The sequence below is a fragment of the Vibrio palustris genome (genome assembly GCF_024346995.1).
Classification (GTDB): Bacteria; Pseudomonadota; Gammaproteobacteria; order Enterobacterales; family Vibrionaceae; genus Vibrio; species Vibrio palustris.
This window is the reverse complement of record NZ_AP024887.1, coordinates 461,374-922,746: the sequence shown is the minus strand read 5'-3', so window position 1 is coordinate 922,746 and position 461,373 is coordinate 461,374. Positions and strand designations below refer to the sequence as shown.

The window sequence follows — 461,373 nt, the reverse complement described above, 5'->3', positions numbered from 1 at the left end:
TATTCCATCACCATACGGACTTCACTGTCACGATATTGCTAATAGATTCACAAGAATGAGAATACCTCGGTACACTCATTGAGAAATATTGGAGTTATCCAAGAGAAGCTTCACGTTGAGCTTCGACTGCCATTAAGAAATCGCGTAATACTGCATCAGGGCATGGTCGGTAATGTTTATTTCCTGGCTTACGGAAAAAGGCACCAAGTTCGTGCTTATTAAACTCAACACCGACAAACTCAAAGGTATTGAGCATATCTTCTGCTTTAAGGTTTAATGCAATACGCAGTTTCTGTAAGATCATATTGTTGTTTAATTCAGTTTCAGGCTTAGGCTGTTCGCCTTCACGCTTACCACGTTTCATATTAATCAGACCATTCAAAAAACTGGCTAACTGCACATCGGTCAAGGTAGTCTCTGCATTATCCGTCTCTTCACTTAACCAAGTCGCAATGTCGACAGTGGTCACTTTCATATCCGTAGACGCGAAAGTCTTAGCAATGCTGGTATCTTTTAGGTTAAAAGCCGAAGTGATGAGACGAAAAATATCATTATTGTTCAAGTTGAATCCTAATCTTGGGTCATTCCAGCTCAATCGACACGATTGCTGGCGCGAGTTTATGGTATCAAACTTATTGGGTTATACCTAAGATTGGATCGTTTAGCACTCCTTGGGCTAATCGCCTGCTACTTTTTTACTCCCCTCATTAATACATACCTAAGACATACGGTGATTAGCGCTTTCTATCCATCAAAAAAAAGCCGCTCTCATAGCGACTTTTATCGATAAAAGATTAACGCGAGGTGGACGTCAAAGGCACTTCAGGATCAGGTTCATGAGTAATACGGTTACGTAAATCGCGGCGAATAATTTCAATAGACCAGAACCAAACTAAATGACCCACAATTTCTGAGACATGTTCATACCAAGGTAAATCCCATAGCGGTGGTGTTAACCCCATTAATGGGAAGCTAATCATGTGTACAAATAATTGCGCTAATGCACCTGCTAATAATCCTTGCCATAATTTAATTTTTGGAAACTGTTCGGCAACAATACAATAACCAACGGCAAAAACAATTGAGAAGGTGATATGTGTTACCCCAACCCAATTAAATACATGCCCAGCAAACGTGTAAACCGCAGCATTAGGATCAACAACGCCTAACCAATCGCGTAAAAATACATAAGGGGGATTTAAAAAGTTACGCGAACAGTCAATGTTTTCAGCCATTCTAATTAAAGATTCTGGAGCACAAGCACCAGTAAAAATATCCGTTGGACTGCGTGGTGGCAGTGGATGCTCGCCGCCCCATTTAACAAATGCAGAGACAATACCTGCGATGATTCCGATAAATGCGGCTAAACCGTAACGGCGGCGTGAAGGGTCAGACTGCTCAAAAAAATTCATATATTCACCATTAATACCTTTGTCATTCAATGGCAAATAAAATATCAAGTTGAAGCACGTTGAATACTAACCTAGATCAATAAACTAGTTCACTTAATGAAAATAAATAAAAAGATTAGAAAAACAATAATAAATTCATTTTTATCGTTTATAGGAATATAAACAATTGCTAATAAAATAAACGGCCTTATTAAAAAATAAGGCCGAATAATTAATACATATTTAATTCGATGATTATTTATACAATTGGACGTTGACCACGATTCATTAATTTCATTAATACGCCATCGGCAGCTTCACCGGCCATACCAGAAACTTTTTCAGTCAGCTTTTTCTTTTGTATATAACGAATGTTTAATACGGTTTTCTCTTTACATGCATCAATCACCAGATCATCAGAGGTTTTAATCTCATCCACCAAGCCAAGTTTTTGCGCCTGTGTACCAAACCAGTGCTCGCCTGTGGCAACGGTGTCTAAATCTAAGCTTGGACGGTGATCGCGAATAAAGTCTTTAAATAAAACATGAGTTTCTTCAAGCTCTTGCTTAAATTTATCACGCGCTTTATCGGTGTTTTCACCAAACATAGTAATGGTACGTTTGTATTCACCGGCGGTCATTTGTTCGTAATCAATATCATGTTTTTTCAACAATTTATTGAAGTTAGGAATTTGCGCGACCACGCCGATAGAGCCAACAATCGCAAACGGTGCAGACACGAGCTTATCGCCAATACACGCCATCATGTAACCACCACTGGCCGCAACTTTATCAATCGATACAGTTAAGCTTAAACCGGCATGTTTGAGACGATCCAATTGTGATGAAGCTAACCCATAGCCATGCACCATTCCGCCTCCAGATTCTAAACGAAGAATGACTTCATCTCCCTCTTGCGCGACTGCGAGAACGGCGGTGACTTCTTCACGTAGTGCTGCGACTTCTTTTGCATCAATACTGCCATTAAAGTCTAAGACAAACACATGAGGATCTCGCTTGGTGCTCACCTCTCCGCCTTTCGCTGATTTTTTCGCAGCCTTGGCTTGCTCTTTATCTTTTTTCTTTTGATTTTTCTTTTCAGATTTATCGCGTGCTTTTAGAACCGAATCATCCAGTAAATGATGTTCCATTTTTTCAATGGTTTCTTTATGCTTTTCGGTCAAGTTAGTCACTTCTAACTCCCCTTTGGCACTTGAAGGTTTACCATTACCCGATTTTACCAGTGCCAGCAGTACAACAACCGCGACAACAAATGTGACTATCTTGGCTAAAAACAAGCCGTATTCCATCAAAAATTCCAATGGTCATATCCTCTATAATGCGAAGTAGTGTATTGTAACCATGTTGTTACCTAGACTGAAACCCTCATTAATTCGAAGGAGCCTATTATGGACTATTCTGTCTCTCCCGATACTTTAAAAAACAAAGTGATTCTCGTGACGGGGGCGGGAGCAGGAATCGGTGAACAAGCTGCAAGCAGCTATGCCCAACATGGCGCCACTGTGATTTTGCTGGGTCGTACCGAAAGTAAACTCAAAGCGACATTTACTGATATTGAATCGGCCGGCTACCCAAGGCCTATCATCATGCCAATGGATTTGAAAAATGCAACCGAGCAAGACTATCAAACGCTGGCCAACACCATTCATGAACAGTTTGGCCGCTTAGATGGTGTCCTACACAACGCTGGTCTGCTTGGTGAACTTGCCCCTTTAGATGACATAGACTTAGCAACATTTGATGATGTTATGCAAGTCAATGTACGGGCACAGTTTATGATGACAAAAGAATTATTGCCACTATTGAAAGCCTCAGACGATGCTCGCGTTGTATTTACCAGCTCAACCGTTGGCCATATCGGGCGTGCCTTGTGGGGAACGTATTCAATTTCGAAGTTCGCGACCGAAGGTATGATGCAGGTATTAGCCGATGAAGTTCGTGACACGCCAATTCGTGTTAACGCAATTAATCCGGGCGGTACTCGCACAGACATGCGCGCTTCAGCCTTTCCGGGCGAAGATCCTCAGACACTCAAAACACCACTCGACATTATGCCTTTGTATGTGTATTTAATGGCGCCAGAAAGCCGAGATGTTCACGGCCAATGCATTGACGCTCAACCTAAACGCTAATGCCTATAAGCAAGTACTTACCAAAAGGTAAGTACTTGTTTGTCGATAAATTGCGAGTAGACTGAAATCACTAACGAGAGATAACTCTCTATATTGATAGCTAAAGGAAACCCGTGATTATGAAATTATATTTTACGCCTGGGGCATGTTCTGTTTCACCGCATATCGTTCTGGAAGAACTTGGTTTAGCTCATGAATTAGAGCAAGTCGATCTACAAGCCAAACGTACCGTGAGTGGTGAAAACTATCTTGATGTCACTCAAAAAGGTTATATCCCTGCCTTAAAACTGGATAATGGTCATATCTTGACGGAAGGGATTGTCATTGCACAGTATCTCGCAGATTTAAAACCAGAAGCCAATTTAATTCCTGCATCCGGTGAAGAGCGCTATCAATTACAAAGCTTGATGGTGTATATCTCCACTGAACTCCATAAAGGTATGGGGCCGCTATTTAATCCAGCAATTACGCCAGAAGAGCGTGACAAAGTTATCGCTGGCCTTGCTAAGCGTTTTCAATGGATTGCCGATCAAATTGGCGATCGCGATTTTGCTTTTGGTGATCATTTCACCATCGCCGATGCGTACTTATTTACCATCCTCAATTGGACCAACTTCCTCGAAGTGGATATGAGCGCCTACCCTGTTCTACAAGCTTACATGCAGCGTCATGTTGAGCGTCCATCAGTGCAAGCGGCTTTAAAAGCAGAAGGGCTGATTTAAGGTCTTTGATTGACGATAAACTCACGAGTAAAAACCGAGCTTTGCTCGGTTTTTTTATGTCTAGCTATTTTTCACTAACTCCCTAGCGCGACAGTCTTTTTAGGCTCTTTGAATACGGAGCATCGCGAGCGCTGATATATTTTCCCTTGCTTGTTCAATAACACTCAATATACTGTATTTATATACAGTATATTTTTATAAGCAAGGGGGTAACCGATGAATGAATTGATCACCGAACTCAAAAACAAACATTGGTTATGGCAAGCCTCTTCTGGCTCTTCTCGCCATTTTTCTGCTGACACCGCACAACCAACTGGTTATGCCATGCTCGACCAAAAACTCATGGGAGGCTTTCCGCTAAGTGGCGTGATTGAGATTCAAAGCCCGGCGGGGATTGGCGAGCTGCGCTTATTACTCCCATATTTAGCCAATTATACCCAGCGTTTAACTGTTTTTATTAATCCGCCGGGCCATGTTCACAGCGAAGCCCTTACTTATGCAGGACTCACCTTAGACAAGGTATTGGTATTAACACCAAACACCGCTAAGGCCGCATTGTGGGCGGCAGAACAGTGCTTAAAAAGTGGCGCATGTGAGCAAGTATTATTATGGCAAAATCACTTAGAAGTTCATCACGCCCGGCGCTTACAAGTCGCGAGTGAAGCTGGGCAGTGTGTACAATTTTTATTGCGTCGTCCGCAACAGCAAGTGTTTTCATTACCTGTGACGCTCAGTTTGCAATTACACCCCGCCCGCCATGGTATTACAGTACAGATAAAAAAATGCAAAGGCGCTTGGCCAACCGAGCCCTTTACTGTGCCTTTTCAAGAACACTGGCCAGAGTTAATACAGCTGGATACACCCTCTGTGGTTGTGCCTTTCCCATCCCAACAACAGGTCTAACACAATGAAATGTTGGCTGTATTTACACTTTCCCAACTTACAGTTGGACACTTTGTTTGGCGAATCTGAACAGCCAACAGCGTTAGTGCATGGCACACGGCCTAAAATTGTGCAGGTCAATGCACTCGCTCATGCACAAGGCATTCATACTGGCATGGGGTTAGGTAGCGCAGCCGCTCTTTGTCATGATTTAAACGTTATCGCTTACAAACCAGAAAAAGAGCATGAAGCCTTAGAAGGCATTGCCAAATGGCTCTACCTTGTCACTTCCGATATTGTGATATTTCCGCCGCAAGGCTTATTACTCCATGTCACACCTATGCTGACGTTATATGCGGGCTTTGAGAACTATTGGCAGGCAATTCGCCAACATCTTGCTCAGCAAGACGTGTGTTATCACTACTCCACCGGATTTTCTCCATTATGCGCGCAGTTATTAGCTGAGCATCACCAGCAATGCCTCACGCAAGATAAGGCGTTATTACAGCAAAAACTCATGGCGTTGCCTTTAGCAAAGACTGGATTAGCGACTAAGCATATCGAAGCATTACACCGCGTGGGCACACAAACCATTGAAGCGCTGACTGACATTCCGATGGCCGAATTAGCACGACGTTTTGATATTGATGTCGTCAATTATGTTGGCCGCTTATTGGGTACATTTCATCATCCATTACAAGAGTATCGTCCCTCAGAATCGTTTTCAGCTCACCTACCCTTATTGTATGAATTGAGCCATACCCAGTGGCTAGAAAAGCCCTTACAACGGTTACTTGTACAGCTCGAATCGTTCCTACGTTTACGTAATCAAGTCGCCTATGAGCTTACACTGACTCTAATACAGCGTGATCAACAAACGGTTGATGTGATATTTAACGCCGCCCAAGGTGAATATCGCCATACCGCATGGTTAATACTATGCAGACTGCACCTTGAAAGCGTCACATTAACGCATCCTGTGATAGAAATAACGCTTCATGTGACTCGGCTAGGAGAGATGGAGTCGCAAGCTGACGACTTATTTAATGGTCGGCAAGGTAAACAATCGCATCAAGAACTCGTGAGCATATTGCAAGCGAAATTGGGCTCACATCACGTTTATCAGCCCCATTTTAACGACGATCCCCGACCAGAAAAGAGCACGCAATATTGCCAGCCGCAAGACATGCTCCCGCAGCCACAGCGCCAAGCCCAATTGCGCCCAACATTACTGTTTACCCCGCCACGGCCCTTGGTGGACCCAGTGACTATTGTGCAAGGCCCTGAACGAATCGCGACAGGTTGGTGGGACAATAATATGCTGATTCGGGATTATTTTATTGCGTGTAGCCATGACGGCCGCTGGTTATGGGTTTACCGTACCCCAGAGAAAACGTGGTGGGTTCATGGTTTGTTTAGTTAATAGGAGAACACATGGCTTACGCAGAATTATTTTGTCAAAGTAATTATTCATTTCTCACCGGCGCTTCTCACGCTGAAGAATTGATGATTCAAGCCGATTTCTTACGCTACCAAGCCTTAGCGATCACAGATGAATGTTCGGTCGCAGGTGTGGTCCGCGCCTATACCGCGATTCGTGAGCACAACCTCGCCATTGAATTGATTGTTGGCAGTGTATTTACCTTATCAGACACATGCCGCTTGGTATTGCTGTGCCCTAACCGCGCGGCCTATGCCGAGTTATGCCGGGTGATATCCAATGCGAGGCGACGCAGTGAAAAAGGCCATTATGAATTATCAGAGTGGGATATTTTGTCTCTTAAACAGTGTTTTATTATATGGCTTCCCCAACACACTGAGCATGATGATACTTGGGCACACTGGCTCAGCCATACCCACCGTGAGCGCTTATGGATTGGCATACAGCGCCATTTGACGGCTGGAGAGTTTCGCTATGTTGAGCATTGCCAACAACTGGCGGCCTCTCACCAATTACCCATCACTGCCTGTGGTGGCGTGATGATGCATAACGCCACCCGCTTACCCTTACATCACGTGTTGACGGCAATCAAATTAGGTAAACCCATTGCGAACATCCAAGCACATCTACTCACCAATACTGAACGAGCTTTACGCAGCCAAAGTAAGCTGGCCACTCTTTTCGAGCCTGAATGGCGCGCCGAAAGCGTGCGCATTGCTAAACGCTGCCAATTTCGGCTAGACAGCTTACGCTATGAATACCCTAAAGAATTGGTGCCAGATGGCACAACAGCGATGAATCATTTACATGCCTTAGTCGAGCAAGGCAAGCACTGGCGTTTCCCGGATGGCGTACCTCATGATATTGCCGACACCATCGAGAAAGAACTGCGACTCATTGCAGACATGGATTACGCCTTTTATTTTCTGACGATTCACGACATAGTGCAATTTGCTAAGCAACAGGGCATTTTATATCAAGGACGTGGCTCAGCGGCCAACTCTGTGGTGTGTTATTGCTTAGCCATTACCTCGGTCGACCCCCGCCAAATCTCAGTCTTATTTGAGCGTTTCATCAGTAAAGAACGCAATGAGCCACCCGATATTGATGTGGATTTTGAACATGAGCGACGCGAAGAAGTCATTCAATATATTTATAAAAAGTATGGCCGACAGCGCGCTGCACTCGCGGCAACAGTGATTAGTTATCGCTTTAAAAGCGCGGTTCGTGATGTAGGCAAAGCTTTGGGAATTGATAGTGCCCAATTAGATTACTTTATTCAAAACGTTAACCGCCGCGACCATCAACAAGATTGGCAAAACCAAATTGTTGAATTAGGGCTTGAGCCAGACTCCATCGTCGGCCAGCAGTTTATTACCTTTATTGATGAAATTTTAGGATTTCCTCGCCACTTATCTCAACATGTTGGCGGCTTTGTGATTTCTGCTGGGCCTTTGTATGAACTAGTGCCAACCGAAAATGCCACAATGGCAGATCGCACAATTATTCAATGGGATAAAAACGACATTGAAAGTTTAGGGCTGCTTAAAGTCGATGTGTTAGCTTTAGGTATGCTTACCGCGATCCGCAAATGCTTTGACATTATCCACCAGCATACTGGCACGAGATTAAGCATTGCCGATATTACACGATTGCAAGACGATCCCAAGGTTTACGCCATGATTCAACAGGCCGATACCATTGGCGTCTTTCAAATCGAATCTCGCGCGCAAATGAGCATGCTGCCGCGCTTAAAGCCGCGCTGCTATTATGACTTAGTGGTACAAATCGCGATTGTCAGACCCGGCCCCATTCAAGGCGACATGGTGCACCCTTACCTCAAACGCCGAGATGGCGTAGAGGCAATCCGCTATCCTTCTGAAGAAGTTAGAGGTGTATTGGAGCGCACCATGGGCGTCCCTATATTTCAAGAACAAGTGATTAAGCTTGCCATGGTCGCAGCAGGTTTTACTGGCGGCGAAGCCGATCAATTACGCCGCGCGATGGCTTCTTGGAAAAAAACGGGGCAATTAGCGAAATTCAAAGATAAATTGATTACTGGCATGCAAGCACGCGGCTACCGTACAGAGTTTGCCGAAACCCTGTATCAGCAGATTTGTGGCTTTGGTGAATATGGTTTTCCAGAAAGTCATTCCGCGTCTTTTGCCGTGCTCGCTTATTGCTCAGCCTGGCTTAAGTGCTATTACCCTGAAGCTTTTTACACCGCGCTATTAAATAGCCTGCCAATGGGTTTCTATAGTCCATCGCAGTTAATTCAAGATGCGCAGCGTCATGATATCCATATCGAACCGGTATGCATTAATCATTCTCACTATGATCACACGGTGGTGACAAGCCAAACACTCTCTGCCTCGCGGTATTCTATACGCTTAGGGTTACGCCAAGTTAAAGGACTCAGTGAACACGGCGCACAACGTTTAGTAAAAGCACGTCCAGATAATGGCTACCAGACAATGAGCCAAGTAAAACGTCTCCAACTCACACGTAGAGATATGGAAGCCTTGGCCTCTGCTAATGCCATGGCAATGATTGCCGAGCACCGCTATGCGACGCGTTGGGATATGATGGATACGCTCAATGACTTACCTCTGTTTGAGCATTTATCAGAACGCCTCCCCCAAGCACACCGAGCACCGAGTTGTGCAGAAGATCTGATTGAAGATTACGCTGCGACCGGCCTCTCGCTTGCTCATCATCCCATTACCTTGTTAGATCAAGCTGGGCAATTACCGCGTTTTACCCGTCATCGGGATTTATCTCAGCAACCTGATGGCAGCATGATAACCGTGGCCGGCGTAGTAACCGGTCGACAAGCGCCTGGCACCGCGACTGGCATTACCTTTGTTACATTAGAAGATGATACTGGTAATACCAATGTCGTGATTTGGCAAGCGACAGCGCGCGCACAAAAGCAAACATTTCTCAATGCCAAGCTCATGTTAGTTAAAGGAATATTAGAAAAAGAAGGCGAAGTCACGCACGTTATCGCAGGTAAGCTGGTTGATCTCACCCCTCACCTTGCGACACTCACCGCTCCCTCACGAGATTTTCATTAAATCGCCTCAGTATACTTTTATAACCACATCATTGGCGGTATCAATAGGATAAATCTGACAACATGGCTAAAAATCGGTGTGTTCGACGAGATAATCGATCAATGCTCGGCAATGGCGTCGCACACGATGATCGCCGGTAAAAACCACGTTAATGTCTTGCTTTGGCAAACACCAATCGGGAAATAGTTCAACGCACTCTCCGCTTTGTAACTGCTCTTTGATAAGCCACTCCGGCAAGATAGCTATACCTAAATCGGCTTGAACCATAGAGCGGATTGCAATGGAGGAATTGGCGCTAAATTTAGCTGAGAATTTTAATTGAAAAGTCTGCCCATCGCTATGGCGTAACGTCCAGTGATGGGCGTTTTTAATATTACTGTTGGCAATCCACGGCGCCGTTTTTAAATCCTCTAATGAGGATAACGGGTTTTGTGCTAACCACTTAGCCGAGCACACCATTCTAATCGAGAAGCGGCCAAGCTTACGGCTTTTGAGAGCAGAATCCTCAAGCGTCCCTAGCCTCACGGCCAAATCAATGTTGTCATTGACTAATTTATTAAGCGATGAATCAGCATGAAAGCTGATATTAAGCTCTGGATGAGCATGACAAAACTCGCCGATCAGCGGAATAAGGAATACTTCGCCAAATTCGACAGTCGAGGACACTCTTAAATGCCCGCTGAGCGAATGATGCTTTTCAACCACATTTCCTAAGGAAGAGTGAATATCCGAGAAGATCGTTTGAAAATCATGATAAAGCAGCTCTCCCGCCTCGGTCATAATAAAACCGCGCGAGTTACGAATAAGCAGTGGAACATTAAGGGAGTCTTCTAACGATTTAATATGAACACTGACCATAGCCTTACTCATAAATAGCTGGTCCGCGGCTTTAGTAAAAGAGCCACTGTTCACGACCGTGATAAACGTATGAATACGTTTAATGTTATTAAACATTATCGTTAACCCTGATTAAACTCTGAGTTTACTTTAAACAGCTCACAACAGAGAGTCAAATGCTTTAAAATTCTTGGTCATTCAACTTTTAACTGGATTTCCAATGGCTTACCGTTATCGTATCGCGCTAATTTTCTTGCTCGGATTTTTCATTGATTGTATTAATATTTTTATGTCAGCGATAGCGCTGCCCGATATCGCGCAAGAGTTATCTATATCAGAATCGAGCGTAGCTTGGGTTGCCAATAGTTACATTTTAGGCTTAACGCTGATTATTCCGATCAGTCATTGGTTAGCGAGTAAGTTTGGGGCAAGGCAAACAATGACCGCCTCGATGCTTATTTTCTCGCTCGGCGCATTGTGCTCAGGTATGACTAATGGCTTTTACTCACTCGTCTTTTTTCGCTTCCTCCAAGGCGTAGGAGGCGGTTTGCTGATACCGGTAGGCCAAGCGCTGACATTTAATTTATTTAAGAATAAAGAAAGAACCAACATATCCACCCTCATCATGAGTGTGGCCTTAATTGCTCCAACGCTTTCACCAAGTATCGGCGGCATCATTGTTGATCATGCCTCTTGGCGCTGGGTTTTTCTCGGTAATATTCCTTTTAGTTTACTCACGGCAGTACTCGCGGCCTGTTGGATCCACTCTGAAACCAAAAAAGCGCTAACGCCGGACATCAAAGGACTTGTGTTTGTCAGCACGTCACTTGCAACCTTGCTGATTGGTCTTTCCATTTATGCGAATGCCAGCTCAAAACTTCTGCCGCTGTTGTTTCTCATTGCAGGGCTCGGGTTTAGCGTTCTCTATATACGCCATTATCGCAAAACGACCCATGCGATTGTTGATTTGAGCGTATTAAAAAATACCCATATGCGCTTTTCTGTCTTGGTCTATTTAGCGGTGCCGGGGGTGTTTACCGGAGTAAATTTACTCAATATCTTTTTTCTGCAAGAAGTGTTGGGTTGGTCTGCGCAAAAAACGGGAATGTTAATGATGCTGTATGGCGCTGGCTCATTTGTGGCGATTATCGTCGGTGGCCGGATCTATAATCGTATTGGCGCTCGCACGCTATTCTTGTTTGGTATGTTGGCGCATTCTGCCGGTATTGCCGTGTTATTTTTTGTTGGTCACCGTTTTAATATACCGCTACTTATTATTGCCTATCTATTAATGGGCCTAGGGGGCGGTGTCAGCGCGAATACAGCACAAACCACCGCAATGATGGACTTTGACGACGCTACCTTAACTAAGGCCAGCGCAGTTTGGAACCTCAACCGTCAGATGTCATTTAGCCTTGGCGCCGCTTTTTTCACTCTTTTGTTCAATGTATTGCAGCACTACACCAATGATATGTCGGCGTATCAACTGACATTTCTACTTGCTGCCTTTATTGGCCTCACCCCTTTATTTGTCATAAAACAACTTAACCGCAATCCAAACAAGGACATATCATCATGTTATCCGAAAAAGAATTAATCTCCATTGCTCAGCAAAGTGTTCTCGACCTACATGTGTGGATTCAAGATGTCTTTACCGGCAGCGCCGCGCAAGATGCCTCGCTTGAGACTCTGCTCAAGAGCTTTTGCCCCAATTTTACTATGGTGACAACAACGGGAAGCGTCGTCGGTCAATCTCAAGTAGAAAACTTGTTTCGCCAAAACAAAGGCACACGCCCATCACTATCTATCAGCATTGAACAATGTGAGACATTACTCGTCAACGCAAACAGTGTGGTCCTGTGCTACCGCGAAATCCACCAAGAAGCGAAGACACACACGTCTCGTTATTCCGTGGTTATCATTGATATAAAAGATGGCCAGCCACTATGGCGCTACCTACAGGAAACGGCCGCCAGCGCACAGGTATAATTCACATGTCAGATGGCCTGTCGCACCTATATGGGTGATCACAGTAAAAACGCACTCATCAATAGAATGAGTGCGTTTTTTGACGGCTCACCTGATTTTATAATCCCTTTAGATCCTATAAAACGAGTACTTTGAGTCATATCATTGCCAAGCGTTCGCTCCAGAGTGCGAGGTTGTGTGCTGGTTTTTAGCTATCAGTCAGGATACGTGGCAACGGTGCAAGCGCCGGCGCTATGTTGTTCTCAACACTCAGCGTTTTCTCGAGTACATCCACACTCATTCCTCTACCTCCCACTCGACAAAAGGATCGGGCAGGGTTTGCCAAAAACCTTTCCCCGCCAACACCTCTGATTCTGACAGCAAACAGTCATCGAGTGCTTGTAGCATGGCGTGTTTATCTAATCCTTGGCCAATAAAGACTAGCTCTTGGCGCATATCTCCAAATGGTTCAACCCAATGTTCTTGGATAGCCGCCAAGTAATCCGGTTCTGTTGGCCACTGATCTTTCGGTAGCGCCTTCCAAAACATACCAGCAAAACCATAATGAGCGATGCCACCAGCTTGGTTCCATTGCCCTGCAAATTCAGGACGAGAAGCTAACCAAAAGTAACCTTTCGAGCGAATTAATTTTCCGTAACGCGTCGTGTTATGCAGAAACTCATAAAATTTCTCGGGATGAAATGGACGCCGAGCCTGATACGTAAAACTACTGATACCATATTCTTCAGTCTCTGGTATGTGCTCACCTCTTAGCTCTTTGAGCCATCCTGGAGCTTGTTGCGCGCGCTCGAAGTTAAACAAACCAGTATCCAACACCTCAGAGATATCCACTTGCCCGTTTTGCATAGCTATAATGCGTGCATCCGTATTTAAGGTTCTGAGCATGGCTTGCAAGCGTTCGACTGCCTCAACGCTGACCAAATCGGTTTTACTCATTAAAATAACGTCTGCAAACTCAATTTGATCGATCAACAGATCAGCCACACTGCGATGGTCTTCTTCACCTAAACTTTCTCCCACTTCCTGAAGAGAGTTGGCAGCTTCATAATCGTGTAAAAAGTTAACCGCGTCGACAACGGTCACCATCGTGTCTAATGTCGCGACATCAGAGAGTGATACACCATCATCATCGGCAAACGTAAAGGTCTCTGCTACAGGCAAGGGTTCAGAAATCCCCGTCGACTCAATAACAAGATTGTCAAAATCCCCATTTTTAGCCAATTGAGTGACTTCTACCAACAAATCTTCGCGTAATGTGCAACATATACAGCCATTGCTCATTTCCACTAATTTTTCTTCTTTGTGATTTAACGATACGTCGTTTTTTACCGTTGATGAATCAATATTAATGTCACTCATATCATTAACAATAACCGCCACTCGCTTGCCTTGGCGGTTATTGAGGATATGACTTAATAGTGTCGTTTTTCCCGCGCCCAAAAAGCCGGAAAGCACCGTTACAGAGATCTTTTTCTGACTCATTTCTATATACTCCAAATGAATAGTTTGGTCTTTGCGTCGATGATCTCAACGCAATACACACTAAAAGTTATGTTATAACATAACAATTAGCATTGCCAATATGATTCTGCTGGATATAGAAATTTAACTGGGTATCACTAAACTCACTCTCTGTACTTGCACTCAACACCACAGGCATAAGTATTGATAGTTATAGAATTTATCGCCACCCAATAAAAAGCTCGCTAATTCAGCGAGCTGTTTGAAAAGAGGTAATGGTTAACCCTTTTTAGCTTGACGAGCTTCGAATGCCGCCAATTGTTCTGGAGTCGCTTTAGGCTGATGGTTAGCTTTCCACTCCTCATAAGTCATACCATAAACACGTTCGCGTGCATCATCCAAGTCAAGATCGACGCCCAATTGCTCTGCTTCTGCAGCATACCATTTACTAAAACAATTACGGCAGAAACCAGCCAAAGCCATCAAATCGATATTTTGTACATCTTTATTGTCATCTAAATGCGCCAATAAGCGGCGAAATGCCGCAGCATCAAGCTTATCTTGTTGTTCTTGGGTCAGTTGCTTGTATTTAAATTGTGCCACAATGTATTCCTTTTCGAATTTACGGGTCTTTTACTTTAAAGTCTACACGTCGACACGACGGAAACAAGAGCGCAATTCTCATTCTTCACGTACGTTGCTTACCCCACTATTTCACCCTCTGCATATTAAAGAATAACCCTATATGTACCCGTACTACATTTGCCCCGCTCATGGGGGGCACTCTCGCTCTCTTAGCCAATGAGACCGTAAACCGATTCACATTCGTTATCTTATTCAATGCATCGTTATCGAGATACTGTTAGCTTGATTGTGATTGAATACTAAAACTGGCGTTATCGCGATTTATTCGTTTGCTATGAGTATGAACGTATAAATTTTCGTCATCTTTATAAAACATTGTCGTAACTGATAAATGTCTTGTCGCTTTACGAATCCTTCATTGCATAAAAGACGCATAGAGTAAAAAGTCACCTCTACCTTCAGGACGAAGATATTATGCGCAAATACGGACTTATTGCACTCTCAGCGGTACTTTTACACACGCCGGCCGCTTTTTCAGCCGCCAAACTGGATTTCTCCAATGAATACAACGCATCGTCTATCCACGCTCAAGGCGATCAATATTTTATTGACCAAGTGTCTAAATTAAGTAAAGGCGATGTGGATATTACCTTGCACACCGGTGGCTCCTTGGGTTTTAAATCCGCTGATAACTTTTACGCCGTCGCAGACGATGCGGTACAAATTGCTGATACTTTAGCTGGTAGTATGTCGGGGATTGATCCGCTCTTTCTTGTCTCATCACTGCCTTTTTTAGTCGAAAATGAAGATCAAGCAAAGCGTCTTTATGAAATAACCAAACCTTACTATGAACAAGTTTTTGCCGATAATAATCAGATCTTATTATACGCCTCACCTTGGCCTGCCAGTGGTATTTGGTCTAAAACGCCAGTCACCAACAAACAAGAATTAGCGCATTTAAAAATCCGCACTTATGATAAAAACGGCACGCTCACCTTACGTGAAGCAGGGGCAGAGCCTGTTAAGCTATCCTGGGCCGATGTGGTTCCGCAGCTATCAACGGGAGGGATTAAAGCCGTACTAACCTCGGCAGATGCAGGGGCAAGCGGTAAATTTTGGGAGCATCTTAATCACTACAGCGCTATCCAATACGCCATCCCGCTCAATATGGTACACATGAACAAAGATGAGTTTGATGACTTATCCAAAGCGGATCAACAAGCGATTCTAAAAGCCGCCGCATTAACCGATAAGCATAACTGGAAAACCGTCAAACAACGTGTGGCGCATAACTATAAAGAGCTCGCTCAGCATAAAGTAACGATTCACCAAGACCTTCCTCAACCGTTTATTCGCTGGCTACAAGCCTCTGCCAAACCCTCGCTTAAAGCATGGCTAAAAGACACCGGCCAAACCGGCCAAGCGATCATGAAAAAATTTGAGAGCGGTCAATAATGCCAATCCGACTGATTACTGCACTGTCCAGACAACTTAATAAGTTGTCTGGCGCGCTCGCCATGCTGTTAATCGTATATGTGCTGGGCCATATTTTGCTCGAAATCGTTTTACGCTTATGTGGTGAATCCACGTATGTGTTAGATGAATTCGTCGGTTATGCGGTCGCAACGATCACGTTTTTAGGGCTAGGTTACAGTTTAGAGCGTAATAGCTTAATTAAGGTGAATATCCTGAGCGATCGATTACCTGAGCGTTTTCATTGGATACTCGATTTCGTGGTCTCTGCCCTATCGTTTGTGGTGTTCACTTGGATTTCCTACTACTGGTACATTAATACCCTACGCAGCTTAAAACGTGGCACCACCAGCTCATCGATTGCGGAAACCCCGCTCTGGATCCCCGAATCTATGGTGTTGGTTGGTCTTGGTTTACTGTGCTTGACTCTCTTTGTGCGAATGCTGCAACTGGTTTCCACACGCCGTGTGCCGCATGTTGAGCATACTTAATCACACGTAATAGGAATTCGATATGGATATTGTCTTCACTGCCGCCGCCGTTATCGCACTTATTTTTATCGTGCTTGGACTAGGCGTTTGGGTCTTTTCTGGCCTCGCGATTGTCGCCCTGCTTTCTTTAGTTGTGATTGGTGATGTGAGCTTTCATCGCTCAGGGGTCATTCTGAGCCGGATCCTCTTTCGAGCCGGCAATTCATGGGAGCTCTCAGCTATCCCTTTATTTATTTTAATGGGCGAGCTTATTTTTCGTTCTGATATTTCCGATCGGCTTTTTAAGGGCCTAGAGCCTTGGACGAAAAAGCTCCCCGGCGGGATCTTACATACCAATGTGTTTGGTTGTGCGCTGTTTGCTGCAGTCAGTGGGTCAAGTGCGGCGACAACCGCGACTGTAGGTAAAATTACCACCACTGAACTTAAAAAACGCGGCTATGATCGCCGTTTATCGATCGGGTCATTAGCCGGTGCCGGGAGTTTAGGGCTACTTATCCCACCATCGTTGGTGATGATCGTCTATGGTATCCAATCCGAAGTTTCAATCAGCAAGCTATTTATGGCTGGCATCTTACCCGGCGTTTTAATTGCCACGCTTTACTCTGGCTATTTAATTGCACGCGCTTTAATCAACCCGTCATTATGCCCACCAGACAGTACACAATCGATCAGTAAACTCAGAAGCATTACTTTACTGCTCCCTGTCATTTCTTTGATCGTGATTGTAATGGGGGCAATTTATACCGGAATTGCCACCCCGTCCGAAGCCGCCGCAGTGGGTGTTTTTGCCACCTTGTTGATTTTATTAAAAGAACGCCAGCTAACTTTCGCGATGATTAAAGACGCGCTAACGGCAACATTATTAAGCTCGACTATGGTGTGCAGCATATTGGTCTCAGCGGCATTACTCTCGACCGCGATGGGCTTTTTACACCTACCTTCTGATCTTGCTCAGTACATTGCGAGCTTAGACTTATCTCCTGCTTGGCTGCTGTTTACTCTAGCCATTTTCTACGTGGTGCTAGGGTTATTTCTCGATGGTATTTCGATTACCGTAATGAGTTTGCCCATTACGCTACCGATTGTGGTACAAGCGGGGTTTGATCCGATTTGGTTTGGGGTATTTCTCGTTATCTTAATCGAGCTTGGGCAAATCACCCCACCGGTGGGATTCAATCTCTTTGTGCTACAAGGACTAACCGGAGAGAAAATCGGCCAAGTGGCAAAAGCCGCTTTTCCCTTCTTTATCCTCATGTGCACAGCGGCACTGATTTTATGTTTAGTGCCTGAGATTGCCTTGTGGCTACCCACGGCTCTGTCACCACCAACTTAGTGGCTAACAATGTGACCCATCATTAACAGGCAACATTAAAAAGGACACACACTTGAGACTTAGATAATATGTCGTGTGTGTGCTTAATGACGGCCTTGATTGCTATCGTTCACTCATCAGACTAATGACCTGTTTGCTTGGCAAGCTTTTGCATTGCTTCGGCAAACGTGGTTGTCCCGCCTTTCGCCTGAACCTGTACGACTTTATAACCCATTTTTTCCAGCGCTTGGCGCTCTGCTAAAACAGCGGTATCGTTTGGCTGACTGCCTTGAACAGGCTGATGGAGGTAACACCCTTCTAGTTGCCCATCTTCGATCAGTTGGTGGTGTTGCAGTGTATTGATATCAAAATTCATAGTTAGTCTTTTTGTTTAAAGTGAAACAGGCTCTGTTATACCGGCCACAATCTTATCATTGTATGGCTTATATCATAACGTCTGTTAAGTCTAAACAGTAACAGCAAATCCAGTCGTTTAATGGAACTAATCGGACGCGGTGCAAACGTTATGTTTAACGTCATAGAACAAAAGAAATATCGCTCTCTCAAAGCAAGACGCAGGCTAGCGGTCATTCGCGGCTTATAAAAACCAATCCTGTCTTATTTATCAATTAGGCTATGGTATACTCACATTTTTTGGTTTTGCTGGTTTAGTTTAGGGATAATTTTATATGCAATCCATGTTACATTTTTGCTTAGCTATTGTGGTGATTTTCGCTCTAGCTCTCATCGTTAGTTACGATCGTAAACAGATTAAAATTCGTTATATCATTCAGTTAGTCGTCATTGAAATATTGTTAGCATGGTTCTTACTGAACTCAAAAGCTGGCATTGTTGCGGTTTCTTCATTTGCCGGTCTGTTCGATGAATTGATGAAATTCGCCGGGCAAGGCACTGAATTCGTCTTCGGTAACATGAGCAAGCAAGGCCTAGCTTATGTGTTCTTAAACGTCTTATGCCCTATCATTTTTATCTCAGCATTAATTGGTATTTTGCAACATTTCCGTATTCTACCTTGGGTTATTCGCATTGTGGGTACTGTGTTATCAAAAATAAACGGAATGGGCAAACTCGAATCTTTTAATGCAGTAAGTTCATTACTGCTGGGTCAATCTGAAAACTTCATTGCCTACAAAGGTATTTTGGGGCAACAATCACCGCGCCGGATGTACACCATGGCGGCCACCGCGATGTCGACCGTTTCGATGTCGATTGTCGGGGCTTACATGTCAATGATTGAACCTCGTTATGTGGTGGTAGCACTGGTTTTGAATATGTTCAGCACGTTCATTTTGTTATTGATCATCAACCCATATGATGCGAGTGAAGAGCCAGAACCGGAACTCAGCGCTCTGCACGAAAAACAAAGCTTCTTTGAAATGTTGGGGGATTATATCCTCGCGGGTTTCCGTGTCGCGATGATCGTCGCAGCGATGTTGATAGGCTTTATTGCCTTAATTGCAGCATTGAACGCCCTATTCTCTGCCGTGTTTGGCATTAGTTTCCAAGAATTGATGGGCTATGTCTTCTATCCGTTAGCTTGGATTATCGGTATTTCCGGACAAGATGCACTGCACGCGGGCAGTATTATGGCGACCAAACTTGTTTCCAACGAGTTTGTTGCAATGCTGCAACTCAAAGATATTGCTGAGCAATTTGCCCCGCGTAGCCTAGGTATTTTATCCGTCTTTCTCGTCTCTTTTGCCAACTTTGCCTCGATTGGGATTGTTGCCGGTGCCATCAAAGGCGTGGATGAAAAACAAAGTAACGTGGTTTCTCGTTTCGGTTTCCGCCTCGTCTATGGTTCCACCCTAGTCAGCTTACTCTCTGCGGCCATAGCAGGCTTGGTGCTGTAACAATTAGGCGCGGCCGACAAAAAGCCAACACTGCGTGTTGGCTTTTTTTATTGCTTTCACATCTTTTTTGCTGACATGCTCACAAGCTATCGCGCGTTAAAACGACACACATTTTGTCGCATCGACTCGCATGACAGATTCTTGCTTAAATTGCGTTTTGTAGAGCGTACGCAACGCTTCAATATTCTTTTCGCTCTCTGCCGACTGAATCGGATGAATGAGCATTAATGCATGACTGCCTTCTTTGGCAATACTGCCATCCGCGCCTAACCATTGGCCTTTACCGCTAAATACGGTTAACCCGTTACGAAAACGTGGCGTGACTTGCTTATCGACGAAGGTTTGCCACTCTTTCTCCGTAATGTTAGGCCCATGTGGACGGCTCATGCCAAAATATAGAGTGGTTTCAGCCATTTGGTTACCGACCGTACATGTCGATGTCTCGGCGGCGACGGCGCTTTGCGCTGGTTGATTACTGCATCCAAAAAGCACTGCGCTTGCAGTCAATACGCCTAACTTCATCCATTTAGAACGTACAAAAATAGGGAGGGTCATAAATAACTCCATTTATTGTTAGTATGATTTACACATCGTAAGTGCCAATGGTGAGCGGTCTAGCTTAACGTGCAGCACACTCTTCCTTTAGGCGGCGCAAAGAATATCATGATCACTAAAAAGTCGCACTGAGAGACAAGTATCATAAAGTCATCACCTTGAGGAGACATGTTCGTTGAATATAGCGTGGGATATGTCTCCTGCACTATGTGAACAGTGCTCTTCAATCGGCATTAACAGTCATGCGCTTTTTATCAAGCCACGATGTCAACACGCCTCATTGAAACACTGGATGAAATTATTTTTATCATATTGATTTTATGGGATAAATATAAAACTCCCGACGCATACCTACGCCTTGTTTCTCTCTTTTTATCTTCAAGCAACACTTCAATGACGATAACGCTTTATCATTTTACGATCACGCGTATAATCCCTGCTCCTTTTGCGCTATCTCCCTAACTAAAGAGCCCCACCATGTCTAAATTGTTTTTCAAAGGTCGTATTGAAACAAGAAAAAACCACGTAAAATCCGGTTACAACGTAAACCGTGATGTAAAAGCAGGAACGGCTGAAGCCCCTATCACTGTGACGGTGGCCTCTGACGAACGTAAAGCGGAAATCGACGTGATTGCGCAAGAGCATGCCATTATTACTCATATTATTGTTGATGCATCTCAACAAGAAAACACGCTTGAGCTCGATACCTTATTAAACAAACCGACCACCACCACATTTGAAAAAACGCCGAACAGAAATGAGCCATGTGTTTGTGGTAGCGGGAAAAAATATAAAAAATGCTGCGCATAAATCACGATACCGCCCTTATCGGGCGGTAACTGGCAATTTATCCAGGTATCGCCTCATGTCACAGTGCTCACTTTAATCAAACATCAGCTTCTCTCCTTACACCATTCAAAAAGCAGCACGCGTCAATACCGTTTAATCACGATGTGTGGATGGATAAAAGTACTGTTTAATCGCTTGTATTTCAGTGGTTGAAAGTTGCATTGTCGGCCAATGTTTCGCTTTTTTCTCAAGCGCCTCTAGCATAGCGTAAGGCGGCGTTAATTGGCTGCCAAGACGCTGATTCAGTGCTTGATAACGCGCTTTTACCGTCTTTAGCTGTAATATTTGAGGGTCGGTCGGAATCGAGTAACCTGCAAATATCCACTGCAGCCCTTGATAAACGGCCAAATGATACACAGAATGATGATCAGCCTGCTCAAAATATTCGCTATGCATTAAGAAATCTCCGCCTTTCTTTGGCTCAACAAGAGACTTCAATGCTAGTAACCGATCACGATGTGAAGAGTCTCGCCCTAGCGATGGTGTAAATGGATTATTGGCGATCGCCAAATATAAAGCAGCCGGAGCAGTAAACGGCTTATTGAGCTCCCCAACTAGGCGTTGGTAATAATTGGGATAATCAAACCATAAGCTTGGATCGATTGCGATAAACCCTTGAAAAAAATCATCATGTGCTGCCAAGGCATCTAGAGTCAGCAGCCCGCCTAGAGAGTGTCCAATCAACACATTGGGTTTTGCCGTACGGTAGTTTTTATCAATGATCGGCATAAGCTCTTGAGTCATATAATCAATAAACCGTCGCCCGCCACCGGTGTGTTCACGCCAAGGAGCTTGCTCACCGTTGGGGAGTTTTTCATAGTGAGTCGGCGTGTAATCACGCATACGATCTGTATTATGAATACCCACAATGATCATCTCTGGGGTCTGCGCACTCAACTTACTTTGAAATGCTTCCACAATGCCGGCCACTTGTAACATTCGGCTTTCCCCATCTAATAAGTACACGACCGGATAGTGTTGACCCGGGTGCTCAGCATAATTTGCGGGTAAATGCACACTGTAGTCGCGACGCTCATCGAGTATATGAGAATGATGATGAAAACGTTGCGCGTAGCTGAGGTGGGAATTGGCATTTGCTTGCGTACTGAATAAGAAAGCGAGCATGGTCGCCAAGTATTTTTTCACAACGATTCCTTACTATAAAAAGTCAATAATGCACAGATAATGAATAACGCCTATCGGCTGGTTGTCTCTATATCACTCATGTTTGTCACGAACAGCGGCTTAATCGCGATGACTACCGGACATCGCGCAATTCACCGTTACCCACATACTACGCGTTGTATTACGTCATACTGTCGCCTATGCAAGTACTCGCCTAAACCTTCTCGGAAAATGGTGCCCGACAGACGCGTTGCTGGCAAGCTCCATTCATCTTTGGTGTTTTGTTTTTATCGTTTCTCTTTACATTTACATTGCGCACAATTAAATTGCTTGCAAGTAATAACATCGACTGCTATGGTTATTGACATCAGGTGACAAGAGCGCCTTTCATGATATTCGCGCCTTAGCCTTACACGTTTACTCACAAAGTTTTACGAGTAAGGCCACACATTGTCGGTACGAATCGTCAATTTTTTGAAAACAACGGAGTAATACTATGTCTTTAGATAAAGTTCTCTACACAGCTCAAGCAAAAGTTAACGGTGGCCGCGATGGTCATGCTACAGCCGATGATGGAGCCATTGATCTTAAATTGACTGCACCCAAAGCACTGGGTGGCCCAGGTGGTGAAGGTACTAACCCTGAACAGCTTTTCGCAGCAGGCTATGCCGCTTGTTTTACTGGCGCCCTAAAATTAGTCGCATCACAACAAAAAGTCACCATCCCTGAAGCCACGACTATCGAAGGCTTGGTTGGCATTGGCCCAACAGACACAGGCTTTGGTATTACGGTCGAACTACGCATTGATGTGCCTGAACTAGATAAAGAACTTGTTCAACAACTTGTTGATAAAGCGCACGAAGTTTGCCCATACTCAAATGCAACTCGTGGCAACATCGACGTAACGCTTACTGTCCTGTAATCGTTTTACATCGTCTTTAATCCGCCGATGATAGTCAGCCGCTTGGTGATATACCAAGCGGCTTTTTTATTCACTTCTGACCCTCATGCACATTCTTCGCATGCGTCTTCATCTATGCTGATATCGTACTAAAGTTAAAGCGTATCAATGTTTTGCAAACACCATTCGGCTCTTGCTAAGACTGCTTGCTTTTGGTCATCGCTTTGTTTGTCCCAGTTGCCATAAATCATACCAATGCGATGATTTTTCGACAGGCGCTCGCGATGTTTCACCATAAAGTGCCAGTATAAACTGTTCAATGGGCACGACTCCGCACTGCTTTTCTCTTTGACTTGGTAATGGCAATCCCCGCAGTAGTCACTCATTTTCTGTATATAGTTTCCACTGGCTGCATAAGGTTTGGAGGCAATCCAACCACCGTCGGCAAATTGGCTCATGCCTCGTGTATTGGGTAACTCTACCCATTGTAAAGCATCCACGTAAATGCCTAGATACCATTCATCGACTTGCGGTGGTTCAATTTCCGTCAACATGCAGAAATTCCCTGTCACCATCAGACGCTGAATATGATGTGCGTAAGCATAATCGAGCGATTGTCCAATCGCACTGGCCAGGCATTTCATGTTGGTTTTGCCACTCCAGAAATAATGAGGTAAATCTCGCGTGGCATTGAGAGCATTTTGTTGTTCATAATCCGGCATATTAATCCAGTACATGCCGCGTACATATTCACGCCAACCAAGAATTTGTCGCACAAAGCCTTCCACTTGAGCAATGTCGATAGCCTCATTTTTTTGGTACGCCGCTAAGGCCGATTGGATAACATGCATTGGAGTGATGAATTTTGCGTTGAGAGCAAACGACAGCCGCGAATGATACAAGCTCCAACTGTGAGGCGTTTTATGCGTCATGGCATCTTGAAAACGCCCAAAGTTCGGCAATAAATGTTCACAAAAAAAAGCCAGTAAATTGAGAGCGTCTTGTCTGGTGACCGGCCATAGTAAATAAGCCTCTTCTTTTCCAAAGCAGGTTATATCATGGCGGTGAATACGTTCTAGCACATGAGACACATCATGTTGAAAACATAATGGCTCGGGAATATCAGCGCGATCTTGCGCTTTGATTTTATTGCGGTTGGCAATATCGTAGTTCCATTGCCCACCTTCCGGCTTATTATCATCATCCATCAAAATATTGAAACGCTGGCGCATTTTACGATAGAACGGCTCCATGCGAACAGTGCTTTTCGCTTGGAAAAAGTCGGGGATATCACTGAAAGGTAACAAGAAATGTTCACTCTCTACCATGCTGATTTGCGGAATCGAGTGTCTGGAGATAAGCTGCTCATATTGCTGTAAAACACGATACTCATCAGGACGCTGTAGTTCTACATACTCAACGTTGTACTGGGTTGCAACATTTAAAATCACCTCTTGTAAGCTTTGCTGCTGAGTATCATCCAGCGTTAGGTAACACACTTCACGTCCATTGTTTTTTAGTGCGTGGGCAAAACGCTCCATCGCAACAAAAAACGCGCAAAGCTTTTGAATATGGTGTTTGACATAAGTGGCTTCTGGGTGGAGCTCGGCGATCAAATAGACGATACCATCATCTTGCGTTTTAAACCAAGAATGAGCGGCGTTCAGTTGATCGCCTAGAATGACACGGAGAGTATGATATTTTGAGTGATTATTTTTCATAATGCGTAAGTTTGGCAACTGTAGGTTAGATGATGGTTATCCGTCGTCATGACTGTCAATGGCATTGCGTTAAAATGGTGTGACTATCAGTTTAATCACAACGTCAGTTTAAGCGATAACGCCTTTCATAAGTATGGCTTAAACATAAAAAAGCTAAAGCTGCCACAAAGCAACTTTAGCTTTTTTTATTGACGGGGAGTCAGTTTATACAAACAATGTGCGCACTAAGTCCCAGTTACAGATGAGCACTCTCATTTACCACGTTACACAAATCTTACCGAAGTGCTGACCAGATTTTTGATAGTCAAATGCTTCGCTTAACTGCTCAAACGGCATGGTAGTATCAATCACAGGACGTATGTCATTGGCTTCAAGTGCAGCAATAAATTCTTGCTGGTCGCGACGGCTTGCCACAATTAAGCCTTGCAAGCGAGCTTGTTTTGCCATAAGTACAGCTGTTGGCACATCCCCTTGTACGCCAGTGAGTACACCGATCAACGCAATATGTCCTCCGACTTTAATCGACTGGATCGATTGCGCTAATGTACCGGGACCACCAACTTCAACGACGTGATCAACGCCCTCGCCTTGCGTCAGTGTTAACACTTCTTGCGCCCATTCTGGGTGCGTTTTGTAGTTAATGACTTCATCTGCCCCAAGCGCTTTCACCTTCTCTAGCTTCTCATCAGAAGAGGAAGTGGCGATAACGCGCGCGCCCATGGCTTTAGCAAGTTGAATTGCCGCAATTGAGACACCGCCAGTCCCTAACGTTAATACCGTTTCGCCAGCTTTTAATTGGCCGTCAACAACCAATGCTCGCCACGCAGTTAATGCCGCAGTAGTAATGGTAGCACTTTCTTCATGGCTCCAACCTTGTGGCGCTTTAGTAAACGCATTAACCGGTCTCACTACCACTTGCGCTGCCATACCTGGAGCGCCATCACCAGGCGTTGCCGCAAAGTGCCCTACGCCTGTAAATGGCTGTCCCGCCGTCCAGTTAGGGAAAAAGGTCGACACAACCGAGTCACCAACGGCAAACTCGTGAACGCCTTCACCGATTGCTTCAACCACACCGGCACCGTCAGACATTAAAATGCGATCGGCTTCTGTGGGCGCGACGCCTTGCGCCACTAATAGATCATGATAATTGAGTGAGCTTGCTTTGATCGCAACACGAATTTCCCCTTCTCCGGGCTGACCAGGATCAGGCAGTTCACTGAGTGTGATTTGGTCAAGGCCACCGGGTTGCTTCAAGGTCATGGCTTTCATATAAGCGTCCTCTTGTTGATTGAGTGTGCTGTTAGCGTCATTCATATAGCCAGTAACATGCGCTGTCATTACAGGGCATTGTGAAAGCGATGACACTAAATTAGCGAATTTTTATCCCATCAAAATTATCTTATTGACTAGGTTATCTATAAACATTGGGCTTATATTAGCAAATGCAAGAGATACCCGATGAAAAAATAACCACACCAACCATTTTCACTTTATCTGCATTTTATGAATTGACTCTAAACTCGGACATTATTTCTACAGATTTTTTAAATAGAGCTAGTCGAACAAGCCACATAAGGTTATTCTAACACACTGATAGATTAGCTAATTATTCAATAAATACGGTGTGTTACGCTTATTTTCTTGACAGCATAATAATGCTAACTCGCTCACTTTCGACGTGGATGTCACACTGATTACACGCCGATTTTTTGTTAGTAGTAACTTGTTCTCAACCTGAGATTGAGTTCTATGATATTTACGGAAGACATCATGGACTATAAAAAACTTCTCCTTTCAGGAGCCTTAACACTGACCGCCCTGGCGACCCCTTTGCTATCACACGTGGCGGTCGCTGCGACCTTGCCCGCAGTAGAAGCGAAAAATGGTATGGTCGTTTCCTCACAACGTTTTGCCTCACAAGCAGGCATCGACATTTTAAAAATGGGTGGCAATGCGGTGGATGCTGCCGTTGCGGTCGGTTATGCACAAGCAGTGGTCAACCCATGTTGCGGCAACATTGGCGGTGGCGGGTTTATGACGCTTCACATGGCCGATGGCTCGGATCATTTCATTGATTTTCGTGAAATGGCGCCAGCCGCCGCCAGTGCCAAAATGTACCAAGACGATAAAGGGGACCTTATCCCCCATGCGAGTTTATTAGGCTGGGGTGCAGTCGGTGTACCTGGTACGGTGCGTGGTATGGAAAAAGCTTTGCAAGAATATGGGTCAGGCAAACTCTCCCGAGCACAGCTTATGGCTCCAGCCATCAAATTGGCACGTGAAGGGTTTATTTTGACTCGCGGGGATACCGATGTCATCGATACCAGCTTAAAGAAAATACGCAGTGACAAGCAGGCCGCGAAAATCTTTTTACGTCCAGATGGCAGTCCGCTACAACCCGGTGATCGCTTAGTACAAACCGCACTTGCTGACACCCTCGAAAGCATTGCCAAAAAAGGACCAGATGCATTTTATAAAGGCGATATTCCAAACGCGATAGAAAAAGCTTCTAAAGCCAACGGCGGCTACCTCACGGCCAAAGATTTTGCCAATTATGAAGCCAAAGATCGTAAGCCCGTGACCTGTTCTTATCGTGGCTACGATTTCATCTCTGCGCCACCACCAAGCTCTGGTGGAACCACGATGTGTGAGATTCTCAATATCCTTGAAGGTTATGATTTATCCTCTATGGGGTATGGCTCAGCGGATGCGATTCACTACACCGCGGAAGCAATGCGTCATGCTTTCGTTGACCGGAATAGTCTATTGGGCGATCCTGACTTTGTGAATATTCCAATGAAAAAGCTACTCAGTAAAGAGTATGCGAAAACCATTCGTCAACAGATCGATCCGGTTAACGCAACGCCCTCAAAAGAGCTCGCAGCAGGCGTGCCTCCCCATGAAAAACCACAAACCACGCATTATTCTGTCATCGATAAAGCGGGCAACGCTGTCTCCACCACCTATACCATTAACGGCCGCTTTGGTTCTGGTGTTATGGCACCCGGCTATGGTTTTTGGATGAATGATGAAATGGATGACTTCACATCGAAAGTGGGTGCGACCAACATGTTTGGTTTAGTCCAAGGTAAAGCCAATGCCATTGCCCCAGGTAAACGCCCACTGTCATCGATGTCTCCGACGATTGTGACTAAAGACGGCAAAACCTTTATGGTCGTTGGCTCTCCGGGCGGATCTTTAATCATTACGATTACTTTGAATACCGTCATGAATGTCATTGATTACGGTATGACCTTGCAAGAGGCGGTCAATGCGCCGCGTATCCACCAGCAATGGCTACCTGACGTCGTGCTTTATGAGACCCGAGGCATCTCCCCTGATACCCTGAAGATTCTCAAACAACGCGGCTATAAAATGGTTGAGAAAAAACCATGGGGCGCCGCCGAGGCTATTATGGTTGGCTTACCAAGTGTGATTAAGCAAGAGAAAGCTTCGAACGTTAGTGACTCTGCTGTCTCTGGTAAAGTTCGCGAAGGATACCTTTACGGCGCCAATGACGCTCGTCGTCCACAAGGGGCCGCTATCGGTTATTAATGTCGTCCCTCGCTGACGTTTTGTGGCGTGACACTACGTTGCGCCACCATCAATTTAATCAGCATTGAGTGCGTCATTATCGTATAAGTTACGTATTATGTATGAACGCAAAAGCCCAGCTCACATGAGCTGGGCTTTTTATGATAATCGCCGAGAGGCTGTCGATATCGCTTGATTTTAACGCTTCGCGATAACCCAAACAGCATGAATAATACCCGGAATATACCCAAGAATGGTGAGAAGAATATTGAGCCAAAAAGCTCCCCCAATACCAACTTGTAGAAAAACACCTAATGGTGGTAATAGCACAGAACATAAAATTCGAATTAAATCCATATCTTCGTTCCTAATCAATTTTTTGGGGTAAGTGTAATAATTAGAATAGCTTGCCTAAACAATTTTGCTTGGATAAGTAGCAACACATTGACTGATTTACCATCAGTAAAGCAACAGTAAACATTTAAATAATATTACTAATGCTTTGTTTATCATTGTATTAACGAAATTTTAAATTGTCTTGCTTAATATTCATTCATGTCTAAAGCCTGACAAATTTGACAAAGAAATAACAAGACCTGCTTATATCAATGGATTTTATATATTAATCCATCTAAAGGAATACCTGATTGCGTCTCAAGTGGTTTTTCTGCCACTATTTCACCACCTAAAGCCTCTGGTATTTTACGACTCGCAATATTAGCGCGATCTACCGGATAAATAAGAAAATCGTAATTAAGGTTTTCTTTTGCCCAACTCACCAAAGTGGTGACACTTTCCAAACCAAATTTTTTACCATGAGCGGATTTTTTCACCCAAACCCCCAACTCTGGTGTGTGTGGAGCATCTTTGGCTGCGCAGCAACAAATTCCAATAAAATCATGCGTCCTTACATCAGTTATTGCCAACATGATCTCTTTTCCTGCTTGCATATCCGCGACCGAGTCTTCGACAAAACTAGACACATCAGACAGTTTTTGGGGTGTATCGGGCGTCATATATTGAGTAATTTCAGGGCTGAACTCTCGTAAAATAGCCGTTGCGAAAACAGCTGACACAGGAACTAAGCGTAGTCGTGGCGTCACGAGCTCAAGCGCCATAAAATCTTCTAACACATGATCTTTTACTCTTAATAGATTCATCCTATTCCCTCTTAATTATCCATCACTGTGATGGTCTAGTCCGTTATTGTTTAGATTTAATCATGATTAAATTCAACAAGTTTATGTTTACCATGAATTAAATACGCAAGATAGGAAAAACAGTAGAAGCGCCCGAGCAGTGTGGAAACAATGAAAGGAATAAAAAAAGCGCGAATATCGCGCTTTCAACTAAAACTCTACAACACCAACAGGTTATAAAACTTCTCGTAAACGCTCTTGCGCCACTTCAACCAGTAAATCAGGCTGGAATTTAGAAATAAAACGATTACAGCCTACTTTCTCGACCATTGCATCGTTAAAACTACCACTGAGGGATGTATTAAGAGTGATGTGCAGATCATGCATACGTTTATCTTGGCGAATTTCACGCGTTAGACGATACCCATCCATTTCTGGCATCTCGGCATCGGTAATCAACATTAATAATTCATCATGAATATTCTTGCCAGCATCACACCAAGATTGTAATAACGTTAACGCTTCTAAACCATCACGACATTCTATGATCTCAAGACCAAGCTGAGATAGCGTTCCTTTAACTTGGTTACGTGCCGTAGATGAGTCATCAACAATTAAAACACGACGGCCGTTCATATGCCCTAATAAGTCTCTATCGAGCACCTCTTCTGAAATCGACACATCATAATCGATGATCTCGGCGAGCACTTTTTCCACATCGATGATCTCAACGATATGCGAACGTTCTTTGTCTTTGAGATGAGTGATGGCAGTTAAATACGTGGAACGTCCTGTTGTTCTAGGCGGCGGCTGAATATCACTCCACGTCGTATTAATAATATGACGAACCTGACCAACCAAAAAGCCTTGCACCGACCGGTTATATTCAGTGATGATAAGATTGTGCTCGGTTGTTTCTTGGCGTGGAGGCGGAAACCCGATAGCGCTGCGCAAGTCGATGACAGGTACAGACTCACCCCTTAAAGAAGCAACACCTGTAACATGCATATGAGAGCCTGGTAACTTAGTCAATGCCGGTACTTTGATCACTTCTTTGACTTTAAACACATTAATCGCAAAGTATTGGCTACTGTGTAAACTAAATAACAAGAGCTCTAAGCGGTTTTCACCAACAAGATTGGTACGCGCATCGACCGTATTTAAAACGCCTGACATAGGGATTCCTAACTATGGATGATCATCAATAACATTATAACCAGATGACGAAAATGTAAACATGAGTTGTCGCTTAATTCTCAAGAGATGGAGTAGCGTTAGCCCTCCACCACTTTCATCAACAATACACCATCATAAAGCGCCTGCTTAATTAACGCAGCACCTGGCATCGTTGCTTGTTTGTAGAAACGGGATTCAGCAAGCTGTAAATCATCTTGGTATCCTGGGTACGTTTGCTGTTCAATGCTTTGCATTAATACCGGGTATAACACCTCTTTGGCTTGATTAATCACTCCACCAATTAAAATGCGCTCTGGATTAAATACATTGACAATAATCGACAGTGCAGAACCCAAGTAACGACCTAAATGCTCTATAGCATCAACCGCCACTTCATCACCGTGAGCAGCCGCATCACAAATGGCTTCAATGGTTAACTCATTACACTCAGCAAGTGTCGAGGCACTACCTTGTGACAAACTATTTTTTACATAATTTTGAATGGCTTGTGAGGTTGCAACCGTTTCTAAGCAGCCGATATTACCACACTCACAACGCTTTCCATAAGGATCGATTTGAATATGGCTTAAATCCCCAATATGACCTTTACGTCCTTGAACAATATGCCCATCAACAATAATGCCCGCTTCCACACCATGATGAATAGACACTAGGACAGAATTATCGACATCTTGAGCATGACCAAATAAACGCTCTGCTAAGGCCCAAGCGCGTGTGTCATTGGCGACAAAAACGGGCAATCCTGTCGCGTTATAGATAGCCTCACCGATTGGCAAGTCACGAATACCAGTATGAGGGATACGCAGAATAATTCCCTCTTCTGCATTCACAAACCCTGGAACGGTGACCGCAATGCTAGTCACACGCCCAAGTAACCCAGCATAGGTATCAAAGAAATACTTTATCTCATACAATAAGCGCGCTAAAAGATCGGTTTTATCGGTTTCATGGATATCAAATTTATTATCAACTAATACCTCCCCACCAAGCTCATGCAACGCTAGCACAAGGTATCCCTTACCAAGACGCACCGAAAGAAATTGCCACCCTTCATTTAACGTTTGCAAACCAATCGCTGGACGACCACGGGACGTAGCCTCTTGAACCGTCGTTTCATGGACTAAGTGGGCATCAATAAGCTCACGAGTAATTTTGGTGATACTGGCTGGCGCTAGTGCGCTCTCCTTCGACAGATCAATTCGAGAAATAGGACCTTTTTGATCGATCAATTTATACACACGGCCAGCATTCACCTGCTTGATATGGTCAATGTGTCCGGGTTGGGCCATGTACATGATTTACTCCAGAAACGAAAAACTATGTAATTTTTTTACTTTGTGAAGTAATTGTGAAGCCACTTGATGATTAGCCGTGACTCGTATCACGCAACAATATGGAAGTTTGCGTGCCATGTCATAGTGTAAGCTCATAAAACCGAGTGACTTTTTGGCATTATCTTTCGATTCAGCCTGCAAATTCTACTCATGTCACTGGTAAATTCTCGATTCACTTCCAAACTTTACATTCAGTATTCCACAAATCGCTTATTACCTTATCGTCATCCATCATCAGGAGCAGGTTATGACCTCGGCGCAAAGAAGAACAAAAATTGTCACCACATTGGGTCCCTCAACGGACAAAGAAGGCGTACTAGAAGCCATTATTCAGGCTGGTGCTAACGTTGTACGCATGAACTTTTCTCATGGTAGCGCAGAAGATCATAAACTGCGTGCCCAACAGGTACGCAGTATTGCCAAAAAGCTTGGACGTACCGTGGCGATTTTAGGGGATCTGCAAGGCCCTAAAATTCGGGTTTCGACTTTTAAAACCGGCCGTATCCAGCTTGAAGAAGGACAGCGTTTTATTCTTGATGCAGATTTGGCTCCGGGTCTTGGAGACGACTATGCCGTTGGGATCGATTACAAACGTTTACCGCAAGATGTTCAGCGTGATGATTTACTGATGCTCGATGATGGGCGTGTCCAGCTCAAAGTACTCAACGTTGAAGGACAAAAAATTCATACTGCCGTTATTGTCGGCGGGGTATTGTCCAACAATAAAGGCATCAACAAAAAAGGCGGCGGCTTATCGGCAGATGCGTTAACCGAAAAAGACAAACGAGATATCATTCTCGCCGCGGAAATCGACGTCGACTATCTTGCCATTTCCTTTCCACGTAATGGCGAAGATATGAAGTATGCGCGCCGCTTAGCCAAAGAAGCCGGTTTAAAAACGCGTATGGTTGCCAAAATTGAGCGCGCCGAAACCGTGTCATGTGATGAAAATATCGATGATATCGTTATGGAGTCCGATGTCATTATGGTTGCCCGTGGCGATTTAGGGGTTGAAATTGGCGATCCAGAATTAATCGCGGTGCAAAAGAAATTGATCACTCGAGCAAAAAACTTAAATCGGGTGGTAATTACCGCGACACAAATGATGGAATCAATGATGGCCAACCCTATGCCAACCCGAGCAGAGGTCATGGATGTCGCGAATGCGGTCTTAGATGGTACCGATGCTGTGATGCTCTCAGGGGAAACCGCCGCAGGGTTATACCCTATAGAAACCGTTGAAGCGATGGCAGCAGTCTGTATTGGCGCAGAAAAAATGATCGAATCTAATAGTCAGAGCTATCGAATTTCTGGCTCTTTTGCTACTGAGCAAGAAGCGATTGCCATGTCGACCATTTATGCGGCCAACCATTTAGATGGGGTTCAAGCTATGGTCACTTTCACTGAATCTGGCCGCACCGCATTAATGACCTCACGATTGAACACCACCTTCCCCATATTTGCGCTTGCGCGTAATAACTCAGCACTGAATCGCTGTGCGCTATATCGTGGCGTTACCCCATTTTATTTTGATGGTAAAGAACAAGTTGGACATGAGCTAGCACAAAACGCTCTCGCGGAGCTCAAAGACGCTGGGCTACTCGAGTTTGGTGATTTGGTGATTATTACTCAGGGCGATATTACCAATGTAGAAGGCAGTACCAACTGTATGCGCATACTCCCTGTGCTATAACGCGGAACCATCAATGAGATCGCCATTAGCCAGCTGATGTTTTGAATAACAAACCTTTATCGTTAGCCGTAAACATCTCTCTAAAAATAAAATGAGCCCCCTAATTAGGAGGCTCATGCGACTTAACCATCATTGTTTAGCCGTTGTTATCGCTAAGGTTTACTAAGCTTATTGAGATCCACATTATGCATGTCTAGATGATCTAAAATCGCACGCGTTGACCACTGAGATACCGCTTGTTCATATTGTGCAATAAAGCGATTTCCCGCCTCTTTACCTAATTCATAGTCATGCATCAAGTCTTCTCGTCGGCTCATCAAAGAGCTGGATTTCAATGGCTCACTCGGCGCAATCTGAATAATAAAGGTATCGTCTGGTGGTGATTGTAAAAACTCTTGAGTCAATCCATACGTCTGGTAGTGCACCATCAGCATATCGGCCAAGCCAGAGTCAAACTTATCACCCAGTAAATAGCTTAAGCGATAGATATCATCAGCGCCAAACATCCAGCGCCCACCATTCATTACATTCAAACCTTGGGCTCTTGCCTTCCCTTTATGCTGTTGAACAAATGCCTGCCAATCTTGTTTCCATTCTTGTAATTTAGACTGCCATTGCAACTGGATGCTATTTAACGAATCCTTGAACCAAGCCACTTTGCGACTTTCAATATCATTTTCTAACTGTGTTTGGAGAGAGTCTTCCACGCATTCAGTACGAATTACCGTAATAAAACGTGCATCACGTCGCCAAGCTTCTTGCACTGGTATAGCCGCGGATACGCCACCATCCACGTAGTCATAGCCTTTAAGCGGTACTACCCCTTGGTAAAGTCGCGGAATCGCACAGGTAGCGGCCAAGACAGCACGCCAATCATCTTGCATCATCGGCAAATAATGATCTTCTAAATCAGACAGATTGGTCGCGGCTGCAAAGGCATGGCGATTTTTACTGCGTAATACCTCTTGCCCAGTATCGATATCTAACCGATAGGGATCAATTTGAATTTGATCAAATGCCCAGTCCAAGTTCATATATTGCTTACGACGGATATAGCTAAAAAGATGAAAAAACTCTGGGTTCGTCGTCAGTTCAACAATAAATGACTTACCTAAGCCTTCTTGACGACAAATAAAAGGACACAAATTAAGTGCCCCAGCAGAGGTGCCAAAGTACTCATCAAAAGGATCAAATTTGGCTTGCAAAAATGCATCGAATACGCCGGCAGTAAAGATACCACGTTGACCACCACCTTGAGCTACCAACGCACTTTTTCCACTGATAAACCTGGATAACTGTTCGTTATCAATATTCTCACTAGTGGGACAAATGATTCCACTATTACGCCCCATTCGCAAACTCCTAATCATTGATCACATAATCGTTATTAAACCAGCTCCTATTAATACTGCAAAGGAAATAACGGTAATAACGAGAGACATTTTACACTTAAAGTTCATTGTACACTTAAAGTTCATTGTACACTGCTATAGAGGCACTCAAACGATAAAAATACGTCTACTCGTCATTTTATACTCGTCAGGTTCTGCACACCCTTACTATAGGAGCGCCCACAGTTATAGTCGCCTTGTTGCATTATCTCAATTTTCATTGACTAACACCCAAGTATAAACTGCTGTAAAAGCCACCACTAAAACATTATTAATATTTAGCGTTTTACATTATAAAAAGTTAAATATTAAGTGAACAAATCCACTATAAAACCAAAACATCTTATTTATATCTGGTTAAGTGGTAATTAATCACTATAAAACACTGTTAATTCCATCACCACTACATTTATCATTCAGTTGCCAGAATAAAAATAAAATTGTAGGCTTATCGGTAATGCACAGCTGAATATTTCATGTTTTGCAAACACACATCATTAATTTTAGCATAAAATTCTGAGCTCTCGATTAGCTGAAAACATATAACTAATATTTTGCTAAATCATGGACGATTAGCATTCATTCGTATGAACTTGCCGAATAAATGACATCCATGATGGTCCTGATAGGACATTGAGAAGCTTCATTACTCAGAGTATGAAGGAGTACATTATGAAGCGAGAACAATGGGGCTCACGCACTGGATTTATTCTAGCGGCGGTTGGGTCTGCAGTAGGATTGGGAAACATCTGGCGTTTTCCGTATATGGCCTATGAAAATGGCGGCGGTGCCTTTTTTATTCCTTATCTCTTTGCCATGTTAACCGCAGGCATCCCATTTATGATCCTTGAGTTCAGCATGGGTCAACGCCATCGTGGCAGTGCACCGAAGACACTATCCATTATTAACAAAAAATTTGAGTGGCTCGGTTGGTTCCAAGTGGGCGTCGCTGCCGTGATTGCCATCTACTATGTCGCTGTCATTGGTTGGGCGATTTCCTATTTCGGGTTGTCGTTTACCCAAGGCTGGGGAACGGATACTAATGCCTATTTCTTCTCTGATTACTTACAGCTCGGTGATAACTCTCCGACTAACTTGGGAAGTATTCAATGGGGTATTGCGTTAGCCATGGTTATTGCATGGGGTGTCACCTATGCAGCCGTCGCCGGTGGTGTTAAATCGGGGATTGAACGTGCCTCCAAAATTATGATGCCGATCCTATTCCTTATGGTGATTGGTTTGATTGCCCGTATGATAACGCTACCTGGAGCATTGGAAGGTGTCACTTACCTTTTCAAACCCGATTTTAGTAAAATTTGGGATCTTCAAGTTTGGGCCGCCGCTTATGGTCAAATCTTCTTTACGCTAAGCATTGGCTTCGCCATCATGTTAGCCTATTCAAGTTACTTACCTGAAAAATCAGACATCAGTAATAACGCCTTTATGACAGTACTACTTAACTGTGGTTTCTCAATTCTATCGGGCATTATGATTTTCTCTGTTTTAGGTTACATGGCGCACGCTCAAGATAAAGGTGTGACCGATGTTGTTAGCTCAGGGGTTGGCTTAGCATTTGTGACCATTCCTGAAGCCATTAACTTGTTACCTATCCCTTATATCCTAGGCCCATTGTTCTTCTTTGCTTTGACGGTTGCAGGATTGAGCTCACACATTTCACTGGTTGAAGCAGTCACATCTTCTATCATTGATAAGCTAGGCTGTAGCCGCCGCAAAGCTGCCAACTGGGTAGTGGGTGTTGGGTTTATTATCTCTATGGCCTACGCAACCAATGGCGGTCTGTTACTATTAGACCTCGTCGATCACTTCGCCAACAACATCGGTATCCTAGCCAGCTGTTTGGTTGAGCTACTACTAATGACATGGTTGATGAAAGTCTCTGATTCACGTGAATACGCCAATAAACAGTCTGACTTTAAAATTGCGATTTGGTTTGATATCTGCCTGAAGTTTATTTCGCCAGCAATGTTAATCATTATCCTAGTGGATAAAGTCGATACCTTATTAACCGATGGTTACGGCGGTTACAACCTCAATTTAGGTTGGGCTATGATTGCACTACTACTCGCTGTCGGCATTATCATTAACGTAAATAGTAAAAAATCGGCACAAGGAGCCAACGTATGACAACTGGCGCTATTATCATGATGATTATCGGACTTGGTATTACTTGGGGCGGCGCGGCTATCTGTGTTAGCAAAGCCATGAAGAAGTAATTTACCTAGTTTAGCAACACCAAACGCCAGAGTCTCACTCTGGCGTTTTTTATTTGTCACTTCTACCGCTTAAAAGTGGTATTTCACTCCTAATGCCGCGCCAAGCTGTAACTCTGGGTCATCATGCAAATCAAGCTCTGGGTGCACTTGGGCGTACATTTCCAAGCGACGCGTTGCGGGATAGCTCACACCAACGGGTAAACGCGCGCCATATTCATCATGATCCCATTGCGACCATGCACCGCCACCGACATACCAGCTCAAGGGTGCTCTCAAGTTTTCAAATTGCCCACGTTTAAAAATGTAATCGACAGCGCCACCCTTATTTCCCACGGTAAATCGGTAAGTATTATCGACGCTTAACACTGCGCTGAGCTGCTGATCGATAGCGATACCTGCCGCTAAACTGTGTTGATTTGTGTTTGCAGAAACATCCTTTTGATTTGCAGGTGCAGCAAACGCTTGAGTGACACAGCACATGACACTTATAAAACCAATCCCGACTGCTTTTATCATTTTTTTGACCTATATGAATCCTACATGAGAAGTGCACAATGTACTCAGTCAAGCCTGTAAGGTTGTCATTAATAAGTAATACCTCTGTAAATCCATTCCATGGCTTAGTGGTGAGCCCTCCCTTTCAGACACAAAAAAGCCAACGCTAGGCGTTGGCTTTTGCTTTACGGGTATTACTTAGGTCTAATCGATGTCAACTCGCGCTGAACAACGATTGTCATGATAAGGCGCATTACCGGTCGAATAATACTGTGCACCACTGTACAGAGCATACAGACCCATAGTGCCGACACATAAGCTAATTTTATAAAACTCACGCTCAAAATAGGTGCGCTTATCTAATGGGTTGCCATCGACTCGTGATACAACGTTCGCTCGCATAAAAAAGCGGGCGAGTGAGTTGCCAAGAAAACGATAACACACCCAATGATACCCAACATAAATACCAATAAAGAGGACCAAAATAAGCACACTTAATGCCAATAAAATCGGCAAAGCAGCATCACTGTTTAATGAAATCAAACCGCCTGTCTGATGTTTTGAGCTAAAGCCCATGATGGCGTAATACACGCCACCGATGAGGACTTGAGCAAACATTTTGACAATCGAAAAATCAATCACGAATGCCCCAGTGCGCTTAAATTTTTCCTTAACGCTCATTAGCGACCTAATTGCGCGTTGATTTGTGCTTTATACGTTGCTGCTTGAGCACCGTAAATCGCTTGAATACCAGTATCACCCACTTTCACTAGGCCTCGAGCACCTAATTGCGTGGTCCAGTAATCATTTTCTTTCACAATGTTGGCATCTTTCACGGTAATACGTAGACGTGTAATACACGCATCAACATCAACAATGTTATCTTGCCCACCGAGTGCTTCAATCATTTGTGCAGCCTTGCCATCATCGCCAGCTGAACTACCCGATTTCGCATCACGGTAATCTTGCTTAGATACCACGGCAACGGCACTGCCCTTACGACCTGGAGTTTTAATATCAAACTTCAGAATGTACCAGCGGAACAAGAAGAAGTAGATAAATGCGTAAGCAACACCAACGATAGGGATGTAGTACCAATGGTTATCAACACCTGTTAGGCCAGGCAAGACACCAAATAGTGAGAAATCAATGAAACCACCAGAGAAGGTCATACCAACTTTCACACCCAGCACATCCATTAGTAGGAAAGAAAGCCCCGCCAATGGCACGTGCAAGAAGTAGTACAATGCAGGTGATAGGAACAAGAATGTAAATTCAATCGGTTCTGTAATACCTGTCAAGAACGCCGTCAGTGCAACAGAGAATAGAAGACCACCTGCCGCTTTGCGGTTTTCTGGGTCAACAACGGTATACATTGCATAAGCAGCCGCTGGCAAACCAAACATCATGAATGGGAATTTACCCGTCATAAAGTTCGTTGATGAGAACTGAGAGAAATCGCCAGTCGCTAAAGACGCGAAAAAGATATTTTGTGTACCTTTTACCACTTCACCCGCGATATTCGCCGTACCACCAATTTCTGTCTGCCATAATGGCAAGTAGAATACATGGTGAAGACCAACAGGGATCAATGAACGTTCAATGATACCGAAGATAAACGAGGCGATGTAACCAAGGCCTGACGCGCGAAGTTCGCCCAACGCCATACCGATTGCACCAAAAGCAGCACCAAAAAATGGCCAAATAAACGTAAGAACGATGCCGTAGAATAAAGCTGCGAAAGCACTAATGATAGGTACGTAACGTGCCCCACCAAAGAAGCCTAGGTAGTCAGGAAGTTTTGCATCATGGTAGCGGTTATGTAATACAACCGTAATCGCACCTGAGATCAAACCACCAAATACACCCATACTTAGCGTGTTGCTAATACCCAGTGTGTTGGCAAGAATACCAGAGTAGTGTTCGCCCATTAGCACAACGGTATTTGTGCTGGCATCTAACATGCCGCCCACAACTAACGTTTTTGCAATAGCAACGTTCATTACCAAGTAAGAAATCAATGCGGCCAATGCGGCGGCACCTTTCTCTGCTTTAGCAAAACCAATCGCAATTGCCAATGCAAACATAACAGGTAAGTTAGCGAAAACAATATCGCCTGCTGCTGTCATAACTTGTAGGAAACTGTTTAGAACGGTTCCTGGTTGTAGAATTTCAATGTTGTAGGCGTCTACCATCTGTGCGTTGGTAAAACTACCACCAATCCCTAACATAATACCGGCAGCTGGAAGCAGCGCTATCGGTAGCATGATGGATTGAGAAAGTTTACTAAAGAAACTTTTCATGAGTAAATGCTCCTGAGTGAGTTATTAGAATATTTTGAGTAACTAGCGGCACACCCCCGCAGCCTTAAGATGCTAGTCTCAAAGGAATTGTGTCATGCACTTGCATTATATTTTCCGGCTCTAAATATATCTTGATGCGCCTCAAAGTTTCTAGTAACGAATTAAATTAAGTTCTAAAGTAATAAACAGATCACACTAAGAACTGAACAAAAATCACACTAATATACGATAAGCCACTATTTTTACACATATTTAATTCACCTTTCAAAATAAGTAAATCAGATGTACAAATAATAGGCTATTTTCGTGTACGCGCATTTTTTTAAAATAAAATGCTGAAAAAGACATCAATATAAGCCGGACATTTGTTATCAAAGAGAAAAACGAGCGAGCATAAACAAAAATGCTGTGGTGTTTTTTCCCTTAATATCGCTTAACGAATGAATAAATCTTTAAAGTTCTGTGTGGTTTGCTGTGCCACTTCCGCAACAGTGATACCTTTAAGCTGTGCGATGTACGTCGCGACTTCAACCACATAAGCGGGCTGATTTTCTTTACCTCTATACGGCACTGGAGCCAAATAAGGTGAGTCGGTCTCAATGAGTAAACGGTCTAAAGGCAGTTCTTTTACCACTTCTTGTAAGTCAGTAGCGCCCTTAAACGTCACAATACCAGAAATCGAAATATAGAATCCTAGCTCCATTGCAGCTTGAGCAAACGCTAAATCTTCGGTAAAGCAATGAATGACACCGCCACAACGCTCTGCACCGCCCTCACGTAAAATATCCAACGTGTCTTGTCTTGCATTGCGAGTATGGATAATTAAAGGCTTATTTAGCTCAACGGCTAACTCTACTTGCTGCTTAAAACGTTGTTTTTGTAATTCCGCCGTCTCAGGTTGATAATGATAGTCTAACCCAGTTTCACCAATCGCGACCACCTTGTCGTGCTTGGCGTATTCACGAAACGTTTCCATTGAAAATGCACTGTTCACATCCAAGGGATGGACGCCACATGAGGCGTGCACATTGGCATGATGGTTAATCATCTCCAACATCGCCGGAAACGTGTCCATAGTACAATTTACGGAAAGAAATTCTTGCACATTGACGCGCTCTGCATTGGCCAGTACTTGCTCTATTCCGCTATGCAAATCGTCATAATTGAGCCTGTCTAAATGGCAGTGGGAATCTACAAACATGTGTCCTCATTAATATTCATTAGCCAATCCATGATAAGAAGCTCTGAGTTTAATCCAGTAAACTCGCGTAGTTGCTCTATCAACTTGATAATGGTTTGTCCGCAGCGGTATAACTGATCATAGGATAACACCTGTGACAGCGACTTAGCGCCGGGGACACACTCGGGTTGAGTGAGGCCAAAATGCACTTTTTGCGCATCACTGACTAAAAACCATAACCACTGTAATCGTACAAGTGGTGAGGAAGCGACTAAGCTCGCACACTCAGTCACACCAGTGATATCATCCGCTGCAGCACGTAAAAATGCCGCTTCAATATTAGCGTACTCTTCTATACCTTTCGACTCAATAAACGATTGAGTCTGGATCGGTGAATTACCATTCAAATGCGCCGCATAGACAGGAATATCTCGTTGCGTTTGTTGCTTAAGCCATTCCGTTATCACTTGCGGAGACGGCGTAGCGATAGACAGCACCTGACAACGACTAATAATCGTTGGTAGCAAATGATTCATATGTTGTGTCAATAACACAAACACACAATGTGAGGATGGCTCTTCTAATGTTTTGAGTAATGCATTGGCTGCCGACTCATTCATTGCATCAGCGGGTTCAATAATGATCATTCGATAGCCAGACATCTGCGATGACGCTTGTGCCCAACGATTACACGCCCGGATCTGTTCAACCGTAATCGATTTACCTTCTTTTTCTGGCCTCACCACGTGATAATCAGGGTGATTTCCAGAACGCATTAAGTCACAGCCATGACAAAAACCACAGGGTTCGGTTTGTGAAGTCGTACACATCAATGCTTGCCCAAACCAGTGGGCGAGTGAGTAAATACCAAGGTCTTGCTGACTATGAACCAAAGTTGCATGCGAAAACGTATTCGCTTGCAGACGGGCCTGCCAATCTTGCCAAGCTTGGGTTAACCACGGAGAGCTCGTTGCCATATTTGTCCCCATTTTTACTGAGCGGAAAACCAATGCGTCAATGCAACTTGGATATCATGAGCAACGGCATCTATCCCTTGCTCGGCATCGATTGTTACCACTGAACTGTCTTGCGCAGCTAACGCTTGGTAACGCTCACGAGTACGTTCAAAAAAGCCGATATCCATTTTCTCAATACGGTCTAAATCACCACGGCCACGGGCACGCTCTAACCCCACCCGCGGGTCAATATCCAAGTACAATGTCAGATCCGGTTTAAACTCTCCCAATGTAGTCCGCTTCAAGTTTGCCATCGTTGCTGCATCGATTTGGCGGCCCCCGCCTTGATAAGCCTGAGAAGATAAGTCGTGGCGATCACCAACCACCCACTGCCCTTTTAACAAAGCTGGTTTAATAACATTCTCGACTAATTGCACACGTGCCGCATACATCAGCAGTAGTTCGGTCATATCTTGCAACTGTTCACCTGCGTGTTCTTCTTTAACCAGTGCTCGCATTTTTTCCGCCAGCACCGTTCCACCAGGTTCTCGTGTTCGTACAATATCATCGACTTGAAACGCTTTGAGGGTTGCAACTACAGCATTAATCGCCGTACTTTTACCAGCCCCTTCAAGACCTTCGATAACTATAAATTTACCGTTCATTATTTATTTCTCAATTTTCTTAAATAGGCACGTACTGCGCGATTATGCTGGGTCAACGTTTTAGAGAAAACATGACCACCATCACCACTGGCGACAAAATAGAGATAATCGCTTTTCTCTGGATGCAGCGCTGCATCAATCGCATTTTTCCCAACCATCGCAATCGGTGTTGGTGGGAGCCCATGAATCACATAGGTATTATAAGGTGTGGCTCGATGCAGATCGCGCTTACGGATATTCCCATGGTAATTATCGCCCATACCATAAATCACCGTCGGATCGGTTTGTAAACGCATATGTTTATTCAAGCGATTCACAAACACGGAAGAGACACGCTGACGCTCACTTGCTAAAGCGGTTTCTTTTTCAATAATGGAGGCTAATGTTAACGCTTGATAGGGGGATTTCAATGGTAGAGACTCATCTCGCTCTTGCCACTGTGCGTCCAGGTACGTCATCAGCTTATTATGCGCTCGGCGCAAAATCGCAATATCACTTTTCCCAGCCGTAAAGTGATAGGTTTCCGCTAAAAACAAGCCTTCCAGTTTACTATGTTGAATCCCAAGTTTAGTCGCTATGTCTGCTTCGCTCATACCTGTAATGGTATGCTTTAAATAGGAATTATTTGCTAAGATATCTCGCCACTCACTAAAACGACTGCCTTCAACAAAGGTCACAGCAAATTGATGCTCTTTGCCTGAGACAATATGTTCCAATGCGGTTTTTAATGTCATCGATGGCGTTAATTGATAAGTCCCAGCTTTGATAGAGACTAACTCTGGATGTAAACGACGCACAAAGCGCGCTAGTGAACTCGGTTGAACCCACTTTTTGTCTACCAAAATATCCATAGCACGATTAATATTCGTACCAAAAGGCACCGTGACAAGTTGGTTTTGTTCAATGTTAAGTGGCTGGTTAAGGTAGCGATCAACCCCATGTATGACATAACCAAACCCAGCTCCAATTAACACAGCGAGCGCCACTACTAATATCAGTATTTTTTTTAACACAAATGAAACCTCTTCTGAAAACGGCGTGTATGCGAACCAATAGAATACACTTGCTGTTGAATTTGGCGCACCGGTGCGACCCCTAACATCGCATTAGTGATAAAGACTTCGTCCGCGTCCCAGATAGCCGCAAGTGAATACTGCCCAATGGCTAAATCAAGCTCATCGTATTTTGTAAGCTCGATGACTCTGCGGCGCGCAACGCCCGCCACTCCAGAATTCGCGAGATCAGGAGTATAGAGTGTACCGTCTTTTACCCAAAAAATATTCGCCATCGTTGTTTCAATGACGTGGCCATTAATATCACAGCATAATCCATCTGGATGTCCTGCTGAATCCATCTCAGCTTTCATCAAGACTTGTTCTAAACGATTATTATGTTTGTGACCAGCCAGTAAGGGGCTTAACCCGAGAGGGTGTTGACATACACCGAGCGCAATACCGTCGGATTGCCAAGTAGTATAATGATGAGGAAACGCAAAAGCACGAATAGTTACCGTGGGCTGTGAAACTTGAGCGGCGCTGTATCCCCTTCCTCCATGACCACGACTCACATGCAGTTTTAAGCCAGCTTGAGTATCCGGCAGTATGGCTTGAGCAAGCCAACTTTCAACGTCAGCCCAATCAGCTAACACAATACCCAACATATCTAAGCATGCTTGCATGCGTTCTTGGTGATACTGCCATTGTTGAATACGCCCATGACGTGTCAGCATGGTCGTAAAGCAACCATCGCCATATTGAAAAGAACGATCACTGGCAGAGATATGGTCAGCAAAGACTCCATTAATCAACATCATTGTCTATCCCTATAAACACAAACGGCTTAATGCAAAGCATCAAGCCGTTCGAACTCAAATCACGTAATACTACGTGTTAGATGCGTTTGAAAATCAGTGAACCATTGGTGCCACCGAATCCAAATGAGTTACACATCGCGTATTCCATACCTTCGACTTTACGCGCTTCGTTCGGGACGAGATCGATATCCAGATCATCTTCTGGATCGTCTAGGTTAATCGTTGGTGGAACAATCTGTTCAACCAATGACAGTACCGTCACAATCGCTTCTACAGAGCCAGCAGCACCTAATAGGTGGCCAGTCATAGATTTTGTTGAAGAAACAAGAACTTGTTTAGAGCCTTCTTCTCCAAGCGCGAGTTTAATACCACGAACTTCTGCAACATCACCCGCAGGTGTAGACGTGCCGTGTGCATTCACATAACCGATTTTCGTACCATCGATGTCCGCATCACGCATAGCTGCAGACATTGCGAGTGCGCCGCCTGAGCCATCTTCAGTCGGTTTAGTCATGTGATAAGCATCACCTGACATACCAAATCCGACGATTTCTGCGTAAATTTTAGCACCGCGTGCTTTCGCATGTTCGTACTCTTCAAGTACCATCATGCCCGCACCATCACCAAGCACAAAACCATCACGGCCTTTATCCCAAGGACGAGACGCTTTTTGTGGGTCATCATTACGCGTTGACAATGCTTTAGCCGCACCAAAACCCGCCATACCTAACTGAGTAGACGCTTTTTCGCTACCGCCAGCTACCATGGCATCGACATCACCGTAGGCAATCATACGAGCCGCATGGCCGATGTTGTGCAAACCTGTGGTACAGGCAGTCGAGATAGCAATATTGGGACCACGTAGGCCACGCATAATAGAGAGGTTACCCGCTACCATATTCACAATGGTTGAAGGAACGAAGAATGGGCTTACTTTACGCGGACCTTTTTCGAGAAGTGCATCATGGCCTTTTTCGATAAGTTCTAACCCACCGATGCCTGAACCGATAGCAACGCCCACACGAGCAGCATTCTCTTCAGTGATCTCTAAATTGGAATCATCCAGTGCCTGGATACCGGCAGCGATACCGTATTGGATAAATAAATCCATTTTACGGGCATCTTTTTTGGACATGTACTCTTCGCAATTGAAGTCTTTTACTAGACCTGCAAATTGCGTAGAAAAATTAGTAGTATCAAAGTGATCGATATTAACGATACCACTTTGACCAGCTAGCAGGGCTTTCCAAGATGATTCTACAGTGTTGCCAACAGGTGACAACATACCCATGCCAGTGACAACGACACGACGCTTGGACACGATCATAATCTCCGGAATCAAGAAATTCTATGAGAGGTAATAGATGAGTTATAAAAAACTCAGGCGGCCAGAGGGCCGCCTGGGGAGAGATATTACTGAGCGTTGCTGGTCACGTAGTCGATTGCAGCTTGAACAGTAGTGATTTTCTCTGCTTCTTCATCAGGAATCTCAGTGTCGAATTCTTCTTCAAGAGCCATTACTAGCTCTACAGTGTCTAGAGAATCAGCACCTAGATCTTCAACAAAAGAAGCTTCGTTTTTCACTTCTGCTTCGTCTACACCTAGCTGTTCAACAATGATTTTCTTTACGCGTTCTTCGAAGTTGCTCATTTTTTCTTTTCCTTTACAGATTTCGCCTAATGCGATGTTCCCGTAGTGTATTAGAACTACGGAAAGTTGCAAGGGGGACCTTGCTGGTCAAACCACAATTTTGACGATTTTAACCGAAATTCATACCAATATTGATATAAGTCATGCGTAAATAATATACAAACTTATTTCAACCCTACATAGAACTCGAAGTCTATCATAGATTTTCCTCGAACTCAGTATAGAAATGGCATTAAACCATGTACATGCCGCCATTAACGTGCAATGTTTCGCCAGTCATGTACCCTGCTTCTGCTGATGCTAAGAATACCACCGCTGAAGCTATCTCACGCGGATCGCCTAAACGACCTGCTGGAACTTGCGCTAGTGTTGCAGAGCGCTGCTCATCATTCAGAGCTTTAGTCATATCAGTTTCGATAAAACCAGGAGCAACAGTATTCACTGTCACACCACGAGAAGCCACTTCACGAGCCATTGATTTAGTAAAACCAATCACGCCTGCTTTAGCTGCCGCATAGTTCGCTTGGCCAGCGTTCCCCATAGTACCAACAACAGAGCCGATGTTGATAATACGGCCATGACGTTTTTTCATCATGCCACGCAATACCGCTTTTGACATACGGAAGATAGAAGTCAAATTCGTGTCCAGAATATCTGTCCACTCATCGTCTTTCATCCGCATCAACAGATTATCACGAGTGATTCCCGCATTGTTAACCAAAATGTCTACGCCACCAAACTCATCAGCAATATTTTTTAATACTGCGTCAATAGATGCAGGGTCAGTCACATTTAATGCGAGACCTTTACCATTGTCGCCAAGGTAAGCATCAATAGATTGTGCACCGTTTTCGCTGGTTGCTGTGCCGATCACAGTCGCACCGCGTTCAACTAATAACTCAGCAATCGCTTTACCAATTCCACGGCTTGCGCCGGTAACTAGTGCTACTTTGCCTTCTAGGTTCATGAAAGTACTCATGTTTAGCTTCCTATTTTTTACTTAACCGCATCTAATGTTGCGACATTATTCACTGCAGCTGCATCAAGTGCTTTAACAATACGTTTTGTTAATCCAGTCAGAACCTTACCCGGTCCCATTTCAATTAACTTCTCAACGCCTTGCTCATTCATTGCTTGCACGCCTTCAGTCCAACGAACTGGGCTATAAAGCTGACGGACTAATGCGTCTTTAATTTTTTCTGGAGCCGTTTCTGCTATCACATCAACATTATTGATGACCGGCAGTTTAGGTGCGTGGAACTCAATATCGTTCAAAGCTTGCGCCAATTTATCGGCCGCAGGTTTCATCAATGCACAATGTGACGGAACGGATACAGGTAACGGCAGAGCACGCTTTGCTCCTGCTTCTTTACACAATGCACCAGCACGTTCTACAGCTGCTTTTTCACCCGCGATCACAACTTGACCTGGCGAGTTAAAGTTAACCGGAGAAACCACCGCACCTTGCGCTGCATCTTCACACGCTTTTGCAACCGCATCATCGGCTAAACCGATAATCGCGTACATTGCGCCGATGCCGGCAGGAACGGCTTCTTGCATCAATTGACCACGTAGCTGTACTAGACGGATAGCTTCTTTAAAGTCAATCACGCCAGCACAAACTAATGCAGAATATTCACCTAAGCTGTGACCTGCGAGAAGTTCAGGTTGTTCAAGACCTAAATCTTGCCATACACGCCAAATTGCAACAGAGGCCGCTAGTAAAGCTGGCTGTGTACGGAAGGTCTCATTAAGATCGTCAGCCGGGCCATCTTGAACCAATGCCCATAGATCATAACCGAGTGCATCCGACGCTTCTGCAAACGTTTGTTTGACAATCTCATATTGGTCACCGAGATCAGCAAGCATACCTACCGCTTGTGAACCTTGACCTGGAAAGACGATAGCAAATTTGCTCATTCTCTATTTCCTTACGCAAAATAAAAGCATAAGCAGTACCTAAAGGTACCGCTTATGCTATCAAAATCTTAATTAAAATCTCACCAGAGCAGAGCCCCAAGTGAAACCACCACCAAACGCTTCTAGTAACAAGGTTTGGCCGCGTTTAATACGATTATCGCGAACAGCCTCATCCAGCGCAGTAGGTACTGTCGCCGCTGACGTATTACCATGGCGATCAAGCGTAATTACAACTTGATCCATAGGCAATGACAATTTCTTCGCTGTCGCAGAAATAATACGCAGGTTCGCTTGGTGCGGAACAAGCCAGTCTAACTCCGACTTATCCATATTATTCGCCGCTAATGTCGTTTTCACCAATTTTGATAACTGAGTGACCGCGACCTTAAAGACTTCGTTACCGACCATATGTAACCACTTATCAGAGTCACCACCATTATCTGGGGTTTCAAGGCTTAACAAGTCGCCAAACTCACCATCAGCATGAATATGAGTCGATAAAATACCCGGTTCTTCACTCGCGCTAAGCACTACGGCGCCAGCTGCATCACCAAATAAAATAATGGTTGAACGGTCTGTTGGATCACAGGTTTTAGATAGCGCATCAGCGCCAATCACTAAAATGTTTTTACACATACCCGATTTGATATGTTGATCCGCAATCGATAATCCGTAAACAAAACCAGAACATGCCGCCGCAATATCAAATGCAGGACAACCTTTAATACCAAGGTTACCTTGTACTTGACACGCTGCCGATGGAAAAGCATGACTACCACTCGTGGTCGCGACAATGATCATGTCGATGTCATCTTTATCGATGTCTGCCATATCAATGGCATTCTTAGCGGCAATGGTTGCCATATCTGCTACAGATTCATTTTCTGCAGAAATCCGGCGCTCACGAATACCCGTGCGAGTCACAATCCACTCGTCACTTGTGTCTACCATTTTCTCCAAGTCCGCGTTCGAGCGAATCTGAGATGGCAGGTAGCTGCCTGTACCTAAAATTTTGCTATACATGAAGACTAATGATGCCTCTCGAGTAAAATCGCTTCCAAACGATCGCTTATCCGGCTGGGTACTTGTCGTTTGATTTCGTGTACCGCTTCAGAAATTGCATTTACAACAGCGTGTACGTCAGCGCTTCCGTGACTTTTTATGACAATGCCTCGCAATCCTAGCAAACTTGCACCGTTATACTGGTCGGGGTTCAATGTTTTCAGTTCAATAAATAAATCTGCAAACAATTTTCGAGCAACCCAACCCTTTATGGATGAACCTGAAAATTTCGCTTTCAGCTTATCAATAAAGAGTTGTGCAGTGCCTTCGCAGGCTTTCAAACAAATATTTCCGACAAACCCGTCACTCACAATCACATCGGCTTTATCTAAAAGTATCTGATTACTCTCAATATAGCCAACATAGTTAACCGATTGTGTTTGACTGAGCATCTCAGAGCAGCGCTTTACAAGGTCGTTCCCTTTAATTTCCTCGGCACCAATATTCAATATTGCCACGCGAGCAGGACGCCCTAAATGCTCTTCTGCTAATGCCGCTCCCATAATCGCGTATTGAAACAAGGAATCTGCATCACTAGACACATTCGCGCCCAGATCCAACATCCACGTTTTCTTACCCTGTGCGGTAGGTAACGCTGACACCAACGCTGGCCTATCAATACCGGGTAACACTTTAAGACGAAATCGTGACAATGCCATCAATGCCCCTGTATTACCACTACTGACACACGCATCGGCTTCTCCATTTGCGACTAAATCAATGGCCATATTCATCGAAGTCTTGGCACTGTGACGTAACGCAAGTGAGGGTTTGATGGAATCAGAAATGACATGATCGCTATGCACAATACTCAAACGAGTATTCGGCTGGCAATCGAGCAAGGATAGTTGATGGGCGATTTGCAATTGATCGCCTATTAGGGACACTTTTAGCTCTGGGAAAAGCGACAGTGCCTGCACGGCGGCAGGCACTGTTACACGGGGACCGAAATCTCCGCCCATTGCATCAAGTGCAACGGTTAAATTACGCAAAGGTCAACCTTACTTGTTGATAACCTTTTTGCCACGGTAGTAACCGTCAGCAGTCACGTTGTGACGTAGGTGAGTTTCACCTGATGTCGCATCTACAGATAGGGCAGCTGTAGTAAGCGCATCGTGTGAACGACGCATGCCACGTTTAGAACGTGTTTTACGGTTTTTTTGTACGGCCATTGACCCTACTCCTATGTTAAGTAATGTTTGAAATTATTTCTTCAAACTTTTTAAAACATCGAATGGGTTCGGTTTGTCTTCTTCGACTTCAGTCGGAAGTTCACCAAACACCAAATTGTTTGAATCAACGCTACATTCAGACTCTTCGTGCATTGCTATATGAGGCAAACCGAGGATGATTTCATCTTCGATTAACTGGATAAGGTCTACTTCACCGTATTCGTTTAGATCTACCAAATCATACTCTTCCGGTGCGTCTTCTTCACTTTTCGCACTAAAATAAGGCGTATAAGTAAATTCGACATCGCATGCAAATGCGAAGACCTGATTACAGCGTTGACATTCTAAGTCTACATCGATGTTAGCTTTACCAGAGATAACAACGAGTCGCTGCTCATCCAACCCAAATGACAATGTTACTTGAGCGTCGCGTTTAACGCTGGCGACTGATTCTGCTAAGCGCTTTAAAAGACTGACTTGGATGATACCATCGTAGTCAAGGCGTTTCTGAGCGGCTTTGCCGGGATCAACCGTCCGCGGTATTTTTACCTTTTGCATAGGGCGAGAATATTATCTTCCAAAACATATTTAGTCAAAGAAAAAGGCAAAAAACTTCATTTTTTTTCCCTTTTCACGTCTGTAGTTATTCAAGCATGAATCGATTAAGATATCAGCCTCAATAACTTTCAATCATTGTAAATTAAAATGCCAAATTACCAACTCGTTTTATCATCCACATCGCCATTTCGTCAGGAGTTATTGAAAAAACTGACCCTGCCTTTTATTACCGCAAAGCCCGATTGTGATGAAACACCATACCCTAACGAAAGTGCGGCTGAATTAGTCCAGCGTTTAGCCAAAACTAAAGCACAATCTTGTCATTTAGACCAAGCGAGTCTCGTCATCGGTAGTGATCAAGTCTGTGTCGTAAACCAGCGCATCATTGGTAAGCCGCATACCGCAGAGCAAGCAGTAGAACAGCTGCTCAGCCAAAGTGGTCAATGCATCACTTTTTACACCGGCTTAGCGGTCTATAACAACCAAACTAAGCAATGTGATGTGGTGTTAGACACGTTCAACGTCTATTTTCGCGAACTCACCCGTGACATGGCCGAAAATTATGTTCACAAAGAACACCCCTTGCATTGTGCGGGTAGTTTTAAATGTGAAGGACTAGGCATCACCTTATTCGAACGTTTAGAAGGCAATGATCCCAACAGCTTGATCGGCCTACCTCTTATTCACCTGACTCGGCTACTCGAAGCTCACGGTATGCGAGCCATTTAACGATATAAAACGCATAAAGAAGCGAGGTTTAGTTCTCGTTTCTTAACCGAGCAAGCGCCTTTTCTAAACGATCTTCAAGTGGTGCGCTAATTTCCATTTTCTCACTCGAACCTGGATGGATAAATTGAATATTAGCGGCATGTAAAAACAGCCTTTGAATACCAAATTGCGCGGTATAGGCATCAAAACGCGGATCACCATAACGATCATCCCACGCTATAGGATGGCCAGTATATTGCGCATGCACGCGAATTTGGTGCGTTCGTCCAGTCACTGGGCTTGCTTGCACCAGCGTCGCGTCTTTAAATTTTTCTAGTATTTTAAAACGTGTTTCCGATGCTTTACCGTTCGGGTTCACTCGCACAATGCTATTGACTTCATTTTTCAAAAGCGGCGCTTTCACCATTTTGCAACTGCTTTTCCACTGTCCCATCACGAGCGCGAAATAATATTTACGTACTGTTTTCTCACGAAACTGAGTTTGTAAATGACGTAAAGCAGAACGTTTCTTAGCAACCAGCAAAATACCAGATGTATCGCGGTCGATACGATGAACTAACTCTAAAAAACGGGCATCAGGGCGTAAAGCTCGTAATGCTTCAATCGCACCAAATTTCAACCCGCTTCCACCATGTACCGCGGTACCGGATGGCTTATTAAGAATCAGCATGTGATCATCTTCAAAAATGATACGCTGCTCCAGTTCAGCCACTTTCGTTAGCTTAGTACTGACCGGGGCGTCTTGCTTCTCATCATCCGTTTGAACGGTAACAGGCGGAATACGTACGGTATCACCTGCTGCCAACTTATAATCCGCTTTGATACGCTTTTTATTCACGCGCACTTCTCCCTTGCGCACGATTCGATAAATCATACTCTTCGGGATGGTTTTTAATTGGTTACGCAGAAAATTATCAATGCGCTGACCAGCCATATCATCGTCAATTTCGACAAATTGGACTTGGGTTCTTATCTCACTCATGGCGCGTATTCTAACTGTAAACCTCGCAAAAGCATATTTCGGATTAATATAAATTTCACTTTTTCGGCAAATTCACGTCGAACAGCAAGAAAATGACACAAACCACTTTCAAAGACTGCGAAATACCAGTAAAAACAATATGCGAATTTGTTCATCATTCTCGATGGTTTTTATCGGGGAAAGAGCAACTTGTTAATTTTTGCGCGATGAAACAAAATTTTACTCGCTTTCTTATAAAGCAGATTGCTGAGTTACGCAGTCGCTGCTATAGTTCACACCTGTTTATAAGGATTACTCGGTTCCATTTGTCCGAGCCACTCTTGTATACAACTAAATGAGTAACAGGTCGAAAACTAATGTGCAGCATGTGGCGTAAGACACGGTTAGTTAAGTCCCTCTTGCTGCTCACTCATCGCTTTTTCATGTTGAGTATCCACCGCATATATCCGCGGATCACAGGCTATGTATTTGCCTGTGGTAACTGAAGTGCCCACAGAGCATCCCTTCCAGCCGGGAGGCTGTACCGATAAGCCATGGGATCAGGCACCTTGAAAACGACTCAAAGCAGCAAGAACAAAAATCAAAACAAAAGATAAAGATAATGAGATTTTTTCAATGAAAAGAATGCTAATTAACGCAACTCAAAAAGAAGAGATGCGTGTCGCGTTGGTCGATGGCCAACGTTTATTCGATTTGGACATCGAAAGTCCAGGTCACGAATCTAAGAAATCAAACATATACAAAGGACGTATTACCCGCATTGAACCAAGCTTGGAAGCAGCGTTTGTCGATTACGGCGCAGAAAGACACGGTTTCCTTCCTCTTAAAGAGATAGCTCGCGAATATTTCCCTTCTGGATATACTTTTAAAGGCCGCCCAAGCATTAAAGAAGTGCTGAAAGAAGGCCAAGAAGTCATTGTTCAGGTAGAGAAAGAAGAACGTGGCAGCAAAGGTGCTGCGCTAACAACGATGATCTCGTTAGCGGGTAGCTACCTGGTTCTTATGCCAAACAACCCGAAAGCGGGTGGTATTTCTCGTCGTATCGAAGGCGAAGAGCGAATAGCACTAAAAGCAGCAATCGATACCTTACCAAAAGATAAAGGCATTATTGTACGTACCGCGGGTGTGGGTAAAAGTGCCGAAGACCTTGGTAGTGACTTCGGTTACTTGACCAATCTTTGGGATCGCATCCAAGTTGCCGCTAAGTCTCAACCGGCGCCGTTCTTAATTCACCAAGAAAGTAACGTGGTTGTCCGTGCGATTCGTGATTATCTCCGTCGAGATATCGGCGAAATTATGATCGATAGCCAAACCATTTACGACCGAGTGATGGAACACATCAATGATGTGCGTCCAGATTTCGTCAGCCGCGTTAAAAAGTACGACGGTGATGTACCGCTATTTAGCCACTTCCAAATAGAAAGCCAAATTGAATCCGCTTTCCAACGTGAAGTCCGCTTGCCATCTGGCGGCTCGATTGTTATCGATCCTACAGAAGCACTCACATCTATCGATATCAACTCTTCACGTTCAACGAAAGGTGGAGATATCGAAGAAACTGCTTTGAATACAAACTTAGAAGCGGCGGATGAAATCGCTCGTCAGTTACGTTTACGTGATCTTGGCGGCTTAGTGGTCATCGATTTTATCGATATGACGCCAGTTCGCCATCAACGTGAAGTAGAAAGTCGTATTCGTGAAGCCGTTCGTATGGACCGTGCACGGGTACAAATTGGTCGTATTTCTCGTTTCGGTTTGTTGGAAATGTCGCGTCAGCGTTTAAGCCCTTCTCTAGCCGAAGCAAGCCACCATATTTGTCCACGTTGTTCTGGTACGGGCGTTGTTCGTGATAACGAGTCATTGGCGTTATCCGTATTGCGTTTAGTCGAAGAAGAAGCATTGAAAGACAATACAGCTCAAGTATTGGCTGTTGTCCCAGTTTCAATTGCCTCTTACCTATTGAACGAAAAGCGTCGTTCTGTGAATCACATCGAGCGTAACCAAGAAGTGAAAATTACCATCATCCCTAACTCGGATATGGAAACCCCACACTTTGAAGTTCTACGCATCCGTGAAGGTGAAGAGCAAGAGCTCCTATCTTACTTAGTGCCTAAGAAACTAGAAGCACTAAAAGAAGCGGAGAGCAAAGAAAATAACGAAGCGTCTTTAAAACCAAAACGCATTGAAGAACCTGTTCTGAAAAGCTTTACTTCTCACTCAACGAACAGTGCGCCAAAGCAAGAGAAACCAGAAGAAACTGCAACACCTGCCCAACCAGCAGCGACGCACCCATCTCTAGTGTCTCGTGCCCTAACTGGCCTGAAGAAGTTTTTCAATCCGGAGCCACAACCAGCAGCACCGGCTAAAGAAACCGCGCCTGTCAAAGCGGAAGTAAAAGAAGATAGCCAAGACGACAAAGAAAAGTCTCATCAGCAGCGTCGTGATAACGGTAACAACAGCAATAATAATGATCGCCGTCGCCCACAACGCGACAGAAATCAGAATCGTCGTAATAACAAACCAGCGAATACCAATAACCAAAACGGTAACGCTGACTCGACCGATCAAGATAAAAATGCGACCCCTAATGCGAAGGCTAGCACCAACGATAATAAGGATAACGGCAATCAAAACCGTAAACCTAAACAAGATCGTAAGCCGCGCCAAGATCGCAAACCAAAGCAAGACCGTCGTAATAACAACGAAGGTGACGATAGCAAGCCAAATAAAGTTCAAGAGCAAGGTCGTCAAATTGCTGAAGAAGCTCAAACACCAGAGAAAGAAAAGCCGCAGCAAAAAGATAATCAAGCTGAAGCTCAAAACCAAAATGCGAAGGTTAAGGAACGTCGTCAACGTCGTAAGCTTACCAAGCAAGTACGTGTAAACTCTAAAGTGACTGAGAAGCCACAAGAAACAAACGTCACGGCGCAAGCTCCTGTTGAAGCGAAACCGGATGAGCACGTAGAAACACCAACCACTCAACAAGTACAAGTAGACGAACCAGCAGCGGACAACGCGCAAACGGATAAACCGAAAGAGCAGAAGCAACGTCGTAATCGTCGCTCGCCTCGTCATCTGCGCGCAAGTGGACAACGTCGTCGTCGCGGTCGTGATCGTCGCCCTAACCCATTCCGCCTACGTAAAGGTGGCGTTGCCTCTCCAGAGATGGCAATGGGTAAAGTGATGCCAAGTTACGGTATTACTAAGCAGACACCGAAGGCAGAGAAAGCAGAGCAAGCGTCAACTCAAGACGTTACGCCAGTACCGACAGGTGGCTTTGCATTCCCTGAGATGGCAATGGGTAAAGTCATTATCCGTCGAGAAGACAGCCAAGTGACTGAGCCGTTAGTGAAATCTCAACCAGCAGAAGAAGTGACAGTGGAAACCACCGTCGCAGCTCATGTTGAAGACACTACGGTCAATGCAAGCGTTGCGCAGCAGCAAGTTGCCGACACTACGACTGACATGGCGCCAGAGATCACAACAGCCGAAGCAACCAGCAACGCTGAAACCGCAGCGCCTATGGTTAACGCAACAGTGGCAGACAACACTTCAGTTGAAACCAATGTTCAAGCAGAAGCTATTAACGTTGTGCACTCTGAAACAGTGACGAGTGATAATGTTGTCAAAAACTACAAACTGCATGCCGCGTCAGCAATGACTAAAGCACCAGGAAGTAATGAGATGGCAACCATCACGATCAATGCGGCACCATTCCGTACTGAGCGTTATCAGTCTAAAGGCGCTGGTAGTCAAGCTGCTCGCAGTCAGTCTAGTGCTGAGATGGCGAACACGTCGAAGTAATTCTCGATAGTGTAAAAATAAAAAGGCTGCTTATCGCAGCCTTTTTTTATGAATTATTGTCAGGAAACGCTTCTATATTGAACTGAACACAACATTTCTGTAGCATGCGCCCTCTATTGCAAGTTGTCGTCTTGCTGATGAAATACGCATTTCACAGTTGTTCACTACTATGTAAAGACGTTTTATTCAGCTAGCAACACCCCTTTTACTAAATGAGAAACAATCAACATGTTTGAATTTCCGCAGTTTACTAAGCACTCGGTTAAAAACGATGTGCTGTCTGGTTTAACGGTCGCACTTGCATTAGTGCCAGAAGCAGTCGCATTTGCCTTTGTCGCGGGCGTGGAACCAATGGTCGGTTTATACGCCGCTTTCCTTGTCGGTTTAATTACGTCTATTTTTGGCGGTCGTCCAGGTATGATCTCTGGCGCCACCGGCTCTATGGCGGTGGTAATGGTTAGCTTAGTTGCCAATCATGGCGTCCAATATTTATTCGCAGCCGTACTATTAGCGGGCATATTCCAACTTTTAGCCGGCGTTTTTAAGCTCGGTAAATTTATTCGTATTGTCCCTACCCCTGTGATGATTGGTTTTGTTAACGGACTGGCTATCGTTATCTTTTTAGCGCAATTAGGTCAATTTAAAGCCCCTGGGGTAGACGGTTCAATGCATTGGCTTGGCCAAGATAAGATGATGATCATGTTAGGCTTGGTATTACTGACCATGGCTATCATTCACTTTTTACCCAAACTGACAACAGCAGTGCCATCTTCTTTGGCAGCGATCGTCATTATTACGTTGATTGTGCAGTTCTTTAATTTAGATACACGCACAGTGGTCGACTTCCTACGTTCAATGACGGGGAATGCGGATGCCACAATGGCAGGTAACCTACCGAGCTTCTCAATACCACAAGTGCCTTTCACGTGGGAAACGCTGCAAATTATCACACCATACTCACTGATTTTAGCAGGTGTGGGGTTGATCGAATCTTTGCTAACACTGACGGTTATCGATGAAATGACGAACACTCGTGGTAAATCTAACCGCGAATGTATTGGCCAAGGTTTGGCTAACGTTGGATGTTCTTTCTTCGGCGCGATGGGTGGCTGCGCTATGATTGGTCAGTCAATGATCAACATTAACTCAGGTGGTCGTGGCCGTTTATCAGGAATTACTGCCGCTATCGCTCTACTCATGTTTATTCTGTTCACTTCATCATTGATTGAGATGATCCCTCTTGCCGCACTTGTGGGCGTCATGTTCATGGTGGTCATTGGTACGTTTGAATGGGCAACCTTCTCATTAGCACGCCGCGTACCAAAGCAAGATTTCTTTTTGATTGTGTTGGTGACAGTTGTCACTGTCTTCACAGACCTTGCCATGGCAGTAGGTATTGGTGTGATTGCATCAGCACTGATGTTTGCATGGCAACATGCGAAACATATTAGCGCTAAACAAGAGACAGACTCATCAGGGGTAAAAACCTATAAAATCGATGGGCCTATCTTTTTTAGCTCGGCGGCAAATTTCACTGAGATTTTTGATGCCGATAATGATCCAAAAGAAGTGGTTATTGACTTCGCTCGCTCACGTGTAGTGGATCATTCAGCCATCGAAGCCATTGAAACTGTTGCTGAACGTTATTCTTCTAAAGGTAAAGTGATTCATTTACGCCACTTAAGTAAAGATTGTCGCGCGCTATTGAAAAAAGCCGGCAGTTTAGTGGAAGTGAACAGCGAAGAAGACCCGATTTATAAAGTCGCGACGAACTCTCTCGCCGATTAAAATCAATAGACAATGCGTGTAGTACACTAAGTCGGTGCCCGGCATCGGCCATGGTTACAACGCACTAAAGTGACACATTAGAATCCTCGCCTCAGCGGGGATTTTTTTGTTTTAATAATACTCACAGAGAATACTCTCATCGGCAGAAAAAAACCCTACTGCATGACAGTAGGGTTTTTATCACTTATGTGTCTTTTCGTATTAATTAAGTCGTATCAATTGCGTCGTATTATTAAGCTTCGCTTTTGGTTTTCTTAGCGGCAGACTTAGGGGCTTCTTGTTGTGCTTTCGCTTCTTCATGAGCACGTTTTACCGCAGCCACTTGGTCAGCTTTTTTCTTAATGACCGTCGTACCTTCAAAGGTTTCCCCTTCTACATAAGCATTACCATAGTAAGATGCAATCAGAACTTCTTTTAACTCGCTAATCAATGGATAACGAGGATTAGCACCTGTACATTGGTCATCGAACGCCTCTACTGCTAGCTCTTCTAGTTTCGCAAAGAAATCAGCTTCATTGACACCCGCAGCTTGAATAGACAATGGAATGTCTAATTCTACTTTCAACTCATGTAACCAAGATAACAAAGCTTGAATCTTCTCGGCGGTATGGTCACCAGGTTTTGCCAAACCAAGATGCTCAGCCACTTCAGCATAACGACGGCGCGCTTGCGGACGGTCGTATTGAGAAAATGCTGCTTGCTTGGTTGGGTTATCATTGGCATTGTAGCGTACCACGTTTTCCATCAGTAACGCGTTGGCTAACCCGTGAGGGATATGGAACTCAGCCCCTAGCTTATGCGCCATTGAGTGACATACCCCAAGGAAAGCATTTGCAAATGCGATACCAGCAATCGTTGCTGCGTTATGAACCCGCTCACGAGCAATCGGATCTTTGGCACCGTTTGAGTAGCTAGACGGTAAGTAAGCTTTAAGCAGTTTCAACGCTTGTAATGCTTGCCCGTCTGAATATTCACTCGCCATCACCGATACATACGCTTCTAGCGAGTGAACCACTGCATCGTAACCACCGAAGGCGGTCAAAGATTTCGGCATATTCATCACTAAGTTGGCATCAACAATTGCCATACTAGGCGTAATTTCATAATCAGCCAGTGGGTATTTCGCGCCAGTTTTATCGTCCGTCACAACCGCAAACGGTGTCACTTCTGAGCCAGTACCCGAGGTGGTAGTTACACACACCAAGTCTGCTTTTTTACCCATTTTAGGGAATTTGTAGATACGTTTGCGGATGTCCATAAAGCGCATTGCCAATTCTTCAAACTCGGTTTCAGGGTGCTCGTACATCACCCACATAATTTTCGCTGCATCCATCGGTGAACCGCCACCCAACGCTAAAATCACATCAGGTTTAAAGCTATTCATTTGCTCGGCACCTTTGCGTACGATAGATAATGTTGGATCGGCTTCTACTTCGTAAAAAGTCTGAACTTCGATGCCTTGCGCTTTCAATAAGTCAACAATCTCGTCGGCATAACCATTATTGAATAGATAGCGGTCAGTCACTAGGAACGCGCGTTTTTTGTCTTCCAAATCCGTTAATGCCACAGGGAGTGAACCACGGCGGAAGTAGATGGATTTAGGAAGTTTGTGCCACAACATATTTTCAGCTCGTTTCGCAACAATTTTTTTGTTGATTAGATGTTTAGGGCCCACGTTTTCAGAGATAGAGTTCCCACCCCAAGAGCCGCAACCCAACGTTAACGATGGGGCAATATTGAAGTTATATAGGTCACCAATACCACCATGAGTCGTTGGGATATTAATCAAAATACGCGCCGTTTTGAGTTTGTCACCGAAGTATAAAATGCGATCTTGATTCATATCTTGATTGGTATACAAACCGGATGTATGGCCGATACCGCCGATTTCTACCATATGCACCGCTTGTTTAACCGCATCTTCAAAATCAGTGGCACGGAACATACCTAACGTAGGTGATAATTTTTCATGAGCAAACGCATCTTCTGTCGTAACTTTGCCATGCAAGCCTTCACCAATCAGCACTTTGGTATCAGAAGGGACTGTGATGTTTGCCATCTCAGCAATTTTCGTTGCTGGCTGGCCGACAATCTTCGCATTCAAAGCACCATCGATAAGTAATACATCACGTACTTTTGTCGCTTCGTCTTTACTAAGTACATAGCCTTTATGAGAAGCAAAACGCTCTTTCACTTGCTCATAGACCTCATCAACAACGATGACGGCTTGCTCAGACGCACACACAACACCGTTATCGAATGTTTTAGACATCAATACAGACGCCACCGCTCGTTTGATATCCGCCGTTTCATCAATCACCACTGGCACGTTACCCGCACCAACACCAATCGCGGGTTTACCAGAAGAATACGCGGCTTTCACCATCCCCGGTCCACCTGTCGCGAGAATCAATGCAAGGTCTTCATGGCGCATCAGCGCATTAGAAAGTTCAACCGATGGCTCATCAATCCACCCAATGATGTCTTTCGGTGCGCCCGCAGCGACAGCCGCATCAAGCACAAGTTTTGCTGCATCATTAGTCGAGTGTTTGGCCCGTGGGTGTGGTGAGAAAATAATCCCGTTACGAGTCTTTAAAGAAATAAGTGATTTAAAAATCGCTGTCGAGGTTGGGTTAGTTGTTGGCACAATACCGCAGATAATACCAACCGGCTCTGCGATAGTCATGGTGCCCATGCTGTCATCTTCTTCGAGTACACCACAGGTTTGTTCATCTTTATATTTGTTGTAAATATATTCTGATGCAAAGTGGTTTTTGATCACCTTGTCTTCCACAATCCCCATTCCTGACTCAGCAACCGCCTGCTGCGCAAGCGGAATACGCGCTTGGTTAGCCGCTAGAGAAGCCGCTCGAAAAATTTTATCGACTTGTTCTTGTGAATAAGTCGAAAACTCTTCCTGAGCTTTTTTGACACGTGCCACAAGGGCATCGAGTTCAGCTAAGTTAGTTACAGCCATATTGAATCTCCTAAATCGAAAATAGTTAAAAACTTTTTAGTAAGTCCTTTTTTTGCTCTCATGCTGAGTTCTTCTCACTTTACGCATCTAAACACTTAGTAAATTGTTTTCATGTGGTGAGTATAGACGTGAATTCAGTCGAGAAAATTGATTTGGATCAGTTTGGCTTGCTAAAAAACGATAATATTTAACACTCACATAAACAGCATTTAACCTTATGTTTTAAATGGTTTTTGTGCAAATTATCTTATTCTAGGAGTTGTAGCAGATCGCTGATAAAGTTAGAGAATAACGATTTTTTGTAAAAAAATTACACCACGCCACTCTCTTGCTCTGCCATACACGCTTTATGTGCCACTGGGTGATTATGAAAGTCTCCACCAAAGGTTTGGGGAAAAAAGGAATCGCATTTATTACTGGTTACGTGTGAAATGCTAATTTGTCTGAAAAAATCTAATCACGCATAAAAAAAAGTAATCCGTAATTGATAATTTACTACAATTTTTTTCATTCGTTATAACATCTCATTTCGCTTACATTAGCCGCACTTTTATTGGTTCACGTTACGTATCAGAGTACTTGCATGGCTTATAGCGATTTCGCAATATTTTTACAATTTTTCCTTGGCTTATTTGCCACGGTAAACCCAATTGGCATCATGCCAGTTTTTGTGTCTTTAACCAGCTACATGGATAGTGATGAACGACGTAAAACCGCCCGCACGACTCACTTCTCGGTTGCGGTGATTTTGATTTGTTCTTTAATTGGTGGTCAAACACTATTAGATGTTTTTAGCATCTCGCTTGATGCCTTTCGTGTGGCAGGTGGGTTACTACTTCTCAGTATTGCGTTTTCAATGATGAGCGGAAAACTCGGAGAAGATAAACAGAATAAACAAGAAATTAGCGAATCAATGAGCCGCGAGCAAGTTGGCGTCGTACCTCTGGCTATGCCACTCATGGCGGGCCCTGGAGCCATCAGCTCGACGATAGTTTATGGCTCTCGTTACCCAGAAACCTTCAATTTAATCGGGATTATTATCACGATTATCATCTTCTGTTTCGGTGGTTGGGTACTATTCCGTTCGGCACCATTTATTGTGCGATTTTTGGGGCAAACCGGGATCAACGTCATTACGCGTATTATGGGACTTATCTTGGCCGCGCTCGGCATCGAGTTTATGGCGAATGGACTTATCAACCTTCTACCCGGGCTTGCTGTTTAGTCGCTCAGCGTGATTGACGCCCATGTTTTATGAGATACAAAAAAGCGCCGATGATAATCGGCGCTTTTAACTTATTAATCTCAATAAAAATAATCAAGCCAGAGACATAACCTGCTTATTTCTCTGCAAGAATGATACGGAGCGAACGACGTAAAGGTTCGGCCGCCCCCCACAATAGTTGGTCACCGACTGTAAATGCATTCAAGAAGTCATCACCCATTTTCATTTTACGCAAACGCCCTACAGGTACAGATAATGTGCCGGTCACTTTGGCAGGTGATAAGTTCTGCTCGGTAATACTGCGATCGTTTGGTACAACAGTTGCCCACTCGTTATGAGATGCAATGATATCTTCAATTTCATCCATAGGGACATTTTGCTTAAGTTTGATCGTTAATGCTTGTGAATGACAACGCATCGCTCCAACACGCACACATGTCCCATCAATAGGCACTGGTGAATCTTGTAACCCTAAGATCTTATTGGCTTCAACGCCACCTTTCCACTCTTCTTTACTTTGACCGTCTTCACGCTTCACATCAATCCATGGAATTAACGAACCAGCCAATGGCACACCAAACTCTTGTGTTGGGAAAGAGGTTGCACGCATGGTTTCCGCAACTTTACGATCAATAGTTAAAATGGAGCTCGCTGGATTGGCAAGCTCTGAACTAACAGAGTCGGCAATGACACCCATTTGGTTAATCAGCTCGCGCATATTTTTAGCGCCAGAGCCAGAAGCCGCTTGGTACGTCATTGCACTGGTCCATTCCACCAGCCCTTTCTCGAATAACCCACCTAAGCCCATTAGCATCAAGCTTACCGTACAGTTTCCGCCGACAAATGTTTTCGTACCGCTATGGATACCTTGTTGAATTTGCGTCAAGTTCACAGGGTCTAGCGTGATGATAGAATCATCTGCCATGCGTAATGTTGAAGCCGCATCAATCCAGTAGCCCTTCCATCCGGCTTGGCGAAGTTGTGGGTACACTTGCTCAGTATAGCCGCCACCTTGACAAGTAATGATCGCATCAAGATGCTTTAAACTATTAATATCAAATGCATCTTTTAGCGTACCTGCGTCTTTACCAAAGTTTGGGGCCGCTCCTCCGACTTGCGAAGTACTAAAGAAGGTCGGTTCGATAAGATCAAAGTCCCCTTCTTCTACCATGCGTTGCATTAATACTGACCCGACCATGCCGCGCCAACCTACTAGACCTACTTTCATTCTCGACTTCTCCTTGTTCTTTTTAATTTCTCTATCCCATCTATAAGGGATTCAAAGCAAAATCTCAACCAAAAAAATCTGGTCGACGGCCTCTTTCTTATACTCATTAAGGCAAACAGCACTGAAATCACTGCCTTAATTAAACCATACTTCCCCTGCCTATTTCTAACATAAAACTCGCTTTCAAATAGATAATTATGCTATAGGCGTCATATACCTATAAGTTAGGGTTTTATATCTAATATATTGAAAAACACATGATTAATCGCTAATTTTCTCTATTTATAAGCGATATTAAATCATTAATTTACTCAATAAACTCGATAAATCTATGCATTTCAGGTAAAGTGCGGCCGGTTCATTGTTACTTTTATGTTTAATCATTAGCATAATCATTCGTAAGAGGCTTTTTTATGGTACCTGCGGGCAAGCGCTTACCAAGCATACTGCAAGTTATTGTGTCACTAGGTTTGTTTCTACTGATCGCATTTTCGTTCACAGCAAAACTTAATTTACCTATCCAACTCGCTCTGTATATCGGTTGGTTTATTATTATTGTTCTTGGTATACGTTTAGGCCATAAGTATCAAGACTTAGAAAAAGCGGCTTTGAACGGGATATCAAACGGATTAGGTGCCGTGCTGATCTTACTCGCCGTTGGAGCTTTAGTCGGCACATGGATTGCAGGGGGAATTGTACCCACCATTATTTATTACGGCCTAAAAGCGATTCATCCCTCTATATTCTTGCTTGCCACAATGTTAATTTGCTCACTAACAGCGCTTGCAACCGGCACCTCTTGGGGTGCAGCCGGTACCGCCGGCATCGCAATGATGGGAATTGGCCAAGGTCTTGGTGTTCCGGCTCCCGTTACCGCAGGCGCAGTACTATCAGGTTGTTATTTTGGCGATAAAATGTCGCCCCTCTCTGATTCCGTTATTTTAGCGTCAAGCATGTCTAACGTGGAAGTCGTTGAACATATCAAAGGTATGCTGCCGATTGCAGCCATCAGCTATGGGATTACTGCCGTTCTGTTCACCGCACTTGGCTTTCACTATTCAGGTCAAGTCGATATGTCGCAAGTGCAATCGGTAATGCAGGCAATGCAGAATCAATTTGATATCACTCCCTACTCTTTTGTCCCTGTCGTAATTGTCTTAGCATTGTTGGCTCTTAGGCTGCCATCATTCCCTGTGATTAGTTTCGGCTCATTGCTGGGTATTATTTGGGCTGTAATGATTCAAGATATGAATGCGCTGACCGCATTTAATACCGCGTGGGCGCCTTATAGTATTGATTCAGGTGTTGAGTTCATCGATTCAATTTTAAACCGTGGTGGTATGTCATCAATGCTTAGTTCGGTCGCAGTGATTGTCTTCGGACTCGGGTTCGGCGGATTACTTGATAAAGTTGGCATACTGGAAACCATTGCCAACCTCTTTTCCCATCGCGTGAAAAGTGCTGGGTCATTAGCGACAAGTACCATAGGCACAGCATTCCTAGGTAATGTGTTTGGCTCAGCCATGTATGTTTCTCTTATCTTGACACCAAAAATATGCGCGAAAAATTATGATCGCCTTGGTTTCAAACGTAAGAACCTATCCCGTAACGCAGAGTTTGGTGGCACCTTAACATCGGGTATGGTGCCATGGAGCGATAACGGTATTTATATGGCTAGCATCTTAGGCGTTGCTACCTTGTCTTATGCGCCTTTCATGTGGCTCAGCTTTGTGTGCATTATTGTCACTATCGTCTGCTCTTACATGGGATGGTTTGTCGACCCATGTGAACCAGTCGTCACCGATGAGCATAACGACACGCAGATAGTCTCAGAGAAACAAGCGCTGACTAACGCGTAGAAAACACAATGCCCAAGCACCTAAGTGCTTGGGCATTTTACAATACGCAAAGCGCAACTAAATCAAAGCCAAACAGTGCGGCACTCATGGTGTCTGCCGGCATCCTGAGCGTGGCTTATTTATTGCGGTTTAATTGATCACGTAAATTGGGCGGCGTGCCTTTAATCGTTAAGGTATCCGTTTCTGGATCGTAGAACACTCGCTCGCCCATTAATAAACTATCAAAACTAATGTTCAAACCACCACCAGCGCCGACGTATTTGGTCAGTTTACGAACCGCGGTACGATCACCCGGGAAGCTCTCTTCGAGCTCGTAACCATGTTGCTGAGTATATTCTAAGAAGCTCGTTCCATCTGTACTTGGCGCTAATTCACCAGACAGTTCTTGAACTTCAATCTCATCACCCGACTTAATTTGTTCTGTACAGTATTCAGCGACCTGTTTTTTGTAGCTAATGGCTTCATCTTTCTCAAGCTTAGCGTCAGAACAGAAATCTTGTACTGCCTGCATTAATACTTGGTTTTGTTGCTTAGTATCTAGACCAACACTCGCTTGTAAGAAATCTAAAAAGAAATCAGCGACCTTACGTCCAACACGACCTTTGATATAAGACAAATAGCGATTCGAGTCTTTATCCGTTTCAAAGCTAGAAATGTCAATTCGAGCCGCAATATCCATTTTATTGATATCAAGGTAATCTGTCGCACTAATATCGAGACCTTCAGTCACTTTTAGGCTTTGATTCATAGGCAAAAGACCAATAAACAAGTAGTCTGTTGCCAGCGATTGATACTCAGCGAAGACTAAAATACCTTCATCAGCAAATGGGTACTTTGCGAGCTCATCGCGCAAACGTTGACCACTTAGCTGCGAAAAGTCATAAAAATCACGCGTTCCTTGACGTAATTCCTGCAGCCAGCCCTGAAATTGACTATCTTCTTGAAAGGAACCGAAACCTTTACCAGCTTTTGCATTAAACACGCGATGCAATTCTGCCACTAGATTTTCAGTGGATGTGTCATTATCAAGGGCTTGTGCTCTAAAGTTTACGACGAGCTCGTCGTTATCATTTTTACGTAATTGGTGCAAAATGACGTTAGAAAGGTGCAGACTCATAGTGAAATTATCATCGTTGGGTTTCAGTTGTAAGGGATTGTAGGTTATCATAAGCCGCTTTTACTATCATCTATAGAGTCCTTATGCCAATTACATCAAAATATAGTGACGAACAAGTTGAAACAATTCTGACGGAAATTGCGGCTGTTCTTGATAAACATGAATCATCATCTGAGTTAACATTGATGATTGCTGGCAATATTGCCACCAATGTCATTAACACCAATGTGGCAGCGAAGCAACGCAAATCGATTGCAGAAAAATTCTCGCAAGCGTTGATCTCGTCAATCGACGATTGAGTTCACCATAAAAACGGATAAAGAACAGAACATCACATGGTAGATAGCGGAAATACATACGGCGAGCGCGTATCGCGACTCGTCGGTTGGGGGCACTGGTTTGCCTTCTTTAATATCATTGCTGCAATGTTGATCGGTACGCGGTACATCGCTCAATCACCATGGCCTGACACCTTCCTCGGACAACTGTATCTATCAGTCTCTTGGGTGGGTCATTTTGGCTTTCTGGTTTTCGCACTTTACCTGTTAATTCTGTTTCCACTGACCTTCGTCATCCCGTCAAGGTCAGTGTTCCGGTTTTTCGCAGTGTGTTTTTCTACCATCGGATTAACCGTACTGCTGGTTGATACTCAAGCCTATCAAATTATTAATTTACACCTAACTCCTGTTGTATGGGAGTTATTATTCAGTGATGAAGCCAATCGCTTAAGTACCGATCTTCAACACTTATTCGTTGTATTACCGCTTATTTTTTTACTGGAGCTGGGCCTATCCGAATGGGTATGGCGCAAACAGCGTAAACTGTCACATAAACGTATTGGACGCCCAATGGCAGCGGTGTTTTTTGTTTGCTTCATTACCAGCCACCTCATCTACGTATGGTCAGATGCCTATTTCTATGAGCCTGTCACTAGCCAAAAATCTAACTTTCCGCTCTCATACCCAATGACAGCAAAATCCTTTATGGAGAAGCATGGCTTACTGGATAGAGACGAATATCGTAAACGCCTTAAAGAAAATCAACAAAATAACGTCGACCTCATGGATTATCCACGAGAAAAAATTCGATTTGGGCGCCGAGCAAATCAACTGAACGTGCTGCTAGTGAGCGTGAATAATTTACGTGCCGACGCACTCAATGCTCGCCTAATGCCTAATACAGAAGCTTACGCGCAGCAGAACCTGCAATTTCTCAATCACTACAGCTCAAGTAATGATATGTTCGGGGTGTTTGGTTTGTTCTATGGGTTGCCAAGTAGTTACGAAACCAGTATTGCAGCCCAAGGCGTCGCACCAGTTATGTTGGATGTGTTTAAATCGCATAAATACCAGTTTGGTCTATTTAGCGGTGATAACTTCGACGACGATCTTTACAAAAAAACCATGTTCAGTCATACCTCGCTGCAAAAACAGTCATTTGTTAAAGGCCTATCGCATGATGTGCAGACTATTGATAACTGGGCAAAATGGGCAAAAAACAATCAAAACAAACATTGGTTTAGTTATTTAGAACTGACTTCTGTCGCCGACTTTAATGACTTCAGCTCTTCACATGCTCAAGGTTCGCCTGCTGAACGATTAAAGAATGATTACCAACAATCAGTGAGCCAAGCCGATAACGAATTGGCAAACTTATTCGCCAAGATTAAACAGCTCAATCTGAGTAATAATACGGTGGTTATTATCACCTCTAATCATGGTATGGAATTTAATGAAACAAAAACCAATAGCTGGGGCTCAAACACAAATTACAGCCAATATCAGATCAAAGTGCCGATGGTGATCCACTGGCCGGGTAAGCTGGCCGCACAATTTAAGCATCGTTCTAGCCACTTAGATCTTTCTGTTACCCTCATGCAGGATTTAATGGGTGTCTCGTCTAACCCAAGTGACTTCAGTAGCGGTCGTAACTTATTTGACGAAACCAAACGCAAATGGATTTTAGCTGGGGATCAAAAAGAATTGGCCTTGATCACAGGTAACAAAACGACGGTTATCGATAAGTTTGGTAATTTCAAACTGTACAATGAAAAGTATCATCGCATTCACCATGAAAGCCCAACATTGCCTGTCTTGTTACAAGGCTTAACTGAACTACAACGATTTTATTCAAAAGATAATTAAATCAATAACCTTGGATTAGTTATCCTGTCGTTTTGTTGCTTGACGGGAGAAAGAAAACTGATATGATTTCTTTCATCGGACTGTAGCGCAGCTTGGTAGCGCACCGTCATGGGGTGTCGGGGGTCGGAGGTTCAAATCCTCTCAGTCCGACCATACACCTAAAAAAGGGAGCTTCGGCTCTCTTTTTTTATGTCTGTGCTGATGCACTGCCAGTCCCTTCTCAGTGCCATTAAAGTGCAATACGATATTCATACAGCTTCATTTGCTTAATGCTCAACACCCATGTATTTTTATTGGCCACTTGCCTTTATTTCGGTCAACTAATGGGTCACAGCTATGCCTAACGCTTTACATGTTTTCGATATGGACGAAACCTTAATCAACGCCGACTGCACGATGGTTTGGCATCAATTTTTAGTCGATAAAGGGTTCGCCTCACACCAGTTTATTGAAGAAGATCAGCGTTTAATGGCATTGTATGCGCAAGGGAAATTAGACATTAACGAGTATTTACAGTTTTCACTTTCCCCCATTTCACATCTGTCTAAAGTTTGGTTACGTGCGCTTATTGAAGAGTGTATTGATAAGCATATAATTAGCACACAATTCCCTGAATCTGTTCGATTAATTGACTCATTAAAGCAAGATAATGTGGATATATTGATTATTTCTGCCAGTGCGGCATTTTTAATTGAGCCTCTTGCCCAACGTATGGGGATTAAGCATGCCATTGGTGTCGATCTCGTCGACGATGGTCAGTATTACCACGCACAAATATCGGGAACGCCTAGCTACCGAGAAGGTAAAGTCACGCGTTTACAACAGTGGCAGAACAAACAAACCAAGACATATCATGAACTCCATTTTTATACAGACTCTATCAATGACCTACCGCTGTGTGAATATGCAGATTACGTCTATTTAGTTAATCCATGCTCACGTTTAAAGCGCTACTTCACAGAGCGACACCTTCCCCACTGGACGGTGCTTAATTGGGGCTCGCTTTAAATACGATATCGGTTCATAATTTCATCCTCATTTATACTCAGGATATCACCTTCAAAGAGGCCTTTATGGAAGCAATCAAACGCCCGGTTAATGTGCATCAAGCTTATCATGCTCATGTCTATTTCAATCAGGACACACTCGAGTTTGCTCGCGACTTATGCCATAAAGCGGGTGAACAATTTACCGCGACAATTGGCCGTGTACATGAAAAGCTTGTTGGCCCTCACACGATGTGGAGTTGTCAGATAAAGTTTTCCACCAAGGTTTTTGACGACATTATCCCTTGGCTAGAAGAAAACCGTAATGGTCTAACTATCTTTGTTCACGGACTCACTGGAGATGATCTGGCGGATCATACGACTTACGCCTACTGGCTTGGTGATCCGGTTGCCATCGATTTATCAGGGCTTTAATCCATCTTCCCTGCCGTCTTCATCACGTAATTAAAGCCAACATAAAGCTTTCTTTTCTGCTTATCTCGAACTACTACGCTTTCAATAAAAAAGCGCCTCAAACATAAGGTTTAAGGCGCTTTGATATAGGCATTGACGACAACGTCAATTCACTAATCAATAGTATGATTAACTATTTAATTTAGTAATTAACGCCGTTGCGGTTTCAGCTGAAGATTGTGGGTTTTGACCCGTAATCAACAATCCATCAGTGAGAACATAAGATGTCCAATCATCCGCTTTTGAATACTCACCACCATTTTCTTGCAGCATGTTTTCTACTAAGAAAGGAACGACGTCGGTCAATTGTACCGCCGCTTCTTCAGAGTTAGAAAAACCTGTCACTTTCTTACCGTTAACAAGCGGCTCGCCTTGTGCGTTCTTCACATGACGTAATGCGCCCGGTGCATGACACACCAATGCAACTGGCTTATTAGATTTGATGGTTTCTTCAATAATAGCTATCGATGTTTTATCTTCCGCCAGATCCCACAATGGACCGTGACCGCCTGGATAGAAAACACCGTCGTATTCATTGATATCGACTTCAGCAAGCGTCATGGTATTCGCTAAACGCTCTTGAGCAACAGGATCTTTCTCAAAGCGACGTGTATCGTCAGTTTGGAAATCTTCACCAGCACTACCAGGATCAAGTGGAGGCTGGCCACCCGCTGGAGATGCTAGCGTCATTTCAACTCCTGCATCTTGCATTGCGTAATAAGGCGCTGCTAGCTCTTCTAGCCAGAAACCAGTTTTATGGCCTGTGTTACCCAACTTATCATGCGAGGTAAGTACAACAAGTACTTTCATGTCATCTCCTTTATTATCTGTATGTTTAAAACATCATGATGTTTAAACCATTTCGGTGATATAGGTATATCAAATCTACTCGCTAACATATTCTATTATTAACGCATAGAACGATATATGCTTAGTAAGATTGGGGGAGCCGTCACAAAGATCAACCCATACTAACAATATAAATTAGACATCGATAAAATATCTTCATCTCTGCTGGTCTTTATCACCGCTAATCGGTTATTCATATGACTATTTTTCAGTATCACATCGACAAGGATGCATCATGAACCTTTTTTATTTAGTACTCGCGCTCACCAGTGGTATGGGATTGTCTATTCAGGCTGCGGTTAACAGTCGCTTGAGCTCTGGCGTCAATGATCAACCTCTGATGGCTGCATTTATATCGTTTACCATTGGCGCAATTTGCTTAGGTGTGTTGGCTCTAGTACAAGTGCAATGGTCTGGAATGACGCAGCAGCTTGCCGCGCAACCTTGGTGGCGTTGGGTTGGTGGTGCAATTGGAGCGATGGTTGTCTTTACTAGCGTTTTTTTAGCGCCGCGTATTGGTATCACTAACACTATGTTTTTATTTATTATTGGCCAACTTATCACCGGAATGTTGATTGATAGCTTCGGCTGGATACAAATGCCTATACGCCCGGTCTTTTGGTGGAAATACGTCGGCTTGGTTTTAATGCTACTCGGGTTATCATTATTCATGTTCGGTGAACGTTTGTTTGGCTCCTCTTAATTTTTAAACGCCATAATGTGTGTTGACTATGCTTAACTAATAACGGTCCAGGGAGTGACTCGTGTCTACGATTCCACCTTCGATGATGACTGTCTACTGTAATCCTGCTTATTTACCCATAGATTAATGAGATTTTTAATGATAGAGACAATAAAACGTGAATGGTTCTCAAATATACGCGCAGACATACTCGCCGGAACCGTTGTTGCGCTGGCTCTGATTCCTGAAGCTATCGCGTTTTCGATTATCGCGGGCGTTGATCCTAAAATTGGCTTATATGCCTCTTTTTGTATCGCGGTTGTTATTTCTTTTTTAGGCGGACGTCCCGGTATGATTTCTGCTGCAACTGGGGCCATGGCTCTTCTCATGGTAACGTTAGTCAAAGAGCATGGCTTACAATACTTGCTCGCCGCAACCGTGCTGACCGGTCTGTTACAAATCGTATTTGGCTACATTCGCTTAGGAAATTTAATGCGCTTTGTCTCACGTTCTGTTGTCACCGGTTTTGTTAATGCTCTGGCGATTTTAATCTTTATGGCGCAGCTTCCTGAACTCACTAATGTCTCTTGGAATGTTTATGCAATGACGGCAGCAGGGCTGGCGATCATTTACTTATTTCCTTATATTCCTTATATCGGGAAAATCATTCCCTCTCCGTTAGTGTGTATTATCAGCTTAACAATTGTTGCAGTCAGCATGGGGTTAACGATCCGTAATGTTGGCGACATGGGGCAACTACCTGATACTCTTCCGATCTTTTTATGGCCCGATGTACCACTGACCCTGGAAACACTGCGAATTATTTTCCCCTACTCACTTGGTTTAGCGATTGTGGGCTTATTAGAATCGATGATGACTGCGACAATAGTCGATGATTTAACCGATACCAGCAGTGATAAAAACCGCGAATGTAAAGGTCAAGGGACGGCAAATGTGATTACTGGCTTCATCGGTGGCATGGCAGGCTGTGCCATGATTGGTCAATCGATTATTAATATCAAATCGGGCGGACGAGGCCGTTTATCCACGTTCTGTGCCGGTCTTTTTTTATTAATTATGGTGGTGTTCTTAAGTGATTATCTTAAGCTTATCCCTATGGCGGCCTTAGTTGCGGTAATGATTATGGTATCCATCGGAACATTTTCTTGGAGCTCGATTCGTGATCTTAAATCTCACCCACTTTCAACGAATATCGTGATGCTCGCCACTGTAGCGGTTGTCGTTGCTACGCATAACTTAGCGTTAGGTGTATTCGTCGGCGTGTTATTAGCCTCGCTCTTTTTTGCTAACAAAATCGGGCGCTATATGAACGTATCGAGTGAAATCTCAAACGATGGTCATTCACGCACCTACCAAGTTATCGGCCAAGTTTTTTTTGCATCATCCGATCAATTTCTCGCATATTTCGACTTCAAAGAAGCGGTAGCGCATGTCACTATCGATCTGACACATGCGCATTTTTGGGATATTACTTCGGTCTCTTCGCTTGATCGCGCAGTGATTAAATTCCGCCGCGAAGGTACCGAAGTGAATGTCATCGGCATGAACCAAGCAACAGCAACGATCGTGGATAAATTTGGTGTACACGATAAACCAGAAGATGTAGCCAAATTAATGGACGGACATTAAGGAGTACACCATGCAACATATTATCGCCTGTATCGATGGTTCATCTTATTCGCAATCAGTGACGGCTCTTGCCGCTTGGGCGGCACAGCGTATTGTTTGTCCGCTCACCTTATTGCACGTACTCGATGATGCTAAACCGGAAGCCGATATTCAACTAAGTGGGCATATTGGTTTAGGGAGTCGTGAGCATTTACTCACCCAGCTTGCCGAACTCGACGAGCAACGCGCTAAAATCGCCTTGAAGTATGGACAGGTCTTGTTAAGCGATCTCGAAATATTCGCGGATAAATGGGATATCGCTGAGGTTTATAAGCAACAAAAACACGGTAATCTCGTGGAAACACTCAAAGAGATGGCGGACACGACCCGAGTGGTGGTGATGGGGAAATCTGGCGAGCTGCATCAAAATGACGAAAAAACGCTAGGATCACATTTAGAAAGTGTCGTACGTGCCATACATTCTCATATACTCGTCTCACCCAGTGAGTTTTCACAAGCGCCAACCAGTTATGTACTTGCGTTTGATGGTAGCGATATCAGCGAGAAACTCGTCGAAAAAGCGATAAATACACCACTCTTGAAAGGCATGACATGTCATTTAGTCATGGTCGACGACAAGCAAACACCTAAAGAATTTAAGTCGGCATCACATCGATTACAACAACAGGGAGTGACCGTTATCGAAGCCCATTTAATGGGAAACGTTGTCGCAGATAGCGTATTAAAATATCAACAGCAACATGATATTGGCTTAATTGCCATGGGCGCTTATGGACATTCTAAGTTTCGTCATTGGTTTGTCGGCAGTACGACCACTAAGATATTAACGAATGCGACGGTACCATTGCTATTGATCCGCTAATAAGCATGATGCCTTCTAGAATATTCATGAGGGCAATATCATCGCTATACATGCACCGACTGATATGCGCTATTCGAATAAATTAAGCTTAATAAAATACAGCATGGATGCTCAAGCAATCATTAAAATGGGGAAATATATATAGGGAGTTGCATCTATTAAGAAAGGTTGGTAAATCAAGGAGAGAAGATAAAGAAGCAAAGTACATGTTGGGAGCATCACTTTGTCACTGGATTTTTCACTGAGCCGTTGTGATTTCCTCAGGCTGAAAAATAAAATGTTTCTTTATCTCTTTTTCTTTCGTCTCATCACACTGTGTGTGTCAAGACATTCACTGGCAGTATGTCACACTGCGTTTTGTATAAAACATTGAAAGTCACTGCAACGTTATTCAATGAGGGTAGCGTGAATTAATTTGCGTTAGTAGCTTGAATCATTTTCGGTGTGTCTTTTTTGATTTTCTGATCTTGCGAATGCTGAAACCAAATACGTTTACGACCATTTGAACGGCTCATAATATTTTCCTTACGGGTACGATGATTTTATCCAACAATAACGTAGAGATATGACAAACATATTTCGCTGTTATTATAAGTTATTCGACGCTAATAAAAATGAGAAGAATGCAGGATAAAACAGAAGTGTTGTTACTGAGGGTTATACACATTAAAGCAGATTAAGTGGTGTATGACTGAGTAGGTATAAGTGGGGTATTGGAAGATTAACGCAGATAGCCGAAACTATCTGCGTTATTCAAAATCTTATAGAGCTACAACGTTTGCAGCTTGAAGACCTTTTTGACCTTGTTCTACGTCAAATTCTACTTTTTGACCGTCAGTCAAAGTTTTGAAGCCTTCAGAAGCGATAGCACGGAAGTGAACGAATACGTCAGCACCGCCATTGCTTTGAGTAATAAAGCCAAAGCCTTTCTCTTCGTTGAACCATTTAACTAGACCTGTTGATTTTGCATTAGACATTGTGTGTCCCTTATATAAAAATTAAAAGTAATTGCCGCAAAAAATTTTGCGATACACTGTAGGCATGAATTATTTAATGGTTAGATGAAGCTAAGGAAACACTAAGAACGACAACAGTTACGATGGGCTACTGAGAATTTAACTTTGACTCGATTTTACATTTAATAACTCTGAACTCCAGAGCAAAGCTAGTATCTGCTTATTCGCACAGTTTGTAAAGCATTATTTTCAATTAATTGAGATTATTTTTACAAAGCGTTTGGTAAGCAACACCAACCTACCGACGTAATACTAAAGATGTATGCTATGTGCTGTCAAGCACATAGCAATGAGAACATTCGTGAAACACCCCCTCGATACCTTGCCTTCCTTTCTTACCGTAACTATACATATAAGCATCAAGATTGAGTGCAAAATACTGAGTATATTCAATGAAAATTAAACATAAGATACTAAGTTCTAATATCATACTATGCCTTATTTTTGTGGTGCTGAGCTGCTTAATATTAAGCTATGAAATCACAAACAAAGTCGGGACATTAACCAAAGAAGACGCTCGCCAGCACCTAACTTCGGTTGGGAACACCACCGCTGAACGTCTCATTGATTACTTTCATAGCATAGAATCACAACTCGTTCTAACTGCGTCTAACCCAACATCGCAAACTGCGATGGAAGCATTGGTAAACCAGTACTTTTCAGAACCCCTAAAGCAGGATAGCTTTCAGTCATTGACTCACTTTTATCAAAATGAATTTGCGCCCAAATATAACTCGCTCAATACGGAAAGCGTTGCTGTTAACAATATACTTAGAACGATTGACCAACGGGGCAAAATGTTCCAAAGCCAATATATATCGCAAAACCCCGCCCCTCTTGGTAGCAAGGACCAATTAGTCCATCCTCCCATAGTTAGCGCTTATGGCGATACTCATGCCCAATATCACCCAGTATATCAACACATTCTGCAAGAGATGGGGCTCTATGATGTCTTCTTAGTTGACGCCAACACAGGTGTCGTCGTGTATTCGGTATTTAAAGAACTTGATTACGCCACATCCCTAAAAACTGGGCCTTTCAAAGATAGTGGCCTAGCTCAGGCCTTCCAGAACGGGGTTAACTTAAAAAAGAACGAGACTTACCTCACAGACTTTGCCAGATACACTCCCTCTTACGAAGCGCAAGCGTCTTTTATGAGTACACCTATTGTTAACAGCGCAGGCAAAACGATGGGAGTGCTCATTTATCAAATGCCTGTCGACAAAATTAACGCTATTTTACTGCACAAGAAACAATGGAAAAAAGAAGGGTTAGGAGAGTCAGGAGAAACTTACTTGGTCGGTAAAGATCACTTTATGCGCTCAGAAGGACGCTTTTTGATTGATGACAAAACCAGCTACTTTGCTGCGCTAAAACAATCCGGCACTTCACAAACCATCATCAATGAAATCGATAAACGAAATTCAACAATGGGGTTACAGGCGGTCAACACTACAGGTGTAGACGAAGCCCTTGCAGGCAAACAAGGCTTCTCCACGTTCCCTGACTATCGTAATGTCAATGTGTATTCAAGCTATCAACCGATACAAATAAAAGGGGTTCACTGGGCTCTAATGAGCGAGATCGATGAAAGCGAAGCATTACATACTTTAGAACTTGTGAAAGAGAAAACACTAAAGATCCTTATATTAATGATCATAGCATCCACCGTGATTAGTGGATTAGTCAGTTGGCTATTAGCGAGACGAATCACTAAACCTTTGGACGTTCTATTACATACCGTAAACTCACTCTCCAGTGGCCAAGGCGATTTACGTGTACGATTAACCGAAACGGGTAGTAAAGATGAACTCGATAACCTTGCTATTAGCCTAAACCAGTTTATTGATTACCTTGACGTGACTTTTTCTCATCTACTCGCAGCAATTATCCGTATGAAACCAATGTCAGAAGATGTCATTGATATTACAAATTCACTCAATACGCATGCTTCTCACACCAAATCAGAATATCAAACAATGCAAGCCAGCTTAGAGGGTGTATTAGCGAGTAATCAACATGCTGAAGCTAAGCTATCAGAGATAAAAACTGCCTCGCATTCAGCGGTCAATGAAGTATCAGAGGGTAGACATTCGGTCCAAGAAACAGCTAAAGATATGCATACTTTACAAGATGAAATTGGAGATGTATCTGTTGCCGTTGGTGAATTGCAGCAACACTCTAACGAAATTGCACGTATAGTCGATGTGATTAATGGAATAGCAGAACAAACCAACTTACTGGCACTAAATGCTTCTATAGAAGCGGCCAGAGCGGGTGAAATGGGCAGAGGTTTCGCTGTTGTTGCCGACGAAGTAAGAGCTCTTGCTGCTCGCACACGCTCATCCACCGAGGACGTCACTAAAATGGTCAACACGGTACGTGATAGCACAGATAAGGTAGAAAGTATTATCCATAAAGGCTTAGAATCGACCAAAAACTGTGCAAATCGAGTGCAGCAAACAGAAATAACATGGGAACAGGTCGAAACGGCAATGCACAACATTGATGGTCATGTGCATGACATAACCTCTCTCATGGGTGAGCAAGTGAAAGGCTTACACGGATTATCCGATAACTTCGTCCAATTAGATGAAAATTTTGTTAATACGCAACATACTATTAAGCTATGTAACGTAATCAGTACAGACATCACGTCGATCAGTGCGAAGATGCGTAGCGTCACAGATACGTTTAATGTGACCAACACTGAACATTCTGATAAACGCCGTAAGGAAATTCGCAAGAACACTGAGGAATAATAGTGTCCCTTAGGTAAACCCTCTGGGCCGGTGATTATTACCATAAAATCCGGCCCATTTACTATCTAGCTATTAATATCAACTGGGATAAAAGTATCAAATTAACGAATCTTTCCACACTCGCTGAGCGATGGTTTGCACTAACACAATTTTAGCCCATTGCTGCGCTTCAGTTAATGCGTTCCCCTCTTCTGTAGAAGCAAAGCCACATTGCGTGCTGAGATATAAGTTTTCTAACGGTACATATTGGCTGGCTTCTTTAATGCGTTCGATCACATCATCAATCGCTTCAAGTTCAGGCACTTTTGATGATACTAAGCCTAGTACGACCTTTTTACCTTCAGCAAGGTGGCGCAACGATAAACCACTACTCTGTCATTTCCCACTGTCTATATTAATTAGTACGTCTTCGCTCGTCCTGAATACTGTAAAATTCGAGTAAAGCCGCTGGTTGATCGCTCAAAATAGATATGATTGACAAATTCGAGCATCACGCCGTGATAAACATTAGGAAGCTAGTCACAAGACCACTGTTTTTCACAATGTGGGTGTCTCATTATTTTGAAGCGCAATAAAATACAGCATGGATGCTCAAGCAATCATTAAAATGGGGAAATATATATAGGGAGTTGCATCTATTAAGAAAGATTGGTAAATCAAGGAGAGAAGATAAAGAAGCAAAGTACATGTTGGGAGCATCACTTTGTCACTGGATTTTTCACTGAGCCGTTGTGATTTCCTCAGGCTGAAAAATAAAATGTTTCTTTATCTCTTTTTCTTTCGTCTCACCACACTGCGTGTGTCAAGACATTCACTGGCAGTATGTCACACTGCGTTTTGTATAAAACATTGAAAGTCACTGCAACGTTATTCAATGAAGGTAGCGTGAATTAATTTGCGTTAGTAGCTTGAATCATTTTCGGTGTGTCTTTTTTGATTTTCTGATCTTGCGAATGCTGAAACCAAATACGTTTACGACCATTTGAACGGCTCATAATATTTTCCTTACGGGTACGATGATTTTATCCAACAATAACGTAGAGATATGACAAACATATTTCGCTGTTATTATAAATTATTCGACGCTAATAAAAATGAGAAGAATGCAGGATAAAACAGAAGTGTTGTTACTGAGGGTTATACACATTAAAGCAGATTAAGTGGTGTATGACTGAGTAGGTATAAGTGGGGTATTGGAAGATTAACGCAGATAGCCGAAGCTATCTGCGTTATTCAAAATCTTATAGAGCTACAACGTTTGCAGCTTGAAGACCTTTTTGACCTTGTTCTACGTCAAATTCTACTTTTTGACCGTCAGCCAAAGTTTTGAAGCCTTCAGAAGCAATAGCACGGAAGTGAACGAATACGTCAGCACCGCCATTGTTTTGAGTGATAAAGCCAAAGCCTTTCTCTTCGTTGAACCATTTAACTAGACCAGTTGATTTTGCATTAGACATTGTGTGTCCCTTATATAAAAAATTAAAAGTAATTGCCGCAAAAAAATTTTGCGATACACCATGGGCATGAATTATTTAATGGTTAGATGAAGCTAAGGAAACACTAAGAACGACAACAGTTACGATGGGCTACTGAGAATTTAACTTTGACTCTATTTACATTTAATAACTCTGAACTCCAGAGCAAAGACAGCATCTACCAATTAACCTTCTTTGTAAAGTCTTATTTTCAATTTATTTAAAAATAATCTTTATTATGCTTACTAACGACTAATTAGTTGATAAGCACTATCAGAAGCTGCGAGGTAGAACCGCTGACTAGACAAACTATTCTAAAGGTGTGAATGTTGTTGTCAATCGTTGATTATAAATCAATTCATGACGATACAAACTCTCTGACCACTTTAAACAAGACTGGGGACTGCCGCGATGCAATACATCGACACATAAAAAAGGACGACCTATTGGTCGTCCTATAGACTCATCGTTCAGCTTCCTAAAGGAAGATAACTAATTACTCTTTACTATCAGTAATTTTAGCGCGTACTGATTTCACTTCATCGACTGACACTTTACCTGCATCATTACTCCATCCTTGACGTAAGAAGGTCGCAAGTTCTGCAACTTCTTTATCGTTAAGACGGTGAGCAAAACCGGGCATCATCAACTCTGATGGCGCTTTTTCTGTTGATGGCAACTGTGCACCCTGCAAAATAATGTGAATCAATCCATCCGGATTATCGGCGTTCACCAGGCTCGCACCATTGATTTGTGGAAAGGCTTTCGGCGCGCCTTTACCATCAACTAAGTGACAGGCACTACAGTTATCTATGTACAAACGCTCACCTTCAGTCAGATTTTTAGCCTGAGTCAACTTCGCAGCCGTTTTCTCAGTGGCAGCTTTATCTTCTTTTGGCACAACGCGTTTACCATCAAGCTGTTTCAGGTAAACAGCAATCGCATGTAAGTCCGCTTCTGACATATGAGACGTACTGTTATAAACAACAGAGGTCATCTCACCAGCCACGCCCGCTTTATCATTACGACCAGTTTGTAGGTACTCTACTAACTCATCTTGTGTCCAATGATGGACACCACGTAATGATGGAACAGCCCAACCATTGAGCTCACCACCGGATAAAAAGGCTTTGTCTGAATCATTGTACGCTTTTTCTTGCATGCCAATACCGCGTGGCGTATGACAACTACCACAGTGGCCCAGCCCCTGTACTAAGTAAGCGCCGCGGTTGACTTCATCAGAAGCCCCTTTAATTGGCTTAAACTTAGTCTCGCTGTTACCAAATGCCCAATTCCAGAACATCATGCCCCAACGCTGATTAAACGGAAAACTTAAATCCGTTTGTTTTGGCTGACGATCATTGGCCGGTACTTTATGCATGAAATACGTATATAACGCGTGAATATCTTCATCAGTAACGGTAGCATAGTCAGGGTAAGGCATGGCTGGGTAGAGTTTAGACCCATCTGCTCGTACCCCTTTTCTTACTGCATCCGCAAATTGCTTCTCAGTATAGTTACCGATACCGTGCTTTTTATCTGGCGTAATATTGGTGGAATAAATAACCCCTAAATCAGACTCAATCGCGAGGCCACCGGTATATTCTGGCTGCCCTTCCACTGAGTGACATGCCATACAATCACCAGCACGAGAAAGGTATTCCCCACGCTTAATAAGCTGAGTTTGTGCGTTATCAGAATCAGAAACGGTTGATTGTGCTGCTATTGCAGAGGTGCTGCATACAGCAAACAGTAAAGCGCTTCCGATGGTAATGCGACTAAAATTAAATCCATTCATAAATCTATGCCTGCACTAGTGGTCCTGGGTTTTGGATGTAATGATCTTTAATCGCCTGAGCCGACAATAGCGTCATCGCACCAATGGTATTAGTTGGGTTCGCTTGGAAGTTTTGCGGGAACGCATTACCGCCAGGAACAAAGACGTTATGCACATCCCAACTTTGCAAGTATTTGTTTAATGCTGACGTTTTAGGATCGTCACCTGCAACCGCACCACCCACGTTATGTGTCGACACATACTCAGTGATATCGAAGTTATCATCCATGCTCAAGTAACCTTGAGTACGTGAATCTGGCTTCATTTCATCAGCGATGTTATTCACGACTTTCTTCAAATATTGTTGAAGCTTAAGTTCATTCTTCTGCCAGTTGAATGTCATGCGTAATAACGGCAAACCGTATTTATCGGTATAGTTTGGATCCAAGTCTAGGTACACATCGCGGTAAGACATACATGTAGTCGTGATGCTTAGCTTCATTGAATGGCCATACCACTCTTCCATACCTTCTTTCCAGCCCATACCCCATTTTGGTGTACCTGCTGGTAAACCAGTACCAATTGGCGCGCCAGAGGCTTGCGAACTGTGGATTTTAGCACCGCCAATAAAGCCAAGGCTTGGCGCATCATAATTACCCGGAGAAATATCGTTAAACATTTGACCAGAAGCACCAGCAGTCGCGAACGGATTGAAGTTTTTATCTTTAAAGAATAAACGCGTGCCGCCGTGACTTAGGAACGCATAGTTACGTCCTACGGTGCCAGTTTCCGTGACCGGATCGTATGGCTGACCAATACCAGAGAGCAACATCAAACGTACGTTGTACAATTGGAAACCACTGATCACGACAATTTTCGCAGGTTGGAAGCATTCGTCACCGTTTTCATCGACGTACAAGACGCCTTTGGCGGTTTTCTTATCATCGTGCAATAGCACTTTAATTACTTCTGCGTTCACTTCGTATGAGAAATTATCCATTTGTTTCAACGAATCCATTACCGCACTTTGTGGAGAGGCTTTAGAATAGTTCAAACACGGATAACGGCTACAGAAACCACAATAGTTACATGGTGCAATTTGGTTACCATAAGGGTTTGTCCAACTACGTGATGCAATTGCCGCAGGGTTAGGGAATGGGTGGTAACCCATCTTGCGAGCGGTTTTAGCAAACATACTTGAATTCAATGTATCATCAAGCGCTGGCAATGGGTAAGGTTCTGAACGTGGGCCTTCAAATGGGTCACCACCTTCTAGAATTTCACCTTTTAGGTTACCGGTATTACCTGATAAACCACAGATTTTCTCAAATTTTGTATAATATGGTTCAATCTCATCCCATTCATAAGGAAAATCATAAATACGCATATTCTCTTGCAAAATACCCGGTTTATACGCTTCATCAGCATAAGTTTTTAGCTTAAGATCCGTTGGCGTTGGGCGCAGCAGTACCGCCGTCCAGTGCAAGCCTGAACCACCAACACCGCTACCCGGTAAAAATGCACCCCATTTACGCGTTGGAACCGCGACTTCCTTTGAGTTATAACGGAAAGTCACCGCTGATTGTGCTGGCGTCGCCATCACTTTATTACGCACATCATAAGCGTATTGATCAGCAGGCTTTGGGTAAGACATCTCTTTATAAGAGCGATCCGGCCCTTTTTCTAGAGCGCGTACAGTTAAGCCAGCCATTGCCAGCTCGATGCTCATCAGCGAGCCTGTCCAACCTAGGCCACAGACGACAACATCGACTTCTTTTTTTTCAATTACAGACATAGTAAATCGTTTCTCCAGTTATCGTCGTTTATGCGCGTTCGCCAAGCAGGCTCACAGGGCCTAATGGATATTCAACGTTATGTTGTTTTACCCATTCAGTAAAACTTGCGCGCGCACCAGGGAAGCCTATTGCAATCCAAGCTTTCATCCCTTTATTACCGCCATACATTGGATCCGACAAATAACCGTTTTTGGTGTCATCAAGAAGTGCTGCAAAAAATTGTTCTGACTTAAGGTCATTTTCACCAAATGGGGTAAAGTCGACAGTACCGGCTTCTAATTTCTGCAGAGTGTCTTGCTGCTGCTTCGCCGTTAGTTCACTGAACGGCTTATTAAATGTCTGCTGACACCATTGATTGGTGAGATCGATACCACGTTGATAAATTTTCTGTGGGTAGAAAGGAATTTGATACCCTTTCTCTTTAGGAAGATTGGTGTAAAACGGTCCTTCCATATAGATTTCTTTACCGTAATCATCAGATTTAAGCTGTTGATCGATAAAGATAGGAACGTTGGTCTCTAGCGCCCCCGGCGCTTTTCCTTCGCCACCAGCAGGGATGATTAAATCCGTTGCTGCTAGAATGAATTTCCATTCATCGGCATTAAAAAAAGTTGGGGTGTAATCGTTAAGATCCGGCGCTGCCATTTCGGTCACATAAGCTGCAGATGCATCCCTAAGGATGAATTGACTCATTGGTATAGCGACGACGGACGCCATTAAAAAATTACGTCGTGTAATATTACGTTTAAATGCCATTTTGCTAATCCATTTAATTCCAGTGTCATTGTATTTATTCCTAATCAATGGCAGTCTAATCTGGTCGGTCATACTCACCAACTCACCTGCATCATTGAAGCGAATAATCTTTTCTTACTTTGCCTATTAATCCATCCATATGGCAAAGTGGATCATTAACATAAGCGATTAATATAAGAATTTTTATTAGCTTATGTTCTACGGATAAATACCAGCGTAGAGGTTAAACGTGTTGATACATTTTTGTAAATATTTGTTTTCAAAATTGTATCAATTTAATACTTAACGCACAGAAAACTGTGATTTCATACGCTAAAATGCAATTAAAATTATGAATATCTATTCAATCATACATCTAATGAATATTTAAATGTAAATATAATGGCTACAAACCAAGATACTGCTAAGCATAGTCACAGATAAACCTTTCGTCAGATCAAAGTCCTCACTATTTATCATCAATCTACCTAAAAACCGCAAAAAAACACCAATACACACGGTACGATATCGTTAAATGAAAAAAGGCGATCAATGATCGCCTTTTTATCGAGAAGAATGACTATTATCGTTTTGTTTACCAGACGCGTTTAGCCACCTCTTGCACTAATTTAATCTTCGCCCACTGCTGTGCTTGCGTCACATCATTCCCCTCTTCTGTAGAAGCAAAGCCACATTGCGTGCTGAGATATAAGTTTTCTAACGGTACATATTGGCTGGCTTCTTTAATGCGTTCGATCACATCATCAATCGCTTCAAGTTCAGGCACTTTTGATGACACTAAGCCTAGTACGACCTTTTTACCTTCAGCAAGGTGGCGCAACGGGGTAAAATCGCCAGCGCGCTCAGTATCAAATTCTAAGTAAAAGGCGTCCACATTCAATTGGCCAAACAATACCTCAGCAACGGATTCATACCCGCCACTCGCCGCCCACGTCGAGCGGAAATTACCGCGACACACGTGCGTGGTGAGGACTAAATCGTCTGGACATCCCGCTAACGCTGCATTATTAATACGTAGATGTGTATTAAGGATCTCATTGAGTTTGGCATGCGTATCTACTTGGTGATCATCACCACATCCACATGAATCCACTAGCTGTCCTGCCGTCTTTTGGAACTTCGGATCGGTTAACATTCCCCACGTGCAATCATCTAATTGTAAGTTGCGACATCCAGCTGCATACACTTCTTGAATGACTGTTTGATAGGCATCAACAATGTCGGCTAACAGTGCCTCGCGGTCAGGATAAATGGCTCGGGTTTGAGCAAGGTTAGGTTCACGCTCCAGTTCTTTTAAAAATTGCGCAGGGGCCGGAATGGTCAGACGGGGTACAATTCCCTCTTCGGCAAATCGCTGAAGAAATTTAAAATGTTCGATAAAAGGATGATCATGCCCAGTAATTTTGCCTGTTAGTGCCGCACTTTCCGCGCGCGCATTCATGTTAGCGAATTTATAGCCTTCACCAATACTGACCTTTTCAACGCCACCCAGTCCCCACATAAAATCAAGATGCCACCAGCTACGACGAAACTCTCCGTCTGTAATCACAGATAAGCCGAGCGCTTTCTGTTTTTCGACTAATTCAGTAATCGCGGTATCTTCAACTGCCGTCAGACCTTCTTGAGACAGCTTTCCTGCAAAAAACTCTCGACGAGCTTGGTGAAGGTAGTCTGGACGTAAGTAGCTGCCAACGACGTCGGCACGAAAGGGGGCTTGAATAGACATACAGAGAAAACCTTTTAAATACAGTAATTGATATCAATAAGTTACTGTCGAAAAGGTAAAAAACATAGTGACGCTTTTGCATATTGATTATGAAATTTACTCATGCTCAGGTCACTGTTCAGAAGCATCTCACACGTTAGAGAGTCATCATAACGTGCGAGATATTTAGCTTATCATACTAATTTAAGCCTCAACCTTGTGATTGAAAGCGTTGCATAGAAAATAGTGAAATATCAAAGCTCGGTGCCTTATCTGACGCCATCTCCGTCAACACTTCTCCAACGGCACTGGCGAATTTGAAACCGTGCCCAGAGAATCCAGAAGCAATCAGGACATGATTGTGTTTAGGGTGACGATCAATAATAAAATGCTCATCCGGAGTACGGGTATACATACACGTTTTGCCAACATGAAACCCACCAACTTGCGGCATATAACGAGTCAATAGTTGGTTAAGATCTGCCGCATCTTCATATTCTGAAAAAGGCACGATGGGCGTATTCGGCTCATGCGCTTCACCTTGATCATGACGGCCAATTTTAAGCCCGGCTCCATCAATACTAGGAAAGCCATAAAAAATCCCTTCAGGAATATCCCAAGAAAAAGCAGGAAATTGCCCTTCCCCGTAGATATCCTCTGGCGCATCGTACCACGCAAAGGTTTTACGTACCGGAGAAATTGGCAAGGAAAAATCAAGCATACTCAGCATATCATTTGACCAAGCACCGACAGATACCACTAATTTTTTCGCACTGAATTCATGTCCATTCGCCGTCACCGTGACAGCCTCTTTACTCACATCGATATCACTGACTCGATGATACGTGCGTAATTCAGCGCCATGCGCTAAGGCAAGTTGACGATATGCATTAATCGCATTTTCACAACGTAACACCCCTGAGGTAGATTCTAGACACGCAATAAATTCAGGCGGAAGATTTAACCCTTCATAACGAGCGTTAGCCTGCTCGGCACTTAATACATCAATGGGTAATTGATACTCTTCTGCGCTGGCGATCAGCGTAGAGATGAATGGACGCGAACGTTCACCAATATTTAATACGCCGGTTTTCAAAAAAATCGACTCGCCCGATTCTTTTTCCAGCTCTTCCCACAAGGTTTGCGCACGCAACGCGAGTGGAACGTAATCTTTACCTTCGCCGTAAGCATGGCGAATAATGCGTGTTTCTCCATGATGGCTCGCATGAGAATGAGGAGGATCAAACGCATCCAATAACAAGACTTGTTTGCCCTGCTTTGCTAAGAAATAGCCCGTAGCCATTCCCATGGATCCTGCACCTATGACAATCACATCGTATTGCATGATAATTCCTTCTTCATCCTTTAACGAGACTTGAGCCTATCACTCTACACCTCGTTTGCAACCACAATGCCAATAACCAACAATATAGTGTGAGCTAAGAATCTACCAGCATTCCCATATGAGTACGTCATTTGCTATCACAAGCGAACAAAAACCGCTTTTTCGTTGCACAAAAAAGCCGCTCAACACTGTGAGCGGCTTTCATGTCATTAAGGCAATAATAAATCGTTACTGTGCGTTGTTCGCTAACTGACCTTGAGTCGATGGGTTCCAGTTCAGTACCACTGCTTGTGTATCATAATGTTTAGACACTTCTTGGTTTAACCAGCCACGCACTTGGTTAAGAGAAACAAATAAACTTAAGCGATCGTAAGGCAGTTTTTCACCATTGGCTAAGCGAGTATTAGAGCTAGCCATCGCCGAGATAATTCCCACCAGTTCTCCACGACTATTAAACGTACCACCACCGCTCATTCCTTCGCGAACCGGTGCATCTGTCACGCTGGCTTGGCAGTTTTTAAAATAACTGTGGTTGGTAAAGGTTAAATCTAAACGGTATTTACCTTCGCCTTTGAGTAAATTACCGGTGCCATCTTTGCCATAAGTGGTGACATTTTCGTTGGTGTACACCAAGCCCAAATCTGGCAGTACTGCTTTGCTGTTATTGGCCTTCACTATCGCAATATCGCAGTGCGGGTGATAAGCAACGACATTCGCCCAGTTCAACTTAGCAACATGAGCAGCCGTCAGGCTCAAATCTCGCGTAATCGGCACACTCGAACCAAAACCGTGATACAACAACGGAATGCCGATCATTTCGTAATTAATCGCTGGAGCTGCTTCATTGGCCTGCACATTCGCCAGTGGACCATTACTGCTGACACACCCGGATGTGACCAATACTAAGAGGCCTAATATAACCAAACGATAAATTTTAGACGCAATGGTTCGACAGCAAAACATAAGACACCTCATGTGCTCAATTAGTGAACGATAAAAAGTTTGTAGAGATGCGCGTCTCGGACTCGCCAGAGCACCAAAATGAGTGTTTCAAATGGCTTAATTACTTGGCTTAATTGAAGTGTATAGAGCGGAGAAAAGTTTGCAATTGGGTGTATAACGAACTCTCAGAAAGGAGTAGAACCGCTTAAAATCTCAATTCTTACAAATGAGACAATGCCGTAAATAGATATCTTCGTAACTTATTGATAATGCGATACTACTCCCAAAAAAGACACCCAAACTAACCATGAAGGGGGTGTGATACCTATTTTTAGTTATCTGATAAAATCATCAATTGGGGGTAGGTGTTAATCGCTTGCAAAAGCACTGACAGTGTTTACCCTCCCCCTAAGACAGCATCCAATTGACGATGGCTTTGCCACCCAACCATAATGTAGTAATAATGCTATCTAGGTTTAAAGATAAATCAGTCACTACCAATTTGGACTGAAATAATGAAGTGATGGCAAAAATAATCGTGAGCCACATAGTAATTTGAGAACGTTTTCGCTCTGTGGCATCTAGCTGCAAATTTTCCATCGTGGTAAGCGCATTACCTCGGATTCGGCACTCAGATTGATTCACCATTTCAATATCTTCTGATTCCGCCAAGGATTTCATCACTAACAATGTGGCTTGCTTTAAGCTTGGGTATTGCGGGTGTACCATGGCATACATCCCATAGATATGATTCAAAATTCGCGTCACATCTAAGGTTTGCGTATGGTTGGTTTCAGATAGCTCGATGACCGCACTCAGTACCTTACTTCTATCAGGCCTGGTGTATTGCTTGCTAAAATTAAGTAACTGAGGAATGGCAGACTTCCAGTGCACAATTTTTGACTGCAACTGATAAATACGCGGTAACTCGTGCACTAAAAAATCAAGTGGGGAGTTATAGGTGAATGTGACTAAACCATGAAAATGATGGATGGTAAAGTTCATCTGTTTTAAATCATGGAGATCAAGCTGCTTACAGCCTTCGTGCGTTCTCTTTTCTTCATTCCATACCGTAACATTGAGATGCTTACCATTGTCGACGACTTCATCGGCCAAATACGTACCATCATTATCGGTGACATACACACGGTAGCAGTTAACCTGCTTACCTTCTTCTCCAGCACGAGGAATGTTATCAGGTGTAGGTTTCGTGAGCGCTTTAGACAATTCTTGAATGAATAACCTACGTAGTATCATTTCCCTTAATCCTTATGCATCTGGTTTATATTTATCGTAACGATAAACGTAACGGATTTCTCCCTACTCTGCCAATAGATTCATAAACATAACCGGACTATTGGCAAATGTTTCAATAGATAAAGATCTGGGTACAAAAGTCACAGCGCGGGATTAAAGGCCAAGACAGAGCATCGCTTGCATAGGGTTTACTAAGAGATTCATTACTAGGAGTTATAGATAAGTGATTCAAATGATGCAAGATCCGAGAATCACTCACCGGAGTCACTAACCCGCTCCTCATCATATTGATTTATGTGCTACCGCGCTCGAACGCTAAAATATTCTCGAAGGCTATTTTGAAATAGCGCTCATAACTATTCTGCTCGACATATCCTAAGTGTGGCGTCGCCGTCACGTTAGGTAATGAGAGTAAAGGCTCGTTATCAAGCGCTGCTGGTTCATGGTCAAATACATCCACGGCAGCTCTCTTAGTGGGGACGGCCAGCAGCTCGTTATATAACGCAGAGCTTTCCACCAGATCTGCACGACTGATGTTCACCAATAGAGAATCTGGCTTCATTAAGCGCAAGTCTTGAGCAGTGACACAAGCTCTCGTTACGTCATTCAAACGTAAGTGCAGCGACACGATATCCGAACCAGAGAAAAACGCCTCTTTTGATGCTGCAGCTTCAAAGCCGTGCTCAAGTGCCAGGTTTCTCGATTGCTCGCTCCCCCAAACCATCACTGTCATTTCAAATGCTTTCGCATATTGCGCAATGCGTTGTCCTATTTTTCCATAACCCCAAATACCGAGTTTCAAGCCCTGTAAAGTCCGACCTAAACCGAGCACACCTGAGTGTTGCCATTTATCTTTTTTCAGGTTAGCTGCGTACGTTGGTATGTAGCGGCTTGCCGCCATAATCAATGCCCATGCTAATTCCGAAGGCGCAACCGGCGAGCCACGCCCTTCCAGCACCTTGACCTGATACTTTTCACATAGCTTAACATCAATATGATTGCTCACTTTACCGGTTTGGCTAATCACTTTAAGCTCAGGTAACTGAGCAAGAAGAGACTCAGTGATGGCAGTACGTTCTCGAATTAAAACAAGCACCTCTGTACCTTTAAGCTTGGTAACCAACTCCGATTCTGGCAGGGTTTCGTTTAAAACGGACACGTCGTGATGGGCGAGTAACTCGAAACAATCGAGGGTTTTAACCACATCCTGATAGTCATCTAAAATCGTTATTTTCATGGCACATAATCCTCAGCTAAATTTAGCCCTTGCGCCTCGTTGTGAAGCGGTTGAACGTATTGAACGAAATCATGGAAATACACCGAACACTCAGATTCAAACTCTCTCGATGGCGACAGGTTCCATAGGAATGTTTTCTTTCACTTAAAAGCCAGCGCGTCCTACATTAGTGCTATACGGATGATGGTTAGGCATTTAAGCCGCCAGACTTGCAGAAAAATGCACGAAATGAACAGATACCATAAGGATATTAAATGAAATATAAATAGATTGAAAAATCTAATTATAGATATAACTAAGTAGGGAACATTTATCGATATGTCTCAATCACGCACTCAACAAAGCAAACTCACTACGTATGCTGCTCCCTGCTCTTGAGTTATATGCAAACCGATTTATGAGTTTTATAGATAGCATTTTTTATTAGCTTAAAACGAAAAAAGCCCGCTGAATAATCAGCGGGCTTTTCGAATATGGCGGAGAGATAGGGATTTGAACCCCATCTCTTTGAAAACCTATATATATCAATCTCTTGAATTTTCTAGCTTTCTACGTTCATCAACCAAATGTCACGTTGACGAATGTTAATCACAATAAGTATACGAAAACAATCGAACTTAGCAAGAGCATCAAGCATATAAGCCGAAATATTTTCTAGTATCCTTACCCAGTCAACTAATCCTCTTAATCTTAGCTATTACTGATTACCCCTGTGCGGGGTTAAAATTAACTTTAACCCTCATAGGGGTTAAAATGCTAATATCCCCTACAGGGGTTAATTTAGATTGGAGGCAGATATGCTTATAACAAGTCCTAAGCAACTGGGGATATACTTGCGTGATGTACGCAGGAATCAAAGGCGCAACCAAACTAAAGTCGGCGATATTGTGGGTCTAAAACAGACCACGGTATCGAAACTTGAACGTGATCCTACCTCGTCCAGTATCGAAAGTCTGATGCGCCTGCTGTCATCACTAGATCTTGAGCTACATATTCAAGACAAAGCTGTAAGCCGTGAACAGGCTAAGCTTCGTGACCCTGATGATTGGTAAAATCCTATAAAGCAAAGCCAACTCTATAACTAAGTTGTTCTTTCGCAATCATCATCGAGTTAGCAAATCGATGATTGCGCGACCAGGTTATTTCTGCCCCAGAAACTTGTTAGATTTAGTACTTGATTATGCGAAGTCAAACACAAGCTCCCATAGAAAATCTAATCTTAGGCATTCACTATACCTTTGATGTGAAAAATCGGATTTATTGATTGTTCAATATGCGTCGAAGGCGTTCTCAGTTGGATTTATTTATTTGAGCTATAATCAGTTTTTTATAAATAATATGCAATATCATGGATATTCACATCAGCGAAGGAAGTATCTATGCCAATTGCAACAAAAATCTGTGACCTAATAAACAGTAAAGGAAAGCCTGATTGGTGGAGGTACACTCTAAACCAAGCATTGATTTTAGGCGAACTATCACATCAAGAACTCGAAACTGCTTACATACTTGCAAAGATGGAGTTTGGTTTAGAAGACAAAAGTCCAGATTACGAGATATTAACTCAGCGAGCTAAAGCAACTGGATATCATGCAGAAGCTGAAGAAAACAAACTTATTTCTGTTGGTAATGCTTTAAACATATCAACACTTGCTGCGGAGAAAAAAATCGAGTTTTCACCGAAAGGGTTAACTGTCATTTATGGTAACAACGGAGCTGGGAAGTCGAGTTATGCCAAGATATTGAAGAATGCCTGCTTAACAAGGGGGGAAGCTCCTGCTCTACAACATAACGTCTTCGCTGCCAAAATTGGAATACCATCGGCAGAAATTCAAATAGAGTCAAATGGTAAACCAGTACTGGTGACATGGAACAATCAATTGGAGCCAGACCCTCGTCTTAAGTCTATTCGAGTATTTGACTCACAATCATCAATTCACTATCTGTCTAAAACTGATACTTTGGACTTCAAACCAGCGGCTTTGAAGCTATTAGATGAGTTGCTCAAAGTGAGTAGCTTCATCGCTGATAAGGCGAAAAAGGAAGAGACCTCTTATCTACCTGTCCATGTTCTTCCACAAATGAATATAGGCACAACACCAAGCAAACTAGTCATAAGCTCACAGTTAAAACCTGAGAACGTAGATTTATTGTGTGCTACTCAAAAAGAACTGTCTGAATTACAAGAATTGAGAAAAGAAGTTATTGAACTGACTAATAATTCTCCTCAAACACTTAAAGACCGATATCAAAAAAGAAGACTTCGGGCTGTGCCGCTTCAAAAGTTCTTACAAAATCTAGTTGATACACTAAATCTAAAGTCGGTGGAACACTATAAGGCTGTATACAGCAAAAAAGAACAAACCAAGTTAGCTGCGGCTGAGTTAAGTTCTGTAACATTTTCTCAACTACCAGTATCGAATATAGGTTCCGAACAATGGCTTACGATGTGGAACGCGGCCAAACTATTCATTGAAAATACAGAACAAAAGAAGACATTTCCTCTACAGGAAGGTGACCACTGCCCAACATGCCTACAGGAAATTGATAATACAACTGCATCTCGGTTAGCTTCTTTCGATACTTACCTTCGCAGTGAGTTGCAAAAAGAAGCAGATGTTGCATTGAAAAATTGGAATACAGAACTTAAGAAAATTAAGGATTTAAGTTTTTCTACTATTCCATATGACGCCATTCTCAATGAAATCAAAGAGAAGGATGCAGAGTTAGGTACGCAGTTTGATACGCTGATTCTAACACTTAAAACTAGATCTGATAGCTTGTTACAAGACACCCCTGTATTTAAACAAGAGGAAATAAATTCAGTAGCACTTACACGGTTAAACTCCTACATAACTAAATTGGAGGAAGCAGAGAAAGTAGTACTGAATGACGAAGCAAAAGCTGCTGCAATTAAGGTTAAACAGCAGAGAATCTTTGAGATTGAAGACAAAGAGAAAATCTTAGCGGTCAAAGAGCAAATTAAAGCTGAAATTGCGAAAGCTAAGCAAAGAGACGCCTATGATAAGGTTAAGCGCTCCACTTCTACAACTGCTATTACGAGGTTAAATAACGAGATATGTAGCTCTGGTTCGATAGGACGGATGCAAGAGTTTTTCAATAGTGAGCTAGAAAAATTAGGTTTTAACCACTTCAAGATTAATGCTCTCACGAAAGGTGCTAAAGGGAACCAAAACTTCAGTATTCAGCTTTCAGGGAACAATACAAACATTATCGATATTGCAAGTGAAGGAGAGCAAAAGTGTATATCTTTAGCGAGCTTCTTCGCGGAGTTAGCTACCGATAGCAGAAAGTCTGCAATCATCTTTGATGATCCTGTAAATTCTCTTGATCACATATGGAGGCTGAAATTCGCAACGAGAATCGTTGAGGCAGCAAAATCAAGACAAGTAATCGTATTTACTCATGACTTACCTTTCATGAAAATGATTCAAGAGACTGCTGACGATGTAACTATTAGAGCTGTTACTAGAAATAAGAGTGTTACGGGCATTCCTCTCGATGCTCCACCTTGGGACGCTTTAAAAACACAAAGCAGAATAGGTTTTCTCAAAGATAGGTTAGTCAGAGCTAGAAAAGCAGCCAACGAATCCATAGAAGACTATCAGCATAAAGCAGGCTTTATCTATGGGAAAATGCGAGAAACTTGGGAAAGGCTTGTCGAAGAATGGTTGATTCGTGGTGTTGTTGAGCGTTTCAATAGGGAAGTAAAAACCCAGAGTTGCAGATACCTAACTGATATTACTGACCTAGATGTTGAAACCATTAATACTGCTATGAGCAAGTGCAGTACATATATGCACGGACATGATATGGCAGAGGAAGTTGCTGGTGCATTTCCAGATATTGATGAATTGGAAAAAGATGTAGCAGACCTTGATGAGTACTTTACTAACCTGAAAACAAGAAGAAAATAAATGTTTGAATAGGAGATATAACCTCCCTATGTCTCCTGTAAGCGCCTGTCTTGTTTTACCGTTAAACTCTCTTAATTAATCTATCTCAAAGTGTTAGACCAATTGGTAAGGGAGAAAATGAGAGAGTAATTACACTATGGTATCTATAAAAGGTATACAAAATTCTGGATGCTAAATTATTGAGATGACATGTTAGCCACTTGGCTATTGTAGAATTGAAAGTTCAAATTTACATAGAGATGCATTTACTTCCCCTTCTTATATTAAAATTACGTTTGTGATGCTAAAAGCAATTAATAAATCACTAACTTATCAAAGTAACTAGTTGATTTATATCCATAAAAGTGCCGACTGGCCTAAGACACAAAAATGCCCCAAAGTGTTTGAGTTAAACCTGTAAATAGCGAATGCTGAGTATGATTTCTAATCTATCCCGAAAGGGTACAAGTAAGTACATACGATGGTAACATGCTTTCATTTGTATCAATAGCTTGCAACGGCCTCCAACCTAGTTTCCGTTACGAGGGAAAACGAAATTTAGGTGGTTATTTATTACTTGAAAGAGGGTCGTCACTCCTCTTTCATTCATTCTTAAAAATAACCGAAAGTTACACTCTTTATTAGTGAGTATGCTTTGATATTTCACTAATACTTGATGGCGATAGGTTATATTCCTTTGCTACGTCAACTTGCTTTTTTCGTTGAACTCTGACCTTATCCCTAATTTCTAAATTCCTCACTTTGCGTTCCAGTTTATCAATTCTCTTTCCTTGATCTTCTAGTTCTTCAGTGATTAGTTTAAGTGCTTGAATAGTTCTGCTCATAGTATTGGCCTGCTCAAAATTGATTAAGTAATGAAGAAAGATTAGCTTTGTTTAGGTTAGCAATAGCTTCCTGATGGCCCTGTGCAGCCGCTTTTTGATACAACGTGATACCGAAAGATAGATTTTTTTCTAAACCAAATTTTTCCCATAAGTTTCTATATATGAAGCCGAGAAAAAACTGCCCATTAGCGTCACCTAAATCAGCAGCTTGCTGATAGAAAGAAAGAGATTTTTTAAAATCAGCTTCAACATACTGTCCATCTTCGTAAATAATACCAAGTTGACACATAGCTTTGACTTCACCATCCCTTGCAGCCTCCTCAAGAAAGGAAACAGCATCTTGAACACTATGCTTTTTGTCTTCTCCAGTAAAAACGAGTCTAGCTAAATTGATAGCAGCGTATGGAAGTCCTTTTCTCATTGCTCTTTCGTAATATCTCGCAGCATCACTTTTCGATAAGCTATTTGTAACACCTTCTTCTGCCATTTCAGCTAGTTTATTTAAGCAAGAACAATTTTCCTTTTTAGCTCCGATCAAGAGGAGTTCTTCAGCCTCAACCCATTCTTTTTTCTTTAAGTGGTGTACGGCTAGGTTGTACGGTGCATCAGAGTGTCCCTTTTTTACAGCTTTTTTAACTAAAGGATAATAATCAGCTTCGCCTTTTCCAAGTAGGCTTCCATGCTCCATGTAGAGCAACCCAAGTTCATAAATTGAGTCTAAATACTCTTGTTTTGCACAAGGTTTTAGTAATTTTTCCACCTCACGCAATGCAAGCTTAATATTGATTGAGTCATAACTGAAAATAGGGCTGTTAATCATCATTTGAGCTTTGGCTCTTACATCCACAGCGTTTTCATGTTGTTTAATGATGTTTCGTTTTAACTCTTCAATTAATGAGGCTTCGGTTTGACCGAAAAGACTCAAACAGTATTCGTCGATATCAACATTCGTTGAACGGACTTCGTGGAGTTTTTTACCATTTGGTAGGAATAAACAAGAGTCTCTCAAAAAGCGTTGATTACTACGCAATTCAGAGTCTTTGTATTTGAGGTGTCTTGGTTGTCTAGTAGATAGGTTCATAGTTGCACTCTCGCAATTAGTTGAAAATAAGGTAATAAAGCCCCGTCCTGTCTCCACATTAGGCTTTCAAATCTTTCCAAATTTTCAGCTAGCGCAACTAGTGCAAAGTGTCGCCTTTTGACAGAATCATGCGACAGGGAAGCTAACCCTGAGGAAAATATATTAATAATTATTGGTAATGTCAACTCCTAACACCGAAAGAGGGCGTGCCTTTCAGCACGCAATTGAACGATTTCTTTTTTCTCAGCAGAAATATCTCGGCTATTTTGCCTTTTTAGTTCATTGATCATTTCGTTTTCGCCTGTAGAAATAGCAACTTGCGTTTTAATACCGTCTAGTTCACTCCTTCCTGCTTCAATATCACTCGCGAGTTCCTTTCGTTGTATTGCTTGTCTTTTGAGCAAGTAGTTATTTAAGTTGTTTCTTCTTTGGCCTTTTGGAAGTTTTGCTTGCTGATCCATTTCTTTACGCTGCTTTGATCTCCTTTCTGTTTCAGTAGAAAACTCAATTAGCAAGCCCTTTGAACGACACAAATGTTCATTCGCAAAATGCTGAACCATTCGTTGAAAGTAATGCCCAAGGTCTTGCGTCTCTTTACGGGTCAACTTTGAGTTACTAGGAAAGAAATCCTTTACCCCTGTAACTTTTTCTATGTATTCGCTCACAACTTGTATTTGGCGTTTGTGAAGATCAAATTTGTTGGTTTTTTGATTCAACGCAGATAAAAAAATAATGTGTGTGGCACCCTGTGTTTTGGTTTTTATCCCTTTCATCGTCATGGCAAATAATTGTTTTAATTTCATAGTCTGGGAAATAATGAACAAGGAATAGCCGAGTGAACTCGATATAATCCGAAGCATTCACCAGATCACTACCAACCTCCCATCTGTGAGGGATCTTAAAAATCCCTTCTTGGATGAATATGTTATTAGTCGGCGCTCTGTGTTGTAGCTGATTGTGAGCATTCAGATAAGTCTCTAGCATCTTGAGACGCTGTTTCTTGCGCTGCATTGTCAGAAGAGAAAACTTCTGAATAGAGGAGTACGAAACATGACCATCAGTTTCTAAAATACTCTGCAAAAACTTAGCAGCATCCGTGTTACCACTTTTAATTTCACTATCTATTGCGTTTTTCATTTTGCGGCGATACTGGCGCTGCTGTGTTTGAAGCTTTAACTGGTTGTGAACACGTGGCTCTGGGACAATCTTATACAAGAGTTCAAGCCGCTCAGTTTCAGTCCAAGATTCCAGAGGAGAAATATGGTTGTTTATCCAGATGAAATTGTGTTGGCTTAGCTCCTCATTGAACTCAAGTTTCTTGGATATTTTGGCATTAGTTGGAGGAGTAATCCTGAGAGAATGCGCAAGAGAGTGTTCGCATTTTACACGACTTTCTGTAGTTGAAGAGTAATTCATTCGTCGGTGGAATAAGCTGATTGTTCTCATTCTCGACCTCCAAGAGGTCGAGTTAGAGAGTCAAGAGAGCCTTCTCTTGCCCGCAGCTTCCGAGCAAAAGTGTGACGGAAACGTAGCGGGTTGCCATGTCGTCACATTTTCAAAATGTACGACTTTATGTTTGGTCTCAATGGTCACCGTGCTCATCTGTCGCTCTCCAGCATGCCTTCAAGAAGTTGAATGAGCTGTGGTTTGGACTGAAGTTTTTTCAACAACACTAACGAAGAGTGTGGAACAGAAGGTAAAGTCACTTTTGGCTTTATTTGCGGTAGGCCGAATATCTCGTGAAGGTGTTGCGCAGCCTCTCTTGCGTAGTTGGGTGAGTCTTCACGAATCCATCGACCATAGTGTTTGTCGATCATTGTTGTGCTTTTATGTCCCATTTGAACCGCGAGCCAGTCTTTGCTGATCCCTGCGGTTAGGCACTGGGAAGCAAATGTATGACGTAGCTGACCGACACCTCTATGAGCCACATCCGCTTGTTCTAGAAATTTGATGAAGAATCGCTCTGTGAATTCTTTAGCATCAGTAAATGGTTGATTCGTTTTTATATTTAGGAAAATGAAACTGACAGAGTCTTTCGTGAATGTTTTATTGTCGCATTCAAGAATGTTGATTGTTTGTGGGCGGCGCTTTCCTGTCAGTTTCAGCTGCTTTTTCAATAGCTTTAAAGCAAGTGGATTTAAATCAACTTCACGTACCGAGCCTCTAGTTTTTGGGCATTTATAAATGTTCAATACACAAGCGCGACGGACATAGAGCACTTCGCGTTCCCAGTTTATATCTTGCCAAGACAATGCTATTAGTTCACTGATACGAAGACCTGTCAGCAGATTCAGCATTACGGCATTCTGTCCTTGGGTACAGACATTCTTGCACTCATACATCCGTGCTAATTCCTTTTTTGTGAAAGGGTTTGGCTCCAGTTCTACCGTTTTGTAGTTCTGTACGCCTTTCATTGGATTTCGGGCAATTACGCCATCACGTACCGCTTTCAAAAAAATACGACGCAAGATTGTCAGATGTTCGTTGATGGTTTTGTTGCTAAAGCGCTCGTGCCAACTTACTAGAAGCGTATTAATCTGAGAGTGGCTAACTGCATTGATGGCGAACTCTCCCAATGCCTCGTTTATATTCTTTGTTCTGCTGAGATCGGAGGCTAATGTCGAGGGAGCTGAACAATATTTTCTCTCTATGAGATATGCGTCGATGTAGTCTTTTACAGTTGGTAACTTTGTAGTTGTAATAGTTTTCATAATATTTTCCGTTTTTTATCGAATGCAAGTCATTCGTCAAAACGGAAGTTACGGCTAAAAACCACAGTCGCCAATGATGTAAGTAATTGAAAATTAACAATAAAATATTTACTTTTGATATGAGTTTTCAATAATAAGAAACAACCGATATCGATTTTGCAATTATTTTTCAAACCTATACGCATTGAGCTTATCGAGACTTTTGAGCTAGAAAATTTTTTGAAAAAAATGCTCCGTTCGGTCAAAAAATAACCAGTGGATTGGTTGGTAGGGGAAGATTGTGAAAAGTAGCAATCTCTGAAATGCTAAGACGATTGGGGTTGGCTTAATGGACTGAAAGACATGCTTGGTGAACTTTAGTCACTTATCGCAGAAGGAGCCAAAGTTTAGATATTATGGCGTATGGACTAGTTTTTTATCCCCAAAGTGGTTTAGCTCAATAAGCTTGATGTGTTTCTCTTGCCATTTGTTGACCTATTTTAGCTAATGGTTAACTATGTAATCAGTTTACTATCGTGTTATATGTAGGTATTGTCTGTATTTTGTAAACTGTATTGTCAGTTGGAAACAATATGAACTATGAAGAAAAACTAAAATCGGATAGATATCGAACTTCCACTATTGGAGATCGCGATTTCAATGAAGAAATGGAAAGCGATCGTGGCAGAGCAGTCAACTCTGCCGCCGTAAGGCGTTTACAACAGAAAACGCAAGTTTTCCCATTAGAATCTAATGCAGCTGTTCGAAGTCGTTTAACGCATTCGCTAGAAGTTCAGCAAGTTGGTCGCTACATAAGTAAAATTATTCTTAAAGAGCTTGGTAAGCAGGGGTTTGACCTCTCAGAGTATTCGGAAGGTTTTGTTAGTGCTGTAGAGGTATCATGTTTGCTACATGATATTGGTAATCCACCATTTGGTCATTTTGGCGAAGAGGCTATTAATTTATGGACTAAGTCCTTTCTCTCTAAAACCATACAAGATGCTTTTGGTGAAGAAACAGATTGTCAGAAGTTAATTAAAGATCTTTGTAATTTTGAAGGTAATGCCCAAGGGATTAGACTACTACATCAAATACAAGCTTTGAATCTTACATATACGCAATTGGCTTGTTTGGTAAAATATACGAGAGCCGCTTATGAAGATAAGCCTTCATCTGCTAATGATGAGTTCAAATACAGAAAAAAGAAGCCAGGTTTTTACCTGACGGAAGAAACATTGTACAAATCTATACAAGAAAACCTTGGGATTGAAGATGGTGCAAGATTCCCACTAACTTACATTATGGAGGCTGCTGACGATATATCTTACTGCATTGCCGACGTTGATGATGCCGTCGATAAAGGTATTCTATCAATAGATAAACTCCATTATGAAATAGCAAGAATATGGGAATCTTTCCGAGGAAAAGATGGCGTTGACGACTCTTTAGTAGATGAGGGTTACTTATTAAAAATCTCTGGAAAAGCTATGGAAAAAGCTAGAGAGCAGAAATTTAATAGTAACCATGCCTATATTTTGACACTTCGTACGACTTTAGTTAATGATCTCGCACACTATGCAGCTAGCCGTTATGTTGAAAACCATGGTTTGGTTTTTTCGGGGGCTTTTGATGAGTCTTTGCTTGATGGGTGTGATAAGTACAATCTTGCAACCGAGACTTTAAGGCTTCTCTCGATAGAAAATGTATTTAATCATGCTGAAGTTGAAAACTTGGAGCTAAAGGGATATGCAGTAATATCTGGGCTGTTGGAAATTTATTCTCCGTTGATCAAACTATCGTTCTCGGAGTTTAAGACGCTAGCACAAAGCAACAGGTTAAAAAGTCATCCGATTGAAACACGTTTATTCCATAAGTTATCGAGTAAACATAAGAACACTTATTTTTCGGCAGTATCTGATCTCTATGCCGCTGATACCCCTTCAAACGCCCAAAAGCTAACTGAGATTTATCATCGTTCCAGGTTAGTAATTGATTATATTAGTGGTATGACTGATGGTTTCGCTCTAGAACAATACCAAAATCTTAGTGCATCTAAGTAATTAATCCAACAAACGTCTAAAACTTCAACTTATTTTTAAAAGCGGCTCGCTATAAGCCGCTTTTATCTCGGGTTTGAAAACCTTGTCAGTTGTTGTTAGTTGACTCAGTAGCTATAACTCTTAGAACTTTAGCGGTAATACGCATAGCTTTTATGCCAGTGGGTATATCAAGCTTATCTGAATACTGCACCCATACTTCACCATCTTTCGCAATACGTATCATGGCAAATGTATCGTTGAGAAATGATTTGCTGACACTTAATTGTTTATGAATGTCTTCCATACTAAAGCTCCTTCCTAGCCTAGATTTATTGCAATAGAGTACGGTGTATTACGGCGGTCTATACTGAGTTGCATTTTGTTTTCAGCTAAAAATTGCATAAGAAATATAAGCTTATCTTCCCGCTCTATTTCTTGGGTATCAACTTCGTATCCAAGAGCCTCTTTCACTGAATAGAAGGACTCAACATTCGAGTAAATTTGATCAAGAAACAAGGGATAATCGAAGATCGTTTTAGAAGAGTCACGCTGCAAAGCTGATTTGAGCCTATATACTGCTCTAATCTGTTCAATTGATATACCACAAGTTAACAGATTGAAGAAGTCATAGTTATTTGTAAAATCAGCATGCTCAATGGCGTCTAGAATCGCTTTAAGCTCAAAGTTTGCTAGTTTACGCATACATCACCTCTACTGATGGAAACTTGTTAACTGCTTCATTTAATTGCTGAATATTCGCTTGTTTTCCGTATCGTCCGAAGGTGATATTGGGATGAGCATGACCTACAATCTCAGCCACTATGTGCTCAGGTGTATTAGCAATCTTTAACTCATCGATAAAAGTGTGTCGGAATGAGTAAGCCGTTGGTCGAGCATTGGGCTTCATTCCCATTGTGGTTTGCAGTTTCCCGAGGTTGGTACGGTATCGAAATGACCAATCTTTGTTTTCTCCGTGCGGCTTATAATCAAAAAGCTGTTTCTGTTTTTGTTCTCGGCGCTCTTGCACATAATCAAGAAAACCCTCTTTTATCAATTGATTGTACAAAGGGATAGTGCGGAAAGCATTGGATGTTTTTAGCCGCTGTTCAGTGTCAGAATCGGAAACCGTGATGCATGGGACATCTTCAATCATTTGAATGTCACTGGTCGTTAACTGGCAAACTTCGGAAGGACGGCAACCGTGGTATAGCTGTATCTTGGTTGTCCAATTAAATTGTGCGTCTTTTTTACGATATTCGGAGCTAGAAAATAACTTTTGAAGCTCTTTTAACTGCCAGCGGTCTCGCTGCTGTGATGCTTTTGTTCCACGATTTTTCTGTGCTTTAATAGCTTTGAAGACATTTTTCTCAATGAGTTCAATTCGTTAACAGTAATCAAAGAACTGCTTATTGGCTGCAATGTATTATTTTACTGTCTTTGCACTTAATCCTTTTTCAATTAAGTGATCTCTGTAAGTGTTGGCAGCTTTCGCAGATAAGCATATCTCCTGTTTGGCTAGATAGTTCAAGAAGTTAGTACACCGCTGATTTAATTGAGTTAGAGTCAAAGGCGTTACTTGTTCTAGACGTTTACTACGAATAAAGTTATTTAACTCGGTGGTAAGTTCTTGTGCTCCAACCAAAGGACTGCTTAGGCTTTCTTCAGGAGCAGGAGCAGGAGCAGGCATTGCTCGGGTCTCCATACTCATTGACGTACATTTTGACTGTGGGTTGTCTACATGCGGAAGATTAGAGCAGAACTGTTGGCGAATCTCCGCCACCTTTTTAGATAAGCTAATCTTAAAATCTGTATAAGGGATGTTTTCTGCTAAAGCTTGTTCATGTAGCGTGTGAATCGCGCTAGCAAGCTGAGCATTTCGTTTGGTCGCTAATCGACGATATTTAGTGAAAAGAGATAGACGAATCTCTATTGGATAACCAAGAGAAGTCTGTAGTGCAACAGGAGTGGAAATACGTGTATAAAACACGTTATTGCTCAATTTAATCAAATACATATGTGTCACCTACTTGTATTAGGTGACATTTGTTCGCTTTAAAACGAGAAAAGCCCTTGATAAATCAAGGGCTTGAATATGGCGGAGAGATAGGGATTTGAACCCTAGAACCGCTATTAACGGTTGCCGGTTTTCAAGACCGGTGCTTTCGACCACTCAGCCATCTCTCCTTTGTTGGAACGAATAATAGCTAGACTGGCTAACCCTGTAAAGCCCTTAAGTGATTGTTTGAGGATTAAATAACCATTTCTGGTCTTTTTGTATAAAAACAAAACGATAAATCATTTCTTCCCCTCTCTTTTCTACGTTTTTAAGTCCATGGTAGGGGGAAATGCAAACCGATAAAAACGTAAAAATATCATGGATCTTCGCTTTATATTCATTTTCATGTTCTATTCTTATACTTTTAAGCATCAACAATACTGATGCCGTTTAACGGTGGTCAGCCTATGCTACGCACCAGTGGCACAAGCATCACCATCACTTTTCATCTATATCGCGTTAGGTAATGCCTTCACAAGTGCGTCATCATGCATGTGTACTTCTCAAGCTTTACCACTGCCTGTCACCCAGGCAGTTTTCAATAATGGTGTACCGCACTAGGCATACCATAGATTATGTTTCGAGCAGTAGAGTACGCATGACAAATTATATACCTAAAACCACAACTATTAGCCAATCTGAGTTGATACTCTCGTTAACAACCGCATTAGATATGACGGAAGGCCAACCAGTTGAACATTGCATGCGGTGTTGCTGGGTCGGCATGCATATCGGGCAAGCCTTACAGCTCAACGAGGCCCAGCTACACGATTTGTTTTTTACTATTCTACTTAAAGATACGGGATGCAGCAGTAATGCGGCGCGGATTTGTCAGTTATACGGCGCGGATGAACGTCAACTCAAAAATCGCTTTAAAACCATGAACACCAGTTTAAGTGGCGCGCTTAGTTTCGTGCTGAAAAATGCCGGTAGTAATCAACATTGGCATCAACGTTTTCAAACCACCTTAGATATTTTGAAAAATGGTTCCACTTACGCGAATGAAGTCATTCATACCCGCTGCACGCGTGGTGCCGATATTGCACGTGAGCTACTCTTTAATGAAGATGTCGCCACCAGCATTTACAATTTAGATGAGCATTGGAACGGTGGCGGCTCTCCTCATGGTGTCAGTGGCTCAGATATTCCTCTGTACGCTCGTATTGCCCTTACCTCACAGATTATTGATGTATTTCATCACTCAAAAGGGATGAAAGCGACGATTAAAGAATTACGTAAACGTGCTGGCACGTGGCTCGATCCTGACATAGTGTCGATTGCGATTACTTTATTAAAAAAAGAACGGGTATATAAACCGTTATTAGCCAAAAGCATTAGTGAACAGGTGTTGTCTATGGCGCCCGAACAAGCGAACTACGACATTAGTGACGATTATTTTGACCGTATTGTTGCGGCATTTGGGTCTATTATTGATGCGAAAAGTCCGTTTACCGCTGGGCACAGTGAAAGAGTTTGTATCGTCAGTGATATGATTGCCAAAGAACTTGGATTATTAGAAGAAGACCGCGTTTGGGTGCGCCGAGCGGCGCGCTTACACGATCTGGGCAAATTGGGCATCAGTAATACGATTTTAGATAAACCGACTCAACTGACTTCAGATGAATGGCAGGAAATGAAAAAGCATGCCAATTACACCTACGATATCTTAAAATTGATCACACCGCTTGAGCGCTTTGCGTATGTTGCGGCTTCTCATCATGAGAAACTCGATGGAACGGGGTATCCCAATGGCGTGACGGGAGACGACTTATCACTATTAACCCGCATTATCACAACCGCCGATATTTTTGATGCGATCACCGCAGAGCGGCCCTATCGGGCGGCAGTTCCCGTACAAAAAACACTGACAATTATGCATGAGAATGTTGGAACCGCTATCGATAAACACTGCTTTGAAGCGTTAAAACGCACCATTGCTGCATTACCGGTGGACGACGAATTATTTGCGCATTCTGAAGTTAAAACCTCGCCTTTACTCTAATTTCACGCTTGCTTTCAGCCAACGCCTTCACGCTCAGTCCGCCTTTCGAATATTGAAAGGCGCAACCTGTCCATTATTCGGTATTTCTTCTAATCGAGCCTCGTCTCTCGCTCGTATGAACCGCGTGCCTACAAAATCATAATTCTTAGTAAAGTGTCTTGATTTAAAACAATAATATTGGTCGATAAATTCGATGGTGACGGTACAAGCCTGCCCCTTATGCTCTATGCTGACTTACTCTAATGTGGGTAATAAGCCAATGGCATGGTAACGCGCTTAACGTGAACCGTGATAACAGAGCGCCACACTATAGTGATATGGATAAGCTAGCCATACTATAACTATTTGTTTTGACTAACGAGAAGGATTCCAATCATGTTTGCTCTTATAGAAAAAGTAAATAAATGGTTACACCACCCAGATATGGCCAAATTGATATTGCGTGTCGGTTTCGGCTTTCTGTTCCTCTTACATGGTATTCATAAAATAGAAACCGGGACTGGATTCATTGAAGGGCTATTTGTGGATTTAGGCTTACCTGCTTTCTTTGCGTATGCGGTGTATTTGGGCGAAGTGGTTGCTCCTCTCATGCTCATTCTGGGCGTTTATTCACGTATCGCGGGGTTACTTGTGGTTGGTACAGGGGTCGTCGTCATGGGATTGATGCACAGCGACCACTTTTTTAGTCTCACCAAGGTAGGCAGCTGGGTCGCCGAAGACATCGCTGTTTATATGATTGCCGGTATGGTTATTGCGTTGTTAGGCTCTGGCAAATACGCGTTGATTCGCGATTAATCGCCCTCATACCAACACGCTACCTTTATATTCTTAGGCAGGCGTTTATAAATCGCCAAGCAAGTCTCTTAATTGCGCCCCACTCTAGTGTTTTAGAGAGGGGCGATGGCATGTATTAACGCGGCTGTTGCCGTCCTTTAGACGTACTGCGTTTGCTGGCGCGATTTGAAGCACTCGCACCGCTGGCTTTACGAGAGTTACGACGTTTAAAAGCAGGCCGTTCAACTTTAGGTAAAGAGCGTAATGAGTCTGGTACTGGGCCTGTTTTTACTTGCTGCATTAACTGTTCAATACGCTGTTGTAGTGTCTGCATAAATGGTTGATAGGCTTGCCCACGCTCAACCATGGCTTGCAGTTGGTGCTCCCAATGCGCGGTCATGTCTGGATAGGTGGCTTCACTTGGCAATGCATGGACTAATCCGCGCCCCGCGGGTGTGCTCGCAATTGTTTTGCCTTGCCGCGCCAATAATTGGCGTTTGAATAACGTATCTAATATTCCTGCTCGCGTTGCTTCCGTGCCAAGACCATCGGTATCTTTAAGGATTTTCTTTAGCTCTTTATCTTCAACAAAACGCGCAATTCCCGTCATAGCTTGTAACAGTGTCGCTTCTGTAAACGGGCGTGGCGGCTCTGTTTTACGTGCGGTCAACTCGCCCTCTCGGCAGGTTAATACCGTGCCTTTATCCAGCGCTGGCACTGTCGCAATGTCACTTGTTTCTTCTTCTTGCTTGCCCATCAGCACTTTCCAGCCTGCAGAAATAAGCTGGCGACCTTTGGCAATAAACACTCCACCAGCAATATCGAACACTAATTTCGCTTCGGCATAGACAGCTGCTGGATAAAACTGCATAAGATATTGGCGTGCAATCAGCTGATAGATTTTCATTTCATTGCCTGATAAGCCGTTACTACTTGCTTGTTTTGGTGTCGGAATAATCGCGTGGTGAGCATCCACCTTTTTATCATTCCAAGCTTTCGATTGCAGCGATAAATCCGCCTCATTGACTGCCGTTTGTAACTCCTTAGCATTGTTAGCGATAGCCTGAGTCACTTTGCCGACTTCACTTAAATGCCCTTTAGGCAGGTAACGACTATCAGAACGTGGGTACGTAATCAGCTTATGTTTCTCATAAAGACTCTGACAAGTATCTAATACCTGCTGAGCACTAAAATTAAAGCGTTTGGCGGCGTCAATTTGTAGCGAAGATAACGAATATGGCAATGGCGGTGCTTGGCGTGTTTTCTTTTGTTCGGACTCGGTCACCGTGGCGGGTTGTGCTTGAATACGCTGCACCACATTTTCAGCCAACTTACGATTCAGCACTCTCCCTTCTTCATCTTGCCACGGCTGACAAGCCTCACTAGGTTTCCAGCGTGCTCGAATATCAAATATCCCTTGCTCGCCTTGATATGGGATCAAGGCATCAACGGTAAAATAATCTTTGGGCACAAAGTTCTCGATCTCTTCATCACGGCGTACCACAAGCCCTAGAACGGGTGTTTGTACTCGTCCGACAGATAACACGCCTTGATAACCAGCTTTCTGTCCAAGTAACGTATAGGCACGCGACATATTCATGCCATATAGCCAATCGGCGCGTGAGCGAGCAAGAGCGGATACTGATAACGGAATAAACTCACGATTTGAGCGCAGCTTACCTAACGCATTTTTTACTGCTGGTAGGTTTAAATCACTGATCAACAGGCGCTCAACCGTGTCTTTTTTACGCTTAGCAAGCTTACAGTAGTCAATCACTTCATCGACAAGTAACTGCCCTTCTCTATCGGGATCGCCAGCATGGACGACATGATCAGCCTGTTTAACGAGCTTTTTGATAACCGTAAGCTGTTTACTGGCGGCTTTACGTGGCCTAAGCTGCCATTGGTCGGGAATAATAGGAAGATCAGCAAGGTTCCATTTTTTATAGCGCTCATCATAACCATCAGGTTCGATTTGTTCTAACAGATGCCCAATGCACCAAGTCACGATGTCCCCATTACCGCAGGTGATCCACCCTTGATTTTTTTTCTGAGGTTTCGGTAAGGCATCGGCAATCGCACGCCCTAAACTTGGCTTCTCTGCTATAAACAACCGCGTCATCTGGCTTGGTACTCTTTATAAAAAACTAAGGCCACATTATCGAATGTGGCCTTATAAAATCAAGAAAAACTGTGCTTATGTACAGTATTATTCTTCGTCTTCACTTGGTTGACGTGCTGCTGCTTCTTCGACCAAGGTTTTTAGCTCACCTTTTTGGAACATTTCCAAAATGATGTCACAACCACCGATCAACTCACCTTCAATCCAAAGTTGTGGGAACGTTGGCCATTGTGCATATACAGGCAGTTCTGCACGGATATCTGGATTTTGCAGGATATCTACGTAGGCAAACTTTTCGCCACAAGCCATAAGTGCTTGGCTCGCTTGAGAAGAAAAACCACAGCTAGGTAGCTTTGGTGAGCCTTTCATGTAAAGAAGGATGGCATTTTCAGAGATTTGCTGTTTAATTTTGTCGATAGTTTCCATTGCTTCCTCGTTGGATTCGGTCTTAGTTATATGTCCATTCTAAATCATTACCACAGAATAAAAAGCCCTCTTTACGTATGGGCTTTACTTTGTCATGCTGGCACAGTCAACAATATGACTACATTTTATCCAACTTGCTGGGCTGTATTCTGTCTCAATGATGTTTCTAACACTGTGTGATTTCACAGATTTTATACAGATCAGGCTTTAAATAAAGTAAAAAGTTGCTAAAATGATTTGCAGTCAGTCGTAAGACGATTAACCCGAAAGTATGAGCTATACTGTTTATGCAAAACGGGCAAAAATAATAACACTGGAAGCAATCTATGAAAGAGTTCGCTCTTTCAAACATAACTAAATGGAGAAATGAGCAATGGCATTTGAACTACCTGCACTTCCTTTCGCGAAAGATGCGCTAGAACCACATATCTCAAAAGAAACTCTTGAGTACCACTACGGTAAACACCACAACACTTACGTTGTAAAACTAAACGGTCTTATCCCTGGTACTGAGTTTGAAAACAAATCTCTAGAAGAGATCATCAAAACTTCTACAGGTGGCGTATTCAACAACGCAGCACAAGTATGGAACCACACGTTCTACTGGAACTGTCTTGCACCACAAGCTGGTGGCGAACCTACTGGTGACGTTGCAGACGCGATCAACAAAGCGTTCGGTTCTTTTGAAGAATTCAAAACTCAATTCACAAACAACGCAGTTGCGAACTTCGGTTCTGGCTGGACTTGGCTTGTGAAAAAAGCTGACGGTTCTGTCGCAATTGTTAACACTTCAAACGCAGCAACACCAATCACTGAAGAAGGTGTGACTCCACTGCTAACTGTTGACGTTTGGGAACACGCTTACTACATCGATTACCGTAATGCTCGTCCAAGCTACATGGAAGCATTCTGGAATCTAGTTAACTGGGACTTCGTTGCTAAAAACCTAGCAAAATAAGTTCGTTTCGTTAACGATATGATGAGAAAAGCCTGCATTAAGCAGGCTTTTTTATGCTTGTCTGAAAGCCATCTCATCAGAGAGTCATAAATTAATTGAGGAAGCGGCTAAAGTTTCAGATTATCAAGCCGTTATTATCCGTAAGCAACGGAGAACCTCATGCAAGTACACACATTAGATAAAGCGGCTTTAATTAACGAACTGACGGTTGGCAATGGCATGAGCCATGCCGTGCATCAGCGTCGTCGTGCCGATTTTTCACTAATGCTCGCCATGTTCTCAGGTGATGTGCGTGATAATACGCCCGTCGAGCATGTTGAAGCGCCGATCACAACCGATGATTTATTACGTCAACGCTTCCAATTACAAGCCCCGCAAGCTCTGCGTAACGATCAAAGCTCCTATGCAATGTCGGAAAACCAAGCATCGTTGTTTCATGCCAGTGGTTTACCCAGTGCCAAGCTTAGTCATTATTTAACCCCAGATGCGCTTACCTACCTTCCGGAAGATACGTACAACCTACCTGAAGAGGTGTATCACAACTTATCTGGACATGATCGCCGTCATCTTGCACAAACTCAGCCAACGAAAAACTTACCTGCGGATTTATATCAACAACTTAATACTGCTATGCGCTGTGACCAAATTCGCGCTCAAGCGTAAACTCTCCATGTTTCCCACTCTCCTTACAATTCCTGTTTGACCCCTCACTTTGACTTCCGACTACATCAGTGAATGAATTTATTTGACGTATTTCACACCACGAATAGTGGTTATTGCTCATGCTGTGATGACTCGACACGCACCGATGCGTAAAACTCACTGACAGGGATATGCCGTTCATGAAAATACAAGATGCTGTGGTCCTGATCACCTCAGCAGGTTCGTTGATGGGACGAATGTTAAGTCAGCATTACGCGGAGCTAGGCGCAAAATTAGTGCTTTGTGATCATCAAGCGGAATTACTCGTACAAACCCATACCTTATGTCATTCATTAAAAGCACCGGCTATCGCTTATACGCTATCCGCGACACCAACCAATGACATCGACGCATTATTGGCTTATATAGAACACACGTACAAGCAAGCACCCGATATCTTAATCAATCATTGGCCTAATAGCCCACCGCCGTCGTTGCTTGCCGCTTCAGAGCACACAGATGCATTTTTGACACAATGGGGGATCATGACCAATAATTTTTTTGTCTTTGGCCAGCGTTGTGCAGAGCGCATGCGCAAGTCCAACAGCCAGGGTGTGATCATTAATACGGTGTCGTTTAATCGCGTGAGTGATGCACACGCAATAGAAAGTACCAGTTCAATGCTAACGGGGTTCACCCAGAGCTGGGCAAAGGAGTTGATGCCCTACAATATTCGCGTCGGCGGTGTGATTCCTCACTTACAGGAAGAACCACACCACTCCAACGATTATGCAGAGCTTACTCGTCATACAGAGTATATTGTGACCAATGATTATTTCAGTGGTCGAGTTGTGACGACTTAATGGCTTTATCAGTATTGATCAAGATAATCGTCCATTTTCGCCTCTTCCGCTGCGTTGTAATCGTCTTTTTTCACTTCAGCTTTAAAGTCTAAATGCTGCATATAAGCATCACGCGTAAATAAATAAGGATCGGGTGAGTCGTTTAGCATCGGTTCTTGTGAAATCAACTCCGCACGACTATCCAAGCCTTGGAAAATAAATTTACCCAAAGATGCCCAAATATTAATATAAGAGAGTGGAAAATAAGAGGAATCAACAAAATCAGTTGACTCTCTTAATGCATAGGGGCCAGCTCCCGGTACCATAATATAAGGCCCTTTGCCGACGCCATAATACCCAATGGCATCGCCAAACTCGCGATCACTTTCTTTCGAAATTCCCGCAGCAGATGCCACATCAAACAAGCCTAAAATACCAAAAGTGGAGTTAATCCAAAAACGGTTAAAGTGATTTACAGCTTGTTTACCATTCCCCATGATGATGTTGTTAACCATGCTTGACGGTTCATCAAGGTTACCAAAAAAGTTTGATATACCACTCCGAACAGGGCTTGGCACATAATCCACGTACGCGACTGAAGTCGGGCGTAAAATGTATGGGTCTAAATAATTATAGTTAAAATCCCACATAGTACGGTTGAAGCCTTCCAGTGGATCACTGACATCAGAGTGTGTGGATGCTTGCTCATCACTTGGGGTGGAGCTACACCCCGTTAATATCAGTAACACCCCTAAAAAAGCAGTATAAATAAAGCGGTTAATCATAATTTTTCCGTAATAGTAGGCTTATTTTGCCTATTGGTTTAGTACAACTGACGATTATTGATGTTTTTTTAACGCAATATCGGCGGCATCTCCGACAGAGAATGGTTGGCTTTGCCCCACCCAATCTCCAGAACCGGTTGAAACATTACCATCATAATCAATACGGACTTTGACAAAAACGCGTTGCTGCTTAGATAAACGACGTTGTGGCATCAGATTGTTATCATCTGTTAACACCACATTATGTGGAAACGGTTGTTTCGTATATTTTACCGCAGCCACTGGCATTGGGTTCCCATCAACAGCATGTACAGACACTATCAATGCAGCACCATCAGGAGCTGACAACGAAGACGGGAAATCAATGGTTACCGGTACACTGACCGATAAATCGTTATTCATGCGAACAGTCGCATTGTCGATATTGCGCGCAATCTTAGCATAACGAGGATCATCTTCGGCAATCGATTGTTGCATTTTATGCCAGTACTTAATTGCCGTTGCATATTTTTGATGTTGATAAGCATCATAGCCGAGCAGTGAATAAGTACGTAGGTCGCCGTCACCTTGCTGAATACTTTGCTGCAATAACTCTCGTCCTTTGGCTTGATCGATTTTATCTGAGCTAAGAATCAACACTTGTGCGTAATCTAATTGGTAACCTGTATTGTGCGGCTGTAATTGATATGCTTTATGCAAAGCACCAATTGCGGTGCGGCTATCCTGACCAGATACTGCCACATGCCCCAGTAGATTCCAGCCTTGCGCTTGATCGGGATGATGATATAGCTTCGTTCTTAAGCCTAAAATCAAATCTTGCATCTTTTCTTGGCTGATTTGTCCATTAGCGGATTTTAATTGTTCAGGTAATTGCTCGATATTGCTGTTAATCGATTGCCAATGTGCGATCTGTTGATAACTACCGACATAGGCATAAATCGCATAAGTGGCGCCAAATAAAACCAGAAAAAGGCATAGTAATAAGCGTTTTACCGGCCAACCTTTACTTGTTGTAATCGTTTTATGCGTATTATCAGGCGTCACATCATGAGCCAAACTACTTTTTAATTCATCGACTAAGGCATCGCGATCATCTATCACACCTGCGTCTTCTTCGGCGGTCATTTCATGTAAACGATGATGGTAGAATTCAGCATTTAATTTGGCGCGCTGCTCTGGGTCATCATTCGGTTTTTTTCTTAAAAACGGGTACGCGACGCAGCTAAACGCTATCACTACCATCAATATACTGAAGAGCCAAAAGCTAATCATTTACCCTGCTCCTTATTGTTTTCTGCATTGCGAATCAATGTTTCTACGTAGGCTTGATGATCATCATTGTTAAGCTCTGAATGGGATTCTTTCGAAATTCGGCGTGAACGGACCAATAAAAACAGCACACCACATAACACAACCAACAGTGGACCAAACCATAAAATCATTGTCCCTATCGTCATCGGTGGTTTGTAGGTAATAAACTCCCCATAACGTGCCACCATATAATCAATAATTTCCTGTTTGGTTTTGCCTTCTTTGGTCATTTGGTAAACTTTATGTCGTAAGTCTTTAGCCAGATCTGCATTGGAATCCGCAATCGAGTTATTCTGGCATTTAGGACAACGCAGCATATGGCTCAATTCTTGAAATTGCTTTTCATGAGCTGGAGAATCAAACTGATAGACATCAATAGCCGCATTTACGGGTGCGCAAAATATCAAAAATAACAATGCGAACAGTGTATGCCGTGTCATTGTGCCTCCTGCTGCGCAACCAATTTTTCGTATACGGGTTGCAATTCTGACTGCCAATTTTGTGCATTGACATCACCAACATGACGATGACGAATCACCCCATTACGGTCAATTAAAAACGTTTCCGGGGCGCCATAAACGCCTAAATCTAAGCCAAGAGACCCCTGTTTATCGAAAATAGATAACTGGTAGGGATCACCATGCTTGCCCAACCACTCAATCGCGGTTTGACGCTGATCTTTATAATTCAAACCAATAATGGTCACGCCCTGCTTGGATAAGTGATTTAAGAACTTATGTTCTGCTTTACAGGTTGGGCACCATGTCGCCCATACATTAAGTAATACAGGCCCATCTCTGTGAGTAAACAAACGATTCGTATGTTGTTTTTGCGGTGCAAATAAATCAGGCAGTGAAAACTCAGGAACCGATTTTCCAACCAATACCGATTCTAATTTAGTCGGCTCATCACCGTTGGCATTATCGTTGAGCTGACTGGCAAAAATCGCCACCAACACCAAAAATGCCGCCAGAGGTAAGAAGATAATCAGTTTCTTCATGCGGTTGCTCCCTGGCGCTTAAAGCGGTAACGACGATCCGTCAGCACGAGTAAACCACCGAAGGCCATCAGCAACCCTCCTCCCCAAATCCAGCGGATAAATGGTTTATAGTAAATACGGACTGCCCACGCCTGAGTATTATCAATTGGCTCACCAAGTGCGATATACAGATCACGAGTCAAACCTGTATCAAGTGCCGCTTCGGTCATCATAGAGTTTGATACCGTATACTGGCGCTTTTGTGCAAATAAGGTATTCAATACTTTACCGTCACGACTGACACTGAACGCACCTTCATAACCTTGATAGTTAGGTCCATTCAATGCTTTCAGTCCTTCAAAACGAAATTGATAATCAAGTAGTTGAAAAGTTTGTCCTGGCTCTAAACGGACATCTTTTTCGATGCTGTAGTTTTGAGCCATCGAAATACCAATAATGGACACTGCCAGCCCTAAATGCGCGACCAGCATCGACCAGTGACTACGTTGAATTTTCCATACCCCAATAAAAAAGGCATGACGATGAGTCGCTCGTAAATAGACTTCATACGCGTGTAAAACCACAATCCACAACGCCATAAACCAGCCAATGTATGCCATGATACTGAAGTGCTCGCCAAGCACAGTTACGGCACCATAAGCGCAAATCAAGGCAATCAGTGCACTGCCAATCATGGGCCACAATAACGGCTTCCAGTTACCACGCTTCCAGCGCAGTAATGGGCTTACTCCCAATAGCAACGTAAACGGAATGGCTAACCACGCAAACATGGAGTTAAAGAACGGCGCGCCTATCGAGACCGACCCTAAACCTAACTGCTTATGAACTAAAGGCAATAGCGTGCCCAGTAGCACGGTACTTAAGCCTGCCATTAATAAAATATTATTAGTTAATAGTGCACTTTCCCGCGAAATAAGATTGAACTGACCGGCAGAGCGAATTTTATGCCCTTTTAACGCGAACAGCGTTAACGAGCCACCAATCACAATCACGAGTAAGCTCAAGATAAACGTGCCTCGAGTTGGGTCAGAAGCAAACGAATGTACTGAGACCAAAATGCCTGAACGTACTAAAAAAGTCCCCAGCAAGCTCAATGAAAATGCGATGATCGCCAGTAATACAGTCCATGCTTTAAACGTCCCTCGTTTTTCACTCACCGCTAAGGAATGCAACAACGCCGTGCCCGCAATCCATGGCATCAACGAGGCATTTTCTACTGGGTCCCAAAACCACCAGCCGCCCCAACCTAATTCGTAATAAGCCCACCAAGAGCCTAATACAATACCTACGGTTAAAAACATCCATGCTGCCGTTGTCCACGGGCGTGACCACCTCGCCCAAACCGTATCAAGCTTACCCGTCATTAGCGCCGCGATAGCAAAGGCAAAGGCCACTGAAAATCCAACGTAACCGGTGTAGAGCATTGGCGGATGAATAATTAAGCCAGGATCTTGCAGTAAAGGATTAAGATCTTGGCCATCAACGGGAAAATACGGCAACGTACGGGTAAATGGATCCGAAGTGAAGATAATGAACGCCAAAAATCCGACACTGATCATGCCCATCACTGCCAGAACTCGAGCAACCGCTTCTTCCGGAAGATTACGACTGCCGATGGCTACCGCAACGGTCCATAAACTTTGAATCCATATCCAAAGTAGTAACGAGCCTTCATGAGCGCCCCATACCGCCGTTAAGCGGTAATACCACGGTAACTGGCTATTGGAGTTGTGCGCGACATATTCGAGGGTAAAATCGTTATGATAAAATGCCCAAGCGAGTGCAAAGAAGGCAAACGAAATGAAGGCGGCCATACCAAATGATAATGGCCGAGCCGTACTGATTAAGGTATGGGATTGATTGCGGGTTCCTAGCAGCGGCAACGTGCTCAATAACACAGCCATCACCGCGGCTAAGATTAAGGCAAAGTGACCTAACTCTGGGATCATGGTTGAGATTCCTTGCGCTTCGAGGCTTGCGCTTTATTAAATTCAGTATTGTCTTTCATGGCATCTTTTACATCTGGTGGCATATATTTTTCATCATGCTTAGCAAGTACTTCCGATGCTTTCACGGTATGCTTATCAATCAGTACGCCTTGCGCGACAATGCCCTGTCCTTCTCGAAATAAGTCCGGCAATATGCCACTGTACTGCACGGTAATATCAGGCCCAATATCTTTGAGCTTAAATCGTACATCGAGATCATCGGGATCACGTTTGACACTGCCCGCGACCACAACGCCGCCGACACGCAGGCGCTCTCCCACTTTAGGGACATGTCCATCACGGCCATAAATAATCTGGCTTGGGGTGTAAAACAAATTCATATTTTGATTAAGCGCGTAAATCATCAAACTGATGGCAATTGCCACAGCAGCGACGATGATACCGACTACCGCTAAGCGCTTTTTACGACGAGGGGTCAAAGAGTATTCTCCATGGTTTTGGCACGTTCTATTCGAGTTTCACGCGCTTGCTGTTGACGCACTTCATCCAAGATACGTTTATGACGTTTGACACTGAGTAAAGACAATACAAATAACGAGAAAAAGGTAATGCCAAAGGCACTCCATACATAGGCGGCATAACCACCCATCGCTAAGAAATCATGTAAAGAATGAAAAAACATGCTTAAGCTCCTGTTGACGAGGCGATAGATTTAACCCATTTTCGGTGCCGCTCCATAAAGAGTAACTCGTTACGAAAACGCACTAAAGCTAATACCGAAAACAACAAGGCAAACGCAATAATATTAATCAGTAATGGCCATAGCATATCCAAAGCGATAGACGGCTTGGCAAACTGGCTAATCGTTTGCCCTTGATGTAACGTATTCCACCAATTAACAGAGTAATGAATAATTGGGATATTCACCACGCCAACCAAGGCAAGAATACCGGCTGCATCCACCCCAGATTTGCGATCATCAAACGATTGGTACAAAGCAATAACCCCAAGATAGAGAAACAAGAGAATCAGCTCTGAGGTTAACCTCGCATCCCACACCCACCAAGTTCCCCACATAGGTTTCCCCCAAATAGAGCCAGTTACTAGAGCAATAAAGGTGTATACCGCTCCAATGGGTGCCATTGCACGCATCATGACACTGGCTAACCGCTGTTGCCAAACAATGCTTACCAAAGCACAGACAGCCATTGCCACATAAATACCCATCGACCAAATTGCCGTAGGAACGTGAATGTAAATAATTCTAAAGCTATTGCCTTGCTGATAATCGGCCGGAGCAAAAGCCAACCCCCAAACCAAACCAATAATCAGGGTTAACATCGTCGCCAGCATCAGCCAAGGGATAAATTTTCCAGATAAGTTGTAGGCACGCTCTGGTTTAGCATAGGGATGAAGCCATTTCCACATTGCTCGTTCTCACTTTTTCCAGTTTTGAAAAGGTCTTAATCTTTATATAGTTATAGTAGAGTACTCTGTTGTAACTTGCTAACGTACGCTGACACGCAACGCGGCACTGATTGCTAATGGTGCCAACACTATGGTTAACACCGCCATCGCCGCTAAGATGGCTAATTGTCCGGCATACTCTCCGCCCATTGCCGCAACATCCATCGCTGAAGTGGCAAAAATTAATACCGGGATATATAGCGGAAGTACCAGCAAACTTAATAATACTCCCCCTTTGTTTAGCCCAACCGTTAATGCCACACCAATCGCGCCGATAAAACTCAGCACTGGAGTGCCTAGGAGTAAAGTGCACACCATTGCTAACCAAGTATCAAGATCCAATGACAGTAAAATCGCTAAGACTGGACTAATAATCAGTAATGGCACGCCAGTAAGAAGCCAATGCGCGACAATTTTAGCAAAAACACTGACTGGCAGTGGTAATGGCATCATCATGAGCTGCTCTAACGCACCGTCTTGTAAATCATCTTTGTACATTCGCTCTAACGACAACAAAGCCGATAATAAGGCCGCGACCCAAATAATGCCGGGGGCGATACGAGACAGTAAATGATGATCTGGGCCGACACTTAATGGAAACAACGTAATCACAAGGATAAAAAACCACAGCGGGTTAAATATATCGGTTTTGCGGCGAAAGGCGACCACTAGTTCACGACGGATCACTGCACAACACATCGCTATCATACTGATTCACCTAACTCTATACGCTTCAGCTGAGAGTGGGCTAATGTCGTGTCTTGGTGGCTAGTTAACAAAATCATGCCTCCCTGCTGCGCATGCTGTTCAAATAGAGCTTCCAGCACCCGAATGCCTTGTTTATCAATGGATGTAAACGGCTCATCAAGAATCCATAATGCTTGCTGGCTTAGCCATAAGCGCGCTAATGAGACGCGCCGCTGCTGGCCTGCAGAAAGCTGTCCAATGGGCAAATCTTCGCGCCCAGCCAAGCCGACTTTCGCTAAAGCTGCATACAAAGATTCGACATCTTGCGCGTTGCCTTGCATGGTTTGATAAAATATTAGGTTTTCAATCGCACTGAGTTCCCGCTTTAAACCAATAACATGACCTAAAAAAATCATATCTCGATAATAAATATCACGACACTGGCTAAGAGGCTCGCCCTGCCATAATACGTGGCCGCTCTCAGCGGTATTCAAACCCGCAACCGTACGCAACAAAGTCGTCTTGCCAGCACCGTTACGCCCAGTAATTTGCAAAATATCGCCTGATTTAAGCTCGAATGACAGTGTCTCGAATAAGCGCTTATCAGAACGATAAACAGTAAGATTTTGAACAGTTAACATGATCATATTAAATAGAAATTTCCTACATACTAACATAAACAATTGATGTCTATATAGCTTTGCAAGGGAGATGGAAGCGCTCAATAACTCACTTTATTGATACAATGAATAGACGAGGCGTTGGATTATTTTTATGAGCTTTTGTTTGGTGATAAAAAAACCATGCCGATTAAATCGGCATGGTTTTAACGATACTTGCGGGGAGGCCGCCGTGAGACAGTCCTCCGTTCAACTTCTTCATCCGGATCGCTAGTCAATGGAGGAATCGTTTCTTTACCTGCTAACTTATTTTGTAAAGACATCATAAGCTCTGCTTCGGCTTTCGGTAATTCACATTCTGAAATTAATTCATCGAGATCCGCGCCTAACTTCACCATTTTGCTGGCTCGGCTATACATACGCCCATCATTATCATCATGCTCGAGCTCGATAAGCCGTTCATTCAAATGTGCAATAATATCTTTTTGCTCAGAAACCCGTTGCCCCAAGCCGACAACCACTGAGCGAACTTCAAGTAATTGTTTACTCGTTTTGTTGAGTTCTTTATCCAACGAGCGTAACTGCTGGCGAGCACTTTCTTGCTGACGATGAAACACGCGACGGATTTGTAGCAACCCACCGATAAATAAAAGACTAAAAACAACAAAACCTCCTGCAATCACAGGAGGTGTAAACCAAGACCAACTCATCATTATAGGTGGTTCATCTCATCCCATTCTTCATCTGTCAGTAGCTTATTCAAATCAACAAGAATCAGCAGTTTACCGTCACGGTTGCTTACACCTTGGATGAATTTCGCACTTTCATCGGTACCAACACTTGGCGTGGTATCGATTTCAGAAGAACGTAGATAAACCACTTCAGCAACGCTATCCACTAAAATACCAATCACTTGCTGTTCAGATTCAATCACAATAATTCGGGTATTATCGGTTACTTCACCTGTTGCTAGACCAAAGCGCGCACGTGTATCGATGACCGTTACCACGTTACCACGTAGATTAATAATACCGATAACGTAATCAGGCGCTCCAGGAACTGGGGCGATTTCTGTATAACGTAGCACTTCGCGAACTTGCATAACATTAATGCCGTAAGTCTCTTCTTCGAGCTGAAATGTTACCCACTGAAGTATTTCGTCATTTGATTTTTCTTTTTTTACTTCTAACACTTTGTTTTGAGACATACCTTTTCCTCTCTATGCCGTCTCCGACAAAAACAGCTTATTTATCGAGCGCTTTTACATCAAGGCCAGCATTGAGCATAGCGATTAATGCATCAACATGGATCAACGCACACATTTTTTCTTTAACCATACCAGCCAGCCAAGGGCGCTTCCCTACCTGCTCACGCCAGCGTATTTTTTCAGAGCTCAGCCATTCTGTACCCATAAGTTTAGTACAAGCTAGGCCCCACATACTTTCACCTAACATAACAATATACTGATATGCCTCTTGGTGAGAGTCATCTTTGAGCTTCTCAGCCATGACCCACTTAGCCGTGTCAACCACATCAAGTTGTTGTTCACGCTGTGTCTGTAAACCTAAATACCAACGCGGCCGGCCAATCAAGTGACTTGGCTCTCCAAGTTGATTAATTCCTCCGAGTTCATCCAGAGGCACTGCAAAAGTCACGTCATTTACATCAAAGTACAAAACTTGAAACGCTTCTTGGCGGATTGGATTTGTCCAAGATTCGCTATCTAACCCATGTTTTGGCGACGCCGATAAATCGGCTTTGTCTTCAGCATTATCATCAACAATAGCAGTATTTTTCTCTAGTTCAATATTGCTTTCATTAGGCGTATCTGAAGCTGTTAACGAACTCTCATCTTCTTGTGTAATCGGCTCAATTTCGGGGTCGTCAACAACCGTCTCAGGTATAACCTCTTCTACCGGAACTGATTCCTCATGATGATGAGGCTCACCTTCCTGGTCTTCCGTTAATGTCGCCGTATCCCATTCTTGGATTTCATCATCAACAAATGCAGGATTAACAGAGGCAACGTCTAAATCATCACGGTCTTCTGTTACCTCGTTCAGCCCCATTGGCTCAAGCGCAATGTTGATGGTGTTTTGTTCTAGTACTTCATCTAGATTTAAATCGCCAACTGGATTCGAGCCTTCAAGCTGGCTCAATAAACGCTGAACTTCTTCTAAATTCGCGCCAGGAAGTTCTTCGATATCATCATCTAAAAAGCGTGATACAGGCAGCTCCGGCTCTTCGATTCGCTGCAGCTGTAATTGCGGCTCTATATATAAACCATCAGATTTTGTCTGACCACCGTCATCAACATCTTCTGCAAGTAACGAAGTAAAGTACTCATCAAGAGCTTGCTCACTTGATAGTGTCGGTTCACTACTCATCAATGGCCAGCCTCTCTAAATGAACGAGCAACTGCTTATAAGCAAAGACCCCACGACTGCTTTCTGCAAAATGAGAAGCAGGTAAACGCTTTAAGCTGGCATCTCGAAATTTGGTATCAATAGGTACTGCAGAGGTCCAAACTTTATCAGGATAATCGCGTTTTAATTGGGTCAGTGTCTGCAACGAAGCTTTTGTACGCTTGTCATACATTGTAGGAACAATCGTCACTTTAAACTCTCGGTTTCTTGATTTTTGCATGATGGCAAGCGTGCGAATCATACGCTCTAAGCCTTTCATTGCTAAAAACTCGGTCTGTACTGGGATTAATATACGATCACTTGCGGCGAGTGCATTGACCATCATCACTCCAAGAATCGGAGGGCAATCAATCAACACATGGTCATAATGATCTCGCAATGTCGCGAGGGCTCGCTTAAGAATGAGCCCCATACCACTGCGGTTCCCCATCACACGATCTAACGTGGCAAGTGACATATGAGCGGGAATAATATCAATCCCTTCGACATCGGTCTCTAATATCAAAGGATGAATCGACTGTGCTGTAATTTCTTTCAATTGAAAGAGATCAAACAAACTCGATGCAACACCATCAGCATCATATCCTAAATACGTGGTTAAGGAAGCGTGGGGATCGGTGTCAACCAGCAAAACGCGTTTGCCTTGCTTACTCAATAATCCAGCTAAAGTGATAGTTGTGGTTGTTTTACCCACCCCACCTTTCTGGTTTGCGACACTCCAAACAATCATTCCATCACCCTATGCCAGACCAACTTCAACTAAGATTCGTTCAGCAATTCGATCCAATGGTAAGTCTTCTGAAGAAATACCTGCTTTCGCCACCGCTTGCGGCATACCATACACCACACAGCTCTCTTCATTTTGGGCCCAAATTGTTGATCCCGCTTCTTTCAACATACGGGAGCCATCTCGTCCATCAGCGCCCATTCCTGTTAAAATCATCGATAACACTTTATTACCATAAACCTTTGCGGCAGACCCAAAAGTCACATCCACACAAGGTTTATAGTTCATACGCTCGCCACCATCAATGATGCGTAAACGAGCCGCGCCGGCGCGTCCATCAATCATCATTTGCTTACCGCCTGGCGCTAAATAAGCGACACCCGGCCGTAATACATCACCATCGGCCGCTTCTTTCACTTCAATTTTACACAGCGTGTTCAAACGGCTCGCAAAAGCGGCAGTGAACGTTGCTGGCATATGCTGAACTAAAACAATCGGATGTGGATAATTACTTGGTAAGTCCGTTAAAATTTTCTGTAATGCAACTGGCCCACCAGTTGACGTACCAATTGCAGTTAGTTGATAACGTTTTCCTGACGCTTTAAAGCGCGCGGCAGGCTGACGCGATGCCGCAGTATGCGTTTCAGGGCGTACTGGCGTATGAGAACGCTCCGTTGAGCGCGCAGACGTACTCGTTAGCGTTGAAGTTCGCGGTATCATAGTACTACGGCGAACGACTCCACGTTTCGAAGCGATCGACAAGACTCTTTGCTGCAACAGAACTACAGCTTCATCGCGGTTACGAGCGATATCTTCAAATTTCTTAGGTAAGAAATCTAAAGCACCTGCATCCAGTGCGTCTAGGGTTGCCTTAGCGCCATCATGCGTTAATGATGAAAACATCAGTATTGGAACAGGACATTTCGCCATAATTTCACGCACAGCGGTAATGCCGTCCATGATAGGCATTTCAATATCCATGGTTATGACATCTGGCTTTAAGCTTTGGGCTTTTTCTACCGCTTCTTTGCCATTTACCGCTACATCCATCACTTCTAAGCGTGGTTCGGAATTGATGATTTCACTAACACGACGTCTAAAGAAGCTAGAATCATCAACTACGAGTACTCGAATCGCCATAGTTTTCCTTATATCTCAATGGTCACTTAAATTCTAGAGGCAGATGCATAACGTTTAAGTAAATCTGGCACATCCAAAATTAATGCGATATGACCATCACTCGTAATGGTTGCTCCGGCCATGCCAGGCGTTCCTTGTAGTAGTGCGTCCAATGGTTTAATTACCACTTCTTCTTGGCCAATTAACGTATCAACCACAAAACCAACACGCTGACTACCCAATTGCACAATCACCACGTGCCCATGCCCTTTACGTGCATCGACTTTACCCGACTGCGGCGACAACCAATTTTGTAAATAAAATAAAGGAATCGATTTTTCACGCACAATGATAGTTAACTGACCATCAACAACGTTAGTCCGACTCAAATCTAAGTGGAAGATTTCACTCACACTCGCAAGTGGTAATGCAAATGGGTGATTAGCCACACCGACCATCAAGGTTGGCAGAATTGCTAACGTTAATGGTACTTTGATCAAAATCTTAGTACCTTTACCCATTTCAGAATCAATATCTATCGAACCATTTAGAGTATTGATTGCGGTCTTCACCACATCCATCCCGACACCGCGACCAGAAATATCAGAAATTTTTTCTTTGCTCGAAAAGCCCGGCATAAAGATTAAGTTAAAACACTCTTTATTGGTGAGGCGGTCGGCTGCATCTTGATCCATCAAACCACGCTTCACCGCGATACCACGTAGGATATCTGGGTTCATACCAGCACCATCATCAATGATAGCCAGCTTAATATGATCGCCTTCTTGGGAAGCTGATAGTAACACTTTACCCTGGCGTGACTTACCGTTCTGCTCACGTACATCCGGCATTTCGATACCATGATCGACCGAGTTTCGAACCAAGTGAATAAGGGGATCGGCGAGTGCTTCGACGAGGTTCTTATCCAGATCCGTATCTTCACCTTTCATTTCGAGCGTGATGTCTTTTTGCAGACTACGCGCCAAATCACGTACTACGCGAGGGAAGCGGCCAAACACTTTTTTGATTGGCTGCATACGGGTTTTCATCACCGAGCTTTGCAAGTCAGCAGTCACAACATCAAGGTTGGATACCGCCTTCGTGAGTTGCTCATCACTACTATTCATACCAAGACTGATTAAACGGTTACGAACCAATACTAATTCGCCTACCATATTCATAATGGTATCAAGCGTTGAGGTATCAACACGCACACTCGCTTCTGCTTGCGGTTTTTTAGCAGCAACCTGACTCGCGGGATCTTCCGCTGGTGCGGCAGGCTCAGCAGCTTTTGGTTTAGGTTCCGCTTTTGCTACCGGCTTATCTGCAGGCTTAGCAGCAGCTTGTGGTGCTGGTTGCGCTGGCTTGACAGCGGCAGCAAGTTCTTCTTCTGAAGGGCCGCTTTTACCAGGACCGTGCAGCTCATCTAACAGCTTCTCAAATTCGTCATCTGTCATCAAATCTTCGCCATTAGGCCCAGATGATGCAGGTGTCGCTGCTGACGGCTCTTTGTTAGCTGCTTTTTCTTCCGTTTTTGCAGGACCTTTACCAGAACCATGTAACTCATCGAGTAATTTCTCGAATTCATCGTCGGTAATATCACCATCATCTGCAGCGAAACTATTAGTGGCAGGCTTAGGTGTCTCAGCAGAAGCCTGAGCGGCTTCGTCTACTTTACCTGGTGCCGCGCCTTTGCCATGTAAGTTATCTAAAAGTTTTTCAAACTCATCATCAGTGATTTCATCTATCGATGCTGCATCTACCGCCGTGACGTCTGGTTCTACACTTGCAACGTCTTCGACGACATCATCCATCGGCATCTCATCAATGACTTCATCGACGGCTTGTTCTATTTCGGCATCAGGCACTTCATCTTCAGACTCGGGCTTACAAAGCTGATGCAACTCTTCAAGTAACGCTGGATCAGCGGCCACCAAAGGCTCTAAGTTCTGAACGGCTCTAAATTGTTCATTAACAGTGTCTAATGCTCGCAGCATGGTATCCATCAAACTGGACGTAACCGTACGTTGCCCATTACGTAAAATATCAAAGACATTTTCCGCGCCATGACAAGTTTCGACTAATTCAGTCAACGTCAAGAACCCCGCCCCGCCTTTTACGGTATGGAAACCGCGAAATATAGCGTTGAGAAGATCTTTATCTTTAGGATTGTTTTCAAGTTCGACTAACTGCTCAGAAAGCAACTCTAGGATTTCACCAGCTTCCACCAGAAAGTCTTGAAGAATATCTTCGTCTAAATCGTAGCTCATACTTTACCCCTAAAAACCAAGACTCGACAACAAGTCGTCCACTTCGTCTTGAGATGACACAGCATCTGCGCGTTCATGAGGATTCATAATTGGCCCCTCTGCTGACGTCGCTGAATTATCTTTGTTATGCGTATCTGATGGTTGTTCTTGATCGACAGCTTGAATTTGATTAACACCAAAGACGGTCAAAATTTCCACCAAACGATTTTCTACTTCACCGGTTAATTTGATGACACGGCTAATAATCTGCCCAGTCAAGTCTTGGAAGTCTTGTGCCATCAAAATTTCCGTTAGGTGTCCACGTAGTTCACTACTATCACCCTCGACCAAGGACAACAAATCATCAATGCCATGACACAATGCTTTAAATTCTGTTATTTCTATTTTGCCATGCATTAATTGATTCCATTGAGGCCGTACTTTTAGCAAGCTCTCATGCATGCGGTCCGCAATAGGCATACAGCAATCGACTGCATCCATGGTTTTATTCGCGGCCACTTCCGTTTTTTCGATCACATAATTTAATCGATCACGAGCATCAGGAATCTCATCTGTAGCGATTTCAGTCATTCGCTCATCGATGTGGAAATTTTTAAGCGAGTCATGCAACTCACGGGTCAAGGTGCCGATTTCCTGTAACATAGGATTATCTTCAACGGCTTGTTTTAAATCAGCGTTACCTTCACCTGTGGTAGTGTCAGGCTGCATCTGTGTAACTAAAGCACTGGCTTCATCTTGCAACCCGTTTTCTACCAGTTGTACGAGCTCTTGGGCTTGTTCTAGTGAAATCATAATGAATCGCCTTTACGCGTAATTGAATAGATTACCTTTTGTCCTAACTATTTAGTTTATGTTAGGAGTTCAAAGACGCTCAAAGATTTTATCTAGTTTTTCTTTTAATGTTGCTGCAGTGAATGGCTTAACAATATAACCGTTAACACCCGCTTGAGCAGCTTCAATAATTTGTTCACGTTTCGCTTCTGCAGTAATCATCAAAACAGGTAAATGTTTTAACTCATCATCAGAACGAATATTTTTCAATAAATCGATGCCTTGCATACCTGGCATATTCCAGTCAGTGACTACAAAGTCAAACTCGCCTTTCTTAAGCATAGGCAAAGCCGTTAATCCATCGTCAGCTTCTTGGGTATTATTAAAACCCAGGTCACGAAGAAGGTTCTTCACAATACGTCGCATTGTTGAGAAATCATCAACAATAAGGATCTTCATGTTTTTATTCAAAATTGCCTCCACTGAGTTACAATCAGTGATAGTTAGTCGTTTTCAGTCCAAGAACTCAACTTTGTTCGTAGACGCTGCATTGATTGGCTGAGTATCTGGCTAACGCGAGATTCACTGACACCGATGACGTCACCAATTTCTTTCAAATTAAGCTCCTCATCATAATAGAGCGAAAGTACCAAAGCTTCACGCTCGGGAAGTGATTTAATTGATTCAACCAGCGCTTTTCGAAATGATTCGTCCGCTACACCTTTAAATGGAGCATTATCATCATCTTCTGCTACCGGCGAAATCGCATCATCTGATACCCCCAAATCTTCCATACCCACAATTCGCGAGCAATTGATATCTTTAAGGGCAGTATGGTATTGATCCAGCGATATTCCCAAATACTTCGCCACCTCGGAATCAGAAGGATCACGTTTAAGCTCCCCCTCTAGTATAGAGATAGCCTGGCTAATTTCTCGATTTATCTTGTGAACCGAGCGCGGCACCCAGTCACCGCGTCGAATATCGTCAAGCATAGCTCCACGAATTCGAATTCCAGCGAAGGTTTCAAAGCTTGCGCCTTTACTTCCGTCATAATTTTTTTGAGCTTCAAGCAAACCTAACATGCCTGCTTGAATTAAATCTTCAACTAGAACACTAGGGGGCAAGCGCCCCATCAAATGATGAGCAATACGCTTAACCAAGACGGCATACTTCTCTAAAAATAGCTGTTGGCTATTGAGATTGCCGTACTGATCATAAGTTAGCGCTTTATTCACCGAAAGATTCCCCCGCTATTTCTTTGCGATTAAGTAATCGTTCTACAAAAAATTCTAAATGCCCACTTGGAGAACGAGGTATTGGCCACGTCAGCGCTTTGTTCGAAAGCGAACTAATTGCCAATGACGCTGCTGAACGAGGATAGGCATCAACCACAATCTTTTGTTTTTTAACTGCTAGACGTACATTATCGTCCAAAGGAATGCATGCGACGAGCTCAAGACTGACATTTAAGAACCGCTCTGTGACCAAGGTCAACTTTGCGAACAATTCTCTGCCTTCTCGATAACTTCTTACCATGTTTGCGACGACTTTAAAGCGTTGCACTTGGTGTTCACGACTCAGCAATTTAATCAGAGCATACGCATCCGTTATAGATGTTGGCTCATCACATACCACAATGACAACATCTTGAGCGGCACGCGAGAAGCTCACAACCATATCAGAAATTCCGGCGGCCGTATCAACAAGCAGCACATCCATTTCATCTTCTAATGAACCGAACGCGCGAATCAATCCAATGTGTTGAGCGTGGGACAACTCTGTCATCGACTGAGTACCAGACGTTGCTGGAATGATTTTGATCCCAAATGGGCCTTCCACAATCGCGTCTTTAAGCTCACACTCTCCCGCCAAAACATGGCCTAAATTACGTTTTGGACGAATGCCGAGCATGACGTCAATATTAGCAAGACCTAAATCTGCATCGAGCACCATCACTTTTTTGCCTTGACGTGCCATGCAGATAGCCATTCCGAGCGTCACATTGGTTTTACCCACGCCGCCTTTCCCCCCAGTCACTGCGATGACTTTGGTTAAAGAAGGCTGTGTTAAGCGGCGTAATCCGCTTGCTTGGTCATATATCATTTTATTTGTCATCTTCATCGCCGCCTAGAATTTATCCACATCACTCGCCCAGTAATGAGGCTCGTTCTCTGTCGACTTTTCAAGTAATTCGTTAGCTTTGGATATCATATATTTAGGTTGGGCTATAACGATATCCTCTGGCACTCGTTGTCCATTAGCGATATACGCTACTGGTAACGCATTTTGTACCACTACACTGACAAACTCCCCTAGACTCAAGCACTCATCGAGCTTGGTCATGATGCAACCAGATAGTGGTATACGTCTAAAGTGATCGATGGTCTCTTGCAACACTTTACGTTGCGCTGTCGCAGGAAGAACCAAGTAGCTATGAATCACTTCCCCACTTTCTTGCATTAAGGTGTCCAACTGTTCTGTAAGCCGAACATCACGCTGTCCCATGCCTGCTGTATCGACTAAAACAAGGCGACGATTCCGTAGCTGATATATTACATCGGCTAACTCTTTGGAATCTTTAGCAACTTTTACAGGACAACCCATAATTCGTCCATAAATAGACAATTGCTCGTGCGCACCGATACGATAGGTATCTGTCGTCACTAGGGCTACGTTGTCAGAACCATACTCCATGGCCGCGCGTGCCGCTAATTTGGCCACTGAGGTGGTTTTACCCACCCCCGTTGGACCTAACAGCGCAACAACGCCACCACGTTTTAAAATATCTTGTTTTGATACCGGTATTTGATCGGCGACAAGTCGTAATAATGCCTTCCAAGCTTTGGGCGGCGGCGTGTCTTCGGGAATGTAACACGCTAACTGATCCGCGAGATCTAACGATAATCCCATGCGTTCTAAACGACGAATTAGCATCGCTCGCAATGGTTCGCGTCGTTCTACTTCTTGCCACATCAAACCAGAGACTTGATGTTCAAGTAAACGGCGAATAGACAGCATTTCTTCACGCATATTTTCCAGCTCTTCGCTGGTTGGTGCAGCGTCTTCTTGGCGATGACGCTCATATCGGCTTGGATCTAATCGTGAACCTGATGGCTTGGTCGTAGGTTGAGCTGCGCGCTCATCTTCAAGTGCACGAGCTAAAGAGGGAACATTGTTATCACGCCCGCCACCTGATTTCTGGCGTTGCAATAATGCCGTTAACGAATCGGCTTCTTCTGATGATTCCGTTTCATGTCCCACCTGCGTATTACTGTACTGTTGCAGCATATTAGCAAAACGCTGAGTAACCGAACGACTTGGCGATGCACTGCTTTGTAAACTGACTCGGTCTTCTTGCATTTCACGGCGTTGAGCCGCGTGCTGCTCTTGCTGACGAGACGGTTGCGTTTTTTGAACCGGTGCAGATCGCGCTGCTTGTGGCGCTGCTTGTTGTGCCGGTGCACGTTTTTGATCTTTTGTAGATGAAGAGTTATCACCATCGACAGCGGCGACAATTTCAACACCTCCCGCTACCTTTTTATTCGACATGATCACCGCATCGACCCCAAGTTCTTCTTTTACTTGGAGCAACGCGGTTTTCATGTCTCTGGCAAAAAATCGTTTTATCTTCACAGCAATAACCCATATTCAATATGAGGCGAATTAATTACCCACTGCCTGCACTATGCGAATTTGTTTCTCATCCGGGATTTCCTGATAAGAAAGTACACGTAAGTTAGGAATTGTATTTTTCACAAACTTAGCCAACGTCGATCTCAGTACGCCGGATGTCAACAATACGGCTGGTTCGCCTTTCAATTCTTGTTCTTGCGTTGCTTGAGTTAGAGATTCTTGCAAACGCTCTGCCAATCCCGGTTCGATACCCGTTGATTCTCCTCCGGAGGCTTGCATTGTTTGATGCAATATTTGTTCCAGCTCTGGGACCAACGTAATTACAGGCAGCTCCAACTCTATACCATTGATTTCCTGAACAATTAATCGTCTCAATGCAATTCTGACTGCTGCGGTTAAGATGTCAGGTTCTTGACTCTTACTCGAATACTCAGCCAGAGTTTGTACAATTGTCCGAATATCTCTGATCGGAATCGCTTCATTTAAAAGGTTTTGTAACACTTTGACGACAACTCCGAGTGGTAAGGACTCAGGCACAAACCCTTCCACCAGCTTAGGAGTATTACGCCCAAGCATTTCGAGTAGATTTTGCACTTCTTCATGACCAATCAGTTGTGAGGCATTATTGGTAAGCAATTGACTTAAATGGGTCGCTAGCACAGTCGCTGAGTCAACAACTGTGTACCCGAGGGCTTGTGCATGTTCACGCTGCTCACCACGCACCCAGACGGCTTCTAAGCCGAATGCAGGATCAACCGTTGGTTCTCCGTCCATCATCCCATAGACTTGCCCAGGGTTAATGGCCAACTCTTGTTCAGGATGAATATTAGCTTCACCAACGGCGACGCCCATTAAGGTAATACGATAACTATTTGGCGCCAACTCTAAGTTATCGCGAATATGAACAGGGGGAACCAAAAACCCAAAGTCTTGGGATAACTTTTTACGTACCCCTTTAACTCGATCGAGTAGCTCACCACCTTGGTCTTTATCGACAAGCGGGATCAACCGATACCCAACTTCCAAACCAATCATATCGACTGGTTGCACGTCGTCCCAAGACAATTCTTTTTGTCCCTGCCCTCCGTCTTCCATCGGTGCGGGAGGATTGGCGTTAATGTCATTGGCTTTGGATTGCTTGCGCTGAATCAAATACGCTGAACCGCCAGCGACCGCGGCGAGTAATAGGAAAGCAAAATGCGGCATTCCTGGCACAATCCCCATCGTGCCGAGGATGATGGCTGTAATCATTAAAGCTTTGGGGTTATCAAACAGTTGAAAAACTAACTGCTGCCCCATGTCTTCATCAGTATTTTGACGCGTGACCATAATAGCGGCGCCAATCGAAAGTAATAATGAAGGGATCTGCGCAACCAAACCATCACCAATGGTCAGTAAGGTATAGATTTGTATCGCTTCACCAAACCCTAAGCCGTATTGAATCATCCCTATGGTTAAGCCGCCAAGAATGTTAATGAACAGGATCAAGATACCGGCGATGGCATCCCCTTTAACAAACTTTGACGCACCATCCATAGAGCCATAGAAATCGGCTTCTTTGGTCACTTCACTACGACGTGTACGCGCTTGTTCTTGATCAATAAGACCAGCATTTAAATCGGCATCAATCGCCATTTGTTTACCCGGCAAAGCATCCAACGTAAAGCGAGCACTAACTTCGGAAATACGTCCAGCACCTTTGGTGACAACGACAAAGTTGATGATCATCAAGATGCAGAATACGACCAAACCGACAGCGTAGTTACCACCGATAACGACGTTACCAAACGCTTCAATCACATTACCCGCAGCGCCGCCGCCCTCATGGCCTTTTAACAGCACCACTCGAGTTGAGGCAACGTTCAATGCTAAGCGTAATAACGTAGCAATAAGCAATACAGTCGGAAAAGCTGCAAAATCTAAGGGCCGCCGCGTGTAAACGGTCACGAGTAATACAACCAACGACAACGCAATATTGAATGTGAAAAATAAATCCAATAAAAACGCTGGCATTGGCAACACGATCATACCGAGAGTTGCCAGAACCATAATCGGTGCGCCGATGGCAGGCATAGCGCGCTTCGGGATCGGTGGTAATTTGTCCGCAAAAGGAAGAGTAAATTTCATAGGCTAATCAAGCATCAAAGAAAAAACGAATGGGCGCTAAACGCGCAATCTTGGAGTGGATGCAAAAATTAGTCCATGTTCAAAGTCAATTTTCCGACACTCAACGCCCCCTTAGACCCTAAGCATATCGTGTTGTCGACATGAACTGCTTAAAGAAAGAGACTCTCGATGCTACAGCGTCGTTATTATGACTTTACAACATAAAACATCGGTCGTTTTACGACCAGCTATGGCCTAACCGACCACAATACCTCTCCACGACGTGCGATAACATCGTACTCAATACAGTAGAGTGTAGACGGAGTAAACATAGGCGCAGGAATATCGGCCACACATTCAGCAACCAAATATCCAACCAAAGGAAGGTGCGAGACAACCATCACAGAGTCAAGGTTTTGGTGTTCGGTCATTGCCAATATATATTCCAAGACATCATCAGCTTGACCGTAAGGGGTAATATCTTCACACACTTGAACATCTTTGGCGAAGCAGCTGTTTTCGATCTGCTGCCAAGTTTGTTGTGCTCGTAAGTAAGGACTCACTAAAACTTTATCAATGGTCAGCGCACCATACTGCGCTTGGCATGTTTTAGCCACTGCAACGCTATCACTTTGACCTCTTGCGGTTAGCGGGCGTTCGGCATCACTGGATGCACATGCATCAGCTTCACCATGACGCATAATAAATATTTTCATTATCTTTACCTACTTTCCAGTCTTAAATCTTGAGATACAGAGTATTAATACTCTCTAATTCGATAAAAAGCGCCGCATGGTAACCGCTTTACTACCCTATTAGCAAACGTCTTGTTTGCAATTTTCTAAAGTGCCTACGCCATCGACTCGCCGGATAATGTACTCGCTATAAGGGTTGTGTTCTATCGTCGTTATCGCACTCTCAGTTAAATGGTCATGAGCAACAATATCAGTGTACGATTATAGCAAGCTCACTCACTGAGTATTCGACACTGTTAACACTCTATCAAATACTCCTGTAACCAGCTAAAATAGAAAGCCAGTCCGCAAAACGATGCTTCTGTCTTTGCGCTCAATGATTTCAAAGCCATACTTAACCTCAACCCCCACATTTCGGAGAGTCCGCGTGCACGTAAGTCCCAATGACAACAATCTCTATCAACACCTCACTCTTGCAAACGGGTTGAGAGTACTCTTGATTCAGAGTGAAGACGCGCAGAAATCAGCGGCTTCCCTTGCCGTAAATGTCGGACATTTTGACGATCCTGAACACCGTGAGGGGCTCGCTCATTATCTCGAACATATGCTGTTTTTAGGGACCGAAAAATATCCTAAAGCCGGTGAGTTCCAAAACTATATTAGCCAGCATGGTGGCAGTAATAATGCATGGACAGGCACCGAGCACACATGTTTCTTTTTTGATGTCTATGCGAACGCGTTCGAAAACGCTTTAGCTCGTTTTAGTCAATTCTTTATTGCGCCTTTATTTAATGCAGACTCATTAGAAAAAGAACGTCAAGCCGTCGACTCAGAATACAAAATGAAGCTGAACGATGATGCGAGACGTTTATATCAAGTGCAGAAAGAAACGATTAACCCCGCACACCCTTTCGCTAAGTTTTCAGTCGGCAATCAGGCAACACTTTGCGACCGTGATAATGCCACTATCCGTGACGAGATCATTGCGTTTCATCATACTCACTATTCCGCTGACCTGATGACCCTAACCCTAATTAGCCCAGAACCACTCGCTACGTTAGCGGCCTGGGCACAAAGGTATTTTTCGACGATCGACAATAAACAACTGGCTCCCAAGTTGTTGCATACTCCGTTTGTTACTTCAGAGCATACGGCTAAGATGATTTATGTCGAACCCATCAAAGATATGCGTAAACTCATTATGAGTTTTCCGATCCTTGGTCATGAACCTCATTACCAAATTAAGCCATTATCATACTTTGCACATCTGCTGGGTTACGAAGGTGCGGGAAGCCTAATGCAGTGTTTACGAGATAAAGATTGGATTACATCTTTATCAGCCGGTGGCGGTAATAGTGGTAATAATTATCGTGAGTTTTCGGTCAGTTGCTCATTGACTGAAACAGGCATAGAGCATGTGGATGAAATCATTGAAATGGTTTTTTACGCCATTGAGACGATTGCGAAAGATGGCCTAGATAAATGGCGTTATGCCGAAAAACAAGCAGTCCTTGAGTCAGCGTTTCGTTTTCAAGAAATGGCTCGTCCTATCGATTTAGCCAGTCATCTTTCGATGAACTTACAACGCTACATGCCCGAGGACACCATTTATGGTGACTACATGATGCGTGAATACGATGAAGCTCTATTACGCGAGCAGCTCACGCATTTTACTCCTGACAATCTTAGAGTTACTTTAGTCGCCAAAAACCTGTCCTACACGCAAGAAGCAAAATGGTACTTTACGCCCTATGAGATACAATCGTTCAGTAAAGAACAAATTGCTCAGTGGCAACAACCACGTACCATCAAAGCGTTCGAATTGCCGCCCAAAAATCCGTTCATCTGTTACGATTTACAAGCCAAGCCACTATTAAATCATCAAACAGAACCTGAAATCGCCGGAGAGTCACCGGGGTTTCGTCTATGGCATATGCAAGACCAAACCTTCCCTGTCCCTAAGGGAGTGTTGTATATCGCGATTGATAGCCCCCATGCGGTAGCCAATGCTCGTAATATCGTCATGACACGCTTATGTGTCGAGATGTTCTTAGACTCGCTAGCAGAAGAAACATACCAAGCCGAAATTGCAGGAATGGGGTATAACTTATATGCCCACCAAGGTGGGGTTACCTTATCCATTTCTGGATTCAGTGAAAAGCAGCCACAATTGCTGGCTATGATCATTAACAAATTTTCCGAACGTCATTTTAGTGACGCACGTTTTTCTAGCGTCAAAAATCAGTTAAGCCGCAGTTGGAGTAATGCGTCACAAGATCGCCCTATCGCGCAGCTTTTCAATGCGATGACGGGGTTATTGCAACCTAACAACCCGTCTTATCAGCATTTATTGGAAGCACTTGAAACCATAGACGTGACTGAGCTGAGTGATTTTGTCGAAAAAGTGTTAGCGCAATTGCATGTAGAAATGTTTGTTTATGGCGATTGGTTACGTGACGAAGCATTGGCATTGGGGGAACAGCTAAAAGATGCGCTACGAGTAAAAGATCAAGAATATGAAGAATCCTTACGCCCTCTCGTCATGCTGGGCAATAATGGCTCATTTAATTATGAGGTATCTTGTGATCAAGAAGACTCGGCGATTTTGGTGTACTACCAATCAGAAACAATGGATGCCAAAAGCATTGCGTTATATTCACTCGCAAACCATCTTATGTCAGCGGCGTTTTTCAATGAAATTCGTACGAAGCAACAATTAGGCTACATGGTTGGTACAGGGAATATGCCGTTAAATCGTCATCCCGGCATTGTGTTATATGTGCAATCGCCGAATGCAGCACCGATCGATCTGATCGATGCCGTCGATGAATTTTTAAACGCTTTATATATGGTGCTGCTGGAGCTCAATGATTATCAATGGCATAGCAGTAAACGCGGTTTATGGAATCAAATTTCCAGCCCGGACCAGACACTACGCTCACGCGCACAGCGCTTTTGGGTTGCAATTGGTAATAAAGATTGGTCATTCCACCAGCGTGAAACCGTACTCCAAGAGCTCAAGCAACTCAGCCGTAGCGATATGATTCGCTTTGTGGTTAACGAGCTAAAACCACGCACGGCAAACCGCTTAGTCATGCATACTAAAGGGAATGTTCACCAAGATATACCGCCGTTAGAAGATGGTCACGAAGTTGGCTCAATAGAAGCCTTCCAACTACGACCTAAAGCCTACGATATCGGCTAGTGATGGTTATTCCCCGCAACGCTCAGACTCAATAACGTGTTTGAGTGAATGCGGGTGAATTTTTAGCGTCACGCCTTGCCACTTTAAAGCCACAGTTGGATTAGACAGCCGCTCGCCATCGCCTTTAGGGCTCGACAATTTCACTTGAATACCTAATTGCGTTAGCGTCGGCCAGACTTGTGCCATTTTGGGATGTTGCATTAATAATGACTCAAGATACTCCTGCGCCGTATTTCCTTCGCCCGCCATCACAACTTCAATGTGCTCCCAACTTTGCTGAGGATACCTTTTACCTGATACGGGGTATGGTAACTCTAAACACTCAATACTCCACCCCTCCACGATTAATGGACGGTAAAATTCAAAAACAACAATCGGCCGACCGTTAATCTGTGCCGCGGAAATTTCTTGACCATAAGCTTGCCAAGCATGATGAGCCAAGCGCGCCAATTCATCGTCATTCACTCTTAGAGCAATATGGTCAATTTTGGCATTATGAATATCTAATTGCGCAAGCTGGGCTAATTGTTTTATTTTCTCCATAAAGGTTTCGAGATTGGCGAGCATTTGTTGAGGATGTAACTGGGCTTGCGATAAGAGATCCGACATTGTGAATTATCCAAAGGTCTGTTTTTCAATAGATACTATCAATAATGACACTAAAAGTGGAAGTTTAGGGAAATTACGTACTATAAGACCGCAAATAAAATTGCTATTATGTGCATCAATTGATGAACAAAATTGAGATATGCATCCACTTTTGCAAGTGTTGAATAAGCATACCCAGCCAATTCCGAGAATTGAAGGACAAACGAGTGAATATCCAAGCACTGATTAATGAAAAAGTTTCTCTGGCTCTTGAAGCCGCTGGCGCACCTGCAGGAACTCCTGCGGCTGTCCGCCAATCAGCAAAACCACAATTTGGTGATTACCAAGCCAATGGCGTAATGGGCGCAGCGAAAAAACTGGGCACTAACCCGCGTGAATTTGCACAGAAAGTCTTGGATGTGTTGGATCTTGATGGCATCGCAAGTAAAACAGAAATCGCTGGTCCTGGTTTCATCAACATCTTTTTGAGCAACGAATTTTTAGCTCAATCCGTTGAATCTTCACTGGCTGATGAACGTCTAGGCGTTGCTAAGGAAGAACCACAAACGATCGTTGCCGATTACTCAGCGCCGAATGTGGCGAAAGAAATGCACGTTGGGCACTTACGCTCAACCATCATTGGCGATGCAGTTGTACGTACACTTGAATTTCTAGGGCACAACGTTGTGCGCGCTAACCACATTGGTGATTGGGGAACGCAATTCGGTATGCTGATTGCAAACTTAGAGCGCGTTCAACAAGAATCTGGCAACGAAGTGTCAATGGAGTTAGCCGATCTTGAAAACTTCTATCGTGAATCAAAAAAACTGTACGATGAAGACGAAGAGTTCGCATTAAAAGCGCGTGCGTACGTGGTGAAGCTGCAAGGCGGCGATCAATACTGTTTGGATATGTGGAAAAAACTGGTTGATGTGACCATGATTCAAAACCAACGTAACTACGATCGCCTAAACGTCTCATTAAGCCGTGATAACGTCATGGGTGAAAGCATGTACAACAACATGCTTTCTGACATTGTTGCTGATCTTAAAGAACAAGGATTGGCTCAAGAAAGTGACGGCGCACAAGTGGTTTACTTGGACGAATACAAGAATAAAGATGGCGACCCAATGGGTGTTATTGTGCAAAAGCGTGACGGTGGCTTTTTATATACCACCACCGATATTGCTTGTGCAAAATACCGTTATGAAACCCTAAACGCGGATCGTGTCTTGTACTTTATCGATTCACGTCAACATCAACATCTACAGCAAGCGTGGACCATAGTACGTAAAGCGGGATACGTTCCAGAGAGTGTCAGCCTTGAACATCACGCGTTTGGTATGATGTTAGGTAAAGATGGGCGTCCATTTAAGACTCGTGCTGGTGGCACTGTTCGGTTAGCGGAATTGCTTGATGAAGCTTCACAACGCGCTCAAACTTTGATTGCATCAAAGAACTCTGATTGGAGCGCAGAAGAGCAAAGCAATATTGCGGAAACAGTTGCAATGGCGGCGGTAAAATATGCCGATCTTTCTAAACACCGCACGACCGACTATGTGTTCGATTGGGATAATATGTTGGCATTTGAAGGCAACACTGCCCCTTATATGCAGTATGCCTACACGCGTGTCGCTTCTATCTTCTCTAAAGCTGGGGTATCGATGGATAACCTGAGTGGTCAAATTCAATTGATTGAAGAGAAAGAAAAAACACTCGCAGCAAAATTATTGCAATTCGAAGAAGCCGTACAATCCGTAGCACGTGAAGGTCAACCACATATTCTATGTAGCTACTTGTTTGAGCTTGCAGGTCTATTCTCTGGCTTCTACGAAGCCTGTAATATTTTAAGTGCAGAAGAGAGCGTAAAACAAAGCCGTTTACGTCTTGCTGCGCTCACGGCTAAAACGATCAAGCAAGGTTTGAACCTAATGGGTATCAATACCTTGGAACGTATGTAAGTTTTCTTACTCGTCAGGCTGTCAATCAGTCTACACTGAATAAAAGGTTGGCATTAGCCAACCTTTTTTGTTATTTCTGCCATGATTAATTGCAATATTTAAGGATAAGACTGTGAGTTTTACTCTTCACCCCCAGCTAGCAAAAGATACGGATATCATTGGTCATTTCCCTTTATGTATCGCCCTACTTCATAAAGATAATGCCGTGCCATGGGTTATTTTGGTCCCTAAGAAACCACAATTGCGCGAGCTACATCATTTACCAATGGCTGAACAGCAAGCTTTTTTATTGGAATCACAAGTGGTCAGCGAAGCGCTAGAATCTGAATTCCATCCGGCGAAGATCAACTTAGGTGCGCTCGGTAATATGGTGCCGCAACTCCACATTCATCATATCGCTCGTTTCGAAACCGATGTGGCCTGGCCGGGACCTGTATGGGGAAATACCCCCGGTGACTGGCGCACCGCCGAGCAGCAGAGCGCAATGCTGACTCAGCTACGCCAAGCATTGAGTCACTCTGATTTATTTCGGACGCTCTTGGCATAAGTGTAAACAATAACGCCCAGCACTGGCTGGGCGTTATATATACCAGAGCGACGAATCCACTTACATGGTTACATGCACCGAAAGACCATCGCTGGCATTCATACCATAGCGTACTCGCACAACACAGTCAGCTGCATTGGTATCTTCATAACGCGAGAGCACGCCTTTTTTTATCCATACCGCTAACATTGCATCGACACCATCTTCACTCATGGCAAATGCCTTGGCTAAATCACGCCTTGAACACCCAGCATGAGCTTCAATGTAACGCTTTAGTTCAAAAAGAATCATGCCACACTGACCTTAATCGATTGAAGTATCTGCGTTTTTCGGCGTAAGTAAAAAAACAAAACTCCCACCGTCACAAGTATACTGACCGTCCATATTCCCGCTTCTACTGGTTGAACACCAAATTGCGACCACTGATAAAATAAGGTCGCGCCTCCGTAGCCTATTCCTAGCGTCCATGCAGCAATCAATCCAGCAAACCGCCCGCCAAACTCACGAACGTAAGCTCCCATGGCCGCAACACATGGCGTGTACAATAGAATCATAATAAGGTAAGCGAACGCTGCATAGCCGCTACTAAAGTTTAAATTCAAGTTAGTAAAAATACTGCTATCGACGTCTTGCTCTTGTGCGACTGCCTGAGTATTCGTCAAATCCCCCACCTCAATTCCCATTGGGTCACTAAAGTTAAGGCCAGCTAAGTTCTCAGGAATGGATAAAACCGCGTCTTGTAAACTGCCCCACAGATCATAATCACTGGTCCCTTTATCTTGTGAGGTGTACAAATTATTCAAGGTACCCACCACCGCTTCTTTGGCAAAAATACCGGTAATGATTCCAACTGTCGCCGCCCAATTGTCCGCTTCGATCCCCATAGGCTCAAATACTGGCGTCACGACCTGTGCCGCTTTAGATAATAACGAGTCGGCCGTGTCTTGATGACCAAATGTCCCATCGAGACCAACCGAATTGAGAAAACTCAAAATGGTGACAACCAATACAATAGTTTTCCCAGCGCCTAACACGAATCGTTTCAATTTTTGCCAAGTTTTAATGACAACATTACGCAAGGTTGGAACCTCGTAATCCGGCATTTCCATAATCAGTGAATCACTCGACCCTGGATATAACGTATGTTTAAAAAACAAGCCGGTAAACACAGCCGCAACAATCCCTAGAAGGTATAAAGCAAAAACAATATTCTGCCCGTTATCAGGAAAAAACGCCGCAGCAAAGAGTGCATATACGGGTAAACGTGCACCACAAGACATGAATGGAACCATGGTTGCCGACAGTTTACGCTCACGTTCTTGATCTAAAGTTCGCGTTGCCATGATCGCTGGAACATTACAACCAAAGCCCAATACAAGTGGGACAAATGCCTTACCAGGTAAACCAATTTTTTGCATAATTTTGTCTAGTACAAAGGCCGCGCGTGACATATACCCTGAGCTTTCTAAGACCGCAAGAAATAAGTACAAGCAAGAAATTACCGGTATAAAGGTGGCAACCGTTTGAATCCCTCCGCCTAATCCATCGGCAATAAGTGTGACCAACCAAGAAGGTAAGTGGGAGTCGAGCAGATAATGCCCACCATCAACCAATACGGCACCAAAACTGATGTCAAAAAAGTCGATAAAAGCGCTACCAATATTGATAGAAAACATAAACATGGTGTACATGACAAGGAAGAAAAATGGGATGCCTACCCACTGATTTAATATAATACGATCCAGTTTGTTCGTCATCGTATGACTTAACTTACCCTCATTTCGCCGTACGGTTTGGCAGAATTCATGCAGCAATGTGTATTTTGTATCAGCAATATGCAAATCAATATCGAGCGAACACTGCTGCCTTTTCTGTGTGATGAACGCTTGCACATCCTTCGGCAGTGAATCAACCATCAAGCGGTCATTTTCCAAAACTCGGATCGCCATTGCACGCGGCGCAATATGATCGCTGGGTTGTATGACCGAGGTGAGATCACCAATCACTCCTTCAAATTCATCGCTATATTGAATATGCAGTGGCTGCAGAGTCAAACCCTGCTTTAACTGCTCGTTCAAGATGGTTTTTAATTGACGCACATCAGCGGTACTATTCGCACTTAATGACAGAACTGGGCAGCCTAAAAGTTTCGCTAAGGCGGTTTCATCAATGGTTTGCCGTGAGCGCTTCAATGCATCCATTTTATTGAGAATAACCACCATTGGACGTCCCAACTCACGCAGCTGCGCCGTCATATATAAGCTGCGCTCTAAACACGTGGCATCAACGACATTGATAATAAGATCCGCTGAATGAGTCAAGACTGCCTGCGAGGCAATCGCTTCATCAAGGCTGTTCGCGTCATTGCCACTGTCTAAAGCATAGATCCCCGGCAAATCGGTTAAATGAATCGTGTGATCGTCGAATTGATAATGTCCGGTTTTCTTTTCAACCGTCACTCCCGCCCAGTTCCCCACTTGCTGACGAGCCCCAGTTAACCCATTGAATAAAGTCGTCTTGCCGCTATTGGGGTTGCCCACAGTTAATAGTTGATATTGCATTTAGCGTATCTCCACTTGAATAGCGCGAGCAATACTCGAACGTAATGCGATAGAAACACCACGCACATCGACTTGCAAAGGATCACCGAGTGGCGCACGACGTACCAGCATTATCGCCGTATTCGGTAAAATACCCATAATCATCAGCTTTTTGCGAGTTTCATTCGATAGTTCGTCGAAGCCGGAAATGACAGCATCCTGCCCTATTTCAAGTTCACTTAATTTCATTGCCATTGTATGTCACTTAATAAGAGTCTAAATGAGAAATATTTGCATTCAGCGTGCTGAGTTTAACAAGTTATTTCACCGACCTTTTGAGTTACATCAAAAAACACTCGATTTTTATGCGTAATCTACCACTCTAAGCTCACTCAGCTTAGAGTGGTGCTAACTTCAGAGGATAAATACGGAGCTCATAGAAGAGAGAGAGGAGAAGAGAAACACAAAGCAAAGCAGATGATAAGAACCAATGGGCTAACTAAGAATAACCAATAACTAAGGTTCAGCAGCCAGTGGTAATCCTTCAAAGATCTAGCTTGGTCGGCAATCGCCTCGCTGGCTTTAGAATTCAACACCACCGACTCGAATGTATCTTCTGTTATCTCACGTATAGTTTCGACGCCCTTGCTCATTTCATTGGCGGCTTAATACGCCATCTTCGCGGCAATTTTTCATCAATATGAAAAATTTACATAAAAAAAGAGAGCCATCTGACTCTCTTTGCTGAACTATGATTCTTGTGAAGCCTCTTCATCCAGAGGTTCTACCCACATAATACCGACGTCTGTTTTAACTACCTTTACCCATTGACCTTTTGGCAAAGGTGTCTGACTGCGTACATACCAACGAATACCAGAATATTGGTGAAATACATCGTCACTGTGCGGTGTTGTATCACCCGGCAATTGAAACGACACCTGAGCAAAATCCGATGGCTGCGAAGGTTTTTCCGTGTGGTTTTGTATCTGCCGTAATGGCTTCCACAGCAACAATGCCGCCGCAATGGTCAGTAACGATACAGACCAAACAGCATGGGTAATATCAACCGCTTGCCAACCCAGCTGCATGCTGATTCCTGTGAGCAAAAAACCAACGCCAAGAAAAAATAATAATAATGTGGTAAATCCAAACACAGTAATTTCTAAAATCAATGCAAGGATACCAAGCGCTATTAATATTTGTGGCAAATAAGCAAGCAACACGTGGGCTTTATCCTTTCGTATTCAGTTTGTTAATAATAGACATGCCTTGCGCCACTAACGAACTGGCATCCATGCTGCTTTCAGGCAGCATCACAATGGAAGACTCTTTTGCAATCGCTTGTTTTGCTTCAATCGCTTTGGTCGCCAAATCTAACTGAATCGCTTTTTGGCCTTTTTCTGTATCGGCGGACTCACCTACGGTACGAATCGCCTCGGCTTGTGCCTGTGCAACCGCCAAAATGGCTTTCGCTTCACCTTCTGCTCTAAGTATCTGCTCTGCTTTATCGGCTTCTGCAGAGAGTACTTGCGCACGCTGCTTACCTTCTGCAACATTGATAGCGGCTTGACGATCCCCTTCCGATTCTAAAATTTGAGCACGCTTAACACGTTCCGCTTTCATTTGCGCTTCCATCGATTCCATAATCGATTGCGGCGGCACAATATCTTTAATTTCATAACGTAAAACCTGAATGCCCCAAGGTTCTGCCGCTTGATTAATAGATGACACGATATTGGTATTCAAAACATCGCGCTCTTCAAAGGTTTTATCTAACTCAATCTTACCCAGTTCTGAACGCATCGTCGTTTGCGCCAATTGCGTTACCGCGAACGCATAATCATCAACACCATACGTTGCTTTATAAGAATCGAGAACTCGATAATACAAAACACCATCTACCACTAAAGAAATATTATCGCGGGTAATCGCTGACTGTGAAGGCACATCTTGTGCTTGTTCTTTAAGGCTTTGTACAGCCGCCACATGATCAATGAACGGAATAATAAAGTTTAAACCCGCTAATTTAGTTGCTTGATATTTACCGAAGCGTTCAACAATCCATGATTGGTTTTGTGGAACAAATTTAATACCGCTTTTCAATAACGCGATGATTAAAATCAGCGCCACAATTGGCACAATATTATTGAAAATGATAGGAAGGAGCATATCCATTATTAGTTAGCCTTGTACGTGTTAGTAACAATTATAATATAGTTTTTAATCCTGCTTTTTGTTAGATAAAACAGGGCCTGTTAATTCTATACTAGGGATGCCACTCGCTGATGACTATTCGTTGATTTTATGATGTTGCTCGAAGATATAAAAAAACCCAAGCCAAAGCTTGGGTTTTTACTATTTGCTGACAACTAACGTTACCAGCCAGTAACAGTGCGTAGTGCTGAGCCAATTTCTGCTAAACTTTTCACTGTTTTAACCCCTGCTGACTCAAGTGCTGCAAATTTTTCATCTGCCGTACCCTTACCACCAGAGATAATAGCCCCGGCATGGCCCATACGTTTACCTGGAGGCGCAGTCACACCAGCGATATAAGAAACCACAGGTTTAGACACATGTTCTTTAATAAACGCTGCCGCTTCTTCTTCCGCAGTACCACCGATTTCACCAATCATCACGATCGCTTCGGTTTCTGGATCATCTTCAAACAAGCGCAGTACGTCGATAAAGTTGGAGCCTGGAATAGGATCGCCACCAATACCAACACAGGTTGATTGTCCAAAGCCTTCATCCGTGGTTTGTTTAACCGCTTCATAAGTTAATGTCCCTGAGCGAGAAACAATACCGACTTTACCTTTGCGGTGAATGTGACCGGGCATGATGCCAATTTTACATTCATCTGGTGTTATAACGCCTGGACAGTTTGGACCTATCATACGTACGCCAGCGGCATCAAGACGGACTTTAACCTCCAACATATCTAACGTTGGAATGCCTTCAGTGATTGTGACAATCAGTTGAATGCCCGCATCGATGGCTTCTAAAATCGCATCTTTACAAAACGGCGCTGGGACATAAATAACTGACGCGGTTGCACCTGTGGCTTCGACGGCATCACGTACTGTATTGAATACAGGAAGACCTAAGTGAGTGCTACCGCCTTTACCAGGGGAAACACCGCCCACAAGCTGAGTACCATAATCTAACGCTTGTTCTGAGTGAAATGTGCCTTGTCCACCAGTGAATCCCTGACAGATAACTTTGGTGTCTTTATTGATAAGAATGGACATTATTTACCCTCCGCAGCTGCTACAACTTTTTGGGCAGCTTCAGCTAACGATGTTGCCGCAATGATATTGAGACCACTTTCTGCCAGTTTTTTCGCGCCTAATTCAGCATTGTTGCCTTCAAGACGAACCACTACAGGGATTTTAACCCCGACTTCTTCAACGGCACCGATAATTCCGTCAGCGATGAGGTCACAACGTACAATACCACCGAAAATATTGACAAATACGGCTTTAACATTGCTATCTGACAAAATAATTTTAAATGCTTCGGTCACTCGCTCTTTGGTTGCGCCGCCACCAACATCTAAGAAGTTAGCTGGTTGCCCGCCATGTAGATTAACAATGTCCATCGTACCCATTGCTAGACCCGCACCATTGACCATACAACCAATGTTACCGTCTAAAGCAACGTAATTTAACTCCCACTTCGCCGCATGGGCTTCGCGTTCATCTTCTTGAGAGCCATCGTGCATATCACGCAGCTTTGGCTGACGATAAAGCGCATTAGAATCGATATTAATTTTACCGTCCAAACACACTAAATTTCCTTCGCCTGTTACGATTAGTGGGTTAATTTCAAGCAATGCCAAATCGTATTGAGTGAACATAGTGCCAAGGCCTAAGAAAATCTTAGTAAATTGCTTAATTTGATCGCCTTTCAAGCCCAGTTTGAAGGCTAATTCACGACCTTGATAGGCCTGAGGACCAACAAGCGGATCAATCGCCGCTTTATGAATCAGCTCAGGTGTTTCTTCCGCGACTTTTTCAATTTCTACCCCGCCTTCAGTTGATGCCATGAACACAACACGTTGTGTGGCACGGTCAACGACGGCTCCTAGGTACAATTCGTTTTCAATATTAGATGCCGCTTCAACCAAAATTTTTGACACAGGCTGACCGTTAGCATCTGTTTGATACGTCACTAGATTCTTACCTAGCCATTTTTGCGCGAATTCACGAATGCCTTCTTTAGTTTCATGTAGCTCAACACCACCGGCTTTACCGCGACCACCCGCATGTACCTGACATTTCACGACCCATTTATCGCCGCCAATTTTACCCGGTGCTTCTGCCGCTTCCTGTGGTGTGTCACACGCATACCCATCAGGTACAGGCAATCCGAATTCTGCAAACAGCTGTTTGGCTTGATATTCATGCAAATTCATTATGTTGTTCCGTCTGTTTGATTTTTATCCATAGAGCCTGAGGTTCAGGACTTCACGTCTTGTCGGGAGACTCAAGTAATCGCCATCATATGTGGCGGATCCGAGCCAGAGAGTACAATACCTAGCTCGGTATGATGTCGCCTGTTAAACAGGCGACATCACCACGATTATACATCCAGTAATAATCGAGCTGGATCTTCAAGTAGTTCTTTGATTGTCACCAAGAAACCAACTGACTCACGACCATCAATGAGACGGTGATCGTAAGACAGTGCTAGGTACATCATTGGCAATATTTCAATTTGTCCGTCAACGACCATCGCACGATCTTGAATCTTATGCATACCCAAAATTGCCGCTTGTGGCGGGTTAATGATTGGCGTCGACATCAGTGAACCAAACACACCACCATTGGTGATCGTAAAGTTACCGCCTGTCAATTCATCAACGGTCAGTTTGCCGTCACGTCCTTTAATCGCGAGCTCTTTAACGCCTTTCTCAATATTTGCGACACTTAATGTATCAGTATCTTTAAGAACCGGTGTGACCAAGCCACGTGGCGTTGAGACAGCAATGCTGATATCAAAATAGTTGTGATACACAATATCATCGCCATCCAATGATGCATTCACTTGTGGGTAACGTTTTAAGGCTTCAGTCACAGCTTTAATATAGAAAGACATAAAACCGAGACGAATATCATGTTTCTTCTCAAAAACATCTTTGTACTGTTTACGTAAGTCCATGATTGGTTTCATGTTCACTTCGTTAAACGTTGTCAACATTGCCGTATTATTTTTCGCTTCAAGTAAACGCTCAGCCACTCGTTTACGTAAGCGCGTCATTGGCACACGTTTTTCGCTGCGCCCTGGCTTCACTTCCGTGACTTCAACCTGTTCAGATTGCGCAGCTGAGGCACTACTTTTCTCTGTTGAAGTCCCTTTCGCTAAATGTGCTTCAACATCTTCACGAGTAATACGGCCGCCAACGCCAGTGCCTTTTACATCACCGGCTTCGAGGTTATGCTCACCCAATAGGCGGCGTACAGCAGGGCTTAACCAATCGTTAGATTCATCCGATAGTGACGCTTTATGACGGCGATCAGGAGAAGGCTCACTGTTATCGGCTTTGTCTTTGGTTGGTTCACCAGCAACAGCACCGACTTTTAACTTAGCGATTACTTGCTTACCTAAAACCGTTGCACCTTCATCTTCAATGATCGATTCCAACACGCCATCATCTGGCGCAGGGACTTCAAGAACAACTTTATCGGTTTCAATATCAACAATAACTTCGTCGCGAGTGACAGCATCACCTGGCTTTTTATGCCAAGTTGCGACCATCGCATCAGCGACGGATTCAGGTAAATCTGGAACCAGAATTTCAATGGTCATAATCTCATCTTCCTTTTACTTAATCTTTTATTTCTAGTTCTAATTAATAGTGAGCACGTCAGCCACTAGCGCTTTCTGTTGCTTTTGGTGTACCGACATATAACCAACCGCAGGTGATGCTGATGCTGGGCGTCCGGCGTAGCGAACTTCGGAGCCAACTGGCGTTGCGGCTCGGAAGTTATGCTGGCTACAATACCAAGCGCCTTGGTTTTGTGGCTCTTCTTGACACCATACGTAATCCATAACATGTGGATACTGAGCAAGTAATGCGCGCACCTCATCCATTGGGAATGGATAAAGCTGCTCAATCCGGATAATCACCACATCTTGCTGATCGTTTTGACGACGCTGATCGAGCAAGTCGTAATAAACTTTACCGGAACAAAAGACGATACGTTTGACATTTTCTGGAGCAATATCATCAATTTCACCGATTGCCGCTTGGAACGTTCCATCTGCCAGATCTTCTAATGAAGACGTACATAGAGGGTGACGTAGCAAGGATTTTGGAGACATCACTACAAGTGGACGACGCATAGGTCGTACAACTTGGCGACGTAGCATGTGGTAAACCTGAGCTGGCGTAGACGGAACCACTACCTGCATATTTTGTTCAGCACACAGCTGCAAATAACGTTCGAGACGCGCCGAGGAATGCTCAGGACCTTGACCTTCATAACCATGTGGCAACAACATAGTAAGACCACATAAGCGCCCCCACTTTTGTTCGCCCGATGAGATAAACTGGTCAATAACCACTTGAGCACCATTTGCAAAGTCACCAAATTGCGCTTCCCAAATCGTCAAACCACTAGGCTCGGCGGTAGCATAGCCATACTCGAATGCTAATACCGCTTCTTCTGATAATACGGAGTCAAATACTTGGTATGGGCCCTGTTTATCATGAATGTGGCGCAGAGGAATATACGTGCTTGCATCTTCTTGGTTGTGTAGCACAGCATGACGGTGAAAGAAGGTTCCACGGCCAGAATCTTGTCCTGAAATACGAATACGATGCCCATCATCAACCAAGGTTGCATATGCCAACAATTCAGCCATCCCCCAGTCCAATGCTTTTTCACCCGCAATCATGTTCTTACGATCGTGGTAAACTTTCTCGACACGGCTTTGTAATTTATGGCTTTCAGGGTGTTGGCATAAACGCTGTCCCAGCTCGACTAGCCGCTCACGACTAACTTTGTCATCCCACGGCATATTCCATTCATGGCCAAGATATGGCGACCAATCAACGGAGTGCATAGTCATGGAGCGCCATTCTTTCACGACAACTTCACCTTGATCTAAAGCATCACGATACTCATTAATCATTTGAGTGACATTTTCTGTATCGCTTTCACCACGTTCAATTAACACATCCGCATACAACTTACGTGGCGTTGGGTGTTTTTTGATTTTTTGGTACATCAAAGGCTGTGTGGCATTAGGCTCATCCGCTTCATTGTGGCCATGGCGGCGATAACAAACCAAATCGATAACAACGTCACTTTTAAATGTATTGCGGTAATCTAAAGCGATGCGTGTGACAAAGGCCACGGCTTCTGGATTATCGGCATTGACGTGAAAAATCGGCGCCTGAACCATTTTAGCGATATCCGTACAATACATTGTTGAACGGGCATCTCGTGGATTCGAGGTAGTGAAACCCACTTGGTTATTAATGACTACTCGTACTGTACCACCCACACAGAAACCACGGGCTTGCGACATATTAAAGGTTTCAGCTACCACCCCTTGACCAGCAATCGCCGAATCACCATGAATAGTGATAGGTAATACTTTGGTGCCATCATCATCATTTAATCGATCCTGACGCGCGCGGACAGAGCCAATCACAACCGGGTTAACAATTTCTAAATGAGAAGGGTTAAATGCGAGTGCTAAGTGAACATCCCCTCCTGGGGTTGCGAAATCAGCAGAGAAGCCTTGGTGGTATTTCACATCACCAGTACCCCAAGTGTCATCGTGGATACCAGCGAACTCATCAAACAAACCTTGCGGTTTTTTACCAAGTACGTTGACCAGCATATTCAAACGCCCACGGTGGGCCATACCGATAACAACTTCTCGCATACCTTGAGAACCCGCATAACGAATTAGCTCTTTCGTCATAGGGATCATGGCATCACCACCTTCCAAAGAGAAACGCTTAGCGCCTGGGAATTTCGCTCCTAGATAGCGCTCTAAACCTTCAGCAGCGGTCAATTCTTCAAGGAAGGTTTGTTTTTCTTCTTGACTAAATTGCGGGTGACCATTAACCGGTTCTAAACGCTGTTGAATCCAACGTTTTTGCTCGGTATCTGTCATGTGCATATACTCTGCACCGATCGGGCCGCAATAAATATTATTGAGAGATTGATGAATATCTTTCAGCTTCATGGTGTCATTGCCAATGGCAAATGAACCGACATTGAAAGACTCTTCGAGATCATCATTGGAAAGATTATGAAAAGACGGTTCTAATTCCGCCACCGGTGCTCGTTTCCAGAGCCCTAATGGGTCGAGTTGAGCCGCTTCATGGCCTCTGAATCGATAGGCATTAATCAATTGGAGGACTTTTACTTGTTTTGCATCGACTTCAGGGTCACTTACCTGCACACTATAATGCTTTGTCTCTTGTGCCAGTCTCCGGAAGTAATCTCGGACACGTGAATGTGGTTGATCGACCACGTTATCAGGTTGCTGTGGCAACTCATCAAAAACACGTTTCCATTCATCACTCACCAGGTCGGGGTCGCTTAGATACAATTCGTAGATATCTTCTACATAAGTTGCATTGGCGCCAGACAAGTGTGAAGACTCGAGCCATGCCTTCATCACGCCGTTCTGCATTGTTTTCCCTTTACCAGTAGTTTCGATTTACGCTACAGATGCGATCATCCGAGCGAGTAAAGAGCAGGTTATGCGCCTGCTCATTGTGTATTTACACTGAACGACTTAATAACATCGACTTGATGTTGCCAATCGCCTTCGTTGGATTCAGCCCTTTCGGACAAACACTGACGCAATTCATAATTCCGTGACAGCGGAACACACTAAACGCATCATCCAATTCAGAGAGGCGCTCATCCGTTGCGGTATCGCGGCTATCGGTTAACCAGCGATAAGCTGCCAATAAACCTGCAGGACCAATAAACTTATCCGGATTCCACCAGAATGATGGGCAAGAAGTTGAACAACATGCACACATGATACATTCGTACAAACCATCTATTTGCTCACGGTCTTCTGGAGATTGCAGATGTTCTCGTGACGGTGGTAACTCACCATCATTAATTAAGAACGGCTTCACTTTCGCGTAGTTATCATAAAACTGTGTCAGATCGACGATTAAGTCACGAATCACAGGAAGCCCCGGTAATGGACGAATCACGATCGTTTTGTTTTGACCCAAAGCCGACAACGGCGTGATACAGGCCAAACCATTTTTACCATTCATGTTCAAACCATCTGACCCACACACGCCTTCACGACACGAGCGGCGGAACGCGATACTCGGATCTTGTTCTTTTAATAGAATCAAAGCATCCAATACCATCATGTCAGACCCTTCTTTCACGTCGAGCGTGTAGTCCTTCATGTAGGGTTTTTTATCTTCGTCCGGGTTATATCGATACAAAGAGAAGTTAACTTTCATGGTGTGGCCTCCCTAGTATGAACGTACTTTTGGTGGAAACGGTTCGCGATATTGCGGTAGCATATTCACATGGCGTTTCGTCATTTTTTCATTTTCCGGATTATAGATAGAGTGGCATAACCATTCGTCATCATTACGATCTGGATAATCAAAACGGGCATGTGCTCCACGGCTTTCCGTGCGGTAGTTTGCCGCGACAGCAGTGGACAACGCTGTTTCCATTAAGTTATCTAACTCTAAGCATTCAATACGTTGAGTATTGAACTCTTTTGACTTATCCGCAAGGTGGGCATTATCTAAACGTTCACGAATCTCTTGCAGTTCTTTCAAACCTTCAGCCATCGCATCGCCTTCACGGAATACTGAGAAGTTGGTTTGCATACAGTTCTGCAAATCTTTACGGATTTGGAATGGATCCTCACCGCTCGTGCTATTTTCCCAACGCATTGAACGAGATAGAGAAGCTTCAATATCGGATTCGGTGACATCACGCGCTTCGGAGTACGATGCTAATGTTTCACCAAGGTGTAAACCAGTTGAACGCCCAAAGACCACCAAATCAAGCAGAGAGTTACCGCCAAGACGGTTAGCTCCGTGCACAGAGACAGACGCGATTTCACCACAAGCAAACAATCCTGGAATTTCTTCATCTTTTCCGGCTGCATTTTGTTTCAAAGCTTGACCAGAAACCTGAGTAGGAATCCCTCCCATCATGTAATGACACGTCGGAATGACTGGGATCGGCTCTTTTACAGGGTCAACGTGTGCAAAGGTACGAGATAGCTCACAAATACCTGGCAAGCGAGATTCAAGAACTTCTTTGCCAAGATGATCCAATTTTAGTTTCAAGTGAGTGCCCCATGGACCTTCACAGCCACGGCCTTCACGGATTTCAATCATCATTGAACGAGCAACAACATCACGTCCGGCTAAGTCTTTCACGTTTGGCGCGTAACGCTCCATAAAGCGCTCGCCATCTTTATTCAGTAGGTAGCCACCTTCGCCACGGCACCCTTCAGTAACTAGCACCCCCGCGCCAGCAATCCCCGTCGGATGGAACTGCCACATTTCCATGTCTTGTGCTGGGACACCTGCACGCAACGCCATCCCGATACCATCACCGGTATTGATGTGCGCATTGGTGGTGGATGCGTAAATACGACCCGCGCCACCGGTGGCAAGTACCGTTGCTTTTGCTTTGAAATAACACTTTTCACCCGTTTCAATACAAATCGCAGTACATCCCATTACCACTCCATCCTGGTTTTTCACTAAATCCAGTGCATACCATTCAGAAAAGATAGTCGTTTTATGTTTGATGTTTTGTTGATAAAGCGTGTGTAGCAATGCGTGTCCAGTACGATCGGCTGCGGCTGCAGTACGTGCCGCCTGTTCGCCACCATATTCTCTCGATTGCCCACCGAACGGACGTTGGTAGATTTTTCCGTTATCGAAACGAGAGAATGGCAAACCCATTTTCTCCAATTCAATCACAGATTTTGGACCTTGCTTACACATGTACTCAATAGCATCTTGGTCGCCAATATAATCGGACCCTTTGACGGTATCGTACATATGCCACTGCCAATCATCTTCGTGGGAGTTACCTAATGCAACGGTAATCCCCCCTTGGGCAGACACAGTGTGAGAACGAGTTGGGAAGACTTTAGATAACAAAGCGCAGCTTAGGCCTTGTTCTGATATTTGCAGTGCAGCTCGCATGCCTGCACCACCTGCGCCGATAACAACGGCGTCAAATTCACGAACGGGAATAGTCACTTACACACCCCACAGAATAAATAGGCCAGAAAACAAATAGCCGAGTAACACAGCAATGACCACAAATTGCAGTCCTACTCTTAATTTTGAACATTTCACATAATCAGTCAGTACTTGCCAAAGCCCTATCCAACCGTGCATCAAGACTGATACTAACGCTAACATTGTGAAGACTTTGGTAAACGTTCCTGAGAAAAACGCCGTCCAGGTTTCATAGGTAATCTCGTTAAATGCGCAGAAACCGACAAGATAGACAACATATAAGGTCATTAAAATGGCAGAAGCACGTACCAGAATGTAGTCGTGGACGCCGTTGCGACCGAGGGAAGAAACATTTTTTACCATACTAGCCCCCAAGACAGAATTGAAAGTACCACTGTGATACCGAAGGCAATTTTTGCACTTTTTGTTCCACTTTCTAACTCTTCACAATATCCCAAATCCATGATTAGATGACGGATGCCCCCTGCAATATGGTAAGACAGAGCAGTTAATATGCCCCATAAGACCAATTTAACGAGGATATTGTCGACCCAGACACTCGCTTCGTTAAAACCTTCAGCGGAAGACAGGGATAGGGAGAGCAAACACATTAGTATTCCGACCGCCACAAACATAATCACGCCAGTGACACGGTGTAAGATTGATGCGATAGCGGTTATAGGAAAGCGAATGGTCTGCAGATCTAAATTTACAGGTCGTTTTTTTCTTTCTTTCACGGGCTTGCTCACTCAGCTCTATTGAGCTTTTTTTGTTGTTGAAGAAAATTTCGACTAAACCCAATGATTTAACATTTAATAAACAAGTCTGAACAAATAAACAGCACCATTCATCTAATTAATGGATGAAAACACATCGTACCACTTAAAAGAGAACCGTCTTGTAGACCTGAATATACAAGGCTTTAGCCTTAATTATCTTAGCCAATATAGGACTCGGGATAGTGTAATACAATTGATGTAACAATTTTTGCTACATAGAACAGGTTTTTAACTTTCCATTGATTAAAAATCAAAGTGAGAGCACACATCGGACGAGAAATATTGACTTTACGACCGATCGGTCGTAAATATTCATGGTCACCGACACTACGGACGACACCATTTATTAACAAAGGAGATTGTTATGGCAGATAAAAAAGCTACCCTTCATATCGAAGGTCAAGCGCCGATCGAACTGCCAATTATAGACGGGACACTGGGCCCCCAAGTAATTGACGTTCGAGGTTTGGGCTCAAATGGCTACTTCACATTTGACCCTGGTTTTCTTGCCACTGCATCTTGTGAATCTCAAATCACGTACATTGATGGTGAAAAAGGGGTGTTATTACACCGTGGTTTCCCCATTGATCAATTGGCTAATAATGCCGACTATCTCGAAGTCTGTTATATTTTACTGTATGGTGAAGCGCCTTCTCGTGAACAATATGAGGAGTTTCTGCAAACAGTCACTCGTCATACTATGGTCCATGAACAAATAGCCAGCTTCTTTCATGGTTTCCGTCGTGATGCACACCCAATGGCAATTATGTGTGGTGTGGTCGGTGCCCTAGCGGCGTTTTATCACGACTCTTTGGACATTAATAACGATTCACATCGTCAGATTGCAGCCTATCGCTTGTTGTCAAAAATGCCGACTTTGGCATCTATGTGTTATAAATACTCAACAGGCCAACCATTTATCTACCCTCGTAATGATTTAACCTATGCGGAAAACTTCTTACATATGATGTTCGCGACCCCTTGCGAAGAATATGAAGTCAACCCAGTAGTTGCGCGGGCTATGGATAAGATTTTCACTCTTCATGCCGATCATGAACAAAATGCATCAACGTCTACTGTACGGTTAGCGGGTTCGTCAGGCGCAAACCCATTTGCATGTATTGCCGCTGGTATCGCCTCTTTATGGGGACCTGCTCACGGCGGAGCGAACGAAGCGTGTGTACGCATGTTCGAAGAAATTGGTAGCGTCGATAAAATTCCTGAATTTATTGCCAGAGCAAAAGACAAAGATGACCCATTCCGTTTAATGGGCTTTGGTCACCGTGTCTATAAAAACTACGACCCGCGTGCAACGGTAATGCGTGAAGCGTGCCATGAAGTGTTAAAAGAGTTGAAGGTACAAGATCCACTACTTGATGTGGCGATTGAACTAGAGAGAATTGCACTTGCCGATAGCTACTTCATTGATAAAAAGCTTTATCCAAACGTAGATTTTTACTCAGGTATCATTCTTAAAGCGATTGGAATCCCAGCATCCATGTTTACGGTTATTTTTGCTATGTCCCGAACCATAGGCTGGATAGCTCATTGGAATGAAATGCACAGTGACCCAGGTAAGCGTATCGGCCGTCCACGTCAGTTATACGCCGGTTACGAGAAACGCGATTTCGTCTCAATGGGAGAGCGTTCATAACATAGTGTAAGCTCATCGCCAAATGGCAATGACTACAACGTAAAAAGGGCGAAATTACTTCGCCCTTTTTTATTTGTTTATTTGTTTATTTGTTTATTTGAGAATAATATCGACTACACTGGATTATCAATATCAATAAATTCAACATCTAAACCATGTTCTTTTGCTAACCACTCACCTAATGCTTTCACCCCATAACGCTCAGTTGCATGATGCCCCGCTGCATAATAGTGGATATCTTGTTCGCGGGCAGAATATGTGGTTCGCTCCGAGACTTCCCCTGATATATAGGCATCCAATTTTTGTTCAGCAGCTAAATCAATAAAATCCTGCCCGCCCCCTGTACAAAAACCAACCGTTTTAATCAGTTTATCAGCATTTTCTGGCGCAATATGCAAAGGTTCTCGATTGAGTGCTTTACCAATACGTTTGGCAAACTCTGAACCAGTCACCGCCTCAGCAAGCTCACCTTTCATGGCGATAGATTGCGGATGATCTTCTAGTCCAGTGACTGAATGAATACCAAGAAAAGCAGCTAACTGTGCGTTATTGCCTAACGTGGGATGAATATCTAACGGTAAATGGTAACCGTATAAATTAATATCATGTTTCATCAGCGAGCGAATGCGCCGGCCTTTCATACCGCGTATCTGCTGCGGCTCATTTTTCCAAAAATAACCGTGATGCACTAAAATAGCATCCGCTTTCTTTGCAATCGCGTATTCGATTAATGCTTGAGAAGCGGTCACTCCCGTCACGATCGTTTTGATATCGGCTTTGCCTTCCACCTGTAATCCATTGGGCGAATAGTCTTTTATCAATTGTGGAGACAACTCGCTATTGATTAGCGTTTCTAATTCTAAATGATTCATACTCTCTTCCATTGCATCCAACTCATAAGAAGGTTATAACAATTTCATACATGAATGTCGAAATAACCCAGAGCTTTCTCCGCTATGAATTTACCTCGTCTAACTCAATGGGTGATCAATTCACCAGCAATTGTAAGTGGTGCGCCACCGATTGAATCTCATTCGCCATTTTTATCACATCAATCGCTATCTTTTGACCCCTATACGGGCAACCATCGCTTAGGGTTTGTGTATCAATACCTGTGCGGCAAGTTGTTCCAACATCACCCAGACTACCATTCTGTCTATGAAGAACTGCAAATCAACGCACAAGGACGCACATTAGGGGCGATTGATTTCATTAATGAGCATCGCAGTCAATCATGGCAGCATTGGGAGGTGGCGGTAAAATTCTATTTATTAAAGCAAGGGTTTTGGTATGGACCACACGCGCATGACCGCTTAGATTTAAAAATTCAGCATATGCTAGAGAAACAACTGCCGTTTTCACAAAGTGAGGCATTTCGACAGGCCTACCCAGACTGGTATGCATTAAGTCAGCACCTGCTAATGCAAGGACGATTGTATGTCAATCCCTTTGATAAAGAGCCTATTCCTGACACCCTTACCTTTGAGCATTATCAACCCGAGTATACCGTTAAGATTAATCCAGACAGAGTTACGGGTTTCTGGTGCTATCACAGTGAGACACACCGTATTAACGAGCCATTATTTTTACTCAGTAAACCAGAATGGATAATAGGTCGAAGCGATAATACACCTCGTTATGATGGGAGCGGTGAAGGGTTTGTTCACTGTCAAAGCCAATCGGGACAATTTTGGTTTATCTTGCCGGATGCATGGCCTAATAACTAGAATAATAAAAAAAGAGCGCAATACTTTGCGCTCTTTTTTATCATCAACCTTCATAAAACTTATCGGTAAAAATTATAAACCAGCATTCTTAAACACTTGATTCACAATCGCCTGGGCTTCTTCTTCGATTAACTTCAAATGATCAGCGCCTTTAAAGCTCTCACAGTAAATTTTATAGATATCTTCGGTGCCTGAAGGACGCGCCGCAAACCAGCCGAAATCAGTGGTCACTTTCAAGCCACCAATCGCGGCGCCGTTACCCGGAGCATGAGTCAAACGTGCGGTAATGGTATCTCCCGCCAAGGTTTCTGCTGTGACCATTTCCGGCGATAGTTTCTTTAGTATCTCTTTTTGTGGACCATTTGCTACCGCTTGCAAGCGATTATAATGAGAGTCACCGTGTTTCGCCGCGAGATCGTTATAATACTCTTGTGGATTTTTACCCGTCACTGCAGTGATTTCAGCCGCTAATAAGCACAAAATAATGCCATCTTTATCGGTCGACCAGACGTGACCGTTATGACGTAAGAAAGATGCCCCTGCACTTTCTTCACCACCAAAACCAAAACGACCTGTGAACAAACCGTCCACAAACCATTTGAAACCAACCGGCACTTCACACAATTCACGGCCTAGGTCACTGACGACTTTATCGATCATCGCACTCGATACGAGCGTTTTGCCTACGGCAACATCTTTGCCCCATCCTTCGCGATGGCGATAAAGATAATCGATACAAACAGCGAGGAAATGGTTAGGGTTCATCAATCCTTGAGGCGTAACAATACCATGGCGGTCATAGTCAGGATCATTTGCAAAAGCTAAATCGTACTGATCTTTCATCGCAAGTAAGCCGGCCATGGCATGTGGCGATGAGCAATCCATACGAATAACGCCATCTTTATCAAGCGTCATAAACTGAAAACTAGGATCAACCGTGTCATTTACCAATGTTAAGTTCAGCTCGTATTGTTGACCAATACGGCGCCAATATTCAATACCGCTACCACCAAGTGGATCGACACCCACCGACAAATTCGCATTTTGAATGGCACTCATATCAACAACATTGATTAAATCATCTAAATACGGTTGAACAAGATCGCGTTGATTAAATAAAGGGGATATCTTTGCTTCTGCAATCGCGATGTGCTTCACACCTTGCAGCTTGTCAGCAATATATTGATTAGCACGGTCTTGAATCGCTTCTGTGAGCGAGGCTTCTGCAGGCCCGCCGTGTACAGCGTTATACTTTATCCCGCCATCTTGTGGGGGATTGTGAGATGGTGTAATAACAATACCATCTGCTTGTCGTTGATGAGTTTGATTGTACGTCAAAATGGCATGGGAAATTCCTGGAGTCGGTGTATAGCCATTGTTTTCTTGTACAATCACTTCAATACCATTGGCAATGAGCACTTCGACAACACTACTAAATGCAGGTTCTGATAACGCGTGCGTGTCTTTACCAACAAACGTTGGGCCGGTGGTATTATTCTCTTCGCGAATATCCACAATCGCTTGGGCTATCGCCAAAATATGATTTTGATTGAACGTCGTTTTATCGGCACTTCCACGATGCCCTGAGGTTCCAAACTCGACTTTATGTGCCGGATTGGTTGCATCTGGTTGTAATAAATAATAGTTCGCGACTAAAGCCGGTATATTGGTGAGATCTTTTTGTTGCGCTTTTTTTCCTGCGCGTGGGTGCATAGCCATATGACGTCCTTAAAATCAAAGCGCAAATAAAAACCCCATAAATGATCCAAACAGTTATGAGGTTTATGCAGAATGTTCGATCAGTACACTACTCCAAAATTAAATGGAGTGAATCACTTTTTCGATAATATCAGCAGGGAAGCTCATGCGATCCATTACTTGCTGAACCATCTGTTGTTTGCGACTCGTGTTATTATTGGTGATCACCCAAAGTGGTGTATTGGGGATCGATTTCGGTTTTGTCGTTTGTCCATGAGACAACAGTGTCTGCTCATTGTCAGCAAAATAAACGCGTTTGCGCCCTTTTACTTCCATTGCGTCATAAAAACGTTCTGGATCGATTTGGTAGAGCGTAGAAAGCACCAAAATAAAACGATCTACTGCTTTTTTTAATTCAGCAAATTCGTCGGAAATTAACAGCTCTCGCATCGCTTTTACGCTATCAACTTTTTTGTCTTGAGCGGCATCTTTACTGACTACTATACCCTGTGCAACCTGATCTTCAGGTTTATGCACCGCCGCAGGCTGTGCCGCCACGTCAACCTGTCCTTCAACATTAAGCAATCGGCGTAAAATATCTGACGCACTTTCTCCGATATGCAATGTTTGACTGGCAATGTAACGGTATAGATCCTCATCAACCTCAATTGTTTTCATTCGCTTTTCACAATCTCAATGTTTAAACTCTAGGGGATTATAGCGAGATCTTCGCTGAGACTCTACGTTAAACCAATCACTAATAAGATAAAATGTCATCATTACTCAATTATAAACTCGAAGGTGCAGGTCACACCATTATATTGATCCACGGTTTGTTTGGAAATTTAGACAACTTAGGCTTACTGGCACGGGATCTAAAAAACGACTATCAAGTGCTTAGTGTTGATCTTCGTAATCATGGATTATCACTGCATAGTGACGAGCATAACTACGAACTTATTGCGCAGGATATCAAAGAATTAGTTGAACATCTCCAGCTCAGTAACACCATTGTAGTCGGGCACTCTATGGGTGGCAAAGCCGCGATGAAATTCGCAGACATTGCTCCCAAACACGTGGATAAATTAATTGTATTAGATATGGCGCCGGTTACCTATCCAGACGCTCGCCATGATGCTGTTTTTGCTGGACTCAATGCGGTAATAAAACAACAACCTCAATCACGCCGCGATGCGATGCAAGTGCTTGCTGAACATATCGAAATGGAGGGAGTACGTCAATTTGTCGGAAAATCTCTCTATAATACTGGTGAGCATATGGCATGGCGCTTTAATGTCTCAGCCTTAGAAGCCAATTATCGTCATATTTTAGGATGGAATGACATTGAACCCAACACTATTCCTACTCTGTTCATTAAAGGGGCTGACTCGGATTACCTCATGCCTGAACATCAAAAATCGATTCAAACGCAGTTCCCGAATTCCAAAGCGCATGTCATTGCCAATGTAGGCCATTGGTTGCATGCAGAGAAACCCACAGAAGTTTTACGTGTAATTCGCCGATTCTTACACGACGCATAAACTTAGCAATAAAACGGTTCCTATCCGGATAAATGGGCATGGTGGCAGATTAACTTTACGGTTTAACAATGGTATAGTGCGCCCATGTAACGGGGATATGGAATGACCATACAGTTTACGTCGGTTCACTCGCTTATTCGTGAACCCTGCGTGCATTCACTTGTCTTGGCAAGTGCTTAGGCAAACGTCGTTAAACGTTGTGGAGCCGTTCTTTTATACATTGTATAGGTCCCGAGCCTTATATCTGCGGTGTGGTCAACTCATCGAATAGAGTGATTAGAACACACCAAATGAGTGGTCAACCCATAACTATTTAAAGGTAATGATTTTATGGCAAGTGTAGGTATCTTCTTTGGGAGTGATACAGGCAACACTGAAGCAGTTGCAAAAATGATCCAAAAACAACTTGGTGAAAAACTGGTTCATGTTCAAGATATTGCAAAAAGCAGTAAAGAAGACATTGATAATTTTGATCTTCTGATGCTAGGCATCCCAACTTGGTATTATGGTGAAGCACAGTGCGATTGGGATGACTTTTTCCCTGAACTTGAAGCCATTGATTTCTCAGGTAAATTGGTGGCTGTCTTTGGTTGTGGCGATCAAGAAGATTACGCTGAGTATTTTTGTGATGCGATGGGTACGGTTCGTGATATCGTCGAAGCAAAGGGCGGCATGATCCTTGGCGAATGGCCTACAGAAGGCTACGAATTTGAAGCCTCTAAGGCCTTGACCGATGAAAACCATTTTGTTGGCTTGTGTATCGATGAAGACCGTCAGCCAGAATTAACAGATCAACGCGTATCAACGTGGGTTAACCAAATCTATACCGAAATGTGTTTATCTGAACTAGAAGATTAATCCATACTCTCTGCCCTAAATTTAATTAGGGTAGAGAGTATTTCTCTCCCCTCCCCCAGTTGTACTCTTCTTATTCCTGCTATGCTTTTATTAGTGACGGTGTGCATTGTGTCCGTCTGCTAGCAAATGCCACTGACAACACATAACGAAATGAACAGATAAAAATATTTCTTTACTCAATTTTGCACTTCTCTATTTCTTGCGCGATCTCGCGTAACCCAGCAAAGGTGCGAAAAACATAAAACACATTAATCTATTGATTTAATTATATATATTGACCTTGCTTTTGTTCAGTTAAGGGATATATATTGTCTAAAGTAAACGATTTTTATATAAATAGGCGAGCGAAATACGTGTTATCATGTCGAGATGTTAGGTGAGCGGGACAATTATGAGTACCCCTTTTAACTTCGTGGTTTAATGTTTAACATGACTCCACTATAATACGCTTTACACTGACTTCTGTTATTCATGCAGAGCATCAACGGGAAACTATATGTCGGATAATAACCAAGCGCTAAAGGATGCTGGCCTTAAAGTCACCCTTCCACGGCTAAAAATTTTAGAAGTACTACAGCAACCTGAGTGCCAACATATTAGTGCTGAGGATCTGTATAAAAAACTTATCGATCTTGGCGAAGAAATTGGTCTTGCTACCGTTTATCGTGTACTAAACCAATTTGATGATGCAGGTATCGTGACAAGACACCACTTTGAAGGTGGTAAATCGGTGTTTGAATTATCTACTCAAGAACACCATGACCATCTTGTTTGTTTAGACTGTGGCTTAGTTATTGAATTCAATGATGAAATGATTGAACGTAGACAACATGAGATTGCCGAACGATTCAATATTAACCTAACTAACCATAGCCTGTATTTATACGGCAAGTGTGCAGAAGGATCATGTAAAAATAATCCGAAAGCCCACGACGCAGCATCATAAAAAAAACCACCGTAATGGTGGTTTTTTGCATTTCATATCATCAAAAACGATTACAAATAATCTCGCATTAAGATTTCAGCAATTTGTACTGCGTTTGTGGCGGCGCCTTTACGTACGTTATCAGCAACAACCCATAAGTTCACGCCACATGGATTACCGAGTTCATTACGAATACGTCCGACCATCACGGTATCTTTTCCGCCAGAATCTCTCACCTGAGTCGGGAAGTCATTGTCTTCAAACACCTCAATGCCTTCAGCCGCTTTCAACAACTCTGTGACTTGCTCTGCATCAATAGGGCCACGAGCTTCAACATGAACAGCTTCTGCATGGCCATAGAAAACAGGGACGCGTACGCACGTAGGATTGACGCGAATAGACGGATCATTAAAGATTTTTTCGGTTTCCCACACCATTTTCATTTCTTCTTTGGTGTAACCATTTTCCAGCATATCATCAATTTGTGGAATACAGTTAAACGCAATTTGTTGACTAAACGTTTCAGTTTCAGGTGGTAAACCATTCAACAATTTGGCTGTTTGACCGGCCAACTCATCAATCCCCGCTTTGCCTGCCCCAGATACCGACTGGTAAGTTGATACATTAATACGATCAAGACCCACTTCATCATGAATCGGCTTCAATGCCACCAGCATTTGAATGGTTGAGCAGTTCGGGTTGGCGATGATGTTACGATTACGAAACTCAGCAATTGCCGATGCATTCACTTCAGGCACAACAAGTGGTACATCAAATTCGTAACGGAATTGTGACGTGTTATCAATCACGACCACACCTTCGTCAGCGGCTATCGGAGCCCACTCAGCCGACAATTCACTTCCTGCAGAGAAGAAAGCAACCTGAACTTGTGTCCAGTCAAAATCACTGACATTTTCAACTTGAAGTGATTTACCATGAAAACGATAGATTTTACCTTCACTACGTTCGCTGGCTAATAGAAACACATCACCGATAGGTAAATCGCGTTCCTTTAATACATCAAGAATCGCTTCACCTACTGCACCAGTGGCGCCTAGGATGGCGATATTAAATTTTTGGCTCATTGTTTAACCTCAATATTGAAACCTAATTTCGCTAGCGGTGCTAATTCGCATGTTGCATCGCCTACGAGGGTTAGCGCGCTATATTCGCGTCTATCCCAATACTGCTTACGCATAGCATCAAACGCACCTTCTTTCGGCATTACGCGTCGAAATAAGGCATCATCTTTACGCACATCGTAAATCAGTTGAGTCAGTGAGAACAGAGTTGCTTCATCCCACTGACGTGATAAGTGCACCTGTGGTAATGGTGCTATGGGCAAAAGTTCGCTCGCTTGAGCGGTTTTATTTACCCCAAGAAATTCGCAGTAGCTATTATAAATCATGGTGGTGCCACGTGCCTTACCTTCCAAGCCATACCCTGCAATATGTGGTGTTGCAAAAGCAAGTAAAGGTAGCAGCGTCATATCGACTTCAGGCTCATACTCGAAGACATCAAGCACAGCGGTAAATCCATCGCCTTTTTGCAAGCGCACTTTTAACGCCGCATTATCGACAATGGGGCCACGCGCGGCATTAATTAAGATCTGATCGGGCCTAAGATTTGTAAGAACATGATCGTTAATCAGGTGGTGGGTTGGAAATTCACCATCCACCGTTAAAGGCGTATGCACGGTAATTACATCGGCTTGCTCTAATAACGTCTCCAATGGCGTAAACTCACGGCTATCGCCGGCGGCTTGCTTAGGGGGATCATTGAGTAACGTCTTAACCCCAACCCCTGACAACGATTCATGCAAGTAGCTGCCAACTTGACCGGCTCCAATAATCCCCACGGTCTTATCAAACACTGAAAAACCATGTTGCTGAGATAATACTTGCAACGCACTGAACACATATTCAGCCACGCCCACTTTATTACAGCCAGGTGCAGCAGTGAAATGAATCCCTTTCTCTTGTAGTAGCGCTTGATTGACGTGATCCATACCTGCCGTTGCCGTACCGACAAACTTAAGTTGATTCGCTTTTGCTAGCAAGTCAGCGTTAACTTTCGTCACCGAGCGAATCATTAACGCATCCACATCCACTAAATCATCAGCCGTTAGTGTACGGCCAGGTTTTAGCACTACCTCACCTAGCTGACTAAAGAGCTGCTCAGCGTAGGGCATATTTTCATCGATTAGAATTTTCATAATGGCTCATACTCTTTAACAATGAAATCATTGTGCAAAAAAGCCAGCACAGTGTCGAGAATAAAAACGCCCGGCACCTAACGGTAGCCGGGCATAATGAGCTAAGTAAACGTGAAGTGTCGGTACGGGATGTTTGCTTATACCACTTGCCACACTCTACTTATGACGCACAGATGATTAGCCTTGGTATTTTTTCATTACCAATGTGGCGTTGGTACCGCCGAAACCAAAGCTATTTGACATAACCGTGTTCAACTCTTGTTCGCGAGTATCTGTCACAATGTCTAACCCCTGTGCCGCTTCATCCAACTCATCAATATTGATGCTTGGTGTCACGAAGTTATTGTTCATCATCAGCATTGAGTAGATAGCTTCATGCACACCAGCGGCACCAAGCGCATGACCTGTCATCGCTTTTGTCGCGGAGATTGCTGGGCTTTTCTCGCCAAAGATTTCTTGAATCGCGCCCAGTTCCTTCACGTCACCAACAGGGGTTGATGTACCGTGAGTGTTAACGTAATCCACCGAATCAATGCCTTGCATTGCCATCTTCATACAGCGAACTGCGCCTTCACCTGATGGCGCTACCATGTCGTAGCCATCAGAAGTCGCACCGTAACCGATTACTTCACCGTAAATCGTTGCGCCACGGGCTAGAGCATGTTCCAGTTCTTCAAGAACGACCATACCGCCACCGCCAGAGATAACAAAACCATCACGGTTTGCATCGTAAGTACGTGAAGCTTTTTCTGGAGTATCGTTGTACTTAGTGGACAACGCACCCATACCATCAAACATGATCGATGAGGTCCAGTTCAGCTCTTCACCGCCACCAGCAAATACAACATCTTGCTTACCCAGTTGAATAAGCTCCATCGCATTACCGATACAGTGTGCAGACGTCGCACATGCAGAACTGATTGAGTAGTTGATGCCGCGAATTTTAAACGGTGTCGCAAGACATGCCGATACCGTTGACGCCATGGTACGTGTAACCATGTAAGGCCCCACACGCTTCACGCCTTTTTCACGGGCCGTATCAACCGCCGCCGCTTGGTTGAAGCCGGATGCACCGCCAGAACCTGCGATAATACCTGTACGATCGTTTGATACTTGTTCAGGAGCAAGACCGGAGTTTTCGATCGCTTGCTCGAGTGCTAGGTATGCGTAAGAAGCCGCATCCCCCATGAAACGCATACGCTTGCGGTCAATATGCTCAGCTGGGTTGATCTTCAGGTCACCCCAGACTTGAGAACGTAAACCATGTTCTTTAAATTCCTCTGAAGCGGTAATGCCTGATTTGCCTGCTTTTAGAGACGCTAACACTTCTTCGACGTTGTTACCGATACTTGAGATAATCCCCATACCGGTGATTACGACTCGTTTCATGTGACATTCCTATAATTCAAAATTCTTTCTAATGATAACAGATTTCTAGTAACAGAAGTGGTCAGCTTTCCTATAAATCCGTACAATCGCCTGTATTCTTACCGCAGCGTTGGCCAAAAATCACCATGACTACTTCTATTACCCATGCACATCTCGACTGGAATGACGCAGGTACACCCGTTTCAGACCAATTTGATGATGTCTACTTTTCTAATGTCAATGGATTGGACGAAACCCGTTATGTGTTTCTTACGCAAAACCAACTCCCAACACGCTGGCACACGCATCAACAATCCCATTTTGTTGTTGCCGAAACAGGATTTGGGACAGGCTTAAATTTTCTAGCGCTTTGGCAATGTTTCGACAACTTTCGCCGAGAGAATCCCGACGCGCCACTCAAGTCTCTTCATTTTATCAGTTTTGAAAAATACCCATTAACGAAAGATGATTTAATCAAAGCTCACCAATCTTGGCCTGAACTATCGGCCTATGCCCAGCAGTTACAAGCGGCTTATCCTCTAGTCATCCCTGAGTGTCATCGGATGCTCTTTGCTGACGGTCTGATTACTGTAGACCTTTGGTTTGGAGATATCAAAACCTGTTTACCTGAAGTTCCAACAGCTGAGCAAGGTTTGGTCGACGCATGGTTTTTGGATGGATTTGCGCCAAGTAAAAACCCTGACATGTGGAGTCAAAAATTATTCAATGGTATGGCAAACTTAGCCAAGCAAGACTGTAGTGTCGCCACGTTCACCGCCGCAGGCTTTGTCCGTCGCGGGTTGATTGAGTCTGGCTTTGCAATGAAAAAAGCCAAAGGATTTGGCACAAAACGCGATATGCTCGTCGGCCACCTAGAGAATAAAACGCCTTATACCAATATCCTACCTTGGTTTGCTTATCAAGGTACAGATAACCTTACCGATGTTGCCATTATTGGCGGCGGGATTGCCAGTGCCAGCTTAGCTAAAGCACTCATTAACCGTGGTGTTAACGTGACTTTGTATTGCAAAGATAAGCAGACAGCAACTGGTGCATCAGGCAATCGCCAAGGCGCTGTTTACCCGTTACTGAACGCTAATCATGATGATGTTTCTCGCGTTTTTGCTCCTGCTTTTGTCTTCGCTCGTCAATTTATGGACAATGCGGCGCAGCAGTTTGACTTTGCCCATGACTGGTGCGGTGTGACTCAGCTCATGTGGGATGACAAAGCGATGAAAAAGCTTAATCGCTTGCTACAAGACCAGTTTGCTCCAGAGCTCGTACATGGTTTAACCGCCAACGAAACTGATACCATTACCGGACAAACCATTGGACTACCTGCCGTGTATTATCCGCTTGGCGGATGGGTCAGCCCGGAACAACTCACCTCAGGCCTATTACAACAATTAGAGCAACGTGGCTTAACCATAAGGTATCAATGCGAGATTCAATCACTGGACTGGCAAGAAACGTCACAACATTGGCAAGTAAGTGATGGAGAATCAACTTGGCTACACCAAGCGGTCGTTGTCGCGACCGGAGATCAATTTGATCATTTCACCCAAACTCAACATATGCCACTGGGTAAAGTTAAAGGGCAAGTGAGCCATGTACCAAGCAATGAGACACTTGGCCAACTCAATACTGTACTATGTTATGACGGTTATATGACCCCTGTTGATCCCCAGACGCAAACACACTGTATTGGTGCAAGTTATCACCGTAACCAAACCGATACAAAATTTGAACCTCAGGCACAAAAAGAGAACACCGAACGTCTGCGTAACTGCGTATCACAACCTTGGACAGAGTCTGTCGATGCTACGGATAATTTTTCACGCCAAGGAGTACGGTGCGTGAGCCGTGATCATTTACCTTTCATTGGTAATATTGGCCGGTTTACCGATATTCTTAACGACTATCGCAAGCTAAACACCATGAAACGAAATCAAGTGAAGCCGGTGGCAAGTTATACCAATCTTTACGCCTTTCTCGGACTTGGCGCACGTGGTTTAACTTCTGCGCCATTACTGGGTGAAGTACTTGCATCGCAAATGTGTCAGCAGCCAATACCGTTCCCGGCTAGCGTATTAGAAACGCTGCATCCCAGCCGTATGTGGGTACGCAAACTAAAAAAAGGAAAAGCGATCGTGCATCGTCCTAGTACGGACATCTAACCCCATTATATTCGGTCAAATAAAAAGCCCTCGTAGAATAATAACGAGGGCTTTTTTCTTTACCGCGTTGGTTTATAAGCTACACGGTCAGTTTATTCACCGCCTGTGTAATTTTTTCAGCAAACTCGGGGTTCGTCATTTGACCTGTTGCTAAATCAAAATGGTCATAGAAGCTTGGTACCGATAAAGATTCGATGACATTACCTGCAAAAAATGGCGCGGATGTCACGGCCGCAGATAACGAGGATTGCGCTCCGCCAGGACCCGGAGAGGTCGACAAATAGACAGCAGGGATTTCCTGAAAAACTTTATTATTAATGCGTGCTGCCCAGTCAAACAGGTTTTTATACGCGGCTGGATAATGACCATTATGCTCAGCAAAAGAAATGACGAGTGCGTCAGCCGACGCAATTTCATCAAGGAAAGCTTGTGCACTTTCAGACTGTCCAATCTCTTTTTCTTTATCTTCGCTAAACATTGGTACAGGAAAATCGTTGATATCAAGTACTTTAACCTCTGCGCCATCAATTTGGTTAGCTGCATAGGTGGCTAATGCTTTATTAATTGATGTTGAGCTAGTACTCGCTCCATAAGCAATAACTTTCATTTTTCATCCTCAAGTTGTTTGACTACTTCTTACTTTAGCACTCAACGGTCGACTCACAAGTTAAAAACCCTAATGCACTTGTTCAAAAATATAGAATGTACTTACTCACCCACGGCGCAATAGATCTTGCCAAACTTGTTGAACAATTTGGCGATCTTTAGGGCTCAATTCAGAGCGAGTCTCATGCAGGCTGGCCTCTATACGCTGTTTCAGGACATCAACATCGGTAATGCCTTGCTCCTCGCAATCAGCCGCTGATAGAGAAATATGACCACGTAAGTAACCACCGGCAAACAACTCATCTTCCGTTGCGGTGCTATACAACTCATCGATCATATTTAACATTTTTTCTTCAAATTCAATAATCATAATATTCTCATTACTTCACTATAAACTGCTCTGCGCTCAATGGTGGCGTATTATAGAACGTCTGTAAGGCGTGCGATAACATGGCCACCCGTGTCGGTAATCCGGCGGCTAAAATGCTTAACACTTCGCGATGAACGCGTGTCATAAATTGCACTCTATCAGGCTCAAACTCTCCATTTAAGTTGTCGCAGCTAACAGTAAAAGGAAACCCTGCACTGACAGATAAGATCCATTCATACGCCTGTGGGCGAACCTCTACCGCTTCAAAAGTCGCTTGCTCTTCTTGTGTACGGCCGTCTGGTTCGTACCAATAGCCAAAGTCTTCTAATAAACGTCGTTTGGGGCCTGCGACTAACCAATGAGAGATTTCATGTAAGGCCGACGAATAAAAACCATGCGCGAATATAATTCGATGATAAGGCGTCACGTCATCGGCGGGGAGATAAATAGGCTCATCCCCACCCAAGACTAATTGGGTATGATAATCAGCATAAAATGTTTGGTTAAACAGACGAATTAAATCTTCATATTGGTGGGTCATAGGCTTACGGCTGAGGTTATATCTCGAATTAGACGTGTGCATTGTCCAGATTTTTACGCAGAGGTAAAGGATAAAGCCAAAAGACGCCGCTGCACAGCGACGTCTTTATGACAAACTCCGCTTAAATATGCGGGGTTTCAGTTTGCACGTGACTATTTTGACCACGATGGCGTAATAGATGATCCATCAAGACAATGGCTAGCATCGCTTCCGCGATCGGTACCGCCCGAATGCCAACACACGGATCATGGCGACCTTTAGTAATAAGCTCAGCCGATTCACCTGATTGAGTAATTGTTTCACCGGGAATAGTAATACTTGATGTCGGTTTGAGGGCAATATTAGCCACAATCTCTTGACCGCTGGAGATACCGCCTAGTACCCCCCCCGCATGGTTACTAGTAAAACCTTGCGGTGTCAAAATATCGCGATGCTCACTGCCTTTTTGAGCAACCACATCAAAACCATCACCAATCTCAACGCCTTTGACTGCGTTAATGCTCATCAACGCATGGGCGATATCAGCATCTAGGCGATCAAAAACAGGCTCCCCTAATCCAACCGGCACTTGCGTGGCAACGACTTGAATTTTGGCGCCAATTGAATCTCCTTGCTTTTTAAGATCTCGAATTAGCTCATCAAATTCAGGAACTTTATCGACGTCTGGACAAAAGAACGCATTGTTTTCAATTTCGCTCCAATCCACTTTATCGATCGCAACCTCTCCCATTTGTGAAAGATACGCTCGGACTTCAATACCAAACTCTTGCTGTAAGTACTTTTTAGCGACAGCGCCTGCTGCAACTCGCATTGCGGTTTCTCGAGCAGATGAACGGCCACCACCTCGATAGTCACGAACACCGTATTTTTGATGATAGGTATAATCGGCGTGTCCAGGACGAAATTTGTCTTTGATATCAGAATAATCTTTAGAGCGCTGATCAGTATTTTCAATCAGCAAACCAATCGATGTGCCCGTGGTTTGGCCTTCAAACACCCCTGATAAAATTTTCACTTCATCCGGTTCACGACGTTGCGTGGTATAACGCGAAGTCCCTGGACGACGGCGGTCCAAGTCTTTTTGTAAATCCGCTTCACTCAACGCTAAACCTGGAGGGCACCCATCTACGATACATCCTAGTGCGATACCGTGACTTTCTCCGAATGTGGTCACTCGAAAATGTTGCCCGATACTGTTTCCTGCCATGCGTTCCTCGATTATTAGCACTTACCAGCAGGTGCTGATAAGCCGCATTACTCTATTCTTCGTAAATCAATAGTGGCGTTATTACGATTTGATGTAAAGACTTAATTCGGCCAAGTTGACCTTGTCACAGACAAAAAAACGCCAGTCGTTGACTGGCGTTATATTAATGAACTGAGACATTGATTAGTCTAGGTATAATGAAAACTCATCGGCGCATTCAACTAATTGCTGACGTGTTAACATGAATACTCCGTGTCCACCATTTTCAAACTCTACCCAAGTAAATGGAATATTTGGATATTGATCCATAAGGTGAACCATTGAATTGCCCACCTCACATATCAACACGCCTTTTTCCGTTAAGTATTTTGGCGCATTAGCGAGAATACGGCGAACCAGTTTCAGTCCATCGGTGCCGGCTGCTAAACCAAGCTCTGGCTCATGACGAAATTCATCAGGCAGGCTATCCATGTCTTCGGCATCCACATAAGGCGGATTTGACACAATCAGATCATATTCGACTTCTGGTACATCACGCAATAAATCTGAGCGCACAGGAATCACTTGTTGCTCTAAACCATGCTCGTGAATGTTTTGCTCGGCAACTTGCAAAGCATCAACAGAAATATCAACGGCATCCACTTCTGCATCTGGGAACGCATAAGCACATGCAATCGCAATACAGCCACTGCCAGTGCACAAGTCCATAATACGAAATGGGGAATCGGTAACCCATGGCTGGAATTGATTTTGAATCAGCTCCGCAATAGGCGAACGTGGTACAAGAACTCGCTCATCAACAAAAAACTCTAAGCCACAGAACCAAGCTTTATTCGTCAAATAAGCGACTGGCGTATGCTCATTAATACGACGAATAACACGATCCACAACACGTAAACGTTCACTGCTGGTTAAGCGTGAATTTAATACGTGAGGAGGCACATCAATCGGTAAGTAAAGCGTCGGTAATATCAGTTGAACCGCTTCATCCCACGCATTATCTGTACCATGACCATAAAATAAATGTGCTGCATTAAAGCGGCTGACCGTCCAGCGAATCATATCCTGAAGCGTGTACAGCTCAGAAACCGCCTCATCGACGAAAATCTTATCCAAATTTGCCTCCAAAAAGCGCTACAATACTGCCAGTTATGATTAATATAAGTTTAACTTCCCTTATGGACAAAAAAGACACCAACGGAAAAGACTCACATGAGTTTTTTGCCGATGACGATTTCGCTTTATTTCGGGACGCAGTAAAAGGCGTAAAAAAGTTTCATCAGGATACCATAATCCAACAGCCAATAAGAAACCAAAAACAGAAAGAAATTCGCCGGCAAGCACGCGAAGCAACCGATAATGACTTTTATTTCTCTGATGAGTTCACTCCGGTGTTAAATACCGATGGACCGATGCGCTATGCGCGAGAGGATGTCTCTAAATATGAAGTCAAAAGATTACGCCGTGGCGTCTATGCTCCAGAAGTATTTTTGGATTTACACGGTATGACGCAAAACGAAGCTAAGCGCGAATTAGGGGCGATGATCGCTTATTGTATTAAGCAAAGCGAAGTCTGTGCGTGCGTACAACACGGTATTGGCAAACATATTCTCAAACAAAAAGTTCCACTATGGCTGGCGCAACATCCTGATGTAATGGCTTTTCATCAAGCACCATTAGAATTTGGCGGACATGGGGCGCTACTTGTGCTTTTGAACGTGCCGGATAAGTGAATCAGCTAGTAACGCATCTCGGGTGGGATCGGCATGTTATCCTCGTTGAGTTTAGGGCGCTGACCACCGCGGCGCCGATATTGTTTCAACTGGAAGACATACGCTAATACTTGAGCAACAGCAATAAACAGATCGTCGGGGATTTCTTGCTCAAGTTCTGTCGTATGATATAGCGCCCTAGCTAAGGGGGGCGCGGCAACGATGGTAATATCATGCTCGCGGGCTACTTCACGTATTTTCATCGCCATATGGTCAACCCCTTTCGCAACGACGATCGGCGCTTTATCTGAATCTTGCTTATAACGCAGCGCAATCGAAAAATGTTCTGGGTTCGTCACAATGACATCGGCCTGCGGTACATCTGACATCATCCGCCGCTGAGCTGATTCACGCTGAAGCATACGAATCCGCCCTTTCACTTCAGGCTTACCTTCCGTATCTTTGTGTTCATCTTTAACTTCTTGTTTCGTCATTTTTAATTGATTAGCGTGTTGCCAAATTTGAAATGGAATATCAATGGCAACAACAATGAGTAATGAGCAACTGATCAACAATACAAAGTTCATCAAAATATCGAGAGCGTGGAAGATATTCTGCGGAAAAACATCAAACGGTAGCTGAAACAAATCCTCTTTTGAACGTACAATTAAAAAGAAAGCCATTCCAGCGACAAGCGACACCTTTAATATAGACTTCACCAGCTCGACTAAACTTTGCACACCAAACATACGTTTAATGCCTGCTAAAGGGCTCATTTTCGATAACTTCGGCCGCGCAGCTTCAGCTGAAAAGCTAATACCACCTAGCGCGGATGCGCCGAATAAGGCCGCAACAAACAAGGTAATGAGAATTAAAAATACCGGAAAGAACAGATGAGTAATCGCCCCTTCTGCTATCTGAAATAATTTATCTAAATCGAAGATTTCGCTGCGACTTAAGGAAAATAAGCGTTGCATGGTATTGAAAAGTCCTTGGGCCAGAGTCTGCCCAAACCACATTAACGATACGGCTCCCACCACTAAAACCGACACTGAAGCAAGCTCTTTGGAACGAGCAACTTGGCCCTTTTCCTTCGCTTGATCCAGCCTTCGGGCCGTGGCGTCTTCGGTTCTTTCTTGACCATCGGATTCTGCCAACTACGCCTCCTTAGTTAACAATTAGCACGAATTAATCGGCACAATTGTTCTTCACCCTGTTGCCAGTATACTTCATATTGATGATATAACCCGCCAATCAAATACCAACACAAGAATAAGCCGACTAATAGCGCTAAGGAAAACCCGAGAGAAAAGATATTTAACTGCGGTGCTGCTCGGGTCATCACGCCAAACGATAAGTTAATCGTCAGGAGGGCTACAACTGCTGCTAGCGACATCCGTAAACCAACTTGAAAAATAACCCCTAACCATAGAGCCATTTCACGAAAATCAATACTGTTTAAGCTCCCGTCACCAATAGGTAACGTTTTAAAGCTAATGACCACTAAATGAATCATCTCCAGATGACCATCACTGACCAAAAAAAACAGTGTCGACAAAAACATAAATAATTGGCCAAGTAACGGTGTGCTTTGTCCGTTCGCCGGATCGACCATAGAGGCAAAACCTAAGCTCGACTGCATACCGATGATCTGTCCAAGTAATACAAAGGTTTGGATGATAAACTGTGTGACCATTCCCATGCTGACGCCAATCACAATCTGTTGAAACGTGATCATAAAACCACGTAATGACATGACTTCAATCGATTGAGGAACTTGAGGAATAGCAGGCATGACCGCCAGCGTAATCGCCAATGATAAATATAAGCGGATACGCGGTGATACGAATCGCGCTCCGGTCACCGTCATAACCATCAACATCGCAGAAATACGTGTGAATGGCCAAAAGTAGTTAGCGATGAGGTTAATTATCGTGTTTTCATCAAAAACCATTATGAGCCCTAATGTAAGACATCCGGTAACCTGTCAATCATGGCATAGAAAAACTCCATCATTGTTTGGGTCATCCAGTGTCCAAAAAACATTAATGCTAGTAAAGTCACAATCAGACGCGGTAAAAAACTCAACGTTTGCTCATTGATAGACGTCGCCGCTTGAAACACCGCGACAACCAGACCAATCAATAGACTTGGCACAACAATGGCACACACCATCATCAGTACCATCCACAAAGCTTGACGAAAGAGCTCAACGAACATTTCAGGTGTCATTGCGTCTCCTTAAATTACATCACGAAACTGCCGGCGAGGGTTGATAAAATCAAGTTCCACCCATCGACCAGCACAAATAGCATGAGTTTAAAGGGTAAGGATACTATCATTGGCGATAACATCATCATACCCATTGCCATTAATACCGATGCGACCACCAAATCAATAATTAGAAAGGGTAAAAACAACATAAAGCCAATCTGAAAAGCCGTTTTCAGTTCAGAGGTAATAAACGAAGGAATTAAGATGGCCATCGACACATCTTGTGGGTCGTCCACTTTCGCGCCAGCAATATTCACAAACGTCTCGAGATCTTTAATACGCGTTTGCTTTAGCATAAATGATTTCATCGGTTGCTCTGCGAGATCAAATGCCTGACGCGCATTGATTTTTTCGTTTAAATACGGCTGTAAAGCGGTATCATTAATCTTATTGAACACTGGCGACATAATAAAAAACGTCAGAAACAGAGAAATACCAATAATCACCTGATTAGAAGGGGTTTGTTGCAAACCCATAGCTTGGCGTAGAATCGACATCACGACGACGATACGTGTGAATGACGTCATCAAAATTACGATAGCCGGTAAGAAACCGAGCAACGTCATTAACGCTAAGACTTGCAGCTTAATCGAGTAATCTTGACTGCCATCAGCGTTAGTACGCATAGTCACTGCTGGTATACCGCCACTACCATTCGTGATTTCCATGGAACGAGCACTTCCCCCCGTGGATGAATTCACACTGTAGGTTTGACTACTCGATGAGCCATCTTCTTGCTGGGCATAAGATACTGTAGGTAGAATGGCGAGCATTACACCTAACACCACACTCAGTAGCGTAGTCATAGACCAACGTCCGTGTTTAGTTTGCAGTAGTGTTGTCATTCTTTTTCAATAACCGATTGAATTGTTGGGCAAAAGGAGTCATGGCCGCTTCTTCTTCCGACAATGGTTGCTCCAGTTTAGAAATCAATTGTATCGACTGTGTCGTCGAACCAACGAGAAATTGTTCACCACCAGCTTCCACAATCATGATGCGTTCTTTCGTACCCACTGGAATCTGCCGTACAATTCGTAAGCCTTTTTGTTGTCCCATCGTTGGGATACGCATGCGTTTGAGTAACCAACCTAAAAAAACAATTAACGCTAATACAAACAGTAACGATCCAATACCTGTTACCATATCGAACTGACCGGCTTGAGCAGTATCTGCCCAAGCCGGTATAGGAATAAGAAACAAGCCTATGCGTTTTTTCATCGCTATCTCAATTTCTTAATACGTTCAGTTTGACTGATAACATCGGTTAAACGAATACCAAATTTATCATTGACCACTACCACTTCACCGTGGGCAATCAACGTCCCGTTGACCATAACATCCAAGGCTTCACCAGCAATACGATCCAGTTCAACAACTGAACCTTGGTTCAATTGTAATAAATTACGTATACTGATTTTCGAACGCCCGACTTCCATGGAAATGGTGACCGGGATATCCATAATCGTATCTAACTTACGACGTTCATCATCACTGATCGGTGGAGATGTATCTTTTAAGTCTTCTAGAGGTGCGGCTAATACTTCATCCACATCAATTTCAGGAGCACTGGGATCTTCACCGAGAGCCGCTGCCCACTCATCTGCCAGCTTTTCGTCTTCGCTCTTTGCCATCTCTTGCTACCTTTCTATCAATTTAAACCAGGAAAATCATTTCCCTGCTCTTGTTTATCATCATGATCTTCTTCATCAAGCTCAGCCATAATGTCTTTACTTAAGAATGCTAAATCGGTCTTGACCACATCTGGGCGGCGAATTTTTTCTGAAATCTGTACCGCTAGTTTATCGTTAGATTTGCCCATTTTTACACGATAGGTCGGCAGTTCTTCCACAAACATCGTTGCATGTTCCGGCATATCGATAGGAATGACATCTCCGGGCTGCAAATCCATCAGGTCACGCAATGCGATGTCTTTTTCTAATAAATTGACACGAAAATTCACTGGTACATCCATAATTTCATCACGTAAAGCCGAGCTCCAACGCACATCGGTTTCCATCTTATCCGATTGCACACCAGCATCGAGCAGCTCACGAATAGGCTCCAGCATGGAATACGGCATCACAACATGAAAATCACCACCACCGCCATCGACTTCAATATGGAATGAACTCACCACAATCATTTCCGTGGGACTCACAATATTCGCCATACTAGGGTTTACTTCTGAATCCAAATACTCAAACTCTACTCCCATGACGGGGGACCAAGATTCTTTATAATCACCGAACACGATTTTTAATAATAACTGAATAACACGCCGCTCTGTCGGGGTAAATTCACGCCCTTCAATTCGAGCATGGTAACGACCATCACCACCAAAAAAGTTTTCTACTAAAATAAATACAAGACGTGCTTCCATGGTGACCAACGCTGTACCTTTTAAAGGTCTAAAACGAACCATGTTCAAACTGGTCGGTACATACAAGGTATTTTGATACTCGCCAAACTTCATCATTTGTACGCCGTTGATCGACACTTCCGCTGTTTTACGCAGCATATTGAACAAACTTATGCGTAAGTGGCGGGCAAATCGTTCATTAATAAGTTCCAGTGTCGGCATTCGTCCACGGACGATACGGTCTTGAGACGAAAAATCAAAAGACATGGATTGCGCTTGTGGCTGGGCACCGTCATCATCATCTTCATCATCGACCCCATCGACACCGTGTAACAGCGCATCAATTTCATCTTGGCTTAATAGATCAGTCACATCTCACCTATTGCATTACAAAATCAGTAAATAAAACCCGCTCAATGACTGGCGAGCCTATCGCTTTACCCAGTGCGGTTTTAATATCGTCCGTGGCGCGATTACGAAGTTCGACTCGTCCATTTGGCGTCCGTAACTGCTCCAAAGTTGCTGAAGAAAACGTCGACAACAACGTACTCTCAATGAGTGGCGAATGATAACGTGCTAATTCTTCGTTTTTCGGGCCTCTGACCATCAATTGCACCTTGATCTGAACCATACGGCTGCGAGAGTCTCCGGTAACATTAAAGACAAAGGGTTCGGCGACGTTAACGTAAGCGACGGGTAAATCAGGTTTAGCCGCCTCCTGCGTGACATTTTTATCCGCTTTGGCTTCCGCGTCATCTCCACCCATTAGGAAAAATGCAGCGCCTCCGCCTCCCAAGAGCAACACCACCACGGCAATAATGATAATAAGTAGCTTGCTTTTGCCTTTTTTCGGCGCTTCTTCGTCTGCCATATCTATCCTAAGTATTTATGTTTTCGTTCATTTTATGCATTTTACGCATAATAAGAAATTCCATCACGCTTTGATGCGACATTCAAATCAAGTTTGATGTCTCCATCAAGGTTTTCTGCAGTTCCAGTGGCAACGCCCGCGCCAGGTTGGCGATTAGAATGCGATTGACCACCGTTTGCCGAGGCAAAACTTTGCTGTTGACTTCCGCCATCTTGTTGCACCGAGGTACCGCCTAGTTGAACACCTTGCTGTGATAACATTTCTCTTAAGCGTGGCATCGAGTGTTCAATTGCATCTCGAGCCTGATGACTCGCCACGGTAAAGTGCACACTCGCACCGCCATCATTATTCATATGCATTTTTATATGCATTTTCCCCATTTCAGGTGGATCAAGTCGGATATCAATCGTTTTTAGATTTTTTGACATCATCATCTGCACTTTCTCAGCCACTTGGTCAGCCCCCTCTTTGGATAATTGTAGTTGAGGTGATGCTGCCTGCTGAGTTCCATCCACTTTTTGCGTCGCCGTTAATTGTTGCCCAGCCGCTGAAGATATCTGTCCTGCCAAGGTGCTATCTTGAACTGATTGACCACGTTTCGCCGATTTCATATCCGTTATTGCACTCAGTGCTTTTTCACTGATGCCTTTATCTGGCACTGTATTCACGGGACCTTTGGCCATTCCAGCCGATATGAACGCGGCAGCTGCAGGATTCGCGCCTTGATTTTGAGACGTAACATTACCTTGCGCGGTATTATGCGCCACAGCTGAACCATCTTGCCCGGCAGAAGACGTGTGTACTTGTGGCATCGCTTTATGCTCGCTTGCTGTTGGATTTCCCGGCTGCAAGCTAGGCTGAGACTGCATGGGTACCTGATGCGCGCCTTGATTAACAACATGAGTTTTACTCGCCGCATCATTGATGCCAGTCGATTTATTAGCAGTATCTTGTGGACCAATCGGTGGACTGGGCTGAGTAGAAGGGTGGCTTGGCGCACCTCCAATAGCTGAGGCGTCACCCTGCTGAGCCGACTTTTGTTCATGTTGCACCCGTTGGGCAACAAGATATTTTGTTAAATCTTGTTCAGACATCTCTGGGTGTTGTTTTTTAAGCTCAATCAATTGCGCGAGCTCTGTTTGACTGATCGGTTTTTCAACCAAGGTTTCCTTCAGAGACTCCTCGACAGATTGTGCACTTTTACTTCCCTCAGCTTCAGGCGAGGTAAGCGGTTTGACCTGTGATAGAGGAGTTTGTGGCAAGTCTTTGCCATGCGCTTTTTGAGAAGAAGCATGCGTTAATGTTTGATTGGCTTGCTGTAACTTACCGAGCAATTGCTTACCTTCGTCCATAGCCGAAGGCACATCAACCGCTTTATCCTTGCCTAACGGTGCTGGTTGCGTAGCAGACTCACCTTTATTCTTGACACTCTCAACTGACGGTTCAACCGTTGCCGCATCGGGCATTTGACTCATCAACTGGTGTAATTGGTCAACACTAATCCCTTGCTGACTAGCCACTTTATCTAATTCTTTTGGCGTTAAGTGTTCCAGTTGCGCTTTCGTCCAGCCTACCTTTTTTAGTGAAGACAGCGGGTCACTCACAGCGTCCTCGCCCTGTTGAGCACTTGCTAATTCGGCCTTAGATTTGGCTGGCTCTGGTGAGCCAAACATTAGAGACGTCAATTTATCAAAAAAACCGCTTTGTTCGCTGGTCTCTTTACTGGCTAATTTACCTTCCGCAGTAGAAATCGCGTTTCCAGCAGTGCCTTTAAGGCTGTCTGTTGACTGAGATGTGTTTATATTCATATCATTTTACTCACGCTAATCATGCCGTTATGAAGTCCCACTTGGAACTAGGTAGCAACCAATTTATCTATACGTTAAGAACTACGTACTGCAAGATTCACGCCAGCGAGACACAGCAACGACAATTAAGAATGGTTGTTTAAGCGACGTCGATTAAAACTCAACGTTGAAAATTCATCCATTAACTGTTGTTCACGCCTTTCTTCCGCTTGTTGTTTTTCCGTTTTTTTCTTTTCAATCAACCACTCATACGAACGCCGTTGTTTACGAACTTCTAACCAGTGTTGTTCACTATTCGTCACTTGCTGAGTAAAGTGTGTTTCTGCTTCACGCTGTTTTGATAATGTTTCGTCAAGCTGATTTAAAAAGCGTTGTAAATGACCGTACTGACTGGCCGTTAGACCCGCCTGGCCTCGATCGGTCAATTGTTGACAGTAATCAAGCCGATACTGCTCAATTTGCTCGAGTTGCTGATAATAATTATCGAGTTCACTTCGCGCTTGGTTCAGTGCCATCACTGCTTTGTCTTCATTATCTTTGGCTTGATTGACTAAAAATGTCAGTGCGTTATCCATACCTTATTCCTCAACACCTAAGACATGCTTTAACATATTAACGCACATGTCATAGGGCACCGTTTCTTTCATCTCTTGCTGCAAATACTGATCCAATTTCGGTTTTAACGTAAACGCACTATCGATCGCTTGATCCGTACCTGGTTTATAAGCACCAATGGAAACCAAATCTTGGTTTTTACGGCATATCGACAGAATTTGCCGTACTGCTTTCGACATTAATATATGCTGATCAGTCGTTACTTGTGGCATCACTCGACTGACGGATTTTTCTACATCGATAGCAGGATAATGGCCTGCATCCGCCATTTCTCGAGAGAGCACAATATGCCCATCTAAAATTGCTCGCGATGCATCTGCTATTGGGTCTTGTAGGTCATCCCCTTCTGTCAAAACCGTAAAAAATGCCGTAATCGACCCTTGCTCAGGGCCACCATTACCGGCACGTTCTACCAAAGCGGGCAACTTAGCAAACACTGAAGGTGGGTAGCCTTTGGTCGCCGGTGGCTCACCAACAGACAGGGCAATTTCACGCTGGGCTTGTGCAAAACGGGTTAACGAATCCATCAGCAACAATACATCTAAACCTTGATCTCGAAAGTATTCTGCAATGGTCAACGCGGTTTGACAGCCCTTTAAACGCATTAACGGGGATGAATCTGCTGGCGCCGCAACAACCACCGAACGCTGGCGACCTTCATGACCGAGTATCTCTTCAATAAATTCTTTTACTTCTCGACCACGCTCACCAATCAAACCGACTACGACAACTTGCGCAGTAGTTCCGCGAGTCATCATCCCCAAAGTCACTGATTTACCCACACCAGAGCCGGCAAATAAGCCAATACGCTGTCCTTTACCAACGGTAAGCAGACCATTAATAGCTTTAATGCCTACATCCAACGGAGCATCAATCGGCTTACGTGCTAATGGGTTAATCGGCGCAACACTCAATGAGGCGGTTTGCTCGGTATAAATCGGCCCTAAACCATCCAAAGGGTTACCCACCCCATCTACAACGCGCCCTAATAATTCCATACCAACTGGCATGCCAGCCTCTTCTGTTAAAGGCGTGACTTTTGCACCCGGCAAAATCCCAGTAATTTGCTCACTGGGCATTAAGAATAAGTTATCTCCAGAAAAGCCGACCACTTCTGCTTCCATATTCCCGGACATGGTTTCAATCAGGCATAAGCTACCAATCGGAGCTTTACAGCCTGTTGCTTCTAGAGTCAATCCTATCAAACGAACCAACTTCCCCGAAGCAATAGGGCGGCGTGTCAGGCCTTCGGTTTTATATTGGGTTAAGCGTTCAGCTAATGACAACATTACTCAGTTCCCACCTGATGGCGGTTTGCGGCACAGAATTTCTGTAATACGGAACGGATACGCTCTTCCATACGATAATTCACACTGGAGTCACTGGCCGCAATTTGCACATCACCACGATCTAAGGCTGGCTCGCTAACTAACGTCCAATTACGGCTGTCGATCTCTTGCTCACCATATGCTTGTTTAACAATATCGATATCTTCAGGGTGTAATTTTAAGGTAATTGCGTGGCCTGCTACTGGTAAGGATTCCACCGATTCTTTCACTGTATCTAAAATAATCTGCGGATTTGTTTTTACTTCAACGTGAACCACTTCTTTCACCATGGTCAACACCATATCCACCAATTGCTTTTCAACTTGAGCATTCATCAGTTCGAGCGGTTGAGAAAATTGATTCGCCATCTCAACAAACTGTTTCACTTGCTCATTAATGTGTTCTTGCCCCGCTTCTAGGCCCTCTTGGTGTCCTGAAGTCAGACCCTCTTCATGGCCAATACGATACCCCTCTTCTTTACCTTGCTCGACACCTGACTGAAAGCCTTCTGAATAACCTTGCTCTTGGCCTTCTTGATACGCCGCTTGGCGTATGGATTCCAGATCTTCGACGGAAAAGGGTTTTGGCTCACTATCCTCTTCTTGAGGCGCTTCGTGAGGGTTCCAACCGGGATCGTAATTTAATGCGGTTTCGCGGGCGCTTGTCACCAAATCCACGTCATAATCAGGCAGCCCCCACGTTTGTGGTTGCTCATCTGCTGGTGCGCTCGAGTCGGGACGAATGAAACCGCGTTTTCTTTCAACTGGCATAATCTTTCCTATGCGTAGCTCAAACCACTAAGACAAGCAGAGGTCGAGTGCTCGACCTCTGAGGGGAGGTTAATTACAAGAACTCGTCAGCACCACCAGACAACATAAGCTCACCTTGATCGGCCATCTTACGGGCAATAGCTAGAATCTCTTTCTGTGCCGTTTCTACATCGGACACTTTGATAGGTGGCATTGCTTCCAAATCATCACGCATCAGTTCAGCAGCACGTTTCGACATGTTCTTAAAGATTTTTTCACGCAGATCATCATCGGCGCCTTTTAGTGCACGCTGTAACACATCTTGCGGAACATCACGCAACAGTTTTTGAATGCCCTGATCATCTACTTCAACTAAGTTCTCAAACACAAACATCAAATCTTGGATTTGCGTAGCTAAATCTTCATCTTGATCACGCATCTGATCCATAAGCAGACCTTCCACATTGTTATCAAGATAGTTCATGATATCAGCAGCCGCTTTCAGGCCACCAATTTTAGCGGCTTGAGCACCGGCTTGCCCAGCAAACTGTTTCTCCATGATTTCATTCAACTCTGCCAAAGCTGACGGTTGGACTTCTTCAAGGTTAGCAATACGCATCATAAGGTCGAGACGGTCTCGCTCAGCAAACTGCGCTAAAATTTCTGCTGACTGATCCGCTTCAAGATAAGATAAAACAATGGTTTGAATCTGTGGGTGCTCATTAATAATAATGCTGGCGACCTGTCTTGGATCCATCCATTTTAATGAGTCTAAGCCTTTAGAGCCGGTACCCAGTAAGATTTGATCAACAAGATTATTGGCTTTATCAGCCCCCAGAGCGGCAACTAATGCGTTACGCATAAAGTCTTCACTGCCCATACCAATATTGGTGTATTTTTGAATATCTTCCAAAAATGCACGATGGACCAATCCCACTCGGTCTTGACTCAGGTCTTTCGCTTTCGCCATGGCACTGCCAACGCGCTGAACCTGCTTGGGTTCCAAGTGGCGAATAATTCCTGCTGCATCATCTTCATTTAGGCTCAGCAATAGAATTGCCGCACGTTCTTCACCAGGAATATCGGCGATATCTTCAGTGCTCACTACTGCTGTTCCTTTTTCATCATTCTCAGGCATTTTGCATCCAATTTTTCACTACTTGAGCCGCAAGTTCTGGCTCGTTGGCCACAAGAGCACGTACCGCTTTCAATACGTCCTCATCTTTATGCAAGTTCGGTAGATCAATACCTGTACCAAACTCAAATAGTTCGCCTCCGTCAATGTCACCACCAATTAAGCTGGTTTCACCATCAGCACCAATTGGCATGCCATCTGGGCCATACATCGAGTCCTCGTCCATTCCAGCCGATGGGTTGAGGAGTTTTTTCAATGCAGGTCTCACCAACACTAAAATCACGACGATAATAACCAAGGCACTAGCCAACCAGCGTACCCAATCACCAAAGTTAGGATTTTCCCAAATTGGTACATCTTGAGCTTCAGCGACCTCAGGGGTAACAAACTGCATGCTTAATACATTCAGTACATCCCCTCGGTTTTGATTATAGCCTACCGTTCCTTCTAGTACCTGACGAATAGACTGCAATTCTTGTTCACTCACCGGAGTGTAAGTAACATCGCCTGTTTGCGGATCAACTTTGGCGCGATTTTTTATGGCTACCGCGACCGTTTGCCGCGCAATCGCGCCGGTTTGTTTACGTTCATGACTAATAGTCGTATCCAACTCATAGTTACGAGTCGCTTCTTTATGAACCGAGCCTTGCCCCATGGTTGAACCATCTTTCATTTGTGCCACATCTTCAGGGATTGAGGCATCCGCTGGCGGTTGGTTACTCAGCGCTCCAGGAACACCAGCAACAGTATTACTGTTATTATAGTCTTCACGGGTATATTCACTGCGCGTTGATGGCGTTTTAGGATCGAAACGTTTGCGGGTTTGTTCAACGGCATTGAAATCCAAATCAATATCCACTTGCGCGGTATAATTGCCAAGCCCGAGAATAGGAATGAGTACTGAGTCGATTTTTTGGCGAACATCCGCTTCTTGTTTACGTTCCATTTCTTGCTCTTTGCGACGCGCCGTTGATGCGGGGTCTTGTGAGCCTGAATTGAGTAAGCGTCCATGTTGATCAGTCACCGTCACTTTGGTCGGAGACATCCCTGGAACCGCACTCGACACCATATCAATAATCGAGTCCACTTCTTCTTGTTTAAGACTGGCTCCTGTTCTTAAGGTCAAAAAAACAGATGCCGACGCTGGCTGGTTTTGGCGTACAAAAACACTATGCTTGGGCAGCGCTAATAAGACGCGAGCTTTAGTCACTTGACGCATTTCTTCCATCGCCGCCGCTAGTTGCCGCTCACGACTGAGTTTTAAACGCTCTTTTTCCAAGCGTTGAGAAACACCAAACCCCATATCTTTGAGTAAGATGTCATCACCGGCGCCATCAGAGTTCGTATTGAGATCGGCACGTACCATATTAAGTTTGAGATTATTGTAATCAGAAACCGGGACTAAAATGGTGTTACCATCTAATTTATAGTCTTGTTTTTGTTCATCGAGGTAATCAAGAACGGGGATCAATTCTTGAGTGTCATACATCCCTAAAGGACGCATCTCTGGTTGGCGAACCCAGAAAAAAAGCATCACGATGAGGGCGACACAAATAGAGATCGATAACACCAAAACGACTTGACGCAATAAATCCAAATCACCCATACCAAAGTCCATCTTATTGGAACTTTTTTCTTCGATATCTGGATTTTGTGTATCCGAGCTAAGGCCTGCGCCTGAACTGGACATCATGGCCTGATCGCCACTGCCGCTTACAGCAAGGTCGGTTTGTTGGTTGTCTTCAGCCACTATCGGTTACCTTTCTTAAACCGGCATGTTCATTAATTCTTTGTATGCATCGACAAGCTTGTTACGCACTTGAATCGTTGCATCAAAGGAAACACTTGCCTTATTACGCGCGATCATAACATCGCCTAAAGAAACACTTTCGTCCCCACGGTCAAAACGTGTTTGCAGGGCACTAGACGTTTCTTGCAACCCGTTAACATTATTGATTGCTTTCGTCAGCATATCACCAAAGTCAGCACCCACTTTTTGTCCTGTTGGTGCTGCTGTAGTATTACTTGCTTCCAAGCGCATTGCTTGCATTTCACTTTGTAAGCCGTCTAATCTCATGAGGACCTCGGGTGCCAAAACTTTGACAAAAAACATTCATAATTAACTACTGAGCAAGTTATATGCCATGACGAATAAATCGGATTAATTGGGGATGTCTATTCCAGCATCACGCATTTTTGCGAGCTTGTAGCGTAACGTTCTCGGACTAATACCAAGCTTGTCGGCCATTTCTTTACGCCGACCATTACACTCCACCAAGGTTTCCATAATAATGGCAAACTCCTGATCACGCAGCTCATCACCAAGGCCAACCGAACCTTGCGACTGAGGTGACTCAACGGGATCAGAATATGTGCTAGATAATTCAGGATCCGCGACAGGTTTTACTGATGGTGTTGCATATTGTTGAGTTTCAACAGCATTTTGCAAACCAGACGCATCTTGCCAATCCAACCCTTCTAATAAAATATGCGAAGCATCAATCGTCATTTGGTCGCTTAAGATTAACGCGCGTTGGATGACATTATCCAACTCACGTACATTCCCCGGCCAAGGATACTGTAATAGTTTGTCAGTCGCCGTGGAGGATAAACTCGGTACAGGTAACCCTAACTTCTTACAATGACGCTCTATCAAATGCGTCGCGAGTGGTTCAATATCCCCTTTACGCTCACACAATGCAGGCCAAGTAATCGGAAAGACATTTAAACGATAGTACAAGTCTTCACGAAAATTACCTTCTTGCACATATTGCTTTAAATCACGGTTACTGGTTGCTAGTACTCGCACATCCAGTTTGACACTTTTACGACTTCCCAAACGCTCGACTTCACGCTCTTGCAACACCCGCAATAACTTCGCTTGTAGGTTGAGTTCCATTTCACTGATCTCATCAAGTAAAATAGTCCCCCCCTGGGCTTGCTCAAATTTACCAGGACATGCTTGGACAGCGCCTGTAAACGCGCCTTTTTCATATCCAAATAGCGTCGCTTCCAACATATTATCTGGGATTGCAGCACAGTTAATGGCAATAAATGGGCCGTCTTTGCGTAATGAGGCATTATGAATATAACGCGACATCACTTCTTTCCCTGAGCCACTCGGCCCAAGAACCATCACATTTGCATCGGTTTTTGCTACTTTGTCAGCTAACGACAACAGTTTGAGGCTTTTTTCATCAGCGACAATTGCATCCCCATTATCATCAGATTTCACTGGTGCATAACGGCTGACCATGTTCAATAACACTTCTGGCGCAAATGGCTTAGCCATGTAATCAATCGCGCCCTCTTTCATTGCAGAAACGGCATCTTCTATATTGGCGTACGCTGTCATCAACAATACGGGCACATTAGGCCAATGCAATTTGATATTACGTAATAATGCTAAACCGCCCATGCCAGCCATCTGTACATCAGAGACCACAATATCAACCGAATCACTTTTCAGTTTCACTAATGCATCTTCTGCACAATCGGCTTCTAGCCATTCATACCCTGCAAGCGCTAACGTATCCACCAAGGCTTCACGTAGACCTTCATCATCTTCTACAATTAAGACTTTACTTTGAGCCATTAGGATTCTCCCGTTTCCAATGTGGTTTGACTAACCTGGCGATCTAATGGAATACACATGGTAAAACATGCGCCATCCCCTTCACGTGATAATAACTCCAAACGACCATCGTGAGCACGACAGACCATTTGCACAACGGCCAACCCTAGGCCAGTTCCTTGCGAGCGTGTCGTAAAGAAAGGCTCCATCACTTTTTCTTGTAAAGCTTCGGGAATACCGGGCCCGTTGTCCTGCACGGAAATTTTTAATTCGCCATTCACTGCTCGAAAAAACACATCTATTTGTGCGCCTTTACCCGCAATTTGAATCGCGTTCATCACCAAATTACTCAAGGCCGACGCTAACGCATTGACGTTACCAACAATGCCAGTATCTGCATCTTCAACGTCTTCTGCATAATCAATGTGACTAGTACGGACTGCCGCTTCAACCATAGGCTGAAACTCATCGACTAAATTCTGTAAAGAGAAAGCATCAACAACTTTATTATCGCCCCCCTTTGCAAACAATAGCATATCATTAACTTGCTTTTCTAAGTCATGTAGGCGATCGACAAGTTTAGACTGAAAACGCTCACGCGTTGCTGTTGGTAAATTTGGAGACCCTAGATTAGAGGCATACAACATCGCACTCGATAATGGCGTGCGTACTTGATGAGCCAAAGACGCCACCATACGTCCTAAAGAAGATAAGCGTTGTAAATCACTCACCCGTGATTGCAGCAAACGGGTTTCGGTCAAATCGGTGATAAGGATAAGCTGACCGGTCGTCGACGCCGAAATCGCCAAGCGGACTTTGCGTCCATTACGTAACGAGATTTCATGGCCATCATCTTCACGAGGCGCAAACGCCTCTTGAATAATAGTAAACCACTTTTCATTCACTAAAGGCATTTCTAGTAAACGATGGGCTTCTGGATTAGCTTCACGCACAATACCTTGAGTATCTAAAAGAATCACGCCCGCAGGCATAACATCTAAAACTTGCCGATAGCGGGCGACTTGCTCATCCAAAGAATCTAGGTGGGAATGTTGTTCTTGCTCATTGCTCATCGTCGAAAAACCGTCAATAAAAGTCACTACCTATGACATACGCAAGATATATGCCATGAAATAATGATTATTTATCATGGCATTACATAGGTGACGGATTATTGACGATAAATAAAGTATGACTTAAGTCACACTTATTAACGCTGCATATTATACTTGCGCATTTTTTCAACAAGCGTCGTTCGACGCATACCCAGCATATCCGCCGCTCTTGCAACGACACCGTCTTGCGCCTCTAAAGCTTGATTAATCATATTCATTTCAAAGTCAGTAATCATTTGTTTTAAATTGACACCTTCAGGAGGAAGCCCCGGATCACTCTCCGTTTCAGCAATCAGTGCTTGTGATTCTTCAAAACTAAAATCTTCAGAAAAAATATTCGCTAATACGTCACGTTCATCTTCTTCAACCGCAGTGGATTGATCTAGTTCCGGCTGAAATTCAGGAATATCACTATAACGATATTTAGTCGGTAAGTGATTCACATCCACCAAGCTATTGGGATATAAGATCACCATTCGTTCCACTAAATTTGCCAGCTCTCGCACATTACCCGGCCAATCATGATCCACCAGAGAATTAATCGCTCTCGGCGTAAAGCATATAGGTTGTGAACCTTCGGCTTCTAAACGAGATAATAGCTCATGTAGCAATAATGAAATATCTTCCTTTCTTTCACGTAATGCTGGCATCTCTATCGGAAAAACATTAATTCGATAAAATAAATCTTCTCGAAATGACTCTTCAAAAATCATTTTATCGAGATCGCGGTGTGTAGCCGCAATAATGCGAACATTGGCTTTTATTGTGGCATTACCGCCCACACGTTCAAAACACCGCTCTTGTAAGACACGTAATAATTTAACTTGCATGCTCATTGGCATATCACCAATTTCATCAAGAAATAATGTGCCACCTTCTGCTAATTCAAATCGTCCTTTACGAGACGTAATAGCGCCAGTAAATGCGCCTTTTTCATGGCCAAATAATTCACTTTCTAGAAGATCTCCAGGGATAGCACCACAGTTAATCGGTACAAAAGGGCCAGTTTTACGCGCGGAGTGATAATGAATATTACGAGCAACGACTTCTTTGCCTGTTCCAGACTCACCAAGTATTAATACATTTGCTTCTGTCTGGGCGACTTGTTCAATCATATGACGGACATGCTGAATACTACTGCTTTGTCCGACTAAACTACGAAATAAAATCGTATTTCTAAATGCGGAACTGGCTTCAATGCCGCGTCGCCCTAAAAAAACTTTACAATGACGTAATGCATCACTTAGCTGTGCGTAATTCAGTGGGAAAGGGAGTTCACCAATAAAATTAGGACACTCTTCTAAAGAGTATGGCTGCTTATTGGCGACCAGTAGTGGAATATGATGGGCAATACGCATGGTCTCCACAATATGTGAAAGCTGCGATTGTTGATGCACAGTACCAAGAATGCAGCCTCCCCACGTTAGCGACCAATCAATTTGATCAACTTGCGATGAAGAAATCGCTACACACTGTTCTCCGACAAATTCTAAAATTGTATTGAGATTCAAACGTACATTTTCGTCGTCTTCAATCACAATGAGTTTTGCTAAACCTTGCATAGGTGAGAATAATGCCTTAAATCCGGAAAGTTGCTTATCGTTAGTTGAGCCAATATCGCTAAGATATGACAAATTTTTGTCAGTCTTGAAGTAAACGATAGTCAAGAATATGAAAACAGCAACAAAAAAAGCCACGTGGCTACTACGTGGCTTTTATTGTATTTGATAAAAAAATAAAGGCAACCAAGCAATTAGAGGATAATGCCGAGTTTAACTCTCACTAAGTAATTACACACCCACCTGTTGAGACGTTAAATTGTGATATTCAGCAGGAATTTGATCCCATGCGGATTTGATCTCGCGAATAATATCAATCGCATCATCCAACAACTCAGGTTTATTTTGTTGATTTGACGTTGTGATTTGTGTGATCAAGAACTCATACAGCTGATCTAAGTTCTGCGCAATATCACCACCATCGTCCATAGATAAGCATCCACGTAGACTGATGATAATATCTAATGCTTTCCCTAAACGCTCACCTTTCATAGCAATATTACGCTGCTGCATAGCCGCTTTGCCTTGAATAAGACGCTCTATAGCTCCAGCCATTAACATTTGCACGACTTTGTGCGGTGAGGCCGCGCTGAGCTGGCTATCCACTGATACTTTTTTGTACGCCTGTAAAGAACCACGCATAGTCTACCTCTTTATAAAAACTTTTTGTATTGTTGAACCGATTGACTGCCATGACGATACTTTCTTAATTGCTGTCCTATCGCAGATGTCTCGGATTGCATTTTTTCAACAAGATGTCGTGTATTAATCACTGCTTGCCGCCACTGTGAAGATTGGGCCAGCTCAATATTCTCGGTCACGTAAGGTAGTAAGTCCTGCAATAACCATTCCCTTTTATCGACGAGGTGTAAAACTTCTGAAGGATTGATTTCATCTCGATTCAAGCTTTGTTCTAATAAGTGATCTATGTCACAAAGTTCTTGTATGCGGCTATCCATTTATCTACCCTAAGGCATTCATCATGCCAGAAAGTTGGGATTGCATTTTGCTGGTCGCATCTTGCATCGACTCAAATTTAGCATGGGTACGAGTTTTAAGTTGGTCCATGCGGCGGTCTAACGTAGCTTGGTCATCTTGTAAACGGCGATTCTCTTCCGTTAGGCTTTTCTCTCGCGTGCGGATGGCTCCAGTCACTCCTGTGACACTTTGAATGGCATCTTGAATCCTATCGGCAAAGCCATCTCTGCCCCCAAAGAAGTCTTTCAACTTATCGAAATTATTAACCAATTGGCGGTTTAATACGTCATGATTGAGCTCTAAACCACCTTGACGAGTGGTTGTAATCCCTAAGGACGATAACGAATTCATTTCTTGAGGAGCATCTTTAATTGGCGTTGAAAATACTGATTTCAAACGCGATTCCGCGCTACGTGTAATACTTTCACCAGCCAAAGGTCCTGCTTTTCCAGTTTGCGGATCGACACTACCAAGATCTTTATTTACTTGATGAAATTGATTATACGCATTAACAAATTTTTCTAGGTACTGACTAACCGTTTCTCTGTCGTATTCCACATCGATTTCTGGAGGACGCGCATTGGGATCCGTTTTTGATTTTAACGTTAAATCCACACCTTCAATGGCATCTTCTATCACATTGTTATTACTCGTCAATGTAGCAACACCATCTAAAATCACTTTCGAATCTTGAGCGGTTTGCACTTGCGTCAACCCACTGTAATTATCAAACTCTTTTTGTGCTGCTTGCAGATTTTTTTGCGCCTGCTCAATCTTGTCCGCATGTTGTTTTTCTTCAGGGGACATCCCTTCGCGTATTTCAGCTTTTGCCTCTTCCGGCGTCATATTGCCGCTTTGTACCGCTTGAGCAATGCTGCTCTCTTCGTCTGCACGAAGAGCGGCTAATTTCTTTTCGGCTTCTTCTGGTGTGACATAAGAGTCGTACAAGGTTCCCGACGCAGTGTTCGACCAACCATCGACTTGTGACGACTTCTCTTGAGCTGCAGAATCTAACTCAGGTTGAGGTTCATCATAAGAATCCAGTAACGTACCAGAAGCGGTTTCTGTCCAACCTGGAATACGGTCTTGTGGTTTAACATAAGACTGAGTTGCTTGTCCCGAAGCCTGAAAAGCGTCAGGTTGATAACTGTTCTCTTTATCGACCTCACGAGCTGCACTTTCGATTTTTTCGGCGACTTTAGCAGCATTTTCTTTTTGTTTCGGTGTCAAAGGCTGCAAAATATCTTGCGCCTCAGCACGAGCCGCTTCTAAATCTTTGACACGACTTTCTAGTGTTTTAAAACCAAGCTGATTTAACTCATCTCCCGGTTTTGCATCCACCGCAACACTGAGAGCATTATCTTTCCCAGTTTGATTCGCAGCAATCACCAAACGCGGGCCATTACTGTCTTTAATTACTGCAGCACGAACTCCAGGATTGGATTTCGCACCGTTGATGCCACGAACGACATCATTTAATTTGGAATAAGAGGAAACATTGACATCAAAAGAACGGTTTCCCATAGAAATATGCAACTTGCCCGGACCAAACTTTTGTCGTTCATCAAACGGAGCTGATGCCAACTTATGGCTTTGGGCAAGTTGCAATACATCGACGGAATACTTGCCTGCAATGGCATTCGTTGATGCTTTTGCGATCACTGCAGAATCATCTGTAACATCAACTTTCCGCGCAGCAAATACTTTGTTGAAACGGAAATCTGACATCAGATTTTTCATCGAATCCAATGACTCTTTGAGGCGGCCATAGCCACTAATGCTGGCATTAACATCGGCACGTTCACTATCGATGCGCTGTTGTTTCGGCACACGTTCGGAACTGACGATCTTTTGGACCATGGAATTTATATCCATGCCACCATTCATACCCAGAGGGCCGACACTCATTGAATCACCTCAAAAACTATCAAACTTTAGCATTCACCAGACCAGACTTATGGTCTTGCTCTTTGGCTAAGCGGCGTAACACAACCAACATTTCTTCTTCCGGTATTTGACGAATTACGTCGCCGGTAGCGGCTTCATAAATCGTCACGACTTCACGCCCAGATTCCTTATCCATTTTGAAAGACAGGCCTTTATTAATGGAATTCACAAAATCATTGATTTGTTCAGCCATTTTCGCGCGTTGTTCATCTGAGATCCGAGCTTGTGTGTTAGACACCTCAGAAACAGCTTCAGCAGCACGCTGTTGCCTTGCTTTCATTTGGTCAGAAATTTGTTCAGTTAAATTAATCCCTGAACGTCCGGCCGACGAACTCTCCCCCTTCAGTGTAGAAACACGCTTTACGCTATCATTATCTGAAGCAAGTTTAATGCCATTATTTGAGCCGTAAGGCTGGATGTTCGATGCATTGGATGATACTTCCATAACATACTCCCTTCCACCTTATAGGTAACACTCAAAAGCGGTCACCTACGAAGCTCGTTTACTCATTTATCCGAGTAGACTAAGAGCTGCAGATGGTGACTGCTTCGCCTGAGCTAACACCGAGGTACTAGCTTGTTGCAAGATTTGTGCTTTCGTTAACGCAGTGGTTTCTTTAGCATAATCGGTATCTTTAATACGGCTACGTGACGCATTAACATTTTCATTAATGTTTTCAAGGTTACTGATCGCATGGTCGAAACGGTTTTGGAACGCACCTAAAGACGCACGATGGCTATCCACCGCTTTCAAGGCACTATCAATTACCGCAACGGCTTCTTGTGAACCTCCAACCGTAGAAACATCAACATCATTAATGGTTCGCCCTTGGCCCGCGCCAAAATCTAACTGAGTACCTAAGTTGCCACCAACAGTCACATCTCCTTGGACCTTCTGTGCAGACGCAAATAATTGCATCTTACCCTCTTCATCGACGGATGCATTAAGATCGTCAGTTTGACCGTTTATAAAGGTTGCCAGCTCTTGGATATCATCACCCGCTTTCGCTTGGATATTGATGTCTTTAGCTTCGCCACCTTTAGTAGTATAGCTAAACGAAATATCACGCGTATCACTTGCGACGGTCCAATCATCAGCAACGCCCGTTTGCGCACGGTAAGCTACGCCTCCCATATCTTTACTATCAGAACGTAGATCGCCGATATTTAGCTTTACTGCTTCACCAGAATCTGCACCGATTTGAAAAGATTGACTGCCAAACTTACCATTCAGTAGACGATTACCACCAAAAGAAGTCGTTTCAGCAATACGATTAAACTCATCGTTCAATGCCGACACTTCTTCCTGGATAGCCCCACGTTCCGCACTCGAGTTAGAACCGTTAGATGATTGTAGAGCAAGGTCTCGCATACGCTGTAAAATGTTGGTACTTTCGCTCATGGCGCCTTCGGCGGTTTGAGCAATAGAAATACCATCATTCGCATTGCGAACTGCCATATCCAAACCACGACTTTGCGAAGTCAATCGATTGGAAATTTGTAAACCAGCGGCATCATCTTTTGCACTGTTAATGCGGTAACCTGATGACAACCTCTCCATCGACTTCTGAGAACTATCAGCGGCACCATTTAAGTAACGCTGAGCGGTCATCGCAGCCACGTTTGAATTAACGTTTATAGCCATATTGTGATCTCCTATAGCGGATAGTTGATGCGCTTTTGAGTCTCTCACCTCTCTCCAGCACATCTCATTTCTCTCGTCACTTATAACGGCTTCAACATCAAAATCTTTAAATAATTTATATAAAGTAACCTAAAATCCATTCAAAACGTGAATATGATCAAAATTTTGTGCAAAAAAAATCCAGCCTAAGCTGGATTTTTGTGGAAGATATCTTGAAATTAGCCAAGTAAACTTAATGCGGCTTGTGGCGCCTGTTTTGCTTGAGCCAATATAGAGCTAGAAGCTTGTGACAAGATTTGTGATTTCGTTAATGCTGTGGTTTCCTTCGCAAAATCTGTATCTTCGATACGACTACGCGATGCATTCACATTCTCATTAATGTTGTCTAAGTTATTTATCGCATGACCAAAACGGTTTTGGAAAGCACCTAAATTTGCACGTTGCGAGTCAACATATTTCATTGCTGCATCGAGCACGCCTACGGCTTCCTGAGAACCACCGACAGAAGTCACATCAATATCGTCAACCGTGACTTTTTGGCCTGCTTGAAAACCAAGTTCATCGGCTAATCCACCGGAAAATGCCACGTCACCATTGACTTTATTTTCGCCGGCAAAAACTTGCAATCTTCCTTCATCATCAACAGAGGCTTGTACCGCATCCGTTTGACCATTGATATAAGTGGCAACTTCTTCAATATCATCACCTTCTTTGGCGCTGATGTTAATAGTCTGTGCTTCGCCTTTTTTATCGGTGTAATTAATCGTTAGATCATTGGCTGTACTTTGTACTTCCCAATCTTGACCTTTGCCGTTCGCTGCTTGGTAAGATGTTCCACCCATTTCAGCGTTATCACTGCGCATGTCTTTTAGATTAAGGTTGACCGCCTCACCACTACTTGCGCCGATTTGGAACGATTTAGATCCGTAGGTACCGTTTAACAACTTGTTACCACCAAATGATGTCGTTTCCGCGATACGGTTTAACTCATCGTTCAAAGCACCCACTTCTTCTTGAATAGCGACACGGTCATCTTTAGAGTTTGAGCCGTTTGCTGATTGTAAAGAGAGGTCACGCATACGCTGCAGAATGTTGGTGGTTTCATTCATTGCACCTTCCGCGGTTTGAGCAATGGATATACCATCATTTGCGTTACGTACCGCAACATCTAAGCCGCGGCTTTGTGATGTTAAACGATTAGAAATTTGTAGCCCCGCAGCGTCATCTTTTGCGCTGTTGATTCTAGAACCGGAAGACAAACGCTCCATAGAGGTTTGTTGTGAGCTGTTCGCTTGGTTCAAGTAACGTTGTGCAGTCATCGCTGACACATTAGTATTTACATTTACTGCCATGGTGATCTCTCCAATTGATTTTCCGGTAATGCAGGTTTCCGACGTCTCGGAAAACCAAGTAGTTCTCTCAAAGTTACTGTTTATAACGACCTAATATTCTAAACCTTTAATTTTTTTTCTAAGATTTATAAAAATCCATATAAATGAACAATAAACGTACACTCTCTTATAAAAACAAAGAGAAAATTCAAGGTGAACTAACGAGGTGAGATAAGAGAAGTAAATAGATAAATGTGCGCTTCCTAAGCGCTTAATAAACAAGGCATGAGATTATTGCTGCGTGGCGTTTGCTTACCTGATTGAGGCTGACGCTTTGTCTAATGTTAAGGTGCCTATTATTGAAACTGAAAACATAAACGTGGCATCGAACTTACCCACCCCAGACGATACGCGCTCATCACCAATTTTAACCTATTGATTTTAAATTAATATTTTTAATGTAGAAAATATTTAGTGATACCTAATAAAGACCATCAAATTTATATCGTTCAAAAAGCATCACCACTTTGTCTCAGCGGTCAACATAATGTGAGCAATCGTTAACCACTTTTCTACTCCTTAATGGCTATCTGCCATTAATTGGCTAACTAACCCTTAAAAGACTTATGTAACGTCATTAATCATGTCACCTAAAAATCACTCGTCAATACTCAGTATTACGACCATCAATTTCATTCTTTTCTCGTCACGACCCTTGACGTATTTATCAAGTTAGCTCTCAACGATAACCATATTAATCATCATGCATAAGGAGAGACTTCGGCGAAATCACGCTACTCAATAATACCGTAATGTACGATATGACAATTTTCACTTTAATTTAAAAAAATAAATTACAAAACAATAATTATCATTTATTTAAATGATAAAACCTTAACTTATAAGAAATTAGTTTAATAACTCATTTAATCGAGGCTTAGTATACTATTTAAACGCAACATTATGAGGTTTTATGTTTTATAAAAAATAAAAAGAACAAAAAATAACCACAACAAATCAACTAGTTGCGTATAAACACCTCTTTATTTGTCTCATTAAACAGACAAAACCATCTTTATTGTATTTTTCTTTAATTTTTACTAAAGAATAGCTCACAGCTACCGTTACTATTCCGGTATTACGTACGCAAACCGCTTTAGCGCGGCTTTTATTTTTGTATCGGAGTTGATTGTGACCATTAGTATTCGTAGTAATGTTGCCGCATTAAATGCTAGAAATCAGATAAGTAAAACTACCCAGAGCCAAGCAAAAGCAATGACTCATTTAGCCTCTGGATCGCGACTATCAAGTGCAAGCGACGATGCTGCAGCCCTGCAGCTCTCTACCCGCTTATCATCACAAAGTCGCGGACTGGATCGCGCAGTACAAAATGCACACAATGGTATCTCTGTTATTCAAACTGCGGATGGAGCAATGTCAGAGACTAATGATTTATTGCAACAAATGCGAACACTGGCTCTACAAGCGGCCAATGGTGTCAACAATGATGATGATCGCGATGCGCTGCAAGGTGAAATAAGTGCCCTAAATAAAGAAATGAACCATATCGCGGAATCAACGACTTTTGGCGGGGATCAATTACTTAACGGACGTTATGGTACAAAGTCTTTTCAGATCGGAACAGACAGTGGTTCAGCCGTCAATTTAACGTTAAAGAATATGCGTAGTGATGCAGCAATGATGGGCGGTAAAAATTTTCAAGCACAAAAAGAAACTAACCATAATTGGGAAGTACCGAAAAACAGAACTCAACTAAATATTACATTTAATAGCGGCGATAGTAGTGAGGCATCTAGCATCAATATTACGGCTAAAGCGGGCGATGACATTGAACAATTGGCGACATATATCAATGGGCAAACAGATAACAAGGTCATAGCATCAGTCAATGAACACGGTCAACTACAATTATTTTCTGGTAACAGCTTACATAATGGCAACGTCGAAATTGACGGTTCTCTCGCTGAAGAATTAGATATACAACCACAGGCCACCTCTACGGTTGATGATATCGATGTATCAACCGTAGGTGGCGCACAACAAGCCGTTGGAGTGATTGATGCAGCATTAAAATATGTCGGAAATAGCCGCTCTGATGCTGGGGCGCTGCAAAATCGGTTTGATCATACTATTAGTAACTTAAATACCGTCAACCAAAACATCACCGCTTCCAATGGCCGCTTGCGTGATACAGATTTCGCCAAGGAAGCCACGCAGCTAACCCAATCTCAAATTCGCTCTCAAGCCTCAAGTGCCGTTTTAGCTCAAGCAAAGCAACTGCCGCAGACGGCCCTTAACTTACTCGGATAAGACAAAAGAGCAAACGCCCTTTTATCTGATCTATTCATGACGCACGTTAGTGGTTAGTTGCTGCAGCATTGCTAGTGAAGGAGCAAATAGATACGCGCCAGTCTTAGCCGTTGTAAATCTCAACATTTGGTCGGTTTTATTATCTTTATGTCCGTACATACTTTCCAATAAAACCTGAAAGTTATGTGCGGTATGACAATAAGCTAAAAACAATAGACCATGTGCTCCTGTCGCCGTTCCATAAGGTAAACTATGACGAACTATTTTTAGACCTTGTCCGTTTTCTTTAATGTCCACTCGGCCGACATGAGATGCAGTAGGCACATTATCCAACTCGACCGAATCAGCTTTGGTACGGCCAATCACTTTCTCTTGAGCTGACACATTCAATCGCGACCATGCAGGCAGTTGGTGTTCATAGCGTTGCACCATTACATAACTTCCGCCGGCCAATGGCCCATCCTTAATCACAGCAACATTATGGCGTTCGTTGCCTTCTGGATTTTCCGTACCATCAATAAAGCCTGTCATATCGCGTGAGTCAAGGTAGCGAAAACCGTAAACCTCATCAACAACCGTGACATATTCTGCCATCGGTTCTAAGCACTTACGTAGAAGATAAAACAGCAGATCATGGCGCTGAGAGTGAGCATGGATAAGAAAGTCCATTGCTGTGCTCGGGGCGATAATTTTATCTTTTCCTAACTGTGGAAAATCAATCAGTTCATCAGGGATTGGAGCTGAAAAATGCTGCCAAAATTGCCGTGAAAATGACACACTAACAACCAAATGCGCATCTGGTTGCTGTTGATTAATCTCATCAACCAATGCTGGGATAGACTGTAGCGTTTGTAGTACTTGCTGATGGTTACCCATCACATTAAACATGGCATATACCGCAAAAGGCCCCGTTTCCGGCACGATTGCAGACTGGGTTTGTGACATAATAGTTTACCCTTACTTAATCTTTACTATCTATCAAAGTGTCACCTGATGGTGAGATAACTTGATGATTATTGTTCATTTGGAAACAGACGCTCAGTCGACGGCTATTACAGACGTATAGCACCATCCATAATAAAAATAGCAACGATATACCATTAAACCATTCAAACTTTCCATGTTGCAGTATGACATAGTATACACCCAAGCTCGCTTGAGCGATGAGACTTAACAACGTAACTTTTCGCGTAAGACGATGAATCCATTGAGTCATAATAACTCGCTCAGGATGACGTAAATGAAGACACCACATCATAATGACCGCAGGAAGACCTAACGCTAATTCGGCATAAAAATGTGAACGCTGCGGATAGCAAAATGCTAAAATATCGACACCATTGTGCCGTGTTGCCCCTGCCATGACGAAAACTAGCCAGGCTTTAGAGAGCCAAAACCAAGTCAACCATAGCCAGATCGGCGTTTTTAAAAAACCATGCTGGTCATAATCCTCAAGTGAATAACGCACAAGGCCCCTTTAAATCTCGACAAACAATGCTCTGTACTTTATCTGGATTGTGGATGAACGTCTTGCTTTGTTCTGCATTTTTGCCAAAATCTTTCATCCTCAAAATCTGATGTTAGGCGCCTATTTTGATTAATGGTAACCTAATAGAAAAGGAGTAAATAAATGAAACCTAAAGCTTCCCCCCGTCCGTCGCCCGAAACCCAACAAGAAGCAATGCAAGTGGCTAAAGCGACTCAACGTCCAGGACAAACGAAGGAGCAAACGAAACTCATCGCCCAAGGTATTGAGCACGGTATTGCGCTGTATAAAAAGCAACTTAAAGAGAAAAAACGCCAAACAGACAAAGAAAAGAAAAAACAACAGAGCACCAACACCCAACCAGCTCATAGTATGGAATCGCCCCTAAAAAGTCAGTCTTCTCATTCTTACATCTCCGCGTTACCTTGGACATTATTAGCACTAAGTTGGTTAGGCTTTTTATCGTACCTCGTTTTACTATAGCCTTTAGGCTTATAGAATAAGCCAGCCTATAAGCTGGCATTGATTCAATGAAGCCCTAATGCTTGGGCAATATCATCTTCGCGCTCTAATACCCATTGGCAATCAAATGGTCCCCAATCTGACAATTGGTAATAACCATCATTGTGGCGACGGCCATCTTGCACAAACATCAGTTCAATCCCAATGCCTGGTAATGCACGAATGACATCTTGGATCGTGCGGCGCGGCCATCCCGTTTTTTCAATCAATTTAGGAACATTAGGTCGGTCTAAACATTCCACCAATAACGCAAGATATAATCTTCTTGCAAATACAGGACTCAATTCCATTCCTACCTCATTCCTTTTTTCTCTTCATATCTTCATTATTTCTGTTTTATGATTCTCTGTGTTGAGTTTGATCAATAACTATTCAATCACTCGATTTTTGAGCTGTTTTTCTGTGCTTCAACACTAAATACGAATACCTTTTGTCAGCGTTAGAGCTTCCTGCTAGGATTTATCCATTTTGTATAAACATTCAGTTTGAGAAGGATAGTTATGAAAGTAATCATGTATGGTATTCCCAATTGCGATACCATTAAAAAGGCACGTAAATGGTTAGAACAAGCGGGTATTGACTATCAATTTCACGACTACCGTAAACAAGGCGTCGATGAAGCTCTGATTCAGCAGTTTTTTCATCAACTTGATTGGCAGCAAGTAGTAAACAAACGTGGAACGACATATCGCCAATTAACACCAGAGCAAAAAGATACACTGACCGCAGAAACCGCGGCGCCTTTATTGGTTGAGAACCCTGCAATGATTAAACGTCCAATTTTACAAGTTAATGATCAACTTCATCTTGGCTTTAAAGCCGATCAATACGCCGCTCTTTTCTCTTAATATAGGAATTCAAGGATGACGACAGATAGCCCTGTACTAACACTTGCCATTGACCTCATGAGTCGCCAATCCGTGACACCAGAAGATGCGGGGTGCCAACATGTGATGATTGAGCGCCTTAAAGCTCTTGGTTTTGAGATAGAAACGCTGGTATTTGAAGATACCACTAACTTATGGGCACGCCGTGGAACTGATGCGCCACTATTTGTGTTTGCCGGTCACACTGATGTAGTTCCGGCTGGAAATCTCGACCATTGGCATACTCCCCCGTTCCAACCAACGATCAAAGATGGGATGTTATATGGGCGTGGCGCTGCTGATATGAAAGGCTCTCTCGCCTGTATGGTTGTAGCCGTTGAGCGTTTTATCGCACAGAACCCTAACCACTCAGGCTCTATTGCTTTTCTCATTACCTCCGATGAAGAAGGCCCCTTTATTAACGGTACCACTCGCGTCGTTGATACACTCAAAGCTCGTGGAGAAAACATTGATCTCTGTATTGTCGGCGAGCCATCGAGCACCGAATATGTCGGAGATGTTGTCAAAAACGGCCGTCGTGGTTCCATTACTGGTGACTTAATTATCAAAGGTATCCAAGGCCACGTTGCCTACCCGCATATTGCTCGTAATCCTGTTCATCAAGCACTGCCTGCACTGACTGAACTGGCCACAACGCAATGGGATGAGGGTAATGATTACTTCCCGCCCACGAGCTTCCAGCTCCCAAACTTGCACGCGGGTACAGGCGCATCAAACGTTATTCCTGGTCAATTTAACGTACAATTTAATTTTCGCTTCAGTACCGAATCAACCGATGTTTCTCTCAAACAGAGAGTGACCGATATCCTCGATAAACACGAATTAGACTATGAATTAACTTGGACACTCAGCGGTCACCCATTCTTAACCGATGCTGGCGACCTTCTAGAAGCGGTGGTGAAAGGCGTTCAAGAAGTGAATAAAGATGCACCTCAACTTCTTACCACTGGCGGCACATCGGATGGACGCTTTATTGCGGCTATGGGCGCTCAAGTTGTTGAATTGGGACCGGTCAATGCAACTATTCATAAAGTTAATGAATGTGTACGCATCGACGATCTTGAGAAACTCACGGATATGTATCAACATACGCTTAAGCATTTGTTCTCAGAGTAAGGCCCATGATGACCCCGCAGCAACTCACCGGTAAAACCGACGAACATCTAACGCCATTGACCTTAGGTGTGAAATCATTTCTTGTGCATCCTGAGGTTTATCAAGATCTCTTAGCATTATCACAAGCGGCGATAGCGGCGGGTTATGACTTCCATATCGCCAGCGGCTTTCGTCCATTCGAACGCCAATGTTGGATTTGGAATCGTAAAATGTCTGGTGAAACGCCTATCAAAGATGCGAATAACTATCCTCTTGATAGCCAGGTATTATCAGAACACGAAAAAGTAATGGCGATTTTACGCTGGTCGGCTTTACCCGGTGCAAGCCGACATCATTGGGGAACTGATTTCGACGTTTATGCCCATAATACCTTGCCAGAAAAGAGATCATTGCAGTTAGAGCCATGGGAATATCTTTCTGGACATCAAGCGGCGTTTTACCAGTGGTTATCTACAAACCTAACTACGTTTGGCTTTTACTTCCCCTATCAGCAAGGAGGAAGTGGTGTTGCCTTTGAGCCTTGGCATATCAGCCACCGTGAAACAGCAAACCGCTATTTGCAACAATTAACCTTGCCTGTACTGGCTGATGAGTTGCGATACAGTGATGTGTTAGGCAAAACCAGTATCCTCGCGTCGCTGCAAAGCATCTATAATGATTATGTCATCAACGTCAGTGATTAAGGGGAGATTATGGATCTGCTGTTTAATCCATGGGTCATTATCATGGTTGTACTCTGCGTCATCATAGGAAACATTGCGGCTTTGAAGTACACCTCTAAGATAAAACTTGATCAATGGTCAAAAAAAGCACCGCCGAGCTCAAAAGAGCCCAAGACAACAACTCCATCTACATTATCTTCTCAGCGAGAAAAAAACGTCAATAAAAAAGAGCGCTGATGCGCTCTTTTTTATTCGATGTGACAAATATTATTGCTGTTTTTCAGGCTCTGACTTATCAATCAGTGCTTTCCAAGCAGTGACTATCTGCTTCATCTGTTTTTCAGGGATAGGCTTATCTTTAGCATTTGTCACGTTAATCGAGGTGCGGTTGCTCAAATCACCCAATAGCAACGTATACTTGCCCGTATCCAAGTCAAGTGGCTGCAAGTTATGCTTAGCCAAAACATCACTATCAATACCGACATAACGGACTTTAACAGTACCTTGAGAGTGATTGCGATCAGTAATATTAAAGCCTAGTGTCGGTAATAACGACGTGACACGTTGCCAGAAAATATCATAAGGTGCACGAGCGATGATCACCGGTAAACCACTGCGGTCTGTCCCCATCGCTACAGGAATATTACTAACCATAGCTTGCGCTTTACGACGCTCGGCAGCACGACGTTGTTCATCGTAATGCGTCGTCATCAGATTCGTCATATAGGCGGTATAACGCTGACGCTGTGACAAAGTCGCTTTCTTATCGCTGTCTTTTTGACGCCAATCAATGAGCGATATTTTAATGCCATAACGATGATTCGCCTCCACACGCTGAATGTGATATCGCGTATCAATTTCACTGTCTTCATCTTTTGATGTCCAGCGAATCCAACTGGTTTCGAGGTTATTATCACTCTGTTTAACAACCGATACTTTACCTTTCTCGATCATATCGAGAGTGGATTGCCAAGCACTGTCAGCATCGGATTTTTTGACCACCCATAAGGTCACGCTACCATTTTGTACTTGCGCGCGTGCTCCAGGAATCAAATTTAAAATTTGCTGCGGAGGACGAATATCGACATCCGGCCCAACTTGACCTTTATAATCGCCTTGAGGGATCTGATAATTGGGATAATAATGCGACTGAGCGTCTTTTGGCATTGTCCAATCATGAAAGTCCTTTGCATTTAGATACGCAAAACTATCCTTTGCCTGACGTCTTTCTGCAGGACTGCTTGAACAAGCACTCAAAACTAACACAGCCAGTGAGCTAAGCACTAGCTGACGAGAACACTTCATTGAAACTCCTAAAATTGCCGAGGCTTTATCGCTCGGCATTGTAATCGAAAGCAACCAATCTTTAAATTTTGGCGTGAGCAATAGCTTGGGCAACAATCGGGCGAGCTTGTTCAGTCAATTCGGTCAAAGGTAGACGAAGATCACCATTTTCAATCAAACCAAGTTGCTTAGCAGCCCACTTCACTGGGATTGGACTTGATTCCACAAAGAGATCTTTGTGTAGTGGCATCAGACGATCATTGATTGCATCGGCTTCATCATATTGTTCATTTAAAGCAAAGCGCATCATGTCTGCCATATCTTTCGCAGCAACATTATTGGTTACCGAAATAACACCTTGACCACCAGCTTTGACAAAGTCTAAGCCCGTCGCATCATCACCGCTGAGTAATGCAAACCCTTCACTGCATAAGGCGCGATGCTGCGCAACACGGTCAACATCACCCGTGGCATCTTTTAACGCAACAATATTATTCAGTTTCGATAAACGAGCTACGGTTTCCGGTTTCATATCGACGCTTGTACGCCCAGGTACGTTATAAAGAATCACGGGTACATCGGTCGCTTCGGAGATCGCTTTAAAATGTAAATACATACCTTCTTGCGTTGGCTTATTATAATATGGAGTCACACTGAGATAACCGGCAAGACCTTTATTATTTAATACGCGCGAAAATTCCACGGCCTCATGAGTTGCGTTGGCCCCCGTACCTGCGATGACAGGAATACGTCCGGCAGCGAACTCGATCGTCTTTTCAACAACTTTGATATGTTCTTGCACCGTTAACGTGGCCGACTCTCCCGTTGTTCCGACAGACACAATCGCGTCAGTACCCGCATCAACGTGAAAATCCACTAATTTTTTAAGCCCTGCATAATCGACGTCACCATTGGTCTCAAAAGGTGTGATTAACGCCACGATACTTCCTGAAAACATGTCTAACTCCCTAGATGAATACTTATTGCATGGTACTGCAACGTTGTTGTGCAATACAAGGGATTAAACACGCATAAACAGACCATTTTGTGAATATTCATCGATAAAATTTGCTATGGATAAAAGTCATATACGAGAGTATGTCAGAATGCTCTATGTACCTGCGTCAGCCTTGTGCTATTTCTCGGTTAACCCGTCTCTGCAATACCGTATAAAATCGGTGCGTCACCGTCCTTCCTATCATCGCGTTATGTGATACCATTTAGTAAAGCCGACAAGACGAAGATGAAATGATGACCCAACACCTTGTGATTACCGCCATGGGCACTGACCGTCCAGGTATTTGCAATAAAATCGTGCAACTAATCACTCAATCTGGCCTTAATATTGTCGATAGCCGAATTGCGTTACTGGGCGAAGAGTTTTCACTTTTGATGATGGTTTCTGGCTCATCCAGCGAATTATCTCGTATTGAAACGCACTTACCTGCATTTGGTATGGAGCATGGCCTGATCACCATGATGAAGCGAACGAAGTTAAAGTCTGGCCTTAATCATACTTATATCGTTGAAGTGTTTGTAGAGTCTGATGATCGCCCTGGTCTGGCCGAAAAAATTACGACATTTTTTGCCCATCGTCAGATTGGCATTGAAGCGCTAAGTGCACAAACCGATCGCCCTTCCACGACTCATGCCAATGGCGAGAATTTTCATATGACACTCAGTGCTAAGGTCAACGCCGATTATAATCTAGTACAGTTACAAACTGAGTTTGCACAACTTTGCTCTACATTGAACGTCTCTGGTACTCTGAATTTTATTAAAAATAGCGCTTAAAAAGGATCAATGATGACAACATTACAAGCTGGCGTAGCAGCCCCTGACTTTACCTTACTCAATCAAGATGGCAAGTCTGTCTCTCTTAGCGATTTTTCAGGCAAAAAAGTTCTCGTCTATTTTTACCCAAAAGCAATGACCCCAGGGTGTACTGTGCAAGCGCAAGGGCTGCGCGATATTAAAGCTGAACTCGACGCTCATAATGTGGTGGTATTAGGCATTAGTATTGATGCCGTTAAGCGTCTACCGAAATTTATCGAACGCGATAATTTGAATTTCACTCTGCTCTCTGATGAAGATCATGCTGTTTGTGAAAAATACGGTGTATGGCAATTGAAGAAATTCATGGGTCGCGAAAACATGGGAATTGTACGCACCAGTTTCCTTATTGATGAGCAAGGCAATATTGAACATGTGTTTAATAAGTTTAAAACCAAAGATCATGATCAAGTAGTATTAAATTACTTAAACGATAACGCATAGTATTGTATGCAGCCTATCTAATATGACATAAAAAAGCGCCTCATAAGGGCGCTTTTTAGTCTCATAGCAACACATTCAATCGTGGTTAGTCCGATGTAGACTCAGCATAACTGATTTCTTCTATTGCAGGTAAGGCGTGCCATACCGCTTTTACTAAGGTCGCTAACGGGATTGCGAAGAACACTCCCCAAAAACCCCACAAACCGCCAAATATCAATACTGCGGCAATAATCGCCACCGGATGTAAATTGACTGCCTCAGAGAATAGAATCGGTACAATGACATTACCATCAATGATTTGTACCACGCCATATACTATCATCATGGTATAAAATTCCGGCGTTAATCCCCATTGAAACAAGCCCACAATTGCTACAGGTACTGTCACTACCGCTGCGCCAATATATGGAATTAATACCGACGCGCCAACGGCAACAGAGAGCAATACAGCATAGCGTAACCCCAAAACAGCAAACGTAATGTAGGTGGCAATCCCCACAATCACGATCTCTAAAGCTTTGCCACGAATATAGTTAGAAATTTGTTCATTCATTTCACTCCATACTTGCGCGGCTAATACACGATTTCGTGGCATTATCCGCCCAAATCCACGTAACATTTGTTGCTTATCTTTAAGAATGAAAAAGACTAAAAGTGGCACTAAAATTAAATAGACGGCCAAGGTGGCAATACTCATCAGTGATGATAACGACCCCTTTAATGCCGACTCACCAAACATGAGTGCTTTATTTTTTGCATTATCCATTAAAGGCTCAACAATATCTAAGTTTGCTAACTCAGGATAACGTTTCGGTAACGACATAACCAAGCGCTGCAAGTCAGTATACATACTCGGAATATCATTAACTAAATTAGCCACTTGTTTCCAAACCGTTGGGACTAACCCAAACAGAGCAAATAACATCAGCCCAATAAACACCAGTAACACCAAGATAACAGCAGGCGTCCTTGGTAAATGCCAACGTTGTAAGTGCATAACCGGCCATTCCAATAAATAAGCCAACACCACCGCTACTAATAATGGTGCTATAAGATGCCCAAAAAAGTAAATAGTCACAAAGCCGATGATCAATATGGCTAATAAGCTCACTGCATTAGGGTCAGAAAATCGTCTTTTATACCAACTTTGGACCAGTTCTAGCATGTGGTTATACTCCTGTATTCGATACCATGCCCTTCATGAAAAACGTTTTTACTTCGCTCTGTCACGAACAAGCATCGTAACTTACTAAGCTACCTAATCAATGTCGACAAAAAATCCAATAAAAGTGTTATAAAAACATACTCTCATGGTTTCATTTATTCGTTGAATGATTATGATAGGTGTCAGCGCAGTCAACCGCACCAACGCCCATACGAGTGACTCGGGTTAACGCTATATCGCATTGTATCGTGTTTACTATGGGGAAACACTGAATGCTTTCTCTATTTCAAACAAGTCAGCCTATGGTGTTATCAAAGAAACCTTTTTTGAGCCCCATGGTCTTAAAATCAGTTGTTTTAGGAGCTCTCTATAGCATGATGTTTATCAAAACAAAGCGTTCATTGCTGTGCTTATGTCTCGCCTCTGCTTTGTCGATTCTGCCTGCCGAATCAAGCATGGCCGAGCCTAATCGTACAGATCTACCTGATATGGGCACCGTCGCTAGCTCTACCCTATCGATAAGCAAAGAATTGCAATATGGCGATGCCTATATGCGCATCTTGCGGGCAACACAGCCTATTATTAATGATCCGGTCATGAATCAATATCTTGATGATTTAGGACATCGTTTAGTTGCGCATGCTGATAATGTCAAAACGCCATTCCAGTTTATTCTCATCAATAACCACGTCATCAATGCGTTTGCCTTTTTTGGAGGGCATGTCGCTTTGCATTCTGGGTTATTTTTGCATACCCATTCAGAAAGTGAATTAGCCTCAGTGATGGCACATGAAATATCGCACATTACTCAGCGACATTTAGCACGTCGCATGGAAGATGAAGCGCGTAATACACCGGCAACCGTTGCCGCGATAGCCGGTTCCTTACTGCTAGCCATCGCTTCACCTCAGGCAGGTATTGCAGCGATCAATGCAACAATGGCCGGGCATATTCAAGGGCAATTGAATTACTCGCGCAGTAATGAGCAAGAAGCGGATCGTTTCGGGATGCGAACACTTGAAAAATCGGGATTTAATGTCATGGCAATGCCGAATTTTTTCAGCCGTTTAGCGGCGCAATATCGTTATTCATCCAAGCCACCACAAATGCTATTGACTCATCCATTACCACAATCACGAATAACCGATACGCGCCAGAGAGCCCAGCAATATCAGCCCCATCATCCAGCGCCCTCGTTATCATTTTATTTAGCTAAGGCTCGTGTTATTGCACGCTATAGCGGGTTAAAAACAGAGTCTGCTTTAGATTGGTTTTCTCGTCATAAAAAAAATGCGCCAACCGCAATGAAGCCAGCATTCGATTACGGTCAAGCATTAGTTTACCTTGATACTGATAAGCTTAGCCAATCAAAAAATCTGTTAATGCCATTATGGAAGCAAGACCCGGATAATCCTTTTTACCTAGATGCCATGAGCGACTTATATTTAGCACTAAAGGAAGGCAAACAAGCACAGACGATGCTGAGCAATGCACTTGAAAATAATCCCAAGAACGCCATTCTCTTGATTAATTACGCTAATGTTTTATACGAGGAGAAGAATTTCCAGCAAGCTATCCATGTACTGCAACGCTATACTCATACACACCCTAGTGACGTCAATGGTTGGGATTTATTATCAAAAGCCAATAGCCGTTTGGGTAATGAACAAGAGGTATTAGCCGCTCGTGGAGAAATATTGGCATTAAAAGCACAGTGGACAAAAGCCATTCAATACTATACTCAAGCGAGTCAACTCGCTAAGCTGGGCAGTCTCGAACAAGCGCGTTACGATGCCCGTATTGATCAATTGCTCGTTCAACGTGATCGTTTTACAGCATTACAGAAAAATTAAAGGGATAGGAAGATACTATGTCAGTCGTTATTTATCATAACCCAAGATGTTCAAAAAGCCGTGAGACCTTAGTGCTACTGGAAGCGAATAATATACAACCACAAGTAGTGAAGTATTTAGACACGCCCCTATCGGCAGAGCAGCTGAAAACATTATTCGCCAAACTTGGCTTAGATAGCGTACGTAAAATGATGAGAACCAAAGAAGACGCTTATAAAAGCCGAAACCTTGGTGATGAGTCTATTAGCGATGAAGCGCTATTTAACGCGATGGCCGAAACCCCTAAATTGATGGAACGCCCAATTGTTGTTAATGGGGAACAAGCTCGTATCGGCCGTCCACCTGAAAATGTTCTTGAGATTCTATGAGTACACAAGTCGTTGTTCTGTACCATAGTCGTCATGGCAGTACACGGACTCTTGCTCGGCATATCGCGCGTGGTGTTGAATCCGTCAACGGGTGTGAAGCATTACTGCGCACGGTTGCTGAGTTTGATGACCACCAGCATGAAGCTTTGGATCCAGTGTTAACGATGGCCGAGCTAAAGTCATGTGATGGCCTCGCCATGGGCAGTCCGGTATGGTTCGGTAATATGTCAGCCCCCTTAAAACACTTTTGGGATCAAACAACATCGCTATGGGTTGGCGGCGATCTCATTGATAAACCCGCGTGCGTGTTTACATCATCGTCCAGTTTGCACGGCGGACAGGAAACGACACAAAATACTATGATGTTGCCCTTGCTCCATCATGGCATGATGATATTAGGTATTCCCTATTCAGAACCCGTATTGCATAGCACTCGTCATGGGGGAACACCCTACGGCGCAAGCCATGTAAGTGGGCATAATGAGGGGTTGTCGCCAGATGAGATTACACTCACGCAACGCTTAGGCCGGCGTCTTGCTTTAGTCGCCTCACAAATGCAAGGGCTCAGCACAATTTAACTCGTGCTTTACAACGACAATACCATTAAGCAATAAAAAAGCGCAGCCATTGGCTGCGCTTTTCGTATTGTAATACGCTTTATGGCTAGCTACTGTTGTACTAGCCAATCCCTATTATTCATTCCAAATGAAATGCATTGTTGGCATAGTGGGAGTTGCTGGTTGTGTGTCTTGGCTTTCTTCTGATGACGTTTCACCAAGTGACTGCGAACCTCCAGAGTTTATCGTCATTGCCGACTTATCATCGGTCTCTGACGATGACGCTAGCCCAGTTTCATCGACTTGGCTATTTTGCTGCGCAAACTGAGGAACATCTTCTACGGTCATCCAACCACTCTGCTCATCAGAACTTTGTACCATGCTATTGCGTAGCACTTCTTGCTTAAACACCTCTGGCTGCGTCAACAAGTGGATACGATATTGCACATCATCACCTTGAATATGTTGTACGCTTACTGACGCGACGGAGCTTAATGAAGTCAGCATTTTCTCGATGTTAAAGAAATCTTGAGCTTTAGTCACATGACTAAAATCTGCAGACAATGATTGAGACGATTGTTCAGCGACCTTCACGGCACCTTGTTTAGCGTAATAGTCACTAATAGTATCAACCATAATATTTATCGCTTCATCGCCGCTTGCTTGCCCCGTAATTGGCTCTTTAAAGTCATCTTGTAATTCATGCGCCGATTGATCGTATAGTGTCCAATGCAGGTCATCCCCTTCAGCTTGAACCACCATAATCGCATCTGTTGGATAACGCGCGCTGGCTTTGCCGATAGCATCAGTGAACCCGCCCCATAAATCTGTCGTCGACAAATCGGTGACATCAGAAAAGTCCCCTACAGGAACCGTCAACGGTAACCCACGAACCGTCGCTTCTTTATGCATATTCTGTAACAGCTTTGAAGCACTATGCTCCCAGATAATACGGCGATCATAATCGGTGTCTTTAACTAACCACACCAAAATAGTCGGGCGCTGTTCTGGCCAAAACGGTAATTGAGCTTGGGTCAGCAATTTATGGATATGTACCGGGCTAAAACCTAGCTTAACCACTTCTTGCCCTTGGTCGTTATTGGTGCTGCTCGTCTGGGTGAGATACTGACTATTATGGTTAAGAGCTTTCTTTACCACACTATTTTGCAACGCAGACTTAGAACCTGTGGCACGAACCAATACCTGCTCCATACCTTGGATACGAATTTGGTTATCGGATTGACCACTTTGCGGGTCCACTGTCACTTGCGTGTGATACAGATCCACCTTGGTCACTGCAGCAGCAGGCAGTGACATGAAACCTATTAACAATAAAGCTAAATAGCGCATAACATTCTATCGTTCCCTATTCATGAGGTTTGATGATAAGCAAGTATCGAACCCCGAGCAAGGGATGGTCTTCAGGATAGCGTCAAAATTCTCTTTTTCTCCGCCTTTTTCTCACCAACACAGCTAAAAAGCCGATATTTTTATACTGATCGCATATGGTAATCGATTACAGAAGTGATAAAATCTGCAAAATTTTTTTAGCATCAGGGAAAATACGATGAAAAATGCCATTATTGGCGCACAAATGTTATTTGTAGCATTTGGTGCACTGGTTCTTGTTCCACTATTAACGGGATTAGATCCTAACGTTGCACTATTTGGGGCGGGAGCGGGCACCCTTTTATTTCAAATTATCACTCGCCGTTCCGTGCCAATTTTCCTTGCATCTTCTTTCGCCTTTATTGCGCCTATCACCTACTCGACACACACATTTGGTATTGCGGCAACGATGGGTGGACTCGTTGCCGCAGGCTTCGTCTATGTCATACTCGGGGCGGTTATTAAAGTGCGTGGCGTTGGCTTCATCCATACATTATTACCCCCAGTGGTTGTTGGCCCGGTCATTATGGTGATTGGCCTAGGCTTAGCACCATCCGCTGTCCACATGGCAATGGGTAAGTCCGGTGATGGTGGCACTCAGCTCGTCAATGGTGACTACGCAATATGGATAGCGTTAGCGTCACTTATCACCACTATTATCATCAGCGTATTTGCCAAAGGTTTTTTCCGCCTAATCCCGATTTGTGGTGGTATTTTAGTCGGTTATATCATGTCATTATATTTCGGAGTGGTCGATTTCACGCCAGTACATCAAGCAGCTTGGCTATCTATCCCGAATTTTTCTGCGCCCGAATTTAATATTAATGCGATTTTGTTCATGATTCCTGTGGCCATAGCCCCAGCAGTGGAGCACGTCGGCGATATGATTGCGATTTCTAACGTAACAGGCAAAGATTATTTAAAGAAACCTGGCTTACATCGCACCATCACTGGTGACGGAGTGGCGACGATTATGGCCGCTTGTTTAGGCGCTCCACCAAATACCACCTATAGTGAAGTCACCGGTGCGGTAACCTTAACGCGTGCCTTTAATCCTGTGATTATGACATGGGCCGCTGTCACAGCCATCGTACTTGCATTAGTCGCTAAACTCGGCGCGCTCCTACAAACCATTCCAGTACCTGTGATGGGCGGCATTATGATCTTGCTGTTCGGATCTATTGCTACCGTTGGACTTAACTCGCTAATTAAACACAATGTGGATCTTCACAAATCACGTAATTTAGTGATTGTCGCCGTGATTCTAGTGTTTGGTATTGGCGGTATGGCATTCGGTGTAGGGAATTTTAACCTGCAGGGTGTCAGCCTATGTGGCATCGTGGGAATTGTATTGAATTTAATATTACCCAAAGATTTGGGTGAAAACCATGTTGTCGATAGCACACAGTACGATGAAGACTAATTCGATAGGCTAATCGTCTCTCATGCTCAAAGCCCTCACGAGTTGGACAGCCAACCTTGGGGGCTTTTTTATACCACTTATCTATCGATGACTATCGACTATCCATGCTCATGCTCACATAAGTCGGCAAAATTCCCCCGCGTGAGTGTCGCAAGATCTTGTGGTGATAATTCAATTTCTAACCCTCTTTTACCCGCACTGACACACAGTGTTGTCAATGACTCTGCGCTGGAGTGAATAAAAGTAGGCAGTGCTTTTTTCTGCCCTAAAGGACTAATCCCACCGACCACATAACCTGTGATTTTCTCGGCAATCTCTGGTTTAGCCATCTCCGCTTTTTTACTCTTTGCCGCTTTCGCTGCCAATTTAAGGTTGAGGCGTTGATTAACAGGAATCACCGCAACCGCTAATTGCCTCTCTTCACCATTCAACGCAAACAACAACGTTTTAAATACAGTATTCTCATCTTGCCCTAATGCTTGAGCCGCCTCCTCACCATAACTCTCACTGCTTGGATTATGCTGATACTGATGAATAACATGAGATATTTTATACTTTTTGGCTAGATTGATCGCTGGCGTCATACTACTTGTCCTTTTTAAACGCTCATCATTACGCAATTACGTCGAGAAATCATATAACGCACCGTCATGAATGAAAAGGGTTAACCTCTGCACTAACAATAACGCCACAGACAATGCTGTGGCGTTAGTATATGACGCAGAAATGGGCGGCGACTATTTAATGTCGATATGCTCAAAACCTTTAATCATGTCATCAAGTGCTTTCATTTGCTTCAAGAAAGGCTCTAATTTATCTAATGGTAAAGCGGATGGGCCATCGCATTTTGCATTATCAGGATCTGGATGCGCTTCAATAAATAAGCCAGCAATACCAGTTGCAAGACCTGCTTTAGCCAGTTCAACCGTTTGCTCACGACGACCACCGGATGCTGCGCCAGATGGATCGCGGTTTTGTAGTGAGTGCGTCACATCAAAAATGATGGGGCTTCCTTGTGAGACTTTTTTCATCACACCAAAACCTAACATGTCCACCACTAAGTTATCGTAACCATGGCATGAACCACGTTCACACAGAATGATTTTATCATTGCCACACTCAGCGAATTTTTCAACGATGTTACCCACTTGTCCAGGACTCATGAACTGTGGTTTTTTCACATTGATCACAGCACCTGTTTTTGCCATTGCTTCAACCAAGTCGGTTTGACGCGCTAAAAATGCGGGTAGCTGGATAACATCCACCACTTGGGAAACTGGCAGAGCTTGCTCTTCGTTATGCACATCAGTAATGATGTTAACGCCAAACGTCTCTTTGATCTCTTGAAAGATTTTTAAGCCTTCTTCCAAACCAGGGCCACGATAAGAGTGAATTGAGCTACGGTTCGCTTTGTCAAAAGAGGCTTTGAATACGTAAGGAATGCCCAGTTTCTCAGTCACTTTCACATAATGCTCACAGATGCGCATAGCCATGTCACGAGATTCTAAAACATTCATTCCCGCAAATAACGTGAATGGATTATCGTTAGCTACCGGAATGTCACCAACATGAACGATCTTTTGTTCCATTGTGTTCTCTCTATTATGATTAGTGAACCGTCACGTGATCGTGACTTAAAGCATTCACTTGAGTTTTTAATAATTCAGCCGCAGGGTCATCTGGACACTGATCGATAAAGTATTGGTAATCCGATACCGCAACTTGATGACAATCTAATTGCTGATAGATAAATCCGCGGTCCCGAATCTCATAAGGATCATCGGGAACAAAGACAAGAGCAAGATCCGTGCAGCGCAGGGCTAAGGTATAACGCTCTTCACGTAATAAGGCATTTTTTAGTAATGCCAACCATCGGCCGATAATGGTCGCATGATCGGCCGTTTTCAAATGATCAGGTTTTAATTGGCTAAGCGGGCCTTTATGTCCAACTAACCACGCTTGTAGAGTATGTTGTGACACCTCTTCACCTGAAAATGGGTTGATATAGTGAACCGACTCTTCTGGCCAGACAACTTTTATCAAGAACTGGGTAGGGAAATTAACCGCTTCAAAAGGAAAGTCTAATTCAGCGCCGAAGTATAGTAACAAAGCGCCTAAACTGACCGGAACCCCTTTACGACTCTCTAATACCTTATCCATAAACGCATTATTGGCATCATAATAGGCTTCTTGATCGCCTTTAAAACCCCACTGTTTATAAAACAAGTGTAAGAAAGCATCTAGGCGTGATGGTCCATCAGTATGAGCAATTAATGTATGTTTAGCTTCATCAACTAAACGAGCTAATTCCTCTTTCGCCCACGTAACTTTCGTATCGGGATCAATGGCTTCATTTAGCACCAAGGCTCCTTCAACTAGCTCCATTTCATCAAAATCATCATCAGATAAATTCAATAACATTACTTTGCTACTCTATTACTTAATTAAAAAACATCGGTACTTTAGTCACGGCAATATTGCCAGCCATCGCTAACCAACCTAACGCGCCCAGAAAACCAAACGTTCTGAGTAATTTGTTGCGTCCCAATTTCAGCGCAAATAAGCCCAGCGCAATGTAAGCCACCACACACATGAGCTTACTTGCCATCCAAGGCGCCGCAGCAGTAAAGGGAACAAAGCCTGTAATAAAAACCAATACCACGCCAGAGAGCAATAATACGGTGTCGTTAATATGTGGGAAAACTTTTAAAAACTTATAATTAAGTTTGGGAGAATCCATCATCATTAGAATATACCTTACGGTCAGTAGTGTCACACTAATGGCGATGGTCGATAAATGTATTTGCTTAAAAATCTCGTACATAGTTTATCCTATTTAGTTACAAAGCGACCCAATGTGACTCTATCTTGGCCACCATAATCTTGTTCAGTACGTACCTCTTGATAACCCAGCATAACTAACTGCTGACGCACTGCCAATCCTTGGTCATAACCATGCTCAAATACAAGCCACCCACCCTCTACGAAGTATTGCCGAGCTTGGTCACTAATATAAGCAATGTCAGCAAGCCCTTGATCCTGTGCGACAAGAGCGCTTTTCGGTTCAAAGCGTACATCACCTTGCTCAAGGTGAGGATCATTTTCTTTAATGTAAGGCGGATTAGAGACAATCAAAGCAAACTTCGTACCAGCTTCAATAGGGGCAAACCAACTGCCTTGCTTGATAGTGACATTATTAAACCCTAATCGTTGCGCATTATTAGATGCCAACTGCTGAGCTTCACTACGTATATCCACACCCATAATCGTTCGTTGAGGCCATTCAGATGCTAAAGCGAGCGCAATCGCTCCTGTTCCTGTCCCCAAATCTAAAATACTGCCTTGTGGAAGCTCGGGCAGTTCAAGTGCCACTTCTACTAAACGTTCTGTGTCTGGACGAGGAATTAACGTCGTTGGCGAGACTTGCAATGATAACGACCAGAATTCACGCTCTCCTGTGATGTGGGCTATCGGATGCCCAGCAAGGCGCCTATCTAACAATGTATTAAATTGTGTTTGTTCAGCAACGCTGAGCACTTTATCTGGCCAAGTAAATAAATAAGAACGAGGCTTATCAAGTGCATGACACAGCAAAACCGCCGCGTCTAAAGACGGCGATTCGCTGCCACTGGCGGCAAGGTGTTGTGTTGCCTGCTTTAATACAGCATCAATGGTTTGAGTCATGAATTACTGTTGCTCAGCCAAAGCGGCTAATTGATCAGCCTGGTGCTCATGAATAACCGGATCGATCAGAGTCTGTAAATCGCCACCCATCACTTCATTAAGACGATAAACCGTTAAGTTGATTCGATGATCTGAAACACGACCTTGCGGATAGTTATAAGTACGAATACGGTCACTACGATCACCAGACCCAAGCAAGTCACGACGTGTATCCGAGATTTCAGCTGCACGTTTTTCTTCTTCTGCTTTCGCAATACGCGCTGCTAATACTGCCATCGCTTTGGCTTTGTTTTTATGCTGAGAGCGCTCATCCTGACACTCAACCACGATACCCGTTGGCAAGTGAGTAATACGAATGGCAGAATCAGTCGTGTTGACGTGCTGACCACCAGCGCCAGATGAGCGGAAGGTATCAATGCGTAAATCACCCGTACGTAGCTCTGGCACCTCGGCTTCTGGAATTTCCGGCATCACTGCAACGGTACATGCTGAAGTATGCACGCGGCCCTGTGATTCGGTTTCCGGTACGCGTTGTACACGGTGCCCGCCGGATTCAAATTTTAAAACGCCGTATACGCCTTCACCCGCGACTTTAGCAATCATTTCTTTATAGCCCCCGTGCTCAGCTTCACTCGCTGACATCACTTCGATTTTCCACCCTTTCTTTTCGGCAAAACGGCTATACATACGGAATAAATCACCGGCAAAAATTCCCGCTTCATCACCGCCCGCGCCCGCACGGATTTCTAAGAAACAGTTACGATCATCATTTGGGTCTTTAGGAAGTAACAGTACTTCCAAGTCCGCCGCCAATTTTTCAATTAACTGTTGTGCTTCTTTCGCTTCTTCTGCAGCCATTTCACGCATTTCCGCGTCATCTTCGTTGGCCATCTCTTGAGCTGCGTCCAAGTCTTGTTGGGCTTGTTGATAAGCTTGGAAGCATTTTGTAATTTCTTCTAGCTGAGAATACTCTTTTGATAGAGCACGGAATTTATTTTGATCCCCAATAACACCGGGATCACCCAAGAGGTGTTGTACTTCTTCGTATCGTTCTACTAGGGTTTCAAGCTTTACTAAAATCGACGCTTTCATAGTCTCTTCTTTACGTTAAAATTGATATCTTATTGTGGGTCATCAAGACCCAAACTGTGTCGTATCGTCGCTAACTTCGCAGGTTCACCTTGTTGGGCAGCTGCTTGCAGCGCGCGTGTTGGTGCATGAATCAATTTATTCGTCAATTTATTGCTGAGTTCAATTAACAATTTTTCCGGATCCGCGCCAGACGCTAATGCTTGCACACTTTTCGCTAATAGCTCTTCGCGAATATCGTTAGCATTCTTACGATATTCGCGAATACTATCTACCGCTTGCAAGGAGCGCATCCATGCCATAAATTCGGCACTTTCTTCACTGACAATCGTTTCTGCTTGCACGGCTTCGACTTTTCGTTGCGCCATATTACTATCGATAATGGACTGCAAATCATCGACGGAATACAAATACACATCGTCTAAATCCCCTACCTGTGATTCGACATCACGCGGCACCGCAATATCAACAATCAACATGGGCTTATGACGACGGGCTTTTACAGCAGCTTCAACCATTCCTTTACCAATAATAGGTAGAGGACTGGCGGTAGAACTGATCACAATATCCGCACTGGCGAGGTGCTCTGGGATTTCATTTAACGCAATCACTTCACCACCGACGGTTTCAGCTAAAGACATACCACGCTCTCGCGTTCGGTTGGCAACGATAATGCGTTTACATTGATGGCTAACAAGATGTGTCGCCACAAGTTCAATTGTGTCACCAGCGCCGACAAGTAATACAGTCGCATCTTTTAATGAATCAAAGATGTGCTTAGCGAGGGTACATGCCGCATAAGCAACCGATACGGCATTACCACCGATGTCTGTTTCCGTACGGACACGTTTTGCAACCGAAAAGGCTTTTTGAAACCATTTTTCAATTGCCGGATCGACAGACTCATGCTCTCTAGCGTCCGCATACGCTTGTTTTACCTGCCCCAAAATTTGTGGTTCACCTAACACTAAGGAATCCAATCCACACGATACCCGCATCAAATGCCGAATCGCTGCCTGCTCTTCATGTACATATAAACTGGGTTTAATGTCTTCAGGAGCAACATCATGGAAGCTGGATAACCAATCTATAAGCTTGTTCTTATTGGTTCCTTTAACGTCACAGTATAGCTCCGTACGATTACAGGTCGATACGATGACTCCCCCATTCACATACGCACTGTTTGATAGCTGCGACAAAGCATCTTTCAGTTTATCAGGACCGAAAGCAACTTTTTCACGCAGTTCAACAGGAGCAGTGTTGTGGTTTATTCCAATAGAAAGCAAAGACATTTGATAGAGAATTCTCAGGTAAGAACATTGATCAAGAGCCGAATTTTACTTGATGACCTCGGCGAATGAAAGCCTAATCAAATTTGTTTTTCACCACGTCCTGACATCAATGGTATAGTTTAAAGACAAAATTATAGAAATAAATCAGTGAACACGAATATTCACCACATTAATATTGACGTGATCAATTAGTTACTGATGGTAATCAATGGCCAAACTCCTCTATAGCATCCACCGAGACACGCTATAGTATTCATAATGACGAGATATCACATCACAAAGGACACAATGTATAATATGAGATTTGTCACCCAACGTATTACTCTAGTTTTCTCACTGATCTTACTACTGGCAGGGTGTAGTTCAGTGAGCAAAGCGCCCGATTATCAGGTTGACTGGTCATCACACGAAAGTCGTTTAAACCAGATTGATAACTATTCTCTCTCAGGAAAAATGGGATATATATCCCCTCAAAAACGAGAGTCGATGAATTTCCAATGGCGCAAACGTGGCGAGAATACTGATTTACGCCTGACAAATTTCCTTGGCCAAACGCTCTTGCACCTGACAATAACTAAAGATGGCTCTACCATCAAAACCTATGATGATAAAGTTTTTCACGATAAAGACGCGCAAGCACTAGTAGCGCGCTTAACCGGACTTCGTTTACCGATTTTACCTCTACAAAAATGGGTATTAGGATTACCAAATGATTCAGATGATCACATTCTTAATCAACATAACACGCTGGGTTCGCTGATCACGACAGTCGATAATAAGCGCTGGTTAGTCAATTATACCGATTACGAACCATTCCCTTATCAAGAGAGCACCATTCCTCTTCCTAAGCGCTTATCCTTAACTCAAGGGCAAGTAAAACTACGTATTGTAATTGCAAAATGGACCGTTAAGTAATGACAAACACGCCTACTGTGTGGCCATCGCCGGCAAAATTAAATCTGTTTCTTTACATTAATGGTCAAAGAGATAATGGGTACCATGAATTACAAACCCTATTTCAGTTTTTAGACCACGGCGATCAACTGACTATCACCTCTACGTCAGACTCTGAGATTACACTAAGCCCTGCACTGCCTAATGTGCCGCTTGAAGACAATCTGATTTATCGCGCGGCACGCTCTCTACAAACGTATACGCAATGCCAACTAGGTGCTCATATTGAACTTGAGAAGCGATTACCAATGGGAGGCGGGATTGGCGGCGGTTCGTCTAACGCGGCAACCACTTTCGTTGCATTGAATCATTTATGGGGGACTGGCTGCAGTGACGATGAGCTTGCCCAATTAGGACTGGCACTGGGTGCCGATGTTCCCGTGTTTATTCGAGGTTTGGCAGCATTTGCAGAAGGCGTGGGTGAACAACTCACCCCCGTTACCCCTAATGAACCTTGGTATCTTGTCATACGTCCAAATGTGTCGATTGCTACCAAAGATATTTTTACTCATCCTGATTTACCACGAAGCACACCTAAACGCTCACTTTCACAGCTTTTGGCGGCTCCTTACGAAAACGATTGCGAAAAAATTGTCCGATTACTGTACCCAGAGGTTGATAATAAACTTTCATCGCTGCTACAATATGCGCCGTCGAGGTTGACTGGTACTGGATCTTGCATTTTCGCGGAATTTTCTAGCGCTGAACAAGCCCATACTGCTCTTGCTAAACTTGATACTAATAGTGTTTCAGCGTTTATCGCGCAAGGGCGAAATACATCGCCGTTGAAAGAAGCACTGGCTGTTTACCAAACAGCCAAGACCCTTTCTATTTAAAACTGGACGCAACCCTGAGGTTTCCACCGTGCCTGATATGAAGCTATTTGCTGGTAATGCCACACCTGAACTAGCCCAACGTATTGCTGATCGTCTCTATATTTCCCTTGGTGATGCTACCGTTTCCCGTTTTTCTGATGGTGAAGTCGCGGTACAAATCAATGAAAATGTACGTGGTAGCGATGTTTTTCTTATTCAATCTACCTGCGCCCCAACCAATGATAACCTCATGGAACTGGTGGTAATGATTGATGCAATGCGCCGTGCTTCAGCTGGACGTATCACCGCTGTTATCCCTTACTTCGGTTACGCACGCCAAGACCGTCGTGTTCGTTCTGCTCGTGTGCCAATTACGGCAAAAGTTGTTGCAGATTTTCTTTCTAATGTGGGCGTTGACCGTGTGTTAACCATAGACCTTCATGCAGAACAAATTCAAGGATTCTTTGATGTTCCCGTTGATAATATCTTCGGTACGCCAGTTCTCCTAGAAGACATGCAAGTCCGTGGACTTGTCGACCCAGTTGTTGTGTCGCCAGATTTAGGCGGTGTGGTACGTGCTCGTGCTACCGCTAAAGCAATGGGTGATATTGACATAGCCATTATCGATAAACGCCGTCCGCGTGCTAACGTTTCTGAAGTCATGAACCTCATTGGTGACGTAGAAGGTCGTGACTGCATCATTGTCGATGACATGATCGATACCGGTGGTACACTGTGTAAAGCGGCTGAAGCATTGAAAAACCGTGGAGCTAAGCGAGTATTTGCTTATGCAACCCACGCGATCTTCTCTGGTAATGCTGCCAAAAACATCAAAAATTCGGTTCTTGATCAAGTCATCGTTACCGACTCGATCACGCTTAGCAAAGAAATGGCGGCAACCGGCAAAGTATGCCAGTTAACCTTATCGACCATGCTTGCTGAAGCTATTCGTCGTATTAGCAACGAAGAATCTATTTCAGCGATGTTTAATGCTTAAATATCTCTGTGAATAAATTTAAGCGCCTTATCATTGGATGAGGCGCTTTTTTTATATGTGTACAGACAATCTCGCACCACGAAGTGGTTCTGTGCTATCATACGGCGCTTTTTCGTTTACGAAGGGACCAACACCTTGAGTCAACCAATCAAATTATTAGTCGGATTAGCCAATCCTGGATCAGAATACACTCGCACTCGCCATAATGCCGGAGCATGGGTGGTGGAAGAACTTGCTCGTGTGCATAACGTGACATTCAAGAGTGAACCGAAATTTTTTGGTTTAACTGCTCGCATTATGGTGAATGGCGTGGACCTCCGGTTACTGATTCCAACCACTTATATGAATTTATCTGGTAAGGCTGTTGCCGCTATGGCGAAGTTTTACCAGATTGCACCGGAAGAAATCATGATCGCTCATGATGAATTAGATCTTCCTCCCGGTGTGGCGAAATTCAAACAAGGAGGAGGTCATGGTGGTCATAATGGCCTAAAAGATACGATCTCCAAATTGGGTAATAATAAAGAGTTTTACCGCCTCAGGTTAGGCATAGGCCATCCTGGGCATAAAGATAGAGTAGCTGGCTATGTGTTAGGCAAAGCACCTCCTAAAGAACAGGAGTGCTTAGATGCCGTGGTAGATGAGTCCGTTCGCAGCCTCGACATTCTGTTAAAAGATGGTCTAACAAAAGCACAAAACCGCTTACACACGTTCAAAGCTGAATAAGGTTATAGTCATGGGTTTTAAATGTGGCATTGTAGGTTTGCCAAATGTAGGTAAATCAACACTTTTTAATGCGCTTACTAAAGCAGGTATCGAAGCAGCAAACTTTCCGTTTTGTACTATCGAACCCAATACAGGCGTCGTCCCTGTTCCAGATTTACGTTTAACTGCTCTAGCAGACATCGTCAATCCAGAACGTGTTCTACCTACCACGATGGAATTCGTTGATATTGCAGGCTTGGTAGCTGGTGCTTCTAAAGGTGAAGGCCTAGGTAACAAGTTCCTTGCGAACATCCGTGAAACTGATGCGATTGGCCACGTTGTGCGTTGTTTTGAAAACGAAAACATTGTGCACGTTGCAGGTAAAGTCTCACCACTAGAAGATATTGAAGTCATCAACCTTGAGCTTGCAATGGCCGATCTAGATAGCTGTGAACGCGCGATGCAGCGTCAAGCTAAAAAGGCCAAAGGCGGCGACAAAGACGCGAAGTTTGAAATGTCTGTGCTAGAAAAGCTCCTACCTGTTTTCACTGAAGGTGGTTCTGCTCGTACCGTTGAGCTCAGCAAAGAAGAACTCACAGCTGTTGGTTACTTAAACTTCTTGACGTTAAAACCAACCATGTACATTGCTAATGTCAATGAAGATGGCTTCGATAACAACCCTTACCTTGATGCTGTCCGTGAACATGCAAAACAGGAAAATGCGGTCGTCGTTCCGGTTTGCGCGTCAATTGAATCGGAAATGGCAGAACTTGATGACGAAGAACGCGATGAGTTCTTGGCTGACCTCGGTATTGAAGAACCAGGATTACACCGTGTGATTCGTTCAGGCTATGAACTGCTTGATCTACAGACTTACTTCACCGCAGGTGTCAAAGAAGTTCGTGCTTGGACCGTTCCTATTGGTTCGACAGCCCCGCAAGCTGCAGGTAAAATTCACACGGATTTTGAACGTGGTTTTATTCGTGCTGAAGTCGTGGGTTACGATGACTTTATTCAGTTCCAAGGCGAAAGCGGAGCGAAAGACGCAGGTAAATGGCGTTTAGAAGGTAAAGACTACATCGTAAAAGATGGTGATGTCGTGCATTTCCGTTTTAATGTGTAGTTGCCCTTCTACTTGATAAAAAGTCAGCCAACGTGCTGACTTTTTTGTTTTATCCCTCACAATAAAATGCGTAATTATTTTAAAGTCTAAGCGATAAATCCGCCGTTTTAAGAGCAGGTTTTGATCATAAACACGCCTCTTTGCTTAAAAAAACTTCGAACGGTCATTTTAAAGGGATTTATTCAAAAAAACGGTTGACGGTACACGGTCATATCCGCATAATGCGCACCGTTCTCAGCAATAAGGCAACATTGAGTTGAGAGCAATAAATAGGAATGGCTACGTAGCTCAGTTGGTTAGAGCACATCACTCATAATGATGGGGTCACAGGTTCGAATCCCGTCGTAGCCACCATTTCCTAAGCGCTTTACATAGAGCTTTTAGGAAAGATGCGGAAGTGGCGAAATTGGTAGACGCACCAGATTTAGGTTCTGGCGCCGCAAGGTGTGGGAGTTCAAGTCTCCCCTTCCGCACCATTATTTTGATAGCGTTATGCTGTCACTGTAGGTCTATCGCCAAGTGGTAAGGCAACGGCTTTTGATGCCGTCATTCCCTGGTTCGAATCCAGGTAGACCTGCCAATATTTAAAGTTTTAATGTTAAAGCATTGGAACTTAAGTCGAGATTATATTATAGTGTCTCGCTCAAAAGATGGCTACGTAGCTCAGTTGGTTAGAGCACATCACTCATAATGATGGGGTCACAGGTTCGAATCCCGTCGTAGCCACCATTTTACAACGATAAATTGACACGTCTATCCTAGTCAGTTTATCTATAAGATTCGTGCGGAAGTGGCGAAATTGGTAGACGCACCAGATTTAGGTTCTGGCGCCGCAAGGTGTGGGAGTTCAAGTCTCCCCTTCCGCACCATTATTTTGATAGTGTATGCTGTCACTGTAGGTCTATCGCCAAGTGGTAAGGCAACGGCTTTTGATGCCGTCATTCCCTGGTTCGAATCCAGGTAGACCTGCCATCATTACAACGATGATTTGATACTGTCTATCCTAGTCAAATTATCTATAAAAATTCGTGCGGAAGTGGCGAAATTGGTAGACGCACCAGATTTAGGTTCTGGCGCCGCAAGGTGTGGGAGTTCAAGTCTCCCCTTCCGCACCATTATTTTGATAGCGTTATGCTGTCACTGTAGGTCTATCGCCAAGTGGTAAGGCAACGGCTTTTGATGCCGTCATTCCCTGGTTCGAATCCAGGTAGACCTGCCATCATTACAACGATGATTTGATACTGTCTATCCTAGTCAAATTATCTATAAAAATTCGTGCGGAAGTGGCGAAATTGGTAGACGCACCAGATTTAGGTTCTGGCGCCGCAAGGTGTGGGAGTTCAAGTCTCCCCTTCCGCACCATTATTTTGATAGCGTATGCTGTCACTGTAGGTCTATCGCCAAGTGGTAAGGCAACGGCTTTTGATGCCGTCATTCCCTGGTTCGAATCCAGGTAGACCTGCCATCATTACAACGATGATTTGATACTGTCTATCCTAGTCAAATTATCTATAAAAATTCGTGCGGAAGTGGCGAAATTGGTAGACGCACCAGATTTAGGTTCTGGCGCCGCAAGGTGTGGGAGTTCAAGTCTCCCCTTCCGCACCATTATTTTGATAGCGTATGCTGTCACTGTAGGTCTATCGCCAAGTGGTAAGGCAACGGCTTTTGATGCCGTCATTCCCTGGTTCGAATCCAGGTAGACCTGCCATCATTACAACGATGATTTGATATTGTCTATCCTAGTCAAATTATCTATAAAAATTCGTGCGGAAGTGGCGAAATTGGTAGACGCACCAGATTTAGGTTCTGGCGCCGCAAGGTGTGGGAGTTCAAGTCTCCCCTTCCGCACCATTATTTATGTTTGGCTACGTAGCTCAGTTGGTTAGAGCACATCACTCATAATGATGGGGTCACAGGTTCGAATCCCGTCGTAGCCACCATTTTATTACAACGATAAGTTGATACGTCTATCTAGATCAATTTATCTATAAAGAATTATGCGGAAGTGGCGAAATTGGTAGACGCACCAGATTTAGGTTCTGGCGCCGCAAGGTGTGGGAGTTCAAGTCTCCCCTTCCGCACCATATAAAAAACCCAGTCTTTTGACTGGGTTTTTTTGTTATTAGGTCATCTTATAATGATTAACCTAATAGTGATAATGCCGCTTGTGGTGCCTGTTTCGCTTGAGCTAAGACTGATGAAGACGCTTGGCCTAAAATCTGTGCTTTCGTCAATGCCGTCGTTTCTTTGGCAAAATCTGTATCTTTAATACGGCTCTTAGAAGCATTCACATTTTCATTAATGTTTTCTAAGTTACTAATCGCATGGTCGAAACGATTTTGGAAAGCACCCAATTGCGCACGTTCACTATCAACAAACTTCAATGCCGAATCGACAATCGCTACCGCTTGTTGCGAACCGCCCACCGTACCGACATCAATATTACTGACCGTTTGTGGCGTTTGTGCGCCCATGTTTAGCTCACCAGCAAGGCCACCACTAAACGTTAATGGGCCATCGACTTTGTTACTTCCGGCAAACATTTGTAGCTTTCCGTCTTCATCTACCGATGCTTTGACTAAGTCTGTTTGACCATTAATATAAGTCGCTAGCTCTTCTATATCGTCGCCTTGTTTCGCTTGAATAGTAATGGTTTGTGCTTGGCCATTTTTATCGGTTAGATCGATCGTCAAATCGTTCCCTGTCTCTGGCACGCCCCAGCTTTTATCTTTCGCCGTTTGAGCTACATAGCTCTCACCACCCATTTGGATATTATCGCTACGCATATTCGCTAGACTTAGCATTACCGCTTCACCACTACCAGAACCAATTTGGAATGATTTAGTATTATAAGTACCATTAAGCAGTTTATTACCACCGAATGATGTGGTTTCAGCAACACGATTTAATTCGTCGTTGAGAGCGGTGACTTCTTCTTGAATCGCTTGACGATCAGAAGATGAGTTAGAACCGTTAGCTGATTGCAATGAAAGATCTCGAATACGCTGCAAAATATTAGTCGTTTCGTTCATCGCTCCTTCCGCGGTTTGTGCAATCGAAATACCATCGTTCGCATTGCGTACCGCAACATCCAAGCCTCGACTTTGCGAATTTAAGCGGTTAGAAATTTGTAAACCGGCTGCATCGTCTTTGGCACTATTAATTCTAAAACCAGATGACAAACGCTCCATTGAAGTTTGTTGTGAACTTGTTGCGCTATTCAAATAACGCTGTGCTGTCATCGCTGCTACGTTTGTATTTACATTAACCGCCATGTGGTGTTCTCCTAATGATTGTCCGGAGTATTCGGTACTCCCAGGTGGTAATCCGACGTCTCGGAAACCAGTAGTTCTCTCAAAGTATCTTTTATAACGACCGTGAATGAATTACCTTGAGCAAAAATTAAGCTTTATTACCTAAATGCAGGCTTGAAGAAAAAATATGCAAGCAAGCACTCATATTGAGCACAAATCCAACAATAAGATTAAAGTTGCATCTTCTGCTGCCGGGGACACGCATATTTCAAGCCGATAAACCCTAAGTATCAATAAACACTAATATTTATCAAATCTATCAGTGTTAAGGCTTTAAGAATACCAAGAGATTGAGTCGAAAGGGAGAGCTGAAAAGCGCATACCTAGCTTAAAGAGATACGCTCTGTGTAGTACACGCACAGCAATATAAAGCGTGCAAAGGGTAACTATTAAGTTCATAAAAATAAGGGTAGCAAGGAGGGTTGCTTAGCTTAGAGTAGAGAAAAAGAAGGCACAGCGAGCAGGTATATAATTCTTGAGGGCAGATAAAAAAGAAAAGCCCCTATTCCTTTGAGAGAACCGGGGCTAGGGGTGGTAGCCATTACCAATGTGGAGATCAGAGAAATGAATCACATTAAGGCGTACCACTAGCGTACTGTTTTGGTCATTAAGAAACAGGGTGTAGATTTGAGAGAGTTTCTACCTGATTAAACAATACGTTGCCAAGGTTGCGCTATTACATACCTACGTCTAGACGTCATAATAGCGCTTCCTTCATTACTGCAATAACTGCATTGCAGCGTTTGGCAACTGTTTTGCTTGAGCAAGGATGGTTGTCCCTGCTTGTTGCAGAATCTGTGCTTTAGTGAGTGCCGTTGTCTCTTTAGCAAAATCGGTATCTTTAATACGACTTTTCGAGGATTCAACGTTCTCTTGGATATTAGATAGGTTACTAATACTGTGGCCTAAACGGTTTTGTTTAGCACCTAAGTCCGCACGTTGAGAGTCGACATATTTCAATGCTGCATCGAGCACGCCAACCGCATTTTGTGACCCACCTACAGTATTTAAATCAATATCTTGAACGGTAGTTGCCACACCTGGGCCGCCAGCTAAACCAAGCTCTGTCGCTAAGCCACCAGAGATACTTAGGTTGCCGTTTACTGTGCCATTAGCGGCAAAAAGCTGCAGCTTGCCATCTTGGTCAACTGAGGCAGTAAAGTCATCGTTTTGACCATTGATATACGTTGCAACTTCTTCGATATCATCACCCGCTTTCGCATTAATATCGATAGTTTTAGGCTCACCTTGGGCATCATTAAATTCCAACTTCAGGTCTCTTGATTGCGCAGGAACCCCCCAGTCTTTATTCTTGCCTTGGTCACCTTGGAAGGTTACCCCCCCCATGCGAGAGTCATCGGCACGAACACTGGTTAGACCAATAATAACCGCCTCACCTGCACCAGAACCAATCTGAAACGCAGACTCTCCAAACGTACCGTTCAATAGTTTACGTCCACCAAATGATGTCGTTTCAGCGATTCGGTTAAGTTCATCTTGCAGTGCTGATGACTCTTCGTCTAGAGCACGACGCTCAGAACTTGAGTTAGTACCATTCGCAGACTGTAGCGCTAGATCTCGCATACGTTGCAAAATATTGGTGGATTCGTTCATCGCACCTTCTGCAGTTTGAGAAATAGAAATACCGTCGTTAGCGTTACGCATCGCGACATCAAGACCACGAGACTGCGAGTTCAAACGGTTTGATATTTGCAAACCAGCCGCATCGTCTTTAGCGCTATTAATACGGTTACCTGAGGATAAACGCTCCATCGAGGTGTTAAGATCATTGCTCGCTTTATTCAAGTAACGTTGCGCGGTCATTGCCGACACGTTCGTATTTACGTTAATGGTCATTGTTTGCTCTCCTATCGAGTTCGCAAGCCCTTGCGAAGCGGTCAGCTTAGCTCTTTGGGAAGCATGACCGTGTATCACTGGGTTAAATCTGCCTAAAGGGCGACTTAATCGGGTTTTCACCCTATCTATGATTATTAATACAAATAGTGTGCCAGTTTTTTCATATCTACTGATAATGAATCAATAAACATATAAGACACGCTTATATTGCTCGATCTTAGGCATTAGCACTAAGAATACATATACAGCGGTAATTGCTAATCATTGCCGCGTCTAATTTATACACTGCAATTTCTAGACCAAAAAACAACCAACCGACTTCTGCACTTATGGCATTGCTCATAAGGCATTGAAATTATATATAATTAAACAAAGTTAAATCTTTAGTCTTACCAAATGCTTTTTGCGATGCCTCTAATGCGCGCGAGTTTTCGTTAAACTCAATCACTGCATCGGAGTAATCAAGATCTTCAAATTCACTTTTCGACTTCGCTAAGCTAATTTTGAAATCTTGATGCTGATCTTCTTGTATATCTAGCGTGTTCAAGCGAGCACCAATATCGGTGCGAGCCTTAGTTAAATGTAAAAAACCTTCATGCAGCTCTTCTGACGCTCGCTGCAATTCGGCTGTCGATGACGCGTCCGAGACCGAGCCTTTCGAATATTTGATAGCATCTTGAAAACTATCAAACAAACTAAACGTTGAACGTGGCTCTAGTGTCACTTGATCACCGGCTTTAATTTGCCCCTTAAACTTGATGTTTAAAGTGTTATCGCCATCTTGGTAATTAATCCCTTCTTTAGGGTTAAATTCCCCGGTTTTTACGACACTGTCATTTTGCTCTAACTGATAGCCAAATTGCCCTCCCGGCAACCCGACAAAACTGACTTTATAAGTCGAGTCATCATCGCTTTGGCTATTTCTCGCCGTGTCTAACAATAATTCAGATCCTGATTGCAATTGATACTTAGGCTCAAAATCTCCGAACGGATTATCAATTTTCATAAACAGTTCATCACCAGGACTATTAAAAGGCATTTCTAACGAATTAGAGATACGCATTTTGCGCTGGTAACCATCGCCCGAATACGTCACATTGCCGTTGTTATCACGAAAAAACGGCTGTGTTTTCGGTTTTGTCCCTGCAAACACATAGTTACCAGACTCATCTTGTGAGTTGGCCAAATGCATCAAATTCTTTTCCATTTCCTGCAATTCGCGTGCATGCGCATCACGATCTTGTGGTGATAACGCACCATTAATCATTTCCATCACATTACGCGTAGCATCATCAGAGAACTCTTCAGCATTAGAGACTAAGACTTCTTGATGTGATAAGCGGTTACGTACAAGAGTAATCGCATCGATATACTGGTGTAACTGCTCTTCTTGTTGAGACACATTTTGAATGTAATGGGTGGCTAATGGGTTATCAGCAGGTGTTAGCAATTTTTTTCCGGAAGCTAATTGCTCTTGGTTATGATGTACTTTGGTCTCTTGACGACGTAAGTCGTTCTGAACGGCTTGGTAATTATGGAAGCTCGAAATACGATTAATCATAAACGTCCTCCTCTTATCTCAAACGCAAAATAGCGTCAAATGTTTCACTTGCCGCTTGCATAATACGCGAAGAGGCCATGTAGGCTTGTTGAAACTTCATCATATTAGCCGCTTCTTCATCTAGGTTTACTCCCGAGATAGAGGCCACACGTTCTTCGGCACCTTCTTTTTCTAAACGCGCTACATCGGTTAAACGAGAGGCGGTCGATAGCTTCATACCAAAGTCAGTGTTTAAGTTATGATAAACATCAATCAAGGTCGATTCATCGTTATTCATATTTTTCGCATTTTGAATGGTGAGCATTTTAAGTAAGTTGCCGTTATCCCCTTCCGAAGGGACAAGGTTTGCCGTGAACTTATCTTTCGGTAATGCACCTTTCGATAATTCAAAGGTTGTACCTTGAAAACTTACCGGCCCATCAGGAGGATAAGATTGACCATCAAGTAATACTTTACCGTCTTTATCTCGGAGCGAGAACGTATTGCCTTGGTCACCGATCACGACTTGAAATTCTTTCAGCGCTCCCGCTTTTTGAATATCGAACTGAGCAGAACCCTGTGCAAACGTTGTTGACGCTTCATAACTTTGCGCTGCCAATCTGTCTGGATCTTGTAATTGCACATGGATATCGGCAGCTCCACTGCGAGTGGGCCGAATTAACAAACGTTCACCATCAGCTGGAGCGTTATTTACTTGTATACGCATGCCATCCAACATTTTTAAATCACCATTGGGATCACGAACATAAAGCTCATCATCACTTTCTACCATGGTTTTTTGCTGGCCACTTGGTGTGGTCACGGTATAGTCACTGCCATCATAATGAAGTGCGTATTCACCCCCTTTTAGTTGGCTTACATCATCAATGTAAACCGCCATATCCGCTTGAGACTGACTATTGGCAATGACTCGTGATTTGGCGATACGGTCTGAATTAACATCGGTAAACAGGTCGTCACCAACACGACCGTTTAAATCCAAACCTTGGTGTTGTAATTTATTGACTTGATATGCAAATGAAGTAGATAAGCGCCCTATCTCATCCATCATACTGGGAATGTTCTTATCCCGCTGCTCAAATAATGCCCCTAATTTACCGCCAATATCACGATGAGTAATCGCTTTAACACCTTTACCTTCTACCATTGCTAAACGGCGTTGGTGTACATCGGGATAACCATCAATCATGGTTAACTGACTCGCTTCGGTACCCGAGACTAACGTATTACCATTACCGATATGAACATTAAATCCTTCACCATTTTTACGCTCTGTCACAGTAACTTTGGTGTATTCAGACAGCTCACGTACTAACTTCTCATGGCGATCCATCAAGTCATTATGCGGACCAGGTGAACGCATCATTAAGCGTTGTACATCACGAATTTCAACCGCTAATTGGTTAATACGCTTAACACCTAAATCTAAACCTTTGTTGGTTTCTTTAAATTGACGACGCACAGTGTCATCAAAATCATTGAGATTTTGCGCAATCGTACTGGCTTTTTCTAAAACCACTTTACGTGCACCAACATCATTAGGAGTGTCGGCTGACGTTTTTACGGCATCAAACCATTCATTGAGGTTTTCTGGGATTTTTTTCGATGAAACTGAAGACAACAATCCAGACAGTATATCTAAATTTTGTTCATGATCTTTATTGTGCGCATGGTGGGTTGTGGCAACATTCAACTCTTTTACGGCAAACTGATCCCAAGAGCGGCGAACATTGTCCACATGAACGCCCATACCATAGGTCTGACCGCCAAATTGACGCGGTGTATTCGTCCCTTGGATTACAGACTGTCGGCTGTAACCATCGGTATTAACATTGGAAATGTTATGACCGGTGGTATTGAGTTGTCTTTGAGCGGTAAGAACGCTTTGACTACCCAAATTCAGAAGATCAGACGCCATATTGCCCCCAAAAAACCATCTCTACGCCAATGAAATTGGCAACCTACCAGAGATAAAGCAATATACATGCCACAATGAAATTTTCGTGATAAGCCTAAGAAAAGAATAGAAAAAAGGCCAAATGAATATTTGGCCTGGAAGCATTAACGTTTATATGTCATTCATTGATTCTATTTGCGCTTTGACACGTAATACTTTGTCGGAATAATTAGGGTCCGTTGCATAGCCTGCTTTATGAATCCCACGAATGAAGTCATCATTGCCTTTATGGGTAAGTGCTTGGCTATAACGAGGGTTTGTTTCAAGAAACTGTACATAGTCGTTAAAGCTTTCTTTGTAACTTGGATACGCACGAAAGGCGGCTTTTTCCATCACGGGTACTGAATTCTCATATTCTAGGGTTTGTGTTGCCACACGCGGACCTTGCCAAGCTGAATTCGCCTTTATATTAAATAAGTTATAGCTACTATGCTGAGCATTTTTGACAACTTTTTGTCCCCATCCCGTTTCTAATGCTGCTTGTGCTAGTAATAACGATGAATCAACTCCGAGCGCCTTCGCCGCTTTATCTGCATAAGGTTTAAGAGATTTAACAAACTCATAAGGAGAGTCGAATGAGATAGCTTTAGCCTCTGATGTTTTAGAGGTTTGCGTCACCGAGTTAGGTCGCTGATCTTGTTGTCCCACTACAGGTAACCTTGGTTCAGCCTGCTGCGCGGCGGCTTGACGAGCACGCCGTACATTCTCTACCTCGTCTTGGAATGTTTTGCCTCCTTCGGCTTTAACTGCCTCACCGACCGAAAGTTGCTTAACAATCATATCGGCTAATCCCAGAGAACCTTTTTCACTGAGCTGACTAACCATCTGCTCATCTCGCATTTGTCGATACATATCTTCCGTATGGCTATCAAACAAACCCGATTTAAACGCTTTATTGGCATCGCGCATCGACTTAAGCATCATATTAGTAAAAATAGACTCAAATTGGCTCGCTGCTGATTTAAGTGCTTCTTCACCTGCACCCTTGTCACCATGTATGGCTTTTTTACGTAATGAGTCTAAACCGGAAATATCTTGGATAAAACCAATATCATTGGGGCTATCTGCCATGGTGAAGACTCCTTAAATAATGATCAACTGACCTTCGATTGCACCCGCTTGTTTCAATGCCTGTAAAATAGCCATTAAATCTGACGGGGCTGCGCCAACACTATTCACCGCTCTCACCAAGTCGTCTAACGTGACACCTGGTTCAAACTTGAACATTTTGCCTTGTTTCTCCGAGACCTCAATATCGGTATCCGGAGTTACGGCAGTATCACCGCCTCCCAATGCGTTGGGCTGAGTGACGTTGATATTCTCTTTTATAGCAACAGTCATGCCACCATGAGTCACAGCCGCCGGTTTTAACTTCACATGCTGACCAACAACAATGGTGCCAGTGCGTGAATTCACGATGATTTTGGCAGAACCATCTGCAGGGTTAAACGTTAAATTTTCAACCGTTGATAAAAAAGACACGCGCTGACTGACATCACGTGGAGCTCTTACTCGCACTGAGGTGGCATCCACTGGTGACGCCATTTGCGGCCCTAAGAATTTATTAATCGCATCGGCCATACGCTGAGCCGTTGTAAAATCGGAATCGAACAAGTTAAAGGTAATGTAATCACCACGAGCAAAGGGCGTCGGAATTTCACGCTCGACCATGGCTCCACCAGAAATAACTCCCACTGTGGGAGTGTTTCCTACCAATTTTGAACCATCCGCGCCATCGGCACTAAATCCGCTTACCACCAAGTTACCTTGTGATACCGCGTATACGTTACCATCTAAGCCTTTCATCATGGTTTGCATTAAAGTCCCACCACGCAGGCTTTTGGCCGAGCCGATAGAAGAAACTGTCACATCAACACGCTGACCCGATTTAGAAAATGGCGGCAGCTCAGCGGTCACCATCACGGCGGCAATATTTTTGGTATTTGGATTAGTGCCTTCCGGCAATTGAATGCCGAACTTCTTCAGCATGGTATTAAAGCTCTGATTAGAAAAGGGAGTAGACTCGCCAGTGCCCGGCAAACCGGTTACTAAGCCATATCCCACCAATTGGTTACTACGGACACCCGCTACTTGAGCAACATCCTTAATACGCGCAGAATGTGCACTGGCGGTGATGAGCATAAACATACAGAATATGAACGTTTTCATTAGGTAACCCTTAGTAAAAAAAATGAGGCCCGAAGACCTCATTTTTACTGGTAACTGTCAAATATTCGACGACGAGATCTGGTCTATAAAGAGACATTAAAAAATCGTGCCAAGAATCCAGGTTGCTGCATATCTTGGTTGGTTCCTGTACCTGAATACTGAATACGAGCATTAGCAATACGGGTCGATTCTACCGTATTGTCATTTTCAATATCGTCTGGACGAACCGTTCCGCTCACCCGTACATATTCATCACCGGTATTTAAGGTTAACCATTTCTCGCCGCGCACCACTAAATTACCATTAGATAACACATCAACGACTTGGACGGATATCGAGCCTGAAATACTGTTGCTTTGATTAGCCGCCGCGCTACCAGAAAATTTATTATCGTTTTTAAGTGCATAGGAAAAGTTATAATCACCAACAGCTAGCTCTTGTCCACCGACACTGAGAGGATCCATCGAGGCATCATTATTTTTCGATAAATCTGCGTCTGCACTTTTTGCCGCTTTCGTGTTTTCATTTAAATTAACAGTAATAATATCGCCTAGACCATGGGGTTTAGTGTCATCATATAAGCCGCCATGAGAGTTAGGGTTAAACAATGAACCCGTTTCTGCCGCATAATGCTGAGGTTGCTCTTTAGGCCGCACTGGCGCCCAAGCTGGATCATCGGCTTCAGGATCCTGACGTTGACGTAATGAATCCACTAACCCACCTAAACCAGAAGGCTCCTGCGCCTCAGGAGATTTATCTCCTTCTACGGCATCAACCACTTTAGGCGGTTGATCATCTCGGCCACCATTTTGCAAAAAGTCGTTAATGGCACTGCACCCAGATAGTAAAAACACAAGCATTGATACACTGGCTAGTCGTTTCATCACGTCATACTCTCATTATCAGATTATAATTGCTGATTTGCGTAGCTCATCATTTTATCGACGGCTGAAATCACTTTAGAGTTCATTTCATATACGCGCTGCGCTTCAATCATATTGACGAGCTCTTCGGTAACATTCACGTTGGAGCTTTCCAACATGTTTTGACGAATATTCCCTAAGCCATTTAAGCCAGGAACCCCTTCTTGTGGGTCACCACTCGCGCCTGTTGGTAAATACAGGTTTTGACCAATCGGCTCTAAGCCACCTGGGTTAATAAAGTCAGTCGTGGTGATCTGACCAAGAACCTGGTTGTTTTGCTGGCCACGGATTCGTGCCGAAACCTCACCATCATTGCCAACGGTAATAGAAATCGCGTTATCCGGAACCACGATTTGTGGTTGAAGTGGGTAACCGCTACCAGAGGTGACAATCGTACCTTGATCGTTCAACGTAAACTGACCATTACGGCTATAACCAATGTTACCGTCTGGCATTAAAATTTGAAAAAAGCCATCGCCTTCAACCATCATATCGAGCGCATTCGATGTGGTTTGTGCATTACCATTAGTATGCACTTTTTGTGTGGCAACCACTTTAGAACCGGCACCTAACATCAAACCACTTGGTAGTTCGGTATTTTGCGATGATTGCGCGCCTGGTTGATTAATATTTTGATAAAACAAATCTTCAAAGACCGCACGACTCTTTTTAAACCCGACGGTTGAGGCGTTGGCAAGGTTGTTGGAAATCGTCGCGATATTGGTCTGCTGCGCGTCTAAGCCTGTTTTACTGACCCACAATGCTGGTTGCATAATTAACTCCTGTGACTCTCATTAACTCATACGAAGCAGCGAATCAGACGATTTGTCGTTATCTTCTGCTGTACGCATCATTTTGACTTGCATCTCAAAACGACGCTGTAAATCAATTAAACTGGTCATTTCACCGACAGCATTTACATTACTGCCCTCTAATGCACCTGTTAATACTTTGACACCGGCATCCGCTTGAAACTCGGTATTGGGAGTTTTAGAGCGAAATAGACCATTGGTATCCTTAAACAAAGTGCGATCATCGGGACGCACGAGTTTGATTCTATCAACCGCTTCCATCGCGTCCGCTGGGGCACCCTGTGGCTGTACAGAAATGGTTCCATCTTTACCGATTTCTATTTTGCTTAACGGAACAGGTAACGTAATCGGCGCATTATTCTGCCCTAAAACCGGATGTCCATTGCCGTTAAGTAATAGCCCAGTATCGTCAATCTTGAAGTTACCATTACGCGTTAAGCCTTCTTTGCCGGTTTTATCCATCACAGAAATCCACCCCTGACCTTCAATCGTCACATCAAGATCTCGGCCCGTTGTCATCACACTACCTTGCTGGAAATTATTACCTGGACGTTCGTTCATACTGAACACACGACTTGGCAACCCTTCACCATAAGCTTGCATAGCACGAGCTTGTTGCAAATCCGCGCGAAAACCTGTGGTACTCACATTCGCAAGATTGTTTGCTCGTAGCTGCATGGCTTGCATGTTTTGTTTTGCCCCGCTCATCGCAAGGTAAAGTGCGTGGTCCATAATATGCTCCAGAAACGTCTATTACTTAGTATAAAGCAATTGGCGTGCCATCTTTAAAATCATTTTAAAATCATGGTGATAGATGATATTGAAGCGAATAAATGTCTAGAGAGAGGCAAAGAGAAGAAAACGAAGAGGCAATAGGTAACCACGCATGAGCTGGCGATTGCCGCCAGCTCATACAATAAATATTAACGAATTTGTAGGATGTTTTGTTGTAGCTTGTTATGCACTTCTAATGCACGAGAGTTGGCTTGGAAGTTACGTTGAGCTGAAATAAGATCCACCAGCTCTTGAGTCATATCAATGTTCGATTGCTCAAGTGTTCCGTTTTTCACCGAACCAAATGATGCTTGGCCAGATTCACCCCATACTTTATCTCCAGAGTCTTGAGTTGAATCCCATTGAGTACCACTTTTCTTATCCAAACCTTGCTCATTGGCGACTCGCACTAAGGCTACTCGGCCTAATGTGATATTTTCACCGTTTGAATAGGTTCCCTGAATATTGCCCGTTTCATCAAAGTCAATCTTGGTTAAGAACCCGGTTGTCGCCCCATCTTCATCAAATTTAGTTAATTCAAATGGAGAGGCAAATTGGGTTGCTGATCGTAAGTCGAAATTGATCTGTTGCGTAGGATCGGCACCATTCATATCGATTGGGTTATCGCCACTGCCCATTGCCTGAGAAATAACTGGCTGACCATTATTAATGCTCGCTAATGTCCCATCGTTATTAAACTTCATGGTATGGCCCGCTTGACCACTGCCAGCCACCGCATCACCATTTTGTATATTTAGCGGTTTTTCACCATTTTTATCGGTAACTGTGTAATACACTTGCCAAGTATTAGGCTGAGTTTGATCTTTCAGATAATAGCTTGTCATTTTGTATGATTGACCCATAGAGTCATACACCGTCGACGAGGTTGAACGGTTATAGGTGTCAGGGTCAGTGAAATCGAACTGTTGCGGATTTTTTAAATCCCCATTGGCAGGTACGTTCACTCCTACCTCAACATTCGCTGTTTGTTTTGGCTTACCAAATTCAGACGGAATATTTAAAGGCTGTGGTTCAAAAGAGGCAACATCACCGGTATCTGCATCCACTTGATACCCTAATAAGTATTCATCATTGGATGACACTACAAAGTTATCTTTATTGATGTGAAAGGCACCATTACGTGTCATTTCATTTTGTTGCGGTGTCAAACGGTTCTTCGCTACCGCAAAGAAACCTGTGCCAGAGATCCGTAAATCCATCGGATTATTCGTATAAATACTCGAACCTTCGTGGAACTGTTGCGCTACTTTCTGGGCTTGAACACCGCCACCTGGCGTGGTTTTAGAATTCGTAAACAACGAATTAGAGTAAACATCACCAAACTCAGCACGAGACTCTTTAAAGCCAAATGTGTTTGCGTTTGCAATATTATTACTCGTAGTATTCAAATCTAACTGTGCTGCGGACAGACCGCTAAGAGATGTATATGACATTTCAAATTCTCCTATCTAGCTAACGTAATTACGCTTTGCCAACTTCCAGTACTTCTGCAAGTCGAACTGGTGATTCATGACCAGCTAGATTGAGCAGTACGTTACCTTTATCTTTCCCAAGCAAAACGCTATTCACATTTGCATAGGTAGACACGCTAAACTCTTTGCTTTGTCCATCCACCATACCAGCAGCTTTCACTTTATATCTGCCGGCCGGCAATGGCTGACCGTTCTGATCTTTGCCATCCCATTCAACGCGAGAATCGCCACCCGGCTTTGCTCCTGCATCAAATGTTTTCACCAATTGACCATGTGCATCTTCAATACGAACCATCAGGTTATCGACATGTTGCGGCAAGTTAACCATTGCAGCCATGCCCTTCCCTTCTTGCTTCGTTCCTGCAGCACCTGGTACGAGTACATCGCGTCCTACCAATGATGAGGCTTGTAATGCTTTATTTGAGGTCATCGATGAGTTCAAACTTTCGAACTGCTTATTCATTTTACCGATGCCATCCACCGTGGCAAACGATGCCATTTGGGCAATCATTTTGTCATTGCCAACCGGCTTAAACGGGTCTTGCTGAGAAAGCTGCTTAGTGAGTAGCGATAAAAAGTCTTCCTGTTTCAGGTTCTTTTTACCCGTCTCTTCTGTCGGCTTTTTCTGTTCTTGCAAGCTTTTAAGCTGATCAACATAGGACAAACCGCTTTGACCAACGTTATTTACTCCACCAGCCATACGTTATCCCCTTATTGACCCATCTGCAGCGTACGCAGCAGCATTTGTTTACTCGCATCCGCGACCTGTACATTCGTTTGGTACGAGCGAGAAGCCGAAATCATATTGGCCATTTCTTCCATCACATTCACGTTAGGTTTATAAATAAAACCGTCTTCATTGGCCAATGGATGCTCTGGATTATATTCAGCACGTAGCGGCTTGTTACTTTCTACAATACCTAAAACCTTTACGGGAACATTCGGATCATCACGGTTCGCCTTATTAAGCTCAGCACCAAATATTGCATGTCGCGCTTTATACGTATCTTTAGCCGAGCTACTGACACTATCAGCATTAGCCAAGTTACTAGAGGTGGTATTGAGACGAACAGATTCTGCACTCATTGCTGAACCAGTCACATTAAATACATTAAATAAGCCCATCTTGTTACTCCCCTTTCAGTGCCTTGGTTAAACCTTTAAATTTTCCACCGAGAAAATCTAAAGAGGCTTGGTGACGTAGTTGGTTTTGCATAAATAAGTTACGTTCTAAGTTTACGTCAACCGTATTACCATCTCCGGTATCAGGTTGTGTCGGTGTGCGAAATAGCACATCACCTGAACCCATACTTGAAGAGGCAGGTATATGCCGACCGTCGGTGATATCTAATCCCATACTGGTACCAGATGTTGCCGCCTGCAATGCCTGTTGAAAGTCCATCCCTTTTGCTTTAAATCCTGGCGTGTCCGCTTGAGCAATATTAGTTGCAATCAACTCTGCATTGCGCTCACGAAGCCCCACTGTGTATTGGTGTACCCCAAGAGCTTTGTCAAAAGAAATAGCCATAGTTGCCTCTTTAAATGGAAATGACCACTGTTAACCGTTAGTAACCTTTGTTATAAATAATATTAGCAATTTGCGTACCAACTTTTCTTTTCTCTAACGTATATCGGTCATGAAAAAAGGTTGCAATTGGCAAGCCAAATTTGAAATGTCAGGGTTATTTATATAATAAATTTGTCTTTAATGATATGGACACTGAAAAGGGCGTCAGGTTTTATCCTAATAAAAAAGCCCAAGCACGATGGCTTAGGCTTTCATTGAATATTTTGATAATTTACGCTTTAAGCTTATAAATGATACCTGGGTTACAGCGCACCATTTCAAAACGGTCTGTCAATCCGGTTAACGACTCCGATGCCCCTAGTAAGAGGTAACCTCCGGGGTTCAAACTCCCCGCCATTTGATTGAGAACCTTTGATTTCATATCAGCCGAGAAATAGATCAAAACATTACGACAAAAAATAATGTCAAACTTACCTAATCCTGCATAGCTCTCCATCAGGTTTTGTGGCTTGAAAGTCACCAACCGCTTAACGTTATCTTTGATTTTCATACGACCATCACCCGCATCTTCAAAAAACGCGCGACGTCGCTCTGGGGACAAACCTCGACCAAGAGCTAAATTGTCATACACCCCTAAACGGCACATATCTAACATGCTTGATGAAATGTCCGTTGCGGTAATCGACACATTAGGCAGAGACCCGGGGCGCTTCTGCTGCATTTCTAAGATGGTCATTCCCATAGAGTAAGGTTCTTGACCGGACGAGCTTGCCGCAGACCAAATCTTAATCGGACGCTTATTGGCCGCCATTTCTGGCAATAGACGTTCAGAAAGAACTTGAAATGGATAAGTATCACGGAACCACAACGTTTCATTCGTCGTCATCGCATCGACAGCGGCAACACGTAACTCTCGGTTACGTCCCGTCACAACATCTCGCAACAGGCTGGATAATGAATCACATTTGAATTTCGTAATCAAAGGACTCAAACGGCTACGTACGAGATACTGTTTGCTATCTCCTAATACGATGCCACATTGAGATTCTAAGAACCGACAAAAATCACGATATTCTTGATCGCTTATTGTTATAGCAGTCATTCAATTCTCTTTTATTTTATAAGTGCCGTTTTCACTGCATTACCAAGTTCGTCTGGATTGAATTTAGCAATAAAGGAATTAGCCCCTACTCGTTCAACCATGGCTTGGTTAAACACCCCACTCAATGATGAGTGTAGAATCACATACAGATCTTTCAATTCACTGTTACGTCGAATCTCTGCAGTCAAGGTATAACCATCCATCTCTGGCATCTCAATATCCGAGATCACCAAAGAGATTTGATCATAAATACTGCCTTCTTTCGCCATTTCTTCTAGCTTTTCATAGGCATCTTTACCATCTTTAGTAAGGATACACTCGAAACCGATAGATTCAATAGCTCGCTGTACCTGTTTTCTTGCTACCGTAGAATCATCCGCAATTAAAATTCGGCGAACAATATCGGTATCTTGCTCTGCTTCAGCAAAAGATTGGCTGATCGATTCATCCATCGTTTCATTCACAGGCGCAATTTCTGCGAGAATTTTTTCAACATCGATAATTTCAACGAGCTCATTATCGATATTTGTCACCGCTGTCAAATAGTTCGAACGACCAGCGCCACTTGGTGGTGGCAAAATTGCTTCCCAGTGCATATTAATGATACGTTCTACCGAGCTGACCAAAAAGGCTTGGATAGTGCGGTTAAACTCAGCAATCACGACAAAGGCTTTTTCAATATCTGCGGTTGGGCGTCCCCCTGTAGCTAAACTCATATCGATTACCGAAACGGTTTGACCACGAATATGAGCGACACCACGAACAAGACGGTGTAAGTTTGGCATGGCAGTCAGCCTCGGGCACTGCAGGACCTCTTTAACCTTAAAGACGTTGATTCCATAGCGTTGTCGTCCGTTTAAACGGAACGTGAGTAATTCTAATCGGTTCTGGCCGACGAGTTGCGTACGCTGATTCACAGAATCGAGAATACCCGTCATAAGCTTATCTCCATCTCAAACTTTTCTTCTAAAAGTGATAGTCTACTAGTGGCTATTAAAGAAACTAGAGAATTAACCATGAAAACAAAAACTCGTTTTGCCTTGCATGCATCTCTTAAGTGTAGAACTTCCTATAGAACTTTTAATACCACTATCGGCTTTTTATTACTTTTCTTTAGTACAAATGTGCTGTCTGCAACAGTACAACAAATAAAATTAATTCAACATGCTGCAGAGCAACATATTTTACACACTATCCAAGCACCTGCTGGCGGCAAAATCAATGCCGTGGCGGCCGACATTGACCGTCGTGTGTATGCCACCCAATGCCCCAATCCTTTAGAAACATCATCTTCATCTCATAATGGCTCGGCAAGCCACATTACTGTGCTCGTAAAATGTCAGGCTGATAATTGGAAACTCTACGTGCCTGTCAAACTTACACTCACGATTCCGATGGTCACAGCCGCAACACAATTAGGCCGTGGACAAATTATTACGTCCCAAAATACTAGTATAAGTATGGAAGATATGCTGCGTTTTCGTCGGCAAGGATTTAGTAATCCCGATATGCTATTAGGTGCCAAACTAAAGCGGAGCTTGCAAGTGGGCGATGTTATTACACAAAATGATGTCTGCATTATTTGTCGTAACGATACCGTTATTATTCATGCAGGTAGCGGAGGCATGTCTATCACAACAAAAGGCACGGCATTGTCCGATGGCATTTTGGGAGAACAAATAAAAGTGAAAAATAACAAATCCAACCGCATTATTGATGCAAAAGTGAGCGGAGTGGGTAAAGTTTTGGTACAATTCTAATAGATCAATATTCATTCACTTTTATTTCTGGTAAAAATTACTAAAGAAAATATGTGTAGAGTCGATACCAGAAAAGACAACACAACTACTTTGATTAAAGGCTCCGCTTATGGCAGGCATTGATAATATACGCTCAGGGCAGTCGTTGACGACAACGAACCGTAGCTCTGCACGTTCAGAAAACAATGTTTCTTCACATCAAGCTGGCGAAACGAAACAGACACCACAGCAACGTAGTGATGCTGTGTCTTTAAGTTCGCAAAGTAAAGCGATGGAAGAAATGAAAAGCAGTATGGCAAATAGCCCGAGCTTCGATAGCGCAAAAGTTGCCGCAATTAAAGACGCCATTGCCAATGGCTCTTATGTGGTTGACCCAGAGAAACTCGCTGATAGCATGATAAAATTTGAAAATGAATTAGGTGGTCACGCTTAATCATTACAAACCAGATGGCGATATTAAGGTATGGCAGCACTTAAAGACTTAGTCGAATTCCAGTATCAAAATGCGCAAGCATTAACTGAGCTGTTAGAAAACGAAAAAATTGCGATCACGGCACGAGTATCTGCAGATATTGAAGCCTACGCTAAGCAGAAGATTACGCTTGTCTCGCAATTAAATAATACTGACCAACGTATTGCCACTCATCCTGATCTTGCGACGCTCGTCGAAGATGATGACTTAAGTAATATGGTGGCAGATATTCGGACTTTAGTCTCACGCTGCCAAGAAGCTAACGCTGTCAATGGCGAAGCTCTCACGCGTGCCCAAATGAGTTTTAATAAACTCAATAACCTTATGCAGCAGAGCTTAGGAAAAACAGGTATGACCTATACAGAAACCGGTAAAACGCGCGGTGTCTCAACGCTAGGTACGAATTTGAAAGCCTAATCGAGCAGCAGTATCAACAAAAAAGCGTCCTAAATAGGACGCTTTTTTTTGTTGATACTGAATGCCATGAAGAGAAATATGACGATGACAGCTTAAAATAAAGTTCTTTGGCGGCGATCTGGTACGCGTTGCACTTCACCAAACCCTCGTAGCTTGGACATGATTTCAATATTTAAACGCATTTCCGTCACATAACTGTCGTCAACTTTATAACTGCGAACGACTTCTGCACCACGAATAATACCATCAACCGAATTTTTCGTTTCCTCGGCGCCTAAACGTTGATCACGGACATTGGCACGTCCACTGACTCTCACACCATACACTTGCTCTGCCAGCTCTTTATAAGCATCCATTTTTGATGCTCGCATAGCTCGTACTTGTTTCTCATGCTCATCACGACCTTTTTGTTCGCTAATGGTCGCATACCCGACAGCATTAAGGTAAACAGGTTTATTTATAGCCCTGAGAGGTTGACAGCCCGCCAGTATAAAGACGGCGATTATCATTATTACTTTACTCACTAATTTCATGCCACCTCTCCTTAATGTCGCAAGATAATCGTATCACGACGAATAATATTCGGATTAGAGCGAATGAGCACACCATCTTTGGTTCTCATTGAATCCAACGTATCTAGATCTCGCCCTATACGATCGGCGGGTAAAAAGCCTTCTGCCGTCGCGACAACGATCCGAGATTGCAAACCAATAACCCGTGCATTGACCAATACGCCATCATTTTGACGAACCATAGTACCAGTCACTACATACTGAACTTGTTGCTCTTTCGAAAGTTCTTTCCAATCGCGACTTAACGCGAAGTCACCTTCTTGGGTGACTTGGATAGAGCCTGTGGTTTTAAAGTCGACCACTTTAAAACCACGCTGCTGGAATTGATTAATAAACCCTTCTGATACCGAGTTCCCTAACCAATTAGTCGCGTCTAAGTTTTGTAAATCCACAAACGATGTCACAGCAATCGGTGTTTGAGCGGTAACACTCGTATTCGATTCAATCAAATCTTCTGTCATACTTCCCACAAAATAACTCAAAGTATGTTGTGGGCTTGTCATTAACATGAAGCGGGAGCCACTATACTGCTCTTTACCGGTATAGATGGGTGAATATGCGCACGCGGTGAGAAATAACACCGGCACGAGAGTCAGCCACTTTTTCATTCTCTTCATCTCCAATCAAGGATTACGATATAGGCGTTCATTTTCAGTCAATCGTCAAAACTGGAACGCTCTTTGCTTTTCTATATGTCACAATACATTCAGAATAGCCATATCTCCATCAGCTATGATAACCAAAGCAAGATTTGTACCTAACTGGTAAATAATGATGAAAAAACGATTTTCTTTGTTCCTAAGCGTTGCCTGTGCAATGACCGTAACCCCTCCTGCCGCGGCCGCGTGGTATGAAGTGACCGGTACAGCCCCTGTGGTATCTTCAATTGAAGATGCACGCACTAACGCAATAAAAGATGCTTTATACCGAGCCGTCAACTTTGCCGGTGGGGATTTGGGTAATATCAGCAATATCGGTCAGTTAATCACTGACGATCGCGATCAGTATCAGTTTGCCAATAATGAAATACGTTATATGAGTGTAGATAAAATAGATGCACACCGCGGCAATATTCGCGTCAATATCCGTATCGATATATACCCTGAGGCAACCGCTTGCCATACCCAGCAATATAAAAAGACGGTGCTTTTTACCCATGTCAAAGTCGATTCTCCTCAACAAGCTGTCATGGGTAATATTTATGATGTAGGCCAAAGCTTCACTAAGGTTCTCAGCCGTCAAGTAGCCTTAGATTCTCGCAGTTTTGTCTCACTCGGAGAAACTAAATACGACGTCAATGAGAAAAGCCCTGAGCGCGTTAAAATGATCGCTGAGGATACCGGTGCGCAATATATTGTGACAGGCGATATCACAGACCTAAGCTCAACCTACCTCCAAAATGGACAATCGGATATGAGTATTAGTCGTGAGTTTGCCATGAACATGAAAGTCTTCGATGGCAAAACTGGCGCACGTGTTGTCGATAAAAATTACCGCGATGAAGCCGTGTGGCCCTTTGCTCGCACCAGCCAAGTGGATACGTCAACAGCGCGGTTCTGGGAATCAAGCTATGGACATATGCTACGTCAGGTCAGTCGTGATGTGATGTTGGATCTTGAAAATGAACTGGCCTGTAAAATCACTTTGCCTGAAGTCGTGGCTCGCTTTGGCAACACGATTACGCTTAATCTTGGACGTATTCACGGCGTGAAACAAGGTGATAAACTGCAGCTTTGGCACACGGGCTCGTTTATTGATCAACGCGGCCTGCCACGAACTAAAGTCACACGTAGTGATGTGTCACTCACGGTATCAAGAGTCTATGAACATGATGCAGAGGCAACGATCAACCAGCCAGATCTTGCCGCCAGTGTCCGCATTGGCGATGTCATGAATAAACCGCTTGATGATAGATATAGATAACGCCATCGATACAACGCGACGACTTTAGCGTGGCGTTGTATCATCAACGGCGAGATAAACTTTTCATCCTCATATTCAATCCCCATCAAAAATACTATATAATACACATTCTTAACGTGTCCCCTTAGTTCAGCTGGATAGAACAAGGACCTCCTAAGTCTTAGACGTGAGTTCGAATCTCGCAGGGGATACCATATTCTGCTTCTAATGAAGTTCTGCCAGGTGATGGCATCATTCCCCCTTATAGCTCTCTAAAATCTGAACCAAGTTCACAGAAGCCTTATCGAGCGACAAGTACTGACGTAATATCGCATATTCTTGACCAAAATCTGAAATAGCTAAGTTAAGGTCTGGTTTTGATCAGTCGATGATTCCGACATTTTGCTACTAATCATATTATTTGATTAATACAGACCGATAGATAAGAAAATGAAAAAAAGTAATTTGGAGACCAATACCGGTCATCGATTCATCTCGAAAGCAAAAACCGCATATAAAATTCATATTCATACTCCGGATGATAATGTATTACATCGCTCGGTTGGCTTTGTACGAATTGGTGAAAAACGTGGTTTACAAAAGGCAATAAGACTACGTAATGAACTCGGTTCAGAAATGTGGGGGAAGCATTGGCGAAGGATTTTAAAAGATCCCTATCTCATGACCCGCCTTCCTCATAGTTTAGAACCCAAAATCATTTACAAGCCTAGACCCACAATTGATAACCCTGATTGTCGTGATGCCTGTTACATTGCAGCGTGGCGACATTATGATGAACAAGGTAAATGCACGTTCAAAAGTGTCGTATGTTCGATTAATAAACATGGCAAGTTAGCCGCGTATAGCAAAACAAAGAAGGCCTTATTGGATGCCCATAAAGAATATTTAGATATTCTTGTCTACATGGGGCGTTTAAATAGCATCGATTTGAAATAAGGACATGATCCTTATGGTGGCTTTGCGTGTTAGCTACTCTCTAGTAGGTGCCCCAACTCATTCTGTGGATAAACAGCGTTAATAACGAAAAAGCCGCAACATCCGTTGCGGCTTTTTTATACATGATGGCGAAACGGTGTTACTGTGCGTTCGCTTCACGCTTAGCGATGTAATCCAATGCCAACTTGATACGTTGAATCATGCGCTCTTTACCAATCAGTTGCATGACAGCATCAACAGATGGTGATTGACCAGCACCTGTCGCAGCAACACGTAATGGCATACCGACTTTACCCATGCCGACTTCAAGCTCAGTACATACGGCTTCAATAACCTGATGCAAGTTTTCCGTCGTCCAATCGCTACTGCTTAACGCTTCAATCTTGCTAAGCGCCAACTCAAGCGGCGCTTTAGCAACACCACGGAGATGTTTTTTCGCTGCTTTTTCATCAAACTCAGAAAAATCTTCGTAAAAATAACGTGATTGTTGCGCTAACTCTACCAATGTATTGGTACGCTCACCCACCAAACGAACAACATCCGCCAACGCAGGCCCTGTTTCTTTATTAATACCTTGGTCGCTGAAATGCCATTCAAGATGTTTAGCAACATAGTCTGCATCCAATGTTTTGATGTAGTGGTTGTTCAACCACTGCAGTTTTTCCGTATTGAAAGCAGATGCCGATTTAGAAATATCATGCAAATCGAAGAACTTAACCATTTCTTCTGGCGTGAAAATCTCTTGATCACCATGCCCCCAACCTAAACGAACCAAATAGTTCATCAGAGCTTCTGGCAGGTAACCTTGATCGCGATATTGCATCACCGACACAGCACCATGGCGCTTTGACAGTTTGGCACCATCATCACCAAGGATCATGGCACAGTGTGCAAACGTCGGTACTGACGCGCCTAACGCTTCATAAATATTAATTTGACGCGGTGTATTGTTGATATGGTCTTCACCACGGATCACATGAGTAATCCCCATGTCCCAGTCATCAACCACCACACAGAAGTTGTAAGTTGGTGAGCCATCTGTACGACGAATGATTAAATCATCCAACTGGCTATTGCTTATCTCGATACGACCACGAATTTGGTCGTCAAAGATCACACTACCTTCTTTCGGGTTACGAAAACGCACAACACATGGGTCGCCGTCTTTCGCTGCATCATTCACCGCTTTAATTTTTGGGTGATTAGCATCGTAACGGGCCATTTCTTTGTTTGCTTCTTGCTCAGCGCGGATTTCATCCAACAGCTCTTTTGACGCATAACATTTGTAGGCTTTACCATCGGCTAATAATTGCTCTACCGCTTCGTTATATCGCTCATAACGGTGCGTTTGATAATAAGGTCCTTCATCCCAATCTAACCCCATCCAGGTCATGCCTTCGAGAATGGCATCTACCGCTTCTTGCGTTGAACGTTCGACATCAGTGTCTTCAATACGTAATACAAATTCACCACCTTGGTTTTTCGCATATAACCAAGAATACAATGCGGTACGAGCACCGCCAACGTGAAGATAGCCGGTTGGGCTAGGAGCAAAACGAGTTTTAACCGTCATTATGAATACCTTTCTATGGACCTTACGCCAAATCGACAGCGTAAGTGAAATTTAGTCATAGTCTACCATTGCGAGGATATTAACGACAATTATCGTTTACAGCATTGGCCTTGATTAGTTGACCAGTAATCGATGAACTTAATGACTCTCGGCTATTGACCTTAACGTAAGGGTAAGGTTTATGCTTAATTCTTATTGTTATTCTTTACTCACTAAGGAGCACACATGCGACATTATTCACTGCCACTCAGCGGACTTCATTGCATGGGATGTGCACGAAAACTGGAGCGTCAATTACATCAAGATATTCAAGGGTGTATTATTGATAAAATATCTCCAACCTTCATAGAGTTAGATGCGGAAGCAAGCTTTAGTGAGATACTGAAAAGCATAAACGTGCTAGGTTACAGCGCAGGATATGACTATACCTTTGCTCTCGACGGGTTACATTGCAGTGGGTGTGTCAAAACGCTCACTCAATACCTTGAACCCGATGAAGACATAGCCAATCTTTCGGTGACCCAAGAGAGGCTGTCTTTAACCACGCCACTCTCTAAAGCAGAGATTCAACACAAAGTAGCCAATGCAGGCTACCAAGCGATAGATGAAGAAATTCAGCAAGAGAATGCGACACCCAGCGACACTCCCCCCCAGACTTCCAGCGTAACGCCGACAGAGCAAGGTATTGAGCATACATCGGCGACGCCAAGCAATGACAGTATATCTCTCATGGTCGAAGGTATGAGCTGTGCGAGTTGCGTATCCTCGGTAGAAAAAGCCATATTATCGGTTAGCGGAGTACAACGTGCGCAAGTTAACTTAGCAGAGCAAAGTGCATTAGCAATAGGCCATGTGGCAAATGTTGATGCCTTAGTCAAGGCAATTGAGCAAGCCGGTTATCACGCTCATCCCGTGGAGGATGCTGCTGATCAGCAGCGCCAACAACAAGAGCAGCTCAACCAAACGAAAAAAAACCATTTGCGTAATGCGATCTTAGGACTGGCCACAGGATTGCCGCTCATGCTGTGGGGGATATTAGGCGGTGATATGTCAGTGACAACCCACATGCAACGGCTTGTATGGGGCATCATTGGTATGGTTTGTTTGGCAGTATTAGCGACGGCTGGTCGTCATTTCTTTATCAATGCATGGCGCTCTCTTGTGCACAAACGTGCCACCATGGATACCTTAGTCGCATTAGGCACCGCGGTCGCTTGGATGTATTCCATAGCGGTGATTCTCATCCCCAACTGGTTTCCACTTGCCTCACGACATGTCTACTTTGAAGCCAGTGCAATGATCATTGGGCTTATCTCTTTAGGCCATTATATTGAAACCAAAGCGAAAGCGCGGACCACTCACTCATTACAAGCCTTGATAAAACTGCAGCCAGATCAGGCCACCGTGATTCGAGAGGGCAAAGAAGAATCCATTTTGGTGGACAACATTGAACAAGGAATGCAATTGCGCATCAAACCGGGAGAAAAATTTCCCGTTGATGGCGAAGTCGTGAGCGGTGATTCGTACGTAGACGAAGCCATGCTGACCGGCGAACCGATGCCCGTGCACAAAGCTCAATCCGATACTGTCTCAGCAGGAACACTCAACCAAGATGGGACGTTAGTGATTACAGCGACAAATATTGGTGCCCATACCCTGTTATCGCGCATCATTCAGATGGTGCGCCAAGCCCAGAGCAGCAAACCTAAAATTGCGACTCTCGCAGATCAAATTTCTGCGGTGTTTGTTCCTATTGTTATCTCCATCGCCATTCTTACCGCATTGGTATGGTACATAATAGGTCCACAACCAACGTTAAGTTATATGTTAGTCGCGGCAACGAGTGTGCTGATTATTGCTTGTCCTTGTGCACTCGGCCTTGCCACCCCACTCTCAATTACGGTTGGCGTAGGTAAAGCGGCAGAACTAGGTATGTTGATTAAAGATGCCGACGCGCTACAAACCGCAAGCCAAGTTTCAGCTGTCGTCTTTGATAAAACGGGCACGCTGACGCAAGGACAACCTGGCGTACAAGAGGCAACCTTTGTGGCTCCAGAAAAAGAGGTCGTCAGTTTAGCTTATGGCTTAGAGCAACACTCCGAACATCCGCTCGCTCAAGCCATTAGCCAATATGCCCTCAATCAATCGGTGACTCCCGCGCAAGTCAGCGACTTTAGTAGTCAAAGGGGAAAAGGGATCTCAGCAACTCATCAAAACGGGACAGTCTCTGTGGGATCTATTCGCTATATGCAAGAACTCGACATCGATCTCTCTGAGATAGAATCGACATTAGAGCACTATCAAAGCAATGCATGGACCCCTGTTCTTATTGCCCGAGAGAACAACATTCTAGGATGCTTCGCTATTTCGGATCCGTTACGAGATGAATCGCTCGAGACCATACAAGCGTTAAAAGCTCGAGGAATTCATACGGTGATGTTGACCGGAGATAATCAACACGTCGCCGATGCGATGGCATCAACACTAGGCCTGCAGCAAGTTATCGCGGGCGTATTGCCCGATGAAAAAGCGCAGCATATTGAAGCCATCCAAAAACAGTATGGCATGGTCGCCATGGTCGGTGATGGCATGAATGATGCGCCCGCCCTTGCTCAAGCTAATGTGAGTATGGCCATGGCATCAGGCAGTGACATCGCCATTGATACGGCCTCAATCACATTATTACATTCATCACCGATGACCATAGTGCACAGCATCGACTTATCAAAAGCGACGATGCGTAATATCAAACAAAACTTATTGGGTGCCTTTTTCTACAACACACTCGGCATCCCAATTGCAGCAGGAGCCCTCTACCCTGCATTCGGATTTATGTTAAGCCCCGTGGTCGCAGGAACCGCAATGGCACTCTCCTCGATTACGGTGGTGACCAACGCGAATCGCTTGCGCTGGTTTACGCCATCGCAAAAAAACCAATAGCCTCGTCGTCACGTTAAGTGCCAGAACGCACTTAACGTGACTATCTCACATCATGTATTATCAACAACATTTCCCGCTTCTCATTAAGCGATAAAGACCGTACAGTATCCTCACCTGTTATTAAGAACTGATATTGTTATGCGTTTAACCTCTTCGATTGGCCTCATCGCCAGTATATTAACCGCTTTTTCGTTTTCTTCTAAAGCCGAGCCTTTATATTGGCACTTAACGAAAGGTGAGCGAAATATCTATGTGATTGGTTCTGTCCATGTCGGCACCCAATCCATGTATCCATTACCAGACACAATCACCCAAGCTCTCACACATAGTGATGGACTCATTGTCGAGACCGATATTCGTCACGCGTCAAATATCAGCTATCCAAAGCAAACGGTCAAAACAGAAGATGTTCTTAATGAGCAGCAACTCTCAACCCTAGATAGCGTCACTCAGCAGCTCGGGGTCAATAGCCAGCAATATCGCACTATGTCGCCATGGGCCGCCGCACTCTCTATTCAAACCCTGACAATGAAGCAGCTCGGCTACGATGCAACCCAAGGCGTTGACAGCTACCTATTAGCGCAAGCTACTCGTCAACATACGCCCGTTCTAGGGCTAGAATCACTACAATCACAAATAAATTTACTAACTCAACAATCCGATCAAGGTAAGTCTCTGCTGCTTTCTGCTATCAAAGATTGGAAAAAGAACCGCCAAGTAATGCAGTGTTTGATTAAAAGTTGGACATCTGGTGATGAAAAACATTTATGGAAGTTCGCGCAAACCGATCAACTATCCGATGGAATGCAGACCGAGCTGGTTGATGCTCGTAATACTCGTTGGGTCAATGAGTTAACCAGCTCAGATTTTTATCCCAATACAAAAGGGACGTATGTCATGGTGGTGGGCGTACTGCACCTGATAGGGCCAAATAACGTACTCAGTCAATTAGAGCAACGCGGATTTAACGTTGAAAAACTCAATAAAACGAAAAGCGTAGGATGCAAATTTTAAAAGTTTTGCGCTAACACCTGCTAACATGAAGGCTTAATCAAATCATGTGTATTCAGCCTTCATGTTTCATCGCTCACTGAGCGAGACTCAGCCGATATCATCGGAAACGTTTTGGCATTAGAAACAAAAAAGCCCCGACATTGCTGTCGAGGCTTTAAAATGTGGTCGGTGAAGAGGGATTCGAACCCCCGACCCTCTGGTCCCAAACCAGATGCGCTACCAAACTGCGCTATTCACCGATAAGTTGTAACGACGCTTTATCGCTGACAACGAGCGGTATAATACGGATTCTATGGAAACGTGCAAGCACTTTATCGAAAAACAAGTTTCACTCGCTCAAATAGCCAGCAAGTTGCAAGTAATGTGAGCAAATCCTCACGTTTTCAGCGTCCCCTTCACTTCCACCATCAGATTTGATTTGGATCATTAATCTGCCTAACTAAAGTGCTATGGTAGATTCGTCGTCAGGCATAATAGTGAGTGTCTACCTGCTGATTTGCAACGTTCATTAGTATACTGACGACACATCTCCTCACTAAGTCTCTAACAACGTATACTTGTTGTCCACCGGAGTGGCTCGATTCTGCTCCGGTTTTTTATCTCTTTTATAGATATCTTTCACTTAGGCTTGATATAATCACTCTGTTTACTAAGTAAGAAAGAGCCGCTATGTCCGACGACGATTTTGAACTATTCCAACAAATGATGCAGGATGTCAAACCGCTCACTCATGACACCGCAGAATGCCAGCCCAATGTTACCGTGACAGAAGCTCACCGAGCTCGCCGAACGGCTGCCACTCACTTTCTTGAACGCGACCCTGAATACTTATCCTTAGATAGTGCCCCCATGCTCAAGCCAGATGAAATAATCTCGTTTAAACGCAACGGTATACAGGAAGGGGTCTTTCGTAAATTACGCTTGGGTAAGTACCCGATTCAAGCTCGCCTTGACCTCCACCGCCGCACATTAAAGCAAGCGCGCGAGGAAATATTAGCCTTCTTTAAGCAATGTCTGCGTTTAGAGTTACGCACCGTCATGATCGTGCATGGCAAAGGAGAGCGTTCAAACCCTCCTGCGCTTATCAAAAGCTACGTCGCCTATTGGTTACCACAGATCAACGATGTGCAATGTATGCATAGCACACAACAATACCATGGCGGCACTGGCGCAGTTTACGTTTTATTAAAAAAGACGCCACAGCAAAAATTAGAAAACAAAGAGCACCATCAAAAACGTCTTGGCTAAATACCGAGACCTGTTAGAATGCGCGCTCTTTTAAAACGTACACGTCCATGTGAGGTGTCACGTATTATCCCGATGAAATTTTGAGGAGATCCCATGTCAACACTCGCCGAGAAGCGTCTCAATAAGTACATCAGTGAAACTGGCTTTTGCTCGCGTCGAGCCGCCGATAAACTGATCGAAGAAGGCCGAGTTACCGTAAATGGAGAGCAACCTCAAATGGGCGTAAAAGTGACGACGTCTGATAGCGTTTATGTCGATGGTAAGCCTATTGGCAGTAAAGAGAAATCCATATATATCGCTCTCAATAAACCGACAGGGATCACCTGCACCACTGAACGTGATATTCCAGGAAACATTGTCGATTTTATTGGTCATTCCAAACGTATTTTTCCTATCGGGCGTTTAGATAAACCATCAGATGGTCTGATTTTTTTGACCAATGATGGTGACATCGTTAATAAAATTCTCCGTGCGGGTAACCACCACGAGAAAGAATATGTGGTTCGTGTCGATAAACCGATCACAGAATCGTTTTTGAAGCAAATGGCGTCAGGTGTCAATATTCTTGATACCGTCACCTTACCGTGTAAAGTCACCAAAGAAACTAAATTTAGTTTCCGCATTGTACTGACACAAGGATTAAATCGCCAAATTCGCCGCATGTGTGAAGCACTCGGTTATGAAGTATTCAAACTGCGCCGCGTGCGCATTATGAATATCTCATTGGATGGCATACCGAATGGCGAATGGCGTTACTTGACTGATGAAGAAATTAATACCATTTTAGCGATGTGTGAAGGCTCCGTCAGTACCGAGGAAGCCTCTCGACAGACTGAGCACGGCCGACATATTCGCCGCGCGACCGACGCTAAGCTCTACGATAGCCGCGAAGAAAATCAACCATCGAAAGCACGCCGCAACCAAAACCCGCGTACGTTCCGTGGCAATAATGCAGATAACTTGCGCCACGCACCGAATTCAAAACGCGGTGGGCGTCCTAATTCATCATCAGTGAAAAAGTCGGACAATCATCGTCAGCACCAAAAATCCGGCGGCACGCTAAGCTTAAAAAAATAAGCACCGCATTGGCGTGTAACCACTATTAAAAAGGGAGCTAAACGAGCTCCCTTTTTTAATTCATGCTAAAACTTAGTGACTCAGCACATTACATTGTGCCAAAGATCTTATCACCAGCATCACCGAGACCAGGGACGATGTAGCCTTTCTCATCTAATTTTTCATCAATCGCTGCAGTATAAAGCTCGATATCCGGATGGACTTTTTCAAGTGCGGCAATACCTTCAGGAGCCGCCACCAAGACCAAGACCTTAATCTGGTCACAGCCCTGCTCTTTGAGTAAATCAATCGTCGCGATCATTGAGCCACCCGTTGCTAGCATAGGGTCAACAACTAATGCCATACGCTCATCGATATTAGAGGCTAACTTGTTAAAGTAAGGAATCGGCTCTAATGTCGTTTCATCACGGTACACACCCACAACACTAATACGTGCACTCGGAATGTGTTCTAAAACACCGTCCATCATCCCAAGACCAGCACGTAAAATAGGCACAACCGTCACCTTTTTACCTTTGATCTGATCGATTTCTACCGGACCCATCCAACCTTCAATGGTGACTTTTTCTGTTTCAAAGTCAGAGGTTGCTTCATAAGTTAAAAGGCTACCCACTTCTGTCGCTAACTCACGAAAACGTTTCGTGCTGATTTGACCTTCACGCATCAAACCCAATTTATGTTTTACCAGCGGGTGTTTCACTTCAACAACTTTCATTTCCATCTCCGGTGCAATTTGAATAAACCTGCGGATTATACACCGATTACTATTAATTTTACATCGCTATGTAAACCATTACTTTTCGCTATAGAGCATGAGCAATAAGGCTGCGCCAGCCTTCGAGAACGAATACGAGACTATTTTCGTAAAAAATGACGAAAAAAACTGACGCAAACGTTTTCCTTTTTGTTTTAACACTTGTAGAATATCGCCGTTTTCCAATTAAACTAGAACTGAGGATGTCCCGTGAGCGGTAACAACACTTCTCTTAGCTACAAAGATGCTGGTGTCGATATTGACGCTGGTAATGCGCTTGTTGATCGTATTAAAGGTGCAGTAAAACGTACTCGTCGCCCTGAAGTAATGGGTGGCATTGGCGGATTTGGTGCGCTATGTGAACTCCCGACCAAATACAAGCATCCCGTCCTAGTGTCAGGTACTGATGGTGTAGGCACCAAACTACGTCTCGCATTGGATCTGAAAAAACACGATACCATTGGTATCGATCTTGTTGCGATGTGTGTGAACGATCTCATTGTTCAAGGTGGTGAGCCACTCTTTTTCCTCGACTACTACGCAACTGGAAAATTAGATGTGGATACCGCAGCTGATGTTGTAACTGGTATCGCAGAAGGCTGTATGCAAGCTGGTTGCTCCCTGATTGGCGGTGAAACAGCAGAAATGCCTGGTATGTACGAAGGCGAAGACTACGATGTCGCAGGTTTTTGTGTCGGTGTTGTTGAAAAAGAAAACATCATTGACGGCACGAAAGTCGCTGCTGGTGACTCTCTAATCGCAGTCGGTTCAAGTGGCCCTCATTCGAATGGTTACTCGCTAATTCGTAAGATTTTAGAGGTATCTCACGCTGATAAAAACGAATTGCTTAATGGCAAAACCATTGGCGAACATTTACTTGAGCCAACCAAAATTTATATCAAATCTGCGCTAAATTTGATTGAAGCTCATGATATTCATGCGATCTCGCATATTACTGGTGGTGGTTTCTGGGAAAACATTCCTCGCGTGCTACCAGAAGGCACAAAAGCAGTAATTGACGGTAACAGTTGGCAGTGGCCTGCTATTTTCGATTGGCTACAAGAAAAAGGTAACGTTACACAGCATGAAATGTACCGTACTTTTAACTGTGGGGTTGGTCTTATCATTGCCCTTCCAGCAGACCAAGCGGAAGACGCCGTCAATCTTTTACAAAAAGAGGGTGAAACTGCTTGGGTTATCGGTACAATTGCCGACTCAAATGCGAATGAAGCTCAAGTCGAGATACAATAATTTATGAAAAGTGTAGTTGTTTTAATTTCAGGAAATGGTTCGAATTTACAAGCGATTATTGATGCTTGTAACTCCAGCATTAAAGGCGGTAAAGTCACGGCTGTTTTTTCAAATAAAGCAACAGCTTATGGCTTAGAGCGCGCTAAAAAAGCCGATGCAGAGCCAGTCTTTATCGATCCGGCAGCGTTCGCAAGTCGCACCGCTTATGACTTGGAATTGATGCGTCAAATGGACACATTTAACCCTGATTTAGTCGTATTAGCAGGCTTTATGCGCATCCTCAGTGATGATTTCGTCCGCCACTTTAAAGGGAGAATGATCAATATTCACCCTTCATTGTTGCCAAAGTATCCAGGATTAAATACTTATCAACGTGCTATTTTAGCTGGAGATGAAGAACACGGAACTAGTGTTCATTTCGTAACCGAGCAATTAGACGGCGGTCCGGTCATCTTACAGGCTAAAGTGCCTATCTTCGATGAAGATACTGTCGATGCATTGACAGAGCGAGTACAAACCCAAGAGCACCGTATATATCCACTGGTCGTGCAATGGTTTGTTGAAGATCGTTTAACTATGGAAAATGGTAAAGCATTCCTTGATGGCGAACCTCTTGGTATGCATGGCTACGCTGACGAGTAATCGGCTAAGCTCATAAACATTAGAAAGGTTGATGCAATGCATCAACCTTTTTTTATCGCAACCCAATGGATTACAAGGGCTCACTCGGTGCTTGGTTACCCGGCTTTTTTTCAGCAAATGGGACGTGGATTAATTCTTGTGAATTAGTTTCGACTTGTTCACCCAAATAGAAAATTCCGTATTCGCCCGGCTTCATTCTTAACCAGCGCTCATTGAGCGTCAGTGGCTGCGTCGCAATCACTGACACCACATCCGTTGGCGTGGTCTCTTCTTGAAAATTCACTTCCACTTCTTCATCGATTAACGTCGCATGGCCAAATGGCGCCTTACGCGTAATACGATATAGATGATTGGTACAATATGCCATTACATACTCACCATCGGATAACAGCATATTAAATACGCCCTTGTGTTTCAGCTCATCACACAAAGTCGCAATGTAACGAAACACTTCGAGCTTATTATCTGGTGGCGTAGGAAAGCGTGTTTCCATCGCATTGAGTAACCAGCAAAAAGCATACTCACTGTCCGTTTCTCCAACAGGACGACGTGAGCCTACTGGCAATGTCGTGTAATCCGTAAGTTGGCCATTATGAGCAAAAGTCCAATATTTACCCCATAATTCGCGGGTAAATGGGTGAGTATTTTCCAAACTGATATTGCCACGATTAGCTTGACGAATATGACTAATAACCGCTTGGCTTTTAATAGGGTATTCTTGCACTAATCGTGCAATAGGAGATTCACAACTAGGATCAGGATCTTTAAAGGTACGAAAACCACGCCCTTCGTAAAAAACGATTCCCCAACCATCACTATGTGGGCCTGTTCGACCACCTCGTTGCACTAACCCTGTAAAACTAAAACAAATATCTGTTGGCACATTGGCGCTCATGCCCAGCAATTCACACACGGTTAAAGCACTCCTTATTGGCTACGCCTCTCGCAGCTACTCAAGAGGCGAACTTCTCAATCAATAGGCGATTATTCCATTTCTTTTTCAATTAGCTGGATAACGATATGAATAATTTTAATATGGATTTCTTGGATACGATCGGCATATCCAAAATGAGGAACACGAATTTCAATATCCGCCTCCCCCGCCATTTTACCGCCATCTTTACCCGTTAGAGCTACGGTTTTCATGCCTTTGGCTTTAGCAGCAGCAATCGCATTTAAAATGTTCCCAGAATTGCCAGAAGTTGATAAACCAAATAATACATCACCGCTCATACCAACAGCTTCGACATAGCGTGAGAACACATAGTCATAACCAAAATCATTACTTACACAAGATAAATGACTTGGATCCGAAATCGCAATACCAGGATAACCTGGGCGATTCTCACGATAACGGCCCGTTAGCTCTTCAGCAAAATGCATCGCATCACAGTGAGAGCCACCATTACCACAAGACAACACTTTACCGCCTTGTTTGAATGAATCCGCGATCAACTTAGCAGCAGCTTGGATTTGCTGAATATTATGTTCATCACTCAGAAAAGTGTTTAACACTTCTGCGGCTTCACTTAGTTCTTGTTTGATCAAATCTTGGTACATAGAATATTGTCTCTTTAGTTAATCGCTTGGCGATGCCATCATGAACATCGCATTAAACAAAGTGTACCGAATCCGTCTAGTGTGTCGATAGAAAATAGAAAAGAATTGAGCGCTGGACAACACTCTGACCAATTAAAGTACAAACGCTACCACGGACCTATTCACTCGCCTTATTTTTTAGGGACTTCGAGCTGCATTTCTGGCTGCATGGCTTTACGTGCTTTCACTTTACGCCAAATAAACCACGCTAAAACGGCAAGCAACATCGCGACGATATTGCCAACAATAATATAAATTATCGCCATTTTGCGTTTCTCTGCACGCCTTTCAAGAATGGCTTGCTCCAGTTCTTTCTTACGACGCTCTGCCGCTTGTTTTTCCTGCATCAGCCGCGCCTGCTCTAGATCAATCTCATGCACAAGACTATAAGACTGCTGACTAATCGGGAAAATTAACGGCCTTTTAGTGGCGAGCTCGTTGGCATAAAGCGTTCCTGACCACGTATATTGGCCAAACTCTTGAGTATTAGGAATATCCACGGATAACGAAAGAGAGTCTTTCGGTGACTGCGCATCGAAATGATCCACATGGCCTTGCTCATCTTTATGCGTAATTTGCATTGCCAAAGAACCGGGCTCAAGCGATCCTTTTTCACCACTGACAACAACTTGATGCGGTTGAGTTTTATCACGCGATTGAATCAATGTGTCGGAGTATGGTTTAGGATAGACAAGCACCGTCTGTTCTTGTGCGCGTAAAAACACACCATTACCTGAGGTAATTCGCGCACGATACTTTCCGGGCTCAACATTCACAGGCAACGCAACCGTAAAAATACCATCTCCCGCCTTTTCGTCTAAGTCTCGGCCATCATCAGAAAAATCTCCTAATACATCAGGGATCGGGCGAGCCTCTTTAGGCAGAGACTCCTCGTTTTCAACAAATGGAGTAAATGTGACTTTGAGTTTAACCCGCTCTAAAAAATCACGCAGAGAAATAGGCTGATCATCCGATGTTAATCGTGCGGTAAATTTCAGTACCTCACTTTGATAAAGCCGTTCAGGGAAGTGATCGGACGTCAGTTGTAAATTAGAAATGAGCTTAATATGATTTTCAGGCGTCACTTTACCTACCGCCTGCCAAGGGCCTGGCATAGGGTTATCAATGGAGATAATATCCATTGATGTTTCTTCATACCACTTTACATTATCAGGGGCTTTCCATGCGTAATATTTTTGACCATCAGGCCTTACCAACACAACCGGACGAGAAGGTTTCTTACGGTATATCACAAATGTGATCTGCTGAATGCTCGGATCGACGCGAAAACGGTTATCCAGCAGAGACATTGTTGACTCACTCGCAGCCCAAACGCTACTTGCCATTAGCCAAATCAATACCCCTATTACCACCTTGTGCATACAAGCTCCTACTTTGCCCAAAGGCTATCGGTGACTAACTCCAATCTTTCTTGGTGTGCTTGTAATTCATCGGCCGTTGCAGCTAATACCTTTAATGGTTTTCGATCTTCAGTCACTCTTTTTATCGAAGCACTTCCCATTTCACCATTACCATTATTTCCTGACGCGAATTGTAGAGACGTTTGACCGCCGGTCATGAACAAATATACGTCAGCTAGAATTTCCGCATCGAGTAATGCGCCATGCAGCGTACGATGAGAGTTATCGATACCGTAACGATCACACAATACATCCAAGTTATTGCGCTTACCTGGGAAGATTTTCTTCGCCATTGCCAGCGTATCGGTGATTTTGCAGTAATCTTCTGTTTTACCAATCTTCTTATCAAGTTTGGCAAACTCATAATCCATAAAGCCGGTATCAAAGGGCGCATTATGCGCCACCAGCTCAGCCCCTTTAATGAATTCTAGGAACTCGCTGTGAACATCGCGATATAGTGGTTTATCAATCAAAAATTCATCGGTAATACCGTGTATCGCGATCGCTTCTTCTTGTATTTCCCGGTCAGGTTTCAGATAAACATGAAAATGGCGCCCCGTTAATTTACGATTAACAATTTCCACCGCACCGATTTCAACAATGCGATGCCCTTCGTAATGTGGGCCACCTTCGCGGTTCATACCGGTGGTTTCCGTATCAAGAACGATGATGCGGTTGTACTCTGAATTGCTGCTAGTATTCATTATGATCTATCTGTGTCAAACTATGCGAATTATATGCGTTTATTAATAATATCAAATCATGAAGAAACACGTCGAAATTTTCACTGATGGTTCGTGCCTCGGTAACCCAGGTCCCGGTGGCTATGGGATTGTCCTGCGCTATAAAAGTACCGAAAAGACGCTAAATAACGGGTACTATCTTACCACGAATAATCGTATGGAAATGTTAGCCGCTATCGTCGCCTTGCAGTCACTCAAAGAACCCTGCCATGTAACCCTCACTACAGATAGCCAATACGTCCGCCAAGGTATTACCCAATGGATCCATAATTGGAAAAAGCGCCAGTGGCAAACGTCCGCCAAACAACCGGTTAAAAATGCCGATCTATGGCAAGCACTAGACCGTGAAGCCCAACGCCATGAACTTACTTGGAACTGGGTTAAAGGCCATGCGGGCCATCGTGAAAATGAAATATGTGACGATCTGGCTCGCGCTGCCGCCGAAGCACCAAATAATGATGACTTAGGTTATCAAGCCTCATAAGACTTAGCCATAAGGTGCTCTTCTTGCGCGTGATAGTTAACACGGTCTTGCACCTTAAAGTTTACGCCAACTGGATAAAAACGCCGCTTAAAACGCCAATGTGGTTTAATCGGTTGTAATGGATAGGTTCGCTTGCGAGCCACAATGAAATACAAACAACCGAAGCGAGCCCCTACGCTACCTAACGAGTTCTCGAGCCACGTCCATAAAGTTCGATAGCGGTGAATGGGAAACGTTGCGTATTGATCACAAGACACCACTTGATAGTTGAGTAACCCTAACCAATCTTTCACACGGGTCGGGGTAAACATGCGGCCACTCCACGGCAAGCTGTTTTTCTTCCATGGCAGTAATCGCTCAGCGCCCATCCAGCTTACTGGATTAAATCCCGTAATAATCAATGACCCATCATCAATGAGTACGCGATCAACTTCACGCAGCAATCGATGTGGGTCATGACAAAAATCCAGTTGATGAGATAAAATAACCGCATCAATACTTTTTTCTAGAAATGGCAAATCATAGTAATCGGCAATCACTGTATGCGCTGGATTATGCATATCGAGGTGAACTTGGTGTTGAATATTGCACTGACTACTGGCAAGCTCACAGCTTAAACCGCCAAGCTTGAGCATATGATACCCAAAAAGTTTAGGGCTCCATTCATCAAGGCGCATTTGAATCGACTCACTCACCCATTGGCCATTTTTAAGTTGTGACCAAGTATGAGGCTGTTCCAATTTTCTTTTACTACGTGCTGGTTTCATTGCTAACTCACTTCACCTGAGCGACTGGAGATAACTCATGTTACATATCAAAAGCATATCCGCATTTAACGATAATTACATCTGGCTGATTCACAATGATGAAAAACGTTGTGCGATCGTCGACCCAGGGGAAGCCGCACCAGTTCTTCAGTATCTACAAGAACACCAATTAATTCCAGATGTTATTTTAATCACCCACCATCATGCGGACCATATTGGGGGCGTTCCTGATATTGTTCATCATTACCCTAAAGTGAATGTCGTCACGCCTAAAAACGAGCCTATTCCCACTCAGACCCATGCTGTCATAGACGGCGATCAAATTGAACTGTTTGATCATCGTTTTAGTGTTATGGAGCTACCAGGTCACACGCTGGGACACGTCGCCTATGTCGGCGACAATAAAGTGTTCTGCGGTGATGTGCTTTTCTCTGCGGGATGTGGCCGTGTGTTCGAAGGGACGATGGAGCAAATGTATCAATCTTTGAACAAATTGATGACATTACCAGAAGAAACCGAAGTATATTGCGCTCATGAGTACACAACGAGCAATGTTGCCTTTGCCATGGCTGTAGAACCAGATAACCAAGAACTCAAACACTACCGTGATGATGTTATACGCCTACGAGCTCAAGATAAATCAACACTGCCAACAACATTAAAAGTACAAAAAGCGATCAATCCTTTTTTAAGAACTGATGAAAAAACAGTTATTAAATCAGTCACTAATCGAACTATTGATACTGAGCCGCTCTCTATTTTCACTGCATTACGCGAGTGGAAAAACGAATTTTAACGTTTTCGTACTTGTCAGCACACTGAGCTGGCAAGTATTATCAGCTGCCATTCAGAAATAAGGCTGTCTTACATGCGAGTACATTTTACTTGGGTCGTTGCTTTGCTGCTTTCGGGCTGCCAAACAATGTCACCTGAGAATCAATCTTCTTCGGAGACGAATGGGGATCCGACAACGTCTCAGACTGAGACGCATACTGCCAAATCCAGCACACCACAAACACAGGTGAAACCGGTAAAGAAGCCGCGTAAACAGACGCCACAAGAGCAAACTGACTTGTGGAAACGTATTGGCATGCAAATGAAACTGCCGGTGCCTGATAAAAAGTCCGTACAATATTATCGCACTTGGTATTTAACGCATCCTAAGCATTTAGAAATTGTCGCACAGCGCGCTAAACCATTTTTGTATTTAATTACGAAAAAAATTGAAGATCGCGGCTTACCTCTAGAACTCGCTTTATTACCAGTCGTCGAAAGTGCCTTTGACGCCTTTGCTTACTCTCACGGCAGTGCGGCTGGTTTATGGCAGTTTGTCCCTGCCACTGGCAAAATGTATGGCTTACAACAGAATTTTTGGTATGACGGTCGCCGAGACGTAGATGCGGCTACTGATGCGGCGCTGTCTTATTTAGAGGTACTCGGTAAGCGTTTTGATGGTAATTGGTATCAGGCCATTGCTGCTTACAATAGCGGTGGGGGTCGAGTGTCACGCGCTATCCGCCAAAATCGACGCTTAAATAAACCGACCGACTTTTTTTCGCTGAATCTACCTAAAGAAACCAGCGGCTATGTCCCTAAACTCTTAGCACTGGCTGACATTATTGCCCATCAGAAAAAATACGGTATTGATTTACCGCCGATCCCTAATAAACCGGTATTACAATTAGTCGATCCTGATGAGCAACTAGACCTTGCTATTGCGGCTAAATATGCCGGTATGTCAGTCAAAGAATTACAAAGTTATAATCCGGCGTATAATCGCTGGGCCACCGCTCCTAATGGCCCTCACCAGTTATTAATTCCTATTGAGCACGTCGACGAGTTCGAAAACAGCATTGCCGAGCATGAAGGTCAAGGCCTAAAACTGGTTCGTTATAAGGTCAAAGCAGGCGATAGTTTAAGTGTCATCGCTAAAAAACATCGAACAACGACGAAAGTTATTGAAAAAGCCAATAATTTATCCGGAAACACCATTCGTATTGGCCAATACTTGATGATTCCTAACTCGGTTAAAGATGCCAAAGCGTATGCTTTGACGGCTCAGAACCGTTTACGCCGCTTACAATCTATGGCGCGTGGTCAGTATAAGATCCTCCACACGGTTGCTTCAGGAGAAAGCTTATGGACCATAGCTCGTAAGAATAATGTCTCTTATCGTTCGTTAGCGAAATGGAATGGCATGAGCCCGATAGATACGCTCAGCGTCGGCCAAAAGCTGGTTATTTGGAAAGACAGTTCCGATGGTGCCATTATCCGTACTGTGAACTATCAAGTCCGTAGTGGCGATAGTATCAGCACTATTGCCGCCAAATTTAAAGTCAAAACCAAAGATATTATTCAGTGGAATAATTTGGCCAACCAGAAATACTTGCAGCCGCATCAAAAACTTAAACTCTATGTCGATGTCACCAAAGTCAGCATATAGCGTAAGCATAAACAGCAGCGAAAAAAAGAGTCCCTATTGGGACTCTTTTTTATTCTAATTCAAACGAGACTTGCATTGGATTATGATCAGAGGCCGCCGATGTCGGTACTTGCGCCTTTTTCACCGTCATTCCTCGATAAAACACATGGTCTAGGACTAGCCCTGTCATAAATCGAATACGATTATCAGGCTTAAAGCTTACTTCTTTAAGTCCCATCTCTGTCAACGCCTTGTGCAATACGCGCATGCGCTTATCGCTCCAACTATTGAAGTCACCAGCAATAATGATAGGGCCTTTATGTCGTGATAAACGGTCAATCAAACGTTGAATTTGTTCTTTATACTCTACCGTACCATAAGTAAAGTTGACCGCATGCACATTGACACTTGCCAGTGTTTGACCATTACTTAATGGATATTCTGCATAGATCCCCGACTTTGGCAAACGAATCCATGGCTCAACTTCTGTATAAGCACACGCTAAACTCGGCATGGTCTTCGCTAAATTAAGTACACCTGTCGAGTCACCGAGAATGCGAAAAGCATTGGCTTGAGTCCCATCCCAGCTATGCTGATTGATCCAATCTTTTAAACGGTTGGTCATACTCGCTTCTTGTAAAAAGACCAGATCTGAATGCTGACTCAAATCGCTTAATGCTTGTGGCCACTGCTCGCGTTTTTGCTTATAAATATTCCATACAAGTATATTCAAATGTCCATTATTATCCACGTGTGTCGACGATGGACTTTGATAACACACACTAGGGTTTTCTTGCTTATCGCGATTAACAGTGAGTAACTGTGGGTGTCTTGGTACAGAAAACACGGACAAAAAACTCGTCACCCCAGATCCAATCACTAATAACCCCGAATAAAAAAAATATCGTTTTTTCATCGTTTCTACCCATATAAAATAAGGAGCAATTGCTCCTTATTACTTTGTTTATCACGATGTAGCTAGCGTAAAACGCTTCAGCTGGGTTAAATCGCCTCTTCGTCTTCTTCGCCAGTACGAATACGTACAACGCGCGCAATATCAGTAATGAAAATTTTACCATCACCGATTTTTCCCGTCTGAGCCACTTCGATAATGGTATCAACACATTGATCCACCACATCGTCACCGACGACAATTTCTAATTTCACTTTAGGCAGGAAATCAACCATATACTCGGCACCACGATATAATTCAGTGTGACCTTTTTGACGACCAAACCCTTTGACTTCGGACACAGTCATTCCCGTAATACCAACATCGGCTAGTGCTTCACGCACGTCATCAAGCTTAAATGGCTTAATAATCGCTTCTATTTTTTTCATGTTCATCCCTTAAACTTATCTGTTAACGGCATTATTATTCAGCTAGAAAAAACAATCAAACAAAAATCCGCATACTGCTAGGCTCGGCTTATCTATTTACAGTTGAGCAAAATATGCAGCAATATCATCAATATCTTGATCACTTAAACCAGAGACTTGCGATTTCATCATCCCAGCCAAACCACCGGTACGGTGACCTTTTTTATACGCGTGCATCGAATTCACTAAATACTGTTCGTTTTGCCCTTTTAAACTCGGATACCCAGGAATGACCGCAACGCCATTCTTACCGTGACAACCTACGCACCCTGCGGCCTTCTTCTCTCCCGCAGCCACATCACCGGCAGCACAAACATGTGCACTCATTAATATTCCGATGACAACTAAGCCTAATGATGACCATTTTTTCATTGATGTACCTCACTGTGATGATCCGTTTACTATTGAGAAAACCGCTAATCTTGCTGCCAACTAAGCGTATAATCTTGTCCATAAAAATCTTGAGTCACAAATAGCCCTGCGACAGCCACCACCTGCTCGCGATATAAAATAATCGGATATTGCCGTCTATGCCAGCTCGGGATCCCCATTTCTTGATAAAGCTTTTTTAATTTACGGCGGCCGGCTCGACCTTGTGGCCTCGCTTCTCGCCCTGCTGGATCAAACGATACGCTCAATGCACTAGAATCATAATCTGGCGGCAAACTCAGACTTAATCCATTACTTTCTCCAGTGTGTAAGTATAGCGTACCTAAATCACTCGGTAATACGAGTGGTTCGTCTAAACGCAATACCTGCTGCCATTGGCTAACATCGTCAACCGGTCGCACACAATATAAACGCTGCTGAAAACGGCGAATATGATACACACCTAAGTTAAGCATAGGGTTGGCATCACTGGCGGCTAATGCCACTTCATGCCACATCATCTGTGTATGACGTCGGCTTGGCATAGTAACGCCGAGTTTATGTAGCCAACGCCGAAAGATCATAGCTCGAAGCGCCTCAGGTTGCGGTTGTAGACAAGTAATCGATAGGCTGTTGTCATGATGTCGTACAGCATTGAGCTTATCTTCCAGTAAATAATTCATCACCTCTTCTTGTTGCGCACACAGTTCAGCAGAGCGCTGAATAGAGGTGTAAATATTTGGCCAACGTGCGGTTAAACTCGGCGTAATTTGATGGCGTAAAAAATTGCGGTCAAAGCGCTCATCTTGATTACTCTCATCCGTCACCCAGTGTAATTGATGGCGCGCCGCGTACTCTTCAATATCACGACGAGTATGAGTCAAGATCGGTCGCAGTCGACCACCTTTAGCAAAGGTGTCATGTTGTGCCATACTCGCAAGCCCTTTAGGGCCGCTGCCACGCTTTAATGCTAATAAAAAAGTTTCTACTTGGTCATCAGCATGTTGACCAAGCAACAAACAACTCTTCTCGGTCACATGCTTTGCAAGCAGCGCATAACGAGCATCGCGCGCGACGTGTTCTAAACTGGCTCCTGTCACATGGGCAATGTGTGCATACTCGACAATAACAGGAATATCTGAGGCAAGGCCCCACTGTTGACACCGTTCGGCCCAGTCATCGGCATTCGCGCTTAAACCATGGTGAACATGTACCGCCAAACACTCAACGGTTCGCTCTTGTTGATAACGAGCTAACAAGTCTAGCAATACACGTGAATCAACCCCGCCACTAAAAGCAAGAATAAAACGCGTATAGTCGCTCGCGTCTAGCTGCTGTTTAAACGTTGTATAAAGTGAGCCCATAATTATCTTCTAAGGTTACTTGAATAATCAGTTTACCGCGTTATTTAAGAAAACAAAAAGGGTTGGCCATAGCCAACCCTTTCTTATCATACTTACCGCGGATAAATACTTAGCAGTAACCGTATTGCATTAGACGGTTGTATCGACGATCAAGCAAATCATCAGACTCTAAGTTATCAAGTTCCGCAAGTTGGCGTAATAGCGTGGCTTTAATATTCGCAGCCATCAATTTGTAATCACGATGAGCTCCACCAAGTGGCTCTTCAATGATTTCATCAATGAGCTCTAATTCTTTCAAGCGAGGAGCAACCAAGCCCATTGCATCAGCAGCTTGTGGCGCTTTATCCGAATCACGCCATAAAATAGAGGCACAACCTTCAGGAGAAATGACCGAGTATGTTGAGTATTGCAACATATTCACATAGTCACCGACACCAATGGCTAACGCGCCACCAGAGCCGCCTTCACCAACAACGTTACAAATCACTGGAACCGTTAAGCCTGACATCACTTTTAGGTTAGTCGCGATCGCTTCTGACTGACCGCGCTCTTCTGCGCCCACCCCAGGGTAAGCCCCGGCGGTATCAATAAAAGTAATGATTGGCATATTGAAACGTTCCGCCATTTCCATCAAACGCTTGGCTTTACGGTAGCCTTCTGGTCTTGGCATGCCAAAGTTACGTTTCACTTTTTCACGTGTCTCACGGCCTTTTTGATGACCAATGATCATAACAGGACGACCATCTAGACGAGCCATACCACCAACAATCGCTTTATCATCAGCATATGCACGGTCACCTGCAAGTTCATCGAACTCCGTCAACATATTTTCCACGTAGTCCAATGTATGAGGACGCTGTGGATGACGTGCTAGCTGAGCAACTTGCCAAGCACCTAAATCACCAAAGGTTTTCTTTTTAAGCTCTAAGCATTTCTTCTCTAACTGTTCGATCTCTTTGTCGAGATCAACCGCAGTGTCACCACCGTGAAGAGACACATCACGTAGTGCCTGAATTTTGGCTTCCAGTTCTACTATCGGTTTTTCAAAATCTAGGAAATTGAGGCTCATCTAACGATCCTTTCTTACTCAACAGGTTATCTAACGTTGAGTCTAGTTAAATTCAAGTTCTACCTGGTCATTACCAAGTAACTGTTTTAATTCATCTAACAATGTATCGTTGGGCGTGACACGCCACTCGGTACCAAGAGCTATCCGTGCACGTGCATTCGCGCGCTGGTAATATACATTGACAGGAACTGTTCCTGCTCGGTGAGGTTCTAATATCTCATTAAAACGCTCAAAAAACGACCCATTCACTTGCGATTGTTCTAGTGATAATGATAGGCCCCGGGCATATTTTTCACGCGCGCTACCCAAATCCATGACTTCACGCGCTGACATTTTAAGACCACCATTGAAGTCATCAAAGCTGACCTGTCCGGAAATGACCAGTATTTTATCTTTTTCCAGTAATTCCGCATAGCGATCTAACGCATCAGAGAATAACATCACCTCCATTCTTCCCGAACGGTCATCGATGGTCATTAATCCAATACGCGAACCACGTTTTGTGGTCATTACGCGAGCTGCAATCACTAAGCCTGCCACAGTGACCGATTGGTCACGTCGTGTCGGCACCGCCTCATTTAAGCGGCAATCCGTGTAATTTTTCAGCTCACGTACATATTCATTTACCGGGTGTCCGGTTAAGTATAGCCCAAGGGTATCTCTTTCCCCTTCTAACCAAACTTTTTCAGGCCATTTAGGCACTTGAGTATATTTTTGCTCAACTTGTTCTGGTGCATCCATTAAGACACCAAACATATCCGTTTGCCCAAACGATTCTGCCTGATGAAACTGATGAGCTGATTTTACCGCTTCTTCTAGAGACGCCTGCATCGCTGCACGGTGTGGGCCAAGGCGATCTAACGCGCCGGCTAAAATCAGTTTTTCGATCACACGCTTGTTGACACGTTTTAAATCGACTCGAGCACAAAAATCAAATAAATCTTTAAAATAGCCCCCTTGCTGGCGAGCTTCTAAAATAGCATCGATAGGACTTTCACCGACACCTTTTACCGCGCCAATACCATACACGATTGCCCCGTCATCGTCGACGGTAAAACGATACTGACCTACGTTAACATCAGGCGGCAATACCGAAAGTTTCATGCGGGCACATTCATCAACCAAGCCAACGACTTTTTCCGTGTTGTCCATGTCCGCGGTCATTACCGCTGCCATAAACTCGGCAGGAAAGTGCGTTTTCAACCATAAGGTCTGATAAGAAACCAACGCATAAGCAGCAGAGTGCGATTTGTTAAAACCGTAACCCGCGAACTTTTCTACCAAGTCGAATATCTTCATGGCGAGTTCGCCATCAATCCCATTCTCTTCAGCACCTTGTTGAAAAATAGTCCGTTGCTTGGCCATTTCTTCCGGCTTTTTCTTACCCATTGCACGGCGCAGCATATCCGCGCCGCCTAAGGTATATCCGGCTAGAACCTGCGCAATCTGCATGACCTGCTCTTGATACAAGATAATGCCGTAAGTCGGGTCTAGAATTTCTTTTAAGGATTCATGCTGCCATTTAACGTCTGGATACGAAATTTCTTCATTACCGTGCTTACGGTCGATAAAGTTATCTACCATGCCCGATTGCAATGGACCAGGGCGAAATAACGCCACCAATGCGATAATATCCTCGAAACAATCTGGCTGAAGGCGTTTAATCAACTCTTTCATACCACGTGATTCCAACTGGAAGACCGCGGTGGTTTCAGAATTTTTTAAAATGGTAAACGATGCCGGATCTTCAAGATTAATCGCATCGATGGTGATTGGCTCTAGACCTTTCTTTTTCTGGCGAGGGTTAATCATACCCAGCGCCCAGTCGATAATGGTTAACGTACGTAGCCCAAGGAAATCGAACTTAACCAAACCAGCGGTTTCGACATCATTTTTATCAAATTGTGTTACCGGGTGGTTACCTTCGGCATCGCAGTATAAGGGGGCGAAATCGGTAATGGTTGTTGGCGAAATCACCACGCCACCGGCATGTTTCCCCGCATTTCGCGTCGAACCTTCCAAAATTCGACACATATCGATGAGTTCTTTGATTTCCTCATCGCCTTCATAAGCCTCAACGAGCGCCGGTTCAGCGATAAACGCTTTTTCTAGCGTCATGCCTGGATCGGGGGGCACCATTTTCGAAATACGGTCAACGAACCCATAGGGGTGCCCAAGGACTCGACCTACATCGCGAATCACAGCTTTGGCCGCCATGGTACCAAAGGTAATGATCTGCGATACGGCGTCACGGCCATACATATCCGCAACGTGATCAATGACCAAATCCCGTTTATCCATACAGAAATCGACATCGAAATCGGGCATGGAGACTCGTTCAGGGTTCAAGAAACGCTCAAACAGTAGATCGTAGCGTAATGGGTCTAAATCGGTGATTTTAAGGGCATAGGCTACCAGCGAGCCAGCACCGGAGCCTCGTCCAGGCCCTACCGGTATATCATTGTCTTTCGACCACTGGATAAACTCCATCACGATCAAAAAGTACCCAGGGAACCCCATCTGGTTAATCACGCCAAGCTCACGCTCTAAACGCGCATCATAGTCAGGGCGTTTGTTAACGCGCTCTTGTTCATCTGGGTATAAAAACGCTAAGCGTTCTTCAAGACCTTCCCACGATTTTTTAACCAAGAACTCATCAATTTCTAGCCCGCCAGTTGGAAAGTTAGGTAAGAAATATTCATCAAGACGCACTGTCACATTACAGCGTTTGGCGATTTCAACCGTGTTTTGCAGCGCTTCTGGGATATCGGCAAACAACTCACACATTTCAGCTTCGCTGCGTAAATATTGCTGCGGGCTATAATTTTTAGGTCGGCGAGGATCCACAAGCGTGTAGCCATCATGGATAGCAACACGTATCTCATGGGCATCAAAGAGATCTTCCGATAGAAATACCACATCATTCGTTGCTACAACGGGTAATTGATGTTCATGGGCAACATCTAACACAAAATGCAGATAATTTTCTTCATCTTGGCGGCCAGTGCGGGTCAGCTCTAAATAAAAATGGTCGGCAAAATGAGTTTGATAAAACTCAATAGATTCCTGCACCGTTTCCATATTACCTTTGAGTAACGCTTGGCCAATCTCTCCCCACTTCCCGCCGGAGAGAATAATTAATCCATCAGCATATTTCGCCAACCAGTCTCTATCAATAACCGGCTGATGTTGAATGTGTCCGCGCAAATAGGCATCAGAAATCAGTAACGTGAGATTTTTATAACCCTGATTATTTTTAGCTAATACCGTGATTTTGGTCAGCTCATCCCCAAACGCCTCAGAACGCATCAAGAAATCGGCACCAATGATAGGTTTAACGCCATTTTTATGCGCATTACCATAATACTTAACTAACCCACATAAGTTAGTAAAGTCGGTTAATGCCATCGCGGGCATCCCCATATCGGCCACTTTCTTAACTAATGGCGGCACCTTGCCTAAGCCATCGACCATTGAGTAGTCACTGTGAATGCGTAAATGGATAAACTTTGGATCTGACATTCAATTTAATCCTGGCTACTTAGCGTTGTTATTGGTTGAGAGATATTTTACGAGAAACTGGCGTCATAAAACAGCCGTTATGCAAGGCCTAACGCCCGCTTAACTGGACCAAAGCTTTTACGGTGTTCATCAATCACGCCATACTGTTCGATAGCGGCAAAATGGGCTTTGGTTGGATAACCTTTATGCTGGGCAAAACCAAATTGTGGATGCTCTGCATCAAGATCAGCCATTTCTTGATCTCGTACGACTTTAGCAATGATTGAAGCAGCACTGATTTCTGCAACGCGCAAATCCCCTTTTACCACGGCCGCGGCCGGCATCGGTAATTGTGGGGTTCGGTTACCGTCAATAAGCACCATTTGCGGTGAAATAGTAAGCCCAGCCACCGCCCTTTGCATTGCTACCATGGTAGCTTGCAAAATATTCAATTGATCAATTTCTTCTGGAGAGCATCGCCCCACCGACCAGGCAAGCGCGTTGGCTTTAATTTCAATGAATAAGGCTTGGCGTTTTTTATCCGATAATTTTTTTGAGTCGGTCAATCCGGCGATAGGACGCTGCGGATCAAGAATGACAGCAGCGGTAACAACATCGCCCACTAGTGGGCCACGACCCACTTCATCAACACCGGCAAACACTGTAAACTCAGGTGGATAATCAAATGGGGGAAGCGCTTTCACAGTAGCTTTAGGCATGCGTTTTTCCTATCAATGTTAATACCGCATGAGCGGCTTGCGTATCGGCATCTTTGCGAATCCACTCATGCATTTCATCAAATTTATCCAACATGGCTTGGTTATCGGTATCGAGCAACTGAGCCACATGATAAGTCAGGTTATCTACCGTGCAATCTTCTTGTAATAGCTCTTTGACCAATTCTTGTTTCGCTAAAATATTCGGTAAGGAAACATAATCAGTTTTCAATAATTTACGTGCTAAATAAGCGGTAATGGCATTCACTTTATACCCAACCACCATCGGGCGCTTGAGTAGCATACACTCTAATGCCACGGTCCCAGATGCTAACATTACCGCATCAGCGGCCGTAATCACATTGGTTGCAGTATCATTGACTAAAACAAACTGGAGCTCCGGAGCAACGCGTTGCCACACTTCTTCAAACTCAGCACGGCGTTTGTCATTCACTAACGCTACAACAAACTCTAACTGAGGACGAGACTGTTTAAGTACGCGACAGGTTTCGATAAAAGGCTCTGCCAATAATTTCATTTCCGCGCCGCGACTGCCAGGTAATACGGCTAACCATTGACGTTCAGGATCTAACCCTAATAGCTGCTGGGCGGCCTGCTGATCAGTGCGCATGGGAATAGCATCCGCCAAGGTGTGTCCGATAAACTCACATGGCACATTGAAACGATCATAAAACGCTTTTTCAAAAGGTAAAAAGGCTAACACTAAGTGAGTCGCAGCGGCAATTTTATGGATACGTTTTTGGCGCCAAGCCCAGACCGATGGACTAACGTAATGAACCGTTTTGATCCCCGCATCTTTTAAGTTACGTTCTAAGCGTAAATTAAAATCGGGCGCATCAATCCCCACAAAGACATCCGGTGGATTCTCGGTAAAGTATCGGACAAGCTCCGCTTTAACCTTCAATAAACGTGGTAAACAGCCGAGGACTTCTACCAAGCCCATCACTGATAGCTCTTCCATATCAAACAGTGATTCACACCCAAGCGCTTTCATCTTGGGGCCACCAATACCAACAAACTCAGCGTTCGGGTATTGAGTTTTGATGGCTTTTATAAAACCTTCACCTAAAGTGTCACCAGACATTTCTCCGGCAACAATGCCAATCCGCAATGGTTTTTCCAATGTGCTCATCCTTTGATAACGCTAATAAGGGAATTTTTATGGATAAAGACTCACAAGTCCTTATTCATAAAACACAAAAGATCGCTCCTCGAAAGCAGCGATCTTTTTAATCTCATTACACACTTCGCTTAACGAATAATACCGCGTGTGGAATCAGAGAGGAAATCGAGAAGGTGTTGTACGACAGGGAATGCCTCAACATCTTTCTCCATCTCAGTTTTTGCTTCGGCTAACGTTAAGCCAGAGCGATACATCGCTTTATAAGCTCGACGAATAGCATGAATCTGCGGTTTCTCAAAGCCACGACGCTTGAGACCTTCAATGTTAACACCAAACGGTGCACAGTGGTTGCCTTGCGCCATCACAAAGGGTGGCACATCTTGCACAACAATAGAGCCGCCACCTAACATAGCATGGGCGCCGATGCGACAGAATTGGTGTACCGCGCACATTCCGCCAACAATCGCATTGTTTTCAACCGTGACATGCCCTGCTAATGTTGCATTATTTGCAAAAATGCAGTGATCGCCAACGACGCAATCATGGGCAACATGCGCGTTGATCATGAAGAGGTTATTGCTGCCTACTTGCGTCAGTCCTGCATCTTGAATCGTACCGCGATGCATAGTCACACTTTCGCGGATCATATTATTGTCACCGATGATCAATCGGGTGTCTTCACCTTTATATTTCAGGTCTTGGCACTCTTCACCGATAGACGCAAACTGAAAAATACGGTTTCCTTTACCAATTTGCGTTGGACCTTTTACCACGACATGCGAGGTGAGCTCAGTATCGTCGCCGATTTCAACTTTGCTATCGACATAGCAAAATGGACCAATTTTGACGTTTTCGCCAATAATAGCCCCTTCTTCAACCACCGCGGATGGGTGGATTTGTGCTGATTCGTGGATCATATTAAAACTCTCGGCGCGCACATTTCAATTCAGCCGAACATACCACTTCACCATCAACGGTTGCGGTACCATTGAATAGCGCGATACCTCGACGCTCTTTTAAGAAATCAACCTTAACGATCAATTGATCACCAGGCGATACTGGACGACGGAATTTCGCATTATCAATACTTGCGAAATAATACAATTCATTTTCTTTTGGTGCGCCAAATGTCTGGAACGCTAATAAGCCTGTCGCTTGTGCCATGGCTTCCAAAATTAACACGCCTGGGAATACAGGCATCTGAGGAAAATGACCGGTAAACTGAGGTTCATTGACAGAAACATTTTTAAGGCCAACCAAATATTCGCCTTCTTCATAGTCCGTCACACGATCAATCAACAAAAATGGGTAGCGGTGAGGAAGAAGCGCCTGAATTTCAGTGATATTCATCGTTTTCTTTTCAGTAGTCAAAGTCATAGTCCTATTCATTATATCAACAATATTCTGCGGGCATTATAGACGAAAAAGGCTCGCTATATGCGAGCCTTTTTAATAAAAAAGCGAATTAAACGTCTCTTTTTTGTTCAACCTGCTTTTCTAGCGCTCGTAATCGCTTATTCATTTCATCAATGCGATGCACTCGAGTGGCCGTTTTTCGCCATTCTTTATTGGTCTGTAAAGGGATACCTGACGAGTAAATACCTTTTTCTGTAATACTGCGCATCACCATGCCCATACCAGTGATGGTTACACCATCGGCAATGGTAATATGTCCATTAATCACGACCGCGCCACCAATAATACAGTATTTACCAACACAAGTACTACCGGCAATGATGGTACCACCAGCAATCGCTGTGCCGTAACCAATGTGTACGTTGTGAGCGATTTGCAATTGATTATCGAGGATAACGTTATCTTCAATGATCGTGTCATCAAGTGCACCACGGTCAATCGTCGTACCCGCCCCAATTTCAACTCGATTACCAATTCGCACAGAGCCAAGTTGCGGGATTTTCACCCACTCGCCTTTTTCATTAGCGTAACCGAAACCATCCGAGCCAATCACCGTATTCGCTTGCACCAAGCAATGCTCGCCAATCACGACATTATGATAAATTGACACATTAGCCCACAGCTTCGTCTTTTGTCCTATTTTGGCATTTTTGCCAATAAAACAACCGGCACCGATAACCGCACCATCGCCCAGAACAACCCCAGATTCAATAATAGCGTTAGCGCCGACAGAGACGTTATCACCAAACACTACATCATCTGCAATGACCGCCGTTGCGGCAATTTCCACCGCAGGCTGTGGGGTGTTATCTAGCGCCTGTGCAACGCGTGCAAAAGCCACGTAAGGATCAGGCACAACAAGCACGTTAGACTTACACAAATGGCGTTCTGATTCTTTAACCATAATTACAGTGGCTTTGCAGTCTGTAAGGTATTGGCTGTATTTTGAGTTAGACAAGAAAGACACATCGCCTTTTCCTGCTCGCTCCATCGGAGACACTGATGAAACAACAGCTGTGCTGTCGCCATACACTTCCCCGCCTGTAATAGTTGCCAACTCGGCTAACGTTAATGTGCTCATAATTTCGATTACTTAATAGACTTAATGACTTCTTTAGAAATATCGTACTCAGGTTTGCCATATTGCATAGCACTGATATCTACGATCATATCATAGCCATCTTTTTTCGCGACTTTTTGCACTGCATTTTGAATAACTTTAAACAATTTCTGCTTTTCTTGTGCTTCACGACGCTTACTGGCTTTCTCTAAAGATTGGCCTTTAATCTTATAGTTACTTTGTAACTGGCTGATTTCAACACGTAATTTATCACGTTCATCATCACTCATTAGCGATGAATCTCGCTTAAGTTTTTCCATCTTTTTTTGCGCTTGAGACTGAATACTTTTCAGTTCAGCCGCTTTGTCTTTAAACTCAGACTGCAATTTTTGCAGAACCACTTTGCGTTGTGGAAGTTCATGAAAAACCTGAGCCGTATTGATATAGCCAATTTTTTGTGCTGCCTCAGCGGCATTAGCAAAAAATGAAGAGCTAAGAATAACGAGGCTTACACCTGCTGCTTTGAAGATATTTTTCAAAATTAAATCCCCTATTAAAAGGTTTTGCCGATGGTGAAGGTAAAGAATTCTTCGTCATCACCTTCGTATTTTTTAATTGGTTTCGCCACAGAAAAGACCAGAGGCCCCATCGGTGAGATCCACTGTAATGCAGCACCATATGATGAGCGATAATTTGTTGGATCCGAGTAATCGTAATAGTATTTATTACCGTACGACGCGCCACTCTCGTTGTAGTTAAACTCGGTATCCCAAACACTTGCCATATCAAAAAAGACACTGGTTCGGATTTGGTTCTGCATCTCTTCAGACACAAATGGAGTCGGAACAATCAGTTCCGCACTGGCTAACGCGACTGCGTTACCGCCCACTGATTCTTTCGTTGCGATCTCTGTGCCATTATTGCTATCAGAGTAACTACGATATACCGCTTTAGGGCCTGCAGAGTTAGAACTAAAGCCACGTAACGTCGAGAAACCGCCAGCATAAAAGTTTTCATAGAACGGATATAAGTTATCTTGACCATCCGTTTTACCGTAACCATTACCGTAACCTAAACGTCCACGTAACAGTAGGGTATAATCTTGTTTTTCTGTTAACGGGAAGTACTGACGCACGTCATACTGCATTTTATAATACAAGGCATCTGAACCAGGTACCGTCATATCGTAATACGCTCTCTGGTAGTTACCTTCGGTCGGAAAATACCCTTTATTGAGATTATTACGTGTCCAGGTCAGACTCACATCGAAGTCATCAGTTTCTAAACTGCCATCATTCGTTAGGTTACTTTGTTGAGATTGTAAAAATTGCTCAACTTGCACGTACGGTCTTAAGTTACCAATTTTGTTGTGCGTATAGCCTACACCAAATTCAAAACGGTTAAGTTCATCGGACGGAAAGCCCCATGTTAATTTACCGCCATAGCTGGTGTTATCATAATCGACGATACCTGCATCAGAAGCTTCAAACTTAGTTAAGAACACTTTGCCGCCAAGACTAACGCCATCAAGAGTCCAGTATGGGTCTCGATATTCTAATGTAATGTTCTTTTGATAATCATTGGTGGTTGCACTGACACTCACGCGGTTACCGGTACCCAAGAAGTTATCCTGAGTCAAACCAACTTGGAAGCTTACGCCGGATTCAGTACCGTAACCGACACCGAAGTTAACACTACCAGAGTTCGCTTCTTCAACGTTATACACCACATCAACTTGATCTTCGCTACCTGGTACGCGCTGAGTTTTCACATCAACGGTTTTAAAGAAACCCAAGCGGTTCAAACGCGATTTACCCGTATCAACAGATTTCGAGTTTAACCAACTGCCTTCCATTTGACGCATTTCACGACGCAAAACTTCATCTTTAGTAATACTATTACCGACAAAACGAATATCGCGCACATACATACGTTTACCAGGATCAACTTGAACAACTAAAGAAACTTGTTGCTTATCATCATCAAACTTCGGAATAGTTCGTACTTTAGGGTAAGCGTAACCCGCTTCACCTAAGATTTTTTTCACATTTTCTTCTAACGCCGTGACCGCCGCACCATTGTAGGTACTGCCCATTTTAAACTTCACAAGCGATTGAAATTCATCTTTTTTACCAATCAAGTCGCCTTTAAATTCAACGTTATTAACCGTATAAGGCTTACCCTCATGCAAGTTCAACGTAATATAGACGCCTTTCTTGTCTGGGGAGATAGAAACCCCTGCTGACTCGACTTTGAACTTCAAGTAACCGCGGTTGAGATAGAAACTTTTTAGTTTTTCTAAGTCACCAGCTAATACTTGCTTCTGATATTTGTCACTGGAGATAAAATTCCACCAAGAAACATTAGCATCGAGATCAAACTTTGAGCGTAACGTATCATCAGAAAAAGCATGATTACCAAGAATATTGATCTGTTTAATTTTCGCAGAGACCCCCTCAGTAAACACAAACTTCAAATCGGCACGGTTACGCGGCAAAGGCGTAACCACCGCTTTTACCGTCGCATTATATTTACCGACACTGTAATAGAAGTCTTCTAACGCCTTCTCAATGCTTCTCAGTTTGGTACGGTCCAACGACTCACCGACTTGAATACCAGACGCGTCCAAGTTCTTTTGTAGCTGCTCTTTCTTAACCGCTTTATTGCCGGAGAAAGACACACTCGCAATGGTTGGTCGCTCTTTAACTTGAACCACTAAGGTCGAGTCATCCCGATACACTTTGACATTTTCAAAGTTACCAGATGCATAGAGGGATTTAATGATATCGGAAATATCTTGAGAATCGACGCTATCGCCTACTCGTACTGGCATTTTGAGTAATGCAGCACCTAAAGCGACACGTTGTAGTCCCTTAATCTGAATATCTTTAACAACAAAGTTTTCTGCACCATGTGCGGACATGCTTGTTGCGAGCAGTGTCGCGAGGAGGATCTTTTTCATCGCCATATTTTTTTGAGTTATTCCTTACTACAACCCTTGCCCAATGCGTAAAATCACAGGCGAGTAAAATCGTTAAATATTGCCACGGCCATTAAAGAGAAAATGATGGCTCCACCAATGCGATAGCCCATTTCCTGAACTTTTTCAGGAACCGGGCGACGAATAATCGCCTCAATCGCGAAGAACAGCAAGTGCCCTCCGTCAAGCATTGGTAATGGGACTAAATTAATAATGCCTAAATTAATACTGATCAGAGCCAAAAAGCCTAAAAAGTAAACGAATCCGTAATCAGCCGTCGCCCCAGCCCCCTTTGCAATCGAGATTGGGCCACTCAGGTTGTTCAATCCTACATCACCCACGACCAGTTTTTTCAACATACTGCCCGTCAGATGTATGACTTGTCCTGTTTTATCTATCGCTTTGCCTACCGATTCAATCACGCCATATTGCAAATCAAATCGATAATTTTCTGGCCATTGCGCGACTTTAGGTGCTATACCAGCAAACCCTATCACTTGTCCTTTACTTAGCTTTTTAGGCTCAGGGACCAGTGTTAATGGCAGCAGACTGCCATTACGGATTACTGTCAGTTTCAGCGGCTTATTAGGATGGCTTTTAATACTGTTCACCACCTGCTGCCAATCTGTCACCTTGACGCCATTAATCGATGCAAGTGTATCCCCTACTTGTAAGCCAGCTTGCGCACCTGCTCCATTGGCTGAGATATTAACAAGCGTCGGAGAAATGCTCGGTCGATAAGGTTTAAAACCTAACGCTCCCATAGCAGACTCTGAATCTGGTTTAAAGTTCCACGAAGACAGGTTGAAAGTTTTGATTTCTTTCATACCGATGTCATTGGGAGAAGCCACCGTCAAAGTCAATTGCTTATCACCGATATGCGAAGCAAGCTGCATATTCACGGATTGCCAATCGGGGGTCGATACACCAGAGACAGAAGTAATCTGCATACCTGATTTAAGCCCACCTTGAGCAGCGATAGAGTGTTGTTCAACACTACCGACGACAGGTTTTACTGTTGGAGTACCAAGAGTAAAGACCAACCAATAAGCAAAAATTGCAAATAGGAAATTAAACATCGGTCCGGCACTGACGACAGCAACACGCTGCCAAAGCGATTTATGATCAAAGGCTTGATGTCGTTGTTCTTGCGAAACCGTATCGACACGACTGTCGAGCATTTTGACATAACCACCAAGAGGGATCATCGCGATGGTATAAACAGTGCCGTCTTTACCGACCTTCTTCCATAATGCTTTACCAAAACCTATAGAAAATGTCTCGACTTTTATTCCACAGCGACGCGCAACCCAAAAGTGACCAAATTCATGTACGGTCACCAAAATGCCTAACGCGACAACAAATGAGACTAAATTCCAGATTATGCCACTCATAATAAATGCTCTTTCAATAACTGACCAGCAAGTTGCCGCGCCATTGTATCGACCTCTAGTAAGCTTTCCAAGTCATGGGAATGTAACGAACTATTAGCAGTGCAGACGTTCGACAATACCATGTTATTAAGCGTACTAATGTCAGTAAATCGAATGGCACCTTTCAAAAATGCGTCAACAGCTACTTCATTCGCAGCGTTCAAGGATGTTGTCGCATGTTGTCCTTCATAACAAGCATCAATTGCCAATTTGAGACATGGGTAACGCTCATAATCCACATCCATAAAGGTCAATTCGCTCATTCGAGTAAAATCGAGTGGTTGCACTCCAGCTTGAATACGGTGAGGGTAATTCATGGTGACAGAAATCGGCGTCGCCATTTCCGGCTCTCCCATCTGGGCTAACACCGAACCATCTCGATATTGCACCATAGAGTGGATAACAGATTGAGGATGAATCACCACTTGAAGTTGATCACGGCGGGTATTAAACAACCAACGAGCTTCAATATACTCGAGCCCTTTATTCATCATGGTAGCGGAATCAACCGAGATTTTTGGTCCCATAGACCAATTAGGATGAGCGATTGCTTGTTGCGGTGTGACATCCGCAAGGGTTGCAATATCACTATACCGGAACGGCCCACCCGATCCGGTCAATAAGATCGAGGAAACGCCAGCGTTATCTAAATCACAGCGCCCCATACGCGTTTGTATTTCTTCGGGTAAACATTGGAAAATCGCATTATGTTCGCTATCAACGGGTAACAGTTCAGCACCATACTTTTCCACCGCATTAATAAAGAGTTGCCCTGACATCACGAGAGCTTCTTTATTCGCGAGTAAAATACGTTTACCCGCTTTTACAGCAGCCATCGTCGGCATTAACCCTGCCGCCCCAACAATCGCAGCCATGACAGTATCAACGTCATCTAATGCCGCCACTTGACACATCGCGTCTTCACCATACATCACTTCGGTATTTATGCCCGTTTGTGCAAGTAACGCTTTTAAAGATTTCGCGGCATCAGCAGTCGCCATCACCGCATATTTAGGTTGCCATTGAACACAAAGTTGCTGCATTTTTTCTACATTCTGGCCGGCAACCAAAGCAACAATGGAAAACTGTTCTTTATTTTCAGCAACCACGTTTAACGTGCTATCACCAATTGAGCCAGTAGCTCCGAGAATCGTTAACTTACGCATAGTGAAACCATTATTGAGTCAAAAGACAAGCCAACGGCTTGCCTTTTGATTTATAAGACGAAATAGAGAAAGGCGAAAACGGGAAAAGCCGCAGTCAAACTATCAATGCGATCTAACACACCACCATGACCTGGAATAATATGGCTACTGTCTTTAATATTTGAGACACGCTTAAACATACTTTCAACTAAATCACCTAATACTGAGATGATCGCGGTACAGAGGATGATCATATACATGGTAAAGTCTGAGCTAAATTGCAGGTTAAACGCTTTCGCCAGCGTTGCCCCCACAATGACCGCTAAAATTAAGCCACCGACTAATCCTTCTAACGTTTTATTCGGACTAACAGCCGGTGCCATTTTGTGCTTGCCAAAATACTTACCCGAAAAGTAAGCACCACTATCGGCAGTCCATACGATCAAACAGACGAAAATAACCAGTTGCGCGCCGTGCCACATGTCCACAGACATCGATTCTGCACGTAGAAAAACCACACTCCAGTAAAAAGGCAATAATGTCAAAATTCCAAAGCTATGGCGTAACCAATTGACATTTTCCCATCCTGGGCGAGAACGCGGGTAAGTAATCGCGAGGATACTTGCGATTATCCACCATATACTTCCTATCACTAAAATTAAGTAATGATGGGAGGTTAAAGCATTCAAAGTGTCCATTGTGGGCTGCACCCACCAAAAACTGATACCACTGACAACCAAGGCAGGAAGCAAGGCCAAAATACGTGATTGAGGAGCGTTAACAAATTGCGTCCACTCCCAAAATCCGATCAAGGTAATGGCTGCTAGAGCAGGCATAAACCAAGCAAGGGGCAAGTAGATAATGCCCAAAAGAACAAGAGGGGCAAGTATGAGCGCTGTAATAATTCGTTGCTTCAAACTTTCGATCCTATTTTATTTTTCCATTAGCTGTTTAATCTGTTCACCCGTACACCCAAAACGGCGTTCACGATTCACAAACCAGGAAATAGCTTCAATTAAGCTATCTTCTCCAAATTCAGGCCAATAGATTGGAGTAAAATACATTTCTGCATAGGCCATTTGCCACAGCAAAAAGTTACTAATTCGGCATTCGCCACTGGTGCGGATAAGCAAATCTACGTCGGGTAAATCCGACATCATGACATGCTGTCCAAGCATTTCTTCGGTAATATCCTCAGGGGCAAGTTGACCTTTCGCTACTTGATGGGCCAAATGCTTCGTTGCCTGAGTAATATCCCACTTACCGCCATAATTTGCCGCTACGTTTAATACCATGCCAGTATTATTCTTAGTGAGGGCTTCGGCTTGTTCAATTTTATTTTGCAGGCGTTGACTGAAACGAGAAACATCCCCCACGATTTGCAATCGCAAGTTGTTTCTGTGCATACGTTTAACTTCCGATGATAACACCGTGATAAACAGTTCCATCAATACCCCGACTTCCTCTTCAGGACGACGCCAATTTTCACTACTAAACGCAAACAAGGTAATCGCATTGATCCCAAGTTTGGAAGCTGTAGTGATGGTATTGCGAACCGCATCCACGCCTTTCTTATGACCAAAAACACGTGGTTTCCCCCGCTCTTTTGCCCATCGGCCGTTACCATCCATAATGATGGCAATATGTTGAGGTAGCACCTCAGATGAGAGTTGAGAATCTAACATTATTAATTATTATAGTATTTTCGAACCAAAGACGTTTATACGTAACGAATAAAAAAGCGCTGTGCTGCAAGCACAGCGCTCATTCTATTGAAAGAAGTCGTGTTTATACTTCCATCAATTCTGTTTCTTTCTTCGCTAGAATTTCATCCACGTGTTTAACCGCAACATCGGTCATTTTTTGGATTTCTTCTTGTGCTTTACGATCTTCATCTTCAGAGATTTCTTTCTCTTTTAATAAACCTTTAAGATCGCTGTTAGCATCACGACGAATGTTACGAATAGCAACACGACCGCCTTCTGCTTCACCACGCACCATTTTCACTAAATCACGGCGACGTTCTTCTGTTAATGGTGGTAGAGGAACACGAATAACAGTACCCGCAGACATAGGGTTTAAACCTAGATCTGCTGTCATAATCGCTTTTTCTACTTTTGGAGTCAGCTCTTTATCGAACACGGTAATCGCCAGTGTACGCGCATCTTCAGCGATAACGTTAGCCACTTGGTTCAAAGGCGTTGGGGCACCGTAATACTCAACAGAAATGCCTGACAAGATACTTGGGTGAGCACGACCTGTACGTACTTTGCTCAAGTTATTTTTCAGCGCGTCTACGCTTTTGTTCATACGCTCTTGAGCGTCTTTTTTGATCTCATTAATCACGATATCACCTTAATTTTGTTCGTCTCTAGAGTGATTTTACTTCAGCGCTGATTAGCGTACCTTCAGTTTCGCCCATAACAACACGGCGTAATGCACCTGGTTTGTTCATGTTGAAAACACGGATTGGCATTTGATGATCACGAGCAAGCGTAAATGCTGCTAAGTCCATCACCTTCAGCTCTTTTTCAAGTACATCATTATAAGCCAGCTTACCATAAAGCTGAGCATCTGGGTTGGCTACAGGGTCAGAATCGAATACACCGTCAACTTTCGTTGCTTTAAGTACAACATCGGCTTCGATTTCAATACCACGTAAACACGCAGCAGAATCTGTAGTGAAGAATGGGTTGCCCGTTCCTGCAGAGAAAATAACCACTCGGCCGTCACGTAATTGGCTGATTGCTTCCGCCCAGTTGTAGTCATCACAAACTCCATTTAGTGGAATTGCTGACATAACACGAGCATTTACATACGCACGATGCAGAGCATCACGCATCGCCAAACCGTTCATTACCGTCGCGAGCATTCCCATGTGATCACCGACTACGCGATTCATGCCTGCTTCTGCAAGACCTGCACCACGGAACAAGTTACCGCCACCGATAACAACCCCTACCTGAACGCCAAGTTCCACCAGTTCTTTGACTTCCTGAGCCATGCGATCAAGAACGGCTGGATCTATACCAAAACCTTCTGCACCTTGCAGCGCTTCACCGCTAAGTTTTAACAAAATCCGTTGATATGCTGGTTTAGGGTTCGTTGTCATGGTCTTACCTTTCAAAAAAGTGGTTAATTAACTGTCAAGGATTGATTCTACATATTTTATAAGCCTAAGAATCAATTCGTGACGGCAAATTCCCTTTACGATAGTCGTGAAAAGACCGCAGCCTTGGCTACGGTCTTTAACTAGGCTATATCGCTAAAGATTAACCTTGTTGAGCTGCTGCAACTTCTTCTGCAAAGCTCATTTCTTCTTTCTTCTCGATGCCTTCACCTACTTCTAGGCGAACGAAACCAGTTACTGTAACGCCGGCTTCTTTAAGCACTTCGCCAACAGTTTTCTTAGGTTCCATGATGAACGCTTGACCAGTCAGAGAGATTTCGCCAGTGAATTTCTTCATACGGCCAACAACCATTTTCTCTGCGATTTCCGCTGGTTTGCCTTCGTTCATTGCAATTTCAACTTGAACTGCTTTTTCTTTTTCAACAACATCAGCAGGTACGTCTGATGGGTTTAAGAAATCTGGACGAGAAGCAGCAACGTGCATTGCAACGTGACGTAGCGTTTCTTCATCACCTTCACCGGCAACAACAACACCGATTTTCTCACCGTGACGGTAAGAAGCAGTTTTCGCGCCTTCTAGGTAAGAAACACGACGTACGTTTACGTTTTCGCCGATTTTCGCAACTAGTTCGATACGAGTCTGTTCGAATTTAGCTTGTAGCTCTTCGATAGACATTTTTTCAGCAGCAGCAGCTTCTGCAACTTCGTTTGCAAAGGCTTGGAAGTTACCATCTTTCGCTACGAAGTCAGTCTGACAGTTGATTTCAACTAGTGCCGCAAAGCCTTCACCATCTTTAACGATGATAGTACCTTCAGCAGCAACGTTACCCGCTTTTTTAGCCGCTTTAGCAGCACCGCTTTTACGCATGTTTTCAATCGCTTGCTCGATGTCACCATCAGTTTCAACAAGCGCTTTTTTACATTCCATCATACCCGCGCCAGTACGGTCGCGAAGTTCTTTAACTAGAGCAGCAGTAACAGCCATTCTCTATTCCTCGGTTTAATTCTGGATGTGGTAAAAATTAGGGGCCGATTTAAAGGGCCCCCAATGCTAACTATAACCTAGTTTATATGGTCAATGAATGACACATCAATCTAAGTAGACTAAGAGCCGTAATTATTCAGCTTCTACGAAGCCGTCTTTTTCAGCAACTTCTGCAACGTTTTGGTTGCGACCTTCGTTCACTGCTTCAGCAGCAGCGTTTAGGTAAAGTTGTACTGAACGGATTGCGTCATCGTTACCAGGGATGATGTGGTCGATACCATCTGGGTTAGAGTTAGTATCAACAACAGCGATTACTGGGATGCCTAGGTTGTTTGCTTCTTTAACTGCAATGTGCTCGTGATCCGCATCGATTAGGAAGATAGCGTCAGGAAGACCATTCATGTTTTTGATACCGCCAAGAGATTTTTCAAGTTTCTCCATTTCGCGAGTACACATAAGTGCTTCTTTTTTAGTCAGCTTATCGAAAGTGCCATCAGCAGCTTGTGCTTCTAGTTCTTTTAGACGTTTGATTGACTGACGAACTGTTTTCCAGTTAGTCAACATGCCGCCTAACCAACGGTTGTTTACGAAGTATTGGTCACATGCAATTGCAGCTTCTTTAACAGCTTCAGATGCAGCGCGTTTAGTACCAACGAAAAGAACTTTACCTTTTTTCTCGCCTAGCTTAGATAGCTCTGCAAGTGCTTCGTTGAACATAGGTACAGTTTTTTCTAAGTTGATGATATGAACTTTGCTACGAGCGCCAAAGATGAACGGTTTCATTTTTGGGTTCCAGTAACGAGTCTGGTGACCGAAGTGAACACCAGCTTTAAGCATATCGCGCATTGATACAGTTGCCATTATATAATCCTCTATATGGGGTTAGGCCTCCACATCCCCCATGTCTCCGACCCTATCTAAGTAGGGCACCCCGGAACACGTGACGGAATGTGTGTGATTTATGTAAGTAAGTTATAAACATCATAAGTAACGGTCGCCAATAGTGAAGACAAGATACTTAGAGTTCGGCGCGCTTTATATCATATTTTGCGCTTATTTGGCTAGTAAAAAATCATCCACCATTGCGGATATATCACCTTTCTTTAAGAGATATTCCTTAATACTCGAATCACAATTATTGCGCTTCATCACGTCGCTGTTACAATAACCACATCGCACGCTAGTGCTCTAAAATAACGAAATAGAGAAAGCCCATGTCTGTAATTATCAAGAATGCTGAAGAAATAGAAAAGATGCGCGTCGCTGGTCGTTTGGCCAAAGAAGTTCTCGAAATGATCGAACCCTTCATCAAACCGGGTGTCACAACCGAAGAACTGGATACTATTTGTCATAAGCACATCACTGAAGTGCAAGGCGCTATTCCCGCACCGCTTAACTACCATGGCTTCCCTAAATCTATCTGTACCTCGATCAACCATGTAGTATGCCACGGCATTCCAGCATCGGAAGATAGCCAGTTTGGCCCTTACACGCGCCCAGCTGTATTAAAAGATGGGGACATCATGAACATCGATATCACCGTGATTAAAGATGGCTACCACGGTGATACATCAAAAATGTTTTATGTTGGTGAAGTCTCACCTGCTGATAAACGCTTATGTGTCACCGCGCAGGAATGTCTATACGCGTCGCTTAAAAAAGTGAAGCCAGGTGCTCAACTTGGTGAGATTGGCACAACCATTGAAAAACTAATTAAAACCAACAATAAAAATAACCCGCGTATGAAGTACTCCATTGTACGTGATTACTGTGGTCATGGTGTTGGTGCTGGCTTTCACGAAGAGCCGCAAGTCGTTCACTATAAAAACAACGATCGCACCGTCTTAAAAGAAGGCATGATTTTCACCATTGAGCCGATGATCAACGCAGGTAAATTTGGTTGCCGCTTAGATGAAGATGACGATTGGACAGTATACACGGCAGATAACAAAAACACTGCGCAATGGGAGCATACATTGCTAGTGACTAAAGATGGCTGTGAGATCTTGACGCTACGCGATGAAGAAACCATTCCTCGTCACTTTCACAACGCATAACGACGATACTCATTAATAGTTTCTTATCCCCGCGCTTGCGGGGATATTTTTTTATTGCTCCCAATCTGCTACATTCACTGCATTCGGAAATCTCGCACGGACTGCAGTTATGCCTTTTCAAGCCCCTAGTCATCTCAACAATGATGAGCTTTCAATTCCTGATCTTAAAGACCAACTTGATCAATTCGCTCAAGAGCAAAAAGCTCAATTTCTTCAGCATCACTCTGTTAGTGATTTAGTTCATGGACGCTCTCATTATATGGATGAGTTGCTCGCTCGTTTATGGCGTTTTTATCAATTCGATACCCTGACAGAATTGTCACTGGTTGCTGTCGGCGGATACGGCCGCGGTGAGTTGCATCCTCTTTCTGACATCGATATGTTGATCGTTTCTCAGCATCCTTTAAGCGAAGATGTCGGCGTCAAAATCAGTCAATTTATTACTTTTCTTTGGGATTTACGTTTGGAAGTTGGTCATGCCGTGCGCACGGTTCAGGAGTGCGCGGATATTGGTCGAGCTGATCTTACCGTTGCCACCAACTTACAAGAAGCACGCTTGCTTTGCGGTTCACATGAGACATTCGAACAGCTTAAAGACGTTATTGTTTCTGAGTCGTTTTGGCCTAGCAACGTGTTCTACAAAGCCAAACTGCAAGAGCAGCGTGCTCGCCATGCCCGCTACCACGATACGACTTATAATCTTGAGCCGGATATAAAATCTACCCCCGGTGGGTTACGCGATATTCATACTTTATCTTGGATCGCTCGCCGTCATTTCGGGGCGACTTCTCTCTATGAGATGAGTCGCTATGATTTTTTAACCGATGCAGAGTATCGTGAACTTGTTGAGTGCCAAGAGTTTTTATGGCGAGTCCGTTTTGCGTTACATCTTGAACTACGCCGCTATGATAACCGGTTAACTTTTGGTCACCAAGCGAATGTCGCAGAGCATTTAGGTTTTACTGGAGATGGTAACCGCGCGGTCGAAAAAATGATGAAAGAGTTCTATCGCACTTTACGACGCGTAGTAGAACTTAATCGTATGTTGTTAATGCTGTTTGATCAAGCGATCTTAAACCATGAAACCGATGAACAATGTATCGTACTGGACGACGATTTTGCTCGATGCGGACCTTGGATACAAGCGCGCCACCCAGCCTTATTCCAAGCTCGTCCTGAAAGCATCCTCGATATGTTTATTCACATGGCGGATGATACGAGTATCACGGGTGTATCACCGACGACTATGCGTCAATTACGTACTGCACGCCGGCGGCTCAATACCTTTTTACATAGCATTCCTAGCGCTCGGGATAAGTTCATGACCTTAGTGCGGCATCCAAATAGCTTACAAAATGCGTTTCCACAAATGCATGAGCTCGGTGTCATGGCCGCCTATTTACCACAATGGAGCCACATTGTTGGGCAAATGCAGTTCGATTTATTCCATGTGTATACCGTTGATGAACATACAATACGTGTACTCAAGCAGCTACAAACCTTTCATGTCCCCGAAAATTACAATACTCATCCAATTTGTTGTGAAATATTTCCGCGCTATCAAAAGCGCGAGTTAATCATTTTAGCGGCTATTTTCCACGATATTGGTAAAGGCCGTAACGGTGATCACTCTGAAATTGGTGCCAAAGAGTCTTATGACTTCTGTCTCGAACATGGGCTATCCAAACCCGAGGCACGCCTAGTCTCTTGGCTAGTACAAAACCACTTATTAATGTCGATTACGGCCCAAAGACGTGATATTTATGACCCTGATGTTATCAGTGATTTTGCTAAAACGGTTCGTGAAGAAGAGGCACTTGATGCGTTGGTTTGTTTGACCGTTGCTGATATTTGCGCCACCAACCCTGAGCTATGGAACAGCTGGAAACGCACCTTACTTGCTGAGCTTTATTACTCAACGCAACGTGCATTAAGGCGCGGTTTAGAAAATCCTGTCGATGTCCGCGAACGTGTTCGTCATAATCAACAAATGGCCTCCGCGCATTTACGCAAAGAAGGTTACACGCCACAACATATCGATCGCTTATGGTTGCGTTTTAAAGCCGATTATTTTCTACGCCATTCTGATAAACAAATCGCGTGGCACTGTTCCAACATTCTCAAATTGACCGAGAATTCTCCGCCACTAGTACTGATCAATAAACGCCCGACTCGAGGTATTACCGAAATCTTTGTGTATACCAAAGATCAGCCGGCATTATTTGCCAATGTCGTGGCTGAACTCGACCGTCGTAATTTAAACGTTCATGATGCGCAAGTCATGACGAGTAAAGATGGTTACGTACTCGATACATTTATGGTACTTGATAATAATGGGGATGCTATTGTTGAATCAGAACATGAAGCCTTGATTGGGCACATTCATAAAGCCGTCGCCAAAGGTAAACAGTTACATCAAAAAACTCGCCGTTTACCGCGCCAATTGAAACATTTTAAAGTAAAGACACAAGTGGACTTTTTGCCAACGAAAAGCAAAAAGCGCACGTTAATAGAATTAGTCGCATTAGATACCCCCGGACTATTAGCCACAATCGGTGCGACTTTTTCTGAATTGAATTTGGATTTACATGGTGCAAAAATTACGACAATTGGTGAGCGAGCGGAGGATTTATTTATCCTTACTCGTCATGGTGGTGGCCGCTTAAGTGAACAAGAAGCGATTGAACTGCGTGAGGCGCTTATTGAAAATATTGTCGAGCTCTCACCGAACTAGACGACATGGCATATGACCCACAATAAAGGTGCGCGCATGCACCTTTATTGTAACCAGTTGCTTACCACCCCGCCCAATGGCCGAGTAAAACTAAACAGATTGCTGAAAATACACCAGCTAACAAGTCATCGATCATAATCCCGAACCCACCATGGACTTGCTTATCTAACCAACTAATCGGCCATGGTTTTACCATATCGAAAAAGCGGAACAAGACAAAACCAGCCAGCGTCCAATGCCAATCCCACACAGAAATGTTGTATAGAGGTACCACCAGCATCGTCAGCCAAAAACCGGCAAACTCATCCCAAACAATCGATCCATGATCATGTACGCCCATATCATCGGCAGTCACCTGGCAGATCTTTATTCCAATGATGCTCGCAATAACCACCAGCAAAATATAAGCAACCAGAGGTAACTGCGCCAAGAGTAAGAAAAAAGGAATGGCAGCGAGGGTTCCTATGGTTCCGGGAATAATGGGCGATAATCCACTCCCAAATCCAGTCGCTAATAAGTGCCAAGGGTTTACTAGGGAAATACGTGTTCTTGGATCGTTCATTATGATGCCTTAAAATGATCATAGCCAGACAGTTGCCAATCAATAGGCTGACCACTGTCATGTAACTTGAGGTGGCCTTGAGACTCTATTTTACCAATACAATGTAACTCAGTCTCTTGGGCTAATTGAGAATCAACATACGCTTTATATTGTTCAGGAACAGTAAAGCATAACTCATATTCTTCGCCACTAGTTAATGCATACTGACAAGCAATATCACGCTCACCGACAAAAGCCGCCATTTGCTCCGAATAAGGCAATAAACTCACATCGATGCTCGCGCCAACGCATGAACGTTCTAAAATATGCTGTAAATCTGCCAAAAGACCATCTGAAATATCAATCGCAGACGAAGCTATACCTAATAACCCTTGCGCAAACTCTACTCGTGGTGTTGACAAAAAGTGGCGTTTTTCTAGCTCGCTGGCGAAAGGTTGACCGCGTAGTGTGGGATCTAAAATAACGTCTAGACCCGCTTTGCTATCGCCTAATTTACCGGTGACATATAACCAATCCCCGGCTTTAGCACCAGACCGTAATAACGCTTTATCTTGCGGGACAAACCCTTGCACAGTTAACGAGATGCTTAATGGACCTTTCGTCGTATCACCGCCAATTAACTGAATACCATAATCATCGGCTAATGCAAAAAATGCATCAAAGAAGGGACGTAACCAATTTTCATCAATTTCTGGCAAGGTTAACGCTAACGACATCCATGCGGGACGAGCGCCCATTGCGGCTAAATCACTCAAATTAGAGGCCAAAGCTTTATGTGCGACCAACTCAGGCGCCGCGGAGAGCAAGAAATGCGAACCTCCAACAAGTGTATCAGTACTCAATGCAATACGGGCATTAGGAGGTGGACAAACAATCGCACAATCATCCCCTAGTGCTAAATTCACATCTTGACGTGATGTTTGACGTTCCGACAAATAAGTCCGAATAAAATCAAATTCTCCAGGCATGAACCGCAATGCTCCTCATCCGTATACAAGGATACGCCCTCGATGAAGCGTATATAATACTCAATGCCTATATGGCACCCATAAAAAAGGCCAGCATCATGCTGACCTTATCATTGTATCGTGATTTACGATTTAATGCGTACGTGTGGAGCCGCTTTATCAAGCACACCATTCACAAATTTATGGCTATCTTCAGCAGCAAAAGTTTTTGCTAATTCAATCGCTTCATTAATAACCACTTTGTACGGTACATCTTCACGACGTGTCATTTCAAACATAGCTAAACGTAATAGTGCTAGCTCCATTTGATCCAAATCTTGCATTGGACGAGACACGAATGGACGCAATTTGCTATCTAACTCTTTATAGCTTAACACCACACCTGTGAAGACTTCACGGAAGTAAGTCACATCAGTTTCTGGCGCGCTTAGAGCCGGTTCAGAGGCACGAAGATCTTCTTCATCGTACTTACCGCCGGATAAAAACTGTTCTTCAATTGTTGCAACATTTTCGTTAGAAAGCTGCCAAGAATATATTGCTTGCAACGCAAATTGGCGTGCATTATGACGTGCGGCTGGTTTCACACGGGCCCCCATTAGGAATCGATTTCAGAAAGAACATTAATCATTTCAAGTGCGCTTAGTGCTGCCTCTGCACCTTTATTACCAGCCTTGGTTCCTGCGCGTTCAATGGCTTGATCAATGGTATCAACAGTTAGCACACCAAAAGCAACTGGAAGACTATATTCCATAGAAACTTGTGCTAAACCTTTGTTCATCTCACTGCTAACATATTCGAAATGTGGTGTACCACCACGGATGACGGTCCCTAATGAGATAATCGCATCGAATTTGCCAGTTTTTGCTACGCGTTGAGCAACAAGAGGAAGCTCTACAGCACCTGGGCAACGAACCACTGTGATATTATCATCAGCGATTTGGCCATGGCGCTTCAAAGTATCGATGGCACCAGAAAGTAAACTTTCATTGATAAAACTGTTGAAACGAGAAATTACAATGGCAATTTTCGCAGTTGGTGCTGGGAAGCCACCTTCGATCACTTTCATAAGCTGTCCTTTAAACTCTAATCATCACGTGAGAATCGCCGGATTCTAGCACAAATCTGTGAACCATATCTAATAGTATTTGTACCTATCCCTTCAGGCGTGCCGCTGACGTTGATCAGCGGCGCTTCTTATTATTTATTACTGGCACACATACTCAACAACATTTAATCCAAAGCCGCCGAGTGCATGATATTTTTTATTTTCTGAAGATAGTAGGCGCATATCCGTCACCCCTAAATCCGCTAAAATTTGTGAGCCAACACCAACACGGCGTGACGTCCCTGGTTTCTTCGCCATAGCAGGCGCTTCACCATTATCTTGAGCTTCAAAAGCTTTGACACGATTCATTAATAAATCGCTGCTCTCTTCTTTGCCCAAAATAACCAATACGCCCCCTTCTTGGCCAATACGCTCCATGGCTTGATCTAATCGCCAGCTACGATCTGAATTGCGGTTACTGTGCAATAAATCGGTAAACGTATCTTGTAAGTGTACGCGTACTAAAGGTGCCCCTTGAATGATGTCACCTTTACACAATGCATAATGTACTTGGTTATCAATCACATCACGGAAGGTCACTAATTCAAACTCACCATACTCGGTCGGTAACTGGCACGTTGCCACACGTTCAATGGTCGTTTCAGTATTGTTACGGTATTCAATTAAATCAGCAATCGTGCCCAGCTTCACGCCGTGTGTTTTCGCAAACACTTCCAAGTCTGGACGACGGGCCATCGTGCCATCATCATTTAAGATTTCAACAATCACCGACGCTGGCTCTTTACCAGCTAAACGTGCTAAATCACATCCGGCTTCGGTATGACCGGCACGGACGAGTACACCACCATCTTGCGCAGCTAATGGAAATACGTGGCCAGGCTGAACTAAATCCGATGCTTTGGCATTATCGGCGGCAGCAGCAAGTACCGTAGTGGCACGATCCGCGGCAGAGATACCTGTTGTCACCCCTTCAGCTGCCTCAACCGAGACAGTAAATGCGGTTGAAAATTGCGCACTATTATCTTCAACCATCGGGTTGAGACCTAAACGCTTACAACGCTCTTTCGTTAGAGTCAAACAGATAAGACCGCGTCCATAAGTCGCCATGAAGTTTATGGCTTCAGGAGTCACATCCTGAGCAGCCATAATAATATCGCCCTCATTTTCGCGATCTTCATCATCCATTAGGATAACCATCTTTCCTTGACGAATGTCATCAATAATTTCTTGCGGGGTACTGATTGTCATACGGTATTCCTATTCGTTTTTAGCCTCATTACCAAGAGGCCATGAGCGTTTTGCTAGGCAATGTGTATTAAGCAAAACCGTTTTGTTTCAAAAATTCCATAGTAAGTCGAGATTCCGGCTCTTCAGGTTCATGGGATGCTGTCATCAATCTCTCCATGTAACGTGCCAATACATCGACTTCCAAGTTGACCTGATGGCCCACATGAAACTCATCAATGGTAGTTTCACTGCTGGTGTGCGGTACAATCGTCAGCTTGAATGCATCTTTGCGTAGTGCATTCACAGTCAAACTGATGCCATCAACCGTTATCGACCCTTTTTCGGCGATGTATTTCATGAGATCAGCTGGTGTTTTCACCCACAACTCAATGGCACGCCCAACCCAGTGACGCTCTATCACCACTCCGACACCATCGACATGGCCTGAGACAATATGTCCGCCAAAACGGGTTGTCGGCAACATGGCTTTTTCTAAGTTAACACGGTCACCCGCTTGTCGTTCGGAAAAACTGGATTTTTTTAATGTTTCTATCGATAAATCAGCACTATAAGAGCTTTCATCAAACTCAACAACTGTCAAACATACGCCATTTGTGGCAATACTGTCACCTAATTTGACATCTGACATATCTAAATGCCCGACCTCTACCTTGACAGTCACGTCGTCACCTTTAGGGGTAATTGAGCGCAAACGCCCGACAGCTTCTACAATTCCAGTAAACATCGACTGTACTCTTTATTATTCATTGATAGGCTTAGGTATTAATATCACTCGTATATCCGGTCCAACTTGGCGAATATCCTTGATATCAAACTCCATAACCTGATGCATTTCAATCAAACCTAACGCTCCCAATAGGCCACGGCCATCGGATCCCATAATTTTCGGAGCTAAATACACGATCAGCTCATCCACCAGTTGGTGTTGTAATAGAGAACGCGCTAGCGTCGCGCCAGCTTCCACCCAAATATGATTCAGTTGTTGCTGATTGGCGAGTGAATCAAACAGCGCTTTTAACGACAACTGGTGATGTTCATCTAATCCAACGCAAATATCGGCATCGTGCTCGCTCACAGTGAACACCGCCCCCGATTGTTGATACAAGTTTAACTGTGCAGTTAAATGATGCTGCCTATCGAGGATCACACGCGCCGGTTGACGCACTTGGTCTTGAGGGTATTGCGCTTGCACACTCTCTGGTAAATCATGCCAACGGACGTTCAACGAAGCGTTATCGGCAATCACCGTTTGGCTGGTTGATAAAATCGCACAAGCTTGGGCGCGATAATGCTGTACATCTTGACGCGCTTGCTGAGAAGTAATCCACTGACTGGCACCATTGGCGAGCGCGGTTTGCCCATCGAGACTCGCAGCCAATTTTAGCTGAACCAACGGACGGCCGGTTTCCATACGTTTTAAAAAGGCGGGATTTAACGCTCGTGATTCGGCTTCTAATAGCCCAACGGCTACCTCAACCCCCGCGTGTGAAAGCATCGTGATACCACGACCAGCCACTTGCGGGTTGGGATCTTTCATCGCACAAACAACACGACGAATACCGGCCTTAATCAGTCCTTCAGCACAAGGAGGGGTTCGACCATAATGAGAACAAGGTTCTAACGTGACATAGGCCGTCGCGCCTTTCGCCTGCTCACCAGCCATACGTAACGCATGGACTTCGGCATGCGGTTCACCCGCCTTAGCATGGTAACCCTCCCCAACGATCGTGTCACCATGAGCGATGACACACCCAACATTGGGGTTAGGTGAAGTGGTGTATATGCCGCGCTTGGCGAGGCTAATCGCACGCGACATCATTTGAAAATCGTAAGAGGTAAATACTGACATAAGCGAGTTAATCTTCTAATTTGGCAATTTCTTCGCCAAATTCACGAACATCCTCAAAACTACGATAAACCGACGCAAAACGTATATACGCGACTTTATCCAGCTCTTTGAGTTGCTCCATTACTAAATTACCGATTAATTTACTCGGCACTTCACGTTCACCTGTTGCACGTAATTTCGATTTAATGGTACTGATCGCCAATTCAATCGCATCCGCGCTCACCGGTCTTTTTTCTAGGGCGCGTTGGAAACCACCGACCATTTTTTCTTCATTGAAAGGTTCACGGTTACCATTGGTTTTGATCACTCTTGGCATGACCAATTCCGCTGTTTCAAACGTAGTAAACCGCTCATGACACGCTAAACATTGACGGCGACGACGCACTTGATGACCGTCAGCCACTAAACGAGAATCGATAACTTTTGTATCAATCGCAGCACAAAAAGGACAATGCATATCACCTCCATATTACACAGTTTTAGTTTAACGGAATTCGTTAATGGAAGAAAAGAAAAAGGGGCGTAAACGCCCCTTTTTACTATAAGTCGATCCAAAAAACCTAGCTACGTACCAGATAATTCGCTTTCCCTACCCATTTATAGCTCGTCAGCTCTTCTAAGCCCATAGGACCACGAGCATGCAGCTTCTGAGTCGAAACGGCGACTTCGGCGCCTAAACCAAATTGCGCGCCATCGGTAAAGCGTGTCGATGCGTTAACATACACCGCAGCAGAGCCTGCCGAATTAATAAAGGCTTCTGCATTATCTAAACTATTGGTCATGATAGCATCGGAGTGGCTAGCATTATGAATACGCATATGCTCAATAGCCGCTTGCACACCGGTGACGACTTTGACGCCTAATACGTAATCTAGCCATTCGGTATCAAAATCTCCATCTTGCGCGCTACGCACCCGAGGAGCAGATTGCAGTAGCGATACAGCAGAGTCATCAGCAACAAATGTGACACGTTCGCCCATTGCATCAATAAGCTGTGCACAAAATTGCTCGGCGACAGATTCATGAATTAATAACGTATCGAGAGAATTACACGCGGAAGGACGCTGAGTTTTCGCATTATCGACAACCGCAACCGAACGCGCGAGATCCGCAGTATCATCAATGTACATATGACTAATGCCAAAGCCACCAATAATCACCGGGATTGAGCTATTTTCTTTACACATTTTATGCAAGCCAGCTCCGCCACGTGGAATGATCATATCCACATACTCATCAAGCGTCAGCAATTGCGAGACTAACTCACGATCGGGCTTTTCGATATACTGTACTGAAGCAGCAGGTAACTCAGCTTTTTGCAAAGCGTTTTGAATCACTTTGACTAATTCCATATTGGACGCGAAAGTTTCTTTACCGCCACGTAGGATACTGGCGTTACCCGTTTTTAAGCATAATGCAGCAATATCAATGGTCACGTTAGGACGCGCTTCATAAATCACACCAATCACACCCAGTGGCACACGGCGACGTGAAAGAGACATACCATTGCCAAGCACCTTACTATCCACTTCACTGCCAACAGGATCATTCAGCATAATAACATTACGGACATCATTCGCGATCGCGCTAAGCCGGTCTTCAGTCAGTAGCAAGCGATCAAGCATCGCATCACTCAGTCCGGCTTCTTTTCCTTTACTGATATCTTGTTGGTTAGCCGCTAAAATCGTCGCTGCGTTCGCTTCAAGTTCGTCAGCTATCAACGCCAGAGCGCGATTTTTTTGTTCAGTCGGGGTGACTGCCAGTTGAAAAGCAGCATCTTTGGCTGCTTTTCCCATGTTGGTTAAATCCACATTCATCTCCAACTATTCCTGAATAACAACCATGTTATCGCGGTGAATAACTACTGAGCCATGGTCATAGCCTAGTGTTTCAAATATTTTGTTACTGTGCTCACCGGCAATTTTCACTAAATCTGCACTCGAATAAGCAACAATGCCACGTGCAATTTCAAGGTGATGTTCATCCATAATGCGTACCACACCACCACGCGCGAAGTCACCTTCAACCTTAGTAACGCCCTTAGCAAGTAAACTACTGCCTTTGTGCTCTACCGCATCAACCGCTCCAGCATCAATCACCACAGAGCCACAAGGCGCAGGCCCGGCTAATATCCATGTTTTGCGGTTTTCTAACGATTCTTCAACGGGTAAAAAACGGGTACCTTGCGGGGAATCACTCAATGAATCGACGATCACATTTGGCGCTCGGCCCGCGGCAATAATGACCTCCATACCAGAGCGACGAGCGATATCGGCCGCCTGCAGTTTAGTCGCCATACCACCAGTACCTAGCGTCGTACCACTGTCGCCAGCAATACGACGTAACGTATCATCGATAGTTTTTACTTCTTTGATCAGTTCAGCGCTTGGGTCTTTGCGTGGATCGGCGGTAAATAACCCTTTTTGATCGGTCAAAAGCAATAATTTATCCGCGTCACATAAAATACCAACTAGGGCTGATAAGTTGTCGTTATCACCCACTTTGATTTCGTTAGTCGCAACAGCGTCATTTTCATTCACAATCGGGACAATATCATGATCGACCAAAGCATGAATCATATCGCGAGCATTGAGAAAACGCTCTCGATCCTCGAGATCGGCACGAGTTAATAACATTTGGCCAATTTTAATGCCGTAAATTGCAAACAAGCGTTCCCAAGCTTCGATCAGTTGACTTTGACCAACAGCTGCCAGTAATTGCTTACTTGACATCGCGTTAGGTAAAGTGGGAAAAGCTAAATGCTCACGGCCAGCCGCTATCGCGCCAGAAGAAACAATGACAACGGCATGCCCCTGTTTCTTAAGTTCGGCACATTGTCTTGCCAATTCCACCATGTGCGCTCGGTCAAGCGCGAGTGTTCCGCCAGTAAGAACACTGGTTCCCAGCTTCACTACTACCGTATGTCGTCTTTTTTTGCTGTTAGTTTGCTTCGTCGTCATGGTTTTTATTGATATTAGTTAGAACATTTCAGATGGAATGTTTTAGCAATCCAAGCAAGAATAAACAAGCAAAAAAGGCGCATTAAGCGCCTTTTTATTATTTAACAATGATAAGAGCGTAATAAAAAGAAGAACTCGCTACTCAACGTAGGACATCGTTTGTCCAAAACGCTCTTCTAACTTGGTCACAAGTTTTATTTTGAAGTCTTCCTGCGTACGAACAATATCACTCATTGCGGTTTCTGGTGGCTCTTCTTCAACCCAATCACCATCAACATTAAATTTACCCACATGATAAGAAGCCGTAAACCCGGCTTCGCTCAGGTTAAATTCCATCCACCAGCCCCAAAACTCGCGTTTTTCGGGGGCTTTCGAATCGTCGACACATACGGCTAAACAATCAAACCAGTAATAATTATCGCGACACCACTCTTCGCGCAAATAAGGCCCTATAGTCTTAAATGCGGCGAGTAGACGATAATGGGTAGGACGTTTGGTTACTTCAGACATAGACATCTCCGTTTCAACAGTAAGATTACTATTGATTAAACAATCAGTTGCTTAAAAAGCTCACCGTTCTCTTTTAAAGAATTCGTCTTGCAATGTCATCTATAAAGTTCTTCTTCCAACCATTTCATCGCCATTTCGAGGGATTGCTCATAGCCTTGAGAAATAGTTTTACTTTTTATTTGCTTAGCTCTGCCCTCTAGACTAAAGAGCGCTAAAAGTCGATTATCCGAATGTGGTGATATGACATCACCTTCCATACCCAATGCCAAAATAGGTACTTTCGTTCGGCGACTGGATAAAAAGCCTTGTATTTTTAACGACCACGCCATCATCTGCCCAGACATACTACTGATATCCACAGCTTTTTTATCCACACGAGACGCTAAAACATCTAAATACATTTTCGACATTTTGGTCAACTTATCGCGAGTAACAAACACATCATGAATCGGCGCGCCTAATGTCACACACGCTTTTACTTTATCAGGCTCCAAGAAACTTAACCTCGCCATCGCATTCCCACCAAACCGAAAGCCGACTAAACCGACACGGCGATGATCAACCCAAGGTAGCGCAGCCAATTGACTCAAGACTTCTTGATGCAACATCGAGGTATTCTCTGTCACATTCCATGCCGCGCTATGGCCAATACCTGGCATATCAACAGTCAGCATTGCAATATCGCGCTTAGCAAGGTAATCACGAAACAATCGCCACATATCGGTTTGTAAGCTATCTAAGCCAGCACTGACGATCACGACAGGTTTAGATGTTTCAGTATTCGTCAGATGTAAATGCCCAACAATTTTTTTATTTTGAAAAGGAAATTCCAAACGCTTGATCGTATATTGAGTATGCTTAGCGGCCATCTCGTAGGCCGTATTGGCGAGATTTTCAGACTGTTTAGCTAAGTTATCATTCTTAAGGTGCGGGTAACCGGCAATGCTGTAACACAACGCGGCGTTAAAATAGGATTCAGCCGCGGCTTCACCTTCTTGATCTTTCGCGGTTTGCTGATGACTCATGGCCATACGGTTCCACTCAAATGCCCAATTACCTGAGTGATACCCCATAACCGTATCCAACCACTGGTCTTCACTACGCGAATGAGGTGACGCGGCAATGCGCGATAACACTTCTTGTTGATCCAGTGCATGAACTCCCTGCCATGACCACTGCAAACGAGGGATCGTTCGATACCAAGCAAATCCTTCTTGCTGACGTTTTTTATCAAGAAATTCAATACTGCTCGGCAGGTAACTGGTCAGTGTTGAGGTTTCTCTAGCTTGTTGGTGTTTCTTAAACAAGGTTTCAGACAGGTTTTTACTCTTCTCTTCCGACATAGCGGTTGTCTCTTTCTAATCGTGATATAGCAAGGCTGAGTACCTAGAGTATCGCGTTAGTTAAGACTCTGTCTATGTACATAGCTCGAGATAGAAGCAAGTCTGTTCTAAATCAAACAACATCACAGTCATCGACCTAAATTAGAATAAAAAAAATGGCCCATTTAAGGGCCATTTAATCAACATTACCAAGTACTGGATTACTTTTGCTTACGATTGATAGGTTCAACGTATGCTAGCGATAGATCCCATGGTTGCTCAATCCAAGTATCTTGTGGAATGTCGACAACATACTCATCAACTAAGTCTTTGCCCGCAGGTTTAGCACATACCGTCACAAACTTCGCTTTCGGATACATTTCACGAATTTTACGTGCGGTGTCACCACTATCGACAAGATCATCAACGATAAGGAAACCTTCACCATCATGCTCAGGTGCTTTCAAAACATTCATATCACGTTGGTGATCATGGTCATAGCTAGAAATACAGATAGTATCTACATAGCGAATACCTAATTCACGAGCGAGAATAGCAGCCGGTACTAGACCTCCGCGGCTAACACCTAGGATTCCTTTCCACTGTTCTGCTGGCATTTGCTTTTCAGATAACTGGCGGCAGTATGCTTGCATATTGTCCCAAGTGACAACGAATTTTTTGCTCATTTGTTTAAACCTAAAATTGTATATGTATTGTATTGCTTATCCAACAATAAACTTAATGGTGAAGATGGCAGCCATTAGCCACACACTTGCCGACACATCGCGGCCTTTCCCACTAAGCAATTTAATTACTGCATATGCAATGAAACCAAAAGAAATCCCTTCTGCAATTGAATAAGTCAACGGCATCATGATACAGGTAATGGCTGCTGGAGCCGCTTCTGTTAAATCATTCCAATCAATATTTGCAATACCTGATAGCATTAATACAGACACGTATAACAACGCACCAGAAGTTGCATAAGCTGGGATCATTCCTGCTAATGGAGAGAAGAATAAAGCAAGCAAGAAGAAAATACCAACGACAACGGCAGTTAATCCTGTTCGGCCGCCAGCGGCTACGCCTGACGTACTTTCAACATAAGAGGTTGTGTTTGATGTCCCTAACAATGCACCAATAGAAGTCGCGGTAGAATCAGCTAACAACGCACGATTTAAACGTGGGAGTTTACCATCTTCCTTGATGAGGCCAGCTTTACTTGCCACACCGACTAGCGTACCAGCGGTATCAAACAGGTCGACAAACAAGAAAGCAAACACCACCGAAATCATACCGACTTGGAATACGCCGCTAAAATCTAGCTGCATGAATGTTGGCGCGACAGAAGGAGGCATGTCCATCACGCCATGCCATTTCACATCACCAAAAATAATGCCAAGCGCCGTCACCGCTAGAATAGAAATCATCACTGCGCCTTTCACATTACGATGCACCAAAGCAACAGTCAGTACAAAGCCAAGCGCCGCAAACAAGCACTTCTGTGACGTGATATCACCCAGACCAATCAGCGTTCCTGGGTTGCCGACAATAATGCCAGCGCTTTGCAGAGCAATAAAAGCTAAGAAAAGACCAATCCCCGATGCAATACCGGTTCTCAGTGACATCGGAATCGAATTAATGATCCACTCACGAATACGGAACAGACTCAATAAAATAAATAACACACCAGAACAAAAAACAGCCGCTAATGCCACTTCCCATGTGTAGCCCATGCCATTGACGACAGAAAAGGTGAAAAATGCATTCAATCCCATTCCTGGCGCTTGGGCAATGGGATAATTGGCATATAGACCCATGATGAAACACCCAACAGCCGCAGCGACACAAGTCGCAACAAATACAGCGCCTTGATCCATACCTGTTTGAGCAAGCAAAGAAGGGTTAACAAAAATAATGTAGGCCATTGTTAGGAATGTGGTCATCCCCGCAATGATTTCGGTGCGAACTGTCGTTCCATGTTCGCGTAATTTAAATAGACGTTCCAGCATTGTCGATCCTGTAAAGGTGAATTAGTAAACGGTTGCGTAATCGATTGAGCGCGATTATAAAGTTATAAAATGACAAATTCCAGATGGAATTGATGGCATATCACACTTTAAAAAGAAAAAATGAAAATATGTCGTTTTTTTCTTCAATTAAATCAGCTTATTGAAAAATTTTACCTGGGAGGAAATTTTCATTATTTATTGCTGATCTCACCTCTTAATTCAAACATTTACCATGAACGCGTGAAAAATGGATAAAAAAACGCCACCTACATTGAGGTGGCGACGAATAAGTCATCATCTAGTACTTAGACAATATCGTAATTCAATAATAAGGGGTGAACAAATATGTTCGAGTTACAAAGTTATGTGTTAACAAAACTTCATAGCAAGTTTACGTTGTTAATGTTGGGGTGAATATTAACAACAATCACTCATAGAAAACCTTGTCGATCTATCATGATCATCACTCATCATAAATCGTACACGTCCATCGCGATAAAACTTATCCAATGAATTGGGGAATCTTTCGAGCTGGTTACAAATATACCACTGAGAAAATTTATTACAATAATGCGAGTGATTAAAATCACACTATTTTCTAAAAGTGCCAAAAAACCCGCATTAATAAGTAATAAAATTACAAAACTTACTATTTTTTATGACAGACATCTCAATTTAATAATCATCAGCACGCATATTAATAGATCGGTATCATTAACCTATCGTGACATTGCAACACGCGGATCTACTCCCAAGAACATTAGGGTGGTATGCTATTGATCATATTATCCTTCCTGATCATTGGAGATATTGACCGCTCAACACCGTCATATACAGTGGTCAGGGACAGCGCAATTATAGGAGTTGATCTGTGTCTGAATTCCATTCTGAAATAAGTCAGTTATCCCCTGCCCCTATCTGGCAGTTTTTTGACAAAATTTGTTCTATCCCACACCCCTCAAAGCATGAAGAGCAACTCGCTCAATACATTATTCAATGGGCAACACAAGAAGGATTGGCAGTAAGCCGTGATACCACAGGTAATGTATTTATCAAAAAGCCCGCTACGCAGGGAATGGAAAACAAAAAGAAAGTCGTCCTGCAAGCTCACCTCGATATGGTGCCGCAAAAGAATGAAGACACCGCTCACGACTTTACGACCGACCCAATCCAACCCTATATTGATGGCGAATGGGTGACGGCAAAAGGAACAACGCTCGGCGCGGATAATGGCATGGGTATGGCATCGTGTTTGGCGGTACTCGCATCCAAAGACATTCAACATGGCCCTATCGAAGTGTTATTAACTATCGATGAAGAAGCCGGCATGTCAGGTGCATTTGGCTTGCAAGAAGGATGGCTAGAGGGTGATATTCTACTCAACACCGACTCAGAGCAAGAAGGCGAAGTCTACATGGGCTGTGCAGGCGGTGTCGATGCCACTTTAACCTTTCCTATTGTGCGTGAAGCCCTGCCAACGGGTTTTATTACGCGTAAATTAACCTTAAAAGGATTAAAAGGCGGGCACTCTGGCGCAGATATTCATACTGGACGCGCTAACGCTAATAAATTATTAGCACGCTTTCTTGCAGATCATTTGACCGATATCGATTATCGCTTAATTGAGTTTCGTGGTGGCAGCTTACGTAATGCTATTCCTCGGGAATCTTTTGCAACCATTGCGATTCCTGCTGATAAGGCAGAAACGTTAGATAACGCTTATCAAGCCTTTGGTCAACGAGTACAAACAGAATTACAGAAAATTGAAACCAATATTACGGTTTTAAATGATGCTTGTACCACTACCGAAACCGGGTTTTCTCTGCCATCACAGCACGCTTTTATCGCCGGCTTAAATACTTGCCCTAACGGTGTGGTGCGTATGAGTGATGACATTGAAGGCGTAGTAGAAACGTCTTTAAACGTAGGGGTTATTACGACCGAGCATGATAACGTTACCGTGCTATGTTTAGTCCGTTCGTTAATTGATACCGGTCGTGAACAAGTAGAAGGCACCTTAACGTCACTCGCACAGCTTGCCAATGCCGATATTAGCTTTTCAGGCGCTTACCCAGGTTGGAAGCCAGATGCCGATTCAGAAATCATGCATATTTTCCGTGATATGTATGAGGGGATTTATGGCCATAAACCTAATATTATGGTGATACATGCAGGCCTAGAATGTGGCCTATTTAAAAAACCTTACCCAGATATGGATATGATCTCTTTTGGCCCGACTATCAAGTTCCCACATTCGCCTGATGAAAAAGTCAAAATCGATACTGTCGGTTTGTTCTGGCAACAAATGGTCGCTCTCTTAGAAAACATTCCCACCAAAGGCTAGTCTATTTTAAGCCAAGTGTTCCACTTGGCTTCTTTTTGATCGTTAGCCTCAATCTTATTTTTGCAATTATTTAACTCTCACCCGCAATAATTCACACCGTTTCTCACTAAGATGATTAATACTGGTTATCAACACGACTGAAATTTTTCGTTGGTCAGAAGATTCCACGCTTTGTTAGAGTTCGCTACCTCGGCAGCCTAACGCCTATCCACTTATTGAGATGACATAACGTTATGAACTTACAAACGATCGCCGGATGGCGTGAGTATGTGGCTTTGCCTTTATTAGGCGTGAATACCATAAAGGCGAAAATGGATACTGGTGCGCGAACTTCGAGCCTACATGCCTTACATATCACGCCTTATACTCATAATAATGAACAGCGCGTGACGTTTTTCTTATACCCAGATCAACAAGATGATAATACACGTATTGAGTGTGACGCCGCTGTCATTGAGCAACGGTTTATTCGTAACTCCGGAGGAGAAGAAGAAAGTCGTTATGTCATTATGACCGAGTTGCAATTAGGTAAGACTCGCTTTATGACCGAAGTAACTTTAGCCAACCGTACTAATATGGGATTTCGTATGTTAATTGGACGCACTGCAATGACCGACTTACTCATTAATCCTAAAAAATCTTTTCTACTCCCTCTCAAGGAATAAACGTATGAAAATCGGAATTTTGTCACGCAATGCCAATCTATACTCGACAAAACGGCTAATAGAAGCAAGTCAACAACGTGGACATGAAGTAAAGGTCATTGATGCGCTACGCTGCTATATGAACATCAACTCTAAGTTGCCACAAATTCATTGTAAGGGAGAGGAGCTCAATGATTTTGATGCCATTATTCCGCGGGTCGGGGCGTCCATTACCGTGTATGGCACCGCGGTACTCCGGCAATTTGAAACCATGAATGTTTACACGCTCAATGAATCGATTGCGATCAGTCGGTCACGCGATAAATTACGTTCCATGCAGCTATTATCTCACCGTGGCTTAGGGATGCCCATCACCGGTTATGCCAATAAACCAGATGATGTAAAAGACTTATTAGAAATGGTCGGCGGGGCCCCTGTTGTTATTAAATTACTCGAAGGCACGCAAGGTATTGGCGTGGTATTAGCAGAGACACGTAAAGCCGCGGAAAGTGTTATCGAAGCCTTTATGGGGCTAAAAGCGAATATCATGGTACAAGAATACATTAAAGAATCGGAAGGCGCTGATATTCGCTGTTTTGTACTAGGAGATACGGTGATCGCAGCGATGAAACGACAAGGAGCAGAAGGAGAGTTTCGCTCAAATTTACATCGCGGAGGATCGGCATCATTGGTCGATATCACTGAGGAAGAACATCAAACGGCAGTCTCTGCGGCAAAAATCATGGGCTTAAAAGTGGCAGGCGTCGATTTATTGCGTTCCGCACGCGGCCCTTTGATCATGGAAGTGAACTCTTCTCCAGGTTTAGAAGGGATTGAAAAAGCGACAGGCAAAGACATTGCCGGCATGATCATTGACTTTATTGAACAAGAAAAACACGATAAGGGTTGAGAATATGACAAGTAAGTCACAGCAGACCAACTCGGCATTTGAAATCTTAGGGCAAAAGGTTCTTGCAGGTAGCCGTGAAATCATTGAATTAGAAGTGGCAAAGCTCTATACCAATGCCCCACTTTCTATTCCGATTGAAATACTCCATGGAGCCTCTCCAGGCCCGGTGTTATTAGTGAATGCTGCCATTCACGGCGATGAGCTAAATGGGGTCGAAATTGTACGTCAGTTAGTAGAAAGCATTGATCCTATCAAACTTAAGGGAACTCTCATTGCCGTACCTGTTGTCAATGTTTTTGGTTTTATTCACAAATCTCGTTACTTACCCGATAGACGCGATTTAAACCGCAGCTTTCCTGGCAGTGAAAAAGGCTCCCTTGCTTCACGTATGGCTTATACCTTTTTTACGCAGATAGCCCAATCATGTCAGTATATTATCGATTTACATACTGGCGCCCAACATCGTACGAATTTACCGCAGATTCGCGCCGACCTCAGTGATGAAGAAACGCTGCGTATTGCGCGTGCTTTTGGTACGCCCGTTACCATCGACTCACCGCTTCGTGATGGCTCCCTGCGCAGCGAGGCAGGTAAACTCGGGCTTAATGTCCTGACCTATGAAGCAGGAGAAGCGCTGCGCTTTGATCCAATCGCTATCCAAGCGGGGCTACAGGGAATTAAACGTACCTTGCAAGCGGTGGGTATGCTTAGGAAAAGTCGTAAAGCGTTCCCTTCAACTTTTATTTCAACATCCACAAGCTGGGTACGCGCTGATACCGATGGCATTGTGCGAACACTTGTATCTTTAGGTGATAAAGTCGAAAAAGATCAAGTACTCGCTTATATCAACTCTCCCTTGGGTTCGGCAAAATCAGAGTTAAAAGCGGCGAAAGGTGGCATTGTCATTGGCCAGCAAACACTTCCTTTAGTCAATGAAGGGGATGCCTTGTTTAATTTGGCCTATTTTGAGCAAGACGATCATGAAGTCGAACAGCTGGTAGAAGAATTTATTGAAGATATTAGTGATATGGACTTAGAAGCAGCGAAAACAGATGAGAATTAGATAAAACTAAGGGGTAATAACCATCGCGATGAATACTAAAGCGCACTCATCGCGATTACACCATTTAAGTAAATGATGCCCAAATAATCGCGGTGACAGTTAATGGGCAAACAAAGCGTACGTACCAAGGCCAGATACGTCCAAACAGACTGGTACGGAAGGTTTCAAACCCAGATGATAGCTCTTTAAATTTCTGGTTACGATTCCATACCCAACCACCAAAAACACAAAACATCAGCGCCGCAAATGGCTGTAAATACTGCGTAGAGACCATCGCTACGACACCAAATAAGCTCGCAAAATGATAAACAATCACCATGCTAAAAATAGCAATTGCGCCGCCTAACACCCAACTGGTTGGCGTACGACGAGTATTAAAACGCTCGCCGACTAATGCCACAGGACATTCTAACATCGAGATAGATGACGTTAATGCGGCAATCGTTAACAATAAAAAGAAAACCACCGCAAATAATTGCCCTAACAGACCTAAACTATCAAACATCATGGGTAATACGGTAAAGACTAACGTATCAGAGCTTAATAATGCGCCATTAGGCCCGTAAATCGTGACACCATGCTTCATCGCAACAAACATTGCTGGCATCACAACCAAACCAGCGACAAAGGCAACCGCCGTATCCACTAACGTCACATTCATTGCCATCTTTGGTAGGTTCTCTTTCTTACTTAAATAGGAACCATAAATCAACATTGAACAACCGCCAATAGTAAGGGAAAAGAAGCCTTGCCCCATTGCCGCTAAAATTAATTGCTTATCCCAAATCTTATCAAAATCCGGAATTAAATAATGCTGCAAGCCTTCCATCGATCCATCTTGCATCATGATGTAGACAAATAAGACTGCAAACAAAATAAATAATGCTGGCATCAAGCGCGTTGACCACTTTTCTATCCCTTCTTTTATGCCACCTTGCACAATAAGGATCGTCAACACATAAAAGACAAGAGTACCAAATGCATTACGCTCAACACTAAAGCCTTTAAACCAGGCCGTCGCCGTCTGTAAACCGATAATATCTGTTATTGCACCGAGCAAATAACAAATTAACCACCCACCGACAATGCTATAAAAGGCTAAGACTGCACTAGGTACACTTAATCCTAACCAACCAACCGCTCCACCAACACGCTTGCCTAGCGCATTTGTGGTTAGCGAGCGCATGCTATCCACCGGGTTAGCCTGACCATAACGACCAATCGACATTTCCACTACGAGCATGGGATAAGCGACCACCAAGATCAACACAAGATACACCAATAAAAATGCACCGCCACCATTACTGGCTGCTTGAGTTGGGAACCCCCAAATATTACCAAGACCGACAGCTGCGCCCGCAGCAGAAAGAATGAAACCTAACCGTGAACCAAAAGTTTCTCGAGATGATGCATTTGTCATGTGTACTCACTAATACCACTAAACTAGTTGGCTAGTACATTAATGTAAAAAGAGATCAAACGCAAATATCGATTATTGATTTTAATAATCTTGATTGAACTCTACTCAATATATAAAAAAGCCCGCAGTTCAAACTGAGGGCTTTCATAAAACATTACAAACAGACCAAGACCAATTTAAATAGTAAATACCTGATAATGTTTTAATTCAGGAATTTTTTCATGTAGAGCATGCTCTTGCTGCACAATATCGTTGAGACTCTCACACATTTCTTTACTATCTTTATTAATCTTCTTCTTATGCGTTTTCAGTTGTTCGGTAACTTGTTGCTTTACATTTCCCATGGTTTCACTCAGTTTAGAGAGGTTCATCCCGCCATTTTGCTGCATGTTCTCACTAATACTATTAAATGAACTGGTCAAAAATTCACTGGTGAACACGGATTTCATTTTATTAAATTCGTCAGTCCACTGTTTCTGCATCTCTTCATAGGTGTTAGCAGGCAATACAAATTCACCATTTTTATAGTAACGCTGTTCCATTTTAGAAGCATAAGATTGAATACTTTTCTTTACGTCATCGAACGCATGCGGCGTATTTAAACTTGCAGAGACCTTATCAAGCACATCATTAGCAATCTCTACACTGTCATCAACGACTTGTTTCATTTTAGGCACACTGTCATTCATGCTTGTACGAAACTTATCAACCATCGATCGTTGCTGAGGGTTAAGTGATAACGACTGATCATTGATTAGAACATGATTATTTTCGTCTAATTTGGCCACACTGCCATCTTGACGATGGATCTCTACTTTTTGGCCATCAAGGTGGACTTCGTTTTTCACGTCAACACGGCATTGACTCGCCCATACGGGCAATGCACTGAGTAAAACGATGATCGCTATTAATGATTTCATTTGGCCTTCCATTCACGCGTGGTGATAACAATTGTTCAATCAGCAGTGTATCTAAAAGAAACTCAACTGTTCAACTGGCAATTGCGGTTTAAGCATTACAGACAGTCCAAGTAATCGCACTTCCCGTCCATTCTGCCGTTTCAATACTTCTCGCAATAACTCGCGAAAATCATCTAATTCTAATTGATGATGGATATGCTCAATCGTGGTTAATTGAAAATCAGCAAACTTCACCTTGATGCCTTGTTTTATAATGGCGCGCTTGGCACTTGCTTTGGTTAACCGCTGGTCAAGTTCTGGAAATAACTTATTCTCGATAACATCCCAGCATTGCTCATAAGTCATAATGTTTTGACTGAATGTGCGCTCTACACCCACCGATTTTCGTTCACGTTCAACCACCACTTCGCGGGGGTCAATACCGTGGCTCTTTTGCCAGAGCGAGGCACCTTGGCGACCAAAACGAATCAATAAATCACGATAGTCGGTGTTTTTAATGTCTTCACATAAATAAAATCCCGCACGGTGCAGTTTCTCTAAACTCACTTTGCCAATACCGGGAATGACTTCCAACGGCAGCTTATCGACGACCTTTTGTACATCTTCAGGAGGGACAACATATTGGCCATTTGGCTTACGCATATCCGACGCAACTTTAGCAAGAAACTTAATAGGGGCAACCCCAGCTGAGGCCGTTAGCTGCAGTTCATTATAAATATCGTGGCGAATGGCCTCGGCAATTAACGTTGCACTACCTTTACAAGCCGTAGAGTCAGTGACATCTAAATACGCTTCATCTAAAGATAGGGGCTCAATAATCGGCGTATAACGGTGAAAAATAGCACGAATTTGTTTTGAGATCGCTTTATAGACCTCCATCCGACCAGGGACAAGAATGACATGAGGACAAAGCTTGAGAGCTTGAGCGGTGGGCATGGCTGAGTGTAGGCCATATTGACGAGCTTCATAATTACAAGTGCTCAATACACCACGTTGCTGCCGGTTTCCTCCAACAGCAAGTGGCTTACCACGATAATGGGGATTATCACGCATTTCGACCGCGGCATAAAAGCAATCCATATCGATATGGATGATTTTACGAAGTGATTGTTGGCTCACCACCATGAATACCCTATCTCATCTGTATATAAAAACAGTATACATAATTTTATCTTTTACATCGATAAACTAAGCGATATAACAAAATAATCGACACTTATTCTGTATAAATTTCACTCTATTATCTAAGCTTATTCAAAGGATATAAACGAGTGTTTTATGAACAATAAAATTTTAGTGGTTGAAGATAGCAAAACGTTTAGTAACTATTTAAAAACTCAATTAACTCAGATTGGCTACGATGTTGTCATAAAAGAAACCTTAGCCGATACTCAAGCGCTTTTTGAGGGTACAGCTGATCCACTCTTTTTTTGTACCATTCTCGATTATTGTTTACCGGATGCAGAAGATGGCGAAGTCATTGACTTCATTCTAAGTAAAGAACAGCGTGTCGTTGTTCTCACCGCGACATTTAACGACCAATTACGTGAGGATCTATTAGATAAGGGAGTGATCGATTATATTCTCAAAGACAGTATGGCATCAGTCAGTTACTTAATTCCGATGATGACCAGATTACTGAACAATCAGCAACATCATGCCTTAGTCGTCGATGATTCACAGACAGCTCGCCATTATTTAGCGCAACTTCTTGAATATCAATATATCAAAACCACCACCGCGAAAGATGGCAATGATGCCCTGCTTAAACTACAAGAGAATAGTGACATTAGTTTAATTGTTTCAGACCATGATATGCCCGAAAAAGATGGAATAACACTGATTCGCGAGTTACGACAGCACTATACTCATACGGAGTTGATGGTTTTAGGTATATCAGCCCTTGAAGATAACGCGATGACAGCTCGCTTTTTAAAAGCCGGGGCAAATGATTACCTACACAAGCCCTTTAACCAAGAAGAATTTTATTGTCGTATTAATCAGCTACTCAATATCTATGAAGCAAACAAAAAACTGTTTCGCCTAGCCAATCAGGATGAATTAACAGGCCTGTGGAATCGGCGCTACTTCTTTAACCAACCCGATAATTGCGCTGGGTGCACGGCTCAGCACATTGCCATGTTAGATATTGATTTCTTTAAAAAAATTAATGATAAACATGGCCATGCTGCCGGTGATAAAGTGCTACAAACTGTCGGGCAGTTGTTACAACAACACTTTCCACAACCAAGTGCGCTTGTGGCACGTTTAGGTGGCGAAGAGTTTTGTATCCGTTATTGTGGCGAATATCAGTCCTTTGTTGAAAGGCTCGAAACGCTGAGGCTTGAGATAGAAAGTTCACAGTGCGTTTATGTAGATACCGTGCTCAATGTCACCATGAGTATTGGCGTTACAGAAGGAAATGGAGAAAGTATTGACGCTCTAGTCACTCAAGCAGACCACCGTCTATATAATGCGAAACATAACGGACGTAACCAGGTTTGTTTCAGTGAAAACATTACCTGATCCGCCCACCCGACTAAGTTAACCCGCAGAGCGGCTATAGAATTTGATCATTTTTCCACTTTGCTATGTTTTCAGCTCGTTTCGCTTCTTTGGCTTCACGCTTTTTACGCGCATCACATGGCTCTGGACAATTACAGACTTTATCAATGCCAACCGCGCCTAAACCACCGCAACTACCGCGCACTACTTTCTTTTGAAAAATAACGCCAACCGCCATTGCAGCAATAACACAGATAAACACGCCAAATGTAATTAAAAAGGTATTCATAAAACTCCCCTCACTTCATTCTGTTAATTTAAATACGACTGGAATGCGGTTGAGGTGACCGTCTTAAATCCATCTTCAGTCTTTACTATCATTAGTACAGGTAAGTTCTGCTGCTCAGCAACCTCAAGACCTTGATGCTCACCCAAAACCATCAAACCTGTCGCCAAACCATCTGCTGTCATACAAGATGGATGAAGCACAGTCACCGATACGACACGGTGATGTATTGGCCGCCCCGTTTGTGGATCAATGATGTGAGAGTAACGCACACCATCTTGTTCAAAATAATTTCGATAATCCCCTGATGTCGCCATCGCCATATCTTTTGGGCTGATAATCTCTTGAACCGTACGTTCATTATCAATCGGTTTTTCTATCGCGATACGCCAAGGAACACCATTGCGGTTGTGACCTTTCAGTCTAATCTCGCCACCAACCTCAACCATATAATTATTAATATGATTGTTATCAAGATAATTTGCTATTTTATCGACTCCCCAACCTTTCGCAATGGTTGATAAATCGACATAAACAGATGGCTGAGTTTTAATAAGTGTATCATTAACCACTGACAGTCGCTCAATACCGATTTGGCTGCGCTTTTCTTCAAGCGCTTGTTCGGTTGGCGTAACATTCGGGCGCCCTTCAGGACCAAATCCCCACAAATTCACCAATGGCCCGACGGTAACATCAAGCTTACCCTGTGTCACTGCATGTAAGCGAATAGCTTCTCGTACTACCGTGGCAGTATCGTGCGAAACAGGGAAGGGTTCGCTACCAACATATTGATTAAATTGGCTCAACTCTGAATCATGCTGATACGTCGACATCTGAGCGTTCACTTGCTCTAATAATGTGTCAACCTGCTTTTGAACCAAATCGACCGAGGGCGTGTTCTCATCAAGGATATATTTAACATGATAAGTCGTCCCCATTGTCGGACCACCAAATTGAACTTGGTCAACTTGTGGTGTACATCCTAGCAGCGTCCATACACACACAAGACTCATTAACCATCGTTTCATCATGATATTGCCCACTCGAAAAAATCTTTATAAGAAAACATCTTTTTCTTATAAACACTTAGCATAAGACTAAAACAATAATGGCTGACCCCGAAGAGTCAGCCATATAACATTATAAATCAGAATATTAACGGATTAACCGCCGAAGTCATCCAACATAATGTTTTCATCTTCAACACCAAGATCATGCAGCATCTTAATAACCGATGCGTTCATGATAGGTGGACCACACATGTAGTACTCACAATCTTCAGGAGCTTCATGATCACGCAGGTAATTTTCGTACGCCACGTTATGAATAAATCCTGTGTATCCATCCCAGTTATCTTCAGGAAGTGGATCAGAGAGTGCGACATGCCATGTAAAGTTGTCATGCTCTTCTTGCAGCTTATCAAAATCTTCTTCGTAGAACATTTCACGAACTGAACGAGCACCGTACCAGAATGTAATCTTACGCTTGGTATTTAGACGTTTCAATTGATCAAAGATGTGAGAACGCATTGGAGCCATGCCCGCGCCACCACCAATGAAGACCATTTCTGCATCCGTATCTTTCGCGAAGAACTCACCAAATGGACCAGAAATCGTTACTTTATCACCTTCTTTCAGTGACCAAATGTAAGAAGACATTTGACCTGGCGGTACATCAGGGTTACGCGGTGGCGGAGCAGCCACACGTACGTTTAGCATGATAATACCAAACTCTTCTGGGTAGTTCGCCATTGAATAAGCACGGATAATCGGCTCATCAACTTTAGACTCGTAACGGAACAAATTAAATTGATCCCAGTCTGGGCGGTACTCTTCAGGTACATCAAAGTCTGCATATTTGATGTGGTGAGCAGGCGCTTCGATCTGAATATAGCCACCAGCACGGAAAGGTACTGATTCACCATCAGGAATTTTCAGTTTCAATTCTTTGATGAAGGTTGCTTTGTTATCGTTAGAGATAACTTCACATTCCCATTTTTTCACACCAAAGATTTCTTCTGGTAATTCCAGTTCCATATCGTTTTTAACGGCGACCTGACACGATAGACGTTCACCTTCACGAGCTTCACCTTTACTAATGTGATCAAGCTCAGTAGGTAGAATGTCACCACCACCGGATTTAATTTTCACGCGACACTGACCACATGAGCCACCGCCACCACAAGCAGAAGAAACGAATACACCAGCACCTGCCAATGCACCCAATAGCTTACCACCGGGTTGAGTAACGATCTGTTTTTCAGGATCGTCGTTGATAGATATTGTAATGTCACCTGTTGGTACCAGTTTAGATTTAGCAAACAAGATCACTAAAACTAACGCCAGTACGATCAGAGTAAACATCACGACACCAAGAAGAATAACGTCCATTGACTATTCCTTAATTGTTGCGGTTTACCCGACTTACAGTTGAACACCAGAGAAAGACATAAAGCCAATCGCCATCAAACCTGCTGTGATGAAGGTAATTCCCAAACCACGTAAACCAGGAGGCACATCTGAGTACTTCATTTTCTCACGGATACCTGCAAGAGCGACGATTGCTAACATCCAACCTAGGCCTGAGCCGAAGCCGTAAACAATCGATTCACCAAAGTTATAATCACGCTGCACCATGAAAGATACACCACCGAAGATGGCACAGTTAACTGTGATCAATGGTAGGAAGATACCCAGTGCGTTGTACAATGGCGGGAAAAAACGGTCCAGAATCATCTCTAGAATCTGTACCAAGGCTGCAATAACACCGATAAAGGTAATGAAGTTAAGGAAGCTTAAGTCAATACCTTCACCTAGCGCACCAGGTTTCAATAACAGATTGTAAACTAGGTTGTTCACTGGCACAGAGATGGTTAATACCACTGTTACCGCAACCCCTAGACCGATAGACGTCTTAACTTTCTTTGATACGGCCAAGAAAGTACACATACCCAAGAAGAAAGACAGAGCCATGTTTTCGATAAAAATCGATCTAACAAGTAGGCTAATATAATGTTCCATGATGACCTTACTCCTTCGCTTCTACTTGTTCAGGTTTCAATGTACGGATAACCCAAATCAGTAAACCGATGATGAAGAATGCTGAAGGCGCTAGAAGCATCAAACCATTAGGCTGATACCAACCGCCATCTTTCACCAGTGGTAGTACTTCCATACCGAAAATCTTACCTGACCCTAGTAACTCACGGAAGAAACCAACCGTAACTAACACGAAACCGTAACCTAGGCCATTTGCCAAACCATCAACAAATGATGGAATTGGCGCAGACTTCATCGCAAAGGCTTCTGCACGACCCATAACGATACAGTTAGTAATGATCAAACCAACGAATACAGACAACTGTTTAGAGATGTCGTATAGGTAAGCTCGCAATACTTGGTCAACCACGATTACCAAAGACGCAATGATCGCCATCTGTACGATGATACGTACGCTGCTTGGAATATGATTACGAATCAGCGAGACGAAAAAGTTAGAAAATGCGGTAACAAACATCACCGCAAGAGTCATAACAAACGCCGTCTGTAGCTGAGTGGTCACTGCTAACGCTGAACAGACACCAAGAACCTGAAGGGCGATTGGGTTGTTATCCAATACCGGTTCAACAAGGCTCTGTTTAAGAGATTTTGCACTAGACATTAGTTCTTCAGACCTCCGTCACGAACTTTTGCTAGGAATGGCCCGTAGCCCATATCACCTAACCAGAAATTAAATTGGCGTTGAACCCCATTACTGGTCAATGTCGCTCCCGAAATCGCATCTACACCGTGCTCAGAGCCTGCTGGCGCACCACCCTTCACGATACGAATCGCTGGGTTGTGGTTATCGTCATACAGTTTCTTACCTACGAATTGAGCGCGCCATTTAGGGTTCTCTACTTCGCCACCTAATCCAGGAGTTTCACCCTGTTCATAGTAGATCAGTCCGTCAACAGTATTACCGTCTGTTTCGACAGCAACAAATGCGTACATCATCGACCATAGACCGTTACCATGGATAGGTAAGATAAGACGAGACAACTCATTGTCTTTCTTAACTAAGTACACTAAACCATAGTCAGCACGAGTGATAATTTTCGCTGGATCTTTATCTTTTGGTAAACGTATAGAACGCTTCGGACTTGATGCAGCTGCACGTTGGTTATAATCCTTCGCGGCAACCCCATTAGCCGTTTTATCGACAAGTTTACCTGTTTTAAAATCTAACAGTTTAGGCACGATGTGTTCTTCGTATAGATCACGAACACTGCCTTTACTCATATCAATGCCTGATACTTGTAAGATTTTGCTTTGTTTATCTACTGCTGCGTTAAGTTCTTGTTTATCACGTAAACCTACTGCCGCTACCGATACGATAATTGAGCACACTAAGCTCAACGCGATAACAACAAACAGCGTCTTTTTAATGCTATCGTTATTGCTTGCCATAGCGCGCTAGTCTCCGCTTGATGTTGCTTTCCACTACAAAATGGTCGAACAATGGGGCAAATAGGTTAGAGAACAGAATCGCTAACATCATGCCTTCAGGGTATGCCGGGTTAACTACACGAATTAACACACACATAGCACCAATCAATGCACCGTACACCCACTTACCTTTATTAGTAAATGACGCCGATACAGGATCCGTTGCCATAAAGAACATACCGAATGCAAAACCACCCAGGACCAAATGCCAGTAGAACGGCATAGCAAACATTGGGTTAGTATCAGAACCGATCGCGTTAAATAGCGATGCGATTGCAATCATACCAATCAGTACACCACCGATAATGCGCCATGACGCAATACCCATATAAACGATGAATGCTGCACCAATCAAAAGAGCTAGCGTCGATGTTTCACCGATCGAACCTGGGATGTTACCTAGGAACGCATCCATCCAAGAAATGGTATGCCCTGTTGCCGTGTTTACTAGAGAAGCACCGCCACTTTGAGCCCATTGGCTTAAAGCTGTTGCTCCTGAGAAACCATCTGCTGCAGTCCAAACTACGTCACCCGATAATTGCGCAGGGTAGGCGAAGAATAGGAATGCACGACCAGCAAGTGCAGGGTTAAGGAAGTTTCGGCCTGTACCACCAAAGACTTCTTTCGCCATTACCACACCAAAGGTAATACCTAGTGCTGCTTGCCCTAGAGGAAGTGTTGGTGGAACGATTAAAGCAAACAAGATAGAAGTAACAAAGAAACCTTCGTTGACTTCATGCTTACGCACCATACAGAACAATACTTCCCAGAAACCACCCACGATGAAGACTGTGGCATAAATAGGTAGGAAATAAGTCGCGCCCAGTAGCATTTTACTGCCCCAAGCTGCGTCGCTGCCCATGGTTCCACCCAACATTTGGGTAAACCAATAGTGCCAATCACCATTGATGATCGAGGTGAATTGATCACCAGAATACATATGGTTTAATGCTGCAATGGCCTGTCCGCCGGCATTGTACATACCGAAGAACATAGCAGGGAATACTGCTAACCAAACCATGATCATGATACGTTTCAAATCAACACTATCACGAACGTGCGAGCCCTTTTGAGTTACCATACCTGGAGTATAAAAGATCGTCGCTGCTGCTTCATACAGAGCAAACCATCTCTCATGCTTCCCGCCTGGTTCAAAATGCGGCTCGATATCTTCAAGAAACTTTTTAAGGCCCATGAAATTACCCTTCTTTCTCAATCTTAGCCAAGCATTCACGAAGTAACTCACCGTACTCGTATTTACCTGGACAAACAAAGGTACACAGCGCTAGATCTTCTTCATCAAGTTCTAATGCACCCATGCGTTGAGCACTGTCTGAATCACCTGCACATAGATCACGAAGCAACAAAGTTGGCTCCATATCTAATGGCATCACTTTTTCGTAGTTACCAATTGGCACCATTGAACGTTCGCTTCCACACGTGGAAGTGGTCATGTTAAATAGTTGACCTTTAAACAGGTGGCCTAAATACGCACGTGTCACTGAGAAACGGTTCTTACCAGGCGTTGCCCAACCTAAAAACTCTTTCTCACGACCTTCACGTAAAACGGATACTTGCAGATGGTAACGACCTAGGTACGCGTGTGGACCAGATGCAATCGTCCCCGACAGCACTGAGCCAGATATAACACGAACTTCGCCTTTCATGATTTCGTTCTCAACGATGTTATCGATGCACGCCCCCATGACGGTACGAACGAGACGTGGCTTATTCACGACTGGTCCTGCTAGTGAAATGACACGGTCTGTGTGCAATTCACCCGTTAGGAACATTTTACCGAACGCGATCACATCCTGATAGTTGATGCTCCATGCAACATGATCTGCACTTACTGGGTACAGGTGGTGCATGTGAGTACCGGGAAGACCTGCGGGATGAGGCCCTGCAAATACTTGCTCTTCAACTTTAGAGTGAGATGAACGAGGCAGTTTGTCCGCTTTTTTACATACGAACACTTTACCGTCGGTCAACGCTGCTAGAACATCGAGTCCAGCAACAAACGCTTCTGGTTGCTCATTGATAACAACACTAGGATCGGCGGCTAAAGGACGCGTGTCCGTAGCGGTTACAAAGATCGCATTTGTGTTTGAATCGACTGCTGGAACCTTGCTGAACGGTCGGGTACGCAATGCTGTCCAAAGACCAGAATCAATCAACTGAGTTTTAACCGTATCACGGTCAAGACCAGATATTTGATTGGCTTCAAACTTATCAAATGTCACTTGGTCATCACCTGCCACTTCAATCACAACCGATTGAAGTACACGTTTTTCACCACGATTGACTTCGATAACTTTGCCGCTAGCTGGTGCAGTAAATTTCACGCCAGGATTCTTCTTATCCACAAAAAGAACTTGAGCTTTTTTTACTACATCACCTTCACGAACATGCATCGTTGGACGCATGCCAACGTACTCTTCGCCAAGCAAGGCGACTTTTTTGATGGTTTTACCATCACTAATCACCTGGGATGGAACACCTGAAATAGGGAGATCCAAACCCTTTTTTATTGTAATCATACGCACTTGCACTACTTTTTTATCGGGAAAAAGATTATTTAAATTGCGCAAATTCGAGGCACAACACTGCGCCGATTTGCCAAAATCGTCAGATTAGACAGAAACGATGCGTTGCCCTCTAGACACGACATTAACTGTGTCCGCTTTGGCTTACCTGAGCACACCAAAGCCGCAACATCCTTTTAACAACCTCGTCACAGTATCGAGAGGAGATTTATCAGATAAGCTAGTTTAACATTTTTTAGGAACTTGATGCCATTAAGAATATTACGAATTACCTTATTTTTATCAAGCACACGAAGTCGCCTCTACTTGCCCAGCTCGCGCTCCGATTGTTCTATCAAAGACGGTTAGAAAGTAAAATCTAACTTCCCTAAAGTGGGGACTCGCTTATGTTACTCCTTAACTAAACTCGCTCGACGTTGTTTTATTACTGTTACAGTATTGGACAAAATGCCACTTTTCGCAGCATTTTGTCTTAATTTCTCTTAATTAGCGTCCACCGCCAAGACAAGCTGGGCTATCAGGTCGACTCGCCTGCCGCTCTTGCCACTCTTGTTGAGTATAAGTATGGATTGCTAAGGCGTGAATATGATTAGCCAGTTCATCGGCTAAGACTTGATTGACACGACGGTGGCGTGCCAACAGTCTTTGTCCTTCAAATTCGGTGGCGACTACTGTCACTTTAAAGTGGCTTTCCGAGCCCGGAGCGACGTTATGCATACCACTTTCGTTTTCGACATTTAAATACAATGGCTGAAATGCCGAGGTTAACTTCTGCTCAATCGTTTCTTGGATTACCATAGTCCCTGCTTATTTATTATGCATCGATAGAAATAGTATTTATAGTCTACCGTGTCGCGGCCGAGAAAAAAAAGGTTTTGGTTTCCTCTCATCGTTGCTTTTGCGACAATATCCCTCTTGTCTGATAACTGTAATGCATTATGAACACTGAGCTCACGATATTAGGGCGCCAACTTACCCTACATCGCTTCCCTGCGAATAAAAATGATACGCTGCAAGCATGGGATGCTGGGGATGAATACCTGATTCACCATGTTGAAGATATGGGCCTCGCCGACAATCAGCACATTTTAGTGCTTAACGATCATTTCGGCGCACTCAGTTGTTGGTTTTCAACGCGGCATCGTGTCACGGTGATGAGTGACTCGTTTATCGCTCATCAAGGTATTTTAAATAACCTTCGACACAATCATTGCGAAGAAGTGACATATCTCACGACCATGGATGCTATACCTAAAGACGTGGATGTAGTGGTCATGCAAATACCGCGTAATAATCGCCATTTGATTTGGCAGTTATCACAACTGCGAGAGCAACTGCCTAGTGATTGTGCGGTGATTGGGGTGAATAAAGCGAAAGACATACACTCATCCACATTAAAATTGTTCGAGCGTTATTTAGGAGACACACATACCTCGTTGGCTTGGAAAAAGCATCGTTTAGTGTTTAGTCAGCCTAATGCTGCATTGAATGTTGTTCCTGAAGATATCGAGTGGGATGTCGAGCATGAAACCATTCATTTAAGCAATCGTCCTAATGTGTACTCTGGAGAAAGCTTAGATCAGGGCGCGCGCTTTATGCTCAAATATTTGCCGCAAGACCCTACAGTGAAAAACATCATCGATCTAGGTTGTGGTAACGGCGTGCTGTCAGTGAAATTAGGCCAACTCAACCCTAACGCTCAGCTCACTTGTATTGATGAAAGCTTTATGGCGGTCGCATCAGCACGTAAGAATTTACAACAAAACCTCGGTTATGAGCGTGATATTCACTGCGTAGCCAACAACTGTTTAGATGATTTTACAGAGCCCTGCGCTGATTTGGTCGTGTGTAATCCGCCATTTCATCAGCAGCAAGCGATTACCGATCACATCGCTTGGCAAATGTTTTGTGATGCTAAGCATGTCCTGCATAAGACAGGTAAATTAATGGTTATTGGTAACCGTCACCTAAGGTACGATGTAAAACTCGCTAAACTCTTCGGCAAGTCACGTATAAAGACTGTCGCTGGCAACAAAAAATTTGTTATTTTAGAAGCCACTAAGGGTTAAACGCTCTAATGCTCAAACACAGAAAGGAATAAACCATGAAAAAACTGGTTCTTGCGGCGTCTATCGCCCTGCTGACAGCTTGTTCAACGCCTCAACAACAAATTAATTTTGTCCCTAAGCCAACCACAAACACATCACAGGTTGCACAAAATGCGTCATTCACGCTCACCAGTAAAGATGTACGCTCTGCACAGTATATTGCTCTAATCGATAGCGGCCGTAATCAAATTGAACCGGTTCATGCGCGTCAAAATGTACGTATTGCTGTAGAGAATGCCGTTAAAGATCAATTTCAATCCCAAGGGTTTAACGTCACCGTAAATAGTAAAAATTCGGTTAATATTGAAATTGAAAATGCATTAGTGAAAGTAAAGCACTCAATACTCGACAATGAAATGACCGCTAAAGTCGTGATTGAAGTCACTGCTGAGTCACCAAAAGGGCGTTTAGTGAAAACCTTTACGGGTACAGCGAATCGTACCGCAGCCCTGAGTGCATCGGTGCAAGATGTGCAGATGGTATTTAATGATGTCGTTAATAATGTTTTGAAAGAAATGGCTAATGACACTGAGCTACGCCAATACATGAAGGAACGTTTCCATGGCTAAACCTTGGTTATTGTTACTTGCCTTACTCAGTACACCGGTATTGGCCACCCCACAGGTGACCTTTACCACTACGTTAGGCAAATTTACCGTGGAGCTTAAGCCGCAACAAGCTCCAGTAACAGTAAAAAACTTTTTACGCTACGTGAAAGATGGCAGTTATGTGGGAAGTCAATTTCACCGTGTCATTCCTGGCTTCATGGCGCAAGGTGGCGGGTTTGATAGCGATTTAAAACGGCTTAAAACCTACCGTCCGATTAAAAACGAAGCTGGTAACGGGCTGACTAACGACACGGCAACCATCGCGATGGCACGGACTCAGTCCCCCAACTCTGCCACTCGACAATTTTTCATTAATTTAGCGGATAATAACTTTCTTAATTACAGCAGAAGCTCTGCAGGTTATGCGGTATTTGGTAAAGTTGTTTCAGGGTTTGATGTTGTCCAATCGATGACCAAGCAACCCACTCACAACGTGGGCTTTATGAAAAATGTCCCTGAAACCCCAATCGTTATCAATAAAGTAACCTATACGCCGTAATCATCAGGCTCCAATGTTAGGAGCCTGTATGTATAAGGACATGCTATGCCTGTAAAACCTCATCCAACGTGGCAACAAACCCTAAAAAGCTATGCGGATCGGCGCCTATTTTGGGTCTTTCTTTTAGGCTGCTCAAGTGGTTTTCCGTGGGTATTAATTGGCTCAGCAATGTCAGGATGGCTTACCGATGCGGGGTTAACCCTCGCGCAAATCGGCTACTTTGGTAGTGTCTTTGCCGTCTATGCCATTAACTTTTTATGGGCGCCTTTGGTCGACCGAGTCAAAATACCGATTGTTTGTCAGTGGTTAGGACAACGTAGAGGATGGATTTTTTTCTGTCAGACCATCATGCTCATAGGCACACTGTACTTAGCGGGGGTTCACCCGGAAAAACAATTACTCCTCACCTCAATGATTGCGTTATTGATTGCGACGGCGTCAGCAACGCAAGATATTGCTATTGATGCGTTTCGTATTGATAGTTTTCCTAAATCAGAAGAATCTAAGCTCCCTCAAGCCTCTGCTATGGCGGTAATTGGTTGGTGGACAGGGTATTCTCTACCAGGTTATTTCGCGTTTGCCAATGCTGATAGTCAAGGCTGGAATATGGTGTTCTATGGTATGGCGGCTGTTGTGCTGTTATTGATGCTCATGACGTTGATCGTTAAAGAACCCCAAAACCATCGTGAAGAACTGCAAAACCAAGCAGAAGAGCGCTATGAAAAAGTGGTTCATAATCGAGTGATCTCATGGCTAAGTGTTACAGTTATCGAACCTTTTGCAGACTTTTTTCGTCGTAATGGTTTTAAGGTTTCCATAACCATTTTACTCTTCGTGTTTTTGTTTAAGATTGGCGAAGCCTTTCTCGGGCGCATGTCGATTGCTTTTTATAAAGATATTGGCTTTACCAATGAACAAATTGGCTATTACTCTAAGTTAATTGGCTGGGGAGCGACGATGTTATTCACTTTTCTAGGCAGTATGGTGAATGTACGATTTGGTATTGTCCGCGGCTTAATGATTGGTGGCATTGCTATGTCAGCCAGTAACTTAATGTTCGCATGGATTGCCGAGGTTGGCCCCAACGAACACTTATTTGTTGCGACGATTTTTGTTGATAACTTTACGACTGCGTTCTCAACCATCGCGTTCGTCTCGTTTTTAACGGTATTAACCGGTCAGGCATTCTCCGCCACACAATATGCCTTACTTGCCTCATTAGGTAACTTTAGCCGCACGACCTTATCCTCGATGAGCGGGCAATTTGCCGAGTACCTAAATAACTGGTCATTATTCTTTGTGTTTACTGCGGTTATGGTGATTCCAAGCTTGTTTATGCTGTATTACTTACGTCACTACTTTGATGATCTTTTATCAAAAGCCCAAGAGAGTAAAGACTGAATAGACTATGAATTCGATATAAAATATGAGTTCGATATAAAATATGAGTTCGATACAAAAAAACCAACCTCTACGGTTGGTTTTTTATATTCATATACAATTAAGGCTTGGTCTCATCAAATGTGTAATCATCTAAGTGAATCCGTGGCACACAAAAAGCATTAAAAGCACACACCGCGGCAAGTAAAGCCGCAGCTTTAAATCCCCATTGAAATGCTTCAACGACCACTCCATGCGGAGCATTCACTAAAACGTCGATGGAACTACTGACACCAAAACCTGGGATTAACGAGTAAATCAAAGTACCAAACATCGCCGTGCCCACTGAACCACCTAATGAACGACATAGCCCCCCCATCGCGGTAATCCGCCCTAAGTGTTGCTTACCAGCGATCGTTTGAATCGTTAACTGAGTAGAAGGCATCACAGTCCCTAACCCGCAACCACACAAAAACGCTAACCCACTAACGAGTGTCGGCGTCGGTGCTAATGTTCCTAATAGAAGAAAGTTCACCGCGGTAAAGCTCATCCCGATAACGGGAATATACTTAGGCACTCCATAGCGGCTGATCAATTTTCCCGTCGTGTAGGCCCCGCAAATCACACCACCAGATAATGGAATCATATGTACACCCGCGGCTGCAGCATTAAGATGTAAGGCGACTTGTAAGAAAATAGGCAGAAAGAAAGCCAATAAAAATAGGCATGCCGCAAACATAAATCCAGAAAGTAATGGCCTATGTATTTCTTTTTTGACCAACAAATGTAAGGGCAAAAAAGAATCTTGGGTGCGTTTTTGTTGCCATATAAAAATGCCAAACGTCACCAAAAAAGTACTAATCAGAGCGATACTTGTTACAGATCCCCACGCAAAATAATGTCCACCGGACGACAACCAATAAATGATCACAGCCGTTAAAATAGGAAAAAGCATTAAACCATAAGCATCAATACTGCGACGCTTTTCTGGTAAGGCGACCGTTTTCATACGACTTAAACGATACACACCTAATGCTATGAGCGGTAAATTAAACCAAAATAACCACTGCCAGCTTAAATAAGTGACAACTAGCCCACCAAGAACCGGACCACTAATACTCGACAACGCAAAAAAAGCAGAAAAATACCCTTGGAAACGAGCACGTTGGCGTGGCGGTACCACCTCACCAATAAGGGCTTGCGACAAGCTCATCAAACCGCCACTGCCGATACCTTGTAAAATCCGGCCCATGACGAGCTGAAACATCGTGCTGGAAAGAGCACAAAATACCGAGCCCATCGCAAAGATACCTAATGCGACAATCAGGATATTACGTCGACCAAACTGATCACCGAGCCAGCCGTAAATTGGGATCGTAGCGGCCCCCGTCAACATATATCCAATCACAATCCAAGAGGCGAGCTGCATATCGCCTATGTCGCGAACAATATCCGGTGTCGCTGTGGCTAATAACGTTTGATCGACTGCCGCCAAAAACATAGGTAAAAACACAGTTGCAAAGATACGGAGAAAAACTTTTTTATCAACGTTAGACATGAATCCACTTAAATCAAAGAAATGGTTAAAACACAACGTTAGACGCTGCTCAAAAACACAGCATATAATAAGCAATTATAGGGTTAAGATATAGTAAATAGTCACTATCGCAAGAGAGTCAAAATGGTCAACTGACTGATTAAAACCAGGACTTCTCGGTTAATCATCATTCATTGCGAAACGTAAGTAAGACAAAGCAATTTGGCAATCATCGTGGCGAGAAAGCTGATCAAACTGCTCATGGGTTAATGGCATAAGTTCTAACCATCGCTGAGTAACCCAACTGGCATCATCAAAAAAACAATGGGGATAGAGTTGTCCTACCTGTGGGATTTCTTGATACAGATCTTGTAAACGTTCGGCAAGAAACGCATCTTTCTTTTCCATTTCTTGCATTGGCCAGCTGGCGTGCCACTCTACGTCAGCGATACGTAATCCATCGCTTTCTGTCGTAATAGAATGAATGCGAAAACGCTTGATCCCCACAACCGTAATGCCAAGCAGCCCATCGTCTAAACGCTCAAAATCAACGATTTTAACCCAAGTACCAAACTGTGATAACTCTCCCTCACCAGCAGCACCATTCGAGCCACTCAAACACAGACCAAAACAGGAATCCGTTTTCATACTTTCTGCGACCATACGCTGATAGCGAGGTTCAAAAATACGTAATGCCATTTTTCCCTCGGGCATGACAATCGAACCAAGTGGAAATAACATGATCGTTGACATATATCCTCCTTGCTAATGTTTCTATTTATTATACAAGCGATTTCATTTCACTAATCATTAAACAAAGCGTTTTTCTAAGATAGACTCTCACGGACAATAACTGACTTAAATCACAAAAAAACTGCAATATTATGTAAAATAAATTAAGTTCCATATGAATTCCATTTTGCGTGATAACCGTCACAATAATTAGTCACGTTTTCTTAGTTTTTCACTTTTAATTGGGAGATAAACCGCTATTATTCTCGACATTAATAATCGGCTACGTAAACGTTAACGCAATCGATTGTATAAAACCAAAAATCACAATGTAGAGAATCACAGCAATGCGCAAATCACTTTTAGCACTAAGTCTAGCAGCTGCAGTTTCCACTCCTGCCTTAGCCGCTGATTATACTGATGGTAACACTCACAAGAACGATTATAAGTGGATGCAATTTAACCTAATGCATGTACTTAATGAAAAACCGGGTAACAATAACCATACTTACTTCGAAATGGAGTTTGGCGGTCGCTCAGGGATTTTCGATCTGTACGGTTACCTTGATGTATTTAACCTCACCGATGACGATGATAGTGATAAATCAGCAAATAAAGGCAACGATGCCAAGATGTTTGCTAAATTTGCGCCGCGTATGTCTATTGACGGTTTATTCAATACTGACCTATCCGTTGGTCCAATCAAAGAATGGTACGTTGCTGATTACACTACCATTGATGGCAACAATGATGGTGGTTACGCCACTAAAAATGGTATCGGTGCTGATGTGATGGTTCCTTGGTTTGGTAAGGTTCAATTTAACCTCTACAAATCTTACAACATCAAAAATAACGAATGGAACGGCTACCAATTCTCTACAGTATGGTTCAAGCCTTTTGTTAACTTTGAAAACGGCTCATTCATCGCCTACCAAGGTTATCTAGATTACGAATTCGATCTACAAAAAAAAGCAGGTGCTACATCAGATCACGGCCTAGCTTGGTTTAACGGCATTTACTGGCACAGCAATCGCTATGCAGTGGGTTACGGTCTTAAAGTGTTTGATGACGTGTACGGTATTAAAGACTCTAAAGGCTTCAGCTCTTCAGGTGTGTCTCACTACTTTGATGTGACTTATAAATTCTAATTTGCTTGGCAAATGCGAATTCATCAAATGGCGCGATTCTCGCGCCATTTTTTATGCCTGCTAGTTGGCATTACTCCCAATAATGGTATCCTGCCTCCCATCGTGGATGAATGAGGTAAGTCATGAATATCGTTGTGCTGGGCCCAGGTGCCATCGGCTCTTTGTGGGCATGTTACCTAAAACATGCAGGCCATAACGTTAGTTGCTGGTCTCATACCCACAGTAGCGAACGCGACTATTTACTCACTTCCACGACTGGCAGTACCATCTCGCGCAGTACTTTTGTCTCTAATCACATTGACTCACTGCGTCATGCTGATGTTATTTTTGTCGCGACCAAAGCACATCAAGTCGCCACCGCTATACTGCCCCTAATACAACATATCGATTCCGACACTATTTTACTTTTCATGCATAATGGCATGGGCACTCTTGATGAGCTGCTCGTTACACTCTCGGCCTATCCAATATTAAGAGCAAGCACAAGCCATGCCGCGCTTAAACATAACCCATGCCATGTGCAACATACTGGTTTAGGAAAAACCGATCTTGGGGGATTAAATCCAAAAGGACAGGCATGTCAGTTTATGGCGGAGGTTCTCAGCCATGCTCTACCTGATGTAAACTGGCATTCCACGCTAGAGTGGCCTTTGTGGCGTAAAGTCGCCATAAATTGTGTGATTAATCCACTGACGGCGATAGATAATATAAAAAATGGTGCACTACTGGGCCATGCCTATACCGATCATATTCATGCCATTGTCAGAGAAATCGTTACTGTAATGCAAGCAAGCGGTTTATCCATCACACAAGATAGCTTGCTTGATGATGTGTATGCCGTGCTCCATCAAACCGCACACAATTACTCATCAATGCATCAAGATATTAGTCATCAGCGTACGAGCGAAATCGATTTTATCAATGGTTATGTGGTTAACCAAGCACAGCAACACGCTATTTCAACGCCGTATAATATTCATTTATGGCAAACTATTAAGCAATTAGAACACCGTTGGAGTCACCTATGACCAAGCGTATTTTAGTCCCTATCGCCAATGGCACCGAAGAAATCGAAGCCGTCACTATTATCGATACGTTAACCCGAGCAGGCTATGACGTTTCTGTCGCTAGTGCTGATTTTGATGGGCAGTTAACCGTGACTTGTTCGCGTGGAGTGGTCTTATCGGCGCAACACCGCTTGGTTGATATTGCCGATGAGGAATTTGATGCTATTGTCTTACCAGGAGGCTTAGGCGGCGCTGAAGTATTTCAAGGCAGCACCATCTTGATTGAAATACTCAAGCAGCAGAAGTACGACGGCCGCTTGGTCGCCGCTATCTGTGCGTCTCCCGCTATTGTCCTACAGCACCATGACTTGTATCCAGGTGCTATTATGACGGGACATCCAAACTTCCAACAGCACATTCCAGCTTCACTATGGCGAACTCGACGCGTCACTTTTGATATCAACAATAACCTTTTAACTAGCCAAGGACCTGGCTCTTCGATTGAATTTGCCATTGAGATCATCATACGTTTATCGGGTAAAACCGCCGCAAAACAGGTCGCAGAGCCTATGATGGTATTGCCACAATTACATTACGATAAACTGAGCGAAGATGCCTAACCATGACGTTTGATATTGATACTGTTCGTGCACAATTTCCTTTTCTCGCCCAAGAGATTAATGGTTATCCATTAACGTATTTGGATAGCGCAGCCACCTCACAAAAACCACAGGTCGTTATTGATACGCTGGCCAACTATTATCGTTTTGAAAATGCCAATGTACATCGTGGCAGTCATCATATGACGGCACAAGCGACATCACGTTATGAAGCCGCTCGGGATACCGTTGCTCAGTGGATCGGCGCGGCTCACGCTGACACTATCATTTGGACACGTGGCACAACGGAAGCGATCAATCTTGTCGCCTATACCTATGCCCTAAAACACCTACAAGCAGGTGATGAAATTGCGATTTGTGAAAATGAGCATCATGCCAATATTGTTCCGTGGCAGCTTATTGCTCAACAAACCGGAGCAAACATCATTAAAATTCCGGTAACTGCTCACGGTGAATTTGATTGGGATTATTTTCAAAACGTGCTCACAAAACGCTGTAAACTGGTCGCCGTTGCTCATATCACCAATGTGACAGGCGCACGTCAGCCAATTGAAGCGATTATTCATGCTGCCCACGATGTTGGGGCGAAAGTCATGGTCGATGGCGCGCAAGGGGTTGTGCATGAAACTGTCGATGTCACACAGCTAGATGTCGATTTTTATGCCTTTTCAGGACACAAATTATACGCCCCTAATGGCATAGGCGTCTTATATGTCAAACCCGATATTCTGCCCTTAATGCCCGTTTGGCAAGGCGGAGGCAAGATGGTGGAGCGAGTCAGCTTTGCCGGTACGAGTTTTGCTCCAGCACCAAGCTGCTTTGAAGCGGGAACGCCTAATGTTGCGGGGGCGATTGGACTGGCGGCCGCGATGACGTGGTTAAAACAATTTGATTATCAAGATATAAAGCAACACATTGCGCACCTACATCATACGCTTTATGAAGGCTTAGTCGCTATCGATGACCTGTATATTATCGGTCACCAGCCTGGCTCGGGGATCATCAGCTTTACTATGGATGGGGTGCATCATCACGATATAGCAACGCTACTTGATCAACAAGGTATCGTCGTCCGTGAAGGTCACCACTGTGCTCACCCATTGATGGATGCTCTCGATATTAGTGGCACCGTTCGTTTATCGCTAAGTTTATATAATAACGAGGCCGATATTACTCGCGCGCTCGCGGCCATCAAGAAAGCCGCTGATATTCTTTAATCGTCCAGACTCTTGAGACTGATCACTCGTGTCAGTCTTAGGAGTTTGCTAAAGTCACAGTAACTTAACCTTTTGACTAATTCGCTGATACTGGCTTAGTCACTAATGGAATAATGATAATGGATTATTTGATGAAAAGGAGTGGCGTCATGCGTTCACTAATCACCTTATGCGTACTTGTAATGAGTAGCCACGCCTATGCTATTGATACGTTTTCAGCCATTCCAACCAGTGCACAAAAAATGGTCACTACCGTATTTAATCAACTCAATATTCAAGATGCCTCTGACCAACAAAAAATGGCGCTTTATAAAGATGCTCAGGTGTTTTTAGATGATGAATGGTCAGGATACTTAGTCAGTCCAAGTAACTTAACGTTGTTTAAGGCTAAAAAAAATCCCGTAACCATTATTGAAGTCGTATTAAATACTCAATCACATGGCATCATTTTTCTCGATTACACTTATTTCCCAAGCCATAAACATATTTATGTCGCGAAAAAAGAAGTCCGCTACGGCGACTCAAAATCCGCCGTCGCGATTTATCAAAAAGGGAAAAAAGACACACAACATATGGTATTACTTAATGAGGGGTGGAATCGTGCCAATTTGAAGAAAAAAGGCACGCTAGATTATACGACACTGAATATAGACGCCCCGCATGGCGCAGTCGTGTATAACTCGTACTCGATTATCGAGCTATAATTGTGCTGACGCCTTAAACTGGTAGATAGTACGTAGGTCAGTCATTACGCCACAGATTGGCGGATCGTATCCACAATCGCTCGTAAGCCATTGCCTCTTGAAGCGGATAAGTGATTCAGCAACCCGAGTTGTTCAAAGTATGCTTCAATATCAATCGACTGAATTTGCTGTGTATTTTTATGATTCAATGCGGCAAACACAATAGCAATAAGGCCACGAACAATCCGCGCATCAGAATCAGCATGAAAACGCCAAATGCCATTCTCATCACAAGCCGCTAATAGCCATACTTGACTCTCACACCCAGCGATCTTGACTGTTGCTTGTTTATGCCCCTCATCCATTTTGGGTAATTGCTTGCCCCACATCACCACTTGCCGATAACGATCTTCCCATCCATGTAAGGTCGCCATCGTAGCGACAACCTGTGTATCAGTAATGATGGTTCCAAAGGGGCTATCTGGAAATTCAGACATGCTCTACTCCAAAAAATTAACCGGCACCACACGTGAGCGCCGTGACTGAATTATTACGCTTTACGATATTTTTGCATCAATTTATCGACAATACGAGACGCGGCAACAAAGCCAAAACTTGCTGTCACCATCGTCGCTGCCCCAAAACCACTCGCACAGTCCATACGTTTAGGACCTTCTGCGGTAGATTTTGTACCACATACTGAGCCGTCAGCTTGCGGATATTTCAACTGCTCGGTGGAAAATACACAATCGATACCAAACTTTCTTGCCGGATTCGTTGGGAAATTATGAAAGCGACGCAAATGATCTTTGAGCTTTTTCGCTAATGGATCCTGAATCGTTTTGGTCAAATCCGCGACTTTAATTTGTGTCGGATCGATTTGTCCGCCCGCACCGCCCGTGGTCACCACTTTGATTTTATTACTACGACAATAAGCTAATAATGCGGCTTTCGCTTTAACACTATCAATCGCATCAAGCACATAATCATAACCAAGACTTAAGTACTCATGCTGATTATCAACATTAATAAAATCATCAATCAAGTTCACTTTGCACTCAGGGTTTATCAACTTGACGCGCTCTGCCATAACCTCAATTTTACTTTGTCCAACCGTTCCACTCATGGCATGAATTTGTCGATTAATGTTCGTTACACACACATCATCCATGTCGATCAACGTCAACTCGCCGACACCAGTGCGAGCTAATGCTTCTACTGCCCAAGAACCCACACCGCCAATACCAATCACACATACATGCGCAGCACGTAAGATATCAACTTCCTCATAACCATATAAACGGCGTGTGCCGCCAAATCGTTGGTCATAACTTTCTGAGGCTGGGGCTTCAAGTTCTCGCATAACAACATATCCAAATAGTGGAAAAAGAAAGAGTGCGTTTTATACGCACTCTTAGAAAAAAAGTCTAGTTACAAGCGAAGGCTATTCTAACTTTTCAGGCGGTATTGCCCAAGGAGCTTGGGTCGTCGACGCTTTAAGCCCTAACTTCCATACTCGTCCAAAATGCTTATAATGCCCAGCTTCGGTTCCCGCACGCGGCCCCATTCCATGATATAAATCCAAATGATTATCTTTAACGGCACCACCGGTATCAAGCACGATCAATAGCCGTAACTGATGGGTTCCTGTATAGGTTCCATCTGCATTCAATAAAGGAACTTCAGCTAAGATAGGAGTCCCCATTGGTAAAATAGAACGATCTGCGGCTACCGACGCCATTGGCAATAGCGGGATCCCAGCACTTCCTGTTACTGGCGCAGCGGCGCGCGGCTCAAAAAATACATAAGACGGATTTTGTTCTAGAAGCGCTTTTACCTGCTCGGCAGGATGTGTCTCTACCCATTCTTTAATCGCTTTCAAAGACATATCTTTACGGGAAACTTCGCCTTGCTCGATGAGCACTTTGCCAATGCTCACGTAAGCTTTGTTATTTTTTCCCGCATAGGCAAAATATTCGACCGAATCATCATCACCAAAATGAACAAAACCACTGCCTTGCACTTCCATAATAAATGGATCAATCAAACTCTTGGCGTAGCCGAGTTCCAGTCCTTCCCCTTCAAGGGCTCCATCGTAAATTTGTGCACGTGTAGGACACTCTGCCGTACAGTTGGGCTTGCCATAGACTGGATATTTATATTCATCATCGGGTGTGTGACGCAACTCAATAACTGGTGAAAAATAACCAGTAAACATCACATTACCTCTTTGATCAGCACCACCGAGCTGCGCTGTTTGTATCCCAAATTGTTGCAAATCTTTGGGGTCGCCGCTTTCCATCGCCCATTCACTCAACTGACTATATAAAGGCTGATATATTTTCGCCATACTCGGTGAATTATGCACAACTTCATCACTTTGCTTTAAAAACGCAGAGTAATCTCGCGGAGAATTTGACTCTACCTGCTCGACTTTATTTAATTTATTCGCAAACTCTGGGTCTTGGTATTGCTGCCCTCGCTCTGTGGGCGCACACCCAAAAAGCATTAACACACACACCAGTGGGAAAAGACGTCTAATCACAAATTTTATATCCCTAATAATCAAGTCGTGGCAGCATGGCAAAGTCAGCAGCTAAGCGCAATCAAAGAACGTTCAACGCAGATCATTTTTATATTTCTCTGACAATCTATACGTAGGGCTATAACTATCCGGTGACATTAAGCGCATTTCGGTTTTTTTATCATTCAACATTTGGTAATTCTGTCGGATACCACCAGCACTGAACGACAATACTTCACCATTAAAAAGATATTTAGTGGTCACCGTGTGTCCTTGGATGGTGATCGAATCAGGTCGAATCTCAATCGTATTGGCCGAATATGGCGCCACATTTTGCTCAACCCATACTCCATATAAACTGTCTTGCGGAGTATAAAAATTACGCGCCTGTAAGTACAAATATATGTATCCACCACCAACCACGATAGTGCCCATTAGAGCAGCTACTATTAATAATCTTTCCAGATACTTTTTTCTCTTACTGCTCACTCTTATACCTCTTTGCCGTGTTATTGACACTTGGCTTTTATTGACGATATTAAAATTAATCCACTTATTATAATCGATAACCTACCACGCACAAACCTACACCGCGTATTTAGAGAAAATTAAAAAACACCTTGCTTAGCCATGAATAAAAAGTCATTATTTAAACATAAATAAACAACCGGGTATGCAAGCAGTGAAAATACGTAGTACCGAGCTAGTAAAAGGGTTTCGCCAATCCGCCCCTTATGTTAATGCTCACCGAGGTAAAACTATGGTGATAATGTTAGGTGGCGAAGGCATTGCCGATAAAAACTTTCCAAATATTATTAGCGATTTAGCCTTACTACATAGTTTAGGAGTCAGAATCGTTCTCGTGTACGGCGCACGCCCGCAAATTAATAACCTACTCACGATTCATGGCCATGAAACTCCTCATCATAATGGTATCCGCGTTACTGACGAAACCGCATTAAATCTCGTTATGCAAGCAGCAGGACAATTGCAACTGGCCATCACTGCTCGCTTATCAATGAGTATGAACAATACGCCTATGGCGGGAAATAAACTCAATATTGTTAGTGGTAATTTTGTTATAGCACAACCCTTGGGTATCGATACTGGTGTCGATTACTGCCATAGCGGGCGTATTCGACGCATTGACATCGAAGGCATTAATAGAATACTCGAACAAGACTCCATCGTATTGCTAGGACCGATAGCGAGCTCCGTGACAGGTGAATGCTTCAATCTACTGTCCGAAGAAATCTCTACCCAAGTGGCTATTCGTTTAAAAGCAGATAAGCTCATTGGATTTTGCTCTGAACAAGGCATTATTAATGAACATGGCAATGCCATCGCCGAACTTTTTCCTGCCGAAGTCGAATCGCTCATAGTGCACAGGGAAACGAGCCAAAAACCAGAGCAAGAAGATACCACTGGCACACTCCGCTTTTTACGAGCATCCGTCTCCGCATGTCGTGCCGGCGTGCCAAGAAGTCACTTGGTGAGTTACAAAGTTGATGGCGCGTTGATCCAAGAGCTATTTTCCTTTGATGGTATTGGTACACAAGTCGTTACGGCACAAACAGAGCAAGTCCGCCAAGCTCATATTGATGATATTGGTGGTATTTTTGATTTAATTTTACCTTTAGAAGAAAAAGGTATTTTAGTACGCCGCTCCCGCGAGCAACTGGAGCAAGAAATACATAATTTTAGTGTCATTGATAAAGATGGGCTGATCATTGGTTGCGCTGCTTTATACCCTTATCGGGATGAAAAAATGGCCGAAATGGCCTGTGTCGCTATTCATACCGATTATAGAGATGGTCATCGCGGCTTAGTGTTACTTGAACATATGAAGTATGAAGCAAAAAAACAAGAGCTGGAAAAGCTGTTTGTATTGACAACGCAAAGTCTACATTGGTTTAGAGAACAAGGCTTTACCGAAGCAGGAGTATCAGCACTGCCAGTAACCAAACAGCATCTCTATAACTATCAAAGACGCTCAAAAATATTAGTGCTAGAGCTGTAGCCGGATTTAATCGGAATGGACAACCTGTATTAAAAACAAGACTGACTCATAAGTGAGACTGATTTACAGAAGCATTCAAAAAAATTGCGATTAAAATCTTTTCAAGAGTGTATCGGTTGTGTAAAATTCATCCAGACTAACGATGAATATGGAACACGTTGCATTGAGCAGCTTAATAATATTTGAGTTGGTTCATTTATTGTTCAAAAACTGATCCACACACCACTCTTAATAGGTATATGTATCTCGATGAAAACCGTTATTTGTAATTCTCTACAAAGCTTTTGGGACATGGCCGATAATCATCTCTTGGAAGGATTACACGTCCATTGTGTATTCCCGGTAGACGAACAAATCAAAAAGCATTTAATGAGAAACTACTTAGATTATGATATTGAAAGTATTAGTTTTTCCAGTGTGGAACATACCTTAAACATCTCATTATGAAGAGAGCGATGAATCCAGTTTTTCAACCAAACCACTCGCTCGCTGAGTACGCACTTTAATCCCTCGTTTTAAGACCGCATCATCACACAACAAGGTTAAATAAGATTTTGCGCGGGTTATACCTGTATAAATTAATTCACGCGTAAGAATTGGACTGTAATCCGGCGGTAAAATCATCAATGTATGCGCAAACTCACTGCCTTGTGATTTATGGATCGTCATCGCATAGGCGGTTTCATGTGGTGGCACTCGACTTGGCAAGACCGCTTTGACTTGGCCATCAGGCAACTCAAAATAAACTTTTAACCTGTGGTTATCATCTTCCTCATCACGTAAACACATACCGATATCACCATTATACAAACCAAGGCTATGATCGTTACTGGTGACCATCACTGGGCGACCGTGATACCACATTTCGTCATGAACAGAGATTAATTGACGCGCCGCTAGTGCACGCTCAATCCGATAATTAAGACCTGTGACACCAAAGTCTCCTTCTCGTACCGCGCATAATAAACGCACACCGTTAAAGGCTTCTAATACAGCACGGGCTTTATTACTCATAGCGATGGCCTGCGTGTCATCATAAAAGGTTTGCTCGACTAAGCTTAGATAACCGCGGTATTCGTTCACCAACAGTTTTAACATCTGCTGGTACGACTCGCGAGTGAGATCATAGTGACTGATATCGGCAAAGTCACGTCGCCATACTTCATCAATGTGGCGCCCTTGACCACTATTAACAGCTTTAGCAAGCTGACCGATGCCAGAACTCGCATTGAAGCGATAACTTTTTTGCAGCATACACAGGCAGTCAGCAATCGGACTACGCTCACCAGGCAGCGTCGAAGCCAACGCTTTAAAACCAGTTAAGCTTGCCAATCGTTGTCCTTGTTCGTGGCTATAACCTTGCGCTAAAAAATGACAAATATCCCCAAGCACAGCTCCTCCTTCCACCGAGGCTAACTGATCTTTATCACCCAGTAATACAAGCCGAGCGTGCGTTGGTAGCGCTTCCACTAACTTAACCATCAGAGGTAAATCCACCATCGATGCTTCATCTACAATCAACAAATCAAGGTGCAATGGATTTTTCTTATGATGGCGAAACTCGGCACTATTAGGCAACGCTCCTAATAAGCGATGAATCGTACTTGCTTGAGTCGGGATTAACGCTTTCAGTTCCGGCTCTACAGGCAAACGTTGTACCGCTTTGGCGATTGACTCGGTTAAGCGCGCTGCCGCTTTCCCGGTTGGAGCCACTAGTTTAATCGTGAGTGCTTTATCCACAGACTGCCCAAGTAAAGCCGCTAACAATTTCGTCACTGTCGTGGTTTTACCTGTCCCTGGCCCACCAGACACGACAGTAAAAGAGCGCGTTAGAGCAGTAGCAGCCGCGACTTTTTGCCAATTAAGACAAGCCGACTGCGGCACCCAGTGCTCTAAATCGACCAAGTCATCAGCTTGCTTAGCCATAATCAGGCATTGCTCGACACGCTCCCATTCCACACTGTCTGGTGATTCAACATCTAAATAATCCATGACGAGTTTTTGGCGTTCTATTTGCGAGTTAACCTGTGATAATGCGCTAAATAGACGTGGGTAGTCGCGTGCAAAAAGGAGGTTCAGCCGCTCTGATAATGCCGACTGTTCTTTATTACTAAAGGCAATGGGAGTCGCTAGGGTGTGTAAGCGAGCACTTAACGTCACCTCATAAAACCAGTAGCGATGTAAATATAAGCGCTGACCATCAAAAATCAGCGGAACCGACTCTTGCCCGGAGTCACACACTAACGATGAATCAGCTAATATTGTCGACCAATCACCTTGTAGCCACGCAGACTGGATTGCTTGAGTTTGTTCTCCAAATACGCCCAACTTACTGGCAATATCGGTTAACTGCCCATGTTCATCCCATAATGATAAACAAATATGACCTCGCCCCACTTCTGCACTCAACGCGGCCACAAGTATGATCAGCAGTGGCGAAGAATCTGGCGCTTGCTGCCCAATAAAGCGAGCAAACTGATAATCGAGCTGACGAATACTGCCTTGCTCTGCCAACGAAGATAACAAAGCGTAGACTTCGTTTCTCATAGATCTAACTCCCACTGCCCTTGTTCAGTTTCACGATGTTCAACAATCCGTCCATCGATCAATTGATCGAGCTCGCTAATAAGCGCTTGTGGCGGACGAGTATAAAAAATACCTTGTTTTGATTGCCTGTTCACTCCCCGCAAGAACACATAATAGATACCACCAAAATGCTTCTCGTAATCATAACTTTGCACTCGACTGGCTAAAAAACGATGCAGTGCTAGTGCGTAAATTTGGTATTGAAGATCGTAGCGATGTTCAGCCATCGCTACGGCTAAAGCTTCCTCTTGATACGCACTGGAATCATCTCCTAAGTGGTTCGATTTCCAGTCCAATACATAGTATTTTCCTTCATGTTCAAACACTAAATCGATAAAACCTTTGAGCATACCGTGCACCGGATAAAAGCCAAGCGCGCCTGCCCGCGCAGAGAGTGCGTCATAACGATGCGTGATTCGATTTAAACTGGGGGCATCTAATACTCGTATCGGTAATAAAAATTCCATCTCAACTAATTGCTGGCTTGGCGCTTTGTTACTTAAACGTAGCTGCTTCCCATCAAGCGGTACATTCAATACATCATCAACCAACTTTTGTAATACAGGTAACCAAGCAGCGTCATATTGCTCATTTTCTAGTAAATTTTCTAATACTTCGGTATTGTCCACCGTCGTCGCAGCTTGTGTAAAAATAACTTGCTCAAAAACGCTATGTAAAAATGTTCCCGGCTGCGCACCTCGTGGAAAAGTGAAAATAGAACGCTCAGGCTCTAACAAGGAAGCCTCTTCCATATCTTGGGCAGAATCGATATCAAATCCGGAGATTTCGGCCTCAGCCCCAACACTGTGATGAGCGCCTTGTTTCACTAGCCCTGAGTAACTAGTAATACGCCAACGTCTATCCACTGGGCGCTGTAATGACTTAACTGGCAGAGTGTCATACGCTTCGCTCTCTGGCACATAAATACCTTCGGGGAGCTCTGGTGGCGGCACTATTTGCGCATTAATACCTTGAACGGCCTTATCTAAAGACGTGTGAAGTAACGCAATACCGCCTTGCTCGCCATTTTGTAACAAATAACCAATCGCACTATCATGCACACCTGATGGCTCTTTGGTGGAACGGCCATTACGTAATGGAGCAACGCCAATGAAACACGCATACACCGCACGAGTTAGCGCTACATAAGCTAAACGTAAATCTTCGGCAAGTCGCTCTTGTTCTGCCTGCAGTAAAGACTCTCCGCTCGCCATGATATCGAGCATGGTTTTCTCCGTGCTTGCATCATAGTACTTCCCTTCACTCGCGGCGCGATAGCCTAAGGCAAAAGGTAAAAATACCAAATCATATTCTAAGCCTTTCGATTTATGAATCGTGACAATTTGAACTAAATTGCGCTCCGATTCCAAACGCTGAATTTGTTCATCATGTTGCCCCAATCCCATCGCTACATCAGTAATGGTTTGCGATAACCACCGCAATAAACCATGGTCACTATCAATATCTTGATTGGCGTCTTGAAGTAATTCCCCAATATGCATGAAATCGGTTAATGCCCGCTCGCCATCCGGCTCTTCTAACCAACGTTCGGCAATATGGCGCTGCGCCAGAACCGCGCGTAACATGGGTAAAACACCACGTTCTTTCCACAGTTGGCGGTACGTTTTAAACTCATAACTCACCTTTTCCCATGCATTTTCGTCCCAGTTGAGTTTATCCAGTTGCTGGGCATTGAGCGCGAACAGTGGACTCGCCAATGACGCGCGTAACAAGCGATCATTATCTGGATTCAATACCGCTTGCAATAAACGCTGCACATCCATAGCCACTTGGGTAGCAAACACGCTATCACGGTTCGATAAATACACACTGGCAATACCTTGCTCTGAGAGTGCTGTTTTAATACGACGTCCTTCACTGCCCGTCCGTACTAATACCGCTATATTGCTGGCCTCTATCGGCTTACCGTTAGAAAAATATGCTTTTTGGTTTTGAGCTAACGTTAACACATGCTGGATATGGGCTGCCGTGGCTGTCGCCATTTGGGTAAGATACTCACCTTTGGTCATTAGTGCGCCATCTGTATCAGGACGCCAGTAAGTTAAGGCAGGTTGTTTTTCGTCATATAAATACCACGCTTTCTTGTCGGCATTAGGATTAGGATTAACCGGATAAAAAGGAATATCTTGATCATAAATAAACGGGCGCTCGGCTTGTGTAAACAAGCGGTTTACCCCTGAAACCATATCAAGGCTCGAACGCCAATTCGTTCCTAACGTATAATGAGCCGAGACTTGATTACGTGCGCGAATATACGTAAAAATATCCGCACCACGAAACGCATAAATCGCCTGTTTCGGGTCACCAATCATAAATAGGCCCGCGTGTGGATGCGCTAAATAAATCCGACTAAAAATACTGTATTGCAGAGGATCGGTATCTTGAAACTCATCTATCATTGCCACCGGATATAAATGACGAATACGCTCCGCCAAGACCTGTTGTTCATCTAAATCCAGGGCCGCTGATAACTGAGTCAATAAATCATCAAATGATAACCAGTGTTTACGCTGCTTTAAATTAGCCAGCCTAGTACGGCATGCATCAATGGCATGAGCTAACAGCGGGCCTTCTAAACTGATCGGTTCAGCAAGAAAGGCTTCAATAGCAGCAAACACCTCATGCATCGGGGCTGCTTTTCCATCTGGCGTTTTCTCAATTAGAGTGTTTTGTGCAAACTTTTCCAGCTTATCCGGCCACTCATAATTTTGGGTCGGACTCGCCGCCCAAGCTGATACGCTCAGTAACCACTGCGGTAGCGTTTTTTTACTGTAACTGCGTTTATTGACATCGGAGAGACTAATACAGCCTTCAAGATCAGCTTCATGTGCTCGCCACAACTGCTTCAGATCATCGATACGTTGTAAATTATTGGCATGCAATGTCGCGAGATCATCCGATAAAGGCGGAGTCGTTACTGTCAAAGGTGCTCCTGTAAGATATCGGCCAATACGCTGCAATAGATCATCAGGGCGCCCCCATAAGCGGCGTACTTCAGCGGCCAAATTCAGCGGTAATGGATAAAACTGACAACGCCAATAATCCGCGACCACTTGCGCTTTTAAGTGGCTTTCATCCGTGACAAATTCATTGGCAAAACGGCTACCCGACTCAAAAGCATTTTGCGTCAGCATGCGCTGACAAAAGCCGTGAATGGTATAAATCGCCGCCTCGTCCATTTGTCTTTCCGCTTCTGTAAGTAGCTGCACGGCTAAACGATGATCCGTAAACTGCTCCAGCAAAGGGGCGATAACAGGGTCTTCGCTGACTCCACGGGCAAAGGCAATCCGCGCCGTATGTATTCGTGTGCGAATTCTTTCTCGTAATTCTGCCGTTGCCGCTTCCGTAAACGTGACGACCAGAATTTGATCAACGCTTAATGGAGTAGAATGACGTGATAACTCATCACCATGCCCCAAAACAAGACGCAAATATAAAGCGGCAATCGTAAATGTTTTACCTGTACCAGCGGAGGCTTCAATCAGCCGAGCGCCATGCAACGGAAATGTCATTGCGTCTAATGTTTGGGGTTCTATTGTCTGAGTGACCGCCGTCATGACTCCACCTTAAGTTTTATATTGATATTTTTGCGAAATAATTCACAAAAAAATTACTAATTTGCACTCAATTATCATCACCAACAAAAATGCGACTCTGTTCACGGTGCCAATGCCAATGAATCGCTAAGATGCGTTCAGATTTACCAAATACCATCTCATAACGTAAAGAAATAGGTCCCTCTGACCTGTGGCCGTACAGCGAACGCCCTACACCATAATGATTTACTGGCGGCCACCTACTCTTTATCTTCTATTTGTTGCCAACGCAAACGTGGGGCCATCAACACGCGTTCACTTAAACGCAGTACCTCATGCGCAAGACTCTCATCCCAAAGAGGCCAAATCCTTTGGATATAAGGATTATTGCCCTCACCATGCGTCATATATCCATCATTAAATGTATCGGCCATTTTTTTAATTGATTTTTCCTCATCCGCCACCCATTGACCTCGCGAAAATCCCGCCTCAATACTGGCTAAAGCGGTACGTGGAAAATACGCCAAAGGATGAGTAAGACCCTGATAATAAAGGACAACCAACTCATCAAGTAATTGCCTTGCTTCTGATATTGACTCCACTGGCGACCAGTAATAATGCACCACACCTTCTTTGCGATCATAACCTAATATATGTGTCGTGCGGGACTGTCCCATAAGAGCTAAACAGAGATGATCGATCCACGCTGCCAGAATATCTTGTGCGCGAACCGAGCCACTGCGATAGCGAATTAATCCTGATTCAAAGACATTGATTAGCCACCCAGTGACGTTGACTGGTTTACCCTCCCCTAGACAATCAAGTGTTAAGTTAACTTCTATATCTTGGCTAGACTGATAACATAGTGGCCGCACGGCATCGGCTAATTCTTGGGCTTGAACACGATTGGTTTCCAGCTCCAATGTACCAAATGCACCAATCGGTAAATGGCCTTGAGCACGTTGCAGTTTTGCAAAATGAGTCAATGCCTGTTCTTGCTCTTGAGGTGTCTGACACTCTAATAATACCTCGACTAAGGCATCACGTAACTGATAACTGGCTAGTCCATCAAGAACAAACGGCTCATCATCATCCATTACCGTTTGCGCCATATCAAAATGCACTTTAAGACGACGATTAAAAAAGTATTGCACCGGTAAGCGCCAGAATTTTTGCAATTCCACCAGATCTAACTCTAATGGAAAGGTCGCATCCAATAGATACTCATCTAATGTCGCATTGAACGGGCTGGGTTCCTTCCCTTGACGCAGAGCGGCTGGTAACCACTCTCTTGCATAACTGCCTGCTTTTAAGAAACTATCAGTACTAAACGGCACCATCGCATGGGCTTGTACTAAGTGCTCTTGTAGGCACTTTGCCGATTCGTCCGCCATTTTAGTGACATCGCCTTCTAGCACATAATTTTGCTGGCAATATTCTAACAGTTCACTCACCAAAACTGATGGCACCCGTTCACTATTGTCTTGAATAGAACGCCCAACATAACTAATGTAAAGCACATCTTCTGCTGATAGCATGGCTTCGAGAAATAAATAACGGTCATCATCTCGACGGGAACGGTCACCTGGGCGAGTACGTCCGTTCATAAGATCGAAACCTTCAGGGGGAACTGACCGTGGGTATACGCCATCGTTCATCCCCAATAAGCACACGACATTAAACGGAATAGAGCGCATTGGCATTAGTGTACAAAAATTCACTTGTCCGGCTAAAAACCGTTGACTGACTCGGGTACCGGAAAGCTTATCGTGTAAATATTGACTGATGATAAGCGCGGCAATATCACTCTCATAACGTGCTTCCAACAGTTGTTCTTTTAATTGCGTGAGCGTATCGCGAATCGATTGCAACGCCATTTCGCCTTCTAGGTCGACACTGAAGAAGTCCACCAATACGCCATGAAGCACACTGCGCCAGTCATCTATTGACTGTGTCTTCGCAAGGGCTAATCGGTAATGACTGACCATTTCAAGAAAATGAGCTAACTTACCGGCTAACTCCGCGCTCATGCCTTGCACTTCATTATAAGGTGCTAAATACTCGTCATTATGCTCATACAAATCAGCATCCGCTGGCATTGCATAACCAAGTAACATGCGATTGAGACCAAATTGCCACGTATTTTGCGGCTGCGGTGGTAAATCAAACTCTTGCGCTGTTGTTGCATTCAGCCCCCAACGAATCCCCGACTCTTCGACCCATTGCTGAGCAATCGTGAAGTCGTCTTCACTAAGCTCAAACTTGTCTAGAATGGCAGGCGTTTCTAAAAGCTCTAAAAGCTCAGATGCCAAACAGCGAGATTGTGGTAATTCAACCAATTGTAAAAACGCATGATAAATCGGACTTTCTTTATCGGCGGTACGATCAGAAATCGAAAATGGGATATAACGCTCACCGGGTGCATTACCAAATACGGCCTGAATATAAGGGCTATAAGCATTGATATCTGAAACCATGACAATAATATCGCGTGGTTTCAATTCGGCATTGCTATCAAACATAGCGAGCAATTGATCATGAAGCACTTCGACTTCACGCATTGGGCTGTGGCAAGCATGAAAAGTTAATGAAGAATCATCATACCCAATACGCTGTTTATGCTCACTGTCGTCTATCTTGCTATCATCGTGATGCTCTTCAAGGTTAAGCACATCAGCCTGTAAATGATGCAAAAGTGAATCCCGTGGTATATCAATAAATAATTGATGTTCTTCATTCTCAGTCTGCGCTAGCAAATACAAGTTATCACGACCCAATTTACCCATGGATGCCAGTAAGCTATTGCCAACAGCTTGATAAGTGTGCAGCTCATCATCATAGAGACTGACCTCCCCTTTCAATGGCGAGACTTCGTTAACCACTTGCAGGCTATTGGCATTAATTTGTAATTGCTTACGCCGTTGGCGTTCCACTTTGGCTAAATACTTTCTATCGCGAATATCACCCCAATAATGTTGGCACGGATTGCTAAACATCAGATGAACATCAATGTGCTCACCCAAGGCTTTTAACGCCTCCATATAACGCGGTGGCAAAGAGGAAATCCCAAAGATAAACAAACGAGAAGGTAGCAAGGATACGTCAATACTGTCATGGTTTAATGCGGCAATAAAATCATCATACATATTGGCGCGATGATAACGAGACTGCCCCAGTTCTAGCGTATATTGATACAAATCACGCCATAATATCGCTTGCCACTCGTGCTCACCTTCAAGCTCAGCAACACTTTCTCCTGCTTCCCAGGCCGCAATCCAATCCGGACGATACACGAGATAGCCATCAAAAATATCGGCGATTTTTTCCGCTAATTGGTACGCTTTAGAATCATCATCATCTTCTGCCAGATACTTTTGTAAGGGAGCAAAAGGCGCGGTAAGTAATAATGCTGGTAACCGCTCTAATAACTTCCACGTCATCGCTTCTTTATTAAAAGCACTTCGTTTAGGAACGCCGGCCAATACCTTAGTAAACATGTCCCAAATAAAGGTGGCTGGCAAAGGAAAATCCATATTCGCAGCAACACCAACCTCTTGAGCCAACGCCATTTTTAGCCACTGAGACATCCCTGGACTCTGCACCAGGACTTGCTCGGCTTGAAATGGGTTTGGCAACGGGTCATTTTTAATCAGGTGAACCAGAAGAATCTTCAAGGTATCAACTTTATTGGAGTGGTAAACAGTAAACACTGGGCGCTCTTTTATGGTCATTGGCTCTTTATTGAGAGTAACACAAACCCTTTATTGGCAAGAATAAATTCCCACTTCTGTTCAACAAACCGCGTATAACCTCCCTATTACACAACCGTGCGCCTTTCCCTTGCACCTTGCTGTTGTTTATTGAATCATAGGCACTGGTCTTCCTTAGTCAGTGGTATCGGCAATGACACGTCACGTTTCCTTAAAGCAATTGCGAGTCTTCACCAGCATTATTCAATATAAAACCATTACTGCCGCTGCCGAGCATTTGTTCTTATCAAAAGCAGCGGTAAGCATGGCGTTATCTGAATTAGAAAAACATTTAGGACACGCATTATTTGATCGTGTGAATAACCGTCTTATTCTTAATCAAGAAGGTCGACGTTTATTACCCTATGCAGATGAACTACTGAGCCGTATGAGTGATCTTGACCAAGCATTTAGTGACGATCATTCACTATTTGGACAACTGCATATCGGTGCCAGTGATACGATTGGTAATCAAGTCGCCCCCTTTTTACTCAGCCAATTTCGTCAACAATACCAGCACCGTTCACAGACTCTGTTCATTTCCAACAGTGCACTCATTTGTCAAAAACTGGTCGACTATGAGCTAGATATTGGCCTGATCGAAGGTAAAACCCATCATCCACAACTGATTTCTCAACCCTTTAGCCAAGATGAAATGTGCATCATTTGCGCCCCGACTCACCCACTCCCCTCACAACGCAGCATACAGTTGGTTGATTTAGAGCATAGTGAATGGATTTTACGAGAAGCAGGCTCTGGAACACGGGAGTTTTTCCTACGAACTGTTGCACCTAGAATCGAGCATTGGCATGAAACATTTGAATTAAACACCACTGAGGCGATCATTAATAGTGTGGCGGCGGGCTTAGGCTTTGCCTGTCTATCACGTTTAGCCGCTGAATCGGCGATCGACAGTGGGCGCGTTAAGATGGTCGAATTACCTTTAGATATGAAACGACGTTTTTGGCTACTTGTTCACAAAGAAAAATACCAAAGTCCTTTACTCCAACGCTTTATGGAATACTGTTATCAGTGGGAGAGTGACGCATCTCGCTAACGCAAACTGGACTTTTTAGCTACTTACCTGTATAAAAAGCCAGTAATGTCGTGCAATAAACAGTAGAGGATTAACCATGGCTGTCATCGTTAAGTACGTGGTCGAACGCAACGGAGAAGAGAAAATGACTTTTACCTCTAAAGCCGAAGCTGACGCTTATGACAAAATGTTAGATATGGCGGATGAGCTTTTTGAATTGCTAGGTAAAAGTGAATTGCTTGAGCAAGAAAATAAGCAAGAAGAACTCGCCATGTTTTTGGCTCAAAACCGTGAAGAAGTACTCTTCGCACTTGGTGCTAAACGTAAACCAACACCAAAGAAACCAAAAGCACAAAAGTCTGAAGAAACGGAAGATACGTCTGCAGAAGACGCGGCATAACATCGCCCCCGTATTCATGACGAAACCGCTACCTTGTGTTAGCGGTTTTTTATTGCTTCATATAATTGATATATATCGTTAAAAAGACAAGTAATATCGGTCGACAGACTTCTCGATTATTTGCTCTTTATTATCGAGACATGTCTCTTTACTATGCTCAATAAGCAAATCGAATTAAATAGTTAACATGACTTTAATGAAAGTCGCGTTATGAAAATATCATCATTATGAATGGAGAGTAAGATGGCTCATTTTGCACTTGGCTTTGGTACTGCAACAAAAAACCGCGATGGAAAAATTATTGAAGCGTTTTTCCCAGCGCCGATCCTCACCCCATCAGATAGCCTTATCACTGAGTTAACAACAGTAACAGACTACTCAGAAGGCAACCAATTCATTGAACTTACTGCAACAGATGCCAAAAAGCTTGCTGCTGTATTTACCGCTCATGATCAAGCTGACAATGCGAAGTTTGCTGAAAAAGCCGCACAAGCAAACCAACCTCTAGTGTTAGTCGTGTTAGCTAATGATGAAAAGCCAGACAGTGTGGCAGAAGCCTTCCTTAAACTGCAATTAATCTCTCATCGTCTCGCGAAGCCACACGGTATCGTGCTAGATGGCGTCTTTGGTCTACTTCACAACATTGCTTGGACTAACGAAGGTCCGATTGATTTACCTGAACTGGCGGATCGTCAAATTGATGCACGCCTAGCAGGCAGAGCATTAAGTGTCGATTGTGTAGATAAATTCCCTAAAATGGTGGATTACATCGTACCAACTGGCGTACGTATTGCCGATACATCTCGCGTGCGTCTTGGTGCTCACGTGGGTGAAGGCACAACGGTTATGCATGAAGGTTTCATCAACTTTAATGCCGGCACTTCAGGTGTGAGCATGGTTGAAGGCCGTATTTCTGCTGGAGTAATGGTTGGTAACGGTTCAGACATCGGTGGTGGCGCTTCTATCATGGGAACGCTGTCTGGCGGCGGTAAGGTCGTTGTCTCTATCGGTGAAAGCTCACTGCTTGGTGCGAATGCAGGCTTAGGATTCCCACTTGGCGATCGTTGTACGATTGAATCTGGCTTATATGTTACGGCTGGTACTAAAGTCCGTATGCTAGATAAAGAAGGCAAAGAAGTTGAGATGGTGAAAGCGCGTGATTTAGCCGGTTTCTCAGATCTACTCTTCCGTCGTAACTCGCAAACGGGTCAGGTGGAATGTCTCGCGAACAAATCTGCAGTTGAACTTAATAGTGAATTGCATAGCAATAACTAAACAATGCTCAGCATTATGTGATAGCCAGCGTCCCTACGCTGGCTATTTTTTTGTGACAAAGTCTGAATAATCCGCCTCTTTCTCGCGTACGTTGCACTGATAAGTTAATAAATTTACACAATAAAATTCTCGTTTAGTTCATTATCGATCATACTATAAGAAGTGATACGTCACGACGCATTGGCATCGGTACGTTAAATCCCTCAAACACACGATCCTTTCACAACCATTTACCTCATGACTTCCCTTTGCTAACCATTCGGGATAGCCATTTGTTGCGCACCTAATAAGGAGAAAACATGGAGTTTTTATTGGATCATTGGCAGCTCAATTCACATGCCAATACGTCACAAACTTTATCACCAAATGATATTCAACCAGGACACTGGTATCACTGCTTACGCGATGAGCAACAAGTCAAAACATGGTTGGAAAACAATCATGTTTCGAGCTCTATTATTGATAGTTTACTCGCTGAAGATACTCGTCCACTATTTGAAGAGTACGATGATAATCAGTTTCTATTGATCCTAAGAGGGGTCAATTTAAATCAAGATGCGAATCCAGAAGATATGCTGAGTATTCGTTTGCTCTATATCAATGGAGCTCTGATTTCAACGCGAAAAATCCCCTCAAAAACCGTTGAAATGCTACGTTCACGCCTCATTAATGGTCAAGGTCCGGGCAGCCTTGCTGATCTTATCGTACAGATCATTGATGGCTTAAATCGTAATATCGATAACTATCTAGATACAATCGAAGAGAAAATAACCCAGTTTGATGATGAACTTGAGCTAAGTGAAGAGCTTATGCAAACCCATAAAGCTTTACTCAAAATTAAGCGTTTTATTAAACCTCAGCAGTATGCGATTAATGATTATCAAGATAGCGAAGTGGCTTTTGCCGTCGACAAAAAGTTACGTCTCAAGCATAGTGTCAATACGATTACCCGTGTGAATGAGACCTTGGATTTTTTCCTAAATGAACTCGAAATCATTAAAGGAGAATTACGCCAATACCATGCGGAAAAGCTCAACAAAAATACCTATTTATTTTCAATTATTGCGGCTATTTTCTTACCAACCAGCTTCTTAACTGGCTTATTAGGCGTCAATGTTGGCGGTATCCCCGGAACAGAATCGCCCATCGCTTTTAGTCTGTTTTGCGGCGCATTATTAGGCATTTTTGCGGTTGAGATGTGGATTTTAAAACGGTTACAATTTTTTAGCCGCTCTTAACACAAGCAAGGAGAACTCATGTATATTTTCGGTTATGGCAGCTTAATGAACTCTGCGTCTCGTCAGCTTACAGGACAAACCGGACAAGCGATTCCCGTGATTGTACAAGGGTTAGTCCGGCATTGGGGCAAAATTGATGACAGTTATATTATGTCACCACTTGTCGTGCAACGCGGAGACAGTGAAGTGAATGGTGTATTATTGCATGTCAGCGATACCGAATTACCCGAGTTTGATAAACGTGAACGTGGCTATCAGCGTATGCGAGTGCCTGCCGCGTCAATTCTCAGCGAACATGCTTTCGATCAAGCTCAAGATATTTGGGTCTATATAACAGACTCACACCAACCACCTTGTGATAACAGCCCTATCGTACAGAGTTATGTCGATACCGTACTCGCAGGCTGTCTTGAAGTTTCCGAAGACTTCGCTCGTCACTTTGTCGACTATACCGTAGGGTGGCAATATCCTCGTGAAAGTGATCGCCATGCTCCGAAATACTCGCGTATGGCCGGTGTTACGCCCGAGCAATTCCCACTGATAGATAGCTTACTTCAACACGTTTAAGCCAATTCTGCTAAAAAAGACCTCATGTGAGGTCTTTTTTCTAAGCGACTTAGGCACCAAATTGATAAATGGTGGTCGATTGATAATCGTCACCAGGCGATAACCAACAGCTTTCATGTGGCCATTCTGGATGGTTAGGAGAATCGGGTAAATATTGCGTTTCTAACGCGATACCCTGGTAAATATGATAGTCCTCACCGGTACGCCCTGGCGTACCTTCTAAAAAATTACCGGTATATAATTGAATGGCCGGTTTGTCAGTGAAGATAGTCATCGTTAACGACTTATCCGCCGCCGTTAATGAGGCAATCTCTTGATCTATTGAGGTATCACCTAAGAAGTAGCTATGATCATAGCCATTTACCATCTTAAGCTGAGGTTCGTCTAATAACCGCTCACCAATCGTATGAGGCTGACGAAAATCAAACGCCGTACCTTCTACTGGTGTTAAACCTTGCTCAAGAGGAATGCCAAGCTGATCGGTTGGTAGATAATCATCTGCTTTAATGACCAGAGTATCATCCACTATCTGATATCCATCATTTGCTCCCATGAGGTTAAAGTACGCATGGTTGGTCATGTTCACTGGCGTTGTCGCATCAGTGGTCGCTGCATAATCAATTCTGACTTGATTATCATCTGTCAGGGTATAAGTGACTTGCGCATGGACATTACCAGGGAAACCTTGATCGCCATCGGCAGAATCAATTGAAAACACGACATGCTGAGCACTACTTTCCACAATTTCCCAACGACAATGACTCCAACCTTGCACACCACCATGTAGCGTATGCTGCTCTTGATTGGCCGTAAGCTGATACGTTTTACCATCATGCTGGAATTGACCATTCGCAATGCGATTCGCGTAGCGGCCTACCGTCGCACCCAAGAAACTCGTTTGCTTGTTAAAATCATCCATTGTCGCCACGCCAAGCAACACTTCACGAGGTTTTCCTTGCACAGGGACCTGACAGCTTAACCAAGTCGCACCAATGTCCATAAACACGATCGACATACCTTGATGATTCGTCAGGGTAACCAGTGTCGCGGGCTGACCATCAAACGCCGATTGCTGAGTTAACGCTTCTAAACTGATGTGAGTCATTAAATAAAATCCTATATTTTTACGCGATACAAGCACAGTACAACGCAGACTAATTTTTTATCCACTCAGCTTAACAGCTTGAATACAAAGGGGTCTGTGATCATGTAAACAAAGGGAGAAGATTTTTTATTCTCAAGGCGAGTAACGTGGCCATCATCGAATGAATCCCCCCATCATCTCAGCCAGCTGGGAGTTATAACCATAAAAAAAGCCCCTAACAAGGGGCTTTTTATTAATAATTATTTATATAAACAATTATTTAGCTTCGTTACGTGCTTTCACATCAGCAATAACTTTTTCAGCAACGTTTGCTGGACAAGCTGAGTAGTGATCGAATTCCATAGAGAATTGACCACGACCTGAAGTGATAGTACGTAGGTGACCGATATAACCAAACATTTCAGATAGAGGAACGTCTGCTTTAATACGAACACCAGTAGAACCTGCTTCTTGGTTTTTGATCATACCACGACGACGGTTCAAGTCACCGATAACGTCACCCACGTTGTCTTCTGGAGAGAAAACGTCAACGTGCATGATTGGCTCTAGAAGCTGAGGCGCTGCTTTTGGCATAGACTGACGGAATGCACCTTTAGCTGCGATTTCGTAAGCAATGGCTGAAGAGTCAACTGCGTGGAAACCACCGTCGAACAATTCAACTTCAACGTCTAGCGTTGGGAATCCAGCAAGAACACCTTGCTCCATCATGCTTGCAAAACCTTTCTCGATTGCAGGCCAGAATTCTTTAGGTACGTTACCACCAACAACTGTTGATTTAAACTTGAAGCCAGAGTTCAGTTCACCAGGCTTGATGATGTAGTCGATCTTACCGAACTGACCAGAACCACCAGACTGTTTCTTATGCGTGTAGCTATCTTCAACTTCTTTAGTGATAGTTTCACGGTAAGCAACTTGAGGTTGACCTACTTCTAGATCCACGTTGTAAGTACGACGTAGGATATCAACTTTGATATCTAGGTGAAGTTCACCCATACCTTTCAGGATGGTTTCACCTGAATCTTCATCAGTTTCAACTTGGAATGATGGATCTTCTGCAACCATTTTACCGATCGCGATACCCATTTTCTCAGTTGAACCTTTATCTTTCGGCTTAACCGCGATTTCGATTACTGGCGTTGGGAATACCATTGGCTCAAGCGTACAAGGGTGCTTAGCATCACATAGAGTGTGACCTGTTTGTACGTTTTTCATACCAACGATTGCAATGATGTCACCCGCTTGAGCAAAAGTCAGCTCTTTACGGTCGTCAGCTTGCATTTCAACCATACGGCCAACACGTTCTGTTTTACCAGTAAACGCGTTAAGAATGGTGTCACCTTTGTTCAATTTACCAGAGTAAATACGAACGAATGTTAGGGCACCGAAGCGGTCATCCATAATTTTGAATGCTAGCGCTTTGAATGTTTCATCAGCAGAAACTACAGCGTGCTCGCCAGTTTCTTCGCCTTCTTCATTCATTAGAGGCTGTTCGTGTACTTCTGTTGGGTTTGGTAGGTAATCTACAACCGCGTCAAGTACTAGCTGAACACCTTTGTTTTTAAATGCAGAACCACAGTACGTTGGGAAGAACGCTAGGTTACGAGTACCTGTACGGATACAACGTTTGATGTCTTCAACAGAAGGCTCTTCGCCATCCATGTAAGCCATCATTAGATCGTCGTCTTGCTCTACTGCAGTTTCGATCATGTCTTCACGGTACGCTTCAACATCATCAACCATGTCTGCAGGTACGTCTTGAATTTCGTAGTTTTCTGGCAGACCAGTGTCATCCCATACGTAAGCTTTACGTGTAAGAACGTCAACAACACCTGAGAATTGATCTTCGATACCGATTGGTAGAGTCATTACAAGTGGTTTAGCTGCTAGTACGTTTTTAACTTGGTCAACAACGCGATAAAAATCTGCACCCATACGGTCTAGTTTGTTAACGAAGATCAGACGAGAAACACCAGATTCGTTCGCGTAACGCCAGTTTGTTTCTGATTGAGGCTCAACACCACCAGAACCACAGAATACACCGATACCACCGTCTAGAACTTTTAGAGAACGATAAACTTCTACAGTGAAGTCAACGTGTCCAGGAGTGTCGATGATGTTGAAACGGTGGTCTTTCCAGAAACACGTAACCGCTGCTGACTGGATAGTAATACCACGTTCTGCTTCCTGATCCATGAAGTCTGTTGTAGATTCACCGTCATGAACTTCACCGGTTTTGTGGATCGTACCAGTTAGCTTTAGGATACGTTCAGTTGTGGTAGTTTTACCCGCATCAACGTGCGCGAAAATACCAATATTTCTGTATTTCGATAAATCAGTCATTGTCTTACTCTGTTAATAAGGTATAAAGTGCGCGCAGAGTATATCATAATCTGTACAGACTGATAGCCCTACACGCCGATTCCCTAAAAAAAACTGTCTCTATATTACTCGTCTCTTTTTCGTTCTAAATCATCCCGATCTACCCACTCATATAGCGTGAAAATCTGAACCATTATCCTAGGATAATGTAAGAACGTTGCGCGTAATACACTCACGTATTTCCAGCGGTTCAGTATAGACAAAAATGAAACATCTGAGTTTTTCACTAAACGCTACCATACCGCTGAATTGTTTGGTCGAGAGGATACAGGGATTTTATTCAAAGTTCATCAAAAGCTTCAATGGCTTCCGATAATTTTTTAACCCCATGGATTTGCATCCCCTCTATGCCGTTCTTTGGCATATTCGCTGATGGGACAATCGCCTTTTTAAAGCCATGTTTAAAGGCTTCTTGTAAACGTTCTTGTCCACTTGGAACTGGGCGTATTTCTCCTGCCAAGCCCACCTCACCAAAAATCACCACATCTTTCGGAATCGCCCGATCACGGAAACTAGACAGCAAGGCTATAACCAAGGCTAAATCTGCACTAGTTTCGGTGACTTTTACGCCGCCAACCACATTCACAAACACATCTTGATCCGCCATTTGCAGCCCACCGTGCTTATGCAATACTGCTAACAACAAAGACAGTCGGTTTTGTTCTAGCCCTACGGCGACACGGCGTGGATTGGCGAGCTGCGAATAATCCACTAACGCCTGAATTTCAACTAATAGTGGGCGAGTACCTTCCCACACGACCATCACCGAACTACCGGACGTTTCTTCTTCACCACGCGACAAAAATATTGCTGAAGGATTACTGACCTCACGTATACCCTGCTCAGTCATGGCAAATACTCCCAGCTCATTAACCGCACCAAAACGGTTTTTATGGCTACGCATAGTACGAAAACGGCTATCGGTTCCGCCATCGAGTAAAACCGAACAGTCAATAATATGCTCTAACACTTTCGGGCCAGCTAAAGTTCCGTCTTTAGTGACGTGCCCAACAATAAATACCGCGACATTATTTTGCTTGGCATAACGAGTTAAGGCACTCGCCGACTCACGCACTTGAGAGACACTGCCTGGGGAAGATTGTACATCAGCAACATGCATCACTTGAATGGAGTCAATGACCATAATTTTAGGTTGTTCTTTTCGAGCAACCTCGCAAATGGTATCTACATTGGTTTCCGATAACATTTTTAGCTTATCTTTAGGCAGCCCTAAACGAGACGCGCGCATCGCCACTTGCTGTAAGGATTCTTCGCCGGTGACATACAACGTTTCCATCTGCGACGATAAATAACACATAGTCTGTAGTAACATCGTCGATTTACCCGCACCAGGGCTACCGCCAATCAAAATCGCCGCGCCAGGAACAATACCGCCTCCCAACACACGATCAAATTCCTTAAAGCCACTGGTAAATCGAGGGACTTCTTGCAAATCAATATCTGAAAGGACCTGTACCTTAGATTCGCCCACTCCCGCATAGCCATTGGCCATACGATCATTGCGTGCAGCTTGAGGGGACGCAGCTAAACGTACTTCAGTAATCGTATTCCACGCTCCGCACGCGCTACACTGTCCCTGCCAACGTGGGAAGTCTGCACCGCAGTCGTTACATACATACGCTCGTTTTGCTTTCGCCATGAAATGAATACCTTAACTGTAAATAATGACAAGAGATATGAAATGCCTAATACTAGGTATAGGGATAGATTCTCTTCTAAAGATAAATAAAATATTGCCGATTAATTTATCAAACAATGCTTCGTACAGGAAATTATGGATCAATCTGACGTACTTTCATTCGCTGAACGCTTAATTCCTGCCTATCATGCCAACGATTTTGAGTCTATTTTAGCCAATATCACGCATGATCAGCCGCCTTCAGCCAAAATACTGATAAAAATGGAACTCAATCGTCTTATGGCCCCTTGCAACAGCAATGTGGATCTTAGGGGTAAGGTTGAGGGAACCTGTCGTGAATATCAGATTGATGGTCTCACCCATTATTTCGATGATGTGGCGCTGAATACGTATCATAAAAGCATAAAAAAATTTGGTACTTATTGTTATGGCGTTTGGGAAGCACTCAATAATACACGCAATAATTACCGTGTCATTCAACAACGAAATCAAACCACAAACAATGAGGAGTCTACGGCTTTTAATGTTGAGCCTATCCGTCTTGGTTATGACATTAAGCGTATGGAAAACCGATTACGTTTAGCGACACATATTGAGCTCAATACCTCAAGCACGAATATAACAATTCATGGTGAGAGCGTAGATTTGTCAGAATCTGGGGCTCGTTTTAAACTTCCTTCCTGCTTTAAATACAAAACCGACGATATCCTTAAGGTCCGCTTTGTTGAACTTGCCAAAAATAATGATATTGCAGGATTAGAAAACACCATTGAATACAAGGTTCTCGGTGTTGACGATACCTATAGCCACGACTCTGTTGTATTTGTAAGAACACGATGCATCACTAAAACTGAAGCTATCGCTCAAGTGATAACGACTTCTCTGACAACCGCACGTCGAGAACTCGCTCATAATAATCAAGACAAAATAGCTCGCGTTCGCAGCCGGGCTTATGAACACATCTTTCTCAAACACTCAACAGGACTACCGCTATTTTTTAATGGCGAAGATTTACAATTAGCACTAGTCACTGAGAATAATCGCGCTATTTGGCGCTACTGGCATGATGAGTGTAATCAACAGACGTTAGATAACTTATTTACGCCCAAACGTATGGCAGGGCTTGCTAAAGCGAATCGCCGAGAATGTAGTGTCACTATTTATACGTTTAAATACGATCTTAAAGGCAAAACGCTCTTCTTTTCTCTTATGAAGCCAGAGGTAAAAGAAGACGTTAGACGCTTGTTCTGGCATGTCGGCGCGCAGCGCGATACTTGGAAAGTTTTTCGTTTAACCATGTATAAGCTTTCAGAGGCAGAAAAAAACATCCTGACATCCCATAATGATGAGCTACAGCATCATGCTTCAGATATGACGCATTATGGCGTACTACAAGAGATCGGAGACATTCAATCTGCTCAAGATTATTTATACCAACCTAAACCTGCTCTGAGTCCCAAATACATCAATACGTTTTGCCATCCACGTACGGTGAAACAGACTCCGATGGGAATTCACTTTGACGCATGCTCGCGGCGACGAGAACCTCGTTACCAATTCAGCACTCCTATTGAGCTGTATAGTAACGATGAATTACTCACTACAGGATCAACTGTTGATATTTCAAAACATGGCTTAAATATCACCCTAAAAGATCCTATATCAATCACCGGTGATCATCCTGTAAAAATCAACTTTATGGAATTGCAACTCTATAATAAGCAACTGCCGTTAGATCGCGTGCCCTATCATACTGTCAGAATCAGCCCTGAAGGTCGTTGTATACAATTGATGATTGATGAAAGCGCAGAAGTTATGAAAATCATCGCGTTCTTTCAAGCTATCATCGATCATAATAAAACGAAATTTATCGAAAAACCTGAAGTTCTTCCTTCTATCGAATTGCTTGAAGGTTTACACAGCATTCTACTGAGTAAACTGGTCAGTACCCCAGTTTATATAGAAAAGCTAACTCGTAGCCTAAAACCGAAAGTGATTGGGGTAAAAGTGCCACTTCCTAATTACCTTGAGCTGTTTAATCATCTCGGTTCTAGCTCAACATTATCTTTGGATCCCATCTATAAAAATCATACCAATACACTCATGGCAACGCCAATGCGTCACGTTGAAGGGCTCGATCCGCAATGGAATGAACTCTATATTCTTGTGTCCAAATTCTCTAACCGTATCCAATCTATTGAAACTCGTTTGCATAGTGACTTTAAGGATACAGAATCACGGGTCGATTACCTCAAGCAAGCCATCAACATGGGCGACTTATTAGTATTGCGCATCGCGTCCGCACCAGTACTCGAGGTAAATACCAAACTTTTGCTAAAAGATATTGATGAAATTAGTAAAATTGACATGCGCACCGCAGCTGCAACCGATAAAGAAGTCAATTCGATTACCGGCTACAGCGAGATCATCGACATTACTGATGAAGTCTTGATGCGTTTGCAGCCCCATCAAGACAATTAACCACACTATTGGGGATGAACTAAGGTAGCGTTTTCCAACTCAGTTTACGCTGCTTTACCAGCCCTGCCGATAAAATGCATAACACGCCACCAAGGCCTGAGTATCGTACTGATGTTTGTGCGCTTTGCTGCACTTTGGGTTTAGCTTGATACGCAATTCCTAATCCTGCCGCGTTCATCATAACTAGGTCGTTAGCCCCGTCCCCAACGGCAACGGTATTATAAGGTTCAATATCATGCTGCTCGGCTAATTGATGTAAGATATCCGCTTTGGTTTGTGCCGAGACAACCTCGCCTAAAACCTTCCCCGTCAGCTTACCTTGATCTATTTCTAGCACGTTCGCTTGGGCATGATCGAGATGAAGTAATTGCTGTAAATGATCTGAAAAATACGTAAAACCACCGGATGCAATTGCCGTCTTCCACCCAAACTGCTGTAATGTATGCACTAAAGGCTGGAGTTCTGACATTAACGGGAGTGATGCACGTACGCTATCTAAGATCGCTTCATCAGCCCCAGCTAGCTTTGCTACACGCTGACGCAAGCTCTGTTCAAAATCAAGTTCACCTTGCATAGCACGCTCTGTGACGGCAGAGACTTCTTCGCCTACCCCAGCCAACTTGGCTATTTCATCAATGCATTCGATCTCAATTGCCGTAGAATCCATGTCCATCACAATGAGCCCAGGTTTACTTAAATCAGGGACGTCTTGCACTATTGCATATTCAAGCCCTAATTCTTGGACAATAGCTTGACGCTCTTTCGTCAACTCTCCCGCCATCAACGCCACTTCATAGTGACCAACGCGCCACACTTCGATAATCGCATTATATTGCCCAGTAAAAAAATCAAGATCACGAAAATACTCTGGTTTAAGGCGGTCACTGAATACAATCCAATTGGCGTTTTTACGCGCAAAACAGTGTGCTTGTTGCACTTCTGGAAAACGTTGTATGAGAGATGAGTGTTTTTTAATTGATAAACTCTTTAAAGCATCCATGTATACTATCCTTTATGATGGAGACTAAACGTTACCCTATTGCAATTTAAAAACGCAAGTCTCAATATAGCCATCGCTTCATTTTTATAGGTATTCAGGTTTATGAATGGTTCGTTGTTTTCATTTCGTGTGGTCATTCGCGTCTCAGCGGTCATACTAGTAACACTGATGTTCATCGTTACCATAACTAATAGTGTTATCATTAGTAGTGGTAATGAACGCATTCAAGCCAACCAACTAGAAACCTTGACCAAAGTTCTGATTACTCAAGCGGCAATGACCGCCAGTGATATGATTGCTCAACAAGATCAAGAACGACTGTTAAGCTTAACTAATCAACTCGCCCATGACAGGCTCGTATTTGATGCTACGATTTATGATGCCGAAGGGGTCAAATTAGCCTCGAGTGATAATGCCTTAAGCGCACGAGAAATTTTAGGGTTAGATACCCCACTCCACACCGCCAGTATTGGACGACAACAGTTAGTTGAGCCGATCAAGCACGATAACGCTATTATTGGCTTTGTGCGCATTACATTTGAAACAGGTAAAGTCACCGCGATTTCTGACCATCACTATCGAAAAAGTGATCATTATATGTACTTAATGATCTTGATGAGTTTTATTAGTGGCGTGTTGCTGACCATACTATTAAGACGATCTACAACGTCCAAAGGAGAGAATTTACTTCTTAACCCGCCGACGTCTTAGTATTAAATCGAAGACAAAAAAAAACCTCCGTTCACACGGAGGTTTTTTTATTTAACTAGCATTAAGCGTTTTTGTCATCAATTAACACTGATTCCAACGCAATCTCAATCATATCGTTAAAGGTGTTTTGACGCTCATCTGACGTCGTTTGTTCCCCTGTTTTGATATGGTCAGAGACAGTACAAATGGTCAATGCTTTTGCGCCATATTCTGCAGCAACACCGTAAATACCCGCTGCTTCCATTTCAACGCCAATGATGCCGTACTTGTCCATTACGTCAAACATATCAGGATCTGGCGTGTAAAATAGTTCTGCAGAGAATAAATTACCGACTTTAACATCGGTTCCACGTGCTTGAGCCGCTTGCTCTGCCGCACGTACCATTTTGTAATCCGCAATAGCAGCAAAGTCATGATCTTTAAAACGTATACGGTTTACTTTTGAGTCTGTACAGGCTCCCATACCAATCACGACATCGCGTAATTTGATATCTTCGCTCACAGCGCCACAGCTTCCTACGCGAATCAGTTTTTTCACGTTAAAGTCTTTAACTAACTCTGTCGCATAAATAGAGCATGATGGAATACCCATACCATGACCCATAACGGAAATTTTACGACCTTTATAAGTCCCAGTATAACCAAACATATTACGAACATTACACACTTGAACAGCGTCGTCCAAGAAAGTCTCTGCAATGTATTTCGCACGCAACGGGTCACCAGGCATCAGTACAACATCAGCGAAGTCACCTAATTCAGCGTTTATATGTGGAGTTGCCATAACTATTTCCTATTGTTCATTGAAGATGAGAAACCAGCGTTTTTGATGATAACGCTCGCTCTCTAAACTGGTAAGTCGATAATAATATTGTTAGTGAATTGAGTCTACTATTGACGCTCAAAGATATACATCAATCGACGTAATCATTATAGCGTGCGATAAATTAAGGGGGTCTCATGATATTGATCGCTGACAACTACCGCAGAGCGGACGAGTTGCGCTGCTTTTTGCCATTCATTTTCATTACGTGCATGCAAAGTCGCGATGGGGGTATGTGCATCCACCACTTGACCTAGTCGCGTAATTTCATCAAGTCCAACGGAGTAATCAATACTGTCGCTGGCAACACGTCGGCCTCCGCCTAGTTCTATTACGGCCATTCCCATTCCTCGGGTATCCATAGCACTCAATATTCCCGCGTTGCTGGCAAAAACGGGCTTACTGACTGCAGCACTTGGGAAATAGTGTGAATAGCGCTCAATTATATCATTCGGCCCACCTAGACCCGCGACCATACGCTCAAAACATGTCGCTGCCTTACCTGAACTTAAAGCACGCTTTAGCTCAGCCTTTGCTGTCTCTAACGAAGCAGCTAAATTCCCCGCTACCAACATTTGTGCGCCCAAACTTAACGTCACTTCAAGTAAACGAGGGTTTTGCTTATCACCACGAAGAAAGCGAATCGCTTCTTTCATTTCCACAGCATTTCCAGCAGAAGAAGCTAAAACTTGATTCATATCCGTCAGCAGAGCATTGGTTTTTGTTCCTGCCCCGTTGGCAACATCGACAATCGATTGAGCTAACTCTTCAGACTTCTGGTAAGTAGCCATGAAAGCGCCCGAGCCTACTTTGACGTCCATCACCAAAGCATCCAAACCTGCCGCCAGTTTTTTCGATAAAATAGACGCCGTGATTAGGGATAAATTATCAACCGTCGCGGTAATATCTCGGGTGGCATACATGCGCTTGTCAGCAGGCGCTAGCTCACCAGTTTGACCGATAATCGCCACGCCGGCAGATTGAGTAACGTGGCCAAACACGGCATTTGAAGGCGTAATATTGTATCCAGGAATCGACTCAAGCTTATCTAGGGTACCTCCGGTATGACCAAGACCTCGGCCGGAGATCATGGGTACATATCCACCACAGGCCGCCACCATTGGCCCCAATACTAATGAGGTTAGGTCGCCGACTCCACCTGTCGAATGTTTATCAAGTACTGGCCCATCGAACGCCATCGAGCGCCAATCGAGCACTTGTCCAGAATCACGCATTGCACAAGTAAGAGCGATACGTTCTGGCATCGTCATTTCTTGAAAGAACACGGCCATCGCAAAAGCAGCAATCTGACCTTCCGACACCGAATGATTAGCAATACCTTGTACAAAAGCTTGAATTTCTTGCACGCTTAGCTCGTATCCGTCGCGTTTTTTACGAATCACTTCCTGAATTAATAACGCCATCTTTTCTATCCTTACGTTAGCCTATTGGGCCCATACTCGCGATGATTTAGTAAGCTGAGGGATCTGCCGTTTCATCAGTGGCATCTAACGTATTTAACAAGTTTGTAAGAAGACTTGATGCGCCAAAACGGTAATGACGCGGGCTAACCCAGTCTGGACCAAGAATGTCATCGGCCATCGCTAGATAAGCTGCAGCATCTTCAGCAGTACGTACGCCCCCAGCAGGCTTAAAGCCAACACGGTCGGCAACGCCCATATCACGTATCACTTCTAGCATCATACGAGCAGATTCTGGAGTCGCATTGACGGGCACTTTGCCCGTGGAAGTTTTGATATAATCCGCCCCAGCTTCAATCGCAATTTTTGAAGCAAGCTTAATCAAACGTTCTTCTTTGAGCTCACCAGTTTCAATAATGACTTTAAGCAGAACATTATCACTACAAGCAGCTTTACACTGACGAACTAACTCAAAGCCGCACGATTCATCACCGGCGATAAGAGTGCGGTATGGAAAGACAACATCCACTTCATCGGCACCATAGGCTATCGCTGCTTTGGTTTCGGCAACGGCAATATCGATATCATCATTCCCATGAGGAAAGTTTGTCACCGTCGCAATTTTAATCTCAGGAGTTCCTTGTTCTTGCAGTGTTTTCTTCGCAATAGGTACAAAACGTGGGTAAATACAAATGGCGGCCGTATTGCCAACAGAGCTTTTTGCGCTATGGCAAAGTGCGATCACTTTTTCATCCGTATCATCGTCATTTAATGTTGTTAAATCCATCAATTTTAACGCACGTAACGCCGCTACTTTTAAATCACTCATTACTCTCTCCAACTATGCCATTAAGAACTCGCGAAACACGCTACCTTACACAGGTGCCGCGGCTCACTACTAATGAAAAATAAAGGTTATGGCGACTAATGGCCGCGCTTAAATACAGCACGACCTGTTGCCGCTCAAACGAATGGCCTATACATTATCGTAAAAATAGACATTCGATAGTCTTGCTCAAGAAGCAAACGATTTGCATCTCAAAATAATTCAGTCACACCAATAAAAACAAAAAAACCCCGCAGCACGTCAATGCTACGGGGTTATGATTAATGGCGTCTATAGATTAACTCAACCAGCGTTTAAGCAGCTAAAGAGATAAAGAAGCCTGCAATTGTCGCGGCCATTAAGTTAGACAACGTACCCGCTGCTACGGCACGCATGCCTAAGCGCGCAATATCATGGCGACGATTTGGCGCTAAGCTACCTAGACCGCCAAGTAGAATGGCTACAGACGAAAGGTTTGCGAAGCCACACAGTGCAAATGAAATAATCGCGGCCGTTTTCGCAGATAACGCTTGCCCCGTTGAAGCAACGATATGGGTCGCTGGCTCACTGATATAAGGAACAAAGTTTAAGTAAGCTACAAATTCGTTAACAACCAGTTTTTGGCCGATGAATGAACCTGCCAGTGGCGCTTCATTCCATGGAACACCAATAAGGAATGCGACCGGTGCAAAGATCCAACCAAGAATCATTTCTAGTGTCAATTCAGGCATGCCAAACCAAGCGCCAACGCCGCCAAGTAGACCGTTCACTAACGCAATCAAACCAACAAAAGCCAAAAGCATCGCACCGATGTTGAGAGCCAATTGCATACCGGTAGCTGCGCCGCTTGCTGCTGCATCAATAACGTTAGCAGGTTTGTCATCACCACCACTAAGATCTTCATTAAGAATATCTTCGTTAGGTTGATCGACTTCTGGCTTCATGATTTTGGCGAATAATAGGCCACCTGGTGCTGCCATAAATGATGCCGCGACTAAGTATTCTAAAGGAACGCCCATTTGTGCGTAACCGGCAAGAACACCACCAGCAACCGATGCCAAACCACCACACATTACCGCAAACAATTCAGATTGAGTCATGCGTGAAATAAACGGACGAACCACAAGAGGCGCTTCAGTTTGACCAACGAAAATGTTTGCTGCTGCTGACATAGATTCCGCACGAGATGTGCCCAATGCTTTCTGTAAGCCACCGCCAAGAATACGAATAACCCATTGCATTATGCCCATGTAGTAAAGGACAGAAATCAAAGATGAGAAGAAAATAACCGTAGGCAATACACTGAATGCAAAAATAAAGCCTGCATTTTTCATATTTCCGTTAACAAGGTTACCAAATAGGAAGTTAATACCATCTTGGCCATACTCGATGACATGATTCACGCCAGCAGAAACACCCGCCAAAAGATCACGTCCCCATGGTACGTATAAAACGAAACCACCGATAATAAATTGGATAGCAAAAGCGCCACCCACAGTTCTTAGATTAATAGCTTTGCGGTTGTCAGATAATAAAAAGGCAAATGCCATGATTACTACCATGCCGACTAGGCTCATAAACAGGCTCATGGTTTATGACTTCCTTAATGGTTGAGGTGTTGGACACAGGAATAAATTTTGCCGGATTATACTGAGGTAAATATTAAAAGTAAGGACCGCTCACGCTTTTATGAACATATTTAATCCTGTACATTACTATTTGAGACACCAATCACAATGTATAATAACCAAGCCAACTAAATTAACAATTTAATAACAAATAAATAACAAAAACCAATTGCAAAACATAAATAAATAGCAACCGATTACATTTATAACATAGCAGCATTTTAACGACATATCGTTGCATTTTTATTGATAATGGCCACACAATTTTATATTAACAACATCTATTTTTATTAAATCAACTGTGGTGACCATCACAATAAATAAGAGTGAAATTTCAAAAACCATAAAAACATTACCAAAAGTGGGATATAGATCAGTTTTATATTCCTTTTCATGGCTTTTACTGCCCCTAGCTCAAGATCAACACTGCGCCAATGTACAGCATAATGATGATGAAATATCTTTATGCTGTACGTGGCTTGCTCACCAAGATGCATTAGACCGTATTAAAACGTTTGCTTTGTAACAACACATAACTATTAACACTAATTAACTAAAGTAAAACAAATTTAACAATATGATCACATTAACTATCTTTTTGAGCTCATCCGCAGGAAAAAACGTCCATAAATACAAGCAGTCTTGTTACTCACGACCTATTGCGTAAGTTCCTACTTGACATAACACGAAGCATTCCGAGGTATGAGCGGTCAATCACATTGAAGACAAATGCAACACATTCAGGCTGTTCTGCCATAGTTGATCCCGCACCTTATCGGGTTCCTCAGCACGAAGCTCTAGCAGGCTTTGGAAAATAATAGGAAGGCGATTAGGGTGGTTTGGTTGACCTTGAAACCCCTGCACAGGCATATCTGGGGCATCCGTTTCCAGTACTAATGACTCTAATGGTAAGGCAGCGATGGCTTGGCGTGTCTTTTGCGCTCGTGGATAGGTAATACTACCTCCTACTCCAATTTTGAGTCCCATATCAACCAACTGGTAAGCTTGCTGCTTACTGCCCGTAAAACCATGTAGCACACCACCCTCGGTAAAACGCGCGCGTTTTAGTAGCCTAAGTATATGATGATGGGTTTTACGACTATGAATGATTAACGGCAAGCGATAGTGCTGAGCTAAGCGAACCTGCTCGGAAAACATCGCTGTTTGTAGCGCAAAATCCACATCCACCATACCATCGAGCCCACATTCTCCAACTGCAAGTATCTGCTTTGAGCGAGTTTGTAACGCTCGGTCTAACTGATACATCGCATCCTTTACGACTATCTCTGAGGAGAGAAAATAAGGATGATAGCCCAGTGCACCGAACAATTGAGTAGGAAAGGATTCAATTAAAGATTCGATACCAGACCAACTGACTTGGGTGGTTGCTGGTAATAGAAAACGATGGACATCAACGTCCATCGCCTGTTGTATCGTTAAGGAAATATCCTCAAACTCAGTGAAATCTAAATGGCAATGCGTATCAAACAACATACACGACTTATTGTTCTTCACGCTTAAAAACGAGCTCTTTATCTGATGATTCAGCAGCGACAAAATAATAGCCTGCAGTATCAAACGCTTTTAAATCTTCGACTGATTCAATTTGGTTTTCAATGATATAACGAGCCATCATGCCTCGTGCTTTCTTCGCATAAAAACTGATCACTTTATATTGACCATTTTTACAATCTCTAAATACTGGTGTCACGACTCGCCCTTTCAGGTTTTTCGGTTTCACCGCTTTAAAGTATTCGTTAGAGGCCAAGTTCACCAAAACCTCAGAACCTTGCTGAGCCAAGACATCGTTGAGTTTCTCAGTAATGAGGTTATCCCAAAATTGATATAAATTACTGCCACGAGTATTTTCAAGTTTGGTGCCCATTTCCAACCGATAAGGCTGCATTAAATCCAGTGGTTTTAGTAGGCCATACAACCCTGACAACATTCGTAAGTGATCTTGCGCGTAATGTAATGCGTCGGTAGATAAAGAGTTGGCATCTAATCCCGTATACACGTCACCTTTAAAGGCAAAAATGGCTTGGCGTGAATTATCGAAATCAAACTGCTTGCTCCACTGGGCAAAACGAGCCACGTTCAAACCTGCGATTTTATCGCTCACTTTCATTAAATTAGAAATGTCTTGCGGCGATAACTTTTGGCACACGTCAATCAACTCAGCGGACTGTTCGATAAATTCCGGTTGCGTGTGCTCTTGTGTTGGTAGTGGTGACTCATAGTCTAGTGTCTTTGCCGGGGAAACGACGATCAGCATAATTATTGTCCTAATGTATGTTGGGTCTATGCAGTTACTATATCACAGTCAATCCGTGAACTAACCAATGTGTATAGAGTATATCCCCCCCCCTTATACATAAATAAAGTGAGATAGAAAGTAAGCCCCCCAGCAGCGACACACATCACCTCTAACTCGTCGCTAAATAGGATTATGAGTGTGCTAGTGGTTATTGGTATCGAAACCTGTGTTAGTTAGATGCATCGATTAAGCGGTCGCTGAAAGTAGTGTTCCAAAGAGAATTAACCCCACTCCGCAAGTTTGATTAATACGGTGACCAAATTTTTCCAGATAAAGAGTGGCAGCGGACGATGTGACTAAACAGGCTAATAGGCAAAACCATAACGCATGCAATATCGCTAAGTAGCCACCGTAACTTATCATTAGCAATGAATTATTAGTTGTGGCAGCGGCTATTTGCGTGAAGATACTCAAGAAAAATAGCATTGTCTTAGGGTTTAGAGTATTACAAAGGAAACCTTGTAAGAAGTGACGAAAAACCGAGATGTTTGAATGAATGTTATTATCCTCAACAAATTTTTCAGTCGTCAATGACCGCTTACTGCTAAACAGACTCGTGATACCGAGGTAGATTAAGTATCCTGCGCCGATGTATTTTATGACACTAAATAGCCATACACTCTGTGAAATTAGGTGACTGATGCCGATAACAGAATAAGTGACATGGACGCCAACCCCTGCACCAATACCTAACGCTGTGATGATACCTATTCTTCTTCCATAACGCGCACTGTTTCGAAATAATAAAATGGTGTCTGCTCCTGGGCTGATTACGATCAATAGCCCAAAAAGTGCAAAGCTGAGGATGTCCATATTCTTTCCTTATATTGAAGTGGTTAGAATGATTGTATGTATTTTGGCTTGGGTTATAATCGAAAAATATGAATTGATATGTGAGAATAAGTCACAGATGAGACATTTAAATGCGTTCTATGTTTTTCATATTACCGCGCAATCGGTCACCTATACCGAAGCCGCTCAAACTCTGCATATTACTCATGGAGCGGTGAGCAAACAGATAAAAGTGCTCGAGAACTACTTGGGGCAGGCGTTATTTTATAAGCAGGGACGTACAATGTGTCTAACTTATGAGGGAGAGCGGCTAAAAGAGCATACTGATGTGGCGTTTGATTCACTTGAAAGAGGAATTAAGCAATTAATCCCCAAAAATAATAATCACTTAAATGTATCATGTGAACCGACGTTGACCATGCGCTGGCTGATGCCAAGGTTGTCTGAATTTTATAATATCTCTGGTATTGATGTTCGTTTATCAACAGCGGGTGGCCCCATCGACTTCAAAGGCGAGCACAATACACTCGCAATTCGTCGTGATGATTTTGACATCCCGATACATTATCAAAAGCATGTATTGACTAAAGAATGGGTAGGCCCCGTTATGTCACCGCAATATTGGCGTAGAATGAAAGAGAGTCTCTATAGCATCATACTTCTGCATAGCGAAAGTCGCCGAGAAGCATGGCAAGCATGGTCTTTAGAAAATGATATGTCACTCTATAATAATGCTGGGCAGTCTTTCGAACATTTTTACTTCTGCTTGCAGGCGGCAATCGATGGGATGGGCGCGGCGATGGGATCGTACCCGTTGGTGGTTGACGATCTAAAAAGCGGGAGGCTAGTCGCTCCTTTTGGGTTTATCCCATCTGGACATGACTATGTGTTACTTAGCGAATCTGAGCATTTAACCAGTATTGAACTCAAGTTTTTACAATGGTTAGAATCTCATTTTGCAAAAATTCAACCTTAGCCTAATTCTACTAACCCATTTCACACATTGTGTCCTATGGAGTTGGCGAATACAAACACCTCTGCACTATGCCGTAAACACAAAACTCACGGCACACCCAAAATACCACACATGTCGAATTTGCTTGAACAGTTTGCTATGCGTTTACTCAAAGATTTCATAGTGACGTTCAACGTTCACTGTCACTTGGCCCCAATGAGAAGCTTTCACCCTTTTCTGATGTTGCTCAAAAGACGGCTTATCTGCGAACTCTTCATAAACGTCGAAACGAAGAGAATTTTCGAGATTTTGAATGACACGAAACGTAAGACACCCAGTTTCTTCGAGGATAAGACGTGTATGGTTTACCAACTCGCTTCTTACTAATTCAAGATCCGACTCAGGAACCAAAATATAGCCTTTCAATGTGACTTTTGACATAAATTTCCTTTGGATACACAACGCCCAAGGCATTGGGCGCGGTTTAATTACCACAGTCACCAACGTCAGTGACCAAAACACACATGCCAAGCATACCGCTTCATTAGCATGAACATCGCTGCGCGCTTTTTCATGGCATTTAAGGCCACTTATCCCATTAATGAATCGATGGTTGTAATATAAGATTTAAGTGTCTGCAATAACTTAGATCTTTGTTTTTTGCTCAGGCTAGCATTTAACTCTGCGAGTAGTTCAGCGTATAAGTATTCATTTTTTTGCCTAGCGATGATAAGTGACTCAGACTTAAACGAATCCAGATTGTTGAGCAGAAAATAAAACTTATCAGAAAATTCAGAAGAGTACCTCTCGACGAGTAACGGTTTCAACGCCGCTCGCAGTTTTTTCCTGTAAGCATTTCTCTCAATAAAAGTAGACTTCATCCTCAATGAATAGCGATTAACGATCTCTTGCTGTTGCGAGGATAGATCGCCAATATTTTTTTCAATCGCTCCCGTTATTTTTTCTTGTCTAACTTTAATTTTCCCAGCTGCATCCTGCTTGGTAAATACATCGAGCTCTTGCTTGTCATTCTCTGCCCATAAAGCCAGCATGTGATCTATTTGTTCATCCGAGAGTTGTTTAATCAACTTAATGGCTTCAGGACTGACCCCATCGCGAAAGTTATATATATGTTGTTTTACTTTAGAAAACACACCGAGCCACTGCTCTCTATTCAGGTTTTCAGCTTTAAGCTGTGCAACAAGTAAAACCAGATCACTTTTATATTTTCTTAACTCTGTTGTCCGGTGCCAGGATTGCAATTTATTAACACTGTTCACCAAAATATTTTCTTGATTACTATCAAGCTCTACATAATCATCGACATAGAAGCCAACCAACCAATCTACATTGTTATAAACGAATGTGGTTGTGGAGCACGAACAAACCATACACGCTGCAAAAACCAAAAAACACACTTTTAATTTTTTCATTGATACTCCATTTTTGCGATGAGAAAGGCTTTCACCTTTCCCAGTCCATACTGTTGATGTTAGTCGGAATCCACGGGACGTCGTAATGTTATGCGTGTCAGCTCAGCGGGGCATCCAAGTCGCAGCGCCAACCAAGAAGACAACTGTACTGGTTGGTTTTGGGAAGGACGGTTTAAATTTCAAGCCTTGCTCGATGATGCCGCGCTCATTACCTGCATGGCGTCTCACCACGTCAAGTACACCATCAGTGCGCAATGGCGGTATTGCCACGCCTCGATTCTAGCTAAGCAATGCAAACATAAAGTAAAGCGTGCATCTCCCTAACAAACTCTAGTGCAACTTGCGCATTTCAACATTACATCGAAATGAATAGGACGATGACAGCGAAAACATGGGAATCAAAGACAACCACTAAACATTTGAGTGCCTTTAGACTCATCGCATTATAGACGATGAAGTAAACGCGTGCTGGTTGCTAACAGACAAGTCGAAGACAAAAAAAACCATGCAATATCTGCATGGCTTTATGAATCTTTATGATTGGTTTAACCGTTAATTACTTGGTCTTGGTGTTATCCCAAATCCCTTCTTCTAATTGAGATTTTAGTTCGGGATAATCATTAACATCAAAGGTCGGTAACTTACCAGCTTTCAACTGTTGGTTATAATCCTTGGTGAGCTTCACCACAATACCGGACAGCAGTAAGATTGCCACTAGGTTAACGATCGCCATTAAGCCCATCGAGACATCCGCAAGCGACCATACTGTCGGTAGGTTCGCCAGTGAGCCAAACATCACCATGCTAAGGAAGATCACACGGAACAACATTAGCGTAGATTTTTTACGCATCTTCATGAAAACCAAATTGGTTTCTGCATACGAATAGTTGGCAATGATCGAGGTGAAGGCAAAGAAGAAAATCGCCACAGCAATAAAGATACCGCCCCAATCACCCACTTGTGTGCTCAGTGCACGCTGCGTAAGTGAAATTCCCGTGACACCACCGTGCGGGACGTATTCACCAGACATTAAAATAATCGCTGTCGTTGCCGAGCAAATCACCACCGTATCAGTAAAGACACCAAGCATTTGCACATAACCTTGTGATGCAGGATGTGGTGGATATGGCGTCGCCGTGGCTGCGGCATTGGGCGCAGACCCCATACCACCCTCGTTAGAGAACAAGCCGCGTTTGACACCATTAATCATCGCTTGTGCAATCGCGTAACCTACCCCGCCTGCAGCAGCTTGTTGAAAACCAAACGCACTTTTGAAGATTAAAGCAATAATATCCGGCAATTTTTCAATATTGGCAAACATGATAAACAAAGCAATAGCAAGGTAAGCCAGTGCCATAAAGGGAACAATGAGCTCTGCAGTACGGGCAATTTTACGAATTCCGCCAAAAATCACGAATCCCGCCAAAATCACGAGTCCAATACCAATAATGACAGGCTCAATGTGAAAAGCTGCATGCACCGCATTAGTAATAGAGTTTGCTTGTACCGCATTAAACACTAAACCAAAGGCTATCAACAAAAATACTGAGAATAAGACGCCCATCCAACGCATACCCAAGCCACGCGTCATGTAGTAAGCAGGTCCACCACGGTAATTACCATCCATATCGCGTGTTTTATACAACTGAGCCAGTGTACTCTCTGCATAGGCGGTTGCCATACCTAGCATTGCTGTTACCCACATCCAAAAGATGGCGCCAGGTCCACCAGCCGTCAAGGCCACTGCCACGCCTGCCATATTTCCTGTGCCGACACGTGCCGCTAGACTGGTACACAATGCTTGAAAAGATGAAATACCCGAGCTATCACCTTTGCGGCTGTTTTTCAGTACCGAAAACATATGGCCAAAATGGCGAAATTGAATAAAACCGAGACGAATAGTGAAATAAATGCCCACACCTACCAATAGGTAAACGAGAACCGATCCCCAAAGGAGATCATTCAAAAAGCTAATTAGATCTGTCACATGAACCTCTTGTAGAGTTTTGACACAGTTCCAAACCTACTGTTTGGTCTAGTAAGTCATCGTTCAGAAACACGTTTCTGTCGTGCTTACTGTATAAATTAATGTTTTCTTATGTGTCTTGAATCATTGCTTGTTGAATCAAAACGCTATTTTAAGCGCTGGATAATGCAGACACTTGTGACAAAAATCAATAGGAGATCGACTGCATAAACTTGTTGCCGTCACCAATAATTCACGATTCATTAACAGTTAACAAACCAAATTTAGCACTTTTATTTAACAAAAAAATATACAATTAAGCCACATAAAAAAGCGCTTTCTATAGCGTCTCCGCTCCCGTTGGAAGAACACTTCTTCGTTTAAAATCAAGGGCAGCCGCGACTTAGTTGATATTCATTGCTCACCAAACATTGATAAATCGTAATCTTAATACACAATCACTTCTCGAATCCTAAAAGCAAAATGTTCAACAGTTCCTTAACAAGCGCACCATATTCAAAGAGCCAAACATTCGACATTAAGCGATGAATAATTCATCAAGACTTTGTGTTTTTTTGAGAAAAGCGTGTTGCAAGACGAATAAAGTTCATAAAGATGCAACAAATGAGAAATAAATCAAAGATACGATTGCAAAAGATGTGCTAAACAAAGCACTCAAGGACTGATTAATTTCAATGCTACCGTAACTACAACAACTCAGATGAGGCTTGCTTATGGATGATATGCACTTCGTAGAAATGTTGGAAAATGAAATCAATAAAATTCGCGCAGCCCGAGCACCAAAGCCGGGAAAAAGGATGTGGAGAGAAATTGAAGCGCTACGGGATAAACGGCGTCTAGAGAAAGAATTGATGGACATGGACGCTTGCTTAGATATTAATGATATAAACTTTTAAGGATGAACACCTACGATAAAGAGGCATCATATGATGCCTCTTTTTATTGTTAACCCATGTCGTTTATGCCTCTATGGTCTGACTTTGTATCAATTGAGTCAGCTGGCGATAACGGTTTTCAATCGCCTCACCAAATACCGGATCGACGTCATTGCTAAACCATTGTGACTCTAGGTACTGCCAGTCTTTAGGTGTGAATGTCGCTTCAAGCTTGGGAAGGATATATCGCTCTTCCATATCTAAATGATCGAGCTGAGCGGTAATAAAAGATTCCAGTTGCGTAATAAACACCTCTTTTGGAACAACCACATCGTTTAGAACCATCTCAACTGTCTCTAAAAAAGCGTGGGTTTTATCAGACAGTTTTTCGTGCTCCTCAGCTAACTTCAACCGCTTCTCATTCACACCGTAATGCTCATTATAATAATGATACATCAGGTCTTCCTTGGGATGATGGACCCGCTCAGAATGGCTAGACAAGTAATCAACGACTTCCTTAATCAGAGCATAATTCATGGCTTGCTCTGTTTTTAGTAACGTGACGTTTTCGTTGAGTATCGCCAGCAAACGTCTCATATAACCGTGCTCAACCCCTATCCTTTCAATCATCATATTCATGCTCCTTCATACACTTTTTTATAGTGTATGTAAGCAAAGCCTAATAAGTATTGATTTCTGTCTAAGTTTTGACCAACTTCCTTAAACAGGTGATAATTGCCATTGAATCGGAGTTTGCCCCTGAGATGTAAGAATGCGATTGACTTGCGAAAAGTGCTGGCAGCCAAAAAAACCACGATAAGCAGACAGTGGCGAAGGATGAGCAGCCGTTAACACCACATGCTTATGTCTATCAATCATGCGTCCTTTCTTTTGCGCATGCGCACCCCACAGTAAAAAGATGACACCCTCACTATGCTCATTAAGCGCATTAATCACAGCATCGGTAAAACGTTCCCACCCGGTATTCTTAGCATGGGAATGTGCTTTGCCTTGCTCAACGGTTAACACAGTGTTCAACAATAATACCCCTTGATCGGCCCACTCTTTTAAATACCCATGGTCTGGAATCTTAAAATCGGGGATATCTTGCGCTAACTCTTTGTACATATTACGTAAGGAAGGCGGCGTTTTTACACCAGGTAATACAGAAAAACTTAAGCCATGAGCTTGATCTGGGCCATGATATGGATCTTGCCCGAGAATAACGACTTTTACTTGATGAAATTCGGTAAAACGGAAGGCATTGAATACATCAGTTTCAGGCGGATAGATCACTTTGCCAGCTTGACGCTCAGAGGCTACAAATTGCAGCGTCTTCTGAAAGTATTCTTGCTGTTTTTCAACGCTAATTACATCATGCCATGTCAATAACTGAGTCATTCCAAGATCCTTTCATCATGATAAACCGACAATTATATACCGATTTAGACATAGATGCAGGTATGAAAATCCTCAGTTAGTGAGAGTCAATATCCACTTATTTCGCTGTTCTTTGTGGTGCACGATGATGTCCTTGGCCAGAAACATGGCGATTAGGCACGGGCATACGCTGAGCATGTGGCGCGTGAGATTGTAGCGAGCTTGTTATTCTCATAGTCAGTGGCATGGTTCTTTCTCCAATTGATAGTGTCGTCATAAGTAATGGAAAAATGATGCCAACTTTTGGTACTTTCTCACGATTTATTTTCATGCTTTGCAGTTATTCGAATTAAAGCATTATAAATCAATAACATAAAATAAATTGCCGGTTAAATTGTAAAAATGGTAGAGACGATGATAACTTCTGCTTCAATAAAGCCTTCATTTTCAGCGTCATATTTGATTTATAAAAAATATTGCTCTTACAAAGATTGCCCTTACATAGTGCAGTAGCACTCTCGTGAGTCACTATGGCTCTCTCTTTTTAATCTAAACCTTATTGCCTTGGACAAGAAATCGTCAATTACTCACTGATAACTCTCCATTTTTAAATCAGCCATATTTTTATATCAACCCAACAATAACCTGTAACACGTTGATTCCCCGCTGCTTTATATTAATAACCCTCATTAAAAGTGTTGTTTTTTGGTCTTTATCAATACTATAATTGTGGTTATTGGGTTATCAATTCTATTTGGTGCCTAATTATCGTGATACGTCAATAAACACCACAAGCATGTGGCTAGGAGATTGTAATGATCCAAGGTATTCAAATTACTCAAGCAGACAATGCATCATTGATTAACTCTATCTGGTTAATTAATGATGATGCGAACGAAGCTCGCTGTATTGCTGCAGCGAAAGATTTTAAAGCAGATCAAGTCCTGCCGCTTTCTGATCTTGGTCACTATGAAAGTCGTGAAGTGGCTATTCAAGCAGCCCCTTTGGTTGAAGGTGGCCAGCACTTAAATGTTAATGTTTTACATCGTGATACATTATTAGATGCCATTGATCACCCTGAAAAGTATCCACAGTTGACCATTCGCGTCTCTGGTTATGCAGTGCGCTTTAACTCACTCACTCCAGAGCAGCAACGCGATGTGGTTTCACGTACATTTACTGAAACCATGTAAACCTCAATGCAGCTCAGCATAAAAAAGCGGCGCTTTAAGCACCGCTTTTTCTTTATTCATTGCTTTGTCGCAAGTACGCGTGTTCGGCGATAAACTCCCTGTCACTTAGTCAGAGTGTCTTACGTCGATTAGCAATTGTTTGAGCTTCGCAAAGTCATTATCAAAATTTAACGACAATAATTCCATTTTCGAGTGCTTATCAAGCGCAGGCGGCAAGGGTATATCGGTGTCTAAAATGTCATCCACGACTTCTTTAAACTTAGCTGGGTGAGCCGTACATAAGAACAACCCTGTCTCATCCGGTTGGCGTTGCTGCTCAAGCACATGGTAAGCAATGGCACCATGAGGCTCACATAAGTACCCCATAGATTGTAGTTCACGCACCGCATCTGCAGCCTGTGCATCCTCGACGACGGCACCTTTACCTAATTGTTCTAAAGGCCAGCCTTTCACTCGGCATAACTCTTCAATACGTGGCCAGTTATTCGGTTGGCTCACATCCATCGCGTTTGATGTCGTCGCAACCGTTGGTTTCGGATCCCATTGACCGCTTTCTAAATAACGTGGAACGGTATCGTTCGCATTGGTTGCAGCAATGAAGCGTTTAACGGGTAGACCCATTGCTTTACCAATTAAGCCAGCAGTCAGGTTACCAAAGTTACCACTTGGCACTGAAATAACGAGGTTATCACGCTCTTTCGGTGTCATTTGCGCGACCGCTTCAAAGTAATAACAAACTTGAGCCATGAGTCGGCTGATATTGATTGAATTCGCAGAGTTAAGACCCACTTGCTGGCGCAGTTCTTCGTCATTAAAGGCTTGCTTGACTAGCGCTTGACAGGCATCAAAGTCATCGTTGATTGCCACGGTATGAATGTTTTTACCTAACGTACAAAACAGTTTTTCTTGCAATGGGCTTATTTTCCCTTTCGGGTATAAAATCACGACATTGATATTTTCCATACCATAAAAGGCATGAGCAACCGCCGCCCCCGTGTCACCAGACGTCGCAGTAAGAATCGTAATCTTGCCATCTTCCGCAACGGTTGCTAAAGATTGCGCCATAAAACGGCCGCCAAAGTCTTTAAAAGCTAACGTTGGGCCATGGAACAGCTCTAATGCATACACGCCGTCTTTCACTGACTTAATCGGAGCTGGAAATGCAAACGCATTACCAACTAATTCATGGACTTTATCCTCTGGAATTTCATCACCAATGAGCGCTGATAAAATACGGGCACTACGTGGAACAAATGACTCGGCTAACAAGCCGTCAATGTCATCGAAGCGCGGCAGCTCTGTGGGGAAAAATAGGCCTTGATTACGACCTAAACCTTGTCGAACCGCTTGACCAAACGATACCTGTTCATCATTTTCTTTTATATTATACAGCTTCATAGCTCACTTCCTGTCACTTTCGATCCGTGTTTGTCCAATTGGCAAATATGAACAAACCCTTCGGCATTTTGTACATAGTTTTGTTCTAGCCAGCTCGCGAGGCGCTGAGCTACCTCTTTATCTTTACAGACGCTAAATAGCGTTGGGCCACTGCCTGAAATTCCGGTGGCTAACGCACCTAACGCACTCGCTTGCTGACGCGCCTGTGCAAAACCGGGCAGTAATTGGGCACGATATGGTTCTGCAATAACATCTTTTATCATGGTTGCGGCAAGCTCAGGTTGCCCAGTATGACAAGCATGAATAAACCCTGCTAAGTGTCGCCCGTGAGCAATAATATCTTGTCGGCGATATTGAGCCGGAAGAATTGAGCGAGCTTCAGCGGTAGAGACTTTAATGCCTGGGTACGCCATCACCCAAAACCACTCATCAAATCCAGGGACTTCCTGACTAATGATCCCAGCTTCTTCGATTATTAACTGGATCCCACCTAAATAACATGGCGCGGCGTTATCATAATGGACTCCACCAGATATTTGCCCTTCCATTTCACCCATTAGTGCCAATAGCTCTGTTTCATTCAGCGGTTGACCATGAAAACGGTTCAGCGCATCTAGCGCGGCGACAATAGAACACGCACTCGAGCCCAAGCCGGAACCAATCGGCATGTTTTTTTCGAGCGTCATCGCTACTGGTTTGATCGCAATATCTTTTTTTCTTAATTCACGAGCAAAAATCGTCCAACAATCGTAAACGATATTCTCTTTCGGTTCGGTAGGCAGCTTATCAATAAACTGTCCTGCTAATTCCAAACTGAACGCTTGCTCGCCATACGTGACTTTCACACGGTCCCCTAATCGAGAACCGTCGATAGGAGAAACGGCTGCGCCTAATACATCAAAGCCAACACTTACGTTACCAATAGACGCAGGGGCATATACCACCACACTGTTCTCTTCCATGCTTATTTATACTCCTAACTTCCAACCTAAGGTACGCATCACATCCGAGAACACGCCCGCAGCAGTGACTTCAGTGCCCGCACCGTAACCGCGTAGTACTAATGGAATCGGTTGATAGTAGCGGCTATAGAAAGCTAAGGCGTTTTCGCCTTCTTTCACTTTATACATCGGATCATTTTCATCAACGAGGGCAATACGTACATGACATTTGTTATTCGCAATTTCACCAATGTAACGTAATACTTTGCCTTCGGCGCGCGCTTTTTCACACAAGTCAGCAAAATAAGCATCCGCTTGTGGTAAGCGAGCCATAAAATCATCCACATCACCAGAGTCATCAAAACCTGGTGGTAACGCTTGCTCTACGATGACATCGCTCAACTCGAGTGACAAACCGGCTTCTCTAGCCAAAATCAATAGTTTACGAGCGACATCCATACCAGAAAGATCGTCACGAGGATCCGGTTCTGTAAAACCTTTCTCTTTGGCCAATTCCGTCGCTTGACTTAAGGTGTAGCCTTCATCTAACTTACCGAAAATAAACGATAACGATCCTGATAAAATGCCATTAAATTGCTCTAACTCATCACCAGCAGCAATCAGGTTTTGCAAGTTTTCGATGACCGGCAAACCAGCGCCTACGGTTGTTTCATACATTAGTTTACGACGAGATTTACGCGCGGCTTCTCGTAACTGGTGGTAGTACTGCATGCTGGCCGTATTGGCTTTCTTATTCGGTGTTACGACATGGAAACCTGCACTAAGAAACTCCACATATTGATCAGCAATGACTTCACTGGAGGTGCAATCCACTAATACTGGGTTAATAATATGGTTACGTTCAACTAATGCCGTTAAACGCTCAAGGCTAAAGGGTTCTGTTACATCTTGCAGACGCTCACGCCAGTTATCTAACGGTAGTCCAGCACTATCCAACACTACCCCTTTACTGTTCGCTAACCCACATACACGAATAATGGTGTCTTTCTGTGCTAATTTACCTTGCTGGCGCTGAATTTGATCGACCAATTCACCGCCAACGCCGCCAACCCCCACCACAAAGACATCTAAGTAATGCTTAGCATTAAAGAAGTTTTCGTGGCAGGTTTTAATCGCTTCTGAGATTTTATTTTCAGGGATAACCGCAGAAATCGCACGCTCAGAAGATCCTTGAGCGATGGCAACAATATTGACATGCACTTCAGCTAGTGAAGTGAAGAACTGGGATGCAACACCACATGAAGTACGCATACCGTCACCAACTAAACTAATGATGGCGACATCATCGACAAACTCAACTTGCTCAAGCAGTCCATCTTTTAGTTCTAGTTCAAACTCATCTGTCAATGCCGCTTGCGCTCGTTGTTTATAATCGGCTTCAATACAAAAGCTAATACTGTACTCAGAAGAAGACTGCGTAATAAGAACAATCGAAACACCATGAGAGGACATGGTACCGAATATACGGCCCGCCATGCCTACCATCCCTTTCATTCCAGGGCCGGATACGTTCACCATGGTTAAATTATCGAGGGTGGTAATGCCTTTAATCGCGAGATTATCTTCCCCAGTATCTTGACCAATCAAGGTGCCCACTCCTTGCGGATTAGAGCTGTTTTTAATCAGGCAAGGAATTTGGAACTGGGCAATTGGTGCGATGGTTTTCGGATGCATCACCGATGCACCAAAATAGGACAACTCCATCGCTTCTTGATAACTCAATGATTTGAGTAGGTGTGCATCAGGGACTATACGTGGATCGCAATTATACACGCCATCAACATCGGTCCAAATTTCACAACAATCCGCTCGTAGGCATGCGGCAAGAATTGCCGCTGAATAATCAGAACCATTACGGCCTAAGCAGACTAATTCACCGAGCTCATTACCTGCGGTGAACCCTGGCATTAACCCGACATGTTGTTTGGGGATGGGCATAGCGTTAAAACGTTGAGTTGAGGCATCAACATCGACTAATGCTTCGAGGTATGGCCCTTTAGCCACTAAATATTCAACCGGATCAATGAGGTGAGAGTTTTGATTTTTGGTGTGTAAAATCGCTTTCATCAACTGAACCGAAACCCGCTCACCAATACTAATAATTCGTGCATTAACATTATCTGGGCACATGCTAAGCAGGCTAATGCCTTGCACAAAATCACGTAATTTAGACATAGACAATTTGACTTGCTTATCAAAGCCCTCTCCATCAACGTTGGGGAGTACAGCTTGCACATCACTCAATAATGTCTGTAGATCCGCTTCTAGTTGCTCTATTTGCAGTTCGGCTTCACCGTAACGCATGGCATGTTCAATAATAGCCACTAATTTATTGGTCGTTTTTCCCGGCGCAGAGAGGACAACGGCAACCTCTTCCTGCTTTGCATTGTTAGCAACAATATCCGTCGCTCTTAAAAAGCGCTCTGCATTGGCTAATGATGAGCCCCCAAACTTTAATACTCGCATCCCTTCCTCCGAGAATCTAAAAAATAGTGATAAAAAAAGGCCTGTATCGTTGGGATACAGGCCTTTTTAAAAAATCTTTCGCTCAGCAGCCTGCCCCAACATGCGATGTGTTGGTAATAATAATGGTGGTCGTCATTACTGCTGTGCTGAGAGTTAACATAATCGTTCTAGTCATTGTGTTCGTGTTTGCTATGTACTACGTTTACCGTATTTTTCCACTTGAAGTCAACGAAAAAATGCTTTTTTTTCCAGAGAGCAACTGGCAGCAGATAAATCGTAAGCACTTCAATACATGTGAATTTAAATACGTTATAGTTAAAGATCTATGCAGGTATCACTCGTCATTAGTGATAGGTGACCTCGTAAACCACTATCGAGTAAACCATTAGCTGTGCAACCTGTTAGTTTATTCAGGCAAACACGAGCGCAACTACCTGACTAACAGACAGAAAGGTCTAATTCGGTCTTTGATAACAATATGCCATTCCAATCGGCATACAGATAATCACCAGGAAACACGGTTTGTCCGTTCATCACCAGCTTCGTATTCACCGTTCCTACATCTCGCTTTTCCGCTCTCACGGGACAAGTACCAAGCGCTTGAATCCCTAAATCCATCTCAGCTAAGGTCAGTGCATCTCGGACTGCACCGTAGATAACAACACCTTCCCATTGATTATTCATCGCTTTGAGTGCCATTTCGTCCCCCATTAAAGCGCGCTGACATGAACCATGACCATCAACCACCAAAACTTTGCCTTTACCATTTTGGTCCAAAATATCTCGGACTTTCGAGTTATCGTGATAGCATTCAATGGTTACTATTTCTCCCCAAAAAGCAAAGCGTTGCCCGAAATTTTGTAGCGGCAATTCCATGAAACTGACTGCCTCACCATAGTAATCACTGATATCCGGTGTAATATCGCTCATTCTTCCTCCTTGATTGCAACTTAATATAATATTTATAAATTATTGTTTTATATGTAAATTAATCTAACTACCATCAACACACTCATGCTTAAATAAGCATCATAAATTTTAAACATGAGATTATCGCTTGCGGTGCGAATGGAATACCATTAACGGAACGGTTACATCCATCATAACGACTTCTTAATTGATGTACATGACTAAATTTCACACAATTCTCGTTATATGAAAAAAATATTTCATAGCGACCCCATTATTATCAATAAGCAATAATGGGATTTTCAACAAAATCAAAAGCAACACGGTGCATAACCTGAGTGGCAAATTTCATTACAATTTTTAGTAACAAGCTAATTACATTATCATTAGAGGATTAATAACGATTAACTTACATCTCTTGATGTAAATCAACAAAGCATTGAGAATTAACATTTGGTCGTTGTTAGCATGCTGTTAACAATATAGAATCCTTCTAAAAGACTGATGGAAACGCTCATATAGCCCAGCCCATGCACGTAAACGACAAGTAACATATCATGTGCAGAGCTTGTTCTCAGGCGACTTTTCGATCACTATTGCTGTGTATGATACTGTATTTCAGCATGCGTTCTATCAGCACAGTTAATTCACAATTTTAGGTACCGCTAATGCAAACCCCGCAGATTCTTATTGTTGAAGATGAACAAGTGACTCGTAACACTCTCAAGAGTATTTTCGAAGCAGAGGGATACACTGTTTTTGAAGCAAGTAACGGTGAAGATATGCATACCTTGCTCTCAGAACACCCCATTAACTTGGTTATTATGGACATTAACTTACCAGGTAAGAATGGCCTTTTACTCGCTCGTGAGTTAAGAGAACAAGCAAGTGTGGCATTAATGTTCTTAACAGGCCGTGATAATGAAGTTGATAAAATTCTTGGCCTAGAAATTGGGGCGGACGACTACATAACCAAGCCGTTTAACCCACGTGAGCTAACGATTCGTGCACGTAACCTTTTAAATCGTTCTATGAATGCAGGTGAAGCGCAAGAAGAAGCTCATAGCGTCGAGAAGTATGAATTTAATGGGTGGGTTTTAGATATTAATAGCCGTTCATTGTTTAACCCTAATGGGGAAAGCTACAAGTTACCTCGCTCTGAATTTCGCGCCCTTTTACACTTTTGTGAAAATCCCGGCAAGATTCAAACTCGTGCCGATTTGCTGAAGAAAATGACAGGTAGAGATCTTAAACCACATGATCGCACGGTTGATGTAACCATCCGACGCATTCGTAAACACTTCGAATCAGTGGCTGGAACGCCAGAAATTATCGCAACGATTCATGGCGAGGGCTATCGCTTTTGTGGCGATATTGAGTATTAATTTCCTCATCAAATACGCAATAAAAAAACCCGTTATCCACGGGTTTTTTTATTTTAGTGATTAACTAAATGGATCTCAGTAAACTTTATCGATACCGACATTGTGCTCAACCAACCAAACTTCTTGTCCATCATCATCTAGCGCTAGCGCCACCGATACCGGCTGATCGAGGTTAAGCTTAATACCGCTTTCAAACACCGCTTCCCAGACATTTTCACTTTGCGTGCGCAATTCGACCGTTTCACCATCGATATTCCAAGTCGCATCACCTTGTTTAAAGACAATTTGCTTGACCGTGAGATCCGCAGGTAAGCCGCCAGAGGTTTCTAACGTTAGCGTCCCATTGAGGTTTTTAGTCTTAGTATCTTTGGACATCGTCGGCATTTGATCTGTCCAGAGATTACTTTTTAACTGAATATCAATTTTTGCTAATTCAGCTAAGCTGCCCTGCTTCCAATCCACTTGTGGTGAAAACGAACAAGCTGACAAAGCGACGGCTAAAGCTATTGCGATCAGTCTTTTCATATTATTTCCTTTGCGCTAACCACTGTTTAAGTATTTCAATATCGTATTGATATTCATTTTTTATTTCATCAACCCAATCGCTAATATTTTGCCACCATACTGGGCTCTCTGATGATTGAGCTTGCTGGGCAACACGTTGGATATGTTGTAACCCTATCGAACCTGCTGCCCCTTTAATTTTATGAGCTTCAGAAACAATATTTGCCTGATCTTTTGCCACCATATTTGAATCAAGTACCTTAAGGTATGCAGGCATCATTTCTTCAAATAACGTAATACTATCCAGTATGGGCTGGACGCCGACAATACCTATATAAGACTCTAACATATCTGTATCCAGAAGCCTTTGGTAAATTTCATCACCCATTATGAGATCTTCTTCTTGTTCAACTTTTTCATTGACGGGGGTAGAACTTTGAGAACCCGCGACACGTTCTAATACATTGTACACCGCACTTACAGACAGTGGTTTACTGATCGCAGCATCCATACCTTGCTTAATATATTCTTCTTTATCTTTTAATACATTCGCGGTCAATGCCACCAGTGGAGGTAACGAGGTATACTGCTCTCGCCAATGACGAGCAATATCGAATCCCGTCATGTCCGGTAATTGAATATCTAAAAATACTAAGTCATACAACTCTGGGGAAAATTCCGTTAACGCTTGTTTACCTGTCATGGCTACGGTCACTTGATGCCCTAAGTTTTCTAATAAAGACTGCGCAACCGTGATATTTAATTCAATGTCTTCCACCATAAAAATATTCAAAGAGCGTGTTACCCCTTCTTTGTCTGAAGGTTTAAGCGACTGATCTTGCGCTAAAGGCACATGAATATTGATGGTAAAAGTACTGCCAAATCCTTCTTCACTACTGACGTGAATATCACCATCCATCAAATTCATTAATTGGCGAGAAACCGACAAACCAATTCCGGTTCCGACAGCATGTAAATTATCTTTCCCTGATTTCACTTGGTAGTACATGGCAAAAATATTATCAATTTCTGCTTCTGGAATGCCGATCCCGGTATCTTCAACTTCCATAGTGATATCAGCGCTTCCATCAGCGACTTCGGCACTAACGGTCATCACCACACCACCTTCTTTGGTAAACTTCATCGCATTGCTGATCACATTCCACAATACCTGACGTAAACGGGTTGCATCGACTTCAATAAATTTAGGCAAATCCGTCAAACGATCTAAATCAAAACGCAGCCCTTTTTGTTCCGCCATCAATCCCGATAAACTTTCGATTTCAAGCACAAACTCTTCAAAATCCAAAGCAGCCGGCAATAGTTCAAGTTTCCGGCGATCAAACTTATCCATATCGATAATATCATTAAAGATATTACCTAATGTTACTGCACTTACATTGATGGTTTGCATGTACTTGCGCTGTTCTTCTGTCAACGAAGAGTCCAACAAAATACGACTTAGCCCTACGATGCCATTTAATGGCGTTCTTAACTCATGACTAATAGTCGAAATAAACGTTGTCTTATCACGGCTGGCTTTTTCTAACGATTCTTCATAATGTTTACGTTCAGTGATGTCGCGTCCAAACCCCACCAATCCTAGATGATCTCCTTCTTTGCTATAAAAAGGCACTTTACGCAATTCAAAATAGTTTTTAGTGCCATCTGGGTATTCCATCCACTGCTCATAAGTCACTGCACGATCATTATTAAACACTTCTTGATCGGTTTCGACGATAGGTTTGGCAATGTCCTCACTGTAGACATCCCAAGGCGTTAATCCCACTAATTGACTTTCCGTGCGTCCAGTCAGCTCTTCCATCGCACGGTTACAGCCAGAAAATACCCCATTAGCGTTACGGTAATAAATCAGATCAGGAGAGGTATCAATGAAAGAACGCAGCAAAGCGGTACTCTCTGCCAATTCCAATTGTGTTTTTTCACGCTGAAGAACTTCATTTTCCAAATCAAGCATCGCCATTTCTCTGGCTTCTTCTGCTTTAATTCTCTCTTCAATCTCTTGATTTAACTTAACAATATTTTGTTGTAATTTTTGATTTAACTCCTGATCCCGCGATCGCATGTCTTTAAGTTTAGAAACAAGCTTCGCTAAGCGCTGTCTCGACTCTTCCAATTGATCAACCACAACGGACAAGAAATACACGGCCCACGGCGTGATTAACAGGCCAAAAAAAACTGACCGTACAATATCGATATTATCTACGCGCCCTTTTAACGCCAAAGTAATACCAACTTGGACCACAACCGCTAATGCGACTAATGCCAAAGCCAGTAAAATAGAAAACCGCAAAATACCTAATTTAACCAGGAGATCGACATAGTATTGGGCTAAATTTTTTATGGGTTTCATTCGGAACTCCAAAGGAATGAATTAGGGACAGTTTATCGTTTTTAATCATCATCGTCAGGATGGTCATCACACGACGACCTATCGGCTCTAGCATAAGCGTAGATATGCCTGATTACCATCATCAAAGCGATGTTATACCTGAATATCAAAATTATTTTAATGACTTAAAACATAGAGATAGCTCGCTGTTTATCACCCCACGCCCTTGTATAGTGACATGCATAGATGAGCAATTAACTAAGAGTAGACCCCGTATGAGCGCATTAGACGATATGCTAGCTGGTAATCATTACCCAATTAACGATGAAGAACTTATTCGTATTCGTAATAACACCCGTACTCTTGCGGCTGAATATAATGAGTTACATCGTGAAGACCATACCAACCAACAGCGCTTGTTAAAGGCCATATTTGGCAGTATTGGAGAAGATGTTCACTTTGAAAAACATATGAATATTGATTACGGTATTAATACCACCATAGGTAATCATGTGTTCATTAATTTTAACTTCACTTTACTCGATTGTGCGCCAGTAACCATTGGTGACAATGTGTTTATCGGGCCTAACGTGCAAATTTATACCGCGCATCACCCTATCGACGTGGCAACACGCAATCAGCATATTGGCTGGGCAGAACCGATTACGATTAACTCCAATGTATGGATTGGAGGCGGCGTGATTGTGCTACCTGGTGTCACTATCGGAGAAGGCGCGATTATTGGCGCAGGTAGCGTGGTCACTAAAGATGTTCCGGCATACCATATTGCCGTGGGTAACCCAGCCAAAGCCGTTCGCTCTATTCCAGAAGAAGAACGCTAAGCACACCACACTCAGATTGTTATGATAGGTCGTAGAGAGAAGAGTTATATTGATACTCTCTCTCTTTAATAAAGCCATTGATTGATATTATTTCCTTCCTCTTACCTTCATCCATAAGCAAAATGCATAATCTCTCACTTAAAGAATGACATACTCAACTCCATTCAGTGGATTATAAATTCCTAAGACAAAAGCGCTCTGTGCATTTGATAAAAAACACTAATTTATCGATAAAAAATAGTGATTAACACTAAAATAAAAGCTAAAAACCAAAATATCACCCCATGAGTTATTGATAACGAAAAATTTCCCCCTACTTTTATCACTCGTTTTTATATATAAATCACTGACTTTTATGTAACATTTGTATAGCACATAGAAAGTCAAGCATATGATTTTATTGGATTAATTAAAAACCATAAAAAAGAAAACTGCTGAAACTGAGATTTCAAAGCATCTGCTTGACCTTTGAGGCAATAAGCTATAATTTGTCGTCTCAGTATGAGTTTTTTTTATATGACCATTTAATTTTTTAGTCATTTTTTTAATATAAACACTCATACATATACAACTTATAAGAATATATAGTCATTTACTGTCTGGAAGACATAGAAGGCAAGAAGGGAGAATTGCAATGGCTCTTTATGATCCAAGCTTTGAAAGAGATAACTGCGGATTCGGCTTAATTGCGCATATGGAAGGCCAACCAAGTCATAAACTGGTTCGTACTGCCATCTCTGCACTTGACCGAATGACTCACCGTGGCGGCATCGCATCTGATGGCAAAACTGGTGATGGCTGTGGTCTATTACTGCAAAAACCTGATTCATACATGCGTCTTATCGCAGAAGAAAACCAATGGAAACTCGGTAAACAGTACGCCGTTGGTATGATTTTCTTAAGTCAGGATCCAACCAAAGCTCAATTCGCACGAGATATCATTAATAAAGAGCTTGAGCAGGAAACCATGAAAGTGGTTGGCTGGCGTGATGTGCCAACTAACGCTAAAGTCCTTGGGCCAATCGCTACCGCTTCATTACCTAATATTCAGCAGGTTTTCGTATCAGCACCTGCTGGTTGGCAAGAGCGCGATATTGAACGCCGTCTTTATATTGCTCGTCGTCGTATCGAGAAACAAATTACCCAAGATGATGATTTCTATATCTGCTCACTGTCTACGCAGGTCATCATCTATAAAGGCTTGTGTATGCCTGCCGATCTGCCAAGGTTTTATCTCGATTTGGCCGATCTGCGTATGGAAGCCTCAATTTGTTTATTCCACCAGCGCTTTTCAACCAATACTCAGCCTCGCTGGCCTTTGGCTCAGCCATTTCGTTATCTTGCACATAACGGTGAAATCAATACCATTCAAGGTAACCGTCAATGGGCTCGTGCGCGTGCCTATAAATTTGTTTCGCCTCTACTTCCAGATCTACAAAGCGCGGCGCCATTCGTCAATGAAACCGGGTCTGATTCATCCAGCTTAGATAATATGCTTGAGTTGCTCTTGCAAGGTGGTATGGATCTCTTCCGAGCAATGCGCTTACTTGTGCCGCCCGCTTGGCAGCACCATCCAGATATGGATGATGATTTACGCGCGTTCTATGACTTTAACTCTAAGCACATGGAACCATGGGATGGCCCAGCCGGGATCGTTCTCTCAGATGGTCGCTACGCCGCATGTAACCTAGACCGTAATGGCCTACGTCCTGCTCGCTACGTGATCACTAAAGATAAGCTAATTACTCTCGCCTCCGAAGTCGGCATCTGGGATTATGCCCCTGATGAAGTCGCTGAAAAAGGTCGCGTAGGGCCGGGCGAATTACTGGTTATTGATACCAAAGAAGGCAAATTGTGGCAGTCTTGGGAAATTGATAACGACTTAAAAGTTCGTCATCCTTACCGTGAATGGCTCAACGAATGTGTCTATCCACTCACGCCATTTTCTGCGCTGCCTGATGATGAAGTCGGCAGTCGTGTTTTTGATGAATCACAACTCGAAACCTATCAAAAACAATTCGCGATGAGCAATGAAGAAGTCGATCAAGTGCTGCGCGTATTGGGTGATATGGGGCAAGAAGCCGTTGGCTCTATGGGTGATGACACGCCAATGGCCGTATTGTCGTCAAAAGAGCGCTTGATTACCGATTACTTCCGCCAGAAGTTTGCTCAGGTCACCAACCCGCCGATTGATCCACTGCGCGAAAAACACGTCATGTCTCTCGCGACGTGTATTGGCCAGGAAATGAATGTTTTCAACGAAACAGATGGCCATGCGTATCGTGTGACCTTTGATTCACCCGTATTGTTGTACTCTGACATGCAACAGCTGATGAGTCTTAGTACCGAGCATTACCGCCATGAAGTCATTGATATTCAATACGATCCAAATACAACGGACCTTAAACAAGCAGTAGTGGACTTGTGTGATCACGCCGAACAGCTTGTACGTAATGGCTGCGTTTTGCTCGTTTTATCCGATCGCAACCTGGAAAAAGGCAAACTGCCAATTCCTGCCGCAATGGCGGTAGGGGCGATTCAAACACGTTTAATTGCCACTCAGCTGCGTTGTGATGCCAATATTATTGTAGAAAGTGCGGCAATCCGAGATCCGCATCAATTCGCGGTATTACTTGGTTTTGGCGCAACCGCTATTTACCCATACCTTGCTTATGAAACATTAGGTAAGTTGGTCGATGATGGCGCCATTGATAAAGATTACCGCACGGTAATGCAAAACTATCAATACGGCATCAATAAAGGCCTATACAAAATTATGTCTAAAATGGGCATTTCAACCGTCGCGTCTTATCGTTGCTCGCAACTATTTGAAGCCGTAGGTCTAAGCTCTGACTTGGTTGAACTGTGCTTTAAAGGGGTCATGAGCCGTATCGAAGGTGCAGATTTCGCGGATTTCCAACAAGATTTGCAGAACCTATCACGTAAAGCATGGACTAAACGTAAATCCATAGATCACGGTGGTTTACTGAAATACGTGCATGGCGGCGAATATCATGCTTATAACCCAGATGTGGTTCAGACGCTACAAAGTGCGGTAAAATCTGGCGATGCACAGGACTACACAACCTATGCAGAAAACGTCAACAAGCGCCCTATCGCGATGTTGCGTGACATGATGAAACTCAAACCGTCACAACAAACGACACCACTAGAGAATGTCGAGCCGGCAACGAATCTTTTCAAACGTTTTGATTCTGCGGCAATGTCGATTGGTGCCTTAAGCCCAGAAGCGCACGAAGCTCTTGCCACCGCAATGAACCGCTTAGGCGGCTTCTCTAACTCTGGAGAAGGCGGTGAAGATCCGCTGCGTTTTGGTACTGAGCGTAACTCACGTATTAAACAAGTCGCATCAGGCCGTTTTGGTGTTACGCCACACTACCTGACCAATGCTGATGTCATTCAGATTAAAGTCGCCCAAGGGGCCAAACCCGGCGAAGGTGGCCAGTTACCTGGTCATAAGGTCACGGCTGAAATCGCTAAATTGCGCCATTCAGTACAAGGCGTCACACTTATTTCACCACCGCCTCATCACGATATTTATTCGATTGAAGATTTAGCCCAGCTTATCTTCGATTTAAAACAAGTGAACCCACAAGCATTAGTCTCCGTTAAGTTGGTTTCAGAACCAGGTGTCGGCACGATTGCTACTGGTGTTGCAAAAGCGTACGCGGATTTGATCACCATCTCTGGTTACGATGGTGGCACCGCTGCAAGCCCATTAACGTCGGTAAAATATGCGGGCTGCCCATGGGAACTTGGCTTGGCAGAAACCCAACAAGCCCTTGTCGCCAATGGCCTACGTCATAAAATCCGCTTACAAGTGGATGGCGGTTTAAAAACTGGCCTCGATGTGGTGAAAGGCGCAATTCTTGGCGCAGAAAGTTTTGGCTTTGGTACTGCGCCTATGGTTGCAATGGGCTGTAAATTCCTACGTATTTGTCACTTAAATAACTGTGCAACGGGCGTTGCTACGCAAGATGAAACCTTACGTAAACAGTTCTTTAAAGGCTTGCCGGAAATGGTTATGAACTACTTCAGCGGATTAGCTGAAGAAGTACGCGGTTACCTATCACAATTAGGCGTAGAAAAACTGACAGATTTAATTGGGCGTACCGATTTACTTGAAGTCATCGAAGGCATGACTGCGAAGCAAAGCAAATTGGATCTCTCCAATATCTTAGAAGCGCCAGTCTCTCCTGAAGGCTTGCCGCTTTTCTGTACAGAGCCAAATACTCCCTTTGATAGCGGTGAGTTCAATGAACGCTTAGTTAAAGATGCCCTACCTTTTGTCGAGCGGAAAGAATCCACGGATCTGTATTACAGCGTGATTAACACCGATCGTTCAATCGGGGCTCAGCTTTCGGGTGAAATAGCACGGCGCTATGGCAACCAAGGACTGGCTGGAGAACCGATTCGTGTGGTACTAGAAGGTACAGCAGGCCAATCTTTCGGTGTTTGGAATGCCGGTGGTGTGGAACTCAACCTAACAGGTGATGCCAACGACTACGTGGGTAAAGGCATGGCTGGCGGTAAACTCGTCATCAAACCACACCAAGGTACTGCCTTTACGTGTAACGAAGCGACCATTATCGGTAACACCTGTCTATACGGCGCAACTGGCGGTAAATTATTTGCAGCAGGTAAAGCTGGTGAACGTTTTGGTGTGCGTAACTCAGGCACGATTGCAGTCATCGAAGGCGCTGGCGATAATGCGTGTGAATATATGACAGGTGGTGTCGTGGCGATTCTCGGGCGTACTGGCGTCAACTTTGGTGCCGGTATGACAGGCGGATTTGCTTACGTTCTTGACCAAGATAATGAATTTACAGGACGTGTTAACCAAGAGTCGGCAGAAGCCATTTCTCTGGAAGATTTGTATATCCACCAAGAACATCTGCGTGGTTTGATCGCAGAGCATCTAGAGCAGACGGGATCAGCCCATGCTGAAACCATCCTCGCTAATTTTGACGAATGGATTCCTAAGTTCTACCTCATCAAACCGCAAGCGGCGGATCTGCAAACGCTTTTGGGTCACCAAAGCCGTAGTGCCGCTGAACTTCGTGTTCAAGCACAGTAATTGGAAGGAGCCAAATCATGAGCCAGAATGTGTATCAGTTTATCGACGTAAGCCGCGTCGATCCGGCAAAGAAGCCGATTGAGGTTCGTAAAATTGAGTTCGTAGAGATCTACGAACCATTTACAAAACAACAAGCCACAGCGCAAGCCGATCGCTGCTTAGATTGCGGTAACCCATACTGTGAATGGAAATGCCCAGTGCATAACTACATTCCACAGTGGTTAAAGCTCGCGAATGAAGGCCGTATTTTAGAAGCGGCTGAACTTTCTCACCAAACCAATAGCTTACCGGAAGTGTGTGGCCGAGTATGCCCACAAGATCGGTTATGTGAAGGATCGTGTACACTCAACGATGATTTTGGTGCCGTGACCATTGGTAATGTTGAAAAGTACATTAACGATAAAGCGTTTGAAATGGGCTGGAAACCCGACATGTCACATGTGACATGGACCGATAAAAAAGTGGCGGTGATTGGCGCAGGTCCTGCTGGCCTCGCGGCGGCAGACGTATTAGTACGTAACGGCGTAAAACCTGTCGTTTTTGATCGCTACCCAGAAGTTGGTGGCCTACTGACCTTTGGGATACCATCATTCAAATTGGAAAAAGGCGTCATGGAAAACCGTCGTCGTATTTTCACTGAGATGGGCGTGGAATTTCGTTTAAATACAGAAGTCGGCAAAGATGTGGCTATGCAAGATTTAGTCGATGAGTTTGATGCCGTCTTCTTAGGTGTCGGGACATACAAGTACATGCGCGCAGGTCTTGATAATGAAGATGCTGAAGGTGTGTACGATGCCCTGCCGTTCCTAGTATCTAACACTTATAGTGTAATGGGATTAGAAAACGAGCAACCTTATATCGATATGGTCAATAAAAAAGTCGTCGTCCTTGGTGGTGGTGATACGGCGATGGACTGTGTTCGCACCTCCATTCGTCAAGGTGCCAGCAGTGTCGTGTGTGCCTATCGCCGTGATGAAGAAAACATGCCAGGTTCTCGCCGTGAAGTGAAAAATGCACGTGAAGAAGGCGTTGATTTCCAATTCAACCTGCAACCTCTTGGTCTAGAAGTTAACCCTCAAGGTAAAGTGACGGGCGTCAAAGTCGTCAAAACCGCTTTGGGTGAGCCAGACGAAGCAGGACGTCGTCGACCAGAACCAGTACCGGGTAGTGAATACATTCTTGATGCCGATGCCGTCATCATGGCCTTTGGTTTCAAACCCCATAACATGGCGTGGTTAGAACCTTATGGTGTCGATGTCGATTCACGTGGTTGCATTAAAGCTCCGTTTGATCAAACTTTTAAATATCAGACAAGTAACGAGAAAATCTTTGCTGGAGGTGATATTGTACGCGGATCGGATCTGGTTGTTACTGCCATTGACGAAGGTCGTAAAGCCGCTGACGGCATTATGGATTTCTTGGAGGTGTAACTCCATTCCATAGCGAACAGACTTATACTAAAAGGGTTCATAGTAATATGGATCCTTTTTTTATATCTAAGTCTATAATTTTAATCATGAACCATAATATGGCGTTTTCAATGTCACCAAACCGTATACGCAATACTGCTAAATTAGCTCCATGGGCTGTCATGATTTTTCCGCTTCTTCTGGTTGGCTGCAGCCGAGGTAGCGAACCTGAACAAGATCGCACCGCCTTACTATGCGACTCCCAAGCAGTCAGTTGTGTATCCACTATCGATCCACGTCCAGCACATTATCTCGCTCCTTTTATACTGCGCCCTGGTGTAACGATGAAGCATGTGCAGCGTGTCGTACTTTCTCTTCCAAATACGCATGTTGCTGATGCCAGCACAGATTATTTACGTATTGAATGTGCCTCCTCCTTTTTTAACGCCATTGATGATCTAGAATTAAGACTCGACGATTATCAACTGATCGTACGCTCAGAGACACGCGATCAATATCTCGATCTTGGCAGTAATCGAGGCCGTGTAGAACAGCTACGCACAAAGTTAGCTCAAGCTGGGTTATTAGAGTCCCCCTAGCCTCGATTATCCGCGCACGGTCATGGTAAACTACGGTTAGTTTCCCCTATTAATAAAAAGAGATTCTCCCATGAAAATTGGCATTATTGGTGCGATGGAACAAGAAGTCGCTATCCTAAAAAACGCAATGCAGAATGTTTCCGAAATGAATAAAGCCGGCGGTACGTATTATGCTGGCCAAATTAACGGTCAAGAAGTCGTCTTATTACAGTCTGGTATTGGTAAAGTATCGGCAGCCGTCGGAACAGCTATATTAATTAACGACTATCAACCTGATGTCGTGATTAATACGGGTTCTGCTGGCGGTTTTGATGCGTCATTAACTATGGGTGATGTGGTTATCTCAAGTGAAGTTCGCCACCATGATGCTGACGTGACAGCATTTGGCTATGAAATGGGGCAAATGGCAGGTCAACCTGCGGCTTATTTCGCGGATGAAAAGCTAATGGCAATTGCTGACCAAGCTCTGCAACAAAGTGAAGGTAAACATGCGGTGCGCGGTTTAATCTGTACCGGCGATGCCTTTGTGTGTCGACAAGACCAACAAGACTACATTCGTAAGCATTTTCCAACCGCTGTCGCTGTCGAAATGGAAGCCTCTGCTATCGCCCAAACCTGTCATCAATGTCATGTTCCCTTTGTTGTCGTGCGCGCTATTTCTGATGTCGCCAATAAAGAGTCTCCAATGTCATTTGACGAGTTCTTGCCTCTTGCAGCGCAAAGCTCATCAGATATGGTATTTAAAATGCTTGAATTGATGAAATAGATAGAGACACGCATGGAAGCCTATCTTCATCTAATTTATGCCAATGGCTCGCTCCTCGCATTATGGGGGGCGTTGCTCTTTCACCTATTAATTCCAATTCCTCACTCCGCTCATCCAGTGACACTTTGGCATAAATTTGCAGAGCTTCTGGCCAGCAAAGTAAACCGGCAGCATCACTACCAACAATCTTATTTGAGTGGTACCTTAGCTTGGCTATTTATGATAATCCCCGCCATTGCCGTGCTATATGCGCTCAAAACATTAGTCTGGCAACCGATCCTTTTTGAATTAGCATTACTTTTATTATCCTTAGATTGGCGCACGCAAGAAACTTTATCTAGAAAGTTAATTACAGCACTATCGGCGCAAGATAAAGTCACCGCCCGTCAAGAGCTTGCTCCTTATGTTAATCGCAACACTCAAACGTTATCGGCGCTAGGCTTAGGAAAAGCCAGTGCAGAAACATTAATCATGGGGTTTGGCCGCAATGTAATCTGCGTATTATTTTGGTATGCCATTTTAGGCGGCATTGGGGCACTGACTTATCGCTTATTAGCTGAGCTCGCACGCGCCTGGTCACCAAGTCGTCAAGAGTATGCTCCGTTTGGGTTACCGATTGTACGCGTGGTTGCGGTATTAGATTTTATTCCGCTGCGCTTATTTAGCCTACTTCTTTTGCTTGGCAAGAATATGCGTCATACCTGGTCACGTGCTGCAGAGCAGATACCAACTTGGCCGCTGCCCGGTCCTGCATGGCTACTATGCATTATCGGCTGCAAACTCGAATTAGCGCTAGGTGGCCCAGCAATTTATGGCTCACAAAAATCCTTACGTAGTAAAGTGGGTGGAAGAATTGCCCCTGCCGCTATTCATCTTTCCCAATTGCAATCTTTACTTGCTTGGCGAACCTGTGCTTGGATTATGCTGCAGAGCCTAATAACGGCCGCGATATTACATGGGATATAGAGTGGCCAGCACCTTTCCCCGGGTACTTACCTGCGTGGTTTTGTGCGCGCTCTCTTCTTTCGCCTCGGCCGCGCACCGTATTATTAGTTTATCGCCTCATGCGACAGAGCTTGCCTTTGCTGCCGGGCTGGGTTCGCAGTTAGTCGGCGTGAGTCAAGCAAGCGATTACCCACCAGCGGCAAAACATATTGAACGCGTCGCTAATTTTAAAGGCATCAATGTGGATCGCATTATTGCGCTCCAACCCGATTTAATCATCAGTTGGCCTGAAGGCAACCCGCCCAAAGTTATCGCGCAGCTTAAAAATATGGGATTTAATGTTTATCCGGCTTCCATTAAGCACCTCGACGATATCGCCGAGCATATTCGGCATTTAAGTCACTACGCCAGCCATCCACAAACGGGCCTCAATAATGCTAAGCAATTTATGGAGCAACTTAATGCTCTCAGGCAGCGTTATCAAGACGCATCTCCTGTTCGCTATTTTTATCAAATTAGCGCTAAGCCGCTTATAACCATGGCAAAAGACAGTTGGCCCAGTGCCGTTTTTACCCTATGCGGCGGCGTGAATGTGTTTGCGAGTAGCCCTAGTCCATACCCACAAGTTGGTCTAGAACAAGTTCTGTTAGCGCAACCACAGGTGATGTTTTCTGCACATCCTAACGCAATGCAGCTCTGGGATAACTGGCAAAATGAATTATCAGCGTTTCAACACCATCACGTGTGGACGCTCAATGCAGATTGGTTAAATCGTGCAACACCACGTACTTTAAACGCCGTAGAGCAGGTCTGTAAATATCTTGACCGAGTAAGAAAAGACTAGCGATAGCCGTCTCAAATCCCTTACAATTCGCCCTCGTTGATTTCCCCCATTATTTGAGAGTAAAACTTGTGGATACATCATTACTGTATTTTATCGACTTGTTTGGTACCGCCGTATTTGCCATTTCTGGCGTCTTACTTGCTGGTAGACTGCGCATGGATCCATTTGGAGTCATAGTTCTTGCGGGGGTGACCGCCATTGGCGGGGGAACGATGCGTGACATTGCGCTTGGTGCTACGCCAGTATTTTGGATTCGTGATACAGCGTATCTTTGGGATATTCTCATTACCAGTGTGCTAACCATGCTGATCGTCCGCAGACCCAAACGTATTGCATGGTGGATTTTACCCGTGTGTGATGCCATCGGTCTTGCCGTATTCGTCGGAATTGGGGTTGATAAATCGCTAGCTTATCAAGGCTCCTCATTTGTCGCGATTATTATGGGTGTACTGACGGGTTGTGGTGGCGGAATCATTCGCGATATTTTAGCTCGTGAAATCCCAATGGTTTTGCGCCGTGAAGTGTATGCAACCGCATGTATTATTGGTGGTATTTTCCATACATTAGCAATTTATTTTGGCTATTCATCATCGGTTGCTCTGCTTTCTTGCATTAGCGCGACACTGATAATTCGTCTCGGTGCAATACGTTGGCATTTATCTTTACCCATTTTCGCCCTTAATAGGTAATTGAATTTTATTTCTATAATTATGAATAAAAAATCACAATTAAAATTTTACTGTCTCTTTTGTTTTAATCGGTGTAGCCTATAATGAATAGACCGTTCTGGATGAACAGTTAGCCATCAATATCGCGGTAATACCCCGTATATTGTTTATATTGAATACTGTAAGAGACACATAGTTATGCAAGGGATTCTATCCATTCAATCACATGTCAGTTATGGGCATGCGGGTAATAGTAGTGCTGTTTTTCCAATGCAGCGAATGGGGTTCGAAGTGTGGCCAATTCATACGGTCCAATTTTCAAACCACACCCACTACATGGAAGGATGGACAGGTCGAGCGTTTAGCGCCGATGAAATAAAAGATGTGGTGCAAGGCTTAGATAACCTTAATATCTGGCAACAATGCCAAGCCATTGTTACAGGCTACCAAGGCACACCAGAGCAATGTTCTGTCATCGCTGATACGGTACGTCACGTTAAACAACACAACCCTAACGTGGTGTATATCTGCGACCCTGTGATGAATAACCCAGGCAAAGGTTGTCTGGTTGCGCCGGGCATTACTCAGCAAATCGTGAATACACTTATTCCCGTCGCAGATGTGATTGTTCCTAACCAATTTGAATTAGAAACTATCGCACAAATGCCAATTAACAGTTTAGATGATGCTATTGAAGCTAGCCGACGCGCTTTAGCCAAAGGGCCGAATATTGTAGTCGCTAAACATTTATATGGTATTGGCAATGAGCAGTTTAATTTATTACTTGCGACTCCTGACGCCATTTATTTAGCCTCACGACCTTTGTATAAAATGAACAAAGAACCGGTCGGTGTTGGTGATTTAATTACCGCGACATTTACTGCTGGTTTATTGAAAGGCTGGAGCCCACTTCAAGCTTACCAACATTGTCATAACGCCGTGCATGGCATTTTAAAGCAAACTGCCGACAGTGGTGAATGGGAACTGCAAACTATTACAGCGCAAGATGAATTTGTCACACCTAGCCATCACTTCCCTGCGAGACAAGTGGCCAGTAATAAAAGTTGCGTCTAGGTCTATTAATGACATAAGCGAAATAAAAAAGGTTAAGCGTATTTACGCTTAACCTTTTTTATTGATAGACCATTTTAGTGGTGGTTCGTCGTGACAGTTTAAACAAAAGACAGCAGCCAATCTTGGTGTTGTTCCCATAACAATTTCATCGCCATGAGCATCGACATCACAATGACTAAAGGACGAATCCATTTGGTACCTTTAGAAATCACTACCGTCGCGCCTAAACGTCCACCAATAAACTGCCCTGCGGCCATCACTAATCCAATTTCCCAAATTGGTAAGCCAGCAATGAGAAAGAAAGTCAATGCGGCAATATTTGAAGTGAAGTTGAGAATTTTCGTTCTCGCTGTCGCTTCTACTAAAGTGAATTGTCCTAATAGCACGAAACATATGGCAAAAATAGATCCAGTCCCTGGGCCAAAAAATCCATCATAAAAACCAACACTGGTTCCAATGACGAGCGCAAACACATTCATCGACATGGGTTTACGCGTACTTTCTGGGCGAGTCTGTGGGGCGAGTAGAAAATACAGCGAAATCGCCACTAAAAGACCCGGAATTAAGGTTGTCAGTATCGATGAATCAATATGTTGAACCAGCTCTGCTCCACTCGCCGCTCCGATAAAAGTACAGATAATCGGTACGAGCATTTCTTTTAAACTGACATGACCTTTGCGAATAAAATACAGAGACGCCGAAAAACTACCAAATGAGCTTTGTAGCTTATTCGTCCCCAATGCCTGAGTAGGCGGAACTCCAGCGGCCAGTAATGCAGGTAAGGTGATAAGTCCACCACCGCCGGCAATCGCGTCAATAAATCCTGCTGCGCAAGCAACAAAAAACAGCATGATTAAAACTTCGAGAGTAACGTGCACGTCCATGAATGATTCACTTATTAATTGAAAAGTTAGCGTTGTAATTGGCTCAGGAATATAGCAATAATCCACGTAAAGCGACATGACTAATCAATGGAATAAAGCTTGATTGCGTCACTCTTATCCATAAAAAAGCCTACTCATATGAGTAGGCTTTCGTTTCACTATTATCGCACCACGATTAGCCAGTACGACTTAATTTAGCAACACACCTTAAAAGCATTAATCACGTGTGGTGGTAAACTGAGCATGTAACTCTTGAATCGAGTGTACTTCTGCTTTCGCATCAGATTTATGCGCCATACACGTCGCGAATGCGGCATTCAGTGTTGTGGTGTAGTTTACTTTCTCAGCCAATGCGCCGCGACGAAGTACTTTCGAATCTTCAATCGCTTGACGACCTGCGGCCGTATTCACAATGTAGGTGTATTCATTATTTTTAATACGATCAAGAATATGAGGACGACCTTCATGCACTTTGTTAACTAAGCGTGGGTTAATGCCAGCTTCACCTAGAATTACCGCCGTACCGTGAGTCGCATCTAACTGGTAACCTAACTCAACCAGTCGCGATGCTACATCCACCACTCGAGCTTTATCACCTTCACGTACCGACAATAATGCGCGGCCACCTTCTGGGTAAATATTGCCACAAGCCAGTTCTGCTTTGGCAAAGGCCTCGGCGAATGTTTTACCAATCCCCATCACCTCACCTGTTGAACGCATTTCCGGACCTAACAGTGGATCAACACCAGGGAACTTATTGAACGGCAAGACCACTTCTTTCACCGAGTAATAACACGGGATGACTTCTTTGGTATAACCTTGCTGTTCTAACGTTTGACCGACCATCACTCGAGCAGCCACTTTCGCAAGCTGAACTCCTGTCGCTTTCGAGACAAATGGCACAGTACGCGCGGCACGAGGGTTAACCTCAATCAAATAAATTTCGTTATTTTTAACCGCAAACTGCGTATTCATCAAACCACGCACACCCAATTCCAACGCAAGTTTCTCAACTTCCACACGCATTCTATCTTGGATGTCTTGACTCAATGTATACGCGGGTAATGAACATGCTGAATCACCAGAATGGACACCTGCTTGTTCAATGTGCTCCATGATGCCACCAATCAGCACACGCTCACCATCGCAAATCGCATCAATATCGACTTCAGTCGCATCGTCAAGAAAACGATCAAGTAGTACTGGTGATTCATGAGACACACTCACCGCTTCATTGAAGTAGCGACGTAGGTCTTGCTCATCATAAACAATTTCCATTGCTCGACCACCCAACACGTAAGAAGGGCGAACGACGAGTGGATAACCAATGTCTTTGGCTTTTTCTACCGCTTGATCAAGCGCGGTTACCGTCGCATTTTCTGGCTGTTTCAAACCAAGGCGTTCAACAGCGTGTTGGAAGCGTTCACGATCTTCTGCACGGTCAATTGCATCCGGGCTAGTACCAATAATCGGTACACCTGCTGCTTCTAGCTCGCGCGCGAGTTTCAATGGCGTTTGTCCACCGTATTGCACGATAACACCTTTCGGCTTTTCAACACGTACAATCGCTAAAACATCTTCCAGCGTAATCGGTTCAAAATACAAACGGTCAGATGTGTCATAGTCAGTAGAGACCGTCTCTGGGTTACAGTTAACCATAATGGTTTCGTAACCATCTTCGCGCAGCGCTAGTGAGGCATGTACACAGCAGTAATCAAACTCAATACCCTGACCAATACGGTTAGGACCACCACCAATTACCATGATTTTGTCACGATCAGTTGGGGCAGCTTCACACTCGTCATCGTAAGAGGAGTACATGTAAGCCGTATCTGAAGAGAATTCGGCCGCACAGGTATCAACACGCTTATAAACCGGATGAATATCATGTTGCTCTCGCACACGACGAATTTCTTTTTGCGCCACACCAAGCAGTTTGGCTAAACGCTCATCAGAGAAACCTTTACGTTTTACATTACGTAATACGTCTTTGGTTAGGCCAGCAAAACCACCTTCTTGAATAACAGATTCTGATTTGACGATGTCTTCAATTTGTACCAAGAACCAACGATCAATATTGGTAAGATGGAAAACATCTTCCACTGACATACCGGCACGGAATGCATCACCGATATACCAAATACGCTCAGCACCGGCTTCTTTTAATTCATAACGAATCTTCGTCAAAGCATCCGGTGACTCAAGGTCGACCATGCTATCGAAACCAGTTGCTCCCACTTCCAAGCCACGGAGCGCTTTTTGCAGAGACTCTTGCTGGTTACGACCAATAGCCATCACTTCGCCAACGGATTTCATCTGCGTAGTCAAACGGTTATTTGAACCAGCAAATTTTTCAAAGTTGAAGCGAGGGATCTTAGTAACAACATAATCGATGGTTGGCTCAAACGATGCCGGAGTCGCACCGCCCGTAATATCGTTGGTCAATTCATCTAATGTAAAGCCGACAGCCAATTTAGCGGCGATTTTAGCAATAGGAAAACCTGTCGCTTTTGATGCCAAAGCAGAAGAACGAGAAACACGTGGGTTCATCTCAATGATAACCATACGGCCATCATCTGGGTTGATACCAAACTGTACGTTCGACCCACCGGTTTCAACCCCGATTTCACGTAAAACCGCGAGAGAAGCGTTACGCATTAATTGGTATTCTTTATCCGTAAGCGTCTGCGCAGGAGCTACTGTGAGCGAGTCACCGGTGTGAATTCCCATCGCATCGAAGTTTTCGATTGAACATACAATGATGCAGTTATCGTTCTTATCACGAACCACTTCCATCTCGTATTCTTTCCAACCAATCAGTGATTCATCAATCAGTAATTCATTGGTTGGGGATAAATCGAAACCACGATGACAAATTTCATCGAACTCTTCTTTGTTATACGCAATACCACCACCGGTACCACCCATAGTAAAAGAAGGGCGAATAATACATGGGAAACCAACATTGCTCAGAACTTCATAGGCTTCTTCCATACTATGCGCGGTATCCGCACGAGGACATTCTAAGCCAATCGATTTCATAGCGGCATCAAAGCGAGAACGATCTTCCGCTTTATCAATTGCGTCGGCGGTGGCGCCAATCATTTCGACGCCGAACTCTTCCAGTACACCTTGTTTTTCTAATTCAAGCGCACAGTTCAATGCCGTTTGGCCACCCATTGTTGGTAAAACCGCATCTGGGCGTTCTTTTTCAATGATTTTGCGTACAACTTCCCAATGAATTGGCTCAATGTAAGTCGAGTCAGCCATTTCTGGGTCAGTCATAATCGTCGCAGGGTTCGAGTTCACGAGAATAACTCGATAACCTTCTTCACGTAGAGCTTTACACGCTTGCGCGCCTGAGTAGTCAAACTCACAAGCCTGGCCGATAACAATTGGACCCGCACCTAAAATTAGGATGCTTTTTATGTCAGTACGTTTTGGCATGGTTTTACTACTCCCAATTAAGCGCTGTGTTGTTGAATCAATTCAATGAAGTGGTCAAAGAGTGGCGCAGCATCATGCGGACCTGGGCTTGCTTCAGGGTGTCCTTGAAAACTAAATGCTGGCTTATCTGTGCGATGAATACCTTGTAGAGACCCATCAAACAACGATTTGTGCGTTGCACGTAAGCACTCAGGTAGACTGGTTTCATCGGCAGCAAAACCGTGGTTTTGTGAGGTAATCATCACAACATCACGATCAATGTCTTTCACTGGGTGGTTTGCACCATGGTGACCGAACTTCATTTTCACTGTTTTCGCGCCCGACGCTAACGCTAAGATCTGGTGACCTAAACAGATACCAAAAATTGGGATATTTTTATCTAGGAAAGTTTGTGTTGCTTTAATCGCATAATCACACGGCTCAGGATCACCAGGACCATTTGATAAGAAAACACCATCAGGATTTAACGCTAAGACGTCTTCCGCTGGAGTTTGCGCAGGGACTACGGTTAAACGGCAGCCACGGTCTACCAACATACGCAGGATATTGCGTTTAGCACCAAAGTCATAAGCGACAACATGGTAAGGTAAATCACTGGCGGCTTTTTCTTCAGGCAAACCGCCTTCTAACGTCCAAGATCCTTGCTTCCACTCATACGCTTCTTTCGTGCTTACGACCTTTGCGAGATCCATGCCTTTAAGCCCAGGAAACTCTTTGGCTTTTTCTAATGCTAAATCTGAATCAATATGCTCGCCCGCAACGATACTGCCATTTTGAGCTCCTTTCTCTCGTAATATACGTGTCAATTTACGCGTATCTATGTCTGCAATACCAACGATATTACGTTCTTTAAGATAATCAGAAAGAGATTGTTGATTACGGAAATTAGAAGCAAGGAGAGGGAGATCGCGGATTACAAGGCCCTGAGCATGAACTGCTGAGGATTCTTCATCTTCGGAGTTCGTTCCGGTATTGCCAATGTGGGGATAAGTTAAGGTAACAATTTGCTGTGAATAGGAAGGATCAGTGAGGATTTCTTGGTACCCCGTCATCGAGGTATTAAAAACAACTTCACCAACAGAACAACCATCTGCCCCGATGGACACTCCGTGGAACACCGTCCCATCTTCTAGGACTAACAGTGCTGATTTACTCAAGATAACCTCCAGAATAAAAATGCAATAAATTTAATTTATGATTCATCATTGCCTTCCTTGTCGCATTTAGTGTCAGCGTTAAGTGATAGTAGACAAATTGGCGCTATTCTAATGAGTGCAGTGATTAGTGTCAATAATTCGTGAAAAATAAACACATACTTTATTGGCTTTACCTTAATTTTTAGTAGATAACAGCTAAAAACATCGATTCCAGAGTATTTTATTGATAAAAGCGTGTTCATAAACACAGAGCCCTAGAAAATAACCACACCACCGAATTCAATGCAAAATACAACACAAAGCAAACGATAACCAAGGCGAAATATAATGCAGTTATCATCAAGACAATCAGATTTAATAATCAACGCCTCAAAAATATAATAAAAGATCGTAATAAAAACCAAAAAAGGGAAGGAAAACTTGAAAGGAAAAATGTTCACTTAAAAAATATGCGCCAGCATCGCTAGCGCATAATTATGTATTACAAAGAATTCAAAGACAAGACATCACTCATGGTATAGAAGCCATTAGGCTGTGAGGATAACCAAATAGCAGAACGCACCGCTCCATTCGCAAATGTCATACGATCTGTTGCCTTATGAGTGATTTCCACGCGCTCACCAATGTCTGCAAACATTGCAGTATGTTCGCCAACAATGTCACCAGCACGAATGGTCGCAAAGCCAATTTCATCGCGTGAACGCTCGCCTGTGATCCCTTCACGGGCATATACCGCAACATCACTTAATTTATTACCCATTGCTCCTGCAATCGCTTCACCCATACCAATAGCCGTTCCCGATGGGGCATCCACTTTGTGGCGGTGATGAGCTTCAACGATTTCTATATCCGAATACTCGCCCATGACTTGTGCCGCTTTTTCTAGCAACTTAAAGACAAGGTTGACACCAACACTATAGTTTGGCGCCATAACAATCGCGATCTCTTTCGCGGATTCATCGATACTTGCACGCTGTTCTTCGCTAAAGCCCGTCGTACCAATAACAATTTTTTTATTATATTGCTTACACAGTTCGATATTCGCTAAGGTACTTTTTGGCGCAGTGAAATCAATGATGACATCAAACTCATCGATCGCCTGAGTTAAATCATCCACCAAAACCACATTAAATCGTCCTTCCGAGCACAGCTCACCAATATCCACACCAACTAATGACGACTCAGCTCGCTCTGATCCTGCGGCAACGCTTGATTTCGGGTTGTTATGCGCCGCTTTGACTAGGTTTCGACCCATACGCCCAGCCGCGCCAGCAATTGCAATTCTTACCATTGCCGAATTCTCCATGTTATATCGCCCTTGGTCGGGCAAATGTATTTATTTTTCCACTATGTGCACTTAAGTTAACAACTATCGTTTTGCCTGGCTAGTGCTTAGCTATACTCTTTTACGATCTGCTCTAAGATTGGCACATTGGCTTCTGGAAAACGGTATTGAGCAAGCTCGTTAATTGCAACCCAACGCCCTATTTGACCTTCTTTACCAAATGGCTGCCCTGAAAACTCAGTAACCGTTATAAAATCAAATACCAAGGATTTATCAGGATAATCAAAAGCAAGATGCTGATATTCAGCTTGAGCCGTGACCGTGATGCCGATTTCTTCAAATAACTCACGTGACATCGCTTGCTCAATCGTTTCACCCGCTTCTACTTTACCACCCGGGAACTCCCAATAGCCGCCTTTATGACGATCGTCAGGACGCTTGGTAATATACACCTCACTACAATCACCATTAAAAATAATACCTGCGACGATATGGGTTCGTTTCATTGTATGCTCCTATAAAATAGAGGAAAAATAAAAATTATACTCAAAAAAAGAGCCGCCTAAGCGACTCTTTTAACATGACATAATGATTAATTAATTTGTCCATGACAGTGTTTGTATTTTTTACCACTACCACATGGGCAAGGCTCATTACGCCCCACTTTTGGTAGATCACGTGTCACAGGCTGCCCAGCCGTCTGCGCTTCTTCATCCAAGTCACTACCACTGTGCTCTTGAATGTGACTTGCTGCCTGCTGTGCTTGAGCAATACGTTGTGCTTCCATACGTTCCACTTCTTCTTCTTCCTGGACACGTACTTTCGACAACACCATGATCACATCAGATTTCAACGCTTCAAGTAACCCTTGGAAAAGTTCAAACGATTCACGCTTGTACTCTTGCTTTGGATCCTTCTGTGCATAACCACGTAGGTGAATACCTTGACGCAAATGGTCCATCGCCGCTAAGTGCTCTTTCCACAGCGTATCGAGCGTCTGCAACATCACTGAAGTTTCGAAGTTACGCATCACTTCTTCACCCACCGACGCTTCTTTTTCACGATACACCTCAACAGCGGTATGAATTACACGCTCTCGCAATGTCTCTTCGTGCAGAGACTCATCATCATCCAGCCATTGTTGAATAGATAAGTCTAAATCAAAGTCATACTTCAAACGCTCTTGCAAACCTGGGATATCCCACATGTCTTCAAGACTTTGTGGTGGAATATATTGATCCATCACTGCATGCAGTACATCTTCACGATTTTGATCCAACATGCCTTTGACATCTTCAGAGCCAGCCAGCAAGCCGTCGCGTAATTCGTACACGACTTTACGTTGATCATTAGCAACATCATCGTATTCAAGTAGCTGTTTACGAACGTCGAAGTTACGTCCTTCTACTTTACGTTGCGCTTTTTCGATAGAACGCGACAACATTTTGCTTTCGATAGCCTCGCCTTCTTCCATACCACCTTGGATCAAATTTGCCATACGATCAGAGGTAAAGATACGTAGCAAACCATCTTCCATGGATAGATAGAAGCGCGTTGAACCCGGATCCCCTTGACGACCCGAACGACCACGTAGCTGGTTATCAATACGACGTGACTCGTGACGTTCAGTACCAATGATGTGCAGACCACCAGCTTCAATCACTTTATCGTGAAGCTCTTGCCACTGAGCTTTCACTTGGTCGATTTGCTCTTGGCTTGGGTTATCCATCATATCGACTTTCATATGCCAACTGCCACCAAGCACAATATCCGTACCACGGCCGGCCATGTTGGTCGCAATCGTAACGGAGCCTGGCTTACCCGCTTCAGAAATGATTTCCGCTTCTTTTTCGTGGAATTTCGCATTCAAGACCGCATGCTTAATTTTTGCCTGTTGCAAAGCATTAGAAAGCAATTCTGATTTTTCGATCGATACAGTACCAACCAACACCGGTTGCCCACGTTCTACACAATCTTGAATATCTTTAATAATTGCAGCAAATTTTTCAGCTTCTGTACGATACACTGCATCAGCATAATCCGTTCGACGGGTTGGACGGTTAGTTGGAATAACTACGGTTTCCAAGCTATAAATTTGCTGGAATTCAAAGGCTTCTGTATCAGCAGTACCTGTCATGCCAGACAGCTTTTCGTAAAGACGGAAGTAGTTCTGGAACGTAATGGATGCCAAGGTTTGGTTTTCGTTCTGAATTTCCACCCCTTCTTTAGCTTCTACAGCTTGGTGCAAACCATCTGACCAACGACGTCCTTCCATCGAACGACCCGTATGCTCATCTACGATAACCACTTCGCCTTTTTCGTTAACGATGTAATCCACATCACGCTCGAAAAGAACATGCGCACGTAAACCTGCATGAACGTGATGCAACAAGCTAATATTGGTTGGTGAATAAAGGGTGTCACCTTCTTCCATCAAGCCATGCTTAATCATTAAATCTTCAACAAACTCTTGGCCTGTTTCGGTGAGATAAACCTGCTTGGCTTTCTCGTCTAGCGTGTAGTGTCCATCACCACGATACTCTTCAGAGTCTTCTTTCTCTTGCAGTTGCAAACTCGGGATCAGTTTGTCAATACGAGTATAGAGTTCTGAGCTATCTTCAGCAGGACCAGAGATAATTAGTGGGGTACGAGCTTCATCGATTAAGATAGAGTCAACTTCATCGACAATAGCAAAGAAGCGTTCACCTTGGACACGGTCTTCTTCACGGAAAGCCATGTTATCGCGTAGATAGTCAAAACCAAACTCGTTGTTGGTGCCGTAAAGGATATCTGCTTGGTAGGCTTCTTTTTTTGCCTGCGCAGGCATGTTAGGAACATTGACACCAACAGTCATTCCAAGAAATTCAAATAAAGAACGGTTGGTTTCCGCATCACGTTTAGCAAGGTAATCGTTGACGGTAACAATATGCACACCTTTCTGTGGTAACGCATTAAGGTAAGCGGCAAGCGTTGCCGTTAATGTTTTACCTTCACCTGTACGCATCTCTGCAATTTCACCAGAGTTAAGTACCATACCGCCAATCAGCTGTACGTCGAAATGACGCATACCATATAAACGTTTGGACGTTTCTCGAACCGTTGCGAACGCTTCAGGCAACAATGCATCCAATGTCTCGCCTTGATCAAGACGTTGACGAAACTCTGCGGTTTTTGCTTTAAGTTCTTCATCCGACAGTGCTTCGAAAGCAGGCTCATAATTATTAATTTCTTTAACAATCTTTCTCAAGCGGCGCAATGTGCGATCATTACGACTGCCAATTACCTTTGTCAGTAGCTTAGTTATCATCTTGTGTGGATCTCTCTGTACTTAGGTCGTCATCGATCGACTTCTTAATGCCTGTCGTCTTTACTTATATATTCAACTAAGAATACCAAAGATAAGTCATATATCTCATTATATGGTGATAGCAAAGTTAGTTTTCAAGGCATTTAGGGGCGTTAACTCATCCCTAGTTTAAGGACTTTTTTCGCTCGCGACCAATAGCAATAAGGTTTCTGCGAATATAACTTATAATTTTGTGCACCTAACCTAAGGTTTTTGACTTAGTTTATCAATAGTTAGTCCCACGTTATTGAAATAAACCTCAGATAATGTTTATTTCCCATCTATATCGCATAAAAAAACAGCACAATGAGAGATAATTCCTCTACATACAGTATGACTTTCTTTATGGTCAAATATCACTACAATAAGGCGTTAAAGCCTTAATAAGGGTGACTGTAATCAACGACACCATTTCGTTTATATTGATGTTAAAGGAAGCTAAATGAGAGATCATCGCCCGACTGCGACCACAGAATTAATCGATAGCTCGCTATTAAAGCGCTTACAAGATCACGCAAGCGAAATCATCAATATCAATAAGGTGATCAAATCGATTGTTCCTGCCAGCGCAGTTGATCATGTACGCGCTGCGAATGTGCGAAATGGGCAGTTAGTGATCGAAACGGCGAGTGCCGCTTTAAAAATGCGGATCGATAGAGATCGTTTGAATATTCTCAATCAATTACGAAGCCAAGGCTTTGCTAAGCTTATCTCTATCGAAGTCAAGATCAATCCAGCGATCTACCGCAATGGTGGGGCTATTCATCAAAGTAAAAAAGAGGCAAAAACTCGCCCCCCTATCTCACAAGAGGCTGCAAACTATCTCCTTGCAGTGGCAGAAAGTGCCCCCCCTAAGTTACAAGCTCGCCTACAACGTTTGGCAACATTAACGCAAACGCCAAATAAACCAAACGAATAGTGCCGTCTATGGCACTTTTCTCTAGGCATAAAAAAACCAGACATTGTCTGGTTTTTAAAATCATTTTTGTCATGCTTTGCTTATGCAATAACCATGTTGGGTTCAACATACATCAGCGGCGAACCCGCTTCTTCTTCGTATGTTGCCCATTCCCACGCTTCTTGATTTGCCAATAAGGCACGTAGAACTTGGTTATTTAAACCATGTCCGGATTTGAATGCACGGAACTCACCAACAATTGAGTGACCACACATGTAAAGATCGCCAATGGCATCCAACATTTTGTGTGTAACAAATTCGTTGTTAAAGCGTAAACCATCTTCATTCAAAATACGGTAATCATCAAGCACGATGGCGCAATCAAAGCTACCACCTAGACATAAGTTTTGAGACTGTAAATACTCGATATCACGCATGAAACCAAACGTTCTTGCTCGAGAAATCTCTTTAACAAAGCCTTGCGTAGAAAAATCAAAAATCAAATGCTGCCCATCACCATCGATAGCGGGATGATCAAATTCAATTTCGAAATCCATTTTGAAACCATTGTGGGGAAGTAACTCAGCCCACTTATCACCATCTTCGATACGAATTGGTTTTTTAACACGGATAAATCGCTTTGCAACGTTTAATTCTTCGATACCCGCTTGTTGAAGCAAGTAAACAAAAGGACTCGCGCTTCCATCCATGATTGGGATTTCTGGAGCATCGACTTCAATAACAATGTTATCAATACCCATACCAGCTAATGCAGCACTTAAATGTTCAACGGTAGAGATACGAATCCCTTGGTCATTAACAAGTGCACTACATAACATTGTATCGCGAACTGCTTCAGGATCGACCGGAAAATCAACCGGTGGATTCAAATCAGTGCGGCGGTATACAATCCCAGTATTTGCAGCAGCAGGGCGAAGAGTAAGCGTGACTTTACGACCGGAGTGTAATCCTACACCAGTTGTTTTCACTATTTCTTTCAGAGTACGTTGTCTGATCATCTACTTGCCTCAAATAATTGCCACAATACTTAGCCCTAAGGCTAAGCAGAGCGCTATCCTACCAGAATTCTGAACAGTGTCAAATTGTGGCGAAACCTTAATCAGCCTGACGGCGTAGGAAAGCGGGAATATCTAAATAACCGCTCTCTTTTTCTGGCTTAGGTGCAGTGTTCTGATTACCAGAAGACACATTGTTCGACGACGCAGGTTTTTCAGGCGCAGTCGGCTTCGGTGTCTCGGCTTTCTCTTGCACAGGCTGTGCCACTTTTTCTTCAACACGTGCAGCCGGTTGTTGCGTTTGTACTGGCTGTTGTGTTGGAGCGGTGACTTTTGCTTTACCGCCGGCGACTAAAGTAATGTCAGGACGTTTTTCAGTTCCGATACCTGTCGCAACCACAGTTACACGGATTTCATCTTCCATGTCAGGGTCAAGAGAAGTACCAATCACGACCGTCGCATTATCAGAAGCAAACGCTTTAACTGTATTACCCACGGTTTCGAATTCATCCAAACGCATGTCGAGACCAGCAGTAATGTTAACAAGCACTCCGCGAGCACCAGCTAAATCAATATCTTCAAGAAGTGGACTAGAAATTGCCATTTCTGCCGCTTCTTCAGAACGATCTTCGCCTCTTGCAACACCGCTACCCATCATGGCATGACCCATTTCCGACATCACGGTTCTGACGTCCGCAAAGTCGACGTTAATCATACCTGGGCGAGTAATAAGCTCAGCAATACCTTGCACTGCATTCTTAAGCACATCATTCGCGCTGCCAAAGGCTTCTAGTAAGGTGATACCACGACCAAGCACTTTCAACAGTTTCTCATTCGGAATAGTAATCAAAGAATCAACATGCTTCGATAATTCTTCAATACCTTGTTCAGCAAATGATAAACGTTTTTTACCTTCAAAACTAAAAGGCTTAGTCACGACAGCAACAGTTAACACACCGAGTTCTTTTGCTACTTCAGCAATAACCGGTGCGGCACCTGTACCTGTACCACCGCCCATACCAGCTGCGATAAATACCATATCGGCGCCAGTTAGAACTTCTTTAATACGTTCTTTATCTTCGAGAGCTGCGTCACGTCCAACCTGTGGATTGGCACCTGCGCCTAGCCCTTTAGTGATATCGCCACCAATTTGAATTACGGTGCTAACACTGGTTTTACGAAGTGCTTGGGCATCGGTATTGATACTGATGAATTCCACGCCTTCGATGGATTCACGTACCATGTGTTCTACGGCATTACCGCCGCCGCCACCTACTCCAACGACTTTAATTACTGCATCGTCAGACATTTCCATCATCGGTTCAAACATGTGTTATCTCCGTTTTTCCTGCAACTCAGGTTAAAACTCTTTCTGAATCCAATTACGCAAACGATTCCAAAGATTGGCTGATGAGGATTGGCGCTTAGGCTCTTGGTAATCCACATCGTCATTCATTTGACTATCTTTCGCATAATGAAGTAAACCCACTGCCGTAGAATGATACGGCTCTTTAACGTAATCAGTAAGCCCGCTCACTTCGAGTGGCTTACCGACTCTGACCTGATTACGGAAAACACGTTCCGCGCAATCAACAAGTCCTTCAATTTGTGCTGCACCACCAGTTAAAACCACACCAGCGGCAAGATGGTGTTTAATACCATCTTTACGCAATTGCTCTTGCACTAAATCTATGGTTTGGTTAACCATGCCCATAAGTTCAGTGTAACGAGGCTCAATCACTTCTGATAACGTTTGTCTTTGTAAGCTTCGAGATGGACGTCCGCCAACACTTGGAACATTAACCGTATCATCTTTACTCACCAGCTCGCTTAATGCACAACCGTATTTTACTTTGATCTCTTCTGCATCACCGATTGGTGTACCAAAGGCAAACGCAATATCACTGGCGACTGCGTTACCTGCATATGAAAATACCTCTGTATGACGAAGTGCACCACCTGTCCATACTGCGATATCCATCGTACCTGCGCCGATATCAACGACACACACACCGAGCTCGCGTTCATCCTCAGTGATCACAGCATTACTTGCTGCAAGCCCTGAGTATACTAACTGTTCAACGGTTAACCCACAACGTTCAACCGCTTTGATAATATTTCTTGCCATATCATTATGACAAGTGATCAAGTGCACACTGACTTCCATGCGCACCCCTGATAAGCCTAGCGGGTTTTTAATCCCTTCTTGGTAATCAATTGTAAATTCTTGCGGTATAACATGGAGAATTCTCTGCTCTTCACCAATTTTAATTGATTTAGCGGTATGAATAGCACGATCCATGTCTTCTTGAGTCACTTCTTCGTCAGAAATTGCCCCCATCCCCTTTTCTATTCTACTTGCAATATGCTTGCCAGAAATAGAAAGGTAGACGTTACTGATTTGGCATTCTGCCATCAGCTCCGCTTGATCGATCGCTCTTTGGACCGATTTAACAACCGACTCAAGATCATTAACACCGCCTTTGTCCATTCCTCGTGAAGGACTGGTTCCTGCACCAATAATATTGATCTGTCCATCTGGTAATACTTCGCCTACCAAAGCAGATACTGTTGCAGTGCCTATGTCCAAACCAACAATAATGTTGTCGTCGGCAGATTTAGTCATCGGTCTTCTCTTGTGTTAAGTCTTCTTGAGGTATCCAGCCGACCGCTGCGCCAGTATCGTATCGGAGATCGATATAGCTCACACGTTCAGCTTTGCTACCTAATTTATTATAAAGCAGGAAAAAACGTTGAAGACGTTCATCTAACGACTCTTTTCCTAGCTCTAAACGAATACCGTTATCTAATATAATTTGCCAAGCTCGCCGTTCATTCAGTAATACTGACGATATATTAAGCCCTAGGTGTTGAAACTTGGGATTATAATGATGCCAAGCTTGGAGAACTTGTTCAGCCGTTCCTTTCGGACCGTAAAGCTTAACACGTTCACCTTGCACCTCAGAGACATCGCCAGCAAACACGGTGCCTTTCGAATTCAGTAATTTATTGCCATTCCAAATCGCAATTGCATGATATTCAGTCAAAAATACTTTTATCGTATTGGGCCACTGTTTACGAATAGAGGCATGTGCTACCCAAGGAATCGTTTCCACACTGTGTTGCAGTGTGTCTATATCCTGAGACATGAACGTACCGATATGATTCAGTTGCTCAAACGCTTCTTGAACATCTTGTGCTGTGACGTGTTGTAAGTCACCCTGCAGTACGATATTGGATAATGGAAGTCGTTGTTCATCCCACATCCAGCTGACTGTTGAATACAACAAAAAACCAAGCAACAATGTCACCACTAAAAAAAAGCTACCACCTACGGCATGCTTTTTCACAAGCGGAGAACTGGATAGCTGGCGTCCTTTGTCTAAAACATGTTGTATCAAAGTCCGAATATCCTGTTAACAACTGACAATTGAATCCGTATCTCTCTTGATAATAGAAGCAAAAGCATTAACTGTAACCCTTGAATTATACTGAGGTCATTGAAAGTATCAAACCCTGAAAGGTATAAATCAACGATTAATACCAACTTCAACAACAAGTTCGTTAAAAATACAGTTATTTTTAACTATTTTGCATCTTCTCTACATTCAATTTTAGCGTTGCGAGCTTTTTGGCTACTTTGCCGATATCACCAGCCCCCTGAGTCAAGACTAAGTCACCATCTTGTAAGACATTTGCTAAAACAGATGGCAGTGTGTCGATATCAGGAACAAAAATCGGATCCACCTTTCCTCGAGTACGAATAGTCCGGCATAAAGAACGACTATCGGCATTTGCAATGGGAGTTTCTCCCGCCGAATACACATCCAGGATTAGTAATACATCGACTTGTTCGAGTACGTTGGCAAAATCTTCATACAAATCACGCGTGCGGGTATAACGGTGCGGTTGAAACACCATAACCAAACGTTTGTCAGTCCAGCCTGCTCGCGCCGCTTTGATAGTGACATCAACTTCAGTTGGATGATGACCATAGTCATCAACGAGCATCGCTTGTCCGTTTCCAGTATCAAACACGCCCAGTTGATCAAAGCGTCGGCCTGTCCCTTGAGTACTTTCCATCGCACGTAAAATCGCGTCGTCTGACACCTCATCTTCGCTAGCAACCGCAATGGCCGCTGACGCGTTCAACGCATTATGACGCCCAGGAATATTCAACGTAATATCTAAATTATCGCAACCTTGGCGTACGACGGTAAACTTACCTTGCTGTCCTTCCTGACGATAGTTTTCAATCCGGACGTCAGCGTCGGCAGAAAAACCATAGGTAATCACTTGACGGCTCACCCGAGGAATCAGTTCACGAATCACGGGGTCATCAACACACATAATGGCTTGTCCATAAAATGGAAGATTATGGATAAAATCGACAAATGTCTGTTTCAATGTTGAAAAGTCACCACCATAAGTATCCATATGATCGGCTTCAATATTGGTTACTATCGTGACCATCGGCTGTAAATGCAAGAACGAAGCGTCGCTTTCATCTGCTTCTGCAATTAAAATACGACTGGATCCCAACTGAGCATTCGTACCTGTACTTTTCACCAACCCGCCGTTAACAAAAGTGGGATCCAAACCGGCTTCATTATAAATTTGAGTGACCAGAGCGGTGGTCGTGGTTTTACCATGGGTTCCTGCCACAGCAATACCATGACGAAAACGCATTAACTCAGCCAGCATTTCCGCACGGCGAACAATCGGGATACGTTTAGAGCGCGCCGCTGCGACTTCAGGGTTGCTTTCGTTAATCGCCGTAGAAACGACAATTACACTGGCTTGTTCAATATTGGTGTCGACATGGCCAATAAAAATAGTCGCGCCCTTTGAAGATAAACGTTGCGTAACGGCATTTTCCGCAATATCGGACCCCGTGATTTGGTAACCTTCATTGAGCAACACTTCAGCAATACCGCTCATACCAGCACCACCAATGCCAACAAAGTGAATACATTTCACTCGGCGCATTTCAGGAACCATGGCGCGAATTTGGGCTAAATCAGGCGTCTGTTTTATTGTCATTATTGTATTCTCATTCTTCAGTCAGGGAAGTAATCGCATCGGCGACCACTTTATCGGCATCAAGCTTCGCTGCAGAGCGTGCTTTGATTCCCATCGTCATCAGCGTCGGGCGGTCCAAATTGTGTATGGTCTCTGCCATCAGTGCCACGGTTAAATTGGGCTGCTCAATCATTAATGCAGCGCCACACTCAACGAGATGATCAGCATTTAACGCTTGTTGACGGTCTTTATGCATAAAAGGGACAAAAATAGCGGCAACCCCCGCTGCTGACACTTCTGAGACAGTCAAAGCACCAGAACGGCATACGAGTAAATCAGCCCATGCATACGCATTAGCAACGTCATCAATAAATTCAGTAACTTGCACATTACTAATATGGGCTTCTTGATAAGCACTGATCACGGCTTCATGTTGGTTTTTGCCCGCTTGATGATGAATTTCATAGGCTTCACCATCCAATTTTTCTAGCACTTGGGGTAAGGTTTGATTGAGGATACGCGCGCCTTGGCTTCCCCCCATCACCAAAATACGAATCGGTCCTTGTCTTTCGGACATACGCTCTTGCGGAGCGGGTAAGCGACTCACATCGCCACGCACTGGATTTCCGACTACCGGTACATCGTTAAAGGCACCCGCAAATGCTTGAAACACTTTGGTCGCAATTTTTGCTAACCATTGGTTAGTTAACCCAGCGACCGCATTTTGTTCATGTAGTACCACCGGAACACCCAGCAACCACGCTGCGATACCACCGGGCCCACTCACATAGCCGCCCATGCCTAATACCACATCAGGCTGCCAACGCTTCATATGGCGACGAGCTTGCAAAATAGCATTAACAATTTGAAAAGGCGCTTTTAGTAACTTAAGAACCCCTTGGCCTCTTAAACCTTTAACGCGGATAAAATCAATCTCAATACCATGTTTAGGCACTAAATCCGCTTCCATTCGATCCGCGGTACCCAGCCAGCGGATTTCCCATCCTTGCTGCTGTAATTGCTTTGCAACGGCCAAGCCTGGAAAAACATGTCCTCCAGTACCACCAGCCATTACCATTAATCGTTTATTTGTTTTCATTGTTCACTGTTTCTTCTGTTGGATGGCTGACTTTAATTCGGCATTCGTAGTCAATGCGTAATAACATCGCAACCGCCACCGACATGACAATCAAACTGGAACCACCATAACTGATTAGTGGTAACGTCAGACCTTTTGTTGGCACAATACCGGCGGCCGCGCCGACATTGACGAGTGTTTGGAAAGCAAACCAGATCCCAATACCAAACGCTAAATAGCCTCCAAAATATTCATCATGTTCAAATGCTTTCTTACCAATAAAAATCGCTTTCAGCACCAAGCTAAAGATAAGTATGAGCACGAGAACAACGCCAACAAACCCAAGTTCTTCGCCTAATACGGCAAACACAAAGTCGGTATGCGCTTCTGGTAAGTACTCAAGCTTCTGTACTGAATTACCTAATCCTTGGCCAAACCATTCACCTCGGCCAAAAGCCATCAATGATTGCGTTAACTGATAGCCACTCCCGAACGGGTCTTCCCATGGATCCATAAACGAGGTGACACGGCGAATTCGATAGGGTTCCGCGGCAATCAAGCCAACGACGGCAAGAATCCCAGCCACCATCAACGCTAAAAATTGCGTGAGCTTAGCACCGGCGATAAATAACATCCCAAATAACGTCACCAGCATAACAACAACCGTACCCAGGTCGGGCTGACACAAGAGTAATACCGCCAGCGTACCAAATACCATGATAGGCTTCATAAAGCCACCAAAGAAGGTTTCACGTACCTCATCTTGTTTACGTACTAGGTAACCAGACATGAACATGAACAAAGACAACTTCGCCACCTCTGCAGGTTGTAAGTTAAACAACCCCAGAGGGATCCAACGTGAAGCGCCGTTAACAGAGTGTCCAGCCACCAAAACCACTAATAACAAAAATGCCGATAGTGCCAATAGCGGAGAGCTAAATTTCATCCACTTTTCCATCGGAACCCGCATGACGACAGAAGCGGTACAAACCGACAGAAACAAGAAAAACGCATGGCGCTCCATGAAATGAAACGGTTGATGCGTTAAACGCGTACTAATAGGGAAAGACGCCGAGGTCACCATAACAAGGCCAATCAACATCAGTCCGAGGGCAATCCAGACGAGCTGCCTATCAAATAAGGCCTCAGGTGATGGCGTTTTTAACCATTGAATACTTTTTTGCAAGGGCTGGGATAACACCAAAAAATCACCTATTCATTATGCGTAGTGTTTGGCGAGTGCCGTAAATACATCACCACGATGCATAAAACTTTTGAACTGGTCAAAACTCGCGCAAGCAGGAGACAGCATCACCATATCACCCGGCTTTAATTGTGGACGGATTGACTGGATAATGTGCTCTATTGAATCAAAGTATTCGGCGGATGGATGTAAATCTAAAAACTGTTTTCCATCTCGCCCGAAACAACATAATTTTAGGGGTAATGCTGCAAAATGTGCCGCCAATGGTGAGAAATCAGCACCTTTACCAACGCCACCTACCAACAGGTAGAGCGTTCCGTTTAAGTGCAAACCAGATAACGCCGCTTCAGTGCTCGCCACATTCGTTGCTTTAGAATCATTAACCCAACTAATTCCATGATTATCCGCAACAAGCTGACATCGATGTGTCAGTCCAGTGTAAGACTTCAACGTCTCTAGCGAATCTTGATAATCGACATTGGCCGCATCAAGCAAGGCGAATACCGTTAAAACATTGGCAGTATTATGCATACCAACCAAACTCAAGTGACTTGCTGGTAATATTGGCAAACCTTGAGCAAACAAATATGGCTCATCGTCATAATTCGCTAAGGTATAGTCTGCTGATTGGCGTAAACCAAAACTGAGTGTATTTTCTAACGTGATATCGGGATAAGTCACAGGCTCATCAGCGTTATAAACACCAGTCGTGGCGTGCTGAAAAATACGTTGCTTGGCCAGGCGATAACCGTCCATCCCCGTATAACGATCCATATGATCTTCTGACAGGTTTAAAAAAGCGCCTGCAACTAACGATAGATTATAGGTAGTTTCTAATTGAAAGCTAGATAACTCTAATACGTAGAGGTCCGCCTCTTCTTCCAATAAATCGAGGGCTGGCACGCCGATATTACCACCGACAGCCGTTTTGATACCGCTCGCATTGGCCAACACACCGGTTAAGTCCGTGACTGTACTTTTGCCGTTAGAGCCAGTAATAGCAATTACCGGTTTATTCACATGCCAAGCGAACAACTCAACATCTCCAACAACGGGGATGTTAGCATCTAACACACGCTGAATCTCTGCGGTTGCCAGCGCGATCCCCGGATTAGTGACGACCAAATCGGCTTCTAATAGCCATTCAAGCTGCCAACTACCCGTATGTATCGCGATACTTTGGTCTAGACGTTCAATTCCCGGCGGAGTTTCACGTGTATCAATCACTCGCACCGTGACTTGAGGTTGGTATTTTTGCAAGTAATTAACGACTGAGAGCCCGGTAATACCGAGCCCTACCACCACAACGTTATCAATGTTGTGCCAATGATCCATTGTTGTTACTCCCTACCCAATTAGCGCACTTTGAGCGTCGCTAATCCAATTAACACTAATACAATAGAGATAATCCAAAAACGCACGATAACACGCGGCTCAGGCCATCCTTTCAGTTCATAGTGATGATGGATAGGAGCCATACGGAAAATACGCTGCCCCCGCAACTTATACGAGCCGACTTGCAAAATGACCGATAAGGTCTCAATCACAAACACACCCCCCATGATCACCAACACAAATTCTTGGCGTACCAATACCGCAATCGTACCTAACGCTCCACCAAGCGCCAATGAGCCCACATCGCCCATGAACACTTGTGCTGGATAGGTGTTAAACCATAAAAAGCCTAGGCCTGCTCCAACGATCGCCGTACATACCACCACTAATTCCGACGCATTCGCGACATAAGGAATGTGTAAGTAGTCCGCAAAGTTTACATTGCCCGTCGCCCATGCAATCACAGCAAAACCTGCCGCGACTAGCACTGTAGGCATGATCGCTAAACCATCTAACCCATCCGTTAAGTTGACCGCATTACTGGTGCCCACAATCACAAAATAACTCAGAATGATGAACATAAAGCCTAATTGAGGCATGACATCTTTAAAAAATGGGACAACGAGTTGTGTAACTGCCGTATCTTGGCCATAAGCGTAAAGCGCGAACGACACCACCAAGGCGATTGCCGACTGCCAAAAATATTTCCAGCGAGCAATCAAACCATCAGTATTCTTGCGCACCACTTTACGATAGTCATCGATGAATCCGATAATCCCATAACCAATGAGCACTCCTAATACCGCCCAAACGTAAGGATTCGATAAGTCGGCCCACAGCAAAACAGTGACGGTAATTGACCCCAGAATCATAAGTCCGCCCATTGTCGGCGTACCACGCTTACTAAAGTGTGATTCTGGCCCATCATTACGTACAACTTGTCCGATTTGCAGTAACTGTAACCGTTTAATAAGACGAGGTCCCATCCACAGCGAAAGGCTTAATGCCGTTAAAATACTGACAATCGCGCGAAACGATAGGTATTCAAATAAACGAAAAAACGAGAAATATGGCTGAAGCAAATCCGCAAGCCAAATAATCATGTGTATATCTCCTTAAGTGCAGCAACAACCTTTCCCATCCCTGAACTTAGCGCGCCTTTAACCAGCAAAGTATGGGTGGATTTATGCTCTTTTTGTAGTTGCTGCAAAATAAACTCAATCATGTCTTCATGGGTGGCAAAGTGACGACCTTGACACACTTCACTGATGACTTTGGTGTCATCACCGTAAGTTAAAACATGCTCAAACTGAAATGGGTTCGCATGTTCACCGACTTGTCGGTGAAGTGCAAGGCTTTCATGCCCTAACTCGGCCATATTACCTAAAATTAACCAGCGTGTGGTCGTAAAGCTACCTAATAAATCAACGGCGGCTTTCATCGCAGGAACGCTCGCATTATAGCTATCATCAATCAGTTTCACTGTTTTTGATAACTCGATAGCACTGACTCGTCCTTTAACTGGTTGTAAACTTGCCAAACCTTTCGCAACATCATCTAAGCTCGCGCCCATTTCAAAGGATAACGCGGCAGCGGCTAATGCATTGGCGACGTTATGCTGACCAATCATGCCCAACGTGACAGAAATATTACCTTGCGGTGAGCATAAGATAAAACTTGCCTGCCCCTCGTCATTAAGCCTGATATTTTTCGGAAAAAAGTCAGCATTGTGATCATGGATAGAAAAAGTTTTAATGTTTTTACCCGCGAGAACGGTCTCATACCATTTTTGACTGTAGCTATCGAGATTCACCAATGCGGTTCCGTTATTAGACAACCCTTGATAAATTTCGCCTTTCGCTTGTTTTACACCATCGATAGAACCAAAGCCTTCAAGGTGGGCAGCTGCAACATTATTGACTAAAGCGACATCGGGATTGACTAACTGCGTGGTATACGCAATTTCACCAATATGATTAGCGCCCATCTCAATCACAGCAAATTTATCTTCCTTGGTTGAGCGCAATAACGTCAACGGTACGCCTATATCATTATTGAAATTACCGGCGGTAAACAACACCTGACCTTGTAACGATAAGATGCTCGCGACCATTTCTTTGACCGTGGTTTTGCCACAGCTACCAGTAATGCCAATGGTTGGAGTTTGTGAACGCTGATGGATCCAGGTCGCTAATTGCCCCAAAGCAATACGAGTATCAGCAACCACGATATGCGGAAAATCGAACTCTAAAGGTTTCGAAACCATCGCGGCCACCGCCCCAGCTTCTGCCGCTTGTTCGATAAAATCATGAGCGTCAAAACGATCACCAACTAAGGCAATAAATAACGTGTGTGCATTAATATCACGCGTATCGGTTGATACATACTCAATGGTTAAGTTGTCACCATAGCGTTGTCCGTTTACGGCATGGGCGATATCTTGTAAGGAAGTCGTAATCATGAGTGTCCCCCCAATAACGTTCGGGCTGATTCGCGATCAGAATAATGTACACGCTTATCGCCGATAATTTGATAATCTTCGTGGCCTTTACCTGCGAGCAAAATAATATCGTCGCTTGCTGAACTTGCTAACGCTAAAGATAAAGCCTCGAATCGGCTGTGTTCTATCTGGCATTGTTGAGGATGCATTAAGCCAGCTTGCATATCCGCTATAATTTGATCTGGTGATTCACTCCGTGGATTATCATCGGTCAAAATGACTTGATCAGCGAATTGCTCGGCCACCCTAGCCATCACCGGTCTTTTGCCGCGATCGCGATCGCCGCCACAACCGACAATCGCCCATAAACGACCTTGGCAATGAATGCGCAGTGCCGATAAGGCCTTCTCTAAGGCATCAGGTGTATGTGCATAATCGATCACCACTTTGGCTTGACCTACACGGTGGAATAACTCCATCCGGCCAATCACGGCTTGAAGTGCAGGCGCCGTAGTCATTAATAAATCTTTATCAATCCCTAAAGAAAGCAATGTCGTGAATGCCAACAACACATTACACGCGTTAAACTCACCAATCAGTGGCGTATGCAATATGCCTTCTCCCCATGAACCAGAAAAATGGATCACAATTCCAGAGTCAGCATACTCAACCTGTTGAGCCCATACTGCGCGCGCGGTTTGTGGCTGAGAGAAAAGCGACACACCAATGACATTCTCAAGTGACGTCGCCCAACAGCGGCCTACTTCATCATCAACATTAATAATGGCTGCGCCGCGTTTATGTTCAGTAAATAACTGTTTTTTAGCCGCAGCATAGTCTTCCATTGTACCGTGATAATCCAAATGATCTCGACTGAGATTGGAAAAAACACACGCGACAAAATCGACCGCTTTGACTCGACCTTGCACTAAACCATGAGAGGATACTTCTAAGGCGGTGTATTGCGCTCCTTGATGGCTCAATTGGCTTAGTGTTTGCTGAATTTCAATTGCATTACCAGTGGTATTAATCGCCGGTTCAAGTGCATCTAGAAACCCATTACCAGTGGTTCCCATTACCGCAGCAGGCGTTTTTAGTAATGTCAGCCACTGCGCAATCAGTTGCGAAATAGTCGTTTTACCATTCGTCCCTGTTACGCCAATTGCTTGATTTTTATGTGCACCGTACAACTGCCGCCCTAGCCACGATAAGTGTTCGCCTAAGTTTGCAACATACACAATCGGGATGCCATCGACATGCTTAATCTCACCATGTGAATGGCTATTATCGGCTTGAGCAATCACCGCATTGGCTCCCTGCGCGATTGCTTTATGGATAAACTCACGTCCATCAATGGCATGGCCAACAATGGCAACAAAGGTACTCGCGACTTGAACTCGACGACTATCCAGTTGTAAATCGGTGACCAGGATTTGCGCAATGCTTGGCGTTGCGATAGAGCACCAAGGATGCAATAAATCCCCAAGTGTCTTACCTAATTTCTCTATGACTTCTTTCATAATTAATCGTTGTTATCATTCTTAAATTTGTTTTCATCCGGCGCAATATTGAGGATTTGCAATGCACCTTTCATGATTTTACCAAACACGGGGCCGGCAACCGCGCCACCATAATACGAGTCACCTTGCGGCTCATTGACCATCACAACTAATGACAAACGTGGATTGCTCACTGGCGCAACTCCGGCCGTATAAGCAAAGTATTCATCGCTATAACCACCAGCGGCGGCTTTACGAGATGTCCCCGTTTTGGCTGCAATACGATAACCTGGTACCGCCGCTTTGGTGGCTGTCCCTCCAGGTTGCGTCACGGTTTCTAGCATATTAAGAACTTCACGCACATAGTGAGGGTTGGCAACTTGATGCTCTAAATTCTGGCTGGTTTGATTCTCTATCAAATGCAAAGGTTGGTATTTACCCATATTACCTAAGGTCGCGTATGCATGTGCCAACTGAATAGGGGTTATCGACAACCCATAACCGAAAGCAATAGTCGCTCGCTCAAAATCAGACCAACGTTGGCGGCTCGGGAAAATACCAGTGCTTTCACCCGGTAAATTCAGCCCTGAGGTTTCACCTAACCCTACCGAGCGATACATGCCAAGTAACGCCTCAATCGGCATACGCAATGACAGCTTAGAAACGCCGACGTTACTGGATTTTTTCAAAATCATTTGCAATGACGCTTTACCGCCTTTAATCCGGTCAGAGTCACGAACACGAGCTCCGCCAATGCGCATCGAGCCATTACCAACATCAATAATAGTATGCTCATCGGCTGTACCATTTTCCAGAGACGCTAAGACCACAAATGGCTTAACGGTTGAACCAGGCTCAAATGCATCAGTGACGACACGGTTGCGCATTTTAAAGTTCTGATAATCAGAGCGATTATTCGGGTTATAAGACGGCGCATTGACCATTGCCAAAACGTTACCGGTTTTTACATCAATTAAAACGGCAGAAGCGGAGGTGGCGCGATAATCCGCCATAGCTTGTTTAACCGCGCGAAACGCAATGGCTTGTAAACGCTGATCAATCGTTAACTTCAGTGGTTTACCCGCTTGGCTCTTATCTAAAGAAATATTCTCAACCACATTGCCATAGCGATCTTTGCGAATAATTTGTTTACCCGCTTCGCCAGTGAGCCATTTATCGTAACTGCGTTCAATCCCTTCCAGGCCATGGCCGTCAATTCCGGTCACACCAACAACATGAGCGCTCACTTCACCCGCTGGATAGTAGCGGCGAGATTCGGATTTTAGCCCCACTCCCGGCAGCTTAAGCTCGCGAATGTAATTAGCCATCGCCGAGTTGACTTGGCGTTGTAAATAAATAAAGCGACGCTTTTTATGAGATTTAATCCGCTTAATCAAGCCTTGGCGATCCAAATTCAAGACATCAGCCAGTGCATACCAGCGATCTTTTTCTTTTAAACTGCCTTTTTTTATAATAGTGGCAGGATCGGCCCACACCGCATCGACAGGGACACTGACGGCAAGCGCTTCACCACTTCGATCGGTGATCATACCGCGCTCTGAGTGAATGGTTTTCGCTCGGACAGTACGCAAATCGCTTTGGTGGATAAGATTGTCAGGTTCAATCACTTGTATATAGGCAGCGCGGATCACCAAAATAGCAAACGCGACAAAAACGAATCCGAGAATTAAATAAAAACGCCAGCGTATGAATAAAGGATCGTAGGCGGTGTCTTTCTGACGTTTTTTGGTATTTGGGGCTTGCGGTTTTTTACTCTTGAATGGTTTTTTCATTTCAGATTAATCACTACTTCTTTGTCCGCATCAGGACGCTGCATGTGTAACTGCTCTTCTGCAATTTCCTGAACACGGCTATGCTCAGCCAAGGCTGTTTCTTCAATGATAAGATTGCGCCATTCATTATCGAGATGAAAGCGCTCACTTTGCACCTGATTTAGACGAGAGACGGATTGACGAGTGTCATGCGTAGTAAGAACAACCCCCATCGCACTGGCAAAAATCAAAGCCATGAGAATCAGAGGAATACGACCTACCTTAAGCAGGTCGAATAAAATAATTTTGGCAAGTTTAGGAGATGGCTGAGACATAGTGACCGTTAAAGTTTCTCTGCAATCCTTAATACTGAGCTACGCGAGCGTGTGTTTATATCAACTTCAGCTTCACTCGGCTTGATTGCTTTTCCAATGGTTTTAAGATTAGCACTTCCTAGCGCTTTGATCTGGTCTTCCGTCATAGGAATTCCAGGTGGCACTTGAGGGCCCTGACTTTCTTTACGCATGAAACGTTTAACCATGCGATCTTCTAATGAATGGAAACTGATAACCGACAAGCGACCTTCTGGCGCCAAAATACTCATGGCTCCTTGCAGGGCTTTATCAATTTCTTCCAGCTCGCTATTAATGTAAATACGGAATGCTTGGAACGAACGCGTCGCTGGATGTTTCTTTTCTTTATAATTTTTAGGGGCGACATCTGAAATAAGCTTGGCTAATTGCCCCGTGCGTAACAATGGTTCATTGGCTTCATTATCACGATACTCAACGATGCCACGCGCAATACGACGTGCATGCTTATCTTCACCAAACTGACGGATGACCCAAGTAATATCGTCAAGATCCGCTTTGGCGATCCATTCTGATACTGGCATCCCTGATGTTGGATCCATACGCATGTCTAACGGGCCATCTTTCATAAAGCTAAAGCCGCGCTCCGCATCATCAAGTTGAGGTGACGACACACCTAAGTCAAACAAGACGCCATCCACTTTGCCAACGAGATCGTAATCAACTGCGTATTCGGCAATAGCTGAAAACGGACCATGAACAATGGTAAAACGTGGATCATCAATTTTTTGTGCTTCAGCGATGGCCTGTGGATCACGGTCAATGCTAAACAAACGACCATTTGGACCTAATTTGGACAAGATAGTTCGACTGTGACCACCTCGTCCAAACGTTCCATCGATGTAGGTTCCATCGGGTTTAATTGCTAACCCATCAATGGATTCATTGAGTAGCACAGATATGTGTTGGAAAGATTCAGTCATAGTCATCTCATTACGCCTGCTCGGCGGTGTATTGTCTTAATTAGTGTACCTATTTCCGACACTACCGCTACTCATTACCCAGATATGGGCGTGATGGGGCACTAAGTTTAAAGCTTTTCGTATCGGTTGAGTCAATATAAAGCAAAAAACCCATCATAACTCAAGAGCCATGATGGGTTTCAATTGGGTGGAGTTGGCCACATAAGCCGGGTTCTGTACCGTTTACACGGTGGTAACCATTCCTCTAGGCCAGCAATCACTCACTGGCTCAAGCAACCTACCCGCCTCCAAACGCGAGCCGCGCTATGTGGAAGCCTATTTGGTCTTGCTCCGGGTGGAGTTTACCTTGCTACGCACTGTTACCAGACGCACGGTGCGCTCTTACCGCACCCTTTCACCCTTACCTGTGCACTATAAAATAGGCCATCGGCGGTATTCTCTCTGCTGCACTTGTCGTGAGCTCACGCTCCCCAGGCATTACCTGGCACCCTGCTCTATGGAGCCCGGACTTTCCTCCCCCTCATCAGTCTCCCCAACACTAAGTCAAGGGACATCAATAAGGCAGCGATTACCCTGGCCAACTCCGAGCGCGCATAATATCGATAACCCTTCTTAGTGTCCACCAAGAATAAGGAAAATCGGTAAATTCATCGATAAATGTGCAAAATAACAACACACCTTAATCTAGATTCTCTAATCCCCATTTATACAGCGCATTTTTCTTCAAATTATAAATTTCTGCTGTTGCCGCCGCGGCACGCTTCAGTGGCAGTTCTTTGGTTAAAATACCCAATGTGCGCAGCGCCTCTTCAGGTAAAGCTTCTGCTTTCTTTTCACGTTGCCCATGCACTAAAAGCACCATTTCTCCACGCTTACGGTTCGTATCAGCCTCAACCCACTCAATCAATTCACCAAGTGGCATACCTTGAATGGTTTCAAACGTCTTAGTAAGCTCGCGAGCTAACACCACTTCACGTTCAGGGCCAAGAATCTCGAGCATATCTTGGAGCGAATCCGTGATACGGTGTGGAGACTCGTAGAAAATACACGTACGCTCAACTTGTGCGATTTCCATTAACTTATCTTTACGACCTTTACTTTTTGCAGGGAAAAATCCCTCAAAGCTAAAGCGGTCAGAAGGTAAGCCGGAAGCGCTGAGCGCAGTAATAACCGCACATGCACCAGGAAGTGGCGTAACTTTAACACCGGCCTGACGACATTGTGTGACTAAATGATAACCTGGATCACTAATCAATGGTGTTCCTGCATCAGAGACAAGAGCAATCGATAATCCTGATAATAATTTATCAACTAATGCTTGAGCTTTGTGCTGTTCATTGTGATCATGAAGCGCAAACGTCTTCGTTTGAATGTTGAAGTGAGAGAGCAATCGGCCAGTATGGCGTGTATCTTCAGCGGCGATAACATCTACACTTGAAAGTACATCTAAAGCTCGTTGAGTTATATCACCAAGGTTACCAATTGGCGTGGGAACTATATATAACGTTGGAACGTCCAAGGTTTTGTTATCAGTCATTTGTTTACCATCACTTCAGCGATTATTATAAAGACAATTTTATACGGATTAATATAAGAACTCATGGCTATGAAAAACCATCAGAGACTCAGTGTACCACGCTTACTCACTCCTGTTGCATTAGCAATGATGCTATCGGCTTGTTCAATCACGCCATCAGCACCTAATTCTGTTAATATTGCGAGCCAGCCAAGCGAGACGGCACAAACCTATATCATGCAAGCAGATACCACTCAAGGCAGTCTGCAAAACGATTTGTTGATAATGGCGATGAAAGCCGCTAACTCTGCAAATAGTACTCAACAAGCTCAACTATTGAGCAAGCGTTTATCCAAACAAACACTGTCAGATAAACAAAAAGCAGAATGGCAACTGGCCAAAGCTCAATTATTGATCAGCATAGGCCAATACCCGCAAGCCCTGGAACAGTTAGAGTTCAAATCTGATTGGTCACTCGTCGATGCACAGTGGATCCATTATTACCGCCTCAAATCAACGGTTTATAACCACCTCGACCAACCATTTGAATCGAGCCGTCAACTGGTTAAGCTATATGATTTTCTACCGCAAAATCAATGGGGTGAAATCTCAGAAAAGATTTGGCAAAAACTCAATACATTTAACGCAAAATCCATTACGACCTTATCACCGAATACGGATGAAGGGACCTTAGATGGTTGGTTACAACTCGCGATTTATATGAAAACGTTGGGAAGTGATTTACCGCAATTGCAAAATACCCTCAAGCATTGGCTAAAAGAAAACCCACAACACCCAGCGGCACTAAATACCCCAAAAGATATTAAAGATATTTTGGCTATGAACATTAGCCGTCCAGAAAATATCGCGCTTTTGCTGCCTTTAAGTGGTAAATACGCAAATCAAGCAAAGCTGATTCGCGACGGTTTTATTTTATCCTTGATGAATGATGAAACACGCAAAGAAGACACTAACTTTACGGTTATCGATACGAATAAACACTCTATTGAAGACATTAACACCACATTGCATCAGAAAAACATCGACTTCATCGTCGGCCCCCTAGAGAAAAGTAAGGTAGAAAAGCTGCAAGAAGCGCAAGAAGATAGCGACCAGCCTATTCATACATTGGCGTTAAACATTCCTGAGCATGTGCAAGAAGGTTATGATACTTGCTATCTTAACCTCTCTCCAGAACAAGAAGTCGCTCAAGCGGCTAAGCATATTTTCAGTGCGGGTTATCATTACCCACTCATCCTTGCGCCGAAAGGGGCTTATGGTCAACGTGTAGTTGACGCTTTTTCGAAAGAGTGGAAAAAATACAGCGAGCACCATGTTGCTTCTCGCTTGTTTGGTGATAAAAGCCAATTACAGCGTAATATTAACGCCGTGTTTGGTTTGCAAAACAGTCAACAGAACATTGCTCAAATTGAACAACTCACCAACCTGAATTTAAAAACTCAGCCACGTAGTCGTCGCGATATTGATGCCGTGTACATTGTGACAAAAAGCTCAGAGCTAACACTGATAAAACCTTTCATTGATGTCGCGATTAATCCAGATACAAAGCCACCTCGCCTATTTGCTAACTCAACCAGTAACGGAGCAAGCAAACAGTATGAAGATATGTCGGGAGTGACATACAGCGATATCCCTTTGTTGATTCATCCAGATGTATCAATTAAACATCAGATGGAGAAACTATGGCCACAAGACTCAAATGGTGAACGCCGCTTACAAGCTCTAGGGATGGATGCCTACCGCTTAATGATGGAATTACCACAAATGAAAATTGTGCAGGGTTATACTATTAACGGTCAAACTGGCGTGTTGAGTATTGATGATCGATGCTTAGTACATCGTGAAATCAGTTGGGCTAAACATTAAGTATGTTTTCGAGTAATCGACGTAAAACCGGTGAACACTATGAGCAATTGGCAGCCGAGTACCTCGGCCGCCAAGGGCTCATTTTAATTGAAAAGAATTTTTCAATACGAGGTGGTGAACTTGATCTCATAATGAACGATAATGGCACCCTAGTTTTCGTTGAAGTCAAATATCGAAAAAATCAGCAACATGGTCATGCTGCTGAAATGGTTACTCGCACGAAACAACGCTTTCTCATTCGTACAGCTAATGTATGGATGAAACATCAGCACCTGAATATTCATACAACTGACTTCCGATTTGATATAGTTGCTATCCATAATTCTGGACACCATATCGAATGGATAAAGAACGCAATAACGGAAGGATAAACAATGCTAGATAGCATTAAAGACAGCTTTAAAGAAAGTATACAAATTCAAATTGCCGCGGCTGAAGCACTACCAGACGCGATAATGCATGCCTCACAAGCGATGGTCACTACGCTGCTTAATGGCAATAAAATATTATGCTGTGGAAACGGTGGTTCTTCGGCTAACGCTCAGCAGTTTACCTCATGCTTACTCAACCGTTTTGAAACTGAGCGCCCGAGCCTTCCAGCGTTAGCTATGGCATCAGACGCCACGTCATTAACTGCCGTCGCCAACGACTACGCTTATCAAGAAGTCTTTTCCAAGCAAGTCCGAGCTCTTGGCCAACAAGGTGATATTTTACTGGCGATCTCAACCAGTGGTAACAGTAAAAACATCATCAAGGCAATGGAAGCCGCAGTAACTCGTGATATGACCATTATTGCGCTAACAGGAAAAGATGGCGGTGAAATGGCTGGGTTATTGGGTGAAAATGATGTGGAAATACGTATTCCATCGCAGCGAACCGCCCGTATCCATGAGGTACATATGCTGACATTACATTGCCTGTGTGACTTAGTTGATCAAGTACTATTCCCAGCCCACGAAGAATAATATTATGAAAAAAACCCTGTCTTTGATCCTTGTATGCGTGTTCGCTTTTTCTACCACAGGATGTGCTGGCTTTCTTATTGCTGGGGCGGCAACAACGGCGAACATCGTTACGGATCCGCGTTCTGCCCAACAGATTTGGGACGACAACCATTTAGAATTGGATATTGGAGGCTTAAGTCATAAAGCTCCCTACAAAGATCAGCTACGTATTACCGCGGTATCTTATCAAGGCAAAGTGGTTATTATTGGTCAAGCCAAGCAAAAAGCAGTCCTTGAGCAGTTCTTAACGAAAATACGTAAACTGCAGGGTGTGCGTGAACTACACAACAAAGTCGATATAAAAAATCCGCTGAGTTTTGCTCAGGTTAGTGATGACACTTGGATTACGACTAAAGTTAAATCCTCGTTACTAACTGATTCAAAACTTAACGGCGTTAAGATCACCGTTGCAACAGAAGATAATGTCGTTTACTTATTTGGTTATATTACGCATGAACAGGCCAAAGTTGCTACTGATATCACAAGGCACATCTCTGGCGTAAAACAAGTCGTGCGCGCCTTTAACTACGCAGATTAATCTATTCGGTATTACAAACGTCTTAATTAACGATAAAAAAAAGCAGCGTATAAACGCTGCTTTTTTATCAATGAAAACCTTAAACACATTATTTTACAACGCGTAAACTTGGTTTACCTCGTGGACGAGGCGGTTCGTCGTCATTGTCATCGTTGTCATCTGCCTTGGCAGTGTCAGCAGTAGCTTCTGGTTCCACTTCAACGATATCATCGGTATCAGACACTAACGTCATAGTGTCTTCCGCGCTGTCTTCGTTTTCCATAGGGGGTTGCCACTCATCGATATGATCTTCGTATGCTGGTTCAGGATCAAACATGGTTCCTGCGCCATTTTCACGTGCATATATCGCTTGCACGGCATAAAGAGGAACCATCACTGAATGTGGACGACCACCAAAGCGAGCGCTGAAAGTTACAGCATCATCACCTAATTGAAGATTGCCAACTGCGCGAGGCGCGACATTTAAAATAATCTGTCCATCTTGCACAAATTCTAATGGAACATTCACACCATTCATTGTGGCATCAACCACAAGGTGAGGTGTTAAATCATTATCCAACAACCATTCATAGAAGGCTCTCAACATGAATGGACGGCGCGGTGTCATTGTTTCAATATCCATAAACAACCATTAACGAGCTAGGCGCATCTCACGTTCAGCTTCAGTAAGTGAAGCCAAGAACGAATCACGTTCGAAGACACGGTTCATGTACACTTTTAATTCTTTAGAACCAGGACCTACTAGATCAATACCCAATACAGGTAAACGCCATAGTAGCGGTGCTAAGTAACAATCAATTAGGCTAAACTCTTCGCTCATAAAGTATTCATATTCAGCGAATACTGGCGCAAGTGTTAGCAAATCATTACGTAAACGATCACGGGCTTTCTCTGACTCTTCAGCAGAACCATTTACAACCTTATCAACCAAAGTGTACCAGTTACGTTCGATACGATAAATCATCAAACGGCTGTTACCACGAGCAACAGGATAAACTGGCATCAATGGTGGATGTGGGAAACGCTCATCAAGGTATTCCATGATGATGTTTGAATCGTATAACGCCAGTTCACGGTCGACGAGAGTAGGAACTGATTTATAAGGGTTCAATTCAATAAGTTCTGCTGGTAGGTTAGTTTCGTCAACCAACTCCACTTCAAAACTCACGCCTTTTTCAGCCAAAACAATGCGAACCTGATGGCTATACATATCAGTGGCACTTGAAAACAAAGTCATCACAGAACGTTTATTGGCAGCAACAGCCATGGAGCCCTCCAGCACACTTAAACAGAGAAAATCAATGGCATATTTTATCCACTGATTTATAAAAAAAGGAAATTAGCACGGTATAATAGCACATTTAGTGCACATCACGCCATTACTCTTTCTGTCACTCTCTCATAATTACTACACAAAGACGCGTTACCAAGAAAATCAAACCCAGTTCAGTAAGTCATTCAGACTTCCAACAGCTCGATGTTTACTTATCGCTTGCAAAGCCCCTCACGAGCAGTGATAACAATAAAATAGGACGCTCAGTATAAGATAAGAAATCACCTGTATCACTCGAATAGCGTGACAGACACAGGATAAAAAGATGATGAGAAATAGGGGGAATTTGAAAAGATAAAAAACAAAAAGCCCGGTATAAACCGGGCTTTGATACCACAATCCAGAAAACTGGATGTCGATTCGAACAAAACGATATTAACGTTTTGAGAACTGTGGTGAACGACGTGCTTTACGTAGACCAACTTTCTTACGCTCAACCTGACGTGCATCACGAGTCACATAGCCTTCAGCACGTAGTGCTGGGCGTAGAGACTCATCGTACTCCATAAGAGCGCGAGTGATACCGTGACGGATTGCGCCAGCTTGACCAGAAATACCACCGCCTGAAACAGTGATGTATAGGTCTAGTTTGTCAGTCATTTCAACTAGCTCAAGAGGTTGTTTAACAACCATACGAGCTGTTGGACGACCAAAGTATTCATCAAGACTACGCTTGTTGATTACGATGTTGCCACTGCCTGGTTTGATAAAAACGCGTGCAGCTGAGCTTTTGCGACGGCCAGTGCCGTAATATTGATTCTCTGCCATTTTCCAAGTCCCCGATTAAATGTCTAGTACTTTTGGTTGTTGAGCAATGTGGTTATGCTCAGCGCCAGCGTAAACTTTAAGCTTACGGTACATAGCACGGCCTAGAGGACCACGCGGAAGCATGCCTTTAACCGCTGATTCAATTACCATTTCTGGCTTACGATCGATCAGTTTTTCAAACGTGATTGATTTTAGGCCGCCTGGGAATTCAGAGTGACGGTAGTACACTTTGTCTTTAGCTTTGTTACCAGTAACAGCAACTTTCTCAGCATTTACAACGACGATGTAATCGCCAGTGTCAACGTGAGGAGTGTATTCAGCTTTATGTTTGCCACGTAGGCGTAATGCAATTTCACTTGCTAGACGGCCAAGAGTTTTACCTTCAGCGTCTACAACATACCAGTCACGTTTTACAGTTTCTGGTTTAGCAACGAAAGTTTTCATGCTAATAATAACCCGTTTATTTAAATTTACACATTAAGGAGCATACATATACTCCCACTGTCTAAGAGCCCAGTCATCACCCCTTCGAGTGGATGCACTCTCGGTCTTCAAGACCTGCAGTAACGGTGGGTCGCGAGATTATAGAGAAGACTGAAGAAAAAATCACCTCATTTCATAAAAAAATTAAGAAAATTTTAAAAAAAGTTTATTACTAAGGCTCGCGTTGCCCAGCCCGGTATCATGCCTGAAAGTGATCACTAAGTCGACGTTAAATCAGATGTTCCCGAGCTAAATACTCTTTGCTTTGCATTTCTATCAATCTGGATTGACAGCGTTGAAATTCAAACTCTAGTTGACCATGAGTGTATAACGCTTCAAGCGACACCTCTGCTGAGATAATAAGTGTGACGTGGCGTTCATAAAACTCATCGACTAGAGCAATAAAACGTCGTGCTGAGTCATCCATACTTCTCTCCATTTGAGGCACACCTTGTAGAAATACCGTGTGGTACAAACGCGAGATCTCAATATAATCATTCTGACTGCGTGCCGTTTCGCATAATTGCTCAAATGTCGCATATAACATGCCGTCATGAGCCCCACTTACGGCGATATCACGATGATTAACCCGTATCGACAGTGGCTGAACTTCATTCACACCTGAGAGTTGTCGATAGTAATTAAGCAAATAATCACTCGAGTACTTATCCAACGGGTAGTGATAAATTTCGGCTTGTTCTAAGGTGCGCAAACGGTAATCCACCCCACTATCAACATTGAGAATACGACAGTTTGCTTCAATCAAAGCAATGGCAGGTAGAAACCGTGCGCGCTGTAAACCATTACGGTAGAGATCATGGGGAGGAATATTCGAAGTCGCGACTAAAATAACACCACGCTGAAATAACTCTTGAAATAAAGTCCCCAAAATCATGGCATCCGTGATATCAGAGACAAAGAACTCATCAAAACAGATAATCTGAGTTTCTTTTGCCAAAATATCCGCTACTTTATTCAAAGGGTCACTAATTTCACCAAGTTGTGCCAGTTCTTGATGAACACGCAACATAAAACGATGAAAGTGACTACGCATTTTTCTATCAAGTGGTAACGATTCGTAGAAAAGATCCATTAAGTACGTTTTTCCACGTCCGACTCCGCCCCAAAAGTATAGTCCCTTAGGCGGTGCCACCGGTTCTGGTACTCGTTTGGTTATTTTTTGCCACCATGTTGGCTCAACTGCGGGAGCTTGAGAAAATTCGATGCATTGATGATAAAGCGCATCCAGAGCCTCTATGGCGATGGACTGCGCTTCATCTCTTTGAAATTCAAGCTTAATTAAATCTTGTTCATAACGTTGCTTTGGTGTCATAGCCATCTACTATTTTTAAAAAGGAAAACTGACGTATCGCGCACATGCTTTTTCTTTATCCAACCTATGAAATCATAGTAACATGGGCTGAGGGCATGTGTAACCAAATGGTAAAAACATGTTAAATAACAACAATAAGGAGCTGTTATGCCTTGGATATATGCGATTGTAGGATTGTTGATAGGTATTGTGGTGGGAATTATCATTACTCGTCTCACGACGCCGCAATATAAATCTCAAAAGTCCTTACATAATGAGTTGCAACACGCTAACTACGAACTTGAACAACAACGTCAAGAGTTTGCCGATCACCTAAGTCAATCAGCAGATCTTCTTGATACACTAGGAAAAGATTACACAAAAATTTATCAACATATGGCGAAAACTTCTGCAGAGTTACTCGCTCATCTACCAGAGCAAGATAACCCGTTTGACAAACTCGTCAGCCAAGAAAAACCAGATAACACCGATAAAAACACGAGTGAAGACGATAGCTTACCGCCAAAAGATTATGCATCCGGAGCGACTGGGCTTTTAAAAGGTGAAGAGAAGCAATTTTTAGATTCGTCAGAGGTTATCAAGAATCAAGCAAGTTAATTGTTAAATAACCAATGAACTTTATTCAAGTTTTTGAGTCATAACTCGCATTGATTATATTGAATATGGGTGGTTTACCACCCATATTCAATTCTATATCCGTGTAACTTTGAGGAGTTTTATGATGAAAAAACCTTTACTTGCGTTAACCGTCCTTTCCCTTAGTTTAACCTCGATTATAACCCCAGTATCGGCGTCAGCGGCATTGCCAGTCGCTGTAAATGGCGCCGAAATGCCAAGTCTCGCCCCTATGCTCAAGAAAGTCACCCCCGCAGTGGTGAGCATTGCGGTGGAAGGTACTCAAGTTTCTCGTCAACATATCCCTGAGCAATTCCGTTTTTTCTTTGGTCCAGATTTTCCGACAGAACAATTAGAAAAACGACCATTTAAAGGCCTTGGATCAGGTGTCATCATCAATGCCGATAAGGGCTATGTAGTGACTAACTACCATGTCATTAAAGGGGCGGACTCCATCAAAGTACAATTGAAAGACGGCCGCGAGTTCGATGCCACACTCGTTGGCAGTGATAAAATGTCTGATATTGCATTGCTTAAACTCAAAGACGCAAAAAACCTAACACAAATCAAAATAGCGGATTCAGATAACTTACAAGTCGGCGATTTTTCTGTCGCGATTGGTAACCCGTTTGGCCTTGGTCAAACCGTCACATCAGGGATTATCTCTGCACTCGGTCGCAGCGGCCTCAATCTTGAAAACTTTGAAAACTTCATCCAAACCGATGCGGCAATAAATAGTGGTAATTCAGGTGGAGCACTGGTGAACTTGAAAGGTGAACTTATCGGTATTAATACCGCGATATTAGGCCCCAATGGCGGTAATATTGGTATTGGTTTTTCAATCCCATCCAATATGATGAAAAACCTTACCGACCAAATATTGAAATACGGTGAAGTAAAACGTGGCATGCTTGGCGTGAAAGGGGGAGAAGTTAACTCTGATCTCGCAGAAGCTCTGAATCTCGACTCAAGTCAAGGCGCGTTTGTGAGTGAAGTGATGCCGAAAACGGCAGCCGCCAAAGCGGGTTTGAAAGCTGGCGATGTGATTATGTCGATCAATGGTAAAACCATCCATTCTTTCTCCGAACTACGTGCTAAAGTCGCGACTCTAGGAGTCGGCCGTAAGATAACGATGGGCATCATTCGTGATGGCAAGCATAAGACTCTCGATGTCACGCTCGGTAAACAAGTTGAAAGCAAAACAAAAGCCGCCGATTTGCATAAAGGATTATCTGGTGCTTCGTTTGTCAACACCTCATCTGATGATGCGATGCAAGGCGTGAAGGTTTCCGCTGTAAAACCACACTCCCCTGCCGCTCAATACCAGTTGAAAAAAGGCGATATCATTATTGGCGTCAACCGCCAGCGCATCAAAAATATTGCCGACTTACGTCATGTTCTTGAGAAAAAATCCAACGTATTAGCACTAAATATAAAACGAGGTGCACAGACACTTTACCTCGTCGTCCAATAAACGCCCACAATGCTCAACGTTAAGAGCAGGCCTCGCCTGCTCTTTTATTTACTCGCATAATACTTTCCAACCATTCATCCATCTCATGAAAAAGTGTAATCAAACGAAAACAATGTAGCAGGATTGGCCTCATTCAGCATACAATGTCAATTCTGTTTACTTTACTATTGTTATTCACTTTGAGGATTTTATGCTGAAATTCTGGATTCGTTCAGTGGTTATTGGGCTCGCTTCTGCAGCGATTATCATTGCGGCTGTCCCCTCACTAAGAGAGCACTTTATACCGTCAGCAAGCCCCAGCGTGGCTAACATTTCCTCAACTGAACTGTCTTTTAATCCGGCGGTGCGCCGTGCAGCTCCAGCCGTCGTTAATATTTACAGTCGCCAATATGATAGAAGTAATCGCAAAAAGCTTTCAACACAAGGTCTAGGTTCTGGCGTTATTGTAAGCAAAAAAGGTTATATCATTACCAATTACCACGTCATCGCGAAAGCCGATCAAATTATTGTCGCGCTACAGGATGGCCGTGTAGCGGCCGCGCAATTGGTGGGGAAAGATAAACGTACTGACCTTGCGGTTTTGCGTATAGAAGGGGACCACCTCCCCGTCATCCCTTTAAACCCTCATTACCATCCAAAAGTGGGCGATGTAGTGATGGCGATTGGTAATCCCTATAACTTAGGGCAAACAACGACATTCGGAATTATTTCGGCAACAGGACGTTCGTCAATCAGCGCAGGACGACGCCAAGCCTTTATTCAAACCGATGCAGCCATAAATGCCGGTAATTCCGGTGGTGCTCTTGTTAATTCACGTGGGGAATTAGTCGGTATAAATACGGCCTCTTTCCAGCAAGCAACCGATATTGAAACTTATGGTATCTCTTTTGCTATTCCATTTTCACTGGCCAACACCATCATGCAAAAAATCATTGCCGACGGCCGCGTAATCCGCGGCTATATAGGAGTCGATGGCGAAGATATGAATTCATTAACGGGTCACATTATGAATGGCCAGCATGTAGGCGGTATTTTAGTTGTTGGCGTCGACCCTAATGGTCCGGCACAAAAAGCGGGATTGAAGAAGAATGACATCATTACTGAAATCGATGGTCACAAAGTGACGGGTAGACAAGAAGTGATGGATACGGTGACCAATTTACGCCCCGGGACAGTCGTAAAAGTCACGCTATTACGTAACGGCAAAGAAATGACGCTCTCCGTCACAATCGCGGAAGATAATTATGATTAGTCGTCATTGCTATCGCGTATAACCTCTATATAAACTCGTGCCACCATTATCATTGGTGGCATTTTTTTATCCTTCAATCACTTACGAGTCTCGTTGCCACTCTGATCCGGATAAAAAAAACGGAGCCCATTGGGCTCCGTTTCATGAGAACGCGAGTTCTAGCATTATTTTTTAGTAAGCTTCTCTTTAATACGAGCAGCCTTACCAGAGCGTTCGCGTAGGTAGTACAATTTGGCACGACGTACTGCACCACGGCGTTTCACTGCAATGCTATTAACAACTGGTGAGTGAGTTTGGAAAGTACGCTCTACACCTTCACCGTTCGAGATTTTACGTACAGTGAATGCTGAGTGTAGACCACGGTTGCGTTTACGAATCACAACACCTTCAAACGCCTGTAGACGTTCACGGTCACCTTCTTTTACCTGAACTTGAACCACAACAGTGTCACCTGGTGCGAAGTTAGGTAGGTCTTGTTTCATTTGCTCATCTTCTAGAGCTTTGATGATGTTACTCATTATTTAATTCCTAGAATAAACTGATACTAAATTTAATAGGTTTACGAGGTCTGAAATTCTTTAATGAATTCAGCCAGTAATTTTTCCTGTTCGTCAGTCAGAGCTAGGTTTTCCAGGAGCTCTGGTCTTCTCTGCCAAGTTCGGCCTAGCGACTGTTTGAGTCGCCAGCGGCGCACATCCTCATGATTACCAGATTTCAGTACACTCGGTACCTCTTTTCCATCCAATACATCAGGACGCGTATAGTGTGGGCAATCCAATAAACCATTTGCAAAAGAATCCTCTTCTGCTGACGCAAAATCGCCTAAAACTCCCGGAACAAACCGCGAGACAGAATCAATTAACGTCATGGCTGGGATTTCCCCTCCCGTCATCACAAAATCCCCAATCGACCATTCTTCGTCGACTTCAGATGCTATGACACGTTCATCTATTCCTTCGTAGCGACCACAAATCAGAATCAAGTTCTCATTGGTAGCCAGTTCTTCTACTCCCGCTTGATCGAGTTTACGACCTTGCGGAGAAAGATAGATCACTTTCGCCTTTTTCGGTGCGGCCTGTTTCGCAGCTTGAATGGCATCGCGCAAAGGCTGAACCATCATTAGCATACCAGGACCACCACCGTAGGGTTTATCGTCGACAGTGCGACGTTTATCGTGCGTGAAATCACGAGGATTCCAAGTTTGCACAGACATCACCCCACTTTTTACCGCTTGACCTGTTACTCCAAAATCCGTAATGCTTTGAAACATTTCAGGAAAGAGGCTTATTACGCCAACCCACATATGTATCTTGCCTTACCGTTCTGAAGTTAGAATCCAGGATCCCAGTCAACTTCGATCCGTTGAGCTTCGCGATCAATATGTTTGATCACTTGCTCTTCAAGGAACGGGATTAAGCGTTCCTTTTGGCCGAAAGCATCTTTTGGATTTGCTTTAACAACCAAAACATCGTTTGAGCCAGTCTCTAAAACATCGGTGACTTCGCCAAGGTTATACCCTTTTGTCGTCACGACTTGCATACCAAACAATTCTCGCCAGTAGAATTCATCTTCTGGCAGTTCTGGAAGTACCGCCGGGTTAATAGAAATTTCAAAGTTTGTCAGTTGGTGTGCATCTTCGCGGATATCTAACCCACTCAATTTCACGACCATGCCTTTATTATGGCGCTTCCAAGCCTCTACTTTATGCTCAACCCACACGCCCTTGTTATTTACTAACCAAGGACTGTAATCAAAAATACTTTCTGGATTGTCTGTATAGGAAAAAACTTTAAGCCAACCTCGAATGCCATAGGTCGAACCAAATTTTCCAACCGTAATGGTTTCGTCTTGTTTGCTCATTGTTTCTTTACCTTTCATCGACATAAACTAGCACTACTTACAAAAACGATTAAGCCGCAGCTTTAGCGTCTTTTACTAGTTTTGCTACACGGTCAGATACAGTTGCACCTTGTGAAACCCAGTGGTTCACACGGTCTACATCTAGACGTAGGCCTTCTTCTTGGCCAGTAGCAGTAGGGTTAAAGAAACCTACTTTCTCGATGAAACGGCCTGTAGCAGCGTTGCGGCTATCTGCAACAACGATTTGATAGAATGGACGCTTTTTAGCGCCGTGACGTGCCAAACGAATGGTTACCATGTCGTCCTCTTTGCTTTCTCAATAATTAAAATAACCCCATCACCGTATTAACATCACAGCTTGGGGTCTCGTGCCAAAATAAAGCCTCGGAATTTTACTCTTATTCCGAGGCAATGCAAGGGGTTTAGCTAGTTTTTTCACCACCGTAACCTGGTAAAAAATCTGTGACACTTATAACAGTTTCAGTAAACACTCGAAATAAAGGAGTGAAAACCTAATGTTATCGGCCGAGGAAACCTCCTCCGCCACCCATGCCACCGCCGCCCATCATGCCTTGCATATTGCGCATCATACCTTTCATGCCACCTTTTTGCATTTTCTTCATCATCTTCTGCATCTGGGTAAACTGTTTGAGCATACGATTCACATCTTGAACCTGGGTACCTGAACCGGCTGCAATCCGCTTTTTACGCGAGCCTTTAATCAATTCAGGGTTATTGCGCTCCTTCATCGTCATCGATGAAATCATCGCTTCCATTTGTTTAAAAACTTTATCATCAACATTATCTTTAACGTTGGCTGGCAGTTTGGACATACCGGGAAGTTTATCCATCATCCCCATCATGCCGCCCATATTCTGCATTTGCCCAAGCTGCTCACGGAAGTCTTCAAGATCAAACCCTTTCTTTTGTTTGAACTTCTTCGCAAGTTTCTCTGCTTGTTCATGGTCAACATTTTTTTGTAAGTCTTCAATCAAAGACAGAACATCGCCCATTCCCAAAATACGTGATGCCACGCGATCTGGATGGAACGGTTCTAGTGCATCAGTTTTTTCACCAATACCTAAAAATTTAATTGGTTTACCTGTGATATGACGTACCGATAGAGCGGCACCACCACGCGCATCACCGTCCACTTTCGTTAAGACAACACCCGTTAATGGCAGTGCATCACCGAACGCTTTCGCCGTGTTCGCCGCATCTTGACCCGTCATGGCGTCAACGACGAATAAGGTTTCAACAGGTTTAATTGCCGAGTGCAGAGATTGAATCTCTGTCATCATGTCTTCATCAATCGCTAAGCGACCGGCGGTATCGACAATCACCACATCGAAGAATTTCTTCTTAGCATGGTCAATCGCTGCGTTGGCAATATCAAGCGGCTTTTGATCCGCCGAGGATGGGAAAAATTCAACCCCAACGCCTTCAGCTAACGTTTCCAACTGTTTGATCGCTGCAGGGCGATAAACGTCGGCTGAAACTACCAACACTTTTTTCTTATCACGCTCAGTCAGCAATTTCGCCAGTTTACCAACACTGGTTGTTTTACCAGCACCTTGTAAACCTGCCATTAATACGACGGCTGGCGGCTGAGCAGCAAGATCGAGCGCTTCATTGGCATCGCCCATTACCGCTTCAAGCTGAGCCTGAACAATCTTGATGAACTCTTGCCCCGGAGTCAGTGATTTAGACACTTCCACTCCGACAGCGTTTTCCTTAACGCGCTTCACAAATTCGCGAACGACAGGCAGCGCAACGTCCGCTTCAAGCAACGCCATACGGACTTCACGCAGCGTTTCTTTAATATTATCTTCAGTCAGGCGACCTTTACCGCTGATGTTCTTCAGCGTACTCGACAATCGATCGGTTAAATTCTCAAACATATTCTTTTCTCTTCGCTATGAGGCGATAATCTTCAGTAAGTATACCTTAGGCAGAACCATAGTCATACCCGTTGCAAACTTCAACGCACATTTCATTGGACATATAAATCCACTTTTCCCATCATAAGTCAAAAAATCAGTCATTAAACGTCATAGCCCATCGTCGACAGGCAGGGTATAATTAAAAACTTCGTCTACTAGCTTTGTGAGAAATATGGACAATCTAATTACATTAGTTGCCGCCCTGTTATACTTCATTGCCATTGCTATGATTGTTCCAGGTATTGTGAACCAAACGGGAATTAAAACAAAAGCAGTATTTGTTAGTGCTGTTTGCGCACTTTTGTTTCATGCGTGGCTTCTTAGTGATCTAATCTTTCATCATAACGGTCAAAACCTTAGCATCTTAAATGTCGCATCCGTTGTCAGCTTTATGATTTCAGCATTAATGACCATCGCAATGTTTAAGACACGCTTATGGTTCTTACTACCTATAGTTTATAGCTTTTCAGCTATTGTCTTAGTTATTGCTAATTTTGTGCCTGATACCTTCATGACACATTTAGAAGATGACCTCACGTTAATGACCCACATTTCTTTTGCGTTGTTCTCTTACTCTACTTTATGTATTGGTACTTTGTATTCAATCCAACTTGCTTGGCTCAATCACAAGTTGAAAAAGAAAAAAAGTTTAGCGATCAACCCAAACTTCCCACCACTGCTACGTGTAGAGCGCCACTGTTTTAATATCCTAATTGTGGGCAACCTCTTATTAACTGTGACGATTATTACAGGTGTCGGGTTCTTGAGTGATATGCTGGCACAAGGTAAAGCGCATAAAGGCGTGCTATCAGTTTTCGCGTGGGTTGTGTACTCTCTGTTAATATGGGGACATTATCAAAAAGGTTGGCGGGGTAAAAAAGTCACTTGGCTCTCAGTCACTGGTGCATTTTTACTCACATTGGCGTATTTTGGTAGTCGCTTTGTCAAAGAAGTCATTCTTAACTGATCGTAGCATCACACCTTGGTATCATTAATACTCAACCTCATGTAGGTTATTACTTACTAACATAGTTAAAAGGAAACGGACCGTTTTGGACGACATCTCGACGGGTTTATTGTTTGCGCTATTGGCGTGCCTTATTGTCATTTCAGCTTATTTTTCAGGTTCAGAAACAGGAATGATGTCTTTGAACCGTTACAGATTGAAGCACTTATCTAATACTGGTCACAAGGGTGCCAAGCGTGTTGAGCGATTGCTTGAGCGCCCAGATCGCCTAATTGGTTTAATTCTTATTGGTAACAACCTCGTTAATATCTTAGCGTCGGCGATTGCGACGATTATTGGTATGCGTTTATATGGCGATATGGGAGTGGCGATTGCGACGGGTGTGCTTACCCTCGTCGTGCTGGTTTTCGCTGAGGTGACACCGAAAACTGTCGCGGCGCTTTACCCTGAAAAAGTATCGTATATCAGTAGTGTACTGCTATCTGTGTTAATGAAAGTTCTGTCACCCCTTGTGGTGTTTGTTAACCTCATTACGAATACTTTTATTCGCTTGCTGGGGTTAAAACCACAAAGCCAAGGTGATGACTCCCTCAATCCTGAAGAGTTAAGAACCGTCGTGAATGAGGCCGGTGGGCTTATCCCACGTCGTCACCAAGATATGCTGATTTCCATTCTTGATTTAGAGCATGTGACAGTCAATGACATTATGGTGCCACGTAATGAAATTACGGGGATCAATATTAACGATGATTGGAAGTCGATTGTTCGTCAATTAACTCACTCACCTCATGGCCGCGTCGTGCTTTATCGTGATCAAATCGACGAAGTGGTCGGTATGCTACGTTTACGCGATGCTTCTCGACTGATGCTCGAAAAAAATGAGTTTAATAAAGAAACCTTATTGCGAGCAGCTGATGAAGTGTATTTTATTCCTGAATCGACACCACTTAATGTTCAGTTATTAAAGTTTCAGCGCAATAAAGAACGCGTTGGTTTAATCGTCGATGAATATGGTGACATTGTTGGCTTAATTACGTTGGAAGATATTCTTGAAGAGATTGTTGGTGAGTTCACGACTTCTATGGCCCCTAGCCTCGCTGAAGAAATCACCCCACAAAGCGATGGCAGTTTCTTAATCGAAGGCAGTGCCAACATTCGAGATATCAATAAAAGTTTACGATGGAAGTTACCGACCGACGGTCCACGGACTTTGAATGGTTTAATACTCGAACACCTTGAGCATATTCCAGAAAGTAAACTCAGCTTATTTGTCGCCAAGCACCCGATGGAAATCGTTGAGCTTGAAGAAAACCGTATAAAACTGGTTAAAGTATTCCCAACCAAAGTGCGCAAACAAAGCTAAATTTTATGGTTATATGAACCAAGCAGCGCAATATATCCGCTGTAAAAAAAGCCCCTGAGCAAATGGTCAGGGGCTTTTTTAATGATAAGCTATTTTAACGCTTAGCTTGAGAAGACTTAGTCTACTTTCAACTCTTGCAGCATTGCATCAGGCAATGCAAGATCATCATTTTTGTTCACTTGAATGCCACTGCTAATCACAGCTTGAGCAATTTGCTTCGCTTCATCAAGCGAGTGCATAGTGGCGGTACCACATTGGTATTCATTCAATTCAGGGATTTGGTTTTGATCCGCAACTTTTAGTACATCGTTCATTGCCGCCAACCAAGCGTTAGCAACACGCTGTTCACCCGGCGTGCCAATTAAACTCATGTAAAAACCAGTACGACAGCCCATCGGAGAGATATCGATAATTTCCACATCGTCACCATTAAGATGCGCACGCATAAAGCCTGCAAATAAATGCTCTAATGTGTGAATCCCTTTTTCAGAAAGGAGAGCTTCGTTTGGTACGGTAAAGCGTAAATCAAAGACCGTGATGTCGTCACCCTTTGGTGTTTGCATGTTCTTTGCGACACGAACTGCAGGTGCATGCATACGCGTGTGATCGACGGTAAAGCTGTCTAATAACGGCATAATTACTTTTCTCCTTTAATCGCTGGTTTAAAAAAACCAGCTTAAATTGTCATCAAGTTCCTTGCGGCACTTCTTCAATTGCCAACCATAATCTTTCGCTTGTTTCTCTACCTTTCTCGCCACACGCATTAACGTGGGCTTGTGCAGGTAAGAACGACGCTTAAATCCACCACGTCCTTCATGATAAGCGAGATATTGATGGTAAGTATCCCATTTCGACACGCCTAATAAACGATGTGTTTCACTGATATACCACCCAACAAACAGGAGTGAATCATCAAAGCTATTACGCGAACCACCATTATCGGTGGCGGTTTGATAATCATCCCAAGCTGGATCTTGAGCTTGTGCATACCCATAGGCACTACTTACGCGGCCCCAAGGAATAAAACCTAGTATATAATCTTTTGGTGGTCTTGCATCATGCCTGTATGAACTTTCTTGTTTCACAAAAGCCATAGCAATCTGGATTGGCACCCCCCATTCTTTTTTCATATCGAGGGCGTCTTCATACCAATCCGGTTTTTCACGAAATATATCACATAAATTCGCTTGATTGCGTGGCGGCGACGTAGCACATCCAGCTAACGTAAGTATTGCAACCATCATCAAGCTCTGAATTATTGATTTCATGTTATTTAAGATAACTAAAGTACTGATCCAAATACGTATCAAAACTCACGTCATCGGCTTCTTCCACCGCTTGAGCTTGTACTTGCGAATCCGCGACTTCTTGCTGCATTGTCGCTTCAGAGTAATACTGATACGTATGTGCGAGATTTTTCTCACGATACTCATTACCTAACTGACAGCCCATTTTACCCAAACCACCCGCTTGTTTGGTTTGACTCAACACTTGCGCAGATAACGTCAACTCTGGATTATCAATCCAACCTTCTAATTCATCACAAACATCTTGGTAGGCACGCCCACCGTTAGCCTCGTCCATCGTTTCAGCGATTTGACGCAACTCACTAAACACGCGCTTCGCCCAAGCTTGCAGAGTTAGCTTTTCACCGTTACAACCTATTTGCAGCTCTAATCCAGGTTTACGACCTTCGAGCACAACTTTACGCCAATTATCGCGCCAGCATTCTAACTCACAATCGTTCATTTCTTCAGAATCGCTCAACGCGGTCCAAGTCACAAACATGTCCAAGAAACGCACTTGCTGCTCGGTAATGCCAATAGGGCTGAATGGATTGACATCTAAAGAGCGCACTTCGATGTACTCAACACCACGGCGTAAAGCTTCAGAGGGTTTCTCCCCGCGTTTAGCAACACGTTTAGGTCTAACCGGCGCATACAGTTCATTTTCGATCTGTAGAACATTACTGTTTAGTTGACGATATTCTCCATCGACTTTTACACCCATATCAGCAAAGCGTTCCGATGGTGTACGAATCGCACGATTAAGCCCTTCAAGATACTCATCAAGACTATTGAAACCAATTTTTAGCGAACTCTGCTCATTACTGGTATAGCCTAAATCACTAAGACGCAGCGATGTCGCGTAAGGTAAATATAACGTTTGGCCAATACTCTCAAAGGGTAAATCTGTTTTTCTTCCCTGAATAAAAGAGGAGCATAATGTTGGAGAAGCACCAAAGAAGTAAGGGATTAACCAACCAAAGCGATAATAATTACGGATAACAGAGAAATACGCGTCAGACTGGGAGTCTTGTCGCTCTTGCTCAGATTGCTCACCAAACAAAGAGTCCCAAAAGCTATCTGGGAACGAAAAATTGAAATGAACTCCAGAAATAATCTGCATTAAGCTGCCATAGCGACGCTTTAGTCCAGCGCGATATAATGTTTTCATTTTTCCAGAATTAGACTCGCCAAATTGCGCGATTTTCACATCATCTTCTTCTCCGACAAAACATGGCATAGATAAAGGCCATAGCTTTTCATCGCCAATATGTTTTTGGGCAAAATGATGAATGTCTTCCAATTGATTCAATAATGTATGCACATTTTTGGACACTGGAGTGATGAACTCTAACAAAGACTCAGCGAAATCCGTCGTTACCAAATCATTAGTGAGCGCTTTACCTAAGGAGTCAGGATGAGGCGTTAAAGCAATACTACCTTGAGGAGTATAACGTAATGTTTCGCGTTCGACCCCGCGGCCAAACTGCTTAAATGTATCAGGTTTTGTCGCAACTTTTTTAAGTCGCTCGGAAAATTTAGTCAAAATAGCATTCGCTTATTGTTGTATTGTTCCAATGAAAGCAGACGGCTTCTCAATCCATGAGAAGCCTTCTCAACCTTAGATTATGTATGTACTCTAACGGATGATTTCAAGCGGTTCTACTGGTAATCCTGTTTTTTGTAATTGTGGCTTAAGAGTTTTTGCATCTCCTACTACAACAATCTGATATTCATTCGGATCAAACCATTTATGGGCCAAGCGTTTCAAGGTAGAACGAGGGATCGTTTTAATGATGTGCTCTTGTTCATCCAAGTAATTAGTTTCTAACTTATAACTCATCATATGGCCGAGTAACTGCGCTTTTTGTCCCGGAGTTTCATATGACAGCGCTTTTTTCTGACCGACGGCAAGCCGCATAAACTTCACGTCGCTTTCGGTTGGTCCGGATTGACTATATTGAGCCATTTCTTTATGTATCTCAATGATCGAATCAGCAGTTGCTGGCGCTTTAACCTCAGCGCTAAACACCCAATGTCCAAATTCTTTATTCGTAGAGATATATCCAAAGGCACCATAGGTATACCCTTTGTCTTCACGCAAATTAAGATTAATTCGGCTATTAAAGTTACCGGCCAAATTGAAATTGGCTAAATACGCTTTATACCGCTCTCCTGTCGCGCTATAAGCAGGCCCTAAGCGAACGAAGCTTACCGTAGTTTGCTTAGCATTAGGTTTATCCACTAAGTAGATATGAGATTGATGAGATTGCTTAGGTAAAGCGACTGGCTGCCACGGAGGCGCTTTATGACCTTGCCAAACAGCAAAACTGGCGAGCGCCTTACGAGCTTGTGTCTGCGTAATATCGCCCACGACAGCGACATTAGTGTCGTTTGGCGTGTAGTACTGCTGATAAAACTGCTTCACATCTGCCAGTGTCAATGAAGACAAACTGTCTTTATTTCCCGAGGCATCTCTTGCAAACCGTGTTCCATGGAATAAGACATGACGTATCGCTTGGCTATTCATCCATGAAGAGGACTGCTGCTTATAAACTGCACCTTGTAAGCTTTGTTGACGTAAGCGTTCAAAATCTTGTGGGGAAAATTTGGGATGCAATAACATATCTTGCATAACTGCTAAGGTTTGCGAAACATTTTTACGTAACGATCTCACCACAATGCTCGTGGTATACATTCCCGCGCTGACATCAACACTCGACCCTAACTGATCCAATTTGGCTTGTAGCGCTTGTGCAGTCTGTGTCGTTGTCCCTTCCTTCAATAAAGCGGCCGTTAAACCTGCTAATCCTTCTTTGCCTTCAGGCACGACTCGAGAACCAGCAGGCACTCGAAACTCCATCACAACCGTCGGTGTCTCTGTTTGCTCGATACCACGAATTGTCATGCCATTCGCTGTGTTCCAGTGATAGCTTTGGGGTAAATGCGCATAAACACCGTGTGTCACCTGCGGCATGACTGAGCGATCAAAATCGTCAGAAATCTCAGTCGGTTGCACTTCATCCGCTTGCTCTTTACTGTAGTCAGGTAATTCACGCGGTGGTGGAGTGTAATTAGACTTCTGTGCAACAAGTGCAGGCTTGCCGTGAGGAATAACGCTTAACGCTACTTTGGCATGGCCATTGATATATTTATCAAATACGGCCATCACATCATCCTTCGTCAAATGACGGAGTCGCTCTAACTCAGTTTGCAAGTGAGCGGGATTGCCATAAAAAGTTTGGCTATTGGCAAGTTCTGTCACTTTTCCAGACACACTTTGCAGAGCAAAGATTGCCCCAGATTCAGAACTGTTAGTAATCTCCTCAAGCTTACTTGATGATATTCCCTGCTGCTTAAAGCGCTCCAATACCGCCATAACATCATGATATAAAGGAGTTAAGTCAGAATTTTTTCCTGAAGGGGCCATCGCATAAATATTAAACGTGCACGCCAACTCATCACAGCGTAAGAACGCGCCTGCATCAACGGCTTTTTGCGTTTTAATTAAACGTTTGTACAGCAAACTATTGGTTCCACTACCAATAGCGCTTGCCAAGACATCTTGTGCCACTTGATCTTGAGCGCCTTTAAAACTCGTAGGCCAACTGAGCACCAGCATAGGCTGCTGAATACGATCCGATAAGGTAATAAATCGATCATTGTTTAATTTAACGGGTTGCTTTGGCGCATTGTCTACAGCGGGCCCTTTCGGTATTGAGCCAAAGTATTTTTTCACCCAAGCTAACGTTTGCTCAGAATCCAAATCTCCGCCAATGGTGAGAACGGCATTATTGGGGCCATACCAGCGTTGAAAAAAAGTTTTTAAATCGTTAACACCGACTTTATTGAGATCGTCAACATCGCCAATCACCGACCAAGAGTAAGGGTGACCCACGGGAAATAACGCCTCATCTAACCGTTCCCAAATCAAACCATACGGGCGATTATCATAGTTTTGAGCGCGTTCATTTTTTACGGTTGAACGCTGGATTTCAAACTTACGTTTTGAAACAGCTTGCAACAAAAATCCCATACGATCAGACTCTAACCACAAAGCTTTTTCTAATTGATTGGATGGCAGGGTTTCAAAATATTTAGTGCGATCACGCGTTGTGTTGCCATTGAGCTTACCGCCTGCTTCAGTCACAATTTTAAAATGTTGCTGATCACCAACATGCTCTGAACCTTGAAACATCATGTGTTCGAAGAAGTGCGCGAAGCCAGATTTTCCGATATCTTCGCGTGCCGACCCGACGTGATACGTAACATCAACATGGACAAGAGGATCTGAATGATCGGGGCTTAAAATCACCGTCATTCCATTGTCTAAACGGTATTTAGTATAAGGAATAACAGAGGTGCCAGGCTTGGCGGCAACATGTTCAATCTGTGTAATACCGCTAGGGAGTGAATCTACTTTAGTATCCAATGCTGTTTCACACCCAGAAAGTGTCATCGCAGCGACCAAAAACAGCCAACAGTGTTTCATGTTCAATCCTTTAAACAAAATGATAAAATATTGCTGCTAGCACCATATAACGAGACATTTTTCCAATAAACATCATCGCTATCGCAAAATAGGCGGGCACTCTTAGCCAACCAGCTGCCACACAGATGGGATCGCCAACAACAGGTAACCAACTGAGCAACAATGCCCAAACGCCATATCGTCGCAACCATTCTGTTGCTCGACGCTGCGAACGTTGAGAAGCCTTGTATCTAGATAGCCAACGCCCTAACGCATAGTTGGTGATGCCTCCGAGTGTATTCCCCAAACTCGCAACAGTAATGACAACCCAAGCTGCGAGGGTTGTCTCGCTTAACGCCATCACGAAGATTGCTTCAGACCCCATCGGAACTAGGGTGGCACTAATAAACGCACTTAGAAACAATACAAGCAACGGATAATTTAGAATGTACTGATAAATATCGTAAAATAGTGACGCAATCACGATTGCATATCAAGTAAAACCTTACCCCTAGTGTGGCCAGTTTCGATTTGTTTATGAGCATCGACCACTTGATTCATCGGAAAGATATTAAATATTTCAACCTTCAAGAGTCCAACACTGACCATATAAAGCATTGTATCTAATTGCTCAGGCTGCGGATCCACTAACATTCCCGTTGCACTAAAACCTAGCATTTGTGCTTTTTCACAAATCATTTCCGCGGTATTTGTCGGCACGGTGACCACGCGCGCATTATCACTTAAACATTTCAACGCATCGAGAGCAGCATCCCCCCCAACCAAGTCAATGAGTACATCCACTTGATTCAAGCGTTGAGAAACTGGCTCAAAATTATAATTGATGGCATGCGCCCCTAAAGTCGCCAAGTAATCTAAATTCGCTTCGCTACATGTGGTATAGACTTCTGCTTTCGTTGCTAAAGCAAATTGCACCGCTAAATGTCCTGCACCGCCAGCACCAGCTAGAATTAGCACACGCTCGCCTTCTTTTAACTCCGCATTACTCAATGCTTGTGCCGCCGTTTGGCCCGCTAACGGTAAGGCTGCGGCCGCTTCTAAGGTAATCGCATCCGAGACTAAACTTAATTCGCTTTCAGGCACACACACATACTGACTGTAGCCACCAGCTTGCAATGGAAAACCAATAAACCCAGCAACATTATCGCCCACGACAAATCGCTGTGCTTGTTCACCTAAGGCTTCTATCTTGCCTGAAATATCATAACCAGGAACCCATGGTAATTGATCTTTATTTTGTTCAGCCGCCCACCCCAAACCGGCGCGAGTTTTTACGTCAATCGGGTTCACACTGGCGAAAGCAACTTTCACTAACACTTCACCGGTTTGTGGTGTTGGAATCTCTGTCGATTGCATGACAAGCGTTTCCGGACCTCCGAAACTGGAGATAGCTATCTGTGTATTTTCCATTTTACATTTCCCTACTTTGACGGCTAAAACAAATGAGCGGTTAATAAATATTCGGTATTGTTAACGTGTATGACTCATAGGTAACAGTCATATCTACCTTAGTCTATCCTACTCTGACCATCTTTCGTCAACCTAACATGATGAAAAAGCAGAGCCTTGTCCTTCAATCTAGCGCAACCTCCCCATACCTACCATCAAATAACAGCAACGCAACCTTCAGAGTGTGGCTTGAATCAGCAAACGCATAACGGTGCAATAAGCTTAATATTAGCTCAAACACAAAAATTTCAGAATAAGAGTTAGGAGATGCAGTGCAAAGTCAAAACACGCTCTAGCCCTCGCGAAGAGAGAAGTATGGAAGGAATAAAACATTCAGGCGAAAAAAAACCTCGCATAAGCGAGGTTTTTTTAAATATGGTGCGCCTGAGAGGATTCGAACCTCTGACCGCCTGGTTCGTAGCCAGGTACTCTATCCAGCTGAGCTACAGGCGCACATTGTGCTTTCGATACCGCGTACAAGCTGTATCAGGAACATGAATCTATAAAAAACAAATCCCTTAAAAGTGGTGCGCCTGAGAGGATTCGAACCTCTGACCGCCTGGTTCGTAGCCAGGTACTCTATCCAGCTGAGCTACAGGCGCACATGGTGCTTTCGATACCGCTTATATAAGCCATATCAGGAACATGAGTCTATTTAAAAACAAGTCCCTTAAAAGTGGTGCGCCTGAGAGGATTCGAACCTCTGACCGCCTGGTTCGTAGCCAGGTACTCTATCCAGCTGAGCTACAGGCGCACATTGTGCTTTCGATACCGCGTATAAGCTGTATCAGGAACATGAGTTTATTTAAAAACAAATCCCTTAAAAGTGGTGCGCCTGAGAGGATTCGAACCTCTGACCGCCTGGTTCGTAGCCAGGTACTCTATCCAGCTGAGCTACAGGCGCACATGGTGCTTTCGATACCGCTTATTAAGCCATATCAGGAACGTAAGTTTATTTAAAAACAAGTCCCTTAAAAGTGGTGCGCCTGAGAGGATTCGAACCTCTGACCGCCTGGTTCGTAGCCAGGTACTCTATCCAGCTGAGCTACAGGCGCACAGTTTGTGAAGTTTATCACAAAAATTTTATTATCAAACAAAAAAATGACCTTAAGGCCAAAATGGCGGTGAGGGAGGGATTCGAACCCTCGATACGGCTACAAACCGTATACTCCCTTAGCAGGGGAGCGCCTTCGGCCACTCGGCCACCTCACCACTTTTTGTTTTTATATTTTCTATAAGAAAATATGGTGCGCCTGAGAGGATTCGAACCTCTGACCGCCTGGTTCGTAGCCAGGTACTCTATCCAGCTGAGCTACAGGCGCACATTGTGCTTAATAAATTAAGCGTTGCAAGAATGGCGGTGAGGGAGGGATTCGAACCCTCGATACGGCTACAAACCGTATACTCCCTTAGCAGGGGAGCGCCTTCAGCCACTCGGCCACCTCACCGTCTTGCGGGGGCACATATTAAGGGGTAGCGAAAATATGTCAAACACTTTCTTAGCAAACTTTGCAAAAAAACACTTAAGCGTTGGGTATTTAACCAAAGCGCTGTGAATTTACACTTTAAACACAGTAAATCACTCAAGTACTAAAAAAGGCTAGCAAAAAATTTGCTAGCCTCAGAGTGTTCTTTAGTAATCGTCTGTTGCTACGTCACTACTGCCTTTTTCAGCTTGAATACGCATGTAGATCTCTTCGCGATGTACAGATACTTCTTTAGGTGCGTTAACACCGATACGTACTTGGTTACCTTTTACGCCCAAAACCGTTACGGTGACTTCATCACCAATCATGAGAGTTTCGCCAACACGGCGAGTTAAAATTAGCATTCTTTGCTCCTTGAGTAATCTCTATCATTTTTCTGCAACTACACTATTATCGATCAAAAGTCATAAATAGGTAAATTTATTCAGTCAAAAATGCTCTGTTGAGCCTTAGAATCACTGAACACGACAAAAGCATCATGTAATACATTAGCTGCTTTTTCGATATCACACGGCGCTAATAACAGCATCAATGCTTGAACCGTGGTAAAAGTGTAACAAATTTCAATATTTACATTGCTTAAGCAGTCGAACGCCGCATCAACAAAATGAGAGGCTTGTAAACCAACCATGGTTAATAAACTCACCGCTTTAGTGTTGCGGATTTTTTCGCTAAAAACCAGCATCAACTTCGCACAAGACTCTTGTTTTATTACGACTCCTGCCCATTCTGCTTCCCTGATCACATTCCAGACCTCAACACCCAATAATTGGCATTGTTTTAACACACTGTCACAGAACTCTGGAGCTAGAGTCACCAACGTCAACGTTTTCTGAATAGCAAGACCCGTCACGTTTTGATAGCTCTTATCTCCTTTTATCAAGGTTCCCGAGCCCGGTTGAAATGTTGATAAAACTCGCAGTGGTATCTTATGCTCATGGGCATAGCACACACTCGGTAAATGCAGGACTTTTGCCCCTTTCTGCGCCATCACCTTCATAGAAGGAAAATCGACCACAGCGAGCTTCTGAGCACGATGTACAATACGAGGGTCACTAGTGTAAACACCATCAACATCTGTATATATTTGACACTCCTGGGCGTTTAACGCGCCAGCTAAGGCCACAGCGCTCGTATCAGACCCACCTCTACCAAGCGTAGTAATATCACCGAGTTTATTCACACCCTGAAAACCTGCCACGATCACAATATGATTATGTGATAACAAATTTACAATGCGCTCAACTCTAATATCGAGAATACTTGCGTTGTTATATTGATCATTAGTCACAATATTCGCTTGCCCACCCGTGAGTGAGCTTGCTGAATAACCCAGCTTATTGAGCATCATAGCCACTAATGCCATCGATACCTGTTCCCCAGCAGAAAGCAATACATCGAGCTCTCGAGCATTAGGAACCGCATCAATGTCATCAGCCAAGCTTTGCAAACGATTTGTCTCTCCTGCCATAGCGGAAACCACCACAACAACATGACATCCTGCTTCTTTTGCTTGGATGATATGCTTGGCAACTTTTTGAATAGACTCTATTGAGCCTACAGAAGTTCCACCAAATTTCTGCACAATAAGGGGCTTTACCACCGTTCTCTACCTTGCTCGGCAATAAGCATTAACACGCTTATTGCCGTTTAATAAACTTGTTGTATATCGATATGCAAGTGACAAAAACAAAACCAAGTAGCTTACCGGACATCCCCGTAATGCTACTTGGCTAATTAAGTGAATATGGGCTCCATAACGGAGCCCTATTATTGTTATTGCATTATCTAATATTATTACAGACGTTCAGTTAGCCATTCATCAACTGACGCAAGCGCATTCGGTAATGCTTGAGCATCACTCCCCCCCGCTTGAGCCATATCTGGACGACCACCGCCTTTACCGCCGACTTGTTGAGCCACCATATTGACCAACTCACCTGCTTTAACTTTGCCTGTTAAATCTTTAGTAACACCAGCAATTAGACCAACTTTACCATCTGCTACATTACCTAGCATGATAATAGCGCTGCCTAATTGATTTTTCAGTTCGTCAACCATACCGCGCAGCGCTTTATTCTCTGCACCATCAAGTTGAGCCACTAATACGTTCACACCTGAAATTTGCTTAACTTGGCTAGTTAGGCTTGAACCTGCTTGCGCCGCTAGCTGCTCTTTCAAGTTCTGAATTTCTTTCTCTAATGACTTGGCTTTATTTGCCATCTCATCGGATTTTTCCGCGTATTTCTGCGCCTGCTCTTCAACGTAATCGAGTGCTGCTTCACCCGTGACCGCCTCGATACGACGCACACCCGCTGCAACGCCACCTTCATGCGTGATTTTGAACAAGCCAATATCACCAGTACGATGCGCGTGAATACCACCACACAATTCCGTAGAGAAGTCTTCCATGCTCAACACACGAACTTCATCATCGTATTTTTCACCGAACAATGCCATGGCACCCAGTGCTTTTGCATCTTCGATGTTCATGATGTTGGTATCGATTTCTAAGTTACGACGAACTTGTTGGTTCACCATGCGCTCAACTTGCTTGAGCTCATCTGCACTTACCGCTTCTAAATGAGAAAAGTCAAAACGTAAGCCTTCAGGACGAACTAACGAGCCTTTTTGCATAACATGCGTGCCAAGTAAACGACGTAGCGCTTCATGCAACAAGTGTGTTGCTGAGTGGTTTAACGCACTCGCATTACGGCGCTCTTTGTCTACGTTAGCATCAACACTATCTTTTTTGCTCAACACACCGTGTTCTAGCACACCATAATGACCAATTGCTTGACCAATTTTTTGCGTATCGTGAACCACAAAACGGCCAGTAGACGTTTCTAGGACACCCGTGTCACCACATTGACCACCAGATTCTGAATAAAATGGCGTTTCTTGTAGAACCACAATCGCATGGTCACCCGCAGACAGTGACTCAACAGACGCGCCATCGACAAAGAGTTCTACCACAACACTTTGTCCTTGATCCTGTGTATAGCCACAAAAATCAGAGGCACTTTGCGCTACCACTTGGTCATTGTAATCTTTTTCAAACTGTCCAGCTTCACGCGCTCGTTGACGCTGTGATTCCATCGCTGACTCAAAACCCGCTTCATCAATCGTAAAGCCACGTTCACGAGCAACATCGTTGGTTAAATCAGCTGGGAAACCGTACGTATCGTAAAGTTTAAATACCATTTCACCATCTAAAACATCGCCTTTCACGTTATCAAGAGCTTCGTTCAAGATGGTCATACCGCGATCTAGCGTACGTCCAAAGTTTTCTTCTTCAATACGTAAGATCTTTTCAACCATGTCTTGCTGCTGTTTGATGACATCACCAGCCGAGCCCATGATTTCAGCCAAAGGTCCAACTAGCTTATGGAAGAATGTACCTTTCGCTCCTAGCTTATTACCATGACGAACCGCACGACGAATAATACGACGTAGTACATAGCCACGGCCTTCATTTGATGGCATCACACCATCAACAATCAGGTATGCACAAGAACGAATATGGTCAGCCACAACACGCAGTGATTGACTCGATAAATCATCATAGCCAATAACGTCTGCAGCAGATTTTATCAGTTTTTGAAACACATCGATTTCGTAGTTTGAATGCACGCCTTGCATAATCGCAGAAATACGCTCAATTCCCATACCTGTATCGACAGAAGGCTTAGGAAGTGGGTGCATGACACCGTCAGCATCACGGTTAAACTGCATGAAAACGTTATTCCAGATTTCGATGAAACGATCCCCATCTTCTTCCGGCGTACCTGGACGACCGCCCCAAATATGCTCACCGTGATCATAAAAGATCTCAGAACAAGGACCACAAGGACCCGTATCCCCCATTTGCCAGAAGTTATCTGACTCGTAAGGTTTACCGCCCTCTTTGTCTCCAATGCGTACAATACGATCTGCTGGAATACCAATTTGTTTATTCCAGATATCAAATGCTTCGTCATCGGTTTGATAAATAGTGACCAACAGACGTTCTGCGGGTAATTTGAGAACATCCGTTAAGAATTCCCATGCAAACTTAATAGCCTCTTCTTTGAAATAGTCACCAAGACTAAAGTTACCTAACATTTCAAAGAAGGTGTGGTGGCGCGCTGTGAAACCAACGTTTTCAAGATCGTTGTGCTTACCACCCGCACGAACACAACGCTGAGCCGTAGTGGCTCGCGTATAGGCGCGCTTTTCTAGACCAAGAAAGCAGTCTTTAAATTGGTTCATCCCCGCGTTAGTAAACAGCAGGGTAGGATCATCATGAGGTACCAGCGATGAACTATCGACGATCTGGTGACCTTTTTTTTCAAAGAATGAGAGGAACGCATTGCGAACCTCATCCGTGCTCATATACATGCAGCTCTTCCTGAAATTCTTAAGTGAGATTTTTGCGCTATTGTAAAGCATGGATAAGACTTCGCCTAGTTTCTTCTAGAAAAAGTATTCGTAATACAAGACAGAAACCAGTCGCTGAACAATGGCAACCCAATGCATTAATCGATTGATGCACACTTTACACGACACGCTAGCGCGCTTAATTGCCAGAGAACAACCCAGCATATAAAACTCAATATACGCTGTTTATATCGTTTTAAAATATAATTACTCGTCATCCTCATTTAGTGCATATTGGATTTGATCAAAAGAATAGCCACGATACTGTAAAAACCTAACTTGCTTGGCATACTCTTTTTTATCCGCAGCAGGCTTACCTTTAAATTTTTTCAAAGCCGTTTCTTTAGCTAACTCAAACCAATCCGGTCCTTCTTCTTCAAGTGCCGCTTCAATCACGGATTCAGCAACACGCTTAGCATTCAATTCTTGTTGAATACGACGTTTACCATGGCCTTTAAAGACATGTTGACGCACTTGGCTTTTCGCAAAGCGCAAGTCATCCAGATAATGATATTCGTGACAAAATGCCATAGCCTTTTGAATTTCATCATCTTCATAACCTTTTTGCGAAAGCTTTTGCTGTAATTCATGAATACCATGATCACGACGACTTAGACACTGAATCGCCGCTTCTTTTACCGAAAGCGTCGGCTTTTTTTTAGGGTACATATGTTTTCTCCAGATAGCCAAAAGCCCCGCATAGGCGAGGCTTTCATCAACGTACCATTAAAGCAATACGTGTTACTTTTCTTCTTTCTCTGGTACCGCGCCAAACTCAGCTTCTTCGGCAGGCTTAACTGGGTTTAGCAACATTTCGCGCAGAGTTGAATCGATAGTCGTCCCTACTTCAGTATGCTCACGTAAGTACTTACATGCATTCGCTTTACCTTGGCCAATTTTATCGCCATTGTAGCTATACCATGCACCTGCTTTTTCAACCAACTTATGTTTAACGCCTAGGTCAACCAATTCACCTTCACGGTTGAAGCCTTGTCCATACAAGATTTGCGTATGTGCTTCTCTAAATGGTGCGGCAATTTTGTTTTTCACCACTTTGATGCGTGTTTCGTTACCGACAACTTCATCACCGTCTTTGATAGCACCAGTACGACGAATATCCAAACGAACTGACGCATAAAACTTCAGTGCATTACCGCCTGTGGTCGTTTCTGGGTTACCGAACATAACACCAATTTTCATACGAATTTGGTTGATGAAGATACACATACAGTTAGAGGCTTTCAGGTTACCCGTTAGCTTACGCATTGCTTGAGAGAGCATACGCGCTTGAAGACCCATGTGGCTATCGCCCATTTCACCTTCAATTTCTGCTTTCGGAGTCAAAGCGGCAACCGAGTCAATAACCATCACATCAACCGCACCTGAGCGAGCTAATGCATCACAAATTTCTAGTGCCTGTTCACCAGTATCAGGCTGAGAGACTAAAAGCTCATCAATATTAACGCCTAATTTACCAGCGTAGATAGGATCCAAAGCGTGCTCAGCATCAATAAACGCACAGGTTTTACCGACACGTTGTGCTGCCGCGATAAGTTCAAGCGTTAACGTTGTTTTACCTGATGATTCTGGACCATATACTTCAACGATACGTCCCATTGGCAAGCCACCAGCACCCAATGCGATATCTAGAGAAAGCGACCCCGTTGAAATGGTTTCTACATCCATTGCGCGGTTGTCACCTAAGCGCATGATAGAACCTTTACCGAATTGCTTTTCAATTTGGCCAAGTGCTGCGGCCAGCGCTTTTTGTTTATTTTCGTCCATTACTTTCTCCAGACTGTCACTCATTGTGTGATCGGTGAATGCGTCATTGTGAATTCGACAATTAATGTCTTTGATAGCATTCATTATACTGTTTATTCATACAGTGTCTACCCCTGTATAAGAATTTTTTGGTCTCATTCGACGCACATCACTCTATGACTGGACTGAGATGTTCGCTAATGATTTGTAAAGCATAACAAACGGCTTGAGCGCGAACCTCGCGGCGACTCCCTGTAAAATATTGAGTACTCACATGTTGCCACCCTGAGGTATCGGCCCACGCAAAACATACCGTCCCTACCGGTTTGTGCTCTGAGCCCCCACTTGGGCCGGCAATACCACTGATCGCAACCGCTAACGTTCCTTGTGACGCTGCTAATGCGCCGCTCGCCATTTCTTGAACTACCGGCTCAGATACGGCGCCAAAAGTCTCTAGTGTCGACTCTTTTACACCAATCATCGCGTGTTTTGCTTCATTACTATAAGTCACAAAAGCGCGATCGAACCACTGCGAACTTCCAGCAACATCGGTCACTAAAGCCGCTACACCGCCGCCCGTGCACGACTCAGCAGTCACTAATACATGCTTAGCCGCGTGTAGCTGTCTACCAACTTTTTGACTTAATGCGTATTGCGATTCCACGATCAAAAACCTCTTTACATCTTTTCGCATCAAAGTGATTCACGTATCCTAAGCTGCAATGTTCTCAAAGAAAAGAAATAAGCCGTGACTGCTGAACAAAAACATACCCCAATGATGCAACAATATCTCAAACTCAAAGCTGAGAACCCAGATATTTTGTTATTTTACCGTATGGGAGATTTTTACGAACTCTTCTACGATGATGCGAAACGGGCATCGCAATTGCTCGATATATCGCTAACCAAACGTGGAGCTTCAGCAGGTGAGCCAATTCCAATGGCCGGTGTTCCTTTTCATGCTGTCGAAAACTACTTAGCTAAGTTAGTACAGCAAGGTGAATCCGTCGCTATTTGTGAACAAATTGGCGATCCCGCCACGAGCAAAGGCCCTGTAGAACGTAAAGTAGTACGGATTATTACCCCAGGCACAGTCACCGATGAAGCGTTACTCTCCGAGCGCGTCGATAACCTTATTGCGGCTATCTATTATCAAGATGGACGCTTTGGTTATTCTACGCTGGATTTAACTTCAGGTCGCTTCCAATTATGTGAACCTGAGTCGGAAGAAGAAATGGCCGCGGAGTTACAACGCACAGCCCCGCGCGAATTGTTATTTCCCGAAGATTTCACCCCCGTCCATTTGATGGAGCATCGCCAAGGTAACCGACGTCGCCCTATCTGGGAGTTTGAGATTGATACTGCGAAACAACAACTTAATCAACAATTCGGTACAAAAGATTTAATTGGTTTTGGCGTAGAGAATGCCCAGCGCGGATTATGCGCAGCAGGCTGTTTGATTCAATATGTTAAAGACACGCAGCGCACTACTTTACCTCATATTCGCTCGTTAACCTTAGATCGCCAAGATCAATCGGTGATTTTGGATGCCGCGACACGACGCAATCTTGAGCTGACGCAAAATTTATCTGGCGGACTTGATAATACCCTTGCCGAAGTACTCGACCAATGTGCGACTGCTATGGGAAGTCGTATGCTCAAACGCTGGATTCACCAGCCTATGCGCCATATTGATACCCTAAACCAGCGCTTAGACGCCATTGCAGAATTTAAAGACAGCGGCGTATTTTCAGATATTCAGCCAGTACTAAAAGCGATTGGCGATATTGAACGTATTTTAGCGCGTTTAGCTCTACGCTCGGCGCGCCCGCGGGATCTCGCCCGTTTACGTAATGCGCTCCAGCAGTTAGAAGAATTACGCGAAGTCACTCAAGAACTGAAACATCCGTATTTACATAAACTGGCTCAATACACTCGCC

Annotated in this window: 419 protein-coding genes, 27 tRNA genes, 1 other RNA gene, 1 pseudogene and 1 other annotated feature (1 of these 449 only partly in view); of the genes and pseudogenes, 146 read left to right on the top strand and 302 right to left on the bottom strand. The window is 43.7% G+C overall.

What is annotated here, in order from left to right:
* Positions 1–94: 94 nt before the first annotated feature.
* The 3 genes from OCU30_RS04490 to sohB form a co-directional block, all read right to left on the bottom strand.
* Complete coding sequence (locus OCU30_RS04490) at positions 95–562, bottom strand: YehS family protein (protein ID WP_077311850.1); 468 nt, start codon at positions 560–562, stop codon at positions 95–97.
* Between the two features lie 232 nt (positions 563–794).
* Positions 795–1,412: a YagU family protein gene (locus tag OCU30_RS04485; RefSeq protein WP_077311848.1), complete on the bottom strand. Its 618-nt coding sequence runs from the start codon at positions 1,410–1,412 to the stop codon at positions 795–797.
* Positions 1,413–1,650: 238 nt separating this feature from the next.
* Positions 1,651–2,712 carry a protease SohB gene (gene sohB, locus OCU30_RS04480; RefSeq protein ID WP_095532875.1) on the bottom strand — a complete coding sequence of 354 codons (1,062 nt, stop codon included), beginning with the start codon at positions 2,710–2,712 and terminating at the stop codon, positions 1,651–1,653.
* Between the two features lie 87 nt (positions 2,713–2,799).
* Between sohB and OCU30_RS04475 the strand changes: the two genes are divergently transcribed.
* The 5 genes from OCU30_RS04475 (at position 2,800) to OCU30_RS04455 (ending at position 9,665) form a co-directional block, all read left to right on the top strand.
* Positions 2,800–3,543 (top strand): YciK family oxidoreductase, encoded by a 744-nt coding sequence (locus OCU30_RS04475; protein WP_077311844.1) that lies wholly within the window; start codon positions 2,800–2,802, stop codon positions 3,541–3,543.
* Positions 3,544–3,662: 119 nt separating this feature from the next.
* Entirely contained in the window at positions 3,663–4,265 is a 603-nt protein-coding gene (gene gstA / locus OCU30_RS04470; protein WP_077311842.1) for a glutathione transferase GstA, read from the top strand.
* Between the two features lie 216 nt (positions 4,266–4,481).
* Complete coding sequence (imuA, locus tag OCU30_RS04465) at positions 4,482–5,168, top strand: translesion DNA synthesis-associated protein ImuA (protein WP_077311840.1); 687 nt, start codon at positions 4,482–4,484, stop codon at positions 5,166–5,168.
* Between the two features lie 4 nt (positions 5,169–5,172).
* On the top strand, positions 5,173–6,570 hold the full coding sequence (locus OCU30_RS04460) for a Y-family DNA polymerase (protein ID WP_077311838.1): 1,398 nt from the start codon (positions 5,173–5,175) through the stop codon (positions 6,568–6,570).
* A gap of 11 nt (positions 6,571–6,581) precedes the next feature.
* Positions 6,582–9,665 (top strand): error-prone DNA polymerase, encoded by a 3,084-nt coding sequence (locus tag OCU30_RS04455; RefSeq protein ID WP_077311836.1) that lies wholly within the window; start codon positions 6,582–6,584, stop codon positions 9,663–9,665.
* A 66-nt stretch (positions 9,666–9,731) separates the two neighbouring features.
* On the opposite strand, the gene OCU30_RS04450 is transcribed toward OCU30_RS04455, so the two are convergent.
* Positions 9,732–10,619 carry a LysR family transcriptional regulator gene (locus tag OCU30_RS04450; RefSeq protein ID WP_205408760.1) on the bottom strand — a complete coding sequence of 296 codons (888 nt, stop codon included), beginning with the start codon at positions 10,617–10,619 and terminating at the stop codon, positions 9,732–9,734.
* Positions 10,620–10,722: 103 nt separating this feature from the next.
* Between OCU30_RS04450 and OCU30_RS04445 the strand changes: the two genes are divergently transcribed.
* Positions 10,723–12,099, top strand: a complete 1,377-nt coding sequence (locus OCU30_RS04445; protein ID WP_077311832.1) for an MFS transporter — start codon at positions 10,723–10,725, stop codon at positions 12,097–12,099.
* Positions 12,078–12,491: a hypothetical protein gene (locus tag OCU30_RS04440; RefSeq protein ID WP_077311830.1), complete on the top strand. Its 414-nt coding sequence runs from the start codon at positions 12,078–12,080 to the stop codon at positions 12,489–12,491. Before OCU30_RS04445 ends, OCU30_RS04440 begins: the two co-directional genes overlap by 22 nt.
* Before the next feature lie 276 nt (positions 12,492–12,767).
* Here OCU30_RS04440 and zigA read toward each other — a convergent pair whose 3' ends face one another.
* Together zigA and OCU30_RS04430 are read right to left on the bottom strand one after the other, a co-directional pair.
* Positions 12,768–13,973: a zinc metallochaperone GTPase ZigA gene (gene zigA, locus OCU30_RS04435; protein ID WP_077311828.1), complete on the bottom strand. Its 1,206-nt coding sequence runs from the start codon at positions 13,971–13,973 to the stop codon at positions 12,768–12,770.
* 258 nt (positions 13,974–14,231) lie between these two features.
* Positions 14,232–14,555 carry a DUF1244 domain-containing protein gene (locus OCU30_RS04430; RefSeq protein ID WP_077311826.1) on the bottom strand — a complete coding sequence of 108 codons (324 nt, stop codon included), beginning with the start codon at positions 14,553–14,555 and terminating at the stop codon, positions 14,232–14,234.
* Between the two features lie 456 nt (positions 14,556–15,011).
* Between OCU30_RS04430 and OCU30_RS04425 the strand changes: the two genes are divergently transcribed.
* Genes OCU30_RS04425 through OCU30_RS04415 form a run of 3 tightly spaced genes read left to right on the top strand, consistent with a single transcriptional unit; the run spans position 15,012 to position 17,834 of the window.
* Positions 15,012–15,992: a TRAP transporter substrate-binding protein gene (locus OCU30_RS04425; protein WP_077311824.1), complete on the top strand. Its 981-nt coding sequence runs from the start codon at positions 15,012–15,014 to the stop codon at positions 15,990–15,992.
* Positions 15,992–16,501 carry a TRAP transporter small permease subunit gene (locus OCU30_RS04420; RefSeq protein ID WP_077311822.1) on the top strand — a complete coding sequence of 170 codons (510 nt, stop codon included), beginning with the start codon at positions 15,992–15,994 and terminating at the stop codon, positions 16,499–16,501. Before OCU30_RS04425 ends, OCU30_RS04420 begins: the two co-directional genes overlap by 1 nt.
* Positions 16,502–16,523: 22 nt before the next feature.
* Positions 16,524–17,834, top strand: coding sequence for a TRAP transporter large permease (locus tag OCU30_RS04415; protein WP_077311820.1), 1,311 nt, complete (start codon positions 16,524–16,526; stop codon positions 17,832–17,834).
* A gap of 121 nt (positions 17,835–17,955) precedes the next feature.
* Here OCU30_RS04415 and OCU30_RS04410 read toward each other — a convergent pair whose 3' ends face one another.
* Positions 17,956–18,189, bottom strand: a complete 234-nt coding sequence (locus OCU30_RS04410; protein ID WP_077311818.1) for a hypothetical protein — start codon at positions 18,187–18,189, stop codon at positions 17,956–17,958.
* A gap of 313 nt (positions 18,190–18,502) precedes the next feature.
* On the opposite strand from OCU30_RS04410, the gene OCU30_RS04405 reads away from it, so the two are divergent.
* Positions 18,503–19,687 carry a NupC/NupG family nucleoside CNT transporter gene (locus tag OCU30_RS04405; RefSeq protein ID WP_077311816.1) on the top strand — a complete coding sequence of 395 codons (1,185 nt, stop codon included), beginning with the start codon at positions 18,503–18,505 and terminating at the stop codon, positions 19,685–19,687.
* A gap of 96 nt (positions 19,688–19,783) precedes the next feature.
* Here OCU30_RS04405 and OCU30_RS04400 read toward each other — a convergent pair whose 3' ends face one another.
* Positions 19,784–20,242, bottom strand: a complete 459-nt coding sequence (locus OCU30_RS04400; protein ID WP_235861808.1) for a DUF3574 domain-containing protein — start codon at positions 20,240–20,242, stop codon at positions 19,784–19,786.
* Between the two features lie 477 nt (positions 20,243–20,719).
* Between OCU30_RS04400 and OCU30_RS04395 the strand changes: the two genes are divergently transcribed.
* Positions 20,720–21,052: a PBPRA1643 family SWIM/SEC-C metal-binding motif protein gene (locus OCU30_RS04395; protein ID WP_077311814.1), complete on the top strand. Its 333-nt coding sequence runs from the start codon at positions 20,720–20,722 to the stop codon at positions 21,050–21,052.
* 132 nt (positions 21,053–21,184) lie between these two features.
* On the opposite strand, the gene OCU30_RS04390 is transcribed toward OCU30_RS04395, so the two are convergent.
* Complete coding sequence (locus OCU30_RS04390) at positions 21,185–22,237, bottom strand: alpha/beta hydrolase (protein WP_077311812.1); 1,053 nt, start codon at positions 22,235–22,237, stop codon at positions 21,185–21,187.
* Positions 22,238–22,712: 475 nt separating this feature from the next.
* Between OCU30_RS04390 and OCU30_RS04385 the strand changes: the two genes are divergently transcribed.
* Positions 22,713–23,138 (top strand): organic hydroperoxide resistance protein, encoded by a 426-nt coding sequence (locus OCU30_RS04385; RefSeq protein ID WP_077311810.1) that lies wholly within the window; start codon positions 22,713–22,715, stop codon positions 23,136–23,138.
* A 134-nt stretch (positions 23,139–23,272) separates the two neighbouring features.
* Here the strand turns inward: OCU30_RS04385 and OCU30_RS04380 are convergent, their stop codons facing one another.
* Complete coding sequence (locus tag OCU30_RS04380) at positions 23,273–24,838, bottom strand: cryptochrome/photolyase family protein (RefSeq protein WP_077311911.1); 1,566 nt, start codon at positions 24,836–24,838, stop codon at positions 23,273–23,275.
* Between the two features lie 255 nt (positions 24,839–25,093).
* Complete coding sequence (locus tag OCU30_RS04375) at positions 25,094–26,176, bottom strand: zinc-dependent alcohol dehydrogenase family protein (RefSeq protein WP_205408759.1); 1,083 nt, start codon at positions 26,174–26,176, stop codon at positions 25,094–25,096.
* Between the two features lie 432 nt (positions 26,177–26,608).
* Between OCU30_RS04375 and ggt the strand changes: the two genes are divergently transcribed.
* Complete coding sequence (gene ggt, locus OCU30_RS04370; RefSeq protein ID WP_077311808.1) at positions 26,609–28,393, top strand: gamma-glutamyltransferase; 1,785 nt, start codon at positions 26,609–26,611, stop codon at positions 28,391–28,393.
* 177 nt (positions 28,394–28,570) lie between these two features.
* Here the strand turns inward: ggt and OCU30_RS04365 are convergent, their stop codons facing one another.
* The 4 genes from OCU30_RS04365 to mlc all read right to left on the bottom strand — a co-directional run bounded on the left by OCU30_RS04365 (position 28,571) and on the right by mlc (position 32,003).
* A complete protein-coding gene (locus OCU30_RS04365; protein WP_077311806.1) occupies positions 28,571–28,729 on the bottom strand; it encodes a YqaE/Pmp3 family membrane protein in 159 nt (52 codons plus the stop codon).
* A gap of 248 nt (positions 28,730–28,977) precedes the next feature.
* Positions 28,978–29,532 carry a GNAT family N-acetyltransferase gene (locus tag OCU30_RS04360; RefSeq protein WP_077311804.1) on the bottom strand — a complete coding sequence of 185 codons (555 nt, stop codon included), beginning with the start codon at positions 29,530–29,532 and terminating at the stop codon, positions 28,978–28,980.
* 213 nt (positions 29,533–29,745) lie between these two features.
* Positions 29,746–30,687 (bottom strand): chemotaxis protein CheV, encoded by a 942-nt coding sequence (locus OCU30_RS04355; RefSeq protein ID WP_077311802.1) that lies wholly within the window; start codon positions 30,685–30,687, stop codon positions 29,746–29,748.
* A gap of 98 nt (positions 30,688–30,785) precedes the next feature.
* On the bottom strand, positions 30,786–32,003 hold the full coding sequence (mlc, locus tag OCU30_RS04350; RefSeq protein ID WP_077311799.1) for a sugar metabolism global transcriptional regulator Mlc: 1,218 nt from the start codon (positions 32,001–32,003) through the stop codon (positions 30,786–30,788).
* A gap of 286 nt (positions 32,004–32,289) precedes the next feature.
* On the opposite strand from mlc, the gene pyk reads away from it, so the two are divergent.
* Positions 32,290–33,735, top strand: a complete 1,446-nt coding sequence (gene pyk, locus OCU30_RS04345) for a pyruvate kinase (RefSeq protein WP_077311797.1) — start codon at positions 32,290–32,292, stop codon at positions 33,733–33,735.
* 152 nt (positions 33,736–33,887) lie between these two features.
* Here the strand turns inward: pyk and OCU30_RS04340 are convergent, their stop codons facing one another.
* Positions 33,888–35,087 carry a patatin-like phospholipase family protein gene (locus OCU30_RS04340; protein WP_077311795.1) on the bottom strand — a complete coding sequence of 400 codons (1,200 nt, stop codon included), beginning with the start codon at positions 35,085–35,087 and terminating at the stop codon, positions 33,888–33,890.
* Between the two features lie 711 nt (positions 35,088–35,798).
* On the opposite strand from OCU30_RS04340, the gene OCU30_RS04335 reads away from it, so the two are divergent.
* Positions 35,799–37,271: a sodium-dependent transporter gene (locus OCU30_RS04335; RefSeq protein ID WP_077311792.1), complete on the top strand. Its 1,473-nt coding sequence runs from the start codon at positions 35,799–35,801 to the stop codon at positions 37,269–37,271.
* Positions 37,268–37,360 carry a MetS family NSS transporter small subunit gene (locus tag OCU30_RS04330; RefSeq protein WP_095532874.1) on the top strand — a complete coding sequence of 31 codons (93 nt, stop codon included), beginning with the start codon at positions 37,268–37,270 and terminating at the stop codon, positions 37,358–37,360. The genes OCU30_RS04335 and OCU30_RS04330 overlap by 4 nt, the downstream gene beginning before the upstream one ends.
* Positions 37,361–37,429: 69 nt before the next feature.
* On the opposite strand, the gene OCU30_RS04325 is transcribed toward OCU30_RS04330, so the two are convergent.
* From OCU30_RS04325 to yceD, 16 genes are all read right to left on the bottom strand, one after another.
* Positions 37,430–37,876: a hypothetical protein gene (locus tag OCU30_RS04325; RefSeq protein WP_077311790.1), complete on the bottom strand. Its 447-nt coding sequence runs from the start codon at positions 37,874–37,876 to the stop codon at positions 37,430–37,432.
* A gap of 183 nt (positions 37,877–38,059) precedes the next feature.
* Complete coding sequence (locus OCU30_RS04320) at positions 38,060–38,536, bottom strand: RDD family protein (protein WP_077311788.1); 477 nt, start codon at positions 38,534–38,536, stop codon at positions 38,060–38,062.
* Positions 38,536–40,158, bottom strand: a complete 1,623-nt coding sequence (locus OCU30_RS04315; RefSeq protein WP_077311786.1) for a PTS transporter subunit EIIC — start codon at positions 40,156–40,158, stop codon at positions 38,536–38,538. Before OCU30_RS04315 ends, OCU30_RS04320 begins: the two co-directional genes overlap by 1 nt.
* A 433-nt stretch (positions 40,159–40,591) precedes the next feature.
* The gene (locus tag OCU30_RS04310) at positions 40,592–41,359 is read right to left on the bottom strand and encodes a TatD family hydrolase (protein WP_077311784.1); all 768 of its coding nucleotides are present in this window, start codon (positions 41,357–41,359) and stop codon (positions 40,592–40,594) included.
* Positions 41,350–42,315, bottom strand: a complete 966-nt coding sequence (holB, locus tag OCU30_RS04305) for a DNA polymerase III subunit delta' (protein ID WP_077311782.1) — start codon at positions 42,313–42,315, stop codon at positions 41,350–41,352. Before holB ends, OCU30_RS04310 begins: the two co-directional genes overlap by 10 nt.
* 14 nt (positions 42,316–42,329) lie before the next feature.
* Positions 42,330–42,959: a dTMP kinase gene (gene tmk / locus OCU30_RS04300; RefSeq protein WP_077311780.1), complete on the bottom strand. Its 630-nt coding sequence runs from the start codon at positions 42,957–42,959 to the stop codon at positions 42,330–42,332.
* Positions 42,959–43,972 carry an endolytic transglycosylase MltG gene (gene mltG, locus OCU30_RS04295; RefSeq protein WP_077311778.1) on the bottom strand — a complete coding sequence of 338 codons (1,014 nt, stop codon included), beginning with the start codon at positions 43,970–43,972 and terminating at the stop codon, positions 42,959–42,961. The genes tmk and mltG overlap by 1 nt, the downstream gene beginning before the upstream one ends.
* Positions 43,966–44,772 carry an aminodeoxychorismate lyase gene (pabC, locus tag OCU30_RS04290; protein WP_077311776.1) on the bottom strand — a complete coding sequence of 269 codons (807 nt, stop codon included), beginning with the start codon at positions 44,770–44,772 and terminating at the stop codon, positions 43,966–43,968. The genes mltG and pabC overlap by 7 nt, the downstream gene beginning before the upstream one ends.
* A gap of 76 nt (positions 44,773–44,848) precedes the next feature.
* Complete coding sequence (gene fabF / locus OCU30_RS04285; protein WP_077311907.1) at positions 44,849–46,093, bottom strand: beta-ketoacyl-ACP synthase II; 1,245 nt, start codon at positions 46,091–46,093, stop codon at positions 44,849–44,851.
* A 92-nt stretch (positions 46,094–46,185) separates the two neighbouring features.
* Complete coding sequence (acpP, locus tag OCU30_RS04280; RefSeq protein WP_077311774.1) at positions 46,186–46,422, bottom strand: acyl carrier protein; 237 nt, start codon at positions 46,420–46,422, stop codon at positions 46,186–46,188.
* A gap of 232 nt (positions 46,423–46,654) precedes the next feature.
* Positions 46,655–47,389, bottom strand: a complete 735-nt coding sequence (gene fabG / locus OCU30_RS04275; RefSeq protein WP_077311905.1) for a 3-oxoacyl-ACP reductase FabG — start codon at positions 47,387–47,389, stop codon at positions 46,655–46,657.
* Between the two features lie 29 nt (positions 47,390–47,418).
* Complete coding sequence (gene fabD, locus OCU30_RS04270) at positions 47,419–48,342, bottom strand: ACP S-malonyltransferase (RefSeq protein WP_077311772.1); 924 nt, start codon at positions 48,340–48,342, stop codon at positions 47,419–47,421.
* A 72-nt stretch (positions 48,343–48,414) separates the two neighbouring features.
* The gene (locus OCU30_RS04265; RefSeq protein ID WP_077311770.1) at positions 48,415–49,365 is read right to left on the bottom strand and encodes a beta-ketoacyl-ACP synthase III; all 951 of its coding nucleotides are present in this window, start codon (positions 49,363–49,365) and stop codon (positions 48,415–48,417) included.
* 5 nt (positions 49,366–49,370) lie between these two features.
* Positions 49,371–50,396, bottom strand: coding sequence for a phosphate acyltransferase PlsX (gene plsX / locus OCU30_RS04260; RefSeq protein WP_077311768.1), 1,026 nt, complete (start codon positions 50,394–50,396; stop codon positions 49,371–49,373).
* Between the two features lie 9 nt (positions 50,397–50,405).
* On the bottom strand, positions 50,406–50,576 hold the full coding sequence (rpmF, locus tag OCU30_RS04255) for a 50S ribosomal protein L32 (protein ID WP_074373232.1): 171 nt from the start codon (positions 50,574–50,576) through the stop codon (positions 50,406–50,408).
* Positions 50,577–50,609: 33 nt separating this feature from the next.
* The gene (yceD, locus tag OCU30_RS04250; protein WP_077311766.1) at positions 50,610–51,134 is read right to left on the bottom strand and encodes a 23S rRNA accumulation protein YceD; all 525 of its coding nucleotides are present in this window, start codon (positions 51,132–51,134) and stop codon (positions 50,610–50,612) included.
* 147 nt (positions 51,135–51,281) lie between these two features.
* On the opposite strand from yceD, the gene OCU30_RS04245 reads away from it, so the two are divergent.
* A complete protein-coding gene (locus OCU30_RS04245; protein ID WP_077311764.1) occupies positions 51,282–51,863 on the top strand; it encodes a Maf family protein in 582 nt (193 codons plus the stop codon).
* Positions 51,864–51,891: 28 nt separating this feature from the next.
* Here the strand turns inward: OCU30_RS04245 and rluC are convergent, their stop codons facing one another.
* On the bottom strand, positions 51,892–52,845 hold the full coding sequence (gene rluC, locus OCU30_RS04240) for a 23S rRNA pseudouridine(955/2504/2580) synthase RluC (protein WP_077311762.1): 954 nt from the start codon (positions 52,843–52,845) through the stop codon (positions 51,892–51,894).
* 615 nt (positions 52,846–53,460) lie between these two features.
* Between rluC and rne the strand changes: the two genes are divergently transcribed.
* Positions 53,461–56,649 carry a ribonuclease E gene (rne, locus tag OCU30_RS04235; protein WP_077311760.1) on the top strand — a complete coding sequence of 1,063 codons (3,189 nt, stop codon included), beginning with the start codon at positions 53,461–53,463 and terminating at the stop codon, positions 56,647–56,649.
* Positions 56,650–56,877: 228 nt separating this feature from the next.
* Entirely contained in the window at positions 56,878–58,437 is a 1,560-nt protein-coding gene (locus tag OCU30_RS04230; RefSeq protein ID WP_077311758.1) for a SulP family inorganic anion transporter, read from the top strand.
* Positions 58,438–58,669: 232 nt separating this feature from the next.
* On the opposite strand, the gene adhE is transcribed toward OCU30_RS04230, so the two are convergent.
* Positions 58,670–61,414 (bottom strand): bifunctional acetaldehyde-CoA/alcohol dehydrogenase, encoded by a 2,745-nt coding sequence (gene adhE / locus OCU30_RS04225; protein ID WP_077311756.1) that lies wholly within the window; start codon positions 61,412–61,414, stop codon positions 58,670–58,672.
* Between the two features lie 583 nt (positions 61,415–61,997).
* Here adhE and OCU30_RS04220 point away from each other — a divergent pair.
* Entirely contained in the window at positions 61,998–62,639 is a 642-nt protein-coding gene (locus OCU30_RS04220; RefSeq protein WP_077311754.1) for a YchE family NAAT transporter, read from the top strand.
* 115 nt (positions 62,640–62,754) lie between these two features.
* Here the strand turns inward: OCU30_RS04220 and asd are convergent, their stop codons facing one another.
* Positions 62,755–63,867, bottom strand: a complete 1,113-nt coding sequence (asd, locus tag OCU30_RS04215) for an aspartate-semialdehyde dehydrogenase (protein WP_077311752.1) — start codon at positions 63,865–63,867, stop codon at positions 62,755–62,757.
* 413 nt (positions 63,868–64,280) lie between these two features.
* Here asd and nhaC point away from each other — a divergent pair, with 413 nt between their 5' ends.
* Entirely contained in the window at positions 64,281–65,726 is a 1,446-nt protein-coding gene (gene nhaC, locus OCU30_RS04210) for a Na+/H+ antiporter NhaC (RefSeq protein WP_077311750.1), read from the top strand.
* A 115-nt stretch (positions 65,727–65,841) separates the two neighbouring features.
* Here the strand turns inward: nhaC and yejK are convergent, their stop codons facing one another.
* Positions 65,842–66,843, bottom strand: a complete 1,002-nt coding sequence (gene yejK, locus OCU30_RS04205) for a nucleoid-associated protein YejK (protein ID WP_077311903.1) — start codon at positions 66,841–66,843, stop codon at positions 65,842–65,844.
* Between the two features lie 83 nt (positions 66,844–66,926).
* On the opposite strand from yejK, the gene OCU30_RS04200 reads away from it, so the two are divergent.
* The 5 genes from OCU30_RS04200 to OCU30_RS04180 all read left to right on the top strand — a co-directional run bounded on the left by OCU30_RS04200 (position 66,927) and on the right by OCU30_RS04180 (position 70,408).
* A complete protein-coding gene (locus OCU30_RS04200) occupies positions 66,927–67,142 on the top strand; it encodes a YejL family protein (RefSeq protein WP_077311748.1) in 216 nt (71 codons plus the stop codon).
* Positions 67,143–67,178: 36 nt separating this feature from the next.
* On the top strand, positions 67,179–68,987 hold the full coding sequence (locus OCU30_RS04195; protein ID WP_077311746.1) for a DUF3413 domain-containing protein: 1,809 nt from the start codon (positions 67,179–67,181) through the stop codon (positions 68,985–68,987).
* 76 nt (positions 68,988–69,063) lie between these two features.
* Positions 69,064–69,140: transfer RNA gene (locus tag OCU30_RS04190), tRNA-Pro, on the top strand.
* Between the two features lie 183 nt (positions 69,141–69,323).
* Entirely contained in the window at positions 69,324–69,995 is a 672-nt protein-coding gene (locus tag OCU30_RS04185; RefSeq protein WP_077311744.1) for an HAD family hydrolase, read from the top strand.
* A 65-nt stretch (positions 69,996–70,060) separates the two neighbouring features.
* Positions 70,061–70,408: a DOPA 4,5-dioxygenase family protein gene (locus OCU30_RS04180; protein ID WP_077311742.1), complete on the top strand. Its 348-nt coding sequence runs from the start codon at positions 70,061–70,063 to the stop codon at positions 70,406–70,408.
* A gap of 168 nt (positions 70,409–70,576) precedes the next feature.
* Here OCU30_RS04180 and OCU30_RS04175 read toward each other — a convergent pair whose 3' ends face one another.
* Positions 70,577–71,257 carry a type 1 glutamine amidotransferase domain-containing protein gene (locus OCU30_RS04175; RefSeq protein WP_077311740.1) on the bottom strand — a complete coding sequence of 227 codons (681 nt, stop codon included), beginning with the start codon at positions 71,255–71,257 and terminating at the stop codon, positions 70,577–70,579.
* A gap of 274 nt (positions 71,258–71,531) precedes the next feature.
* Between OCU30_RS04175 and OCU30_RS04170 the strand changes: the two genes are divergently transcribed.
* From OCU30_RS04170 to OCU30_RS04160, 3 genes are all read left to right on the top strand, one after another.
* Positions 71,532–71,999, top strand: a complete 468-nt coding sequence (locus OCU30_RS04170; protein ID WP_077311738.1) for a DMT family transporter — start codon at positions 71,532–71,534, stop codon at positions 71,997–71,999.
* Positions 72,000–72,137: 138 nt separating this feature from the next.
* Positions 72,138–73,628, top strand: a complete 1,491-nt coding sequence (locus tag OCU30_RS04165) for a SulP family inorganic anion transporter (protein WP_077311736.1) — start codon at positions 72,138–72,140, stop codon at positions 73,626–73,628.
* Between the two features lie 10 nt (positions 73,629–73,638).
* Entirely contained in the window at positions 73,639–74,490 is an 852-nt protein-coding gene (locus OCU30_RS04160) for a universal stress protein (protein ID WP_077311735.1), read from the top strand.
* A gap of 761 nt (positions 74,491–75,251) precedes the next feature.
* Here OCU30_RS04160 and cspE (OCU30_RS04155) read toward each other — a convergent pair.
* A complete protein-coding gene (gene cspE / locus OCU30_RS04155; protein ID WP_077311733.1) occupies positions 75,252–75,467 on the bottom strand; it encodes a transcription antiterminator/RNA stability regulator CspE in 216 nt (71 codons plus the stop codon).
* A 431-nt stretch (positions 75,468–75,898) separates the two neighbouring features.
* Here cspE (OCU30_RS04155) and OCU30_RS04150 point away from each other — a divergent pair, with 431 nt between their 5' ends.
* Positions 75,899–78,268 (top strand): methyl-accepting chemotaxis protein, encoded by a 2,370-nt coding sequence (locus tag OCU30_RS04150; RefSeq protein WP_077311731.1) that lies wholly within the window; start codon positions 75,899–75,901, stop codon positions 78,266–78,268.
* A 96-nt stretch (positions 78,269–78,364) separates the two neighbouring features.
* On the opposite strand, the gene OCU30_RS04145 is transcribed toward OCU30_RS04150, so the two are convergent.
* The 10 genes from OCU30_RS04145 to OCU30_RS04100 form a co-directional block, all read right to left on the bottom strand.
* Positions 78,365–78,625 carry a uroporphyrinogen decarboxylase/cobalamine-independent methonine synthase family protein gene (locus OCU30_RS04145; RefSeq protein WP_139343464.1) on the bottom strand — a complete coding sequence of 87 codons (261 nt, stop codon included), beginning with the start codon at positions 78,623–78,625 and terminating at the stop codon, positions 78,365–78,367.
* A gap of 884 nt (positions 78,626–79,509) precedes the next feature.
* Positions 79,510–79,725 (bottom strand): transcription antiterminator/RNA stability regulator CspE, encoded by a 216-nt coding sequence (cspE, locus tag OCU30_RS04140; RefSeq protein WP_077311729.1) that lies wholly within the window; start codon positions 79,723–79,725, stop codon positions 79,510–79,512.
* 514 nt (positions 79,726–80,239) lie between these two features.
* The gene (locus OCU30_RS04135; protein ID WP_077311727.1) at positions 80,240–81,541 is read right to left on the bottom strand and encodes a c-type cytochrome; all 1,302 of its coding nucleotides are present in this window, start codon (positions 81,539–81,541) and stop codon (positions 80,240–80,242) included.
* A gap of 4 nt (positions 81,542–81,545) precedes the next feature.
* Positions 81,546–83,315, bottom strand: coding sequence for a GMC family oxidoreductase (locus tag OCU30_RS04130; protein WP_077311725.1), 1,770 nt, complete (start codon positions 83,313–83,315; stop codon positions 81,546–81,548).
* A 28-nt stretch (positions 83,316–83,343) separates the two neighbouring features.
* Positions 83,344–84,072 carry a gluconate 2-dehydrogenase subunit 3 family protein gene (locus OCU30_RS04125; RefSeq protein ID WP_077311723.1) on the bottom strand — a complete coding sequence of 243 codons (729 nt, stop codon included), beginning with the start codon at positions 84,070–84,072 and terminating at the stop codon, positions 83,344–83,346.
* Positions 84,073–84,646: 574 nt separating this feature from the next.
* Positions 84,647–85,798, bottom strand: a complete 1,152-nt coding sequence (locus OCU30_RS04120) for a 5-methyltetrahydropteroyltriglutamate--homocysteine S-methyltransferase (RefSeq protein ID WP_077311721.1) — start codon at positions 85,796–85,798, stop codon at positions 84,647–84,649.
* 190 nt (positions 85,799–85,988) lie between these two features.
* Complete coding sequence (gene solA, locus OCU30_RS04115; RefSeq protein ID WP_077311719.1) at positions 85,989–87,122, bottom strand: N-methyl-L-tryptophan oxidase; 1,134 nt, start codon at positions 87,120–87,122, stop codon at positions 85,989–85,991.
* 228 nt (positions 87,123–87,350) lie between these two features.
* Positions 87,351–88,085, bottom strand: a complete 735-nt coding sequence (locus OCU30_RS04110) for a S1 family peptidase (RefSeq protein ID WP_077311717.1) — start codon at positions 88,083–88,085, stop codon at positions 87,351–87,353.
* Between the two features lie 387 nt (positions 88,086–88,472).
* Complete coding sequence (locus OCU30_RS04105) at positions 88,473–89,321, bottom strand: hypothetical protein (RefSeq protein ID WP_077311715.1); 849 nt, start codon at positions 89,319–89,321, stop codon at positions 88,473–88,475.
* 292 nt (positions 89,322–89,613) lie between these two features.
* Positions 89,614–90,558, bottom strand: coding sequence for a D-2-hydroxyacid dehydrogenase family protein (locus OCU30_RS04100; RefSeq protein ID WP_077311713.1), 945 nt, complete (start codon positions 90,556–90,558; stop codon positions 89,614–89,616).
* A gap of 797 nt (positions 90,559–91,355) precedes the next feature.
* Here OCU30_RS04100 and OCU30_RS04095 point away from each other — a divergent pair.
* Both OCU30_RS04095 and OCU30_RS04090 read left to right on the top strand, forming a co-directional pair.
* Positions 91,356–91,610 carry a helix-turn-helix domain-containing protein gene (locus OCU30_RS04095; RefSeq protein WP_031815184.1) on the top strand — a complete coding sequence of 85 codons (255 nt, stop codon included), beginning with the start codon at positions 91,356–91,358 and terminating at the stop codon, positions 91,608–91,610.
* 327 nt (positions 91,611–91,937) lie between these two features.
* Positions 91,938–94,496, top strand: coding sequence for an AAA family ATPase (locus OCU30_RS04090; RefSeq protein WP_077311711.1), 2,559 nt, complete (start codon positions 91,938–91,940; stop codon positions 94,494–94,496).
* Positions 94,497–95,116: 620 nt separating this feature from the next.
* Here OCU30_RS04090 and OCU30_RS04085 read toward each other — a convergent pair.
* The 5 genes from OCU30_RS04085 to OCU30_RS04065 all read right to left on the bottom strand — a co-directional run bounded on the left by OCU30_RS04085 (position 95,117) and on the right by OCU30_RS04065 (position 99,112).
* The gene (locus OCU30_RS04085) at positions 95,117–95,320 is read right to left on the bottom strand and encodes a hypothetical protein (RefSeq protein ID WP_077311709.1); all 204 of its coding nucleotides are present in this window, start codon (positions 95,318–95,320) and stop codon (positions 95,117–95,119) included.
* Between the two features lie 13 nt (positions 95,321–95,333).
* The gene (locus OCU30_RS04080) at positions 95,334–96,401 is read right to left on the bottom strand and encodes a tetratricopeptide repeat protein (protein WP_077311707.1); all 1,068 of its coding nucleotides are present in this window, start codon (positions 96,399–96,401) and stop codon (positions 95,334–95,336) included.
* Between the two features lie 188 nt (positions 96,402–96,589).
* Positions 96,590–97,117 carry a hypothetical protein gene (locus OCU30_RS04075; protein ID WP_235861807.1) on the bottom strand — a complete coding sequence of 176 codons (528 nt, stop codon included), beginning with the start codon at positions 97,115–97,117 and terminating at the stop codon, positions 96,590–96,592.
* Positions 97,092–97,847 carry a hypothetical protein gene (locus OCU30_RS04070; RefSeq protein WP_235861806.1) on the bottom strand — a complete coding sequence of 252 codons (756 nt, stop codon included), beginning with the start codon at positions 97,845–97,847 and terminating at the stop codon, positions 97,092–97,094. The genes OCU30_RS04075 and OCU30_RS04070 overlap by 26 nt, the downstream gene beginning before the upstream one ends.
* A 152-nt stretch (positions 97,848–97,999) precedes the next feature.
* A complete protein-coding gene (locus OCU30_RS04065; protein WP_077311705.1) occupies positions 98,000–99,112 on the bottom strand; it encodes a tyrosine-type recombinase/integrase in 1,113 nt (370 codons plus the stop codon).
* Between the two features lie 572 nt (positions 99,113–99,684).
* Here OCU30_RS04065 and dgt point away from each other — a divergent pair.
* The gene (gene dgt / locus OCU30_RS04060) at positions 99,685–101,151 is read left to right on the top strand and encodes a dGTPase (protein ID WP_077311703.1); all 1,467 of its coding nucleotides are present in this window, start codon (positions 99,685–99,687) and stop codon (positions 101,149–101,151) included.
* A gap of 85 nt (positions 101,152–101,236) precedes the next feature.
* Here the strand turns inward: dgt and OCU30_RS04055 are convergent, their stop codons facing one another.
* The 5 genes from OCU30_RS04055 to OCU30_RS04040 form a co-directional block, all read right to left on the bottom strand.
* Complete coding sequence (locus OCU30_RS04055; protein ID WP_024703260.1) at positions 101,237–101,434, bottom strand: hypothetical protein; 198 nt, start codon at positions 101,432–101,434, stop codon at positions 101,237–101,239.
* A gap of 14 nt (positions 101,435–101,448) precedes the next feature.
* The gene (locus tag OCU30_RS04050; RefSeq protein WP_077311701.1) at positions 101,449–101,832 is read right to left on the bottom strand and encodes a hypothetical protein; all 384 of its coding nucleotides are present in this window, start codon (positions 101,830–101,832) and stop codon (positions 101,449–101,451) included.
* Positions 101,825–102,478, bottom strand: coding sequence for a site-specific integrase (locus tag OCU30_RS17315; RefSeq protein ID WP_306345660.1), 654 nt, complete (start codon positions 102,476–102,478; stop codon positions 101,825–101,827). The genes OCU30_RS04050 and OCU30_RS17315 overlap by 8 nt, the downstream gene beginning before the upstream one ends.
* A 75-nt stretch (positions 102,479–102,553) precedes the next feature.
* On the bottom strand, positions 102,554–103,144 hold the full coding sequence (locus OCU30_RS17310; protein ID WP_306345659.1) for a DUF6538 domain-containing protein: 591 nt from the start codon (positions 103,142–103,144) through the stop codon (positions 102,554–102,556).
* Positions 103,145–103,223: 79 nt separating this feature from the next.
* A tRNA-Ser gene (locus OCU30_RS04040) sits at positions 103,224–103,314 on the bottom strand.
* Positions 103,315–103,784: 470 nt separating this feature from the next.
* Between OCU30_RS04040 and OCU30_RS04035 the strand changes: the two genes are divergently transcribed.
* Both OCU30_RS04035 and OCU30_RS04030 read left to right on the top strand, forming a co-directional pair.
* Positions 103,785–105,188: an HD-GYP domain-containing protein gene (locus OCU30_RS04035; RefSeq protein WP_077311697.1), complete on the top strand. Its 1,404-nt coding sequence runs from the start codon at positions 103,785–103,787 to the stop codon at positions 105,186–105,188.
* A 375-nt stretch (positions 105,189–105,563) separates the two neighbouring features.
* A complete protein-coding gene (locus tag OCU30_RS04030) occupies positions 105,564–105,983 on the top strand; it encodes a DoxX family protein (protein ID WP_077311695.1) in 420 nt (139 codons plus the stop codon).
* Positions 105,984–106,098: 115 nt separating this feature from the next.
* Here OCU30_RS04030 and OCU30_RS04025 read toward each other — a convergent pair whose 3' ends face one another.
* Both OCU30_RS04025 and OCU30_RS04020 read right to left on the bottom strand, forming a co-directional pair.
* Complete coding sequence (locus tag OCU30_RS04025) at positions 106,099–108,084, bottom strand: DNA topoisomerase III (protein ID WP_077311693.1); 1,986 nt, start codon at positions 108,082–108,084, stop codon at positions 106,099–106,101.
* A gap of 87 nt (positions 108,085–108,171) precedes the next feature.
* A complete protein-coding gene (locus OCU30_RS04020) occupies positions 108,172–108,510 on the bottom strand; it encodes a Grx4 family monothiol glutaredoxin (protein WP_077311692.1) in 339 nt (112 codons plus the stop codon).
* Between the two features lie 373 nt (positions 108,511–108,883).
* Between OCU30_RS04020 and sodB the strand changes: the two genes are divergently transcribed.
* From sodB to OCU30_RS04005, 3 genes are all read left to right on the top strand, one after another.
* Positions 108,884–109,468, top strand: a complete 585-nt coding sequence (gene sodB / locus OCU30_RS04015) for a superoxide dismutase [Fe] (RefSeq protein ID WP_077311690.1) — start codon at positions 108,884–108,886, stop codon at positions 109,466–109,468.
* 159 nt (positions 109,469–109,627) lie between these two features.
* Positions 109,628–110,131 (top strand): VC2046/SO_2500 family protein, encoded by a 504-nt coding sequence (locus OCU30_RS04010; protein ID WP_077311688.1) that lies wholly within the window; start codon positions 109,628–109,630, stop codon positions 110,129–110,131.
* A gap of 179 nt (positions 110,132–110,310) precedes the next feature.
* Positions 110,311–110,973, top strand: a complete 663-nt coding sequence (locus tag OCU30_RS04005) for an SDR family oxidoreductase (RefSeq protein ID WP_077311686.1) — start codon at positions 110,311–110,313, stop codon at positions 110,971–110,973.
* An 8-nt stretch (positions 110,974–110,981) separates the two neighbouring features.
* Here the strand turns inward: OCU30_RS04005 and OCU30_RS04000 are convergent, their stop codons facing one another.
* The 23 genes from OCU30_RS04000 to sixA all read right to left on the bottom strand — a co-directional run bounded on the left by OCU30_RS04000 (position 110,982) and on the right by sixA (position 132,542).
* Positions 110,982–111,737: an MlaA family lipoprotein gene (locus OCU30_RS04000; protein ID WP_077311684.1), complete on the bottom strand. Its 756-nt coding sequence runs from the start codon at positions 111,735–111,737 to the stop codon at positions 110,982–110,984.
* 54 nt (positions 111,738–111,791) lie between these two features.
* Positions 111,792–113,009: a c-type cytochrome biogenesis protein CcmI gene (gene ccmI, locus OCU30_RS03995; protein ID WP_077311682.1), complete on the bottom strand. Its 1,218-nt coding sequence runs from the start codon at positions 113,007–113,009 to the stop codon at positions 111,792–111,794.
* Positions 113,006–113,488: a cytochrome c-type biogenesis protein gene (locus tag OCU30_RS03990; RefSeq protein ID WP_077311680.1), complete on the bottom strand. Its 483-nt coding sequence runs from the start codon at positions 113,486–113,488 to the stop codon at positions 113,006–113,008. Before OCU30_RS03990 ends, ccmI begins: the two co-directional genes overlap by 4 nt.
* On the bottom strand, positions 113,485–114,048 hold the full coding sequence (locus OCU30_RS03985; RefSeq protein ID WP_077311678.1) for a DsbE family thiol:disulfide interchange protein: 564 nt from the start codon (positions 114,046–114,048) through the stop codon (positions 113,485–113,487). The genes OCU30_RS03990 and OCU30_RS03985 overlap by 4 nt, the downstream gene beginning before the upstream one ends.
* A complete protein-coding gene (locus OCU30_RS03980) occupies positions 114,045–115,997 on the bottom strand; it encodes a heme lyase CcmF/NrfE family subunit (protein WP_077311676.1) in 1,953 nt (650 codons plus the stop codon). Before OCU30_RS03980 ends, OCU30_RS03985 begins: the two co-directional genes overlap by 4 nt.
* Positions 115,994–116,476, bottom strand: a complete 483-nt coding sequence (gene ccmE, locus OCU30_RS03975) for a cytochrome c maturation protein CcmE (RefSeq protein WP_077311674.1) — start codon at positions 116,474–116,476, stop codon at positions 115,994–115,996. Before ccmE ends, OCU30_RS03980 begins: the two co-directional genes overlap by 4 nt.
* Positions 116,473–116,679, bottom strand: coding sequence for a heme exporter protein CcmD (gene ccmD, locus OCU30_RS03970; RefSeq protein ID WP_077311672.1), 207 nt, complete (start codon positions 116,677–116,679; stop codon positions 116,473–116,475). The genes ccmE and ccmD overlap by 4 nt, the downstream gene beginning before the upstream one ends.
* A gap of 2 nt (positions 116,680–116,681) precedes the next feature.
* On the bottom strand, positions 116,682–117,425 hold the full coding sequence (locus tag OCU30_RS03965) for a heme ABC transporter permease (protein ID WP_077311670.1): 744 nt from the start codon (positions 117,423–117,425) through the stop codon (positions 116,682–116,684).
* Between the two features lie 78 nt (positions 117,426–117,503).
* On the bottom strand, positions 117,504–118,172 hold the full coding sequence (ccmB, locus tag OCU30_RS03960; protein ID WP_077311668.1) for a heme exporter protein CcmB: 669 nt from the start codon (positions 118,170–118,172) through the stop codon (positions 117,504–117,506).
* The gene (gene ccmA, locus OCU30_RS03955) at positions 118,169–118,792 is read right to left on the bottom strand and encodes a cytochrome c biogenesis heme-transporting ATPase CcmA (RefSeq protein WP_077311901.1); all 624 of its coding nucleotides are present in this window, start codon (positions 118,790–118,792) and stop codon (positions 118,169–118,171) included. The genes ccmB and ccmA overlap by 4 nt, the downstream gene beginning before the upstream one ends.
* Before the next feature lie 185 nt (positions 118,793–118,977).
* Positions 118,978–119,484, bottom strand: coding sequence for a DUF2802 domain-containing protein (locus OCU30_RS03950; RefSeq protein ID WP_077311666.1), 507 nt, complete (start codon positions 119,482–119,484; stop codon positions 118,978–118,980).
* The gene (locus tag OCU30_RS03945) at positions 119,484–119,978 is read right to left on the bottom strand and encodes a chemotaxis protein CheW (RefSeq protein WP_077311664.1); all 495 of its coding nucleotides are present in this window, start codon (positions 119,976–119,978) and stop codon (positions 119,484–119,486) included. Before OCU30_RS03945 ends, OCU30_RS03950 begins: the two co-directional genes overlap by 1 nt.
* Before the next feature lie 37 nt (positions 119,979–120,015).
* On the bottom strand, positions 120,016–121,005 hold the full coding sequence (locus tag OCU30_RS03940) for a chemotaxis protein CheW (protein ID WP_420856677.1): 990 nt from the start codon (positions 121,003–121,005) through the stop codon (positions 120,016–120,018).
* 145 nt (positions 121,006–121,150) lie between these two features.
* Entirely contained in the window at positions 121,151–121,927 is a 777-nt protein-coding gene (locus OCU30_RS03935) for a ParA family protein (protein WP_077311660.1), read from the bottom strand.
* Positions 121,928–121,936: 9 nt separating this feature from the next.
* Complete coding sequence (locus OCU30_RS03930) at positions 121,937–123,064, bottom strand: protein-glutamate methylesterase/protein-glutamine glutaminase (protein WP_077311658.1); 1,128 nt, start codon at positions 123,062–123,064, stop codon at positions 121,937–121,939.
* A 26-nt stretch (positions 123,065–123,090) separates the two neighbouring features.
* A complete protein-coding gene (locus tag OCU30_RS03925; protein ID WP_077311656.1) occupies positions 123,091–125,313 on the bottom strand; it encodes a chemotaxis protein CheA in 2,223 nt (740 codons plus the stop codon).
* A 9-nt stretch (positions 125,314–125,322) separates the two neighbouring features.
* Positions 125,323–126,105 carry a protein phosphatase CheZ gene (locus OCU30_RS03920; RefSeq protein ID WP_077311654.1) on the bottom strand — a complete coding sequence of 261 codons (783 nt, stop codon included), beginning with the start codon at positions 126,103–126,105 and terminating at the stop codon, positions 125,323–125,325.
* Positions 126,106–126,174: 69 nt separating this feature from the next.
* Entirely contained in the window at positions 126,175–126,543 is a 369-nt protein-coding gene (cheY, locus tag OCU30_RS03915; protein ID WP_077311652.1) for a chemotaxis response regulator CheY, read from the bottom strand.
* A gap of 44 nt (positions 126,544–126,587) precedes the next feature.
* On the bottom strand, positions 126,588–127,322 hold the full coding sequence (locus tag OCU30_RS03910) for an RNA polymerase sigma factor FliA (RefSeq protein WP_077311650.1): 735 nt from the start codon (positions 127,320–127,322) through the stop codon (positions 126,588–126,590).
* Positions 127,315–128,202: a MinD/ParA family protein gene (locus OCU30_RS03905; protein WP_077311648.1), complete on the bottom strand. Its 888-nt coding sequence runs from the start codon at positions 128,200–128,202 to the stop codon at positions 127,315–127,317. Before OCU30_RS03905 ends, OCU30_RS03910 begins: the two co-directional genes overlap by 8 nt.
* Before the next feature lie 12 nt (positions 128,203–128,214).
* Positions 128,215–129,720: a flagellar biosynthesis GTPase FlhF gene (gene flhF, locus OCU30_RS03900; RefSeq protein WP_077311646.1), complete on the bottom strand. Its 1,506-nt coding sequence runs from the start codon at positions 129,718–129,720 to the stop codon at positions 128,215–128,217.
* Between the two features lie 30 nt (positions 129,721–129,750).
* Positions 129,751–131,847: a flagellar biosynthesis protein FlhA gene (flhA, locus tag OCU30_RS03895; RefSeq protein ID WP_077311644.1), complete on the bottom strand. Its 2,097-nt coding sequence runs from the start codon at positions 131,845–131,847 to the stop codon at positions 129,751–129,753.
* Positions 131,848–132,074: 227 nt separating this feature from the next.
* On the bottom strand, positions 132,075–132,542 hold the full coding sequence (gene sixA / locus OCU30_RS03890) for a phosphohistidine phosphatase SixA (protein ID WP_077311642.1): 468 nt from the start codon (positions 132,540–132,542) through the stop codon (positions 132,075–132,077).
* Between the two features lie 406 nt (positions 132,543–132,948).
* Here sixA and OCU30_RS03885 point away from each other — a divergent pair, with 406 nt between their 5' ends.
* Positions 132,949–135,726, top strand: coding sequence for an insulinase family protein (locus OCU30_RS03885; RefSeq protein WP_077311639.1), 2,778 nt, complete (start codon positions 132,949–132,951; stop codon positions 135,724–135,726).
* A gap of 6 nt (positions 135,727–135,732) precedes the next feature.
* Here OCU30_RS03885 and OCU30_RS03880 read toward each other — a convergent pair whose 3' ends face one another.
* Complete coding sequence (locus tag OCU30_RS03880) at positions 135,733–136,335, bottom strand: VOC family protein (protein WP_077311637.1); 603 nt, start codon at positions 136,333–136,335, stop codon at positions 135,733–135,735.
* 206 nt (positions 136,336–136,541) lie between these two features.
* Between OCU30_RS03880 and argS the strand changes: the two genes are divergently transcribed.
* Together argS and OCU30_RS03870 are read left to right on the top strand one after the other, a co-directional pair.
* The gene (gene argS, locus OCU30_RS03875) at positions 136,542–138,275 is read left to right on the top strand and encodes an arginine--tRNA ligase (RefSeq protein WP_077311635.1); all 1,734 of its coding nucleotides are present in this window, start codon (positions 136,542–136,544) and stop codon (positions 138,273–138,275) included.
* 112 nt (positions 138,276–138,387) lie between these two features.
* Positions 138,388–138,822, top strand: a complete 435-nt coding sequence (locus OCU30_RS03870) for an HIT family protein (protein ID WP_077311633.1) — start codon at positions 138,388–138,390, stop codon at positions 138,820–138,822.
* Positions 138,823–138,882: 60 nt separating this feature from the next.
* On the opposite strand, the gene OCU30_RS03865 is transcribed toward OCU30_RS03870, so the two are convergent.
* The 13 genes from OCU30_RS03865 to sdhC form a co-directional block, all read right to left on the bottom strand.
* Positions 138,883–139,113 (bottom strand): FeoC-like transcriptional regulator, encoded by a 231-nt coding sequence (locus OCU30_RS03865; RefSeq protein WP_077311631.1) that lies wholly within the window; start codon positions 139,111–139,113, stop codon positions 138,883–138,885.
* Entirely contained in the window at positions 139,110–141,383 is a 2,274-nt protein-coding gene (gene feoB / locus OCU30_RS03860; RefSeq protein ID WP_077311629.1) for a Fe(2+) transporter permease subunit FeoB, read from the bottom strand. Before feoB ends, OCU30_RS03865 begins: the two co-directional genes overlap by 4 nt.
* Complete coding sequence (locus tag OCU30_RS03855) at positions 141,384–141,611, bottom strand: FeoA family protein (protein ID WP_077311899.1); 228 nt, start codon at positions 141,609–141,611, stop codon at positions 141,384–141,386.
* A 500-nt stretch (positions 141,612–142,111) separates the two neighbouring features.
* Positions 142,112–142,585 carry an NfeD family protein gene (locus OCU30_RS03850; protein WP_077311627.1) on the bottom strand — a complete coding sequence of 158 codons (474 nt, stop codon included), beginning with the start codon at positions 142,583–142,585 and terminating at the stop codon, positions 142,112–142,114.
* 7 nt (positions 142,586–142,592) lie between these two features.
* Positions 142,593–143,537, bottom strand: coding sequence for an SPFH domain-containing protein (locus OCU30_RS03845; protein ID WP_077311625.1), 945 nt, complete (start codon positions 143,535–143,537; stop codon positions 142,593–142,595).
* A gap of 200 nt (positions 143,538–143,737) precedes the next feature.
* The gene (sucD, locus tag OCU30_RS03840) at positions 143,738–144,610 is read right to left on the bottom strand and encodes a succinate--CoA ligase subunit alpha (RefSeq protein WP_077311622.1); all 873 of its coding nucleotides are present in this window, start codon (positions 144,608–144,610) and stop codon (positions 143,738–143,740) included.
* Positions 144,610–145,776, bottom strand: coding sequence for an ADP-forming succinate--CoA ligase subunit beta (gene sucC / locus OCU30_RS03835; protein WP_077311620.1), 1,167 nt, complete (start codon positions 145,774–145,776; stop codon positions 144,610–144,612). The genes sucD and sucC overlap by 1 nt, the downstream gene beginning before the upstream one ends.
* Before the next feature lie 167 nt (positions 145,777–145,943).
* Positions 145,944–147,170 carry a 2-oxoglutarate dehydrogenase complex dihydrolipoyllysine-residue succinyltransferase gene (odhB, locus tag OCU30_RS03830; RefSeq protein WP_077311618.1) on the bottom strand — a complete coding sequence of 409 codons (1,227 nt, stop codon included), beginning with the start codon at positions 147,168–147,170 and terminating at the stop codon, positions 145,944–145,946.
* Positions 147,171–147,209: 39 nt separating this feature from the next.
* Positions 147,210–150,020, bottom strand: coding sequence for a 2-oxoglutarate dehydrogenase E1 component (gene sucA, locus OCU30_RS03825; RefSeq protein ID WP_077311616.1), 2,811 nt, complete (start codon positions 150,018–150,020; stop codon positions 147,210–147,212).
* Between the two features lie 91 nt (positions 150,021–150,111).
* Positions 150,112–150,825, bottom strand: a complete 714-nt coding sequence (locus tag OCU30_RS03820; RefSeq protein WP_077311614.1) for a succinate dehydrogenase iron-sulfur subunit — start codon at positions 150,823–150,825, stop codon at positions 150,112–150,114.
* 12 nt (positions 150,826–150,837) lie between these two features.
* Positions 150,838–152,604, bottom strand: coding sequence for a succinate dehydrogenase flavoprotein subunit (sdhA, locus tag OCU30_RS03815; protein WP_077311612.1), 1,767 nt, complete (start codon positions 152,602–152,604; stop codon positions 150,838–150,840).
* Positions 152,605–152,949, bottom strand: coding sequence for a succinate dehydrogenase, hydrophobic membrane anchor protein (gene sdhD / locus OCU30_RS03810; protein WP_077311610.1), 345 nt, complete (start codon positions 152,947–152,949; stop codon positions 152,605–152,607). It lies immediately after the preceding gene.
* Positions 152,943–153,335 (bottom strand): succinate dehydrogenase cytochrome b556 subunit, encoded by a 393-nt coding sequence (gene sdhC / locus OCU30_RS03805; RefSeq protein WP_077311608.1) that lies wholly within the window; start codon positions 153,333–153,335, stop codon positions 152,943–152,945. Before sdhC ends, sdhD begins: the two co-directional genes overlap by 7 nt.
* 394 nt (positions 153,336–153,729) lie before the next feature.
* Here sdhC and OCU30_RS03800 point away from each other — a divergent pair, with 394 nt between their 5' ends.
* Positions 153,730–155,019, top strand: a complete 1,290-nt coding sequence (locus OCU30_RS03800) for a citrate synthase (protein ID WP_077311606.1) — start codon at positions 153,730–153,732, stop codon at positions 155,017–155,019.
* A gap of 113 nt (positions 155,020–155,132) precedes the next feature.
* Here OCU30_RS03800 and OCU30_RS03795 read toward each other — a convergent pair whose 3' ends face one another.
* The gene (locus OCU30_RS03795) at positions 155,133–155,891 is read right to left on the bottom strand and encodes a Nif3-like dinuclear metal center hexameric protein (RefSeq protein ID WP_077311604.1); all 759 of its coding nucleotides are present in this window, start codon (positions 155,889–155,891) and stop codon (positions 155,133–155,135) included.
* Positions 155,892–155,975: 84 nt separating this feature from the next.
* Between OCU30_RS03795 and OCU30_RS03790 the strand changes: the two genes are divergently transcribed.
* Positions 155,976–156,746 (top strand): DUF1853 family protein, encoded by a 771-nt coding sequence (locus tag OCU30_RS03790; protein ID WP_077311602.1) that lies wholly within the window; start codon positions 155,976–155,978, stop codon positions 156,744–156,746.
* A gap of 72 nt (positions 156,747–156,818) precedes the next feature.
* On the opposite strand, the gene pgm is transcribed toward OCU30_RS03790, so the two are convergent.
* Both pgm and seqA read right to left on the bottom strand, forming a co-directional pair.
* Positions 156,819–158,465 (bottom strand): phosphoglucomutase (alpha-D-glucose-1,6-bisphosphate-dependent), encoded by a 1,647-nt coding sequence (pgm, locus tag OCU30_RS03785; protein ID WP_077311600.1) that lies wholly within the window; start codon positions 158,463–158,465, stop codon positions 156,819–156,821.
* A gap of 99 nt (positions 158,466–158,564) precedes the next feature.
* Complete coding sequence (gene seqA, locus OCU30_RS03780) at positions 158,565–159,122, bottom strand: replication initiation negative regulator SeqA (protein ID WP_077311598.1); 558 nt, start codon at positions 159,120–159,122, stop codon at positions 158,565–158,567.
* A gap of 92 nt (positions 159,123–159,214) precedes the next feature.
* Between seqA and OCU30_RS03775 the strand changes: the two genes are divergently transcribed.
* The 3 genes from OCU30_RS03775 (at position 159,215) to fur (ending at position 161,789) form a co-directional block, all read left to right on the top strand.
* Complete coding sequence (locus OCU30_RS03775; protein ID WP_077311596.1) at positions 159,215–159,985, top strand: alpha/beta fold hydrolase; 771 nt, start codon at positions 159,215–159,217, stop codon at positions 159,983–159,985.
* Between the two features lie 330 nt (positions 159,986–160,315).
* Positions 160,316–160,843: a flavodoxin FldA gene (gene fldA, locus OCU30_RS03770; RefSeq protein ID WP_077311594.1), complete on the top strand. Its 528-nt coding sequence runs from the start codon at positions 160,316–160,318 to the stop codon at positions 160,841–160,843.
* 496 nt (positions 160,844–161,339) lie between these two features.
* Positions 161,340–161,789 carry a ferric iron uptake transcriptional regulator gene (gene fur, locus OCU30_RS03765; protein ID WP_077311592.1) on the top strand — a complete coding sequence of 150 codons (450 nt, stop codon included), beginning with the start codon at positions 161,340–161,342 and terminating at the stop codon, positions 161,787–161,789.
* Between the two features lie 50 nt (positions 161,790–161,839).
* On the opposite strand, the gene OCU30_RS03760 is transcribed toward fur, so the two are convergent.
* The 3 genes from OCU30_RS03760 to fabB form a co-directional block, all read right to left on the bottom strand.
* Complete coding sequence (locus tag OCU30_RS03760; protein WP_077311590.1) at positions 161,840–162,853, bottom strand: aspartate-semialdehyde dehydrogenase; 1,014 nt, start codon at positions 162,851–162,853, stop codon at positions 161,840–161,842.
* Positions 162,850–163,983 carry a 4-phosphoerythronate dehydrogenase gene (locus tag OCU30_RS03755; RefSeq protein ID WP_077311588.1) on the bottom strand — a complete coding sequence of 378 codons (1,134 nt, stop codon included), beginning with the start codon at positions 163,981–163,983 and terminating at the stop codon, positions 162,850–162,852. The genes OCU30_RS03760 and OCU30_RS03755 overlap by 4 nt, the downstream gene beginning before the upstream one ends.
* A gap of 177 nt (positions 163,984–164,160) precedes the next feature.
* Positions 164,161–165,372 (bottom strand): beta-ketoacyl-ACP synthase I, encoded by a 1,212-nt coding sequence (fabB, locus tag OCU30_RS03750; protein WP_077311586.1) that lies wholly within the window; start codon positions 165,370–165,372, stop codon positions 164,161–164,163.
* Positions 165,373–165,497: 125 nt separating this feature from the next.
* Here fabB and mnmC point away from each other — a divergent pair, with 125 nt between their 5' ends.
* Positions 165,498–167,528 (top strand): bifunctional tRNA (5-methylaminomethyl-2-thiouridine)(34)-methyltransferase MnmC2/FAD-dependent 5-carboxymethylaminomethyl-2-thiouridine(34) oxidoreductase MnmC1, encoded by a 2,031-nt coding sequence (gene mnmC, locus OCU30_RS03745; RefSeq protein ID WP_077311584.1) that lies wholly within the window; start codon positions 165,498–165,500, stop codon positions 167,526–167,528.
* Positions 167,529–167,607: 79 nt separating this feature from the next.
* Here mnmC and OCU30_RS03740 read toward each other — a convergent pair whose 3' ends face one another.
* The 5 genes from OCU30_RS03740 to prmB all read right to left on the bottom strand — a co-directional run bounded on the left by OCU30_RS03740 (position 167,608) and on the right by prmB (position 171,368).
* On the bottom strand, positions 167,608–168,135 hold the full coding sequence (locus OCU30_RS03740; protein WP_077311582.1) for an NADPH-dependent FMN reductase: 528 nt from the start codon (positions 168,133–168,135) through the stop codon (positions 167,608–167,610).
* A 105-nt stretch (positions 168,136–168,240) separates the two neighbouring features.
* On the bottom strand, positions 168,241–168,504 hold the full coding sequence (locus tag OCU30_RS03735; RefSeq protein ID WP_077311580.1) for a YfcL family protein: 264 nt from the start codon (positions 168,502–168,504) through the stop codon (positions 168,241–168,243).
* A gap of 10 nt (positions 168,505–168,514) precedes the next feature.
* Complete coding sequence (locus tag OCU30_RS03730) at positions 168,515–169,045, bottom strand: elongation factor P hydroxylase (protein ID WP_077311578.1); 531 nt, start codon at positions 169,043–169,045, stop codon at positions 168,515–168,517.
* 121 nt (positions 169,046–169,166) lie between these two features.
* Positions 169,167–170,252 (bottom strand): chorismate synthase, encoded by a 1,086-nt coding sequence (gene aroC / locus OCU30_RS03725; RefSeq protein ID WP_077311576.1) that lies wholly within the window; start codon positions 170,250–170,252, stop codon positions 169,167–169,169.
* A gap of 183 nt (positions 170,253–170,435) precedes the next feature.
* Positions 170,436–171,368, bottom strand: coding sequence for a 50S ribosomal protein L3 N(5)-glutamine methyltransferase (gene prmB, locus OCU30_RS03720; protein WP_077311574.1), 933 nt, complete (start codon positions 171,366–171,368; stop codon positions 170,436–170,438).
* Between the two features lie 62 nt (positions 171,369–171,430).
* Between prmB and smrB the strand changes: the two genes are divergently transcribed.
* Entirely contained in the window at positions 171,431–171,985 is a 555-nt protein-coding gene (gene smrB, locus OCU30_RS03715; RefSeq protein ID WP_077311572.1) for an endonuclease SmrB, read from the top strand.
* Between the two features lie 5 nt (positions 171,986–171,990).
* Here the strand turns inward: smrB and flhB are convergent, their stop codons facing one another.
* The 24 genes from flhB to OCU30_RS03595 all read right to left on the bottom strand — a co-directional run bounded on the left by flhB (position 171,991) and on the right by OCU30_RS03595 (position 195,273).
* Positions 171,991–173,121: a flagellar biosynthesis protein FlhB gene (gene flhB, locus OCU30_RS03710; RefSeq protein ID WP_077311571.1), complete on the bottom strand. Its 1,131-nt coding sequence runs from the start codon at positions 173,119–173,121 to the stop codon at positions 171,991–171,993.
* 14 nt (positions 173,122–173,135) lie between these two features.
* Positions 173,136–173,918, bottom strand: a complete 783-nt coding sequence (gene fliR / locus OCU30_RS03705) for a flagellar biosynthetic protein FliR (protein WP_077311569.1) — start codon at positions 173,916–173,918, stop codon at positions 173,136–173,138.
* Between the two features lie 8 nt (positions 173,919–173,926).
* Positions 173,927–174,196, bottom strand: coding sequence for a flagellar biosynthesis protein FliQ (gene fliQ, locus OCU30_RS03700; RefSeq protein ID WP_077311567.1), 270 nt, complete (start codon positions 174,194–174,196; stop codon positions 173,927–173,929).
* A gap of 14 nt (positions 174,197–174,210) precedes the next feature.
* Positions 174,211–175,011, bottom strand: a complete 801-nt coding sequence (gene fliP, locus OCU30_RS03695; protein ID WP_420856676.1) for a flagellar type III secretion system pore protein FliP — start codon at positions 175,009–175,011, stop codon at positions 174,211–174,213.
* Positions 175,012–175,060: 49 nt separating this feature from the next.
* On the bottom strand, positions 175,061–175,456 hold the full coding sequence (gene fliO / locus OCU30_RS03690) for a flagellar biosynthetic protein FliO (protein WP_077311565.1): 396 nt from the start codon (positions 175,454–175,456) through the stop codon (positions 175,061–175,063).
* A gap of 2 nt (positions 175,457–175,458) precedes the next feature.
* Complete coding sequence (gene fliN, locus OCU30_RS03685; RefSeq protein WP_077311563.1) at positions 175,459–175,869, bottom strand: flagellar motor switch protein FliN; 411 nt, start codon at positions 175,867–175,869, stop codon at positions 175,459–175,461.
* Positions 175,870–175,886: 17 nt separating this feature from the next.
* Positions 175,887–176,969, bottom strand: a complete 1,083-nt coding sequence (fliM, locus tag OCU30_RS03680) for a flagellar motor switch protein FliM (protein WP_077311561.1) — start codon at positions 176,967–176,969, stop codon at positions 175,887–175,889.
* 7 nt (positions 176,970–176,976) lie between these two features.
* Entirely contained in the window at positions 176,977–177,468 is a 492-nt protein-coding gene (fliL, locus tag OCU30_RS03675; RefSeq protein ID WP_077311559.1) for a flagellar basal body-associated protein FliL, read from the bottom strand.
* Between the two features lie 41 nt (positions 177,469–177,509).
* Positions 177,510–179,276: a flagellar hook-length control protein FliK gene (locus OCU30_RS03670; protein ID WP_077311557.1), complete on the bottom strand. Its 1,767-nt coding sequence runs from the start codon at positions 179,274–179,276 to the stop codon at positions 177,510–177,512.
* 125 nt (positions 179,277–179,401) lie between these two features.
* Positions 179,402–179,851 carry a flagellar export protein FliJ gene (gene fliJ / locus OCU30_RS03665; protein ID WP_077311555.1) on the bottom strand — a complete coding sequence of 150 codons (450 nt, stop codon included), beginning with the start codon at positions 179,849–179,851 and terminating at the stop codon, positions 179,402–179,404.
* Between the two features lie 3 nt (positions 179,852–179,854).
* Positions 179,855–181,180 carry a flagellar protein export ATPase FliI gene (fliI, locus tag OCU30_RS03660; protein ID WP_077311553.1) on the bottom strand — a complete coding sequence of 442 codons (1,326 nt, stop codon included), beginning with the start codon at positions 181,178–181,180 and terminating at the stop codon, positions 179,855–179,857.
* Complete coding sequence (gene fliH / locus OCU30_RS03655) at positions 181,180–181,989, bottom strand: flagellar assembly protein FliH (RefSeq protein WP_077311551.1); 810 nt, start codon at positions 181,987–181,989, stop codon at positions 181,180–181,182. The genes fliI and fliH overlap by 1 nt, the downstream gene beginning before the upstream one ends.
* Positions 181,990–182,062: 73 nt before the next feature.
* Positions 182,063–183,106 (bottom strand): flagellar motor switch protein FliG, encoded by a 1,044-nt coding sequence (gene fliG, locus OCU30_RS03650; protein ID WP_077311549.1) that lies wholly within the window; start codon positions 183,104–183,106, stop codon positions 182,063–182,065.
* Positions 183,099–184,853, bottom strand: a complete 1,755-nt coding sequence (gene fliF, locus OCU30_RS03645) for a flagellar basal-body MS-ring/collar protein FliF (RefSeq protein WP_077311547.1) — start codon at positions 184,851–184,853, stop codon at positions 183,099–183,101. Before fliF ends, fliG begins: the two co-directional genes overlap by 8 nt.
* Before the next feature lie 15 nt (positions 184,854–184,868).
* Positions 184,869–185,180, bottom strand: a complete 312-nt coding sequence (fliE, locus tag OCU30_RS03640) for a flagellar hook-basal body complex protein FliE (protein WP_077311895.1) — start codon at positions 185,178–185,180, stop codon at positions 184,869–184,871.
* An 84-nt stretch (positions 185,181–185,264) separates the two neighbouring features.
* Complete coding sequence (locus OCU30_RS03635) at positions 185,265–186,698, bottom strand: sigma-54-dependent transcriptional regulator (RefSeq protein ID WP_077311545.1); 1,434 nt, start codon at positions 186,696–186,698, stop codon at positions 185,265–185,267.
* Entirely contained in the window at positions 186,698–187,750 is a 1,053-nt protein-coding gene (locus OCU30_RS03630; protein ID WP_077311543.1) for a sensor histidine kinase, read from the bottom strand. Before OCU30_RS03630 ends, OCU30_RS03635 begins: the two co-directional genes overlap by 1 nt.
* A gap of 137 nt (positions 187,751–187,887) precedes the next feature.
* Positions 187,888–189,354 (bottom strand): sigma-54 dependent transcriptional regulator, encoded by a 1,467-nt coding sequence (locus tag OCU30_RS03625; RefSeq protein WP_077311541.1) that lies wholly within the window; start codon positions 189,352–189,354, stop codon positions 187,888–187,890.
* Between the two features lie 228 nt (positions 189,355–189,582).
* On the bottom strand, positions 189,583–189,993 hold the full coding sequence (gene fliS, locus OCU30_RS03620; RefSeq protein WP_077311539.1) for a flagellar export chaperone FliS: 411 nt from the start codon (positions 189,991–189,993) through the stop codon (positions 189,583–189,585).
* An 11-nt stretch (positions 189,994–190,004) separates the two neighbouring features.
* Complete coding sequence (locus OCU30_RS03615) at positions 190,005–190,310, bottom strand: flagellar protein FliT (protein WP_077311537.1); 306 nt, start codon at positions 190,308–190,310, stop codon at positions 190,005–190,007.
* A gap of 4 nt (positions 190,311–190,314) precedes the next feature.
* The gene (fliD, locus tag OCU30_RS03610; RefSeq protein ID WP_077311535.1) at positions 190,315–192,237 is read right to left on the bottom strand and encodes a flagellar filament capping protein FliD; all 1,923 of its coding nucleotides are present in this window, start codon (positions 192,235–192,237) and stop codon (positions 190,315–190,317) included.
* 19 nt (positions 192,238–192,256) lie between these two features.
* Entirely contained in the window at positions 192,257–192,721 is a 465-nt protein-coding gene (gene flaG / locus OCU30_RS03605) for a flagellar protein FlaG (RefSeq protein ID WP_077311533.1), read from the bottom strand.
* 66 nt (positions 192,722–192,787) lie between these two features.
* Complete coding sequence (locus OCU30_RS03600) at positions 192,788–193,921, bottom strand: flagellin (protein WP_077311531.1); 1,134 nt, start codon at positions 193,919–193,921, stop codon at positions 192,788–192,790.
* A gap of 218 nt (positions 193,922–194,139) precedes the next feature.
* Positions 194,140–195,273 (bottom strand): flagellin, encoded by a 1,134-nt coding sequence (locus tag OCU30_RS03595; RefSeq protein WP_077311529.1) that lies wholly within the window; start codon positions 195,271–195,273, stop codon positions 194,140–194,142.
* A 1,170-nt stretch (positions 195,274–196,443) separates the two neighbouring features.
* On the opposite strand from OCU30_RS03595, the gene OCU30_RS03590 reads away from it, so the two are divergent.
* The gene (locus tag OCU30_RS03590) at positions 196,444–197,583 is read left to right on the top strand and encodes a flagellin (RefSeq protein WP_077311527.1); all 1,140 of its coding nucleotides are present in this window, start codon (positions 196,444–196,446) and stop codon (positions 197,581–197,583) included.
* Positions 197,584–197,613: 30 nt separating this feature from the next.
* On the opposite strand, the gene OCU30_RS03585 is transcribed toward OCU30_RS03590, so the two are convergent.
* Both OCU30_RS03585 and OCU30_RS03580 read right to left on the bottom strand, forming a co-directional pair.
* Positions 197,614–198,528 (bottom strand): Dyp-type peroxidase, encoded by a 915-nt coding sequence (locus tag OCU30_RS03585; RefSeq protein ID WP_077311525.1) that lies wholly within the window; start codon positions 198,526–198,528, stop codon positions 197,614–197,616.
* Between the two features lie 16 nt (positions 198,529–198,544).
* The gene (locus OCU30_RS03580; protein ID WP_077311523.1) at positions 198,545–199,051 is read right to left on the bottom strand and encodes a DUF2919 domain-containing protein; all 507 of its coding nucleotides are present in this window, start codon (positions 199,049–199,051) and stop codon (positions 198,545–198,547) included.
* A gap of 162 nt (positions 199,052–199,213) precedes the next feature.
* Here OCU30_RS03580 and OCU30_RS03575 point away from each other — a divergent pair, with 162 nt between their 5' ends.
* Positions 199,214–199,552, top strand: a complete 339-nt coding sequence (locus OCU30_RS03575) for a DUF2956 domain-containing protein (RefSeq protein ID WP_077311521.1) — start codon at positions 199,214–199,216, stop codon at positions 199,550–199,552.
* A gap of 44 nt (positions 199,553–199,596) precedes the next feature.
* On the opposite strand, the gene OCU30_RS03570 is transcribed toward OCU30_RS03575, so the two are convergent.
* Positions 199,597–199,881 (bottom strand): winged helix-turn-helix domain-containing protein, encoded by a 285-nt coding sequence (locus OCU30_RS03570; RefSeq protein ID WP_077311519.1) that lies wholly within the window; start codon positions 199,879–199,881, stop codon positions 199,597–199,599.
* Between the two features lie 210 nt (positions 199,882–200,091).
* On the opposite strand from OCU30_RS03570, the gene OCU30_RS03565 reads away from it, so the two are divergent.
* From OCU30_RS03565 to OCU30_RS03550, 4 genes are read left to right on the top strand one after another with little or no spacing between them, the layout of a single operon-like run.
* Positions 200,092–200,439: an ArsC family reductase gene (locus OCU30_RS03565; RefSeq protein WP_077311516.1), complete on the top strand. Its 348-nt coding sequence runs from the start codon at positions 200,092–200,094 to the stop codon at positions 200,437–200,439.
* 15 nt (positions 200,440–200,454) lie between these two features.
* A complete protein-coding gene (gene dapE / locus OCU30_RS03560) occupies positions 200,455–201,594 on the top strand; it encodes a succinyl-diaminopimelate desuccinylase (protein ID WP_077311514.1) in 1,140 nt (379 codons plus the stop codon).
* A gap of 8 nt (positions 201,595–201,602) precedes the next feature.
* Complete coding sequence (locus OCU30_RS03555; RefSeq protein ID WP_205408765.1) at positions 201,603–202,277, top strand: M15 family metallopeptidase; 675 nt, start codon at positions 201,603–201,605, stop codon at positions 202,275–202,277.
* Between the two features lie 9 nt (positions 202,278–202,286).
* On the top strand, positions 202,287–202,493 hold the full coding sequence (locus OCU30_RS03550) for a DUF2897 family protein (protein WP_077311511.1): 207 nt from the start codon (positions 202,287–202,289) through the stop codon (positions 202,491–202,493).
* A gap of 30 nt (positions 202,494–202,523) precedes the next feature.
* On the opposite strand, the gene bamC is transcribed toward OCU30_RS03550, so the two are convergent.
* Both bamC and dapA read right to left on the bottom strand, forming a co-directional pair.
* Positions 202,524–203,561, bottom strand: a complete 1,038-nt coding sequence (bamC, locus tag OCU30_RS03545; protein WP_077311509.1) for an outer membrane protein assembly factor BamC — start codon at positions 203,559–203,561, stop codon at positions 202,524–202,526.
* Positions 203,562–203,622: 61 nt separating this feature from the next.
* A complete protein-coding gene (gene dapA, locus OCU30_RS03540; protein ID WP_077311507.1) occupies positions 203,623–204,498 on the bottom strand; it encodes a 4-hydroxy-tetrahydrodipicolinate synthase in 876 nt (291 codons plus the stop codon).
* A gap of 293 nt (positions 204,499–204,791) precedes the next feature.
* On the opposite strand from dapA, the gene OCU30_RS03535 reads away from it, so the two are divergent.
* Both OCU30_RS03535 and bcp read left to right on the top strand, forming a co-directional pair.
* Positions 204,792–205,334: a glycine cleavage system transcriptional repressor gene (locus tag OCU30_RS03535; RefSeq protein ID WP_077311893.1), complete on the top strand. Its 543-nt coding sequence runs from the start codon at positions 204,792–204,794 to the stop codon at positions 205,332–205,334.
* A gap of 12 nt (positions 205,335–205,346) precedes the next feature.
* Positions 205,347–205,817, top strand: coding sequence for a thioredoxin-dependent thiol peroxidase (gene bcp, locus OCU30_RS03530; protein WP_077311505.1), 471 nt, complete (start codon positions 205,347–205,349; stop codon positions 205,815–205,817).
* Positions 205,818–205,902: 85 nt separating this feature from the next.
* On the opposite strand, the gene OCU30_RS03525 is transcribed toward bcp, so the two are convergent.
* Positions 205,903–206,982, bottom strand: a complete 1,080-nt coding sequence (locus tag OCU30_RS03525) for an AI-2E family transporter (protein ID WP_077311503.1) — start codon at positions 206,980–206,982, stop codon at positions 205,903–205,905.
* 374 nt (positions 206,983–207,356) lie between these two features.
* Here OCU30_RS03525 and bepA point away from each other — a divergent pair, with 374 nt between their 5' ends.
* From bepA to wrbA, 3 genes are read left to right on the top strand one after another with little or no spacing between them, the layout of a single operon-like run.
* Positions 207,357–208,835 (top strand): beta-barrel assembly-enhancing protease, encoded by a 1,479-nt coding sequence (gene bepA, locus OCU30_RS03520; RefSeq protein ID WP_077311500.1) that lies wholly within the window; start codon positions 207,357–207,359, stop codon positions 208,833–208,835.
* Positions 208,836–208,852: 17 nt separating this feature from the next.
* Positions 208,853–209,203 carry an arsenate reductase (glutaredoxin) gene (gene arsC, locus OCU30_RS03515; protein ID WP_077311498.1) on the top strand — a complete coding sequence of 117 codons (351 nt, stop codon included), beginning with the start codon at positions 208,853–208,855 and terminating at the stop codon, positions 209,201–209,203.
* The gene (gene wrbA, locus OCU30_RS03510) at positions 209,200–209,781 is read left to right on the top strand and encodes an NAD(P)H:quinone oxidoreductase (protein ID WP_077311496.1); all 582 of its coding nucleotides are present in this window, start codon (positions 209,200–209,202) and stop codon (positions 209,779–209,781) included. Before arsC ends, wrbA begins: the two co-directional genes overlap by 4 nt.
* 114 nt (positions 209,782–209,895) lie before the next feature.
* On the opposite strand, the gene OCU30_RS03505 is transcribed toward wrbA, so the two are convergent.
* On the bottom strand, positions 209,896–211,110 hold the full coding sequence (locus tag OCU30_RS03505; protein ID WP_077311494.1) for a DUF2066 domain-containing protein: 1,215 nt from the start codon (positions 211,108–211,110) through the stop codon (positions 209,896–209,898).
* A gap of 217 nt (positions 211,111–211,327) precedes the next feature.
* On the opposite strand from OCU30_RS03505, the gene OCU30_RS03500 reads away from it, so the two are divergent.
* On the top strand, positions 211,328–212,572 hold the full coding sequence (locus OCU30_RS03500) for a uracil-xanthine permease family protein (protein ID WP_077311492.1): 1,245 nt from the start codon (positions 211,328–211,330) through the stop codon (positions 212,570–212,572).
* Positions 212,573–212,670: 98 nt separating this feature from the next.
* Here the strand turns inward: OCU30_RS03500 and ybaK are convergent, their stop codons facing one another.
* The 7 genes from ybaK to hemA form a co-directional block, all read right to left on the bottom strand.
* Entirely contained in the window at positions 212,671–213,156 is a 486-nt protein-coding gene (ybaK, locus tag OCU30_RS03495; protein WP_077311490.1) for a Cys-tRNA(Pro) deacylase, read from the bottom strand.
* Positions 213,157–213,309: 153 nt separating this feature from the next.
* Complete coding sequence (gene kdsA / locus OCU30_RS03490) at positions 213,310–214,161, bottom strand: 3-deoxy-8-phosphooctulonate synthase (RefSeq protein WP_077311488.1); 852 nt, start codon at positions 214,159–214,161, stop codon at positions 213,310–213,312.
* Positions 214,162–214,180: 19 nt separating this feature from the next.
* Complete coding sequence (locus OCU30_RS03485) at positions 214,181–214,993, bottom strand: SirB1 family protein (protein ID WP_077311486.1); 813 nt, start codon at positions 214,991–214,993, stop codon at positions 214,181–214,183.
* Positions 214,994–215,012: 19 nt separating this feature from the next.
* Positions 215,013–215,396, bottom strand: coding sequence for a SirB2 family protein (locus OCU30_RS03480; protein ID WP_077311484.1), 384 nt, complete (start codon positions 215,394–215,396; stop codon positions 215,013–215,015).
* Between the two features lie 8 nt (positions 215,397–215,404).
* The gene (gene prmC / locus OCU30_RS03475; RefSeq protein ID WP_077311482.1) at positions 215,405–216,256 is read right to left on the bottom strand and encodes a peptide chain release factor N(5)-glutamine methyltransferase; all 852 of its coding nucleotides are present in this window, start codon (positions 216,254–216,256) and stop codon (positions 215,405–215,407) included.
* Between the two features lie 3 nt (positions 216,257–216,259).
* A complete protein-coding gene (gene prfA, locus OCU30_RS03470; protein WP_077311479.1) occupies positions 216,260–217,348 on the bottom strand; it encodes a peptide chain release factor 1 in 1,089 nt (362 codons plus the stop codon).
* Positions 217,349–217,377: 29 nt separating this feature from the next.
* The gene (gene hemA, locus OCU30_RS03465) at positions 217,378–218,637 is read right to left on the bottom strand and encodes a glutamyl-tRNA reductase (protein ID WP_077311477.1); all 1,260 of its coding nucleotides are present in this window, start codon (positions 218,635–218,637) and stop codon (positions 217,378–217,380) included.
* 297 nt (positions 218,638–218,934) lie between these two features.
* Here hemA and lolB point away from each other — a divergent pair, with 297 nt between their 5' ends.
* From lolB to OCU30_RS03365, 20 genes are all read left to right on the top strand, one after another.
* A complete protein-coding gene (lolB, locus tag OCU30_RS03460; RefSeq protein WP_159439085.1) occupies positions 218,935–219,552 on the top strand; it encodes a lipoprotein insertase outer membrane protein LolB in 618 nt (205 codons plus the stop codon).
* On the top strand, positions 219,552–220,427 hold the full coding sequence (ispE, locus tag OCU30_RS03455) for a 4-(cytidine 5'-diphospho)-2-C-methyl-D-erythritol kinase (protein ID WP_077311472.1): 876 nt from the start codon (positions 219,552–219,554) through the stop codon (positions 220,425–220,427). The genes lolB and ispE overlap by 1 nt, the downstream gene beginning before the upstream one ends.
* A 28-nt stretch (positions 220,428–220,455) precedes the next feature.
* Positions 220,456–221,403 (top strand): ribose-phosphate pyrophosphokinase, encoded by a 948-nt coding sequence (locus OCU30_RS03450; protein WP_077311470.1) that lies wholly within the window; start codon positions 220,456–220,458, stop codon positions 221,401–221,403.
* A 135-nt stretch (positions 221,404–221,538) separates the two neighbouring features.
* Complete coding sequence (pth, locus tag OCU30_RS03445; protein ID WP_077311468.1) at positions 221,539–222,129, top strand: aminoacyl-tRNA hydrolase; 591 nt, start codon at positions 221,539–221,541, stop codon at positions 222,127–222,129.
* A 10-nt stretch (positions 222,130–222,139) separates the two neighbouring features.
* On the top strand, positions 222,140–223,231 hold the full coding sequence (gene ychF, locus OCU30_RS03440; protein ID WP_077311465.1) for a redox-regulated ATPase YchF: 1,092 nt from the start codon (positions 222,140–222,142) through the stop codon (positions 223,229–223,231).
* A 277-nt stretch (positions 223,232–223,508) separates the two neighbouring features.
* Positions 223,509–223,585 (top strand) — tRNA-Met (locus OCU30_RS03435).
* 37 nt (positions 223,586–223,622) lie between these two features.
* A tRNA-Leu gene (locus OCU30_RS03430) sits at positions 223,623–223,707 on the top strand.
* Positions 223,708–223,736: 29 nt separating this feature from the next.
* Positions 223,737–223,811 (top strand) — tRNA-Gln (locus OCU30_RS03425).
* A 72-nt stretch (positions 223,812–223,883) separates the two neighbouring features.
* Positions 223,884–223,960, top strand: a tRNA-Met gene (locus tag OCU30_RS03420).
* Between the two features lie 55 nt (positions 223,961–224,015).
* A tRNA-Leu gene (locus OCU30_RS03415) sits at positions 224,016–224,100 on the top strand.
* Between the two features lie 28 nt (positions 224,101–224,128).
* Positions 224,129–224,203, top strand: a tRNA-Gln gene (locus OCU30_RS03410).
* 58 nt (positions 224,204–224,261) lie between these two features.
* A tRNA-Leu gene (locus tag OCU30_RS03405) sits at positions 224,262–224,346 on the top strand.
* Positions 224,347–224,375: 29 nt separating this feature from the next.
* Positions 224,376–224,450: transfer RNA gene (locus OCU30_RS03400), tRNA-Gln, on the top strand.
* 58 nt (positions 224,451–224,508) lie between these two features.
* Positions 224,509–224,593, top strand: a tRNA-Leu gene (locus OCU30_RS03395).
* A 28-nt stretch (positions 224,594–224,621) separates the two neighbouring features.
* Positions 224,622–224,696 (top strand) — tRNA-Gln (locus tag OCU30_RS03390).
* 58 nt (positions 224,697–224,754) lie between these two features.
* Positions 224,755–224,839, top strand: a tRNA-Leu gene (locus tag OCU30_RS03385).
* Positions 224,840–224,867: 28 nt separating this feature from the next.
* Positions 224,868–224,942, top strand: a tRNA-Gln gene (locus OCU30_RS03380).
* A 58-nt stretch (positions 224,943–225,000) separates the two neighbouring features.
* A tRNA-Leu gene (locus OCU30_RS03375) sits at positions 225,001–225,085 on the top strand.
* A 12-nt stretch (positions 225,086–225,097) separates the two neighbouring features.
* A tRNA-Met gene (locus tag OCU30_RS03370) sits at positions 225,098–225,174 on the top strand.
* Positions 225,175–225,233: 59 nt separating this feature from the next.
* Positions 225,234–225,318, top strand: a tRNA-Leu gene (locus OCU30_RS03365).
* 57 nt (positions 225,319–225,375) lie between these two features.
* Here the strand turns inward: OCU30_RS03365 and OCU30_RS03360 are convergent.
* The 15 genes from OCU30_RS03360 to OCU30_RS03290 all read right to left on the bottom strand — a co-directional run bounded on the left by OCU30_RS03360 (position 225,376) and on the right by OCU30_RS03290 (position 241,662).
* Complete coding sequence (locus tag OCU30_RS03360; protein ID WP_077311463.1) at positions 225,376–226,509, bottom strand: flagellin; 1,134 nt, start codon at positions 226,507–226,509, stop codon at positions 225,376–225,378.
* 756 nt (positions 226,510–227,265) lie between these two features.
* Positions 227,266–228,405 carry a flagellin gene (locus OCU30_RS03355; RefSeq protein WP_077311461.1) on the bottom strand — a complete coding sequence of 380 codons (1,140 nt, stop codon included), beginning with the start codon at positions 228,403–228,405 and terminating at the stop codon, positions 227,266–227,268.
* Positions 228,406–228,760: 355 nt separating this feature from the next.
* On the bottom strand, positions 228,761–229,966 hold the full coding sequence (gene flgL, locus OCU30_RS03350) for a flagellar hook-associated protein FlgL (protein WP_077311460.1): 1,206 nt from the start codon (positions 229,964–229,966) through the stop codon (positions 228,761–228,763).
* Positions 229,967–229,979: 13 nt separating this feature from the next.
* Positions 229,980–231,884, bottom strand: coding sequence for a flagellar hook-associated protein FlgK (gene flgK, locus OCU30_RS03345; RefSeq protein WP_077311458.1), 1,905 nt, complete (start codon positions 231,882–231,884; stop codon positions 229,980–229,982).
* Between the two features lie 150 nt (positions 231,885–232,034).
* The gene (flgJ, locus tag OCU30_RS03340; protein WP_077311456.1) at positions 232,035–232,994 is read right to left on the bottom strand and encodes a flagellar assembly peptidoglycan hydrolase FlgJ; all 960 of its coding nucleotides are present in this window, start codon (positions 232,992–232,994) and stop codon (positions 232,035–232,037) included.
* A gap of 12 nt (positions 232,995–233,006) precedes the next feature.
* The gene (locus OCU30_RS03335; protein ID WP_077311454.1) at positions 233,007–234,092 is read right to left on the bottom strand and encodes a flagellar basal body P-ring protein FlgI; all 1,086 of its coding nucleotides are present in this window, start codon (positions 234,090–234,092) and stop codon (positions 233,007–233,009) included.
* Between the two features lie 83 nt (positions 234,093–234,175).
* Positions 234,176–234,976: a flagellar basal body L-ring protein FlgH gene (gene flgH / locus OCU30_RS03330; RefSeq protein ID WP_077311452.1), complete on the bottom strand. Its 801-nt coding sequence runs from the start codon at positions 234,974–234,976 to the stop codon at positions 234,176–234,178.
* A gap of 23 nt (positions 234,977–234,999) precedes the next feature.
* A complete protein-coding gene (gene flgG / locus OCU30_RS03325; RefSeq protein WP_077311450.1) occupies positions 235,000–235,788 on the bottom strand; it encodes a flagellar basal-body rod protein FlgG in 789 nt (262 codons plus the stop codon).
* A 21-nt stretch (positions 235,789–235,809) separates the two neighbouring features.
* Positions 235,810–236,559, bottom strand: coding sequence for a flagellar basal-body rod protein FlgF (gene flgF, locus OCU30_RS03320; RefSeq protein ID WP_077311449.1), 750 nt, complete (start codon positions 236,557–236,559; stop codon positions 235,810–235,812).
* A gap of 191 nt (positions 236,560–236,750) precedes the next feature.
* Positions 236,751–238,055, bottom strand: a complete 1,305-nt coding sequence (gene flgE, locus OCU30_RS03315) for a flagellar hook protein FlgE (RefSeq protein ID WP_077311447.1) — start codon at positions 238,053–238,055, stop codon at positions 236,751–236,753.
* A 28-nt stretch (positions 238,056–238,083) separates the two neighbouring features.
* The gene (gene flgD / locus OCU30_RS03310) at positions 238,084–238,794 is read right to left on the bottom strand and encodes a flagellar hook assembly protein FlgD (protein WP_077311445.1); all 711 of its coding nucleotides are present in this window, start codon (positions 238,792–238,794) and stop codon (positions 238,084–238,086) included.
* Positions 238,795–238,805: 11 nt separating this feature from the next.
* On the bottom strand, positions 238,806–239,219 hold the full coding sequence (gene flgC / locus OCU30_RS03305; protein WP_077311443.1) for a flagellar basal body rod protein FlgC: 414 nt from the start codon (positions 239,217–239,219) through the stop codon (positions 238,806–238,808).
* A 4-nt stretch (positions 239,220–239,223) separates the two neighbouring features.
* A complete protein-coding gene (flgB, locus tag OCU30_RS03300) occupies positions 239,224–239,622 on the bottom strand; it encodes a flagellar basal body rod protein FlgB (RefSeq protein WP_077311441.1) in 399 nt (132 codons plus the stop codon).
* 271 nt (positions 239,623–239,893) lie between these two features.
* Positions 239,894–240,724, bottom strand: a complete 831-nt coding sequence (locus OCU30_RS03295) for a CheR family methyltransferase (RefSeq protein ID WP_077311439.1) — start codon at positions 240,722–240,724, stop codon at positions 239,894–239,896.
* A gap of 11 nt (positions 240,725–240,735) precedes the next feature.
* The gene (locus tag OCU30_RS03290; protein WP_077311437.1) at positions 240,736–241,662 is read right to left on the bottom strand and encodes a chemotaxis protein CheV; all 927 of its coding nucleotides are present in this window, start codon (positions 241,660–241,662) and stop codon (positions 240,736–240,738) included.
* A gap of 78 nt (positions 241,663–241,740) precedes the next feature.
* On the opposite strand from OCU30_RS03290, the gene flgA reads away from it, so the two are divergent.
* From flgA to OCU30_RS03275, 3 genes are all read left to right on the top strand, one after another.
* Positions 241,741–242,484 (top strand): flagellar basal body P-ring formation chaperone FlgA, encoded by a 744-nt coding sequence (gene flgA / locus OCU30_RS03285; RefSeq protein WP_077311435.1) that lies wholly within the window; start codon positions 241,741–241,743, stop codon positions 242,482–242,484.
* A gap of 109 nt (positions 242,485–242,593) precedes the next feature.
* On the top strand, positions 242,594–242,917 hold the full coding sequence (flgM, locus tag OCU30_RS03280) for a flagellar biosynthesis anti-sigma factor FlgM (RefSeq protein WP_077311433.1): 324 nt from the start codon (positions 242,594–242,596) through the stop codon (positions 242,915–242,917).
* A gap of 30 nt (positions 242,918–242,947) precedes the next feature.
* Positions 242,948–243,373 (top strand): flagella synthesis protein FlgN, encoded by a 426-nt coding sequence (locus OCU30_RS03275; RefSeq protein ID WP_077311432.1) that lies wholly within the window; start codon positions 242,948–242,950, stop codon positions 243,371–243,373.
* A 92-nt stretch (positions 243,374–243,465) separates the two neighbouring features.
* Here OCU30_RS03275 and OCU30_RS03270 read toward each other — a convergent pair whose 3' ends face one another.
* Together OCU30_RS03270 and OCU30_RS03265 are read right to left on the bottom strand one after the other, a co-directional pair.
* Positions 243,466–243,906: an LPP20 family lipoprotein gene (locus tag OCU30_RS03270; protein ID WP_095532873.1), complete on the bottom strand. Its 441-nt coding sequence runs from the start codon at positions 243,904–243,906 to the stop codon at positions 243,466–243,468.
* A gap of 11 nt (positions 243,907–243,917) precedes the next feature.
* Positions 243,918–244,553 (bottom strand): FlgO family outer membrane protein, encoded by a 636-nt coding sequence (locus OCU30_RS03265; RefSeq protein ID WP_077311430.1) that lies wholly within the window; start codon positions 244,551–244,553, stop codon positions 243,918–243,920.
* A gap of 166 nt (positions 244,554–244,719) precedes the next feature.
* Between OCU30_RS03265 and OCU30_RS03260 the strand changes: the two genes are divergently transcribed.
* The 3 genes from OCU30_RS03260 (at position 244,720) to OCU30_RS03250 (ending at position 246,804) form a co-directional block, all read left to right on the top strand.
* Positions 244,720–245,868: a flagella assembly protein FlgT gene (locus tag OCU30_RS03260; protein ID WP_077311428.1), complete on the top strand. Its 1,149-nt coding sequence runs from the start codon at positions 244,720–244,722 to the stop codon at positions 245,866–245,868.
* 118 nt (positions 245,869–245,986) lie between these two features.
* Positions 245,987–246,062: transfer RNA gene (locus OCU30_RS03255), tRNA-Arg, on the top strand.
* A 235-nt stretch (positions 246,063–246,297) separates the two neighbouring features.
* Complete coding sequence (locus tag OCU30_RS03250; protein WP_077311427.1) at positions 246,298–246,804, top strand: Fe3+-citrate ABC transporter substrate-binding protein; 507 nt, start codon at positions 246,298–246,300, stop codon at positions 246,802–246,804.
* A 139-nt stretch (positions 246,805–246,943) separates the two neighbouring features.
* On the opposite strand, the gene gltX is transcribed toward OCU30_RS03250, so the two are convergent.
* The gene (gltX, locus tag OCU30_RS03245) at positions 246,944–248,377 is read right to left on the bottom strand and encodes a glutamate--tRNA ligase (RefSeq protein ID WP_077311425.1); all 1,434 of its coding nucleotides are present in this window, start codon (positions 248,375–248,377) and stop codon (positions 246,944–246,946) included.
* A gap of 225 nt (positions 248,378–248,602) precedes the next feature.
* Here gltX and OCU30_RS03240 point away from each other — a divergent pair, with 225 nt between their 5' ends.
* Positions 248,603–251,317, top strand: coding sequence for a heavy metal translocating P-type ATPase (locus OCU30_RS03240; RefSeq protein WP_077311423.1), 2,715 nt, complete (start codon positions 248,603–248,605; stop codon positions 251,315–251,317).
* A 138-nt stretch (positions 251,318–251,455) separates the two neighbouring features.
* Positions 251,456–252,331, top strand: coding sequence for a TraB/GumN family protein (locus tag OCU30_RS03235; protein WP_077311421.1), 876 nt, complete (start codon positions 251,456–251,458; stop codon positions 252,329–252,331).
* A 162-nt stretch (positions 252,332–252,493) separates the two neighbouring features.
* On the opposite strand, the gene OCU30_RS03230 is transcribed toward OCU30_RS03235, so the two are convergent.
* Positions 252,494–252,570 (bottom strand) — tRNA-Pro (locus OCU30_RS03230).
* A 430-nt stretch (positions 252,571–253,000) separates the two neighbouring features.
* Here OCU30_RS03230 and smrA point away from each other — a divergent pair.
* Both smrA and rluF read left to right on the top strand, forming a co-directional pair.
* Complete coding sequence (gene smrA, locus OCU30_RS03225) at positions 253,001–253,579, top strand: DNA endonuclease SmrA (RefSeq protein WP_077311419.1); 579 nt, start codon at positions 253,001–253,003, stop codon at positions 253,577–253,579.
* 93 nt (positions 253,580–253,672) lie between these two features.
* Positions 253,673–254,656: a 23S rRNA pseudouridine(2604) synthase RluF gene (gene rluF, locus OCU30_RS03220; protein ID WP_077311417.1), complete on the top strand. Its 984-nt coding sequence runs from the start codon at positions 253,673–253,675 to the stop codon at positions 254,654–254,656.
* Between the two features lie 88 nt (positions 254,657–254,744).
* Here rluF and upp read toward each other — a convergent pair whose 3' ends face one another.
* On the bottom strand, positions 254,745–255,371 hold the full coding sequence (gene upp, locus OCU30_RS03215) for a uracil phosphoribosyltransferase (protein WP_205408758.1): 627 nt from the start codon (positions 255,369–255,371) through the stop codon (positions 254,745–254,747).
* A 249-nt stretch (positions 255,372–255,620) separates the two neighbouring features.
* On the opposite strand from upp, the gene purM reads away from it, so the two are divergent.
* Positions 255,621–256,661 carry a phosphoribosylformylglycinamidine cyclo-ligase gene (gene purM, locus OCU30_RS03210; protein WP_077311413.1) on the top strand — a complete coding sequence of 347 codons (1,041 nt, stop codon included), beginning with the start codon at positions 255,621–255,623 and terminating at the stop codon, positions 256,659–256,661.
* A gap of 3 nt (positions 256,662–256,664) precedes the next feature.
* The gene (gene purN / locus OCU30_RS03205; RefSeq protein ID WP_077311411.1) at positions 256,665–257,303 is read left to right on the top strand and encodes a phosphoribosylglycinamide formyltransferase; all 639 of its coding nucleotides are present in this window, start codon (positions 256,665–256,667) and stop codon (positions 257,301–257,303) included.
* A 70-nt stretch (positions 257,304–257,373) separates the two neighbouring features.
* On the opposite strand, the gene OCU30_RS03200 is transcribed toward purN, so the two are convergent.
* From OCU30_RS03200 to dnaQ, 4 genes are all read right to left on the bottom strand, one after another.
* Positions 257,374–258,216 (bottom strand): class II glutamine amidotransferase, encoded by an 843-nt coding sequence (locus OCU30_RS03200; RefSeq protein ID WP_077311409.1) that lies wholly within the window; start codon positions 258,214–258,216, stop codon positions 257,374–257,376.
* Positions 258,217–258,287: 71 nt separating this feature from the next.
* The gene (gene lpcA / locus OCU30_RS03195) at positions 258,288–258,863 is read right to left on the bottom strand and encodes a D-sedoheptulose 7-phosphate isomerase (protein WP_077311407.1); all 576 of its coding nucleotides are present in this window, start codon (positions 258,861–258,863) and stop codon (positions 258,288–258,290) included.
* Positions 258,864–259,033: 170 nt separating this feature from the next.
* Entirely contained in the window at positions 259,034–260,284 is a 1,251-nt protein-coding gene (locus OCU30_RS03190) for a TIGR03503 family protein (protein WP_077311405.1), read from the bottom strand.
* A gap of 8 nt (positions 260,285–260,292) precedes the next feature.
* Positions 260,293–261,027, bottom strand: coding sequence for a DNA polymerase III subunit epsilon (dnaQ, locus tag OCU30_RS03185; protein WP_077311404.1), 735 nt, complete (start codon positions 261,025–261,027; stop codon positions 260,293–260,295).
* Between the two features lie 58 nt (positions 261,028–261,085).
* Here dnaQ and rnhA point away from each other — a divergent pair, with 58 nt between their 5' ends.
* Entirely contained in the window at positions 261,086–261,550 is a 465-nt protein-coding gene (gene rnhA / locus OCU30_RS03180) for a ribonuclease HI (RefSeq protein WP_077311402.1), read from the top strand.
* Here rnhA and OCU30_RS03175 read toward each other — a convergent pair.
* Positions 261,538–262,317, bottom strand: coding sequence for a class I SAM-dependent methyltransferase (locus OCU30_RS03175; protein ID WP_077311400.1), 780 nt, complete (start codon positions 262,315–262,317; stop codon positions 261,538–261,540). The genes rnhA and OCU30_RS03175 overlap by 13 nt on opposite strands.
* 37 nt (positions 262,318–262,354) lie before the next feature.
* On the opposite strand from OCU30_RS03175, the gene gloB reads away from it, so the two are divergent.
* The gene (gene gloB / locus OCU30_RS03170) at positions 262,355–263,113 is read left to right on the top strand and encodes a hydroxyacylglutathione hydrolase (RefSeq protein WP_077311399.1); all 759 of its coding nucleotides are present in this window, start codon (positions 262,355–262,357) and stop codon (positions 263,111–263,113) included.
* Positions 263,114–263,185: 72 nt separating this feature from the next.
* Positions 263,186–264,760 carry a lytic transglycosylase gene (locus OCU30_RS03165; RefSeq protein ID WP_077311398.1) on the top strand — a complete coding sequence of 525 codons (1,575 nt, stop codon included), beginning with the start codon at positions 263,186–263,188 and terminating at the stop codon, positions 264,758–264,760.
* 49 nt (positions 264,761–264,809) lie between these two features.
* Here OCU30_RS03165 and OCU30_RS03160 read toward each other — a convergent pair whose 3' ends face one another.
* From OCU30_RS03160 to rpsB, 21 genes are all read right to left on the bottom strand, one after another.
* On the bottom strand, positions 264,810–265,655 hold the full coding sequence (locus OCU30_RS03160) for an endonuclease/exonuclease/phosphatase family protein (RefSeq protein ID WP_077311396.1): 846 nt from the start codon (positions 265,653–265,655) through the stop codon (positions 264,810–264,812).
* Between the two features lie 86 nt (positions 265,656–265,741).
* Positions 265,742–266,080 carry a nitrogen regulatory protein P-II gene (gene glnB / locus OCU30_RS03155; protein ID WP_077311394.1) on the bottom strand — a complete coding sequence of 113 codons (339 nt, stop codon included), beginning with the start codon at positions 266,078–266,080 and terminating at the stop codon, positions 265,742–265,744.
* Between the two features lie 96 nt (positions 266,081–266,176).
* Positions 266,177–266,491, bottom strand: coding sequence for a c-type cytochrome (locus OCU30_RS03150; RefSeq protein ID WP_077311392.1), 315 nt, complete (start codon positions 266,489–266,491; stop codon positions 266,177–266,179).
* A gap of 44 nt (positions 266,492–266,535) precedes the next feature.
* The gene (tilS, locus tag OCU30_RS03145; RefSeq protein ID WP_077311390.1) at positions 266,536–267,852 is read right to left on the bottom strand and encodes a tRNA lysidine(34) synthetase TilS; all 1,317 of its coding nucleotides are present in this window, start codon (positions 267,850–267,852) and stop codon (positions 266,536–266,538) included.
* A gap of 109 nt (positions 267,853–267,961) precedes the next feature.
* Positions 267,962–268,921 carry an acetyl-CoA carboxylase carboxyl transferase subunit alpha gene (gene accA / locus OCU30_RS03140; protein WP_077311388.1) on the bottom strand — a complete coding sequence of 320 codons (960 nt, stop codon included), beginning with the start codon at positions 268,919–268,921 and terminating at the stop codon, positions 267,962–267,964.
* Positions 268,922–268,963: 42 nt separating this feature from the next.
* Positions 268,964–272,443, bottom strand: a complete 3,480-nt coding sequence (dnaE, locus tag OCU30_RS03135; RefSeq protein WP_077311386.1) for a DNA polymerase III subunit alpha — start codon at positions 272,441–272,443, stop codon at positions 268,964–268,966.
* A 77-nt stretch (positions 272,444–272,520) separates the two neighbouring features.
* Positions 272,521–273,141: a ribonuclease HII gene (gene rnhB / locus OCU30_RS03130; protein WP_077311384.1), complete on the bottom strand. Its 621-nt coding sequence runs from the start codon at positions 273,139–273,141 to the stop codon at positions 272,521–272,523.
* The gene (gene lpxB / locus OCU30_RS03125; RefSeq protein WP_077311382.1) at positions 273,134–274,282 is read right to left on the bottom strand and encodes a lipid-A-disaccharide synthase; all 1,149 of its coding nucleotides are present in this window, start codon (positions 274,280–274,282) and stop codon (positions 273,134–273,136) included. Before lpxB ends, rnhB begins: the two co-directional genes overlap by 8 nt.
* A gap of 128 nt (positions 274,283–274,410) precedes the next feature.
* Entirely contained in the window at positions 274,411–275,199 is a 789-nt protein-coding gene (gene lpxA, locus OCU30_RS03120) for an acyl-ACP--UDP-N-acetylglucosamine O-acyltransferase (protein WP_077311380.1), read from the bottom strand.
* A gap of 1 nt (position 275,200) precedes the next feature.
* On the bottom strand, positions 275,201–275,632 hold the full coding sequence (gene fabZ / locus OCU30_RS03115) for a 3-hydroxyacyl-ACP dehydratase FabZ (protein WP_205408764.1): 432 nt from the start codon (positions 275,630–275,632) through the stop codon (positions 275,201–275,203).
* 115 nt (positions 275,633–275,747) lie between these two features.
* On the bottom strand, positions 275,748–276,779 hold the full coding sequence (gene lpxD, locus OCU30_RS03110) for a UDP-3-O-(3-hydroxymyristoyl)glucosamine N-acyltransferase (RefSeq protein WP_077311376.1): 1,032 nt from the start codon (positions 276,777–276,779) through the stop codon (positions 275,748–275,750).
* Between the two features lie 8 nt (positions 276,780–276,787).
* A complete protein-coding gene (locus OCU30_RS03105) occupies positions 276,788–277,297 on the bottom strand; it encodes an OmpH/Skp family outer membrane protein (protein WP_077311374.1) in 510 nt (169 codons plus the stop codon).
* A gap of 14 nt (positions 277,298–277,311) precedes the next feature.
* Positions 277,312–279,726: an outer membrane protein assembly factor BamA gene (bamA, locus tag OCU30_RS03100; protein ID WP_077311372.1), complete on the bottom strand. Its 2,415-nt coding sequence runs from the start codon at positions 279,724–279,726 to the stop codon at positions 277,312–277,314.
* A 47-nt stretch (positions 279,727–279,773) separates the two neighbouring features.
* Positions 279,774–281,132, bottom strand: a complete 1,359-nt coding sequence (rseP, locus tag OCU30_RS03095) for a sigma E protease regulator RseP (protein WP_077311370.1) — start codon at positions 281,130–281,132, stop codon at positions 279,774–279,776.
* Positions 281,129–282,337 carry a 1-deoxy-D-xylulose-5-phosphate reductoisomerase gene (gene ispC, locus OCU30_RS03090; protein ID WP_077311368.1) on the bottom strand — a complete coding sequence of 403 codons (1,209 nt, stop codon included), beginning with the start codon at positions 282,335–282,337 and terminating at the stop codon, positions 281,129–281,131. Before ispC ends, rseP begins: the two co-directional genes overlap by 4 nt.
* Positions 282,338–282,387: 50 nt before the next feature.
* On the bottom strand, positions 282,388–283,233 hold the full coding sequence (locus tag OCU30_RS03085) for a phosphatidate cytidylyltransferase (RefSeq protein WP_077311366.1): 846 nt from the start codon (positions 283,231–283,233) through the stop codon (positions 282,388–282,390).
* Positions 283,234–283,248: 15 nt separating this feature from the next.
* The gene (locus OCU30_RS03080) at positions 283,249–284,001 is read right to left on the bottom strand and encodes an isoprenyl transferase (RefSeq protein WP_077311364.1); all 753 of its coding nucleotides are present in this window, start codon (positions 283,999–284,001) and stop codon (positions 283,249–283,251) included.
* 103 nt (positions 284,002–284,104) lie between these two features.
* Positions 284,105–284,662 (bottom strand): ribosome recycling factor, encoded by a 558-nt coding sequence (gene frr / locus OCU30_RS03075; RefSeq protein WP_077311362.1) that lies wholly within the window; start codon positions 284,660–284,662, stop codon positions 284,105–284,107.
* Positions 284,663–284,687: 25 nt separating this feature from the next.
* On the bottom strand, positions 284,688–285,428 hold the full coding sequence (pyrH, locus tag OCU30_RS03070; protein WP_077311360.1) for a UMP kinase: 741 nt from the start codon (positions 285,426–285,428) through the stop codon (positions 284,688–284,690).
* A gap of 160 nt (positions 285,429–285,588) precedes the next feature.
* Positions 285,589–286,431 (bottom strand): translation elongation factor Ts, encoded by an 843-nt coding sequence (tsf, locus tag OCU30_RS03065; RefSeq protein ID WP_077311358.1) that lies wholly within the window; start codon positions 286,429–286,431, stop codon positions 285,589–285,591.
* Between the two features lie 132 nt (positions 286,432–286,563).
* On the bottom strand, positions 286,564–287,292 hold the full coding sequence (gene rpsB, locus OCU30_RS03060) for a 30S ribosomal protein S2 (RefSeq protein WP_077311356.1): 729 nt from the start codon (positions 287,290–287,292) through the stop codon (positions 286,564–286,566).
* Positions 287,293–287,645: 353 nt separating this feature from the next.
* On the opposite strand from rpsB, the gene map reads away from it, so the two are divergent.
* Complete coding sequence (gene map / locus OCU30_RS03055; RefSeq protein ID WP_077311354.1) at positions 287,646–288,488, top strand: type I methionyl aminopeptidase; 843 nt, start codon at positions 287,646–287,648, stop codon at positions 288,486–288,488.
* 109 nt (positions 288,489–288,597) lie between these two features.
* Positions 288,598–291,222, top strand: coding sequence for a bifunctional uridylyltransferase/uridylyl-removing protein GlnD (gene glnD / locus OCU30_RS03050; protein WP_077311353.1), 2,625 nt, complete (start codon positions 288,598–288,600; stop codon positions 291,220–291,222).
* 61 nt (positions 291,223–291,283) lie between these two features.
* Here glnD and pgpA read toward each other — a convergent pair whose 3' ends face one another.
* The 14 genes from pgpA to OCU30_RS02980 all read right to left on the bottom strand — a co-directional run bounded on the left by pgpA (position 291,284) and on the right by OCU30_RS02980 (position 303,719).
* Positions 291,284–291,784 carry a phosphatidylglycerophosphatase A gene (gene pgpA, locus OCU30_RS03045; RefSeq protein ID WP_077311351.1) on the bottom strand — a complete coding sequence of 167 codons (501 nt, stop codon included), beginning with the start codon at positions 291,782–291,784 and terminating at the stop codon, positions 291,284–291,286.
* Positions 291,784–292,752, bottom strand: coding sequence for a thiamine-phosphate kinase (gene thiL / locus OCU30_RS03040; protein ID WP_077311349.1), 969 nt, complete (start codon positions 292,750–292,752; stop codon positions 291,784–291,786). The genes pgpA and thiL overlap by 1 nt, the downstream gene beginning before the upstream one ends.
* A gap of 125 nt (positions 292,753–292,877) precedes the next feature.
* Complete coding sequence (gene nusB / locus OCU30_RS03035) at positions 292,878–293,348, bottom strand: transcription antitermination factor NusB (protein WP_077311347.1); 471 nt, start codon at positions 293,346–293,348, stop codon at positions 292,878–292,880.
* A complete protein-coding gene (gene ribH, locus OCU30_RS03030) occupies positions 293,348–293,818 on the bottom strand; it encodes a 6,7-dimethyl-8-ribityllumazine synthase (protein ID WP_077311345.1) in 471 nt (156 codons plus the stop codon). Before ribH ends, nusB begins: the two co-directional genes overlap by 1 nt.
* A gap of 138 nt (positions 293,819–293,956) precedes the next feature.
* The gene (gene ribBA / locus OCU30_RS03025) at positions 293,957–295,066 is read right to left on the bottom strand and encodes a bifunctional 3,4-dihydroxy-2-butanone-4-phosphate synthase/GTP cyclohydrolase II (protein WP_077311344.1); all 1,110 of its coding nucleotides are present in this window, start codon (positions 295,064–295,066) and stop codon (positions 293,957–293,959) included.
* Between the two features lie 67 nt (positions 295,067–295,133).
* Positions 295,134–295,790, bottom strand: coding sequence for a riboflavin synthase (locus OCU30_RS03020; RefSeq protein ID WP_077311342.1), 657 nt, complete (start codon positions 295,788–295,790; stop codon positions 295,134–295,136).
* A gap of 15 nt (positions 295,791–295,805) precedes the next feature.
* Positions 295,806–296,915, bottom strand: coding sequence for a bifunctional diaminohydroxyphosphoribosylaminopyrimidine deaminase/5-amino-6-(5-phosphoribosylamino)uracil reductase RibD (gene ribD / locus OCU30_RS03015; protein WP_077311340.1), 1,110 nt, complete (start codon positions 296,913–296,915; stop codon positions 295,806–295,808).
* Between the two features lie 7 nt (positions 296,916–296,922).
* A complete protein-coding gene (nrdR, locus tag OCU30_RS03010; protein WP_077311339.1) occupies positions 296,923–297,372 on the bottom strand; it encodes a transcriptional regulator NrdR in 450 nt (149 codons plus the stop codon).
* Between the two features lie 103 nt (positions 297,373–297,475).
* Positions 297,476–298,726 carry a glutamate-5-semialdehyde dehydrogenase gene (locus OCU30_RS03005; protein WP_077311889.1) on the bottom strand — a complete coding sequence of 417 codons (1,251 nt, stop codon included), beginning with the start codon at positions 298,724–298,726 and terminating at the stop codon, positions 297,476–297,478.
* 12 nt (positions 298,727–298,738) lie between these two features.
* Positions 298,739–299,875 (bottom strand): glutamate 5-kinase, encoded by a 1,137-nt coding sequence (gene proB, locus OCU30_RS03000; RefSeq protein WP_077311337.1) that lies wholly within the window; start codon positions 299,873–299,875, stop codon positions 298,739–298,741.
* 138 nt (positions 299,876–300,013) lie between these two features.
* Positions 300,014–300,385, bottom strand: a complete 372-nt coding sequence (gene crl, locus OCU30_RS02995) for a sigma factor-binding protein Crl (protein ID WP_077311335.1) — start codon at positions 300,383–300,385, stop codon at positions 300,014–300,016.
* Between the two features lie 95 nt (positions 300,386–300,480).
* The gene (gene frsA, locus OCU30_RS02990; protein ID WP_077311333.1) at positions 300,481–301,728 is read right to left on the bottom strand and encodes an esterase FrsA; all 1,248 of its coding nucleotides are present in this window, start codon (positions 301,726–301,728) and stop codon (positions 300,481–300,483) included.
* 200 nt (positions 301,729–301,928) lie between these two features.
* Positions 301,929–302,393, bottom strand: coding sequence for a xanthine phosphoribosyltransferase (gpt, locus tag OCU30_RS02985; RefSeq protein ID WP_077311331.1), 465 nt, complete (start codon positions 302,391–302,393; stop codon positions 301,929–301,931).
* Between the two features lie 36 nt (positions 302,394–302,429).
* Entirely contained in the window at positions 302,430–303,719 is a 1,290-nt protein-coding gene (locus OCU30_RS02980) for an NCS2 family permease (protein WP_077311329.1), read from the bottom strand.
* Between the two features lie 871 nt (positions 303,720–304,590).
* Here OCU30_RS02980 and OCU30_RS02975 point away from each other — a divergent pair.
* From OCU30_RS02975 to OCU30_RS02960, 4 genes are all read left to right on the top strand, one after another.
* Positions 304,591–306,063 carry an aminoacyl-histidine dipeptidase gene (locus OCU30_RS02975; RefSeq protein ID WP_077311327.1) on the top strand — a complete coding sequence of 491 codons (1,473 nt, stop codon included), beginning with the start codon at positions 304,591–304,593 and terminating at the stop codon, positions 306,061–306,063.
* A 233-nt stretch (positions 306,064–306,296) separates the two neighbouring features.
* Positions 306,297–306,728: an ATP-dependent zinc protease family protein gene (locus OCU30_RS02970; RefSeq protein ID WP_077311325.1), complete on the top strand. Its 432-nt coding sequence runs from the start codon at positions 306,297–306,299 to the stop codon at positions 306,726–306,728.
* A 4-nt stretch (positions 306,729–306,732) separates the two neighbouring features.
* Entirely contained in the window at positions 306,733–307,617 is an 885-nt protein-coding gene (gene rimK, locus OCU30_RS02965; RefSeq protein ID WP_077311323.1) for a 30S ribosomal protein S6--L-glutamate ligase, read from the top strand.
* A 4-nt stretch (positions 307,618–307,621) separates the two neighbouring features.
* Positions 307,622–308,680: a succinylglutamate desuccinylase/aspartoacylase family protein gene (locus OCU30_RS02960; protein ID WP_077311321.1), complete on the top strand. Its 1,059-nt coding sequence runs from the start codon at positions 307,622–307,624 to the stop codon at positions 308,678–308,680.
* A gap of 64 nt (positions 308,681–308,744) precedes the next feature.
* Here the strand turns inward: OCU30_RS02960 and OCU30_RS02955 are convergent, their stop codons facing one another.
* The 3 genes from OCU30_RS02955 to dinB form a co-directional block, all read right to left on the bottom strand.
* The gene (locus tag OCU30_RS02955; RefSeq protein WP_077311319.1) at positions 308,745–310,100 is read right to left on the bottom strand and encodes a sodium-dependent transporter; all 1,356 of its coding nucleotides are present in this window, start codon (positions 310,098–310,100) and stop codon (positions 308,745–308,747) included.
* Between the two features lie 176 nt (positions 310,101–310,276).
* Positions 310,277–311,020, bottom strand: a complete 744-nt coding sequence (locus OCU30_RS02950; RefSeq protein ID WP_159439084.1) for a DUF2884 family protein — start codon at positions 311,018–311,020, stop codon at positions 310,277–310,279.
* Positions 311,021–311,071: 51 nt separating this feature from the next.
* Complete coding sequence (gene dinB / locus OCU30_RS02945) at positions 311,072–312,145, bottom strand: DNA polymerase IV (protein WP_077311316.1); 1,074 nt, start codon at positions 312,143–312,145, stop codon at positions 311,072–311,074.
* A 153-nt stretch (positions 312,146–312,298) separates the two neighbouring features.
* On the opposite strand from dinB, the gene OCU30_RS02940 reads away from it, so the two are divergent.
* A complete protein-coding gene (locus tag OCU30_RS02940; RefSeq protein WP_077311314.1) occupies positions 312,299–313,546 on the top strand; it encodes a GGDEF domain-containing response regulator in 1,248 nt (415 codons plus the stop codon).
* A 34-nt stretch (positions 313,547–313,580) separates the two neighbouring features.
* On the opposite strand, the gene nqrM is transcribed toward OCU30_RS02940, so the two are convergent.
* The 9 genes from nqrM to OCU30_RS02895 all read right to left on the bottom strand — a co-directional run bounded on the left by nqrM (position 313,581) and on the right by OCU30_RS02895 (position 321,642).
* Positions 313,581–313,814, bottom strand: coding sequence for a (Na+)-NQR maturation NqrM (gene nqrM / locus OCU30_RS02935; RefSeq protein ID WP_077311313.1), 234 nt, complete (start codon positions 313,812–313,814; stop codon positions 313,581–313,583).
* Positions 313,815–313,837: 23 nt separating this feature from the next.
* Positions 313,838–314,839, bottom strand: a complete 1,002-nt coding sequence (locus OCU30_RS02930; protein ID WP_077311887.1) for an FAD:protein FMN transferase — start codon at positions 314,837–314,839, stop codon at positions 313,838–313,840.
* Between the two features lie 135 nt (positions 314,840–314,974).
* Positions 314,975–316,201, bottom strand: coding sequence for an NADH:ubiquinone reductase (Na(+)-transporting) subunit F (gene nqrF, locus OCU30_RS02925; protein WP_077311311.1), 1,227 nt, complete (start codon positions 316,199–316,201; stop codon positions 314,975–314,977).
* A 33-nt stretch (positions 316,202–316,234) separates the two neighbouring features.
* Positions 316,235–316,831, bottom strand: coding sequence for an NADH:ubiquinone reductase (Na(+)-transporting) subunit E (gene nqrE, locus OCU30_RS02920; protein ID WP_077311309.1), 597 nt, complete (start codon positions 316,829–316,831; stop codon positions 316,235–316,237).
* Between the two features lie 7 nt (positions 316,832–316,838).
* The gene (locus OCU30_RS02915; protein ID WP_077311307.1) at positions 316,839–317,471 is read right to left on the bottom strand and encodes an NADH:ubiquinone reductase (Na(+)-transporting) subunit D; all 633 of its coding nucleotides are present in this window, start codon (positions 317,469–317,471) and stop codon (positions 316,839–316,841) included.
* Positions 317,471–318,259, bottom strand: coding sequence for a Na(+)-translocating NADH-quinone reductase subunit C (locus OCU30_RS02910; RefSeq protein ID WP_077311305.1), 789 nt, complete (start codon positions 318,257–318,259; stop codon positions 317,471–317,473). The genes OCU30_RS02915 and OCU30_RS02910 overlap by 1 nt, the downstream gene beginning before the upstream one ends.
* On the bottom strand, positions 318,246–319,493 hold the full coding sequence (locus OCU30_RS02905) for an NADH:ubiquinone reductase (Na(+)-transporting) subunit B (RefSeq protein WP_077311303.1): 1,248 nt from the start codon (positions 319,491–319,493) through the stop codon (positions 318,246–318,248). The genes OCU30_RS02910 and OCU30_RS02905 overlap by 14 nt, the downstream gene beginning before the upstream one ends.
* Before the next feature lie 4 nt (positions 319,494–319,497).
* Positions 319,498–320,838: a Na(+)-translocating NADH-quinone reductase subunit A gene (locus tag OCU30_RS02900; RefSeq protein WP_077311885.1), complete on the bottom strand. Its 1,341-nt coding sequence runs from the start codon at positions 320,836–320,838 to the stop codon at positions 319,498–319,500.
* A gap of 492 nt (positions 320,839–321,330) precedes the next feature.
* On the bottom strand, positions 321,331–321,642 hold the full coding sequence (locus OCU30_RS02895; protein ID WP_077311302.1) for a BolA family protein: 312 nt from the start codon (positions 321,640–321,642) through the stop codon (positions 321,331–321,333).
* A gap of 140 nt (positions 321,643–321,782) precedes the next feature.
* Here OCU30_RS02895 and OCU30_RS02890 point away from each other — a divergent pair, with 140 nt between their 5' ends.
* From OCU30_RS02890 to OCU30_RS02875, 4 genes are read left to right on the top strand one after another with little or no spacing between them, the layout of a single operon-like run.
* Complete coding sequence (locus tag OCU30_RS02890) at positions 321,783–322,913, top strand: methyltransferase (protein ID WP_077311300.1); 1,131 nt, start codon at positions 321,783–321,785, stop codon at positions 322,911–322,913.
* A 35-nt stretch (positions 322,914–322,948) separates the two neighbouring features.
* Positions 322,949–323,521 carry a YajG family lipoprotein gene (locus OCU30_RS02885; RefSeq protein WP_077311298.1) on the top strand — a complete coding sequence of 191 codons (573 nt, stop codon included), beginning with the start codon at positions 322,949–322,951 and terminating at the stop codon, positions 323,519–323,521.
* Positions 323,514–324,059: a peptidylprolyl isomerase gene (locus OCU30_RS02880; protein ID WP_077311296.1), complete on the top strand. Its 546-nt coding sequence runs from the start codon at positions 323,514–323,516 to the stop codon at positions 324,057–324,059. Before OCU30_RS02885 ends, OCU30_RS02880 begins: the two co-directional genes overlap by 8 nt.
* Before the next feature lie 45 nt (positions 324,060–324,104).
* Entirely contained in the window at positions 324,105–325,460 is a 1,356-nt protein-coding gene (locus OCU30_RS02875; RefSeq protein ID WP_077311294.1) for an AmpG family muropeptide MFS transporter, read from the top strand.
* 100 nt (positions 325,461–325,560) lie between these two features.
* On the opposite strand, the gene OCU30_RS02870 is transcribed toward OCU30_RS02875, so the two are convergent.
* Both OCU30_RS02870 and OCU30_RS02865 read right to left on the bottom strand, forming a co-directional pair.
* The gene (locus tag OCU30_RS02870) at positions 325,561–326,997 is read right to left on the bottom strand and encodes an MDR family MFS transporter (RefSeq protein ID WP_077311292.1); all 1,437 of its coding nucleotides are present in this window, start codon (positions 326,995–326,997) and stop codon (positions 325,561–325,563) included.
* A 159-nt stretch (positions 326,998–327,156) separates the two neighbouring features.
* Positions 327,157–327,729: an LON peptidase substrate-binding domain-containing protein gene (locus tag OCU30_RS02865; protein WP_095532870.1), complete on the bottom strand. Its 573-nt coding sequence runs from the start codon at positions 327,727–327,729 to the stop codon at positions 327,157–327,159.
* 326 nt (positions 327,730–328,055) lie between these two features.
* Here OCU30_RS02865 and OCU30_RS02860 point away from each other — a divergent pair, with 326 nt between their 5' ends.
* The 5 genes from OCU30_RS02860 (at position 328,056) to OCU30_RS02840 (ending at position 332,404) form a co-directional block, all read left to right on the top strand.
* Positions 328,056–328,856, top strand: coding sequence for a nucleoside-specific channel-forming Tsx family protein (locus OCU30_RS02860; RefSeq protein WP_077311290.1), 801 nt, complete (start codon positions 328,056–328,058; stop codon positions 328,854–328,856).
* Positions 328,857–328,978: 122 nt separating this feature from the next.
* Positions 328,979–329,884 (top strand): 2-dehydropantoate 2-reductase, encoded by a 906-nt coding sequence (locus OCU30_RS02855; RefSeq protein WP_077311288.1) that lies wholly within the window; start codon positions 328,979–328,981, stop codon positions 329,882–329,884.
* On the top strand, positions 329,881–330,483 hold the full coding sequence (locus OCU30_RS02850) for a DJ-1 family glyoxalase III (protein WP_077311286.1): 603 nt from the start codon (positions 329,881–329,883) through the stop codon (positions 330,481–330,483). Before OCU30_RS02855 ends, OCU30_RS02850 begins: the two co-directional genes overlap by 4 nt.
* A 2-nt stretch (positions 330,484–330,485) precedes the next feature.
* On the top strand, positions 330,486–331,700 hold the full coding sequence (locus tag OCU30_RS02845) for an aminotransferase class V-fold PLP-dependent enzyme (protein WP_077311284.1): 1,215 nt from the start codon (positions 330,486–330,488) through the stop codon (positions 331,698–331,700).
* A gap of 149 nt (positions 331,701–331,849) precedes the next feature.
* Positions 331,850–332,404: a hypothetical protein gene (locus OCU30_RS02840; protein WP_077311282.1), complete on the top strand. Its 555-nt coding sequence runs from the start codon at positions 331,850–331,852 to the stop codon at positions 332,402–332,404.
* Positions 332,405–332,448: 44 nt separating this feature from the next.
* Here OCU30_RS02840 and csdE read toward each other — a convergent pair whose 3' ends face one another.
* The 4 genes from csdE to OCU30_RS02820 form a co-directional block, all read right to left on the bottom strand.
* Positions 332,449–332,880 (bottom strand): cysteine desulfurase sulfur acceptor subunit CsdE, encoded by a 432-nt coding sequence (gene csdE, locus OCU30_RS02835; protein WP_077311280.1) that lies wholly within the window; start codon positions 332,878–332,880, stop codon positions 332,449–332,451.
* Between the two features lie 53 nt (positions 332,881–332,933).
* The gene (tcdA, locus tag OCU30_RS02830) at positions 332,934–333,746 is read right to left on the bottom strand and encodes a tRNA cyclic N6-threonylcarbamoyladenosine(37) synthase TcdA (RefSeq protein ID WP_077311278.1); all 813 of its coding nucleotides are present in this window, start codon (positions 333,744–333,746) and stop codon (positions 332,934–332,936) included.
* Positions 333,747–333,827: 81 nt separating this feature from the next.
* Positions 333,828–334,928, bottom strand: a complete 1,101-nt coding sequence (gene mltA / locus OCU30_RS02825) for a murein transglycosylase A (protein ID WP_077311276.1) — start codon at positions 334,926–334,928, stop codon at positions 333,828–333,830.
* Positions 334,929–335,000: 72 nt separating this feature from the next.
* Complete coding sequence (locus OCU30_RS02820) at positions 335,001–335,342, bottom strand: DUF2850 domain-containing protein (protein ID WP_077311274.1); 342 nt, start codon at positions 335,340–335,342, stop codon at positions 335,001–335,003.
* A gap of 247 nt (positions 335,343–335,589) precedes the next feature.
* On the opposite strand from OCU30_RS02820, the gene argA reads away from it, so the two are divergent.
* Both argA and OCU30_RS02810 read left to right on the top strand, forming a co-directional pair.
* Entirely contained in the window at positions 335,590–336,927 is a 1,338-nt protein-coding gene (gene argA, locus OCU30_RS02815; RefSeq protein WP_077311881.1) for an amino-acid N-acetyltransferase, read from the top strand.
* 249 nt (positions 336,928–337,176) lie between these two features.
* On the top strand, positions 337,177–337,374 hold the full coding sequence (locus OCU30_RS02810; RefSeq protein ID WP_077311272.1) for a hypothetical protein: 198 nt from the start codon (positions 337,177–337,179) through the stop codon (positions 337,372–337,374).
* Here the strand turns inward: OCU30_RS02810 and recD are convergent.
* The 3 genes from recD to recC all read right to left on the bottom strand — a co-directional run bounded on the left by recD (position 337,369) and on the right by recC (position 346,780).
* Positions 337,369–339,474 carry an exodeoxyribonuclease V subunit alpha gene (recD, locus tag OCU30_RS02805; protein WP_077311270.1) on the bottom strand — a complete coding sequence of 702 codons (2,106 nt, stop codon included), beginning with the start codon at positions 339,472–339,474 and terminating at the stop codon, positions 337,369–337,371. The genes OCU30_RS02810 and recD overlap by 6 nt on opposite strands.
* Positions 339,471–343,091: an exodeoxyribonuclease V subunit beta gene (gene recB / locus OCU30_RS02800; protein WP_077311268.1), complete on the bottom strand. Its 3,621-nt coding sequence runs from the start codon at positions 343,089–343,091 to the stop codon at positions 339,471–339,473. Before recB ends, recD begins: the two co-directional genes overlap by 4 nt.
* 239 nt (positions 343,092–343,330) lie before the next feature.
* Complete coding sequence (gene recC / locus OCU30_RS02795) at positions 343,331–346,780, bottom strand: exodeoxyribonuclease V subunit gamma (protein ID WP_077311879.1); 3,450 nt, start codon at positions 346,778–346,780, stop codon at positions 343,331–343,333.
* A 193-nt stretch (positions 346,781–346,973) separates the two neighbouring features.
* Here recC and OCU30_RS02790 point away from each other — a divergent pair, with 193 nt between their 5' ends.
* The 5 genes from OCU30_RS02790 (at position 346,974) to OCU30_RS02770 (ending at position 351,335) form a co-directional block, all read left to right on the top strand.
* The gene (locus tag OCU30_RS02790; RefSeq protein WP_077311266.1) at positions 346,974–347,876 is read left to right on the top strand and encodes a LysR substrate-binding domain-containing protein; all 903 of its coding nucleotides are present in this window, start codon (positions 346,974–346,976) and stop codon (positions 347,874–347,876) included.
* A gap of 76 nt (positions 347,877–347,952) precedes the next feature.
* Positions 347,953–348,255, top strand: a complete 303-nt coding sequence (locus tag OCU30_RS02785; RefSeq protein ID WP_077311265.1) for a YebG family protein — start codon at positions 347,953–347,955, stop codon at positions 348,253–348,255.
* Between the two features lie 243 nt (positions 348,256–348,498).
* Positions 348,499–349,530 (top strand): 2,3,4,5-tetrahydropyridine-2,6-dicarboxylate N-succinyltransferase, encoded by a 1,032-nt coding sequence (dapD, locus tag OCU30_RS02780; protein ID WP_077311263.1) that lies wholly within the window; start codon positions 348,499–348,501, stop codon positions 349,528–349,530.
* Positions 349,531–349,829: 299 nt separating this feature from the next.
* Positions 349,830–350,768, top strand: coding sequence for a zinc transporter ZntB (locus tag OCU30_RS02775; RefSeq protein WP_077311261.1), 939 nt, complete (start codon positions 349,830–349,832; stop codon positions 350,766–350,768).
* 18 nt (positions 350,769–350,786) lie between these two features.
* Complete coding sequence (locus OCU30_RS02770; RefSeq protein WP_077311259.1) at positions 350,787–351,335, top strand: gamma-glutamylcyclotransferase family protein; 549 nt, start codon at positions 350,787–350,789, stop codon at positions 351,333–351,335.
* Positions 351,336–351,384: 49 nt separating this feature from the next.
* Here OCU30_RS02770 and galM read toward each other — a convergent pair whose 3' ends face one another.
* The 3 genes from galM to radA all read right to left on the bottom strand — a co-directional run bounded on the left by galM (position 351,385) and on the right by radA (position 356,479).
* On the bottom strand, positions 351,385–352,440 hold the full coding sequence (gene galM / locus OCU30_RS02765) for a galactose-1-epimerase (protein ID WP_077311257.1): 1,056 nt from the start codon (positions 352,438–352,440) through the stop codon (positions 351,385–351,387).
* Positions 352,441–352,695: 255 nt separating this feature from the next.
* Positions 352,696–354,780, bottom strand: a complete 2,085-nt coding sequence (gene fusA, locus OCU30_RS02760; protein WP_077311255.1) for an elongation factor G — start codon at positions 354,778–354,780, stop codon at positions 352,696–352,698.
* A 319-nt stretch (positions 354,781–355,099) separates the two neighbouring features.
* The gene (gene radA, locus OCU30_RS02755) at positions 355,100–356,479 is read right to left on the bottom strand and encodes a DNA repair protein RadA (RefSeq protein ID WP_077311253.1); all 1,380 of its coding nucleotides are present in this window, start codon (positions 356,477–356,479) and stop codon (positions 355,100–355,102) included.
* A 135-nt stretch (positions 356,480–356,614) separates the two neighbouring features.
* Between radA and OCU30_RS02750 the strand changes: the two genes are divergently transcribed.
* On the top strand, positions 356,615–358,960 hold the full coding sequence (locus OCU30_RS02750) for a PilZ domain-containing protein (RefSeq protein ID WP_077311252.1): 2,346 nt from the start codon (positions 356,615–356,617) through the stop codon (positions 358,958–358,960).
* Between the two features lie 19 nt (positions 358,961–358,979).
* Here OCU30_RS02750 and serB read toward each other — a convergent pair whose 3' ends face one another.
* Positions 358,980–359,960, bottom strand: a complete 981-nt coding sequence (gene serB / locus OCU30_RS02745; RefSeq protein ID WP_077311250.1) for a phosphoserine phosphatase — start codon at positions 359,958–359,960, stop codon at positions 358,980–358,982.
* A gap of 102 nt (positions 359,961–360,062) precedes the next feature.
* On the opposite strand from serB, the gene OCU30_RS02740 reads away from it, so the two are divergent.
* Positions 360,063–360,671, top strand: a complete 609-nt coding sequence (locus tag OCU30_RS02740; RefSeq protein WP_077311248.1) for a YtjB family periplasmic protein — start codon at positions 360,063–360,065, stop codon at positions 360,669–360,671.
* 61 nt (positions 360,672–360,732) lie between these two features.
* Here OCU30_RS02740 and deoD read toward each other — a convergent pair whose 3' ends face one another.
* The 7 genes from deoD to OCU30_RS02705 form a co-directional block, all read right to left on the bottom strand.
* Entirely contained in the window at positions 360,733–361,455 is a 723-nt protein-coding gene (deoD, locus tag OCU30_RS02735; protein WP_077311246.1) for a purine-nucleoside phosphorylase, read from the bottom strand.
* Between the two features lie 146 nt (positions 361,456–361,601).
* On the bottom strand, positions 361,602–362,918 hold the full coding sequence (gene deoA / locus OCU30_RS02730) for a thymidine phosphorylase (RefSeq protein ID WP_077311244.1): 1,317 nt from the start codon (positions 362,916–362,918) through the stop codon (positions 361,602–361,604).
* A 46-nt stretch (positions 362,919–362,964) separates the two neighbouring features.
* Positions 362,965–363,744 carry a deoxyribose-phosphate aldolase gene (gene deoC, locus OCU30_RS02725; protein WP_077311242.1) on the bottom strand — a complete coding sequence of 260 codons (780 nt, stop codon included), beginning with the start codon at positions 363,742–363,744 and terminating at the stop codon, positions 362,965–362,967.
* A gap of 311 nt (positions 363,745–364,055) precedes the next feature.
* A complete protein-coding gene (locus OCU30_RS02720) occupies positions 364,056–365,330 on the bottom strand; it encodes a NupC/NupG family nucleoside CNT transporter (protein WP_077311240.1) in 1,275 nt (424 codons plus the stop codon).
* 753 nt (positions 365,331–366,083) lie between these two features.
* Positions 366,084–366,863: a TatD family hydrolase gene (locus tag OCU30_RS02715; RefSeq protein ID WP_077311238.1), complete on the bottom strand. Its 780-nt coding sequence runs from the start codon at positions 366,861–366,863 to the stop codon at positions 366,084–366,086.
* Between the two features lie 7 nt (positions 366,864–366,870).
* A complete protein-coding gene (yaaA, locus tag OCU30_RS02710) occupies positions 366,871–367,644 on the bottom strand; it encodes a peroxide stress protein YaaA (RefSeq protein WP_077311237.1) in 774 nt (257 codons plus the stop codon).
* A gap of 228 nt (positions 367,645–367,872) precedes the next feature.
* Positions 367,873–368,499, bottom strand: a complete 627-nt coding sequence (locus OCU30_RS02705; RefSeq protein ID WP_077311235.1) for a LysE family translocator — start codon at positions 368,497–368,499, stop codon at positions 367,873–367,875.
* Positions 368,500–368,596: 97 nt separating this feature from the next.
* Between OCU30_RS02705 and OCU30_RS02700 the strand changes: the two genes are divergently transcribed.
* The gene (locus OCU30_RS02700) at positions 368,597–369,454 is read left to right on the top strand and encodes a LysR family transcriptional regulator (protein ID WP_077311877.1); all 858 of its coding nucleotides are present in this window, start codon (positions 368,597–368,599) and stop codon (positions 369,452–369,454) included.
* Between the two features lie 144 nt (positions 369,455–369,598).
* Here the strand turns inward: OCU30_RS02700 and OCU30_RS02695 are convergent, their stop codons facing one another.
* The gene (locus OCU30_RS02695) at positions 369,599–369,874 is read right to left on the bottom strand and encodes a putative quinol monooxygenase (RefSeq protein ID WP_077311233.1); all 276 of its coding nucleotides are present in this window, start codon (positions 369,872–369,874) and stop codon (positions 369,599–369,601) included.
* A gap of 149 nt (positions 369,875–370,023) precedes the next feature.
* Positions 370,024–370,866 carry a DUF6279 family lipoprotein gene (locus OCU30_RS02690; RefSeq protein ID WP_077311231.1) on the bottom strand — a complete coding sequence of 281 codons (843 nt, stop codon included), beginning with the start codon at positions 370,864–370,866 and terminating at the stop codon, positions 370,024–370,026.
* A 111-nt stretch (positions 370,867–370,977) separates the two neighbouring features.
* On the opposite strand from OCU30_RS02690, the pseudogene OCU30_RS02685 reads away from it, so the two are divergent.
* Positions 370,978–371,088 (top strand): annotated as a pseudogene (locus OCU30_RS02685) (alpha-amylase family glycosyl hydrolase); the annotation flags it as partial.
* Positions 371,089–371,422: 334 nt separating this feature from the next.
* On the opposite strand, the gene OCU30_RS02680 reads toward OCU30_RS02685, so the two are convergent.
* Positions 371,423–372,853 carry an alanine/glycine:cation symporter family protein gene (locus tag OCU30_RS02680; protein ID WP_077311227.1) on the bottom strand — a complete coding sequence of 477 codons (1,431 nt, stop codon included), beginning with the start codon at positions 372,851–372,853 and terminating at the stop codon, positions 371,423–371,425.
* Positions 372,854–373,566: 713 nt separating this feature from the next.
* On the opposite strand from OCU30_RS02680, the gene OCU30_RS02675 reads away from it, so the two are divergent.
* On the top strand, positions 373,567–373,749 hold the full coding sequence (locus tag OCU30_RS02675) for a DUF3545 family protein (protein WP_077311225.1): 183 nt from the start codon (positions 373,567–373,569) through the stop codon (positions 373,747–373,749).
* Between the two features lie 63 nt (positions 373,750–373,812).
* On the opposite strand, the gene OCU30_RS02670 is transcribed toward OCU30_RS02675, so the two are convergent.
* The 3 genes from OCU30_RS02670 to OCU30_RS02660 all read right to left on the bottom strand — a co-directional run bounded on the left by OCU30_RS02670 (position 373,813) and on the right by OCU30_RS02660 (position 375,439).
* The gene (locus OCU30_RS02670) at positions 373,813–374,361 is read right to left on the bottom strand and encodes a hemerythrin domain-containing protein (RefSeq protein WP_077311223.1); all 549 of its coding nucleotides are present in this window, start codon (positions 374,359–374,361) and stop codon (positions 373,813–373,815) included.
* 87 nt (positions 374,362–374,448) lie between these two features.
* Entirely contained in the window at positions 374,449–375,129 is a 681-nt protein-coding gene (ung, locus tag OCU30_RS02665) for a uracil-DNA glycosylase (protein ID WP_077311221.1), read from the bottom strand.
* A 97-nt stretch (positions 375,130–375,226) separates the two neighbouring features.
* A complete protein-coding gene (locus OCU30_RS02660) occupies positions 375,227–375,439 on the bottom strand; it encodes a hypothetical protein (protein WP_139343463.1) in 213 nt (70 codons plus the stop codon).
* 484 nt (positions 375,440–375,923) lie between these two features.
* On the opposite strand from OCU30_RS02660, the gene grcA reads away from it, so the two are divergent.
* A complete protein-coding gene (grcA, locus tag OCU30_RS02655) occupies positions 375,924–376,301 on the top strand; it encodes an autonomous glycyl radical cofactor GrcA (protein WP_077311220.1) in 378 nt (125 codons plus the stop codon).
* A gap of 105 nt (positions 376,302–376,406) precedes the next feature.
* Here grcA and thrC read toward each other — a convergent pair whose 3' ends face one another.
* The 4 genes from thrC to OCU30_RS02635 form a co-directional block, all read right to left on the bottom strand.
* Positions 376,407–377,699 carry a threonine synthase gene (gene thrC / locus OCU30_RS02650; protein WP_077311217.1) on the bottom strand — a complete coding sequence of 431 codons (1,293 nt, stop codon included), beginning with the start codon at positions 377,697–377,699 and terminating at the stop codon, positions 376,407–376,409.
* On the bottom strand, positions 377,696–378,661 hold the full coding sequence (gene thrB, locus OCU30_RS02645; protein ID WP_077311216.1) for a homoserine kinase: 966 nt from the start codon (positions 378,659–378,661) through the stop codon (positions 377,696–377,698). The genes thrC and thrB overlap by 4 nt, the downstream gene beginning before the upstream one ends.
* A gap of 6 nt (positions 378,662–378,667) precedes the next feature.
* A complete protein-coding gene (gene thrA / locus OCU30_RS02640) occupies positions 378,668–381,127 on the bottom strand; it encodes a bifunctional aspartate kinase/homoserine dehydrogenase I (RefSeq protein WP_077311214.1) in 2,460 nt (819 codons plus the stop codon).
* 30 nt (positions 381,128–381,157) lie between these two features.
* Positions 381,158–381,275 (bottom strand) — a sequence feature (Thr leader region).
* Positions 381,276–381,565: 290 nt separating this feature from the next.
* The gene (locus tag OCU30_RS02635) at positions 381,566–382,057 is read right to left on the bottom strand and encodes a putative 4-hydroxy-4-methyl-2-oxoglutarate aldolase (protein WP_077311210.1); all 492 of its coding nucleotides are present in this window, start codon (positions 382,055–382,057) and stop codon (positions 381,566–381,568) included.
* A 647-nt stretch (positions 382,058–382,704) separates the two neighbouring features.
* Here OCU30_RS02635 and arcA point away from each other — a divergent pair.
* The gene (gene arcA, locus OCU30_RS02630) at positions 382,705–383,421 is read left to right on the top strand and encodes a two-component system response regulator ArcA (protein ID WP_077311208.1); all 717 of its coding nucleotides are present in this window, start codon (positions 382,705–382,707) and stop codon (positions 383,419–383,421) included.
* A 75-nt stretch (positions 383,422–383,496) separates the two neighbouring features.
* On the opposite strand, the gene OCU30_RS02625 is transcribed toward arcA, so the two are convergent.
* Both OCU30_RS02625 and arcB read right to left on the bottom strand, forming a co-directional pair.
* Positions 383,497–383,946, bottom strand: a complete 450-nt coding sequence (locus OCU30_RS02625; protein ID WP_077311206.1) for a hypothetical protein — start codon at positions 383,944–383,946, stop codon at positions 383,497–383,499.
* Position 383,947: 1 nt separating this feature from the next.
* A complete protein-coding gene (gene arcB, locus OCU30_RS02620) occupies positions 383,948–386,299 on the bottom strand; it encodes an aerobic respiration two-component sensor histidine kinase ArcB (RefSeq protein WP_077311204.1) in 2,352 nt (783 codons plus the stop codon).
* 254 nt (positions 386,300–386,553) lie between these two features.
* Here arcB and OCU30_RS02615 point away from each other — a divergent pair, with 254 nt between their 5' ends.
* The 9 genes from OCU30_RS02615 (at position 386,554) to pdxY (ending at position 398,523) form a co-directional block, all read left to right on the top strand.
* Positions 386,554–387,120, top strand: coding sequence for a sugar O-acetyltransferase (locus OCU30_RS02615; protein WP_077311203.1), 567 nt, complete (start codon positions 386,554–386,556; stop codon positions 387,118–387,120).
* Positions 387,121–387,754: 634 nt separating this feature from the next.
* Positions 387,755–392,218 carry a glutamate synthase large subunit gene (gene gltB, locus OCU30_RS02610; protein ID WP_077311201.1) on the top strand — a complete coding sequence of 1,488 codons (4,464 nt, stop codon included), beginning with the start codon at positions 387,755–387,757 and terminating at the stop codon, positions 392,216–392,218.
* Positions 392,219–392,235: 17 nt separating this feature from the next.
* Complete coding sequence (locus tag OCU30_RS02605; RefSeq protein WP_077311199.1) at positions 392,236–393,648, top strand: FAD-dependent oxidoreductase; 1,413 nt, start codon at positions 392,236–392,238, stop codon at positions 393,646–393,648.
* A 161-nt stretch (positions 393,649–393,809) separates the two neighbouring features.
* Positions 393,810–394,226: a DUF1499 domain-containing protein gene (locus OCU30_RS02600; protein ID WP_077311875.1), complete on the top strand. Its 417-nt coding sequence runs from the start codon at positions 393,810–393,812 to the stop codon at positions 394,224–394,226.
* A gap of 70 nt (positions 394,227–394,296) precedes the next feature.
* Positions 394,297–394,992 carry a 5'-methylthioadenosine/S-adenosylhomocysteine nucleosidase gene (mtnN, locus tag OCU30_RS02595; protein WP_077311197.1) on the top strand — a complete coding sequence of 232 codons (696 nt, stop codon included), beginning with the start codon at positions 394,297–394,299 and terminating at the stop codon, positions 394,990–394,992.
* A gap of 12 nt (positions 394,993–395,004) precedes the next feature.
* Entirely contained in the window at positions 395,005–395,958 is a 954-nt protein-coding gene (locus tag OCU30_RS02590; protein ID WP_077311195.1) for a cobalamin biosynthesis family protein, read from the top strand.
* Positions 395,948–396,781, top strand: coding sequence for a vitamin B12 ABC transporter substrate-binding protein BtuF (btuF, locus tag OCU30_RS02585; protein WP_077311193.1), 834 nt, complete (start codon positions 395,948–395,950; stop codon positions 396,779–396,781). The genes OCU30_RS02590 and btuF overlap by 11 nt, the downstream gene beginning before the upstream one ends.
* A gap of 68 nt (positions 396,782–396,849) precedes the next feature.
* Complete coding sequence (locus tag OCU30_RS02580; protein ID WP_077311191.1) at positions 396,850–397,470, top strand: TRIC cation channel family protein; 621 nt, start codon at positions 396,850–396,852, stop codon at positions 397,468–397,470.
* A 177-nt stretch (positions 397,471–397,647) separates the two neighbouring features.
* Positions 397,648–398,523: a pyridoxal kinase PdxY gene (gene pdxY, locus OCU30_RS02575; protein WP_077311189.1), complete on the top strand. Its 876-nt coding sequence runs from the start codon at positions 397,648–397,650 to the stop codon at positions 398,521–398,523.
* Positions 398,524–398,621: 98 nt separating this feature from the next.
* Here the strand turns inward: pdxY and OCU30_RS02570 are convergent, their stop codons facing one another.
* From OCU30_RS02570 to secA, 6 genes are all read right to left on the bottom strand, one after another.
* The gene (locus OCU30_RS02570; protein ID WP_077311874.1) at positions 398,622–399,401 is read right to left on the bottom strand and encodes a TSUP family transporter; all 780 of its coding nucleotides are present in this window, start codon (positions 399,399–399,401) and stop codon (positions 398,622–398,624) included.
* 222 nt (positions 399,402–399,623) lie between these two features.
* Positions 399,624–402,854 carry a carbamoyl-phosphate synthase large subunit gene (gene carB, locus OCU30_RS02565; protein WP_077311187.1) on the bottom strand — a complete coding sequence of 1,077 codons (3,231 nt, stop codon included), beginning with the start codon at positions 402,852–402,854 and terminating at the stop codon, positions 399,624–399,626.
* A 17-nt stretch (positions 402,855–402,871) separates the two neighbouring features.
* Positions 402,872–404,011 carry a glutamine-hydrolyzing carbamoyl-phosphate synthase small subunit gene (gene carA / locus OCU30_RS02560; protein ID WP_077311185.1) on the bottom strand — a complete coding sequence of 380 codons (1,140 nt, stop codon included), beginning with the start codon at positions 404,009–404,011 and terminating at the stop codon, positions 402,872–402,874.
* Between the two features lie 481 nt (positions 404,012–404,492).
* Positions 404,493–405,302, bottom strand: coding sequence for a 4-hydroxy-tetrahydrodipicolinate reductase (gene dapB, locus OCU30_RS02555; RefSeq protein ID WP_077311183.1), 810 nt, complete (start codon positions 405,300–405,302; stop codon positions 404,493–404,495).
* 101 nt (positions 405,303–405,403) lie between these two features.
* The gene (gene mutT / locus OCU30_RS02550; protein WP_077311181.1) at positions 405,404–405,802 is read right to left on the bottom strand and encodes an 8-oxo-dGTP diphosphatase MutT; all 399 of its coding nucleotides are present in this window, start codon (positions 405,800–405,802) and stop codon (positions 405,404–405,406) included.
* 86 nt (positions 405,803–405,888) lie between these two features.
* Entirely contained in the window at positions 405,889–408,603 is a 2,715-nt protein-coding gene (gene secA, locus OCU30_RS02545) for a preprotein translocase subunit SecA (RefSeq protein WP_077311179.1), read from the bottom strand.
* Positions 408,604–409,084: 481 nt separating this feature from the next.
* On the opposite strand from secA, the gene OCU30_RS02540 reads away from it, so the two are divergent.
* The gene (locus tag OCU30_RS02540) at positions 409,085–409,561 is read left to right on the top strand and encodes a DUF721 domain-containing protein (RefSeq protein WP_077311177.1); all 477 of its coding nucleotides are present in this window, start codon (positions 409,085–409,087) and stop codon (positions 409,559–409,561) included.
* A gap of 80 nt (positions 409,562–409,641) precedes the next feature.
* On the opposite strand, the gene lpxC is transcribed toward OCU30_RS02540, so the two are convergent.
* The 16 genes from lpxC to rsmI form a co-directional block, all read right to left on the bottom strand.
* Entirely contained in the window at positions 409,642–410,559 is a 918-nt protein-coding gene (lpxC, locus tag OCU30_RS02535) for a UDP-3-O-acyl-N-acetylglucosamine deacetylase (protein ID WP_077311175.1), read from the bottom strand.
* A gap of 97 nt (positions 410,560–410,656) precedes the next feature.
* A complete protein-coding gene (gene ftsZ, locus OCU30_RS02530; RefSeq protein WP_077311173.1) occupies positions 410,657–411,886 on the bottom strand; it encodes a cell division protein FtsZ in 1,230 nt (409 codons plus the stop codon).
* A 30-nt stretch (positions 411,887–411,916) separates the two neighbouring features.
* The gene (ftsA, locus tag OCU30_RS02525) at positions 411,917–413,182 is read right to left on the bottom strand and encodes a cell division protein FtsA (RefSeq protein ID WP_077311171.1); all 1,266 of its coding nucleotides are present in this window, start codon (positions 413,180–413,182) and stop codon (positions 411,917–411,919) included.
* Positions 413,175–413,957, bottom strand: a complete 783-nt coding sequence (locus tag OCU30_RS02520) for a cell division protein FtsQ/DivIB (protein WP_077311168.1) — start codon at positions 413,955–413,957, stop codon at positions 413,175–413,177. The genes ftsA and OCU30_RS02520 overlap by 8 nt, the downstream gene beginning before the upstream one ends.
* Before the next feature lie 181 nt (positions 413,958–414,138).
* Entirely contained in the window at positions 414,139–415,599 is a 1,461-nt protein-coding gene (murC, locus tag OCU30_RS02515) for a UDP-N-acetylmuramate--L-alanine ligase (protein WP_077311166.1), read from the bottom strand.
* Between the two features lie 10 nt (positions 415,600–415,609).
* Positions 415,610–416,677 (bottom strand): undecaprenyldiphospho-muramoylpentapeptide beta-N-acetylglucosaminyltransferase, encoded by a 1,068-nt coding sequence (murG, locus tag OCU30_RS02510; RefSeq protein ID WP_077311163.1) that lies wholly within the window; start codon positions 416,675–416,677, stop codon positions 415,610–415,612.
* On the bottom strand, positions 416,664–417,860 hold the full coding sequence (gene ftsW / locus OCU30_RS02505) for a cell division protein FtsW (protein ID WP_077311161.1): 1,197 nt from the start codon (positions 417,858–417,860) through the stop codon (positions 416,664–416,666). Before ftsW ends, murG begins: the two co-directional genes overlap by 14 nt.
* 15 nt (positions 417,861–417,875) lie before the next feature.
* Positions 417,876–419,195, bottom strand: coding sequence for a UDP-N-acetylmuramoyl-L-alanine--D-glutamate ligase (murD, locus tag OCU30_RS02500; RefSeq protein ID WP_077311158.1), 1,320 nt, complete (start codon positions 419,193–419,195; stop codon positions 417,876–417,878).
* A 20-nt stretch (positions 419,196–419,215) separates the two neighbouring features.
* A complete protein-coding gene (mraY, locus tag OCU30_RS02495) occupies positions 419,216–420,298 on the bottom strand; it encodes a phospho-N-acetylmuramoyl-pentapeptide-transferase (protein WP_077311155.1) in 1,083 nt (360 codons plus the stop codon).
* A complete protein-coding gene (locus OCU30_RS02490; RefSeq protein ID WP_077311153.1) occupies positions 420,295–421,656 on the bottom strand; it encodes a UDP-N-acetylmuramoyl-tripeptide--D-alanyl-D-alanine ligase in 1,362 nt (453 codons plus the stop codon). The genes mraY and OCU30_RS02490 overlap by 4 nt, the downstream gene beginning before the upstream one ends.
* Positions 421,653–423,155, bottom strand: a complete 1,503-nt coding sequence (murE, locus tag OCU30_RS02485; protein ID WP_077311151.1) for a UDP-N-acetylmuramoyl-L-alanyl-D-glutamate--2,6-diaminopimelate ligase — start codon at positions 423,153–423,155, stop codon at positions 421,653–421,655. Before murE ends, OCU30_RS02490 begins: the two co-directional genes overlap by 4 nt.
* Before the next feature lie 2 nt (positions 423,156–423,157).
* Positions 423,158–424,927, bottom strand: a complete 1,770-nt coding sequence (locus OCU30_RS02480; protein ID WP_077311148.1) for a penicillin-binding transpeptidase domain-containing protein — start codon at positions 424,925–424,927, stop codon at positions 423,158–423,160.
* On the bottom strand, positions 424,924–425,241 hold the full coding sequence (ftsL, locus tag OCU30_RS02475) for a cell division protein FtsL (RefSeq protein WP_077311145.1): 318 nt from the start codon (positions 425,239–425,241) through the stop codon (positions 424,924–424,926). Before ftsL ends, OCU30_RS02480 begins: the two co-directional genes overlap by 4 nt.
* 8 nt (positions 425,242–425,249) lie before the next feature.
* Positions 425,250–426,200 carry a 16S rRNA (cytosine(1402)-N(4))-methyltransferase RsmH gene (rsmH, locus tag OCU30_RS02470; RefSeq protein WP_077311142.1) on the bottom strand — a complete coding sequence of 317 codons (951 nt, stop codon included), beginning with the start codon at positions 426,198–426,200 and terminating at the stop codon, positions 425,250–425,252.
* Between the two features lie 185 nt (positions 426,201–426,385).
* Positions 426,386–426,785, bottom strand: an RNA gene (rnpB, locus tag OCU30_RS02465) — RNase P RNA component class A.
* Positions 426,786–426,879: 94 nt separating this feature from the next.
* Positions 426,880–427,737, bottom strand: coding sequence for a 16S rRNA (cytidine(1402)-2'-O)-methyltransferase (gene rsmI / locus OCU30_RS02460; RefSeq protein ID WP_077311139.1), 858 nt, complete (start codon positions 427,735–427,737; stop codon positions 426,880–426,882).
* A gap of 69 nt (positions 427,738–427,806) precedes the next feature.
* Between rsmI and OCU30_RS02455 the strand changes: the two genes are divergently transcribed.
* The 4 genes from OCU30_RS02455 to OCU30_RS02440 are packed head-to-tail and all read left to right on the top strand — an operon-like array spanning position 427,807 to position 431,145.
* Positions 427,807–429,603 (top strand): penicillin-binding protein activator, encoded by a 1,797-nt coding sequence (locus OCU30_RS02455; RefSeq protein ID WP_077311136.1) that lies wholly within the window; start codon positions 427,807–427,809, stop codon positions 429,601–429,603.
* Between the two features lie 2 nt (positions 429,604–429,605).
* Positions 429,606–429,974, top strand: a complete 369-nt coding sequence (locus OCU30_RS02450) for a YraN family protein (protein WP_077311133.1) — start codon at positions 429,606–429,608, stop codon at positions 429,972–429,974.
* 3 nt (positions 429,975–429,977) lie between these two features.
* Positions 429,978–430,568, top strand: a complete 591-nt coding sequence (locus tag OCU30_RS02445) for a phosphoheptose isomerase (RefSeq protein ID WP_077311131.1) — start codon at positions 429,978–429,980, stop codon at positions 430,566–430,568.
* 4 nt (positions 430,569–430,572) lie between these two features.
* Complete coding sequence (locus OCU30_RS02440) at positions 430,573–431,145, top strand: BON domain-containing protein (protein WP_077311128.1); 573 nt, start codon at positions 430,573–430,575, stop codon at positions 431,143–431,145.
* 88 nt (positions 431,146–431,233) lie between these two features.
* Here OCU30_RS02440 and sspB read toward each other — a convergent pair whose 3' ends face one another.
* The 5 genes from sspB to zapE all read right to left on the bottom strand — a co-directional run bounded on the left by sspB (position 431,234) and on the right by zapE (position 435,062).
* Complete coding sequence (sspB, locus tag OCU30_RS02435) at positions 431,234–431,767, bottom strand: ClpXP protease specificity-enhancing factor (RefSeq protein ID WP_077311125.1); 534 nt, start codon at positions 431,765–431,767, stop codon at positions 431,234–431,236.
* Between the two features lie 9 nt (positions 431,768–431,776).
* Positions 431,777–432,412, bottom strand: coding sequence for a stringent starvation protein SspA (gene sspA, locus OCU30_RS02430; RefSeq protein ID WP_077311122.1), 636 nt, complete (start codon positions 432,410–432,412; stop codon positions 431,777–431,779).
* 441 nt (positions 432,413–432,853) lie between these two features.
* Entirely contained in the window at positions 432,854–433,246 is a 393-nt protein-coding gene (gene rpsI, locus OCU30_RS02425; RefSeq protein WP_077311119.1) for a 30S ribosomal protein S9, read from the bottom strand.
* Between the two features lie 15 nt (positions 433,247–433,261).
* Entirely contained in the window at positions 433,262–433,690 is a 429-nt protein-coding gene (gene rplM / locus OCU30_RS02420) for a 50S ribosomal protein L13 (RefSeq protein WP_077311116.1), read from the bottom strand.
* Positions 433,691–433,958: 268 nt separating this feature from the next.
* The gene (zapE, locus tag OCU30_RS02415) at positions 433,959–435,062 is read right to left on the bottom strand and encodes a cell division protein ZapE (RefSeq protein WP_077311113.1); all 1,104 of its coding nucleotides are present in this window, start codon (positions 435,060–435,062) and stop codon (positions 433,959–433,961) included.
* Positions 435,063–435,209: 147 nt separating this feature from the next.
* On the opposite strand from zapE, the gene zapG reads away from it, so the two are divergent.
* The 3 genes from zapG to degS all read left to right on the top strand — a co-directional run bounded on the left by zapG (position 435,210) and on the right by degS (position 438,403).
* Positions 435,210–435,659: a Z-ring associated protein ZapG gene (gene zapG / locus OCU30_RS02410; RefSeq protein WP_077311110.1), complete on the top strand. Its 450-nt coding sequence runs from the start codon at positions 435,210–435,212 to the stop codon at positions 435,657–435,659.
* Between the two features lie 124 nt (positions 435,660–435,783).
* Complete coding sequence (locus tag OCU30_RS02405; RefSeq protein WP_077311107.1) at positions 435,784–437,151, top strand: Do family serine endopeptidase; 1,368 nt, start codon at positions 435,784–435,786, stop codon at positions 437,149–437,151.
* A gap of 190 nt (positions 437,152–437,341) precedes the next feature.
* The gene (gene degS, locus OCU30_RS02400; protein ID WP_077311105.1) at positions 437,342–438,403 is read left to right on the top strand and encodes an outer membrane-stress sensor serine endopeptidase DegS; all 1,062 of its coding nucleotides are present in this window, start codon (positions 437,342–437,344) and stop codon (positions 438,401–438,403) included.
* Between the two features lie 164 nt (positions 438,404–438,567).
* Here the strand turns inward: degS and rplS are convergent, their stop codons facing one another.
* From rplS to ffh, 5 genes are all read right to left on the bottom strand, one after another.
* Positions 438,568–438,921 (bottom strand): 50S ribosomal protein L19, encoded by a 354-nt coding sequence (gene rplS, locus OCU30_RS02395; protein ID WP_077311102.1) that lies wholly within the window; start codon positions 438,919–438,921, stop codon positions 438,568–438,570.
* Between the two features lie 41 nt (positions 438,922–438,962).
* Positions 438,963–439,706, bottom strand: a complete 744-nt coding sequence (gene trmD / locus OCU30_RS02390; RefSeq protein WP_077311101.1) for a tRNA (guanosine(37)-N1)-methyltransferase TrmD — start codon at positions 439,704–439,706, stop codon at positions 438,963–438,965.
* Positions 439,707–439,732: 26 nt separating this feature from the next.
* Positions 439,733–440,287: a ribosome maturation factor RimM gene (gene rimM / locus OCU30_RS02385; RefSeq protein WP_077311098.1), complete on the bottom strand. Its 555-nt coding sequence runs from the start codon at positions 440,285–440,287 to the stop codon at positions 439,733–439,735.
* A 25-nt stretch (positions 440,288–440,312) separates the two neighbouring features.
* The gene (gene rpsP, locus OCU30_RS02380; RefSeq protein ID WP_077311095.1) at positions 440,313–440,561 is read right to left on the bottom strand and encodes a 30S ribosomal protein S16; all 249 of its coding nucleotides are present in this window, start codon (positions 440,559–440,561) and stop codon (positions 440,313–440,315) included.
* Between the two features lie 220 nt (positions 440,562–440,781).
* Entirely contained in the window at positions 440,782–442,164 is a 1,383-nt protein-coding gene (gene ffh / locus OCU30_RS02375; protein ID WP_077311092.1) for a signal recognition particle protein, read from the bottom strand.
* 214 nt (positions 442,165–442,378) lie between these two features.
* Between ffh and OCU30_RS02370 the strand changes: the two genes are divergently transcribed.
* Both OCU30_RS02370 and OCU30_RS02365 read left to right on the top strand, forming a co-directional pair.
* Positions 442,379–443,173 (top strand): cytochrome C assembly family protein, encoded by a 795-nt coding sequence (locus tag OCU30_RS02370; protein WP_077311090.1) that lies wholly within the window; start codon positions 442,379–442,381, stop codon positions 443,171–443,173.
* Between the two features lie 85 nt (positions 443,174–443,258).
* Positions 443,259–444,536, top strand: a complete 1,278-nt coding sequence (locus OCU30_RS02365) for an HlyC/CorC family transporter (protein WP_077311087.1) — start codon at positions 443,259–443,261, stop codon at positions 444,534–444,536.
* 116 nt (positions 444,537–444,652) lie between these two features.
* On the opposite strand, the gene luxS is transcribed toward OCU30_RS02365, so the two are convergent.
* The 20 genes from luxS to pncC form a co-directional block, all read right to left on the bottom strand.
* Positions 444,653–445,171: an S-ribosylhomocysteine lyase gene (gene luxS / locus OCU30_RS02360; RefSeq protein ID WP_077311084.1), complete on the bottom strand. Its 519-nt coding sequence runs from the start codon at positions 445,169–445,171 to the stop codon at positions 444,653–444,655.
* 27 nt (positions 445,172–445,198) lie between these two features.
* On the bottom strand, positions 445,199–445,780 hold the full coding sequence (locus tag OCU30_RS02355) for a transglycosylase SLT domain-containing protein (RefSeq protein WP_476756244.1): 582 nt from the start codon (positions 445,778–445,780) through the stop codon (positions 445,199–445,201).
* A gap of 25 nt (positions 445,781–445,805) precedes the next feature.
* A complete protein-coding gene (gene gshA / locus OCU30_RS02350) occupies positions 445,806–447,368 on the bottom strand; it encodes a glutamate--cysteine ligase (RefSeq protein ID WP_077311077.1) in 1,563 nt (520 codons plus the stop codon).
* A 93-nt stretch (positions 447,369–447,461) separates the two neighbouring features.
* Entirely contained in the window at positions 447,462–450,314 is a 2,853-nt protein-coding gene (locus tag OCU30_RS02345) for a M16 family metallopeptidase (RefSeq protein WP_077311074.1), read from the bottom strand.
* Positions 450,315–450,324: 10 nt separating this feature from the next.
* Positions 450,325–450,777, bottom strand: a complete 453-nt coding sequence (locus OCU30_RS02340; protein ID WP_235861801.1) for a YqaA family protein — start codon at positions 450,775–450,777, stop codon at positions 450,325–450,327.
* On the bottom strand, positions 450,774–451,724 hold the full coding sequence (locus OCU30_RS02335; protein WP_077311072.1) for an NADP-dependent oxidoreductase: 951 nt from the start codon (positions 451,722–451,724) through the stop codon (positions 450,774–450,776). The genes OCU30_RS02340 and OCU30_RS02335 overlap by 4 nt, the downstream gene beginning before the upstream one ends.
* 415 nt (positions 451,725–452,139) lie before the next feature.
* Positions 452,140–452,216 (bottom strand) — tRNA-Arg (locus OCU30_RS02330).
* 72 nt (positions 452,217–452,288) lie between these two features.
* Positions 452,289–452,365: transfer RNA gene (locus OCU30_RS02325), tRNA-Arg, on the bottom strand.
* Positions 452,366–452,440: 75 nt separating this feature from the next.
* Positions 452,441–452,517 (bottom strand) — tRNA-Arg (locus OCU30_RS02320).
* A 73-nt stretch (positions 452,518–452,590) separates the two neighbouring features.
* Positions 452,591–452,667, bottom strand: a tRNA-Arg gene (locus OCU30_RS02315).
* A 74-nt stretch (positions 452,668–452,741) separates the two neighbouring features.
* Positions 452,742–452,818: transfer RNA gene (locus OCU30_RS02310), tRNA-Arg, on the bottom strand.
* Positions 452,819–452,882: 64 nt separating this feature from the next.
* Positions 452,883–452,975, bottom strand: a tRNA-Ser gene (locus OCU30_RS02305).
* A gap of 33 nt (positions 452,976–453,008) precedes the next feature.
* Positions 453,009–453,085 (bottom strand) — tRNA-Arg (locus OCU30_RS02300).
* 33 nt (positions 453,086–453,118) lie between these two features.
* Positions 453,119–453,211: transfer RNA gene (locus OCU30_RS02295), tRNA-Ser, on the bottom strand.
* 185 nt (positions 453,212–453,396) lie between these two features.
* Positions 453,397–453,594: a carbon storage regulator CsrA gene (gene csrA, locus OCU30_RS02290; RefSeq protein WP_077315414.1), complete on the bottom strand. Its 198-nt coding sequence runs from the start codon at positions 453,592–453,594 to the stop codon at positions 453,397–453,399.
* 80 nt (positions 453,595–453,674) lie between these two features.
* A complete protein-coding gene (locus OCU30_RS02285) occupies positions 453,675–454,853 on the bottom strand; it encodes an aspartate kinase (protein ID WP_077315413.1) in 1,179 nt (392 codons plus the stop codon).
* A gap of 194 nt (positions 454,854–455,047) precedes the next feature.
* A complete protein-coding gene (alaS, locus tag OCU30_RS02280; protein WP_077315412.1) occupies positions 455,048–457,630 on the bottom strand; it encodes an alanine--tRNA ligase in 2,583 nt (860 codons plus the stop codon).
* A gap of 246 nt (positions 457,631–457,876) precedes the next feature.
* A complete protein-coding gene (recX, locus tag OCU30_RS02275) occupies positions 457,877–458,338 on the bottom strand; it encodes a recombination regulator RecX (RefSeq protein ID WP_077315411.1) in 462 nt (153 codons plus the stop codon).
* A 72-nt stretch (positions 458,339–458,410) separates the two neighbouring features.
* A complete protein-coding gene (gene recA, locus OCU30_RS02270; protein WP_077315410.1) occupies positions 458,411–459,454 on the bottom strand; it encodes a recombinase RecA in 1,044 nt (347 codons plus the stop codon).
* Between the two features lie 148 nt (positions 459,455–459,602).
* Positions 459,603–460,097 carry a nicotinamide-nucleotide amidase gene (pncC, locus tag OCU30_RS02265; RefSeq protein ID WP_476756243.1) on the bottom strand — a complete coding sequence of 165 codons (495 nt, stop codon included), beginning with the start codon at positions 460,095–460,097 and terminating at the stop codon, positions 459,603–459,605.
* Between the two features lie 84 nt (positions 460,098–460,181).
* On the opposite strand from pncC, the gene mutS reads away from it, so the two are divergent.
* Positions 460,182–461,373 carry the start of a DNA mismatch repair protein MutS gene (mutS, locus tag OCU30_RS02260; RefSeq protein ID WP_077315408.1) on the top strand. Its footprint extends 1,370 nt past the window's final position, so 1,192 of the gene's 2,562 nt are visible here — the first part of the coding sequence; the start codon lies at positions 460,182–460,184; its stop codon lies beyond the right edge, outside the window.

Bases quoted from the DNA above. Each gene is read 5' to 3' on its own strand.
- OCU30_RS03670 (WP_077311557.1), bottom strand. From the start codon at position 179,276: ATGAATATAAACACATCTCAGTCAACAGACAGCCTTAAAGGCACTGCT.
- OCU30_RS02870 (WP_077311292.1), bottom strand. From the start codon at position 326,997: ATGTCTAACGTTGATAAAAAAGTTTTTCTCCGTATCTTTGCAACTGTG.
- thrA (WP_077311214.1), bottom strand. From the start codon at position 381,127: ATGCGAGTATTAAAGTTTGGGGGCTCATCATTAGCCAATGCAGAGCGC.
- ftsL (WP_077311145.1), bottom strand. From the start codon at position 425,241: ATGTCTCAGCCATCTCCTAAACTTGCCAAAATTATTTTATTCGACCTG.
- OCU30_RS04135 (WP_077311727.1), bottom strand. From the start codon at position 81,541: ATGAATGGATTTAATTTTAGTCGCATTACCATCGGAAGCGCTTTACTG.
- flgJ (WP_077311456.1), bottom strand. From the start codon at position 232,994: ATGGCAGATAGCCCCAATGATATTGGTTTTATCCAAGATATTTCCGGT.
- cspE (WP_077311733.1), bottom strand. From the start codon at position 75,467: ATGTCTAATGCAAAATCAACAGGTCTAGTTAAATGGTTCAACGAAGAG.
- cheY (WP_077311652.1), bottom strand. From the start codon at position 126,543: ATGAAGATCCTTATTGTTGATGATTTCTCAACAATGCGACGTATTGTG.
- OCU30_RS03150 (WP_077311392.1), bottom strand. From the start codon at position 266,491: ATGAAAAAATGGTCATCATTAGGCTTAGTTGTCATCGGAATATTAATG.
- OCU30_RS04330 (WP_095532874.1), top strand. From the start codon at position 37,268: ATGACAACTGGCGCTATTATCATGATGATTATCGGACTTGGTATTACT.
- purN (WP_077311411.1), top strand. From the start codon at position 256,665: ATGAAAAGTGTAGTTGTTTTAATTTCAGGAAATGGTTCGAATTTACAA.
- arcB (WP_077311204.1), bottom strand. From the start codon at position 386,299: ATGAAACCCATAAAAAATTTAGCCCAATACTATGTCGATCTCCTGGTT.
- OCU30_RS04395 (WP_077311814.1), top strand. From the start codon at position 20,720: ATGTCTAAATTGTTTTTCAAAGGTCGTATTGAAACAAGAAAAAACCAC.
- sucC (WP_077311620.1), bottom strand. From the start codon at position 145,776: ATGAATTTGCATGAATATCAAGCCAAACAGCTGTTTGCAGAATTCGGA.
- tilS (WP_077311390.1), bottom strand. From the start codon at position 267,852: ATGGGCTCACTTTATACAACGTTTAAACAGCAGCTAGACGCGAGCGAC.
- pdxY (WP_077311189.1), top strand. From the start codon at position 397,648: ATGCAAGGGATTCTATCCATTCAATCACATGTCAGTTATGGGCATGCG.
- sucA (WP_077311616.1), bottom strand. From the start codon at position 150,020: ATGCAGAACGGCGTGATGAAGGCATGGCTCGAGTCTTCACACTTGTCT.
- OCU30_RS02910 (WP_077311305.1), bottom strand. From the start codon at position 318,259: ATGGCAAGCAATAACGATAGCATTAAAAAGACGCTGTTTGTTGTTATC.
- flgB (WP_077311441.1), bottom strand. From the start codon at position 239,622: ATGGCTATTTCTTTTGACAAAGCTCTTGGGGTACACCAATACACAGTG.
- OCU30_RS02455 (WP_077311136.1), top strand. From the start codon at position 427,807: ATGAAAAACCATCAGAGACTCAGTGTACCACGCTTACTCACTCCTGTT.
- rnhA (WP_077311402.1), top strand. From the start codon at position 261,086: ATGAAGAAACACGTCGAAATTTTCACTGATGGTTCGTGCCTCGGTAAC.
- OCU30_RS04450 (WP_205408760.1), bottom strand. From the start codon at position 10,619: ATGTTTAATAACATTAAACGTATTCATACGTTTATCACGGTCGTGAAC.
- ftsZ (WP_077311173.1), bottom strand. From the start codon at position 411,886: ATGTTTGAACCGATGATGGAAATGTCTGACGATGCAGTAATTAAAGTC.
- galM (WP_077311257.1), bottom strand. From the start codon at position 352,440: ATGACTCACATCAGTTTAGAAGCGTTAACTCAGCAATCGGCGTTTGAT.
- tsf (WP_077311358.1), bottom strand. From the start codon at position 286,431: ATGGCTGTTACTGCTGCTCTAGTTAAAGAACTTCGCGACCGTACTGGC.
- rpsP (WP_077311095.1), bottom strand. From the start codon at position 440,561: ATGGTAACCATTCGTTTGGCACGTCACGGCGCTAAAAAGCGTCCATTC.
- OCU30_RS02720 (WP_077311240.1), bottom strand. From the start codon at position 365,330: ATGAGCCTGTTTATGAGCCTAGTCGGCATGGTAGTAATCATGGCATTT.
- fliJ (WP_077311555.1), bottom strand. From the start codon at position 179,851: ATGGATAACGCACTGACATTTTTAGTCAATCAAGCCAAAGATAATGAA.
- fliI (WP_077311553.1), bottom strand. From the start codon at position 181,180: ATGTTGTCATTAGCTGAACGCTTAACCCAATATAAAACCGAAGGCCTG.
- OCU30_RS03930 (WP_077311658.1), bottom strand. From the start codon at position 123,064: ATGGCGATTCGAGTACTCGTAGTTGATGATTCTAGCTTCTTTAGACGT.
- fur (WP_077311592.1), top strand. From the start codon at position 161,340: ATGTCGGATAATAACCAAGCGCTAAAGGATGCTGGCCTTAAAGTCACC.
- frsA (WP_077311333.1), bottom strand. From the start codon at position 301,728: ATGTCGGAAGAGAAGAGTAAAAACCTGTCTGAAACCTTGTTTAAGAAA.
- OCU30_RS03160 (WP_077311396.1), bottom strand. From the start codon at position 265,655: ATGAAAAAACGATATTTTTTTTATTCGGGGTTATTAGTGATTGGATCT.
- OCU30_RS03635 (WP_077311545.1), bottom strand. From the start codon at position 186,698: ATGGCTCAAAGTAAAGTCTTAATTGTAGAAGATGATGAAGGTCTACGT.
- OCU30_RS04005 (WP_077311686.1), top strand. From the start codon at position 110,311: ATGAAAATACAAGATGCTGTGGTCCTGATCACCTCAGCAGGTTCGTTG.
- OCU30_RS02405 (WP_077311107.1), top strand. From the start codon at position 435,784: ATGAAAAAACCTTTACTTGCGTTAACCGTCCTTTCCCTTAGTTTAACC.
- OCU30_RS02820 (WP_077311274.1), bottom strand. From the start codon at position 335,342: ATGGGCACTATCGTGGTTGGTGGTGGATACATATATTTGTACTTACAG.
- fabG (WP_077311905.1), bottom strand. From the start codon at position 47,389: ATGAACCTAGAAGGCAAAGTAGCACTAGTTACCGGCGCAAGCCGTGGA.
- OCU30_RS04245 (WP_077311764.1), top strand. From the start codon at position 51,282: ATGCCAAATTACCAACTCGTTTTATCATCCACATCGCCATTTCGTCAG.
- dapB (WP_077311183.1), bottom strand. From the start codon at position 405,302: ATGGTAAGAATTGCAATTGCTGGCGCGGCTGGGCGTATGGGTCGAAAC.
- OCU30_RS02615 (WP_077311203.1), top strand. From the start codon at position 386,554: ATGAGCGCATTAGACGATATGCTAGCTGGTAATCATTACCCAATTAAC.
- OCU30_RS02675 (WP_077311225.1), top strand. From the start codon at position 373,567: ATGGATGATATGCACTTCGTAGAAATGTTGGAAAATGAAATCAATAAA.
- OCU30_RS04120 (WP_077311721.1), bottom strand. From the start codon at position 85,798: ATGTCTATTCAAGCCCCCTTTCGTGCCGACGTCGTTGGCAGCTACTTA.
- flgA (WP_077311435.1), top strand. From the start codon at position 241,741: ATGAAAACAAAAACTCGTTTTGCCTTGCATGCATCTCTTAAGTGTAGA.
- OCU30_RS02590 (WP_077311195.1), top strand. From the start codon at position 395,005: ATGGAAGCCTATCTTCATCTAATTTATGCCAATGGCTCGCTCCTCGCA.
- fliD (WP_077311535.1), bottom strand. From the start codon at position 192,237: ATGAGTGTCGGCCCTCTGGGTATGAATGGTGGCATGGATATAAATTCC.
- OCU30_RS04035 (WP_077311697.1), top strand. From the start codon at position 103,785: ATGACAAATTATATACCTAAAACCACAACTATTAGCCAATCTGAGTTG.
- OCU30_RS02845 (WP_077311284.1), top strand. From the start codon at position 330,486: ATGACGTTTGATATTGATACTGTTCGTGCACAATTTCCTTTTCTCGCC.
- dapD (WP_077311263.1), top strand. From the start codon at position 348,499: ATGGCTCATTTTGCACTTGGCTTTGGTACTGCAACAAAAAACCGCGAT.
- pabC (WP_077311776.1), bottom strand. From the start codon at position 44,772: ATGATGTTGATTAATGGAGTCTTTGCTGACCATATCTCTGCCAGTGAT.
- OCU30_RS03235 (WP_077311421.1), top strand. From the start codon at position 251,456: ATGCGTTTAACCTCTTCGATTGGCCTCATCGCCAGTATATTAACCGCT.
- nhaC (WP_077311750.1), top strand. From the start codon at position 64,281: ATGGTACCTGCGGGCAAGCGCTTACCAAGCATACTGCAAGTTATTGTG.
- flgH (WP_077311452.1), bottom strand. From the start codon at position 234,976: ATGAAACGACTAGCCAGTGTATCAATGCTTGTGTTTTTACTATCTGGG.
- OCU30_RS04070 (WP_235861806.1), bottom strand. From the start codon at position 97,847: ATGAGAACAATCAGCTTATTCCACCGACGAATGAATTACTCTTCAACT.
- rseP (WP_077311370.1), bottom strand. From the start codon at position 281,132: ATGAGTGGCATAATCTGGAATTTAGTCTCATTTGTTGTCGCGTTAGGC.
- fliG (WP_077311549.1), bottom strand. From the start codon at position 183,106: ATGCCTGAGAATGATGAAAAAGGAACAGCAGTAGTGAGCACTGAAGAT.
- OCU30_RS02450 (WP_077311133.1), top strand. From the start codon at position 429,606: ATGTTTTCGAGTAATCGACGTAAAACCGGTGAACACTATGAGCAATTG.
- ftsA (WP_077311171.1), bottom strand. From the start codon at position 413,182: ATGACTAAATCTGCCGACGACAACATTATTGTTGGTTTGGACATAGGC.
- OCU30_RS04230 (WP_077311758.1), top strand. From the start codon at position 56,878: ATGTTTGAATTTCCGCAGTTTACTAAGCACTCGGTTAAAAACGATGTG.
- ribH (WP_077311345.1), bottom strand. From the start codon at position 293,818: ATGAAAGTGATCGAAGGTGGCTTCCCAGCACCAACTGCGAAAATTGCC.
- csdE (WP_077311280.1), bottom strand. From the start codon at position 332,880: ATGTCTGAATTTCCAGATAGCCCCTTTGGAACCATCATTACTGATACA.
- OCU30_RS02775 (WP_077311261.1), top strand. From the start codon at position 349,830: ATGGAGTTTTTATTGGATCATTGGCAGCTCAATTCACATGCCAATACG.
- nqrE (WP_077311309.1), bottom strand. From the start codon at position 316,831: ATGGAACATTATATTAGCCTACTTGTTAGATCGATTTTTATCGAAAAC.
- yaaA (WP_077311237.1), bottom strand. From the start codon at position 367,644: ATGCTGATCGTCGTTTCCCCGGCAAAGACACTAGACTATGAGTCACCA.
- rplS (WP_077311102.1), bottom strand. From the start codon at position 438,921: ATGAGTAACATCATCAAAGCTCTAGAAGATGAGCAAATGAAACAAGAC.
- ccmA (WP_077311901.1), bottom strand. From the start codon at position 118,792: ATGTTAACTGTTCAAAATCTTACTGTTTATCGTTCTGATAAGCGCTTA.
- OCU30_RS03355 (WP_077311461.1), bottom strand. From the start codon at position 228,405: ATGACCATTAACGTAAATACGAACGTGTCGGCAATGACCGCGCAACGT.
- bamA (WP_077311372.1), bottom strand. From the start codon at position 279,726: ATGGCGATGAAAAAGATCCTCCTCGCGACACTGCTCGCAACAAGCATG.
- OCU30_RS03020 (WP_077311342.1), bottom strand. From the start codon at position 295,790: ATGTTTACTGGAATTGTAGAAGCTGTCGGGCGTTTGCGCTCAATTACC.
- dapE (WP_077311514.1), top strand. From the start codon at position 200,455: ATGACGACAGATAGCCCTGTACTAACACTTGCCATTGACCTCATGAGT.
- OCU30_RS04220 (WP_077311754.1), top strand. From the start codon at position 61,998: ATGGCTTATAGCGATTTCGCAATATTTTTACAATTTTTCCTTGGCTTA.
- crl (WP_077311335.1), bottom strand. From the start codon at position 300,385: ATGTCTGAAGTAACCAAACGTCCTACCCATTATCGTCTACTCGCCGCA.
- OCU30_RS04385 (WP_077311810.1), top strand. From the start codon at position 22,713: ATGTCTTTAGATAAAGTTCTCTACACAGCTCAAGCAAAAGTTAACGGT.
- OCU30_RS04170 (WP_077311738.1), top strand. From the start codon at position 71,532: ATGAACCTTTTTTATTTAGTACTCGCGCTCACCAGTGGTATGGGATTG.
- OCU30_RS03865 (WP_077311631.1), bottom strand. From the start codon at position 139,113: ATGATTCTTTTTGAACTAAAGCGTTACATTGAAGCTCATGCTGGGTGT.
- fldA (WP_077311594.1), top strand. From the start codon at position 160,316: ATGGCAAGTGTAGGTATCTTCTTTGGGAGTGATACAGGCAACACTGAA.
- OCU30_RS02740 (WP_077311248.1), top strand. From the start codon at position 360,063: ATGAATGGTTCGTTGTTTTCATTTCGTGTGGTCATTCGCGTCTCAGCG.
- csrA (WP_077315414.1), bottom strand. From the start codon at position 453,594: ATGCTAATTTTAACTCGCCGTGTTGGCGAAACTCTCATGATTGGTGAT.
- prfA (WP_077311479.1), bottom strand. From the start codon at position 217,348: ATGAAAGCGTCGATTTTAGTAAAGCTTGAAACCCTAGTAGAACGATAC.
- OCU30_RS02490 (WP_077311153.1), bottom strand. From the start codon at position 421,656: ATGATTACGACTTCCTTACAAGATATCGCCCATGCCGTAAACGGACAA.
- recD (WP_077311270.1), bottom strand. From the start codon at position 339,474: ATGAGAAACGAAGTCTACGCTTTGTTATCTTCGTTGGCAGAGCAAGGC.
- OCU30_RS03295 (WP_077311439.1), bottom strand. From the start codon at position 240,724: ATGACTGCTATAACAATAAGCGATCAAGAATATCGTGATTTTTGTCGG.
- murC (WP_077311166.1), bottom strand. From the start codon at position 415,599: ATGACAATAAAACAGACGCCTGATTTAGCCCAAATTCGCGCCATGGTT.
- OCU30_RS04365 (WP_077311806.1), bottom strand. From the start codon at position 28,729: ATGGATTTAATTCGAATTTTATGTTCTGTGCTATTACCACCATTAGGT.
- gloB (WP_077311399.1), top strand. From the start codon at position 262,355: ATGTTACATATCAAAAGCATATCCGCATTTAACGATAATTACATCTGG.
- OCU30_RS02950 (WP_159439084.1), bottom strand. From the start codon at position 311,020: ATGAAATCATTAATAGCGATCATCGTTTTACTCAGTGCATTGCCCGTA.
- sixA (WP_077311642.1), bottom strand. From the start codon at position 132,542: ATGAAAATATTTATTATGCGTCATGGTGAAGCTGATGCATGTGCATCC.
- OCU30_RS02790 (WP_077311266.1), top strand. From the start codon at position 346,974: ATGACACGTCACGTTTCCTTAAAGCAATTGCGAGTCTTCACCAGCATT.
- OCU30_RS04420 (WP_077311822.1), top strand. From the start codon at position 15,992: ATGCCAATCCGACTGATTACTGCACTGTCCAGACAACTTAATAAGTTG.
- OCU30_RS04325 (WP_077311790.1), bottom strand. From the start codon at position 37,876: ATGATAAAAGCAGTCGGGATTGGTTTTATAAGTGTCATGTGCTGTGTC.
- fliQ (WP_077311567.1), bottom strand. From the start codon at position 174,196: ATGACACCTGAAATGTTCGTTGAGCTCTTTCGTCAAGCTTTGTGGATG.
- bcp (WP_077311505.1), top strand. From the start codon at position 205,347: ATGACAACATTACAAGCTGGCGTAGCAGCCCCTGACTTTACCTTACTC.
- OCU30_RS03990 (WP_077311680.1), bottom strand. From the start codon at position 113,488: ATGACACGGCATACACTGTTCGCATTGTTATTTTTGATATTTTGCGCA.
- deoD (WP_077311246.1), bottom strand. From the start codon at position 361,455: ATGGCAACTCCACATATAAACGCTGAATTAGGTGACTTCGCTGATGTT.
- OCU30_RS03855 (WP_077311899.1), bottom strand. From the start codon at position 141,611: ATGAAATTAAGTGAACTTGAAATAGGGCAGGATGCTGTCATTTCCGGC.
- OCU30_RS03965 (WP_077311670.1), bottom strand. From the start codon at position 117,425: ATGTGGAAATGGCTTCATCCCTATGCTAAACCAGAGCGTGCCTACAAC.
- btuF (WP_077311193.1), top strand. From the start codon at position 395,948: ATGGGATATAGAGTGGCCAGCACCTTTCCCCGGGTACTTACCTGCGTG.
- OCU30_RS03905 (WP_077311648.1), bottom strand. From the start codon at position 128,202: ATGACAAATAAAATGATATATGACCAAGCAAGCGGATTACGCCGCTTA.
- rimM (WP_077311098.1), bottom strand. From the start codon at position 440,287: ATGTCGATGAAAGGTAAAGAAACAATGAGCAAACAAGACGAAACCATT.
- dapA (WP_077311507.1), bottom strand. From the start codon at position 204,498: ATGTTTTCAGGAAGTATCGTGGCGTTAATCACACCTTTTGAGACCAAT.
- ychF (WP_077311465.1), top strand. From the start codon at position 222,140: ATGGGTTTTAAATGTGGCATTGTAGGTTTGCCAAATGTAGGTAAATCA.
- acpP (WP_077311774.1), bottom strand. From the start codon at position 46,422: ATGAGCAACTTCGAAGAACGCGTAAAGAAAATCATTGTTGAACAGCTA.
- lpxD (WP_077311376.1), bottom strand. From the start codon at position 276,779: ATGAGCACATTAACGTTAGCCGAGTTGGCAACTATTACAGGCGGGGAA.
- fliH (WP_077311551.1), bottom strand. From the start codon at position 181,989: ATGCCAGTTGAAAGAAAACGCGGTTTCATTCGTCCCGACTCGAGCGCA.
- OCU30_RS04320 (WP_077311788.1), bottom strand. From the start codon at position 38,536: ATGAGCGTTAAGGAAAAATTTAAGCGCACTGGGGCATTCGTGATTGAT.
- ung (WP_077311221.1), bottom strand. From the start codon at position 375,129: ATGACTCAGTTATTGACATGGCATGATGTAATTAGCGTTGAAAAACAG.
- OCU30_RS04175 (WP_077311740.1), bottom strand. From the start codon at position 71,257: ATGAAAGTACTTGTTGTACTTACCTCGCATGATAAGTTGGGTAACACA.
- arsC (WP_077311498.1), top strand. From the start codon at position 208,853: ATGTCAGTCGTTATTTATCATAACCCAAGATGTTCAAAAAGCCGTGAG.
- OCU30_RS04050 (WP_077311701.1), bottom strand. From the start codon at position 101,832: ATGCGTAAACTAGCAAACTTTGAGCTTAAAGCGATTCTAGACGCCATT.
- OCU30_RS04160 (WP_077311735.1), top strand. From the start codon at position 73,639: ATGCAACATATTATCGCCTGTATCGATGGTTCATCTTATTCGCAATCA.
- ggt (WP_077311808.1), top strand. From the start codon at position 26,609: ATGGACTATAAAAAACTTCTCCTTTCAGGAGCCTTAACACTGACCGCC.
- OCU30_RS03760 (WP_077311590.1), bottom strand. From the start codon at position 162,853: ATGAGCCAAAAATTTAATATCGCCATCCTAGGCGCCACTGGTGCAGTA.
- tcdA (WP_077311278.1), bottom strand. From the start codon at position 333,746: ATGCGAGAACTTGAAGCCCCAGCCTCAGAAAGTTATGACCAACGATTT.
- OCU30_RS02855 (WP_077311288.1), top strand. From the start codon at position 328,979: ATGAATATCGTTGTGCTGGGCCCAGGTGCCATCGGCTCTTTGTGGGCA.
- OCU30_RS03730 (WP_077311578.1), bottom strand. From the start codon at position 169,045: ATGACCCACCAATATGAAGATTTAATTCGTCTGTTTAACCAAACATTT.
- deoA (WP_077311244.1), bottom strand. From the start codon at position 362,918: ATGGCGTTATTAATTCAGGAAGTGATTCGTAAAAAACGCGACGGATAC.
- secA (WP_077311179.1), bottom strand. From the start codon at position 408,603: ATGATAACTAAGCTACTGACAAAGGTAATTGGCAGTCGTAATGATCGC.
- OCU30_RS02670 (WP_077311223.1), bottom strand. From the start codon at position 374,361: ATGATGATTGAAAGGATAGGGGTTGAGCACGGTTATATGAGACGTTTG.
- flgL (WP_077311460.1), bottom strand. From the start codon at position 229,966: ATGATTAATCGTATTTCGAGCTTCCATAATTACCAAGCCGTTCAGAAC.
- OCU30_RS04380 (WP_077311911.1), bottom strand. From the start codon at position 24,838: ATGAAAAATAATCACTCAAAATATCATACTCTCCGTGTCATTCTAGGC.
- ispE (WP_077311472.1), top strand. From the start codon at position 219,552: ATGACAAACACGCCTACTGTGTGGCCATCGCCGGCAAAATTAAATCTG.
- glnB (WP_077311394.1), bottom strand. From the start codon at position 266,080: ATGAAAAAAATAGAAGCGATTATTAAGCCATTTAAGCTTGATGACGTG.
- sspA (WP_077311122.1), bottom strand. From the start codon at position 432,412: ATGGCTGTTGCTGCCAATAAACGTTCTGTGATGACTTTGTTTTCAAGT.
- ybaK (WP_077311490.1), bottom strand. From the start codon at position 213,156: ATGACGCCAGCGATCAATCTAGCCAAAAAGTATAAAATATCTCATGTT.
- OCU30_RS02370 (WP_077311090.1), top strand. From the start codon at position 442,379: ATGGACAATCTAATTACATTAGTTGCCGCCCTGTTATACTTCATTGCC.
- nqrF (WP_077311311.1), bottom strand. From the start codon at position 316,201: ATGGACGTTATTCTTCTTGGTGTCGTGATGTTTACTCTGATCGTACTG.
- fusA (WP_077311255.1), bottom strand. From the start codon at position 354,780: ATGACTGATTTATCGAAATACAGAAATATTGGTATTTTCGCGCACGTT.
- OCU30_RS04360 (WP_077311804.1), bottom strand. From the start codon at position 29,532: ATGAATCTATTAAGAGTAAAAGATCATGTGTTAGAAGATTTTATGGCG.
- tmk (WP_077311780.1), bottom strand. From the start codon at position 42,959: ATGAACGGTAAATTTATAGTTATCGAAGGTCTTGAAGGGGCTGGTAAA.
- OCU30_RS03775 (WP_077311596.1), top strand. From the start codon at position 159,215: ATGTCATCATTACTCAATTATAAACTCGAAGGTGCAGGTCACACCATT.
- OCU30_RS02840 (WP_077311282.1), top strand. From the start codon at position 331,850: ATGCGTTCACTAATCACCTTATGCGTACTTGTAATGAGTAGCCACGCC.
- OCU30_RS02770 (WP_077311259.1), top strand. From the start codon at position 350,787: ATGTATATTTTCGGTTATGGCAGCTTAATGAACTCTGCGTCTCGTCAG.
- bamC (WP_077311509.1), bottom strand. From the start codon at position 203,561: ATGAAGTGTTCTCGTCAGCTAGTGCTTAGCTCACTGGCTGTGTTAGTT.
- accA (WP_077311388.1), bottom strand. From the start codon at position 268,921: ATGAGCCTCAATTTCCTAGATTTTGAAAAACCGATAGTAGAACTGGAA.
- OCU30_RS04180 (WP_077311742.1), top strand. From the start codon at position 70,061: ATGGAAGCAATCAAACGCCCGGTTAATGTGCATCAAGCTTATCATGCT.
- ribBA (WP_077311344.1), bottom strand. From the start codon at position 295,066: ATGACAATCAGTACCCCGCAAGAAATTATTGATGACATTCGTCAAGGA.
- pgm (WP_077311600.1), bottom strand. From the start codon at position 158,465: ATGGCTATGCACCCACGCGCAGGAAAAAAAGCGCAACAAAAAGATCTC.
- aroC (WP_077311576.1), bottom strand. From the start codon at position 170,252: ATGGCAGGAAACAGTATCGGGCAACATTTTCGAGTGACCACATTCGGA.
- OCU30_RS04130 (WP_077311725.1), bottom strand. From the start codon at position 83,315: ATGTCTGTAATTGAAAAAAAAGAAGTCGATGTTGTCGTCTGTGGCCTA.
- OCU30_RS02955 (WP_077311319.1), bottom strand. From the start codon at position 310,100: ATGACAAATGCATCATCTCGAGAAACTTTTGGTTCACGGTTAGGTTTC.
- OCU30_RS04415 (WP_077311820.1), top strand. From the start codon at position 16,524: ATGGATATTGTCTTCACTGCCGCCGCCGTTATCGCACTTATTTTTATC.
- OCU30_RS04020 (WP_077311692.1), bottom strand. From the start codon at position 108,510: ATGGAAACTATCGACAAAATTAAACAGCAAATCTCTGAAAATGCCATC.
- flgK (WP_077311458.1), bottom strand. From the start codon at position 231,884: ATGGCGTCTGATCTTCTGAATTTGGGTAGTCAAAGCGTTCTTACCGCT.
- alaS (WP_077315412.1), bottom strand. From the start codon at position 457,630: ATGTATATGAGCACGGATGAGGTTCGCAATGCGTTCCTCTCATTCTTT.
- OCU30_RS03740 (WP_077311582.1), bottom strand. From the start codon at position 168,135: ATGAAAGTTATTGCTTATGGAGCGAGTACTAGCTCAACATCAATTAAT.
- proB (WP_077311337.1), bottom strand. From the start codon at position 299,875: ATGACGACGAAGCAAACTAACAGCAAAAAAAGACGACATACGGTAGTA.
- fliN (WP_077311563.1), bottom strand. From the start codon at position 175,869: ATGGCAAAGAGCGAAGACGAAAAGCTGGCAGATGAGTGGGCAGCGGCT.
- flgE (WP_077311447.1), bottom strand. From the start codon at position 238,055: ATGTCATATACATCTCTTAGCGGTCTGTCCGCAGCACAGTTAGATTTG.
- OCU30_RS03550 (WP_077311511.1), top strand. From the start codon at position 202,287: ATGGATCTGCTGTTTAATCCATGGGTCATTATCATGGTTGTACTCTGC.
- OCU30_RS02930 (WP_077311887.1), bottom strand. From the start codon at position 314,839: ATGAAACGATGGTTAATGAGTCTTGTGTGTGTATGGACGCTGCTAGGA.
- OCU30_RS03360 (WP_077311463.1), bottom strand. From the start codon at position 226,509: ATGGCGGTTAATGTAAATACAAACGTAGCAGCGATGACAGCACAGCGT.
- OCU30_RS03795 (WP_077311604.1), bottom strand. From the start codon at position 155,891: ATGAATCATTTAGAATTAGAAACGCTAATCAATAGCGAGTTGTCTCCA.
- OCU30_RS04100 (WP_077311713.1), bottom strand. From the start codon at position 90,558: ATGAAAATAACGATTTTAGATGACTATCAGGATGTGGTTAAAACCCTC.
- gstA (WP_077311842.1), top strand. From the start codon at position 3,663: ATGAAATTATATTTTACGCCTGGGGCATGTTCTGTTTCACCGCATATC.
- OCU30_RS04410 (WP_077311818.1), bottom strand. From the start codon at position 18,189: ATGAATTTTGATATCAATACACTGCAACACCACCAACTGATCGAAGAT.
- OCU30_RS03260 (WP_077311428.1), top strand. From the start codon at position 244,720: ATGAAAAAACGATTTTCTTTGTTCCTAAGCGTTGCCTGTGCAATGACC.
- OCU30_RS04105 (WP_077311715.1), bottom strand. From the start codon at position 89,321: ATGATACTACGTAGGTTATTCATTCAAGAATTGTCTAAAGCGCTCACG.
- dnaQ (WP_077311404.1), bottom strand. From the start codon at position 261,027: ATGAATACTAGCAGCAATTCAGAGTACAACCGCATCATCGTTCTTGAT.
- OCU30_RS02480 (WP_077311148.1), bottom strand. From the start codon at position 424,927: ATGAAAAAACCATTCAAGAGTAAAAAACCGCAAGCCCCAAATACCAAA.
- OCU30_RS03290 (WP_077311437.1), bottom strand. From the start codon at position 241,662: ATGACGGGTATTCTCGATTCTGTGAATCAGCGTACGCAACTCGTCGGC.
- ispC (WP_077311368.1), bottom strand. From the start codon at position 282,337: ATGCGTAAGTTAACGATTCTCGGAGCTACTGGCTCAATTGGTGATAGC.
- fliE (WP_077311895.1), bottom strand. From the start codon at position 185,180: ATGAGATTAGACGGCTTACAAAGTGAAATGCAAGCAATGCGCTTGGAA.
- cspE (WP_077311729.1), bottom strand. From the start codon at position 79,725: ATGTCTAATGCAAAATCAACTGGTCTAGTTAAATGGTTCAACGAAGAG.
- OCU30_RS02700 (WP_077311877.1), top strand. From the start codon at position 368,597: ATGAGACATTTAAATGCGTTCTATGTTTTTCATATTACCGCGCAATCG.
- OCU30_RS02915 (WP_077311307.1), bottom strand. From the start codon at position 317,471: ATGTCTAGTGCAAAATCTCTTAAACAGAGCCTTGTTGAACCGGTATTG.
- fliO (WP_077311565.1), bottom strand. From the start codon at position 175,456: ATGAAAAAACGCATAGGCTTGTTTCTTATTCCTATACCGGCTTGGGCA.
- OCU30_RS02880 (WP_077311296.1), top strand. From the start codon at position 323,514: ATGGCTAAACCTTGGTTATTGTTACTTGCCTTACTCAGTACACCGGTA.
- OCU30_RS03240 (WP_077311423.1), top strand. From the start codon at position 248,603: ATGCGACATTATTCACTGCCACTCAGCGGACTTCATTGCATGGGATGT.
- fliL (WP_077311559.1), bottom strand. From the start codon at position 177,468: ATGGCAGACGAAGAAGCGCCGAAAAAAGGCAAAAGCAAGCTACTTATT.
- recA (WP_077315410.1), bottom strand. From the start codon at position 459,454: ATGGACGAAAATAAACAAAAAGCGCTGGCCGCAGCACTTGGCCAAATT.
- OCU30_RS04080 (WP_077311707.1), bottom strand. From the start codon at position 96,401: ATGAACCTATCTACTAGACAACCAAGACACCTCAAATACAAAGACTCT.
- OCU30_RS02345 (WP_077311074.1), bottom strand. From the start codon at position 450,314: ATGAAACACTGTTGGCTGTTTTTGGTCGCTGCGATGACACTTTCTGGG.
- OCU30_RS03595 (WP_077311529.1), bottom strand. From the start codon at position 195,273: ATGGCAGTAAATGTAAATACTAATGTGTCAGCGATGACTGCACAACGT.
- rne (WP_077311760.1), top strand. From the start codon at position 53,461: ATGAAAAGAATGCTAATTAACGCAACTCAAAAAGAAGAGATGCGTGTC.
- sspB (WP_077311125.1), bottom strand. From the start codon at position 431,767: ATGGATATTGAAACAATGACACCGCGCCGTCCATTCATGTTGAGAGCC.
- wrbA (WP_077311496.1), top strand. From the start codon at position 209,200: ATGAGTACACAAGTCGTTGTTCTGTACCATAGTCGTCATGGCAGTACA.
- OCU30_RS17310 (WP_306345659.1), bottom strand. From the start codon at position 103,144: ATGTATTTGATTAAATTGAGCAATAACGTGTTTTATACACGTATTTCC.
- OCU30_RS03925 (WP_077311656.1), bottom strand. From the start codon at position 125,313: ATGAGCTACGATTTAGACGAAGATATTCTTCAAGACTTTCTGGTGGAA.
- holB (WP_077311782.1), bottom strand. From the start codon at position 42,315: ATGGCAACGAGCTCTCCGTGGTTAACCCAAGCTTGGCAAGATTGGCAG.
- luxS (WP_077311084.1), bottom strand. From the start codon at position 445,171: ATGCCGTTATTAGACAGCTTTACCGTCGATCACACGCGTATGCATGCA.
- OCU30_RS04025 (WP_077311693.1), bottom strand. From the start codon at position 108,084: ATGACGCGGTTGTTTATAGCAGAGAAGCCAAGTTTAGGGCGTGCGATT.
- OCU30_RS03600 (WP_077311531.1), bottom strand. From the start codon at position 193,921: ATGGCTATAAACGTTAATTCAAACGTGGCTGCGATGACCGCTCAGCGT.
- flgF (WP_077311449.1), bottom strand. From the start codon at position 236,559: ATGGACCACGCACTTTACCTTGCGATGAGCGGGGCAAAACAAAACATG.
- OCU30_RS02355 (WP_476756244.1), bottom strand. From the start codon at position 445,780: ATGATGGTTGCAATACTTACGTTAGCTGGATGTGCTACGTCGCCGCCA.
- smrB (WP_077311572.1), top strand. From the start codon at position 171,431: ATGGACAAAAAAGACACCAACGGAAAAGACTCACATGAGTTTTTTGCC.
- OCU30_RS04165 (WP_077311736.1), top strand. From the start codon at position 72,138: ATGATAGAGACAATAAAACGTGAATGGTTCTCAAATATACGCGCAGAC.
- OCU30_RS03790 (WP_077311602.1), top strand. From the start codon at position 155,976: ATGAATTTACCTCGTCTAACTCAATGGGTGATCAATTCACCAGCAATT.
- OCU30_RS04150 (WP_077311731.1), top strand. From the start codon at position 75,899: ATGAAAATTAAACATAAGATACTAAGTTCTAATATCATACTATGCCTT.
- OCU30_RS04085 (WP_077311709.1), bottom strand. From the start codon at position 95,320: ATGAGCAGAACTATTCAAGCACTTAAACTAATCACTGAAGAACTAGAA.
- fliS (WP_077311539.1), bottom strand. From the start codon at position 189,993: ATGCGTGGTTCTTTACAGGCGTACAAAAAAGTATCAGTGGATAGCCAG.
- OCU30_RS02715 (WP_077311238.1), bottom strand. From the start codon at position 366,863: ATGTTGTTTGATACGCATTGCCATTTAGATTTCACTGAGTTTGAGGAT.
- OCU30_RS04010 (WP_077311688.1), top strand. From the start codon at position 109,628: ATGCAAGTACACACATTAGATAAAGCGGCTTTAATTAACGAACTGACG.
- zigA (WP_077311828.1), bottom strand. From the start codon at position 13,973: ATGAGTCAGAAAAAGATCTCTGTAACGGTGCTTTCCGGCTTTTTGGGC.
- pyk (WP_077311797.1), top strand. From the start codon at position 32,290: ATGACCTCGGCGCAAAGAAGAACAAAAATTGTCACCACATTGGGTCCC.
- nusB (WP_077311347.1), bottom strand. From the start codon at position 293,348: ATGGGGGCCCGTGTGAAACCAGCCGCACGTCATAATGCACGCCAATTT.
- grcA (WP_077311220.1), top strand. From the start codon at position 375,924: ATGATCCAAGGTATTCAAATTACTCAAGCAGACAATGCATCATTGATT.
- OCU30_RS03570 (WP_077311519.1), bottom strand. From the start codon at position 199,881: ATGGAATTGAGTCCTGTATTTGCAAGAAGATTATATCTTGCGTTATTG.
- OCU30_RS02980 (WP_077311329.1), bottom strand. From the start codon at position 303,719: ATGCTGGAACGTCTATTTAAATTACGCGAACATGGAACGACAGTTCGC.
- ccmD (WP_077311672.1), bottom strand. From the start codon at position 116,679: ATGTTTTTTCATTCTTTACATGATTTCTTAGCGATGGGTGGTTATGCC.
- OCU30_RS02940 (WP_077311314.1), top strand. From the start codon at position 312,299: ATGAACAATAAAATTTTAGTGGTTGAAGATAGCAAAACGTTTAGTAAC.
- OCU30_RS02875 (WP_077311294.1), top strand. From the start codon at position 324,105: ATGCCTGTAAAACCTCATCCAACGTGGCAACAAACCCTAAAAAGCTAT.
- OCU30_RS04125 (WP_077311723.1), bottom strand. From the start codon at position 84,072: ATGGCATTTAAACGTAATATTACACGACGTAATTTTTTAATGGCGTCC.
- OCU30_RS03985 (WP_077311678.1), bottom strand. From the start codon at position 114,048: ATGAAGAAACTGATTATCTTCTTACCTCTGGCGGCATTTTTGGTGTTG.
- thrB (WP_077311216.1), bottom strand. From the start codon at position 378,661: ATGGAAGAGAACAGTGTGGTGGTATATGCCCCTGCGTCTATTGGTAAC.
- OCU30_RS02440 (WP_077311128.1), top strand. From the start codon at position 430,573: ATGAAAAAAACCCTGTCTTTGATCCTTGTATGCGTGTTCGCTTTTTCT.
- OCU30_RS03525 (WP_077311503.1), bottom strand. From the start codon at position 206,982: ATGCTAGAACTGGTCCAAAGTTGGTATAAAAGACGATTTTCTGACCCT.
- OCU30_RS03190 (WP_077311405.1), bottom strand. From the start codon at position 260,284: ATGCACAAGGTGGTAATAGGGGTATTGATTTGGCTAATGGCAAGTAGC.
- OCU30_RS02970 (WP_077311325.1), top strand. From the start codon at position 306,297: ATGAACTTACAAACGATCGCCGGATGGCGTGAGTATGTGGCTTTGCCT.
- OCU30_RS03265 (WP_077311430.1), bottom strand. From the start codon at position 244,553: ATGAAAAAGTGGCTGACTCTCGTGCCGGTGTTATTTCTCACCGCGTGC.
- OCU30_RS02905 (WP_077311303.1), bottom strand. From the start codon at position 319,493: ATGGGCCTTAAAAAGTTTCTTGAAGATATCGAGCCGCATTTTGAACCA.
- OCU30_RS04425 (WP_077311824.1), top strand. From the start codon at position 15,012: ATGCGCAAATACGGACTTATTGCACTCTCAGCGGTACTTTTACACACG.
- glnD (WP_077311353.1), top strand. From the start codon at position 288,598: ATGCCTTTTCAAGCCCCTAGTCATCTCAACAATGATGAGCTTTCAATT.
- thrC (WP_077311217.1), bottom strand. From the start codon at position 377,699: ATGAAGCTGTATAATATAAAAGAAAATGATGAACAGGTATCGTTTGGT.
- feoB (WP_077311629.1), bottom strand. From the start codon at position 141,383: ATGCAATATCAACTATTAACTGTGGGCAACCCCAATAGCGGCAAGACG.
- rluC (WP_077311762.1), bottom strand. From the start codon at position 52,845: ATGAGTGAGATAAGAACCCAAGTCCAATTTGTCGAAATTGACGATGAT.
- OCU30_RS02900 (WP_077311885.1), bottom strand. From the start codon at position 320,838: ATGATTACAATAAAAAAGGGTTTGGATCTCCCTATTTCAGGTGTTCCA.
- OCU30_RS03820 (WP_077311614.1), bottom strand. From the start codon at position 150,825: ATGAAAGTTAACTTCTCTTTGTATCGATATAACCCGGACGAAGATAAA.
- OCU30_RS03535 (WP_077311893.1), top strand. From the start codon at position 204,792: ATGACCCAACACCTTGTGATTACCGCCATGGGCACTGACCGTCCAGGT.
- OCU30_RS04185 (WP_077311744.1), top strand. From the start codon at position 69,324: ATGCCTAACGCTTTACATGTTTTCGATATGGACGAAACCTTAATCAAC.
- recX (WP_077315411.1), bottom strand. From the start codon at position 458,338: ATGTACCCTAAAAAAAAGCCGACGCTTTCGGTAAAAGAAGCGGCGATT.
- sucD (WP_077311622.1), bottom strand. From the start codon at position 144,610: ATGTCCATTCTTATCAATAAAGACACCAAAGTTATCTGTCAGGGATTC.
- OCU30_RS04315 (WP_077311786.1), bottom strand. From the start codon at position 40,158: ATGAAAAGTTTCTTTAGTAAACTTTCTCAATCCATCATGCTACCGATA.
- OCU30_RS03980 (WP_077311676.1), bottom strand. From the start codon at position 115,997: ATGATCCCAGAGTTAGGTCACTTTGCCTTAATCTTAGCCGCGGTGATG.
- OCU30_RS03735 (WP_077311580.1), bottom strand. From the start codon at position 168,504: ATGATTATTGAATTTGAAGAAAAAATGTTAAATATGATCGATGAGTTG.
- arcA (WP_077311208.1), top strand. From the start codon at position 382,705: ATGCAAACCCCGCAGATTCTTATTGTTGAAGATGAACAAGTGACTCGT.
- rpsI (WP_077311119.1), bottom strand. From the start codon at position 433,246: ATGGCAGAGAATCAATATTACGGCACTGGCCGTCGCAAAAGCTCAGCT.
- yejK (WP_077311903.1), bottom strand. From the start codon at position 66,843: ATGAGTCTGCACCTTTCTAACGTCATTTTGCACCAATTACGTAAAAAT.
- solA (WP_077311719.1), bottom strand. From the start codon at position 87,122: ATGCAATACGATGTGATTGTCATAGGTGCAGGATCCATGGGAATGGCT.
- degS (WP_077311105.1), top strand. From the start codon at position 437,342: ATGCTGAAATTCTGGATTCGTTCAGTGGTTATTGGGCTCGCTTCTGCA.
- OCU30_RS03250 (WP_077311427.1), top strand. From the start codon at position 246,298: ATGAAAAAAAGTAATTTGGAGACCAATACCGGTCATCGATTCATCTCG.
- OCU30_RS02445 (WP_077311131.1), top strand. From the start codon at position 429,978: ATGCTAGATAGCATTAAAGACAGCTTTAAAGAAAGTATACAAATTCAA.
- rimK (WP_077311323.1), top strand. From the start codon at position 306,733: ATGAAAATCGGAATTTTGTCACGCAATGCCAATCTATACTCGACAAAA.
- flgC (WP_077311443.1), bottom strand. From the start codon at position 239,219: ATGGGCTTATTTAATGTATTTAATGTGACTGGTTCAGCAATGAGTGCA.
- recB (WP_077311268.1), bottom strand. From the start codon at position 343,091: ATGACGGCGGTCACTCAGACAATAGAACCCCAAACATTAGACGCAATG.
- nqrM (WP_077311313.1), bottom strand. From the start codon at position 313,814: ATGAATACCTTTTTAATTACATTTGGCGTGTTTATCTGTGTTATTGCT.
- OCU30_RS03585 (WP_077311525.1), bottom strand. From the start codon at position 198,528: ATGTCACAAACCCAGTCTGCAATCGTGCCGGAAACGGGGCCTTTTGCG.
- OCU30_RS04475 (WP_077311844.1), top strand. From the start codon at position 2,800: ATGGACTATTCTGTCTCTCCCGATACTTTAAAAAACAAAGTGATTCTC.
- OCU30_RS04200 (WP_077311748.1), top strand. From the start codon at position 66,927: ATGCCAATTACATCAAAATATAGTGACGAACAAGTTGAAACAATTCTG.
- OCU30_RS02885 (WP_077311298.1), top strand. From the start codon at position 322,949: ATGAAAAAACTGGTTCTTGCGGCGTCTATCGCCCTGCTGACAGCTTGT.
- fliP (WP_420856676.1), bottom strand. From the start codon at position 175,011: ATGCTCGCCATTCTACCTACAGTATCTTATGCCCAGCAAGAAGATGGC.
- OCU30_RS04195 (WP_077311746.1), top strand. From the start codon at position 67,179: ATGGTAGATAGCGGAAATACATACGGCGAGCGCGTATCGCGACTCGTC.
- rsmI (WP_077311139.1), bottom strand. From the start codon at position 427,737: ATGACTGATAACAAAACCTTGGACGTTCCAACGTTATATATAGTTCCC.
- OCU30_RS04095 (WP_031815184.1), top strand. From the start codon at position 91,356: ATGCTTATAACAAGTCCTAAGCAACTGGGGATATACTTGCGTGATGTA.
- odhB (WP_077311618.1), bottom strand. From the start codon at position 147,170: ATGACCATTGAAATTCTGGTTCCAGATTTACCTGAATCCGTCGCTGAT.
- fabZ (WP_205408764.1), bottom strand. From the start codon at position 275,632: ATGAATATCACTGAAATTCAGGCGCTTCTTCCTCACCGCTACCCATTT.
- fabD (WP_077311772.1), bottom strand. From the start codon at position 48,342: ATGAGCAAATTTGCTATCGTCTTTCCAGGTCAAGGTTCACAAGCGGTA.
- trmD (WP_077311101.1), bottom strand. From the start codon at position 439,706: ATGTGGGTTGGCGTAATAAGCCTCTTTCCTGAAATGTTTCAAAGCATT.
- OCU30_RS03555 (WP_205408765.1), top strand. From the start codon at position 201,603: ATGACCCCGCAGCAACTCACCGGTAAAACCGACGAACATCTAACGCCA.
- rpsB (WP_077311356.1), bottom strand. From the start codon at position 287,292: ATGGCAACTGTATCAATGCGCGATATGCTTAAAGCTGGTGTTCACTTC.
- flgG (WP_077311450.1), bottom strand. From the start codon at position 235,788: ATGCAACCAGCATTGTGGGTCAGTAAAACAGGCTTAGACGCGCAGCAG.
- OCU30_RS04090 (WP_077311711.1), top strand. From the start codon at position 91,938: ATGCCAATTGCAACAAAAATCTGTGACCTAATAAACAGTAAAGGAAAG.
- mnmC (WP_077311584.1), top strand. From the start codon at position 165,498: ATGACTACTTCTATTACCCATGCACATCTCGACTGGAATGACGCAGGT.
- flgD (WP_077311445.1), bottom strand. From the start codon at position 238,794: ATGGCTGGTGGAGTAAATAACGTTGGTCAAAGCGGTTTGTCCTATGTT.
- asd (WP_077311752.1), bottom strand. From the start codon at position 63,867: ATGAAAGTAGGTCTAGTAGGTTGGCGCGGCATGGTCGGGTCAGTATTA.
- OCU30_RS03175 (WP_077311400.1), bottom strand. From the start codon at position 262,317: ATGAAACCAGCACGTAGTAAAAGAAAATTGGAACAGCCTCATACTTGG.
- gltB (WP_077311201.1), top strand. From the start codon at position 387,755: ATGGCTCTTTATGATCCAAGCTTTGAAAGAGATAACTGCGGATTCGGC.
- mtnN (WP_077311197.1), top strand. From the start codon at position 394,297: ATGAAAATTGGCATTATTGGTGCGATGGAACAAGAAGTCGCTATCCTA.
- OCU30_RS02605 (WP_077311199.1), top strand. From the start codon at position 392,236: ATGAGCCAGAATGTGTATCAGTTTATCGACGTAAGCCGCGTCGATCCG.
- OCU30_RS03950 (WP_077311666.1), bottom strand. From the start codon at position 119,484: ATGATGAGTTGGTCTTGGTTTACACCTCCTGTGATTGCAGGAGGTTTT.
- OCU30_RS02865 (WP_095532870.1), bottom strand. From the start codon at position 327,729: ATGTCAACGATCATGTTATTTCCACTTGGTTCGATTGTCATGCCCGAG.
- OCU30_RS02695 (WP_077311233.1), bottom strand. From the start codon at position 369,874: ATGTCAAAAGTCACATTGAAAGGCTATATTTTGGTTCCTGAGTCGGAT.
- OCU30_RS02625 (WP_077311206.1), bottom strand. From the start codon at position 383,946: ATGAAAAGACTGATCGCAATAGCTTTAGCCGTCGCTTTGTCAGCTTGT.
- ribD (WP_077311340.1), bottom strand. From the start codon at position 296,915: ATGTCAGTATTTACCTCTTACGATTTTCAAATGATGTCGCGTGCGATT.
- OCU30_RS02960 (WP_077311321.1), top strand. From the start codon at position 307,622: ATGACAAGTAAGTCACAGCAGACCAACTCGGCATTTGAAATCTTAGGG.
- lpxC (WP_077311175.1), bottom strand. From the start codon at position 410,559: ATGATCAGACAACGTACTCTGAAAGAAATAGTGAAAACAACTGGTGTA.
- map (WP_077311354.1), top strand. From the start codon at position 287,646: ATGTCTGTAATTATCAAGAATGCTGAAGAAATAGAAAAGATGCGCGTC.
- prmC (WP_077311482.1), bottom strand. From the start codon at position 216,256: ATGACTCAAACCATTGATGCTGTATTAAAGCAGGCAACACAACACCTT.
- OCU30_RS04030 (WP_077311695.1), top strand. From the start codon at position 105,564: ATGTTTGCTCTTATAGAAAAAGTAAATAAATGGTTACACCACCCAGAT.
- rluF (WP_077311417.1), top strand. From the start codon at position 253,673: ATGTCAACACTCGCCGAGAAGCGTCTCAATAAGTACATCAGTGAAACT.
- murG (WP_077311163.1), bottom strand. From the start codon at position 416,677: ATGAAAACAAATAAACGATTAATGGTAATGGCTGGTGGTACTGGAGGA.
- yceD (WP_077311766.1), bottom strand. From the start codon at position 51,134: ATGCAAAAGGTAAAAATACCGCGGACGGTTGATCCCGGCAAAGCCGCT.
- OCU30_RS03480 (WP_077311484.1), bottom strand. From the start codon at position 215,396: ATGTACGAGATTTTTAAGCAAATACATTTATCGACCATCGCCATTAGT.
- OCU30_RS02335 (WP_077311072.1), bottom strand. From the start codon at position 451,724: ATGGAAAATACACAGATAGCTATCTCCAGTTTCGGAGGTCCGGAAACG.
- dgt (WP_077311703.1), top strand. From the start codon at position 99,685: ATGAACTATGAAGAAAAACTAAAATCGGATAGATATCGAACTTCCACT.
- OCU30_RS04310 (WP_077311784.1), bottom strand. From the start codon at position 41,359: ATGTTTGTAGATTCCCACTGCCATTTAGACAGGCTCAATTATGACGAT.
- mraY (WP_077311155.1), bottom strand. From the start codon at position 420,298: ATGATTATTTGGCTTGCGGATTTGCTTCAGCCATATTTCTCGTTTTTT.
- lolB (WP_159439085.1), top strand. From the start codon at position 218,935: ATGAGATTTGTCACCCAACGTATTACTCTAGTTTTCTCACTGATCTTA.
- OCU30_RS04460 (WP_077311838.1), top strand. From the start codon at position 5,173: ATGAAATGTTGGCTGTATTTACACTTTCCCAACTTACAGTTGGACACT.
- mutT (WP_077311181.1), bottom strand. From the start codon at position 405,802: ATGAAACGAACCCATATCGTCGCAGGTATTATTTTTAATGGTGATTGT.
- dnaE (WP_077311386.1), bottom strand. From the start codon at position 272,443: ATGTCAGATCCAAAGTTTATCCATTTACGCATTCACAGTGACTACTCA.
- flgM (WP_077311433.1), top strand. From the start codon at position 242,594: ATGGCAGGCATTGATAATATACGCTCAGGGCAGTCGTTGACGACAACG.
- OCU30_RS02600 (WP_077311875.1), top strand. From the start codon at position 393,810: ATGATTTTTCCGCTTCTTCTGGTTGGCTGCAGCCGAGGTAGCGAACCT.
- OCU30_RS03270 (WP_095532873.1), bottom strand. From the start codon at position 243,906: ATGAAATTAGTGAGTAAAGTAATAATGATAATCGCCGTCTTTATACTG.
- pgpA (WP_077311351.1), bottom strand. From the start codon at position 291,784: ATGAACGATCCAAGAACACGTATTTCCCTAGTAAACCCTTGGCACTTA.
- OCU30_RS02540 (WP_077311177.1), top strand. From the start codon at position 409,085: ATGAGAGATCATCGCCCGACTGCGACCACAGAATTAATCGATAGCTCG.
- OCU30_RS02635 (WP_077311210.1), bottom strand. From the start codon at position 382,057: ATGAGCGATATTACACCGGATATCAGTGATTACTATGGTGAGGCAGTC.
- carB (WP_077311187.1), bottom strand. From the start codon at position 402,854: ATGCCAAAACGTACTGACATAAAAAGCATCCTAATTTTAGGTGCGGGT.
- radA (WP_077311253.1), bottom strand. From the start codon at position 356,479: ATGGCGAAAGCAAAACGAGCGTATGTATGTAACGACTGCGGTGCAGAC.
- sodB (WP_077311690.1), top strand. From the start codon at position 108,884: ATGGCATTTGAACTACCTGCACTTCCTTTCGCGAAAGATGCGCTAGAA.
- OCU30_RS02660 (WP_139343463.1), bottom strand. From the start codon at position 375,439: ATGAAAATAAATCGTGAGAAAGTACCAAAAGTTGGCATCATTTTTCCA.
- fabB (WP_077311586.1), bottom strand. From the start codon at position 165,372: ATGAAACGAGTCGTAATCACCGGTATGGGGATTATCTCAAGTATCGGT.
- OCU30_RS04265 (WP_077311770.1), bottom strand. From the start codon at position 49,365: ATGTATAGCAAAATTTTAGGTACAGGCAGCTACCTGCCATCTCAGATT.
- hemA (WP_077311477.1), bottom strand. From the start codon at position 218,637: ATGTCTTTGCTTTCTATTGGAATAAACCACAACACTGCTCCTGTTGAA.
- lpxA (WP_077311380.1), bottom strand. From the start codon at position 275,199: ATGATCCACGAATCAGCACAAATCCACCCATCCGCGGTGGTTGAAGAA.
- murD (WP_077311158.1), bottom strand. From the start codon at position 419,195: ATGGATCATTGGCACAACATTGATAACGTTGTGGTGGTAGGGCTCGGT.
- zapG (WP_077311110.1), top strand. From the start codon at position 435,210: ATGCCTTGGATATATGCGATTGTAGGATTGTTGATAGGTATTGTGGTG.
- zapE (WP_077311113.1), bottom strand. From the start codon at position 435,062: ATGACACCAAAGCAACGTTATGAACAAGATTTAATTAAGCTTGAATTT.
- OCU30_RS02705 (WP_077311235.1), bottom strand. From the start codon at position 368,499: ATGGACATCCTCAGCTTTGCACTTTTTGGGCTATTGATCGTAATCAGC.
- OCU30_RS02750 (WP_077311252.1), top strand. From the start codon at position 356,615: ATGGATCAATCTGACGTACTTTCATTCGCTGAACGCTTAATTCCTGCC.
- dinB (WP_077311316.1), bottom strand. From the start codon at position 312,145: ATGGTGGTGAGCCAACAATCACTTCGTAAAATCATCCATATCGATATG.
- kdsA (WP_077311488.1), bottom strand. From the start codon at position 214,161: ATGGAACAAAAGATCGTTCATGTTGGTGACATTCCGGTAGCTAACGAT.
- rnhB (WP_077311384.1), bottom strand. From the start codon at position 273,141: ATGCCTAAAGCTACTGTGAAAGCGCTTCCCCCATTTGATTATCCACCT.
- OCU30_RS02690 (WP_077311231.1), bottom strand. From the start codon at position 370,866: ATGAAAAAATTAAAAGTGTGTTTTTTGGTTTTTGCAGCGTGTATGGTT.
- pyrH (WP_077311360.1), bottom strand. From the start codon at position 285,428: ATGACAACGAACCCTAAACCAGCATATCAACGGATTTTGTTAAAACTT.
- OCU30_RS04355 (WP_077311802.1), bottom strand. From the start codon at position 30,687: ATGTCAGGCGTTTTAAATACGGTCGATGCGCGTACCAATCTTGTTGGT.
- OCU30_RS04055 (WP_024703260.1), bottom strand. From the start codon at position 101,434: ATGGAAGACATTCATAAACAATTAAGTGTCAGCAAATCATTTCTCAAC.
- OCU30_RS04440 (WP_077311830.1), top strand. From the start codon at position 12,078: ATGTTATCCGAAAAAGAATTAATCTCCATTGCTCAGCAAAGTGTTCTC.
- smrA (WP_077311419.1), top strand. From the start codon at position 253,001: ATGTCCGACGACGATTTTGAACTATTCCAACAAATGATGCAGGATGTC.
- OCU30_RS03630 (WP_077311543.1), bottom strand. From the start codon at position 187,750: ATGAGCAATGAGCAAGAACAACATTCCCACCTAGATTCTTTGGATGAG.
- OCU30_RS04405 (WP_077311816.1), top strand. From the start codon at position 18,503: ATGCAATCCATGTTACATTTTTGCTTAGCTATTGTGGTGATTTTCGCT.
- OCU30_RS02785 (WP_077311265.1), top strand. From the start codon at position 347,953: ATGGCTGTCATCGTTAAGTACGTGGTCGAACGCAACGGAGAAGAGAAA.
- OCU30_RS04445 (WP_077311832.1), top strand. From the start codon at position 10,723: ATGGCTTACCGTTATCGTATCGCGCTAATTTTCTTGCTCGGATTTTTC.
- bepA (WP_077311500.1), top strand. From the start codon at position 207,357: ATGATGTTTATCAAAACAAAGCGTTCATTGCTGTGCTTATGTCTCGCC.
- OCU30_RS04375 (WP_205408759.1), bottom strand. From the start codon at position 26,176: ATGACAGCGCATGTTACTGGCTATATGAATGACGCTAACAGCACACTC.
- OCU30_RS04340 (WP_077311795.1), bottom strand. From the start codon at position 35,087: ATGGGGCGTAATAGTGGAATCATTTGTCCCACTAGTGAGAATATTGAT.
- OCU30_RS04110 (WP_077311717.1), bottom strand. From the start codon at position 88,085: ATGTTTTGCTGTCGAACCATTGCGTCTAAAATTTATCGTTTGGTTATA.
- OCU30_RS03485 (WP_077311486.1), bottom strand. From the start codon at position 214,993: ATGTTATTGAATTTATCTGATGATGATTTTGATGAAATGGAGCTAGTT.
- thiL (WP_077311349.1), bottom strand. From the start codon at position 292,752: ATGCCTGGAGAATTTGATTTTATTCGGACTTATTTGTCGGAACGTCAA.
- deoC (WP_077311242.1), bottom strand. From the start codon at position 363,744: ATGAGTGATTTAAAAGTAGCGGCGTTACGTGCGTTAAAATTGATGGAT.
- OCU30_RS03755 (WP_077311588.1), bottom strand. From the start codon at position 163,983: ATGAAAATTCTAATCGATGAAAATATGCCCTACGCTGAGCAGCTCTTT.
- OCU30_RS03615 (WP_077311537.1), bottom strand. From the start codon at position 190,310: ATGGATAGCCGCATACAAGAACTTTGTGACATAGATCACTTATTAGAA.
- sdhD (WP_077311610.1), bottom strand. From the start codon at position 152,949: ATGGTAAAAAATGTTTCTTCCCTCGGTCGCAACGGCGTCCACGACTAC.
- rplM (WP_077311116.1), bottom strand. From the start codon at position 433,690: ATGAAAACTTTCGTTGCTAAACCAGAAACTGTAAAACGTGACTGGTAT.
- OCU30_RS04400 (WP_235861808.1), bottom strand. From the start codon at position 20,242: ATGACCCTCCCTATTTTTGTACGTTCTAAATGGATGAAGTTAGGCGTA.
- OCU30_RS03845 (WP_077311625.1), bottom strand. From the start codon at position 143,537: ATGGATATGCTCCTTCCTATCATTTTCAATAATATTGTGCCAATTGTG.
- OCU30_RS03935 (WP_077311660.1), bottom strand. From the start codon at position 121,927: ATGATTGTTTGGAGTGTCGCAAACCAGAAAGGTGGGGTGGGTAAAACA.
- OCU30_RS03945 (WP_077311664.1), bottom strand. From the start codon at position 119,978: ATGTCTCAAAACAAAGTGTTAGAAGTAAAAAAAGAAAAATCAAATGAC.
- seqA (WP_077311598.1), bottom strand. From the start codon at position 159,122: ATGAAAACAATTGAGGTTGATGAGGATCTATACCGTTACATTGCCAGT.
- OCU30_RS03080 (WP_077311364.1), bottom strand. From the start codon at position 284,001: ATGTTAGATTCTCAACTCTCATCTGAGGTGCTACCTCAACATATTGCC.
- OCU30_RS03335 (WP_077311454.1), bottom strand. From the start codon at position 234,092: ATGAAAACGTTCATATTCTGTATGTTTATGCTCATCACCGCCAGTGCA.
- gltX (WP_077311425.1), bottom strand. From the start codon at position 248,377: ATGACGGTTAAAACTCGTTTTGCTCCTAGCCCAACCGGCTATCTTCAC.
- OCU30_RS03505 (WP_077311494.1), bottom strand. From the start codon at position 211,110: ATGCGCTATTTAGCTTTATTGTTAATAGGTTTCATGTCACTGCCTGCT.
- OCU30_RS03275 (WP_077311432.1), top strand. From the start codon at position 242,948: ATGGCAGCACTTAAAGACTTAGTCGAATTCCAGTATCAAAATGCGCAA.
- OCU30_RS02810 (WP_077311272.1), top strand. From the start codon at position 337,177: ATGAAAACCGTTATTTGTAATTCTCTACAAAGCTTTTGGGACATGGCC.
- OCU30_RS04485 (WP_077311848.1), bottom strand. From the start codon at position 1,412: ATGAATTTTTTTGAGCAGTCTGACCCTTCACGCCGCCGTTACGGTTTA.
- ffh (WP_077311092.1), bottom strand. From the start codon at position 442,164: ATGTTTGAGAATTTAACCGATCGATTGTCGAGTACGCTGAAGAACATC.
- OCU30_RS03625 (WP_077311541.1), bottom strand. From the start codon at position 189,354: ATGCAAGGTTTAGCAAAACTCATTGTGATTGAAGACGACGAAAATGTA.
- flhA (WP_077311644.1), bottom strand. From the start codon at position 131,847: ATGAAATTTACTCTTCCTTTTGCGGACAAATTACCACCGATCCCGAAG.
- rpmF (WP_074373232.1), bottom strand. From the start codon at position 50,576: ATGGCCGTACAAAAAAACCGTAAAACACGTTCTAAACGTGGCATGCGT.
- OCU30_RS03575 (WP_077311521.1), top strand. From the start codon at position 199,214: ATGAAACCTAAAGCTTCCCCCCGTCCGTCGCCCGAAACCCAACAAGAA.
- adhE (WP_077311756.1), bottom strand. From the start codon at position 61,414: ATGGCTGTAACTAACTTAGCTGAACTCGATGCCCTTGTGGCACGTGTC.
- OCU30_RS03920 (WP_077311654.1), bottom strand. From the start codon at position 126,105: ATGATTTCACTAGAACAAGCCCAAGAGCTCGTACAACTGGTAGAAAAC.
- serB (WP_077311250.1), bottom strand. From the start codon at position 359,960: ATGGATGCTTTAAAGAGTTTATCAATTAAAAAACACTCATCTCTCATA.
- nrdR (WP_077311339.1), bottom strand. From the start codon at position 297,372: ATGCATTGTCCTTTTTGTGCTGCGATTGATACAAAAGTTATCGATTCT.
- ccmI (WP_077311682.1), bottom strand. From the start codon at position 113,009: ATGATTAGCTTTTGGCTCTTCAGTATATTGATGGTAGTGATAGCGTTT.
- OCU30_RS03800 (WP_077311606.1), top strand. From the start codon at position 153,730: ATGGCAGATAAAAAAGCTACCCTTCATATCGAAGGTCAAGCGCCGATC.
- gpt (WP_077311331.1), bottom strand. From the start codon at position 302,393: ATGAGCAAAAAATTCGTTGTCACTTGGGACAATATGCAAGCATACTGC.
- OCU30_RS03880 (WP_077311637.1), bottom strand. From the start codon at position 136,335: ATGTCGGATCTCTTATCGCAAGCCCAGTTACATCCTCAACAAATGCTC.
- imuA (WP_077311840.1), top strand. From the start codon at position 4,482: ATGAATGAATTGATCACCGAACTCAAAAACAAACATTGGTTATGGCAA.
- upp (WP_205408758.1), bottom strand. From the start codon at position 255,371: ATGAAAGTTGTTGAAGTGAAACACCCGCTGGTAAAACATAAATTGGGT.
- fliR (WP_077311569.1), bottom strand. From the start codon at position 173,918: ATGGTTTTTGATGAAAACACGATAATTAACCTCATCGCTAACTACTTT.
- ccmB (WP_077311668.1), bottom strand. From the start codon at position 118,172: ATGATAGCGATGTGTTGTGCAGTGATCCGTCGTGAACTAGTGGTCGCC.
- OCU30_RS03565 (WP_077311516.1), top strand. From the start codon at position 200,092: ATGAAAGTAATCATGTATGGTATTCCCAATTGCGATACCATTAAAAAG.
- OCU30_RS02860 (WP_077311290.1), top strand. From the start codon at position 328,056: ATGCGCAAATCACTTTTAGCACTAAGTCTAGCAGCTGCAGTTTCCACT.
- OCU30_RS04455 (WP_077311836.1), top strand. From the start codon at position 6,582: ATGGCTTACGCAGAATTATTTTGTCAAAGTAATTATTCATTTCTCACC.
- OCU30_RS04065 (WP_077311705.1), bottom strand. From the start codon at position 99,112: ATGAAAACTATTACAACTACAAAGTTACCAACTGTAAAAGACTACATC.
- flaG (WP_077311533.1), bottom strand. From the start codon at position 192,721: ATGGAAGTATCATCCAATGCATCGAACATCCAGCCTTACGGCTCAAAT.
- OCU30_RS04000 (WP_077311684.1), bottom strand. From the start codon at position 111,737: ATGATTAACCGCTTTATTTATACTGCTTTTTTAGGGGTGTTACTGATA.
- OCU30_RS03500 (WP_077311492.1), top strand. From the start codon at position 211,328: ATGAAAAATGCCATTATTGGCGCACAAATGTTATTTGTAGCATTTGGT.
- OCU30_RS03165 (WP_077311398.1), top strand. From the start codon at position 263,186: ATGCGAGTACATTTTACTTGGGTCGTTGCTTTGCTGCTTTCGGGCTGC.
- lpcA (WP_077311407.1), bottom strand. From the start codon at position 258,863: ATGTACCAAGATTTGATCAAACAAGAACTAAGTGAAGCCGCAGAAGTG.
- OCU30_RS02895 (WP_077311302.1), bottom strand. From the start codon at position 321,642: ATGGTAATCCAAGAAACGATTGAGCAGAAGTTAACCTCGGCATTTCAG.
- OCU30_RS02890 (WP_077311300.1), top strand. From the start codon at position 321,783: ATGAACACTGAGCTCACGATATTAGGGCGCCAACTTACCCTACATCGC.
- OCU30_RS04335 (WP_077311792.1), top strand. From the start codon at position 35,799: ATGAAGCGAGAACAATGGGGCTCACGCACTGGATTTATTCTAGCGGCG.
- rsmH (WP_077311142.1), bottom strand. From the start codon at position 426,200: ATGACTGAATCTTTCCAACACATATCTGTGCTACTCAATGAATCCATT.
- OCU30_RS02850 (WP_077311286.1), top strand. From the start codon at position 329,881: ATGACCAAGCGTATTTTAGTCCCTATCGCCAATGGCACCGAAGAAATC.
- mlc (WP_077311799.1), bottom strand. From the start codon at position 32,003: ATGTACATGGCCCAACCCGGACACATTGACCATATCAAGCAGGTGAAT.
- murE (WP_077311151.1), bottom strand. From the start codon at position 423,155: ATGAAAGAAGTCATAGAGAAATTAGGTAAGACACTTGGGGATTTATTG.